Here is a 441,650-nt window from a genome sequence, read left to right as displayed (position 1 = left end):
CCCAGCACAGCCAGCAAGGCACGCTCGGGCAGCAGTTCGGGCAGTTCGGCCAGCACCATGCCCGACCGTTCCACCTTTTCGACGAAGACCGGCAGGTGCAATTGCTTCTCGGCCGCGCGGGCGAGGGCGGTGGCGGCGGCACGTTCCAGCCGGAATTCCGCGACCTGCCGGGCCGAAGGGCCGGCCGCCGCGCGGGCCCGGTCGCGTTCGGCGATCAGGCGGCGCAAGACCTGGCCGGGCGCCGGGGCGGCGGACCCGTCCCGTTCCGCCCCGGCCTGTCCGGGGTCGTCCGACTGTTGCCTTGCTGCGCTTTCCATTGCGGTCCGAATCGATGCTGGCTTTGGCGCAAGATGGCATGGACCGGTTGCGAAAAGGTTTAACCCGTCGCATTTTCGGCATTTTCCGTCCCGCGATGTGGGCGCGGCGGCCGGGGCGGCAGCGCGATGCGAAAGCAGGCGCCGCCCTGGCCCGGCAGATAGCTGATCGAGCCGCCAAGGAAGCCCATGATTTCCTTGCAGATCGCCAGCCCCAGCCCGGCGCCGCCGGCGCGCGAGGGGTCGTCCAGCCGGGCGAATTTCTCGAAGATCAGCGCGCGGTTCTCGGGGCGGATGCCCGAGCCGTTGTCGTGGATGTCGATCTCGGTTCCCCCCTGGGGGCTGCGGCGGGCGTCGATGCGGATCGCCGGCTCGCTGGCGTCGCAATATTTCCGCGCGTTCGAGATCACGTTGATCAGCACCTGCAACAGCCGGTCGGGGTCGGTGATGACCGGCAGATGCTCGGCCACGGGGTTGCGGCGGATGGCGAAATCGCGCCCCGCGGCGCTTGCGCCGCCCGCGGCCAGCGCGCGCTCGATCAGGTCGTGCAGGTTGACGATGCCGGGCTTCAGTTGCGCCCGGCCCGATTCCAGCACCGAAAGATCCAGCAGGTCGTCGAGCAGCCGGGTCATGCGCCCGGCCTCGTCTTGGATGATCCCGGCAAAGCGGCTGCGGTCGGCGGCGGGCAGGTCGGGCTCCATCAGGATCTCGGAAAAGGCGCGGATCGAGGTCATGGGCGTGCGCAACTCATGGCTGATCTGGCCCAGGAAGGCGTCCTTCTGCGCCGAAAGCACGGTCAGCTTCTCGTTGCTTTCTCGCAGCATGGCGGCAGTTCGGGCCAGTTCGGCCGAGGTCAGTTCCAGCCGGCGGTTGTCTTCGCGCGCGCGGCTAGCCTCGCCCGCGACCTCCATCAGTTCGGCCACGGTAACGGAGCCGCGTCCGCCCACCCGCGCCATCAGCGCCGAGGCGGTTGCCGCGCCCACCGTGCCGGCCAGGTGGCGCTCGAAACCCGCCAGGAAGCGCGGCGTCAGGTCGGGCAGATAGCCGGATTTCCCCTGGCCCTCGGCGGCCTTGCGGAACACCTCGAGCGCGTGGTCGTTGCCCCAGATCCGCCCGGCCAGCGTCAGCAGCGCCTCGGCCTGGATCGCCGGGGCGGTTTCGCTGGCGGAGGCATCGGGGGCTATGGCATGGACGAAGGACAGCGCCTGCAACCGCTCGGTCGGTTCGGGGAAATCCACCAGCGAGATCAGCACCAGAAGCAGCAGGTTCACCGCCAGCGCCAGCAGCACCGCGCCGGCGAAGGCGTCGATCCCGGCCGGAAACGCCGGCGGCGCGGCCAGCCCCAGCGACGGCAGGAAGATCGCCCGCCCCCAGATCAGCGCCCCGGCCACGATGCCGGCGATGGCGCCGCGCCGGGTCGCGCCGCGCCAGACCAGCCCGGCGACCATGGCGGGCAGCACCTGCGCCATGCCGGAAAAGGCGACCGTGCCCATGGCGGCCAGCGCCGTGGTGCCGCCGGTGGTGCGGTGGTAAAGCCAGCCCGCGCCGATCACCGCCACGATGGCCAGCCGCCGCGCGTTCAGCATCAAGGTGCCCAGATCCTCGCGCGCCTGGGCCGGCTCGGACAGCGCGGTCTGGCGCAGCCACAGCCACAAGGGCACGAGCCAGTGATTCGCCATCATCGTCGACAGCGCGATGGCGCTGACCACCACCATCGACATGGCCGAGGAAAAGCCGCCCAGGAACACCAGCGCCGCCAGCGTGTCGCGCCCCTGCGACAGGGGCAGGGCCAGGACGTAAAGGTCGGGATTCGAGCCCTTGGGCAGCAGGTCCATGCCGACTACGGCGATGGGCAGCACCAGGAAGGACATGGCGGCCAGATAGGCGGGAAAGGCCCAGCCGGCCTGGCGCAGGCGGCTCTCGTCATTGGCCTCGACCACCAGGACGTGGAACATGCGCGGCAGCACCATGACCGCGGCGCCCGACAGGGCGATCAGGGTGAACCAGCGTTCGGGCCGGATCTGCCAGCCCTCGCCCCCGGCCGAGACGGCCATGCGGTCGATGCGCGCCAGCACGTCGGCCGGCCCGTCGGCCATGCCCCACAGCACATAGCCGCCGACGGCGAGAAAGGCGGCAAGCTTGATCACCGCCTCGACCGCGATGGCGATGACGACGCCGTGGTGGCGCTCGTTCGCGGCCAGGTTGCGGGTGCCGAACAGGATGGCGAAGGCGGCCAGCCCGACCGCCACCCACAGCGCGATATTGCCGGGCAGGGGATGGCCGCTGCTGGCAAAGGCCGAAAGCGCCATCGAGACCGATTGCAGTTGCAGCGCGATATAGGGGGTCGAGGCCAACACGCCGATCAGCGTCACCAGCGCGGCGAGCGCGGCGGATTTGCCGAAGCGGCTGGAGATCAGGTCGGCGATCGAGGTCACGCGATGCAGCCGCGCCACCCGCACCAGGCGTCTGAGGCCCCACCAGGCGCCGGCAAAGACGATGCCGGGGCCAAGATAGATGGTCAGGAACTCCAGCCCCGAGCGGGTGGCGTAGCCGACGGCGCCGTAGAAGGTCCAGGCCGAGCAATAGACCGAGAGCGACAGGGTATAGATCACCGGCCGGTCCATCCAGCGCCAGCGGCCGGCGGCTGCGGCGCGGTCGGCGGCATGGGCCAGAAGGAACATCAGCGCGACATAGACGACCGAGGCGGCGCCCAGGGTTTCAGGCGTCATCCTCGTCCTCCGGCTTTGCGCGCCCGATGGCGCGATGCAGCGCGGCGGTCGCGGCGATGGTCAGCGCCCAGCTTGCCGCCAGCCAGACCGCGCCGCGGCCGTAGCTGAAATATTGCGGCAGCCAGATCGGCGGCAACACCACCAGCACCGCGAACAGCACCGGCAGGACGCGGGCCGCATCGCCCAGCCGGCGCTTGCGATAGGCGTCGCGGCCCAGAAACAGCCGGCGCATGCGCGACCCTAGCCCGCGTCCAGAAGCTCGCGCACCATGGCGCGCAGATCGGCATTGGCAAAGGGCTTGGCCAGCGTCCGGTCGGCGCCCTGGGGCAGGTTCGCCATGCCGCGCGCGCTGAGCAGCAGCACCGGCAGCGCCTGCAGCTCGGGATCGGCGCGCAGGTCGGCCAGCACCTCGGCGCCGCTGCGGCCGGGCAGCATCACGTCGAGGATGACCAGCCGCGGCGCCAGCGCGCGGATGCGCTGAAGCGCGTCGCTGCCCTCGGGCCATTGCTCGCATTGCCAGCCCTCGCGCGACAGGATGAAGCGGACCGCCTCGGCGATGCTGGGTTCGTCTTCGATCAGCAGCACATCGACACTTGCGGTCACGGGCGACCCTCCTGGAGATTCGCGGCGATCATGGCGGCGGGCGCGGGCGTTGTCAAAACCAGGCTGCTTTCGGATCAGACCGCTTCCGGATCAGGCCGCTTCCGGATCAGACCGGCCCCAGGATCGAGGGCTCGTGCCGGGCGGCGCAGGCCGGGCGCGGGCAAATGCGGCAGGCCGGGCCCACCGCCAGCGCCGGGCGGCCGTCGCGGCTGGGGGCGGGGTGGAGCAGCATCTGCGCCCGGCTGAGCGCGGGGCCGCCGAAACCCATCGGCAGCAGCCTCTCGGCCACCGCCCAGGCGGCGAAGCGGTTGCCGTTCGTGGTCTCGATCAGCCGTGCCACCGGCAACTGCGGTTGGGCCAGCGCCTCGAACAGTGGCCAGAGCGCGCAGCCCTCGCCCGGACGCGGCAGCTCGAAACCCGGCGCGGCCAGGCGGAACAGCGTCGCGCCCGAGCCGTCGCAGACCACCAGCCCGGCCTGCGCCCAGGGGCCGGGACGCAGCATGCCCAGCCGGCGCAGCACCAGCTCCAGCGGCCGCCCCAGCCGCGCGGCGATCAGCGCCGGATCGCCCGCCGCCTCGCCCGCCTCTTCCACAGCCGCCGCCAGCGCCGCGTCGGGCAGGGCGGCGCGGTCGCGGGCCTGGGCCGCCAAGAGATCCTGCGCCATGGCCCGCGCTGCATCCGAGGCCAGTTCCGCCGCATCCGCGGGTTCGGGCTGGCCGGCGGCGATCCAGGCCTCGACCTCCTCCTGCGGCGACATCGGCACCGCCTCGTCCTCGAAACTGTCCAGATAGGCCACCAGCGACTGCGCGGTGCGCGACAGGCGCTGGCTGTCGCTGTCCAGGTTGGCGTGGAAGCGGTCGCGCCATTCCGGCTCGATCTCGGGCGTCTCGGCCAGGATCGAGGCGGTCGAGCGCAGCGCCGTGACCGCCGATTGCACCTCGTGCAGCGTCGCCAGCAGATAGGGGTCGCGAGTCATGCGGTCCGACAGCGCGATCAGCCGGCGCTCCAGCGCATCGGCGCGGCGCGCCGCCCCGGCCAGCGCCGAGGCCCAGCCGGGAAAGCGGGCGGCGAACTCGGCGATCTGGTCCAGTTCGACCGGGGCGCCGGGCTGGTCGGCGGCGCGCGCCGCCGCCTCGCGCAGGGCGCCCACCAGCGCCTCTTCGCGGTCCGAGGCCAGTTCGGTCGCGTCGATCTCCAGCGCCTCGGCCAGCCGCGACAGCAGCTCCTCGCCGACCGGGCGGCGGTTATGCTCGATCAGGTTCAGATAGGCGGCCGAGATCTCGGCCCGCCGCGCCACCTCGGTCTGGCGCCGGCCGAGCGACAGGCGGCGCTCGCGGATGCGGGTGCCGATCAGGGGGCGGGCGACGGGATGGCGGGGCAAGGAACGTGGCATGGCTCAGATCCCGTCGCGGGTTTCCTCCAGGTGACGGATCGCCTTGACGACCAGGTCGGCAAAGCTTTGCGCCGACAGCTTGTCCTTGAGGGTCTGGCTGACATTCGACACCGTCTTGTAGCTGATATTGGCCCGCTCGGCGATCTCGCGATAGCTGAGCCCCTCGGCGATGGCGCGCAGGATGTCGAGCTCGCGCGGGGTCAGGCGCGGGCGCGGCGGCGTGGCGCCGGGCCGCTCCAGCAGGGCGATGCGGCGCGCCAGGTCGGCCGGGACGTAATCACCGCCGTCCGCCACCGCGCGCAGCGCCTCGCAGATCTCCTCCGAGGGCGAGTCCTTCATGGTGATGCCGTTGCAGCCGGCCTGCAGCGCCCGCCGCGCGATGATCGGGCTGCGATGCATGGTGAAGACCAGGATCGGCTGGGTCGCGCCCGCGGCGCGCAGACGCTCGATCAGCCGCAGCCCGGCCAGCCTGGCTTCGCCCATGGTCAGGTCGACGACGATCACGTCCGGCGCCTGCCGCCGCCAGGCCCGCCAGCCCTGCGAGGGAGTGGCCGCGGCGATCACCTGGCAATCCAGCCGGCCGCGGGTGATCCATTCCCAGCCCTCGGCGACGACCGGGTGGTCATCGACGATCAGCACGCGCAGGGGCTTGTCGGGCGGGGCAAGGGCGGTTGCGGTCATCGGGCTGGTCCTTGGTCGGTCGGGCAGGGCAGATGGCATTCGGTCAGGGTCCAGCCGCCCGCGCGCCGCGGCGGCCGGTAGCGGCCGCCCAGAGCGTCGGCGCGGTCGCGCATCCCGGTCTGGCCCAGCCCTGCGCGCTCTGCTGCCGGGGGGCGGCCGCCATCGTCGGCGACCTGCGCGGTTATGCCCGTGTCCTCGCGCGCCAGTTCGACCCGGATCCTGGCCGGCGCGGCATGGCGCAGCGCATTCAGCACGCTTTCGCGCACGAAGCGGTAAAGCGCGATCCGCCCGGCCTCGCCCGGTTCGGGCAGGTCGGGCGGGCAGTCGAGCGTCATGGCGGTATCGGGCGCGATCTCGGCAAATTCGATCAGCAGCTCTTGCAGCATCTCGGCCAGGCTCGCGCCCTCGGCCGGGGCCAGACGCAGGTCGTCGATGGCGGCGCGGGCGCTTTGCCGGATCGCCCGGGCGTGGCGCGAGACCGCGGCCAGCGCCTCGGACAGGGCCGGATCGCGGGCGGTTTCGGCGGCGCGGCCGGCCTGGCCCACGGCCGCCTGCAGCGCGAAAAGCTGCGGGCCGATGCCGTCATGCAGGTCGCTGGCGATGCGGGCGCGCTCGGCCTCGGCCAGGGTCAGCATCCGGCCTTGCAGGCGGCGGTTCTCGGCCCGCTCCTCGGCCAGATGTGCGGCCAGCGCGTTCACGCCATCGGTCAGCGCCGCCAGTTCCGCCAGCCCGGTCTGCGGCGCGGGATGGTCCAGATCGCCCGCCCGCATCCGGTCCAGCGCCGCGCCAAGAAGCCCCAGCCGCCGCAGCACCAGCGCCGTGATGGCCATGGTGACGCCGATCGCCGCCAGCGCCATGGCGGCCAGCAGCGGCAGGATCAGCCGGAAGTCGGCCCAGGCCTCGGCGATCTCGTCGCGGGGATCGCTGCGGATCTCCAGCACGCCCAGCACATTGGGATATTGCGCGATGGCGATCAGCTCGCGCTGCGGCTCGGGGCGGATCAGCGCGGCGAACCATTCCGGCACCCGCCCGGGCGGCAGGCGCGGCGGCAGGGCCAGCGCGACCGGCTGACCCGAGGCGTCGCGCAGCTCGGCGGACAGGTGCCGCTGCGCCTCGATTTCGGCGGCGATGCGGGCGGCCTGCTCCATCATGTCGCGCCGCTCGAAGGCGGTGGGCAGGTGCAGCGTGGCAAAGGCATTGGCCAGCCGGAAGGCCGAGCCGGTCTCGTCCCGGACCGAGCCGCGGGCATTGAGGACCAGCACCGAGGCGACGACGGCGCAGATCGCAAGCCAGGCCAGGGCCGAGCCGCCAAGCGCCAGAAGCCGCAACGCCACGCCATGCGGCCGCCCGTGCCGGGCCGGCGCGTCATCGGCAGCCGCGATGTGGCTGGTTGCGTCCATGTCTCTCCCTGCCGCCTGCGGCGGCTCCCCAAGGAAAGACTAGGATGCGGATCGGGGCGGGGCAAGCGGGCTGCGCGTCCCGCGAAGGGGCCAAAGCGAAAGGGCCGGGATGCAGTCCCGGCCCCTGGAGATGCGGTGCCCGGCTCAGGCGTGCGAGCCGGCGGGCTCGGCCGGTTCGGGGCGGCCGAGCGCGCGCCGCACCAGCACGAAGAACAGCGGCACGAACAGCACGCCCAGCACCGTGGCCGAGACCGTGCCGCCCAGCACCGTGGCGCCGATGGTGTTGCGGCCGTTGGCGCCGGCGCCCGTGGACAGCACCAGCGGCAGCACGCCCAGCGAGAAGGCGACCGAGGTCATGATGATCGGCCGGAACCGCTGGCGTGCCGCCTCGGCCACCGCCTCGTAAAGCGGCTTGCCCTGCTCGGCCTGCTCGCGGGCAAATTCGACGATCAGGATGGCGTTCTTGCCGGTCAGGCCGATCACCGTCAGCAGGCCGACCTGGAAGAACACGCCGTTGTCGAAGCCGCCCAGCCAGGCCCCGACCAGCGCGCCCAGCACGCCGATGGGCATGGCCAGCATCACCGCGAAGGGGATCGACCAGCTTTCGTAAAGCGCGGCCAGGCACAGGAACACCACCGCCAGCGACAGGCCGTAAAGCAGCATGGTCTGGTTGCCGGCCTGCTGCTCTTCCAGCGAAAGCCCGGTCCAGGCCACGTCGAAGCCGGCCGGCAGCTGCCCGGCCAGTTCCTCGATCGCGGCCATGGCCTGCCCGGACGAGACGCCGGGCGCCGGGCTGCCCTGGATCTGCATGGCGGGCACGCCGTTATAGCGGTCCAGGCCCTGCGGCCCATAGCTCCAGCGGCCCTCGGCGAAGTTGGAAAACGGCACCAGCCCGCCCGAGCTGTTCCTGACCCGCCACTTGTCGATGTCGGTCGGCAGCGCGCGCGATTCGGATTCCCCCTGCACATAGACCCGCTTGATCCTTCCGCGGTCGATGAAATCGTTCACATAGCGCCCGGCCCAGGCGACCGAGAGCAGGCTGCCCACATCGGTGGCCGAGACCCCCATGGCGCCCGCCTTGCGCCAGTCGATGTCGAGATTGTATTGCGCCGCGTCCTCCAGCCCGTTCGGTCGCGCCGAGGCGATGCGGCCGTCCTGCCCGGACATGCCCAGCAACTGGTTGCGCGCGTCCAGCAATTGCTCATGCGCCTGGCCGGCGCGGGCCTGCAGGTAGAAGTCGAAGCCCGAGACGTTGCCCAGCTCGATCACCGAGGGCGGCACGATGGGGAAGGCCATGGCGTCGCGGATGCCCATCAGCGCCGGAAAGGCCCGCCCGGCGATGGCCTGCACCGACTGCTCGGCACCCGGCCGCTCGTCCCAGTCCTTGAGTCGCAGGAAGGCGATGCCCATGTTCTGCCCCGATCCGGCGAAGCTGAAGCCCGAGACGCCAAAGAAGGACTCGACATTGGCGGATTCGTTCTCGGCGAAATAATGCTGGATCTGGTCGATCACCGCATCCGTGCGCTCGGAAGTGGCGCCGGTCGGGCCCTGGATCAGGACGAACATGATGCCCTGGTCCTCGTCGGGCAGAAAGCCGGTGGGGGTGCGCAGGAACAGCAGGACCATGGCCGCACCGATGCACAGATAGATCAGCATCATCCGCAGCGGCCGGCGGATCAGCCAGTTCACCGAATTGCCATAGCCATGGATGGTGCGGTCGAAGCCGCGGTTGAACAGGCCGAAGAAGCCGCGGGTCTTGTGGCCGTGCTCGTTCTTCAGCAGCGTGGCGCAAAGCGCCGGCGTCAGCGTCAGTGCCACCAGCACCGACAGGCCCATGGCCGAGGCGATGGTGATGGCGAACTGCTTGTAGATCACTCCGGTCGAGCCGCCGAAGAAGGCCATGGGCACGAAGACCGCCGACAAGACCAGCGCGATGCCGATCAGCGCCCCGGTGATCTGTCCCATGGACTTGCGGGTGGCCTCGCGCGGCTCCAGCCCTTCCTCTTCCATGATACGCTCGACGTTCTCGACCACGACGATGGCGTCGTCCACCAGCAGGCCGATGGCCAGCACCATGGCCAGCATGGTCAGCGTGTTGATGGTGAAGCCAAGCGCCGCCAGCACGCCGAAGGTACCGAGCAGCACCACCGGCACCGCCAGCGTCGGGATCAGCGTCGCGCGCCAGTTCTGCAGGAACAGCAGCATGACGAAGAACACCAGCACGATGGCCTCGATCAGCGTCTTGACCACCTCTTCGATCGAGATCAGCACGAAGGGCGTGGTGTCGAAGGGGATGACGTATTCCATGCCCTCGGGGAAGAAGCGGGCGAACTCCTCCATCCGCGCCTTGACCCGCTCGGCCGTGTCCAGCGCGTTCGCGCCCGAGGCCAGGCTGATCGCCATGCCCGAGGCCGGCTGGCCGTTGTAACGGGCATTGGTCATGTAGTCCTCGGCGCCGATCTCGACGCGGGCCACGTCCTTCAGCAAAATCAGGCCGCCGTCCTGTTCCGCGCGCAGCACGATCTGCTCGAAATCCTCGGGGGTGGAGAGCAGCGATTGCGCGGTGATGGTGGCGTTCAGCATCTGCCCCTGCGGCGCCGGCTGGCTGCCGAAGGAGCCGGCCGAGATCTGCGCGTTTTCCGACGAGACCGCCGCCACCACGTCCGAGGGCGTCAGCTCATAGGCGGCCAGCTTCGACGGGTCCAGCCAGATGCGCATGGCATATTGCGCGCCGAAGACCTGGACCGAGCCCACGCCATCGACCCGCGAAAGGTCGTTGACCAGGTTCGAGATCAGGTAATCGGCCAGGTCCACCTGTTCATAGCGGTCGTCCGACGAGGTCAGGCCGACGACCATCAGGAAGCCCGAGGCGGATTTCTCGACCGTGATGCCCTGGCGCTGCACCGGCTCGGGCAGAAGCGCGGTGGCCTGCGCCAGCTTGTTCTGCACCTGAACCTGGGCGATGTCGGGATCGGTGCCGGTCTCGAAGGTCAGCGTCGTGGTCGAGGTTCCGGCCGAGGTCGAGCTGGACGAGAAATAGCGCAGCCCGTCCAGCCCGGTCATCTGCTGCTCGATGATCTGGGTGACGGTATTGGCGACCGTATCGGCCGAGGCGCCGGGATAGGTGGCGCGGATCGTCACCGAGGGCGGCGCGATCTGCGGATATTGCGCCACCGGCAGCGATGCGATCGACAGAAGCCCGAGCCCCATGATCAGGATCGAGATCACCCAGGCGAAGACCGGACGGTCGATGAAAAAGCGGGCCATGTGCGGTTCCTGTGCTGTTCCCTCGCGGCGTCCGGGGTCAGTTCGTCGGCTGTGCGGCGCCGGCCTCGGCTGCGGTCTCTGCACCCGCGGCTTCCGCGGCGGGTTGCTCTGCGGGCTCTTGCGGGGATTGCCCCGCGGGCTGTTCGCCGGTGCCGGCTGCGGGCGCGGCCGCTTCGGCGGCCCCGCCTGCCGCGGCTTGGGGCGCGGCGGCCTGGCGTTCCTCGGGCGTCACGGTCATGCCGGGGCCGATCTTCTGCAGGCCCTCGACCACGATGCGGTCGCCGTCATGCAGCCCCGCGCTGACGATCCAGCTATTGCCCATGTCCTGAAGGATGGTCAGCTGGCGCTGCTCGACCGCATTGTCGGCATTGACCACCAGCGCGACGGGCTGGCCGCGGCGGTCGCGGGTGACGCCTTCCTGCGGGGCAAGGATCACGTTGCGCGCCGTGGCCTGCTGCACCACCGCCTGGACATACATGCCCGGCAAGAGGGTGCGGTCGGGATTGGCAAAGGCCAGGCGCAGCGTCACCACGCCGGTCGTCTCGTTCACATAGGGCTCGGCCGCGGTCAGCCGGCCTTCCTGGGCGTATTCGGTGCCGTCGGCCAGGCGCAGCGTCACCTTGCGGTCCGGCTGGCCCTCGGCGGATTGCGCCGCCATCTCGCGGCGGAAGCGGATCAGTTCGGCGGCCGATTGCGTCACGTCCACATGCACCGGGTCGAGCTTGCGGATCACGGCAAGCGGCGTCGGCTGGCTGGCCGTCACCAGCGCGCCCTGGCTGGTCTGCGCCAGGCCGATCTCGCCGTCCAGCTCGGCGCGGATCGTGGTGCGTTCCAGTTCGATGCGGGCGGTCTGCAGCTGCGCCTCGGCGACTTTGACCGCGGCCTCGGCCGAATCGCGGGCGGCGATGGCATTGTCGGTCGTGCTTTCGCTGGCGACGCGGCGGTCGCGCAGGGCGCCCACGCGCTCGGCCTCGCGGCGCGCCGCCTCGGCCTGGGCGCGGGCCTGGGCCACGGCGGCCTCGGCCTGGGCGACGGTGGCCTGGTAGGTGGTGGCGTCGATGCGGAACAGCGGGTCGCCGACCTTCACATGGCTGCCTTCCTCGAACAGCCGCTCGGTGACGATGCCGTTGACCTGGGGCCGCACCTCGGCCTCGGCCGAGGCGGTGACGCGGCCGGGCAGGGTGGTGGTCAAGGGCACGTCCTGGGCGTGAAGCGTGACCACGGTCACGGCCGGCGGCGGCATCTGCGAGGGATCCTGGGCCAGGACGGCCATCGGAGAAAGCCCCGCCGCGAGCGGAAGGATCACGGAAATCGCCATGCGGCGCGATAGCGCGAACATCGGTTTGCTCCGGCTATTTGCTGACGGTTGCATAACGAACAGTTTCGCATGGGATGATCAATCCCGAAACCGCTTCGGTCCGCGACGTTGCGCCACCGGCGAAACCCGGCCGCAGGCTTGGGGCAGCGGGCGGCCCGTTGAGCCACTCCGCGATCATTGGGCGGGCTCTGGGGTGATTTAAGCTGCTCTCCGGCTCTGCCGGTCGGTTTCGCTCTGGTTGACGCAGACCGCGGCGGGCGGCTGTCCGCCATGGGCGGCGCGAGGCCGCTCTGGTGGCTGCAGAAGGCGATCCACCTGCCGGCGCCGGCCCTGGCCTGCGCGCCGGTCTCCCAGGCGTGCGGGTAGGCGCATTCATGCATCAGGGATCGCCGGAGGCGCTCGATGAAGACGGTGTCGAGACAGCGCCCCTGCCATCCATCGAGATGCGGGTGCGCAACGCAGAAATCCGCCGCCGGCGTGTTCGAGATGCGCCAGGCCAGCAGCTTGCGGGGGAACCGGTCCATGACGGCGACCGGGCAGAGGCAGCCCCGCCGCATCGGCAGATCGGCGATGCCGGCGCACCCGACCTGGTCGGGTTGCTCGACCCGCGCCCCCCCCCAGCGGATAGGTCTTGCGCCCCGGCGCGGGCCTGCTGGCAGCGGGTTTCCGGCGGATCGGCATCAAGCGCATGAGCCGCATCAGCCGCCGGCTGCGCGTGACGTTCACGGCATGGCCTTCGTTGTGCAGGGGCCGGGTCATCTGCTGCACGCCGGCATCTGCTGCACGCCGTAGCAGGGCGTTTCCGGAAATTGCCGGTCGATCAGCCGCATAGGGGCGAGGTTCATCCCGGTCTCGTCCCTTGCTGCGCAACAGGACGCGGACCGCGGGATCGAGGACCGCGGGATCGACAGCAGGCGGCATGGCGCCCCGAGCGACAGCGCGGGACGGGAGCGTTCAATCATCGCGTTCGGGATCGGCCTTGAACCGGTGGCGGTTTCGATCCCTCATCACTGGCCGGTCCAGGGCCTGGGCTTTCCGGACAGGAAGCGTTGGCGCCGGCCGGCTTCCCGATCCGGGCGTGCAGCGACCGCATCGTGGCCTCATCGATCCCAGCCTTCTTCCCGCCGCGTTCGAAGATGTCCGACGCCCCTTCGAGCAGCGCCTTCTTCCATTGATGGATCATCGTCGGGCGCACGCGGTATTCCGCGGCCAGCTCCGGCACGATGCGCCCGCCCTTCGCGGCCTCCGGCGCCACCCGAGCCTTGAAGCCCGCGTCATGGTTCCTGCCTTTCGGCATCGTCCGATCCCCTCGTCCCTGGAGACCAGAAGACGGCGGATCGCAGCTTGCCTCACTGGCCGATTCTCGGCGGATAGCTCACCTCGACTGGCTGCGTTACCGATGGGGTATTTGAGGAACGAAGAAGCGCCGGGCGCAGATTGGCCTTGCGGCGGCCGGCTCGAGACAGTAAGCAATCCGGGCCTCGCGGGTGTAGCTCAATGGTAGAGCCGCAGCTTCCCAAGCTGAAGACGAGGGTTCGATTCCCTTCACCCGCTCCACGGCTTCCCCAGCAAACACAATAAAAGCCTTGCATTGCTGGGGTTTGTGCCGCTTTTGGTTCCAAAGTTGGTGCCAGAATGGGGGGTCTGCGATGGCTGGTCAGGTCAGGCATTTGAAAGTCAAGAACGGTCGATTCTATGCCCGCATCGCCGTCCCGGCGCATCTTCGCCAGATCATCGGAAAAACCGAACTGGTCACGCCGCTAGGTGGCGAACGTCGTGCTGCCATGAAGGCGCTGCCCGCCGCCGTGGCGATGCTTCAACGCCAGATCGCCACCGCCGAGGCATCCACGGCCGGCGACCGGCAGGCCGGCCCGAACGGTCCTATCACGACCGCCGACTATGGCCGTGCCGTCTGGCAACGCTACACGGCGGCATTGGCCGAGGACGAAGCGAAACGGGATCGCCTGCCGAGCGTGGATGCTATCGAGGTAGAGCAAGACAAGCTGATGCAGAGGGCGCAGGCAGGTCAGATCGCGCTTGCTGACCCTCTGGCCGTGCTGGACGCCTCGCTTGACCTGCTGGTGATGAAGGATGCCCAGGCATTCGACCAGAGCGCCCGGCAGGCCAAGCTGGACGCCCTACGCGCCGACCTGACCGAGAATCGGACGCATCTGGTTGAGCATGAGATAGACGCTTACCTTGATCGCCATAGTCTGACCGCGCCCGAGGGATCGGCGGAACGCGCCACCCTGGCAAAGCGGATCATGCGCGCCGAGATAGAGGCGCTACAGCGCACCCTGGAGCGGGACCAAGGCAACTAGGGTCAGGATTCATAACCAATAAATGACGGTTGCCGCGAGCGCGATGGCCGAGAGGAAGACCTTCGGGCATCTGTCGTATCGGGTTGCCACGCGCCGCCAGTCCTTGAGCCTGCCAAACATGATCTCGATGCGGTTGCGCCGCTTGTATCGGCGCTTGTCGTATTTGACCGGTGTCTTGCGCTGCTTTCGGCCGGGGATGCAGGCTCGTATCCCCTTGTCCTGCAAGGCTTCCCGGAACCAGTCGGCGTCATAGCCGCGATCCCCGAGCAGCCAATCGACCTTTGGGAGGCTGCTGAGCAACGCCCGCGCCCCGATGTAGTCGCTGACCTGCCCTGCGGTGACGAACAGGTCGAGCGGTCGGCCCTGGCTGTCACAGATGGCATGCAGCTTCGTGTTCATGCCGCCCTTGGTCCGGCCGACGAGGCGTCCACGCCCCCCTTTTTCACGGCCAAGCTGGTCGCGGTGCGGTGCGCTTTCAGATAGGTCGCGTCGATCATCACGGTCTTTTCCTCGCCGTGGTCGGCGGCCAGCCCGATCATCATCCTGGCGAAAATGCCTTTCTCGCTCCAACGCTTCCACCGGCTGTAGAGCGTCTTGTGCGGCCCATACTCCCTGGGGGCATCTCGCCAGCGCAAACCATTGCGATTGATGAAGATAATCCCGCTTAGAACACGCTTGTCATCGACGCGTGGCTTGCCGTGCGACTTCGGGAAGAAAGGGGCAAGCTTGGTCATCTGCTCGTCAGTCAGCCAGTACAGGTCGCTCATGTCACCGCTCCGTTTTCCGAGCCGTGAATCACGTAGCACACTGAAAATCAATGCATCCTGACCCTAACCCAAATCAGCCTCCGGAAAACCCGGCGCGGTTCATCCCGAGCGTGCGGAACAGATCTACCGGGCCAAAGCCTCCGGAGTGCTCAAAGCTGAAGTTCGAGCTATACACGAAAAACTCTTCGAAAAAGTTGAAGATGAGAATGAGAAGGCAATCGCACTTCTGATGGTGGTCGTGGGGTTATGGCTGACGGATCGTGTCTGGAGTTCCACGGCAGAATCCGATTCCCTTCGGCAGTCGCTGGGTCAGACCTACCGGCGGGAGTGTCAGGAAATGCTGTACGAGTTCTTGGTGGAGCAGGCTGGATAGGCTTCCCGTGCCTGAACCATGATGCAGTCTTTGCCCGAGGCTCCGACCGTCTCGGGCGACCTTGCATTTTATCTCGCCAGCAGCCCGACCCTGGGGCATCTCTTGGGGCATAACCCTCTCCGTCGCCCAACCGCCATGACGAAGCAGGTCGCGAGCCAATCTAAGCTATTCCGTCGAAAAGGTCCGGAAAGATCCCGTTCGTGAGAATAGAAAATATCATCTTCTTATTGACTTAGATGAATTGGCTGGGGCGGTAGGATTCCTGTTAGACGGAAGATCTGGTACCAGAATGTTGCCAACTGGTGGCCAGGCGGGGCAACAGGCGGGGCGCTTACTCAACCGGCATCGTAAGTTTCCATGCAGCGGTCGTAGGCTGCTTCAGGGATCTTCTCTAAGGCTGGGTGGCCCGGTTCATACAGCTTAGGTAAATCCCCCCCGTATGAGGTAAACTGAGGAACCTCTTGTATCTGAAATAGAAACAGAAACAGGAGCTTACTTGATGACCAAAAACAACTTTCAGCGCCTTGTCAAGCCTGCCTTTCATTCAGTTAGACGTTGGCTGAGCCTTATGCTGATCGCATGGGTGGCATCCCGGATCAGTCGGGAACTGGCCATGGCGATCTACACGGAAGCTCTCAAGGCGGGGTGGTACGATGCAGCCCGGTGACGTGGTGGTAATCGCTGCCTTTGACGAGGTGCCGGAGCATCTGTTCCAGACCGAGCAGGTGCTGATGACCATGTGACGGGGATCGTCCTCACCGGCCCGTTGGCGGGGGCGTACGGAGAGCCAGGCTTCTCGATGATTCTCAGGGTCATTGAGGACGACGAGCCTCGGCTGGGAACTCAGCAGTCCCTCTAAGCCAAAGCAACCAATCGGAAAAATCAGAAACACTAGGGCGTGTTGACAAAAGGGATTCACCGGGCGCGGTGATCGTGATTCAAGCTGGTATCTGCAATGGAGACCAGCGTGGCACGAAACCTGATGTCGAACGACGAGTGGGCGTTCTTTGAACGCTTCATCCTGGCTGTCCGTTCTCCGAACGGCCGCAAGCCCACGAACCATCGGCTTGTTCTGGATGGGATTTTCTGGATCGCCCGAACGGGGTCGCCCTGGCGCGACCTGCCGGAAGAGTTCGGCAAATGGTCGTCTGTCTATCGGCAGTTCCGGCGCTGGACGTTGGCGGGGCTGTGGGAACAGATCCTGGAGGCGCTGAACGAGAGCCGGATCGTGCCGGATGCGCTGCAGATGATCGACAGCACCGTGGTTCGCGCTCATCATCAGGCAGCGGGCGCAAAAGGGGGACTCCGCGCCAAGGTTTCGGCCGCTCGCGAGGTGGCTTCACGACCAAGATCCATCTGCGGGTCAATGCGGCAGGCCTGCCCATGAGAACCGAGATCACGGCCGGGCAGACATCGGACTACCTCGGCTTCGATCTGGTCATGGCTGACAACCTGCCCGAGCCAAGCGTTCTGCTCGCAGACCGCGGCTACGACTCCGACAACATCCGCAAGACCATGGAGGTGCGCGACGTGGTGCCGGTCATCCCCATGCGCAAAACCCGGAAGCTACGGGTCGCCGTTGACCGCAGGCTCTACCGCCTGCGCAATCTCGTTGAGCGGTGCTTCAACAAGCTCAACAATGCCCGTCGCGTCGCCACCCGCTACGACAAGACCGCCGAAAGCTTCCTGGGCTTCATCGACATCACGTCGATCCGCCTCTGGCTCCGCCATTTGTCAACATGACCTAGAAGAATGGGGCGGATGCCCCAGATGGAGGTCGCATGTCTGTGCGGATCAAATACGCATATCTCAAGCAACAGACTTGGCTGTATCGCAGGAACTACCCAAAGGAACTCCAGCCTGTTCTGGGGCAGGCCATGAAGCAGTCGCTGAAGACCGGGGATGCCCGGATCGCCAAGGCACGGGCCGCCGAGGTCAATGCCAAGTATGAGGAGGTGTTGGCGAAGGCGAGGGCGGGGCAGGTGGTGGAGAAGCCGGTGCCCGTGATGGTGGCGCCACCGGTGTTCTCGCCCGTGGTGCTGGTGGGGCGCAGGACAGTCAAGGAACTTGCCCGTACCTATCTCGATCGCCGGTCGCGGGAACTTCAGCACGGTGGGTTCAAGTCGGTCAGGTTCTCGGTCGGCCTGTTCGCGTCGGCCTATGGGACGAGGCAGATTGGGGCCGTCACACGTGACGATGCCGTGGCCTTCGTGCGGAAGGTGGCGCTTCTCGGCTGTCATGCCGGGAAGTCGTGGCGAACCCGTGGCTATGGGCTGGACCAACTCATTCAGGCCAGCCATGGCGAACGTATCTCTGCCCGGACACAGCGGCGGACGGTCAGTCAGGTCGGGCATTTCCTGGATTGGGCGGTGTACGAAGGGGAGTTAGTGGCGAATCCCTTCAAGACCGTGCGGGTGGAGGCCAAGGGCAAAAACCGCAGTTACGCGGCACTGACGGACGCCGAGGTCGGGAAGCTGGTGGGCTTAGACGATTCCCGGATCGGTGACGTCCTGCTGTTCTGCCTGTTGACCGGGATGCGAGCCGGTGAAGCTGTTGGGCTGGTCAGGGAGGATTTGGTCTGGAAGGGCAATCTGGGCTGGTTCGTCTGGGTCAGGCCCAATGCGGTGAGGACCCTGAAAACCGATGCTGCCGAACGCTTTGTCCCGCTGCATTCAGCCCTGACTCCGGTTCTGGAAAGGCTGCCGAGGCAGGGGCGGCTGTTTCCTGATCTGACGGTTTCGGTCGTGACCAAGCGGTTCGCGACGATGCGGACGGCTCTGGCGCTGGACCGGCCCGGTGTCGTGTTCCATTCCACCCGGAAATGGTTCGTGACGCAGTGCGAGCGGGCAGGGGTGCCGGAGCATTTCACGGCATCCATCGTCGGGCACCAGTCGGCACGGTCGGAGAACAGGATGACTTACGGCATCTACTCCGCCGGGATCAGCGATGAGCAGAAACGCGAGATCGTCGAGAAGGTGGGGCTGCCATGCCCCTGATACCTGACATTGACGAGTTCGAGGAGCGGGCCGCTATCATGGAATATGATGGCGGTCTTTCTCGTTCCATGGCCGAGGATCGGGCGGCGCAGGAGCAGGGTTTCCGGGATGCGGCCCAGTTCCGGGAAGCCCTTGCCTATTACCTGCACACCGGGCGTCTGGGAGGGTGGGATGACTGAACCCCTGGAGGTCTATTCTCTCGTGCAGCGTGACGGGCGGTGGTGGCTGCCCTACGGCCCAGAAGCCGATGCCGAAGCTCTGGCACGGGTTTTCAGCAGCGATTGCTCGGTGGTGTTCCTCGGGCCTGATGGTGGCAGCCTTGCCTATGATGTCACGGATGAGGGGGAGGAGGTGGTCAGGCTCGATGATGGGGCATGGCTTCCTCTGACATCCGCTGTTCTCGTCCCGTGGCAGCAGCAGGCCATTCAGCTTGTCATGGATGCCATCGACTGCATGTAGGCTTTTCCTCGGCGGCTTCGGTCGCCGGGGATCACCCACTTTTCTTTTTTCTTCGGAGACCCAAATACATAGGCCAACACGAACACGGGGACAGGATGCAACAACAGTTACAAGGGGATGAGCCAGCCAACAAGAAGCAGGAGGCGATCTTCGATCCTCAGCATTCCCGGCCTCTGAGCACCACGATCTGGACGGAAGACCCCGCCTTGGTCGGTCTGGTGCAGGATATCTGGAACCAGCACTTTGCTACCGGGGAGGCAGAGAAGCAGAAGGGCGGCAAGAAGCCCAGACGGCCTTATATCGAGCAGCTACGGGTCTTGGTGACGGACCTTTATCTGGCGTGGCAGGAGGATCCTCTTCTATGCTTGGGTATGCCCTTCTCGGAGGGGGCATGGGATAGCCAATCCCGCTATAACCCCTTGGGGCTTTCCAAGCATCTGGTGGTGCTAGTGAAACAGCTACAGGTGGCAGGTCTCGTGCGAGTATCGGCGGGAAGCTTCGTCGCCCCCGGTGCGAAGGGTAACCGGACGGGCAGGATACAGGCCAGCACGGAGCTTCAGAAACGATTCGAGGTGTTGGCTGTTGATGGTCGATCTATCCAGGTCGTCCCCTCGGAATGCGTTATCCTGAAGGAGGGTGAAGGGGATTATAGTCGTGCAGTGGAATACCAGGACACAGATAACACCCTCTGCATGAGGCAGGTGTTGAAGGCTTATAACGATCTGCTGGCTCAGACCTTCATCGACATCCCCACCCTGGAGCAGCCGTGGGTCGTCCGGCAGGACAACAGGGGAAAGGACATCAGGGTCGCTGTCGGACCTCGCCATCAGCTTGTCAGGCGAATATTCAGCCGGGGTTCATGGGAGATGAACGGGCGGTTCTATGGCCCGTGGTGGCAGGGGCTGAATAGCAAGCTACGATCACAGATATTCATCAATGACACTCCGACTGTCGAGATCGACTTCAAGGCCATGCACATCCAGATTCTGGCAGCGCAGCAAGGGGTGGAGCTTCCTCCTGATCCCTATGAGCTTCCCCCTGGACAGTTCCCCGATACCGATCCTGATGAGCAACGCAGGCTGGTCAAGCAACTGGTGCTGACGGCTCTGAATGCCAAGGATACTCGTTCTGCCTGTTCAGCCTTTCGGGAAGGGCTTGAGGTTGGACATCCCGGGAAACACTTGAAGAATACTACCCTCCAAAAGACCATCGACGCCTTTAGCGAGCATGTCCCGGCGCTGGCGGGTAGCCTTTGCTCGGATGTAGGCATCAGGTTGATGTTCACTGATTCCCAGATTATGGAGTGGGTTATCACGCATTGCACTCTCCTGGGTTTGCCTGTTCTGACCATTCACGACAGTGCCATCATCCCCTACACCCACAGCAAAGTATTAGCAGAAGCGATGAAGCAGGCTGCTGTTGAGGTGGTCGGTCGGGAAATTCCCTTGGAAGCAAAGGCTCTGGGGCTGGACACGATGCAGGATAGTCCTGTTCATGTTCGACAGGATTTCCAGACATGGCGCGAGACGGAACGCTGTGAGGGATACCTGACAAGGCTCAAAGAGTGGGAGGATACTACAGGAAGGGAGCTTGTTCCTTTCAGTATGGTTAGATGAGGAGGAGGGAAGGAGGATGCAGGAGGAAGGCTTCGATAGTCCTTCTTCCCCCCCTTCTTCCCCATACTTATACATATCAATGTTTTGTATATGTGAGACTGGAGCTCTAGGGTCAGGATTCATAACCAGTAGATGACGACCGCGGCGAGGGCGATGGCTGAGAGGAACACCTTGGGACAGCGATCATAGCGTGTCGCGACACGCCGCCAGTCCTTGAGCCTGCCGAACATGATCTCGATGCGGTTGCGCCGTTTGTATCGGCGCTTGTCGTATTTGACGGCCTTCTTGCGCTGCTTTCTACCAGGGATGCAGGCGCGTATCTCCTTGTCTTTCAACGCCTCTCGGAACCAGTCGGCGTCATAGCCGCGATCTCCGAGAAGCCAGTCGACCTTGGGCAGACTGCTCAGTAACGCCCGCGCACCGATGTAGTCGCTGACCTGTCCAGCGGTGACGAACAGGCTGAGCGGTCGCCCTTGGCTGTCGCAGATGGCGTGCAGCTTGGTGTTCATGCCGCCCTTGGTTCGACCGATCAGGCGACCACGCCCCCTTTTTTCGCGGCCAGGCTGGTCGCAGTGCGGTGGGCTTTCAGATACGTCGCGTCGATCATCACGGTCTTTTCCTCGCCGTGTTCCGCAGCCAGACCGACCATCATCCGGGCGAAGATGCCTTTCTCGCTCCAACGCTTCCACCGGCTGTACAGCGTCTTGTGCGGTCCGTAGGCTTCAGGGGCGTCGCGCCAGCGCAAGCCATTGCGATTGATGAAAATAATTCCGCTCAAGACCCGTCTGTCATCGACCCGAGGCTTGCCGTGGGACCTGGGGAAAAAAGGGGCAAGCTTGGCCATCTGCTCGTTGGTCAGCCAGTACAGGTCGCTCATGTCACCGCTCCGTTTTCCGAGCCGTGAATCACGCAGCGCGTCGAAAATCAATGCATCCTGACCCTAGACGGGTATGTTTCTGTCCTCTCAGGCTTCTTGTCCGCTTGAAATACGTTCTTGGCGATCCTAACCTCGGGTCACGGTTTCTTGATGAGGTTTCAATGAGGGTCACATTCGAGCAGTTGGTGCAGGAAGTGAATACAGCCCCGCCGAAGAGGAAGCTGCGAAGGCTGCTAGAGCGGACAGACCTTCCTGCCGATATCAAGGCGATCCTGTTCGAACTGTCAGACCTTACAGTCCAGATCGGCGGTAAGGTTCTTGCAATAGGTCGCAAGTTGCTCGACTTCGCGCTCAACCTATTGCGGGCCTTTCCCGCTATGGCTTTGGGTGTGATCGTTGCCTATGTAATGGCTGCTCTCATCGCGTCATTGCCGGGAGGGCCGATCACCAGACGGCTTGCTGCGCTCCTTACTCCTCTGCTACTGGTCTTAGGGATCGGTCATGGTGTTCTGGTGGACATGGGCAGTCCAGATTTCCGGCAACGAGTGGACAGACTGCTCGATTCCTTTGGTGCTCTGGTGGGTGTTAAATCGTGACGGATCAAGTCGAGGAGATGATGGAGGAACTGGGTAAGGCCGAACTGGTCGTGGTCGATACCAACAAGTTCAAGATCAAGCTGGGCATCGGTGAGGACGCCTATACCACGCAAAAGCTAAAAAATCTTTTCGATACTGTCATGGACGCAAAGGAGGCTGTCGGTGTGGGAAGCGCCGGCGCGGCTACCGTGTCCACATTAATTCCGGCGGCAAGCACAGGGTTGCTCACCAAGGCTGCAGTTGCCGTGGGGCTTGCTTCGGCACCGGCGACAGCCCCGCTTGCCTTGGCGGTTATAGCGACGGCAGGTGTGCTCTCTGGTGGTGCCTATTTCGGGGCGAAACGGATGCTCCTGGGTGCCGGGTCATCCAACGTCGAGACCATTCCGAAGTTCATCAATACGCCGATCGACCTGTTGGGGGCTGCGCTGTTCGACATGATCGCGGGGCTTGCCATGAAGGTAGCCGAGTTCTCTGCCCCGATAGATGATGCGGAGCGGGAAACGGTGGTCAACTATTTTTTCGAGGAATGGGGCATCGCGCCTGGCTACGCTCGCCGTGCGCTTCCATTGATCGAGTTGCAGATCAAGAAGCAGAGCCTCAAGGAGATGGCGCGGACATTGGCCGAGTTCCAGATCGACAACCCCGACTGCAATCCCGACGCCATCCGTAAGAACATCTGCCAGTTTCTGGATGAGCTTGCGCATGCCGATGGCGAATTCGATGAAAAGGAAGCGCTGGCAATCGAGGCCGTGGAACGTGAGTTTGCAACCACGCTCTCACCCCAATCCCGACTGATGCGGAAGGCTGGACGCTATTCCTCGCAGGTCGCCGGCGTTGCACAGGGCGGGGCATCGGCTGTCACCAGCGGGGCCAAGTCAGCAATCACTACCCTACGCAGCAGACTGTTCGGGAAGAGGGAAGGCTAAGCCGTTCGACCTGCTAGTCCACGCCTGGCAGCATATCCTTCGCTCCTCATGCCGCATTCCTAATCACTTGGACCGCGCAAGAAATCTCCCTGTAACCACCGATAAAAAGGCAAACATGAAACTTCCAGCACTCTTCCTCGGCGCTACCCTCCTGCTAGCCGCCGGTTGCGCCCAGTCAACAATCCAGCCGATGGCAAAAGATACCTTCAAGGTATCGACCCAAGCCGCACCTGCCTGCGGGGCGAACGGCGCAAGGAATGTCGCTTTCAAGACAGCATCCATAGAGGTCATCAGGCGCGGTTATGACAAATTCATCATCGTCGGCGACGCATCGGCTTCCAACTTCTGGTCCGGCGATCATAGCCAGGACATGGTGGTGAAGGTGATCCCGGAGGGTAGCCGCGAAGCTGCCAATGCCTTGTCTGCACGTCAGCAGCTTGGTGATAACTGGCAGGAGCTTTTGTCCAAAGGTGCCCCGACCACCTGCTCATAGCAGGGGGAAGGTTGGGGCCATCGGCCCTTCTACGCGACAGGAACCATCCAGAATCCCCGGACACATCCTGTTCGGGGTTTTTCTTTCTGGATAATCAAGGGGGCGCTGCTTCCCTCAAACCTCGATCCGACCGTAGCCTTCCCGACCAGCACCCATGCCACCAGCCACCTCTGCCCACCCCACCCTGGGGCATCTCTTGGGGCATAACCCTCTCCGTCGCCCAACCGCCATGACGAAGCAGGTCGCGAGCCAATCTAAGCTATTCCGTCGAAAAGGTCCGGAAAGATCCCGTTCGTGAGAATAGAAAATATCATCTTCTTATTGACTTAGATGAATTGGCTGGGGCGGTAGGATTCGAACCTACGGTACACGGTACCAAAAACCGTTGCCTTACCACTTGGCCACGCCCCAACTTGTGGAGGCGTATCTAGCCAAGCCGACGGGGGGGTGCAAGAGGCAAAAAGGAAAAATCTTGTGGCTTTCGCGCCGGAGTTCTATGGGCCCGCCATGGAACAGGTTGATACAGTCATTCTTGGCGCCGGGGCGGCCGGGCTTTTCTGCGCCGGCTCGATCCTGGGGCAGGCGGACGAGCGGACGCAGCGGATCGTCGTGCTGGATCATGCCCGCGCACCGGGCGAGAAGATCCGCATCTCGGGCGGTGGACGGTGCAATTTCACCAATCTCGCGACCGGGCTCGATCGCTTCGTTTCGGGCAACCCGCGCTTTGCGGCATCGGCCCTGGCCGGCTTCACGCCGGCGGATTTTCTTGCCCTGGTCGAGCAGGCGGGCATCGCCTGGCACGAAAAGACGCTGGGGCAACTGTTTTGCGATGGCAGCGCGCGACAGATCATCGATATGCTGCTGCACCGGATGCGCGGTGCCGAATTGCGGCTTGGGATTGCCGTGGCGGGGGTAGAGCCGGCAGGTGGCGGCTTCGTCGTCGCCACCGCGCGGGGGCCGCTGGCGGCGCGGCGTGTGGTCGTGGCAACGGGCGGCAAATCGATTCCCAAGATGGGGGCGACGGGGATCGGATATGACATTGCCGCCCGTTTCGGGCTTGCGCTGGCCGAGCCAAGGGCCGGGCTGGTGCCGCTGACCTTTGCCCAGCAGGATCTGGACCTTTGCCGGCCGCTGGCCGGATTGTCGGTCGCGGCCGAGGTCAGCCATGGCGCGGGACGGCGGCGCACCCGCTTTCGCGACGGGCTGCTTTTTACCCATCGCGGGCTGTCGGGACCGGCGATCCTGCAAATTTCGAGCTTCTGGCGGCCGGGGGAGGAGATCGCCGTGGATCTGGCGCCGGATACGGATGTCGCGGCGGGCCTGCGAGAGATCCGCGGCCAGGGCGGGCGGCTGGGCGTGGGATCGGCCTTGTCGCGCTGGCTGCCCGCCCGGCTGGCCGAGGCGATCGCCGCCGAGGCGGGGCTGGCGGGCGCGCGGCTGGCCGACCAGGGCAATGCCGCGCTCGAGCGGCTGGGGGCGCGGGTGAATCGCTGGACCCTGCGCCCGGTCGGCAGCGAAGGCTGGCGCACGGCCGAGGTCACGGTGGGCGGCGTCGATACGCGTGCGCTCGATTCGCGGAGCATGCAGGTGAAATCCGTCCCCGGCCTTTACTTCATCGGCGAGGTGGTCGATGTCACCGGCTGGCTCGGCGGCTATAATTTCCAATGGGCCTGGGCCTCGGCCCATGCCGCGGCCCAGGCCATTGCGGCCGGCTGATCAGTCCATCACCGGATCGGATTTGGCCAGCGCGTCGAAGCGCATGAGCGAGGCGATCAGCGCCGGCATCCGCTCCAGCTGGATCATGTTCGGCCCGTCGGAGGGCGCGTTGTCGGGATCCTGATGCGTCTCGATGAAGACGCCGGCCACGCCCAGCGCCACCGCCGCCCGTGCCATGACCGGCGCGAATTCGCGCTGCCCGCCGGACGAGCCGCCCTGACCGCCCGGCTGCTGCACGGAATGGGTCGCATCCATGATCACCGGCCAGCCGGTCCGCGCCATGATCGGCAGGCTGCGCATGTCGGCGACCAGGGTGTTGTAGCCGAAGCTGACGCCGCGCTCGGTCAGCAGGATGCGCTTGTTCCCGGTCGAGGCGACCTTTTCGGCGACATTGGGCATGTCCCAGGGGGCCAGGAACTGACCCTTCTTGATGTTCACCGCCGCCGGTGTCTCGCCCGCCGCCAGCAGCAGGTCGGTCTGGCGCGACAGGAAGGCCGGGATCTGGATCACGTCCACCACCGAGCCGGCCAGCCGGGCCTGTTCGATGTCATGCACGTCGGTCAGCACCGGGCAGCCGATGCGCTTGCGCACCTCCTCGAGCATGCGCAGCCCCCCGTCGATGCCGATGCCGCGCCGGCCCCTGAGCGAGGTGCGGTTGGCCTTGTCGTAGCTGGCCTTGAAGACGAAGCCCGCCCCCGCCTTGGCGCAGGCCTCGGCCACGGTCTCGGCGATCATCAGCGCGTGATCGAGGGTTTCAAGCTGGCAAGGCCCGGCGATCAGCGCCAGGGGCCGATCGTTTCCGAAGGTGACATTGCCGATCTGGACATGATTCATGAGGATACCTGTTCGCGCAGGATCGAAGCGGTGAGCGAGAGCATCAGGTAGATGCCCGAAAACACCAGGAAGGCCACGATCGTGTTCTGGAAAGCCTTTGGATAGGTCGCCTCGTCCGGGGGCACCGGGGCGACGGAAAGCGAAAGATAGCGGACCTGCTTGTTGGCCTCGATCCGCGCAGTTTCCATCTGCGCGGCGGCATTGGCCAGCAGTTCCTGCCGGGTGGCAAGGTCGGATTCGGCGATGCGGATCTCGCCCGAGATGGTCGCCAGCGAGCCGCGGGCGGTATTGCCTTCGGTCAGTTGGCTGCGGGTCTGGTCCAGCATCTCCTCCAGCCGGCCGATGTCGCCCCTGACGCCCGCGACGCGGCTGGCATTGGGGCGCTGGTTGGAGAGCAGCTGACCCAGTTCCAGCTTCTTTTCGGCCAGCTGGCGCTCGAGATCGGCGATGCGGTTCATGATCACGCTGCCTTCGGCCGCAGGGTCCAGCACGCCCAGCCTTTGCTGCAGTTCCTGGACGCGGCGCTGCGCCAGCAGCACCTTGTTCTCGGCATCCTGATAGCTTTCGACCGAGCCCTTCATCTGGTCCTCGCGCAGCCGCGCGGTCATCTGGTCCACCTGTCCCTCGGCATATTTGATCAGCGCCATCGAAAATTCCTGGCTGAGCTCGGGATCGGGGGCGATCACCTCCATGTTGATCACGCCCTCGGTCGGATCGTAGCCGATCTTCACCAGGTTGCGATAGAGCCTGTAGGCCTGTTCGTTGGTCGCATCCGGCAACAGGCGCAGGATCGGGTCCATGGCCGGATCCTGGAAGGCCCGCTTGAAGCCCAGATCCCTGTCGAGCCGCAGCATCGCATCGCGCGAGGTCAGATAGCTTTGCACCGACACCGAATCGGTATTGGTGGCCATCTGCGTGCCGCCGAAAATCCCGCCGATCCCGCTCGAGCTTGATTGCTCGGCCTGCTGGATCTGGAATTGCGAGACGGTGGCGTAAAGCGGCGTGGCGACGAAGAAATAATACCAGCCCGCGATCAGCGTCGGCAGTCCGACAAAGGCCGCCAGGCGCGCAAACAGCATCAGAAGCTTGCGGCGCCTGCGCCGGGCGATGTCCTGCTGGATGCGGATGATCTCGGCCGCGCGCCGGTCCTCGGTCAGTTCCTCGCGCGAGGGCAGGTTGGGCGTGCCGGGGGGCAGGGGCGTGATCTCGGTCCCGCGCCGGCGGGGGCCGGAGCCATCCCCGCGCATCGGCACCGGCATGGTGGTGCCGGCCGCCGAGGCCGCCGCCTGGGCGCGCGCCCCTTCCTCGGACAGAATCTTGCTGACCGAGGCGCGGTGGAACGGGTCGATGCCGCGGTCGCGCAGCAGGACGACCGCCTCGTGATCCGACGCCGCCTCGATCTCATGCATGGCGGCGATGCGGCGCGCCATGCGCAGCTGGCGATCGGTCAGGTTCTCGGCTCGCACGGCGGCGATGCGCTCGGCCAACGGGGGCTGATCCGGCGCCGCCCCGTCCCTGGGCATATCGGCCGGCTGCGGCGCCGCGCCGGGAAAGCGCATGTCGCCGAAGCCGTCATCACCGGTGGCGAAAAGCTGCCCCATGTCCTGCGCAGCGGGCGGGGCTTCGGTGCGTTTCCTGATTTCGACCCTTGCCTTGCCCTTTTCTTCGGCCGCTGCGGGTTCCTGGCCGACGGCCAGCACCGATTCCTCGCGGCGGGTGCGATAGGCGCGCGCCTTAGGCGGTGTAGTCATAATATTGCTTCGCCTCTTCGAGGGTTTCAAAATGGTAGAGCTTGCCGTCGCGCAGGACAGCCGCGGAATTGCAGAACTTTTCAATGGTTTGCGCCTGGTGCGACACCACGACCACTGTCGCCGACCGAAGGCGTTCGTAAAGCACGGTCCCGGCCTTGCGGTTGAACTCCGGGTCGGTGGTGCTGGGCATGCCCTCGTCGATCAGGTAGATGTCGAATTCCAGCGCCAGCATCAGCGAAAAGGTGAAGCGCGCGCGCATGCCGGCACTGTAGGTGCCGACCGGCATGTCGAAATATTCGTCGATGTCGGTCAGCCAGCGGCAGAAGGCCTCGACGTAATCCGGGTCGAGCCCGTAGATGCGGGCAATGAAGCGCGCATTCTCATTGGCGCTGAGCGACGAGGTGATGCCGCCCATGAAGCCCAGCGGAAAGGACACCCGGCATTCGCTGCGGATCGTGCCCTCGTCGGGCTTTTCCAGCCCGCACATCATGTTGATGATCGTGGTCTTGCCGGTACCGTTGGGGGCCAGGATGCCCATCGACCGCCCCAGCTCGATCCGGAACGAGGCGCGGTCCAGGATCACCTTGCGTTGCATGCCGGTCCAGAACGACTTGGAAACATTGTCGAATTCGATCATCTGGCCGTCCTGATCCGCGCGCGGGCGCGGCATGGTAATGGTTACGACATACACAGTCCCGCCGCGCGCCGAATACCCCCGGCCGCGGCAGGCCGGACAATATGCCGGGCGGGTCGCGCTGTCCACCATGGCGATCAATGCTTTATATATCGTGAATGCCGACCCTTTTTTGCCATGGCCGGGGTACCTATCTGCCGGGCATGCCCGCCTTGCCCAGCCTCCTTCGCGAGATTTCCGCCTGCCGCCTCTGTGCGCCGCGCTTTGCGGTGACGGCGACCGCGCATAGCCCGCGCCCCGTCGCCTGGTTCCGCCCCGGCGCGCGCATCCTGGTCGTCGGCCAGGCGCCGGGCATGCGCGTGCATCTGGTCGGGCGGCCCTTTGCCGACCGCTCGGGCGACCGGCTGCGCGACTGGATGGGCCTGTCCGAAACCGAGTTCTATGACCGCTCGCGGATCGCCATCGTGCCGATGGCCTTCTGCTTTCCCGGCTATGACGCCAAGGGCGCCGACCTGCCGCCGCCGCCGATCTGCGCCCGGACCTGGCGCGCGCGCGTCATGGCCGAGCTGCGGCCGCAGCTGACGCTGCTGGTCGGCGGCCATGCGCAGCGTTGGCACCTGGGGGCCGCAGCGCGCGGCGGGGTGACGGCGACCGTCGCCGGCTGGCGCGATCATGCGCCGCACATCTTCCCCTTGCCTCATCCGTCCTGGCGCAATACCGCCTGGCTGCGGCGCAATCCCTGGTTCCAGGCCGAGTTGCTGCCGGAACTGCGCGCCGCCGTTGCCGCCCTGATGAGAGAAGCCGATGACCCCGCTGGATGAGCTTTGCCAGGTTCCCTTTCACGAGGCCGATGCGCCTGCCCGGTCGCGCATCCTGTCGCGCCTGGCCGATACCGAGCTTTTCGTGGCGCTGCTGGCCGAGCCGGCCGACGACCGCGCCGAATTGCGGCTGTTCGACTTGCCCGAGGGGCGCTTTGCCCTGGCTTGCGACCGCGAGGAGCGGCTGGCCGGTTTCGTCGGCGGCCCGGTTGCCTATCTCGCGCTGCCGGGCCGGGTGCTGGCCGCGGCCCTGGCCGAGGAGGGGCGGGGCCTGCTGGTCAATCCCGGCCATGCCTCGCAGCTGATGCTGGATGCGGGCGTGCTGGGCTGGCTGGTCGGGGCGCTTCAGGCGCGGCCCGGCATGGCGCCGGACGAGGCCGCGCGACGGCTGGGCGCGCCTTCGCCCGAGGCGGTGGCGCTGCTGGCCGAGCCCCTGGCGCAGCGGCTGGGCGATATGGCCGGGCTGGTCGGGCGGCTGGCGCTGGTCGCCGCCGAATGGCAGGACGGGCGGCAAGGCCATGCGTTGATCCTGGCCGGCGTCGATCCGGCGTATCAGGCCGCGGTGGCCAAGGCTTTGGCCGAGTTGCTGGCCTTCCTGCCCGAGCTGCCCGGCGGCGTGGATATCGGCTTTGCCGAGCCCGACCTGCCCACCGGGGCGCTGGTCATGGAACCCCCGCCGCCTGCGCCCGCGCCCGAACCGGTGCGGCGCGATCCCTCGGCACCGCCGCGGCTGCGCTGAAAAGGCAAACGAAAACCCGCCCAAAGGGGCGGGTCTTTGCGTGATCACCGAAAATTGATCGGCCGCGAGTCAGGCGCCCCAGTGGCGGATCGGGCCGCAATCCATATGGACGAAGTTCGAGCGCGAATATTTGCCGACCCCGCCAGCATTGCAGGCGGCCGCGGCCTTGTACATCTGCGAGACCGAGCGCGATTTCAGGCGCAGGTCCGCAGCCTTGCCCACCATGTGCAGCGAGTTCTTGGCCACGCCCGAGGACCGCGAGCGCAGCATGGCGTTGGTCTGGGGCGAGCGATAGCCCGACAGCATCATATAGGGTTCATTGGTTTGCAGCAGCCTGTGCGAGGCCGCGGCGATGTCGATCGTGCGCGGGTCGATTCCGATCGCCTGGCCGGTTCGCCAGTCGCGCATGAAGATGTTGATTTCATTCAGGGCATCCCGGATATACTTGCCTTCGACCCAGTAAATCGTGTCGATGCTTTCGCCCGTGCGCCCCGAATACATGCGAATGCGGCGGATGTCGCCGGCACCTCGCAGCAGACCGAAGGCATTGGCCATAACCGGCGCTGCTGCCACCGTGGTCGCCGCGAAGACGCCAAGGATGCCCCGACGCGAGAGAGATTCGAACGTCATGTCAGATCGCCTGTCCTGCTTTCGTTGTTCTTGCCGCCCGTTGAAACGGCGCGCTCCGGTTTAGCCGGAACCGGTTAAGACTATGTCACCAGCGCGCGAGCGGAGGGAAGCTTTTCGTTCCGCAGGCGGCGAAGTTCTGCCATTCTCGGCAAGAATCCGCCGAAATCCGTGTGATTCGGAACCAAAGCGAATGTTTCTGCGCCGCCGTGTTCACGCTGCATCAGTGATGCAACAAAAAACCTGCGTCGCTGGACCGGAATCCGCCCGGATGCGAAGATTTGCCACAGGTGTTGAAGGGAATGTCAGGTGCGCTCTTTCGGGCTGATTCGTGTGATGGTTGTTGCGGCCGTTCTGGCCATGCCGCGTGCCGCCGCCGGCCAGGCGCTGGATGCCGCGCCCATGGCCGCGCTTCCGGCGCCGAGGCTGAGCTTTTCCGAAACGGAAATGCAACTGGCTGAGCGGGTCGCCGACCATCCAGGCCTGGCCGATTTCTATGGCACCAACGGGCTGAAGCCGATCTTCGCGGGTGCCGAGGGGGCCCCGCGCCGGGCCGCGCTGATCGAGGCGCTGGGGCAGGCAGCCTCGCACGGGCTGCCTGCCGCGCGCTATCGCCAGGCCGCGTTGCGCCGGCTGGACGATGCGGGCGCCGATACGGTCGAGGGCGAGATCCGCTTTGCCCGCGCCTTTGCCGACTGGAGCCGCGACGTGACGGGCGGGATCCTCGATCCGCGCAGGGTCGAGCCCGGCATCAAGCGCGAGGTGCAGCGCCCGCGCACCGGCGACCTGCTGCGCGCCTTTGCCGCCGCCGACGATCCGGCGGCGATGCTGGCCACCCTGCCGCCCCAGGATCCGCGCTACGAGGCGCTGCGTCAGGCGCTGGCGCGGCAGTCGCAGCTGGTGGCCCCCGCCGATGCGCCGCCGGTGCCCGAGGGGCTGTGGCGCGAGGGGACCAGCGATCCCGCCGTCGCGGCGCTGCGCGTGCGCCTGGCCTCGGTCGGTTTCGCCGCGGCGCCCCAGGGCAGCCCGCTGACCTATGACGGGGCGCTGGCGCAGGCGGTCGCCGCCTATCAGCGGGCGGCGGGGCTGCCGGCGGATGGCGTGGCCGGGCCGCGCACGGTGGCGCGGCTGAACCGCGGCACCGGCCCCGAGTCCGAGGCGATCCTGGTCGCGCTGGAGCGCATGCGCTGGATGGCCGGCCATGACCTGAACGCCCGCCACGTCTGGGTGAACCTGCCCGAGTTCAACGCCCGCATCTACGAGAACGGCCGCGAGATCTTCGAGACCCGCGTGGTGATCGGCAAGGCCAACCGGGAATTCGAGACGCCCGAGTTCAGCGAGACAATGAAATACATGGTGGTCAACCCGCGCTGGAACGTGCCGCGCTCGATCACCGTCAAGGAATACCTGCCGCGGCTGCAGGCCAACCGCCATGCGGTCGGCCATCTCGACGTGGTGGATGGGGCGGGCAATGTCATCCCGCGCGACCGCATCGATTTCCGCAAGTATACGGCCAAGACCTTTCCCTACCGGATGCGGCAGAAACCCAGCGACGACAATGCGCTGGGGCAGGTCAAGTTCATGTTCCCCAATCCCTGGAACATCTATCTGCACGACACCCCGACCAAGCATCTGTTCAACCAGTCGAGCCGCGCCTATTCGCATGGCTGCATCCGCGTCGGCCGGCCCGTCGACCTAGCGCATGAGCTGCTGACGGGCCAGGTCGAAAACCCCGAGGCGGTGTTTGCCAAGGCGCTGAAATCCGGGCGCGAGACCTATCTGAACCTGCGCCCGCCGGTGCCGGTGCATCTGGTCTATTTCACCGCCTTCCCCGACGAGACCGGGCAGATCCGCCGCTTTCCCGACATCTATGGCCGCGATGCGCTGGTGCATGCGGCGCTGGTCAAGGCCGGGCTGGATTCCGCGGCCGCGGATGAATAGATGAACCCCAACCAAAGGGGAGCCGCATGACACTGACCATCGCCGAACTGGCCCGCGCACTTGATGCCCGTCTCTGGGGCGAGGGCAGCCTGATCGTCAACGGCGCGGCCGAGGCCGGCCAGGCGCGCGAGGACCAGATCGCCCTGGCGACCACGCCCGCCTATGCCGAGAAGCTGGCGCCGGGCGGCATGGCGCTCTTGGCCGAGGGGGCCGATCCCGAGGCGCTGGGGCTGCGCGCCGCCATCCTGGTCGGCCGCCCGCGACTGGCCATGGCCGGGCTGACCCGTGCCTTCGATCCCGGCCCCGGCATCGCGCCCGGCATCCATGCCAGCGCGGTAATCGACCCGACGGCCGAACTGCCCCAGGATGCCGCCATCGGCCCCTTCGTGGTCATCGGGGCGCGGGTGCGGATCGGGGCGGGGGCGCGCATCGCCTCGCATGTCTCGATCGGCGCGGATACGGTGATCGGCCGCGATGCGCTGATCCATGCCGGGGTGCGGATCGCCCATGGCGTGACCATCGGCGACCGGGTGATCCTGAACCCCGGCGTCTCGCTGGGCGCGGACGGGTTTTCCTTTGTCACGCCCGAGAAATCCGGCGTCGAGGAGATCCGGCAATCCCTGGGCGAGCGGTCCGAGATCCGCCAGCAGCACTGGACCCGCATCCATTCGCTGGGCGGGCTGGAGATCGGCGACGATGTCGAGATCGGCGCCAATTCCACCGTGGACCGCGGCACCATCCGCGCGACCCGCATCGGCCGCGGCACCAAGATCGACAACCTGGTGCAGGTCGGCCACAATTGCGTGGTGGGCGAGGATTGCCTGCTTTGCGGCCTGGTGGGCATCGCCGGCTCGGCCCGGATCGGCAATCGCGTGGTGCTGGGCGGGCAGGTCGGCGTCTCGGACAACATCTTCGTCGGCGACGACGTGATCGCGGGCGGCGCCACCAAGATATTCACCAACGCGCCGGCCGGCCGGGTGCTGCTGGGCAGCCCGGCGGTCAAGATGGAGACCCATGTCGAGGCGCAGAAGAACATCCGCCGCCTGCCACGGCTTTACGCGCAGGTGGCCGAGCTTCGCGAAACTGTTAAGAAACTGCTCGACAAGGGCGGCGTGGAATAGCATTCCCGCATGTAATCGCCCCTGACCGGGACAGAACGGAGGCCGAGATGACAGAAATCCGCGACCGCATCATCCAGATCATCGCAGAACAGGCGATGCTGGATCCTTCCGAACTGCAGCTCGAGATGTCGCCGCAAGAGATCGGCATCGACAGCCTGGGCCTGGTCGAATCCATCTTTGCCATCGAGGAAGCCTTCGACATCTCGGTGCCCTTCAACGCCAACGAGCCCGAGAAATCCGACTTCGACATCTCGAGCCTCGGCGCCATCATCGGCGCCGTGGAAAAGCTGGTTGCTGACAAGGCATGAACGCCAAGAGGGCCAAGGGCGACAAGACGCCCAAATCCGAACGCAAGCCCGGCAAGGTCAAGGGCAAGGTCAAGAACGCGACCAAGCTCGCCCGCACCATGCTGGGCCGCGTCATCATGGGGCGCCATGCCAACGGCATGCGCCGCGTCGCCATCACCGGCATGGGCACCATCAACGCGCTTGGCCGCGACGTGCCCTCGACGCTGGAGGCGATGCGCGAGGGGCGCTGCGGCATCGGCCCGCTGGAGTTCCGCGATGTCGAGCGGCTGGCGATCCGTATCGGCGGCCAGGTTCGCGACTGGGAGGCCGAGACCTATTTCAATCGCCAGCAGATCGTCCTCTATGACAAGTTCACCCAGTTCACCCTGCTGGCCGCGCGCGAGGCGGTGACGCAGTCCGGCCTGGTCTTCGAGGGCGAGCTGGGCCTGCGCGCGGGCGTGGTGCTGGGCACCGCCGCCGGCGGCATGACCACCTGGGACGAGAATTACCGCACCGTCTATGAAGAGGGGAAGAACCGCGTCCATCCCTTCGTCGTGCCCAAGCTGATGAACAACGCCGCCTGTTCGCATCTGAGCATGGAATACGGGCTGCTGGGCCCCAGCTTCACCGTGGCCACCGCCTGCGCCAGCTCCAACCACGCCATGGGCCTGGCCTTCAACATGGTGCGCTCGGGCGCCGCGACCGTCATGCTGACCGGCGGGTCCGAGGCGATGCTGTGCTTTGGCGGCGTCAAGGCCTGGGAGGGCTTGCGCGTCATGTCCAAGGATGCCTGCCGGCCGTTCTCGGCCACCCGCAATGGCATGGTGCAGGGCGAGGGGGCGGGGGTCTTCGTCTTCGAGGATTGGGAGCACGCGGTGGCGCGCGGCGCCGACATCCTGGCCGAGGTGGTGGGCTTTTCCATGTCGGCCGATGCGCAGGACATCGTCATGCCCTCGGCCATCGGCGCCGAGCGTACCATCACCGGCGCCATGCTGGACGCGCATATGCGCCCCGACGAGGTCGGCTATATCAACGCCCATGGTACCGGCACGGCCGCGAACGACAAGACGGAATGCGCGGCGGTGGCCCATGCCTTCGGCCATCATGCCGACCGGCTGATGATTTCCTCGACCAAGTCCATGCACGGCCACCTGATCGGCGGCACCGGCGCGGTCGAACTGCTGGCCTGCATCATGGCGCTGCGCGACGGCGTGATCGCGCCCACCATCGGCTACGAGGAGCCGGACCCGGAATGCGCGCTGGACGTGGTGCCGAACGAGGCGCGCGAGGCCAGGGTCGAGGCGGTTCTGTCCAACGCCTTCGCCTTCGGCGGGCTGAATGCGGTGATCGCGCTGCGCAAGGCGTGACGTCATTATGGCGTTGGGAAGCAGCAGCTTGCCATGGAAGGCTCCGGGCCTTCCTGGCTGAGTTTCAGACCTTTGCCGCGGCTTGGATGTATTACCGCGCCACCTCGCGCGGGCGCAGCATCAGCCACAAGAGCGCGCCACCGGCCAGCACCAGGAAGGGCAGCATGGCGAGGTTCACCGCGCTCCAGCCCGCCTGGGCCGAGCCGCCCATGCAGTTCATCAGCCCGCCCGAGGACAGCGAGGCCAGGAACACCCCGCCGAAGACCACGGCATCGTTCAAGCCCTGCACCCGCTCGCGCTCCTCGGGCCGATAGGCGCGGGTCAGCATGGCGGTGGCGCCGATATAGCCGAAGTTCCAGCCCAGTCCGAGCAGGATCATGGCGATGAAGAAATGCGCGAGATCGACGCCCGACAGCGCCACCGCCCCGGCACCGGCCAGGATCGCCAGACCGGCCATGACGATGCGGGTGGCACCGAAGCGGGCGATCAGGTGGCCGGTGAAGAACGAGGGCGCGAACATCGCCAGCACATGGCCAGAGACGATGTTGGCCGCATCCGCGGTGGCAAAGCCGCAGCCCACCACCGCCAGCGGCGCCGAGGTCATCACCAGGTTCATCAGCGCATAGGAGACCATGCCGCAGATCATCGCCACGGCGATCTGCGGCACGCGCAGAATCTCGCCCAGCGGCCGGCCCTGGGCATGGCCCCGGGCGGGGGCAGGCGGGCGCGGAATGTCGAGAAAGGCGAAAAGCACCGGCCCCAGCAGGTTCAGCCCGATGATCGCGGCATAGGTGGCCAGGAAGGGGATGGCGGTCACTTCCGCCGTCCAGCGCACCAGCAGCGGGCCGGTGAAGGCGGCGGCAAGCCCGCCCGCCAGCACCCAGGAGATGGCGCGCGACTGGAACTCGGGCGGGGCGCAATCGGTGGCGGCAAAGCGGAAGAAGCCCTGCGCCGCCATGTAGACCCCGGTAAAGAGCGCGCTGGCGGTGAACAGCCAGAAGCTGCCGCTGGCCAGGGCATAGGCGGCGATACCCGCCCCCAGCGCCGCCGAGCCGCAGGACAAGAGGAACCCCGCCCGCCGGCCGTGCCGGCGCATGAAGCCCGAGAGCGGCCGGGCGGAGAGCGCCGAGCCCAGGATCATCATCGACAGGGGCAGGGTGGCGATGCAGGGATTGGGGCTCAGCATCTGGCCGGCCAGCCCGCCGACGATGAAGATCATCGACATCTGCGCCCCGAGCAATGCCTGCGCCAGGAGCAGCACGACGACGTTGCGCCAGGCCCGGCGCATCGGGTCGGTCTCGGTCAGCGCCATGGCCATGCTGCGCCTCAGCGCAGGGCGCGCGCGTCGCGGGCGCGGGATTCGATCGCCGCCCAGTCGCCGGCGGCCAGCTCGGCATCGGGTGCGATCCAGCTGCCGCCGACGCAGACCACATTCGGCAGGGCCAGGTAGCCGGGGGCGTTCTGCAAGGTCACGCCGCCGGTCGGGCAGAAACTGACCTGCGGCAGCGGCCCGGCCAGGGATTTCAGCGATTTCGCCCCGCCCGCCGCCTCGGCCGGGAAGAATTTCAGCATGGAATAGCCCAGTTCCATCGCCCGCATCACCTCGGAGGCGGTGACGGCGCCGGGCAGGAGCGGCAGGCCGATATCCTCGCAGGCACGCGCCAGCCGCTCGGTCAGGCCGGGCGAGACGGCGAAGCTGGCGCCGGCATCCCTGGCCCGTTTCGCATCGTCCGGGGTCAGCACCGTGCCGGCGCCGACATGGCCGCCCGGCACTCTGGCCATCGCCCGGATGACGTCGAGCGCGGCGGGGGTGCGCAGCGTCACCTCGAGCACCGGCAGGCCGCCGGCCACCAGTGCCGTGGCCAGCCCCTCGGCGCGGCCGGCGTCGCCGACGACCAGGACAGGGATCACCGGGGCGAGTTCGCAAAGCGCGCGGGTCTTCTGGGACTGCTGTTCGGGGGTCATGGCGGGTCTCGTTCTTGCGGAAATCTCGCGGCAGGTTGCGCTTTTCCGCGCCGCTGCGCAAGGGTTCATGTTAGCGTTAACTTGACGCGGGCAGGCCGGCGAAAGGAAAAGGGGGCTGTCTGCCCCCTCTTGCGGCCGGTGGCCGCAATTCACCCCCGAGGATATTTGGGCAAGAAAGAAGCCGTCAGCCGCCGAGGCTGCTGCGCCCGCCCGAACGCGCGGTGGCCGAGGCGCCGAAGCCGCCGCGCTGGCTGACCTGGGCCGCCGACATCGGCGGCTTGCCGATGGTCGAGGGCGCGCGCTGGAAGGTCGCGGCCGGCACCTTGCCGGCGCCGCGGTTGCTGGCGAAGCTCTGGTCGCCCTTGGGCGTCGAATAGCGCCCGTCGGCCGTGTTCACCATCGGCTGCGAGAAGATGCCGCCGCCGCGCGACAGCATCGAGCCCATCATGTAGCCAACCAGCAGCGGCATGAAGGAAAAGCCGCCGCCCGAGCCCTGCGCCTGCTGGGCCGGGTCGCCGCCGCAATTGCCCAGGCCATGTTCCTGTTCGCACAGCTCCCTGGATTCGTAGCGCGGCGCGGTTTCCAGGAATTCCTGCTGGGCGGCGGCAAAGTTCTTGCGGCAGTCCTCTTCGGTGAACCACAGGGTTTCCTGCTTGCTGGCGGCGATGCAGCTTTCCAGGTCGGGAAAGCTTTGCGCATCCATGCGGTCGTCCTCGCAGCCGGCCAGCGCCAGGGTCGCGGTTCCGGCCAGCACCAGCGCGACATGGCGCGAGCGTTTGCGGGGGAGGCGTTCGGTCATGGTCAGCCCTCGATGAAATGCGGCTTGAAGCGCGACAGGTTGTGGGTGATGGGCGAGCGGTCCTCGCGCAGGCCGAGGCCGCAGCAGCTTTCGCCCACGATCCAGGCGCCGAGGACCGGGCGGAAGCCGCCGAAATCCGGCAGCCGGGCCAGGCCCTGCACGATCATCGGGTGATGCGAATAGCTGTCGTCGCCGGTGCGCGCCACCTCGCGGCCCGCCTCGCGGATCACCACCCCCGCGCCTTCGCGCGAGAAGATCGGCTTCAAGACATGGCCCTGGGCCAGCGTGTCGCGCGCCGCCTCGAAGGCCGGGGCCAGATCGGGGGCGGGACTGCCGCCCGCCATCGCTTCCTGCACGTCGGCCAGGAAGAAGGCGGGCAGCAGGTTCGGATGGCCGGGGAACATCTGCCACAGGAGCGGCAGGATGCCCTTGTTCGACAGCACCGCCTTCCAGGGCGGCTCGATGAAGCGGGTGCCCGAGGATTGCAGATGCGCGGCGAAATCGTCGCGCAGCATGTCCTCCCAGGGGTAGAGCTTGAAGAGCGTGCCGATGACGCGCGACTGGTCGTCGGCGAATTGCCCCTCCTCGGTCAGGCCGATCTGCGAAAGCGCGGTGAAATGCGCGCCCAGGCCAGCCTCGCGCGCGGCCCAGGCCAGGGTCTCGACGGTGGCGTAATCCTCGGGATTGTCGGGATCGGCGGTGAAATGCACCTCTTCGCCATCGGTGCAGATCTGGGTCCAGCGCGCCACGATCGCCTCGTGGATGCTGTTGAACTGGTCGGCATCCGCGTCGAGCACCCCGGCCGCCCGCTGCTGTTCGAACCAGAGCCATTGGAAGCTGGCGGATTCGTAGAGCGAGGTCGGCGTATCGGCATTGTATTCCAGCAGCTTCGCCGGGCCATGGCCGTCATAGGCCAGGTCCATGCGCCCGTAAAGCTCGGGCTCGCCCCGCGCCCAACTGGCCGCGACCAGATCCCAATGCGCGCGCGGGATGTCGAGCCGGGCCAGCCAGGCCTCGTCGCGGGTGGCGCGGTCCACCGCCTCGCGGCACATCGCATGCAGTTCCGTCGCCGGGGCCTCGATGTCCTCCTCGACCTGGCGCAGGGTGAAGCGATAGGCGCTGGTTTCGTCCCAATAGGGCTCGCCGCCCATGTCGGCGAAGCTGAAGCCCAGCTTCTCCGCCTCGTCGCGCCAGCCGGGTCGCTCGGGAAGGGTGCGTTTTTCCATGGTCTCTCCTTCCGCCCGAGATAGGACGGGGCGGCGGCCCGGCGCAAGCCTTGGGCGGCGATTTTCCTGGCCGGGGGCCCGGATGCATCGGCGTTGCCCCGCGCCGGGCGATGCGCCCGGCCATGTGCCCCGGCATGCGGGGCTTGCGGCAGGGACGGCTTCGCGCCAAGCTGCTACCATTCCAGCCCCGCGAGCGACGGGGCGCGACAACAGGGATGATCCGTCATGCAGAACCGTTTCCCGCTTCGCGCGCTCATGCTGGCCTCGGCCGTGACGCTGGCGCCTGCCTCAGCGACCTGGGCCGAGACCCCCGCCGATACGCTGGTGATCGCCCATCAGATCGACGACATCATCAGCCTGGACCCCGGCCAGAGCTTCGAGTTCTCGGGCCAGGACGTGGTCAGGAACCTCTATGACCGGCTGGTCGATATCGACCCGCTGGACCTGGCGGCGGGGATCAAGCCCAGCCTGGCCGAAAGCTGGGAAGTCAGCGAGGACGGCAAGACCATCACGCTGACCATGCGCGAGGGGGTGACGTTCCATTCCGGCAACCCGGTCCGGGCCGAGGACGCCGCCTGGTCGCTGCAACGCGCCGTCAAGCTGAACAAGTCGCCCGCCTTCATCCTCAACCAGTTCGGCTTCACCGCCGAGAACGTGGACGAGCGCGTGACCTTCGACGGCAACAGGCTGGTGCTGCAACTCGACCAGCCCTATGCGCAAAGCTACGTGCTGAACTGCCTGGCCTCGGAGGTCGGCTCGGTCGTGGACAAGGAAACCGTGATGGCCCATGCCGAGGGCGAGGATTTCGGCAATGCCTGGCTGTCCACCAACGATGCGGGCTCGGGGCCCTTCACCCTGGCCGCCTGGCGCCCGAACGAGGCGGTGCAGCTGACCGCCAATCCCGATTACTGGCAGGGCGCCCCGGCAATGGCGCGGGTGATCGTGCGCCATGTCCAGGAAAGCAGCGCCCAGCGGCTGCTGCTGGAGCAGGGCGACGTGGACGTGGCCCGCAACCTGACGCCGACCGATGTCGAGGGCATTGCCGGCAACGACAGGCTGAAGGTGATGGACGAGTTGCGCGGCCGCATCCTCTACATGGGGCTGAGCCAGAAGGATCCCCTGCTGTCCCGCCCCGAGATGGTCGAGGCGATGAAATACCTCATCGACTATGCGGGCATGGAATCGAGCTTCCTCAAGGGCCAGTGGAAGGTGCATCAGAATTTCCTGCCCGAGGGCTATCTGGGTGCCTCGGACGAGAACCCCTGGACCTATGACATCGAGAAGGCCCGCCAGATCCTGAGCGATGCCGGCATCACCTCGGGCACGGTCAAGACCGTCGTGCGCGACATTCGCGAATATGTCGACGCCGCCCAGACCTTGCAAGCCGCCATGGCGCAGGTCGGGCTGACGCTGGAGATCCAGCAGATGACCGGGGCGCAGGTGCTGGATGCCTATCGCGCGCGCCAGGTGCCGATCTTCATCGGCGAATGGGGGCCGGATTACGCCGATCCGCATACCAATGCCTCGACCTTCGCCCATAACCCGAACAATGCCGACGATGCCGGCCTGTCGCAGCTGGCATGGCGCAACAGCTGGGCGGTGCCCGACGAGATGAACCGCGCCGTCGAGGCCGCCACGCTGGAGGGCGACACCGACAAGCGCGTGCAGATGTACCTGGACATCCAGAAGCAATATCGCGAGATCGCGCCGATCATCCCGATGTTCCAGAAAATCGAGCAGGTGGCGATGCAGCAGAACGTCCAGAACTGGACCTCGGGCGGCTCGGTCAGCTCGGTTCTCTATCGCCAGGTGACGAAGGAATAAGGCGTGGCCCAGCCCGATCTGGTTGGTCAGCCGGGGCAGGGCGCCCCAACCCCGGCCGGCGGCAGAGCGCCACGCCGCACCATGCGGCTGGGCCGGCGGCTTGCCGGGCTGGGCTTGTCGCTGGTGCTGACGCTGCTCGGCCTTTTGCTCGTCACCTTCGTCATTGGCCGCGTCATGCCGATCGACCCGGTGCTGAAGGTGGTGGGCGAGCGCGCGACACAGGCGCAATATGACGCGGCCTTCCAGGCCATGGGACTGGACAAGCCGATCTGGCAGCAGTTCCTGCGCTACATGGCCGAGGTGCTGCAGGGCGATTTCGGCCGCTCGATCTCGACCGGGCATCCGGTGGCGCAGGACCTGCGGCGGGTGTTCCCGGCGACGGTCGAGCTGGCGACGCTGGGCACGCTGATCGGCGTCTGCGTGGGCGTGCCCTTGGGCGTGGTCGCCGCGGCGCGCCGGGGCGGCTGGATCGACCAGATCGCCCGCGTGGTGGCGCTGGTGGGCTATTCCATGCCGATCTTCTGGCTGGGGCTGATGGGGCTCTTGCTGTTCTACGGCATTCTCGGCTGGGTCGGCGGGCCGGGTCGGCAGGGCATCATATACGACGGCATGGTGCCGACGGTCACCGGGCTGATCCTGGTCGACAGCCTGGTCGCCGGCAACTGGGCCGCCTTCCGCGACGCCTTCAGCCATATCGTGCTGCCGGCCAGCCTGCTGGGCTATTTCAGCCTCGCCTATATCAGCCGCATGACCCGCAGCTTCATGCTGGAGCAGCTTTCGGCGGAATATGTCGTCACCGCCCGCGTCAAGGGCCTGTCCGAGCGCCGGGTGATCTGGGGCCATGCCTTCCGCAACATTCTGGTGCCGCTGATCACGGTGATCGCGCTCAGCTTCGGCTCGCTTCTGGAAGGGTCGGTGCTGACCGAGATCGTGTTCTCCTGGCCCGGCATCGGCCAATACATCACCAAGGCGCTGCTGGCAGGCGACATGAACGCGGTGCTGGGCGGCACGGTGGTCGTCGGCGCCTGCTTCGTGGCGCTGAACCTGCTGTCCGACATCCTCTACCGCCTGCTGGACCCGAGGGCGACATGACCGAGACGACACGCGCATGGCTTCTGTCCGATGCGCCGCAGACCCGGCGGCAGGCGCGGCTGGGGGCGATCTACCAGGGCTGGCTGACCTTTCGCGCCAACCGGCTGGCCATGGTCGGGCTGGCGATCCTGCTGGGGCTGCTGTTCGTCGCCGCCTTCGCGCCCTGGCTCTCGCCGCAGAACCCGTTCGCGCAGAATCTGGCCGAGCGGCTGAAGCCGCCTTCCGCGCAGCACTGGCTGGGCACGGACGCGCTGGGGCGGGACATCCTGTCGCGGCTGATCCACGGCTCGCGCGTGACGCTGTTCATCGTCGGCACGGTGGCGCTGATCGCGCCGGTGATCGGGCTTTTCGTCGGCACGGTGGCGGGTTTCGCCGGCGGCTGGGTCGATCAGGTGCTGATGCGCATCACCGACATCTTCCTGGCCTTTCCCAAGCTGATCCTGGCGCTGGCCTTCGTCGCCGCCCTCGGGCCCGGCATCGGCAATGCGGTGCTGGCGCTGGCCATCACCTCATGGCCGCCCTATGCGCGGCTGGCGCGGGCCGAGACGCTGACCATTCGCAATGCCGATTACATCGCCGCCGCCCGGCTGCAGGGCGCGGGACCGCTGCGGCTGCTGATCGGCCATATCTGGCCGCTCTGCGTCAGCTCGCTGATCGTGCGGGTGGCGCTGGACATGGCGGGGATCATCCTCTCCGCCGCCGGGCTGGGCTTTCTCGGCCTGGGCGCGCAGCCGCCGATGCCGGAATGGGGCGCGATGATCTCGGACGGGCGCGGCTATATCCTCGACTTCTGGTGGGTCGCGGCCATGCCCGGCATGGCGATCTTCGTCGTGTCGTTGGCCTTCAACCTGCTCGGCGACGGCTTGCGCGACGTGCTGGACCCCAAGGGGGGCCGGGAATGAGCCCGCTGCTTTCCGTCCGGGATCTGCGCGTCAGCTTCCCGACCCGCTCGGGCACCTTCCAGGCGGTGCGCGGCGTCAGCTTCGACCTTGGCCGCGAAAGGCTGGGCGTGGTCGGCGAAAGCGGCTCGGGCAAGACGATGACCGGCCGCGCCATCCTCGGCCTCGTGCGCCCGCCGGGGCGGGTCGAGGCCGAGCGCATGGCGCTTGGCGGGGAATCGATCCTGGACCTGCCGGAATCGCGGCTGCGCCGGCTGCGCGGCGCGCGCATCAGCATGGTGATGCAGGATCCCCGCTTCAGCCTGAACCCGGTGATGACCGTCGGCCGCCAGATCGTCGAGGGTTATCGGCTCCATACCGGCACCAGCCGCGCCCAGGCCCGCGACAAGGCGCTGGAGATGCTGGCCGCGGTGCAGATCCGCGACCCCGAGCGGGTGTTTCATGCCTATCCGCACGAGGTCTCGGGCGGCATGGGCCAGCGCATCATGATCGCGATGATGCTGGCCCCCGACCCCGAGATCCTGATCGCGGACGAGCCCACATCGGCGCTGGACGTCTCGGTCAGGAACGAGGTGCTGCGCATCCTCGACCGGCTGGTCCGGGAACGCGGCATGGGGCTGATCTTCATCAGCCACGACCTGAACCTGGTCGCGCAATTCTGCGACCGCGTCCTCATCATGTATGCCGGCCGCGTGGTCGAGGAACTGCCCGCCCGCGACCTGCATGCCGCGCGCCATCCCTATACGCAGGGCCTCCTGAACAGCCTGCCGCGCCTCGACCGGCCGGTCGAGCGGCTGGCGGTCCTGCAAAGGCAAGAGGGCTGGCGCGACGCCCCGCCGGCGGGAACCCCGTGATGCCGCTTCTTCGTTCCCCAAATACCCATCCGTCCCGGTGCCGCCCATGCTGACGGTCGAGGATCTGAACGTCTGGTTCGGCCATGCGCCCGAGCGCGTCGATGCGGTCGGATCCGCCAGCTTCGCCGTCGGGCCGGGCGAAAGCTTCGGCCTCGTCGGCGAAAGCGGCTCGGGCAAGTCCACCATCCTGCGCGCCGTCGCCGGGCTCATCGACAGCTGGTCGGGCCGCATCGCGGTCGCGGGCAGGCCGGTCGCCGGCAGCCGCCGCTCGCGCGGGTTCCACAAGACGGTGCAGATGGTGTTCCAGGATCCCTATGCCAGCCTGCATCCGCGCCATTCCGTCGACCGGGTGCTGTCGGAAACCCTGCACCTGCAGGGCATGGACCGGATCGACGCCCGCATTACCCGGCTTCTGGATCAGGTCGGGCTGGGGCAGGGCTTCCGCTTCCGCTATCCGCACCAGCTGTCCGGCGGCCAGCGCCAGCGCGTCGCCATCGCCCGCGCGCTTGCGGCCGAGCCCAGGCTGCTCTTGCTCGACGAACCGACCTCGGCGCTCGATGTCAGCGTGCAGGCCGAGATCCTGAACCTGCTCGCCGACATCCGGGCCGAGCGCGGGCTGAGCTATGTCCTGGTCAGCCACGACCTCGCGGTGGTGGCGCATATGTGCGACCAGCTGGCGGTGATGCGCGCCGGCCGCATCGTCGAGGAAATGGACGCCGCCAGCCTGCGCGCCGGCAGGGCGCAGGGCGATTACGCCCGCGCGCTGATCGCCGCCAGCGCCGGCTATGTCCGCGAAGCCTAGACCGCCACGCCGAAGATCGTGCCGATGCCGGCAGTGGCCGCCAGCGCCAGGGTGCCGCCCGCCATCACCCGCAACACCGCCCGGCCGGGCGGCGCGCCGCCGGCCCAGGCCCCCAGCGCCCCCAGCAGTCCCAGCGCGACCAGCACCGCGACCAGCACGCTGGCGACGACCTGGCCGCCGGGCGCCAGGATCGCTGCCAGCAGCGGCACCGCAGCCGCGATGCTGAAGGTGGCGGCCGAAGCCAGCGCCGCCTGCAAGGGATTGGCGTTCGAGGCCTCGCTGAGCCCCAGCTCGTCGCGCACATGCGCGGCCAGCGCGTCATGCTCGGTCACCTCGCGCGCCGCCTGCAGGGCGGTGCCGGGGCTCATGCCGCGCGATTCGTAGATGGCGGCCAGTTCGTGCAACTCGGCCTCGGGCATCTCGCGCAGGGCGGTGCGCTCGCGGGCGATGTCGGCGCGCTCGGTATCCGATTGCGAACTGACCGAGACATATTCGCCCATGGCCATGGACATCGCCCCGGCGACCAGCCCCGCCAGCCCGGCGATCAGGATCGCCTCGCGCCCCGGATCGGCGGCGGCGACCCCGGCGATCAGCGCGCCGGTCGAGACGATGCCGTCATTGGCCCCCAGCACCGAGGCCCGCAGCCAGCCCATGCGGTTCACATAATGCGGATCGTCGGGATGGGCGCTGGGTTGCTTGCTCATGGCTGGCCTCGGCTGCTGCGTCGCGGGCAGCTTAGCCGGCCGTGCCGGATTTGCCAGCCTTGCGTCCCGCGCCCGGCGCCGTCACGCTGCGCCCAGGCGAATCCCGCAGAACGGAGGTGACATGCGCGACGACCCGATCCTGCCGCCGGCGCGAAACCTGATCGGCGGCGCCTGGCTGCCGGCCGCCTCGGGGTGCGAGATGGCGATGATCTCGCCCATCGACGGCCGGCCTTTTGCCGCCATCGCCGATTCCGGTCCCAAGGATGTCGACGCGGCGATCCGCGCCGCCCGTGCCGCCTTCGAGGGCGACTGGGGCCGGCTGACCGCCGCCGAGCGCGGCCGGCTGATGCTGCGTCTGGCCCTGCGCATCGAGGCCGAGGCCGAGGCGCTTGCCCAGCTGGAAACCCGCGACAACGGCAAGCCCGTCGCCCAGTCGCGCGCCGACATGGCGGCGCTGGCGCGCTATTTCGAATATTATGGCGGCGCGGCCGACAAGCTGCATGGCGAGGTGATCCCGTTCCTGAACGGCTATGACGTGACGGCGCTGCGCGAGCCGCATGGCGTCACCGGCCATATCATTCCCTGGAACTATCCGGTGCAGATCTTCGGCCGCTCGGTCGGCGCGGCGCTGGCCATGGGCAATGCCACCGTGACCAAGCCGGCCGAGGATGCCTGCCTGACCATCCTGCGCATCGGCGAACTGGCGGCCGAGACCGGCTTTCCGCCCGGTGCCATCAACATCGTCACCGGGCGCGGCGAGGTCGCCGGGCGGGCGCTGTCCGAACATCCCGGCGTCGATTTCATCAGCTTCACCGGCTCGCCCCAGGTCGGCCAGGCCATCCAGATCGCCGCGGCGCGCAATCACATCCCCTGCACGCTGGAACTGGGCGGAAAGTCGCCGCAGATCGTCTTCGAGGATGCCGATCTCGAGGCCGCCGCGCCGGTGATCGTGGGCGCCATCGTGCAGAACGGCGGCCAGACCTGCTCGGCCGGATCGCGGGTGCTGATCCAGCGCGGCATCTGGGACCGGCTGACGGCAATGCTGGCCGAGCGTTTCCGCGCGGTCGAGGCCGGCCCGGCCGAGGGCGCGCTGCTGGGCCCGCTGATCTCGGCCCGGCAGAAGGCACGGGTCGAACGCTATGTCGCCGAGGCCGCAGCCCCGTTGATCGCGCGGGGCGGCGTGGCCGCGGATGCGTCCGCAGCCGGCTTCTATGTCGCGCCGGCGCTGTTCGGCCCGGTCGACCCCCAAAGCCCGCTGGCCCAGGAAGAGATCTTCGGCCCGGTGCTGGCCGCCATCCCCTTCGACACCGAGGCCGAGGCGGTGGCCATCGCCAACGGCACCGAATACGGGCTGGTCGCCGGCATCTGGACGCGCGACGGCGACCGGCAGGCGCGCCTGGCCCGCGCCATGCGCTGCGGGCAGGTCTTCATCAACGGCTATGGCGCCGGGGGCGGGATCGAGCTGCCCTTCGGCGGGGTTCGCAAATCCGGCCATGGGCGCGAAAAGGGCTTCGCCGCGCTTTACGAATTCTCGCGGCTGAAAACCGTGGTTCATCGTTTCGCATAACAGGGAGAGAGAGCATGCGGCTGCAAGGCAAGACGGCATTGGTGACGGGCGGCGCCTCGGGCTTCGGGCGCGGCATCGCCGAAACCTTCGCGCGCGAGGGCGCGCGGGTGGCGGTGCTGGACATCGACGGCGAAGGTGCGGCGGCGGTGGCCGCGGGCATCGACGGGCTCGCCATCCCCTGCGACGTGAGCCAGGGCGACCAGGTCCGGGCCGCGGTGGAGAAGGCGTGCGAAAGCTTCGGCAGCCTCGACATCGTGGTGAACAATGCCGGCTGGACCACGCCGAACGGTCCGCTGCTCGACACCGACGAGGCGGCGTTCCGCAAGATCTACGACATCAACGTGCTGTCGATCTTTCACATGACCCATGCCGTGCTGCCACATTGGCGGACGCGCGGGCAGGGCGTGATGATCAATGTCAGCTCGACCGCCGGCATAAGGCCGCGGCCGGGGCTGAGCTGGTACAATTCCTCGAAAGGCGCGGTGAACACCCTGACCCGCAGCCTGGCGGCGGAACTGGCGCCCGAGGGCATCCGCGTGAACGCCATCGCCCCGGTGATGGGCGAGACCGGGATGCTGGAGCGGTTCATGGGCTGCGAGGACACGCCCGAGAACCGCGCCCGCTTCCTTGCCACCATCCCGCTGGGCCGGCTGTCGCAGCCGCGCGACATCGCCAATGCGGCGCTTTACCTCGCCTCGGACGAGGCCGATTTCATCACCGGCGTCATCCTCGAGGTCGATGGCGGGCGGACGGTCTAATTCACCGACACATATCTCCGCAACCATATGCGGATGGAGGCGAGTTGTACGGATGCGAGGAAATTGCCGTCTCGCTTGTCGTATCGCGTTGCGATGAACCGGAAATGTTTGAGTTTGCCGAAGAACCGTTCGATCTGATTGCGGGCGCGGCAGAGAACCGGATCGAAGGGAGGAAAGCGTTTTCGGGTCGGTATGGGACGGATATTGGCCCGGGCACCCTGGCCGGCGAGCAGGATCCGGCCCGCGCCGATGGGCCCGACCATATCGTCCCCCGAGCGTCCGTCATGCGCCTGGCCTTCGGTCAGGTTCAGGCGGATCGGGCGGCCGCGGGCATCGACCACAGCGTGGATCTTCGCGGTCAGCCCACCGCGCGCGCGCCCCATGCAACGGGATCGCCCCCCTTTTTCGGGCGGTTCGCCCCATGCTGGTGAAGCCGGATCGAGGACGGGTCGATCATCTGAACTTTCCCGTCATAAGCCTCTGACACGGCTTGCAGAATGCGCGCCCAATGGCCCGCCTTGCGCCAGCGGCTGAAGCGGTTCACGCAAGCCGTAAAGGGGCCGTAGCGCGCTGGAATGTCCGCCCAGGGCGCCCCCGTCCGCAGCCGCCAGAAGATGCCGTTCAACACCCGCCGGTCATCCACCCGCTTCACGCCGCGCACCTTCGTTGGCAACAAAGGCCGGATCACCTCCCGCTCGAGATCCGTCAGATCGAAGCCTGCCATCCCACCTCCTCATGCATGTGCAGAAGTGAAGCACAACTCAGCCCGCACCGGAATCCCGTCTCCGGAATCCCGTCTATGGGTATGTGACCTAGGGCGCCCCTGACCGGTCCGCGCCCTGCGCCCGCCGCGTGGCAATGCTGCGCCACAGAAAGGCCAGCGTGAACAGCGCCGTCAGCACCAGCACGATGGTCGGTGCCGGGGCGCTGTTCAGCCAGAAGCTGGCCCAGACCCCGCTGACCGCCCCGAAGGCCGCGACCCCGACCGAGGTGGCCAGCATGGCGGGCAGCCGCCGCGTCATCAGGAAGGCCACGGCCCCCGGCGCGATCAGCAGCGCCACCGCCAGGATGATGCCGACCGCGCTGAGCATGGCGACCACCGTGGCCGAGATCATCGCCAGAAGCCCGTAGTTCAGCACATGCAGCGCCAGCCCCGAGACCCGCGCCTGCACCGGGTCGAAGGCCAGAAGCGCGAAGTCGCGCCATTTCAGCACCAGCACCAGCCCGACCACGGCCGAGATGCCGCCGGCCAGCCGCAGGTCCTCGGGACCGACGCCCAGCATGTTGCCGAACAGGATATGGTCCAGGTGCAGGTCGGTCCGGATCGCGGTGTAAAGCACCACCCCCAGACCGAACATGCCCGACATGACGACGCCCAGCACGGTGTCGGCCTTGACGCGGCTGTTGTCCTGGATCCAGCCGGTCAGGGCCGCGCAGCCCAGGCCGGCCAGGAAGGCGCCAAGGATCAGCGGCAGGCCCGCGACATAGGCCAGCACCACTCCGGGCAGCACGGCATGGCTGACCGCATCGCCCATCAGCGACCAGCCCTTGAGCACCAGAAAGCAGGACAAAAGCCCCGCCGGCAGCGCGATCATCAGCCCGATCAGCGCCGCATCGCGCATGAAGGGAAAACTCAGCGGCATCACCAACCAGTCCATCACGCGGCCTCCTTCAGCGCCTCGCGGGCGCGGCGGCGGGCGGCAAGCAGGCCGTGCTTGGGCGCCAGCAGGAAAGCGGCCAGGAAGATCAGCGTCTGCAGGCAGACGATCACCCCCCCGGTCGCGCCGTCGAGGAAGAACGAGACATAGGCGCCAATGGCCGAGGTGAGCGAGCCAATCGCCACCGAGATCAGGATCAGCCGCGGAAAGCGGTCGGTCAGCAGATAGGCGGTGGCCCCCGGCGTCACCACCAGCGCCACGACCAGGAAGGCGCCGACGGTCTGCATCGCCGCGACGGTCGAGGCCGAGAGCAGGGTGAAGAACAGCACCTTCAGCGCCTGCGGGTTCAGCCCGATGGTGCGGGCATGGCTTTCGTCGAAGAACACCACCATCAGGTCGCGCCATTTCGCCGCCAGCACCAGCGCCGAGATGCCGCCGATCAGCGCCAGCTGCAGCGTGTCGCCGGGGGTGATCGCCAGGATGTTGCCCATGGTGATGGTCTGCACGCTGACCGCCATCGGATTGAGCGAGACCATGAACAGCCCCAGCCCGAAGAAGCCGGTGAAGATCAGCCCGATGATCGCGTCCTCGCGCAGGCCCGTGCGCTTGTTCAGAAACAGCATGGTCAGCGCGGCAAGCCCCCCCGACAGGAAGGCCCCCAGCGCGAAGGGCAGGCCCAGCATATAGGCCCCGGCAACGCCCGGCACGATGGAATGCGACAGCGCGTCGCCGATCAGCGACCAGCCCTTGAGCATCAGATAGGCCGACAGGAAGGCGCAGACGCCGCCGACCAGCGCCGAGACCCAGATCGCGTCGGTCATGTAGCCGTATTCGAAGGGGACAAGCAGCGTGCGGATCATTTCGGCGCCGCCTCTTCTTCGCGGGCGCTGCGCTGCTTGTCGTCGTAAAAGACCAGCGGGCGCTCGTCGTCCGACAGCACGGTCAGCGCGCGCGGGTCGTCGTCCGCATGCAGGTGCCGCGCACCCAGCACGAAATGGCGCAGCACGCCGCCGAAGGCCAGGCGCAGGTTGTCGGGCGTAAAGACCTCGGCCGTCGGGCCATGGGCCAGCACGGTGTTCTTCACCAGCACCACCCGGTCGCAATATTCCGGCACCGAGCCCAGGTCGTGGGTCGAGACCAGCATGACCCGCCCCTCGTCCCGCATCTGCTGCAACAGCTCGATGATGGCGGATTCGGTCTTGACGTCCACGCCGGTAAAGGGCTCGTCGAGCAGGATCACCCAGGCGCCCTGCGCCAGGGCGCGGGCCAGGAAGACGCGCTTCTTCTGGCCGCCCGACAGCTCGCCGATCTGGCGGTGGCGGAAGTCCTGCATGTTCACCCGCGCCAGCGCCTCGTCCACGGCGCGGCGATCCTCGGGCCGGGCGCGGCGCAGAAAGCCCATATGGCCGTAGCGGCCCATCATCACCACGTCCTCGACCAGCACCGGAAAGGACCAATCCACCTCCTCGGCCTGCGGCACATAGGCGATCAGGTTCTGGCGCAGCGCCTGCGGCACGGTCAGGCCCAGCACCCGCACCTTGCCGGCCGCGGCCGGAACGAAGCCCATCAGCGCCTTGAACAGCGTGGATTTTCCCGAGCCGTTCACCCCCACCAGCGCCGTGACCGAGGCTTGCGGCACCGTGAAGCTGGCATCCCGCAGGGCGGTGAAGCCGTTGCGATAGGCCACCGTCAGGCCGGATACCTCGATGCCGGCGGCCTCATGCATTGCTCAGCGCCTCGACGATGGTTTCCGAGGTCACGCGCAGCAGGTCCAGATAGGTCGGCACCGGCCCGCCGGCCTCGGACAGGCTGTCGACGTAAAGCACGCCGCCATAGCGCGCTCCGGTTTCGGCCGCGATCTGCCGGGCCGGCCGGTCCGAGACGGTGCTTTCCGAAAACACCACCGGGATATTGTGCTGCTTGATCGCATCGACCACGCGCCGCACCTGCTGGGGCGTGCCCTGCGCATCGGCGTTGATCGGCCACAGGAACAGCTCGCGCAGGCCGAAATCCCGCGCCAGATAGGAAAACGCCCCTTCCGACGTGACCAGCCAGCGCCGTTCCTCGGGCAGGGCGCGGGCGGCGTCGCGCAGCGGGCCGATGGTCCGCGCGATCTCGCCCTTGTAGCGGCCGGCATTGGCGCGATAGCTGCCAGTGCCCGCGGGATCGGCCTTGGACAGCGCGGCGGCGATGTTGTCGACATAGACCAGCGCCGTGTCCAGCGCCATCCAGGCATGCGGGTTGGGCTTGCCGTCGTAATGCCCGCCCGAGATCGGCATCGGCTCGATCCCATCGGTCAGCGTAGCCGAGGGCAGGTCGCCCAGGTTGCGCAGGAACTGCTCGAACCACAGCTCCAGATTCAGCCCGTTGCGCAGGATCAGGCAGGCGTCGCGGGCGCCGATCAGGTCGCTGGGGGTGGGTTCGTAATTGTGGATCTCGGCCCCCGGCTTGGTGATCGAGACCACTTCGGCCCGGTCGCCCGCCACGTTGCGGGCCATGTCGGCGATGATGGTGAAGGTGGTCGCCACCTTGAACCTGCCGCCCTGCGCCAGCGCCGAGGCGGGAAGGATGGCGGGGGCGGCCAGTCCGGCAAGGGCCGTGGTCAGGAATGTTCTGCGCTTCATGATCCGATTCTTCTGCTTCGGGCCTCGTTTCTGCCGCCGTTATCTGCGAATGATTCTCAACTGTCAAGCCAGTTGCAATTTTTTCGCAACTGGGCCAGAAAACCGCATGGAGATCGAAACCCGTGCCGAAGCCTTCGAGGCCGCGCTGCGCCGTGCCGGCGTGCGCATCACCCGCCAGCGGGCCGCGCTGCTGCGCGTGCTTGCAGCGGCCGAGGACCATCCCGATGCCACCCAGCTGCACCAGCGTGCCATGGCGGCCGGGGCGGGGGTGTCGCTGGCGACGGTCTATCGCACGCTTTCCGCGCTGGAAGCGCAGGGCATGATCCAGAAGCTGGAATTCGAGGGCGAGCCGGCGCGGTTCGAGCCGGCCGACGGCCACCACCACGACCACATGATCGATGTCGAGACCGGCGAGGTGATGGAGTTCGTCAACGAGCGCATCGAGCGCCTGCAGGCCGAGATCGCCGCCGAGATGGGCTACGAGATCGTCCGGCACCGGCTGGAGCTTTACGTCCGGCGCCGGCGATGAGCCTGACGGTCTTTGACAAGATCATCTCGGACCGTGGCTCGCGCTATGCGGTGTCGGGCGGGCCGGCGCGGACCCGCGCCGAGGCCGAGGCGCTGCTGGCCGAGTTGAAGCGCAGCAAGCGTTTCGCCAAGGCCACGCATAACAGCTGGGCCGCGGCGCTGTCCGGCGAGGCGATGCGCGACGACGACGGCGAAAGCGGCGCCGGCCAGATCATCCTGCAGATGCTGGAACGCGCCGGGCTGACCGACCATGTGGTGATCGTGACGCGCTGGTATGGCGGCAAGCATCTGGGCGGTGACCGCTTTCGCCATGTCGTCGATGCCGTGCGGCACTATCTGGCGCAGGTGGGGCGCTAATCCTCGCCCTTCACGGCATGGGCGCGCAGCAGTTCCAGCGGCACGATCTCCAGCGTGCGGGCATGGGTGGCCTCCAGCACCACCTCGGGCGCGGCGAATTCCTGCGCCGCCTGCAGGAAGCGCGCGGCGCAGAGGCACCAGCGATCCCCCGGCTGCAGCCCCGGAAAGCGGAACTCGGGCCGCGGCGTGCTGAGATCGTTGCCCAGGTATTTCGACAAGGCCAGGAACTCGGCCGTCACGATGACGCAGACGGTATGGCGCCCGCGATCCTCGGGGCCGGTATTGCAGCAGCCGTCGCGGAAGAAGCCGGTCAGCGGCGCGGTCGAGCAGGTTTCCAGCTTGCCGCCAAGCACGTTGAGCGCGGGGTCCATGTCAGGTCTCCTTCGGCTGCCAGTCGATCCAGCGGGCATGGAAATCCGCCCGGCCGAGGCTCCATCGCCGCATCCCGCCGCCGGCCCAGAGCCGCAGGGCCAGCGCCGCACCTTCGCCGCCGTCGGCCTCCATCGACAGATGCGCCAAGGGCCGTTCGGGGCTGGCCTTGGCCCCGGCGTCCTGCAGCGCGGCCTCGATGCGCCCTCGCGTGGCGGCAGGGAAATATTGCGCCGCAACGGTGTGATAGACAAGCCTGCCATGAGGACAGGATTCGGCCAGCCGGGCCGGCAGCCAGTCGGCCGCGTCGCCGCGATCCACCCGCGGCGGATACCGCTCGGCCAGCGCCAGCGCCGCCTGCATCCGCTCCAGCCGCGCGCGCTGGTCCGGCCAGATATAGGACAGCAGCCGCAGCCCGTCCCGCGCCGGATCGAGCGGGTTCAGGTCCACCCCCCGCGCCGCGCCGGTCGCCAGCAGGGCATGGGCCGGGATCGTGCCGCGCCATTCCGGGCTCAACCAGACCTCGGGTTGGCGCTCTCCCAGAAAGGGCGGATCATGTTCCGTATTTGCAACAAGACTGTAGCGCGGAAAGTTCAGGTTGAGTCCAGCACTTGCGCCCAGTTCCAGCAGATCGAGGCGGCACCGGCCGAGCAAGCCGGCCAGGAACCGGCCCGCCGCGATCAGCACCGCAGCGCGGGCGACCTCGTTGGTCTGCGGCGCATGCTCGATCCATTCCAGGATGCGGGATTGATTATCCTGAATTGCCTGGGAAATGCTTCGGTGGAGCACTGCGTCATTGGCCTCGGCATAGGCCTGCGCCAGTTTCGGGTCGTCCCCGTTCAGCACCAGCGCGTGCAGCGCGCCGCAAAGCCGCAACGGCACCGAGTCGGCGCGGTAGCTGGGATCGCCGGGCCATGTCCGCACCCGCCGCGCCAGCGCATCGTCCCCGGCCTCAAGGATCGGCGCCAGTTGTTCGCAGATCCGCGCCGTCAGCGGCGAGCCAAGCGCGCGGCAGGCCTTGGCCTGCATCGCGAAGGCATCGCGCCAGGCCGTCACCGGAACCGCTCGGTCAGGGCCCTGAGCCGGTCCGACAGGCTGGGCGGCTCGGCCGCGGGATCGTTGGCGGGTTTCGCCGCGGGCCTGGCCGGCGACGCCTTGCCGGGAAGCTCCGGCCGCGTGCCGCTGTTGCGCGGCGGCGCCACCCGCGCCGCGACCGCGTTCATGAAACGCGCATCGTCGCCCGCGGCCAGCGCCGCCGCGCCGTCCGAGATGCCGCGCAGCAGGTCGTCCAGCCCGGCCTCTTCGGCCTTGGCGAAATCCGACAGCACATAGCCCGACACGCGGTTCTTGTCGCCGGGATGGCCGATGCCGATGCGCAGCCGGCGATAACCCTCGCCGATATGCTGGTGCAGCGAGCGCAGCCCGTTATGCCCGGCATGGCCGCCGCCGGTCTTCAGCCGCAGCTTGCCCGGCGCCAGGTCCAGCTCGTCATGCAGCACGGTCACGTCCTCGGGGCCGAGCTTCAGGTAGCGCATCGCCTCGCCGACCGACTGGCCGGACAGGTTCATGAAGGTCGCGGGCTTGAGCAGGGCGACGCGCTCCTCGCCCAGCCGGCCCTCGGCGATCTCGCCCTGGAACCGCGCGCGCCAGGGGGGGAAGCCGTGGTCGGCGGCGATGCGATCGACCGCCATGAAGCCCACATTGTGCCGGTTCGCGGCGTATTTCGCGCCCGGATTGCCCAGGCCGACGATCAGTTTCATGCGTTTCTCCGTCGCTCGGGCGCCAGATTACCGGCCCGGCCGGGCAGGGGCAAATTTTATCGCTCTCTTGTCCTCGCGGCCCGGCGTTACTAAGACTCTGTCAACCTTTCGCGTCTAAGAGCGGTCCGGCGCGACCGCAGCCTTGGGACGAATCGCGAAACGGGCAGGCCAGGCAGGGACAAAAGCAAGGACAGACATGCACGATCCGGCAGAATTCTACATGAACACGCTCGTCCCCATGGTCGTCGAACAGACCAGCCGGGGCGAACGTGCCTATGACATCTTCTCGCGCCTGCTGAAGGAAAGGATCATCTTCCTGTCCGGCCCGGTGCATGACGGCATGGCGACGCTGATCTCGGCGCAGCTCTTGTTCCTCGAGGCGGAAAACCCGACCAAGGACATCAGCATGTATATCAACAGCCCCGGCGGGCTGGTGACGGCGGGCCTGTCGATCTATGACACGATGCAATACATCAAGCCGCGCGTCTCGACGCTGGTGGTGGGGCAGGCGGCCTCGATGGGCTCGCTGCTGCTCTGCGCCGGCCAGCCGGGGTATCGCTTCTCGCTTCCGAACAGCCGCATCATGGTCCACCAGCCCTCGGGCGGCTTCCAGGGCCAGGCGACCGATATCCTGATCCATGCGCGCGAGACCGAAAAGCTCAAGCGGCGCCTGAACGAGATCTATGTCAAGCATACCGGCCGCACCCTGCAGGAGGTCGAGGAGGCGCTGGAACGCGACCGCTTCATGTCGCCCGAGGAAGCGAAGGAATGGGGCCTGATCGACGAGATCCTGACGGCGCGCGGCAAGGCCGAGCCGGGCCAGTGATCACGGCTGCGGGAAGCAGCCGGAGGCCGGCGTTTTGGGGCCGGGGCGGACGTTTTGGGGATTGTGACGGGCCGGGGGGGCTCGTAACATGATGGGCAACGCATGGCGTGGCCTGGCCACGTCCGAAACAGGCGGTCGTCCGGCGCTTTTGCCGGGCTTCCGGTGTTATACGAGGATGAACTGATGGCCAATCCGACCGGCGGCGACAGCAAGAACACGCTCTATTGCAGCTTCTGCGGCAAGAGCCAGCATGAGGTGCGCAAGCTGATTGCCGGTCCCACCGTGTTCATCTGCGATGAATGCGTCGAACTCTGCATGGACATCATCCGCGAGGAGACCAAGTCCTCGGCGCTGAAATCCGGCGACGGCGTGCCCACCCCGCGCGAGATCTGCAACGTGCTGGACGATTACGTGATCGGCCAGGAACATGCCAAGCGCGTGCTGTCGGTGGCCGTCCACAACCACTACAAGCGGCTGAACCACAGCTCCAAGACCGATATCGAGCTGGCCAAGTCGAACATCCTGCTGATCGGCCCGACCGGCTGCGGCAAGACGCTGCTGGCGCAGACCCTGGCGCGCATCCTGGACGTGCCCTTCACCATGGCCGACGCCACCACGCTGACCGAGGCCGGCTATGTCGGCGAGGATGTGGAAAACATCATCCTGAAGCTGCTGCAGGCCAGCGAATACAATGTCGAGCGGGCGCAGCGCGGCATCGTCTATATCGACGAGGTCGACAAGATCACCCGCAAGTCCGACAACCCCTCGATCACCCGCGACGTCTCGGGCGAGGGCGTGCAGCAGGCGCTTCTGAAGATCATGGAGGGCACGGTCGCCTCGGTGCCGCCGCAGGGCGGGCGCAAGCATCCGCAGCAGGAATTCCTGCAGGTGGACACGACCAATATCCTGTTCATCTGCGGCGGCGCCTTTGCCGGGCTGGACCGGATCATCGCGCAGCGCAACAAGGGCACGGCGATGGGCTTCGGCGCCAATGTCAAGGAAGACGACGACAAGGGCGTGGGCGAGCTGTTCAAGCAGCTCGAGCCCGAGGATCTGCTGAAATTCGGCCTGATCCCGGAATTCGTCGGCCGCCTGCCGGTCATCGCCACGCTGGGCGACCTGGACGAGGCGGCGCTGATCACCATCCTGACCCAGCCCAAGAACGCGCTGGTCAAGCAGTATCAGCGGCTCTTCGACCTGGAGGGCGTGAAGCTGACCTTCACCGAGGATGCGCTGACCGCCATCGCCCGCCGCGCCATCAAGCGCAAGACCGGCGCGCGCGGCTTGCGTTCGATCATGGAGGACATCCTGCTGGACACCATGTTCGACCTGCCCGGCATGAACAGCGTCGAGGAAGTGGTGGTCAACGAGGAGGCGGTGGATAATCCCGCGGCCAAGCCCCTGCTGATCCACACCGATTCGAAAAAGGAAACCGCGACGGCGGGCTAGGCCCGCATCGCCTGCAGGCTCGGCCGGCCGCACCGGCGCCGGTCGGTTCCGCGCCGCGACGGCGCGCGCGGCATGGTGCAGGCGGGCCTTGGGTGCCGCCTTTTTCGCCGGTTCCATCCGCGCGCGTCCAGCCACGCGGAACACGTCCCGGGCCAACGGGCCGCGACCGGCTTGCCGGCGCGCGGTTCCCGGCCGTGCTGGGATCGGCTTGCCCGGCTCGGGCTTCACCGGGCTCCCGGCCCGGCGCCGGTCCGCGACTGCCGCGCCGATCCTCCTTCACGATCTGCCGCGGACGCATCGCGGCAGATCCATTGCGGCCCGCAGCCTCGGCTGCCATCTCAAGACAAGGAACGGCCACACGCCATGCAGATGCATCTCTTCGGGATCTGCAGTTCATCGCCGGGCGGATTCATCCTCGACCCGCGCCACCAGATGCCCGGACCGGCCATCCGGTTTGGCACCGGCAGAAAGCGGCGGGCGGATCCTTCGCAGATGGCTCGGGGCGCTCGCGTCCCTGCCCATGCCAAGCGCCTCGATGGGCGGTCGGACGGCGCCACCGGCTGCGTCGATTTGCCCTGTCGGGGGCGTCGGGGACCAAGCCTCTCTGGACCTTCGCCGCAACTTGCGCCATATCTCCACCACACCCGATTGATGAGGTTCGCACCCATGTCGTTTCTGCTGCGCTTTCTGACCTGGTGGAACAGCCAGACCTTGAACACCCAGGTCTGGACCAAGCTTTACGGCGAAAAGGTCGGCGAGGACGATCAGGGCAATGTCTATTACCAGTCCGGCGGCGGCAAGCGGCGCTGGGTGATCTATAACGGCGAATCCGAGGCAAGCCGCATCTCGCCCGAATGGCACGGCTGGCTGCATCACACCTACAAGGAGCCGCCGACCGCGGCCCCTCTGCCGCACAAGCCCTGGGAAAAGCCGCATGAGCCAAACCTGACCGGCACGCCTGCCGCCTATCACCCGGCGGGCTCGCTCTATCGCGCGCAGCCGGTCGAGCGGCGCGACTACGACGCCTGGCAGCCCGAGTAGGCGCATGAACACCGCCGCCGAACGGGCCGAGCTCTGGGTTGGTGCGGCGGTTCTGGCCGTGGCGGCCGGGTTCCTGGCCTGGTCCACCGCCGGCGGCAGGCTGGGCGCGCAGCTGGCCGGCGGCTATGAGCTGCGCGCGGCCTTTCCGAACGTCGACGGCATCGAGGTCGGCACCGATGTCCGCGTCGCCGGCGTCCGGGTGGGGCGGGTGTCGGCGGTCCAGCTGAACCCGCAGACCTATTTCGCCGAGGCGCGTCTGCGCCTGCCCGACAGCATCCGCCTGCCCAGCGACAGCGCGGCGCTGATCCAGTCGGACGGGCTGCTGGGCGGCGCCTATATCGAATTGCAGCCGGGCGGCGCGCCCGACAACCTGGCACCCGGCGACGAGATCGAGGATGTGCAGGGCGCGGTCAGCCTGATCTCGCTGATGATGAAATTCGTGGATGCGCAAAGCACGGACGACAGCCCATGACCGACCTTCTGACCCGCGCCTGCCTGTGCCTGCTGCTGGCCGCCAGCCCCGTCCTCGCCCAGGAGGAGGAGCCGGCCGAGGACCAGCAGCTGATGATCGACCCGGCCTTCAGCGACGATCCCGATGCGGTGGTCCCCGTCGAGCCCTCGGCGGCCGAGCGCCAGCGCGCCGCCGAAGCCGCGCGCGGCCCCGAGACGGCGCGCGGCACCGGCGCGCAGCTGCGCGGGCTCGACAAGATCACCGGCCGGACCCAGGATTTCACCCTGGCCGTGGGCGAGTCGGTCGCCTTCGGCCGGCTTCAGCTCAGCCTGGCGGAATGCCGCTATCCGGCAGCGGACCCGACCTCGGATGCCTATGCCGAGCTGACGATCACCGACAGCCAGGCCAATGCGCGGCTGTTTGCGGGCTGGATGATCGCCTCGTCCCCGGCGCTTTCGGCGCTGGACGATCCGCGCTATGACGTCTGGGTGATTTCCTGCAACAGGGCCTGAGCGCCGGGCAGGGCACAGCCGGCAAAATCGGCGCGAACCCCGAGCGCGGCGGCAAGCCGGCGGCGGTATTCCGCGCGGGGAATGGCCTGGCCGCCCATCGAGGCGAGATGCGGGTTCGGATATTGGGTGTCCCACAGCACGAAGCCGCAGCGCGCCAGGTGCGATGACATCCAGATCAGCGCCGCCTTGGAGGCATTGCTGCGGCGCGAGAACATGCTTTCGGCAAAGAACGCCCCGCCCAGCGTCAGACCGAACATGCCGCCGATCAGCTCGTTGCCGGCCCGGACCTCCAGCGAATGCGCGTGGCCCATGCGGAACAGATCGCGGTAAAGCGCCATGAGCGGCGCGTTGATCCAGGTTTCCGCGCGATCGGCGCAGCCCTGGACCACACCGGTGAAATCGCGGTCCAGGGTCGCATGCCAGCCGCAATGGCGCAGCACGCGCCGCATCGAGCGCGAGACATGCACCCCGCCCACCGGCAGGATGCCGCGCAGCCCCGGCTCGAACCAGTAAAGCTGGGGGTCCGAGGCGGACTGCGCCATCGGAAACACCCCCTGGGCATAGGCGGCCAGCATCCGTTCGGCTGTCAGGCCCCCACCGCTCATGCAGGGGCCGCCGGTCGCGCCGCTTGCCGCATGGTTCAGGCGCTGACGGCCATCTCGGCCAGCCAGCGTTCCAGCCAGTGGATCGAGTAATCGCCGCGCTGGATGTCGGGATTTTCGATCAGCGCCCGGAACAGCGGCACGGTGGTGTCGATCCCGTCCACGATCAGCTCGCCCAGGGCGCGGTTCAGCCGCGCCAGCGCCTCGGGGCGGTCGCGGCCATGCACGATCAGCTTGCCGATCAGGCTGTCGTAATAGGGCGGGATGCGGTAGCCGTCATAGATCGCCGAATCCATCCGTACGCCCAGCCCCCCCGGCGCGTGATATTGCGAGATGGTGCCGGGCGAGGGGGTGAAGTTCGGCAGCTTTTCGGCATTGATCCGCACCTCGATGGCATGGCCGCGGATCTGCAGGTCTTCCTGGCGGAACTCCATCTCCTCGCCGGCGGCGACTAGGATCTGCTGGCGCACCAGATCGACGCCGAAGATCGCCTCGGTCACCGGATGCTCGACCTGCAGGCGGGTGTTCATCTCGATGAAATAGAACTCGCCCTCCTCGAACAGAAACTCGATGGTGCCGGCGCCGCGATAGCCGATCTTGGCCATGGCATTGGCGCAGATGCCGCCGATGCGGGCGCGCTGCTCGGCGGTGATGACCGGGCCGGGCGCTTCCTCGAACACCTTCTGGTGGCGGCGTTGCAGCGAACAGTCGCGCTCGCCCAGGTGAACGGCGCGGCCGCGGCCGTCGCCAAAGACCTGCACCTCGATATGGCGCGGCCGTTGCAGGTATTTCTCGATATAGACCTCGTCATTGCCGAAGGCCGCCTTGGCCTCGGCACGGGCGGTGCGGAAGGCGGTCTCCAGCGCGGCCTCGTCCTGGGCGACCTTCATGCCGCGCCCGCCACCGCCGGCGGTGGCCTTGATGATGACCGGATAGCCGATCTGCGCCGCCACCCGCTTGGCCGCGGCCACGTCCGCCACGCCGCCGTCCGAACCGGGCACCACCGGGATGCCCAGCGACTTCGCCGTCTCCTTGGCGGTGATCTTGTCGCCCATGATGCGGATATGCTCGGCCGAGGGGCCGATGAAGGTGATGCCGTGATCCTCGACCATCTGCACGAAGGCGGCGTTTTCCGACAGGAAGCCATAGCCGGGATGCACCGCCTGCGCGCCGGTGATCTCGCAGGCCGAGATGATGGCAGGCTGCGACAGGTAGCTGTCGGTCGAGGGCGGCGGGCCGATGCAGACGGATTCGTCGGCCATGCGCACATGCATCGCATCGGCATCGGCGGTGGAATGCACGGCGACCGAGGCGACGCCCATTTCGCGGCAGGCGCGGATCACGCGCAGCGCGATCTCGCCGCGGTTGGCGATCAGGATCTTGTCGAACATCCGCGCCTCACTCGACGACCATCAGGGGGGCGCCGAACTCGACCGGGCTGCCGTCGTCGACAAGGATGCGCTTGACCGTGCCCGAGCGGGGCGAGGGGATATGGTTCATCGTCTTCATCGCCTCGACGATCATCAGCGTCTCGCCTTCCTTGACCTGCTGGCCGATGGCGACGAAGGGCGTCGCGCCGGGCTCGGGCGCCAGATAGGCGGTGCCGACCATGGGCGAGGTCACGACGCCGGGCAGGCTGGCCGGATCCTCGCTGGCGGGGGCTGCAGCCGGGGCCGGGGCGGGCGCGGCGGCAGGGGCCATCGCCGCGGGGGCGGCAAAGGCGGCCGGCGCGGCCTGTTTCTGGTGCTTGGACAGGCTGACGGTCAGCCGGTCGTTTTCGTCATATTCGCGCTTGACGGTCAGTTCGGTCAATTCGTTGCGATCGAGCAGTTCGGCCAGGGCCTGAATGAAGGCGACATCGCCCTCGTGGTGGCGCTTGTCTTGACCAGCGTTTTTGGATTCGTCGCTCATGCCGTCCTCTGGATGTCGTTGTCGGGGCCCGCGTTCTGACTGCGCGGCGGATTTGGGCGTCCTTATAGACCGTCGGACAACCCGAGGGAAAGGGATTCGCCGCCTAGCCCCTGCGTTTCCAGCGCCGATGCACCCAGAACCACTGCTCCATATGGTCGCGGACCAGCCGCTCCAGATCGTCGTTCAGCGCCTGCATCATGGTCGGGGCGTCGCTGTGGGGGATGGGCGCGCCGACCTCGACGCGAAAGCTCAGCCCGTCGGGCTGGCGCACCCCGGCGATGGGCAGGATCAGCGCGTCATAGCGCAGCGCCAGTTCCGCCGGGGTCAGCACCGTCCTGGTCGGCAGGCCGAAGAAGCGCAGTTCGGCGCCGTGGTCGTCGAACTGGTCGAAGCCCAGGGACAGCCAGCCGCCGCCCTTGAGAAAGCGCAGCATGGCCGCAAGCCCGGCGCGGCCGCGCGGGAACATCGGTTCGGCGATGGCGCGCATGGCGGGGATGTAATGGCGGTTGAACGCCTCGTTGTTCATCGGCCGGTAGAGCGCGCCGACCGGCCAGCCGCGCCCCGCGAGCGCGGCGCGCATCGCGTCGTAATTGCCGAAATGCGCCACGGCCAGGATCACCGGCCGACCCGCCTGCGCCGCCTGTTCCAGCGCCGGCAGGCCCGGGCCGGTCAGCGGGTCCGCGGCATGGATGCGGTCGGTGAACTCGGCCCCGGAATAGATCTCGGCCAGTGAGCGGCCGGCATTCTCGGGCACCGCGCGGGTCAGGCGGCGGATCTCGGCCGCGGGCAGGTCCGGGCGCGCCATGGCCAGATTGGTGCGGATGCGCTGGCGCCAGCCGGCCAGGGGTCCGAGCAGATGGGCGAAGAACCAGCCCATCGCCGGCACCCGCCGCCGATAGGGCAGGATACGCGCCAGCCCCATGACAGCCAGGAAGGCGCCATTGGCGATGCGGTCGCGCAGCGGGGCGGGTTCCTGGGTCTCGGTGTCGGTCTCGGTCATTGCGGCCCCGTTCCGGCGGCCCGGTTCATCGCGCGGGCCTCGCGCATCCAGACATATAGGCCCGCAGCCACGATGATCAACGCGCCGATGAGGGTCCAGCGGTCCGGCAGGGTGCCCCAGATGAGCCAACCCCAGAGCCCGGCCCAGACCAGCCCGGTATAGCCGAAGGGGGCGATGGCCGCCGCCTCGGCCAGCGAGAATGCACGGATCAGCAGCGCCTGCGCCGCTGTGCCGAGCCCGCCGAGCAGCAGGAAGGCCCAGAGATCGCCGACCGGCCGCCAGACGAAGGGCACGGCAAGCGAGGAGAGGACCGTGCCGACCAGCGCCGACCACAGGATCGAGGTCGCGGTGGAATCGCTTCTCGCCACGCGGGTCAGGATGGCGCCGGCGGCATAGGTAAAGGCCGCGGCGAGCGCCAGCAGAGCGGCGGGATGGAAGACGCCGGCGCCGGGGCGGATGATGAGCATGGCGCCGCAGAAGGCGGCGAGGATGCCGAGGATGCGGCGGATGCCGATGGATTCGCCCAAAAAGACGGCCGCGCCCAGCGTGATCAGCACCGGGTTGAGGTCCATGATCGCGGTCGCCTCGGCCAGGCCGATGAATTGCAGCGCGCTGAAGAACAGCAGGCCCGAGCCGAATTGCGTCACGCCGCGGAAGAACTGCACCACCGGGCGCCGGGTGGCGAGGGCATGGCGCAGCCGCGGCGCGAAGATGACCGCGACGATGGCCAGGTTGGTGACGAAGCGCACCCAGACCACCTGCACCGGGTGGTAGAGCGTCGAGAGATGCTTGCCGGTGGCATCCATCAGCGTGAACAGGAAGATCGCCAGCAGCAAGAGCAGGATGCCGTGCAATTGCGTGGCGCGGCCCGGATCGCCGGCGGGGGCGAGGATCGGCGGCAGGGCGCCGGGGCTGGGTTCGGGCGGTGTCATGGCATGTCCCTCTTGTTTCCGCTTATGCCCGTGGGCGGCGGCGGGGTCCATGGGGGCGAAGCGGGTGCCTGCCTGCACCGTCGCATGAGTTTTTGGGGAAGGGTGAAAGGCAGCCGCGGCGGCTTTCCCGGAGCGCCGGGGCATGGGTATTTGGGGAACGAAGAAGCCGGCGGGATGGGAGGGGGCCGCGCCGGAGCGGGCGCGGCCCGGAAGTGCTTAGCCGAGCAGGCGGCGGGCCTCGGCGACGGTCGCCTCGGCGGTGATGCCGAACTCCTTGTAAAGCGTGGGTGCCGGGGCCGAGGCGCCGAAGCCGGTCATGCCGATGAAGCCGGAGGCTTCTTCGCGGCCGCGCTCGCCCAGCAGCAGCCAGTCCCAGGGCTGGCGCACGGCGGCCTCGATGGCGACGCGCACCGTGCCGGCGGGCAGGATCTGCCGGCGGTATTCGGCCTCCTGGTCGCGGAAGAGTTCCATCGACGGCACCGAGACGACGCGGGTCGGCACGCCTTCGGCCTCGAGCGTCTCGCGGGCGGTCACCGCGATCTCGACCTCGGAGCCCGAGGCCATCAGGATCACCCTGGGCGCGGCCGAGGCCTCGCGCAGAACATAGGCGCCCCTGGCCGAGAGGTTCTCGGCGCCCGCATCCTCGCGCAGCAGCGGCAGGTTCTGGCGCGACAGCGCCATGACCGTCGGCGTCGATTCGCTCGACAGCGCGATTTCCCACGCCTCGGCGGTCTCGATCAGGTCGCAGGGGCGCAGGGTCAGCGTGTTGGGCGTGGCGCGGCAGATCGCCAGATGCTCGACCGGCTGGTGGGTCGGGCCGTCCTCGCCCAGGCCGATGCTGTCATGGGTCATGACATAGGTCACCGGCAGGCCCATCAGCGCCGAAAGCCGCATGGCGCCGCGCGCGTAATCGGTGAAGCACATGAAGGTGCCGCCATAGGGGCGCAGGCCGCCATGCAGCCAGATGCCGTTCATCGCCGCCGCCATGCCATGTTCGCGGATGCCGTAGTGGATGTAACGGCCCTGGCGGTTTTCCGGCGTGAAGACGCCCAGATCCTTGGTCTTGGTGTTGTTCGAGCCGGTCAGGTCGGCCGAGCCGCCCAGCGTCTCGGGCAGTTCGGGGTTCACCACCTCCAGCACCATCTCGCTGGCCTTGCGGGTCGCGACCTTGGGCTTGCTGGCCAGCGCCTGTTCCTTGAGCGCCGCGATGGTGGGCGCCAGCCGGTCGCTGACGCCGCCCGAGATGCGGCGGGCGAACTCGTCGCGGTTCTCGGCCGCATCGACGCGGGCCGCCCAGGCCTCGCGCTCGGCCCGGCCGCGGGCGCCGATGGCGCGCCAGTCGGCCAGGATGTCCTCGGGCACGGTGAAGGCGGGCGCCTCCCAGCCGAGCGCCTCGCGCGCGGCGGCGATCTCGGCCGCGCCGAGCGCCGAGCCATGCACGCCCGAACTGTCCTGCTTGTTGGGCGCGCCGAAGCCGATGATGGTCCTGCAGGCGACCAGCACCGGGCGGTCGTCCTTGCCGCTGGCGGCATCGGCCAGCGCGCGCTCGATATCGGCGGGGTCGTGGCCGTCGCAGGAAAGCGTGCGCCAGCCCGAGGCTTCGAAGCGTTTCAGTTGGTCCGTCGAATCCGACAGCGACACCCGGCCGTCGATGGTGATGTCGTTATTGTCCCAAAGGACGATCAGGTTCTTCAGCTTCTGGTGGCCGGCCAGGCCGACGGCCTCTTGGCTGATGCCCTCCATCAGGCAGCCGTCGCCGGCGATGACCCAGGTCTTGTGGCTGCACAGCGCCTCGCCGAACTGGGCGCGCATCGCCTCTTCGGCGATGGCGAAGCCGACGGCGGTGGCGATGCCCTGGCCCAGCGGGCCGGTCGTCGTCTCGACGCCCTCGGCATGGCCGAATTCCGGATGGCCGGCGGTGATCGAGCCCCATTGCCGGAAATTGCGGATCTGGTCGATCGACATCTGCTCGTAGCCGGTCAGGTAGAGCAGCGAATAGATCAGCATCGAGCCGTGGCCCGCCGACAGAACGAAGCGGTCGCGGTCGAACCAGTTCGGCGCGGCCGCGTCGAATTTCAGGTGGTTGCGGAACAGGACCGTGGCGACGTCGGCCATGCCCATCGGCATGCCGGGATGGCCCGAGTTCGCGGCTTCGACGGCGTCCATGGAAAGGGCGCGGATCGCGGTGGCGAGGCGCCAGTGAGCGGGATCGGCCTTGCGGCGGGCGGCGATGTCCATATCGGGGTTTCCGTGCTGTTGTATGGCGGCACGTCCTGATAGGCAGGAGGGCGGGCGGTTGCAAGCCGCAAGGGGAGGGGGAGGGCGGTTTCGCATGACAAGGCACCATGCCATCATCGGTTTCCGGCAGGATCGGATCGGCGCGCGGCTGATCTGCCTGCTCAATGTGATGCGGATCGCACGCAAGTTCGGCGTGGCGGGGCGCTATCTGTGGCTGTCGCAGCCCGACGGGCCCTATCCCGAACTGGTCGATCCGCGCGATTTCCTGGACCCCGCCTTCGTCGCTGCGCATATCGACATCGTCGCGCGCGCGCCCGAGCGGTCGGAACTACGCAACCTGCCCGCCGCGGCGCCGGGCATGAACGGTGCCGGTTTCGCCCGCACACTGGCCGAGGGGCGGCGCTATGAATGCGACAGCATGTCCGAGATCATCCGCTTCATGGACGAATCCGAGGCCGAGGCGGCGGCCGGCCTGCGCGCCGCGGCCGAGGAACTGGTGCTGTCGCCGCGGCTGGCGCGGGCGCTGGCAGGGGCGCGACGCATCCTGGCCCGCGCCGGCGGCGGCCGGCCGCTGGCCATCCATGTCCGGCGCGGCGACATCCTGGACGGCGATCCCTGGTCCTATTCCTCCTGGGCGTCGAAATATGTGCCCGACGAGTTCTTTCGCGCCTTCGTCGCCGCGGTGGATGGGCCGGTGATCGCCTTTTCCGACACGCCCGCGGCGGTCGAGCATCTGCGCCAGGGCGATCCCCGCATCCTGCCGGCCCATGAGCTTCTGGACCCCGGCGCGCTGACCCCGGCCGAGCGCGACCTGCTGGAACTGCTGCTGATGGCCGGCTGCGAACAGGTGGGCGCGCCCAGCTACAGCGCCTTTTCGCGCGCCGCGGCGATGGTGGGGCAATGCCGGGTGGTGGCCCTGCCGGAGGCGCTGCCCGAGGATCTGGGCAACGCCGCCCATGCGGCGCTGCTGGAACGCGTGCTGTCGCGGCCGGAGAGTTTCTTTGCCCCCGGCGATCTGGCGCAAAGCGTGAGCTATGCCGCCGGTCATGCCAGGCGCTGCGGGCGGGCAGAAGACCTGGTCGAGGCGCTGGCCGGAAACCGGGCCTTGCTGGAGCGTTTTCCCTTTCTCTACCGCGAGCTTGCGATTGCTGCCTGGTCGGCCGGCCTTCGGCAGAAGGCGCGGCGCCTGGCCCGGCAGGGGCTGGAGGCGCCACTGATGCGCAATCGCGACAAGCCGCAATGCCGGCAGGTGCTGCTGGTGACGGGCGGGCAGGGCGGCAATGCGGACGGCGCCGGGCCCGGACCGGACGCGGCCTTGGTGGGCATGATCTTTGCCGGGCGCTCGGCCGAGGGACCGATCATGCCGGCGGTGGCGCATCGGCTGATGCATAACGGCGGGGCGGCGCGCCGGGCGCTTGGCTTTGCCCCCGAATTGCTGGCGACCTATGCCCAGCCCGACCCGGAACGCGGCAAGGGCCGGATCCTGCCGCTGTGGCTGCTGCGGATCGACTGGTCGGAGTTCATCCGCGATCCGGGGCCACAGCGCGAATTGCTGGTCTGGCCCGACCTGTGGCGCAAGCTGGGCCCCTGTGCCGAGGCGCTGGCGCCAATCGAGGCGGCGCTGGCCAGGGGCGAACGGCCGGAACCGGCCGACGGGGATGCGGCCTGGCTGGGGTTCTGCGCCTCGGTCCTGCGGCTGCATGGCCGGCTGAACCGGGCCTTCGCCTTGCTGCACTGGCTGGATGCGGCGCGGCCGGGACAGATGCTGACCCGCAAGCGGCTGGCCGATGCCTGTTTCGCCGCCGGCAATCGCAAGGCCGGCTGGCGCTGGCTGGATGCGGCGCTGGCGCTGGCGCCGGACCAGCCGCTGCTGCATCTTTCGGCCGCCCTGCGCGCCGCCGATGCGCAGGATGCCGCGCGGGCCGAGGCGCATCTGCGCGCCGCCCAGGCGGCCTGGCCGGAACTGGGCCTGCCCGAGACCCTGCGCCGCGCCCTGCACCGGCAGAGACAGGCGGCCGCGGCCGGGAATGCCGCGTCCTGCGCGGAGCGGGCCGGGTGATCACGTTATCGTCATAAAGGATTTGCCAAAACCCGGACGCCAGCGCAGTCTTGCGAAAACGCAAGCATGATCGGCAAGACAGGGGGCCCCTCATGGCAAGAACCGCGACATCCGCAGCCGATCCGGTCGACGAGATCCTGCCGCCGCTGCGGATGGCGACCCTGGGCCTGCAGCATGTCCTGGTCATGTATGCCGGCGCCGTGGCGGTGCCGCTGATCGTCGGCCGGGCGCTGAGGCTCTCGCCCGAGGACGTGGCCTTCCTGATCTCGGCCGACCTGTTCTGCTGCGGCATCGCCACCATCATCCAGTCGCTGGGCATGACGCGCTGGTTCGGCATCCAGCTGCCGGTGATGATGGGCGTAACCTTCGCCTCGGTCGGGCCGATGGTGGCCATGGCGAACGCCTATCCGGGGCCCGAGGGGGCGCGGATGATCTTCGGCGCCATCATCGGCGCGGGCATCGTGGCCATGCTCATCGCGCCTTTCGTCGGGCGGATGCTGAAGTTCTTTCCGCCGCTCGTCACCGGCACCATCATCCTGGTGATCGGCGTCACGCTGATGCGGGTGGGGATCAACTGGATCTTCGGCAACCCGGTCGGGCCGACGGCGCCCAAGGTGGTGGACCCGGTGGCGGTCGGCTGGCTGAACCAGCTGCGCGACCTGGCCGGGACCGGCGCCGTGCCGGCGCTGCCCGAGGGCTTTGCCCCCGCGCCCAGCGTGCAGAACCCGCTTTACGCCCAGCCGATCAATATCGCCATCTCGGGCGTGGTGCTGGCGGCGATCCTGCTGATTGCCCGCTTCGGCCGTGGCTTCGTCGCCAATATCGCGGTGCTTCTGGGCATGCTGATCGGCGCGGGCCTGACCATCCTGCTGGGCCAGATGACCTTCGAGAAAGTGGCCGAGGCGCATTGGTTCGGCATCGTCGCGCCCTTCCATTTCGGCATGCCGATCTTTGACCCGGTGCTGATCGTGACCATGGTGCTGGTGATGATCGTGGTGATGATCGAATCAACCGGCATGTTCCTGGCGCTGGGAGAGATGACCGGGCGCGAGGTCACGCCGCAGCGCCTGACCGCGGGCCTGCGCACCGATGGGCTGGGCACGCTGATCGGCGGCATCTTCAACACCTTCCCCTATACCTCCTTCAGCCAGAACGTCGGGCTTGTCGGCGTCACCGGGATCAAGAGCCGCTTCATCTGCGTCGCCGGAGGGCTGATCCTGATCCTGTTCGGGCTGGTGCCCAAGATGGGCGCGGCGGTGGAATCGCTGCCGACCCCGGTGCTGGGCGGCGCGGGGCTCGTCATGTTCGGCATGGTGGCGGCGACGGGTATCCGCATCCTGTCTACGGTGGATTTCGCCGGCAACCGCAACAACCTGTTCGTGGTGGCGGTAGCGCTCGGCTTCGGGATGATCCCGCTGATCGCCCCGGACTTCAAGCAATGGATGCCGCATGCCATCCACCCGCTGGTCGAATCGGGCATCCTGCTGGCGACCATCGCGGCGGTGGCGCTGAACGCCTTCTTCAACGGCACCGGCGGCAGCATCGAGGCGGCCAAGCGCGCCGCCGGCATGGCCGATCACTGATCGGCGGCGGGCTTGTCCGGCGGCGGCACCCCCAGCGGGCGGATACGCAGCCGGGTGATGCGGTTTTCCCGCCGCGCCAGCACCTCGAAACGGTAGCCGTGGAAGGAAAACACCTGGCCCGCCGCGGGGATCGACTGGGCCATGTGGATCACCAGCCCGGCCACCGTGTTGGCCTCGTCGTCGGGCAGGGACCAGTCCAGCGCCCGGTTCAGGTCGCGGATGGTCATCGCGCCGTCGACCAGGTAATCGCCCTGCGGGCCGGGCAGCAGCGATTGCACGGCATCCATGTCGTGTTCGTCGGTGATCTCGCCGACGATCTCCTCCAGGATGTCCTCGAGCGTGATCAGGCCGCGCAGGCTGCCATATTCGTCCACCACCAGCGCGAAATGCGTCCGCCGCCTGAGGAACTCGCGCAGCTGCTCGTCCAGCGGCGTGGTCTCGGGCACGAAATAGGGCGGCATGGCGGTGCTGAGCACGTCGAAATCGCGCAGCGCCTCGGGGCCGCTTTCCTGAAGCGCCCGGCGCACGCCGCGCAAGAGATCCTTGGCATGGATGACGCCGATAACGTTCTCGCGCTCGCCGCGATAGACGGGCAGGCGGGTATGGGGGCTTTTCAGCACCAGATCCAGCACCTCTTCGGCAGTCTGGCCGGCGTCGATCATCGCGATGCCCGAGCGGTGCAGCATCACTTCCTCGACCGAACGCTCGCCCAGGTCCAGCGCGCCCAGCAGCCGGTCGCGTTCCTCTTTCTGCACGGCACCGCTCGACTCGGCCACGGCCAGCGCATCGGCGATCTCGTCCTGCACGGAAAACACCGGGCCGGCGCTGCCGGCGCGGATGCCGAAAGGCGCCAGCAGGCCGCGCGCCGTCAGCCGCGCCGCCCAGACCACCGGCGCAAGGATACGGGCCAGCAGGGCCAGGGGGCGGGCGAGGCGGCCGGCCGTCTCCTCGGGGGCAAGGCGGGCCAGGCTGCGGGGCAGAACCTCGGCCAGCACCAGCATTGCCAGCGCCAGGACCAGCACCGCCAGCGCCGCCCCGCTCCAGCCCGACAAGCCCAGGCCAAGCGCCGCGGCAAGGCTGGCGGCCAGGATCTTGACCAGAGTGTTTCCGACAAGGATGGCGCCGTTCAGGTTTTCGCTGTCCTCCTTGGCCGCCAGCGCCTCGGCCGCCCGCCGGTCGCCCTTGTCGGCGCGGGCGCGCAGCTTGCTGCGGCTTGCCGCGGTCAGCGCCGTCTCGGCCCCGGCGAAGAGGGCCGAAAGCGCCAGAAGCAGCAGGATCGCCGCGCCGATCAGCCAGAAGGCCGGGTCATGGCCGGGGGTCGGGTCGGGAACAGCCGGCGGGATCATGGCTCTTTGTCGTCGCGATGGGCTTGGGCCAGCGGATGATGGTTCAGCACCAGATCGCGCATCCGCGTGTCAAGGACATGGGTATAGATCTCGGTCGTGCCCAGGTCGGCATGGCCCAGAAGCGTCTGGATCGCCCGCAGGTCGGCGCCGCCTTCCAGCAGATGCGTGGCAAAGGCGTGGCGGATCACATGCGGCGAGACGCGGGCCGGGTCGATGCCCGCCGCCAGCGCCAGCTGGCCCAGCAGGGCGTTCATCGCCTGGCGCGTCATGTGCCCCTCGCGCGAGGCGGCGGGAAACAGCCAGCGCGCGCCCTTGCCTGCGACCAGCCGGCCCAGCGGGCTTTCGGCGGGGGCATTGTCGCGGCGCCTGAGCCAGGCGGCCAGCGCCCGGCGGGCCGGATCGCTCAGCGGCACCATGCGCTCCTTGCCGCCCTTGCCGCGGATCAGCAGCAGCGCCGGGTCGCCCCGGCAGGCGCCCACGGGCAGCGAGACCAGTTCGCTCACCCGCATGCCGGTGGCATAGATCAGCTCGACCAGCGCCAGGTTGCGGACGCGCTCGGTCTCGTTGCGGCCGATGCGGGGCAGGGCGTCCAGCATGGCCTGCACCTCGGCCCGGTCCAGAACCTTGGGCAGGCGCTGCACCCGGCCCGGCCCGCTGATGCGGCCGGCGGGATCGTCCTCGCGCCAGCCTTCGTCCAGCGCGAAACGCATGATCTGGCGGATCGCCGACAGCCGCCGCGCCCGCGTCGCCCGCGCAAGGCCCTGGGCGTCGCAATAAGCCAGGTAATCCTCGATCCCCTCGCGCGGGACGGTCAGCAGGGTGCCGCCGCGCGTCGCCAGCCAGTCGACGAAATCGCGCAGGTCGCGGCCATAGGCCAGCAGCGTGTTGCGCGCCGCCCCCGCTTCGGCCGCCTGCGCGTCGAGAAAGGCCGAGATCCGGCCTCGGTCGTCAAGCCGGCCGCTCACGGCAGGCCGGAGCCCGGCGGGGGCGTCATCACCGGGGCCAGGATCAGCTCGACCGCCGCCTGGCGCGCGATTTCCTGCTGGCCCAGCACGCGCAGGACGCGCAGGCCCTGCGCCGCGCGCGGCAGGTCGCCGTCCAGACCGGCATCGACATCGGCGATGGCGGCCAGCAGCGCCTCGCCCCGCCGGTTGGCCAGGATCAGCTGCGCGGCGCCTTCCGGCAGGCTCCGCTCCGACGGACCCAGGAAAGCGGGGAAAAGCGCGGCCGCCCGCGGCTCGCCCTCGCCCGGCGGCGGGGCGCTTTCGGGCTCGCCCTCGGCAAAGCGCAGAAGCCACAGGTCGAAACCGGCGGCATCGGCGGGCGGGGCCTGCACCACCTGCGGCTGCGCGGCTTGCAGCGCCAGCCACAGCGCGATGCGGCCAGCGCGGCCATCCAGCCCCAGTGCGCCGACCTCGGCCCCGACCATATCGGCCAGCGCCGGGCCAAGCCCGGCCGCGACCATGGCGTCGAAGGCAGGCGGCAGGGCATGGCCCACCCCCGCCAGGTCGCGCATCAGCAGCGCATCGGCCAGGGCCTGCACGGCGCCGGCGCGGTCCCAGACCCCGCCCGAGGCGGCGGGCTTCTGCTCCAGATAGATCATGCGCAGCTGCGAGGCCGGGATCGCCCCGGCCCGCGCCAGCCGCTCGGCCGCGTCCAGCCGGGCCTTCCAGCCCTCGTTCTGGTCCAGGTCGGCCAGGGCGAAGGCCAGGGGCAGGCCGGACGAGGGCAGGGGCTGGCCGATCGCCTCGTGCAGGCGCAGCTCCAGCGGCGTGACCACGGCGGGCGGCACCAGTTCCTCGGCGCTGTCGGAATAGCCATCGTCCAGGTAATGCGCCAGAAGCGCCGCCATCTGCGGGTCGATCCGCCCCATGGCCTGCGCGCCGTGAAACACCAGCGCCGCAGCCGACCAGTCGCCGCCGAAGGCCAGGCAGAAGATGCGCGCCGGAAAGCTGGGCGCGACGCCGGGGGTGCGGTCCATGGTCTCGCAGGCCTGGGCCTCGTCGCCGGACAGGAGCGCGATGTCGAAAAGCCGCCGGAACCGCTCGGGGTCGCCGGGACCGGCGGCCTTGAGCAATTCCTTGGCGGCGCCAGTGGCACCCATATCCAGAAGCTTGTCCACGCGGGCCAGGAACAGCGCGCCTTCCTGTCCGGCCTCGGTCCGGGCCGGGCGCAGCTGCGCGGCCAGCAGCCGCCGCTCCAGCCGCCGCAGCGCCGGCAGGCGCGGGTTCGAGGCGCGGATCAGCCGCACCAGCACCGCCGCCTCGCTGTCGCCCCAGAGATCCGGAGGCAGGCCGGCCGCGCGCGGCGAAACCGTGCCCTTGCCGTCGGGATTGCCCTCGCCCAGCCGGGTCACGCCGACCGGCTCGACCGCGCCGGTGGGGGCAAGCTCGCGCCTGGCGCGCTGCCGCAGTTCGGGCGGGCGCGCGTCGCCGGGTCGCCAGGACGAGATGTTGTCGGGCTCGCGCACGCTGCCCGACAGCCAGTCGCTGGCCGAAAGCGGCGGCTTGGCCCCGGCCGGCAGGGCCAGCGCCAGCCCGGCCACCAGGGCGCAGGCCAGGCCGAGGCCGTCAGTCGAGGTCATTCTGCCCCGCCCCCGCATCCTCGGCCGTCGCAGCGGTCTGGGCGGCATCGCCGCCATCGGCGGCCGCGGTCGCCGCGGGGGCCGGTGCCGGCGCGGGCGCTGCGGCCGGGGCGGCTGTCTGCGCGCCCAGCTCCAGTTCGACCGGCATGCGCATCTCGCGCGGGTCCGAACTCATGTCGCCGAAATAGGCATAGCCGGCCAGGCCCGCCAGAATCAGGATGACCAGAACCACCACCACCTTCAAAAGCCGCATGAATTGCCCCTTCCGCCTCGATATGCTTGCAATGCCGGTCTGTCGCCGGTTCCCGTGAAATATATATGGCATTTCCCGAAAGATCACGCCATCAGTCTGTCCGGTTGAATGAGGCAGGGACCGGGTGTTGATGCGGCGTAACATCGTGCTGATCGGAATGATGGGGGCGGGCAAGACCGCGATCGGGGGCGAACTTGCGCGCCGGTTGCGCAGGCCCTTCTCGGATACCGATGCCGAGATCGAGCGCGCGGCGGCCATGACCATCCCGGAAATCTTTGCCCGCGACGGCGAGGAATTCTTTCGCGCCCGCGAATCGGAAGTGCTGGGCCGGGTGCTGGCCTCGGGGCCCGGCATCGTTTCGACCGGCGGCGGCGCCTGGCTGCGCCCCGAGAATCGCGCCCGCATCGGCGAAGACGGCGTCTCGGTCTGGCTCGACTGCGATCTGGAGACGCTCTGGCACCGGGTCCGGCACCGCCCGACGCGGCCGCTGCTGCAGACCCCCGACCCGCGCGGCACGCTGGAGCGGCTGCTGGCCGAGCGCGGCCCGGTCTATGCGCTGGCCGACATCCGCGTCCCCGCGCAGCGCGGCGACAGCATCGAACAGACGGCGGAGCGCGTGCTGGACGCGATCCGCGCACATGACCCCGCGATCCTGGAGGGCAGATGAGCATCGAGACCGTTCACGTTGACCTGGGCGCGCGTTCCTATGACGTGCGCATCGGCCAGGGCCTGCTTGGCCGGGCAGGCGAGGAGATCGTCGCGCTGGCCGGGCGCCGCCGCGTCGCCATCCTGACCGACGAGACGGTGGCGGCGCTGCACCTGCCGGCGCTGCGCGAGGCGCTGGCCCGGCAGGGGATCGAGGCGCCGGCCCTGGCCCTGCCCGCCGGCGAGGCCACGAAATGCTGGGCCGAGCTGGGCCGCGCCGTGGAATGGCTGCTGGCCCAGAAGGTCGAGCGCAAGGATCTGGTGATCGCGCTGGGTGGCGGGGTGATCGGCGACCTGGCCGGTTTCGCCGCCGCGATCCTGCGCCGCGGCCTGCGCTTCGTGCAGATCCCGACGACGCTTCTGGCGCAGGTGGACAGTTCGGTAGGCGGCAAGACCGGCATCAACAGCCCGCAGGGCAAGAACCTGATCGGCGCCTTTCACCAGCCGGCCTTGGTGCTGGCCGATATCGACGTGCTGACCACGCTGAGCCCGCGCGATTTCCGCGCCGGCTATGGCGAGGTGGCGAAATACGGGCTCTTGGGCGACGAGGGCTTCTTCGCATGGCTCGAGGCCAATGCCGCGGGGCTGGCAAGCGATCCGGCGCTGCGCCAGCGCGCCGTGCGCCATTCGGTGGCGATGAAGGCCGGCATCGTGCAGCGCGACGAGACCGAGCAGGGCGAGCGCGCGCTGCTGAACCTGGGCCATACCTTCGGCCATGCGCTGGAATCGTCCACCGGCTATTCCGACCGGCTGCTGCATGGCGAAGGCGTGGCCATCGGCTGCACCCTGGCCTTCGAGCTGTCCGCGCGGATGGGCCTGTGCAGCCAGGAGGCGCCGTCGCGGGTGGCGGCGCATTTCGCCGCCATGGGCCTGCCCTCGCGCATTGCCGACATTCCGGGCGAGCTGCCCGATGACGAGGCGCTGATCGGGCTGATGGCCCAGGACAAGAAAGTGCAGGACGGCAAGCTGCGCTTCGTCCTGGCGCGCGGCATCGGCCAGGCCTTCGTCACCGATGCGGTCGATCCCGCCTTGCTGCGGCAGGTGCTGGCGCAATCGCGCTAGGGTCGCGGATCCTCATCAACCCCCGCATCGGCCTCGATGTCGGGGGGCGGCGGCTCGGTGCGGCGGCGGGGCGGCACCGGCTCGTCATGGCCCAGCTTGCGGTCGCGGTCGCGGCGCAGCGCCGCCCGGCCCAGCATCAGCAGCGTGATCGGGGTCGAGATCATGATGAAGATGCCGATCATCAGCTCATGCACCACCACGCGCCCCTCGCTCAGCGAGAACATCAGCATCGAGGCCAGGATGATCAGCAGCGTGCCATAGCTGTAGCCCAGCGTCGGCGCGTGCAGCCGCTGGTAGAAGCTTTTCAGCCGCACCAGGCCGACCCCGCCCAGCAGCGTCAGCGAGGCGCCGACGACCACGAACAGCGCGATAATGACGGCGGCCCAGGGCGGCAATTGCTCCAGATGCATCATTCGATCACCTCGCCCCGCATCAGGAACTTGGCGGCGCAGACCGTGGTGACAAAGCCCAGCACGGCGATGACCAGCGCGCCCTCGAAGAAGAAGACATTGCCGTTGCCCATGCCGATGACCAGAAACAGCAGCATGGCGATGGAATACATGGTGTCGAGCGCCAGAACGCGGTCCTGCGCACGCGGCCCGCGCAGCATGCGCCAGCAGGCCAGCGCCAGGGCCAGGATCAGGGCGATCTGGGCATAGCCCAGGGCAAATCGCAGCAACTCGGCCGTCATTCGAATATCTCCATGAGCAGCGCCTCGTAGCGGTCGCGGATCAGGCTTTGCCAGTCGTGGTCGCTGCGCAGGTCGAGGACATGCAGCAGCAGCCGGCCCTCCTCCAGGTCGAATTCGATCCAGGCGGTGCCGGGCGTGCCGGTCAGGATGATCGCCAGCACCGCCAGCGCATTGGGATCGCGCAGGCGCAGCGTCAATTCGACGAAGCCCGAATGGTACTTCGGATGGTCGGGGCCAAGGAGCAGCACCCGCGCCACCGCGATATTGGAGCGCAGGATGTCCAGCGCCACCACCGCCATCAGCCTTGGGATCGCCAGCCAGCGCCGGAAGACGGGCCTGGGCGGATGCAGGTGCTCGACCGACCAGCCCGCCCCCAGCGCGATCAGCGTGCCGAGCAGCAGGTGGCCCGGCGTGAAGGCGGTCAGGAACAGCCACATCAGCACCAGCACGGCTGAAAGCAGCGGATGGGGGACGAGCCGATTCATTGCGCCACCTCCTCTGGCCCATTCTCGTGCGTAGGCTCGGGCTCGGCAACGGGCTCGGGGGTAAGGCTTTGCACCGGTGCGGCGCGCACGTCCTGCGCCTCGGCCAGGACGGCATTGCGATAGACGCGGGGCTCGAGCAGCGCATCGGCCGTGGCGCTGGTATAGCCCAGCAGCGCATCCGAACGCACGGTCTGCAGGCCGATCATGCCCAGCAGCATGACCACCGGCACCACCTCCAGCGCCAGGATGCGCGGGGTCGGGCCTTCCTCGGCCCAGAAGCGGCGGATGCCGAAGCGCATCAGCGCGATCAGCGCCCCAAGGCCCGACAGGATCAGCATGGCGGCATAGGCCCACAGGATCACCGGCAGATGGCCCGAGGCGGGCAGGTTGTCCTGCACCGCACCGCGCAGGATGGCGAACTTGCCGACGAAGCCCGGCATGGGCGGCAGGCCGGCGATCATCGCCGCGACCAGACCGAAGCAGATCGCCATGGTCAGCCAGCTGACGGTGCGCTGGCTGGCGGGGGCGGTGGTGTCCTCGACCGTGCCCAGCCCCATCGGCGTCCAGCGTTCCGAAAGCGGGTCGAAGCCGTCGCCCTCGTCCGGGGCGTCGTCGTCGCCCTCGTCGTTGCGGCTGACCGGCTCGGCGATCAGGAAGAAGGCCGAGATGGCCGCGGTCGAGCCCACCATGTAGTAAAGCGCGCCGCCCAGCATCGAGCTGCCGCCCCCCGCCTGGGCAAAGCCGATCGCGGCCAGAACCGTCCCCGACGAGATGATCGCCAGATAGCCGCCCTTGCGCGCCAGTTCCGGCGTGCCCAGGATGCCGATCATGCCGAAGGCCATGGTCAGAACGCCGCCGATCATCAGCACCGAGGCGCCGAAGCCGGCCGAGGGCCCGGCATCCGGCCCCAGCACCAGCAGCGACAGCCGCAGGATGACATAGATGCCGACCTTGGTCATGATCGCCATGATCGCGGCGGCGGGCGGCGAGGCGGCGCCATAGGTCGGCGGCAGCCAGAAGCACAGCGGCCAGGCCGCCGCCTTGATCAGGAAGGCAAGCCCCAGGAAGGTCGCCGCGGCATGGAACAGCAGCCGCTCGGCATCGTCGAGCCAGTGCAGGGCCCGGGCGATATCGGCCATGTTCAGCGTGCCGGTGGTGCCATAGACCAGCGCAACGCCGATCAGGAAGAACAGCGAGGCCGCAAGGTTCACCGCCAGGTAATGCAGCCCGGCCTTGATCCGCTCGGGGCCCGAGCCATGCAGCATCAGCCCGTATGAGGCCGCGAGCATCACCTCGAAGAACACGAAGAGGTTGAACAGGTCGCCGGTCAGGAACGAGCCGTTGACCCCGGCCAGCAGGAACTGGAACATGCTGTGGTAATGCTGGCCCTTGCCGTGCCAGCCGGCGGCGGCATAGACCAGCGAGGGCGCGGCCAGAAGCGCGGTCAGCATCACCATCATCGCCGAAAGCCGGTCCAGCACCAGCACGATGCCGATGGGCACCGGCCAGTCGCCCAGGCGGTAAAGCCCGACGACCGTGCCGCCCTGCTCGGTCGCGGATTTGACGTCGGCCATCAGCTCGACCGAGGCCAGGAAGGTCAGCCCCACCGCCACCAGCCCGATGATCAGCTTGGTCTGCCGGCTGCGGTCGCTGTAAAACAGCATGAGCGCGCCGGCCACCAGCGGGATCAGGATCGGCGCGATCATCAGGTGGTCGGGCATGGCCGCATCGTTCATCATGGATGACGCTCCTTGCCGTCCACGTGGTCGGTGCCGGTGGCCCCGCGCGAGGCGATCATCAGCACCAGGAACAGCGCCGTGGTGGCGAAGCTGATGACGATGGCGGTCAGCACCAGCGCCTGCGGCACCGGGTCGGCATAGGCGGTCGGATCGACGAAGCCGCCCTTGGGCATGATCGGCGCGGCGCCGACGTAAAGCCGGCCCATGGCAAAGATGAACAGGTTGATGCCATAGGCCAGCAGGCATAGGCCGATGATGACCTGGTAGGAGCGCGGCCGCAGCAGCAGCCAGACGCCGGAGCCGACCAGGATGCCGATGGCAAGGGCAAGGATCAGTTCCATCAGCGCGGCTCCTCGGCGGTTTCCAGCGGCCGGGCGCGCGGGGCGACGCGCAGCGACTGGTGGGCAATGGCGATCAGCATCAGCACGATGGCGCCCAGAACGGTCGAGAACACGCCGAAATCGAACAGCATCGCGGTCGAGAAGGGCACCTTGCCGATGACCGGGAACTCGAGATACTGCGCATGCGCGCTGAGGAAGGGATAGCCGAAGATCCACGACCCGGCCCCGACCGCCGCCGAGATGGTCAGCCCCGCCGCCATCCAGCGCATCGGCAGCACGGTGATCCGCGCCTCGACCCAGCGCACATTGGCGGCGACATATTGCAAGAGCAGGCCCACGGCCAGGGTGACGCCGGCGGCGAACCCCCCGCCGGGCAGGTCGTGGCCGCGGAAGAACAGATAGGCCGACAGCGCGATGATCGGCGCGAACATCCATTGCATCAGCACCGAGGGCACGAAGAGATAGGCCTCCAGCGCCTGTTCCTCGGCATCGAGCTGCGGGCGCGGGCGTTCGACGCTTTCGGGCGCGGGCCGGAAGCGGCGCAGCAGCGCATAGACGGTCAGCCCGACGACGGCGAGGACGGTGATCTCGCCGAAGGTGTCGAAGGCGCGGAAATCCACCAGGATGACGTTGACGACATTGGTGCCGCCGCCCTCGACATAGGCATTGCGCAGGAACCAGTCGCCCAGCGAGGTGCCGGGCGGGGTCAGCAGCACCGCCAGCGCCAGCGCCGTCATGCCCGTGCCGCAGGCCAGCGCGATCAGCAGGTCGCGCGCGCGGCGCGAGCGGGCCGTGAGGTTGTTGTCGCCGGGGATCTCCTGGTCGCGCTTGGGCAGCCAGCGCAGGCCCAGCAGCAAAAGCGCGGTGGTGGCGATCTCGACCAGCAGCTGGGTCACGGCCAGGTCGGGGGCCGAGAGCCAGACGAAGGTCGCGCAGGTGACCAGGCCCGCGCCGCCCATCAGCACCAGCGCCGCGAAACGGTGATACTTGGCCTGCCAGGCGGCGCCGACGGCGCAGGTGCCGCCGACCAGCCACAGCAGGGCAAAAACCAGCTCGCTCGCGCCCAGTTCGGGCATGGGCACGTTCCAGTCCAGCCGGCGCAGCACGAACCAGGCCCCGGCCAGCGACAAAAGCACCATGGCACGCAATTGCGACTGCAGCCCGTTCGCCGACAGCACCCGCAGCGCAAAGCGCGGCAGCCGGATGGTAAAAACCTGCAGCAGCCAGTCGAAGCCGCGGGCAAAGTCCAGCCGGCGCATCACCCGCGTGCCGTCCTCGCCCGAATCGATCAGCCGGCGCGGCAGCAGGTAGATCAGCGCGCCCAGCGACATGGCGATCAGGCTCATGATCAGCGGCGGGCTGACGCCGTGCCAGATCTTCAGGCTGAAATGCGGCAGTTCCGGGCCGACCACGGCCATGCTGGCGGTCTGCAGCCAGGTGCCCAGCACCTGCTGCGGGAACATGCCGACCGCCAGGCAGATCGCCACCAGGATCGCCACCGGCAGGCGCATCAGCAGGGGCGGCTCATGCGGTTCCTGCGGCAGGTCGGTGGCGGGCGGGCCGAAGAACACCGTGACGATGAAGCGCAACGAATAGGCGGCGCTGAACGCCCCGGCCAGCACCGCGACATAGGGCGCGAAACTGTCCAGCGAGCCGCCGTTGTTCCAGACATAGGTCGCCTCGAAGAACATCTCCTTGGACAGGAAGCCGTTAAGCAGCGGCACCCCTGCCATGGCGCCCGAGGCGATGATCGCCAGCATCGCCGTGACCGGCATCACCCGCGCCAGGCCCGACAGGCGGCGCATGTCGCGGGTGCCGGTTTCGTGGTCGATAATGCCGGCGGCCATGAACAGCGAGGCCTTGAAGACGGCGTGGTTGACGATGTGGAACACCGCGGCGATCAGCGCAAAGGGACTGCCGATCCCGGCCAGCGCCGTGATCAGCCCCAGGTGGCTGATGGTGGAATAGGCCAGCAGCCCCTTGAGGTCATGGCGGAACAGCGCCACCACCGCCCCCAGGAGCAGCGTGGTCATGCCGATGCCGGTGACGATCTGGAACCAGGCATCCGTGCCCCCCAGCGCCGGGTGAAAGCGCAACAGCACGAAGACCCCGGCCTTCACCATGGTCGCCGAATGCAGATAGGCCGAGACCGGCGTCGGCGCCGCCATGGCGTTGGGCAGCCAGAAATGGAACGGGAATTGCGCCGATTTGGTGAAGGCGCCCAGCACGAACAGGATCAGCACCACGGGATAAAGCCGATGGCTGGTGATCTGCGGCCCGGCGGCCAGAACGGCGTCGAGGTCGTAGCTGCCGGCGATCTGGCCCAGCAGGATCATCGCCACCATCAGGCACAGCCCGCCCGAGGCGGTCACGATCAGCGACATCCGCGCCCCGTCGCGGGCGTCCTGCCGCTGGAACCAGTAGCCGATCAGCAGGAAGGACACGATGCTGGTCAGTTCCCAGAACACCACCAGCATGATGATGTTGCCCGACAGCAGCAGCCCCGACATGGCACCGGCAAAGGCCAGCAGGCTGGAATAGAGCCGCGGCACCGGGTCGTCGGGCGACATGTAATAGCGCGCGTAAAGGATCACGAGGAACCCGATTCCCGCCACCAGCACCATGAACAGCCAGGAAAACCCGTCGATGCGGAAGGTCAGGTCAAGCCCGATGGAGCTGACCCAGTGGAAGGTGCCGGTGATGTGCTGCCCCTCGGTCACGGCGGGGTAAAGCACGCCCAGGATCACCAGCGCGACGATCATCGTCAGCCCGGCCAGCCAGGCTTCGGCATTGCGCGCCCCGATGGGAAGTGTGGCCGCCAGGGCGGCCGACACGAATGGCGTCAGAACAAGCAAGAGCAACAGGTTCTGTTCGACCATCGTGTTCCTTTTCCGGTTCGGGCTGTGCGCAGATAATAGACGCGCAGGCGCGGAAAACACAACCGACCCGGTCGATAAAAACGACGCAAAAATCCAGGATCAGGAATATTTTATCGCACCGCCGCGCGAGGCGCCGCGCCGGGGCCTCAGCCGCCCCGGATTCGCGTCACGTCGCGCATCTGCCCGCCGGTCAGCAGCAGCTCAGCCGGCATGGGATGGCTGATGAAATGCAGCGGGCTGGCGGTCGGCCCATAGGCGCCGCAGGCATGGATGGCGATCAGGTCGCCTTCCTCCAGCCTGGGCAGGGCGACACCGCCGCCCAGCTTGTCGATCGAGGTGCAGAGCGGGCCGGAGATGTCCTGCCTTTCCTCGGGCCGGGCGCCGTCTTCGTCGCCGCCGACCCGGTGCATGACGTAATTGCGCCGCAGCACCATGCCGAAATTGCCCGAGGCGGCCAGGTTGGCGTTCAGCCCGCCGTCGCAGATGGCGATTCGGCTGCCGCGCGACTGCTTGACCGAGACGACGCGGGTCACGAACCAGCCCGCCGGCCCGACCAGGTAGCGGCCAAGCTCCAGCACCAGCCGGGTCGCGGAAAAGCGCGCGGCGAAGGCGTCGAGTTCGGGGCCGATCTCGGCGGCGATGGCGGCAAGGTCCAGCGCGCTGTCGCCGGGATGGTAGGGAATGCCCAGGCCGGCGCCGAAGATCAGCTTTTCCGGGCGCAGGTCCAGAGCCGCGCAGGTATCGGCAAACACCTGCATGAAGATGCGCCAGTTCTCGCAGATCGCCTCGGGTTTCAGGCATTGCGTGCCGGAATAGATGTGCAGCCCGATGATCTTCAGGTTCGGCAGGGCGGCGATCTGCGGCAGGATCTCGGCCGCCTCCTCGACATCGACGCCGAAGGGGCTGGGCCGGCCGGCCATCTGGTCGCCGAAGCCCTTGGGCACGCGCGCGGGCGCCAGGCGGACCAGAACCGGCTGCACGCGGCCCAGTTCGCCGGCGATGGCATCGGCCAGCCGCGCCTCGCGCAGGCTTTCCAGCACCAGCTCGCCCAGGCCCGCCTGGGTGGCGGCGCGCAACTCGGCATCGCGCTTGGCCGGGCCGGTGAAGCTGATCCGCTCCGCATCCCAGCCCGCCTCCTGCGCCAGCGCCAGCTCGCCGCCCGAGGAGATGTCAAGGCAGTCCAGCCGGCCCCGCATCCAGTCCAGCAGGGCCGGGTTCGGGTTGCTTTTCACCGCGAAGCTGACGGCGAACCAGCGCCCCAGATGCGCGCGCAGATGCGCCAGCCGTTCCTCGACCAGGTCGGTGGCATAGACATAGCAGGGCGTGCCGAAACGCGCCGCGGCCTCGGCCAGGTGGCGGTCGAGGTCAGTCAAGGGTCTGCACATAGGCCAGGATGGCATCGACCGTGTCGAAATTCTCCAGCGTCACGTCGCCCGGCTGCACCCGCAGCTCGGCCTTTTGCTCGACAAAGGAGATCAGCCCGACCATCGCCACCGAATCCAGCATCCCGGTCGAGAAAAGCTCGGTATCGCCATCGAGCGGCGTGTCGATGTTCAGTTCGCTGCGGATATAGCGGAGCAGATCGTCCTTGCTCAGGCTCATGGATCCAATGCCTTTCTGGTCAGTTATGCAATGCCGCACGGGCGGCGGAAATGATGGCCGGGCGGTCCAGCTTGCCGCTGGCGGTGCGCGGCATGGCGCCTGGCCAGGGATGGTAGTGCTGCGGACGCATGTAATGCGGCATGGCGCGGGCGCAATGCGCGGCCAGCGCGGTTTCGTCGGCCTGCGGCAGATAGGTCACCACCGCGTGAACCGCCTGGCCCAGGTCCGCATCCTCGACGCCGAAGGCCACCACGTCGGTCACAAGCCCGCTTTGCGAGATCGCATCCTCGACCTCGGTCGGCGACAGCCGGAAGCCCAGGGTCTTGATCATCTCGTCCATGCGGCTGACGAACCACAGGTCGCCATCCTCGTCGACGCGCACCAGATCGCCCGACCAGACCACCGGCTCGTCGCCCAGCAGATGCGCCAGTTCGGGGCAGGGGCGGATCTTCTGCGCCGTCACCTCGGGCTTTTCCCAATAGCCCATGCTGACCAGCGGGCCGGCATGGACCAGCTCGCCCTGTTCGCCGGGACCGGCCACGCCCTCGCCATGCTTGACGGCGAAGACCTGCGCGTTCGGGATCTGCCGGCCGATCGAGCCCATCTTGGCCGCGAATCTCTCGGGCGGCAGATAGGTCGAGCGGAAGGCCTCGGTCAGCCCATACATCAGGTAGATGTCGACGCCCGGAAATACCTGCGGCAGCAGCTCCAGGATGTTCGGGGGGATCTTGCCGCCGGTATTGGTGATGCGCCGCAGCGCCGGCAGGTCGGTCGGGCGATCCACCAGCAGCCGCACGATCTGGTTCCACAGGGGCGGCACGCCGGCGATCCCCGTCACCGATTCGGCCTGGGCCATGCGGATGATCTCGGCCGGCATGGTCAGCGGCTGGTGCACCACCGTCCCGCCCGTCAGCAGCATGGTGGTCAGCTGGTTCAGCCCGGCGTCGAAACTGTAGGGCAGCACCGACAGCAGCCGGTCGCTTTCGTCCAGCCCCAGATAGTCCGCGACCGAGATGGCGCCCACGCGGATGTTGCGATGGCTGAGCATCACCCCCTTGGGCGCGCCGGTCGAGCCCGAGGTGTAGATGATCATCGCCAAGCCGCGCGGGTCGGGTTCGTCGGGCGCGGAAGCCTGGTCGGCGGCAAGCGCCCCCCAGGGGTCCGCGCCCTGGACAAGGCCCTCGGCCTTGCCCTGAACAAGATAGGCCGTGCCCTCGGGCAAGGCATGTTCGCCCACCAGCGCCTCCAGGGCGTTGCGGGGCAGGATCGCCGCGCGCGCCCGGCTGTCGCGGGCGACATAGGCCAGCTGCGCGGGCGTCCAGCGGATGTTCACGTTGATGACCACGGCGCCCATCTTCCAGGCGCCGAACATGGCCGCGACCTCGTCTATGCCCTTGCGCAGATGCGCGATCACCCGGTCTCCGGGCCGGATGCCGCGCCGGACCAGCCAGTCGGCCACGCGCCCGGCCTCGGCCGCCAGTTCGGCATAGGTGACCGCGCGGCCCTGGTCCACCGCGGCGATCTTGTCGGCGCGGGCGGGCAGGTTGTCGGCCAGAAGGCGCCACATGCTGCGGTCGAAATCGTCACTCATCGGCGGGGGCCTTCTTTCTGGCGGCAAAGATCGGCAGGCTGGGATAGATCTTGGCGGGCGAGCCGATCACCACCGAATCCGGCGGCACATTGGTCGTCACCGCGGTATTGGCGCCGATCCGCACCCGGTCGCCGATGGTGATCGGGCCCAGCACGCAGGAATTGACGCCGATGAACACGTCGTCGCCGATCACCGGCGCGCCGGGGCCCATGTTGGTGCCGATGGTGACATTGTGCATCACCCCGCAGCGGTCGCCGATCACCACCTCGGGATGGATCGACAGCGAGCCCTCGGCATGGATGATGTGGAAATCCTTGCCCAGCCGCACCTGCGGCGGGATCCAGACCTTGGTCACGTTCAGGATCAGGATCTTCATCAGCGCATAGGGCTTGCCGGCCAGCCAGCGCAGCAGCGGGTTCTTCACCCCGATGGCCCAGCGGCCATAGCGATAGACGGCAAGCGAGACGAAGGCGGGCTCGGTCAGCGAACGGCCGTGTCGTCTGTAGTCATCCCGGAGAGTTTCGAACATCACCATGCACTTGCTTAATCACTTCGGCGGGAAATAAGGGTCGCCCGCCCCCATATTCCGATGTCTCGCGGCAAACTCAACCTGACTGTTAGGACGGGTTTCAGGGGTTTTGGGCCGCGATCAGGTCGAGCGTGCGCCGGATCTGGTCCCATTCCACCCGGTAGCCGCGGGCTGTGCCGGACCCCACCACCATCGCGTAATGCTGCTGCCAGCAATCCGTCAGCAGCTTGAGCGAGGTGGTCACCCGGTCCGCCGGCTGCAAGGTCAGCACCGTGCCGCCCGGCGCCATGGCGATGACGCCATGGGCCAATTGGCTGCCCTCGACCCCCGCCACGATCCGGGCCGCGCCCGCCGCCGCGGCCAGTTCGTCGGCATCCTGGCGGTCAATGTAGAGGGTGCGGAAACCGTATTCGGCCTCCAACCGCTCGGCGATCTCGGCCTCGTTCTCCAGGATGCGGGCATCGCCGCTGGCGCCGCGGAAGATGAAGACGCCGGGCAGGGGTTCCAGCGCCCGGCCCTGAAGGATCAGGGCGCGGTTGCGCTGCGCGCGGGCGCGGCGGTGGCTGTTGCTTTGCAGGTCGTCGAACAGGATCAGCTCGTCGAAATGCACGTCGCCGATGCGGCGCGGCGCCATGCCCAGCAATTCCTCGTAGCGCGCGATATGGCCGCCGCGCAGCGGCGCGGAGGTCACCGGCGCGCCCGTCTCCTCGGCCAGGCGATAGGCAAGGCAGTCGTTCAAGAGCCAGTTGCCGAACCAGCGGTTGCCGATCCAGCTTTCGTAAAGCGCGCCCGACAGGCTTTCGCGCGGCCGGGCATAGCTGAAGGGCGCGCGCTTGTGCGGGCGCAGGTGGCGCTCGGCCCCGCGCGCATGCAGCACGCCATCGACGAAATCCACGTCGCGGAAGCGATAGCCCATGGTGGGCGGCGTCTGCTCGGCCGGGTTGCCCTGCATCTGTTCCAGGATGTCGGGCAGGGCGCCGAACTCGGTGCGCGCGATATGCTCGATCTGGTCGGGCAGCCAGATGCCCGGCATGACCTCGACCACCTCGGCCGGAGAGATCTCCCATCGCTCGACGGCGGTGGCAAAGAAATCCGCGGGGCCCAGCCCGGCAAGGCGGCGCAGGCGGTTATGGGTCGGTCTGAGGGAATGCATGGCGGCTCGGCTGGCAGGGTCGGGTGGAGTTTGCGGGCGGGCGCCGGCGGGCGCAAGAGACAGAATGTGCAGTTCAGTTCGGATCCGGCCCCTTCAGCGCCGCGACCAGCGCCTGCGCGATCATCGCGTGATCCTCGGCCGAGGGGTGCCACAGGCAGGCGTTGCGCCGCGGATCGCCCAGCACGACCAGGCGGTTGGCCAGGCCCCGGCGATCCAGCAGTTCCGAGGCGGTCCGATGCGCCTCGACCAGTTCGGGCCCGTATTCGCCGAAGGCCAGCAGCACCAGGGTCGCGCCGGGGTTTTCCTGCGCGCGGGCGGCGGCGAAATCGGCCAGCGCCGGGCCGAACTCGTGGCGCAGCTGGCCCTTGTCGCTCCAGCGTTCGCCGGGGGCGAGTTCCGAGCCGAACACGTTCGAGCCCAGCCCGATGACCACCATATCCGCCTTGCGCTCCGGCAGGGGGGCCGCATCCGGCTGTCCCGGCAGGGCCAGGGGATAGAGCCGGTCCATGGTGCGGTCGGGCTCGGCGCCGCCGTAGTTGCGCAAGAGCCCGATGCCCGAGCGGGCGACGATGCGGTAATCCGCGCCCAGCGCCGCCGCGACCTGCGGGCCGAAGCCGCGGCTGGTATCGGTCGCGGCATAGATCTCCTCAGCCTCGCAATCGCGGCGGCTGGCGGTATTGGCAAAGCCGACGGTATCGGAATCGCCGATGAACTCGATCAGCCGCGGCGCCGGGTCGGGCGGCGGCAGCGCCTGGGCCGAATCGTCCAGGAAGAAGCCGCCGAACAGCGCCGGGCCGGCGGATTCACTGATCTTTTCGGCGCGGATCTCATGCCGGCCGGGGGCGAGGCCGCGGATATGCAGATCCTGCCGGCCGGGGCGCGAGACCTCGACCGCCTTGCCGTCCAGCGTCACCCGCCAGCGATTGACCGCATCGTCGAAGCGCAGCACGATCCCCGTGCCCTGAAACCGGGCCGAGGCGTGAAAGCCCGGCCATTCGTGGCGATAGCCCTGGCCCGCGGGGCCGGGGGCGGCGCGGCCGGTCGCCTGGGCGGGCAGGGCGGTCCATCCGGGTCGCGGCGGGCCGAGTTCCGCCTGGAATCCCGCATCCCCGGCCAGGCTCAGCGTCGGCACCGGCGTCGCCGGGCGCGGCGGTTCGGGCCAGACCAGGAAAGCGGTCCCCGCGACCAGGGCGGCGACCAGGACCGTCGCGCCGATCCGCCTTGTCCAGATTGCACCCATGACCGCCCACCCGAAACCCTGGCGCCGATCCTGATCAAGCCGGGCCGGCAAGTCCAGCACCCTGCCGGTCAGCCGCGAAATTCGGCAAGGATGCCGATCGCCTCGTGCATGTCATAAGGGTGATTGCCGATGAAGAAGCCGTTGCGGTCGATCTCCTCGGCATGGCTCATCGGCCCATGCAGGCTGTGATCCATCAGGCGCAGCACGGGATTTTGGGTGAAATTGCCGCTGACGATGGGCCGGGTCTCGAACCCGAGGGCGCCGAGCCGGGCCAGAATCCCGCGTCGCGTCAGGCCCGTTTCCGGCCGCAGCACCAGCGAAAATCCGAACCAGCTGCTTTTGCCGGTTTCGCGCTGGATGCGGAACAGCGGGTGGTCTGCCATCGCCTGCTGCCAGAGCGCGCCATTCGCGCGCCGCCCCTCGATCAGCCGCGGCAGCTTTTCCAGCTGCGCCCGGCCCAGGGCGCCCGACATCTCCAGCGGACGCAGGTTGTAGCCGGGCAGGACGAAGCGAAAGCTTTCCTCGAAGGGATCGTCGCTCTTCTCGCCGGTCACGCGGTTGAATTTCGGCAGGTCGCGCGTCCAGCCATGCGCCCGCAGCGCCAGCAGGATGTGGTAAAGTTCCTCGTCATCGGTGACGACCAGCCCCCCCTCCATGGTCGAGATGTGATGCGAGAAGAAGGTCGAAAACGTCCCCATCACCCCGAAGGTGCCGCATTGCCGGCCGCCGAAGGTGGCGCCCATCGATTCGCAATTATCCTCGATCAGCACGATATTGCGGGTGCCGATGAGGGCACGGATCGCGTCGAAATCATTGGGATTGCCCAGCAGGTTCACCGCCATGATCGCGCGGGTGCGGGGTCCAATCGCCCCGGCCAGCCCGGCAAGGTCGTAGTTCAGCGTCTCGCGGTCGATGTCGACGAATTTCAGGTGCAGCCCGTATTGGTGCAGCGGAAAGAAGGTGGTGGACCAGGAGACTGCCGGCACGATCACCTCGTCGCCCGGCATCAGCCGCAAGGCGGGGTTCTGCGTATGGCGCAGCGCCGCCGCCATGGCGAGATTGGCCGAGGAGCCCGAGTTCACCATCACCGCGTAACGGCTGCCGGTGAAACAGGCGAATTCTTCCTCGAAGGCCGCCACCTCGGGGCCCATGGAAAAGCGGTCCGAGTCGATCACCCGTTGCAAGGCGGCCCGTTCCGCCTCGTCCCAGCTGGAAGTGGCAAGGGGAAAGCCGCTCATGGCTGATGCTCCAGATACCAGGCATAGGTGGCGGCGATGCCCTCGCGCAGGCCGGTTTGCGGCGCCCAGCCCCATTCCGTCTGCCGCGCCACGGACAGGAGCTTGCGCCGCATGCCCACCGGCTTGCCCAGGTCGTGGACAAAACGGCCCTGCCAGCCGATCACCCCGGCCGCGATGCGGTAATAGTCGTCGATGGCATGATCCACGCCCGGCCCGATATTCATCACTGCCGGCACGGACGAGGGACCGGCCAGCGCCCGCAGGATCGCCTCGGCCAGGTCGCCCGCATGCATGAACTCGCGCCGGGCCGTGCCGTCGCCCCAGATCTCGACCGTCTCATGGCCCTCGACCCTGGCGCGGTGGATCTTGTGGATGATCGCCGGCAGGAGGTGCGACTGGCCTGGGTCGAACTTGTCGAAGGGGCCGTAGAGGTTGCAGGGTACCAGCGTGCGCCATTGCAGGCCGCGATCCTCGCGGCAGGCATGGTCCACCAGCCGCATCGCCATGATCTTGGCCAAGGCATAGCCCTCGTTGCTGGGCTCGAGCGGGCCGGTCAGGATCTGCTCCTCGGCCAGGCCGCAATGCAGGTCGCGCGGATAGACGCAGCTCGAACTCAGGTTGATCAGCACCGGGATACGCGCCTCGCGGCAGGCGGCGATCAGGTTCAGCCCGATGCGGGCGTTCTCGATCAGATACCGCATCGGCTCGGCCAGGTTGGCCTGGATGCCCCCGACCACGCCCGCGGCATGGACCACCGCATCGGGGCGATGCCGCGCCAGCCAGTCCCGCAGCGCGTCCGCGTCGCACAGGTCCAGCTCGGTGCGCGCGGGCGCCAGCACCTGCCAGGCGGCGATGCCGGGATGGGCGCGCAGGTTGCGCCCGACCATGCCATGCCCGCCGGTGATGAACAGCCGTGCCATCTATCGCGCCTCCTGCGCGACGGCCGGACCCAGCCCATGCCGCTTCAGCAACGCATTCTGCCGTGCCGCCCGCAGGTCGGCGGCGACCATCTCGGCGATCATCTCGCGCAAGCCGGTCCGGGGCCGCCAGCCCAGCCGCCGATGCGCCTTGGCGGCATCGCCCCGCAGGCTCGCCACCTCGGCCGGGCGGAAATACTTGGGATCGACCCGCATCACAACATCGCCCGGACGCAGGGCCGGCGCCCGGTCGCCCGCGACCGAGGCGACCAGGGCGACCTCATCCAAGCCCGTGCCGCGAAACTCCAGCGCGATGCCCAGCTCCTCGGCGGCCCAGGTCAGGAACTGGCGCACGGAATGCTGCTCGCCGGTGGCGATGACGTAATCGTCGGGCGCATCGCATTGCAGCATCAGCCATTGCATGCGCACATAGTCGCGGGCATGGCCCCAGTCGCGCAGCGCGTCCAGGTTGCCCAGGTACAGGCAACCCCCGACCCCCTGGGCAAGATTGGCCAGCCCGCGGGTGATCTTGCGGGTGACGAAGGTCTCGCCGCGGCGCGGGCTCTCGTGGTTGAACAGGATGCCGTTGCAGGCGAAAATCCCATAGGCCTCGCGATAGTTCACCGTGATCCAATAGGCATAGAGCTTGGCCACGGCATAGGGGCTGCGCGGGTGAAAGGGCGTGCGCTCGGTCTGCGGCACCTCGCGCACCAGCCCGTAAAGCTCGGAGCTCGACGCCTGGTAGAACCGCGTCACCCGCTCCAGCCCCAGGAAACGGATCGCCTCCAGCAGCCGCAGCGTCCCCAGCCCGTCAACGTCGGCCGTATATTCCGGCGCCTCGAAACTGACCGCGACATGGGATTGCGCACCCAGGTTATAGACCTCGTCCGGCCGCACCTCGGCCATGATCCGAGTCAGGTTCGAGGCATCGGACAGGTCGCCGTAATGCAGCAAGAAGCGCGGCGCGACCTCATGCGGATCCTGGAAGATTTGATCGACCCGCTGGGTGTTGAAGGAAGAGGACCGGCGCTTGATGCCATGCACCTCATAGCCCTTTTCCAGCAGGAACTCGGCCAGGTAGGAGCCATCCTGCCCCGTCACCCCGGTAATCAGCGCCTTCTTCACCATGAACCGCTCACTCTTGAACCACGAAACCGCGAAACCGTGAAACCATGCCGCCTGGCGCCGCGCGGAAGGGCAGGCGGCTTCTTCGTTCTCCAAATACCCACCCGGCCGCACCGCCCGAGCCGGGGGCGCCGCCTGCGCGCCGCCCCATGTTTCTGCATTGCCCAAATACCCGGGGCAACCGTACCGCCGGACGCGGCCGCGCCTATTTCGCGGCGTCGAAGACCGGCTGGTAGATTTCCTTCAGCCGCGCCACCGCCTCCTGCGGCGACAGCTCGACCGATTCGCCGCTGCGGCGCGAGGTCAGCTCGACCTTGTTCGCCGCCAGCCCGCGCGGGCCGACGGTGATGCGCCAGGGCAGGCCGATCAGGTCCATGGTGGCGAATTTCGCCCCCGCCCGCTCGTCGCGGTCGTCATAGAGCGGGTCCAGACCCTGCGCCTTGAGCTCGGCATAAAGCGCCTCGCAGGCACCGTCGGTCGAGGCGTCGCCCTGCTTGAGGTTGACGATCCCGGCATGGAAGGGCGTCACCCCCTCGGGCCAGATGATGCCCTTGTCGTCATGGCTGGCCTCGATGATGGCGCCCAGAAGGCGGCTGACGCCGATGCCGTGCGAGCCCATGTGCACCGGCACGCGCTGGCCGTCCGGGCCGACCACGGTGGCGCCCATCGGCTCGGAATACTTGGTGCCGAAATAGAATATCTGCCCGACCTCGATGCCGCGCGCCTGGCGGCGGCGCTCCTCGGGGATCTGCTCGAACAGCGTCGCGTCATGGGTCTCGTCGGTACGGGCATAGCGGCTGGTGAACTCCTCCAGCACGGCCTGGCATTGCGCGACATCGTCGTAATCGATCTGGCGGTCGCCGAATTTCAGGTCGGTGATCTGGCTGTCGTAGAACACTTCCGACTCGCCGGTCTCGGCCAGCACCAGGAATTCATGGGTATAGTCGCCGCCGATCGGGCCGCCGTCGGCGCGCATCGGGATCGCCTGCAGCCCCATGCGCTCATAGGTGCGCAGGTAGCTGACCAGGTGCCGGTTATAGGCATGCAGCGCGTCTTCCTTGGTCAGGTCGAAATTGTAGCCGTCCTTCATCAGGAACTCGCGCCCGCGCATGACGCCGAAGCGGGGGCGGATCTCGTCGCGGAACTTCCACTGGATGTGATACAGCGTCAGCGGCAGATCCTTGTAGCTGTTCACGTGGCCGCGGAAGATGTCGGTGATCATCTCCTCGTTGGTGGGCCCGTAAAGCAGGTCGCGCTTGTGGCGGTCGCGGATGCGCAGCATCTCCTCGCCGTAATCGTCGTAGCGGCCGCTCTCGCGCCACAGGTCGGCGGGTTGCAGCGTCGGCATCAGCATGGCGACATGGCCGGCGCGGGCCTGTTCCTCGTGCACGATCTGCTCGATGCGGCGCAGCACCTTGAAGCCCAGAGGCAGCCAGGAATAGATGCCGGCCGCCTGCTGCTTGATCATGCCGGCACGCAGCATCAGCCGGTGGCTGACGATCTGGGCCTCTTTGGGGTCTTCCTTCAGGACGGGCATGAAATAGCGCGACAGACGCATGGCGAAATCCTCATGATGGCCGGCACGGGTTAGCGGATCGCGGATAGCGGGGCAACGCCCTTCCTTGCAAGCCGGGCCGCGACCGTCCACATAGGAACGCAAACGCGGGGACGGGAGCGACAAGACCCATGCAATTGCCGGTGCAGAAACAGATCCTCTATTGGGGCGGCGCGCTGGTCGTTCTGCTGCTGGCGCTCTGGGGGGTGGGCAATGCCGTCATGCCTTTCATCATGGGCGCGGCCGTGGCCTATCTCTTCGACCCGCTGGCCGACCGGCTCGAGCGGCTGGGCCTGTCGCGCACCGCCGCGGTCGTCATCCTCACGCTTTGCGGCCTGCTGCTCGTGGTGGCGCTGTTTCTGCTGCTGGTGCCGGTGCTGGTGCGCCAGACCACGGCGCTGATCGAGACCGCGCCCGAGATGTTCCAGCGCCTCCAGCTGTTCCTGATGACCCGGTTCCCCGAGATCTTCACCGAGGGCAGCCCGGTCAACAGCGCATTGTCCAACATGGGCCAGCAGATCAGCGAGCGGGGCGGGCAGCTGGTCAGCACCGTGCTGGGCTCGGTCATGGGCGTGGTCAGCATGGTCATGCTGATCGTGATCGTGCCGGTCGTCGCCTTCTACCTGCTGCTCGACTGGGACAACATGGTGGACCGGCTGGACGAGCTTCTGCCGCGCCAGCATGCCGGCACCATCCGCCACCTGGGACACGAGATCGACGCGGCGCTGTCGGGCTTCGTGCGCGGGCAGGGCATGGTGATCCTGATCCTGGGCACCTTCTATTCGGTCTGCCTGGGCCTGATCGGCCTGCCCTTCGGCATCGCCATCGGGGTCATCGCCGCCTCGCTGTCCTTCATTCCCTATGTCGGCGTGCTGGTCGGCGGCGCCACCGCCATCGGCGTGGCGCTGTTTTCCTTCTGGGGCGAGCCGGTCTGGATCGGCGCGGTCATCGCGGTCTTCGTCCTGGGCCAGATCGTCGAGGGCAACTACCTGCAACCCAAGATCGTCGGCGGCCATGTCGGGCTGCACCCGGTCTGGTTGATGCTGGCCCTGACGGTCTTCGGCACGCTGTTCGGCTTCGTCGGCCTGCTCATCGCGGTGCCGGCGGCGGCGGCGCTGGCGGTGCTGGTCCGCTTCGGCGTCGCCCGCTACAAGGAAAGCGCGCTCTATACCGGGCGCGAAGTGCCCTCGCCGCCGGCGCCGCCGACCATGGTCGAGCTGGTGCCGCGCGGCACGACCGAGCGGGCGCGCCAACTGGCGCAGATGTCGCGCGACGTGGCGGTGGCGCAGATCCATCGCGAGGAGCACCTGGCGCATCTGCTGGAGAAACACCAGCACCGCCAGCAGGCCGGCGAGATCCCCGATGCCGAGGGCCCGCCTTCGCCCTCCGAGCTTTGGACCGAGGCGCGCGACAGCCTGCGCGGCAAGGACGACTGAGCGGTGGCCAGACAATTGACCCTGGACCTGACGATGCCGCCGGCCTCGTCTCGCGACGATTTCCTGATCACCGCGGCCAATCGCGACGCGCTGGCCATGCTGGACGTGCCGGGCCGCTGGCCGCAGAGGCGGCTGCTGCTGATCGGCGGGCCGGGATCGGGCAAGTCGCATCTGGTCGGCTTCTGGGCGGCCGAGCATGGCGCGCATGTCAGCCATGGCTGGACCCTGGCTCCCGACAGCGTGGACGAACTGGTCCGCCCCGGCGCCGCGCTGGTCGTCGAGGACGCGCATGAGATCGGCGGCAATGCCACGGCCGAGCAGGGCCTGTTCCACCTGTGGAACCTGGCCGGGGCACGGCAGGCGCTGCTGCTGATCACCGCGCAGGCACCGCCGCGCGACTGGGGCGTGGCGCTGCCCGACCTGCGCTCGCGGCTCGAGACGGCGGCGCAGGCGATCCTGGGCCCGCCCGACGACGCGCTGCTGCCGGCGGTGCTGGTCAAGCTGTTCGCCGACCGCCAGATCCAGGTCGCGCCCGAGGTGGTGGACTGGCTGGCGCTGCGCATGGAGCGCGACCTTGACCTGGCCCGCCGCCTGGTCGCGGCCATCGACCGCGAATCGCTGGCCGACCGCCGCGCCATCACCCGGCGGCTGGCGGCCGAGCTTCTGGACAAGCTCACCCCTGCCGACGCATGATCGCCCCGCGTTTTCCCCAAGTTCCGTGACATGACCCAGGCCGATTTCCTGAAATCTCCCTTTCCCGCCCCGCGCGACCTGCCCGACGGCCCGCCCGAAGGGCCCGCGCGCTTCTTCAACCGCGAGATCAGCTGGCTCGCCTTCAACTGGCGCGTGCTGGACGAGGCGCGCAATCCGCGCGTGCCGCTGCTCGAACGGCTGCGCTTCCTGTCGATCTCGGCCACCAATCTCGACGAGTTCTACACCGTGCGCGTGGCCGGGCTGCGCGAGTTGGTGCGCGAGGGCAACACCACCCTGTCCGACGACGGGCTGACCGCGGCCGAGCAGCTGGCCCTGGTCAATGCCGATGCGCGCCGGCTGATGGGCGCGCAGCAGGCGGTCTGGAACGGCCTGCGCCGCGAGATGGAACAGGCCGACATCGCCATCCTGTCGCGCGGCCGCGTGACCCGCGCCGAGGAGGAGTTCCTGCGCCGGCATTTCATGGACCAGGTCTTTCCGGTGGTCTCGCCCCTGGCCATCGACCCGGCGCATCCCTTTCCCTTCATCCCGAACACCGGCTTTTCGCTGGCGCTGGAACTGGCACGGGAAAGCGACGGGCGGCAGATGCAGGCGCTGGTGCCCATTCCCCAGCAGATCGCCCGCTTCATCCCGCTGCCGGGCGGCAAGCGCTTCCTGCGGCTGGAAGACCTGCTGCTGATGCATCTGCCCAGCCTGTTCCCCGGCTATCGCGACATCGGCCATTGCGCCTTCCGCGTGCTGCGCGACAGCGACCTGGAGGTCGAGGAGGAGGCCGAGGACCTGGTGCGCGAATTCGAGACGGCGCTGAAGCGCCGCCGCCGCGGCTCGGTCATCCGGCTGAAGATCACCGCGGGCGCGCCCGACCGGCTGCGCCGGGTCATCATGCAGGAACTGAACGTCGATCCCGAGGAGGTGGTTGAGGTCGAGGGCCTTCTGGGCATGGCCGACCTGCGCGAACTGGTTCTGGACAGCCGCCGCGACCTGCAATGGCCCAGCTTCACCCCGCGCGTGCCGGAACGGGTGCAGGACCACCATGGCGACATGTTCGCGGCGATCCGGCAAAAGGACATGCTGCTGCACCACCCCTACGAGACCTTCGACATGGTGGTGCGCTTCCTGGCGCAGGCGGCGCGCGACCCGAACGTGCTGGCGATCAAGCAGACGCTTTACCGCACCTCGCGCGACAGCCCCATCGTCGACGCGCTCTGCGAGGCGGCCGAATCGGGCAAGTCGGTGACGGCGCTGGTCGAGCTGAAGGCACGTTTCGACGAGGCCGCCAACATCCGCCAGTCGCGGCGGCTGGAACGCTCGGGCGCGCATGTGGTCTATGGCTTCATGCAATACAAGACCCATGCCAAGATCAGCGCCGTGGTGCGGCGCGAAGGCGACCAGCTGGTGACCTATACCCATTTCGGCACCGGAAACTATCACCCGATCACCGCGCGGATCTATACCGACCTGTCGCTGTTCACCTGCGACCCGGCGCTGGGGCGGGACGCCTCCAAGGTGTTCAATTTCCTGTCCGGCTATGTCCAGCCCGAGGGGCTGGAAAACATCGCCATCTCGCCCATCGACCTCAAGGAGCGGCTGCTGGAGCTGATCGCGCGCGAGGCCGATTTCGCCCGCCGCGGCCGCCCGGCCGAGATCTGGGCCAAGATGAACAGCCTGATCGACAAGGACGTGATCGAGGCGCTTTACGCCGCAAGCCAAGCCGGGGTTCGGATCAACCTGGTGATCCGCGGCATCTGCGGGCTGCGTCCCGGCATCGCGGGCCTTTCGGACAACATCCGGGTGAAATCCATCGTCGGCCGCTTCCTGGAACATTCCCGCATCGTCTGCTTCGGCAACGGCTTCGGCCTGCCGTCCAAGCGCGCGCGGGTCTTCATCAGCTCGGCCGACTGGATGGGGCGCAACCTCAACCGCCGGGTCGAGGCGCTGGTGGAATGCTTCAACGAGACGGTGAAGGCCCAGATCACCAGCCAGGTCATGGCCGCCAACATGGCCGACGAGGCGCAAAGCTGGCTTCTGCAGCCCGACGGGCGCTATCTGCGCTATCTGCCGGCGGGGCGCGACGACCTGTTTTCCTGTCACAAGTTCTTCATGGAAAACCCTTCATTGTCGGGACGCGGCAGTGCGGGTGCCCGTGACGTTCCGGCTTTGATGCACTCGACGGATTGACGCGAAGGGGCCAATTGCCCCATCCAAGGCGCGCGCCCGGCGTGGTAACGGAATCGAGAGGAACCCGATGAACGGCATCCTGACCGCAAGCGGAGAAACCATCGAACCCTTCGGACGCTCGCTGTTCGAACGCGCCTCGGAACGGGCGCTGAGCCGGGTGGGCGTGGTCGATGTCGGCTCGAACTCGATCCGCATGGTGGTCTTCGACGGGGCGGCGCGCTCGCCGGCCTATTTCTACAACGAAAAGGTCATGGCCGGGCTGGGCTCGGGCCTGGCCACCACCGGGCGGCTGAACCCCGAAGGCGTGCGGCGCGGCATGGCAGCCCTGCGCCGCTTTGCGGTCCTGGCCGACAGCATGGGGATCAAGCCGCTGACCTGCGTCGCCACCGCCGCCGTGCGCGAGGCCGAGGACGGCCCCGCCTTCCACAAGGCGGTCGAGAAGGAGACCGGGCTGAAGCTCTGGGTCATCGACGGCGAGGAAGAGGCGCGGCTTTCCGCCCAGGGCGTTCTGCTGGGCTGGCCGGATGCCAAGGGGCTGGTCTGCGACATCGGCGGCAACTCGATGGAACTGGCCGAGGTCGAGAACGGCAAGGTCGGCCGCCGCATCTCGACGCCCCTGGGTCCGTTCCGGCTGCAACAGGTCAAGGGCGGCGCCTCGGGGCTGCGCGACCATATCCGCGAGACCATCGAGACGGCGGCCGAGCGGCTGGGCCGCGGGCATGAGCAGATCTACCTGGTCGGCGGTTCCTGGCGGGCCATCGCGCGGCTGGACATGGAGCGGGCGAAATACCCGATGACCGTGCTGCACGAATATCGCATGTCGCCCCAGGCCGTCGCCGACACGGTGAAATGGATCGGCGACCGGAGCGTGGCGGACATGCGGGCGATGACCGGCATCTCGCAAAGCCGGATGGAGCTGGTGCCGCTGGCCAGCCAGGTGCTGCGCCAGCTGGTGCAGAGCTTCAAGCCGAAATCGCTGGCCGTGTCCTCATACGGCATCCGCGAAGGGCTGCTTTACGAACAGATGCCGGCCGGGTTGCGCTCGCGCGATCCGCTGATCGAGGCGGCGCGCTTTGCCGAGCGGCAGATGGCGCGGATGCCGGGCTTCGGCAAGAAGCTCTACCAGTTCCTCGAGCCGCTGTTCGGCAACCTGCCGGCCGAGCGCGACCGGCTGGTCCGGGCGGCCTGCCTTCTGCACGACACCACATGGCGCACCCATCCCGATTATCGCGCCGACGCCTGTTTCGACAATGTGACGCGGGCCAACATGGCGGCGCTGTCGCATCCCGAGCGGGTCTTCCTGGGCCTGTCGCTGCTGCATCGCTACAAGAACAGCCGCGCCAATTCGCCCATGGCGCCGCTATTCGCGCTGCTGTCGGACAAGGAGATCCGCGAGGCCGAGGTGCTGGGCAAGGCGATGCGCTTCGGCGCCATGTTCTCGGTCAAGGATCCGGCCGAGGCGGGGACGCTGAAATTGCAGCGCAAGAAGAAGCTCCTGGAGCTGAAGCTGACCCGGACCGGGCGCGCGCTGATGGGCGAGGTGGCCGAGGCGCGGTTCCGCGCGCTGGCCGAGGCGCTGGAGGTCACGCCGGCCGTTACCGGAGGCTGAGGGGCGGGGATTCTCCCATAGCGGGAATCTTCTCTGAATAGACAACTTTACCGTGCAAAGCGGCCGTGGCATTTCCCCGCGCATGGGGGCGGCGATCCTTGTGCGTCTTTGCCGAGTGGTCCGGTTGCGGATCGCCGCCCCCGCGCCCCGCCGGTGCCCCCCGGCAGTCGGGGGTGCATTCAGCCGCCCCAGCTCCGCTCCAGCAGGTCCAGCCAGTTCCGCCAGGCGATCTTCTCGACCAGGTCGCGGCCATAGCCATGCGCCAGCATCGCCTGCACCAGGTTCGGCAGGGCCGCGGCATCGGCCAGATCCTCGGGCATGTCGGCGCCGTCGAAATCGGAACCCAGCGCCACCCCGTCCTCGCCCAGGAACGCAAGCAGGTGATCCAGGTGGCGCAGCATGACCTCGAACCCGTGCATCGGGTCGCGCCGGCCTTCGGGATGCAGGAAGCCCACGGCGAAGTTCAGCCCGACGAGGCCCCGCGATTCGGCGATGACCCGCAATTGCCGGTCGGTCAGGTTGCGCGAACTGGGCGCGACGGCATGGGCGCAGCTGTGGCTGGCGACCAGCGGCGCATCCGAGAGCCGCGCCACGTCGTCGAAACCCTTTTCGTTCAGATGCGACAGGTCCAGCATGATGCGCAGCCGGTTGCATGCGCGCACCAGATCCTTGCCCGCATCCGTCAGCCCCGGCCCGGTATCGGGCGATGAGGGAAAGGCGAAGGGCACGCCATGGCCGTAGCGCGTCGGCCGCGACCAGACCGGCCCCAGCGAGCGCAGCCCCATCGCATGCCAGACATGCAGCGCATCCAGGTCCGGGATCGGCTCGGCACCCTCGATATGCAGGATGGCGGCGATGCGGCCCCGGGCCATGGCCGCGCGGATCTCGGCCGCGGTCCGGCAGATCGCCAGCGTGCCGGTGCGCTCCATCGCCATCAGCTGCCCGGCCTGGGCCAGCGCATGGGGCAGGGCCTGGGCAGGCAGGACTTCGGGCGGCAGGGGCAGGGCGAAGGGCGGGTTCTTCTTGAGCATCGCCGCCAGCGCATCGTCCGGGCCGGGCGGCGAGGGCGTCCAGATCGCGAAGAAACCGCCGGCAAACCCGCCCGCCTTCATCCGCGGCAGGTCCAGATGGCCGCTGCCGTCGCCCTCCAGCCAGAGCCGGTCGCGGCCCGGTCCCGCAGCCACCATGCGCTGCAAGAAATCGTTGTGACCGTCGAAGACCGGAATCATGCTCATGTCCTTTCGCATTGCGCGCCGCCACCATGGCGCGGACGGAAAACCGCTGCAACCTTGCCCGCTTCGCCGTAAGCTGGGCCCAGAGCCAGCCAAGCAGGGAGCCAAGCACCATGACCCGCATCGACAAGGAATTCTCCGGCCAGACCGTGATCTGCACCTTCGAGGTGACGCCCGGCACCGCGCATGACGTGCTGGACGCGCTGAACGACGCCTATGACCAGGTGATCCGGCACCAGCCCGGCTATGTCTCGGGCGCGATCCACCTGAACGATGCCCAGACCCGGATCTGCACCTATTCGCAATGGCGCGACCGGCGCGACTACCAGGCCATGCTGCGCCACCCCGAGATGCGCCAGCGCAACCGCGCCATCCATGGCATGTGCCGCCATTTCGAGCCGGTGATGTACGAGGTGGTCGATACCTGGAAGACCTGATGCGGAAAGCCGATGCTGCGGCTGCGAAAAGCCGTGCATTGCGCAAGCTTAGCCCCTAGTCTGGCAGGAAACAGGCGGGCGATTGCCGGAACGGAGGGGCTCATGGCGGGACGCATCATCACGATTGCCCAGCAGAAGGGCGGCTCGGGCAAAACCACCATCGCGGTCAACCTGGCGGTGGCCCTGCGCGGGCGCGGCCATTCGGTCGCGCTGCTGGACACCGATCCGCAGGGCAGCATGGGGCGCTGGTTCCTGGAACGGCTGGAGCGGCGGGGCGAGGACGAGGCGCTGGAATTCACCACCTCCTCGGCCTGGGGCGCCAGCTACGAATCCGACAAGCTGAAGAAACGCTTCGATTTCGTCATCATCGACACGCCGCCCAAGATCGACAGCGACCTGCGCCCGGCGTTGCGGGTGGCCGACCTGGTGCTGGTCCCAGTGGCGACCAGCCATGTCGACCTTTGGGCGACCGAGGGCGTGCTGGACCTGGCCCGGCGCGAGAAATGCGACACGCTGATCGTGCTGAACCGCACCCGCTCGCATGCGCGCCTGACCGGAGAGGTGGCCGAGGGCGCCGCCGCGCTGGGGGCCGAGGTGGCGGCGGCGCAGCTTGCCAACCGCGTCGCCTATGCCGAGGCGTTGGGGCAGGGGCTGGGCGCGGGCGAGACCGCGCGCCACGCCACCGCCCGCGCCGAGGTCGATGCCCTGGCCGAGGAGGTGCTGGCCACCCTGCGCTGAACCGCGATTCGCGGAAATCCGCCGATCCGCCGGGGTCGGGGAAACCAACCGCCATTCCAGGGGTTAGGTCGGCAGCAAGTCCAGACTCATGAGGTCAAGATGAAACTCCCGCTTTCCCTTGCCGTTCTGGCAACTCCCCTTGCGCTGGCCGCCTGCACGCCCGAGGCGCCGCCGCCCCCGGAACCCGAAACCGTCTCGGTCGATCCCTGCGGAGCGGCGCGTTACAGCCACCTGATCGGCCAGACCTCGCCCACCATCTCGATGCCCGAAGGGCAGATGTATCGCATTGCCCGCGAAGACCGGCCGATGACCATGGAGATGATCCAGGACCGGCTGACCTTCATCGTGGACAGCCGGGGCAAGCTGCTTTCGGTCAGTTGCAGCTGACCCGGACGCCGGGGGCGGGGCACCCCTGCCAAGCCCCGTTGCCGCGCGTCAGCTGCGCCGCCGCGACCGCTTGTTGCCGCCGCGCTGCCCGGCCCGCCCGGCGGTCGAGCGTCCCGAGGATTTGACCGCCGCCTCGGCCGCCTCCTCGATGGCGGATTGCCGGGCCAGCGGGTCGTCGGCCACGGCCAGTTCCACCGCCTCCAGCCGCTTGACCTCGTCGCGCAGCCGCGCGGCTTCCTCGAATTCCAGGTTCTCGGCCGCCTTGCGCATCTGCGCCCGCAGCGCGTCCAGATGCGCCGCCAGATTGGCGCCGACCAGCGGCTTCTCGATCCGCGTCGTGATGCGCGCCTGATCGGTATCGCCCTGCCACAGCCCGGCCAGCACGTCCTCGACATTCTTGCGCACGGTCTGCGGCGTGATCCCATGCGCCTCGTTATAGGCGATCTGCTTCTGGCGCCGGCGCTCGGTCTCGGCCATGGCGCGTTCCATGCTGCCGGTGATGCGGTCGGCATACATGATGACCCGGCCGTCGGCATTGCGCGCCGCCCGGCCGATGGTCTGGATCAGTGAGGTTTCCGAGCGCAGGAAGCCCTCCTTGTCGGCATCCAGGATCGCCACCAGCCCGCATTCCGGGATGTCCAGCCCCTCGCGCAAGAGGTTGATGCCGACCAGCACGTCAAAGGCCCCCAGCCGCAGGTCGCGCAGGATCTCGATGCGCTCGATGGTGTCGATATCGCTGTGCATGTAGCGCACGCGGATGCCCTGTTCGTGCAGATATTCGGTCAGATCCTCGGCCATGCGCTTGGTCAGGGTCGTGACCAAGGTGCGATAGCCCTGCGCCGCGACCTTGCGCACCTCGTCCAGAAGGTCGTCCACCTGCATCTCGACCGGGCGGATCTCGACCTGCGGGTCCAGCAGGCCGGTGGGGCGGATCACCTGCTCGGTAAAGACGCCGCCGGTCTGGTCCAGTTCCCATTGCGCGGGGGTGGCGCTGACAAAGACCGATTGCGGGCGCATGGCGTCCCATTCCTCGAATTTCAGCGGCCGGTTGTCCATGCAGCTGGGCAGGCGGAAGCCATGCTCGGCCAGGGTGAACTTGCGCCGGAAGTCGCCACGATACATGCCGCCGATCTGCGGCACCGAGACATGGGATTCGTCGGCAAAGACGATGGCATTATCCGGGATGAACTCGAACAGCGTCGGCGGCGGCTCGCCCGGCGCGCGGCCGGTCAGATAGCGGGAATAGTTCTCGATCCCGTTGCAAACACCAGTCGCTTCAAGCATTTCCAGGTCGAAGTTCGTGCGTTGCTCAAGCCGCTGCGCCTCCAGCAGCTTGCCCTCATCGGTCAATTGCTTCAACCGCACCTGAAGTTCGGCGCGTATCCCTTTGATGGCCTGTTGCAAGGTCGGGCGAGGGGTGACGTAATGGCTGTTGGCATAGATGCGGATCTGCTTGAAACTGTCGGTCCTGGCGCCGGTCAGCGGATCGAATTCGGTAATTGATTCAAGCTCGTTGCCGAAGAAGTCGAAGCGCCAGGCCCGGTCTTCCAGGTGGGCCGGCCAGACCTCGATCACATCGCCGCGCACCCGGAAGCCGCCGCGCTGGAAGGCGGCGTCGAGGCGCCGGTATTGCTGCGCCACCAGTTCGGCCAGGAACGCGCGCTGGTCGTAGCTTTCGCCGACCACCATGTCCTGGGTCATCGCCGAATAGGTCTCGACCGAGCCGATGCCGTAGATGCAGCTGACCGAGGCGACGATGATGACGTCGTCGCGCTCCAGCAGGGCGCGGGTGGCCGAATGGCGCATCCGGTCGATGGCCTCGTTGATCTGCGATTCCTTCTCGATATAGGTATCGCTGCGCGGGACATAGGCTTCGGGCTGGTAGTAGTCGTAATAGCTGACGAAATATTCCACGGCGTTTTCGGGGAAGAAGCCCTTGAACTCGCCGTATAATTGCGCAGCCAGCGTCTTGTTCGGGGCCAGGATGATGGCGGGTCGCTGGGTCGCCTCGATCACCTTGGCCATGGTGAAGGTCTTGCCGGTGCCGGTGGCGCCCAGCAGCACCTGGTCGCGCTCGCCCTCCTGGATGCCTTTTGCCAGTTCGGCGATGGCGGTGGGCTGGTCGCCGGCGGGCTGGAACTCGGAATGCATGACGAAGCGCCGGCCGCCTTCCAGCTTGGGCCGGCTCACCTCGGGAAAGCGCGCGACGGGGGCGTTGGTGTTGTTGTGGCCCATGGTTTCACCTTTGTTCCTGCCTGGGTCAATCTGGCGCATTCGCGCCCCAATGCAAGCCCGGCCGGGGAATATGCGCCATGCGGGGGCGGCAATCCGGCCGCGATGGCGGGAAATCGCGCCAGGGGCATCTTGATCGCCCGGCCGGCTTCGGGGATAAGGCGGGAAGCAAGAACAGAGGGTTCCCGCCATGCGCGTCCGCATCTACAAGCCCGCCCGCAACGCCATGCAATCCGGCACCGCCCGCACCAAGAACTGGGTGCTGGACTTTCCGCCCGCCGATCCGCGCGAGATCGACCCGCTGATGGGCTGGACCAGCAGCGACGACACCCAGAGCCAGGTCCGCCTGCGCTTCGAGACCCGCAAGCAGGCCGAGGATTACGCGCGCGAACATGGGCTGGATTACGAGGTGATCGAGCCCCATACCCGCGCCCCGAACATCCGCCCCCGCGGCTATGGCGAGAATTTCGCCCCCGACCGCCGCGCGCCCTGGACGCATTGAGCCAGGGCGGATCGGCGAGCCAGGGCGGATCGGCCGCCGCGGCTGCCGGACGGTCAGGAGCCGGGCGGTCAGGAGCGGCGGGACGCACTCAGCACCGGTCTGGGCACCGGTCCCAGCAGCGCGCGCCGGAAGTCCCACAGGAAAAGCGTCCATCCCGCCATCCAGCCCGCCGCTGAAAGATGCAGTAGCAGCGCCCATGCGTCCGCGCCGGCACAGCACATCAGCAGGCGCATCAGCACGGCCAGATTGACGAGGCCGAAGGCAAGGGCCAGCGGGCGCGATACCGCAAGCCGGCCTGCTTTGCGCGCCATGGCCGCCCGTCCCATGATCGCAAGCATCATCGTGCCCATGGCGCCCATGGTGATGGCGTGAATCGCCGTGGTCATGTCGAGCCCGGCCGAGGGTCGCTGCGACAGGCCCGCCAGGACCAGGCCCAGCGGCAGCCATAGCCAGGCCAGATGCAAAAGCAGCAGCGCCGGGTAGCGGCCGGCACGCCAGCTGCGCCACAGGACCATGCGGGCCAGTTGCAGGATGCCAGAACCGATCAGGAGCGGCCCGGCAAGCCCCGGGCGATCCAGCAGCAGCGCCGCCATGGCCAGAAGCAACCCCAGCAAGCCGGCGCCGGCAAGCCAGCGCGGCTCGGTCGGGGGCGGCCGGCCGGAGGACGCGGCCCAGTGCCGGGTGAATGCCGCAAGGGCGCGGCCACCCACCAGGCAGAGGAGCAGCGCGAACAACAGGGGCGCCATGTCCTGCGCAAGGCCTGCGGCAACGGGCCCCGGCCCGGCGATGGCCAGCGCCTCGACGCCGCCGAGGACCAGGGGCGCCAGCGCGAGCGGCAGCTTCCGCCAGACCCCGGCCCTTGCGGCCCGCCATGACAGCAGGCTGCCCAGAACGAGGAAATAGGCCGTCGCCGTCACAAGGCCGAAGGGTCCAGGCGGGCCAAGGGCGAAGGCCAGCCGCCCGGCAAGCCACAGCGCCACCATGACCGCGGTCGTGGCCGGCGCGACCCTGGGGCGGCCGGTCCATGCGGGCAATGCGGTCAGCAGATAGCCCCCGACGGCCGCACCGCCCATGCCGAACAGCAGTTCATGGCGATGCCAGGAGGGTGCATCGACGCCGATCCCGGGCGGAATCAGCCAGACCGATGGCACGAGAGCCGCCCAAAGGCCGGCCAGAAGAAACAGCGGGCGATGCGGCGCCAGCCACAGCCCATGGGTCAGAGAGCGAAGCATCGGTTTCCGGCAGTTGCCGCGAATGCCGCATAGCGCAGAAGAGCGCGGAGGTTGTCAACAGGCCGGCAGGGCGGCTTCCGCCCGCCAGCGGTCCCAGGCGCGCGCGATCCTTGGGTTTCAGCCGATCGAGGCCGCTGGCCGCCCGCCTGGCGTCGGGGATGCGCCTGACACGCCGGCAGAGCTTGCGTCGCTTCGCCTCGGCTATTCTGGGCATGGCATCTGCATCCGGCTCGGGGCAATCCGCAGCGGTTCGTCACCCAGCCGCGGCTCCAGGCCGCGCAGCTTGCGCAGATGCAGCAGGAACCGGTCTTGGAAAAACGCGGCGATCTCGTCGGGATCGAAGCCGCGGGTAAGCAGGAACGGGACGCGGGACATGCGGGGTTTCGGCCTGGCAAAGCCCGGCCGTGGATGGAGGTTCGATCCGGATCGGCTTGGGGCAGGGGGCTGGCCTGCCTGGCTGGAACAGTGCCGCGGTTGTTAGCGGGACGGGGTCCGATGCACACCATTACGCGCTGTGCGATGCACAGGTCCAGGAGATGACGTGATCTTTCGCCTGATACCGGGCAGCGCCATGCCTAGGATGAAAAGCTGTGCTTGCAGGGTGATTATGACGGGCATGGATGGCATTCCTCGCAGCATGATGGGACCGGGCGGGAAAGCTGGCGCTTCCCGGGGCATGGGATGGAAATTTCGGCTGACCTGTCTCCCGGCGAGATGCTCAGGTCGCCATGGCCGGGCTGGACCTGCGGACGAAGCGGCGTTGCCTGGGCTGCGTCAACAGGAAGAATCCGCCCGCGGCTGCCCAGAGGCCGCGCATCCGCGCGCTGATCGCCGGCACCGCAGCCCTAGGGCAACACACTGTATTCTAAATAAATATCCTTGGAGACAGCCCGCGAATAGCCATCGTTTGGCCGAAAATAGCCGCCGAAATGGCTCTCATCCGACCAATGTTCCGGTGATCGCGACTGGAAGCCGCCCGCGTTGGGTCGTTTAAATAGATAATCCGAATTATGTAAAAAAAATTCCGCCTGAAGCAGGCGCGCCGGGCTGCGACTTATTAGCCATGGCGGGTACAGGCACTTTCTTTCCATCTTGCCGCATCATAGTCTGCTGGGTGAACCCCGCAATTTCGGCCGCCGCGAGTCAGGCGGCCTCGACCAGCAAGGAGAGCCCATGGCCGTTCGTCCTCCGGTTTGCGATTTCGGTGCCAAGGCGCCGGACTTCACGCTGCCTGATCCCGATGGCCGCATGGTCTCGTTTCGCGACATCGCCGGGACGCGCGGCACGCTGGTCATGTTCATCTGCAACCATTGCCCCTATGTGCAGGCCGTCATCGACCGCATTCGGCGCGACGCCGCCGAATTGCAGCAACTGGGCATCGGCGTCGTGGCGATCTCGGCCAACGACGTCGGCGAATATCCGCAGGATGGACCCGAGCAGATGAAGATCGAGGCCGAGAAGCACGGCTTCACCTTTCCTTATCTCTATGACGAAAGCCAGGACGTCGCGCGCGCCTATGGCGCCGAATGCACGCCGGATTTCTTCGGCTACAATGCCGCGGGCGAGTTGCAGTATCGTGGCCGACTGGACGCCTCGGGCCGCAATCCCGCCCCGCCGGATGCCCGGCGCGAGCTGTACGAGGCCATGGTGCAGATCGCCGAAACCGGGCAGGGCCCGCGCGACCAGGTGGCCTCGATGGGTTGCTCGATCAAATGGAAGGCGTGAATGAACATCTGCTTTGCCCCCTGCCCCGTGGTTTTCGATCTTGACGGCACATTGATCGACAGCGTGCCCGACATCCATGCCTGCGTGAACGCGGTATTGCGCCTGCATGGCGTGGCGCCCCTGACGCTGGATCAGGTTCGCGGCTTCGTCGGCGGCGGCGTCGACCTGCTGTGGCGGCGCGTCATCGGCACCACCGCGCTGCCGGTCGAGGCGCATCGCGACCTGGTTGCCTCGTTCATGACCCGCTATCACGACGCCACCGGCCTGACCCGGCTTTATCCCAATGTCGCCGAGGCGCTGGGGATCCTGGCCGATCGCGGCTATCCGCTGGGGCTTTGCACCAACAAGCCCCTGGGCCCGACGCGGGCGATCCTCGACCATTTCGGCATCGCGCAACTGTTCGGGGCCGTGGTGGGCGGCGATTCCCTGCCCCAGCGCAAGCCCGATCCGGCCCCCCTGCGCGCGGCTTTCGCCGGCCTGGGCGCCGATCCCCTGAATCCGCGCGGGGTCTATGTCGGCGACAGCGAATTCGACGAGGAATGCGCCAGCAACACCGGCGTCCCCTTCCTGCTGTTCACCCGCGGCTATCGCAAGACTCCGGTCGAGCAGATGACGCATCGCGGCACGTTCGACGATTTCGCTCGCCTGCCGCTGCTGGTCGAGGAAACCTCGGCGGTCGGCTAGGTTCATCCGGCATCGCGGCGCTTGACAGGACGGCAAAACGGAAGGAACCGTCGCCGCATGCCGCCATTCCGGCCCGACCGAAGCCCAAGGAGCTCCGCATGGACCTGCGACAACTGACCCCCGACCTTGCCGTGGCCGCCCAGATCCGCCCCGAGGATCTGCCAGCCTTGGCCGAGGCCGGCTTTCGCGTGCTGATCAACAACCGCCCCGACGAGGAGGTCGGCCCGGACGAGGGTGACGAGGCGATGCGCGCGGCGGCCGAGGCGGCGGGGATGGCATATCACTTCAACCCCTTCCCCCCCGGCCAGATCACGCCGCAGATGATCTCGGCCCAGGCCGAGGCGCTGGCCGCGCCCGGACCCAAGCTGGCCTATTGCCGGTCCGGCAACCGCTCGACCGTGCTCTGGGCGCTGGCCCGCGCCGGACAGGAACCGGTAGCGGATCTGCTTCAGACCGCGGCACGGGCGGGCTACGATCTTTCGGGTGTCCGACCGCTGATCGAATCACTGGCCCGACAGGATGTCTGATCGCCGTCGGCCGGGAACCTTGGCCGACGCGGCGGGTTTCCCATGCGACAGCCAGCGATCGGGCGGATCCCTTGCCCGGCCGGCCCAAGGGAGGAATCCGTCATGAACTCGATCATCTATCTTGTCGGCCTTGTCGTCGTAGTGCTGTTCATCCTGGGGCTTCTGGGCCTGCGCTGACATCCTGCCTGCGATTGGCGCTGGCCTTTCGCGCCCCTCTGCGTTACCGGGGGCGCAAATTCTGAAAAAGGCCCCCTATGGACATCCGCAATATCGCGATCATCGCCCATGTCGACCATGGCAAGACGACCCTGGTCGATCAGCTCTTGAAGCAATCGGGCAGTTTCCGCGAAAATCAGGCCGTGGCCGAGCGCGTGATGGACAGCAACGACATCGAGCGTGAGCGCGGCATCACCATCCTGGCCAAGGCGACCTCGGTCGAGTGGAAGGGAACCCGCATCAATATCGTCGACACCCCCGGCCACGCCGATTTCGGCGGCGAGGTGGAGCGCATCCTGTCGATGGTGGACGGCGTCTGCCTGCTGGTCGATGCCGCCGAAGGTCCGATGCCGCAGACCAAGTTCGTGACTTCCAAGGCGCTGGCCCTGGGGCTGCGGCCCATCGTGGTGCTGAACAAGGTGGATAAGCCCGCCGCCGATCCCGACAAGGCGCTGGATGAGGTGTTCGACCTGTTCGCCAACCTGGGCGCCAGCGACAAACAGCTTGATTTCCCGCATCTTTATGCCTCCGGCATCGGCGGCTGGGCCGACGAGACCCTGGAAGGGCCCAGGAAGGACATGACGGCGCTGTTCGATCTGGTGCTGCGCCATGTCGAGGCGCCGAAACAGATCGAGCGCCAGGACGAGCCCTTCCAGATGCTGGCGACCACGCTGGGCGCCGACCCGTTCATCGGCCGCATCCTGACCGGCCGGGTCGAGGCCGGCCGCGCCAAGGCCGGCGACACCATCAAGGCGCTGTCGCGCGACGGCGAGCGCATCGAGCAGTTCCGTGTCTCCAAGGTGCTGGCCTTCCGCGGCCTGAACCAGCAGCCGATCGACGAGGCGGTGGCGGGCGACATCGTCACCCTGGCCGGCATGTCCAAGGCTACCGTGGCCGATACGCTCTGCGCGCTCGAGGTGGACACGCCCCTGCCCGCCCAGCCCATCGATCCGCCGACGATCAGCGTCACCTTCGGCATCAACGACAGCCCGCTGGCGGGCCGCGACGGCAACAAGGTGCAGTCGCGGGTGATTCGCGAGCGGCTGATGAAAGAGGCCGAGACCAATGTCGCCATCAAGGTCGAGGACACGCCGGGCGGCGACGCCTTCATCGTCTCGGGCCGCGGCGAACTGCAGATGGGCGTGCTGATCGAGAACATGCGCCGCGAGGGATTCGAGCTGTCGATCTCGCGCCCGCGCGTCATCTTCCGCGAAGAGGACGGCCAGCGCCTCGAACCGATCGAGGAGGTCATCATCGACGTCGATGACGACTATACCGGCGTGGTGATCGAAAAGCTGACCGGCGACCGCAAGGGCGAGATGGTGGACATGCGCCCCGCCGGGACCGGCAAGACCCGCATCGTCGCCCATGTGCCCTCGCGCGGGCTGATCGGCTATCACGGCGAGTTCATGACCGACACCCGCGGCAACGGCGTGCTGAACCGCATCTTCCACGGCTGGGCGCCCTACAAGGGCGCGATCCAGGGCCGCCGCCAGGGCGTGCTGATTTCCATGGAGGACGGGGTTTCGGTGGCCTATGCGCTGTGGAACCTGGAAGAGCGCGGCAAGATGTTCATCGGCGCACAAGAGCAGGTCTATCAGGGCATGATCATCGGCGAGCATTCGCGCGACAACGACCTGGAAGTGAACCCGCTGAAGGGCAAGAAGCTGACCAACGTGCGTGCCTCGGGCACGGATGAGGCGGTGCGGCTGACCCCGCCGGTGCGCATGTCGCTGGAAGAGGCCATCGCCTATATCGACAATGACGAGCTGGTCGAGGTCACGCCCAAGAACATCCGCCTGCGCAAGCGTTACCTGGACCCGCACGAGCGCAAGCGCCAGTCCCGCGCCGAGGGTTGAGCTTCTTTCCGCCGCTTGGGATTACAGGCTTTCGCGGCGGAGAAACTCTGTTAGATTTGAAGCAAGTTGTCTCAGGAGCGGCTGATGGAAGGCCGGGGGAATATCTATCAAAGCTTGATCTTCGCCGCCCAGGAGCATCTGGAGGAAAGCGGCCGGCTGCCCTCTGACCTCGCCGAACTTGCCCCGCGCACCGCGGCGAGCGAGGAAGAGATCCGCAGCATGTTCAGTTCGATCGAGGAACTGCACGAGGGGCTGATCTATCACGCCGTCACCCTGCTCAACGATGCGCTGCGCGAGGGGGTGATCCAGGCCAATACCGCCGACCCGATCGAACAGATGCATTCGATCGCCCACAGCTATCTGGCTTGGGCCGAGGCGAATCCGACGCTGTTTCGGCTTCTGGTCGATAGGCTTTGCGGCCCGATCAAGCCCGGCAGCGCCTTGCATCGCTATACCAGCTCGATGCGCGACCTCTATCACCGCAAGCTGTCCGAGGCGCAGCGGCTCGGCATCCTGTCCCCGGACACCGACATCGACATCTCGACCATGATGCTGCATTGCCTGGTCAAGGGCGGCAACATGATGTTCCTGACGCGCAGCACCGATCCCTGGTTCGACGGCGATTCCCGCTCGACCCGCGAACTCGCCGAACGGATATTCGCCGAGTTCATGGGCAACCTGATCCGGGCCAATGCGCCCGCATCCGCGCCCGCCACCAGCGAAAAGGCCTGAGCGGGACGCGGCTGCGCTTAGATCTGGCGTTCGGGCAGGTTCACCACCAGCCCGTCGAGTTCCGGCGTCACCTTGATCTGGCAGGTCAGGCGCGAGCGCACCGGATCGGGCTGCCAGGCGAAGTCCAGCATGTCCTCTTCCATCGGATCCCTGGGCGGCAGCCGGTCCACCCATTCCGACGCCACATAGACATGGCAGGTCGAACAGGCGCAGGCGCCGCCGCAATCCGCATCGATGCCGGGTACGCCGTTGTCGCGCGCGCCCTCCATCACGGTCATGCCGGGTTTGACGTCGATTTCGTGGACGGTGCCGTTGTGCTCGATGTAAGTGATCTTGGCCATGGGTGCCTTCCTTGCGCTTCATGCCGCAGATAGGTCATCGCGCCGCAAGAGAAAAGCCCCGCCCGCGCGGCGGTTTTCCGCATCCTGCTGCGCGGCCCTGGGCCTGGCGCGCTAGAAAAGCGATTTCTGGCCCCGGGGCTCGCGCGGCTTGCGGGCGGGTTTTGCCGGGGGCGCGTCGGGGCGCGCCGTCAGTCGGCCGTCCAGGAACTCGATCTCGAAACGCGGGGCCTGCGCCGCCTCGGCCGCCTCGGTCAGCAGGCCCGCAGGACCATGCACGACGGCGAATCCGCGGCGCAGGGTCTCGCGATAGCCCAGCGTCTGGCGCAAGCGGTCCAGCCGCTCCAGCGCCTCGCGGCGGGGCGGCAGCATGCGCGCGGCGGCGGCGGCAAGCCTTGCAGCCATGCGCTCCAGCATGTCGCGGTCGCGGGCGGTCTGGCGCGCGGCATCGGCCAGCATCCGCGCGCGAGCCCGCTCCAATCGGCTGCCGAGCTCGGCCAGGCGCTCGGTCCGGCGCCGGCCCAGCCGCTCAAGGCAAAGCGGCAGCCGCTGCCCCTGCCCTTGCAACGCATCGCGCCGGCTGCGCAGCATGGTGCGCAGGGCCGACAGCGACAGCGGCAGCGCGTTCAGCCGGTCGCGGCGGGCGCGCACGAAACCGCGCAGCGCCGGCTCCAGCCGCTCGGCGAACAGGTCGAAACGTTGCCGGGCCGGGTCGGTCAGCGCCTGCGGCCGGCCAAGCGCGCGGCCCAGGTCGGCCAGCCGCTGGCGCCGGCGCTGGTTGCCCCCCTGGGCGGCGCGCATCATCCGGGCCCGGATCTCGGCCAGCCGGGCGGCCAGTTCGGCGCGCACCGGCACCGCCATCTCGGCCGCGGCGGTGGGCGTCGGCGCCCGGCGGTCCGCGGCGAAATCGATCAGCGTGGTATCGGTCTCGTGCCCCACGGCCGAGATCAGCGGAATCGCGCTGGCGGCGGCGGCACGGACCACGGCTTCCTCGTTGAAGCCCCAGAGATCCTCGAGGCTGCCGCCGCCGCGGGCGACGATGATCAGCTCGGGGCGCGGGATCGCCCCGCCCTGGGGCAGCGCGTTGAAGCCCTGGATCGCCGCGGCGACCTGCGGCGCGCAGCCCTCGCCCTGCACCGCCACCGGCCAGATCAGCACCCGCGTCGGAAAGCGGTCGCGCAGCCGGTGCAGGATGTCGCGGATCACCGCGCCCGAGGGCGAGGTCACGACGCCGATCACCCGCGGCAGATAGGGCAGCGGGCGCTTGCGCGATTCGTCGAACAGCCCTTCGGCCGCCAGCGCCTTGCGGCGCTTCTCCAGCATCATCATCAGCGCGCCGACGCCGGCGGGTTCGAGTTCCTCGACGATCAGCTGGTATTTCGACTGGCCGGGAAAGGTGGTCAGCCGGCCGGTGGCGATGACCTCGATCCCCTCCTCGGGGCGGGTCGAGAGGCGCGCGGCCTGCCCCTTCCAGGTCACGGCGGCGATCACAGCGCGGTCGTCCTTGAGGTCGAAGTAAAGGTGCCCGGACGAGGGGCGCGAGACGCGGCCGATCTCGCCGCGCACGCGGACGCGGCCGAACTCGCCCTCGAGCACGCGCTTCACCGCGCCCGAGATCTCGGAGACGGTGAATTCATGGGCGTTGCTGGCGGGCGTCTCTTCGAAAAGCTCCATGGCCCGGTTGTGGCGCGGGGCGCGGGCGGGATCAAGGGGTTTGGGGGATTGATCCGGCGCGGGGCAGTTCCTAGAAGTCGCCAGACATTCGCAAGGGGGCCTTTTCGCATGAACATCCTGATCCTCGGCAGCGGCGGGCGCGAACATGCGCTGGCCTGGGCGATCCGGCAGAATCCGAAATGCGACCGGCTGTTCGTCGCGCCGGGCAATGCCGGGATGGAGCCGCTGGCCCGGCTGGCGGAACTGGACATCCTGTCCGGCCCCGCCGTGATCGGCTTTTGCGAGGAGAACGCCATCGACCTGGTGGTGATCGGCCCCGAGGCGCCGCTGGCGGCCGGCGTCGCCGACGAATTGCGGGCGGCGGGGATCCTGGTCTTCGGCCCGTCCAGGGCGGCGGCGATGCTGGAGGCCTCGAAAAGCTTCACCAAGGCGGTCTGCGACGCCTGCGGCGCGCCGACCGCCGCCTGGGCGCGCTTCGATGCCGCCGAGCCGGCGCGGGCCTATATCCGCGCGCAGGGCGCGCCCATCGTCGTGAAGGCGGACGGGCTGGCCGCCGGCAAGGGCGTGACCGTCGCGATGACCGAGGCCGAGGCCGTCGCCGCCGTAGACGACGCCTTCGGCGGCGCCTTCGGCACGGCCGGGGCCGAGGTGGTGATCGAGGAGTTCATGGAGGGCGAGGAGGCGAGCTTCTTCGTCCTGTGCGACGGGACGGATTGTCTGCCGATCGGCACCGCCCAGGACCACAAGCGCGTGGGCGACGGCGATACCGGGCCGAATACCGGCGGCATGGGCGCCTATTCCCCGGCCCCGGTGCTGACCGAAGCCATCCAGGACCAGGTGATGGCCGAGATCGTGCGCCCCACCGTGGCCGAGATGGCGCGGCGCGGTACGCCGTTCCAGGGCGTGCTCTATGCTGGGCTGATGATCGAGGGCGGCCGGGCGCGGCTGGTGGAATACAATGTCCGCTTCGGCGACCCGGAATGCCAGGTGCTGATGATGCGGCTGGGCGCGCAGGCGCTGGACCTGATCCTGGCCTGCGCCGAGGGCCGGCTGGGCGAGATGGCGGTGAGCTGGGCCGACGACCACGCGCTCACCGTGGTGCTGGCCGCGAAGGGCTATCCCGGCGCCTATGAGAAGGGCAGCATGATCGGCGGGCTCGATGCGCTGCCCGAGGACAGTTTCCGCATGGTGTTTCACGCCGGAACCGCGCGGCGCGACGGGCAGATCGTCGCCACCGGCGGGCGCGTCCTGGCCGCGACCGGGCGCGGGGCGACGCTGGCCGAGGCGCATGCCCGCGCCTATGCGCTGGTCGACGGCATCGACTGGCCCGAGGGATTCTGCCGCCGCGACATCGGCTGGCGCGCGCTTTGAGACGCCGCGCCTGCGGCACGGGCGGATGGGTATTTGAAGAACGAAGAAGTCCCCGGGGCGGTGCGAGATGGCATCGCCCCGGCCGGTTCCAGGGCCGGGAAAAGTCCGGCGGGCGTATTTTTTGCCTTTTCAAGCCGGTGGCGCGGGTCTTATAGTCCGCGCCATGACTCGGATGCAGCAGATCATTGCCACGGCCCCGCACGCGCATGACGGCGCGCGCATTGCCGTGAACCACCGCGGTCTCCTTCTTCTTACGCTGCGCTGAGCGGGTCTCCGGGCCGCCGCTCAGTCAGGTTCGTGCCCGGACCCTATGCGAGCATGAAGAAGGATTCCCGACATGACCGATCCGAACCGCGTCCTGATCTTTGACACCACCCTGCGCGACGGCGAGCAATCGCCCGGCGCCACCATGACCCATAGCGAGAAGCTGGAAATCGCCCAGATGCTGGACGAGATGGGCGTGGACATCATCGAGGCGGGCTTTCCCATCGCCTCGGAGGGCGATTTCGCCGCCGTGAGCGAGATCGCGAAACAGGCGCAGAACGCCGTGATCTGCGGCCTGGCCCGCGCCCAGTTCCCCGATATCGACCGCTGCTGGGAGGCGGTGAAGCATGCGAAGCGCCCGCGCATCCATACCTTCATCGGCACCTCGCCGCTGCACCGGGCCATCCCGAACCTGGACATGGACCAGATGGCCGAGCGGATCGAGCAGACCGTGAGCCATGCCCGCAACCTGTGCGACGACGTGCAATGGTCGCCGATGGACGCCACCCGGACCGAGCACGACTATCTGTGCCGGGTGGTCGAGATCGCCATCCGCTGCGGCGCCACCACCATCAACATCCCCGACACCGTGGGCTATACCGCGCCGCGCGAATCGGCCGCGCTGATCCGCATGCTGCTGGAGCGGGTGCCGGGTGCCGACGGGGTGGTCTTCGCCACGCATTGCCACAACGACCTGGGCATGGCGACCGCCAATGCCCTGGCCGCCGTCGAGGCCGGCGCGCGCCAGGTCGAATGCACCATCAACGGGCTGGGCGAGCGGGCCGGCAACACCGCGCTGGAAGAGGTGGTGATGGCGCTGAAGGTGCGCCACGACATCATGCCCTATACGACCGGCATCGACACAACGAAGATCATGGGCATCTCGCGCCGGGTCAGCCAGGTCTCGGGCTTTCCGGTGCAGTTCAACAAGGCCATCGTCGGCAAGAACGCCTTCCTGCACGAATCCGGCATCCACCAGGACGGCGTGCTGAAGAATGTCGAGACCTTCGAGATCATGCGCCCCGCCGATATCGGCCTGAACGAGGCCAATATCGCCATGGGCAAGCATTCGGGCCGCGCCGCGCTGCGCTCGAAGCTGCGCGACCTGGGCTACGAGCTGGGCGACAACCAGCTGAAGGACATCTTCGTGCGCTTCAAGGCCCTGGCCGACCGCAAGAAGGAGATCTACGACGACGACCTGGTGGCGCTGATGCAGGACAGCGCCGCCAATACCGAGCACGATTACCTGCAGGTGAAGCACCTGCGCGTGGTCTGCGGCACGGACGGGCAGTCGGCCGACCTGACCATGACGGTCGGCGGCGAGGAAAAGACCGTCCATGCCACCGGCGACGGCCCGGTCGATGCCTGTTTCAACGCCGTCAAGGCGATCTGGCCGCATAAGGCGCGGCTGCAGCTCTACCAGGTCCATGCCGTGACCGAGGGCACCGATGCCCAGGCCACCGTCAGCGTGCGCATGGAGGAGGAAGGCCGCATCGCCACCGGCCAGGCCTCGGATACCGACACCATCCTGGCCAGCGTCAAGGCCTATGTGGGGGCGCTGAACCGGTTGAAGGTGCGCCGCGACATGGTCGGCGAAGGCGCCGATGCCAAGCAGGTCAGCATGTATTCGCACTGACCGCCGCGGGAAGTGACGGGGGCGGTCAGGCCGCCCCCTTGCGTTCCACGAAGCCCAGGTCGACGCCTTGCAGAAAGGGAAAGTCCTCGGCCAGTTCGCGCTGGAACTCGGCCGGGTCGAGTTGCTGGAACCATTTCGGGAACCTGGCAACGATGGTGGCGACGGAATCGCCTTCGTCCCAGCGGGTCTGCACATAGCCCAGGCCGTCCACGTCGGTGAAGGCCGGGAAATACCTGGGCAGCTGGAAGTGGTTATAGGCATAGATGCAGCGCCCCGGCCCGCGCATGCGCACCGCCGCCCCCGCGCCCAGGAAGGGCTGGTGCGCGCGCCAGTAGCTGATCGGCTCGCCCTCGTAGCTGCCCATGACCAGACCCTGCGGGTAGCTGATGGCAAAGGCCGGCAGGTCGGCGAAGCGCCGGGCATGGCGGCGGATGCGGGCGACGTGATGGCGGCTGAAGGCGTCGTCGTCATCGACCCGGAACTGGATCACCGGCCGGCCCGCCGCCTCGGCCGCCTCGCGCAGGGGCTCGCGCAACGCGTTCACCGTCTCGCGCCTGTCCGAGACGATCAGCCGGATCTGCGGCACGCCGGCGCACAGATCGCGCAGCCGGTCCAGCCAGGGACGCGGCATATCGGGCGAGGTCAGCAGCCAGAAGCGGAAATCCGCGTCGGTCTGGGCCTTGATCGAGGGCAGGCACAGCGCCTGGAAGGCGGCAAAGCGGCGCTCCAGCCGCTCGGGCGCGTAAAGCATGGCGCCGCGCTGCGCCAGACGCTCGGGCGCACCGGCCCCCTGCCCCGCGGTCCCGGCCCAGTCGCAGCGGCCCAGGAAGGAAAAACGGCAGATCCCCACGATAACGTCCTGCAAACCCTGCCCTTTCCTCGTCACCAAAACCGGCGGCAGCCTAGCAGCCCGTGCCGGCCGGTCAAGCGCGCGCGCCGCGCCTTGCGCGAAACAGGGGCGCGGCCCGGCGGGGCATCATTTTCCGGTTTCCCCGCGCCAAGGCTCGGCCTATATGTCCAGCACCTTCGACGGGGCGACTCGTCGGGGCAATCGGGCAATGGCCGCGCGCAAAAAGGGCGGCAGGAATGCCGTCTTGGCAGGGACGGCGGAAGGGGTAGTTCACATGGCCTTTGGCGGGTTGTTTTCCACCGATATCGCGATCGACCTGGGGACCGCGAACACGCTGATCTACGTCAAGGGCAAGGGCGTCATCCTGAACGAGCCCTCGGTCGTCGCCTATCACGTCAAGGACGGCAAGAAACAGGTGCTGGCGGTGGGCGAGGACGCCAAGCTGATGCTGGGCCGCACGCCGGGCAGCATCGAGGCGATCCGGCCGATGCGCGAGGGGGTCATCGCCGATTTCGACAGCGCCGAGGAAATGATCAAGCATTTCATCAAGAAGGTGTTCAAGCGCACCACCTTCTCGAAGCCCAAGGTCATCATCTGCGTGCCGCATGGCGCCACCCCGGTCGAGAAGCGCGCCATCCGCCAGTCGGTGCTTTCGGCCGGCGCGCGCCGCGCCGGGCTGATCGCCGAGCCGATCGCGGCCGCCATCGGCGCCGGCATGCCGATCACCGAGCCGACCGGCAGCATGGTCGTCGACATCGGCGGCGGCACCACCGAGGTTGCGGTGCTGTCGCTGGGCGACGTGGTCTATGCCCGCTCGGTCCGCATCGGCGGCGACCGGATGGATGACGCGCTGATCAACTACCTGCGCCGCAGCCACAACCTGCTGATCGGCGAATCGACGGCCGAGCGCATCAAGACCCAGATCGGCACCGCCCGCATGCCCGACGACGGGCGCGGCGCCGCGATCATGGTGCGCGGCCGCGACCTCTTGAACGGCATCCCGAAAGAGATGGAGATCACCCAGGCCATGGTCGCCGAGGCCCTGGCCGAGCCGGTGCAGCAGATCTGCGAATCGGTGATGGTGGCGCTGGAGGCGACGCCGCCCGACCTCGCCGCCGACATCGTGGACCGCGGCGTCATGCTGACCGGCGGCGGCGCCATGCTGGGCGAGCTGGACCTGGCGCTGCGCGAGCAGACCGGGCTGATGATCAGCCTGGCCGACCAGCCGATGAGCTGCGTGGCCCTGGGCACCGGCAAGGCCCTTGAATTCGAAAAGCAACTGCGCCACGTGATCGATTACGACAGCTGAGCGGGTTTGGCCCATGGCGCGCAAGGGCCCTGATTACGCGGCTCCGGTCCGCCGCATCCTGGTTTCGCTGCTGGTGCTGGTGCTGCTGGCGGTGTTCCTGTTCTGGCAGATCGACAGCCCGCGCGCCGAGCGCATGCGCGCCGCCTTCATCGACCGTTTCGTGCCCAGTTTCGACTGGGTGATGGCGCCGGTGACGAAGCTGTCGCGCATGGTCTCGGGTTTCCAGTCCTATGCCCGGCTCTACGAGCAGAACCAGGAATTGCGGCGCGAGCTGCAGAAGATGGCGGCCTGGAAAGAGGCGGCCGTGCAGCTGGAACAGGAAAACGCCAAGCTTCTGGCGCAGAACAATGTCAGGATCGACCCCGCGCTGACCTCGGTCTCGGGCGTGGTGCTGACCGACAGCGGCACGGCCTTTCGCCAGTCGGTGCTGCTGAACGTCGGCGCGCGCGACGGCATCCTGGACGGCTGGGCGACGATGGACGGGCTGGGGCTCGTGGGGCGCATCTCGGGCGTGGGGCAGACCACCAGCCGGGTCATGCTGCTGACCGATCCCTCCAGCCGCATCCCGGTGACGATCCTGCCCTCGGGCCAGCATGCGCTGCTGACCGGGGACAACACCGCCCTGCCGGCGCTGGACTTCATCGAAAGCCCGGAAAACCTGCGCCCCGGCGACCGGGTGATCAGCTCGGGCGACGGGGGGGTGTTCCCGCCGGGCCTGCCGGTCGGCCAGGTGGCGTTGGCCAGCGACGGCCGGCTGCGGGTGCGGTTGGCCGCCGATTATGGCCGGCTGGAATTCCTGCGCGTGCTGCGCAGCCACCCGGCCGAGCAGCTTTCCGATACCGGGCTGCTGATCCCACCGCCGCCGGCGGATTTCATCGGCCCGCCCCTGCCGCCCTTGGCCGACATGCAGGCGGCCGGCGAGAATTCCGAGGCCGCAGCCGGGGCCGGGGATGATTGATCCCGCCCGCCGCCGCCGGTTCCTGGGGCAGGCGCTGTTCGTGGCGCTGTTCCTGGCGATCCTGTTCTGGCGGCTTCTGCCGCTGGCGCCGGGCCGCATCGGTTGGCCGGGGCCGGACCTGGCGCTGTGCCTGGTGCTGGTCTGGGTGCTGCGCCGTCCCGAACAGGTGCCGGTCGCGACCATCGCCGCGCTGTTCCTGATCGAGGACATCCTGCTGATGCGCCCCATCGGCCTGGGCGCCGCCCTGGCCGTCATCGTCACCGAGGCCGCAAGAAAGCGCGAGCCGCATTGGCGCGAACTGCCTTTCATGGTTGAATGGCTGCGGGTGGCGACGCTCCTGGCGCTGATGATGGTGGCAAACCGCGTATTGCTGGCGGTATTTTTCCTGCCCCTTCCCCCGTTCGGGCAGGTGATCTTGCAATTCATCGCCACGATCGCCGCCTATCCGCTGGTCGCGGGCCTTGCCGGCTGGGCGCTTGGCCTGCCGCGCGGCCGCGCCGAACGAGACACGAGGCATCGCTGAGCCATGCGCAAATCGGAACGCGAAATCGCCGAAAGCAGCCGGCTCATCACCCGCCGGGTGCTGATGCTGGGGACGATCCAGGCGGCGGTGGTGTCGGTCCTGGGGCTGAAGCTGCGCTCGATGCAGGTGGAACATGCCGACGAATACCGGATGCTGTCGGACGGCAACTCGATCAAGATCCGGCTGCTGCCGCCGGCGCGCGGGCTGATCCTGGACCGCAACGGCACCATCATCGCCGGCAACGAACAGAACTATCGCGTCACCCTGACCCGCGAGGAGGCGGGCGATGTCTCGGCCGTGATCGCCCGGCTGCGCCACATTATCCCGATGAGCGACCGCCAGGCCGCCGAGATCCTGGCCGAGATCCACAGGCGCAGCGCCGTGACCCCGGTGCTGGTGGCCGACCGCCTGACCTGGGACGAGTTTTCCTCGATCGCGCTCAATGCCCCGGCCCTGCCCGGCGTGACGCCCGAGGCGGGGCTGTCGCGCAGCTATCCGCGCGCCGGCGATTTCGCGCATGTGCTGGGCTATGTCGGCCCGGTCTCGGATTACGACCTCTCGAAGATCGAGGATCCCGACCCGGTGCTGCGCCTGCCCGAGTTCCAGCTGGGCAAGGTCGGCATGGAGGCCAAGCTGGAAGAGGCGCTACGCGGCAAGGCCGGCTCGCGCCGGGTCGAGGTGAACAGCGCCGGGCGCGAGATGCGCGAGCTGTCGCGGCAAGAGGGGCAGCAGGGCGCCACGGTGCAGACCACGCTGGACGCGGGGTTGCAGAATTTCGCCACCCAGCGGCTGGGCAGCGAAAGCGCCGCGGCGGTGGTGATCGACGTGACCAACGGCGACATCCTGGCGATTTCCTCCTCGCCGGTCTTCGATCCGAACAAGTTCGTGCGCGGCATCTCGGGCCCGGACTATCGCGCGCTGATGGAACATGACCACCGCCCGCTGGCCGACAAGACGGTGCAGGGTGTCTATCCGCCCGGCTCGACCTTCAAGATGGTGACGCTGCTCGCAGGGCTCGAGGCCGGGGTCATCAACGCCGGTTCGCGCTTCTATTGCCCCGGCTATACCCAGGTCGCCGGGCGGCGCTTCCACTGCTGGAGCCGGGGCGGGCACGGCATGGTCGATGCGCTGCGCAGCCTCGAACATTCCTGCGACGTCTATTACTACGAACTGGCGCAGCGCGTCGGCATCGACCGCATCGCCGCCATGGCGCGCAAGCTGGGGATCGGCGTGCGCCACGACCTGCCCATGTCCGCCATTGCCGAGGGCATCGCGCCCGACCGGGCCTGGAAGAAGGCGCGCTACGACCAGGAATGGCAGGTGGGCGATTCGCTCAACGCCTCGATCGGCCAGGGCTATGTCCTGGCCTCGCCGTTGCAGCTGGCGGTGATGACGGCGCGGGTGGCGACGGGGCGCGCGGTGGCGCCGCGGCTGGTGCGCGCCATCGACGGCGTGGCCGAGCCGGTGCCGGAATGGCCGGAACTGGACATCAACCCGCTGAACCTGCGCACGGCGCGGGCGGGCATGGACGCGGTGATGAACGCGCCCCGCGGCACCGCCCGCCGCTCGCGCATCCTGGCGCCGGAATGGCAGATGGCCGGCAAGACCGGCACCAGCCAGGTGCGCAACATCACCGCCGCCGAACGCGCCCGCGGCGTGATCTCGAACGACCAGCTGCCCTGGAACCGGCGCGACCATGCGCTGTTCGTCTGCTTCGCGCCCTACGAGATGCCCCGCTATGCGGTCTCGGTCGTGGTCGAGCATGGCGGCGGCGGCGGTGCGGTGGCGGCCCCCATCGCCCGCGACATCCTGCTTTATGCGCTGGCGGACGGCCTGCCGCCGCTGACCGCTTATCCCGAATCCGAGCGCGCCAAGGTGCAGGAAATGTGGTCGCGCCTGAACCTGACCCCCTCGGCCCGCAAGGGCGAGGGACGCGCAAGGGCCTGAGCCATGAGCTATCTGGACTATCACGTCGCGCAGGTGCCGACCGGCTGGCGCAAGATCCTGTATCTGAACTGGCCCCTGGTCTTCCTGGTCACCGCGGTCAGCTGCATCGGCTTCCTGATGCTCTATTCCGTCTCGGGCGGCGACATCGACCGATGGGCCGGCCCGCAGATGGAACGCTTCGCCGTCGGCATGGTGCTGATGTTCGCGCTGGCCTTCGTGCCGATCTGGTTCTGGCGCTCGATCTCGGTGGCCTCCTACGTGATCTGCGTCGGCCTGCTGGTGCTGGTCGAGGTGATGGGCCATGTCGGCATGGGCGCGCAGCGCTGGCTGGTGCTGGGGCCGATCCGCATCCAGCCCTCGGAGCTGACCAAGGTCGCCTTCGTGCTGACGCTGGCGGCCTATTACGACTGGCTGCCGGTGGAAAAGGTCTCGCGCCCGTTCTGGGTGCTGGTGCCGGTGGTGCTGATCCTGCTGCCGACGGGGCTGGTGCTGATGCAGCCCGACCTGGGCACCTCGATCATGCTGATCGCAGGCGGCGGCATCGTCATGTTCGCAGCCGGCGTCAGCCTGTGGTATTTCGCCGGCGTCATCGCCATCGTCGTGGCCGGTATCACCGCGGTGATGGAAAGCCGCGGCACCGACTGGCAATTGCTGCACGACTACCAGTTCCGTCGCATCGACACCTTCCTCGACCCCGGATCGGACCCCTTGGGCGCGGGCTATAACATCGCCCAGGCGCAGATCGCGCTGGGATCTGGCGGCTGGTCGGGGCGCGGCTTCATGCAGGGCACGCAGTCGCGGCTGAACTTCCTGCCCGAGAAGCACACCGATTTCATCTTCACCTCGCTGGCCGAGGAATTCGGCTTTGTCGGCGCGGGATCGCTGCTGATGCTTTACGTGCTGATCCTGGGCTTCTGCCTGTATTCGGCGCTGACCAACCGCGACCGCTTCGCCAGCCTCATGACCATCGGCATCGCCGGGACGTTCTTCCTTTACTTTTCCATCAACATGGCGACGGTGATGGGCATGTTGCCGGCCAAGGGCTCGCCCCTGCCGCTGGTCAGTTACGGAGGAACCTCGCTGATGATCCTGCTGATGGCTTTCGGCATCGTGCAATCGGCCCATGTCCACCGGCCGCGGGGCTGAGGGGATGCGGGTGCTGTTCGCCGCCCCCGCACATCTGTGGGATGCCTGGTCCCCCGCCCTGCGCGCGGCCTGCCCCGAGATGGAGCTGTGCCGCGACGGCGATCCGGCGGGCTTCGACGCGCTGATCTATGCGCCCGGCTATCCCGAGAACGGGCAGGCGCTGGACTTCACCCCCTTCACCCGCGCCCGCGTGATCCAAAGCCTCTGGGCCGGGGTCGAGCGCATCGTGACCAATCCCACGCTGACCCAGCCGCTCTGCCGCATGGTCGATCCGGGGCTGGCGCAGGGCATGGTGGAATATTGCACCGGCTGGGCGCTGCGGACGCATCTGGGCATGGACCGCTTTGCCCAGGACGGCGCCTGGCGCAACCGGCTGACCCCGCCCCTGGCGCAGGGGCGCGGCGTGACGGTGCTGGGCATGGGCGAGCTGGGCCGGGCGGTGGCCTTGGCGCTGGCGGGGCTGGGCTTCCGCGTCGCCGGCTGGTCGCAATCGGGCCGCCCGGTGCCGGGGATCGAGGTGCTGGCGGGCGACGCCCTGCCCCAGGCCCTGGGCAGGGCCGAGATCCTGATCTGCCTGCTGCCCGACACGGCCGGGACGCGCAACCTGCTGGATGCCGAGCGGCTGGCCCTGCTGCCGCCGGGCGCGACGGTCATCAATGCCGGGCGCGGCACGCTAATCGACGAGGCGGCCCTGCTGGCGGCACTGGACCGCGGCCGGCCGGGCCATGCGGTTCTGGACGTATTCCGGCAGGAGCCGCTGCCGCCCGACCATCCGTTCTGGCGCCATCCCGGCGTCACCGTCACCCCCCATGTCGCGGCTGAGACACGGCCCGCCAGCGCCGCCCCGGTGGTGGCCGAGAACCTGCGCCGTGCCATGCAGGGCGCGCCGCTTCTGCACCTGGTGGACCGGGTGCGCGGCTATTGAGCGGCTGTTTCGGGCAGCAGGCCGGCAATCCTGCCGTTTTGCGCAACTTGCACGCGAAAGGAACCCGGCGGATAAGGGGGCCGAAGGTAACGGCCCAAGGCCGATGGAGCGATTTCGATGACGATCACCCCCGTTCTGCTGGCCGGCGGCTCCGGCACCCGGCTCTGGCCCGTCTCGCGCAAGAGCTTTCCCAAGCAATTCGCCCCGCTGGTCGGCGAGGAAAGCCTGTTCCAGGCCTCGGCCCGCCGCCTGTCGGGACCGCGCTACGGCGCGCCGCTGGTGATGACCAATGCGGATTTCCGCTTTATCGTCGCCGAACAGCTGGACCAGATCGGCATCGTGCCCTCGGCCATCCTGATCGAGCCCGCCGGCCGCAACACCGCCCCGGCGATCCTGGCCGCCGCGCTGGCCGCCGCCGAAAAAGACCCCGATGCGCTGCTGCTGGTCGCGCCTTCGGACCATGTCGTGCCGGATGCCGAGGCTTTCGGCCGCGCCGTTGATCTGGGCCTGCCCGCCGCGCGGGCCGGCCGCATCGTCACCTTCGGCATCACCCCCACCCGCCCCGAGACCGGCTATGGCTACATGGAGGCCGAGGGCGGGACCGACAGCGGCGGCGAAGCCCCGCTGGTGCTGAAACGCTTCGTCGAAAAGCCCGACGCGGCGAATGCGGCGCGGATGATCGCGCAGGGCAATTTCCTGTGGAACGCCGGCATCTTCCTCTTCGCCGCCCGCACCATGGTCGACGCCTTCAAGGCCCATGCGCCCGACTATCTTGCCCCCGTGCAGGCGGCGCTGACCGAGGCGCGCATGGATCTGGGCTTCCTGCGGCTTGCGCCCGAACCCTGGGACCGGCTGCCCGACCTGTCGGTGGATTATGCGGTGCTGGAGAAGGCCGACAACCTGTCGGTCGTGCGCTATTCGGGCCATTGGTCGGATCTTGGCGGCTGGGACGCGGTCTGGCGCGAGATCCAGGATGCCGCGCCGGCCGAACGCGGCGCCGTGACCGATGCCCGCTCGACCGCGATCGACTGCGACAACGTGCTGCTGCGCTCGCAGGACGAGGGGATCGAGGTGGTGGGCATCGGCCTGCAGGACGTGATGGTCGTGGCCACTGACGATGCCGTTCTGGTCGCCGGCATGGACCGCGCGCAGGAGGTGCGCAAGGCGGTCAGCGCGCTGAAGGCCAAGGGCGCGCGCCAGGCCGAGCATTTCCTGCGCGACCACCGCCCCTGGGGCTGGTTCGAGACGCTGGCGCTGGCCGACCGCTTCCAGGTCAAGCGCATCGTCGTCAATCCCGGCGCCGCGCTGTCGCTGCAATCGCATTTCCACCGCTCGGAGCATTGGATCGTGGTTTCCGGCACCGCGCGGGTGACGGTGGATGAAACCGTGACGCTGCTGACCGAAAACCAGTCGATCTATGTGCCGCTGGGCGCGGTTCACCGGCTGGAAAACCCCGGCAAGGTGCCGATGGTGCTGATCGAGGTGCAGACCGGCGCCTATCTGGGCGAGGATGACATCGTCCGCTACGAGGATGTCTATTCGCGCGGCTGACCCGCTCGCGGCATCGTGGGGCGCGCCGGCTTGCGGGGCCGGTGCCTGCCGTCTAACCATGGCCGGCGATGAAACGGATGACGAAAACCCCGATCGCGGCCGCATTGCTGCTGGTCCTTGCCGCGCTGACCGCGCGGGCCGAGGATCTGACCGTGCAGCTGAGCGGCGTGGCGCCGGCCGAATCCGCCGGCTATCTGGTCGCCGAGGCGCGCGGCTATTACGCCGAGGAAGGGCTGACCGTGCGGCTGCTGGCCGCGGATCAGGCGGCCCCGCCCTTCGAGACGCTGGCGCGGGGCGAGGCCGATCTGGCGGTCGCCTGGATGTCCACCGCGCTGGTCGCCCGCGAAAACGGCCTGCCCTTGGTCAATATCGCGCAGATCTTCGCCCGCCCCGCGCTGCGGCTGACCTGCCTGCGCGAGACGGGCGTGACAAGCGCCGCCGATCTGCGCGGCAAGACCATCGGCAGCCGGTTCGGCGGCACGGAATATCCGCTGCAGGCCTGGCTGAACCGGCTGGGACTGGTCGCCGACGGCAGCCTGTCCGGAGTCAGCCTGCTGGCGCAATGGTCGGGGGCCGAGATGCTGCGCCAGAAACAGGCCGCCTGCATCAGCACGCTCAGCCACGACCCGGTGCCGGGCGAGGGGCTGGTCGAACTCGATCCGCAGGACCAGGGCGCCGCGGTGCTGGAGGACGGGCTCTATGTCCTGGCCGGCGCCCTGACCGCCCCCGAGGCCGAGGCGCGGCTGGCCCGGTTCCTGCGCGCCAGCATGAAGGGCTGGCACGAGGCGGTCGCGGCGCCCGAGGACAGCGCCCGGTTGATTCTTGGTCCCGACCCTGATCCGGGCGCCTTGCAGCAGCAGGCCGGGATGCTGCGCGGCATCGCCGGGCTCCTGTCGGCCACCGGCGCGCTGGACGAGGCGGATTATCGCCGCACGGTCGAGACCCTGCGCGCCGGCGGCAGCCGCGCGGTGCTGCGCCGCGAGCCCGAGGGCGCCTTCACCGCCGCCGTCAGCGACCGCGCCGCGCCGCCCGAAGCCGCCGCCGCCGCAGACCGCGACGCCGCGCCGCTGCGCTGATCGCAATGCCCCCTTGCCGGCCCCGCCGGGCGCGGGCAAGAGGAGGCGCATGAGCGACGACACCCCTTCCCCACGCCACAGCCCCATCGAAGATGCGCAGGGCCTGGCCTATGGCAGTTTCATGGCCGCGGTCGGCGTGCTGCTGCTGACGCATCTGGGCTTTGTCACCGGCCAGACGGCGGGGCTGGCGATCCTGATCTCCTATGCGACGGGTTGGGGCTTCGCACCGGTCTTCTTCGTGGTGAACCTGCCGTTCTACTGGCTGGGCTATCGCCGGCTGGGGCTGGGCTTCATGCTGAAATCCTTCATCGCCGTCGCCACGATGTCAGCGCTGGTCGCCATCCTGCCGGCGGGGCTGCAATTCGGCCATGTCCACCCGGCGGTCGGGGCGCTGCTGGTGGGATTCCTGACCGGCTCGGCGCTGCTGGCGCTGTTCCGGCACGGCGCCTCGCTGGGCGGGGTCGGCATCGTGGCGCTGTATCTGCAGGACGCCACCGGCTTTCGCGCCGGCTGGACGCAGTTGATCTTCGACGCCTGCCTGTTCGCCTGTGCGCTGATGCTGCGCGACTGGCAGCTGGTGGCCTGGTCGTTCCTGGGCGCGCTGGTGCTGAACCTGGTGATCGCGATCAACCACCGCCGCGACCGCTATGTCGTCTAGGGGCGGCCGGGAAGGATCTTGAGCCCGTCCTGCGAAGGAGATGGTCCCCAAGCTGGCGCAATTCGGCCCGGACATTCGCGTTTTCCGGGCCGTTCCTGGCGAACGCCCCGGATTCCAGAGCCGGGTCGAGGCCCCACGCCGCTTTTCGGCAGCCGGCCAGGGGGCGACTCAGGCCGCCACCCCCAGCGCGCGCTTGACATTCGCGGTCCAGCCCAGCAGCCGCTTGTCGCCCTCGACGATCGCCGGCCGCTTCATCAGCGAGGGCTTGGCCGAAAGCATCTGCAAGGGCGTGCCGGCACGCTCGTCCTCGGACATGCCGCGCCAGGTCAGGCTGGCGCGGTTCACCAGCTTCTCGCCGAAATCGGTGATCATGCGCTGCCATTCGTCCTGGTCCAGCGGCGCCTTGGCCACGTCGCGGAACTCGACCTGCCAGCCCGCGGCCTGCAACTCGGCCTGCGCCTTCTGGCAGGTCGAGCAATGGGCAAGCCCATACATCTGAAGCCGCCCGGCCATCACGAACGGTCCTGGGCAGGCGGGGTGGAAAGGGATGATGGTGCCTGGATCATGCGGTTGCTCCTTCCTGGCGGTTGGTTGGGGGCTAATGGCCGGCGTCATGCAGCCGGGCGCGGATGCGCCGCATCCCCAGCCAGACGCCCAGCACCGCGACGGGGGTCAGGACCGCGACCAGCACCGCCTTGTCGATATGCAGCGCATGGGCCAGCGGGTAAAGCGCATAGCCCAGAAGGCCCACCGCGTAATAGCTGATCGCCACCACCGACAGCCCTTCGACCGTGTGCTGCAGCCGCAATTGCAGGTCGGCGCGCCGGTCCATGCGCTGCATCAGTTCCTGGTTCTGGGCGCTGCGCTGGACATCGACGCGGGTGCGCAGCAATTCGCCGGCGCGCTCGCTGCGGTCCAGCATGGCCGAGAGCCGCTTCTCGGCCGATTTCGCGGTGCGCATGGCGGGCAGATAGCGCCGCGCCATGAACTCGGTCAGCATCTGCCCGCCCAGGAAGCGCGATTCGCGCAGCGAGGCGATGCGGTCCATGACGATGGCCTCATAGGCCGCATTGGCGCCGAAGCGGAAGGCATGCTGGGTCGCGGCGCTTTCCAGCCGGGTCGAGACCGACAGCAGGTCTTGCAGCACCGCGTCGGCCGGACGGCTCTCGTCGCTCATGCCCTGGACGATGTCGCTGAGCTGCGGATCCAGCGCATTGAGCTGCCAGGTCAGGTCGCGCGCACGCCCCAGGCCCAGCATCGACATGGCGCGATAGGTCTCAAGGTCCAGCAGCCGCTGCACGATGCGGCCGATCCGGCCCGGCTGCGTGTTCGGCTTGACGAAAAGCGCAAAGCGCATCCAGCCGGCCGGGTCGATGCGGAAATCGCCGGCGACCACCGCCGCTTCCTCCAGCACCCAGACCGAGGCCATGCTGTCGGCCGCGAACCATTCCGACAGGCGCGGCAGGATCTCGGCCGGGTCGTCGGGCAGGATGTCGACCTGGATCATCACCGCCGCGACGCGCTTGCCGGGCGCCTGGTGCTGCCAATCCTCGGGAAAGATCGCCCCGGCGGAAGGATCGAAGGGCCGCGGCGGCAGGCCGGGCGCAAAGGCGGCATAGGTCACGAACTCGGTATGGCTTTCCCAGCGCAGCTGGTGGCGGCCAAGCTGCGCGGTGTAATGGCCCGCGCTGGTATCGGGGCGCGGCGCGCCGTGGCGGGCGCAAAGCTGGGCCAGATGCGCGACATCCCTGCCCCGGTCGCGGTTGGCGGCGTCCCGCGGCTCCTTGATGGCCAGATACACCGCCGTGCAGGGCGCCTGGAGCCGCGGCGAGGGCCGGGCGTGCAGTTCGTTGACCAGCGCATAGCGTTGGGGGTGTTCGTCTTCGTCGTTCATGGCCGCATGATTAGCCGCTGCCGCGTTTCTCGCAACAGGAAAGCCCAGCGATTCCGAGGCGCTGGCAAATCTGCCACGGGCCGGGCACGCCGCATCAGGATTTCGTGAAGCCAGGCTGCATTGCCCGGCCGGTCGCTGGGGGGCAAAATGGCCAAAACACCGGATCGAGGGGCAGGACAGGATGACGGGCTGGCTGGGACGTATCGTCGCATTGGGGCTTTTGCTTGGGTTGGCGGCCTGCGGCCCCAGCAAGTTCAAGAGCTATTCCGGCCCGCCCGTGACGCAGGTCGTGGTCAACAAGGGCGCGCGGCAGATGCTGCTGCTGAACGGCAACACGGTGCTGAAGGCCTATCGCATCGGGCTGGGCAACGAGCCCGTCGGCCACAAGCAGTTCGAGGGCGACGGCCGCACCCCCGAAGGGCTTTACTATATCGACCGCCGCAATCCCGACAGCCGCTATCACCTGTCCGTCGGTATCTCCTATCCCAATCCGCATGACTCGATGCAGGCCGCCGAGCTGGGCCGCAGCGCGGGCAGCGACATCTTCATCCACGGCCAGGGGCCGGAGGGCCGCGCCCTCTCCAGGCAGAGACCCGACTGGACCGCCGGCTGCATCGCCGTCACCGATGCCGAGATCGAGGATGTCTATGCCATGGTGCGCGACGGCACGCCGATCCTGATCACGCCCTGAGCATCCGCCAGCCCGAAGGCCCGGCCCGAAGACGGTACCGATTCGGCCCGCCATGGCAGCGCGTGGGCCCGGTGATGCTGCCGTTTCAAGGCCGGATCCGACCGTTTCCGGACAGGATCCGGCCCCTTTCGGCCGGGGGTCGAGCCGGCCGGCCGCCATACGCGCAAAGCTTGTATGGCAGACCTGTTCAAAAGGGCATATACTCATCGGCGGCGGCAAGGATTAACAATTTACATTAAAATGTTAACTCCAAGCTTCATCCCCCATGTACCTGCCCCCCATCATCCATGACGCCCTGATCGATTCGGCCGAAACCAAGGGCTACGTGCCCGGCGCCATCGAAAGCGTCATGCGCTTCGGCCCGCATTCCCGCTGGCGCGCGGGGGTGATTGCCGATTGTTCGGCCAAGCGGTCGCAGGCCCTGGCCACGCGCTGCGCGCTGCTGATCCCGCGCAAGGGCAGGCGCACGCTCAAGCTGGCGGTGCATCCCGCGCTGCCGGCCGATGTGATAAAGTCGATGCTGAACGCGATCTGAAGACCGATGCGCCCGCCCCATGGCAATGGACGCCGCGGGAGGATGCCGGCCGGCGAACCCGCGCCGACCTTGCCGGTGCCGAAGCTCAGCTGCCCCGCCGCTTCAGATCCGGCCGATCTGTTCGGGCAGGATGACGGTGAAGCGGCTGCCCTGCCCGCGCTCGCTTTCGATGCGCAGCCGGCCGCGATGCCGGTTCACGATATGCTTGACGATGGCCAGGCCCAGCCCGGTGCCGCCCTGCTCGCGCGAGCGATGCGTGTCGACGCGATAGAACCGCTCGGTCAGCCGCGGCAGGTGCTGGGGCTCGATCCCCTCTCCCTGGTCGGCGACGCAGACCGCCCAGGCCGGGCCGCGCAGCACCGGCTCATGCGCCAGCCGCTCCAGCGTCACCGTCACCACCCCGCCGGCGCCGCCGTATTTCACCGCATTCTCGACCAGGTTGTGAAACACCTGCACCAGCTGGTCGGCATCGCCGGGCACCGGCACCTTGCCGGCCGGTGCCTGCAACTCCAGCCGCACCCCGGCAGCGGTGGCCGCGGGCGCCAGCGTCGCCACCACGCTGCGCAAGAGCCCGGCCAGGTCCAGGTTCTGCGCCGGGCGGCGGCGCTCGTCCTGCTCGACCCGGCTCAGCGACAGAAGGTCGGCCACCAGCCGGTTCATCCGCCCCGCCTCGCGCTCCATGATGTCGAGGAAACGGTCGCGCGCGGCCGGATCGTTGCGGGCCGGGCCGCGCAAGGTCTCGATGAAACCCATCAGCGCGGTCAGCGGCGTGCGCAGCTCGTGGCTGACATTGGCGACGAAATCGCGGCGCATCTGCTCGGTTTCCTCGTCGCGCGAGCGGTCCACGATCGCCACCGCCGCGCCCAGCAGCCCCGGCGCCCGCAGGGCCGTGACCGTCACCTCGCAGAACACCCGCCGGTCGGCCGCGCCCAGGGTGACGGCCAGCTGCGCCCGCTCCTGCCCGGCCAGCACGGCATCCAGCGCGGCATTCACTTCGGGATGGCGCAGCACGGTGACAAAGGGCCGCCCGCCCGGCACCGCGCCCAAAAGCGCCTCGGCCGCCTCATTGGCGCCGATGATGCGCGCATGGCTGTCCACCGCCAGCATCGCCACCGGCACGCCGCGCAGCAGGGCGTGCAGCCGCTCTTCGATCATCCGCGCGCGACCTGCGCCAGCCCCTGGCGAAAGCGGGCGGCGTTGCGGTGATAGCCCTCGGCCGATTGCAGCAGCCGCGCGCGTGCTGCCTCGTCCAGTTCGCGCACCACCTTGCCCGGCGCCCCCATGACCAGCGAGCCGGGCGGGATCACCTTGTTCTCGGCGATCAGCGCCCCGGCGCCGATCAGCGAGCCGGCGCCGATCCGCGCCCCGTTCAGGATGATCGCGCCCATGCCGATCAGCGCGCCGTCCTCGATGGTGCAGCCGTGCAGGATGGCGCGGTGGCCGATGGTGCAGTTCGCGCCGATGCTCAGCGGATAGCCGATGTCGGTATGGCAGACCGTCAGATCCTGCACGTTCGAGTTGCGGCCGACGCGGATCTCCTCGTTGTCGCCGCGCAGCACGGCGCCGAACCAGACGCTGGCGCCCGGCTCCAGCACGATCCTGCCCATCAGCTGCGCATCCGGCGCCACCCAGGCATCGTCGGCGATTTGCGGCGCGATGCCGTCCAGTTCCCAGATCATGCGCTTTCCTCCTCCATGAGCGCGCGGACGAAGGGGCCCAGCCCCACCTGCCGGGCGCGGCGCATCCGCTCGGCCCGCAGGATGGTCTTGAGCGCCTCGGCGCTGCGGTCCAGGTCATCGTTGACGATGACATAGTCGTATTCCGCCCAATGGCTGATCTCGTCGCGGCTCTTGCGCATGCGCGCGGCGATCACCTCGGGCGCGTCCTGCTGGCGCCCGACCAGCCGCCGCTCGAGTTCGCGCAGGCTGGGCGGCAGCACGAAGATCGAGATCACATGTCCGCCCAGCGACGAGGCGCGGATCTGCTGGCCGCCCTGCCAGTCCACGTCGAACAGCGTGTCGCGCCCGGCGCGCATCGCCTCTTCGACCGGGCCGCGGGGGGTGCCGTAGAAATTGCCGAAGACCTCGGCATGTTCCAGCATCTCGCCTGCGGCGACCATGGCGCGGAACTGCTCGGGGCTGCGGAAATAGTAATGCTCGCCCTCGACCTCGCCGGGGCGCGGCTTGCGTGTCGTGGCCGAGACGGAAAAGCGCAGGCCGGGATCCCAGTCCATCAGCCGCCGCGCCAGCGTCGATTTCCCCGCCCCCGAGGGCGAGGACAGGATCACCAGAAGTCCGCTGCGCTCCATCCTTCTCCGCCTTGTTCCCCGCATTCCAGCGCCGCCTGAATGGCCCCGCCCGCCAGCAGGGTCAAGCCCGCACCGCGGGGCGACCTCTTAACCAGCGGTAAAGAATTCGCTCGGCAGCCGGAAGGGAAAGGTCTAGATTTGCGGCAAGGGCTGGTTTCGTGGGTGACAGGTAAGGCCGGGACGGATGGCGAACGACCACGGAGAGGACGGGGATTCCCCGCACGGAGCCGATTCGCCTCGGCCTCGGCCCGGCAAGCTGCTGCATCTGGCCGATTACGAACCCGTCCAGCTCGAGCGCATCTTGGGCGAATTGCGCGGCTACTGGGAAGGGCTACGCCATGGCCGCGCCATTCCCGACCGCGCCGATGTCGAGCCGCGCGGCATCCGCCGTTCGCTGGACTATGCCTTCATCCTGGAACGCATCGCGCCGGGTGCTGCCCGGTTCCGCTTGGCCGGGCGGCATCTTGTCGACCTGATGGGGATGGAGGTGCGGGGCATGCCGCTTTGCGCGTTTTTGCACACCAGTTCGCGGGGCCGGCTGTCGGACGTGCTGGAAAGCGTGTTCCGCGCCCCGCAGATCGCCGAGATCGCGCTGGCCTCGCCCGCCGGCTATGGCCGCCCGGCGCTAGAAGGGCGAATGCTGCTCTTGCCGCTGCGCTCGGACCTGGGGGACGTGACCCGGGCGCTTGGCTGCCTGGTCGCCGAGGGCCGGATCGGCGCGGCGCCGCGCCGCTTCGACCTGCTTTCGGACATTGTCTCCCCGGTCATTCCGGGCGCCAGGGTGCTGGAGCCCTCGCCCTCGCGGCCGGGATTTGCCGAACCGGCACCGCGCTGGAACGGCGCGCCGCCCGCCGATGCCGGCGCCCCCCTGCCCCGCGATGCCAGCCCCGAGGAACGCCGCGCGCGTTTCCGCCTGATCCGCAACGACAAGCCGCCAAGGCGGCCCGGCCCCCGTCCCTGATTCCCGGCCTGATCCCCGGATCGGGCATGGGCCGGCCCATGCGCGCATGAAAAAGGCGGCAGAGCCAAGGCCCGCCGCCCTTTTTTCCGATCATCGCCGGGGATCAGCCGGCCTTGGCCTGCTTGCTCGTGCCATTGATGCGGCGGTTGCGCAGTTCCTCGGCCACCAGGAAGGCCAGTTCCAGCGACTGGCTGGCGTTCAGCCGCGGATCGCAGGCGGTGTGATAGCGGTTCGACAGATCCTCGTCCGTGACCGCGCGCACGCCGCCGATGCATTCGGTGACATCCTGGCCGGTCATCTCGAAATGCACGCCGCCGGGGATGGTGCCCTCGGCGCGATGGACGGCGAAGAACTCGCGCACCTCGCGCAGCACCGAATCGAAGGGCCGGGTCTTGTAGCCCGAGGCCGACTTGATGGTGTTGCCATGCATCGGGTCGCAGGACCAGACGACGTTGGCGCCTTCCTCGCGCACCGCCTTGATCAGCCGCGGCAGGTGGTCGCCGACCGTGCCGGCGCCGAAGCGGGCGATCAGCGTCAGCCGGCCCGGCTCGTTTTCCGGGTTCAGCCGGGCAATCAGCGCCTTGAGGTCGCCCTCGCTGATCGAGGGGCCGCATTTCAGCCCGATCGGGTTCTGCACGCCGCGGCAGAATTCGACATGGGCGCCGTCGACCTGGCGGGTGCGATCGCCGATCCAGATCATGTGGCCCGAACCGGCGACCGGCAGGCCGGTGGTGGAATCGATCCGCGCCAGCGCCTCTTCGTATTCCAGCAGCAGGGCCTCGTGGCTGGTGTAGAAATCCACCTGGCCCAGCTCATGCGCGGTTTCCGAGGTCACGCCCGCCGCAGCCATGAAGGCCATGGCGTCGCTGATCCGGTCGGCGATATCGCGATAGCGCGCCGCTTCCTCGCCGCCGGTGAAATCGCTGATCCAGCTTTGCACCCGGTGGATGTCGGCATAGCCGCCGGTCGAGAAGGCGCGCAGCAGGTTCAGCGAGGCCGCGGCCTGGGTATAGGCCGCCAGCATGCGCTGCGGATCGGGAATGCGCGCCTCGGGGGTGAAGTCGAAGCCGTTGATGATGTCGCCGCGATAGCTGGGCAGCTCCTGCTCGCCCATCTTCTCGGTCGGGGCCGAGCGCGGCTTGGCGAACTGGCCCGCCATGCGGCCGACCTTGACCACCGGCAGCTGCGCGCCCCAGGTCAGAACCACGGCCATTTGCAGCATGACCTTGAAGGTGTCGCGAATGTTGTCGGCCGAAAATTCGGCAAAGCTTTCGGCGCAGTCGCCGCCCTGCAGCAGGAAGGCGCGGCCGGCCGCCACCTCGCCCAGCGAGGCTTTCAGCCGCCGCGCCTCGCCGGCAAAGACCAGCGGCGGGTATTTGGCCAGTTGCGCCTCGACGGCGGCGACGGCGGGCTGATCGGGATAGTCGGGCATCTGGACGCGCGGATAGGCGCGCCAGCCACGCTTGTCCCATGCCTTTGCCGGGGTCGCGGAACTGGAATTCGTCGGTGCCATGATCCTATCCTTCATGCATGCGCTGCCTGCCATATAGAGGGTGCAGGACCAAAGGAAAAGCCTTGCGCGCGGCGCGATTGCCTGCTGATCTGCCGCGAATTCCAGATGCGCGACCGACATGCCAGAGCTCGATCCAGCAGCCCCCCCCGTTCCTGGGCCCGATCCGGCCCCCGCGCTGCGCTATGTCTTCCTGTTGCTGGACCGTTTCACCATGGTCTCTTTCGCCGCCGCCATCGAGCCCTTGCGGCTGGCCAACCGGCTTTCCGGCCAGCCGCTTTACGAATGGCGGCTGATCGGGGAACAGGGCGAGACCGCGCTTTGCTCGAACGGGACGCGCATCCTGCTGGACGGCCCGCTCTCCGAGACCCGGCGCGGCGACACGGTGCTGGTCTGCGGCGGGCTGGACGTGGCGCGGGCGGCGACGCGGCCGGTGCTGGCCTGGCTCAGGCGCGAGGCGCGGCGCGGCACCCGCATCGGCGCGCTTTGCACCGGCGCCTGGGTGCTGGCCGAGGCCGGGCTTCTGGACGGTCGCCGTGCCACGATCCATTGGGAGAACCAGGACGGGTTCGCCGAGAAATTCCCCGATGTCACCCTGATCCGCACCGTCTTCGTCGAGGACGGCAACCGGCTGACCGCCGCCGGGGGCACCGCCGCCATCGACCTGATGCTGCGCCAGATCGCCCGCGACCACGGCGCGGAACTGGCCAATCGCGTGGCCGATCAGATGATCCACACCGCCATCCGCTCGGAGGAGGACCAGCAGCGCCTGTCCAGCCCGGCCCGGATCGGCGCGCGCCACCCCCGGCTGGCGCAGGTGCTGGCCCGGATGGAGGCCAATATCGAGGATCCCGTCAGCCCGGCCCGCCTGGCGGCCGAGGCGGGCCTGTCGCCGCGCCAGCTGGAACGGCTGTTCGCGCGCCATCTGGGCCGCTCGCCCAAGCGGCACTACATGGAACTGCGGCTGGAACGGGCGCGCCACCTGCTGCTGCAGACCCCGATGAGCGTGATGGAGATCGCCCTGGCCTGCGGCTTCGCCTCGGCGGCGCATTTCTCGAAATGCTATCGCGCGACCTATGGCTGTACCCCCTATCGCGAACGCGGCGCGGCCGGCGCGGGCTAGACGAACTTCCGCTGCGGCAAGTGCCGGATCTGCCGCTTTGTCCAGTCGCCAACATGCTTTTCTTTTCATTCGCGCGCTTATAACCTGTCAGACAGGACAATGTTCCACTCAGGGAGACGACTGATGAAAAAGCTTCTTCTGGCCAGCGCCGCCGGAGCCTTGCTTGCCGGTGCCGCCGGCGCCGAGGAAATCAAGATGGGCATTTCGCTGGGCCTGACCGGGCCCTTGGAATCGATCTCGCCGGCAATGCAGAAAGGCGCGGAACTGGCGATGAAGGAGGTCTCGGACAGCGGCAAGCTGCTGGACGGCTCGACCGTGACCCCGGTGGTCGCGGACAATACCTGCACCGACGCGGCCGCCTCGGTTGCGGCCGTCACCCGCCTGGTGACCGCCGACGGCGTCAAGGGCGTGATGGGCGGCATGTGCTCGGGCGAAACCATCGCCTCGCTCGAACAGGTCGGCGTGCCGCAGGGCGTGGTGATGATCTCGCCCTCGGCGACCTCGCCGGCGCTTTCGACCATCGACGACAAGGGCTTCTTCTTCCGCACCTCGCCCTCGGACGCGCGCCAGGGCGAAGTCATGGCCGATATCGTGCTGGAGCGCGGCATCAACAGCGTCGCCGTCACCTATACCAACAACGATTACGGCAAGGGCCTGGCCGACAGCTTCGCCGATGCCTACAAGGCCAAGGGCGGCACCGTGACCGTGGTCTCGGCCCATGACGACGGCAAGGCCGACTATTCGGCCGAAGTCGCGGCGCTTGCCGCCGCCGGCGGCGATGCGCTGGTCGTGGCGGGCTATGCCGACCAGGGCGGTTCGGGCGTCATCCAGGGCTCGCTCGACACCGGCGCCTTCGATACCTTCGTGCTGCCCGACGGCATGGTGAACAACGTGCTGGTCGAGAAGTTCGGCACCCAGCTGGAAACCTCGTTCGGCCAGAACCCCTCGGCCGAAGGCGAAGGGCAGGAAAAATTCGACGCGCTCGCCAAGGAAGCCGGCTTCGACGGCACCTCGGCCTATGCCGGCGAATCCTATGACGCCGCCGCGCTGATGCTGCTGGCCATGCAGGCCGCCCAGTCCTCGGACCCCAAGGTCTACAAGGACAAGGTGATGGAAGTCGCCAACGAGCCGGGCGAGAAGATCTATCCCGGCGAACTGGCCAAGGGGCTGGAACTGCTCGCGGCGGGCCAGGACATCGACTATGTCGGCGCCACCTCGGTCGAACTGATCGAGCCGGGCGAAAGCGCCGGCGTCTATCGCGAGGTCGACTTCAAGGGCGGCAAGCTGAACGTCGTAGGCTATCGCTAAGACACGCAGGTCGCGGAAAGGGTCCGGTCTCCGGACCCTTTTCACAATCAAGAACAATCCCGTAAGGGAAATTCTTCATGCAACGCATGAAGGTGGGGAGCACTATGATCCAGGTCCACGACCTGCATAAGCATTTCGGAGGCTTCCGCGCCGTCGATGGCGCCAGCCTGATGATCGAGACGGGCTCGATCACCGGATTGATCGGCCCGAATGGCGCCGGAAAATCCACTCTTTTCAACGTGATCGCCGGGGTTTTGAAACCGACCGCCGGCCGCGTGACCATGGCGGGCGAGGACATCACCGGCCTGCCGCCGCACGAGCTGTTCCACAAGGGGCTGCTGCGCACCTTCCAGCTGGCGCACGAGTTTTCCTCGATGACGGTACGCGAGAACCTGATGATGGTGCCCGGCAGCCAATGCGGCGAGACGCTGGTCAATACCTGGTTCCGCCGCGGCCGCATCCGCGAGGAGGAACGCGCGCTTCGCAAGAAGGCCGATGAAGTGCTTGAGTTCCTGACCATTTCCCATCTCGCCGACGAAAAGGCCGGCAACCTGTCCGGCGGGCAGAAGAAGCTGCTGGAACTGGGCCGCACCATGATGGTGGATGCCAAGATCGTCTTCCTGGACGAGGTCGGCGCCGGGGTGAACCGTACGCTGCTGGGCACCATCGGCGATGCCATCGTGCGGCTGAACAAGGAGCGCGGCTATACCTTCTGCGTGATCGAGCATGACATGGATTTCATCGGCCGGCTTTGCGACCCGGTGATCGTCATGGCGGCGGGCCAGGTGCTGGCCGAGGGCTCGGCCGACAGCATCATGAAGAACGAGGCGGTGATCGAGGCCTATCTGGGCACCGGCCTGAAGAACAAGGTCGCGGCCGAAGTGGCCGAGGAGGCCGCCTTCGGCGAAAGCCACGGCGCCCAGCCCGGCCTTGGCGCCGAGGCCGGCCGCGGCGGCGACGGCAAGCCAGCGGGGGAGATGTGATGGCAGAGCCCTATCTTTCCGCCACCGCCATGCGCGGCGGCTATGGCAAGGCCGACATCCTGAACGGCTGCACGCTTACCGTGGACAAGGGGCAGATCGCGGTGATCGTCGGCCCGAACGGCGCCGGCAAATCCACCGCAATGAAAGCCGTCTTCGGCATGCTGCACCTGCGCGAGGGCCAGGTCACGCTGGCCGGCGAGGACATCACCCATCTGACGCCGCAGGAGCGGGTGCGCAAGGGCATGGGCTTCGTGCCGCAGACCCACAACATCTTCCCGACCATGACGGTCGAGGAGAACCTGGAAATGGGCGCCTTCATCCGCGAGGATGATTACCGCGACACCATGGCCCAGGTCTATGAGCTGTTCCCCGCCGTGGCCGACAAGCGCAAGCAGAACGCGGGCGAGCTGTCGGGCGGCCAGCGCCAGCAGGTCGCCGTCGGCCGGGCGCTGATGACCAAGCCCAGCCTCTTGATGCTGGACGAGCCGACGGCGGGCGTCAGCCCCATCGTCATGGACGAACTGTTCGACCGTATCATCGAGGTCGCCCGCACCGGCATTTCCATCCTGATGGTCGAGCAGAACGCCCGGCAGGCGCTGGAGATCGCCGATATCGGCTATGTGCTGGTGCAGGGCGCCAACCGTTACACCGACAGCGGGCAGGCGCTTCTGGCCGATCCCGAGGTCCGCCGCACCTTCCTGGGGGGCTGAAGATGGACATGCTGAACGCCCTCGTGGCCATCCTGAACTTCGTGGTGATCCCCGCCGCCTCCTATGGCGCGCAGCTGGCGCTCGGCGCGCTGGGGGTGACGCTGATCTACGGCATCCTGCGCTTTTCCAACTTCGCCCATGGCGACACCATGGCCTTCGGCGCCGCGCTGGTGATCCTGATCACCTGGGGGCTGCAATCCATCGGCATCGGCCTGGGCCCGTTGCCGACCGCGCTGATCGCCCTGCCCGTCGGCATCGCGCTGACCGCAGTGTTCATCCTGGGCACCGACCGTGCGGTCTATCGCTTCTATCGCAGCAAGCGCTCGGCCCCGATCATCCTGGTCATGGCCTCGGTCGGGGTCATGTTCATCATGAACGGGCTGACCCGTCTGATCATCGGCGTGGACGAGATCCGCTTCGACGACGGCGCGCGCTTCCTGGTCAGCGTGCAGCAGTTCCGCGCCTGGACCGGGCTTTCCGAGGGGCTGTCGCTGCGCGTCAGCCAGGTGCTGACGCTGGTGGTGACGGCGCTGGCCTGCTGGGCGCTGTTCCGCTTCCTGAACCGCTCGCGCGCCGGCAAGGCGATGCGCGCCTATTCCGACAACGAGGATCTGGCGCTGCTTTCCGGCATCGATCCCGAGCGGGTGGTGCGCCTGACCTGGATCATCGCCACGGCGCTCGCCGTGACGGCGGGCACGCTTTACGGCCTAGACAAGTCCTTCAAGGTCTTCAACTATTTCCAGATCCTGCTGCCGATCTTTGCCGCCGCCATCGTGGGGGGGCTCGGCAATCCGCTGGGTGCGGTGGCCGGCGGCTTCATCGTCGCCTTCTCGGAGGTCGCCGTCACCTATCCCTGGCGCAAGATCGCCACCTATCTGGGCTTCGAGCCCCAGGGGCTGCTGCAACTGCTGTCCACCGAATACAAGTTCGCGGTCAGCTTCGTGATCCTGATCGTGGTCCTGCTGTTCCGGCCGACCGGCCTGTTCCGCGGCAAATCCGTCTGAGGAGGGCGTTTATCCATGTCGAATACACGTCAAGCCGAAGCGGTCAGCCCCTGGCGCGCGCCGGTGCTGTTCCTGATCCTGGCCGCGCTGTTCCTGGCCGAGGGCAGCTTTCGCAACGCGCTGTTCTCGGGCAGCTGGAACACAGCGCTGGCCATCCTGAACATGGGGCTGATCTCGGCCGTCATGGCGCTGGGTGTGAACATGCAATGGGGCTATGCGGGGCTGTTCAACGCCGGTGTCGTGGGCTTTTTGGCGCTTGGCGGGCTGGCGCCGGTGCTGGTCTCGACCGCGCCGGTGCAGGGCGCCTGGGCCGCGGGCGGGCCGCGGCTGATCCTGGCCCTGCTGGTGGGGCTGGGAACGCTGGTGCTGGCGGCGCAGGCCTGGAAGCGGGTCTCGGGGCTGATGCGGGTGCCGGCGCTGATCGCGGTGCTGGTGCTGGGCTTCGTGCTTTACCGCTGGCTGTTCGATCCGGCGGTGATGGCGATCGAGGCGAACAATTCCGCCCGCGCCGGCAATATCGGCGGGTTGGGCTGGCCGGTGCTGATGTCCTGGCCGGTCGGCGCGCTGTTCGCCGCCGCGGCCGCCTGGGGCGTGGGCAAGGTGGCGCTGGGGCTGCGCTCGGACTATCTGGCCATCGCCACGCTGGGCATCGGCGAGATCATCGTCGCGGTGATGCGCAACGAGGAATGGCTGTCGCGCGGGGTCAAGAACGTCTCGGGCATCCCGCGCCCGGTGCCCTATGAGCTGGACTTGCAGAACAGTCCCGATTTCGTGGCCCGCGCGGCCGAATGGGGGCTGAGCCCGGCCGTCGCCTCGGGGATCTGGGTCAAGCTGCTTTACGCGGGCCTGTTCGGCATCGTGCTGCTGGGGCTGATCCTGCTGGCAGAACTGGCGCTGAAATCGCCCTGGGGCCGGATGATGCGCGCCATCCGCGACAACGAGACCGCCGCCGAGGCCATGGGCAAGGACGTCACCCGCCGGCATTTGCAGATCTTCGTCATCGGCAGCGCGGTGATCGGCCTGGCCGGCGCGATGATGGTGACGCTGGACGGGCTCTTGTCGCCGAACAGCTTCAACCCCCTGCGCTATACCTTCCTGATCTGGGTGATGGTGATCGTCGGCGGCTCGGGCAACAACTGGGGCGCGGCGCTGGGAGCGATCCTGGTCTGGTTCCTGTGGATCAAGGCCGAGGTCTGGGGCCCCGAGCTGATGCGGCTGGTCACCGGGCCGCTGCCTGCGGGCGCCCTGCGCGACCACCTGCTGGGCAGCGCCCCGCATATGCGCTTCATCGCGCTGGGGGTGGTGCTGCTGCTGGTGTTGCGCTTTGCGCCACGGGGGCTGGTGCCCGAGAAATAGCGCGGCGCGGCCGCGGGGGCTTTGCCCCCGCACCCCCAGGGTATTTGGAAAACGGAGAAAGGCGCGGGCCTGCGCCTTTTTTCACGCTGCGGTGAGGGTGATCGGCGTCCGGTTGCCCTGCGCGAAGCGGCGCAGCACCGCGGGATAGAGCCGGTGTTCCTGGACCAGGACGCGGGCGGCCAGCGTCTCGGCCGTGTCGCCGGGCAGGACCGGCACCCGCGCCTGACCGAGGATCGGGCCGGCGTCGAGTTCGGGCGTGACCAGGTGGACGGTGGCGCCGGCCTCGGCATCGCCGGCATCGATGGCGCGCTGATGCGTATGCAGGCCGGGATATTTCGGCAGAAGCGAGGGGTGGATGTTCAGCATCCGGCCCTGGAAGCGCCGAACGAAATCCGGGGTGAGGATGCGCATGAAACCGGCGAGGCAAAGGATGTCGGGCTGCGCGGCCAGCAAGGGTTCCAGCAGCGCCGCCTCGAATGCGGCACGGTCGCCGCCGAAGGCGCGGTGGTCGATGGCGAACCTCGGCACGCCCATGGCCTCGGCCCGGGCGAGCCCGGCCGCCTGCGGGTCGTTCGAGCCGACGACGACCGGGCGGGCCGGGTGGCTGCCGGTCATCGATTCGACCAGCTTGACCATGTTCGAGCCGCCGCCCGAGATCAGGATGGCGACGCGCTTCACCGCAGCCGGCCGGAGTAGCGCACGCCCGCGCCGGGCCGGACATGGCCCAGGCGGACCACCGTTTCGCCCTCGGCCTTCAGCAGCGCCTCGAGCTCGGCGGCGCGCTCGGCAGCCACGGCCAGGATCATGCCGATGCCGCAATTGAAGGTCTTGAGCATCTCGGGCTCGGCGATCTCGCCCGCCTGGGCCAGCCAGTCGAAGACCGGCGGCAGGCTGAAGCTGTCGAGATCGACCTCGGCCCCCAGCCCCTGGGGCAGGACGCGCGGCAGGTTCTCGGTGATGCCGCCGCCGGTGATATGGGCCGCCGCATGCACGCCCCCGGCACGGATCGTGGCCAGGACGGGACGCACGTAAAGCCGGGTCGGAACCAGCAGCGCCTGGCCCAGCGTGCCCATGCCGAAGGGCGAAGGCGCGTTCCACTCCAGACCGGCATGGTCGGCCACCCGCCGCACCAGCGAGAAGCCGTTGGAATGCACCCCGTCCGAGGCGAGGCCCAAGAGAACGTCGCCATCCGCGACGCCTGCCGGCAAGGCAGTGCCGCGCTCCATCGCGCCGACGGCAAAGCCGGCGAGGTCGAAATCGCCGCGCGCATACATGCCCGGCATCTCGGCCGTCTCACCGCCGATCAGCGCGCAGCCCGAGCGGCGGCAGCCCTCGGCGATGCCGTTGACCACCCGCGCCGCCTCGTCGACCGACAGCTTGCCGGTGGCGAAATAGTCCAGGAAGAACAGCGGCTCGGCACCCTGGCAGACCAGGTCGTTCACGCACATCGCCACCAGGTCGATGCCCAGCCCGTCCAGCTCGCCCGTGTCGATGCCGATGCGCAGCTTGGTGCCGACCCCGTCGGTCGCGGCCACCAGCACCGGATCCTGGTAGCCGGCAGCACGCGGATCGAACAGCGCGCCGAAGCCGCCCAGCCCCTCCATCACGCCGGGGCGGCGGGTGGCGGCGGCGGCGGGCTTGATCCGCTCGACCAGTGCATTGCCCGCGTCGATATCCACTCCGGCCTCGGCATAGGACAGGCCGCTCTTGCGCTGCTCGGTCATCTTCGGGATCCCCTTTGCTTTGACGCCCCGATAGCGCAGGCGGGCCGCGCAGGCAATGTGCCCGCTGCGACCGGGAGCGGATTTGCCGCCGCTGCCGCCGATGCCATGCCGCGCGGCGGCTGTTGTCGGTGCCGGCCGCAGCGCATTATGATCAATATGCGACCATAACGAAGCCATGCGGCGAATCAAATGCCTGCCACGCTGAGTCTGATGGGATCCGTGCGCCTGCGCGGCGCCGATGGGGCGGATCTGACCCCCCGCAGCCAGAAGGCTCGTGGCGCGCTGGCGCTTTTGGGCACGGCACCGGACCTGCGCCTCAGCCGGGCGCGGTTGCAGGATCTGCTGTGGAGCGAGCGGGCCCGGCAGCGCGGCTCTGACAGCCTGCGGCAGATGCTGCGCGAATTGCGCGCCTCGCTGGGCGCCGAGAAGGGGCTTTTGCTGACCGGCGTCGGCTGGGTGGGGCTGGATCCCGAGCGGCTGCGCATCGACCTGACCCCGGTCTATGATGCCGGCGGCGCGCCGATCGAATTCGCCGCCGACATCGACGTACCCGACCCGGAATTCGAGACCTGGCTGCGCGACATGCGCCTGCGGCTGACGCCGGATTGCGACGGGCCCAGCATCCTGCAACGGCCCGCGCCGCCCCCACCTCCACCCCCGTCTCCCGCCGAGCCCCGCTGCGCCGCCGAGCCGGCCGCCGGCGATTACGTCGTGGCCCTGCAGCCGGTCGAAAGCAATGACGGCCGCGCCCATGTCATCGGCGAGATGATCCTGAACGAAGCCGCGGCCCGCGCTTGCGAGATGATCCCGGCGGTGCTGGATGACCGGCCCGACATGCGGGCGCCGAAGGCCGGCATCCAGATCAGCGCCATCTGCTATGCCGCGGGGACCGACTGCTCGCTGATGGTGGTGATGCGCGACCTTGCCACCGGCGCGCGCGGCTGGACGCGGCGCTTCACCATCCGCGCCGCCAACGAGACCGCGACCATGCGTCATGCGGTGGCGCAGATCGCGGTGGCCCTGCTCGACCGGGCGCGGCGGACCGCACCGCCGGCGCAGGGGCTGACCTTCCCGGTCTGGGACGTGTTCAGCTATTCCCGCGACCGCCTGGAATCGGCCGACCGCATCCTTGCCTCGCTGCCGCGGGAACGGCAGAGCGGCGTCGCCCTGGCGCTGCGCTCCTATCTGCGCAACACGCTGATCAGCGAGCGGCTGACCGAGGATCCGGCGCGCTGTTCGGACGAGGCCGAGGCCTTTGCGCGACAGGCGCGCGACCTGGCGCCCGCCAACCCCTCGGTGCTGGCGGTGGCTTCGCTTTCCGCCTCGTGGCGGCGGGATGCGGTGGGGGCGCTGGAACTGGCGCAGGCCGCCTGCCGCAACGATCCCGACAACGAGCTGGCCTGCCATGCGCTGTCGCAGGCGCTGACCGATGTCGGCCGCGATCTCGAGGCGCTGGAGGCGACCGAGCGCGGCGCCCGCGGCGCCCTGGCCGAACTGGGCCCGGCCTCGTGGCTGATGCGCCGGGCCGTGGTGCAGCTGCGGCTGGACCGGCTGGGCGATGCCGAGAACTCGGCCGCGGCCGCCTTTGCCTTTGCCCCGGACAACCGGCCCTCGCTGCGCTTCCTGGCGGCGCTGCGCTATCATCGCGGCGACATGGCGGGCGCCGCCGACGCGCTGCGCCACCTGCGCCGGATCGAGCCGGATTTCTCGCTGGAGCTGATGGCCGAACCGGATTACCCGGTCGCGCCGCTGCGCATGGCCAGGCTGATGGGGATCACCCGCTCGGGGCTGTAGGGCACGGATTTCAGGGCGAGACCAGCACCTCGACCGCGATGGGCGCCCCGCCCCGGCCCAGATCCAGTACCAGCCGGGCCCGGCCGGGGGCGATGGCGGAAAATGCCAGGACCAGCGGCGGACCCGCATCCGGCCGCGGCCGTTCGGGACCGGCAAGGATCGGGGCGCCTTGCAGCCGGGCCAGGCGGGGATCGCGCGCCGCCGCCTCGGACAGGCTGTTCAAATGCATCTCCAGCCGGTCGCCGCAGCGCAGGGCCACGGGGCCCGAGAGGTGATCCTCGTGCAGCACGCAGGTCATGGGCCGTTGCCGCAACGGATAGCGCAGCGGCGGCGCGCCCATCGCCATCGCCCGCTGCATGCTGTCGAGCCAGGCGCCGCGCAGCCGCGCCGCGGTCAGGTCTGCCCGGTCCAGCCGCGCCCCGGTCAGGTCGGCACGCTCCAGCACCGCGCCGCGCAGGTCGGCATCGGACAGGTCCGCCAGCCCCAGGCTGGCCCGCGACAGGTTGGCGTTGCGAAACCGCGCCCGCGCCGCGCGGGCCGACCACAGGCTTGCATCCGACAGCTGCGCGTCGGTCAGGTCGGCCTCGGTCAGGTCGGCATAGGACAGGTCGGCCCCCACCAGCGTCATGCCCGACAGATCCAGCCCGGCCAGGTCGGACCCGGCCAGGTGCAGGCGTCCCATCGTCGCGATGCGCCGGACGATCTCGGCGCGGGTATATTCCGCCATGCTCCCTCTCTCGGACAGTCCTCGCCAAGAGTGTGCGGCCAGTCAAGTGCCCGGAGGCGGCTGCCTCCGCCTCCGGGCTACCGGATCGTCAGTCACCCAGGTCAGACTGGATCCAGTAACGCTTGCGGAAGCCGCGCACGCATTCGATCTCGATGCCCTGGCGGGCGACGAGACGCGCGGTGTTGCTGCGGATTCCGTATCCGATTTCCGTGGTGCCCGGCAGGATGCGCAGGCTGAGCGGCGCCGCCCCGCGCGCGGCCAGGTCGCGCATCAGCCGCGCCGAATGCTGCGCCAGGATGCGGGTGATCGCCTGCGGCTCGGGCTCGGGCAGGCCCTCGGACCGGGCAGGCGGCGGCGGGTCGTCGGGCAGGCCGTGGCGATGGGCGCGCGGGGCCATGCGCTCGGCCACCCGGCGCAGGGTCGATTCGATGCGCAGCACGGTGCCGTCCGGCCGCATCGCCAGCCGCAGCGTGCCGGCATCCGGGGTCAGCACCGGGATGCCGTCGATCGCCTGGCGGAACTGCACGATGATCTCGTCCAGGCTTTCCGCCGGCGGCTCGTCCAGCCGGCGCAGGCTGGCCGTCGCCGAAAGCGCCAGCGAGACGCGGTCGAAGACCAGCTCGATCCCCGCCGGCAGAAAGCCGTATGACCGCAGCACGGACCGGGCGCGGCTGACCAGGGCGCGGCGCGGCGGCATCTCGCGCAGGCCGCCGCGTCCCGGCGCGCCGGGCTCCAGTTCCAGCAGGATATGCCCGTCCGGCCGGCGCTGGAAGCGCAGCGCCCCCCGGCCGGCCGAGACCGCGTCCTGCGCCTCAAGGCCCGCCAGCGCCGGTCCCAGCCCCAGCCGCGACAACACCGACCGGGCCAGGGCGCGATCCTCGGTCACCGGCACCAGCCGCACGGCGCCGAACTCGGCCGGCGGTTCGGTCAGCGCCGCTTCGCGCTGGTAAAGCGCCCGCGGCGCGTGCCAGCGCCAGGCCCAGCATTGCGTCCCGCCGCGCTGCGCCGCGAAGCGCCGCTCGCCGAACAGCATGGCCAGCGCCGCCTCGCGATCGGGCGCGCAGGCACAGGCGACCGGGCTTTGATCGGGCGCGATGTCCCAGGCGCTGTCCAGCCAGGACTGCGCAAAGGGCTTGCCCATCTGCCAATGGCGCCAGAAATTCGCGCCATAGCGGCCCGAATCCCAGCAGATCGAATCAAAGCCGAACAGCATCCGCAGCCCGTCATTGGCCCGCGCCCAGCTGTAAAGCGGGCTGAAGCCCCGCCCGACGCGCAGCGACTGGCTGGTGGACCAGAACAGATAGCGCAGGCTGTCCGTGCCCAGCCGCATGCGTTCCGAGGTCAGGCAGGCGTCGGCCCCGGTCCAGAGCGCCCCCATCGGCAGGTGGAACACCCCGTCATCCTCCATCCGGCCATGGCCGGCGTGATAGAACACCCGCACCGAATCCATGTCCCGGCCCGGCGCATGTTCCATCGCCTGCCGGTCGTAGATCCAGGATTTCACCGCAGCGTCCCGGCGCCAGAAATCCGGCGTGGCGAACCGGTCCACCACATCCAGGAACCCGCCCGCATCGCGATGCGCGGCATGCAGCGCCCCGGCGGCGCGATAGGTCTCGACGCTGCAGGCGCCATAGAGCCGGGGGGCGAGGCCGGGCATCTCGGCGGCTTCCGCAGGATCCGCCGCCACCTCCGTTTCCCGACCCGGCCGGGGGTGCAATTGCTGCATCCCATCGAAGCCGGAATCGGATCGGGAAACGAAATCTTCCATGCCGAAGCTCCTTGCAGGACACGCGCCGGATCTTTCGGACCCGGCAGGCGGACGCGGTCACAGGTTGCGTCGAAGCTAGGCCGGGCGGCGTGAACTGAACGTGAATCGATGATTAATGCACAAAAGGCTGGGAAATCCCGGCATTCTTCCCAGGAATGAAAGCCCTTCCGGGCCACAATTGGACGAATCAGCCGCTTTCGCCGGCGCGCGAAGCCGGCGCCATGCCCAGGGAAAGCTCGCGCGCGGCCTCGATCACCGCCTCGGACATGGCTTCGAGCCGCGCATCCGACATGCGCAGGCTCGGCCCCGAGACCGAGATCCCCGCCGCCGCCTCGCCCGCCAGGTCGAAGATCGGCGCGGCGATGCAGCGCATGCCGGGGGTGCGCTCCTCGTTGTCCAGAGCATAGCCGCGGGCACGGATGCGGGCCAGGTCGTCCAGAAGCGCCTGCGGGTCGGTCAGGGTCATCTCGGTGAACCGCTCCAGCCGCATCTCGCGGATCATGCGCTTCAGGTCCGCCGGCCGGGCATGGGCCAGCAGCGCCTTGCCGATCCCCGAGGCATGCAGCGCCGAGCGCGTGCCGGGCGGAAAGAAGGCGCGGATCGTCTCATGCGTCTCGGCCTGGCTCAGGAACAGCACCGCGTCGCCGTTCAGGATGCCCAGGTTCGCCGTCTCGCCCGTCACCTCCATCAGCCGGCGCAAGAGCGGCCGCGCCCGCTCGACCAGGCCCGAGCGGCGCATGAAGGCCGAGCCGTGGCGAAAGGCCGTGGGGCCCACATGCCAGGCCTGGGTCTGGCTGTCGCTTTCCGCGACCCCCCGTGCCGCCAGCGTCACCAGAACCCGGTGTACGGTCGAGGGCGCCATGTCCAGCCGCTGCGCGATCTCGGTCAGGGTCAACCCGCTGGAAACCGCGATCAGGTCGAGGATGTCCAGCGCCCGGTCCAGCGCCCGGATGCCGCCCGAATCCTCGGCGCCCAAACCGCCGGCACGGCCCCTCGGGCGGCCCCTTTTGCGGATCTGAACCGACATTCAATTTTTCCTTTCGACAACTTTTTTAATTTCTTGAAAATGACCCCTGGGCTTTGGAAAAGACCAACCAGCTGATTCAACGTCACTTTAAGCCATTTTTCCGCGATTGCGAAATATTTTTCAGAAAAATTGCATCAATGGACAGCAAAACGTAGCTTGGTCCACAAGCGCAGGAGGAATTGCCATGACCAGCCAGAACCCGATCTTCATCCCCGGCCCGACCAACATCCCCGAGGAGATGCGCAAGGCCGTCGACATGCCCACCATCGACCACCGCTCGCCGGTGTTCGGCCGGATGCTGCATCCGGCGCTTGAGGGCGTGAAGAAAGTCCTCAAGACCACGCAGGCGCAGGTTTTCCTGTTCCCCTCGACTGGCACCGGCGGCTGGGAAACCGCGATCACCAACACGCTGTCGCCCGGCGACAAGGTGCTGGCGGCGCGCAACGGCATGTTCAGCCATCGCTGGATCGACATGTGCCAGCGCCACGGGCTCGACGTCACCTTCGTCGAGACCCCCTGGGGCGAGGGCATCCCCGCCGACCGCTTCGAGGAAATCCTGACCGCCGACAAGGGCCACGAGATCCGCGTCGTGCTGGCCACGCATAACGAGACCGCGACCGGGGTGAAATCCGACATCGCCGCCGTCCGCCGCGCGCTGGACGCGGCCAAGCATCCGGCGCTGCTGTTTGTCGATGGCGTTTCCTCGATCGGCTCGATGGATTTCCGCATGGACGAATGGGGCGTCGACATCGCCGTCACCGGCTCGCAAAAGGGCTTCATGCTGCCGCCGGGCCTGGCCATCGTCGGCTTCTCGCCCAAGGCGATGGCGGCGGTCGAAAGCGCGCGCCTGCCGCGCACCTTCTTCGACATCCGCGACATGGCGACCGGCTATGCCCGCAACGGCTATCCCTACACGCCGCCGGTCGGGCTGATCAACGGGCTGAACCTCAGCTGCGAGCGGCTGCTGGCCGAGGGGCTGGAGAACGTCTTCGCCCGCCATCGCCGCATCGCCGGCGGCGTGCGCGCCGCTGTCGATGCCTGGGGGCTGAAGCTCTGCGCCGTCCGCCCCGAGCTTTACTCGGACAGCGTCAGTGCCATCCGCGTGCCCGAGGGCTTCGACGCCAACCTGATCGTCAGCCATGCGCTGGAGACCTATGACATGGCCTTCGGCACCGGCCTGGGCCAGGTCGCGGGCAAGGTGTTCCGCATCGGCCACCTGGGCAGCCTGACCGACGCCATGGCGCTGTCCGGCATCGCCACGGCCGAAATGGTGATGGCCGATCTGGGCCTGCCGATCCGGCTGGGCTCGGGCGTCGCCGCCGCGCAGGAACATTACCGCCAGACCACCGCCGCCGCGCAGAAGAAAGCCGCCTGAGGATGAAGGACGCCATGTATATCCCGACCTATGAGGACATGCTGGCCGCGCATGAGCGGATCAAGCCGCATATCCGCCGCACGCCGATCCGCAGCTCGGACTATCTGAACGAGTTGACCGGCGCGCAGCTGTTCTTCAAATGCGAGAATTTCCAGGAGCCGGGGGCCTTCAAGGTCCGCGGCGCCACCAATGCGGTCTTCGGCCTTGACGAGGCGCAGGCGGCCAAGGGCGTCGCCACGCACAGCTCGGGCAACCATGCCTCTTGCCTGTCCTATGCGGCGATGCTGCGCGGCATCCCCTGCAACGTGGTCATGCCGCGCACCGCGCCGCAGGCCAAGAAGGACACCGTGCGCCGCTATGGCGGCAAGATCACCGAATGCGAGCCCTCGACCTCTTCGCGCGAGGAGACCTTCGCCAAGGTGCAGGCCGAGACCGGCGGCGATTTCGTCCATCCCTATAACGATCCGCGCGTGATCGCCGGCCAGGGCACCTGCGCCAAGGAACTGATGGAACAGGTGGACGGGCTGGAAGCGGTCGTGGCCCCTATCGGCGGCGGCGGCATGATCTCGGGCACCTGCCTGACGCTTGCGACGCTGGCGCCCGAGGTCAAGGTGATCGCGGCCGAGCCCGAGCAGGCCGACGACGCCTATCGCAGCTTCAAGGCCGGCCACATCATCGCCGACGACGCGCCCAAGACCATCGCCGACGGGCTCCTGGTGCCGCTGAAGGATCTGACCTGGCATTTCGTCAAGAACCACGTCAGCGAAATCTACACCGCCTCGGATGCCGAGATCGTCGATGCGATGAAGCTGATCTGGAAGCACCTGCGCATCGTGATGGAGCCCAGCAGCGCCGTGCCGCTGGCCACCATCCTGAAGAACCCCGAAGCCTTCGCCGGCAAGCGTGTCGGCATCATCGTCACCGGCGGCAATGTCGATCTCGACAAGCTGCCGTGGAACTGAACCCGAATTGAGGAGAGTGCCATGAACGCGAAAACGGATTTCTCCGGCTACGAGGTCGGCTACGACATTCCCGCCCTGCCCGGCATGGACGAGAGCGAGATCCAGACGCCCTGCCTGATCCTCGACCTGGACGCGCTGGAGCGCAACGTCAGGAAGATGGGCGACTATGCCAAGGCCCACGGCATGCGCCACCGCAGCCACGGCAAGATGCACAAGTCGGTGGACGTGCAGAAGCTGCAGGAGTCGCTGGGCGGCGCCGTCGGCGTCTGCTGCCAGAAGGTCAGCGAGGCCGAGGTCTTTGCCCGCGGCGGCATCAAGGACGTGCTGGTCACCAACGAGGTGCGCGAGCCGGCCAAGATCGACCGCCTGGCCCGGCTGCCCAAGCTGGGCGCCACGGTGACGGTCTGCGTCGATGACCTGGCCAATATCGCCGACCTCTCGGCCGCCGCGCAGCGCCACGGCACCGAGCTCGGCATCTTCGTCGAGATCGATTGCGGCGCCGGCCGCTGCGGCGTGACCACCAAGGAAGCCGTGGTCGAGATCGCCAAGGCCGCCGATGCCGCCCCGAACCTGACCTTCAAGGGCATCCAGGCCTATCAGGGCGCCATGCAGCACATGGACAGCTTCGAGGACCGCAAGGCCAAACTGGACGCCGCCATCGCCCAGGTGAAGGAAGCCGTCGACGCGCTGGAGGCCGAGGGGCTCAAGCCCGAATTCGTCTCGGGCGGCGGCACGGGGTCCTATTATTTCGAAAGCAATTCGGGCGTTTACAACGAATTGCAATGCGGCAGCTACGCCTTCATGGATGCCGATTATGGCCGCATCCACGATGCCGAGGGCAAGCGCATCGACCAGGGCGAATGGGAGAACGCGCTGTTCATCCTGACCTCGGTGATGAGCCACGCCAAGCCGCATCTGGCGGTGGTCGATGCCGGCCTCAAGGCGCAGTCGGTCGATAGCGGCCTGCCCTTCGTCTATGGCCGCGACGACGTGAAATACATCAAGTGCAGCGACGAGCACGGCGTGGTCGAGGACAAGGACGGCGTCCTGAAGGTCAACGACAAGCTGCGGCTGGTGCCGGGCCATTGCGACCCGACCTGCAACGTCCATGACTGGTATGTCGGCGTGCGGAACGGCAAGGTCGAGACGGTCTGGCCGGTCTCGGCGCGCGGGAAGGGCTACTGATGCTCGTCGTCGCCGAAAAGGAAATCGCGGGTCTGATGACCCCCGAGGCGGCCTTCGAGGCCATCGAGGCGGTCTTCGCCTCGATGGCCCGGCGCAAGGCCTACAACTTTCCCGTGGTGCGCGAGGCCATCGGCCATGAGGACGCGCTCTACGGCTTCAAGGGCGGCTTCGACGCCTCGGCCCTGACGCTGGGGCTGAAGGCCGGCGGCTACTGGCCGAACAACCAGAAGCACAACCTGATCAACCACCAGTCCACCGTGTTCCTGTTCGACCCGGATACCGGCCGGGTCTCGGCGGCGGTGGGCGGCAACCTGCTGACGGCGCTGCGCACGGCGGCGGCCTCGGCCGTGTCGATCAAGTATCTGGCGCCCAAGGGCGCCAAGGTGCTGGGCATGATCGGCGCCGGCCACCAGTCCGCCTTCCAGATGCGGGCGGCGGCCAATGTGCACCGGTTCGAAAAGGTCATCGGCTGGAACCCGCATCCCGAGATGCTGTCGCGCCTTGCCGATACCGCGGCCGAACTGGGCCTGCCCTTCGAGGCGGTCGAGCTGGACCGGCTCGGGGCCGAGGCCGATGTGATCATCTCGATCACCTCGTCCTTCTCGCCCCTCTTGTTGAACGAGCATGTCAAGGGCCCGACGCATATCGCGGCCATGGGCACCGACACCAAGGGCAAGCAGGAACTGGACCCGGCGCTGGTCGCGCGCGCCCGGGTCTTCACCGACGAGGTCGCGCAGTCGGTCAGCATCGGCGAATGCCAGCACGCCATCGCCTCGGGCCTGATCCGCGAGGATCAGATCGGCGAACTCGGCGCCGTCGTCGCGGGCGACGATCCGGGCCGCGGGGATGCCGAGGTCACGATCTTCGACGGCACCGGCGTCGGGTTGCAGGATCTGGCGGTCGCGCAAAAAGTCCTCGAAATCGCAAAACAAGAAGGACTGGCGCAAGAAGTCGAGATTTAACGGATAACGTCCTGAAACTAGGGAGGTATAGGACGAATGCAAGCCATCGACACCAGCCCCGGCTTTGACCCGGTCGAGGAGCGCATCGCCGCGCCTCGACTGCTGGCCCTGGGCTTCCAGCATGTTCTGGTCATGTATGCCGGCGCCATCGCGGTGCCGCTGATCGTGGGCCGCGCCCTGCAGCTTTCGCCGCAGGACGTGGCCTTCCTGATTTCCGCCGACCTGTTCGTCTGCGGCATCGTCACCATCATCCAGAGCTTTGGCGCCACGCAATGGTTCGGCATCCGCCTGCCGGTGATGATGGGCGTGACCTTCGCCGCCGTCGGGCCGATGGTCGCCATCGCCTCGTCCAATCCGGGACAGGAGGGGGCGCGGATGATGTTCGGCGCCATCATGGCCGCCGGGCTCATCTCGATCTTCTTCGCGCCACTGGTCAGCCGGCTGTTGCGCTTTTTCCCCAGCGTCGTCACCGGCACGGTGATCCTGGTGATCGGCGTCAGCCTGATGCCGGTGGGCATCAACTGGATCTTCGGCCTGCCGGTCGGCCCGACCGCGCCGCAACTGGTCGATCCCGCCGCCCAGGCCTGGCTGGAGGCCGCCCGCACCGCCGGCGACGTCCCGGAAAGCGTCAAGCTGATGCCGACCGTGCCCAACCCGGAATACGCCTCGCTGTCGCGCATCCTGATCGGCATCACCGTGCTGGCCGCGATCCTGCTGATCGCCCGCTATGCCAGGGGCTTCGTCGCCAATATCGCAGTGCTGCTCGGCATCATCATCGGCGGGCTGCTGGCCGCGGCCATGGGCATGATGCATTTCGAGGGCATCGCCGAGGCCGCCTGGTTCGCCCCGATCAAGCCGCTGCATTTCGGCATGCCGATCTTTGACCCGGTGATGATCCTGACCATGCTTCTGGTCATGTTCGTGACCATGATCGAATCGACCGGCATGTTCCTGGCGCTTTCCGACATCTGCGGCCGCCGGATGACGCCCAAGGCGCTGTCGGCCGGGCTGCGCGTGGACGGGCTGGGCACCGCGATCGGCGGGCTGTTCAATACCTTCCCCTATACCTCCTTCAGCCAGAATGTCGGGCTGGTCGGCGTGACCGGCGTGCGCTCGCGCTTCGTCTGCGTGGCGGGCGGCGCGATCATGATCGTGCTGGGCTTGATCCCCAAGATGGGCGCGCTGGTCGAATCGCTGCCGACCACGGTGCTGGGCGGCGCGGGGCTGGTGATGTTCGGCATGGTCGCCGCGACCGGCATCCGCATCCTCTCGACGGTGGATTTCAAGGGCAACAAGCACAACCTGTTCATCGTCGCCGTCTCGCTGGGCCTCGGCATGGTGCCGATGATCGCGCCCGATTTCAACCAGTGGTTGCCGCATTCGCTGCACACGTTGATCCATTCCGGCATCCTGCTGGCCGCTGTGGCCGCAGTTCTGCTGAACTGGTTCTTCAACGGCGCCCCGCATGCCAGCGACGAGGAAATCGCCGCCGCAGCCCACGCCGCCGAGGCGCATTGATGACGAAACGCCTGCTCATCAGGGGCGCCGAAGTGGTGGTCACCATGGACGGCGCCCGGCGCGAGATCGCAGGCGGGGACATCCTGATCGACGGCGGGGTCATCTCCGCCGTCGGCCCGGGTCTTTCCGCCGAAGGCGCCGAGATCGTCGAGGCCGGGGGCTGCGTCGTCACCCCCGGCTTCGTCAACACCCATCACCACCTGTTCCAGACCCTGACCCGCGCCGTCCCGGCCGCGCAGGATGCGGCGCTGTTCGGCTGGCTGCGCACCCTCTATCCGATCTGGGGCCGCATGACCCCCGAGGACATCCGGCTCTCCACCCGGATCGGCCTGGCCGAACTGGCGCTCTCGGGCTGCACCTGCTCCTCGGACCACCTCTACCTGTTCCCGAACGGGGCGCGGCTCGACGACAGCATCGAGGCGGCCGCGGAAATCGGCATCCGCTTCACCGCCACCCGCGGCGCCATGTCGATCGGCGAGTCCAAGGGCGGCCTGCCCCCCGACGCACTGGTCGAGGACGAGGCCGCGATCCTCAAGGACAGCGAGCGCCTGGTCGCGGCCTTCCACGATCCGAATCCCGGCGCCATGGTGCAGGTGGGTCTCGCCCCCTGCTCGCCCTTCTCGGTCAGCCGGGAACTCATGCGCGACGCGGCCATCCTCGCCCGCGAAAAGGGCGTGCGGCTGCACACCCACCTGGCGGAAAACGACGAGGACATCGCCTATTCGCTGGAAAACTTCGGCATGCTGCCCGGCGACTATGCCGAAAGCCTGGGCTGGACCGGTGAGGATGTCTGGCACGCCCATTGCGTGAAACTGTCGGAGAAGGAAATCGACCTCTTCGCCCGCACCGGCACCGGGGTCGCGCATTGTCCCTGCTCGAACGCGCGGCTTGCCTCGGGCATCGCCCCGGTGCGCCGGATGCGCGACGCGGGCGTGCCGGTGGGCTTGGGCGTCGACGGCTCGGCCAGCAACGATTGCAGCCATCTGGGGCTCGAGGCGCGCCAGGCCATGCTGGTCGCCCGCCTCAAGGACGGCCCCGCCGCCCTGGGCGCGCGCGAGGCGCTGGAGATCGCCACGCTCGGCGGCGCCCGGGTTCTGGGCCGCAGCGACATCGGCGCACTCGAGCCCGGCAAACGCGCCGACCTGGTCCTGTGGGACGTCTCGGAGCTGCCGGCCGCCGGAGAATGGGATCCGGTGGCGGCGCTGGTTTTTTGCGCCCCGATCCGCCCGCGCGCGGTCTATGTGGAAGGTCGCCTCGTGGTGCAGGATCACCGCCTGCTGACCGCCGATGCGAATCGCCTGAACGAACAGGCCCGCGCCGCCATTGCCCGGCTCGCAGATTGACAAGGAAAGGAAGACAATGCCCGGTTATCTGACCACCCATGTGCTCGACACCGCCAACGGCACGCCCGCGGAAGGAATGCGGATCGAACTCTACCGCCTCGACCCCGAGCGCCGGCTGATCGCCGAAACCGTCACCAACCACGACGGCCGCACCGACAGGCACATCCTGCCCGAGGCGGAATTCCAGACCGGCGAATACGAACTGGTCTTCCATGTCGGCGCCTGGCTCGACGCCCAGGGGCACCAGGCGGCCAAGCCCCGCTTCCTCGACCAGGTGCCCCTGCGCTTCGGCATGTCGGAACAGGACCATTACCACGTGCCGCTGCTGATTTCGCCCTACGGCTTCTCGACCTATCGCGGCAGCTGAAGCACCGGCGCTTTTCTCCGTTTTCCAAATACCCTGGGGGTGAAAGGCCCCTGGGGCCTGAGGGGGCAAAGCCCCCTCTTTTTCGTTTCCGCAGGACCCGGCAAAAGATTTTCAACGCATCGTTAAGACAGCAAGGGGAAATGCGTTAATACTCGCAACCCCGCGAAGCGGCTAGTCTTTCCCCAGCTAGACAGGAGACAGAACATGTCCGATTTCGCCGTCATGTGGGATTGGCTCGCCTTTGCCATCCGCTGGACGCATGTCGTCACCGCCATCTGCTGGATCGGCTCGTCCTTCTATTTCGTCGCCCTCGACCTGGGGTTGCGCAAGGTGCCCGGCCTGCCGCCCGGCGCGCATGGCGAGGAATGGCAGGTCCATGGCGGCGGCTTCTACCACATCCAGAAATACCTGGTCGCGCCCGAGCGGATGCCCGAGCATCTGATCTGGTTCAAATGGGAAAGCTACATGACCTGGATCTCGGGGGCGGCGCTCCTGATGGTCACCTATTGGGTCGGCTCCGAGCTGTTCCTGATCGACCCCGCCAAGATGGAGCTGGCGCCCTGGCAGGCCATCCTGATCTCGGCCGGCTCGCTGTCGATCGGCTGGCTGATCTATACCAACCTGTGCAAGTCCAGGCTGGGCGAGACCCCGACCCTGCTGATGCTGATCCTGTTCGTGCTGCTGATGGTCATGGGCTGGGCCTATAACCAGGTCTTCACCGGCCGCGCGGTCATGCTGCATCTGGGCGCCTTCACCGCCACGATCATGACGGCGAACGTGTTCTTCATCATCATGCCGAACCAGCGCATCGTCGTCGCCGACCTCAAGGCCGGGCGTCCCGCCGATCCGAAATACGGCAAGATCGCCAAGCTGCGCTCGACGCATAACAACTACCTGACCCTGCCGGTCGTCTTCCTGATGCTGTCGAACCACTATCCGCTGGCCTTCGCGACGGAATACAACTGGGTGATCGCCGGGCTGGTCTTCCTGATGGGCGTGACCATCCGCCACTTCTTCAACACCATGCATGCCGGCGGCGGCATGAAATGGTGGACCTGGGCGGTGACGACGATCCTGTTCATCATCGTCATGTGGCTTTCGACCGCGCCGATGTTCCGCCAGACGCTCGAGGAGGCCGAGGCGCGCGTCCTGACGCCTTCGCAGCAGGCGATGGTCGAGGCGCCCGGCTGGGAGGACGCCTATAACGCGGTGATGGGCCGCTGCTCGATGTGCCATGCCAGGGAGCCCTCTTACGAGGGCATCCACACCGCGCCCAAGGGCGTCTTGCTGGAAACCCCCGACGACATCACCCGCGCCGCGCGCGAGATCTTCATCCAGGCCGGCGTGACCGATGCCATGCCGCCCGCCAATGTCAGCTTCATGGAGCCGCAGGAACGCCAGGCGATCATCGACTGGTATCGCAGCCTGCCCAAGACCCTGGCGTCGAACTGAGACGGGGCGCTTGAGCCTGCCATACCGCCGCCCTATGCTCGGGGCGGCCTTGTCATGTCCAGGAGCGCCCCTTGCCCGCCACCGTCCAGCTTCTGGCCTTTGCCGCCATCGCGCTTGGCATGGTGCTCACGCCGGGACCGAACATGGTCTATCTGGTCTCGCGCGCGATCTGCCAGGGCCCGCGGGCGGGCCTGATCTCGCTGGCCGGCGTGGCATCCGGCTTCGTCTTCTACATGCTTTGCGCGGCCTTCGGCATCACTGCTCTCGTGCTGGCCGTGCCCTATGCCTATGACGCGCTGCGCATCGCCGGCGCGGGCTATCTACTGTGGTTGGCCTGGCAGGCGGTGCGGCCCGCGGGGCGCTCGGTCTTCCAGTTGCGCGACCTGCCACCGGACAGCCCGCGCCGGCTGTTCGCCATGGGTTTCCTCACCAACCTGCTGAACCCCAAGATCGCCGTAATGTACCTGTCGCTGCTGCCGCAATTCATCCGGCCCGAGGCGGGCAGCGTGCTGACGCAATCGCTGGCGCTCGGCACGGTGCAGATTGCCGTCAGCGTCAGCGTGAATGCGCTGATCGCGCTGGCGGCGGGCCAGATCGCCGTCATTCTGGCCAGACGCCCGGCATGGCTGCTGGTCCAGCGCGGGCTGATGGGCACGGTGCTGGCCGGGCTGGCCCTGCGCATGCTCACCGAGGCCCGGCGCTGAACCCGCTCAGGCAAACACCCCCCGCACCTCCCGCGCGATGAAATCGGCAAACAGCCGCACCTTGGGATCCTGCAGGCGGCGATGCGGCGTCAGCACGCCGAATTGCGAAGGGATCGGCGGGTAATCCGGCAGCACCTCGACCAGCCGGCCCGAGGCCAGATGCTCGGCCACCTCGTATCGCGGGCGGTTGACGATGCCCCTGCCCCCCAGCGCCCAGTTGCTCAGCACGTCGCCGTCATCGGCGTCGAACTTGCCGTTCACCAGCATTTTCTGCGGCCCCTCGGGGGTTTGCAGCACCCAGTAATATTCCGGGCTCCTCGGATAGCGCAGCAACAGGCAGTTATGCGCGGTCAGATCCTCGGGGCGCTCGGGGCGGCCGTGCTGCTCCAGGTAGTCGGGGGTCGCCACCAGCGCGCGCCGGCATTCCGCGATCCGCCGCCATTTCAGCGCCGAATCCTGCGGCTCGCCCAGGAAGAAGGCCAGGTCGATGCCGTCGGCGATGATGTCGACGTTGCGGTCCGACAGCCGCAGCCGCACCTCGACGCCGGGATACTCGTCGCAGAATTTCGGCACCAGGGGCGCGATCAGCCGCCGCCCCAGCCCCAGGGGCGCCGTCACCCGCAAGGCGCCATGCGGCATGCCGGAAAAGCCCGAGACCACCGCCTCGGCCTCGTCCAGCGTCTCGATCACCCGCCGGGCATTGTCGTAGAAGGCCCGCCCCACCTCGGTCGGCACCAGCTTGCGCGTGGTGCGGTTCAGAAGCCGCACCCCATAGCGCGTCTCCAGATCCTTGATCCGGTTCGAGGCGACGGCCGGCGACATGCGCAGGTCGCGCCCGCCGGCAGTGATCGAGCCCAGTTCGACCACCCGGACGAAGACCCGCAGACTTTCAAGATATGGCATGGATTCAACCCGCCTCTTTCAAGGAATCGCTGAAAGTCTTATGCTCAATCCGAGATTTCGCAAAGAGCAATTCGCATCTAGGCTTTTCCCATACCCAGCCATCCCGAGCGAGGACCGAATGGGCCACGAATTGCGCTTTCTTCTGAACAATACCGAGATCCGCCTGACCGAGGCGGGCTCGCGCGACACGCTGCTGGACTTCCTGCGGCTGAACCGCCGCCTGACCGGCACCAAGGAGGGCTGCGCCGAAGGCGATTGCGGCGCCTGCACGGTTCTGGTCGGCCGGCTGCATGAAGGCCGGCTGCATTACGAGCCGATCAACGCCTGCATCCGCTTCCTGGCGTCCTGCCACGGCTGCCATATCGTCACCGTCGAGCATCTGCGCGGCGCCGATGGCGGGCTGCACCCGGTCCAGGCCGCCATGGTCGAGCATCACGGCAGCCAATGCGGTTTCTGCACGCCGGGCTTCGTCATGGCGCTTTACGGGCTATGGATGCAGAACCCGCGCCCCGACATGCTGGCGATCGAGACCGCGCTGCAAGGCAATCTCTGCCGCTGCACCGGCTACGAGCCGATCGTGAAGGCCGCCTTCGCCGCCAGCGAGGCCGGCGGGCAGCACATGGACGCGCTGACCGTCGAGCGCGACCGCGTCGCCGCCGCCCTGCAAGCCATCCCGGCCGAGCGGGTCGAGGTCTCGCGCGGCGAGGACCGCGCCATCCTGCCGGCCGATGCCGCCGACCTGGCGCAGGTGCTGGCCGAGAACCCCAAGGCCACCATCGTCGCGGGCGCCACCGACGTGGGCCTGTGGGTGACGAAATTCCTGCGCGACATCTCTCCGGCCGTGTTCATCGGCCATCTGGCCGACCTCAAGCGGATCGAGATCGCCGAGGACCGGGTCACCATCGGCGCCGGCGTGACCTATACCGAGTTCGAGCCCTTCCTGCGCCAGCATTTCCCCGAGGCGGTGGATTACTGGCTGCGCATCGGCGGCTGGCAGGTCCGAAACGCCGGCACCATCGGCGGCAATGTCGCCAACGGCTCGCCCATCGGCGAGACGCCGCCCCTGCTGATCGCGCTGGGGGCCACGCTGCGGCTGCGCAGCGCCGGGGGCACCCGCGAATTGCCCATCGAGGATTACTTCATCGAATACGGCAAGCAGGACCGCCGCCCCGGCGAATTCGTCGAGGCGATCACCGTGCCGCTGAAGGGCGAGGCGAAGATCGCCGCCTACAAGGTCAGCAAGCGCCATCACGCCGACATCACCGCCTCGGCCGCCGCCTTCCGGGTGGAAACCGACGGCGCCACGATCATCGACGCCCGCGTCGCCTTCGGCGGCATGGCCGCGACGCCGAAACGCGCCCCCCAGGCCGAGGCGGCGCTGAAGGGCCAGCCCTTCACCGCCGAGACCTTCGAGGCCGCCGCGCGCGCGGTCGCGGGCGACTTCCAGCCGCTCAGCGATTGGCGGGCCAGCAAGGAATATCGCCAGCAACTCGCCGCCAACTTCTTCCGCCGCTTCTGGCTTGAACAGCAGGGCGCAGACCACCGCCTGAGGAGGGTCGAATGAAACAGGACGTTTTCGTCAAGGGCGCCGCCCATACCCCCATCATCCACGACTCGGCCGTGAAACATGTCACCGGCCAGGCCGATTACACCGACGACCTGCTGGAGCCGGTCGGCACGCTGTACGCCTATCTGGGCCTTTCCACCGTCGCGCATGGCCGCATCGTCTCGATGGATCTCGATGCAGTGCGCAAGGCCCCCGGCGTGCATCTGGTGCTGACCGCCGCGGACATTCCCGGCCATAACGACATCTCGCCCACCGGGCTGCACGACGAGCCGCTGCTGGCCGAGGACGAGGTGCAGTTCCATGGCCAGCCGATCTTTGCCGTGGTGGCCGAGACCCGCGACCAGGCCCGCCGCGCCTGCCAGCTGGCCCGCGTGGAATACGAGGAACTGCCCTTCGCCATCGACGCCATTTCGGCCCGCGACGCCGGGCTGGGCTATGTGACCAAGCCGCTGAAGCTCAAGCGCGGCGACATGGCCGAAATGGAGCGCGCGCCCCGCCGCATGTCCGGCCGGCTGACGGTCGGGGGGCAGGAGCATTTCTACCTGGAAAGCCAGATCGCCTTCTCGATCCCCGGCGAAGACGACGAGGTCACGGTCAACGTCTCGACCCAGCATCCCAGCGAGGTGCAGCACATGGTCGCCCATGTGCTGGGCGTGCCCTCGAACGCCGTGGTGGTGAACGTGCGCCGCATGGGCGGCGGCTTCGGCGGCAAGGAATCGCAGATGAACCCCTTCGCCTGCATCTCGGCGCTGGCGGCCAAGAAGCTCAAGCGCGCCGTCAAGCTGCGCCCCGACCGCGACGACGATTTCTCGATCACCGGCAAGCGCCACGATTTCGTCATCGACTACGAGGTGGGTTATGACGAGACCGGCAAGATCCACGCCGTCGACGCCGATTTCTACGCCCGCTGCGGCTTTTCCTCGGACCTCTCCGGGCCGGTGACCGACCGGGCGCTGTTCCATGCCGACAACGCCTATTACTACCCGGCGGTCGAGCTGCGCAGCCATCCGATGAAGACCAACACCTGCTCGAACACCGCCTTCCGCGGCTTCGGCGGCCCACAAGGGGTGGTCATGGCCGAGCGCATCGTCGAGGACATCGCCTATCAGCTCGGCCGCGACCCGCTGGAGATCCGCAAGCTGAACCTCTACCAGAACGGCCAGCTCACCCCCTATCACCAGGAGGTCGAGGACCAGATCCTGCCGCGCATCTTCGAGGAGCTGGAGGCCAGCAGCGACTACCACGCCCGCCGCCAGGCGGTGCTGGACTGGAACGCGCACGCCGAAAGCGAGGGCGGCGCGATCCGCAAGGGCATCGCCCTGACCCCGGTCAAGTTCGGCATCAGCTTCACCGCGACCTGGTACAACCAGGCCGGCGCGCTGATCCACATCTATTCCGACGGCTCGATCCACCTGAACCACGGCGGCACCGAGATGGGCCAGGGCCTGAACACCAAGGTCGCACAGGTGGTGGCCGAGGCGCTGGGGGTCAGCATCGACCGCATCAGGATCACCAAGACCACGACCGAGAAGGTGCCGAACACCTCGGCGACCGCGGCCTCGTCGGGCTCGGACCTGAACGGCATGGCGGCGCTGGACGCCTGCCGCCAGCTGATCGAGCGGCTGACCGCCTTCGCCGCCGAGGCCAAGGGCGTGCCGCCCGAACTGGTCAGCATCGGCGAGACGGTGCAGATCGGCCAGGAGGAAATGCCCTTCGCGGACTTCATCAAGACCGCCTATCTGGCGCGGATCCAGCTGTCGGCTGCGGGCTTCTACAAGACCCCCAAGATCCACTGGAACCGCGACACCGGGCAGGGCCGGCCGTTCTATTACTTCGCCTATGGCGCCGCCTGTTCCGAGGTCTCGGTCGACACGCTGACCGGCGAATACGTGATCGAGCGCGCCGACGTGCTGCACGACGTAGGCCGCAGCCTGAATCCCGCGCTCGACAAGGGCCAGGTCGAGGGCGCCTTCGTGCAGGGTACCGGCTGGCTGACCAGCGAGGAACTGTGGTGGGACCAGAAGGGCCGGCTGCGCACCCACGCGCCCTCGACCTACAAGATCCCGCTGGCCTCGGACCGGCCCAAGGTCTTCAACGTCGCGTTGGCCGACTGGTCGGTGAACCGCGAGGCGACGATCAAGCGGTCGAAAGCGGTGGGCGAGCCGCCCTTCATGCTGGGCATCTCGGTCTTCCAGGCGCTGAACATGGCGGTGGCGAGCTTCAACGGCTACCGCGAAAACCCGCGCATCGACGCCCCGGCCACCCCCGAGCGCGTGCTGATGGCCGTCGAGCGGCTGCGGCCATGATCCGGGTCGAGATCACCCGCACGCGCGGCTCCTCGCCGCGCGAGAAAGGGGCGGCGATGTTCGTCACCCCCGGCACGGTGCGGGGCACCATCGGCGGCGGCCAGCTGGAATACATGGCCATCGACCGCGCCCGGCAGATGCTGGCGCGCGGCGAGGCCGCCGCCCGCATGGACGTGCCCCTGGGCCCCGAGATCGGCCAATGCTGCGGCGGCCGGGTCGAGCTTGCCCTGACCCGCGTGGCCGAAGCCCCGGCCGGCCCCGAGCATCCGCAGGTGCTGATCTTCGGCGCCGGCCATGTCGGCCGGGCGCTCGCCAGGGCCCTGGCGCTCCTGCCGCTGCGCCCGGTCCTGATCGACCAGCGCGCAAGCGAACTGGCGCAAGCGACGGGCGAGACCCGCCTCACCCCCCTGCCCGAGGCCGAGATCCGCAAGGCCCCCTTCGGTACCAGCTACATCATCGTCACCCATGACCACGCGCTGGACTTCCTGCTGGCGGCCGAGGCGCTGCGCCGGATGGACGCACCCTATATCGGCATGATCGGCAGCCGGACGAAACTGGTGCAGTTCCGCCGCTTCGCCCGCGCCCAGGGGCTCGATACCGACCGGCTGACCTGTCCGATCGGCGCCGGCTGGTCGCGCGACAAGCGCCCCGAGGTCATCGCCGCCTTCACCGCCGCCGAAATCATCGGCCGCCTGACCGAAACCGTTTCACCGTTTGAAAAATACCCATGCGACAGCTGATCCGGGGGCGCACGCTCTCCTTCCACGCCGACCCCACCGAGACCGAGAACGCCTTCACCTATCACGAGGACGGCGCCATCATCACCGAGAACGGCAAGATCGCGGCCATCGGCGACTATGCCAGCCTGCGCGACCCCGCCCTGCCGGAGATCGACCACCGGCCGCACCTGATCCTGCCCGGCTTCATCGACACCCATATCCATTTCCCGCAGGTGCAGGTGATCGCCAGCTGGGGGGCGCAGCTGCTCGACTGGCTCAACACCTATACCTTCCCCGAGGAATCGCGTTTCGCCCAGCAGGGCCATGCGCCGCTGATGGCCGAGAGGTTCCTCGACCTGCTGCTTTCGCACGGCACCACCACCGCCGTCGCCTTCTGCTCGGTGCATCCGCAATCGGCCGAGGCGCTGTTCTCGGCCGCCGAGGCGCGGGGCATGGCGATGGTCGCCGGCAAGGTAATGATGGACCGCAATGCCCCCGAGGCGGTGCTCGACACCCCGCAACAGGGCTATGACGACAGCAAGCGGCTGATCGAAACATGGCACGGCCGCGGCCGCCTGCGCTATGCCATCACCCCGCGCTTCGCCATCACCTCGACGCCCGAGCAGATGGAGATGACCGGGCAGCTGGTGCGCGAACATCCCGATTGTCATATCCAGACGCATCTGTCCGAGAACAGGGACGAGATCGCCTTCACCCTCAGCCTCTATCCGCAGGCGCGCGACTATCTCGACATCTACGAGACCTACGGGCTCTTGTCCGAGAAGCTGCTGCTCGGCCATTCCATCCACCTGGAACCGCGCGAGATCGCCCGCATGGCCGAGACCGGCTCGCGCGCGGTATTCTGCCCGACCTCGAACCTGTTCCTGGGCTCGGGCCTTTTCGACGAGGCGGGCCTGCGCGCTGCGGGCGTGGTCAGCGGCATCGCCACCGATGTCGGCGGCGGCACCAGCTACTCGATGCTGCAGACCCTGAACGAGGGCTACAAGATCCTGCAGTTGCGCGGCCAGAAGCTGCATCCCTATGCCGCCTTCCACTGGGTGACGCGCGGCAATGCCCTGGCGCTCGGCATGGCCGACCGCATCGGCACGCTCGACCCCGGCAGCGATGCCGACCTGGTGGTGCTCGACAGCCGCGCCACGCCCGCGATGGCGCTGCGCATGGACCGGGCCGAGACCCTGGCCGAGGAGTTGTTCATCCTGCAGATCCTGGGCGACGACCGCGCCATCGCCCAGACCTATGTCGCCGGGAAACCGATGCTCGGGTGAGGTGGGGACTGGTTGCTGCAAAAGAAAGGATAAGCGTGCGCAAGCGAAAGCAATAGCGTGCGCAAACCCGTCAAGCGGAATTTCTCCGGCAGCGCGGTTTACGCCAGCAGATCGGCGACGTGGCTGCGATCGTAGATACGCGCGCTGCCGCCCGCCGGGACGATCCCGCGCGCATCAAGGCGCTGCCGGAGGCTGTCCCAATCCATGCGCGCCTTGCCCCCCAGTGTGCGAAAACTGATGAAACGGTCGTGAAACGCCTGCCGATCGGTCGCCGTCAACCGCAAGTGATCGCCGCCACGCGGCCCCCGGATCCGACGAAAGGGCAAGCCCATCCGCCGGATGAACGTCGCCAGTTCGGCAGTGCGCAACCCTTCAGAGCTGGCGAAGACAGCCAGGGAAACCGCCTCGCCCTCCTGTCCGACATGGCCGAGATTGACCAGAACCGAGGCAAATCCGGATCGTTGCAGATACTTCCCCACCCGAGGCAAACGGCCATCCCGGATCCGTTCGATCACCTCGGGAACCGTCAACTGCAACCTTGATGCGGCCTCCGCCAGGCTGCACCAGTCGTGCATCGCGACATAGACCGGCATCGCGCCGACAAGCAGATCATCAATCAACCGCTGCGTCGCCAGCGGATCCCAGCGACCGTGGGGACTGGTCATCCTGATCGTGAAGCAGGCAATCGAGCAGGCCTTGACCCGCGAGTCCGGGCATCTGAGGGTCGAACATTTCGTCGAGGCCTGGGTGCACAGGACCGGCATCACCCCAGCAGCTTCGCCGTTTCTCCACCGGCAATACGCCGCAGCCTTTCCGCGTGATCGCATTTTCTGGTCACACCAGGATGCGTGAGGCGGTAGCCGCCTTGAGCGACCGCAAGACGAACCCGCCGTCGCCAGGATTGTTCAGCGGGTGAGGGCTGCACCTTCTCGGCCTTGGGGTGCGCCTTTGGTCGTTGCCTGGCATGGAAGGTGGGTGCGGTAAAACCCGAGAGGCGTTTTTTCGGATTCGTCTGCGAACGCCTGGGCATCAAACCAGCGGCGGTCATGATGGTGGGTGACAGCGCGACATCCGACATCCACGGCGCGCGGGCTGCGGGTCTGCAAGCCATCAGGATCTGTCGCGACGACAGCTTGCGCCAATCGGAGGACATCGCCAATCTTGAAGAGCCGATTTCGGCCTTTGCAGGCGACGGAGGCAGATCATGACGCAGTCGGACCACTCGGATGACCCATGCAACAGGCGCAAGCCGGCGGGCAAGCGGCAAGGCAAGCCGGGAGATGAGGCCCCCTTTGTCGAGCGAATGCGCCGGAAAGCCCTATCCCGTGCGCAAGACGAAGCGGATATGGCCAGCGGGCGCATCAGCAGGCAGCAGATGCAGCAGATCAACAGTGCCGGCCTTGGGCGCATCCTGCGCAATGCACGCATTGGCAGGCGTGGCCGCTCCGACGGGGACAAGAGGATGTGATTGGTCTTCGCGCCCGATGGAAGATGGCACGACCGATGAGTTCCCTTGGCGTTCCTCTATGGGCGTGGAACTGACCGGATCGTCCTCTCGATGTCGCAGAGGCAATTGCGGCGGTGCTTTACGAAGTTACTGGAACAATCTTCCGGCCACCCAGCAAAACGGCAAGGCAATGGCCTTTCTGTTTTCCAATGACCTGCTCCATCGCGACCTATGGACTGACCTCGGGCCCGCGCAGGATCATCCCGACCGCCGTCACGCCTTCAGCATCTTGACGACTTGACGTGCCGTGGCCTTGGCCGAAGCCGGGTTCTGTCCGGTCACCAGCCTGCCATCGGTCACGACATAGGGCACAAAGGGCAGCAGCGCCTTGCCATAGCGCGCGCCGCGCCGCTTCATCTCGGCCTCGGCATTGTAGGGCATGTGCTTCGCCACGCCAGCAAGGCTCTCCTCGGTCCAGGAAAAGCCGGTCAGGCGGCGGTCCTCGACCAGCAGACGGCCATCGGCCAGCCGGGTATTCAGCAGCCCGCAATAGCCGTGGCAGACTGCCGAGACGATCGCGCCACGCTCCCATATCCGCCGCGTGATGTCCTGCAAGCCGGTGCTGCCGGGGAAATCCCACATCACGCCATGGCCACCGGTGAAATAGATCGCATCATAGGCGTCGGCGTCGACCTCCTCCGGCGCGGCCGTCCGCTCCAGCAGCGCCATGCGCGCCGGATCGTTCAGCCAGGACCGGGCCGAGGCGTCGAGCAGCGGCCATTTCAGCGCCCGCGGCTCCAGCGGAGAAACCCCGCCGGCCGGGCTGACAATGTCCTGCCGATAGCCCTGGGCTGCGAACGCGTCCCAGGCATGGCTCAACTCCGACAGCCAGAGCCCGGTCTTGCGACCTGGATCGTCATAGTGACCGCGGTTGGTCACGACATGCAAAATGCGCTTGTGCATGCCCGATCCTCTCATGCGGCAGAGCGGCGTTGCAACCAGCTGCGATAGCGGCGGCTGCGGCGCGCCATGCGCAGCCGGTCGCGGACCAGCACCCAAGGCGCCCAGGCCTGCGGGCGCGGGCTGCGGCCGGCACCGAGGCGGCGCAGTTGCAGCTTGGTCAGCGCCATGGTGGCCAGGCCCGAAAGTGCGCGGTTCTTCCAGCGCACCATCGGCACATCGACCGCGGCCTCGCCCGCCTGCCAGCGGTTCGGCAGGTCCGGGGCATAGGCCAGCGCCTGCGCGAGGCCGACCATGGCCACGCCGGCGCGGTCGCCCTCGGGTGCCAGCGCGGCCTCGGCGGTGGCGCGGCGGCGGATGCCGCCCGTCACCATCACCGGCATGCGCGCCTCGGCCACGATGTCGCGGGCGAAATCGACGAAATAGGCCTCGCGGGCCAAGGTGCTTTGGCGGGTGCTGGCCTGTTGCGGCCGGCCGTGCATGGCCGGGCTTTCATAGGGTCAGGATGCATTGATTTTCAGTGTGCTACGTGATTCACGGCTCGGAAAACGGAGCGGTGACATGAGCGACCTGTACTGGCTGACTGACGAGCAGATGACCAAGCTTGCCCCTTTCTTCCCGAAGTCGCACGGCAAGCCACGCGTCGATGACAAGCGTGTTCTAAGCGGGATTATCTTCATCAATCGCAATGGTTTGCGCTGGCGAGATGCCCCCAGGGAGTATGGGCCGCACAAGACGCTCTACAGCCGGTGGAAGCGTTGGAGCGAGAAAGGCATTTTCGCCAGGATGATGATCGGGCTGGCCGCCGACCACGGCGAGGAAAAGACCGTGATGATCGACGCGACCTATCTGAAAGCGCACCGCACCGCGACCAGCTTGGCCGTGAAAAAGGGGGGCGTGGACGCCTCGTCGGCCGGACCAAGGGCGGCATGAACACGAAGCTGCATGCCATCTGTGACAGCCAGGGCCGACCGCTCGACCTGTTCGTCACCGCAGGGCAGGTCAGCGACTACATCGGGGCGCGGGCGTTGCTCAGCAGCCTCCCAAAGGTCGATTGGCTGCTCGGGGATCGCGGCTATGACGCCGACTGGTTCCGGGAAGCCTTGCAGGACAAGGGGATACGAGCCTGCATCCCCGGCCGAAAGCAGCGCAAGACACCGGTCAAATACGACAAGCGCCGATACAAGCGGCGCAACCGCATCGAGATCATGTTTGGCAGGCTCAAGGACTGGCGGCGCGTGGCAACCCGATACGACAGATGCCCGAAGGTCTTCCTCTCGGCCATCGCGCTCGCGGCAACCGTCATTTATTGGTTATGAATCCTGACCCTAGTTACGCGGCCATGTCTTCAGTTTCCAGAGCGGCGTAGAAGTTGGCCTCTGCTTCCGAAGGCGGGATGTTCCCGATCGGTTCGAGCAGACGGCGGTTGTTGAACCAGTCGACCCATTCCAGCGTGGCATATTCGACAGCCTCGAAGCTGCGCCACGGGCCGCGACGGTGGATAACCTCAGCCTTGAAGAGGCCATTGATCGTCTCGGCCAAGGCGTTGTCATAGCTGTCGCCGACGCTGCCCACCGATGGTTCGATGCCAGCTTCCGCCAGCCGCTCACTGTAGCGAATGCTCAGGTACTGCGAACCGCGGTCGCTATGGTGGACCAGCCCCATGCCCTTGGACGGGCGCCGATCATGCACGGCCTGCTCCAAGGCATCGAGCACGAACCCTGCATGGGCGGAAGTGCTGACGCGCCAGCCCACAATCTTGCGGGCATAGGCATCGATGACGAACGCGACGTAAGCGAAGCCTTTCCAGGTGGCGACATAGGTGAAGTCGTCGTCCATTGGGCTCGGACCAATGGCGCCACAATGGACGACCCCAGAGCATGTTCGGCGCAGGCACGCGAAACTGGCGGTTGACCTTGTCCAGCGGGCATGGCGCCTTCTTGTCCGGGATCGTGGTCCGGTGCGGCTTGCCGCGAATAATCCCCTGAACGCCCATGCCCTTCATCAGCCTTGCCACCGTGCATCGGGCAATATCGAAGCCTTCTCGGCCCAGCTGCCGCCAGACCTTGCGCACGCCGTAGACGCGCCAGTTCTCCTCGAACACGCGCAGGATCTCTGGCCGCAAGGCCTCGTCCCGGCGCGCCCGGTCGGACTGCCGCGTGGGATCGGCCCGCTTCGCCAGATGATCGTAATAGGTGGACGGGGCAATCGGCAGCACGCTGCAGATCGGCTCGACCCCGTGTGCATCCCGATGCGCGTCAATGAACGACACCATCACTTCGACCGGCGGTCGAGCTCCGCCATCGCAAAATACGCTGATGCCTTGCGCAGGATCTCGTTCGCCTGGCGCAGTTCCCGGTTCTCCCGCTCCAGCGCCTTTATCTTCTCGGCCATCTCGGTCGGTATGCCCGCGCGCCTGCCGCTGTCGACCTCGGTCTTCTTGACCCAGTCATTCAACGTCTGCGGGGTGCAGCCGATCTTCGCCGCGATCGACATGATCGCCTGCCAGCGCGACGGATGCTGAGCCTCGTTGTCGAGAACCAGCCGCACCGCACGTTCGCGCACTTCAGGGGAAAACTTGGTCGTCGTCTTGCTCATGATGCTCCATCCTACTCAGGAGTTGGAGCCTCCGGAAAACCCGGCGCGGTTCACCGGGGCGCAGCTCGGGTGCGGAGACAAGCGCCACCGGCTTGAGGACGGCAGTCTTCACCGGTCTTTGTACCGCTTACCAACGATGCAAAGGCGTTGCTCAGTTCGAGCCGAAGGCGTTCTCGATGATCTCGACGCGCCCGAACTGATCGACAAGGGCGGCATCGAAACGCATCGCGGTCAGCAGTCCCGAAGGCAGGCGCCCACAATATTCCAGCGCGGCATTGCAGATCCGCGCGATCTGCCGCGTCCCGATCCGTTCCGCCGCCCCGGCGTGAAAACGCGACTTCTTGACCTCCACAAAGGCATATTCGTCATCCTTGCGCAGGATCAGGTCGATTTCGCCGCCGCGCCCGCGCCAGCGTTCGGCCATGACCTCATAACCGCGCTGGCGATATTCTCGCGACACCGATTCCTCGGCGAAACGGCCGGAGGAATAGGCGACGGCACCTTGCCGGGCCTTCATGCCCAGGGCAGAAACCGGCGTTCCGCCGGAAATCCGTTCCAACCTCATTCCCGCTCCTTCTTCATCTCAAGCGCCAGCGCATAGATTTCGCGCCGGGGACGCCCGAACCTGGACGCCACTTCCGCAGCTGCTTCCTTTACCGGAAGCGTGCCCAGCAGGCCCGCCAGGGCCGCGCGCAAACTGTCCTCGTCGGCGACGACCGGCTCGGGGCGCCCGAACAGCACCACGATTTCGCCGCGCAACCCCTCGGCCGGGATCCGTTCCAGCAGCTCTGCGGCCGTGCCGTGCATCACCTCTTCGAATTTCTTCGTCAGTTCCCTGCAGATTACCGTATGCCGATTCGCCTCAGTTTCGCAGAAATTCTCCAACAGTTGCTTAACGCGCCTGGGGCTTTCGAAAACGATCACCGTCGCATCGACCTTGCGCCAGCTTTCGACCCAGCTTCGCCGCGCTCCGCTTGCCGCCGGGGGAAAGCCCACGAACAGGAACCGGTCGCTGGGCAGGCCCGAGACCGACAGCGCCGCCAGGGCCGCCGAGGGGCCGGGCAGCGCCCGGACCGCAAAGCCCGCCTCGGCGGCATCCCGCGCAAGCCGGTAGCCGGGATCGGCGACCAGCGGCGTGCCGGCATCCGAGGCATAGGCCACCGACCGTCCCTGGCCCAGGGCGGCAAGCACCGCCGGACGCTGCCGGTCGGCATTGTGGTCGTGATAGGCGATGATGCGCCGGCCGCGCAGCGGGATGCCGTGAATATCCATCAGGTGCCGCAGGTTGCGCGTATCCTCGGCCGCCAGGACATCCGCGGTGTTCAGGACGTCGAGCGCGCGCAGGGTGATGTCGCGCGCTGTGCCGATCGGGGTCGCAACCAGGTAGAGCCCCGGTTCGGGCGAGGCGGCCGAGACGGTCAGGGAAAGCGGCCGCGCGCCCGTCCCGGTTGTGCTGGCGCCATCCTCCATCGCGGTCCCTTTCGTGCTGCCGGGGCAAGTTGCCATGTCCCGAATATGCCAATAACCTGCCCCCATCAAACCCCCAGCCTCGATCCAACAGGGAATCACGCCATGACCGTCCTGAAAACGATCCGCGGCGCCTTCGACCTGCGCCGCCCGCTCGCGCGCATCGGCGCTGTCCTTTCCGCCCTGGCACTTGCCGCCTGCCAGCCGATCGAGATGGGAGCCTCGGGCCCGCAGACCGGCCCGAGCATCGATCCTTCGCAGCCGGTGCAGGTGGCGCTGCTGGTGCCGGGCGGCACGGGAAGCGCGGATCTGGACTGGCTGGCGCGCTCGCTGAGCAATTCCGCGAAGATGGCGGCGGCCGATGCGCGCGGCGCCACCATCGACCTGCGCATCTACGATGCGGGCTCCGAGCCGGGCACCGCCGTCGCCATGGCCAACCGCGCCGTGGCCGAGGGCGCCAAGATCATCCTGGGTCCGCTTTTCGCCGACAGCGCCAATGCGGTCGGCAATGCCATGGCGCCGCAGGGCGTGAACGTGCTGTCCTTCTCGAACAATACCGACATCGCCGGCGGCAATGTCTTCGTGCTGGGCAACACCTTCGACAACGTGGCCGACAGGCTGGTGAAATACGGGGTCCGGAACGGCAAGCGCCGCATCCTGATGGTGGCCGAGGACGACACGGCCGGCCAGGTCGGCGCCCACGCCATCGAGCGGGCGATCCGCCGGAACGGCGCCACCCTGGCCGGGACCGCCGTGCATCCCCTGTCCCAGTCCGGCATCGACGGTATCGTCCCGAACGTCGCCCAGGCGGCGCTTTCGGGCAATGTCGATGCGGTGTTCCTGACCGCGAACCAGGGCGCGGTGCTGCCCTATCTGACCGACAGGCTGGCCGATGCCGGCGTCACCTCGGCCACGGTGCAGATGATGGGGCTGACGCGCTGGGACCAGCCCTCGGCCCGGCTGCAGCTGCGCGGCGTGCAGGGCGGCTGGTTCGCCATTCCCGACACCACGATGAAGGCGCAGTTCGACCAGCGCTATCGCGCCGCCTATGGCGAGACGCCGCATGAGCTGGGTTCGCTGGCCTATGACGGGGTATCCGCCATCGCCGCGCTGGTGCGGGCGGGCAAATCCAACGCGCTGACCACCTCGGGCCTGACGCAGAACTCGGGCTTTGCCGGGGTCTCGGGCGCCTTCCGCCTGCGGCGCGACGGCACCAACGAGCGCGCGCTGGCCGTGGCCACCGTGCGGGGCGGCCAGGTGGTGGTGCTGGATCCCGCGCCGCGCAGCTTCGGCGGCTTCGGGTTCTGATCTTGAGCGCCAAGGACACCGACAGCCTGCCGCAAAGCGCCCCGGCCCTGCCTGGGGCGCATTCCATGTTCAGCCCCGAAAGCTTCCTGCCGGCGCTGACCGAGGCGCTGAGCGACATCGCCGAGCCGCGCGAGATCCGCGCGCGCACCGTGGCCATCCTGGCCCAGGCCCGCAGCGCCGCCATGAGCGATATCGCGGCGGGCTTCATGTCCCATCCCCGCGCCGCGCGCGAGACGGTGCGCGCCATCGCCAGCCTGACCGATGCCACGGTGGCGGCCGTCCATCACGTCGCCACCACCATCCTGCATCCCCTGCTCAACCCGACCGATGCCGAGCGGCTGGCCGTGCTGGCCATCGGCGGCTATGGCCGGGCCGAAATGGCGCCGCAATCCGACGTCGACCTGCTGTTCCTGACGCCGTGGAAGGTCAGCGGCTGGGCCGAGAGCGTCGTCGAATCCATGCTCTACATGTTGTGGGATCTGAAGCTGAAGATCGGCCAGTCCACGCGCTCGATCGACGATTGCCTGCGGCTGGGCGCGGGCGACATCACCATCCGCACCAGCCTGCTGGAACACCGGCTGATCTGCGGCCATGCCGCCGCCGCCGAAACCCTGCGCGACCGGCTCTGGGCCGAGCTGTTCGACAAGACCGTTCCCCAGTTCATCGAGGCCAAGCTGGCCGAGCGTGCCGAGCGCCACCGCCGCCAGGGCGGCCAGCGCTACGTGCTGGAACCGAACGTCAAGGAGGGTAAGGGCGGCTTGCGCGACCTGCAGACCCTCTACTGGATCGCGAAATACATCCACCGGGTCGACCGCGCCGTCGAGCTGGTCGACCTGGGCTTCTTCACCCGCGAGGAGCATCTGACCTTCTGGCAGGCCGAGGATTTTCTCTGGGCCGTGCGCTGCCACCTGCACCTGATCGCCGGACGGCCGCAGGACCAGCTGACCTTCGACATGCAGGTCGAGGTCGCCCGCCGCATGGGCTATCGCGACCTGGGCGGCCGGCGCGCGGTCGAGATCTTCATGCAGGACTATTTCCTGCACGCCACCCGCGTGGGCGAACTGACGCGGGTCTTCCTGGTCGCGCTGGAGGCCCGCCACCTCTATCGCGCGCCGATCATGAACATCCTGTTCCAGCGCCGCCGCCGCGTCCGCGCCGGCTTCCGCATGGACCGCGGGCGGCTGACCTATGGCGACGAGCGGCAGTTCCTGTCCGACCCGCTGAACATCCTGCGGCTTTTCGAAGAGGCGCTTCGGACCGGCATCCTGATCCACCCCGACGCCATGCGCGCCGTCACGGCCAACCTGGACAGCATAGACGACCGCATGCGCTCGGACCCCGAGGCGGTCAGGATCTTCCTCGACCTGCTCTTGAAGCACGGCAACCCGGAACGCTCGCTGCGGCGGATGAACGAATTGGGCGTGCTGGCGGCCTTCATCCCGGAATTTGCCCCGGTCGTGGCGATGATGCAGTTCAACGTCTATCACCATTACACGGTGGACGAGCACCTGATCCAATGCGTCGCGGCGCTGGCTGCCATCGAGCGCGGCGAGGATGCCGAGGATCTGCCCGTGGTCAGCAAGATCATGAAGGGCAAGGTGAACCGGCGGGTGATCTACCTGGCGGTGCTGCTGCATGACATCGGCAAGGGCCGGGCCGAGGATCACTCGATCCTGGGCGCCCGGCTGGCGCGGCGCATCTGCACCCGCTTCGGCCTGCCGGCGGACGAGATCGAGACCATCGAATGGCTGATCCGCAACCACCTGCTGATGTCGGACGTGGCGCAAAAGCGCGACATCGCCGATCCGCGCACGCTGCGCGACTTCGCCAAGGCGGTCAAGACCACCAAGCGGCTGGACATGCTCTTGGTGCTGACCGTCTGCGACATCCGCGGCGTCGGCCCCGGCACCTGGAACAACTGGAAGGCGATGCTGCTGCGCAAGCTGCACGAGGAGACCAAGCGCGCGCTGGAAAACGGCCTCGAGGAGCTGAACCGCGACAAGCGCATCGGCGAGGCCAAGCGGTCGCTGCGCCACCTGCTGACCGCCAAGGGCTGGGAGCCCAAGGCGATCAAGGCCGAGCTGGGCCGGCATTACGACAACTATTGGCCGGGCCTGCCGACCGAGACGCAATATGTCTTTGCCGAGATGCTGAAGGATCTGGGCGAGGACGAGATCCGCACCGACCTGCATCCCGACACCGACCGCGACGCGACGCGGGCGGCCTTCGTGCTGGCCGACCATCCCGGCATTTTTTCGCGCATGGCCGGGGCGCTGGCGCTGGTGGGCGCCAATATCGTCGATGCGCGCACCTATACCACCAAGGACGGTTTCGCGACCGCGGTGTTCTGGCTGCAGGACGCGGACGGCCATCCCTATGCCGCCGACCGCCTGCCGCGGCTGCGCACCATGATCCAGCGCACCCTGGGCGGCGAGATCGTCGCGCGCGAGGCCCTGGCCGGCCGCGACAAGCCCAAGAAGCGCGAGGCCGCCTTCCGCTTCCCGACCCATGTCACCTTCGACAACGAGGCCTCCGACGTCTATACGGTGATCGAGGTCGATACCCGCGACCGGCCCGGCCTGCTCTACGACCTGACCCGGACCCTGGCCGACAACCACATCCAGATCGCCAGCGCCGTGATCGCCACCTTCGGCGCGCAGGTGGTGGACACTTTCTATGTCAAGGACATGTTCGGGCTGAAGCTGCACCAGCCGGGCCGCCGCGAGTCGCTGGAAAAGAAGCTGCGCCAGGCGATCAAGGAAGGGACCGAACGCGCCGAACGGGCCGAGCGCCCGCCGGGCGGGACGTTCTGAGGGACAGAAGATGCAACCGATCAGGCTAATCCGGGGCTTTCTCTCGGTGGGGGCGTGGACTCTGGGCAGCCGCGTGGTGGGCTTCGTGCGCGACGTGATGATTGCCGCCTATCTGGGCACCGGCCCGGTGGCGCAGGCCTATATCGTCGCCTTCACCCTGCCCAACATGTTCCGCCGCTTCTTCGCCGAGGGCGCCTTCAACACCGCCTTCGTGCCGATGTTCGCCAAGCGGCTGGAAAGCGGCGAGAACCCGCGCGGCTTTGCCGAGGAGGCCTTCTCGGGCCTGTTCTCGGTGGTGCTGGCCGTGTCGCTGGTCGCGCATCTGGCGATGCCCTGGCTGGTGCTGATGCAGGCGGCGGGCTTTCAGGGCGACGAGCGTTTCGAGCTGGCGGTGATCTATGGCCGCATCTGCTTTCCCTATATCCTGTTCATCTCGCTGACGGCGCTCTTGTCGGGGCTGCTGAACGCGGGCGGGCGCTTCATGGCCGCGGCCGCCGCGCCGGTGCTGATGAACCTCATCCTGATCGCGGCCATGCTGCTGGCTGACTGGCAGGGCTGGGACATGGGGCTGGCGATGGCCTGGTCCACCCCGGTCTCGGGCATCGCCCAGCTTGCCGCGGTCTGGTGGGCGGCAAAGCGCATGGGCTTTGCGCTGCGGCTGCGCCGGCCGCGGCTGTCACCGGACATGCGCAGGCTGCTGGCGGTGGCGGCACCCGCGGTGCTGGCCGGGGGCGTGGTGCAGGTCAACCTGCTGGTCGGCCGCCAGGTCGGCTCGTTCTTCGACCGCGGCATCGCCTGGCTGACCAATGCCGACCGGCTGTATCAGTTGCCGCTGGGCGTCGTCGGCATCGCCATCGGCATCGTGCTCTTGCCCGACATCTCGCGCCGGCTGAAGAACGGCGATACCGGCGGCGGCCGCCATGCCTATAACCGCGCCGCCGAATTTGCGCTGTTCCTGACCGTCCCGGCCGCGGTGGCGCTGGTGATCGCGGCCTATCCGCTGATCTCGGTGCTGTTCCGGCGCGGCGCCTTCCTGACCGCCGATGTCGGTCCGACCGCGCTGGCGCTGGCGATCTATGGCCTGGGCCTGCCGGCCTTTGTTCTGCAAAAGGTGCTGCAGCCGCTGTATTTCGCCCGCGAGGACACGCGCACCCCGTTCCGCTTCGCTGTCTGGTCCATGGTGGTCAACGCGGTGGTGGCGCTGGGGCTTGCGCCCTTCATCGGCTTTTCCGCCGCCGCCTGGGGCACCACCGTCGCCGGCTGGACCATGGCGGCGCAGCTCTGGCGCGGCACGAAAGCCTTTGGCGAGGCGGCCGAGCTCGACGACCGCTTCCGCCACCGCCTGCCCCGCATCTGCGCGGCATCCGCGGTCATGGGCGCGGTGATCTGGGGCCTGATGCTGGCCCTGGGCGATACGCTGGAGCAGCCCGGCACCCGCTATCTGGCGCTGGCCGCGCTGGTCCTGGGCGGCATGGCGGCCTATGGCGTGGCGGCGCTGGTGCTGGGCGCGTTCCGGCCCTCGGACCTCCGCGCGGGCCTGCGGCGTCAGCGCTGACGGATCTGGCGCATCACGCGCCCGATCCCGCCCGGCACCAGCACGAAGGACAAAAGGAAACCGCAGCAGAAGCCGGCGATCTCGGCGATCCAGGTCAGGCTGCCGGCCTGGAACAGGATGCCGAAGACCAGCTGGAAGGCCAGCAGCATGCCGATCAGGGTGAAGGCGCGCAGCCGGTTCGCGTTCTCCTGCCCCAGCCGGGTCCAGAGCAGGAAGGTGAAGGCGCCGACGAAGCCGTAGACCGCCGGGTAGCCGCCGATCAGCGCCTGGAAGCGGAACTGCGGCAGAAGCCCCGCCGCCAGCGTATAGACCAGCGCGCCCCCGACGGCCGAGCCGAAGAACAGCGCCGCGACCGCCCAAGGCCGGAACTGGTTCGCGATCAGGTTTCCCAGCGCCAGCGTGAAGACGATGACGAACAGCGCATGGGTCAGCGACAGATGCACGAAGGAATAGGTCAGGATGCGCCAGCTCTGGTCCAGCAGGAGCACCTTCATCTGCCACAGCCGCAGCACGAATTCGGGGATATAGGCGGTGCGCTCGACCGCGATCTGGCGCATGGCAAGGCCGGCGCCCTGCCCGCTGCCGCCGATGAACCCCATCTGCGCAAGGCCGAACACCGCCTCGCAGGCGATCATCGGCAGGGCGATCATCCACACCACGGCGGGCACGGGGTTCAGGGGCGATTCATCGTAACCGGGTCGCATCATGGCTCCTTTCCAGCGGGCTGTTGCGCAACCCGTCACCCTGCGGGCGGTTGCGCCCGGACGGGGCAAGAGGTAAGCCAGCCACCGGGATTTTCCAAGCAGGTAGTGCCATGACCACGAGCTTCGCCAAGCGCATCTTCTCCGGCATCCAGCCCTCGGGCGGGCTGACGCTGGGCAACTATCTGGGCGCGCTGAAACGCTTTGCGGACTATCAGGGCAAGGGAGCCGAGACGATCTATTGCGTCGTGGACCTGCATGCGATCACCGTCTGGCAGGAGCCCGAGAAGCTCAGGCACAACACCCGCGAGGTCGCGGCGGCCTTCATGGCCTCGGGCGTCGATCCTGAGGTCTCGATCCTGTTCAACCAGAGCCAGGTTTCGCAGCATGCCGAACTGGCCTGGCTTTTCAACACCGTGGCGCGGGTAGGCTGGATGTACCGGATGACCCAGTTCAAGGACAAGGCCGGCAAGAACAGCGAAAACTCCAGCCTGGGCCTGCTGGCATACCCGTCGCTGATGGCCGCCGACATCCTGGCCTATCACGCCACCGCCGTCCCGGTGGGCGAGGATCAGAAGCAGCACCTGGAGCTGACCCGCGACATCGCCGCCAAGTTCAACCACGATTACGGCGTGGACTTCTTCCCGATCACCGAGCCGATGATCGAGGGCGCGGCGACGCGGGTCATGTCCCTGCGCGACGGGTCCAAGAAGATGTCGAAATCCGATCCCTCGGATGCCAGCCGCATCAACCTGACCGACGATGCCGATGCCATCGCGCAAAAGATCCGCAAGGCGCGCACCGATGCCGACCCGCTGCCGGGATCGATGGACGGCCTGAAGGACCGGCCCGAGGCCAAGAACCTGGTCAATATCTATGCCGCGCTGACCGGCGAGAGCGGCGACCAGGTGCTGGCCCGGTTCGAGGGCCAGGGCTTCGGCGCCTTCAAGCCGGCCCTGGCCGAGGTCGCGGTCGAGGCCCTGGCGCCGATCACCCGGCGGATGACCGAGTTCATGGCCGACCCGGCCGAGATCGACCGCATCCTGGGCCATGGCGCCGGCCAGGCGCAGGCCATCGCCGAGCCGATCGTCGAGCGCACCAAGGACATCATGGGCATGATCCGCTCGCGCTGAGCGCGGGCTGTCCACGAATGTTGCAATGACTTCCCGGCAGGATGGGCTATGATTCCCCATCCTGCCGCAAAACGGGAAAAACCATGCCTGATCAATTGTCGAGGATGCTCGGCGAGCGCCCATGGTTGCTGGCCGATGGGGCCACCGGAACCAATCTCTACAACATGGGGCTGGCTTCGGGCCAGGCGCCGGACCTGTGGTGCGAGACCCATCCCGACCAGGTGCGCGTGCTGCACCGGCAGATGATCGCCGCGGGCGCCGACATCATCCTGACCAACAGTTTCGGTGCCAATGCCAGCCGGCTGCGGCTGGCCAAGGCGCAAGACCGCGTGGCCGCGCTGAACCGCGCCGCCGCCCGGCTGGCGCGCGAAGCGGCGGCCGAGGTCGGCCGCGCCGTGGTTGTCGCCGGCTCGGTCGGCCCGATCGGCGAGATCATGGCGCCGATGGGCCGGCTGACCGAGGCCGATGCCACCGCCATGTTCACCCAGCAGGCGCAGGCGCTGAAGGAGGGCGGCGCCGACGTGCTGTGGATTGAGACGATCAGCGCCGCCGAGGAAATGCGCGCCGCCGCCAAGGCCGCACAGGCGGTCGGCATGCCCTGGTGCGGCATGATGAGCTTCGAGCCGGGCGGGCGCAGCATGATGGGGGTGACGCCGCCGCAGCTTGCCTCGCTGATCGACCGGCTGCCGCATCCGCCCCTGGCCTATGGCGCGAATTGCGGCACCGGCCCGGCCGAGCTGCTGCTGGCCGTGGCCGGGTTCGCCGCCTCGGGCAACGAGCGCCCGCTGATCGCCAAACCGAATGCCGGGGTGCCGCGCTATCAGGACGGCGGGCTGATCTATGACGCGACGCCCGAGGTCATGGCCGAGTTCGCCGTGCTGGCGCGCGACATGGGCGTGCGCATCATCGGCGGTTGCTGCGGCACCACGCCTGCGCATCTGGCCGCCATGCGCGACGCGCTGGTCGCCGCACCGCGCGGCCCCCGCCCCTCGCCCGAGCGGATCTCGGCCCGCATCGCGCAGGTGATGGGGCCGGGCGAGTAGTCAGAACAGCGACAGCTGGTCCCCCGCCCGCGGCGGCGGGGCGAAGCGGCTGCAATCCAGCACTTCGGATTCGCGCTGCAATCCCAGCCGCTTGCGGGCCAGGCGGAAACGCTGGTGCAGCAGGTCGGCCTCGGGCCCCTCGCCGCGCATGCGGCTGCCGAAGCGCGGGTCGTTGTCGCGTCCGCCGCGCATCGCCTGGATGCGCGCCATGACATGCGCGGCCTTGCCAGGATGGTGCCGCTCCAGCCAGTCGCGGAACAGCGGCGCCACCTCCAGCGGCAGGCGGATCGGGATCATGCCGGCAGCACTCGCCCCGGCGTCGCGGGCGGCCTGCATGATGCGCTCCAGCTCATGCTCGGTCAGCACCGGGATGATCGGCGCGACCATGACCCGCACCGGCACGCCGACATCCGAAAGCACCCGGATCATTCGCAGCCGGGTCGAGGGCGCGGGCGCCCGCGGCTCCATCTGCCGCGCCAGATCCGCGTCCAGCGTGGTCAGGGAAATGCAGACCATCGCCTGCCCCTTGGCCGCCATCGCCCCGAGCAGATCAGCGTCGCGCATCACCGTGGCGCCCCGCGTCACCAGGCTAAGCGGGTGGTTCCAGTCGTGCAGCACCTGCAGGCAGCTGCGCATGATGCCCAGCCTGGCCTCGACAGGCTGGTAGGGATCGGTATTGGTGCCAAAGGCGATGGGCGCGACGGCATAGCCGCGCCGGCCGATCTCGGCCTCCAGCAGTTCGGGGGCGTTGGGCTTGGCGACGATCCGCGTCTCGAAATCCAGGCCCGGCGACAGGCCCAGATAGGCGTGGCTGGGCCGGGCGAAGCAATAGATACAGCCATGCTCGCAGCCGCGATAGGGGTTGATCGAACGGTCGAAGGGGATGTCGGGCGAGCTGTTGCGGGCGATGATCGAACGCGCCCGCTCCTGCGTGACCTCGGTGCGCAGCAGGGCCTGCTCTTCGGGAATGTCCCAGCCGTCATCCTCGCGCTCGGTTCGATAGGGCTCGAAGCGTCCGGCAGGGCGCGAGTCGGCGCCGCGGGCGCGCAGGATCTCGTCGGGATTGCGGGGTGGCAGGCGCATGCCGCCAGACTAGAACATTTCGCGAACATTTTCCAGATCGTGCCGCGAAAGCGCAGCCGGAATCGGCAGCGGAACGCACAAAGCCGGATCTGGGGCTTTTCGACGCGCGCCGGCGGGGCCATATTGAAGGCAACGGAGGATGCCATGCCGCTGCCGCATTTCCTGATCCTGATCCTTGCCGTGATCCTGGCCGCCGGGCTGACGATCTGGGCTGCAAGCGCCATCGGCATTCCGCTGTTCGCGCTGGGGTTCCTGGCGCTGCTTGCGGCGGCGATCGCGCATCTGACGACGCGCGATCACCGAAGCTAGTCACCCCGCCGCACCAGGCGGGCGGGCTGGAAACAGGGCGCCGCTGGCGCCATTTTCCGTCATTTCTGCGGCGTTACGCCGCTGCATCGCTTGGCTTCTCGGCGTTTTCCTTGACCGCGGAAAGCGCGGCCTCCTCCGTCCATGCCCGCCCGTTCGCACTCGGATCGTGCAGGACCGTCCAGGCCCAGGCGGCCACGCCAGGCTGTTTCGGATCGTGACAGATACGCCCCACCGGCTCCTCATTGCGGCAAATGGTCCAGTCACCCGAAACGGGGTTGCCGTCCACCACGGTCTGAATACGTGTCCACATACGAGATCCTTTCTTGTCTTTTCGTTGATCGCCCTGCATGGCCGCAAGTTACGGGCAGCCATGCGCGCGGACGATGGTCGCAGCGCCGGACGAATGCGAATCGGCGCGTCACAGGCTTGATGTCATCACGCAAACCTGACCGCTTCTTTAACCGGCATTCTCCGGCGCTGCAATAAATCCGCTGCGTTCCGACGCGGCGGCGTCTAGTCCGAAAGCAGTTCCGTATCCCAGTACAGGAAATCCATCCAGCTTTCATGCAGGTGATTCGGCGGGAAGCGCCGGCCTACGGCGTGCATTTCTTCGGGCGTTGGCCGGCGCGGCGGCCGGCGCAGCCTGAGCCCCGAATGTTTCAGCGATTTGTTGGCCTTCTTCAGGTTGCAGGGCGAACAGGCGGCGACGACATTCTCCCAGCTGGTCACGCCCCCGCGCGAGCGCGGCACGACATGGTCGAAGGTCAGCTCGCCCTTGGCGCCGCAATACTGGCAGCAGAATTCGTCCCGCAGAAAAAGATTGAAGCGCGTGAAGGCCACGCGCTTCTGGGGTTTGACGAAATCTTTCAGCACGACGACCGAGGGGATGCGTATCGCGTGATGCTGGCTTCGCACCACCTCGTCATATTCGGCGATGATCTGGACCCGGTCCAGGAACACCGCCTTCACCGCTTCCTGCCAGGGCCATAGCGACAGCGGATAATAGCTGAGCGGCCTGAAATCGGCATTTAGAACCAGCGCAGGATGGTGGCGCAAGAAGGATGGCTCGCGCACGAATTGGGTTCGAAAGTCGCCATGGTCGTCCAGCATCGGCCCTCGCTTCGCCTTGTCCGGGACGGGTCAGAACATGGCACCGACTATATATCGCGGCTCCGGGCTGACAAGTCCCTGAATATATGCCTGGCGCACAAATAGCCGGGCGGCGTGACAGGCGCGTGACAAGGCCCGCCGCGACGGCTTTACTGCGGCGAGGCGATCTTCATCAGCACCAGCCCCGCGACGATCAGCACGGCGGCGACAAGCCGCAGCGCGTCGGCCGATTCGCCCAGCAGCAACACGCCCAGGACGAAGGTGCCGACCGCGCCGATGCCGGTCCAGATGACATAGGCGGTCCCCAGCGGCAGCACCTTCATCGACAGCGACAGGAACCAGACGCTGGCCACCATGGCGGCCAGGGTGATCGTGGTGGGCCAGGGCCGGCTAAAGCCCTCGGACTGCTTCATCGCGAAGGCCCAGACCACCTCGAGCAGCCCCGCCACGCCCAGATAGATCCACGCCATGCCGCGTCCCTGTCCTGCCCCGGGGCAGGCTGGCGCGCGGCGCGGCCAAGGTCAAGCCGGTCTGGCCCGGCAGCCCGATTGCTGGCAAGATGGCGGCATGACGCCACCGCCGCCCACAACCCCGCCCAAGCTGATCGGCACGCTGGAATCCGCGCTCTACGCCGAGGATCTGGACGAGGCCGCCCGTTTCTGGACCGGCATCATCGGCCTGGAGGAAATTGCCCGCGTGCCCGGCCGGCATGTCTTCTTTCGCTGCGGGGCGCAGGTGCTGCTGGTGTTTCGCGCCAGCGCAACGCGGGTGCCGCCCAAGCCCGGCGCCCGCCTGCCCGTGCCGCCGCATGGCAGCAAGGGACCGGGGCATTTCTGCATGGGCGCCGCGCCCGGCGCATTCGACGCCTGGCGCGCGCATCTGGAAGCATCGGGAATAGGGATCGAGGCCGATTTCACCTGGCCCCAGGGCGGCCGCTCGCTGTATTTCCGCGATCCTGCCGGGAACTCGATCGAGATCGCCGACCCCGCGATCTGGGCGTGAGCCCGCGGGGCCGGCCGGGAAGGTCAGCGACGGGCGCGCACCGCGGCGGGCTGCGGCGCCAGAAGGCGCAGGGAAACCATGCCGGCCGGAATCAGGGCGATTGCAGTCATCCAGATCAGGGTCATATGCGTCCTCCTTGGCTCCTTACTTCAAAGGTAGGGGCTGCGGACCGTTTCGCAAGTGCGAAACCGGGCGAAAACCCTATGACCCGGCGGCAAACCGCTCTTTCAGGAAGGCCAGCGCGACCGACAGCCCGTCGGGCGAGATGCCGTGCCCCGTGCCCTTCATCACATGGCCATAGACGGTGAACCCGGCCTTTTGCAGCGCCTCGCCGGCGATGCCCATGCTTTCGAAGGGCACGACCGGATCCTGGTCGCCATGGATCAGCAGCACCGGCGGCTTGACCCGCGCCGGCGTCAGGTTCTCGGCATCCAGCAGCCGGCCGGAAAAGCCCACCACCCCGGCGATCTCCTCGTCGCGCTGCGGGGCGACGGCCAGCGCCATCATCGTGCCCTGCGAAAAGCCGACCAGCGCCAGCCGATCCGCGCCCAGCCCCTCATCCGCCAGAACCTTGTCCAGGAAGGCATTGATGTCCTGGAAGGATTGCGCGGCCGAGGCCTGGGCCTGCGCCTCGGACGAACCGTCCATCCAGGGGATCGGAAACCATTGATAGCCCATGGGATTGTTCACGCAGCGTTCGGGCGCGTTCGGGGCATAGAAGGCGGTGCCGGGCAGATGCGGCGCCAGCGGGTCGGCCAGGCCCAGCAGGTCGGCCCCGTCGGCGCCATAGCCGTGCAGGAAGACCACCGCCGAATCGGCCTTGCGCGGGCCCTTGCGTTCGGATTTCAACTCGCGCGGCATCTCGTCCCCCTTCAGCGGACGCCCTCGCGCCCTTTTGCGACCCGGTAATAGGCCCAGAGGGCGCGCGCCGCAACCGCCCGCCAGGGCCGCCAGGGCTCGGCCAGTTCGGCCAGCGCCGCCGGGCGCGGCCGGTCCGGCAGGGCGTAGAGCAGCCGCGCCGCCTCGGCCAGTGCCAGGTCGCCCGCGGCAAAGGCATCCGCCCGGCCAAGCGCGAATTTCAGATAGATGTCGGCGGTCCAGCGCCCGATGCCCGGCAGCGCGGTCAGCCGGGCGATCACCTCCTCGTCGGGCAGCACCCGCAGGCCGTCCCAATCGAGCTGCGCCACGGCGATGCCGCGCAAATAGCGGATCTTCGGCCGCGACAGGCCCACGGCGCGCAGCGCCTCGTCATCGGCCGCAGCGATCCCCGCCTCATCGGCCAGGCCGGCCGCGGCCATGCGCGCGCCGATGGCACTCGCGGCCTGGGCCGAGATCTGTTGCGAGACGACGGCATCGCGGATCGCCGGAAAGCCCTCGGGCCAGCGCCGCAGCGGCAGGGGCAGCAGCGCCGGCAATTCGCGCGCCCAGACCGGGCAGGCGCGCATCAGATGCGCCGCGCCTTCCTCCAGATCGGCGGCGGCGCGGATCTCGCGCATCAGCCCTCGTCCTCCTCTGCCAGCCGCGCCTCTTCCTTCAGCCGGGTCTCGAAGGCCATCGAGATATGGTGGCGCAGCGCCTGCTCGGCAGCCGCCCCGTCATGGGCGGCGATGGCATCGACGATGGCCTGATGCTCGTCCAGCGTGACCACGTCGCGGCCCTGCGCCGCCAGGCTGGTGCGCGCCATCAAGGCCATACTGCGATGCACCAGGTCCAGCTGCTGCACCAGGTAGCGGTTATGCGAGGCCAGGTGGATCTGGTGGTGAAAGCGGCGATTCGCCCGTGCCAGCGCCTGCGGATCGCCCAGGATGGCGCGGTCGTCCTCGACCATGCCGGCCAGCACGCGCACCTCTTCGGGCGTGGCGTGGCGGGCGGCCAGCCGCGCCGCCAGCGCCTCAAGCTCGGCGCGCACGGTGTAAAGCTCGGCCAGCTGGTTGTGGTCCAGCGTGGCGACGATCAGGCTGCGCCCGTCGCGCTTGAGCATGGACTGGGTCTCCAGCCGCTGCAGCGCCTCGCGGACCGGGGTGCGCGAGACGCCGAAGCGTTCGGCCAGCTCGGATTCGACCAGCCTGTCGCCGGGGCGATAGATGCCATTGTCGATGGCAGAGAGGATCAGGGAATAGGCGTCTTTCATGCCCGCACGATCCGCGCTCGGAACGGCGATTGCAAGCGCCATGCCGCGGGTTTAGGCAGGGGCCATGGATTTTCGGCATGTCACCACCTGGATCTTCGATCTGGACAACACGCTTTATGCGCCCGAGGTCAGGCTTTTCGCCCAGATCGAGCGGCGCATGACCGCCTTCGTCATGCGCGAGCTGCGCGTGACCGAACCCGAGGCCAACCGGCTGCGCAGCCATTACTGGCGCAGCCACGGCACCACCCTGGCCGGGCTGATGGCCGAGCATGGCGTCGATCCGCTGCCCTATCTGCGCGAGGTCCATGACATCGACTTCACGGTGCTGACCCCCGACCCGGAACTGGCCGGGCTGATCGCCGCCCTGCCCGGCCGCAAGATCGTGCACACCAACGGCGACAGCGCCTATGCGGCGCGGGTGCTGGAACATCGCGGGCTGATGGTCTTCGACGCCATCCATGGCGTCGAGGAGGCGGATTTTCACCCCAAGCCCGATCCGCGCGCTTATGCCGCAGTCCAGGCCGCCGAGGGATTCGACCCCGCCCAGGCCGCCATGTTCGAGGACGACCCCCGGAACCTCGCCATCCCGCATTCGCTTGGAATGCGGACGATTCTGGTCGGTCCAGGCCGCCACGGCCCCGACGAACTGGCCCAGGATCACGACCATGGCCCGCATGTGCATCACCGCACCGGGGATCTGGCTGCCTTCCTGCGCGGGCTTGCCGCAAGCCCAAGCTTGGCTAAGATTTGACCCTCGCCGACAGGAAACCCAAGAAAAACAGGGAACGCGCATGTCCGAACCACTCACCCCCGCCGAGGCGCAGGCCGAGGCGCGCACCGCCACCTTCCTTTTCACCTTCGCGCTGCTGGTCGTCGTGCTGGCGGTTGTCGGCCTCCTGCTCTGGGGCCTGCCGGCGCTCGGCATGCTCGCCCTTGCGGCGACCGTGCTGATGTTCGCCATGCTCGCCGCCTATGCGGCCGGGTTCTAGGCCGGCCCGCACCGCCCCCCTCACCAGCCCTGGCGCCAGACCATGCAGATCGACGATACCGAGATCCTCGTTTCCGGCGGCGGCATCGCCGGGCTGATCGCCGCGGCCGCCTTCGGCAGCGCCGGGCATTCCGTGACCTGCGTGGACCCCGCCCCGCCCGTGACCGAGGAAGGCGCCCAGGGTTCGGACCTGCGCAGCACCGCCTTCCTGCACCCCTCGATCGCGGTGCTGCAGGCGGCCGGGCTCTGGGACCGCCTCGCGCCGCATGCCACCGCGCTCCAGGTCATGCGCATCATCGACGCGGGCGGGAAATTGTCGCAGGCGCGGCTCACCCGCGATTTCGACGCCTCCGAGATCTCGGACCAGCCCTTCGGCTGGAACCTGCCGAACTGGCTGCTCAAGCGGGAAATCTCAGCACGGCTCGCCAGCCTGCAAAACGTCCGCTTCCTGCCCGGCACCGGCACCGCGGGGCTGGTGGCGCGCGACAGCGAGGCGCTGGCCACCCTGACCGATGGCAGCCGCATCCGGGCCAGGCTGGTGATCGGCGCCGACGGCCGCAACTCGCCCACCCGCGAGGCGCTCGGCATCGGCATCCGCACGCTGCGCTACGGGCAAAAGGCGCTGGCCTTCGCCGTCACCCATGACCGCCCGCACGACAATGTCTCGACAGAGATCCACCGCTCGGGCGGCCCCTTCACCCTGGTTCCCCTGCCCGATCGCGACGGCAAGCCCTCCTCGGCCGTGGTCTGGATGGAGCGCGGCCCGGAAACCGCCCGGCTGCGCGCCCTGCCGCCCGAGGATTTCGAGGCCGAGCTGAACCGCCGCTCGGCCGGGGTGCTGGGCCATCTGACCCAGGCCACGCGGCTGACGGAATGGCCGATCATCAGCCAGATCGCCGACCGCTTCACCGGTCCCCGCACGGCGCTGATCGCCGAGGCGGCGCATGTCGTGCCGCCCATCGGCGCGCAGGGGCTGAATATGAGCCTTGCCGATCTCGGCGCCCTGATCGCGCTTTCGGCCGGCGATCCCGGCAGTGCGGACTCGCTCGCCGCCTATGAACGCCGCCGCCGCCCCGAGGCGCTGGCGCGGCTGATCGGCATCGACGCGCTGAACCGCGCCAGCATGATCTCGGCGCGTCCCCTGCGCGATCTGCGCGCTGCCGCCCTGGGCGGGCTCTACGCCGTCGCCCCGGTGCGCCGCATCATGATGCGCGCCGGCCTGGGCGTGACCTGAGCCGCTTTCACCGTTTCCCAAACACTCATCCGGCCGCGCCCGCCTGGCGCGACCCGGCTTCTTCGTTCCCCAAATACCCAGGGGACCGCGCCGCCGGCAGCGCCCTTCCCGGCTGGCGCGCGCCCGCGCAATCTGCCAGATAACGGCCATGGCCAAACCGATCACCGCCTTCACCTGCACCGCCTGCGGCGCCAACCATCGCAAATGGGCCGGCCGCTGCGACGCCTGCGGTGCCTGGAACACCATCATCGAGGAAGCGCCGCTTTCCCAGGGCCCGGGCCGCGGCCTCGGCACGCTCAAGGGCAAGCCGATCCCGCTTTCCGGCCTCGCCACGCAAGAGGCGCCGCCGCCGCGCGCCACCTCGGGTATCGCCGAACTGGACCGGGTGCTGGGCGGCGGGCTGGTTCCCGGCTCGGCGATCCTGGTCGGCGGCGATCCGGGCATCGGCAAGTCCACGCTGCTCTTGCAGGCCGCCGCCGCCTTCGCCCGCGCCGGCCAGCAGGCCGTCTACATCTCGGGCGAGGAAGCCAGCGCCCAGGTCCGGCTGCGCGCGCAGCGCCTGGGTCTCGGCGACGCGCCCGTCCGCCTGGGCGCCGAGACCGCCTTGCGCGACATCCTGACCACGCTCGATGCCGAGCGGCCCGATGTCGCGGTGATCGATTCGATCCAGACGCTCTGGTCCGACCGGATCGAGGCGGCGCCGGGCTCGGTCGGCCAGGTCCGCGCCAGCGCGCATGAGCTCGTCACCTTCGCCAAGCGGCGCGGCACCTCGGTCATCCTCGTCGGCCATGTCACCAAGGAGGGCCAGATCGCCGGTCCCCGCGTGGTCGAGCACATGGTCGACACCGTGCTTTATTTCGAGGGCGAGCGCGGCCACCAGTTCCGCATCCTGCGCGCCCACAAGAACCGCTTCGGCCCGGCGGACGAGATCGGCGTCTTCGAGATGACCGGCGGCGGGCTTTCCGAGGTCGCCAACCCCTCGGCGCTGTTTCTGTCCGAACGCGGCGAGGCCAGCGCCGGCTCGGCGGTCTTCGCCGGGATCGAGGGCACGCGCCCGGTGCTGACCGAGGTGCAGGCGCTGGTCGCGCCCTCGACATTGGCAAGTCCCCGCCGAACCGTGGTCGGACTGGATAGCGGCCGGGTCTCGACCATTCTCGCCGTGCTGGAGGCGCGCTGCGCCGTCCCCTTTGCCGGGCTCGACGTTTTTCTCAACGTTGCCGGGGGGATGCGCGTCGCCGAGCCTGCCGCGGATCTTGCCATCGCTGCGGCGTTGCTCAGCGCGCGCGAGGACGTGGCGCTGCCGGCCGAGGCGGTGCTTTTCGGGGAAATCAGCCTGTCGGGCGCGCTGCGCCCGGTCGCGCAGGCGGAAAACAGGTTGAAAGAGGCGCAGAAACTTGGTTTTTCACGAGCGATCCTGCCTTCGGCCACCAAGGTCGAGGGCGTGGCCGGGATGCGGATCGACCGCACCCCGGATCTGACAAGTTTCGTGGGCGAGACATTCGGCGCCGGATGAACTCGTCCCAAAGACGCGGACAATCCCGCGAAAGGGCGTGAAAATGGACGGATTCACCATCATCGACGGCATCGTCGCAGCCGTGATCATCCTCTCGGCGATCCTGGCCTATGCGCGGGGATTCGTGCGCGAATCGCTGGCGATCCTGGGCTGGATCGGCGCGGCCGTGCTGGCCTTCATCTTCGCGCCGACGGTGCGGCCGATGGTGGCGCAGGTGCCGGGGCTGAACAAGTTCCTGGCCGACAGCTGCGAACTGGCCACCATCGCCGGCTTCGCCGCGGTCTTTGCGCTGGCGCTGGTGCTGTTTTCCATCATCACGCCGCTGTTCTCCTCGGTGGTGCAGCGCTCGGCGCTCGGCGGCGTGGACCAGGGCATGGGCTTCCTGTTCGGGGTGGCGCGCGGCATCCTGCTCGTCGCCATCGCCTTCATCGTCTATGACCGGGTGATGGCCAGCCAGCCCGTGGCGGTGGTGGACAATTCCCGCTCGGCCCAGGTGTTCGAGCGCATGCGTGGCCAGATGGACCAGCAGATCCCGCAGGACGCGCCGGGCTGGGTGGTCAGCCGCTATGAGCAGCTGGTGCGCAGCTGCGCGCCCACGGGCCAGCCGGTCGATGCCCAGACGCCCACTCCGGCTCCCGCCGCGCCGGCGAATTGAGCCGATATGGCCAATTTGTGACATAAAATGCGCCCCGCGATGGCCGTGGGGCGTGACTTCGCCCGCCTGACACCCTAGATTGGCGTCAAGCGTCCCATATACCCCTGCCCCGGAATAGCCCCAAGAGTCGGTGATGATGCAGCCATTCCTTGCCCATCCCTTCGATTCCGACCGCCTGCATGAAGAATGCGGCGTGTTCGGCGTGATCGGAGTGACGGATGCCGCCAATTTCGTCGCATTGGGGCTGCATGCCTTGCAGCATCGCGGTCAGGAGGCCGGCGGCATCGTCAGCCACGATGCCGAGCAGGGCTTCAACAGCGCCCACCGCTTCGGCTATGTGCGCGACAATTTCACCAAGCAAAGCCTGATGGAGACCCTGCCCGGCTCGCTCGCCATCGGCCATGTGCGCTATTCCACCGCCGGCACCAAGGCGGCGACGGCGATCCGCGACGTGCAGCCCTTCTTCGGCGAATTCGCCATGGGCGGCTGCGCCGTGGCGCATAACGGCAATATCACCAATGCCATGGCCCTGCGGCGCGAGCTGATCGAGCGCGGCTCGATCTTCCAGTCCTCCTCGGATACCGAATGCATCATCCACCTGATGGCGCGTTCGATACAGCGCAATATCCCCGAGCGGATGAAGGATGCGCTGCGCCGGGTCGAGGGCGCCTTCGCGGTGATCGCCATGACCCGCACCAAGCTGATCGGCGTGCGCGACCCCTTGGGCGTGCGGCCGCTGGTGCTGGGCCGCATCGGCGAGGACGGCTTCGTGCTGGCCTCGGAAACCTGCGCGCTCGACATCATCGGCGCCGAGTTCCTGCGCGAGATCGAGCCGGGCGAGATGGTGGTGATCTCCAAGGGCGAGGTCGAAAGCTCGCGGCCCTTCGGCCCGTCCAAGGGCCGGTTCTGCATCTTCGAGCATGTCTATTTCTCGCGCCCCGATTCGATCATCGGCGGCCGCTCGGTCTACGAGACCCGGCGCCAGATCGGCGTGGAACTGGCGCGCGAAGCCCCGGTCGAGGCCGACCTGGTCTGCCCGGTGCCCGACAGCGGCACTCCCGCCGCCATCGGCTATGCCCATGAAAGCGGCATCCCCTTCGGCATGGGCATCATCCGCAACCAGTACATGGGCCGGACCTTCATCGAGCCGACCGAGCAGATCCGCAACATGGGCGTGCGGCTGAAGCTCAACGTCAACCGGGCGCTGGTCAAGGGCAAGCGCGTGGTGCTGGTGGACGATTCCGTGGTGCGCGGCACGACCAGCCGCAAGATCAAGGACATGATCCTGGATGCAGGCGCGGCCGAGGTGCATTTCCGGATCGCAAGCCCGCCCACCGCCTGGCCCTGCTTCTACGGCGTGGACACGCCCGACCGCGAAAAGCTGTTGGCGGCGCAGATGTCCGAGGAGGAGATGCGCGAATGGATCGGCGTCGACAGCCTGGCCTTCGTGTCGCTGGACGGTCTCTATCGCGCCGTGGGCGAGGCCAAGGGCCGCAACAATGCCTGCCCGCAATATTGCGACGCCTGCTTCTCGGGCGAATATCCGGTGGCGCCCTTCGACCAGCTTGAGCGCGGCTTTCGCATGAAATCCGCCGGCGTCCCGAACCCCGTCACCGGCCACGCGGCAGAATGACCGCTCCGGCGGTGCTGTGCCATGCCCGGATGAGAGCCGGTATCAATACGGGCTCTCCCTCTTTCTGAACGATTGATTTCCGGATCGGGACGGGCGGACAGCCGCGCTTTCGCGGGTGCCGGCTGCCCAGCTTGGCCCTTGGGACAGGGGCGCCGGCATTCGGCCACACGGCCTTGGCAGCAGCATGGATGGCGCATCGCCGCCACCTCGGGCCTTATACCCATGCCGAAAAAGAAAAGAGCCGCATCTTGCGGCTCTTTCCCGTTCTGTCGCAAGGGGCGGGCCGGCGGGCCCGCCTTTCGCGGCCGCCTATTCGACCATCGGCAGGAGCTGGTCGATGCTCTTCTTTGCGTCGCCATAGAACATGCGCGTGTTTTCCTTGTAGAACAGCGGGTTCTCGATGCCGGAATAGCCGGTGCCCTGGCCGCGTTTCGACACGAACACCTGCTTGGCCTTCCAGACCTCCAGAACCGGCATGCCGGCGATGGGCGAGTTCGGATCCTCCTGCGCCGCCGGGTTCACGATGTCGTTCGAGCCGATCACGATCGCGACGTCGGTCGAGGGGAAATCCTCGTTGATCTCGTCCATCTCCAGCACGATGTCGTAGGGCACCTTGGCCTCGGCCAAGAGCACGTTCATATGCCCCGGCAGACGGCCCGCCACCGGATGGATGGCGAAGCGCACGTTCTTGCCCTTGGCGCGCAGCTTGCGGGTCAGCTCCGACACCGATTGCTGCGCCTGCGCCACCGCCATGCCATAGCCCGGCACGATGATGATCTCGTCGGCATCGTTCAGCGCCGCGGCCACACCGTCGGCGTCGATGGCCACCTGCTCGCCCTCGATCTCCATCGCCGGGCCCGCCTCGCCGCCGAAGCCGCCCAGGATCACGCTGACGAAGTTGCGGTTCATTGCCTTGCACATGATGTAGCTCAGGATCGCACCCGAGGAGCCGACCAGCGCCCCCACCACGATCAACAGGTCGTTGCCCAGCGTGAAGCCGATCGCCGCCGCCGCCCAGCCGGAATAGCTGTTCAGCATCGACACCACCACCGGCATGTCGGCGCCGCCGATGCCCATGATCAGGTGATAGCCGATGAAGAAGGCCAGCAGCGTGATCAGCAGCAGCCACAGCACCGCCGGCCCGATCCCGGCGCAATAGAGGATGCCCAGCAGCACCGACAGCGCCAAAGCACCCGCGTTCAGCATATGCCCGCCCGGCAGCTTGCGGGGCTTGCCGTCGATCTTGCCCGCAAGCTTGCCGAAGGCCACCACCGAGCCGGTGAAGGTCACCGCGCCGATGAAGATGCCCAGGAAGACCTCGACCTTCAGCATGGCGATCTCGGCCGGGGTCTTGTGCGCCAGCACCGCGGCGAAGCCCTCGAAATGCGCGGCGGCATCGGCGGCGCGGACGCGGATCACCCGCGCCAGCTCGAACTGGGCGTTGAAGCCGATCAGCACCGCGGCAAGGCCGACCAGGCTGTGCATGGCCGCGACCAGCTGCGGCATCTCGGTCATCTGCACCCGCTTGGCCACGACCCAGCCCACGGCGCCGCCGATGGCCAGCATGATGAGCGTCAGCCCCCAATTGCCGTAACCCGGCCCGATCAGCGTCGCCACGATGGCCAGCGCCATGGCCGCGATGCCGTACCAGACCGCGCGCTTGGCGCTTTCCTGGCCCGAAAGCCCGCCCAGGGACAGGATGAACAGCACGGCCGCGACCACATAGGCGGCGGTGGTGAATCCGTATTCCATGCGCCCTCTCCCCTTACGACTTCTGGAACATGGCGAGCATCCGGCGCGTGACCAGGAAGCCGCCGAAGATGTTGACGCCCGCCATCAGCACCGACAGCGCCGCGAGCAGCACCACCAGCCAGCCGCCCGAGCCGATCTGCAGAAGCGCGCCGACGATGATGATCGAGGAGATGGCGTTGGTGATCGCCATCAGGGGCGTGTGCAGCGAATGGCTGACGTTCCAGATCACCTGGAAGCCGACGAAGACCGCCAGCACGAAGACGATGAAATGCGACAGGAAGCTCGCGGGGGCAAACAGGCCCACCAGCAGCATCAGCACCGCGCCCGCACCAAGCAGCGTCACCTGGCTGCGGGTCTGGGCGCGGAACTCGGCGATTTCCTTCTCGCGCCGTTCCTCGGGGGTCAGCTCCTTCGGCTTTTCCTTGGGCTTCGCGGCGGCGATGGCCGCGACCTTGGGCGGCGGCGGCGGCCAGGTCACGTCGCCGTCGAAGGCGACGGTGGCGCCGCGGATCACGTCGTCCTCCATGTTCTGCACGATGACGCCGTCCTTGCCCGGCGTCAGGTCCGAGAGCATGTGGCGGATGTTGTTTCCATAGAGTTCAGATGCTTGCGCGCCCATCCTCGACGGGAAATCGGTATAGCCGATCACCACCACGCCGTTTTCGGTGACGATGCGCTCGTCCGGGACGGTCAGGTCGCAATTGCCGCCGCGCTCGGCCGCCAGGTCGACGATGACGCTGCCGGTCTTCATCGCCTCGACCATGTCGGCGGTCCACAGCTTCGGCGCGTCGCGGCCGGGGATCAGCGCCGTGGTGATGACGATGTCCATTTCGGGCGCAAGCTCACGGAATTTCTCGAGCTGCTTTTCGCGGAACTCGGGGCTGGAAGGGGCGGCATAGCCGCCGGTGGCGGCGCCGTCCTGCACCTGGTCCTGGAAGTCCAGATAGACGAATTCCGCGCCCATGGATTCGATCTGCTCGGCCACCTCGGGGCGCACGTCGAAGGCGTAGACCTGCGCGCCCAGGCTGACCGCGGCGCCGATGGCCGCAAGCCCGGCGACGCCGGCACCCACCACCAGCACCTTGGCCGGCGGCACCTTGCCCGCCGCCGTCACCTGGCCGGTGAAGAAGCGGCCGAAATTGTTCGCCGCCTCGATCACCGCCCGATAGCCGGCGATATTGGCCATCGAGCTCAGCGCATCCATCTTCTGCGCGCGCGAGATGCGCGGCACCATGTCCATGGCGATGGCGGTGACGCCCTGTTCGCGCGCCAGCTCCAGCAGGTCCGGGTTCTGCGCCGGCCAGAAATGCGAGATCAGCGTCTGGCCGCGCCGCATCTGCCTGAGTTCGCCCTCGGTGGGCGGGCGGACCTTGACCACCACGTCCACCGCACCGATCAGCGCCGCGGCACTGGGCGCGACGGTGACCCCCGCGGCCTCATAGGCGGCGTCGGAAAACCCCGCCCGAACCCCCGCGCCTGTCTCCACATGGATCTCATGGCCCAGCTTCTGCAGATGGGCCGCAGAGGACGGCGTCACAGATACCCGCGCCTCCCCCTCGTAACTCTCCTTCAATGCGCCGATCTTCACGAGGCGATCTCCCATGTTAGCGACTTTCAGCGTCCCCCATAGCAGAGCGCAACAATCTTTCACAAGGGAGTGAGGCGCCGCACATTCCAGGAATGTGACCCAGCGTCAAAAACGCCGTTGCCGAACTCAGTAGTCGCTTACCAGCAGGTGCTGCGGTGGCTCGTCCTCGCGGACATTGGCAAAACGGCCGATGGGCGCGGCAAAGATATTGTCGGTCAGGTCGTCGTTCACGGTCGAGACCTCTCCGATCAGCACCGGTCCGCCCTCGGCCCAGAATTCGTGCCAGTCGTCCGGACGCAGCGTCACGGATTCGCCCGGTGCCAGCCGCAGCACGCCGCCCGGCGCCACCTCGCGCGCGATGCCGTCGCAATCGACCCGGCAGGGCGCATTGCGGTCCATGCGGCCCTGGGTGTCCGAACTGCAAAGCCGGATCGCCAGCGTCGCGCCCCAGCGGTTGATGATGTCCTCGGTCTTGATGACATGGGTATGCATCGGGCTGATCTGGTTTTCCTGCGAGATCAGCAGTTTTTCGGCATAGACCATGCCCCTGCCCGCCTGCAGCTCGGCCAGCCGGCCGTTGCGCAGCGTGAACAGGAACAGGCCCAGCCGGTCGAAATCGCCCTGGCCGTAATCGGTGATGTCCCAGCCCAGCCGGCCTTCGCGAATCGCCGGCGTGGCGCGGGCGCGAAATTCCTCGGGGCTCCAATGCGCAAAGGGTGGCAGGTGAAAGCCTGCCTTGCCGATCAGTTCGGCGGCCTCGGCCATGATGCGGTTGATGCGCGAGCGTTCCACGATGCCCTCCCTAAATCCAGCGCCTGACCTGCATCCTATAGCGGTCATAGGCGGAACCGAAAGCGGCGGCGATCACGGCCTCCTCGCGCAGGATGAAGCGGCGCTGCAGCAACAGGGCAAAGGCCGGCACCGTGACCAGCCCGGCCGGCGCGGCCAGCGCCAGCATCAGCCCGGCCAGCAAAATAACGTCGGCCAGATAGATCGGATTGCGCGAAAAGCGGAAGGGGCCGGCCGTCACCAGCGCCTCGGGCCGGCGGCCGGGCATGACGGTGGTGCGCGCCCGCCACATGGTCAGCGCCGCCCAGAGCATCAGCGCCAGCCCCGCCGCGACCAGCAACAGGCCCAGCCCGCGCAGCGCGGCCGGCAGGTCCAAGGGCACCAGCCGACCCAGCACCGCCCCGGCCGATGCGAACAGCGCCAGCCAGACCGGCGGCAGGCCGGCCAGCCGCGCGATCACGCGGCCTTCTGCGCCTGCTCGGCCTTGGCCTGCAGGCGGCGGGCATGCAGCACCGGCTCGGTATAGCCCGAAGGCTGCATGCGGCCCAGGAAGACCAGGTCGCAGGCCGCCTGGAAGGCCACCCCGTCATAGCCCGGCGCCATCGGCAGATAGGCCGGGTCGCCCGCGTTCTGGCGGTCCACCACCGCGGCCATCTTGCGGAAAGTATCCATGACCTGCCGGTCGGTGACGATGCCGTGATGCAGCCAGTTCGCCAGAGACTGGGCCGAGATGCGCAGCGTGGCCCGGTCCTCCATCAGCCCGACATCGTTGATGTCCGGCACCTTCGAGCAGCCGACGCCCTGGTCGATCCAGCGCACGACATAGCCCAGGATGCCCTGGCAGTTGTTTTCCAGCTCGCGGGCGATCTCGGCCTCGCTGTAGTTGCGGCCACCGGCCAGCGGGATGGTCAGCAGTTCGTCGAGCCGCAGGGGCCGGCGCAGCGCGGCGATCTGGGCCTGGCGGGCAAAGACATCGACCTTGTGGTAATGCGTCGCATGCAGCGTCGCGGCGGTCGGGCTGGGCACCCAGGCGGTGTTGGCGCCGGCCATGGGATGGGCGATCTTCTGCTCCAGCATCTCGGCCATCTTGTCAGGGATCGCCCACATGCCCTTGCCGATCTGCGCCTTGCCCGAAAGGCCGCAGGCCAGGCCGATGTCGACGTTGCGATCCTCGTAGGCCGAGATCCAGGGCTGGGTCTTCATCTCGCCCTTGGCCAGCATGGCGCCCGCCTCCATCGAGGTATGGATCTCGTCCCCGGTGCGGTCCAGGAAGCCGGTATTGATGAAGGCCACCCGGTGCTTCGCGGCGCGGATGCATTCCTTGAGATTGGCCGAGGTGCGGCGTTCCTCGTCCATGATGCCCAGCTTGACGGTATGGCGCGGCAGGCCCAGCACCTCTTCGACGAAATCGAAGATCTCGCAGGCGAAGGCGACCTCCTCGGGGCCGTGCATCTTGGGCTTTACCACATAGATCGACTGCGTGACCGAGTTCTTCGGCCCCTCGCGGTCCAGGTCGCGCTTGGCGCAAAGCGCCGTGACCATGGCGTCGAGCAGCCCCTCGTAGACCTCGTTGCCCTCGCGGTCCAGCACGGCGGGGGTGGTCATCAGGTGGCCGACATTCCTGACCAGCATCAGCGCGCGGCCCTTGGCAGTGACTTCCGAGCCGTCGGGCGCGGTGAAACTCACGTCCGGGTTCAGGCGGCGGGTAAAGGTCTTGCCGCCCTTTTCGACCTCCTCGGCCAGGGTGCCGTCCATCAGGCCCAGCCAGTTGGCATAGGCCAGCGCCTTGTCCTCGCCATCGACGCAGGCGACGGAATCCTCGCAATCCATGATCGCCGACAGCGCCGATTCGATCACAATGTCCGAGATGCCCGCCTTGTCCTGCGCGCCCACCGGCTTCGAGGAATCGATGACGATGCGGATCAGCAGGCCGTGGTTCTTCAGGAAGATGTCGGTCGGATTGGCGCCGTCGCCGCGATGGCCGGCGAACTTGGCCCCTTCACGCAGCGCCGGGACCAGCGCGCCGTCCTTGACCGACAAAGCCTCGACCGCGGCCCAGGAGCCCTCGGCGAGCGGCGCGGCCGTGTCGAGGAAGTCGCGGCCCCAGGCGATCACGCGGGCGCCGCGCGCGGTGTCATAGCCCTTGCCCTGCGGCAGGTCGCCCAAGGCGTCGGTGCCGTAAAGCGCGTCGTAAAGGCTGCCCCAGCGCGCATTGGCGGCGTTCAGCGCATAGCGCGCGTTGGTGATCGGCACCACCAGCTGCGGCCCGGCCACGCTGGAAAATTCCGGGTCGGTCTCGGGCGTCTCGATCTGGAAATCCTCGCCCTCGGGGACCAGATAGCCGATCTCGGCCAGGAAATCGCGATAGGCTCCGGCATCCTTCGGCTCGGCGCGATGGGCGATATGCCAGGCGTCGATGGCCGATTGCAGCTCCTCGCGCCGCTCCAGCAGCGCCCGGTTGCGCGGGCCGAACTCGTGCAGCAGCGTCGAAAGCCCTTCCCAGAACCGGCGCGGCTCGACACCGCTGCCGGGCAGCGCACGCTCGTTGATGAAGGCGGCAAGCGTCTCATCCACCCGCAATCCTGCCTTTTCCACGCGACCCATCGCACTTCCCCTTGCTTCAATTGTCCGGCTGGCTTGGTGTGCCGTGGTATGCCAAACGGCAACGGGTTTCAACCGGCCCGACCTTCAACTATTCCGCAATTCTATCTTGCGTAAAAATTGAAAACCGCCGCCCGAGAGACCGGACGGCGGCACGCACCCGCTTGGGACGATCAGTTGCTCGCCGGCGGCGCGGCGGTGGTATCGTCGGCCGGCGGCTCTTCCACGGTCACGGCATCGTCCAGCGCCTCGCCGGCGTCCTGCATCGCCTCGCCCATGGCCTCGGCGGCATTGTCGGCGGCTTCCTGCGCAGCGGTTGCAGCCTCGCCCGCGGCTTCCGCAGCGTCCTGCGCGGCTTCGCCGGCAGCGGCGGCGGCGTCCTCGGCCGCCTCGCCCATCGCCTCGCCCGCGGCTTCGGCGCCGCTTTCGACGGCGGTGGCGGCATCGCTCGCGGCCTCTCCGGCGGCATCGGCGGCGTCTTGCGCAGCGGCGGCCGCATCGTCAGCCGCATCCGAGGCAGCCTCGGCCGGGGTCTCAGTCGTGGTTCCGGCCGGCATGTCGGCGGTGGTATCGGCGGGCTCGGTGGTGGTCACGGCCGCGTCTTCGCCGGTGGTCGCGCCTTCGTCGCTGCCCATGAAATACTGCAGCACGAAATAGGCGATGGCCAGGGCCAGCAGGATGCCGATGATCAGCGGCAGCGGAGAGGCACGCCGCTCGACCGGCTCGACATAGGTTTCGGGCGCCGCGGCCGGGCGCTGTGGGTCGGTGCCTTCCGTCCGCTTCGGATCGTTCGGATCGTAATGGGCCATTCTTGTTCCTCGCTCTTCTGGTTGGCGCATGCGGCTGGTCGGCCGGGACGGACCCCGGCTTGCGACGCGGCTGTCCTGCGTCTAACACTTGGGTTTCGCACAAGTTCCCCCGTGCCGCCGTTTTTTTTCACCTGCCCGGAAGGTGCCGCATGACCGTCACGCAATATCTCGCCGACTGGCGCCCCTATCCTTTCGAGATCACCGAGACCCGTCTGGACTTCGACCTCGCCCCCCGCGCGACGCGGGTGCGCTCGCAGATCGACTTCCGCCGCAAGGGCGCGGGCGACCTGGTGCTGGACGGGGCCGGGCTGAAGACGCTGTCGCTGGCCATCGACGGCCGCCCGCTCGACCCCGCGCAAGTCGCGGGCGAGCGGCTGGTGATCCCCGCCGCCGACCTGCCCGACGCCTTCACCTTCTCGGCCGAGGTCGAGATCGACCCCGAAGCCAATACCGCGCTGGAGGGGCTTTACCTGTCCGGCGGCATGTTCTGCACGCAATGCGAGGCCGAGGGTTTCCGCCACATCACCTGGTATCCCGACCGCCCGGACGTGATGGCGCCCTTTCGCGTCACCATCCGCTCGGACCAGCCGGTGCTCTTGTCGAACGGCAACCCGGTGTCGCAGGCGCCGGGCCAGGCGGTCTGGCACGATCCCTGGCCGAAGCCCGCCTATCTCTTCGCGCTGGTCGCGGGCGCGCTGGTGGCGGTCCCGGACAGCTTTACCACCCTGTCGGGCCGCGAGGTGGCGCTGAACGTCTGGGTGCGCCCCGGCGACCAGGACCGCGCCGGCTATGCGATGGAATCGCTGATCCGCTCGATGAAATGGGACGAAGAGGCTTACGGGCGCGAATACGATCTCGACGTGTTCAACATCGTCGCCGTGGATGATTTCAACATGGGCGCGATGGAGAACAAGGGGCTGAACATCTTCAACTCCAAGCTGGTGCTGGCCAGCGCCGAGACCGCGACCGACGGCGATTACGAGCGCATCGAGGGCGTGATCGGCCATGAATATTTCCACAACTGGACCGGCAACCGCATCACCTGCCGCGACTGGTTCCAGCTTTGCCTGAAGGAAGGGCTGACGGTGTTCCGCGACCAGCAGTTCACCAGCGACATGCGCTCGGCGGCGGTCAAGCGCATCCATGACGTGCAGACCCTGCGCGCCCGGCAATTCCGCGAGGATGCAGGCCCCTTGGCCCATCCGCCGCGCCCGGACCATTACCAGGAGATCAACAATTTCTACACCGCCACCGTCTATGAAAAGGGCGCCGAGGTCATCGGCATGCTCAAGCGGCTGGTGGGCGATCAGGGCTATCGCCGGGCGCTCGACCTCTATTTCGACCGCCATGACGGCCAGGCCTGCACCATCGAGGACTGGATCAAGGTCTTCGAGGACGCCACCGGCCGCGACCTGACCCAGTTCAAACGCTGGTATACCGATGCCGGCACGCCCCGGCTGACGCTTTCCGAGGACTGGCAGAACGGCCGGCTGACCCTGAATTTCCGGCAGGAGACCGCGCCCACCCCCGGCCAGCCGGAAAAGCCGCCGCGGGTCGTTCCCATCGCGCTCGGCCTGATCGGCCCCAATGGCGACGAGGTGCTGCCGACCACGGTGCTCGAGATGACCGAGGCCGAGCAGAGCTTCCATTTCGACGGCCTGGGCGCGCGGCCGGTGGTCTCGCTCCTGCGCGGCTTCTCGGCACCGGTCACGGTCGCGCGCGAGATCGCGGCGGACGAACAGGCGCTGCTGCTGGCGCATGACACCGACCCTTACGCCCGCTGGCAGGCCGGCCACGACCTGGCGCTGGACGCGCTGATCGCGCGGGCCACAGCGGGCGAAGGCGGCGCCGAGTTCAGCCGCGCCATCGGCGGGCTGCTCGACGATGCCGAGGCCGACCCGGCCTTCGCCGCCCTCTGCCTGTCGCTGCCCGGCGAGGAGGAGATCGCGACGACCATCGCCGCCCGCGGCCAGATCCCCGACCCCGACGCCATCCATGCCGGGCGCGAGGCGCTGGCCCGCGACATCGCCCGGGCGCATGAGCCGGCGCTGGCGCGGCTCTACGAGGCGATGCAGACCCCCGGCCCCTACCGGCCCGATGCCGAGGGCGCGGCGCGGCGCAGCCTGCGCCTGGCTTGCCTGGGCCTGCTGTCGCGCATCGATGGGGCCGCGCGGGCCGAGGCGCTGTTCGCCGCCGCCTCGAACATGACCGAGCGGCAGGGCGCGCTGGAATGCCTGATCGCCGCGGGCAAGGACGAAAAGGCATTGGCGAGCTTCGCACAGCAATTTGCCGGCAACCGGCTGGTCATGGACAAATGGTTCATGGTCCAGCCGCTGCGCGCCGCGCCGGACCGCGCCGTGGCCCGCGCCCGCGATCTGGCCGCGCGGCCGGATTTCGACTGGAAGAACCCCAACCGCTTCCGCGCCCTGATCGGCGGGCTGACCGCGAACCACGCCGCCTTTCACGCCGCCGACGGCTCGGGCTACGGTTTCACCGTGGACTGGCTGATGCGGCTCGACCCGGTGAACCCGCAGACCACGGCGCGCATGTGCTCGGCCTTCGAGACCTGGACGCGCTACGACGCCGGCAGGCAGGCCCATGCCCGCGCGGCGCTGAACCGTCTGGCGGCAATGCCCGACCTGTCGCGCAACACATCCGAGATGGTTACGCGCATCCTTGCCGGTGGCGCCTGACCATGGCCGAACCGCTCTTGCGGGCGTCCCGCGGGCGCGGCAATACTGGCCGCATGGATGCCCGCGAGGACATGAAACGCCGTCTCGATCCGCTGATTGCCGAGCGGGCGCCCTGGCTTTTTTCGGGCCGACGGCACCACGCGCTGGCGCGGCAACTGCTGATGCGCCTCTTGCGCTATCCGCGCACCCTGGACCTGGCGGCGGAATACCGCGACCTGCCCACGGACGAGGTCATGCGCCGCATCGCCGCGCTGATCCTGCGCGATCTCTGCGTCGAGGGGCTCGAGCATATCCCCGCCACCGGCCCGGCACTGATCGTATCGAACCACCCGACCGGGATTGCCGACGGCATCGTGCTGAACGCGGTGATCTCGGCGGTCCGGGACGATCTGTTCGTCTATGCCAATCACGACATCCTGCGCATCCTGCCGCAATTCGACAGCCTGATCGCCCCGGTGGAATGGCGCGTCGAAAAGCGCAGCCACGCCAAGACCCGCGCCACTATGGATTACACGCGCGAGGCGCTGGGACGCGGGCGGATCGGCCTGATCTTCCCCTCGGGCCGGCTGGCCAAGCGCCGCGGCCTGAGCCTGCACGAACGCCCCTGGATGGCCAGCGCGGCAATGATCGCGAAGAAGTTCGACGCGCCGATCATCCCGCTGCGCATCCGCGCCCGGAACTCGGCGCTGTTCTACCTGCTCGACGCGATCCACCCGACGCTGCGCGACGTGACGCTGTTCAACGAGGTGCTGAACAAGGCGGGCCAGCCCTTCCGCGTGACCATCGGTCCCCCGATCTCGGCCGCGTCGCTGCCCGGCCGCAGCGAGGACGGCATCGCGCTCCTGCGCGACGCGGTTCTGGCCCTGCCGGCGCCGGGCCAGAATGCCGTGCGCATGCCGCAGATCCGCGGGCTGTTCCAGCGCCGCCACGCGCTTGCCAAGCCGCGCCCGATCGAGTGAGGGGCGGGCTTTGCCTCCGCAATCGGCGTTGCAGATGGGTATTTGAAGAACGAAGAAGGCAGGTGCTGCGCCCAGAATCAGGGAACGGCACCCGGCCTCTTCGTTCCACAAATACCCCTGCGGCCGCGACGCCGGGCCCGCCGCCGCCGGCCGTCACACCACCATGTCGTCGCGATGGATCAGCGCGGCGCGGCCGGGATAGCCGAGGATGCCCTCGATCTCGTCGCTGCGATGGCCGGCGATGGCGCGCGCCTCGGTCGAGGAATAGCGCACGAGGCCCGCGGCCAGCCGCGCACCCTTGCCATCCAGTACCACCACCGGGTCGCCGCGGCCGAAGCGGCCCGATACGACGGTGACGCCCGCCGGCAGCAGCGACTTGCCCTGCCCCAGCGCCCGAGCCGCACCGGCATCGACGGCGATCTCGCCCTTGGGCTTCATCGCCGCGATCCAGCGCTTGCGCGCCGCCTGCGGGTCGGTATCGGGTAGGAACCAGGTCACCCGCGCGCCACCCGCCACGGCAGAGAGCGGGTTCAGCACCGAGCCCTCGGCGATGGCCATGGCGCAACCGCCCGCCACCGCCGTGCGCGCGGCCATGAGCTTGGTCTTCATGCCGCCCTTGCTGACGCCCGAGATCGGGTCGCCGCCCATGGCCTCGATCTCCGGCGTGATCTGTTCGACCACCGGCAGATGCCGCGCAGAGGGGTCGGTCTTGGGATTGGCGGTATAGAGCCCGTCCACGTCCGACAGCAGCAAGAGCTGGTCGGCGCCGCAGGTCACGGCGATCTGCGCCGCCAGCCGGTCGTTGTCGCCGAAGCGGATCTCGTCGGTGGCCACGGTGTCGTTCTCGTTCACGATGGGCACCACGCCGAGGCCCAGCAGCGTCTGCATGGTCGCGCGGCTATTGAGATAGCGGCGCCGGTCGGTGGTGTCGTCCAGCGTCACCAGCAGCTGCGCGGTCTTGACGCCATGCGGAGCCAGCGCCTCCTCATAGGCGCGGGCCAGCTTGATCTGGCCGACGGCGGCGGCGGCCTGCGACTGCTCGACCCGCAGCGGGCCGGCGGGCAGGCCCAGCACCTGCCGCCCCAGCGCGATAGCGCCCGAGGAGACCAGCACCACATCCGTGCCCCGCGCCCGTGCCTGGGCCACGTCGTCGCAAAGCCCGCGCAGCCATTCGGCGCGCAGCCCCGCGCCGTTCACCAGCAGCGCCGAGCCGATCTTGACCACCAGCCGCTGCGCGCGGCCCAGTTCCGGCGTCACGGCTGCCACGGCTTGTCTTCCCGATCCTCGGCGGGCCTGCGCGAGGGCGCGATCCGCGACCAGAGCGCGCGCAGGACCTCGGTCACGCCCTCGCGCGAGACGCCGGACATCAGCAGGACCGGGCCGCCGATCTCGGCCTCGAGCGCCGCCTTGCGCTCGGCCAGAGTCTCGGGGTCGAGCGCGTCGATCTTGTTCAGCGCCGTCACCCGCGGCTTTTCCGCCAGCGCCGGGGAATAGGCTTCGAGTTCGGTCAGGATGGTACGGGCGTCCTGCGCCACGTCCTCGGCGGTGCCGTCGACCAGGTGCAAAAGCACGCGCGAACGCTCGACATGGCCCAGGAACTGGTCGCCGAGCCCCCTGCCCTCGCTTGCCCCCTCGATCAGGCCGGGAATGTCGGCCATGACGAATTCATGCCCGTCCACGCCGACCACGCCCAGGTTCGGGTGCAGCGTGGTGAAGGGGTAGTCGGCGATCTTGGGCCGCGCGTTCGAGACGGCGGCAAGAAAGGTCGATTTCCCGGCATTGGGCAGCCCCACCAGCCCGGCATCGGCGATCAGCTTCAGCCGCAGCCACAGCGTGCGCTCCACCCCCGGCTGGCCGGGATTGGCATGGCGCGGCGCGCGGTTGGTCGAGCTTTTGAAATGCAGGTTGCCAAAGCCGCCATTGCCGCCCCTGGCTAGCAGCACGCGCTGTCCGGGCTCGGTCAGGTCGGCGACCACGGTTTCCTGGTCCTCTTCCAGGATCTCGGTGCCGACCGGCACCCGCAGCAGGATGTCGTCTCCCGAGGCGCCGGTGCGCTGCGCCCCCATGCCGTGCCCGCCCGACTTGGCAAAGAAATGCTGCTGGAAGCGAAAGTCGATCAGGGTGTTCAGCCCCTCGACCGCCTCGGCCCAGACATCGCCGCCCTTGCCGCCGTCGCCGCCGTCCGGCCCGCCGTGCTCGATGAACTTCTCGCGGCGGAAGGACACGCAGCCCGCGCCCCCGCCGCCCGAGCGGACATAGACCTTGGCGAGATCGAGGAATTTCACGGGCGCAATCCTGTCGGCTGTGGCAAAGCCGTGGGATACGCGCTTGGCCGTTTCCGTGCAAGTGGCGTGACTTTCACCCGGCCGGTGAATTAGATGGGCCGGCGACGAACGAGGGGAGACGCCATGCCGGTCCTGACCTATGCCACGCTTTTCACCGCCATCACGCTGGAGGTGGTCGGCACCACCTTCCTGCAGCGCAGCGAGCAGTTCACTCGGCTTGTCCCCACGCTGCTGATGGGGCTGTGCTATGCCGGTTCGTTCTACTTCCTGTCGCTGGCCTTGCGCGCCATGCCGCTGGGCATCGCCTATGCGATCTGGAGCGGGCTCGGCATCGTGCTGGTCTCGCTGATCGGGCTGGTCGTCTTTGGCCAGCGGCTGGATTTCGCGGCGGTGCTCGGGCTTTCCATGATCGTCGCGGGGGTGGTCATCGTGAACCTGTTCTCGGGCAGCGTGACGCATTGAATCGCCTCCACCCTTAACATTCCGGCAATCGGGTCTAGATAATGTCCGAAGGGAGGGCCGCGATGATCCACTTCGACAACAGCTATGCCCGACTGCCGGAAGGTTTCTTCACCCGCACCCGACCGACGCCGGTGCGCGACCCGCAGCTTGTGGCGCTGAACCGGCCGCTGGCCGAGCGGCTGGGCTTCGACGCCGACTGGCTTGCCAGCCCCGAGGGCGTGGCCGTGCTGGCCGGCAACGCCCTGCCCGAGGGGGCCGAGCCCATCGCGCAGGCCTATGCCGGCCACCAGTTCGGCGGCTTCGTGCCGCAGCTCGGCGACGGGCGCGCGGTCCTGCTGGGCGAGGTGGTGGCCCCCGACGGGGCGCGCTTCGACATCCAGCTGAAGGGCGCGGGGCCCACGCCCTTCTCGCGCCGGGGCGACGGGCGGGCCTGGCTGGGTCCGGTGCTGCGCGAATACCTGGTCAGCGAGTTCATGGCGGCATTCGGCATTCCGACCACGCGCGCCCTGGCGGCCGTCACCACCGGCGAGACGGTGATCCGCGAGACGGTCCTGCCCGGCGCGGTGCTGACCCGCGTGGCCGCCAGCCATATCCGCGTCGGCACCTTCGAATTCTACGCCGCGCGCGGCGACCGGCAACGGCTGCAGCTTCTGGCCGATCACGTCATCGCCCGGCACTATCCCGATGCCTCGGGCGCGGCCGACCTGCTGCAGCGCGTGGTCGAGCGGCAGGCGGCGACCATCGCCGGCTGGATGGCGCTCGGCTTCATCCACGGGGTGATGAACACCGACAACATGTCGGTCTCGGGCGAGACCATCGACTACGGCCCCTGCGCCTTCATGGACGGCTACCGGCCCGACAAGGTGTTCAGCTCGATCGACGCCCAGGGCCGCTATGCCTGGAACGAACAGCCCAACATCGCGGTCTGGAACCTGGCGCAATTCGCCAGCTGCCTGGTGCCCCTGATGGGCAATGACGACGCGGCGGTGGCCGAGGCCACGCGCATCGTCCACAGCTTCCCCGGCCTCTATCAGGCCGAATGGCTGAACCGCTTTGCCGCCAAGCTGGGCATCGCCGCGCCGCAGCCCCAGGATCGCGCGCTGATCGAGCGGCTCTTGACGCTGATGGCGGCCGAGGAGGCGGATTTCACCCGCACCTTCGCCGGGCTGGTGGATGGCCGCGCCCGCGACGAGTTCAGGGCGCCCGAGCGGTTCGACGCCTGGGCCGAGGGCTGGCAGGCGCGCATCCGCGACCTGCCGGACGCCGCGCAGGTCATGGCGCGCGCCAATCCGCGCCGCATCCCGCGCAACCACCGCATCGAGGCAGTGATCGCGGCCGGGCGCGAAGGCGATTACGGCCCCTTCCACGCGCTCGACGCCGCCTTGCGCGCCCCCTTCCAGGACCGGCCGGAATGGGACGGCTATGCGCTGGCTCCGCAGCCAGATGAGATCGTCCGCCGCACCTTCTGCGGCACCTGAGCAGCAGCGAAAGGCCCTATGCCGAAAAGCCCCGACCGCCTGAGACTGGCCAGCTACAACCTGCACAAGTGCCGCGGCATGACCGGCCCGCACGCGCCCGAGCGCAACCTGCGCGTCATCGCCGAACTGGATGCCGACGTGATCGCCCTGCAAGAGGTCGATTTCCGCTTCGGCGCCCGGCCCGAGGCGTTGCCGCGCAAGCTGATCGAAAAGACCACGGGCATGGTCCCCGCCCCCTTTCTGGGCACCGGCGAAAATTCGCTGGGCTGGCACGGCCAGACCATCCTGCTGCGCCCCGAACTGCGCGACAAGGCCGAGATCCGCCGCCTGCCCCTGCCGGGGATCGAGCCCAGGGGCGCGCTGGTGCTGCGCCTGCCGGGGCTGACGGTGGTAGCGGTGCATCTGGGGCTGATGCGCTCGTCGCGCCGCGCGCAGCTGTCGCGCATCATCGCCCAGTCGCGGCGCATCGGCCATGACCGCATGGCGCTGACCGGGGATTTCAACGAATGGCACGATTCGCGCGGGCTCGAGGCGCTGGAGGCGCTGCGCGTCATCACCCCGGGCCCCAGCTGGCCCGCGCCCTTCCCGCGCCTGCGCTATGACCGCTTTGCCGTCTCGCGCAGCATCGAGGTGCTGGATTGCGGCGTGCTGGACAACGAGATGGCGCGGGCGGCCTCGGACCACCTGCCGGTCTGGGCCGATCTGGCGGTCGATGCGCATGAGGAGGTGCCGCGCGGCTATCAGCCGGCCCGCGTCACCTCGCGCATTCCCGGCGAGGATGGGGCGGCCGGGGCGGATTGACGCTTTTCTGCAACTGCGAAGGCGGTTAAACAGCGCCAAAGCTCGTCAGCCAAGGGGGACGCAGACATGACCGCCATCATCGACATATTCGCGCGCGAGATACTGGACAGCCGGGGCAACCCGACGGTCGAGGTCGATGTGACGCTGGAAGACGGCACCATGGGCCGGGCGGCGGTGCCCTCGGGCGCCTCGACCGGCGCGCATGAGGCGGTGGAAAAGCGCGACGGCGACAAGGCGCGCTACCTGGGCAAGGGCGTGCTCGAGGCCGTCGCCGCCGTCAACGGCGAGATCGCCGAGAACCTGATCGGCGAGGATGCGACCGAGCAGGTCGCCATCGACCGCATGATGATCGAACTGGACGGCACCCCGAACAAGGGCCGGCTGGGCGCCAATGCCATCCTGGGCGTGTCGCTGGCGGTGGCCAAGGCCGCGGCCGAGGCCTGCACCCAGCCGCTCTATCGCTATGTCGGCGGCGCCGGTGCCCGCGTGCTGCCGGTGCCGATGATGAACATCATCAACGGCGGCGAACATGCCGACAACCCGATCGACATCCAGGAATTCATGATCATGCCGGTGGCGGCGGAGAACATCCGCGAAGCCGTGCGCATGGGCTCGGAAGTCTTCCACACGCTGAAGAAGGAACTGTCCTCGGCCGGCCTCGCCACCGGCGTCGGCGACGAGGGCGGCTTCGCGCCGAACCTCAGCTCGACCCGCGATGCGCTGGACTTCATCCTCAAGGCCATCGAGAAGGCCGGCTACCAGCCCGGCGACGACATCATGCTGGCGCTGGACTGCGCCTCGACCGAATATTTCAAGGGCGGCAAATACGAGATGGCCGGCGAGGGCAAGTCGCTGAGCCCGGCCGAGAACGTCGCCTACCTGGAAGCGCTCTGCAACGACTACCCGATCCTGTCGATCGAGGACGGCTGCGCCGAGGACGACTGGGACGGCTGGAAACTGCTGACCGACACGCTGGGCAGCCGGGTGCAGCTGGTCGGCGACGACCTCTTCGTGACCAACCCGGCGCGGCTGGCCGAGGGCATCGCGAAGGGCTGCGGCAACTCGCTGCTGGTCAAGGTGAACCAGATCGGCACCCTGACCGAGACGCTGGACGCGGTGCGCATGGCCGACCGCGCGCGCTATACCTCGGTGATGTCGCACCGCTCGGGCGAGACCGAGGACGCCACCATCGCCGACCTGGCGGTGGCGACGAATTGCGGCCAGATCAAGACCGGCAGCCTCGCGCGCTCGGACCGGCTGGCGAAATACAACCAGCTGATCCGCATCGAGGAAATGCTGGGCGCCGCGGCCGAATATGCCGGCAAGTCCATCCTGCGCGGCTGATCCGCGGGGCATCGCAACGAAGCAGGGCGGCCCAGGCGGCCGCCCTTTTCATATCCACCAGCGATGCGTCAGGGCAAAGGCGCCAAGCGCCAGGCGGCGGCGGAATTCCGAAGGGGCGGCACCGGCCAGCGCCTCGATCCCCCGCGGCGCGGCCCGCAACGCGGCCCGCACGCCCGCCCCGGCAAACAGCACCGGCGCCAGCCGGCGCGGCACGAACCGGCGCTGCGCCCGGGCCTCGGCAAGTTTCGCACGGGCCTTGCCTGCAATCCCGGCCAGCACCTCGGGCGAGGCGTCCCAAAGCCCGAGCCCCAGCCCCTGCAAGGCCGGCAGCGCGGCCAGCCAATGCGCCAACCCCACCCCCTCGGCCTGGGCGTCGACGACCTCGGCAACATCCGGCTTTCTCCGTTTTCCAAATACCCCGCGGGGGTCCGGGGGCGCGAAGCCCCCGGCAGCCTCCCAGCCCATGGCCTCGGCGGCGAAGCGCGCCAGCGGCACCGCCGTATCCCGCACATAGGCCGCGACGGCTTCGGGCCCGTCCAGCGGCTCGCGCGCCGCATCGCGGCGCCGCGCCTCGGCCAGTACCGGGAAACCGGCGGCGCGCGGTCCCCAGGCCTCGGCCAGCGGCGTCAGCAGCTCATGCGACTGCACCTTGCCGGCGCCGATGTCCTCCAGCCGCTCGATCCACCATTGCAGCCGCATCTCGGCGATCAGCGGCTCGGTCGAGGCGAGCGGCGCACGCGCCAGCTCCAGGTTCAGCGCATAAAGCGTCAGCAGCCGCGGCCGCGCCTCAGCGGGGGCCAGCAGACAGATGCCGAAGCGGTCGGGATCGTGCTCGCGCAGCGCCTCGGCGCAATCGTCCAGGCTCATGCCGGCACCACCCTGTCGCGGATCAGCTTCCAGCGGATCGCATCGACCAGCGCCTCGAAACTGGCATCGACGATATTGGGCGACACGCCGACGGTGGACCAGCGATGGCCCTGGCCGTCGGCGCTGTCGATGATGACCCGCGTCGCCGCCTCGACCCCTTCGCCGGTGATGCGGACGCGGAAATCCACCAGATGCATGTCGTCGATGGCGGCCTGATAGGGGCCCAGATCCTTGGCCAGCGCCCGCCACAGCGCGTTGACCGGGCCGCGGTCATGCCCCTCGGCATCCATGCTTTCGCTGACCGAGAGCATCCGCTCGCCGCCGATCTGCACCACCACCACCGCCTCGGAAACCGAGATGCGTTTCCCCAGCGCGTTCCGGCGCCGCTCGACGGTGACGCGGTAGCGCTCGACCGAGAAATAGTGCTGCATCCGGCCCAGCTCGGCCAGGGCCAGCAGCTCGAAGCTGGCCTGGGCGCCGTCATAGGCATAGCCGGCATCCTCGCGCGCCTTGACCAGGTCGAGGATGCGCGCCAGCGCCGGATCGTCGCGACCGACCTCGATCCCCGCCTCGGCCAGACGCGCGCGCAGGTTCGACTGCCCGGCCTGGTTCGACATCGGGATGATGCGCTCGTTGCCCACGGTGGCGGGGTCCACATGCTCGTAGGTCGCGGGATTCTTCAGGATGGCGCTGGCATGCAGCCCGGCCTTGTGGGCGAATGCCGAGGCGCCGACATAGGGTGCGGGCCGGGCGGGCGGGCGGTTCAGGATCTCGTCCAGCCGGCGCGAGATGCGCGTGAGCCCCGCCAGCCCCTCGGCGGTGACGCCGGTTTCCAGCGCCGAGCGATAGGGCTCCTTCAGCAGCAGGGTCGGGATCAGGCTGGTCAGGCTGGCGTTGCCGCAACGCTCGCCCAGGCCATTGAGCGTGCCCTGCACCTGCCGCGCCCCGGCAGCGACGGCAGCCAGCGTGCAGGCCACGGCATTGCCGGTATCGTCATGGCAATGGATGCCCAGCCGCTCGCCGGGGATGCCGGCCGCGATCACGGCGCGCGTGATCTGCCCCACCCGGTCGGGCAAGGTGCCGCCATTGGTGTCGCAAAGCACGATCCAGCGCGCGCCCGCCTCCAGCGCCGCGCGCAGGCAGGCCAGCGCATAATCCGCGTCCTCGTCGTAGCCGTCAAAGAAGTGCTCGGCATCGAACAGCGCCTCGCGGCCCTCGGCCACCAGATGCGCGACCGAGGCACGGATATTCTCGAGGTTGTCCTCCAGCGAGATCCCCAGCGCCTCGCGGACATGGAAGGGATGCGTCTTGCCGACCAGGCAGACCGCGCGGGTGCCCGCGTTCATCACCGCCGCCAGCACGTCGTCGTTATCGGCCGAGCGACCGGCGCGCTTGGTCATGCCAAAGGCGGTCATGGTGGCGCGGGTCGCCGGCGCCTGGGCGAAGAAATCGCTGTCGGTCGGGTTGGCGCCCGGCCAGCCGCCCTCGATGTAATCCACGCCCAGCCGATCCAGCATCCCGGCGATCTCGGCCTTTTCGGCGGCGGAAAACTGCACGCCCTGGGTCTGCTGCCCGTCGCGCAGCGTGGTGTCGTAAAGATATAGGCGCTGACGCGTCATCGGGGCGGCCCCTTTCGGCTGGCTGGCATGCGGTTATTCGGGCAGTCTGGCGGCGTCGAAATCCGGGCCGGGCAGAAGCTCGACCCCGGCAGGGCCCATGCGGACCTCGACCCCCGCGTCCAGAAGACGCTGCTTGAGACCATCCACGGCCGAGAAATCCTTGCTGGCCTTGGCTTCTGCCCGCAACGCATTCATGCGCTCGGCCCAGGGCGACAGGTCGGGGCCCGCGGCGATCCAGCCGCCCAGCTCCTCGGTCAGCAGGCCCAGCATCCGGGCGCCGGCAAGCAGCCCGGGCGCATCGCCCTGCCCTGCCATCTCGTGCAAGGCCGCGATCGCCCCCGCGGTATTGAGGTCGTCGGCAAGCGCGGCCAGGACGGCGAGGGCCGGGCTTGGCGCGGGCTCGATGCCCGCGACAAGGCCGCGCCACTTGCGCAGCACCGCCTCGGCTTCGCGCGCCTTCTCGGCCGTCCAGTCCATCGGCTTGCGGTAATGCGTCGACAGCAGGACGAAGCGGATCACCTCGCCCGGAATGCCCTGGTCCAAGAGATCGCGGACGGTGAAGAAATTGCCCAGGGATTTGGACATCTTCCGGCCCTCGACCTGCAGCATCTCGTTATGCAGCCAGACGCGGGCGAAATCGCCATGCGGATGGGCGCAGCAGCTTTGCGCGATCTCGTTCTCGTGATGGGGGAATTGCAGGTCGATGCCGCCGGCATGGATGTCGAAGCTCTCGCCCAAAAGCTCGTAGGACATGGCCGAACATTCGATATGCCAGCCCGGACGGCCGCGTCCCCAGGGGCTGTCCCAGCCCGGCAATTCGTCGTCCGAAGGCTTCCACAGCACGAAATCCATCGGGTCTTCCTTGAAGGGCGCGACCTCGACGCGGGCGCCGGCGATCATGTCGTCTACCGAGCGCCCCGAAAGCTTGCCGTAATCGGCGTAACTCCGCACCCGGAACAGCACATGGCCGTCGCGCGCATAGGCATGGCCGCCGGCGACCAAGGTCTCGATCATGGCGATCATCTGGGCAATGTAATCGGTGGCGCGCGGCTCGTGATCGGGACGCTCGGCCCCCAGCGCGTCCATGTCGGCGTGATACCAGCCGATGGTTTCCCGCGTGCGCTCGCGGATCAGCGCCTCCAGCGTGCCGGGGGCGCCGGCCTCCTTGCGGGCCAGGGCGGCGGCGTTGATCTTGTCGTCCACGTCGGTGAAGTTGCGCACATAGGTGACATGGTCCGCGCCATGGACATGGCGCAAGAGCCGCACCAGCACGTCGATCACCACCACCGGCCGGGCATTGCCCAGATGCGCCCGGTCATAGACCGTCGGCCCGCAAAGATAGAGCCGCACATTCTGCGGGTCGATGGGCCGGAAAACCTCTTTCCGGCGCGTCCTGGTATTCGTCAGCCTGATCTCGACCATGACTTCCCCTTTGCGGGCGTCGTCAGGTCACGATGAACCGCCCGCCTGAATTTTCAGCCGGTAATGATGCAGCGGGTGGTGGCGGTTCCTGCCTTCATGCGCCCCGCCTTAACGCATTGTCTTGCCTATGCCAAGAGAGGCTGCAAAACTTGGTCCATGAGCCGCGAACTGGTCAACGAGATCTGTGCCGCACAGCCTGGGGCCGAGTGGTCGGATCCCTGGGGCGGCGGCCATGATTGCTGGAAGATCGGTGGCAAGACCTTTGCCGTGACCGGTGCAGTCGGCACCCATGTCTCGGTCAAGACCGACAGCACCGAGATGGCCGAGTTCCTGATCGAGACCGGCGTGGCCGAACGCGCGGCCTATCTGCATCGCAGCTGGGTGGCGCTGCCGCTCGATTCGGCCCCCGACGAGCTGGCGCATCGCATCCGCCATTCCTATCGGCTGGTGCGCGGCGCCCTGCCCAAGAAGGTGCAGGCCGCCCTGCCGCCCCTGTGACGAAAATGGCCGGCCCCGCGCAGGGGACCGGCCAGAGACGCAGGGCCGAGCGACTGGCCCCGCGCCGGAATCGCCCGGTGATCAGGCAGGAACCTGCGCGGCCAGCTGTTGCAGCAGGCCTTCCATCTGCTGGCAAAGCGCCGCTTCGGTGGTGTTCTGCTCCTTGGCGGCGTCTTCCAGCGTCCGCTCGACGCCCATGGCCGAGACGGCGCCTTCCTTGCCCTTGGCCTCGGCCGCATCGCCCTGGGCGCTGTCGCCCGCCGGGATCATCGCCAGCAGCTTGGTCTGGATCTCGACCGCCTTGCCGTCGATATGGCCCTGTTCCTGGCAATAGGCCAGGACGCCCAGCTGGTTGCGCGCGCTTTCATAGGCGGCGGCGCTGTCCTGGGCCGGCACGGCAGCGGGCGCCTCGGCCGTAGCCGGGGCCTCGGGGGCGGCGGGCGCGGCCGGGGCCGCGTCTTGCGCCAGGGTCACGCCTGCGGTCAGGCCAAGGGCCAGGGCGGGCAGGATTGCGAAACGTGCGATCATCTCGATCTCCGTCTGTTGCGTGTGCCGGGACTGTGGCACGCCCCAGTCAGGGCCGCAAACCGGCTCGGCGGAATGCCGCGGCCGGTTTCACGCCGATCAGCGGAAAAGCACCAGCGAGCCGGGGGACCAACTCACATTCGCGCGGGTGCCGACATCCTGCACCTCGCGGCCGAAGACGTTGCGCATGGCGATCCGCACCGGCCGCACCTGGCCGTCGAAGCCCGCCGAGCCGTCCAGCCGCACGTCGTAATAGGTCATGTCGCCGTAATAGACGACCTCGTCGATCACCCCCTCGGCCACCCGGTTCGTGCCCTGCGCGCCGGGCGCCAGCAGCGACACCGCCTCGGGCCGGAAGCCGACCGAGGGGCCGTCGTCGCCGGGATCGGCACGGCTGACATTGGCCAGGGGAATATCGACGCGGCCCAGCCCCGGCGCCTCGATCTGCACGGCCTCGCCGGTCTCGCCCAGCACGCGGGCAGGCAGGAAGTTCATCACCCCGATGAAATTCGCCACCCGGCGGCTGGTCGGGCGGGCATAAAGCGCCTCGGGCCCGTCCATCTGGGCGATCTGGCCCTCGAACATCACCGCGATGCGGTCGGACATGACCAGCGCCTCCTCCTGGTCATGGGTGACAAGAACGAAGGTGATGCCGACCTGGCGCTGCAGCTTGATCAGCTCGACCTGCATCTGCTCGCGCATCTTGCGGTCCAGCGCCGAAAGCGGCTCATCGAGCAGCAGCACCTTGGGCTTGAGGATCAGCGCCCGCGCCAAGGCCACCCGCTGCCGCTGCCCCCCCGACAGCGCATGGCTGGCGCGGTTGCCATAGCCTTTCAGCCCGACCATCTCCAGCGCCTGCTCGACCGCCGCCGCCTTCTCGGCCCTGCTTCGCGGGTCGCGGCGCAGCCCGAAGCCCACGTTCTCGGCCACGGTCAGATGCGGGAAGATGGCATAGGACTGGAACACCATGTTCGTGGGCCGCCGGTTCGCCGGCACCTCCTGCATGTCCTGCCCGTCGATCAGCACGACGCCCGAGGAGATGTCCTCGAACCCGGCGATGGTGCGCAGAAGCGTGGTCTTGCCGCAGCCCGAGGGGCCCAGCAGCGAAAAGAACTCGCCCGAGCGGATGGTCAGGTCGATGCCGCGCAGCGCGTGATAATCGCCGTAATGCTTCTGCACCTGCCGGATCTCGATCATCGGCTTCGCCCCGGCCATGGCGGCGCGATGGGCGGCGGTGGTCTTGGGGCCCGGGTTTTGGGTGGTCACAGGAAGCCTCCGGTATCCTTGGCGCCGGTCTTCGCGATGCCGCGGCGGCGGAAATATTCGGCAATGGTCAGAAGCAGGATCGACATGAGCACCAGCACCGTCCCCAGCGCCATGATCATCGGGATCTGCTTGGGGAAACGCAGCTGGCTGAAGATATAGGTGGGCAGCGTCGGCTCGTTCCCGGCCAGGAAGAAGGCGATGATGAACTCGTCGAGGCTGATGGTGAAGCTCATCAGCAGGGACGAGATGATCCCCGGCATGACCAGCGGCAGGATCACCAGCCGAAAGGCGCTGATCCGCGTCTCGCCCAGGTCATAGGCCGCCTCCTCCAGCGAGCGGTCGAGCGAGTTGAAGGCGGTGGACAGGATCACCGTGGCATAGGGCATGCAGATCAGCGTATGGCCCAGGATCACCGTCAGGATGCTGAGCTGCACGCCCAGCGACAAAAGCACCACCAGAAGCGAGATCGAGACGATGATCTCGGGCAGCACCAGGGGCAGCATGATCAGCCCCATGATCGGCCCCTTGCCCGGAAAGGTGAAGCGGGTCGAGGCGCGGGCGGCGAATACGCCCAGGCAGGTCGCCAGGATCGAGGCGCTGACGGCGATGGTCAGCGAATTGGTCAGCGCCCGGCGCAGCGAGGCATTGCCCCACATCTGCGCGAACCATTCCGTGGTGAAGCCCCGCAGCGGAAAGGCGATGATCGTGCCCGAGTTGAAGGCGAAGATCGGCAAGAGCAGGATCGGCGCGTAAAGGAACAGCAGGTAGATCAGCGCATAGGCCCGCAGGCCCCCGCCCTTCATTGCCGCACCTTCAGGAAGCGGCGGTTCAGACCGATGAAGGCCAGGCTGATCACCGCCACGATCAGCATGGCCGTCACCGCCAGCGCCGAGCCCATCGGCCGGTTGTCCAGATCCAGCATCTGCGCCTGGATCATGTTGGCGATCATCGGGATCTTGCCGCCGCCGATCAGCGCCGGGGTGACATAGTCGCCGATGGTCGGGATGAAGACGATCAGCGCCGCCGCCACCACGCCGGGCATGGCCAAGGGCAGGGTGACGCGCCAGAAGGTCATGGCCCGGCTTTCGCCCAGGTCGCGCCCGGCTTCCAGAAGCGAGCGGTCGATCTTTTCCAGCGCGATGAAGATCGGCAGGATGGCGAAGGGCGCATAGGCATGGGCCAGCGTGATCACCATGGCGTTGACATTGTAGAGGATGAAGGTCAGCGGCTGCTCGATCAGCCCCAGCGTCTTGAGCCCCGAGTTGATGACGCCGTTATAGCCCAGGATCACCTTCCACAGGAACACCCGGATCAGGTAGCTGGTCCAGAACGGGATGGTGATGAGGAACAGCCACATGGCCTTTTTCTGCGGCGCGACGGCAAAGGACAGGAAATAGGCCACCGGAAAGGCCAGAACCACGGTGGCCAGCGTCACCAGCGCCGCCACCCCCAGCGAGCGCAGCATGATGCGGTGAAAGATCGGGTCGGCCCAGACGGTGCGGTAATTCTCCAGCGTGAACTCGCGGATCACCGTCAGGTAGCCGTCCTTGAAGAAGGAATAGGCCAGGATGGTCAGCAGGGGTGCTGCCAGCACCAGCACGGCATAGCCCAGCGGCGGCGCGATCAGGGTCAGGCCCTGAGCCGTCTGAGATCGGTTTCCTGACGCCATGCCCTGCCCTGTGAATCCCTGTCGCTTGGGGTGGCAGGTTTCCATATCCGCGCCGCGAGGAAAAGGGTTTTCCTGCGCTGCGGCGACCGTTACGCCGCCTGGAACTGCGCCGCCACCTCGCGCCGATGCGGCTGGGCGCGATGCTCGACCAGGTAGATCCCCTGCCAGGTGCCCAACTCCATCCGGCCGCGCACGACCGGGATCTGCAGGCTGACGGGCAGGATCGCGGCCTTCAGATGCGCGGGCATGTCGTCCGGCCCCTCGGCGCGATGCGTCAGGTAGCGCATAGACGGATGGTCGGCCGGCGGCGCGATGCGGTCGAGCCAGGCCAGCAGGTCGCGCTGCACGTCCGGATCGGCGTTCTCCTGCACCAGAAGCGAGCAGGAGGTATGGCGCACGAACAGCGTCACCACACCGTCCCTCGCGCCGATGCCGCGCAGCCAGGCCGCCACCTCGGCCGTGAAATCATGGCAGGCCGGCCCGCGGGTCGGGATGGTGAAGCTGGTCCTCAAGAGCGGCCTTCCCGCCAGGACGATTCCCGCCCTTTTTCAACCATGGGCTTCTCCGTTCCCCAAATACCCAATGAGCTATTCCGCCGCCTCGCCCGGTGCTTCCAGCGACTCGGCACCGTCATGGTCCAGCGCCAGCCGCTTTTGCGTGCGCGCGCCCAGGTCGCGCAGCATCTCGGCCTGGCGGATGACGTTGCCCGGCCCGCGGGTCAGCCGGTCCATGGCGGTGGCGTGGCTTTTCTGCGCCCGCTCCAGCGCGCTGCCCACATCCTCGACCGCCGAGACGAAACCGTGCAGCTTGTCGTAAAGCTGGCCGGCGCGGGCGGCGATGGCCATGGCATTGGATTCGCGCCGCTCGACCGTCCAGATGTGATCGACCGTGCGCAGCGTCAGCATCAAGGTGGTCGGCGTGGCCAGCCCGACGCGGTTCTCCATCGCGTGCCGCGCCAGGTCTGGATCGACGCGCAGCGCCTCGGAAAAGGCGCCCTCGACCGGGATGAACATCAGCACGTAATCGACCGAGCCCTCGTCGATCGCCTGATAGCCCTTGGCCGCCAGCCCGGCGACATGGGCGCGGACCGAGGCAACATGGCGGCGCAGCGCGGCGTCGCGGGTCGGCATGTCCTCGGCATTCACCGCCTCCTCATAGGCGTTCAGCGAGACCTTGCTGTCGATCACCAGAAGCTTCTTCTGCGGCATCTTCACGATCACGTCCGGCCGCCACAGCTTGCCGTCGGCGTCGCGGTGGCTCGCCTGCGTGTCGTAATGCGTGCCGGCGATCAGGCCGGAATCCTCAAGGATGCGCTCCAGGATCATCTCGCCCCAGGCGCCGCGCTTCTGGCTGTCGCCCTTCAGCGCCCGGGTCAGCGCCACCGCCTCGCGCGAGATGTCCTCGGAACGCTTGTGCAGGTATTCGATCTGCTCGCGCAGCCTTGCGCGTTCCTCGTCGGTGGCCTTGTTGCGGGCCTGAAGCTCGGTCTGGAAGCGGTGAACCTGGTCGCGAAAGGGCGTCAGCAGGGCCGACAATTGCTCGCCATGCGCCTTTTGCATCTCGCTGCCCTGGGATTTCAGCGTCTCGTTGGCCAGCAGGCGGAACTGGCCGGTCATCTCCTCGCGCAATTCGCGCAGGGTGGCGATGTCGCGCGCGGCCGCCTCGCGGTCCTTCTGCGCCGCCAGACGGGTTTCCGCCAGCTCGCGCTCCAGCCCCGAGACCTGCTGGCGTTCGCGGTGCAGCGCGTCGGTCAGCCCGTCGCGTTCCTCGACCAGTTCCTGCAGGCGCTGGCTCAGCGATTCCGCTCGCGTCTCCAGCCGGCTTACGGCCAGAAGCTGGTCGCGCAGCCCGGCCGTTTCGGCATCGAGCCGCGCCTGCAGCTCGGCCTCGCGCCGCCGGGCCAGCAGGGCATCCGCCTGGGCCGAACGCCGCGTTCGCCACAGCGCAACAAGGCAAAGCGCCAGCACCGCCAGCGCCGCGATCAACAGCAGCCGCAGATTGCCCGCATCCGCCAGCCATGCCTGCATTTTTTCCGCCTCGCCCATCGGCCCCTGCGCCTTGTCCCAACCGCGGTTTCGCGTCGCTTGCCGGGACTGTTCCCGTTTTTCCCCAAGAATGCAAGCGCGGCCCCCTTCCTTCGCCCCGGTTGCGCCCCTAGCCTTCGCCTGAAAACCGCAAGAGGAGATCAGGCATGGTCAAGACCGTCGCCGTCATGGTGGGCTCGCTCCGCAAGGATTCTCTCAACCATAAGCTGATGAAGGCATTGCAGAAACTGGCCGAGGGCCGGTTGCAGTTCCACCTGCTGCATATCGGCGATCTGCCGCATTACAATGAGGATCTCTGGGCCGAGCCACCCGAATCGGTGCTGCGGCTCAAGGACCGGATCGAGCATTCCGACGCGGTGCTGGCGATCACGCCGGAATACAACCGCAGCTATCCGGGCGTGATCAAGAACACCATCGACTGGGGCACCCGGCCCTATGGCCAGAACTCGTGGAAGGGCAAGCCCGCGGCCGTCACCGGCACCTCGCCCGGCGTGATCGGCGCGGCGCTGGCGCAGGCGCGGCTGAAAAACGACCTGGTCCATGTCGGCACGGTGATGATGAGCATGCCCGAGGCCTATATCCAGTGGAACGCCGATGCCTACGGCGCCGATGGCAGCGTCACCGACGAAAAGACCGCGAAATTCCTGCAAGGCTTCGTCGATTCCTTCGCGGACTGGATCGAAAAGCACGGCTGAGCCCGGCCGCAGGACGACAAAGGCCGCGCCCGAAAGCGCGGCCTTCTTGCGTTGATCGGCCGGTTACTGGTCCAGGAAGGACCGCAGCTTGCGCGACCGGCTGGGATGCTTGAGCTTGCGCAGCGCCTTGGCCTCGATTTGGCGGATGCGCTCGCGGGTGACGCTGAACTGCTGGCCGACCTCTTCCAGCGTGTGGTCGGTGTTCATGCCGATGCCGAAGCGCATGCGCAGCACCCGCTCCTCGCGCGGCGTCAGCGATGCCAGCACCCGCGTGGTGGTTTCCTTGAGGTTTTCCTGAATGGCGCTGTCCAAGGGCAGCACGGCATTCTTGTCCTCGATGAAATCGCCAAGCTGGCTGTCCTCCTCGTCCCCGATCGGGGTTTCGAGAGAAATCGGCTCCTTGGCGATCTTCATCACCTTGCGGACCTTTTCCAGCGGCATCTGCAGCTTTTCGGCCAGTTCTTCGGGCGTCGGCTCGCGGCCGATCTCGTGCAGCATCTGGCGGCCGGTGCGCACCAGCTTGTTGATCGTCTCGATCATGTGGACCGGGATGCGGATGGTCCGGGCCTGATCGGCGATGCTGCGCGTGATCGCCTGCCGGATCCACCAGGTCGCGTAGGTCGAGAACTTGTAGCCGCGGCGATACTCGAACTTGTCCACCGCCTTCATCAGGCCGATATTGCCTTCCTGAATGAGATCAAGGAATTGCAGGCCCCTGTTCGTGTATTTCTTGGCGATCGAGATCACCAGCCGCAGGTTCGCCTCGACCATTTCCTTCTTGGCCTGGCGCGATTCCTTCTCGCCGCGCTGGACCTGGCTGACGATGCGGCGGAACTCCTCGATATCGACGCCGACATGCTGGCCGACCATGGCCATCTCGGCGCGCAGGCTTTCCACCTGGGCGCGGGATTTCTCGAACAGCGCCTGCCAGCCGCGGCCCTTGTGCTGCATCATGCGCTCGACCCAGGTCGGGTCCAGCTCGCTGCCGCGATAGGCGTCGATGAACTCGCGCCGGTTGATGCGCGCGGCATCGGCCAGCTTCACCACGTTGGAATCGATGGTGACGATGCGGCGGTTGATGCCATAGATCTGGTCGACCAGCGCCTCGATGCGGTTGTTGTGCAGGTGCAGCTCGTTCACCAGCGCGACGATGCGCGAGCGCAGTTCCTGATAGGCGCTTTCCTGCGCGGCCGAGAAGGTGCCGTCCTCGTTCAGCGTCGCCGACATGCGGTTGTCCTGCATGTGCGACAGCTCCTCGTAGCCCCGCGCGATGGCCTCCAGCGTCTCCAGCACCTTGGGCTTCAGCGAGGCTTCCATCGCCGCCAGAGACAGGTTCTGGCCGTCGTCCTCGTCCTCGTCCTCCTCGCGGCCCATGGGGTTGCCGTCGGCGTCGAACTCCTCCTCGTCGCGCGCGGCACCGTTGGCCGCGGCGGGGCGGGCCTCGGTCGGCAGCACCTCCTCTTCCTCGCCATCCTCGTCCATCGAGCGGCCGAAGGTGGTCTCCAGGTCGATCACGTCGCGCAGCAGGATGTCCTCGTCCAGAAGCTCCTGGCGCCACATGGTGATGGCCTTGAAGGTCAGCGGGCTTTCGCAAAGCCCGGCGATCATGGTGTTGCGGCCGGCCTCGATGCGCTTGGCGATGGCGATCTCGCCCTCGCGCGACAGCAATTCGACCGAGCCCATCTCGCGCAGATACATGCGCACCGGGTCGTCGGTGCGGTCCAGCTTTTCCGTCTCGGCGGTGGCGACCGTCAGCTCACGCGAGCCCGAGCCGGTGGTGGTCAGCTCGCCGCCCGTTTCGGCCTCCTCGGCCTCCTCGTCGTTCTCGACCACGCGGATGTCCATTTCGGACAGCATGGACATGACGTCCTCGATCTGGTCGGAACTGACCTGTTCGGGCGGCAGGACGGCATTGAGCTGGTCATAGGTGATGAAGCCGCGTTCGCGCCCTTCGGCGATCATGCGCTTGACCGCGGCCTGCGACATGTCCAGCGAAGGATCGTCATCCTTGGCCTCGGGCTTCTGGTCTTCGTCGTTGGCTGCCATGCTGGCTCCCTTGAAGCGGTGATTCGCGAATCGGCGAATCGGGATCGGCTATCGGCCGGTTCTAGCGCGAATCGCAGGCGATTCAAAGCCTGCGAGCCGGCCTCGGCCGGGGTGATTCGGCGCAGGTGATTCGCGCGCCTTTCAGCGGCGCGGCTTGCGCCAGATCTCGTTCTTCAGCGCCGCATCGAGGATGGCCCGATAGGCGTCGCTGTCCTCGCCCAGGTCCGACAGGTCGGCCAGCGAGGGGTGGTCGGCCTGCTGGCGGGCACGGGCGGATTGCGCCATGCGCCAGGTCAGGCCCTCGTCCGCGAGCCCCTCGATCTCGGCCTCGGCACGGGCGATTTCCTCGCGCGCGGCACGGCGGGCCTCGATCCGGTCCAGGGCATTGGCAAGGATGCCGGCGGCGGCATCGCGGTCATGCGGGCGCAGGATCGCCGGGGCCGCCCTCACATGGGGGTCGGCCATGATGCTTTCAAGGGCGCGCTGCCCGGCCTGGGATTGCGTCCCCGACAAGAGATCGTGGACCAGCGCCGCGCGGTCCGCATCCTGCGGCTCCAGCCGTTCCAGCCGCGATTCGACCGGGGCGATCAGGCCGGGATGGGTGGCGCAGATCGCCAGCACCATGGCCTCGACCAGCGCCTCGGCCTGCTGCCCGTCCATGTCGGGCGAGGAAAGCCGCGAGGCCCGTGTCGGTGCCGTCGGCGCGACCGGCTGGAAGCGGGCGCCGCGCCCCCCTTGCCACTCGCGGCCCTGCCATTCGCGGGCGGGACGCGCGGGCGCGGGGGCATCGGCGCGGCGGCGGTTGCCGAACAGCTCCCATTTCAGGTTGCGCAGCACGGCGTGGTAATGGTTGCGGGTGTCCTTGTCGGGGATCTTGGCCACCGCCTCGGCAAGGGCCTTGTCCAGCGCCGCGCGGCGCTCGGGGCTGTCGAAGACCCGCCCCTCGGTCTCGCGCCGCCACAGCAGGTCGACCAGCGGCCGCGCCTCGTCCAGCACGGCGCCCATCGCCCCTGCCCCGCGGGCGCGGATCAGGTCGTCCGGGTCCAGCCCCTGCGGCAGGAAGGCAAAGCGCAGCGCCTGCCCCGGCCCGGTCATCGGCAGCGCCAGGTCGATCAGCCGCATCGCCGCGCGCAGGCCCGCCTCGTCGCCATCGAGCGCGATCACCGGCTCGGGCGAGATGCGCCACATCAGCCGCAGCTGGTCCTCGGTGATCGCGGTGCCCAGCGGCGCCACGGCGCCCTCGAAACCCGCCCGGACCAGGGCGATCACGTCCATGTAGCCCTCGGCCACCACCAGCGGCCTGCCCTTGGCCACCGCCGCCCGCGCCGGGCCGATATTGTAGAGGTTGCGGCCCTTGTCGAAGAGCGGCGTCTCGGGGCTGTTGAGGTATTTCGCCCGCGCGTTCGGGTCCATCGCCCGGCCGCCGAAGGCGATGCAGCGCCCGCGCCCGTCGCGGATCGGAAAGGTGATGCGGCCACGGAAGCGGTCGAAGGGCGCACCGCCCTCGTCGGGCTTGGCCGCCAGCCCGGCCTCGACGATCAGAGCCTCGGCGATGCCCTTGGCACGCAAGGCGTTGAACAGGCCCTGCCGCTGGTCGGGGGCGAAACCGATGCCAAAGGCTTCGCAGGCGGCCTCGTCCAGCCCGCGCCGGGCCAGATAGGCCCGCGCCGCCTCGGCCGGGCCCATGCCCAGCTGCATGCGGAACCAGCGCACCGCCTGCTCCATCACCTCGACCAGTTCGGTGCGGCGGTCGGCGCGCTGCACCTGACGCGGGTCGCGCTCGGGCATCGGCAGGCCGGCCTCGGCGGCCAGCAGCTCGACCGCCTCGATGAAGCCCAGCCCCTCGGCCTCGCGCAGGAAGGTCAGCGCGTCGCCCTTGGCGTGGCAGCCGAAGCAGTAATAGAAGCCTTTCTGGTCGTCGACATGGAAGGAGGCGGTCTTTTCGCCGTGAAAGGGACAGGGCGCCCACCAGTCGCCCTTGGCCTGATTCGAGCGGCGCAGATCCCAGACCACCTTGCGCCCGATGACGCGTGACAAAGGCACGCGGGCGCGGATCTCGTCAAGGAATTGCGGCGGAAGGCTCATGCCGCCTTATATCGGATCACGCCGGCCGGTTGCAAAGGGTCATGCACCGACCGCGCCGCGCACCAGTTCGCGATAGACCGCGACCACCCGCTCCTGGTCCAGCCGCCCGCCCTCGCGGTACCAGTTGGTGACGCCGGTCAGCATGGCGATCAGCGCCATGGTGGCCAGCCGGGTATCGGGCACGGCCATGGTGCCCTCGGCCTCGCCGGCGATCAGGATCGCCTCCAGCGCATCCTCGTAGCGACGGCGCAGGGCCGCGATTTCGGCACGGTTTTCCGGCGTCAGGTTGCGCAGCTCCATATAGGACAGGAACACCGCCTCGGGGCGCTCCAGGCTGGTCTGGATGTGAAAGCGCAGGAACGCCTCCAGCCGGTCGAGCGCCGGCCGGGCCGGATCGTCGCGCCAGGCGGCCAGCAACTCCTCCATATGCACCCGCAGCAGGTCGGCCAGGAGCGCCTGCTTGTCGGCGGTATAGCTGTAAAGCGTGCCGACCTGCACGCCGACCTCGGCCGCGATCTGGCGCATCGAGACGGCGGCATAGCCGTGGCGCGCAAACAGCCTGCGCGCGGCGTCGCGGACCAGCGGTCCGGTGATCTCTGCCCTTGAGCCCTGGGTTCTTGCCATGTCGTCTTCTAGGCGGCGAGCCGCGGCAAGGTAAAGAGCGCATCTTGCCCCCGCCGCCCCGCCGGGCCTATGGTCCGGCGCATGAAGACATGGGGGAACGGCATGGGGCGGATCTGGGGCGGGCGGATCTGGGGCGCGCTGGCGCTGGCAAGCCTGGCCGCATGCGGCGACATGGTGGGCGACTATCCCGAACTGATGCCGACCGACCGGCTGCTGGCCGAACCGGCCCTGCCCGGCCATGCCGCCGATGCCGCCCGCGACCCCGCGGCGGCGGGCGGCGCGCTGGATGCGCGCGGCCGCTCCCTTGCCGCCCGCGCCGGCACCGCGCCGGCGGCGGGCGACGCCGCCTTGCAGCGCCGCGCCGAGGCCCTGCACGCCCGCGCCAGGGCCCTGTCGCAGCAATCCCCGGCCGAGGACTGCCCCGAGGGCAGCACCGACTGCGCGCCGAACTGAGGAGAATGCCATGCCGGTCATCACCTGCATCGAGGATCTGAAGGCGATCTACCGCCGGCGCGTGCCGCGCATGTTCTACGACTATGCCGAAAGCGGCAGCTATACCGAAAGCACCTTCCGCGAGAACTGCTCGGACTTCCAGCGCATCAAGCTGCGCCAGCGCGTCGCGGTGGACATGACCGGACGGACGACGGAAAGCACCATGGTCGGGCAAAGGGTCGCCATGCCGGTGGCCCTGGCCCCGGTCGGCATGACCGGCATGCAATGCGCCGATGGCGAGATCAAGGCGGCGCGGGCCGCGAAAGCCTTTGGCGTGCCCTTCACGCTTTCGACCATGTCGATCTGCTCGATCGAGGACGTGGCCGAGGCGGTGCAGGCGCCGTTCTGGTTCCAGCTTTACGTCATGCGCGACCAGGAATTCCTGGAGGCGATCATCGAGCGGGCCCGGCGCGCCCATTGCTCGGCGCTGGTGCTGACGCTGGACCTGCAGATCCTGGGCCAGCGCCACAAGGATCTGAAGAACGGGCTATCCGCCCCGCCGCGGCTGACCCTGCCGGTGCTGCTGGACCTGGCGACGAAATGGCGCTGGGGCATCGAGATGCTGCAAACGAAGCGCCGCTTTTTCGGCAATATCGTCGGCCATGCCAAGGGGGTGGGCGACCCCTCGTCTCTGGTCGCCTGGACGGCCGAGCAGTTCGACCCGCAGCTCGACTGGGGCAAGATCGCCCGCATCCGCGACCTCTGGGGCGGCAAGCTGATCCTCAAGGGCATCAACGACCCCGAGGACGCCCGCATGGCCGCGGATTTCGGCGCCGATGCGATCATCGTCAGCAACCATGGCGGCCGGCAGCTCGACGGCGCGGTCAGTTCCATCCGCATGCTGCCCGAGATCGTCAAGGCGGTGGGCGACCAGGTCGAAATCCATCTCGACAGCGGCATCCGCTCGGGCCAGGACGTGTTGAAGGCGCTGGCCATGGGGGCGCATGCCACCCATATCGGCCGCGCCTTCATCTATGGGCTGGGTGCCATGGGCGAGACCGGCGTGACCCGCGCGCTGGAGGTGATCCAGAAGGAACTGGACATCACCATGGCGCTCTGCGGCGAGCGGGACGTGAAGAACCTGGGCCGCCACAACCTGCTGGTGCCGCAGGATTTCCTGCAAGCCTGGGGCTAGGCGGCCGGATCAGGGCGCCGGATCGGGCCGGGTCTGTTCGCCTTGCCCCCGCGTCCTTTCCTTGCCGAATCCGGGGATCCGCAACCGGCCCAGAAGCATCGCGGCCAGGGTCGGCAGGCCGACGGCGAACAGCATCAGCTCGCCCAGGTGCTCGAAGCCCAGCAGGCGGGCCAGATGCAGCGCCATGACATGCATGAAATAGATCATGGCCGAGATCGGATCGAGCCGGATCGGCGGCTGCGGCATGGCCGTGCCCAGCACCGCCACGAACAAGGCCGGCGCCGCGACGTAAGAGCTGATCGGGATGTCCAGCATCACCTGGTCGCTGCGCCAGGCCTGCACCAGCCAGGCCTCGGCCATCAGCAGCCCGGCCCCGGCGGCGGTGGCAGCCAGCGCCAGCCGGCGCGGCGGCAGCCCCTGCAGCCCCAGCCGGGCCACGCGGCGGCCGCAGAGATAGCCGATGGCCACGAAGGGAAAGCACATGAACAGGCCGTTCGAGAATTTCTTCACCCCGATCTGCATGATCCCGGACAGGGCGACATATTGCAGAACCAGCCCGATCGCGGCGCAGACCGCCGCCGCCGCCAGCAGGATGCGGTATTCATAGGCCGGCGCGACCCTGCGGGCAAAGCCGCGCAACAGCAGAACCACCGCCCCGGCAACCAGGATGCCGGCCATGAACCACAGGTGGAAATAGCCCCAGGCCAGGGTCTTGAGCAGCGAGACGAGCCCATGCACCTGATCCATCCAGAAAGGCAGATAGACCGCCATCCAGAACAGGTAGAGCGCCGCCACGCGGGCCAGCCACTTGTTGCCCTTGCCGCGCGCCACCGCCGAATAGAGGAAATAGCCCGCCACGATGCAGAAGGTCGGCACCATCACCCGCATCAGCCCGTTGCCGATCATGAACAGCTGCGGCGTCATATGCGACTGCAGCCAGTAGGTATGGGCAAAGGCCACCAGGACCGCCAGTCCCAGCTTCAGATAGTCCAGCGAATGAATCCGATGCAACGCGAAAACCCCGACCCGCACTGGAGCAAGCTTTGCAACCAGCGAGGACGATCTGACAAGCATTTTCCCCGCGGCATGCAACTGTTTTTTCGCTTCACATCCGAATGACGTCGCGCTATAGGCGCGGCTTCGGCCATGCACCCTTGGAGGATGGCCGCGAACCGTAACCAAAGGAATACCATCATGGCCAAAGAGATCCCGGATCTGGTGGCCGAGGCACGCGCGGGGACAGGCAAGGGGGCCGCCCGCCAAGCTCGCCGCGAAGGCAAGGTGCCCGGCATCGTTTATGGCGACGGCAAGGAGCCGCAGCCCATCCAAATCGAGTTCAACTCGCTGCTGACCAAGCTGCGCGCCGGCCGCTTCATGTCCACGCTGTGGAACCTGAAGATCGACGGCCAGGACGACGTGCGCGTCGTCTGCCGCGGCGTCCAGCGCGACGTGGTGAAAGACCTGCCGACGCATATCGACTTCATGCGCCTGCACCGCAACACCCGCGTGAACCTGTTCATCCACGTGAACTTCGAGAACCACGACGCCGCCCCCGGCCTCAAGCGCGGCGGCACGCTGGTCGTGGTGCGCCCCGAGGTCGAGCTGGTCGTGACCGCCTCGGACATCCCCGAGCAGATCACCGTGGACCTGACCGGCCGCCAGATCGGCGACACCATCCACATCAACGACGTGGTGCTGCCGGCCGGCGTGAAGCCGACCATCGACCGCAACTTCGTCATCGCCAATATCGCCGCGCCCTCGGGCCTGCGCTCGGCCGATAACGAGGAAGCTGCGGCTGCCGAAGGCGAGGCCGCCGAGGCCTGATTGCGGGCCGAGGCCGGACAGAATCGGGCGGCACCCCTGCGGGCGCCGCCCTTTCTCTTGCCGTCATGGCCCGCGATTGCTAGGAGATCGCGCCTGACGCGAAGGGGAAACGCATGGAACCGATCCATATCATCGGCGCCGGTCTTGCCGGCTCCGAGGCCGCCTGGCAGATCGCCCGCGCCGGCCTGCCGGTGGTGTTGCACGAGATGCGGCCCCAGGTCGCCACCTTTGCTCACCGCACCGGCGATTGCGCCGAGATGGTCTGCTCGAACAGCTTCCGCTCGGATGACGACCGCATGAACGCCGTGGGCCAGTTGCATTGGGAGATGCGGGCGGCGGGCGGGCTGATCATGGCCATGGCCGCCCGCCACCGCCTGCCCGCCGGTGGCGCATTGGCCGTGGACCGCGACGCCTTCTCGCAGGCGGTGACCCAGGCGCTGCAGGCCGAGCCGCTGGTCAGCTTCCAGCCCGGCGAGATCCGCGAATTGCCGACGGAGGGCCGCTGGATCGTCGCCACCGGCCCGCTGACCTCCGAGGCGCTCGGCCAGTCGATCCGCGGCCTGACCGGGGAAGGCTCGCTGGCCTTCTTCGACGCCATCGCCCCCATCGTCCATGCCGAGAGCATCGACATGTCGATCTGCTGGCGGCAAAGCCGTTACGACAAGGGCGAGACCGAGGCAGAGCGCACCGCCTATATCAACTGCCCGATGACGCGCGAGGATTACGAGGGCTTCATCGACGCCCTGCTCGCCGCCGACAAGACCGAGTTCCACGAGGGGGAAACGGCCGGCTATTTCGACGGCTGCCTGCCGATCGAGGTCATGGCCGAGCGCGGCCGCGAAACCCTGCGCCACGGCCCCATGAAGCCCGTGGGCCTGACCAATGCCCATAACCCGGCCGAAAAGCCCTATGCCGTGGTGCAGCTGCGCCGCGACAATGCGCTGGGGACGCTCTACAATATCGTCGGCTTCCAGACAAAGATGAAATATGGCGCGCAAATAGATGTTTTCCGGCGCATTCCCGGATTGCAGGACGCCAGATTCGCCCGTCTGGGCGGCATCCACCGCAACAGCTTCCTGAACTCACCGCGGCTGATCGACGACCGGCTGCGGCTGCGCGCGCGCCCGAACCTGCGCTTCGCCGGCCAGGTGACGGGGGTCGAGGGCTATGTGGAATCCGCCGCCATGGGCCTCTTGGCCGGGCGCATGGCCGCGGCCGAGGCACTGGGGCGCGACCTGCCGCCGCCGCCCGCCACCACCTCGATGGGCGCGCTGGTCAACCACATCACCGGCGGCGCGGATGCCAAGACCTTCCAGCCGATGAACGTGAACTTCGGCCTCTACCCGCCGCTGGACGCGATGCGCGGCGGCCGCAAGGGGCGCAAGGACCGCTACCCAGCCTATACCGACCGCGCAAAAGCCGATTTCCAGCAATGGCTTGCAGGACAATCTTGAACCGGACGCGCTTCGCCCCCTCGCCGACCGGTCCCTTGCATCTGGGCCATGCCTTCGCGGCCCTGACCGCCGCGCGGCTGGCCGATCCCGGCCAGTTCCTGCTGCGCATCGAGGATATCGACCAAGGCCGCTGCCGCCCGGAATACGAGGCGCTGATCGCCGAGGATCTGCGCTGGCTGGGCCTGGACTGGCCGCGGCCGGTCATGCACCAGTCCCAGCGCCTGCCCGCTTATCAAGCTGCGCTCGAACGGCTTTCGGCGCTGGGCCTGACCTATCCCTGCCGCTGCCGCCGCGCCGATATCCGCGCCGCGCTCTCGGCCCCGCAAGAGGGCGCGGCGCCGCGGATCGGTCCCGACGGCCCGGTCTATCCTGGCACCTGCCGCCAGCGCCGCATGGCCGATGCCGGAACTGATGACGCCATCCGCCTGGATGCGGCGCGGGCGCTGGACCAGCTAGGCCTCGACGAGATCGCCTTTCTCGACGAGAACGTCGCCCCCGGCCGGCCGCACCAGTTGTCGGCGCAGGATTTCATCGCCGGCATCGGCGATGTGGTGCTGGCGCGGCGCGGCATGGGGACCAGCTATCATCTTGCGGTGGTGGTGGATGATGCCGCGCAAGACATCACCCTGGTCACGCGCGGAAAAGATCTTCTGGATTCAACGTGGATCCATGTCGTCCTTCAGAAACTGCTGGAACTGCCGACACCACGCTATCATCACCACCGGCTGATCCGCGACGAGCAGGGCAAGCGGCTGGCCAAGCGCGACGACGCGCGGGCGCTGAAGCTTTTCCGCGACGAGGGCGTCAGCGCCGAACAGATCCGTCAATCCCTGGGGATCTGAGGCGCCATGATGACAACCTCCTCTCCCCCGCGGATGGCGGTATAAAAGCAGCTGCGCCGGTTGGTGTGGCAGGCCGGCCCGGCCTGGTCCACCAACAAAAGCAGGCAGTCGCGGTCGCAATCCACCCGCAGCTCGACCAGCTTCTGCACATGGCCCGAACTCTCGCCCTTGACCCAGAAGCCCTGGCGCGAGCGCGACCAATAGGTGACACGGCCCGTCTCCAGCGTCCGTTGCACGGCCTCGGCATTCATCCAGGCCATCATCAGCACCTCGCCGCTCTGATGATCCTGCGCAATGGCGGGAATCAGGCCCTTCGCGTCATATTTCAGGCTGGCAGGGTCGAACATCGGCTTTCCTTTCGGGCTTGCCGTCCCTATCTAGACCGGGCGGCAGCAAGGGAAAAGACCATGTCCGACAGCGACCTGATGCAGCTCTATTCCCGGCGCATCTTGGCGCTGGCCTCGGATATCCCGCATCTGGGCAAGCTCGACCATGCGACGGGCAGCGCGCATCGCCGTTCGCCGCAATGCGGCTCCTCGGTGACGGCGCATGTGGCGATGCAGGACGGCCGCATCGCCGATTTCGCGCAGGAGGTGCGGGCCTGCGCCCTGGGCCAGGCCTCGGCCGGGGTGCTGGGCCGCACCGCGCTTGGCCGCTCGCGCGACGAAATCGCGCGCGCCCGCGACGAACTGCAGGCCATGCTAAAAGCTGACGGTCCCGCCCCCGCCGCCCCCTTCGACGAACTGGAGGCCCTGCTGCCCGCCCGCGAATTCCCCAACCGCCATGCCTCGATCCTGCTGGCCTGGGAGGCGCTGCTCGGCGCCATCGACGCCTCGCCGGCCTGATTTTCACCGTTTCCCAAATACCCCCCGCCGGAGGCACCTGCCGGCGCAACCGGCACATGCGCCCGGACAAAGAAAAGCCGGCCCGCAGGGGACCGGCAGTTGCGCGCATGATCGTCCGGGGGAAGGTTACGGCCCCAGGCGAAGGGCCGTCGATTGCGCGGGGCAGTAAGGGATCAGGCCGCCAGGATCGAGGGCAGCGAAAACAGGATGATCGCGGTCACCGAAATCGCGACGGTGCCAAGCAGGTCAGAGAGGGATTGGCGGGTCATGGGTCTCTCCAAGGTTCGTTTATGCTTTGTTCTCATGAGCGGCGAACAAAGTAAAGAACTTTTTAAGAACATCATGCGAACATCTAGCCGGCGCTGATCAGCCGGATGGCGCGGTCCTGCTCCATCAGCCACAGAAGCAGCCGCACGGCCTGGCCGCGCTCGCTTTCCATGGCCGGGTCGCGCTCCAGGAAGTTCTGCGCATCCTTGCGCGCCAGCGCCATCAGCCCGGCCTGGCGTTCCAGGTCGGCGATGCGGAACCGCGGCAGGCCGGATTGCGCGGTGCCGATCACGTCGCCGGCGCCGCGCATCGCCAGGTCTTCCTCGGCGATGCGGAAACCATCCTCGGTCTCGCGCAGGATGGTCAGCCGCCGTCGGCCGGTCTCGGACAGCGGCTCGTGATACATCAGCAGGCAGCTTGACGCGCCCGAGCCGCGCCCGACCCTGCCGCGCAGCTGGTGCAGCTGCGCCAGGCCGAAGCTTTCGGCGCGCTCGATCACCATGATCGTCGCCTCGGGCACGTCGACGCCGACCTCGATCACCGTGGTCGCGACCAGGATGCGCGCCCGGCCGGCGGCGAAATCGGCCATGGCCGCATCGCGCTCCTCGGCCGGCATCTGGCCATGGACCAGCCGCACCTGATCGCCGAACCGCGCCCGCAACTCCTGGAAGCGCGCCTCGGCCGCGGTCAGGTCGATGGCCTCGCTTTCCTCGACCAGCGGGCAGACCCAATAGGCCCGCGCCCCGCCCTCGAGCGCCCGGGCCAGATGCGCCACCACCTCGGCCATGCGCGCATCCGAGATCACCGTGGTGCGGATCGGCTGCCGCCCGGCGGGCTTTTCGTCCAGCACCGACAGGTCCATGTCGCCGAATTGCGCCAGCGCCAAGGATCGCGGGATCGGCGTTGCCGTCATCACCAGCATATCGGGCGGCAGATGCCCGCCCTTGGCGCCCAGTTCCATGCGCTGGTTGACGCCGAAGCGGTGCTGCTCGTCGACGATGGCCAGCCGCAGGTCGTGGAACGCGACCGATTTCTGGATCACCGCATGGGTGCCGACCAGGATGTCGATCCGCCCTTCGGCGAGGTCGGTCAGGATATTGGCACGGGCATCGCCCTTGTCGCGGCCGGTCAGCGCCTCCAGCCGGATGCCGGCCAGCCGCGCCAGCCGCTCCAGCGCGCGGAAATGCTGGCGGGCGAGGATCTCGGTCGGGGCCATCAGCACACCCTGCCCCCCCGCCTCGACCGCGACCAGCAGCGCGAGGAAGGCGACCAGCGTCTTGCCGGCGCCGACATCGCCCTGGAGCAGCCGGTTCATCCGTCGCGGCACGGCCATGTCGGCGGCGATCTCCTCGACCGCGCGGCGCTGCGCCCCGGTCGGCGGCCAGGGCAGCCCGGCCAGCACCCTAGCGCGCAGATGCCCGTCCCCCTGCGTGGCCAACCCGGCCTGCCGCCGCCGGTCGCGGCGCAAGAGCGCCAGCGTCATCTGATGCGCAAGCAGCTCGTCATAGGCCAGCCGCGCCCGGGCCGGATCGGTCGGCGACAGGCCGGCCGGCCCTTCCGGCGCATGGGCGCGGGCCAGCGCCGCGGCCCAGGCCGGCCAGCCCTCGCGCGCCAGGACCGAGGCGTCGATCCATTCCCCCGCCGGCGGCAGCCGCCCCATCGCCACCTGCACCGCCTTTTGCACCACGCCCTGCGTCAGCCGGCCCGAGAGCGGATAGACCGGCTCGAAATCCGGCGGCGGATCCGTGCCTTCGGCGCCGATATGGTCGGGATGCACCATCTGCGCCATGCCGTCGAACAGCTCGATCTTGCCGGAAACCAGCCGCCGCGCGCCCAAAGGCAGCTGGCTTTCGATCCAGTCCTTGCGCGGATGGAAAAAGACCAGCTGCAGATCGGCGCTGCCGTCCGAGCAATGCACCCGCCAGGGCCGGCCCTTGGCCGTGGGCGGGCTGTGGCGCTGCACGGTGATCGCCACGGTGACGATCTCGGGCGGGCGGGCCTCGGTCAGGCAGGCGATCGGGCGGCGGCGGATGCCGGAATGCGGCAGGGTCAGGATCAGGTCGCGCAGCCGCGTCACGCCCATCTGGGCAAAGGCCTCGGCCGCGCGCGGGCCGACGCCCGGCAGGGTCTCGACACCCGCGAACAGCGGAAACAGCGCCGGCGGGCGGCCCGGCGTCACCCCTGGGCGATCGCCAGCCATTCGTCCTCGTCGATGACCTTGATGCCCAGTTCGGCGGCCTTCTTCGCCTTCGACCCGGCGCCGGGGCCGGCGATCAGCAGGTCGGTCTTGGCCGAGACCGAGCCCGCGACATGGGCGCCAAGCGCCTCGGCCCGCGCCTTGGCCTCGGCCCGCGTCATCTTTTCCAGCGTGCCGGTAAAGACCAGGGTCTTGCCGGTGATGGCGCTGTCGGCGGCACGCTTCTCGGGCGGCAGCACGGTCAGAAAGCCGAGCAGCCGGTCGATCGCCGCCCGCTCGCGCGCATTGGCGAAGGCGTCCGACAGCGACATGGCCAGCACCGGGCCGATGCCGTCGGCGGCGATCAGCCCGGCCCAGGCCGCACTGGCCTCGGGCGGCAGATCGACCTGCGCCAGCGCGGCGGCGCGCGCCTCGGACGGCCGGGCGCGGCGGCCCTCGGCCTGCGCGGCCGCGCGCTCGGCCTGAGCCGCATCCTCGGCCAGGCGATGCGCCACAGCCGCCGGGCGCGCGGTGTCGAGCGCCGCCTCCAGCGCCTCCCAGCTGCCGTAATGGCGGGCGAGATCCTGCGCCGCGACCTCACCGACATGACGGATGCCAAGAGCGAAAAGCAGCCGCGCGAACGGGATCTCGCGGCGTTTCTCGATGGCCTGGAACAGGCTGGCGGCGCTTTTCTCGCCCCAGCCCTCGCGGTTTTTCAACTGCTTGGGCTGGCCGGGGCCGTAGCGGTCCTGCAAGGTGAAGATGTCGGCCGGTTCGGCGATCCAGCCATCGCGGAACAGCTCCTCGACCAGCTTGGCGCCCAGCCCCTCGATGTCAAAGGCGGCGCGCGAGACGAAATGGCGCAGCTTCTCGACCGCCTGGGCCGGGCAGATCAGCCCGCCGGTGCAGCGCCGGACCGAATCGCCCTCTTCCCTTATGGCGGGCGAGCCGCATTCCGGGCAGGTCTCGGGGAAGGCGTAGGGCACGGACTCGGGCGGGCGCTTGGCCAGGTCCACGTCCGCGACCTTGGGGATCACGTCGCCGGCGCGATAGACCTCAACCCAGTCGCCGATGCGGATGTCCTTGCCGCCGCGGATCTCGCTGCCGTCGGCGCCGCGGCCGGCGATGTAATCCTCGTTATGCAGGGTGGCGTTCGAGACGACGACGCCGCCCACCGTCACCGGATGCAGCCGCGCCACCGGGCTCAGCGCGCCGGTGCGGCCGACCTGGATGTCGATGGCTTCCAGCCGGGTCCAGGCGCGCTCGGCCGGGAACTTGTGCGCCAGGGCCCATCGCGGCGTGGTCGAGCGCATGCCGAGCCGTGCCTGATAGCCCAGATCGTTGACCTTATACACCACGCCGTCGATGTCATAGCCCAAGGTCGCGCGCATCTGTTCGATCTCGGTCCAGGCGGCCAGCATGTCCTGCACCGAGCCGCAGATCCGGGTCAGCGGATTGGTCTGGAAGCCGAAATCCCGCATCCGCCGCACCGCTTCCATCTGCGTGTCGGCAAAAGGCGCGCTGACCTCGCCCCAGGCATAGGCAAAGAAGCGCAGCGGCCGGGCCGCCGTCACATTGGGATCGAGCTGGCGCAGCGAGCCCGCCGCCGCATTGCGCGGGTTGGCAAAGACCCGGCCGCTGTCGGACTGGTTCAGCTTCTCGAAATCCGCATGCGACATGTAGACCTCGCCGCGGATCTCCAGAATTTCGGGCCAGCCGTCGCCGGCAAGCTGGCCGGGGATGTCTGCAATGGTGCGGGCATTGGCGGTCACGTTCTCGCCCACCGCACCGTCGCCGCGGGTCGCGGCCTGGACCAGCCGCCCGCCTTCGTAGCGCAGCGACAGCGACAGCCCGTCGATCTTGGGCTCGGCGGTGATCTCCAGCGGCGCGCCCGAAGCCAGGTTGAGGAAAGAGCGCACCCGCTGCACGAAGGATTCGACATCGCCCTGGGTGAAGCCATTTTCCAGCGACAGCATCGGCAGGCGATGCGGGATCTTGGCAAAGCGCGTATCGGGCGCGGCGCCGACCTGCTCGGTCGGGCTGCCGGGATGGGCAAGCTGGGGGAAACGCGCCTCGATCTCCTCGAGCCGACGCTTGCGGTCGTCGTATTCGGCATCGCTGATGAAGGGCGCGTCTTCCTGGTAATAGGCCAGGTTCGCCCGCGCCACCTCGTCGCTCAGCCGGGCATGCTCGGCCGCGGCGGCCTCGGCGTCCAGGCTCGAAACGGGCGGCAAGGCCGCCGCCGGCACTGCCGGCTCCCCCGCGGGAGCCGTCCGATCCTCGTCATCTCCGGCCATCTGCCCTCCGCCTTCTGCCGGCCCCGTGGGCCGTGATCTGCGCAGCAGGTGATACCGGGGCGAAGGCGGGATTGTCCAGCGCCGGCCCCACGGCGTTGCGCGACCCCGACGCCCGCGACGCTCAGGCGCGCAGGGCCATGCGCTCGGGATTCTGCATCTCGGAGGCGGGATCGCGCAGGACATAGCCGCGACCCCAGACCGTCTCGATATGGCTTTCGCCGTTCATCGCCGCCGCCAGCTTCTTGCGCAGCTTGCAGACGAAGACGTCGATGATCTTCAACTCGGGCTCGTCCATGCCGCCGTAAAGGTGGTTCAGGAACGTATGGAAAGCCCAAGGGAATCAATGCCGATGGCTGAAATATCGGTCAGGACAAACCGGGACCGAATCGGGAATCTTGAAACGCCCCACCACAGAGGAATGACGCCATGAACGGTGCGGAACTGATCACCCTGGGCGGACCGCTCGCTTTCGGCGTGGCCGGTCTGATCTGGGCAAGACACGCTACCCGCGTTCGCCGAGCGCAGAAGCCTACCCACCCCCGCGACCAGAAGGAGAGGGAAGAATGACCAGATCCGCAGCCAGCAGGGCCACTGACCGGATGGCCCGAGCCAAGAAGGTGAGGGGCGAAGAGCATTGGCAGCCCGCAAAGGCATCCCCGTTCGGGCTGCTGGTCTTGGACGGCGAGAAGTTCGAGACGCGCTGGGGAGCGATCAAGGCGGCTCGAAACATCCTTCGGAAGGAGAGGACATGAGCGACGAATGGGAGCGCGACTGCCTGCATTGGCGAGGCAGGACGCTGACAGGCCAGCACAAGCACTGGTGCGACGAATGGGACGGGCTGCCGGTCGATGAGACGTGCCCGGAGTGGCCTTGCGGCTGCACCCTGCCCCAGCCCCCGGAGGACGCGCGATGAGTGACGACCTGATAGAGCGGCTGCGGGAGTGCGCCGAATGCAAGTCAAGCGAGGCTTGGGGGCGGCTCGACGGCGGGCAAGACCTCTGCATTGGCGCCGCGCTCGCCACCGAAGCCGCCGACGAACTCGCCCGCCTCCACACGCAACTCGGCTTGCAGAAAGCCATGGTCCAAGAGGAACGCCGTCTGCGCATCAGGCGTGAAGCGGAACTGGACAGTCTCCGCGCCGAGGTGGAGAGGCTGCGCGCCGCCCTATCCGACGAGCGGGCGCATGCGGACGCGCTGGCGGAGGCCGTGGAAATGTTCGCGACGGATCGCAATTGGCTGCAAGGCGGCCCATTCGATCCGTGCAGCCCATCGTTCACAGGGACATCAATGGCATCAGCAGTGGCGAAGCAGCACCGCGCCCGGCGTCAGGGGTGACAGCCCGCCGCCATCTGGTCCAACAGCCGCAGCCCTGCCCGCTGCGACTGCGCCCCGCCGTCCTCGACCAGCGCCGCTGCCAGCGCCTTGCGGGACGCCGCGGTGCCGTCACAGATCGCGGTCTGGCTTACCGGCGTGCCGGCGCAGGCGGTCAGTAACGTCAGCGTCGTCAAGATCATCAGTCGATACATCGTCCATCCTCCTGCGCGTCTCACGATAGGCCGCATCCTCTCGCGCCTGTGCGTCCGCCCTGCCCCGTGACCGGCCCTTGAGCCATGCGCCGAGAACAGCAGCGAGGGCCAGCCCGAGCGCAGCGAGCCAGCCCTTGATCCGGGCGATCATGTCGGATCGCCGCGCTTGCGGGCGATGAGATAGACGCCCTCGGTGATGGCCGCGATGCCCATGCCCAGCAGGATTGCCAGATCGGGGTCATTGGCGATCTGATAGCCGGTATCAGGGCCGAGCATGCCCCAGCCGACAAGGATGCCGGCGATGTAGCGCAGGATGATGCGGGCGATCAGTTGGGGCATGTCACTTCCCTCCGAACATGGACTTGAAAAGCGCCAGAAGCGCGGCGATGATGCCAGATGACGGCGCCGCAGGCTTGGTGGCGTTCGGCGTCGTCACCTTCGACATGGCTATTGCCGTCTCGCGCACGCTTTCCACGCGGCGCGTCCAGCCCTTGCCGTAGGTCGGCCACAGCAACGCCCCGGTCTTGGTGTTTTTCGCCACCCGCAGGAACGCCAGCCGCGCGCTGATCGCCCGGTCAATCACGGCCTCGGGGTGCGCCGCCTTTGCCGCTGCGATGGTCTGCGGGCCGATCATCCCGTCAGCCGTCACGCCGAGCGCAGTTTGCAGCCATTTCGCGCCGCGCGAGACTCCGCTGTTGACTGCCGCGTCGAAGGCCACCAGATCCAGCCCCGCCGGCAGATCGTCGCCGCGCACGGCATCCCAGTAGTTCTGCCGGTAGATCGCAGCCACCTCGGCGTCGGAGATGTTCCGCAACTCGGCCTTGGTGATCGGCCGTCGCTTCCAGGCGCGATAGGTGGCGAAGGTAATGCCCTTCATCGTCGCTCCGCCGGCGTCGCGCGGGTCGTCCGCCCAGCCCCCCTCGTGAGCGAGGGTTTCGGCCAAGCAGCGGTCGAAATTGCTTCTCATGGCGCTCTCCTATTTCCGCCAATGCTTCCAGAGGTCGATGGCCTGCTTGGGGTCGTTCACCGCGATCAGCAGCCAGCGCATGGCGCCCTCGGCCGTCAGGGTGACGACAGCGGCGGCAATGGGCTGGGGCACGCGCAGGATTTGGGCGGCGTAATCGGTGCCGATCCATGCAGCGCCAATCGCCACGACAGCGGTAGTGATGACGCTGACAGGGCCAAGCTGCGCCGAGGACTTCACCTTGACGATCAAGGCCACGCCGACGGCGATCCAGAAATCCAGGCTGCGGAAGGGGCTCGGATCTGTCATCAGGCAGGTTTCCCTTTGAACCAGGTATTCGATCCAGCCCCAGTTACAGTTCCTCCGCTGCCCAACTGAACGGCGATATCGAATACATCAGATCCGTTCGCATATGCATCGACTGTCACAGCCAGCGTGGAGTTGCTCCCGCTACGCGATACATGTGATGATTGAGCCAGCAGAACACCGTTCTTTCGAAGTATAATAGTGTTTCCACTGTCAGACAGGCCGCTACATAGCAAAGCTGCCGATAATTCATACCATCCAGCCGGCGGCGTCCATTCACTGGTTCCGGAATTATAAAATCCGCCGTGGTCGCGCGTTTCGGTGCCGAAAGTGACCTTGGTTACTGTATTGTCAGGGATGGTTTGGGGTGTCCCGCCCTTCGTTGCCTGGAAACGTGCTCGACCATCATATCCGACTGGATAGTACCCGTCGGCATATTGGCGGCGTTTCATAAGGACCATCCGATCTGATCCAGACCCAAAACCAAGCGAGAACGGCGAAGTGACAGCAAACGCGTTCAATACGTTTATGCCAGTCCCTTGGGTAGTGCTGAAACACCCGAGCCAAAAGCTATCAGCCGGCCCTTCCTTGATGGTCACATCAGCTGCATTTCCGATGCCGGTGACATAATATACCCCACCTTCTTGTGGATAGATGGTGTTGGGCCCCGTGGTCAGTTGGACGGCCGTCTTGTTGAAGGCCACCGGCGCCCCTCCGTAGGCAGCCATCGCTGCGCGCACAGAGGCGTGAGCGGCCGGATCCATCATCGACAGGTTGACTAGGGTGCCGTGCCTCACAGGCATGGAAGATAGCACCATCTCGCCAGCAGACCATGGCCCGGCCAAGTCCGTGGCCGTGTAGCGCAAGGGCAAAACAGACCTGACGCCATTGATGTCGTTGTGCGCATCGACCAGCATGTCATAGGCTATGCTGACGCTGCCGCCCGATAGATAGCGTCGGGGGACGATGGATTGTCCCTCGATCTTGAAATTCGGGTCTGAAACCTCGTTTGAAAATGCCCAAGGTCCATTAATTGACGATCCGAAATAAATCCGGATCCGCTTGGTATCTTCATCCTTGAGGGAGAGGCAATATCTACCATCTTCACCGCGGACGATATGCGGATCAATCAACGACTGCGTGTCCCCATCAGGGTCTATCGCTACAGGCTCATCAAATGTCAGAGCGTTCAGGTCGTTGCATCGTGACATATATGTGCGGAAGTGCTTGACCGTATTGCCAAAAGCATCTGTGAAATCTGCACCGTACCTGACGGAGGCGAAAACATAAAGCGTGCCGTCTGTATCGAAAAATCCCTCCGCGCCCCAAAAGAAATCGGGAGGGGACGATCCGCCCGGCAATGGGGTGTTCGCGTCCGTGATCGGATCAGGGCCAAAGTTACAAAATGTCCTATCCCACGTTATCAGATCACGCGACCGGAAAACTGCAAAATCGCGTGTTCCCACAACATAAGCGGCATTGATAAAATACCAGACGCCGTCCTTGAAAGTTATCGATGGCGATAGGCCACCCATCGCAACACCATTGCCAAACTCCAGAGGCAAGGTATTGAGGTGGTGCATTTCTTTAGTCGTCTGGCCGACCAGAAGACGCACCTTTCCACCGCTGATATCCTGATCGAAGGAGAGGAATAGGAACGAGTTATCAGGCAGATCGGGGCAACGAACTCCGTCCACCCCCATATCCCACATAGCGGAGTTCATGCCCGTGGCCGCGCTATCAACGATATAGCGGATACCCTCGATGCTGATTTCCCGGCCATCGGGGAACTGCTGGACAATCGCCGCCGCCGACATGCGGCTGGCGAAAGTCGGCGGAACCGACGCGGCCGCAGCCTGCGCATCCTCCGCCGCCTCGCGCGCCTGCGCAGCATACTCTGGCGCCGCCAGCGCAGCCGCCATGGCCTCCTCGCCGCCGATTTCTGACGACACCGGCAAGGTCAGCGCCCTGCCCTGCGCCTCGCGAAGATCCTGGATCTGCATGATCGTCAGGTCGAGGTCGCTCTCGACCTGCTCCGTCCTGACCCGGCCCTGCGCGTTGTAATCGCTGCGCTGGAGGTTCGGCACGGCGCGCAGCAGATAGATCTGGTCGCCGCTCTGGATACCGGTCGAGATGACGACGGTTCCGTCCGCCGTCCCTATCCCGGTATGGCCTATGCCCGAGGTCAGGTCGGTTTCTTCGCCGTCCCGGACCCGGATCACCCGCAGGTGATCCTCATCAAGCAGCAGGAAGTCGCGGGGAAACGTCCCGCTCGTCCCGGTGACGTTGAAGGGGCCTGCCTTGTTCTTCGCGCTCTCTACCGTCATCTTCGCCTGCCTGCATGGGGTCAGGCGAAGGGTAGGAACCAGGAGACGGGCGATATATGTTGGCGGGGGGTGCATGGAAAAGCCCCGCCGGAGCGGGGCTTGCCAGGATTTCGCTCGCGGGGTTCAGCCGATCAGCGCACGAGCCTCGGCCCAAAGGCCGGGGCAATCCTCCTCGCGTGGCAGATCATGCTTGCCGCCGGTTGACCTCGCGAACATCTTCGCGGCGAAGTCCCGCAGGTTTTGCGGCGGCATTCGGGCGATTTCATCCTCGATGTCGGTCTGCCGCTGCGAGAGTTCTTCGAGCTCATCCTCCGGCATGTTCTGATCGTCGCAGGCCGAAATGACAATCCGAGTATGGGCCTCCCACTCCCGGAACAGCCGCATCACCGGCGTGTCGGCCGGGTCGATGATGCACAGCGCCGAGGCCGGGGCAGCAACCAGAGCGGCCGGGCCGGCGGCGAGAAGGGCGCGGCGGTTCATTGGGCACCCCCGATCAGCTTGGCAGCGGGGAACACCAGCTTCGCCAGCTTTTCCAGCCCGCGCGGGGTGACGCGAACCTGTTCCGTTACCTTCTCCGAGCCGTCAGCCCGCAGCACGGTCGTCACCTTGTGTTCCAGCAGGCCCGATGCGGTCTTGGACTGATAGCCGAGATCATGCGCGGCGCCGGGGCGCTTATAGATCCAGCCGTTCTCGCGCAGCCACCCGAACAGATCCTTCGGGCGCATCTGCAAGGCCTTGGCTGCATCGGTGATGCACAGTGAGCCGTCAGCCTTCGCGATCCGGTCGAGCGCCTCAACGTCCTCCTGCATGGCCTCGATCTGGGCCGCCTGCGCCTTCATGGTCGCATCCGCCTCGATCAGTGCCGCCGCCATCAACTGCGGGCCGGTCAGCATGGCGGGAACCCCCTGCCCTTCCAGTTCCAGCCAGCGGTCGATGATCCGCTTGCGCAGGACCACATTGTAGCCGGCGACAAGCGTCAGGGTCAGGTCTTTGGGCAGACAGTATTCCTCCTGCTGCCGACCCGCAGCGTCTTGGTAGGTGTGAGCAAATCTGCTCACATCGTCCCCAAGGCCGCTCATCATCGCCTTGATGTCCCGGCGAACGTCCGGGTGCCGCTTCTCGCACAATTCCGCGATCTCGCGGCTGGACATGGTGAGCGGCTCGTTCATGCCACCGATGATTGCCGGCATCTTGATTTCCGGCCGGTTGTGTTCCATCTTCATGGTCAGTTCCTTCTGGTGAGTTGGGATGATCGAAGGCGTTGGGATGGCCGTCCCGGCGCCTTCATTTGTTTCAGGATGCCTCAAGCTGCACCCCCTTGATCCGCATGGCGGTCTCGATGGCGGCGAGAATCTCGCCGTTCATCGGGCGATGGTTGCGGGCGGCTTCTTGTTTGATCCGATCCCGCCACCCCTTCGGGAGACGCAGCTGGAACTGATCAAGTTGACCGCTCGGGTAGTCTGTTCGTTTCTTCATGCCTTATCCTATCCAATGGGTATGGTCATGTATCCACTGGATAGGGCCTTGCGTCAAGAACTTTCTGCACCCATTGGATAGGTATGGCTGAAGAATCGTCTCGCGCATGGAAAGACCAGTATATGCTCCGCCTCCCCGACGGGATGCGGGACCGAATCAAGGCTGCCGCCGAGGCGAACAATCGCAGCATGAACGCCGAAATCGTGGCGACGCTGGAGAAGGAATACCCGGCGCCGCCGATGAGCCTTAACGACATCATCATCACGTTGCTTGAAAGGCTTAGAGGGGCGCCTGCATCAGAACATCAGAGCATCGCTGATGCGGTAAACGCCCAGCTTAAGGAGGCGAACCTGCCTTATGAAGTGCACCCGGAGGTCGGCCATGACGGGCGCCCCGTGCTTCAGTTCGCCCCCAGGCAAGGCTAACCCATGTCCCTGATCCGTAACGAGCGAACAAAGCTGCTGGCGACCAGCGCAGACCGGCCTCAGCCCCGTACGGAATAGTTATCCACATGCTGATTTGGTGTTTTGTGGATTTCTTCCTATGTTATACACGGGTGCAACAGCGCCAGATTCGACGACCGGAAGGAGGTTCAGCATGGCAAACGGCCAATATCTGCACGAAACCTACCCCGTCGAGCGCGGGGTGCAGCGGTTTCGCGAATTGATCGTTTACATCTCGAAGGAATGTGCCAAGGATCCGACCTTCGGCGCGGTGAAGCTGAACAAGATCCTTTACCATTCTGACTTTACCGCCTTCGAGAAGTTCGGCGTGCCACTGACAGGCATGCGGTATTTCAAGCTGCCGCAGGGGCCGGCGCCGAAGGCGCTCATCCCTACCCGCAGGGAGTTGATCGAAGAGGGGGCGATCCGTCTGGAAGGCCCAGACGATCCCAAAGAAATCGGCTTCCACCGAACCGTTGCGCAGCGCGAACCAATCATGCAGTTCTTCACGCGAGACGAGATCGACATCGTCGACCACTTCATTGAGGAACTGTGGGGGCAAAGCGCCAGAGAAGTGAGCGATGCGTCGCACGATGTCCGCTGGCGCGTGGTGAATCTTCGGGATGCTATCCCCTATGAATTTGCCCACCTGGACACGTCCCCGCTGAGCCAGGCCGAACAGGATCGGACGAGGGAACTCGCTGCGGAGCTGGGTTGGTAACGTTGCTCTGGGCCATCGTTGAGGATGAGAACTATTTGCGCGGCGTCGCCAACTGTGGCGGCGCCCGGTCGGTTGACGAGGCCATTGCGCCTATCCTGTATGCGCTGGCCAGGTATCCTATGGGCTTCGACGAAACCGATGTTAAGGGCATGTATCTGGCGCGCACCAAGCTGCGGATCAACGGACCAGACTTCACGCTTTCCCACAGCGTCTGGTTCTGCCCTGACGAGAAAACCAAGACCGTCGAACTGCGCTGGATTGAGATAACGGCGCCAGATGCAATGGCCGACGATCTCGACTACATCTGAGGCACACCGTGCGGCAAGCATCACCCGGCGGAGTGATGGGCGGCGCCTTACCAGGCGCCGTATTTGTCCTCGAACCTGTCAAAGCTGGCGCTCACCCGCCGAACCTCTTCTTGCATACAGCGCGCCATGTCCGCAGTGCCGATCTTAAAGCCGTAGCCCATGCATATCTCCGTATAGTAAGCTTTTTTGGCTTCCGGCGTTGCAGTGCTGAACCACGCCAGGCTTCCTTTCTGTCCCTGAGTCCCGTCGGGATTCACCGGCACACACCCAGATAGGACGGCAACGGCGAGGGCTAAGATAGCGATCTTTGACATGGTTCCTCCACAGGCTACAGTCGCGACAATATCACCGCCCCGTGATCTGTCGAGCCGTTAATCCCTCGTCGCGTCCCGCCCGCTGAACACGCCCTGCACTACATGCCACGGCCGCGCCAACCCTTGCGCCAAGACCCAGAATCCGCTCATCATACCCTCAGCCGGGTGCCGGCTGCGACGGACGCCCCGCGCGTCGGCAGAGGTTGCCGCCCGACCGCTACGAGAGGGAAGAAATGGTCGATCTAGATGACCCGCGAAACTTCTCGGTCTATTTGGCCGCTCGACATGAGGTAACGCTCGAACGAGACAAGCAAGAGTTCCGGAAAATTTCCGAAGAAATGTCCAGTATGGCCTATCCAGTCCTCCTGTATCTGGCGGTGGGATGCGGAGTCTATATCCTCTATTCTATGACCACCCAAAAATTCGAGCCTGCGATAGTCGTGGCTGCGGCGACCGCAGCGATCTGCTCCTACCGAATAATTCAGTATCGAGGCCTCAAGAGACAGGCAGAGCGACTTGAGAAGAAATGGGCTGATTCCGGCGTCCGTCTGACACCCTAAGCTCAATCGCTAAGGCTCTCCTTCAACGGATTGACGATCTGCCCGTCGATCAGCCAGCGCCAATAGGGCAGGCTGGCGAAAGGCGTCAGGCGGCGCAGGGTGCCCACGTCTCCGGCGGTCATGTCCAGGTCGCCATCAAGGGCGCGGAACCCCATGCCGACGGCCGACCCCAAATCAGTTAGCATTTCGAAGGACGGACCGGCATATGACCCGACTACCGACCGCGACGCAAAGCGAGACGCGGGCGCCTTCTGGCTCTTGCTGGGGAATGCCGCGGCGGCAGTGCGATAGATGCCAGGACCGCCCAGCTTTTCCATGGCGTTGCTCACCTCGAACGCGAGAGAGAAGATGCCGGACCTGTCCAAGCCCTCGGCAATCCAGGTGCCCGGATTATCCGAGATTTCGCGCCCGCTTTCGAGCTGCTTGAGCATGTAGATGAACGACCCGATTGCCGACATGGCGATGACGCCGCCCCAGAACCGGGTCTGTTTTTCTTGCAGGCCGCGCAACAGGACGCGCTGGTTGGAGGCTAGGGCGAAGGAGCGGAATTGCAGCAGCATCCTGCCGACCGTGGTGCTGGCGAACAGCGGCACGTCAGCAACGCCCTTGGTGACGATGATGCTGTCCACGTCCTTGTTGATCGCCGCGCGCCAGGAACGCACCATGTGATCCATCTCGGCCGGCCAAACCTCGGAATTGGCGACCCGCACGCCGTCGATCACCTGGCCATGCTCGCGGAACAGCCGCCCCAGCAGCGGGGCGCCGTCCCGGCCCAGGCCGAGATAGGCCATATATGCCTGCTCTGCCTTCGGAAGCGCATCAAATCCACGCTCTGCGGCAATCTCGGCATTCTTCAGGATACGGTTCTGCGTCATCGTCGCGGCCAGCGTTTTCTGGAAATCGTTCCAGTGCAGCAGGCCGGTCATCTTCGTGAAACCGACGGAGGCATTCTGGAGGAACCGTTCAAAAGGCGAGCCTTGCGCATAGGGGTCGGTCAGGTCGGCCAGCGTCGCGAGGCGAGAATGCAGGATCTTTTCCGAAATGGCCCCGGCCTCCTTGGCCTCCTTCTTCGCCAGCTTGATGCCCTGCATGTTCCTGATCAGCGGCTTGAGCCCATCCTCCATGTAGGATTTCAGTCCATGAACCATGGCCGGGCGCACAGCATCCGTGAGCGAAGATATGGTGACGCCGCCAAGGGCGCGCAGGTAGTTGAAGGTCATCGCCGCATTGGCGATCCGGCCGAAGGCGGTGGTCTGGGAACGCGCGTTATAAGTGCCGCGCAGCATGTCTCGCACAGCCTGGATGTCCTCAATATCAGATTTTTCCTTGGCGGCGAGTTTCGCCAGTTGCTTCTGCTTGGCCGTCTCTGGCAACTCGGTGTTCTTCTCCAGTTCGGCGCGGATCTGGGCGTATTGCTCCCGGATGGTCTTGATCTGATCCTTCATGGTGACGCTGCCGAAACGCGTTTGCAGCTCGACATCGGCCGACATCACGCGGGCATACCGGCGCATGATCAGGTCGGCATTGCTGTCCAGGAACTTCTCGACCAGTTCGTCGGGAATATGAAAGGTTCGCTCTGCCAGGGGGCCGCGCTTGGTGGGAATGATATTCGACGGCAAGTCGGCATCGAGCGCGCGGCCGGTGACAACTTCATAAACGCTGTCCACGATTTCATCGAGGTAGTTCTTGCGATCCGCATCGGACAACCAGTCGTATTCGCCGCGCCGCCCCAGGGCTTCCAGATCGGCGTCGATCTTCGCCAGCTTGGCCAGATCGGCCTCGTCCAACTCGCTCACGACACGGCCGGCCAGCGTGTCCACGCCGGAGCGGAATGCACGCATGGCATCGTCTGACATCACATCGGCCACGCCGCGGGCAACGCCATCGGACAGCGTCGACGCATCAGCCTGCCGACCCGCTATGCCGCGCTCGATGGCTTCTCGCGCGCTGCGCAGGCTGGTGGTCGCCTTGTCCGTCTCGGCCGCCGCGCGCTGCGCCGCCGCCGTCACCTGCCCGTCGAAGTAGTTGCGCAGGATCTGCTTGAACTCGGCTTCGTTCGCTTCGATCACGGGGCGATTCCAGACCCGCGAGAAATAGCTCTCGGCCGTGTCGACGCTGACCCCCTCGGGCAGCAGCCCGGCCGCGACGGCCCGATCCTTCAGCGGATCGAACACCTTGGAGCGGATCGAGGCAGCGGCTTGGGCGACCTCGGGTATGTCGCTGCGGTCGCCGCGGCGCATTGCCTGTCCCACAGCGTTGTTGAACTCGGTGCGGGTCATGGCCACGCCGCGCTTGCGCATGGCCTGATAAGCCCCGTTCATGTCCTCGACGGTCGAGCCGACGGCGCCGCGGGTCCATTCCTTCATCGAGGTTTCCGCCGCGGCCTCGCCCTGCCCTTCGAGGTTGCGCTTCAAATAGACCGGGTTCTCCATCAGCTGCGATGCGATTTCCCGCACCGCGACAGACGGGCTGTGCAGGGTGCGCAGAAGCGGGTTGAGCCGCGCCGTGGCCTTCGCCGCCTTGCTGGCAGCCTTCCCCGCCACACCGAAATCGTCGAGGGTCACGGCGGGCGCCGCCGCCGCGCCAGCACTTTCCGGCTTGGCCATGATCGAAAGCTCGGCGTGCAAGGCATCCGTAGCGGCATCGAAATCAGGACGGGCGGCATCCTCCATGAGCTTCGATGCCGCCTTGTATTCCGAGCGTGACATGAGCGCACCGGCCCCGGCGCCAAGAAGCGCGCCCAGAACCACCGATCCGCCTATAGTCCATGCCGATTCCTCTGCCGTGCGGGTCTGCTGCGTCGCCTGCAATCCGGCCTCCTGGAGCGCGGCGGAAACGCCGGCTGCCGCCCCGACGGATAGTGCCGACTTTGCAGCGGAATAGCCGATCTTGCCGCCGGTGCGCGCCAGGACGCCGCCGGGAAGAAGCGTCGGGAGGTCGGCAAGGCTCGCGCCGAATTGCGAAGCCGTTCCCACCCAACCCGATGCCTCAAGGATGCGACGGTTCCGAATTTCTCGGTCGATGTCGGATTTTATCGCGGCTGCGGCCTTGGCGTTGAACGCGCCCTCAAAGCGGTCCATGTGATCCTCGTATCCGGCGATATCGTCGAAGACGTTGTAGTTTCGGTCGATGTCATAGAAATCGCCCTGCGTCCTTGCCCACAGCGACTCGGACGCCAGCGCGGACCCGACCATGTTGTCGCGCTCAAATGCCGCCCCGAGAGTTTGGGACAGGGACGGATCGAGTCCAAGCCCGGCGGGAACCTTCGGCGTTCCAAGAACGGTATCGCGATCAATGGGCATGCTGCTCTCCCTGAAAATCAAAAGCTGACGGCGGCAGCGCCATAGAGTGGCGAGTTTTCCATGAGTTCCTTACCTTGCTCATGAAGTTTCATCAGCCGGTCACGCTCCTTCATTGCCTCGGCCTTCCGAGCCGCCAGGGCCTCGTCCTGCGACGGAGGCTCGGCATAGAACGGATGCTGCGCGCGCTGAACCTTACCCTCCCCATCCACGAACCAAAGCTCATAGCGCGGCGGGCGCCCGGCCTGCACATCGGCGGCCGTGTCATCGTATGCCTGGAGGAATACCGACTGAACGAACCCTTCTTTCGGCACGATCCCCTCCTCTGCGAGAGCCGCGCGTGCCTGCTCGCCGATATAATCGTGGGAGCCGTCGATACCGGGCGGATAGGTCACCTCAGGAGGCAAACGGGTGACGGCACCAGAACCGGAAGGCAGGTATTTCGAGGGGCCGTAAAGCCGACGGAACCGCTCGTCGGCAAGCACCTTCGCCTTGTCCTGGTCGCCGCCAGCATCAAAAAGGGCCTGCTCCAGTATCTCGCCATACTCTTCGACCGCCGCAGATTTTTGCAGCTCATTTTCACCGAGGGCCGGCGCACGGCTGAAAATCCCGGGGTCGAATATCGCCCTGACGCTCTCTGGCGTCGCCGTGTCCTTGATCCATTTTTTGGCGCCCTCAGACTTCAATAGCGCATCTCGCTCGCGACGCTTCTGCGGGTCGTTCAGGTCCATGATCTGTTTGGCGGCCTCGTCCTGAGACAAGCCCAGCACGCCGGTCGAATGATTGAACATCGCCACCTTGTCGGCGATTTCAGACCCTCCCTCGCGCCGCCCGAAGGCAGCAGGATCGAGGGAATGCAGGCGCGAGGCGAGAATGAGCGCGTCTTTCATTCCGGCAGAATCCTGACCAGAAAGAGCCGTTCGCAGCGCGCCCATGATCGGCGCGGGGACAAGGCCGGTCTGCTCGACGATCCCAGCCGCCAAGGCGCCAGCGTCGGCGCCCTCGGGCAGGCTGCTGGACATCTCGTTCCAGAGATTATCGACACGTTTCTTGCCGTCGGCGCTGTATCGGTCGATGCGCAGCCCGCCACCTTCGCCGAAGGCCAGAACATCGGCGCGGGTCTGCTGGACGGCCTTGGTCTTTTCGTTGAACGAGTTCAGCAACGTGGCCTTGGTCCCGTCATCAATGCCCATGTTCAGGATTTCCTGAGCCGTAAGCGTCGGATCTGCGGTCGCAATCCTGAGCCTTACGTTGTCCTCGACCTGCTGGATCTGGGCCTTGACCGCGGCTTGCTGCTTGGTCGACCACGATGCGACCCCGCTGGCTGCTGTCTCGCGCACTTGCGCGGCAAGGTTGCCGGGAAGGGTGTTGATCGCAGAGGCGACCTGGGGGCTTAGAGCCACCGCCCCGCCCATCTTCCTGGCGGACCATGCCTTCAGGTCAGCGACACTCATGCCGCGCAGGAATCCGTTCGCCTTAATCACCTCCTCGGGAAGGATGGTTTCCACAGCCGCGCCATCATCGGCGGAAAGAATGGAGTTCGCGCCGCCGGAGCCGAGGAAGTGAGCCAGATAGACATTCCCCGGCGTTGCGGCATGTCCCGACCGCAGCAGCGCGGCCGAGTTTTCCGCAGCATACCGCTTTGTCATCTCACGCGACAGGGCGGCATCGGATCGAAGCGCCAGAATTTCGGCATCCGATTTGCCGGCCGCAAGGTCCGGGCGGTAGGATTTCACCGTTTTCAACCAAGTGCTGTCGATGAACTGTCCCAAGCCCGATGCAGTAGAATTGGGGTTCTTGGCGGTCGGGTTCCCGCCGCTTTCCGCGCCGATAATACGATCTGCCACCTGATCAATCGCGCCACCGGCAGATTGCGCCGCTGCGATCGCATCCCGCCCCGCGGCCTCGCTGAGGGGGCCGACTAGCGCGCTGTGCAGGTTCATCAGATCGACGGCGGAAAACTTGTCCGCATTCGTCGCGACGAACTCGGCCGCTGCGACGGGATCGTTCTGCATCATGTTCATGGACGTGAGGCGGTAGACCTCGGACTGGACCCGGCCCAGCTCCTCCTGCGTCTGCTCTGGCGACCAGCCCTGCCGTGATGCCTTCTCGGCTATCTCGTTTCGCGCGATCTGCATGGAACGGTCCAGCAGTGCGGGGTTGAGAACCGCGTCATCGGCTGCCGCCTGAATACGGGCGTCGGCCTGGCTGTCCAGATAGGTGATCCGCTCCCGCCCGGCGTGCTGGTCGATGTCGAGATTCGCGGACTGGAGTCGGCTATCGAGCGCGCGCTGCGCCATCTCCTTCGCGGCCGGGCTTAGCTCGCTCAACCGCTGGTCATAGGCACGTTGTAGGCCATCCATGGCCGCCTTGCGACGGGATAGAGCATCACCGCCCTGGGCATAGAGATAGCCGCGCTCCGGGTCATAGAGCGTTTCCCTGACGGTCTTTGCGAACGCAGTATCCGCCGCCTTGGCGTCGGCCTCATCGACATCGGCCTGCCACTGGTCGAACATCTGCCCGACATCTGCCAGGCCCTTGGCGACCTGCCCGAAACCGGACTGGCGCGCCGCCACGCCCACGGGCTGACGGGCCTGCACCACCTCGCGGCGCTCATATTGCGGAACCCTCATTGCCATCACGCATACCTCGGAGTTGCACGGTCACGCGCCCATTGGCTGTATTTCTCGCCAACCTTGGCGCCGGTCGACAGGATCGTGCTGGCTGCGCCCCAGCGCCCCTGCGACAAGGCATTGGCGCCCTCGGTGCGGCTGTTGGCCGCCATCTGGGAATAGTTGCCCGCCTGGTTGCGGAAGTTCTGCCGGATCGCGAACGCATCGTCCTCGATGGCGGCCTTGGTGTCGTCCAGCATCTCGATGGCCGAGGCCGAGCTGACATCGACGCCGTTCGCTGCCATTGCGACGCGTTGCTGCGCCAGCACGGCCGCACCGGCCCGGCGCTTGCGCTCGGACTCGTCCTCGCCCTGGCGGATCGATTCCCGCGCCGCGGCTTCCTGCTGTTTCGCCGTGGCCTCGGCTGCGGCCTGCGCCGCTCGGCCCTGCTGGACCGCAGAATAAGCGCCGACCACGCCGGAGCCGATGCTGAACAGCGATCCCAGGCTGCTGAACAGGCCGCCTCCCCCGGACGAAGTGGCGGCGGTCAGTGCGGCGGTCAGCGGATCAAGGCACATCAGTTCATCTCCATCTCGAAATGCAGGAAGCGATGCCCCTGCAACACCACCGTCTTTTCCGCGTCGAACCGGAAGCCGATCCAGCGGAGCCAGCGCCGCGCGACCAGGTTTTCCTCGGCCACCAGGTTCCAGAGCCGGTGGAAGTCCTGGCCCAGCCATTCCACCCCGACCCGCGACCCCGCGACGAACTCGCGCCGCACCTGCGGCCGGTCCACGGCGCGCGTCATCATCGCCCAGGGGAAGCCGGTATAGGACAGGGCCGTCGCCGCCTTCACCCCGAAGATACAGACCAGATCGCCATCCATGTATGCTGCGCGGGACCGGCGCGACCCGGCAACCAGCCGCAGCAGATCGGCCCGCGCGTCGCCCGTCCCCATGCAGTCCAGCTCCAGGCGGTCTATGGGGCGCAGGCGCGGCAGCAGGGCGTCGATCACATCGGGCGTGACGGGCGCGACCGTGACCGCCATGTCAGTTCCTGCCGATGCTAAGCTCGACCGAGATGGCCAGCACCGTCATGGGCAGCGGATAGTCCTGCCGCAGCGTCACCGTTCCGTCGCGGTTCCATTGCGCCGGGACGGTCAATTCGTGCATCCCGGTCCAGAGCGGGATTTCCTCGGACAGATCGCCGCCGGTCTGCACCAGCTCGCTTTCCCGGCCGTCATCGGTGACGACCTTGATGCCGCGGGTGTTCTCCATCTGGATCCGAACCGCGCTGACGCTGTGCGGCCGGCCCCGCGCCGATCCGACATCATCGAACTGGATGGCCGGCGGCAGCGTCTCCATCTCGGCGGTGAAGGGCAGTCCGACATGCACCACGCCAGCGGCGTGTGGCAGGGTCACGGCACCGCCCTGAACCGTCAGGCCGGTAATCACGTCGCCGTCGGCCAGGGCGACGACCTCGCGCCCCTCCAGGTGATCCAGCCCCGAAATCGTGATCGCGGGCGCCCCGGCATAGGTGATGCCGCAATCGACGAAAAACGCATCGGAGGCCGTGGCGAAATCCCTGTCGTCGAACCGCTCGACATAGCGACGTTGCTGCCCGTCCACCTCGCGCCGCACGATCAGGTAGGTGGCATCGTTCGCACCTTCCGGGATGCAGGCCACGCTTTCGACCACGCCGTCGATATCCATCTCCGTCCATGCCCAGACCTGATGCTCGCGCTTGTAGGTCAGCGCCAGCAGCTTGCCATTGTCCAAGGCCACCCAGATGATCGACCAGGGGTTCTTGGCCATGGCCCAGCTGACGATGCGGCGGCCACGCAGGAAATGCGAAGCAAAGATGGTCAGATCGTTGCCGGAATAGCCGTCGCTTTCGTAAGTATAGCGCAGATCGCGAACCCCGCGGCCGGATCGGTCCACAAACAGGACCGTGTCATCCGCCACCAGCGGCTTGACCGCCGCGCTTCCGATATAGCCGTGCTGCGTCACGATGGGGTTAAGCGCATCGAACCCGCCATCCGGCCCCGTCACCGAAAATTCGCCCGCGCTGGTGAACACCAGCAATTCGCGCAGCTGGAGCATCGCGCGGATGCGGTTCAGCTGCTCGCCGGCCATGTCGAACTCCGCCCGGTCGGATGAGGTCATGTTCTGCGACCGCGTGAAGTTCAGGTAATCCGCGACGCGCGAAAGCCAGATCGTCTCCGGTTGCTCGTCGCTCGCGCCGAAGGCCAGGCGCTGCTGGTAGATCGAGACGACGGAGGGGTACTTGCCGGCTTCGTCGAAAAGGTCCGCCTGGACCGGCGGTGTAACGGTCGTGTCCGGCGAGATATTGTCATCCCGGAAAACCAGCAAGGTAGTGAACCCGATGTAGCCCGGAACACCGTTTCGCATCCGATAGACTCGATACTCCGACGCGCCGGGGACCGAGGTATATTCTATCTGGTTCCAGGCTCCCTGCTCCCCTAGATAGCCCGCGTTTTCCACCAGTCCCACCGGCGAAGGGAAGCCTTCGACACCATCCACCACGGCGGAAACTCGATACCGATAAATGTCGCTACCGCTGCCGCTCGACGTGCCGGAAGTGATGGTGGGGCTCGGCACCGCCGGGTTGATCGGAACCGTGGCGATGCTCCAATCCGTTTCGCCATTGCGCATGATCCGCCGCGGCGCGACCTCACGGTGCGCGGTAAAGATCACATCGACCGATTGCACAGCATCCAGCGCCTGGGCCTGGTCCGCGGTCCAGGGCGTCGCGATGGTGTAATCCGCCCCCCCGGATTGCAGCCGCGCGCCGTTCTTGACGAAGCCCATCTCGTTCTGACCCAGGATCAGCACCGAGGCGTCATCCGCCTCGCGCACGAAGGGCAGAAGCCGGTGGCGATATGTGCTGTCCATGACCTCGCAGACGAACCGCAGGCCCGGCCGGTTGCTGACGCCGCCGTGGGCGTGGACGAATACGTTGCGGCCCTTGCGCAGGGCTGTGTCGTAGCGCGCCAGATCGATACGGCCCCAGAGCGCCGGGCCGAGGACGCCGGAGGCGAAGGATGGCTGGATGCGGGCGGCCGGCATCAGAAGCCCCTCACGCGCAGTTGCATGGGATAGAAGGTCTGCTCGGTTGCGGGCCGGCTGTTGAAATCGGCAACCATGGCCTGGTCGAGCAGTTCCGTCGCCTCGCGCTTGGCGCCTGTCACCTTCGCCGCGTCCCTCGTGATCGGCATCGCGATTGCGGCGGCCAGATGCGCGGCCAGCGTGTCGGCAAAGCCTGCGGAAAACACGGTCGGATCGGTGACATCGCGGGTGTATTCGATCACGGCCCCCGGCACGTCGGAATAGATCGAATCCGCCGTCACCTCGCGCAGCGTGTCGGGCGACTGGCCCATCTGCATCGCCATGCGCGCTGCGGTGACATCGTTCACCCAGCGGATCGCCGCCATGTGTCCGGGCCGGGCGTAGCGATAGGACCACGCGCCGGCCCGGTCGTTCAGCGTCTCCTCGACCAGCTTTTCGCGGCGCGAGGCAAAGACCCAAGGCCAGCGCTCCAGCAGCGACCGGCGGATGCGGTCATAGTGCAGTTTGCACTGCTCCGCTTCCGGCGAGGATTCCTCGAATGCCGTGATGGTTCTCGACCCCAGATAGGTCGTCAGCGCAACATTGCAGATGGCGATGGCGGATTGCATCGGAGGCTCCGGTTATCGCGGGTCGATCCACAGCCCTGCCGCCTGGAGGGCGATCACGGCGGCGGCATAGTTCATGGCAAGGATGATGAGCATGGTGGCCTCCAGGAAAGCCCGGCCCCATGACGGGACCGGGCAGCCGATCAGTCGGCGTTCAGCTTCTCGGTGACGCGCTCGATCATCGTCTCGCGCTTCATCGCGTGGTGGGGCTTCTCGCCCATGACCGTCTCGTAATGGGCGCGCAGCTCGTCGTCGGACATGTCGGCCATATCCTTGGCCTCGCTCGCCGGCTCGGGCGATTGGCCCGTGGCCTCGAACACCTCGGCCTCGGTCGCCTCGCGCATCCAGCGTTCGGAGAACAGGCCCGCCTCGATGCGAAACGGGCCGTCCTCGGGCTCGTGCCAGAGCCGGTCGGGCGACTGCCCGCGCAGCTTGGCCACGACCCACATCTTGCGCTCATCAGCCATTGGTCTGGAGCCCCGCAGCGATGCCGGCCGTGATCTTGCCCGCAGTGGGCGTGCCGACCACGACGTAGTTCAGCCGCATGTAGCGCTGATCGGCGCCGAACGGGATGACCGGCACGGGGAACTTGTAGCCCGCCTTGAGATCGGCGACCGGGATGGCGGGCGAGGACGCGACGACCTTCGAGCTGGCGAAGGTGTTGGCCGCGGCCATCTGGACCTGCACCGTGACGCTGGTGCCGTCGGCGAAGTCCTCGACCACCTGCACCAGCAGGGGGATATCGTAGTTGCCGCCGATGTCGCGCTTGAGCGCGGCCGGCGACAGGACGGGCTGCGCCGTATCGCCCAGATCGATGTGGTTCGTCGAGACGGCCGTGGCGGTCAGGGCCTGCGCGTCCGAGAACAGGTTTTGTGCGTCGAGATGCATGGCATCCTCCATGTCGAGATGATGGTGACGCCCGGCCCGCGCAGGGCCGGGCCTGTTCTTACGGGAAGGTAATCGCAGCCTCGGCGTTGCTGATCGCGTCCAGTCGGCGCACCGGCATGTCGCCCCACATGGTGACGCGCTCGCCCGCGACCTCCTCGACGCGCAGCTGGACGTTCTTCTTGTTCAGTGCCTGCTTGCGCAAGAACTTCGCCACGGTGCGGCCGACATAGATGACGGTCTTGCCCTCGACCAGGTTGCCCTTGCTGTCGATGCCGACGCGGCTGGCCGTGTCGATCATCTCCTCGGCGTCGATCATCAGATCCAGGAGGTCCGCGCCGGTCGCCGCGTCCTTGGTCAGCGCCGACACGTCGATGTTGCAGATCCGCGCGTTGCCACGCCAGTCGCCCACCGACAGGCCCATGTCCCATTTCAGGTGGTCGACCAGGGCGCGGAACTTGCCGCTGCCATCCTGCGCATCCCAGAGCTGGGCGCCCATGTCCTTGTGAGACAGGCCGGCCGCCGAGCCCTTGGGATACAGCAACGTGGTGGCGCGAGGCCCCCAGGTCACGAACCAGATCGAGGTGTTGTCGGAACCCGTGCCGCCGGCATTGATCAGCTGGCGGCCCGAAGCCACGGCGGGATCGTCGTAGCGCACGTCCAGCCCCATGAACCCGTCGGGGGTCACGGCGGTCGAGCCATAGATCATGTTCCGGGCCATGAACTGGTTGAAGCCTTCGATCAGGCCCGACATCTCGGACGCGCGAAACGCCGCCTCGTTGCCGTTCAGCTTGGCCAGCGCCTCGTCCACGACCGAGAACTCCTCAGCCATGCCGGTCGTGTCCACGACCTTTGCGGTGGTGGTCTTGCCCTGCTTGACGCCGGCGTTGTAGCGGCGCCATGCCGGCTCGGGAATGCCCGTGCGGATGACGTGCTGGTGCTTGGTGCCGTCGTTGCATTCCGTGAACACCGCATCCTTGAGGATCGGGTTCGATTTCTCGGCAAGCTCGATGATGTTGGCGATCTTGCCGTCCGGGTCGGTGCGCGACAGAATATCGACAAGGCCCGGATTCTTCACGTTCAGCTCGGCCATGGGTTAGTCCTTTCCGTTGCCGTTGCCATAGAGTGCGTCGGCGAAACTGCGACGCGTCGAAGTGCCTGTCTGTCCGGTGACGACGGCGGTATCCGCCACCATCTGCCCCACCTTCCAGAAGGCGCGCACAACGTCCGGGTGGCTTCCCAGCCCCGTATCGTCGAGCATCTTACGGAGTTCGGGAGATCCGACCGCCTCCAGGCCCTTCACGGCCGTGGCGACATTGGCGTCGTATTTCTCGCCTCCGAACTCGGCATCCTTGCGCAGGTCGCCGGCCCAGGCATCCAGCTGGGCATTCCGCTGCTCCAGCATCTGTTTCTGGGCATCGCCCGCGACACGCGCCTGCCGCATCGCCGCTTCGGTCAGCGCCTCGCGCGCCGTGGCGTTCGGATTGGCCTTGAGCCAGGCGTCCATGTCGCCAGCGAAGGCGTCGAAATCGGCCTGGAATGCCTCGGCCCCTTCGGGGGCGGCAAGCGAGAAGGCTTCTGCGCCCGCTTCGGCGTCGCCGGCCTTTTCGGCATCCTTGCCCTCGGCGGCCTCTTGCTCGGCGGCCGCGGCGGCATCCGTCACATTGGCGTCGTCCCCTTCGGCGGCGGTCGCCGCGGCGGCTTCGGTGGTGTCGGTCGAGGCATTGGCTTCCTCACTCATCAGCTTGTTCCTTTTCGACTTGCTGTTCTGCGGCGAGATGGATGCGGTCCATCATCTCGGCGTGTTCGATCTGCATGGCGGCGAAAGTGCGCACGTCGTGCGGGAAGATGCGGTCGTTCAGGATCATCAGGCCGACCTCGCGCTGGCCGGCCCGCAGGCCGTCCAGGTCGGTGCCGAGGTGCGTCTGCGCGAACAGGTGGCAGCGTTCGAGGATCGACCACATCACCAGCCGCCCCTCGCGGGTGCGCAGCACGGCGTCCCACGCCTGCCGGACCTCCAGCGCCCGGCGCTCCGCGATGATTTCCGCGATCCGCTCGGTCATAGCGCCGCCCCCCGTTGCAGGGCGTCGATGCCGTTCAGGTTGGCCTCGCTGAGCAGCTTGGCTGCGCCCGCCATCGGCTCTGCGGCCGCCACTGCCTGGGCTTGCGCAGCGGCGCGCGCCTTGGCGTCGCGGACCTCGCGCAGCTCGTCGGGCGACAGCAGGATGCCGGGCGGGCCGCCAACCTGGTCCGCGAACTCGCGCATCATCTGCTCGCCGTCGATCATGTCGATCACGTCGGGCTTGATCTGAGCCAGCGTGCCGGCGAACCCGATGGTCCGTTCGATCGCACCGATCCCGATGGCTTTCTGCGCCTGGGCCAGCAGCGAGATGTATTCGACCTTGATCGGCTGGCCCACGATACCCTCGGGCGCCTCGGGCAGGATGTCTGCCTCCTGCATATAGGCGAACGTCGCCTCGATCAGCGGTTGCAGCAGCTCATGGTCCAGGCTTTCCAGAACCGGGCCCAGGGCCATCAGCTTTTCCTCGTGCCGCTCGGCAATCTCGCGCGCGGTGATCTGGCTGCGCCCGTCCAGCGCCAGCGCGGTCATCTGGAACAGATCCTTGTAGAACGCGACCTCGACCCGGCGCTGCGTTTCCTGGATGTCGAGCAGCAGGCCCTGGATATCCGGCCTGACTTCATAGGCCGGCTTGATGCCGCCGGTGGAAAGATCGGTGGTCGCCATGGCCGTGAAGCCGCCCGGCACGTTCTTGAAAAACATCGCGCCCTGCGTCGGCCCGCCGATCAGCGGCGGGTTGTGCATCTTCTGGATCGCGATGGCCTTCTGTTCCTGCGACACCTGCAACGAGCGGGCGTCGCCGAGGGCGACCATGCCGGGAGACGACGCCGACCAAGCCTCGCCCTCAACCTGTTCCCAGCGCGGCGCCAGAAGCGGCTTGACGCGGTGCCCGCCGATCTGGAGGAACTGACCGCCGGGCGCATCCTTTTCCCAATAGATCGAAGCCCAAGCCCTGCCGCTGGCCTGCATGGCCTTCGGGTCGCCATCGGCGCGCTTGTCGATCATGTGGCATATGGTGAAGGTCTGGTAATACTCGCCCGTGTCCCAGGCGCGCTTGACGTGCTGCGACACGCCATCCAGCCCCCAGGTTTCGACGATGCCACGCACCGGCATCTTGATCTCGCGGTAAAGCGCGGTGACGCGGCCGTTGCCGTCCTCGCCCAGCCGGAAGCGCCCGACCTGGAGATTGTGGCCGCGCACCACGTCCTCGAAATCCGGGACGATCAGGTTGGCCGCGGTGCCGTAGAGGCCCAGGTCGCCATAGGTGCTGTCGAGCATGCGGTAGATGTTCGACCCGCGCATGACCTCATACATCCGGCGCTGGACTTCGTGCAGCCAGTCCTTGACCTCGAACTCGGCCTCGTCGGCCGTCGAGCCGCGCAGGCCCAGGCGGAACCAGGGGCGCGACGGCGAGGTGACGCCCGACATCAGCCCGGCGCGCAGCGTGCGCAGGGCCATCTGGGCGGTGTTGTCGAGAATGCGCTTGTTGATCGAGGAATCGCTGCGCCGCTCGTTCGCCTCGAACCGCCCGCGCGTCGGCTGGATCGCATCCCGCAACTCGCGGAAATGCGCCTGCCAATAGTCGAACTCCTGATTCATCGCCTGCCGGCGATAGTCCAGGGTCTTGCGCAGTTGCTGGTTGACGACGGCGGGCATGGACGATCAGGCCCCCAAGATGGTCTTTTTACCGTCGGGCGCGTAGCTCTGCCCGGCGGTGTCGGTCAGGATGGTGCCCTGCCGGCCCGATTTGGACCGGGGGCGCGAGGCGGTGTTGAACACCGGAGCCTTGCTGGCCTGGTATTGTGTCGGTTCAGGAACGTCCGGGCTTCCGCACATGATGACCTCTCGTTTTCGTCGAGGGCATCATGCGAGGCTGGCAGCGGGTGATATATGTTGGCCTAACGCCAATCCCGCACGAGGCGGGTTGAGCGGGTCAGGCATGCCGCCTCCTGTCAGGGGGTTAGGAGGGTGCCGTCGAGGTAATACCAGTCACCCCAGGCGCCCCCTGTGTTGTTGTTGTGGCGCATGATCAGGCGGGGAGGCTGGTTGAACTGGATGCGCCAGCCGACTTGGATGCAGGTGTTGCCCACCTGGCGCTTGGCTTCAATGACATAGCCATCCCCGCCGGGACCAGATGCAATCCGAACTGCCCTCCATCTGCCTACAATCGCGTCCAGGTCAGTCACCGCCTCTGGGTTGACGTCGCCCGTGTTGCCGCCGAAGCCAACCGCCATGGCGCGCGGATATGTCACCTGCGCCGATCCGGTGGTCTGCCCCTGTGTGACCGCATCCCCGCGCAGGGAGGTTGCAGTCACCTCTCCCAGCCGTGTCGGCGTCAGGATCGGCGCACCAGTCGTCGGGCGCGGCGGCGAGGCGATGCTCACCACCATCTCAGGCGAGCCATTGGGGCCAAAGCGATGCGCAGCCTGGGACGCGCGCGGGAACGTCCCACTCGGATGCACCATGCCCCAGCGTATCTGCACCTCGGTCGATCCGGCAGGCGGGTCCACATAGGTCATGGCAGACCGCGACCCATCGCCATAAGGCGTCAATTTGCCGTAGAAATCGGCCCGCACCCTGTTGCCCGCGACCGCTACCGCGCCGTAGCGCGGGCTGTTGCCGCATTGCTCCAGCCAGCCCGAGAAGCTGAAACCATCAGCGGTGCCCAAGAACAGGCAGGTCGCGGTGCCGCCATAGTTGTTGCTGCCGTTGCCGGTGCCGTGGAATTTGGCATTGGTGATTTCGATGGCGGAGCAGTTGCCGAGCAGCGCCGGGATTACCGCCACGTTGGCATAGCCGGTGCCCTCGCAGCGCAAGTTGGTAAATCCGACATTGTCGGTGCGAGACACGCCGGGCGCATGAACCAGCCGGTCCACATGCAGCTGCGGCGCGAGGGCCAACAACGCGTTGGTCACATCGGACGCCGGGGCGTCAGCCACCGTGATGGTGTCGCCAGAGTGGGCGATGACGGTGGTGGTCAGCGTCCCCAGATTGGTCATCGCCGCGCCGGGGAAGCGGGCGAAACCCAGCGTCACGAAGCGGCCGACCAGAGACTGCCCAACCGGCGCGGACAGCGTCCATGTCGTCCCGGATGTGGATGCGCGGAGCGCCTCAAAGGAGCCTGTCTGATCCGTGACGTTGACGCTCGGGGCCTCGGCCAGCGTGATCTGCGTTGGGCTGTCCACGCTGGCGATTTCCGCCCAGAAATTGAGCCTCAGATCCCGGTCAACCTGGCCCGCTTGCGACAGACAGAAGAGTTTTCCGACATGCTGCGCGTCGAAAACTGCCTGGGTGGAGGTCACGACTGAGCCGACATTCGAAAACCGGACAGCCGCCGGCATATGCCCAAGCGTGCCGCCGAACTCGGTCGGCTGCCAGCCAGTATTGAACAGGTTAACATCGTCAAAATCGCTGTTGACGACATTCTCCATCATCAGGCTGATGTTGCGCAGGCCGCGCACATGCAGACCGGCGATGCGCAGGTGCTGCATGTTGTAGAGCTTGACCGCGACCGGCTCGGTCCACGACCCAGACCCGACGATGGACCAGCCGCCCTCTATCGAGGATAGATAGGCATTCCCGCCGGATTGCTCCCAGCGGAAAAACACCTCGGGGACGGGATAGGTGATGCCGTGATGCGCCCAATACCCACTGGTTCTGATTGACGCAACGGCCAGCCAATTCTTGATCCGAAACTCGGTGCTGTCGAAGCGGAACGAAAAGCGGTTTGCCCCATAGGTCGCGCCGTCCATGTCCCAAAGCGCCTGACAGGCCGTCTCGCTGAACGCCTCTTTGCACACCGCGAGCCGCAGGCAGGGATAGATCGCGATGGACTGCCGGCCGCCGGATTGCGCCGACCAGAGCAGCATATCGTCATGCATCAGGCGAATGGCATCGCTAACCCGGACCTCGTTTTGCCCGGCGATATCGCCCTCTAGCGCGGCCATCATGTCGTCGGGGTGCAGGTAATCCGTGAGATACCACCGTGCAAAATCCCGCCTCGCCTGCACCTGCTGCGCCTCTGTCGCCTTGGCGTCGGCGGCGGTGGCTTTGTTGTCGGCCGTGACTGCCTTGGCATCTGCCGTTGCGGCGGCGCCGGCTGCGGCGGTTGCGACAGCCTGGGCCGATGCCGTCGCCACCTTGAGCGCGGCCGAATCCAGCGTGGCGAACTCGGGAACGACCTTGAGCAGAGTCACCGACACAGCGACGCCCGCGCCCCTGGCCCAGATGATTTCTGCCCCTTTGACCGGCCACATCATCGAACCGTTGAGCGAGTGTCCGCTGGTCACATCGCCGCGGGGCGGCTCGCCATCTGCGACGGCCAGTTGCACCGAGCCATAGGCATCGATCAGCGCCATGGCCTCTCGGCCCTCGGCCTGTGCGATCTTCTGCCAACCCGAGGACAGGATGATGCGTTTCGTCGCGCTGGCCATCAGGTCACCGTCAGGTTGGTCGGGGTGGAGGCGCTGGCCCAGAGGTGCTGGGCGGCGACGAGCGGCAGGTCCGTCTTGCCCGTGACGCGATGCCCGGTCTGCGGCGGGATGTCAGGCGGGATGGACTTCGCGCCGACCGTGACGGCGAGGTTGAACTGCCCGGCGCCCTCGACCTTGACCACCCGGCCGTCAGCGCGCCCGCTGGCGATCCGCGTCCAGGAATTGCCCACCGTGAAATTCTGCGTCGTCGCCATGGCCCGCCCGTCTTTGCTCGGGGGCAGGATATGGGCGGCGCTGGGGGCGATATATGTTGAGGGTCAGCCTTGGCACATCAGGCCGGGCCGGGTAGAATCAACGGGTCGCGAGGTGTTACCAGCACCAGCGCGACCCTAACCATAGCCCGATCATGGAGGATCGAGGATGGCTAAGAAGCCGCTTCCCACGCCAGAGCAGCTGCGTCAACTGCTGCGCTACGAACCTGAGACTGGCAAGCTGTTCTGGAAAGAGCGCGGGCTGGAATGGTTCTCGGACGGCGCCAAGACAGCAGTCCACGCCCGCAACATGTGGAACGCGCGTTGGGCCGAAGCAGAAGCGCTCACAGCGACGACAGCGAATGGCTACCTGCATGGCAACATCCTGGGCGTAAAGATCATGGCGCACAGGGCCTGTCTGACCATTATAAACGGCGAATGGCCAGCCGGTGATGTCGATCACATCAATGGGATTCGGGACGATAACCGGGCTGATAACTTGCGTTTGGCAACACGAACTCAGAACCTGCGCAACGCAAAAAAATCAGCCAAGAACACCAGCGGGCACACCGGCGTCTACTGGTCCCGCGATTGCCAAAAGTGGTGCGTGAAGATCAGGCACGGCGGTATCAACCATCACCTTGGTGTATTTGCGACGATAGACGAAGCCGTGGCGGTCAGGCGCGCGGCCGAGACGCAGCACGGCTACCACCCCAACCACGGCAGGCGCTAGCCCTCTCCCCAAACCGGATGCCACTGGCTTTGCGCGCGCTCCTCTTGCTGCCTTGCCACGGAGCGAGCGACCACCGGGTAAGAAAACGTGAGAGCTAATGCATCAGCCATGTCTGGCGAGGAAATACCCCGTTTTTTCATATCGCTTTTGCGTTCCAATACGATCCGGTTATTCGCGTCGTAGGAGTAAAGCGGGCCAGTCAAGTCCATCTCAAGCTCGCGATCATCCGGGACGCAGCCTCCAGATTTGAGCCACTCCCTCATGACCGCCCATATTTCTGCCCTTTTGTTCGCTGTCTTCGGCACGCCCTCGATGGCGCGATCAGCCTTGCCGCCGAAGTTCACGCCCACGACGCTGTATCCCATCTGCCGGCAACGGTCGATCACGCCACCGCCCACGCCGCCCTCGTCGATGAACACGGCATCAGGGCGCAGGCGGTCAATCTCGGCCATGACGCGCGCGGCGACTGCCATGGTATCGGCGCCCTTCATGATGATCGGCATCTCGGTCTTGGCGTCCCTGCCCCGTCGCGCCCAGATCACGCTGCGGTCATCACCGAAGCGCGCCACGTCCACGCCCAGCACCAGTTCGTCGCCGATGGTCGGGTTCGGCTCACGCGCCATCGCCTCGCGCACCAGCCCGCCGCCGATGAACTGCATGTCCGATTCGGCCTCGTAGTCGCCTTCCCAGATGTGGCGATAGCGTGCCTCATCGCCCGCGAGGTCCAGCAGCCGCTCCTCCTCCAGCTCGGGGCCGCGGAACGGGTTGTCGCGCCAGTTGGCCTCGACGACCGTGCGGCTGTCCGCGAAGCGCGCGTCCTGGCGCATCATCACGTCCACAGGGTCGGAGCGCAGGCGGGGGTTGTAGGTGAACCAGATCTGCGACCCCGGCTTGCGCAGCGTCGGGCGCAGCATGTCGAGCGGCCCCTGCCCCGCGGTCGCGGCTTCCTCCCACCAAGCGATGTCGAAGCCCTCAAGCGACTTGATGTTCTCGGCGTTGAACTCGTTCATCCCGTTGAATGCGATGATGCCGTTGCCCGGCGTCCTGATGATCCGATCCGATTCCACCGGCCTGATGGCATCTGCCACCCCGAGACGGGCCGCCGTCTCGACCAGCAGCTTGAACACCGACTGGTCGAGGGATTTTTGCACGTCGCGCAGGCAGATCGACGAAAGGCCGGGCTCCGTCAGGTGGCGCACGATCATGTGCATGGCCCGGTCCCAGGACTTGCCCGACCCGCGCCCGCCCCAGGCGCACAGATACCGCCGCTTCGACTTCCAGAGCGGGGCAAAGACCTTGGGCGGGCGAACGTCGAGGATCATGCGTCAGGATATCCGACATTGCGGCAGGATTGGATTACCTCGTCCACCAGCAGGATATTCTCGTCTATTTTTTGCTGACACCGACCGCGCGGAAATAAATCGGAAAGATCAGTCATGGCGGATCGCAGGTCGAGGGCGCGCCTCATCTTTTCGCGCGCCTCATCCGGGGACAGCATTCCCGCGCTGAGGCGCCGCAATAACGCCCTGCACCGAATGCGGGTGAGGATAATCATCACCGTGATCAGAGGCCATAGGATAATCATTCCTCGTCCCCCACGAACTTCACCTCGACACGCTCGATCTGCACGCGGCCGTTGATGTCCAGATCCAGCTTGTCCCCGTATTTTTTCGGCTGGCGCTTGCCGGCCGTCCATTTCAGCGCGTCGATAGCCGCACGGGCTGCCTGAGGGTCCAGCTTGCCCGCCAGCACGCGGTCCACGATGTCGCCGATCTTGTCAGCGTCGGCGTCTGCTTGAGCTTCGCGCGCGCGCGCGTAATTGGCCTGGAAATCTGGGTCAGCAGCCAGCCACTTCATCACGGTCGTATACCCCGGCATGCCCTTCTTGCGCAGGTGCTGGAGCAGGCTTGATCCGCTTGCGATGGCCTCGCAGATGCCGGCCTTGTGCTTGGCTATTTCATCGACGCTGTAGGCCATGATTACACCCCTCCGTCATGAAGCTGCGCGACCTCCTTGCGGCATGCTGAACACATCCGCATGCCGTGATCTATGTTGGCCGACACGCCGCACCGCATGCAGCGCCGCACAGGACGCAGGACACGTCCCGCATCAGGCTTCAGCACCCCGGCGTCACGCATGAGCCGCGCCGCGGCGAGCGAGCCGTATTTGTTCGAGATGCGGGCGCGCAGGCTGTTGTGCGTCACGCCATGCCGCCGGGCGGCCTCGGCATAGGTCGCGTCCGGGGTGGTGATGATCCACGCCTCGGCGTCGTCGATGGGTCCGGTCTTGTAGGGCGGCGCCATCATTTCCTCCGGCTTGCGATATGCCACAGGCCGCAGGCGCGGCATCGGTAATGGCTGCTGGGCAGCCGGCGCTTGGTCGCGACCTTGTGCGCCATCTGCGCGGTCGCGAACGCCTCCTTGCCGGCGCAGGCCGCTGCGACCCACTCGGTCGCGATGCCGCTCTCGCCGAAAACATCCCGGACACGTTGGTTGGTCTGTCGGGCCATGCTCGTCCTCATTCGGTCGGCGCGATGCCGGTGATGGTCTTGGGCTGGAGCTTTTCGGATTCCGCTCGCGCCGCCTCGATCTGCCGCATCGCTGATGTAACCGCTTCGCGCATGGTGACAATTTTCCGGTCGGTCATGATGCCCTCTGTCTGGCTTGGAGATTGCGATATCGATCCATGAGTTTCTGCCGCTGGGCCTCGGCCTCGCGGTCAGCCCTGTCGCCGATGGCAGCCCATTCCCGGTCGATTTCGCGCTTTTCAGCCTCCGCCTCCGGCGTGGAGAACGTTGGAGAAGATGCCGATGCTCCTCCAGTGCGCTGGCGCTTCTGGTCGGCGAAATCGCGCATGTGTCCGTCGAAGAACCGCAGTGTGCTCGCCGGGGCGCCGCGCTTCTTGGCAGCCCCGTCACGGATCACCGAAACAATCTCGGATTCAGTCAGGCCAAGCCGGACCAGCCAGTCATCGACGGCAAGCATATCAGCCGCATCGCCTATCGCTGTCGGCCTGCCTGTTGCCGGATTGATCCCGCTTGGATGCCCCCCAGCGGCCTCGATCAATCGCTCTCGAAATGTCCCGTCTGGCGGCAGCGCAGCAGCCTGCGGATCAGCCCGGACAGTAGCCTCACTCTTATCCCTATTGCTGCTGCTACTTTCTGTATCTGTATCTGTATCTGTATGGTTGATCGCCCGTTGAACGTCCGTTGCCAGGGTTTGTTGATTTTGCTGCCTTTTTTCGGCGCTCGCTTTTCCTGCCTTAGATGCATTTTTCAAGTCGTGCGAACGATTTGAAATTTCGACTTCGGCCCGGTCGTTGGAAAGCATCCCGTCGCGCAGGGTGATTTTGCCGAGATCGAGCAGTTTTTCGAGCGTCTTGACGAAGGTCTTTTCTCGCATTCCGCAATAGGTCGAGAGGCGCAGAGGGTGGTATTCTACCGGCCCGTTTTCCTCGTAAATCCTGGCCAGCAACATGGTGTAGAGACCGACTTCCTGGGCGCTGAGGCCCCGCACCCCGTTCATGAAATCGGCGGGGTAGAACTTGAACCATGCCGCGCGTATGTCAGGCATAATCATCCCCCCACACGCTGTTCGTCGCCATGGCGCAACGGCATCGAGCGGTGCCCGTCTCGCCCATGCGCTGCTTGTTGACGATGATCTCCATGCGTCCCTTGGCGCGATCCATCTTGGACTGCCACTCGACCTGTGCGTCGACGGGATCGGTGATCGCCGGGCGCCCCTGCAGGAGGTAGTATTCTTCCCGGTAACAGAACAGAATGTTGTCGGCGTCTTGCTCAAGCTGGCCGGATTCGCGCAGGTCGGACATGACCGGTCGTTTGTCGTCGCGGCTCTCGATCTGGCGTGATAGCTGCGACAGGGCGATGACCGGGATCTTGAGCGTGACAGCCATCTTCTTGAGGGCGAGCGAAATGGCCGTGATCTGCTCATACCGGTTCTTGCCTGGCGCGGTCATCAGCTGGGCGTAGTCCACGATCAGCAATTTCAGGTCTGTGGCCCGCGCGATCTGCCGGACAGCAGAAATCATGGCTCCGGCATCGGAAAACCTGCTGGACAAAAACGTGATCGGCAGTTGCGCGGCCGCGTTGGCCTGCTCGATGAACATGCGGCATTCATCCTCGGTCATCGCTCCGCTGCGCATCTGGATGTAAGGAACGGCGCGCCCAGCGTTTGCCGTGGCCTCGGACGCCGCCCGCATGGCCATCGCCTCTGGCGTCATTTCCAGAGAGGCGATGGCCACAGCATGGCCCGCACGCGCCGCGTGAAGCGCAATCGACAGCGCGACCGCCGATTTTCCCGATCCGGGGCGACCGCCAAGGATGGTCAGTTCGCCAGGGAAAAATCCGGGGATGATGCTGTCCAGTGTCGATATGCCAGACCGGATCGAAAGCTGATGGTCGCCGCGATATGCGGTCATAGCCTGTTCAATCGCGCCGGTCATGGCGCGCAGCATTGAGACAGGCCCGTCCGTGTCTCCGATCTGCGACATGGCCATCATGGAGGTTTCGAGCCGCGCCGCCACATCCGCGGCCTTGATGTCGCCCCGCGCCAGCGATGCGGTCGCCTCGGAAATAGCCGCCTGGATCTGCCGCTTGCGGGCCAGTTCCGCCAAGGACTCTGCATATCCCTTGACGGCTGCCGGGCCGGGCGATGCGGATGCTATGCGGACCAGATACCTGCCGCCGCCCAGCTCTGACAGGCCGGGGTGATCCGCCATTTCCAGGGCGACCGTGACCGGATCGGCCAACAGGCCCGCCCTGTGCTTTTCCAGAATGGCTGAGAAAATGTCGGCATGGACCGGATCAAAGAACAGGTCAGCACCGCCCATGCGGTCGACCAGACCGGCCCGGTCCGCATTCATCAGCAGCTCGCCCAGGATCATCTGCTCGGCCTCGACCGAGAACATGGCCGGGGCCTCGTCTCGGATAGGGGTAACGGTATTCATTCCGCTGCCTCCGGTTTTTGGTTGGTGGATCTTTCCAGAAGCTCGCGCGCCAGATCGCCTATGCTGCGGAACGGTGCGGGCGCCTGCTGGGGTTTCTGTTCAGCCATCAAACCACCTCCACCTCGACGATCACCGCGCCCGCCTTGCACCGCTCGCCGCGCTCCAGCACCATGGCCCGCCATTCCCCATCATCGACGCCAAGGGCATCGGCCAGCGCGTCGAAGGCCGGCTTGAGCCGCTTGGCAAGGTTGTCGAAGTCGTAGCGGCTGACCCGCGGCGGCGGGCAGGCAACGACGACGATGCGTGACACGACCGTGCCGGCCGGCAGCCGCGGCACAGCCCTGCCCTTCTCGCGCATCAGCAGCGAGCAGCGCGCCTTGTAGGCGCTGGCGAGGCGGGCCTTGCCGCGGTAGTCGCCCTGCGATCCGTTGGGCGACAGGCCGGACGGCGGCCAGGGGAGAGTGGCCTTGGCGACGATCATCAGCTCAGATTCCCAGCCTCGCGCGATAGCTGGCCCGCAGCCTTAACCCGGCCCCCCCCCATTCGCCCTTACGGACAACGGCGCCGAGGTCGCGCACCAGGCCCTTTGGATAACCCTTGCGCTTAGCTGCGCTGGTCGCGTCCTTCTGGGCGTCGCTGTAGGGCTCTCCGACAACATGGCCATCGGCATAGAGCCGGGCGAAATGCTCCAGCTCGCGCTCGGTGGCGTCCCAGAGGCGATCCTTGACCGCCAGATCCTCGGCCGTTTCCTTGAACTTCATCTCAGGCCCTCCGATGGGTTGACTGGCCATCCGCCGCGGCCTGGAGGCGCCCCAGCGCCGTCGCGAGCCTCTGGCGAATACCCTGTGTCTCGACTGATTTTGGTGCGCGGCACGGGCATTCCGCGAGCGCGACGCGAAGGCCGTGAACCTCGGCCAAGGGTATGCGGATGACGGCATGGCCATCCTCGACGCGGACGGAGGCGGTCGGAGTCATGCCGAAGCCCTTCCGGTCGCTTCATCCGGGAACCCGCCCCATTGCGATGCCATTGCGGCAGCGAGGCCGGGGAAGAAGCGCGACCGATCTGCCTTGCGGGTCGGCCCCGGCGCCGCGCGGTGGATCTCGTCGCGTGCCGTGCTGCCGTCCAGCGTACCGGTCGGCTTGAGCTTGGGCAGGCCGCGCAACCACAGGCAGGTGCGCTTTTTCACGTTGTCCGGGCCGGCTTCGTCGGTCCCGAACTGCCACGGCTGGACGCTCTGCGCGAACGGCTCATAGCCGCGAATGCGCGCCTTGGCGTGCTTGTGCATGACCGGGTTTTCCACGGCGACGCGCGGGATCGGAGCGTTCCAGCAGTCCGAGAACAGCGCGGCGCCCTCATCCAGCAGTCGCCACATGATCGCCAGACGGGTGTCGCGATCCATCGCGTGCCACGCCGCTTTCTCGGCTGTCGTGGCTTCGTCCGGGGCGTTGGTCGGCGGCTCCTTGAGCCAGCGGACACCGCTATTCGCCAGCCGGGTGCAGGGCGGATGCATCACCGCCAGCAGATCCCAGCCATCGTGTAGCAGGTCGCGCACGTCACCGACGATGTGGCGGTTACTGCGATCCTCGGCCGGCATCAGGTCGCAGGACCACGCATCATGGCCGAGAGCGGCAAAGGCGCGGCGGACGATCCCGCTGCATTCGCAGGCAATCAGCACCCGCATCACGCCGCCTCCATCAACACCAGCGCCCGCTCCACGGAGATGTTGAGCGCCTCGGCGATGTCGGCCAGCGAATAGCCCTGCCCTCGCAGGATGCCGACCATCTCGCGCCGCGCCCGGTCGGCGGGTTTGAGCCTCGCCACCTTGGGCGCCGCCTGGGCCCGGGCCAGTTCCTCGACCCGGACGACCATCGCGCCGGGATAGGGCGTCACCGCCCGCTCCATAGCGGCCTGCTTGTCCGCCGCCCGGATGACGTGGCTGATGCGCCCGCCGGCCGCCGTCTCGACGGTGATCTGGAATTTCGGAAGGGTCATTGGGCTTTCCTTTCCCGGCGCTCGATCTCCTCATTCAAAAATTTTTGCAGGGAGGTCAGGCGCGTGGCAGCGAAGTGGGGCAGGAAGGCCAACCCCACGAAAAGCATGATCGCCCCCGTCACGAGGGTCTTGAGCATGGAGAGGGTCAGGATCATCCCCTTCCCTCCATGAAGTCCATGAACCGCCGCCCGGCGAGCGCGACCACGTCACCCGAAGGCCGGTTCGCGCCGTTCCACCAGTTCAGCGCCGTCTGGAAGGTCACGCCGAACGCCACCGATACCTCTTCGGGGTTCCGGTAGTTGGCGCGGATGAAATCCGACCAGAACGCGGCGAACCGCGCGCGGAAACTGCGCGGGTCAAAAACTTTGGGCAAAGACATTTGAGTGGTTCCTGTGCTGATTGGTCCTTGTGCATGAGGACGATCAGCAGAACGGTGAGAGGGGGCGGCAGCGGTCATCGCGTCGCCTCCTCGGGAGTTTGGGCGGGCGGGTTCTCGGCCATGTAGGCCAGAACTTTCTGCGCGATCTTCATGGTGCAATCGCCGCCGTTCACCAGGCGGTCATAGAGCCGGCTGTTGTTGGCGGCGCGTCCGGTAATCGTCGCCGGGGCGAGCCCGGTCTTCGACGAATGCGCTTGAATCGCTTTGATAAGATGTTCTCGGTCCATGACCAAAATATGGACTTTTGTCCACCGCTCGTCAACGGACTATTGTCCAGTGGCGGCAATCTCTTGCGGGCGCTTAGATGCGTGGCATGACAAAGCGGTTTTTCGACGCCCTTTCAGATGCCTTGGCCGCAACCGGCTGGTCCATCCCGGACCTAGCCGCTAGATCCGGCGTATCAAAAGATCAGATCACGAAGTTCATGCAGCGATCCAAGAAGGGCGTGCCGGCCTCGACGAATGTCGATGATGCCGTGAAGATCGCCCACGCCTTCGGGCTTACCCTCGACGAGATGATTCAGGACGACACGGCGCAGCTTCGATCCGAAGCCGTGCTTCTGTGGCAGTCACTGACGCAAGGAGAGCGGGATTTGCTGCGAGCCGCCGCACGCGGGCAGCGCGAGACGCAGGATCAGGGGCCTCCACAATGAATCGAAGGGCGGAAACAAAACCTCGCAGATCTTCATCATCCTTCACCGCCAAAGCCTCCCATTCCTTCTCCACAATAGGAACATTAGGCGAACATCCGCCCATGGGGCGACATGACGAAAAGGACAGGTGCGGTGAATGTTCGAGGCGGTGACGGCGGCAATAATCATGTCGGGTATAAGTGCGTTTCTGTCGAAAACAGGGTGGCGAGGTTTTTTGTTTGGCCTCGCAATGCTTACCGCGACCGGCGTCTTGCTGTTGGCAATCTTCTGGCTGATAGGCGCGCTTCCGTGATCCGAATCCTTGCTGCTGCCATGTTGCCCTTGCCTGGGTCCGCAGCGGCCATGTGCTTCGAGCCGTCCGAACCCTACTGCATCAGGGCATATGGCACGTTCGACGACCAATTCAGCTTTGAAAGCTGCCGCGGGCAACTCAGGAGCTATCAGAGCGATGTTGAGAGCTTCTTGGACTGCCAGCAGCGAGAGATCGACGATTCCGTAACCAAGATCGAGCAAGAGCAGGACAACATCCAGACAGCACAGAGAAAATCACGGGACGCTTTGGACGAGTTCAACTCTGCGGTGGAATACTGGAACTGCAAGGCGAACGGGGGGTCGATATGCTGACCCCCGAGGCCCGCATAGCCGCCCTCAAGGCCGAGGTAGCCGCTACGCAGGACGCGGCTGCGGCGATGGTGGTGACGACGATCCAGGCCATGGGTGCCACGCCGGGGCAGATGCTGCTGATCGCGCGGGAGTATCAGGCCATCGCGGACGGCCGGCGACGCAGCAGGATCACCGGCATCATCGCGCGGAAGGTGGCGGAGAGATTGAGGGGCGAGGGGTGAAATAAACCCCATATCGCCGAATCTGTGGCGATTCCGCCACATGACTACATATCGCGCCGAGAATCTGCATGGCCACAGGGTCTTGCGATTGATTGGTCATTTTCCCAGAGGGTAAAAAGAGAACGGCCGCAGGGTGTTGGAGCACCCTACGGCCAGAAGAACCCACCGTTGGCCCGGTGGAGGTGTGAATTCACAAGTGTTGTTATGCCAGCACCTGGGATTCTCGTCAAGCCGGGCCTCAACTCAAAGGAGGCCGCTATGCCGGCATACATCGTCGCTTATGACCTGAGAACTCCGGGCAAGGACTATACCAACCTCATCAAGGCCCTGGAATCCTTCCCGCACTGCAAGCCGCAGCAATCACTCTGGCTAATCGAAAGCGCTTATGGAGCAATCGCCATTAGAGACGCCCTCTCTAAGCACCTAGATTACAACGACACCATCATGGTCAGCGAAGTGAGCAGGTCTTGGGCTGGCAGGGGGATGCCCAAGTGTGGAGCTTGGCTCAACGCTAAGGGCTATTGATCCCGGTAGCTTAGAGCTTGCTGCAAGTTATCATCAATGGCCCCGGGCGGGCCATGCAGCACGCCCGGGGCCGCCCTCACGATATCCACGTTGCAGCCCTCTGCGCTAAGCGCGCGCAGGACGTCATGGCCAAGGTTCGTATCGGCCTCAACGTAGAACCGATGCCCTTCCTGAGTTAACCGCATTCCCATCCTCCGAATCGCCCGCCCCACGGCGGGCTTTTTGCTGCCACCGGCACCGCGCTGGCAGGGGCAGGATAGCATGGGCGAATCGGGGATGCAGCAGTTCATCAGGACATTTGTCCACTTTTCTGTTGACGTGGACATTTGTCCATGCAATCTTCATCTCAACGGCGCACCCCACCGCGCCAGCAGATGGAGCATCCCATGTCACGCCTGAACATCGAGAACTGCGTCGTCTGGGGCGCGATTGCGTGCCTGGTCGTCGCCTTCTGGGCGTCGGCCGTCGTCTTCGGCGTCCCGTTCGCCCGGCACCTCATCGAAGCCGCGACGCAGCGCCCCGCCGCCTGCGCCGGACTGAACGGCTGGGACTGCGCGGCCCGCGCGGAAGGGGGCTGGTGATGCCGCAGCCCGTCAACCTGAACGACCTCGCCAATATGCCAGGGTTCGGAGCGGCCAAGGCTGCGCTCCAGAAGGCCGGGCATTGGGATGAATTTGCCGGCGCAGGCCCGGAGCGTTCCTTCACGGTAGAGATCGAGGCCAGTTCGAAAGTCACGGCCACGATTACCGTCAAGGCCAGATCCCGTGCCGAAGCGGAGAAGATAGCCGACAGGCGCATCGAAGGCGGCAACGTCGATTGGGACGTAGGCCGCTACGACCTCGAAATCGACAGCATTGAAATTCGCGACAGTCAGGAGGACCGCTGATGGCCTTCCAGTTCGAGCCCTACCGCATCCCGCCGCACAGCGGCAGCGAAGACATCTCGGACGTGTGGGCCGAGGAAACCGACCCGGAGAACGAGCGGGGCGAGTGCTGCGAAGCGTTCTTCGACGACGAGGTGAGCGGCTACGGCTGCCACTGCGCGCTGATCGCAATCCGGGTCACCGGCGGGCTGGGGGATGACCTCTGGTCGGTGAACCTGCCCCGCGACATGGCGATGAAGCTGCTGAACCCCATGACCGTGACCCGGCTGGAGCGCCTGCGCGCCGACCGGCTGGACGAAGAATAACCCGAACCGGCCGGCGCCTCCCATTCCTCCCAGCCGGCCGCCCTGCCCCTGCGGCTTTCCTCCTCCCTGGCCGCAGGGGCGACAGTTTCAAACGAGGTTGAAGATGAAAGACTTGCTGACAGGCGCGCTTGGGCCGGGGGTCCATGACATCAGCGCCGAAGCTTATCACGCCGATCCGGCCGCCGTTCCGTCCATGTCCTCGACGCTGGCGCGGCTCATGCTGGCCCGCAGCCCGCGGCACGCCTGGACCGCGCATCCGCGGCTCAACCCGGATTATGAGTCGGTCGAGAAGAAGACCTTCGACATCGGCAGGGCCGCGCACCGGGCGGTGCTGGGCAAGGGCGGCGATTTCGTCGCGTATCCCGATCATGTGCTGGCGAAGAACGGTGCGGCCAGCACCACGGCGGCGAAAGAATGGGCGGAAGAAATTCGCGCCCGCGGCATGACGCCGGTGAAGTCCGACGAGTTCGACGCGGTGAACGATATGGCGGCCGAGATCATGGCGCGGCTCGCGTTCATGGAAATCGCATTTCCGCCGGCCAGGTCGGAGTTGACGGCCATCGCGGAAATCGACGGCGTGATGTGCCGCGCGATGATCGACCACGCGCCCGAAGACCCGCGCCAGCCGCTCTGGGATCTGAAAACCACCACCGACGCGAGCCCGGACGCGGTGATGCGCTCGATCATGGCCTATGGATACGACATCCAGGCCGCGCACTACACGGAAGTGTGGAAGGCTGCGACGGGCGAGGACCGGGCGTTCCGGTTCGTGTTCGTCGAAAAGGAGGCGCCGCACGAATGCTGCGTCGTCCAGCTCGGCGGCGACAGCATGGTCATGGCGCGCAAGCGCACCGCACGGGCGCGCGAAATGTGGCGGCATTGCCTGACCACCGGCCAGTGGCCTGGATATCCCGCCGAAATCGTCCAGCTGGAGCTGCCCGAGTTCTACCAGGCGCGCTGGCTGGAGCGTGAAACCTTCGAGGCCGAGGTGAAGAAAGCCACCGGCCGCGATGTCCTTGAAGCCGCCTACAGGTGGCAGGCCCCCGAAAATCATGGAGAAACGCCGTGGGCATGATCCGCTTCATTCCGGTCGCTGAACTGAACGACCCTCTTACCCTGTCCATCGGACTGTCCGGCGGATCGGGAACCGGGAAGACCTATACCGCGCTGCTCATGGCGCGCGGCATCGCCGAGACGATGACGGGCCGCAAGGGCGCACCCATCGGCTATGTCGATACCGAGAACCGCCGAGCCCTGCACTACAAGGCGGCATTCCCCGAAATGTGCCATTTCGATTTCAAGGCGGTCGACGAGGCCGGCAATCTGGTCGGGTTCGGCCCGGAACGGTGGATCGAGGTCATCGACGCCGCAGAGGCAGCCGGCCTGCCGGTGCTGATCCTCGACAGCTTCTCTCATGCCTGGGAGGGCGTCGGCGGGGTGCTGGACCTTCACGCCACGACGCTGGAGCGCCTGACCGGAGGCGACGGCTCCTTGGCCGACAAGCGCAGTCAGCTTGCCTGGGCAGAGGTGAAACCGCGCTACCGCCGTCTTATCGATCGCATCGTGCGCGCCAAGACGAACATCATCATCTGCACCCGAGCCAAGCCGGTCATGCAGAGCGGATTCGGCAGCAAGACCAAGAACGCCCGCAAGACTAAGACCCGCCGCGAGGACGTGCCGTGGGATCCGGCCAGCGATGGCGATCTTATGTTCGAGATGACGACGATGGTCATACTCGACCCGTCGGCGCCCGGCTGCCCGGTCCACCAGATCAAGGTCGCTGACCAGTTCAAGACGCTGCTGGACCCGCGGCGCCCCATGGGCGTGGATACCGGGCGGTCCATGGCCGAGTGGGCCAAGGGCCAGGGCGACGCGCAGAGGCAGAAAGAGATCCTCGATCACGCCCGCGAGAAGGCGCGCGAAGGAACGGCCCGCTTTACGGACTGGTGGCGCTCAGGCGAAGGCATTGCCGCCCGGTCGGTAGCGCGAACGATCATCGACGAGTTGAAAGCGCTGGCCGAGGCAGCGGATCGTGATGCCGCCGCCTCCGAGGACGATCCGTTCGGAGATGCTGGCCATGACAATGACGACGGCCTGACCCCCGATCAGCGCGCCGAGCTGGAGGCGGCCGAATCCGCGTTCCGCTCCAGCCATGCCGAACCCGCCTGAACCCTGCCGCCGCGCTCCAATCGTCGGGCGCGGCCAACTCCCCGGCTGGCCGGTTCGCCATCGCCAGCTGGGGCTTTTCCAGAGAGGAGCCAACCATGCAGGACAACGACACCTATACCGTCGCCGCCGACGAACTGCGCCAGTTCGTGGAGCGGATCGAGCAGCTGGAAAGCGAAAAGAAGGACATCACTGAGCAGATTAAAGAGGTCTACGCCGAGGCAAAGGGCCGCGGATATGACGGCCCCGCTTTGCGCCAGATCGTCTCCCTGCGCCGGAAGGACAAGGACCAGGTGGCCGAGGAAGCAGCGATTCTCGAACTCTACAAGTCCGCCCTCGGCATGGCCTGACCCGGCCCTAGCGCAGAAGGAGCGCAACGCAATGATCGCACAAGCTCACATTTTCACCGGCACGGAGATCAGCACCGGCCGTCGTCGCCCGTCCGAAATCGTCGCGGAATACGACGCAAAGCGCGCGGCGTTGGCCGATGCGCTGGCAGCGTTCGAGGACGCTGGGTCCGCCCTCAAGGCAGCCGCCACCATCGGCGGGACGTGGGGCAACGTCACGCTGGACACCGGCCGGGGCATCTATCCCAGCTTGCTGGAAAAATCGCTGCTCCAATCGGCGTGGCGGCATGTCTACGAGCTGTATGGTCTGGAGCAGATCGCCAGCGCATCGGCAAAGCGGGCCTATGAACAGATGTTCAGCGCACCGCCGCCGTTCACGGTAGAGAGCATCCGTGACAAATTCGGCGAGCTGGTTTCCGATCCGTGGGGCAGCGTCCTGCGCGGGCTGGCCGAGGTATTCTGCCAGCTCGATCCGGCGTTCAAGAGCCACGAAAAGATGAAGATCGGGGTGAAGGGCCTGCCCAAGCGCGTGATCCTCGATAACGTGGCCGGCTACGGTTCGTGGGGCCGGGATCGCCTGCGCGACATCCTCAACGCGCTGGCCGCTTATCAGGGAAAGCCGCTGGTCGAATACCGCGAGATGGAGACGCTGCTTGAGGGCGGCTCTCTGCTGGATGCTTGGACCGCGCCGAAGGACTCCCACCGGCCCGAGACCACATTCCCGGCGCGCGGCGTCTGGCTCAAGCGGTTCGCCAACGGCAACGGGCACCTGTATTTCAGCCCCGAGGCCTTGGCCGACATCAACCGCGCGCTGGCCGAATACTATGGCGACGTGCTGCCCGACTGCCCGGATGACGACGCTCGGCCGACCCGGAAGCGCGCCAGCACGGCGGTCAGCAAGGATCTGCAATATTACCCCACGCCGACCGCGGTGGTGGATCGGGTGCTGGCCGACCTGCGCTATCGGATGCCCGGCCAGCGCGTGCTGGAGCCGTCCTGCGGCTGCGGGCGCTTCATGGACGCCCTGCGCGCCGCCGGCGCCGATGTGATCGGCTGCGAGGTGGACCCGGTGCGCGCCGCGATGTGCGAGGCCAAGGGGCACCGTGTCATGCGGATGAATTTCCTCGAAACCGTGCCGACCGCTGACTTCGACCAGGTGGTGATGAATCCGCCGTTCTATGGCCGCCACTATGCCAAGCACGTGCGGCACGCGCTGAAATTCCTCAAGCCCGGCGGCCGGCTGACCGCGATCCTGCCCGCCTCGGCGCGCTACGACCATGGCGAGATGGATGACCTGAACCCGCATTGGAATGACCTGCCGGTCGGCTCGTTTAGCGAAAGCGGCACCAACATCAACACCACCGTCGCGACGATCAGGGTGGCCTCCGCATGACCCCCATCGACACGGCAGAACTGGAGCGGCTGGCGGAGAGCATCACGCCGGGGCCGTGGAACAGCTCCATTCACGGAAGCCAAGTCCTGACCGGGGATAGCTGGAATACCATATGTGAAATCAGGGTTCGCAAGGATTTCTCTGCGGCACAATGGGAGGATGGACGAGGATCATCTGACCCCACCGCCAACGCCCGCGCCATCGCTCTCGTGCCCGCCCTGATCCACGAAGTCCTTGCCCACCGCAAGGCAGGTGAGAGCATGAACGGCCGGGCCGTGATGACTATCTACGCCTGCCCAACGCCGCAAGAGATCACGTCCTGGGCGGAAAGCGCCCTGCGGAATGTCCCGGATGGGAGCCTGACGCGAGCCTTCATGCGCGAACTTATCGCTGACTTCGCAGACGGACTGTCGGCCTTGCGCACCACCCCCGAAGTCGAAGGAGGCTGTGATGCAGAATGATGAAATGCCGGAACGGATTTGGCTGATCCCCAACGCGGGCAATGACGGCGAAACCGTATGGTGCGACGATCCTGCGCCCGGCGCGGATATGGACCCGGATGACGCGGCTGAATACCTGCGCCGCGACCTCTGCGCCTCGGGGCAGGTGCGGGCGCTGATGGATGCTTCCGAATACCTTGCCCGTGAGTATGAGAAAGGTGGATTTCCCAGCTATGCAAATCTTGCTCGGCATAGGAGTGGAAGTTTCACCCTATGCACCATTAGAGCGATTGAGAAAGCCCAGCATGACGCCCTGACGTCAGCCCCGCACCCCGCGCCCGTCACCGCGCAAGAGGCGGTGCCGGTGGCGTGGCGGTATCGGTATGTCGATCCAGTCAGCGGCAAACCGATCTGGCGCTATAGCAACAATCTCTGGAACGGCCAGAGGCCGAGCGAAAGCCAGCCCCTCTTCGCCCACCCGCCCCAGCCCAGCGAGACGGTCGCGGAGGCGGCAACCCATGCGCTCGATGCATGCCGCATCATCGACGCGGCAGTTTTGGAAGGGCACGACAACGTCAGCGACCTGATCTGTCATCTGCTTGAGGCCGTCGAACCGGCCCGCGCCGCCCTGCGCGCCCTGAAAGAAGCCGAGCGCAACGCCCTGGCCGCGCCATGCAGATGAGCCTGCTGTGACCAGAGCAGCCCGCACCGAACACATCACCGCAGGAGAGAGAGCATGAAGAAAGCAATGCGCAAGTTTTTCGCGGACGGCGGTGGAGCGAAACATTTCAGCCTGTCCTACTATTCGCCGGACGTAGATGCGAGCTGGACCATCGACGTTGAGGCCGATGACAGCCTGCAAGTGATCTACCGGCGCAAGGATTTGCCGCAGACCTACGACCCCGAAACCAAGGGGCCGAAGGACAATCCCGACGAAGATTTCTGGCTTTACCTGTCCCCGCATGACGCCGCCGTGATCGGCGCGGCTCTTTGCGCATGGGCAGCGGCGCAATCCTCACAGAAATGGAGACGCTGAAATGACCGACACGCGCGAACTGGTGGAGCTTGACAACTATCTGCGCGACCCGAGCGTCGGGTTGCCGTGGGAAGTCCGCATCAAAATCGCCGACCTCATAACCGCGCAGGCCGAGGAAAACCGGAGGCTGCGGGAGGCGATCCTTCGTGAGGCAGCCGCGATCTGCAAGCGCATTCGGCTGCGACCGGATCTATCCGAGGATGAGCGTGTCGGCGTCTTGGAATGCGCACTGGCCTTGACGGATGAAGCCAACGCAGCCCGCGCCGCCCTGTCCAGCACGGGGGAGAAGGGGTGATGGATCGCCTTGCATACACTTTCTGGATGCGCGCGCCGTTCTGGCTCAGAGACACCGCGCTTGGTCGCTGGCTGCTGCCATTCGCAGGGCGGCACGAATACCGGACAGGGAGGCGGGGATGAGTGAGGGAGAGCAATTCCCCACAGCCATGAGATGGGTGGAAACCTACTCTGCTGCGGGGACCGCTAAGCTTCCGTGCCCGCTCTGCCGGGGGCAAGGTTGGCTGCATTTTAGCTGTGGAACGCCGTGGCGGTGCAAGTGCAATCACTCATCGTCGCTGACACCGCCGGCATATCGTACCGCACAGAGGGAGGCGTAGATGGGGAGGCCGGAAACCACGCTCAAGCGCATGCTGATCGCCAGCAAGGAAGCCGGCTATATCGTGGCCGGCGCCAAGGCCGAGGGCGACAAGATCGAACTGATATTCGAGACGCCGAAGGATGCCCTGCCCGCTGACCTGATCAATTGGAGCCGCAAGAAGTGAAGCGGTCTTTGCCGGCATATGTTTATGCAAAGGGGAAGCGGGGCTATCTCTATTTCTGCCGGTGGGGCAAGACCCAGCGGATGTATGCTGTGCCGGGAACAGCGGAGTTTGCGGCGGAATATGCCCTGCTGATGCGCGGCCGCCCGCCTGCCCCGAAGCGAACGATCAAGGGGCTGATCCAGAAATACATGGAATCCGAACGCTGGCCCGCGCTCGCTCAGAACACCAAGAAATCCTATCGTCGGCATTTCGGCTATCTGGAAGAGGTTGCGGGGCACATCGACCCGGCCACGCTGCGCACCGCCCATATCTACGAGATGCGGGACGCGCTGCGAGACACGCCGACCGATGCCAACCGAAAGATCGGCGCCCTATCCACGCTGCTGGCGCATGGCGTTCGGATCGGCTGGTTGGACCGCAACCCAGCCGAGGGGGTCGAGAAGCTCAAGGGCCTGCGCCCACCGCGCGAGCCGTGGCCGGAGGCGAAGATAAAGGCGTTCAGAGAGGCAGCCGCCCCGCTGCCCTTGCTCATCTTCGAGATGCTGCTGGGGACCGGACAGCGAATCGGGGACGTGCTGAAAATGCGCTGGGATGATATTGAGGACGGCGGGATCTGGGTTCGGCAGCAGAAGACCGGGGCCGGCATCTTCGTGCCGTTCACCGATGGGCTGGCCGCGATCCTCGAACAGACGCAGCGACAAGGCGACACGATCATAGCGCAGCCAAACGGTCGGCCGTGCAGCTACTCGTTCGCCCACAAACTGGTGACGGAAGTGCGGGTCAAGATCGACGCCATGGCTTGGGACATACATGCTCTGCGCCATTCCGCCGCCGCTGAAATTGCCAGCCTGCCGGGCATGAGCATTGAGCATGTTATGGCAATCACGGGCCATTCGAGCGAGCAAATGGCGCGCCACTACAGCCGCAAAGCCGACATGCGCGCGAAGGCCAGAGAGGCCCAGAACGCACGGAGAACGAAGCACGAAACAGGAAATGCAGGCTGAAACGGCATATTCTGACTATGAAAAATCAACAGGTTACAGTAAAATGAAAGTGGTTCAGGAACATCTCCTTGGTCAGCGTCGTGCCCTTGCGCAGGCTCAGCAGTTCCAGGATCTGATATTCCTTGCCGGTCAGGTTGACCGCGCGCCCGCCCACCTCGACCGAGCGCGCGTCCAGGTTCACCACCATCTCGCCGGTGCGGATCACCGACTGGCTGTGGCCCTTGGAGCGGCGGATGATGGCCTGGATGCGGGCGACCAACTCGTCGCGGTTGAAGGGCTTGGTCATGTAGTCGTCGGCGCCGAAGCCGAAGCCGCGCAGCTTGCTTTCGGTGTCGTCCGAGCCGGTCAGAATCAGGATCGGCGTGTCGATGCGCGACATGCGGATCTGGCGCAGCACCTCCATCCCGTGCATGTCCGGCAGGTCCAGGTCCAGCAGGATCAGGTCGTAATCATAGAGCTTGGCAAGGTCGATGCCCTCCTCGCCCATGTCGGTGCGATAAACGTTATAACTCGCGTTCATCAGCATCAGCTCGATGCTGCGCGCCGTGGTCGGATCATCCTCGACCAGAAGGATTCGCATGTCATTTCCCCTTGCTAACCAGGCTACTGGCAAAACCTCCCAGCAAAAGGTTAATATCACGTTACCGGTTTATTTATCAAATTTGTCTCAACTTATGGTTGCCGAAATTTTTGCATATGCGTGATTTTCAACGCATTGCGACCGTGCTGGCGAAAGGCGCGGGCCCAGGCGTCGAACTCTTCCTCGGTCAGGCCATAGCGGCGAATCGCCTCGTCCCGCGTCAGAAGACCGTAATGCACCGCATCGACCACCGCCGCCTTGCGGCTGGCCACCCAGCGGGTCTGCGGCTGGGGCAGATCGGCCTGGGTCAGGATGCTGCCATCGGGCAGGATCGCGGTGCGCAGACCGGGCGTTTTCTTCAAAAACATCGGCAAGTCCCTGTTCTCTCTGCCTCCTTGTCGCGCAAACTTCTTAAGCCCCGGTGAAGCGGCTCAGGGTTTTTCCGGCCCCGGCCCTTGAGAATTGCCGGTTTTTGCCTATAAATGTCATGAACTGCGGGCCAGAGCAGCGCGCCCGCGCAAAGGACGATCCATGACAGCGCCAAGCCCCTCTCTGCGCCATGCCGCGCCAGATTCGACCATGAATTCGCTGGGCTTTGCCAAGCCGCCGGCGCAGACGCGCGTGGTCGTGGCCATGTCGGGGGGGGTCGACAGCTCGGTGGTGGCCGCCATGCTGGCCGCGCAGGGCTACGACGTGATCGGCGTGACCCTGCAGCTTTACGACCACGGCGCGGCGCTGGCGAAAAAGGGCGCCTGCTGCGCCGGGCAGGACATCCACGACGCCCGCCGCGTGGCCGAGCGCATCGGTTTCCCGCATTACGTGCTGGATTACGAGAACAGGTTTCGCGAATCGGTGATCGAGGAATTCGCCGACGCCTATCTGGCCGGCGCCACCCCGGTGCCCTGCATCCGCTGCAACGAGCGGGTGAAGTTCCGCGACCTGCTGGAGACCGCGCGCGAGCTTGACGCCGATTGCATGGCGACGGGACATTACATCCGCCGCTTCGACGGCGCGAAGGGCGCCGAGCTGCACATGGCGGCCGATCCGAACCGCGACCAGAGCTATTTCCTGTTCTCGACCACGCAGGAGCAGCTGGATTTCCTGCGCTTCCCGCTGGGGGGGCTGGCCAGCAAGGCCGAAACGCGGGCGCTGGCGGCGCAATACGGGCTTGCGGTTGCCGACAAGCCCGACAGCCAGGACATCTGCTTCGTGCCGAATGGCGATTACGCCAGCGTGATCGAGAAGCTGCGTCCCGGCGCCGCCGATCCCGGCGAAATCGTGGATATGGACGGCCAGGTGCTGGGCACGCATCGCGGCGTGATCCACTATACCATCGGCCAGCGCCGCGGCCTGGGCATCGGCGGCCTGGGCGATCCGCTTTACGTGGTGCGGCTGGAGCCCGAAACGCGGCGCGTCGTCGTCGGCCCCAAACAGGCGCTGGCGACCCGGATCGTGCCCGTGACCGAGGTGAACTGGCTGGGCGACGAACCGCTTGCCGGCGAAATCCCGATCACCGCCCGCATCCGCTCGACCCGGCCGCCGCGCCCGGCCATCCTGCGCGCGACCGGCGATGGGCGTGCCGAGGTGGAACTGCTGGCCCCGGAGGAAGGCGTCAGCCCCGGCCAGGCCTGCGTCTTCTATGCCACCGAGGGCAGCCGCGTGCTGGGCGGCGGCTGGATTGCACACCGCCGCGGCGGCTGAGTTCAGGCCGCCGCAGCCAGCAGGCGGATGCGCTCGACCATGGCGCGCAACCCATTGGATCGCTGCGCCGAAAGATGCTCCTCCAGCCCCAGCCGGCCAAGTTCGGCGCTGGCATTGATCGCCGCCACCTCTTGCACCGGCACGCCGGAATAAAGCGCATGCAGGATGGCGATCAGCCCGCGCACGATCAGCGCATCGCTGTCGCCCTGGAAGTCGAAGCGCCCGTCCTCGATCCGGGGCATGATCCAGACCTGGCTGGCGCAGCCCTCGACCTTGGTGGCGGGCACCTGCAACGAGGGGTCCATCGGCGCCATCGCCTTGCCCAGTTCGATGACATGGCGATAACGCTCTTCCCAATCCTCCAGGAAATCGAAGGTCTCGGCGATTTCTTCAAAGGCGGGCGTGGCCATCGGGGCATCCTCTTGCATCGGGCGGCACTGGCATAGCGCGATGGGCCCGCAAGGTCAAAGAGGCTTTCGCGCCCGCCCGACTTGGCCTATCACTGCGGCAAAGACTTGGGACAAACGGGGGCAGCCTTCATGCGATCGGGAACCTTGGGCATTCTTGCCTGTGCGATGCTGGTGCTGGGCGGTTGCGGCCGCATGGGGGACAGCAGCCTCAACCCGTTCCGCTGGTTCGGCGGCGGCGCGGCGCCCCAGCAGTCGCTGGAACCCGAGGGCGGCTATCCGACCACGGTGCAGGACGGGCGCCTGCCGCTGGCCCAGGTCACCAGCGCGAAATGGGAACCGCTCTACGAAGGGCGGATGCTGGTCGTGACTGGGCTTGCCGCCAGCAAGGGCTGGTGGAAGGTGGCGCTGATCACCGAGGTGCCCATGCCGAGGGGACGCATCCGCCCCGATCAGGACGGCGTGCTGCGCCTGCGGCTGGTCGGCCAGCCGCCCCTGCCCGACAGCTTCGCCGCCGCCAATCCGCCGCAGCCCGCCAGCGACACGGTGACGGTGGCGCTGACGCTTCCCAACGCCGCCCTGGCGGACCTGCGCGAGGTGGTGATCACCGGCGCCGGCAACGCGATCACGCTGCGCCGCTGACGCCGGGCACAAGCCCGGTTCGGCCGCGCGCAGGGCTGCAGGCAAACCGCGGCCGGCGCGGTGGCACCTTGGGTATTTGGGAAACGGTGAAGATCATGGCGTCGCCCCTGTCTTCTTCGTTCCTCAAATACCCATGGCGACCTTGCCGCATCGCCCCATCCGCCATCCGATCACCGCGCCGACGTGCCGGGAATGCACAGTCTTGGGCTGAACGCAGGCAGGGTGGCCGCCGCGGCAGGAAAAGCCCGCATGAGACCATGCGGGCCGCTCTCGAAATGCCGGTGGCCGCGGGCCGGTCAGGCCATCTTGCGCAGATAGGTCCAGGTCGGCACGCGGGCATCGCGCGCCACGGACCAGCTCTCCGCATCGCCGAGATATTCGAAGCCGCAATTGGTCAGCACCCGCGCCGAGCCGGGATTGTCCTGGAACGCCTCGGCAAACAGGGTGCGCGAGCCGTGCGGATTGGCCTCGACCAGGGCCGAGACCGCCTCGGTCGCGAAACCGGTGTTCCAGAACCCTGCGCCGATCCAGAAGCCCAGTTCGGACTGCTCCTTGTCGATCCGGGTCAGCGAGACCACGCCCAGAACCTCGGCCAGCTTGTTGGCCGAGCCGTCGATGGCCCAGACATCCTCGTCCCGGTCGGCCGCCATGGCGCGGCGGACATAGGCCTCGGACGCGCCGGGCGGCAAGGGGTGCGGGATCGAACGGGTTCCCTCGGCCACGCGTCGGTCGGCGGTGTAATGCGCGATGAGCCCGGCATCCGATGCCCGAAGCGGGCGCAGGACGAAGCGCTCGGTCACGATCTCGATCTGCCGTGCGTCCGAGGAAATCAATTCGTTCATGTCACTCTTCTCCCCCAATTACTCGCAATCATATGGGTACGGCCCCGGAAAACGCGAAGGGGACCGGCCTTGCCGATCCCCCAATTTGACGTCCGGGCGTTGAAATCGGCTTACTCGGCGGCCTCGAGATTGGCGGGAAGCACGGAAATATAGGTGCGGCCCTTCAGACCCTTCTTGAAGGTTACATGGCCGTCGGCCAGCGCGAACAGGGTATGGTCGCGGCCCATGCCGACGTTCTGGCCCGGCCACCAGGTGGTGCCGCGCTGACGCACGATGATGTTGCCGGCAACGGCCTGCTGGCCGCCGAAGAGTTTCACGCCGAGACGACGACCGGCCGAATCGCGGCCGTTGCGGGACGAACCGCCTGCTTTCTTATGTGCCATGGCTCAGTCTCCTTCTGCCTCAGTTGGCGTCTTCGGCCGAGGCTTCGGCTTCCGACTTCTTGGCTTTCGCCGGCTTGGCGGCCGGTGCGAGTTTGGTGCGCGCGCCGACGGCGGCTTTCACATCGGTCTTGTCGCCGCCCTTTTCAAGCAGCTCGGTGATGCGAACCAGCGTCAGCTGCTGGCGGTGGCCGCGGGTGCGCTGCGACGAATGCTTGCGGCGGCGCTTGACATAGGTGATGACCTTGTCGGCCTTGATGGTGTCGATCACCTCAGCCTGCACGGCGGCGCCGGCAACCAGCGGCGCGCCGACGGTGGCACCGATCATCAGCACCTCGTTGAACTGGACCTGGTCGCCGGCCTCGGCGTTCAGTTTTTCGACGCGCAGCACGTCACCGGCCTGAACCCGGTATTGCTTGCCGCCCGTCTTGAGAACTGCGAACATTCCGTCTTTCCTTGCTCTGCCGCGTCCTTCGGCCCCTGGCTTGCAGGTGTTGCCGGGGCCAGGCCCCGCCTTCGGACAGCGCACCCATTGTCTCGGGTGAGGTTCAAAATAGGATGCCGGCAACGGACATGCGCCCGGCCGGTCGCGGGTATATCGCGGATTCGGCCGGGCAAGTCAACCGAAATGGCGGCTCAGCGCCACAGATCGCGCGCCGCCTCGACCGTGATTCGCCGGCCTTCGCGAAGCTCGGTCAGGCTGCCCGACAAAAGCGGCGCCGGGCGCGGATCCGTGCCCAGATAGGCGCCGCGGGCGCGGTTGTGGGGATGGCGCGGCGCCTCGGCAATGGACAGCACCGGAGCGGCGCAGGCATCCGTCCCCTCCAGCTCGGCCGCCCAGTCGTCGCGGCTGCGTGTGGCGATCCGCGCCGCCAGGATCGCGCGCAGCGCGGTCCAGTTCGCCGGATCGGCACGGTCGGGCAGATCGGATTCGGAAAGCCCCAGCCGCCGGACCAGTTCGGCCCAGAACTGCGGCTCGATGGCGGCGACGGCCAGGAAACCGCCGCAGGCGCAGGGATAGCAGCTGTAATAGGGCGCGCCGCCGTCCAGCAGGTTCGCCTGGCGCTCATCGCGCCACAGCCCGTTCGCGCGCAGCCCCGAGATCATCGCCATCAGATGCGCCACCCCGTCGGTGATGGCGGCATCGACCACTTGGCCCCGGCCGGTCTCGCGCGCCCGCAGGATCGCCGCCAGCATGCCGGCGACCAGATACATCGAGCCGGCGGCGAAATCGCCGACCAGGTTCAGCGGCGGCACCGGATGATTCGCGGGGCCGATGGCGGAAAGCGCGCCGGTGATCGCCAGATAGGTCAGGTCGTGGCCGGCCGAATGTGCCAGCGGGCCGGTCTGGCCCCAGCCGGTCATGCGGCCATAGACCAGCCGCGGGTTTTCCGGGAAATCCCCGGGGCCCAGGCCCAGCCGCTCCATCACGCCGGGGCGCATGCCCTCGATCACCGCATCGCCGCGCAGGATCAGGTCGCGCGCGATGTCGCGGCCCTCGGGCGATTTCAGGTCAAGCTCCAGCCAGTCGCGGCCGCGGTCCAGCACGTCGCGCTTCATCGGGAAGATCTGCGGCGCGCCGGGCCGGGCGATGCGGACCACCTGCGCGCCGTGGTCGGCCAGCCACATCGCGGCGAAGGGCGTCGGGCCGATGCCGGCGATCTCGACGATGCGCAGGCCGCAGAGCGCGCCGCTCATGGCTGGCCTTTGGGGAAATGGTGGGCGGTGAGGGACTCGAACCCCCGACATTCTCGGTGTAAACGAGACGCTCTACCAACTGAGCTAACCGCCCCCGTGCCGGCTGATAGCGCGATCCCGGCGCCCTTGGCAAGCACGGGCGTCACCGGCGCAGCCGCGCAATCAGCGACGAGGTGTCCCAGCGCCCGCCGCCCATGGCCTGCACCTCCTTGTAGAACTGGTCGACCAGCGCCGTCACCGGCAGGCTCGCCCCGGTCTCGTCGGCGGTGGCCAGGCAGATGCCCAGATCCTTGCGCATCCAGTCCACCGCGAAACCAAAGTCGAAACGGTTCTCGGCCATGGTCTGATGGCGGTTCGCCATCTGCCAGCTGCCGGCGGCGCCCTGGCTGATGACCTCGACCACCTCGGCGATCGACAGCCCGGCCTTCTCGGCGAAATGCAGCGATTCCGACAGGCCCTGCACCAGCCCGGCGATGGCGATCTGGTTGCACATCTTGGCCAGCTGCCCCGCACCCGAGGGGCCCATGAGCTTGCAGATCTTGGCATAGGCGGCGATCACCGGCTCGGCCTGGGCGTAATCGGCGGGGGTGCCGCCGCACATCACCGAAAGCTGGCCGTTCTCGGCTCCCGCCTGCCCGCCCGAGACCGGCGCATCGACGAAGCCCAGCCCGGCCTCGGTGGCGACGGCGGAAAGCTCGCGCGTGACCGCGGCCGAGACCGTGGTGTGATCGACGAAGACCGCGCCCTTCCCCATGCCGGCAAAGGCGCCGGCCTCGCCCAGGCAGACCTGGCGCAGGTCGTCGTCATTGCCGACGCAGGCCATGACGAATTCGGCGCCCTCGGCCGCCTCGCGCGCGGTGACGGCCACGCGGCCCCTGTGGGCTGCGGCCCAGGTCTCGGCCTTGGCGGGGCTGCGGTTCCAGACCGTCACCTCATGCCCCGCGGCGGCCAGGTGGCCTGCCATGGGAAAGCCCATCACCCCAAGTCCCAGAAATGCCACGCGCGCCATCGGTTTCTTCCTTTCCCGTCGAAAAGGCGCGTTGATCCGGCCCGCGCCCTGCCCTATTCACCCCATGAATTTCATCACCCGGCGCGGGGGTCAACCTCTCGTGCCCAAGCTCGGGACCGTGCCTTTTCATGGTGACACTTTTCCGCTGGCTTGTGCGCCTGACGGTCGGGCTGATCCTGCTGACCATCGCGCTGGTGGCGCTGGCCTGGTATTTCGCCATCCGCTCGCTGCCCGATTACGACGGCACCTATACGGTCGAGGGCATCTCGGCCCCGGTCGAGATCGTGCGCACGACCGAGGACGTGCCGCATATCTTCGGCCAAAGCGACCGCGACATGTTCTTCGCGCTCGGCCTTGCCCATGCCCAGGACCGGCTGTTCCAGATGACCGTGCTGCGCCGGGCGGCGCAGGGCCGGCTGGCCGAGATCTATGGCATGGGCGCGCTGCCCGCCGACGACCTGGCGCGGCGGCTGGGGCTTTACCGCAACGCCCGCGCCTCGCTGCAGGCCCAGGATCCCGAGGTGCTGGAGGCGCTGCAGGCCTATGCCGAGGGCGTCAATGCCTGGATCGAACAGGTCAACCTGGGCGCGCGCGGGCGCGGGGCGCCGGAGTTCTTCCTGTATCCCGACGACATCGCCTATTGGGAGCCGGCGGATTCGCTGGCGATCCTGAAGCTGCTGGCGGCATCCTCGACCGTGCAGATGCGCCGCGAGGTGCTGCGGGCCCGGCTGTCGCTGGCCGCGCCCGAACGCGGGCAGGATCTGGTCGCCATGCCCGGCGAGCCACCGCTGCCCGGCTATGCCTCGCTTTTCCCAGGCGCGCGCTTCGCCGCGCCGGACCGCGGCGCCGGACCGCGGGACTGGACGGCGACGCTGGCCGGCTACCTGGCACCGGCAGCGGGAGCCTCGGCCAACGGCTTTGCCGCCGCGGCGGGGCGCACGGCGGCGGGGGGCGCGCTTCTGGCCAACGATCCGCAATTCGCCCTGACCGCGCCGGGCCTGTGGTACCTGGCACGGATCGAGCTTCAATCGGGCGGGGTGATCGGCGGCACCATTCCCGGCATTCCCGCGATCCTCTCGGGGCGCAATCCCGGCCTGGCCTGGGGCATCACCCCGGCCTGGGTCGACGACCAGGATCTGTATATCGAAGAGGTCCAGCCCGGCGATCCCAACCGCTATCGCGGCGCGAACGGCTGGACCGAGTTCACCACCCGGCGCGAGACGCTGCGCATCCGCGGCGCTGATCCGCAGACCATCACCCTGCGCGAGACCGAGAACGGCCCGGTCATCCCCGCCGCGCATCTGGACCTTGCCACCATCCTGCCCGCCGGCCATGTCGCGGCGCTGTCCTGGACCGGCGGCCATGGCGAGGACCGCAGCATGTCGGCGCTGATCGGCCTGATGCGGGCGCAGGACCGCCGGGCGGCGGCCCAGGCGCTGCGCGGGATGGTCGCCCCGGCCCTGACCGTGACGCTGGCCGATGCGCAGGGCGTGGGTCAGGTTCTGGCCGGCGCCCTGCCGCATCGTCCGGCCGGGCACCAGACGGCGGGCCGCATGCCGACGCCGGGCTGGGTCGTGCAGAACCGCTGGCAGGGGATCGGCCCCGCGCCCGCCGAACGGGCCGAGCTGAGCCCCGAAAGCGGCATCGTCGCCGCGACCGGGGCGGCCGAGACGGGCTGGGCCGGGCTTGGCCACGACCGGGCCGACGGCTACCGGCTGGGCCGGCTGCGCCACCTGATCGAATCGCGCGAGGTGCATTCGCGAGACAGCTTCATCGCCGCACAGACCGACATCGTCAGCCCGGTGGCCCGCGGCCTGCTGCCGTTGGTCGGGGCCGAACTATGGTTCACCGGCGAACCCGCAGCCCAGGGCACGCCCGAGCGGCTGCGCCAGGACGCACTGGCGCTTCTGGCCAATTGGGACGGCGCGATGAGCGAGCATCTGCCCGAGCCGCTGATCTATGCCGCCTGGATGCGGGCCTTGCAGGACCGGCTGGTGCGCGACGACCTCGGCCCGCTGGCGCAGGATCTGACCGAGCTTTTCCCGGTTTTCATCGACCGGGTATTCCGCGACACGGGCGGCGCCTCGGAATGGTGCGACATCCGCCAGTCCGCCCCGGTCGAGACCTGCACCCAGATCGCCCGGCAGGCGCTGGACGCGGCGCTGCTGGAGCTGGTGGCGCGCTTTGGCCCCGACCTTGCCAGCTGGCGCTGGGGTGACCTGCACCGCGCCCGCCATGTCCACCCGGCGCTGGGGGACATGCGCGGCATCTCCTACATCGTGAACCTGATCCAGCCGACTTCGGGCGGCAGTTCCACCATCGCCCAGGCCGGGTTCCTCGGCCATGGCCGCAATCCCTGGCTCAACGTGACCGGGGCCGCCTATCGCGGGGTCTACGACCTGGCCGATCCCGACAGTTCGGTGTTCATCATCTCGACCGGGCAGTCGGGCCATCCCTTCTCGCGCCATTACGACGACATGGCCGAGCTGTGGCGGCGCGGCGAATATGTGGTCATGTCGCTGGACCCGGCCCTGGCGCGGGCGGCGGCGGCGGGCATCACCCACCTGCGGCCTGCCGGCAACTAGAGGGCTTGCATCCCGCGCCCGGCCGGGCTTCCCTGCATCCCGCAACGCAGCGAAGGACAGCCCATGGCGCGCAAGATCATCATCGACACCGATCCCGGCCAGGACGACGCCGTGGCGATCCTGCTGGCGCTCGCCAGCCCCGAAATCGAGGTGCTGGGGCTAAGCGTGGTCGCGGGCAACGTGCCCTTGCACCACACCCAGCGCAATGCCCGGATGATCTGCGAGCTGGCCGGCCGGCCCGACCTTCCGGTCCATGCCGGCTGCGACGCGCCCTTGCAGCGCAAGCTGATCACGGCCGAGCATGTGCATGGCAAGACCGGGCTCGACGGCGTCACCCTGCCCGAGCCGGCCATGCCGCTCGCCCCCGGCCATGCCGTCGATTTCCTGATCGAGACGTTGCGCCGCGAAAAACCGGGCAGCGTGACGCTGGTGCCCATCGGCCCGCTGACCAATATCGCCACCGCCTTCCGGCGCGCGCCCGACATCGTCCCGCGCGTGCAGGAGATCGTGCTGATGGGCGGCGCCTATTTCGAGGTCGGCAACATCACCCCCACGGCCGAGTTCAACATCCATGTCGATCCCGAGGCGGCGAAGATCGTCTTTGCCAGCGGCGCGCCGCTGACGGTGATGCCGCTGGACGTGACGCATCGCGCCCTGACCAGTCGCGCCTGGGTCGAGGGCATGCGCGCCATGGGCCGCATCGGCCAGGCCGTCGCCAGCTGGACCGATTTCTTCGAACGCTACGACCGCGAGAAATACGGCAGCCAGGGCGCGCCGCTGCACGATCCCTGCACCATCGCCTGGCTGCTGAAGCCCGAACTGTTCACCGGCCGCTACATCAATGTCGAGATCGAGACCCAGGGCGAATACACCCTGGGCATGACTGTCGCCGACTGGTGGCGGGTCAGCGGGCGGACGCCCAACGCCACCTTCATCCGCGATGTCGATGCCGATGCCTTTTTCGCGCTGCTGACGGAACGGATCGGCGATCTGGACCGCCGGTCGGGCTAGCCGCCGATCCCTCCCCCTGGGCCGAGGGGGCCTATTCCTGCGCCGGACCGGGCTGCGTCTCGCCGGGCTGGACCTCGGGCGCGGGGGATGCCCCTTCCTCCGGCGCAGGCGTCTCGACCGCCTCCTGTCCCGATGCGCCCTGCCGCGCAGCATTCCCCGCCTGCTCCGGCGCATCCGCCTGGGGCGGATCGGCCAGCGGGCCGGCTCCGATCTCGCGGTCGATGCGGTCGATCAGTTCCTCGGTGACATCAATGGATTGCGAGGCGACAAAGATCGCGCGCTGATCCAAGACCACCACCGCGCCCCTTTCGCGCATCAGCGCCGCCAGGACCGGCAGCACGGCGCGGAAGAAGGCCTGGCGCTCTTCCTCGGCCTCGGCCTGCAAGGCGCGGGGGGCGGCGTCGCGGGCGCGGCGCACCTCGACGACGCGCTTGTCGAACTCGTCCGCGCGCTTGCGGAACTCGTCGGGCGGCAGGGTCTGGCGCAGCGCCGTCAGCTCGCGCTCCTCGGCGGCAAACTGTTCGACCAGCCGCTCGTTTTCGGCCGCGATCTCGCTTCCGCGCCGCTCCAGGTCGGCCTGCACGCGCTGGCCCCAAAGCGAATGCAGATACAGCGCATCCTGATCCAGCGTCAGGACCGGCAGCACCGCCTGGCCGTTCGGGGGCGGCGTCTCGACCACGATGGGCGCCGCCTCGGGCGCCAGGGTCTCGGGCTGCTCGGAGGGCTCCGGCACGGGCTGGGCGGACGCCCCCCTGGGCGCGGCTAGCAGCGCGGCCAGGAGCAGCACCGCGATGCCGCGTCCCCAAGCCATCAGAAGCGGGTCGAGATCGTCAGGTCGAAGGACTGCTCTTCGTCATAGTCCTCTTTCTTCAGGGCCTTGGCGAAGTTGAAGCGCAGCGGCCCGATCGGCGTGGTCCAGAAGATCGAGGCGCCGACCGCGGCGCGGACCTTCATGCCGTCGTCGACCTCGACCCCGTTGGTGCCACTGGTCCGGTCCAGCCCCCAGACCGAGCCGGCATCGGCGAAAAGCCCGCCGGTGATGCCATATTCCTCGGGCAGGCCCAGCGGGAATTGCAGCTCGGTGCGCAGCGCCCAGTAATAATTGCCGCCAAGCGCATCCTCGTTCGGCGCCGCCAGGTCACGCGGGCCAAAGCCGTTCGGCTCGAAGCCGCGGATCTTGCCGTTGCCGGTAAAGCGGTTCAGGAAGCGGCTGTCCTGGTCGTCCAGCATGTGGACGGCGCCGGTCTCGAACTCGGCCAGCATGGTGACGTTCTCGCGCCAGGCGCGGCTTTCGACGCCGGCGTAAAGCGTGCTGGTGACGGATTTCACATCCCCGCCCAGCCCGGCGAAATCCTGGCTGAACCGCAGCCGATAGCTGGTCACCGGGTCCAGCCCGGCGATGCGGCTGTCATAGCTGTAGGTATAGCCGAGCGCCGAGGTGTAATAGCCGCCCTGTTCATCGAAAAGAATCTGCGACGAACCGACCAGTTCGCCATCCTCAATATGCGGCTCTTCCACATCGAACAGCGTGTCCTTGCTGAGCTTGTAGCGCAGCTCCAGCCGGCCGTTCTCCGACACCGGGAATTCCATCCCGGTCAGGAAGCCGACGGTGCGGGTGTTGTAATCCGAGTTCAGCCGGTCGGTGGTGTTATACCAGGCCTGCACCCGCGCCTTGAGATTGCGGCCCAGGAAATAGGGCTCGACGAAGGTCAGGCCCGAGCTTTGCGTGTCCGTGCCGGTCGAAAAGGCCAGGTCAACCTGCTGCCCGCGGCCCAGGAAGTTCTTTTCCGACAGCGAGATGTTGAAGCCCACCCCGGTCGAAACGCCATAGCTGACGCCGAAGTTCAGGCTGCCGGTCGGCTGCTCCTCGACGTTCACGTCGACGATCACCTGCTCGGGCGTGGAGCCCGGCCGGCTTTCCGCCTGCACATCCGAGAAATAGCCAAGCGCCCGCAGCCGCTCGGCCGAGTTGCGGATCTCGCGCGGGTTGAAGGGGTCGCCCTCGACGGTGGCGAACTGGCGGCGGATCACCTCGTCCAGGGTGGTGGTGTTGCCCTCGATGTCGATGCGCTCGACGAAGACGCGCGGGCCGCGCGTCAGGGCAAAGGTCAGGTCCAGGGTCTGGCTGCGCTCGTTGCGGGTGACGCGCGGCTCGATATTGACGAAATCCAGCCCCTTGCGCAGCGCCAGCGCCTCCATCCGGCGGATGGTGGTGTCGATATCGGTCGGGTTGTAGACCGCGCCGCGCTTGACCCGGTTCTGGGCGGCGAATTCCGCCGCATCGACGCCGGGGATCTCGCTGACGGTGTTGATGGTGCCGAAGGTATAGCGCGGGCCTTCGTGGATCTGGAAGGTGATGTAGAAGGCGTCGCGTTCGCGCGCCAGTTCCGGCGCCACCGCCTGCACGCGGAAATCGGCATAGCCGCGCGAGCGGTAGAAGTCGGTCAGAAGCTTTTCGTCCAGCGGCACCCGCTCGGGGGCGAAGGTGTCGCGGCGGATGAAGGTGCGCAGGATGCCGGCCTGCTTGGTTTGCAGCACGTTGCGCAGCCGGCGGTCGGAAAAGGCGCGGTTGCCGACGAAGCCGATACGCTCGATCTCGGTCAAGTCGCCCTCGCGGATCTCGAAGACCAGATCGACCTGGTTGCCGCCGCGGCGGATGATGCGCGGATCGACACGGGCGGCCAGGCGCCCCTGCGAGGCATAGACCTGGCTGATCGTGGCGGCATCGGCCTCGGCCTGGGCGGGGGAATAGACCCGGCGCGACTGCGACTTGACGATCTCGGCCAGGTTCTCGTCCTTGAGACGCCTGTTGCCCTCGAAGGCGACGGTGTTGATGGTGGGGTATTCCGCCACCCTGACCACCAGCGTCCCGCCCGAGGGCACCAGTTCGACCGTCTCGAACAGACCCGAGTTCTGCAGCCGCTGCATGGCGTCGTTCAGCGCCCCGGCCGAAACGTCCTGGCCGCGCGGCAGGTCCAGATAGGACAGGATCGTCGCAGGCTCGATGCGCTGGTTGCCCTCGATCCGCACATTGCTGAAGACATAGGCCGAGGCGGGGGTCGCCACCATCGCGACCGGCGCGGCCACCGCCAGCGCCGAAATCAGCGCCAGCGCGCCCTTGCCGAGTTTCCTGTCCGTCATCGCCGCCCCTCGCGAGTAATGCGTTTCCCGGCGGGTTGGCCCCGCCATATTTGCCCCGATGGATACCGCGAAGCGGGCCACACTGTCAAAAGCCTAGCGCCGTTCAGGGGCAGAAAAGATCGTTGGTGAGGCCCAGAACCATCAGCGACAGCACCGCCGCCAGCCCCAGCGCCGACAGGATGTCCATCACCCGGTCCGAGGGCCGCCGCCCTGCCACGGCCTCGTAGAGATAGAACATCAGGTGCCCGCCATCCAGCACCGGCACCGGCAGCAGGTTCAGAAAACCGATCGCCGCCGACAGCACCGCGATCCACCAGATGAAGTTGCCGCCCCCCGCCGAGGCCGCCTGCCCCGTGGTCTCGGCGATCGAGATCGCGCCGCCCAGGTTGCAGCTGCCGATCTGGCCGGTGATCATCGCCCAAAGCCCCGAGACGGACGAGGCGATGATGTCCCAGGTGCGCGCGGCGCCGATCCCCAGCGCCTCGGCAGCGCCGGCCGGCCGCGTCGCCGGCTCGAAATAGGTGCCGCCGCCGGTCACGCCGATCAGCCAGCGCCGCGTATAGCCGTCGTCGGTCGGCAGATCCTGTTCGCGCGCGGCCAGGGTATAGTCGGCTTCCCCCTCGCCCTCGCGCCAGACGCGCAGCAGGACCGGGCGGCCCTCGGCCTCGGCCACATGCGCGCGCAGTTCGTCGAAGCGCGAGACCGGCTCGCCGTCGATGGCCAGGATCACGTCGCCTGGCTTCAGCCCGGCCGCGGCCGCCGGGCTGCGCGGCGCGATGCCGATGACCAGGGGCGGCATGAGATCGGGGCCGGGCACGGTGATTTCGGCGCCCTCGCGCAGCACGGTCCAGTCATGGACGGGCCGCGCGGGCAGCTCGGCTGCCGCTGCGCCCAGATCGCGCCAGCTCGTGACCGGCCGGCCGTCCAGCGCCAGAACGCGGTCGCCGGGTTGCAGCTGCATCTCGACGCCGGGCGGCGTCGGGTGCAGCCGACCCACCCGGACCTCGTCCACCGGCAGGCCCTGCCAGATCGCCATCCCGGCGAAGACCAGGATCGACAGCGCGAAGTTGAACACCGGCCCCGCCGCCACGGTGGCGAAGCGCGCCCAGAGCGGCGCCCCGGTCAGGCTTTGGCGCGCACGGGCCGGCTCGACCCGCACCGAGCCGGCGCTGGCCGCATCGGCATCGCCCAGGAAACGGACATAGCCGCCCAGCGGGATCGCCGCCACCTGCCAGACCGTGCCGTGCCGGTCGCGGCGCGAGACCAGCCGGGGCCCGAAGCCCAGCGAAAACACCTCGGCCTTGATGCCGCAAAGCCGGCCGACGATGTAATGGCCATATTCATGCACGGTAACGATGACCGACAGCGCCACGACAAAGGCCGCCGCGGTCCACAGGAAACCACCCATCATGTCCAGAGCCAGGCTCATGCCGCCCCCTGCCATTGCGCCGCCGCCCGCCGGGCGAAACCGTCCCAATGCAGCACCTCGGCCAGCTCGCGCGGGCTTTGTCCGAAACCCGCCTCGCGCGCGGCCAGGGCCAGCGCATGCTCGACCGCCGGGGCCATGTCGGTAAAGCGGATGCGCCCGGCGATGAAATCGTCCAGCGCCTGTTCCTTGGCGGCGTTCAGCACCGCGCCGGCGGCGCCGCCGGCCTCGATCGCCTCGCGCGCCAGGCGCAGGGCGGGCCAGCGCGCCTCGTCCGGCTGGGCAAAGGTCAGGCTGCCAAGCGCCGCCAGGTCCAGCGCCGGCACCGGCAGCGGCGCGCGCGCCGGCCAGTTCAGCGCATAGCCGATGGCATGGCGCATGTCCGGCGCCCCCAGATGCGCGATCGAGCCGCCGTCGCGATGCGTGACCATGGCATGGATGATCGACTGCGGATGCACCAGCACCCGCAAACGCTCGGCGCCGATGCCAAAGAACTCATGCGCTTCAATGACTTCCAGCGCCTTGTTGAACATGCTGGCGCTGTCGATGGTGATGCGCTGGCCCATGTCCCAGTTCGGGTGCCGGCTGGCCTCGGCCACGGTGGCCTGCGCCAGCCGTTCCAGCGGCCAGTCGCGGAAGGCGCCACCCGAGGCGGTGATGGTCACATGCTCGACGGTTTCAAGGTTTTCACCCTGAAGCGCCTGGAATATCGCGGAATGTTCGGAATCGACCGGCAGAATGCGGGCGCCGGTTTGCCGCGCACGCGCCATGACCAGAGGCCCGGCAGCGACCAGGGTTTCCTTGTTGGCAAGCGCCAGCGTGCCGCTGCGGGCCAGCACTTCCAGCCCCGGCGGCAGGCCGGCGGCGCCGATGATGGCGGAAAGCGTCCAGTCGGCCGGGCGCGCGGCGGCCTCGGCCACGGCCTGCGGCCCCGCCGCGGCCTCGATGCCGCTGCCCGACAGCGCGGCACGCAGGTCGGCCAGGCATTGCGGCCAGGCGGTGACGGCGATCTCGGCCCGCAGCGCGCGGGCCATCCGGGCCAGGCGCGCGACATTGGCGCCGCCGGTCAGGGCGATGGTGCGGAACCGCTCGGGCCCGCCGGCCCGCATCAACAGATCGAACGCGCTTTCACCGACCGACCCGGTCGCGCCCAGCACCGATATGCTGCGCATTCCTTCAGCCTCCGATCACGGGTAAAAGATTGCCGATCAACAACACAAGCGCCAGCAGCAGCGCCCCCGACATGGCGTCGAACCGGTCCATGGCGCCGCCATGGCCGGGGATAAGCTCGGAACTGTCCTTGACGCCCACCCGGCGCTTGAGCCAGCTTTCGGCGATGTCGCCGAACTGCCCGGCCAAGGCGACCAGCGGCCCCAACACCAGCACCGGCCAGGGCGCCTGCCCGGCCAGCAGCAGAACCAGCGCCAGCACCAGCGCGCCCGCCCAGCCGGCGATGGTGCCGCTCCAGGTCTTCTTGGGGCTGACGGCGGGCCAGAAGCGCGGACCGCCCAGCTTGCGGCCGATGAAATAGCCCAGCACATCCGACAGCACCACGGTGCCGACGATCCAGGCCAGCGTCGGCAGGCCCATCACCTCGCGGATCACCACCAGCCCGTAGCCCGCGCCCAGGATGGCCAGGGTGAACAGCAGATAGGCCGGGCACTCGTGTTCATGCGTGCCGTGCCAGCCGGCGATCATCGGCACCAGCGCCAGCGCCATAGGCCAGTCGCCGGGCAGCACCAGCATGGCCAGCATCACCAGCCCCGACAGGATGCCAATCAGCACGGGATGGCGCGGGCTGCGGAACTCGGGGTGGCGCCAGCCGGTCAGCCGCGCCAGTTCCCACATCATCACCCCGATCACGGCCGAGACGCCCAGTCGGATCCAGAGCCCCGAGGACAGCAGGAGCAACAGCCCCAGCACCGCCAGCACCACGCCCGACAGCAGGCGCGGCCAGAGATCGGCCCATTTGTCGCGCCCGCGCTGCAAGGCGTCGCGCAGCCGGCCCGGCTGTGACCCGCCGCCGCTCATGCGCCGCCGAAGCGCCGTTCGCGCAACCCGTAACGGTCGAGGATCTCGGCCAGGTGCTCGGGCGTGAAATCCGGCCAGAGCGTCTGGGTGAACTCATATTCCGAATAGGCCGCCTGGAAGGGCAGGAAATTCGAGGTCCGGGTCTCGCCCGAGGTGCGGATCACCAAGTCGGGGTCGGGATGGCCGGCGGTGTCCAGGCAATCGGCCAGGTCGGCCTCGGTCGGCTCGGCCACCTCGCCCCGCGCGATGCGGGCGGCAAGCCGCGCCGCGGCGCGGGTCAGCTCGTCCCGGCCGCCGTAATTGATCGCCACGGTCAAGTTCAGCCGGGTATTGCCGGCGGTGCGCGCCTCGATCCCGGCCATCAGCCGCTGCAGCTTGGGCTCCAGCCGCTCGCGCCCGCCGATGAAGCGCATGCGCACGCCCTCGGCCGAAAGCCCGTCGGCCTCGCGCTCGATATAGCGGGCGAAGATGCCCATCAGGCCCAGCACCTCCTCGGTCGAGCGCTTCCAGTTCTCGGTCGAAAAGGCATAGACGGTCAGCCAGTTCACCCCCAGGTCGGGGCAGGCGCGCACGATCTGCTTGACGCGCTCGGCGCCGCGCCGATGCCCGACCAGCCGCGGCCAGCCCCGGTTCTTGGCCCAGCGGCCGTTGCCATCCATGATGATGGCGACATGCCGGGGCCGCTGGTCCCCTCCGCCGGATTTCGACAGGCTGGCTGCGGTTTCGGCCATCCGGGTCAGACCTGCATGATCTCGGCCTGCTTGGCCTCGAGCGCCTGGTCCACCGAGGCGATCATCTTGTCGGTCAATTCCTGCACGGCGGTTTCCCAGAACTTCTGGTCGTCCTCGGACATGCCCGAGGACTTGGCCTTCTTGATCTGGTCCATGCCGTCGCGGCGCACGTTGCGGATGGCGACGCGGGCGTGCTCGGCATATTGCGCGGCGACGCGGGTCAGTTCGCGCCGGCGTTCCTCGTTCAGCTCGGGGATCGGCAGCATGATGATGGTGCCGTTGAGCTGCGGGTTGATGCCCAGGCCCGATTCGCGGATCGCCTTCTCGGCCTTGCCGACCAGGCCCTTGTCCCAGATGTTGATCGTGACCAGCCGCGGCTCGGGCACGTTCACCGTGCCGATCTGGTTGATCGGCGTGGGCGAGCCATAGGCATCGACCATGATCGGCTCGACCATGCTGGCCGAGGCACGGCCGGTGCGCAGCGAGGCGAATTCATGGCGCAGGGATTCCATCGCGCCCTTCATGCGGCGTTCCAGGTCGTCGGTGTCGATCTCGATCTCGTCGGACATGCTCGGTCATGGCCTCTGTGCTGTGATTTTCGCCGCTTTTAGCCGAGCCACGCCGGCATGGCAAAGCCTATACGGGTTTTTCAGCCGTGCACGCGCGTATATGTGCCGGTGCCGGCCAGGATTCCGCGGAAACCGCCCGGTTCATCCAGCGAGAAGACGATGATCGGCAGGTCGTTGTCGCGCGCCAGCGCGATGGCCGAGGCATCCATGACCCCCAGATGCTTTTGCAGCACCTCGTCATAGGTCACGTCGTCATAGCGCCGCGCGTCGGGGAACTTGTTCGGATCCTTGTCATAGACGCCATCGACCTTGGTGCCCTTGAAGATCGCCTCGCAATTCATCTCGTTGGCGCGCAGCGTGGCGGCGGTGTCGGTGGTGAAATAGGGGTTGCCGGTGCCGGCGGCGAAGATGCAGACACGCTTTTTTTCCAGGTGGCGCACGGCGCGGCGGCGGATATAGGGCTCGGCCACCTCGTCCATGCGGATGGCCGAGATCACGCGGGTATGGATCTTCAGCGCCTCCAGCGCCGCCTGCATGGCCAGCGCGTTCATCACCGTGGCCAGCATGCCCATGTAGTCGGCGGTCGCCCGCTCCATGCCCTGCGCGCTGCCCTGAAGGCCGCGGAAGATGTTGCCGCCGCCGATGACCATGCAGATCTCGACGCCCATGTCATGGACGGATTTGACCTCCTGCGCGATGCGGGCGACGGTCGGCGGGTGCAGGCCGTAACCCTGGTCCCCCATCAGCGCCTCGCCCGAAATCTTCAACATCACGCGCGAATAGCTTCCGCGGGTCTTGGACGCGCTTTCCGACATGGGTTCACCTTTTTGCGGCTGTTTCATTGCCGGGCAAAATGTCGCAAACAGGCCCCATGTTCAACCACTGCCGACCCGCCCCGAAATGACCCCGCGTCACCCGATCCTGGCCGGGCTGGAGCCCCGCCGCCATGTCCTGATTGCCGGGCCCACCGCCAGCGGCAAATCCGCCCTGGCGCTGGAGATCGCCGAGCGTCAGGGCGGCACCATCGTCAATGCCGACGCCTTGCAGGTCTGGTCCTGCTGGCGCGTGCTGACCGCGCGGCCCTCGCCTGATGACGAGGCGCGCGCGCCGCATGTGCTTTACGGCCATGTGCCCTGCGACCGCGGCTATTCCGTCGGCGCCTGGCTGGCCGAGGTGGCGGCGCTGATGGACCGGGGCATCGGCCGGCTGATCGTGACCGGCGGCACCGGGCTTTATCTGCATGCGCTCAGCCGCGGACTGGCGGCGATTCCCGCCACCCCGCCCGAAATCCGCGCCTGGGCCGACCAGCTCGTGCGCGAACCCGGCGGCCTGGCACGCATGGTCGCGGATCTTGATGCGCAGACCCGGACACGCATCGACCTGAAAAACCCGGTGCGCGTCCAGCGCGCCTGGGAGGTGCTGACCACCACCGGGCGCGGCATCGCCGCCTGGCAGGCCGAGACCCCGCCGCCGCTGATCGACCCCGCCGCCGCGCATCTCTTGGTGCTGGAGCCCGACCGCGACTGGCTGGCCGAGCGCATCGAGCGCCGCTTCCGGCTGATGCTGGACCAGGGCGCGCTGGACGAGGTGCGCGCCCTGCTGCCGCGCTGGAGCCCCGATGCGCTTTGGGCCAAGGCCATCGGCGCGCCGGAACTGGTCGCGCATCTGCAGGGACGGATCGACCTGGACGAGGCAATCCGGCGCGCGGTCATCGCCACGAGGCAATATGCCAAGGCGCAGCGCAGCTTCTTTCGCGGCCGGCTGGGGGATTGGCAGCGGATCGGGATCGACCCCTGACCGGCGCGGCCCGTGGTGCATGCCGCACGGCAAAGACATATTCATCTTTTGGCAACCCTGGGATGAGTATATTCTTCATGGACTCGCGTCATGGAGATAGCCCTTGGTCATGGATCCGCTGAAAGCCGCGGCTGATGGATGAAGCCCGCCGCCACCTGATCCCGCCCGATCCGGTGCTGGCGCGGCTGGCCGCGGCCGGCATCACCCTGGAAACCATCCCCGAGCCGGCGGACCCCGATCCCCGGCCGAACGTGGCCCTGACGCCGGCTGCTTTCGGCCGGCCGCTGGCCCCGGCCCCCTGCCTGGCCCCCAGCCCGTTCCGCGACCTTCTCCCCGGCCCGGCCGGGCCGGGTCAGGCGGCGGCGCTCCAGCCCCGCTGCGCTTTGCCGGGCGGGCGGCCGGGCGGCGGGCTGCGGCTGATCCCGCTGGCCGGCCTTCACTGGGGCGGGCCGGTGCGCAGCCCGGCCGCGCCGCGCAGCCCGCGGGTCCGCGGCGACCATGTGCTGCTTCGCCCGACCGGCGGCACGGTCGCGATCATGTTTCCAGGCCATCACCATGTGCTGCCGGCCGGCCGCATCGCCTTCATTCCCGCGGGCACCGCCTTTTCGCTGAACCCGCCGCCCGAGGTGCATGGGTTGGCGCTGCTGATCCCGCCCGCCATGTGCCGGGGGCTGACGCTGCCGCAGGGCTTGCGCCACGGCCTGCCTGGCGCCGCGGATGCCGAGCTGCTGGACGCGGCAATGACCGCGCTGGGTGCGGGGATGCCGCGCGCCCCCGCGCAGAATGCCGCGACCGCACGCGGGCTGGGGCTGATCGCAGCCGTGCTGTCGCGGCTGGGCGATGGACAGGGCGCGGGGCTGGCGCCATCCGCACCTTCGCCCGCCGGCCTGGCCGAGGCCCGGGCGCTGACCGGGCATTTCCTGCAACTGGCGCAGGCCGAGCTGCAATCGGGCCAGACCATCGCCGAACTGGCGCTGCGGCTGGGCTGCTCGCAGGCGCAGCTCGACCGCGCCTGCCGCCTGAGCCGGGGTCGCAGCGCGCTGGAGCTGCTCTACGACCTGCGGCTGCAATGCGCCAGCAAGGCGCTGCGCGACGGCGACTTGCCGATGGCGCAGATCGCGGCGCGGCTGGGCTATAGCGGGCTTGGCCATTTCATGCGCGCCTTCTTGGCCGCGACGGGCCGCACGCCCCAGGCTTACCGGGCGCTGATGCGGGAAACCCACAGCCGCCCCGGCGATCGCCCCGCCGGCTGATTCCCGCGCCTTCGGGCAGCATCATGCGTCGCGCATCGTCCCGCCATGGGAGCCCGGCACGCCGCGGATCGGCGATGAGGAAACGGCACGCAGTCGGAAGACCTGCGGGCGAACGGAAAAGCCTGTCGGGGCAGGCAACTGCGCCACCCTTGTCGGCTGCGACTGGCGGCCGCGCTGCGGGTCGCGGTCATCGGGACGCAGATGAAAGGCCCGAGGGCACGAGAAAGGCTGCCGGGGCGGGCAGTCGCGCCGCCGGGCTTCGGCCAGCCAAGGCCCTTGCCCCTCGCCCAGCGAGAATTCGTCCTCAAAGCCCCTCGAAGGCCGCCCTTTGCCGGTCCGTCCAGCGCAGCCGCAGCCGCACCCCCTCTTCGGCGACCTCTTCGGCCGCGACCACGCCCTGCTCATGCAGCCAGGCCCGGCGCCGGCCGTCCGAATGCGGCAGCACCAGTTCGGCCTCGCGGCGCGGCTCGTCCAGCGCCTCGGCCAGCCGCGCCTCGACGGCGGCCAGCAGATCGTCCAGCCCCTCGCCCGACAGGGCCGAGATCGCCTGCACGCCCTCGGTGCGCGCATCGGTGCGCCGCAGGGCGGCACGGGTCTCGGGCGACAGCGCGTCGATCTTGTTCCAGACCTCGATCAGCGGCACGTCCTCCTCGACCCCCAGCGAATCGAGGATCTCGCCCACGTCGCCGGCCTGCTCCTCGGTCTCGGGATGGCTGATGTCGCGCACATGCAGGATCAGGTCGGCCGCCAGCACCTCCTCCAGCGTGGCGCGAAAGGCGGCGACCAGCTCATGCGGCAGGTCGCTGATGAAGCCCACCGTGTCGGACAGGATCACCCGCCGGCCGCCGGGCAGCACCATCTGCCGCATGGTCGGGTCCAGCGTGGCGAAAAGCTGGTCCTGCGCCAAGACCTCGGCCCCGGTCAGCTTGTTGAAAAGCGTGGATTTCCCGGCGTTGGTATAGCCGACCAGCGCGACGATGGGATAGGGCACCTTGGCGCGGGCCTTGCGGTGCAGCTCGCGGGTCTTGACCACCCGCTCGAGCTGCCGGCGCAGGCGCACCACCTGTTCGTCGATGGCGCGGCGGTCGGCCTCGATCTGCGTCTCGCCGGGACCGCCGACGAAGCCCAAGCCGCCGCGCTGGCGCTCCAGGTGCGTCCAGGCCCTGACCAGCCGGGTGCGCTGATAGGCCAGCGCGGCCAGTTCCACCTGCAAGACGCCCTCGCGCGTCTGGGCGCGATCCGCGAAGATCTCGAGAATCAGCCCGGTCCGGTCGAGGATCTTGACGCCCCATTCCTTTTCCAGGTTGCGCTGCTGGACCGGCGTCACCGGCCCGTCGATCAGCACCAGTTCCGCCCCCTCGCCCTCGGCGGCGGCCTTGAGGTGCTGGCCGATCTCCTCGCGCTTGCCCTTGGAGAACAGCATGCCCGGATCGGGATTGCGCAGCCGCGCCACCTCGGCCCCGGCCACCTCGATGGCGGGCAGCGCATGGGCGAGCGCCACCGCCTCCTCCAGCGCCAGCTCGGGCGAGCGGCGGGTGCGCGAATTGCCCAGATCGGGATGGATCACATAGGCCCGGGTCGGCCGCTCGCGGGTTTCCGACGGCTCGGCCAATCAGTCCTCGCCGTCATAGAGGCTGATCGGCTGCCCCGGCATGATGGTCGAGATGGCGTGCTTGTAGACAAGCTGCGATTGCCCATCGCGGCGCAAAAGCACGCAGAAATTGTCGAACCAGGTGATGACACCCTGCAATTTCACACCGTTGATAAGGAAAATCGTCACCGGGACCTTGCCCTTGCGCACATGGTTCAGAAAAGCGTCCTGGAGGTTCTGTTTGTCGCCGGCCATTCGGGGCACCTTGTTCTTATCGCTGGTTTTCAAGACTTAGGCGAGCGGGCAGCGGCTTGCAAGCATGTGATCCGGGCTAGCGGCGCCAATATTCGGGCGAAACCAGCGCCAGGATCGCCAGCGTCTCGACCCGTCCGACCACCATGGCCCCGGCCAGAACCGCCTTGGTCAGCCCCGGCAGCCCGGCCCAGCCCGCCCAGGGCGCCCCCGCCATGCCGGCCGAGCCCTGGAAGGTCGGTGTCAGCGGAATCGCGCCGGCCAGCGGGCCGGTATTGGTCAGCGCCGCGATGGACAGGATGGTGGCCGAATCGAACTCGATGCGCTGCAGCGAGATCAGCATCACCGTCACCGCGATGGAACTGGCGAAGAGCATGAAGAAGATGAAGGCGAGATAGGCCCCCTCGCGCCGCAGCCGCCGCGCCATCAGCCCGCCGCCGCCGACCGAGGCCGGGTGTACGATCCGCTCCAGCTCGCGCTCGGAATGGCGGGCGAGCGCATAGACCCTGAGCAGCTTGACGCCCCCCGCGGTGGTGGCGACGCCGCCGCCCATCATCGCCAGCCCCGCCAGCATCAGCCCGGGCGAGCTCAGCCCCGACCAGTTGCGCGCGCCTTGCCATTCGACCGAGTTCCAGCCGGTCGTGGTCAGATAGCTCAGCCCGTTGAAGATACCTCCCCATGCGGCCGAGGCGGCGCTGTCGAGCGTGTCCAGCACCCCCTTGGCCCCGGTCGGGGAAACGCCGATGGCCCCGGCGAAATGCCGCGCGAACAGCAGGACCGAGACCAGCAGCACCACGCCAGCGGCCATGCGCAGCTCGGGATCCTCGATCCAACTCTCGCTGGCCTTCAGCTCGCCGCCGCCGGGCCAGAAGCGGCGCGACAGCGCAGGGATCAGGAACAGGAAGATCACCACCTCGCCGGCGATGCCGCTGCCCTGCCCGGCGGGGCCGGCGACCGGGCTGATGCCGCTGGTCGACAGCGTGCCCATGGCGCGGGTCAGCGCCACCAGCCCGGTCTCGCCCAGCATCAGCAGCAGCGTCCACATCAGCAGAGTCAGCCCGGCATAGACCGGCAGCACCACCCGGCCCGCCCGCATCACCCGATGTGCCGGATCGGCCAGTTCGGTCTGGAAGGCGGGATGGGTCAGCGGGGCCAGGGCATCCGGGCCCTCGGCCGAGCGCGGCAGGCGCTCGAACCTTTCGCTGCGACCATAGGGCGAGGACATGATCTCGAATCCCCCTACCCGCAGGGGCGCCAGCAGTGCGATAGCCGCGACCAGCATGAACAGCCCGCCCAGCCAGCCGACCATGGCGCGCCACAGATGCAGCGGCGCCGGCAGCAGATCGGCCGAGTAAAGCGTGGCGCCGGTGGTGGTCAGGCAGGAGATCATCTCCCACCAGGCATTGAAGAAGCCGGTATCGGGCAAGGCCATGGCAAAGGGCACGGCCAGCATGGCCGGCAGCAGCACCATGGTACCCAGCATGGTCAGAAGCACGCTGCGCGCCCGCGGCCCCTCGGGCCGGTCGGCGGTCGCCAGCCCTAGGATCGCGGCCAGGATCACGAAAAGCCCCGCCGCGCCCAGGAAGATCGAGCCGATCTTGTGGCTGTCCAGCGCATGGGCGTAAAGCCCCGGCACCACCATCGCCAGCGCGCCGATGCCCCCCAGGATCACGATAAGCGGCAGGCGCAGCAAAAACCCCATCCCCGGCCTCAGAAGAAGTCGATCGAAACCTGCAGCAGGCGTTCGACCTCGGGAATGTCGGAGACGAGGGCAAAGATCACCACGATGTCGCCCTCCTCGATGCGCAGGTCGCCCGTCGGCTTGACCACGCGCTCGCCCTTGCGCACGGCGCCCATCAGCGCGCCTTCGGGAAACTCGATGTCGCGCACGGCCCGGCCGGCGATGGGCGAGGTCGAAAGCACCTGCGCCTCGATCACCTCGGCTTCGGCATCGCCGATGGAATAGATGTCGCGCACCCGTCCGTGCCGGATATGGCGCAGGATGGTCGAGACGGTACTGGCACGCGGGTTGATGAAGGCGTCGATGTCCAGAGGCTCCATCAGCGACATCAGCGTGGGGTCGTTGACCAGCGAGATCGCAAGCTTCGCGCCCGCCTGCTTGGCGCGCACCGCGGCCAGGATGTTGGTCTTGTCGTCGTCGGTGATGGCCAGGACCGCATCGGCGCGCGGCACGGCCGCCTCCTCCAGCAATTCGGCCGACAGCCCGTCGCCGTTCAGCACGATGGTGCGGTTGAGCGCATCGGCCGCATCCTCGGCGCGGGCGCGGCTGCGCTCGATCAGCTTGACGCGGATGCGCTCGGGGCGCGCCTCGAGCGATTGGGCGACGGCCAGGCCCACATTGCCCGCACCGATGATGACGACGCTTTCCTGCTTGGCCATGGGCTTGCCGAAGATCTCCAGCGTGCGCGCCACGTCCTCGGTCAGGGTGAAGACATAGACCTGGTCGCCCTCGAAAAGCTGGTCGCCCGGCTCGGGCGCGAAGAGCTTGCCGCCACGCCGCACCCCGGCGACGATGGCGCTGAGGCTGATGAACATGTCGTTGAGCTGCCGCAGGGGCGTGTTCAGCACCGGGCTGTCAGGCTCGAGCGAGATCCCCAGCAGATGCAGCCGCCCTTCCAGGAAGGTCTCGGCATCGAAGGTCGAGGGCGCGGAAAGCCGCTGCATCGCCGCCCGCGCCACCTCGCGCTCGGGGCTGATGACGACGTCGATGGGCAGGTGGTCAGTGCGGTAGAGATCGGACCAGATCGCGTCCAGATAGGCCGAGCTGCGCAGCCGCGCGATCTTCCTCGGCACCTGGAAGACGGAATGGGCGACCTGGCAGGTGACCATGTTGACCTCGTCCGAATGGGTTGCGGCGATGATCAGGTCGGCATCGCGCGCGCCGGCGCGGTCCAGCACGTCGGGATGGCTGGCAAAGCCGGTCACGCCCTGCACGTCCAGCGCATCGGTGGCGCGCCGGATCAACTCGGCATTGGTGTCGATGATGGTGACATCGTTGCGCTCGCCCGCAAGATGGCGCGCGATATGCCAGCCGACCTGCCCCGCCCCGCAGATGATGATCTTCATTCCGGCCCCGGTTCAACCCCTTCGTGAAGCGCGATCCTAGCGCGGGCCGCAGGCGACGGATACAGCGAAAACATCAGGACCAGCCGTGCAGCCATACCGCCTGCGTCATCGCCGCATGGGTATTTGCAGAACGAAGAAGCCGTTAAGGATTCCTCAATCTTTTCCGCCTAGCCTGGTTGCGCGGTACAGGCTGGGGAGCCGATGACCGCGAACGGAGAAGTCGCCCCGGTCACCTGGCCAGAACCTGTCCCGCCTGATCCGCGGGGGTGGCCGGGGCGCAGTTCCCGTGCTTCTCTGTTCCATAAATACCCATGCGACCGCGCCACCGGCATGGCGCCGCCATCATTTCCCCATCAGTTCCTCCTCGACGCGCATGCCGCCGACGACGCCGAGCGACTTGAGCTTGCGATGCAGCGCCGAACGCTCCATGCCGACGAATTGCGCCGTGCGGCTGATATTGCCGCCGAAGCGGTTGATCTGCGCCAGCAGGTATTCGCGCTCGAAGAGTTCGCGCGCCTCGCGCAGCGCCAGGCTGGTGATCTGCGGGCCGAGCGCCAGGGCCTCGCTGGTGCTGGCGCTGCCGTTCTGGCCTTCCAGTTCCGAGGGCTGGATCGGCCCGGTGCCGTCGCCCAGGATCAGCACCCGCTCGATCACATTGCGCAGCTGGCGGATATTGCCCGGCCAGTTCATCGCCTGCAGCGCGGCGCAGGTCTCCTCGGGCAGCGCGCGCAGCGGCAGGCCCTGGCCGGCATGGAACTGTTCGATGAAATGTGAGGCCAGCAGCGGGATATCGTCGCGCCGCTCGGCCAGCGAGGGCACCGCCACCGGCACCACGTTCAGCCGGTCGTAAAGCTCCTGCCGGAAGCGGCCCGCGGCGATCTCGGCCGAAAGATCGCGATTGGTCGAGGAGATCACCCGCAGGTCCACCCGCACCTTGTCGGTGCCGCCGGCGCGCTGGAACTGCTGCTCGGTCAGCACCCGCAGGATCTTGGGCTGGGTGCCCAGCGGCATGTCCGCCACCTCGTCGAAATAGATCACCCCGCCATGCGCCTGCTCCAGGAGACCCGCCTCGATGCCGCGCTCGGGCGTTTCGCGGCCGAAAAGCACCTCCTCCATGTGTTCGGGCTCGATGGTGGCGCAGGGCACGGTGACGAAGGGTTCGCGCGCGCGCGGGCTGTGGGCGTGGACATAGCGCGCGGCGATCTCCTTGCCCGCCCCCGGCTCGCCGGTCAGCATCACCCGGCCGTTCGATTTCGCCACCTTGTCGAGCTGTTCGCGCAGCCGGCGGAAGGGCGCGGAATTGCCCAGCATCTCGGCCGCCCGTGCCTCGCCGCGCCTGAGCGTCGAGTTCTCGCGGCGCAGCCGCGCCGTCTCCATGGCGCGGCGGATCACCACCAGCAGCTGGTCGATGTTGAAGGGCTTCTCGATGAAGTCGTAGGCGCCCTGCTTGATCGCCGCCACCGCGATCTCGATATTGCCATGGCCCGAGATGATGACCACCGGCACCTCGGGATTGTTGCGCTTGACCTGCTTGAGGATGTCGATCCCGTCCATCTTGCTGTCCTTGAGCCAGATGTCGAGGATCATCAGCGCCGGCTCGGCCGCGTTCAGCTCGGCCACCGCCTGGTCGGAATTGGCGGCAAGGCGGGTCGAGAAGCCCTCGTCGCGCAGGATGTCGGAGATCAGTTCCCGGATGTCCCGCTCGTCGTCGACAATCAGAATATCGCTCATTTCATTGCTTCCTGCTCGTTTTTCTGGCGGCGCGCGGAAAGCCGCACCGGCTGGCGTTCGCGCGGCAGGCGGATTTCGGCCATGGCGCCGCGTCCTTCGGGGGTGTCGGTCAGCATCAGGCTGCCGCCGTGTTCCTCGACGATCTTCTTGACGATGGGCAGGCCGAGGCCGGTGCCGCCGGGCTTCATCGTCACATAGGGCTCGAACAGCCGGGTGCGGTCCTGCGGCAGGCCGGGCCCGTTGTCGGCGATGCGGATCGTCACCGCATCGGGGGCCGAGCGCAGCGAGACCCGGACCTGCGGCACCCAGCCCTCGGGCGGGTTCGCGCGCAGCTCGTCCAGCGCCTCGCCCGCGTTCTTCAACAGGTTGGTGAAGACCTGCCGCATCATGCCGGCATCGGCATCCACGATCACCGGCTCGTCGGGAATGTCCGAGACCAGCGCGCCCTGCAGCGCGTCGCGCTGCATCAGCTCGGCATCGCGCAAGAGCTTGGCGATGTCGGTTTCCTTGCGGTCCGGCTCGGGCATGCGGGCGAAGCGGCTGAACTCGTCCACGATCCGGCGCAGGTCGTTGGTCTGGCGGATGATGACCTCGGTATATTGCTCCAGCGCCTCGCGTTCCTCGCCGGCGATGGGGCCGAACTTGCGCTTCAGCCGTTCGGCCGAAAGCTGGATCGGGGTCAACGGGTTCTTGATCTCATGCGCGACGCGGCGCGCCACGTCGCCCCAGGCCGCCATGCGCTGCGCCGAGACCAGGTCGGTCACGTCGTCCAGCGCCACCACATAGCCTTCGAGGCCGCCGGCCGCGCCGCGCCGGATCGCCATGCGCACCAGCAGGCTCTCCACCCGACCCTCGCGGGTCAGGCGGATCTCGTCCTGCACCGATTCGTTCACGGATTGCGCCAGCCGCTCGAACAGCGGCGCGAATTCCGGCACCGCCTCGGAGAGCAGCCGGTCATGCGCCGCCGCCGGGTCGAGGCCCAGCAGCCGGGCGGCCGAGCGGTTCAGGAAGTCGATCTCTCCCGCCGCGTCGAGACCGATCACCCCGGCCGTGACCGAGGACAGCACGGAATCGAACAGCCGGCGCTGGTCGTCGGCAGCGCGATAGCTTTCGACCAGTTCCTGGCGCTGCTGCTTCAACTGCCGGGTCATGCGGTTGAAGCTTTCGCCCAGCGTCTGGATCTCGTCGCCGGTATCGGGCGCGGGGATCTGGAAGTCCAGGTTGCCCTCGCCCACCTGCTCGGAGGCCTCGGCCAGCCGGCCGATGGGCCGCGACAGCCGGTCGGCGAACCACAGGCCCAGCCACATCGCCGCCGCGACCAGAAGCAGGGCAAACCCCAGATACAGCAAGGAAAATTCGAACAGAACCCGGCCGCGTTCCTGCTCCAGGCGCTGATATTCGCCGACGGTCTGGCGGGTGTCGTCCAACAGCCCCAGCAGGCTGCCGTCCACGTCGCGCGTGACGTAGAGATAGCGGTCGGCCAGGGGCACCAGCGGCACCAGGGCGCGGAATTCGTTGTTCTGCCAATCCTCGATCAGCACCAGACCGCGCATCGCCGCCTCGTCAAACTGGGCGGGAGAGGGCTCCTCGTACCAGAACTGATAGCTGCGCTCGCCCCGCGCGCGGATGGTGCCGCGGCCATCGACGATATAGGCCTCGCGCAACCCGCGCTGGATCTGGCTTTGATAGTCCGACAGCAGCAGCCGCAGGTCGCCGTCGTCCAGCATCGGGTTCTGCCGCGCGGCCTGGGTCAGCGCCCCGGCCAGCAGCTTGGCATCGTTGGTCAGGTCGCGGCGATGCTCGTCCTGATAGGCCTCGGCGGCCGAGAGCGAGGTCGAGACCACCTGCTGCACCCGGTTCGAGAACCAGCCTTCCAGGCCGATGTTCACCGTCAGCCCGGCGAACAGCGCCACCAGCACCGTCGGCACCAGCGCGATGGTGGCGAACACGCCCACCAGCCGCATGTGCAGCCGCGAGCCCGCCGCCGACTTGCGCCGCGCCGCGACGATCCGCGCCATGCGCGCCACGACCAGGCCGGTCAGCACGATCAGGTAAAGCAGGTCCGCCAGCAGCACCAGCCGCAGCACCGAGCCGCCCGAGGTGGCGCCGGCGAACGGCCCCATCACCGCGAAGGTCAGGCCGGCCAGCGCCGGGCCCAGCAGGGCAAGGCCAAGCGTCGCGGTATTGCGATAAAGCCGCAGGCGCCGCAGCCGTGCGACGCGTTCCCATGTGTCCCTGGACAGCGTTCCCGCCACCTTTGCCCGTCCTCACGGTTTCGCCGCTGTGCCGCGGCCTTCCTGTGGCCGTTAAGCGACTCTCGCAAGGCCATCTGTGGCTGTTTTACATCAGTTTGCGGCGCCGTGTCACCTCGATATTCAGATCGGTCAGTTTCTTGCGCAGCGTATTGCGATTGATGCCCAGAAGATCGGCACAACGCAGCTGATTGCCGCCGGTGGCGTCCAGCGCGATCTCCAGGAGCGGCTTTTCGATCTCGCGCAGGATGCGGTCGTAAAGGCCGGGCGGCGGCAGGTCGTCGCCATGCAGGTCGAAATAGCGTTGCAGATGCATCTCGACCGATTGCGCCAGCCGCATGTTCGCGGGCTCGCCCAGCGGCGTGACGGCGGGGCTGGCCGCCATCGCGGCGGCGGGCGCGGCAACCGCGGCCGGCGGCACGATGGGGCTGGATTCCGCCAGCGCGGCGCGGGTCTCGGCCTCGGTGATCTCGGCGGCCGCGGCGGTCAGCGCCAGCCGCCGCATCAGGTTTTCCAGCTCGCGCACGTTGCCCGGAAAGGGATAGGCGCGGATCAGCGCCGCCGCGCCTTCGGAAAGCGTGCGCAGCGGCAGGCCCTGCGCCGCGGCGCGGGCCAGCAGGTGACGCGCCAGCGGCGGGATGTCGTCCAGCCGGGCGCGCAGCGGCGGCACGGTGACCGTCACGCCCGCCAGCCGGTAATACAGATCGGCCCGCAGCCGGCCCGAGGCGACATCGGCCTGCGGATCGGGCCCGGTGGTGGAAATCAGGCGCGGCATCAGGTTGCGGCCGGGGCCGACCTCCCATGCTTCGATCATGCCGATCAGCCGGGCCTGGGCGGCGGCGTCGAAACCGGCCGGATCCTCGATCAGCAGCGTGCCGCCCTGGGCGCGGTCGGCGGTGCCATGGATGGTCTCCTCGGACAGGTCGGCCGAGGTCAGCACGACGAATCCCGCCTCGCGCCGGTCCGACAGGTCGTGGAACGAGCGCGCGACCACGGTCTTGCCCACCCCGGCCTCGCCGGCGATCATCACCGGCAGGTCGGCGTTCAGCACCCGCGCGACCATGCGGAACAGGTTCTGCATCGCCGGCGCATGGCCGATCAGCGGCAAGGCGGGATCGGCGCCGGTCTCGGGCACCGCCGGTGCCGGTGCGGGATCGGATTTGCGCAGCCGCCGCGACAGCGCCTGGCCGGCACGCGCCATCAGGTCCGGCAGGTCGAAGGGCTTGGGCAGGTAATCGAAGGCAGCGGCCTCGGTGGCGCGGATGGCGGTAACGATGGTGTTCTGGGCCGAGATCACGATCACCGGCAGGTCGGGCCGCGCCTTGCGGATCGCCGGGATCATGTCGATGCCGTTTCCGTCGGGCATCATCACGTCGGTGATGACCAGGTCGCCCCGTCCCTCCTCGACCCAGCGCAGCAGTTGCGCCAGCGAGCCGGTGGCATGGACCCGGCAGCCGGCGCGGGTCAGGGCCTGGGTCAGGACCGTGCGGATGGTGCGGTCGTCGTCAGCGATCAGAACGGTGCCGTCCATGGGAAAACCTCAGGCTTTGGGCAGTGAAATGCGGAAAACGGTGCGACCGGGGCGGGATTCCAGCGCGATCCAGGCGCCGTGGTCGGTGATGATCTTGGAAACCAGCGCCAGGCCGAGGCCGGTGCCGTTCTCGCGCCCCGAGACGAAGGGCTCGAAGACCTCGGCGATCAGCGTTTCGGGGATGCCGGGGCCATCATCCTCGATCTCGATCTGCAGGGGCAGGCTGCGGCCCTGCGGCTCGGCCTCGGTCGGCGCCAGCCGCAGGGTGCCGTCGTAGAAGCTGCGCAGGCGGATGCTGCCGCCCTGCCCCGTCCGGCCGATGGCCTCGGCGGCGTTCTTGACCAGGTTCAGGCAGACCTGCACCAGTTGGTCGGCATCGACCAGCGCCGGCGGCAGCGAGGGGTCGTAATCGGGCACGATGCGCAACCCCTTGCCGAAGCCCACCGCGGCCGAGCGGCGCACTCGCTCCAGCACGTCATGGATGTTCACCGCCGCCAGCCGCGGCGCCGAGGTGTCGCCGAAGCGTTCCACCTGGTCCAGCAATTCGACGATGCGGCGCGATTCCGCCACGATCAGGTCGGCGAGGTCGCGGTCCTCGGCCTTGAGGTTCATGCCGATCAGCTGCGCCGCGCCGCGGATGCCGGCCAGCGGGTTCTTGATCTCATGCGCCAGCATCTCGGCCATGCCGATGGCCGAACGCGCGGCCGAGCGCGCCGCCTGCCCCTGCCCAAGCCGCCCGGCCCCCTCCAGGGGCGAGATCAGGATCACCGTGCCTCCCGCCGGGCTGGGCGCGGGGCCGGCATGGATGGTGCCGATGCGGTCGGAATGCCCGCCCGAGCGGTCGCCGATCTCGAAACGCACGCCGGCGCGGTTCAGCGCGTCATGGCCCTCGCGCATCCGCTCCAGGATCGAGCCCAGTGTGGGCACGATGCGCAGCCGCTTGAGCATCTCGGCCCCTTCCAGCGCCTGCCCCAGCGACGAGCGGCAGGAGATGTTCAGGAAAGCCTCGGCCAGGTCGTTCATCGCGGCGATCCGGCCCTCTGCGTCCAGGATGATCGCGGGCAAGGGAAGCGCCGCCCAGTTCGGCCCGACCTCTGCCGGGGTGAAACCGCCGCCGGCCTCCATCTCGGGATCGGGCAGGATGTCGGACCTGGGCCGGCTTGTCATGAGGGCACCTCGGTCGCCTGGGCATTGGCATGGGCGGCATCGGCATCGCCGAAACCGGCGCGGATCGCGGCCAGCGCGGCCTCGGGCGTGGGCGCGCGCAAGAGTTCGGCGCGGTTCGGGGCGCCGTTCGACTCGGCATACCAGCCCAGGTGCTTGCGGGCGACGCGCAGGCCCAGTTCGCGCCCGTAAAGCGACAGGATGTCGTCGTAATGCTCGGCCACCGCCTCGGCCAGGCGGGCGCCCTGGGGAATGTCCGGCGCCGGCGTGTTCCACAGCGCATGCGCGATCTGCGCCAGCCGCCAAGGCGCGCCCTGGGCGCCGCGGCCCACCATGACCGCATCGGCGCCGGACTGGCGCAGCGCCGCGCGAGCCGAGGCCGCGTCCACCACATCGCCATTGGCGACCAGCGGCGGCCGGCCGGGCAGGTTCGCGACCTCGCGGATGGCATTCCAGTCGGCGCTGCCGGTATAGAACTGCGCGCGAGTGCGGCCGTGTATGGTCAGCATCCTGACTCCCGCCCCGGCGGCGCGGGCGGCCAGTTCTGGCGCATTCAGGCAATCCGCGTCCCAGCCCAGCCGCATCTTCAGCGTCACCGGCAGGTCGGGCACGGCGGCGACCACCGCGTCGATCAGCCCCAGCGCGTGGTCGAGATCGCGCATCAGCGCAGCGCCCGACAGCCCCCCCGTCACCTTTTTGGCCGGGCAGCCCATGTTGATGTCGACGATGCGCGCGCCCATGCCGGCGACGATTCGCGCGGTTTCCGCCATCGCCCCCGCCTCGCGCCCGGCGATCTGGACGCTGACCGGCAATTCGCCCTCGGTCAGCGCCTTGGCGCGCACGGCGGCGCGGGTCGAGGGGCGCGGCGTCACCATCTCGGTCGAGGCGACCATCTCGCTGACCATCAGCCCCGCCCCGCCATGGCGCGCCACGGCGCGGCGAAAGGGCAGGTCGGTGATCCCGGCCATGGGCGCCAGGAAGACCGGCGGGCCGAGCCGCGTGGAGCCAAGGATGATGGGTTCGGGCAATGTCATGGGAAAACTCGTAGGCCAGCCGGCGGGGATGCGAAAGAAAACGGCTTGCGCCCGATCGGCAGGCTTTCCCGACGCGCTCGAATTTGCCGCTTTTTAATGCTTGATGCCTAAATAGTCGGCAGGCCCGGATTCGTCAAATGTCGCGGAGCTTCAGGCGCGCTGTCGCAACCGCTCTGGCCTGCCGCCGGGTCCGCGGCTAGGCTTGCCGCGCCAGCCAGGGAGTGCGCGATGTTTCTTTCCGTCTTCGACATCTTCAAGATCGGAGTCGGCCCGTCCTCGTCCCATACCATGGGGCCGATGGTGGCCGCAGGCCGCTTTCTGGACGCACTGCGCCAGCAGCCGTTCCGCGCGCACGGGCTGCGCGCCAGCCTGCATGGCAGCCTGGCATTCACCGGCAAGGGTCATGCGACCGACCGCGCCACCATCCTGGGCCTGGCCGGATTCCTGCCCGAAACCATGGATGCCGAGGCCGCCGAGGCGGCGCTGGCCCGCAACCGCGAAACCAGGATCCTGTCGCCCGAGGGACTGGGCGACCTGGCCTTCGACCCGGCGCGCGACCTGATCTTCGACTATGACCGCGCCCTGCCCGGCCATGCCAACGGCATGGTGCTGATGGCGACCGACGCGCAGGGCGACGTGATCTTCCGCGAGGTCTATTACTCGATCGGCGGCGGTTTCGTGATGACCGAGGCCGAGCTGGCGGCGCGCGGCGACGACACCCGCACCGACGCCTCGCCCAAGGTGCCCTTCCCCTTCGCCTCGGCCGCCGAGATGCTGGAGATGGCCGAAAGATCGGGCAGGTCCATCGCCCAGATGAAACGCGAGAACGAGCGGGTCTTTCGCAGCGATGCCGAGATTTCCGCCGGCCTCCGCCGCATCTGGCAAGTCATGCGCGACTGCATGGACCGGGGGCTGGCGACCGGCGGCATCCTGCCCGGCGGGCTGTCGATCCGCCGCCGCGCCGCCGCCATCCACGAGGCGCTGAGGGCCGAGGCCGGCATGAACCTGACCGCGCCGCATGTTATCAACGACTGGATGTCGATCTATGCCATGGCGGTGAACGAGGAGAACGCCGCCGGCGGCCAGGTGGTGACCGCACCCACCAACGGCGCGGCGGGCGTGGTGCCGGCGGTGATCCGCTATTGGCTGGACCACGTGCCGGGCGCCTCGGAACGCCAACTCGACGAGTTTCTGCTGACGGCGGCGGCCATCGGTGGGCTCATCAAGCACAACGCCTCGATCTCGGGCGCGGAATGCGGCTGCCAGGCCGAGGTCGGATCGGCCAGCGCCATGGCGGCAGCGGGGATCTGCGCCGCGATGGGCGGCAGCCCCACCCAGGTCGAGAACGCCGCCGAGATCGCGCTGGAGCATCACCTGGGCATGACCTGCGACCCGGTGAAGGGGCTGGTGCAGGTGCCCTGCATCGAGCGGAACGGCCTGGGCGCCATCAAGGCGGTCTCGGCGGCCAGCCTGGCCCTGCGCGGCGATGGCCAGCATTTCGTGCCGCTGGACGCCGCCATCGAGACCATGCGCCAGACCGGCCGCGACATGAGCGACAAATACAAGGAAACCTCGCTGGGCGGTCTGGCCGTCAATGTGCCGAACTGCTGAGTCGCGTGCGAAGAATCGCGCAAAGCGGGGGTTTGGCGCGGACCGCCCCCTGTCGGCGCTTGCCCCGGCCCTGCCCTTCCTGTAGCCAATCAGCATAAGCAAAACCTACGGAACCGGGACTGAGCAGATGAAATTCCGTTCGGCATTCGCCGTTCTTACGATGACTGTAGCCCTTGCCGCCTGCGGCGAACTGCCCTTCCAGTCCTCCGAACCCGAAACCCCCGCCCATTCCGGCCCGCCCAGCGTCTCGCCGCTGGAACAGCCGATCGAGACCGGCGCCGAGGGCAAGCCCGTCGCCACCGCCGAGGCCAGCACGCTGGGCACCGCCATGTTCCGCGCCGCGGGGTCGGGCTGGACCGTGACCGCCGCCGACAAGACCGCCGTCTATGAACGGCCCGGCGCGAAATCCGTCGGCGTCACCGTGCGGCGCATGGCCTATGGCCGGGGGGTCGAGTTCATCGGCTCGATGAACGGTTCGGTCTTCGCGCTGAACATCCAGGCGGCGGAATGCGAGATGGGCGGGCAGAAGACACCCTTCACCGCGCGGCTGCGCGTCGGCAGCCAGCGCCTGAGCGGCTGCGCCGCTCCGACCGACACCATGCCCAAGGCACAGGTGCGCGCCTCGTCCGCGGCCCCCAAGCCCAAGACCCAGCCGAAGCCGGCAGCGCCCGCGGCCAAGCCCGAGACCGAGGCGGCGGCGGAAGCGCCCGAGACGGAAACCCCGGCGACCACTCCGGCCGAGCCTACCGGTCCCACCACGCCCGCGACCGGCACCGCGCCCGCGACCACGGCGCCCGGTAGCACGTCCTCGACCGCCCCCTCGGCGGACAGCACGGCCGAGACCCCGGCCAACGGCACGGCGGCCGATGCCGAAGCGCCCGCTGCCGACAGCCCGGCCGCGCCGGGGACCGCTCCGGCTGCCGGCGGGTCGGATGCGGCCGGCGGCGTCCCGGCCCCGGCCCTGATCCTGCCCGAGCCGCCCGCCCCGAGCGAATGAGCCAAGATCCGGGCGCCGTGCGGCAAGGCCCGCGCGGCGCCGGCCCAACCCGCCGCCCCGCTGCGGGCCACGACCTGAGAGGAGCCGCGATGCGCGCCCATTCGATGCTTACCCGTCGCCTGCTGGCCTCGACCGTGCCAGTTGCGCTGCTTCTGGGTCTCGGCACCAGCCCGGCCCGCACCGATCCGCTGATAGGCGATGTGCTGAACAGCTATGGCCTGCCGGGCGGGGTCGAAACCCCCACGGCCGAGATGCTGCCCGACGGCACCCTGGGCGGCACCGTGTCCTATAACGAGCTGGGGCGGCGCCATAACGTCGTCTTCCAGCTGCACCCGCGCATCACCACCGCGCTGCGCTATTCCCGGGTCGAGGGGATGACCGACCACAATCAGTTGGGTCATATCTGGGACCGGTCCTTCGACATCCGCTTCCAATTCCTGGACGAGGCCGGCTGGCGCCCCGTCGTCGCGGTCGGGCTTCAGGACTTCCTGGGCACTGGGGTCTATTCCGGCGAATACATCGTCGCCAGCAAGACCATCACCCCCAACATCCGCGCCAGCCTGGGCATCGGCTGGGGCCGTCTGGCCGGCCAGTTTCGCGAACCCGATGGCGATGAGGGTGGCAAGCCCAATGTCGAGGACTGGTTCTCCGGCAGTCCCAAGCCCTTCGGCTCGGTCACTTGGCAGGTCAACGACAAGCTGAGCCTGGTCGCGGAATATTCCAGCGACAAATACCGGCCCGAGACGCGCAGGGGGACCGAGGAAGCCCCTGGCAGCCAGTTCAACCTGGGCGCCTATTACACCTTCAACCCGCAATATCAGCTGGGCCTCTATACGCTGGGCGGGGACATCTTCGGCGCGCAGTTCAGCTTTGCGCTGAACCCGCGCAACGCGCCCTTCCCCTCGGGGCTGGAAAAGGCGCCGGCGCCGGTCAGGCCGCGCCCTGCACCCGCCGCCGACCCGGAGGGCTGGTCGGGCGCCTGGTCGGCCGATCCGACCGCGCAACCGGCGATCCAGACCGCGCTGAAAGACGCGCTGGCCGATGAGGGCCAGGTGCTGGAATCCATGGCCCTGTCGGCGAACCGGGCCGAGGTCCGCATCCGCAATACCCGCTATATCCAGCAGTCCGAGGCCGTGGGCCGCACCGCGCGGCTGATGACCCGCGCCCTGCCGCCTTCGGTCGAGACGCTGGTCATCACCTCGAACGCCGAGGGCATGGCGACCTCGTCCGTGGTGCTGAAGCGTTCGGATGTCGAGCGGCTGGAAAATACCGAGGCCGGCCGCATCGCCCAGGCCGCGCAACTGGTCGATGCCGAGCCGCGGCCGGGCGATCTGGTGACGACGCCGGGCCTGTTCCCGCGCTTCCGCTGGAACCTCGGGCCCTATCTGGAACTGGGGCTGTTCGATCCGCAAGATCCGCTGCGCTATGAGGTCGGCGCGCAACTCAAGGCCAGTTACGAGATCACGCCGGGCCTGATCCTGTCAGGAACGCTGCGCCAGCGCGCCTTCGGCAGCATGGAGCAGCGCGGGCCGGGGATCCCCCCCGAGCTGGTGGGCGGAGAGCGTGGCCATCATTATACGCCCGAAGAATACATTTCGGATCCGGCTAACGAGTTCTTCCGGGGCGTGCCTCGGGTCCGCTCGGATACGCGCATGTATACCGGCAATGACAGCCCGACCATCCCCGAGCTGACGCTGGCCTGGTATGCCCAGCCCACCGAGACGGTCTATACCCGCCTGACCGTGGGCCTGCTGGAACGCGCCTATGGCGGCGTCTCGGGCGAGGTGCTGTGGAAGCCGGCCAATTCGCCGCTGGCCTTCGGGGCCGAGATCAACCGGGTGAAGAAGCGCGATTTCGAGGACATCTTCGGCTTCCGCGACTACGAGGTCACGACCGGGCATCTGTCGGCCTATTACGAGTTCGCCAACGGCTTCACCGCACAGCTGGATGTCGGCAAGTACCTGGCCGGCGACAAGGGCGCGACCATCACCCTGACGCGGGAATTCGCCAACGGCTGGCGCGTGGGCGCCTTCGCCACCAAGACCGACATGAGCGAGGAGCAGTTCGGCGAGGGCTCGTTCGACAAGGGCATCACCATCTCGCTGCCGATTTCCTGGGCCGCGGGCACGCCGACGCGGGATCGCGCAAGCAGCACGCTGCGGTCGCTGTCGCGTGACGGCGGGGCGCGGGTGAACGTGGACGGGCGGCTCTACGACAAGGTCCGGGACGCGCAATCCGTCAAACTTTACCAAGGCTGGGGGAGGTTCTGGCGATGATCGCGACCCGTATCCACAAGGCCGCCCTTTCGGCGCTGCTCATCGCCGGCCTGGCCGCCTGCGGCAACGACGATACCGGCCGGGAGGCCAACCCGCTGCTGATTGCCGCCAAGACGGCCGGCAGCACCCTGGCCGGAATGCGCGGCGGCGAGGCGCAGGAGGCCCCGGCCCCGCGCACGCCCGAGCAGATGGCCGCCGAGGCGCTGCGGGTCAACCCGGCGCCGCTGATCCTGGTGGGCTTCGAATCGCTTGGCCGGACGCAGGTCATGGCGATGACCGGCCAGAACGGCGCCATGCGCACCTATATGGCGCCCTCGAAAGAGGCGCTGATCCTGCGCGACGGCATGGTGATCGGCACGCGGGGGCTGGGCAACGACCTGTCCGTCGCCGAGCCGCAGACCGAGGCGCTGATCCGCGCCGGCCGCTCGGGCTCGGCCCCGCGCGTCATGCGCTATTACAGCGGTGACGGGCTGGAGAGGCCGCTGAGCTTTAACTGCACCACCGGGCCGGGACCGGCGGCGGGCGTGATCCTGGAAAGCTGCGAGGGCCACGGGGCACGTTTCCAGAACAGCTTCATGCCGCAGGGCGGGCATCTGCCGGTGTCGCGGCAATGGCTCGGGCCGCGGCTGGGCTATATCACCATCCAGGTGCTGCGCCCCTGACGGGCCCGCGAGAGACGACATGAAAACCGGCCCCGCGCGGCCGGTTTTTTCATGCCTCCGGCCGGGCGGCGAACGGCAAGGCGTCGGACATGAAAAAAGGGGCTGACCAATGGCCAGCCCCTCTGAAACTTCGCGGAACCGAGGTTCCGTTCAGCGATCAGCTGTCGTCGTCATCCGAGGCGATGGCGGCGATGACGCCCAGCAGCAGCAGAGCCGGAACGACGAGGCCAGCGTTGGTCGAAGCGGGCTTCTCGTCAACGACAACCGGCTCGACTTCAACGACCGGGGCAACATAGCCACCGGCGAGAGCGGTCGAAGCCGACAGGCCCAGGGCCAGGGCGAAGGTAGCGAATTTGGTCATGATCATGCTCCGTTCAGTACTTTGACGGCTGCCGTTTCCGGCAACATCGCTGAGACAGTCGCATAATCCCAAGGACTTGGAAAGCGGTCTTGATCGGGAAATCACGCGCGCCTCGGGCGACTGTTGCATAATAGCCAACACCTCTTGCGCTCGGCGAGATGCCGCCGCCGGATCGGCGGAAACTCGCGGGTTCCCGCCTGCGCGCAAGCCTGGATCATTTCCTGCAAGCCACCAATGTTGCTGCATAAATCAGCGCCGAACAGGCCACGATCGAGGGACCCGCGGGCGTGTCGAACCAAAGGCTTGCCCAAAGTCCGCCAAGGACCGAAACCGCGCCGATCAGGGTGGCGGAACCCGCCATCCGCTCGGGCGTTGCAGAGAATCCCCGCGCCGCCGCTGCCGGCACGATCAGCATGGCCGAGATCAGCAGCGCCCCCACGATCCGAATCGCGATGGCCACCACCAGCGCCAGCGCAAGCGACAGGATCAGCCGCTCGCGCGCCGGATCGATTCCCGCTGCCATGGCCAGTTCCTCGTTCACCGAAGCCGTCACCAGCCGCTGCCAGCGCCAGATCAGCAATCCCAGGACCGCCGCCGCGCCGGCCCAGATCCAGGCCAGGTCGGTCCGGGTCACGGCCAGAATGTCGCCGAACAGGAACGCGTCCAGCCCCACCCGCAGCGAGGGCACGAAGCTGACCCCCACCAGCCCCAGCGCCAGCGCGCTATGGGCCATGACGCCCAGCACCGTGTCCATGGACTGCCCGCGCGCGGTAAGCTGCGCCACGATCAGCGCCATGGCCACCGCCACCGCCAGCGTGCCCAGATAGATCGGCAGCGAGAAGACGAAGCTCAGCGCCACGCCCAGGATCGCGGCATGGGCGGTCGAATCGCCGAAATAGGCCATGCGGCGCCAGACCACGAAGGAACCCAGCGCCCCCGTCGCCAGTACAAGGCCAAGCCCCGCCAGCACGGCTCGGGTCAGGAAATCGTCAAGCATGGGGCCTCAATGCGTATGGGCGCAGGCCGGGCCGTGGCGATGGCCCTCTGCGACATGGTCGTGGTCGTGGTCGTGGTGATGCTGGTAAAGCGCCAGCGTGCCCTGCGATTCGGCGCCGAACATGGCGCGATAGGCGGGGGCGGCGCTGACCGCCTGCGGCGTGCCCTCGCAGCAGACATGGCCGTTGAGGCACACCACCCGGTCCGAGGCGCGCATGACCACCAGAAGATCGTGGCTGACCATCAGCACGGCGGCGCCGGTCTCGGCCCTGACCTCCTCGATCAGCTTGTAGAAGGCGACGATGCCGGGCTGGTCCAGGCCCTGCGTCGGCTCGTCCAGCACCAGAAGCTGCGGGTCGCTGAGCAGGGCGCGGGCCAACAGCACGCGCTGGAACTGCCCGCCCGAGAGCGCGGTGATCTGCCGCCGCTCCAGCCCCGGCACGCCGGTCCGTTCCAGCGCCGCGGCGGCCTGCGCATCGCCCACCCGGCGCGGCAGCGACAGGAAGCGGCGCACGGTCATCGGCATCGCCCGCTCGATATGCACGCGCTGCGGCACATAGCCGATGCGCAGCCCCGGCGCCCGCTCGACCCGGCCCGAGGCCAGCGCGACATGGCCCAGAAGCGCCCGCACCAGCGTCGATTTCCCCGAGCCGTTCGGCCCCACCACGGTGACGATCTCGCCGGGGCGGATCAGGAAATCGACATGGTTCAGCACCGGCAGGTCGCCGCCATGGCTGACCGACAGGTCGGTGGCATGGATCAGCGCCGTCACAGGCCGGCCTCGGTGCAGCGCGCGCAAAGGCCCAGCAGCTCGACGGTGCTGCGCTCGATGCGAAAGCCCGAGGCCCCGGCCAGCCGGTCCAGCGCCGCGCGCAGATCGGGTGCATCGGCCTCGGCCACCTGCTCGCAGCCGCGGCAGATCAGGAAGGCGGGCGAATGGTCGCGCTCGGCCGAAAGGCAGGCGGCATAGGCGTTCAGCCGCTGGACACGATGGGCCAGCCCCTGCTCGACCAGGAAATCCAACGCCCGATAGGCCACGGGGGGCTGCTTGCCGAAGCCTTCGGCCGACAGCCGCTCCAGCACCTCATAGGCGCCCATGGCGCGATGCGATTCCAGCAGGATCTCCAGTGCGCGCCGGCGCACCGGGGTCAGGCGCACGCCCTCGACCCTTGCCTGTTCCTCGGCGCGGCGCAGCACCGCTGCCGCGCAATGGGCATGGTCGTGTTCGTGGAACGGGTCGGGGGGGGAGTCCGGGCTGGCCATGATGTTATATCGTTACATTTCCGCTTGACGAGTTACGATATAACATAAATAACCTTGGCGTTTCCGCAAGTGAGTCCGCCATGATCCGATATTCTTCCCTGCTTCTTGCCGCCACCTTGGGCAGCACCGCCCTGCCCGCCTGGGCCGAGGTGCCGCGTGTCGTGACCGACATCCCGGTCGTCGGCGCCCTGGTGCAGCAGGTCATGGGCGAGTTGGGCCAGCCCGAGATCCTGCTGCAATCCGGCGGCGATCCGCATGACTATCAGCTGCGCCCCAGCCAGGCGCGCGGCCTACAGGATGCCGGCCTGCTGGTCTGGGTCGGCCCGGAACTGACCCCCTGGCTGGAACGCGCAACCACGAGCCTTGCCCCGCAGGGCGAGATGCTGACCCTGTTGGACCTGCCCGCCACGCAACGCCGGGACTATGCCGGCGGCGCGCATGACCATGACCACGATCACGGCCACGCCGAGGAACATGGGCATGAAGGCCATGATCACAGCGGCACCGATCCCCATGCCTGGCTGGACCCGGCGAACGGGCAAGCCTGGCTGGCCGCCATCGCCGAAACCCTGTCCCGCCGCGACCCCGACAATGCCGCCGTCTATGCCGCCAATGCCGCGAAGGCGACCGAGCAGATCGCCGCGCTGGACGAGGAACTGAAGGCCATGCTGGCCCCCGTCCAGGGCAAGCGTTTCATCGTCTTCCATGATGCCTATGGCTATTTCACCGGGCATTACGGGCTGGAGCCGACCATCGCGGTCAGCCTGGGCGATGCCTCGGCACCCTCGGCCGCGCGGCTCCAGGCGATTCGCGGCGAGATCGCCGAAAAGGGCGCGGTCTGTGCCTTTCCCGAGGCGAATCACGATCCGAAACTGATCGCCGCGGTGATCGAAGGCAGCGACGTTCGCCAAGGTGCCGCGCTCGACCCGGAAGGTGCCGGCGCGCGCCCCGGCGCCGGGCTTTACGTCGAGATCCTGCGCGGCATGGCCTCGGCGCTGGCCGATTGCCTGGGAGCAGACTGATCTGTCAAAACCAGCGCCGCATCCAGGGGCGACGGAGAGGCGGGCCTGAAATGGCCCGCTTTTCTCTTTTTAAATCAGGCTATTGCGTCATGAACAATTCCCGACTATTTTCCTTTGACATCTCTTAGAAAATTTGTCAGGTTGCACTCACCGCGACAGAAACGAGGAACTGGACATGACCGCGACCCGCCCCGCCGAATTCACGCGTCCCGGCGTGACCGCCCTGCAACGACTTCCCGAATATGACGCTGAATTGCTGACTGCCGGCGGCAATCAGGCGCTGATCGTGCTGGGCGACCAGGTGTACAACCTGCGCATCACCCGCGCCGGCAAGCTGATCCTGACCAAGTAAGCCGCAGGCGAGGGACCGGCCCCGCAGGCGGGCCTTTCCTCCGCATTGCGCGATGCAGCGGGGCCGCGATCATCCCGACGTTCCGCGATGTCGCATCATCCGCGCCGGCGCGATCATCCGCGCCGCGGGCCTTTTCCCTCTGGCCGCGCTCCCTTTCCGGGGGCGTGACTGGTTTTTGGGGCGCCGGGTTTGGTGCCGGATTTTGCGCCGGGCTTGCCGGGCTGGAAGCCGCGGGCAGGCTTGCCCTGGCCCTTGGGCTTGAAGCCTGCCTCGCCGCGCGGCTTGAAGCCGCGCTCGCCCTCGGCGGCTTTCGCGCCGCCCTTGAAACCGGGCTGACCGCCGCGCGGACCCTTGCCGAAAGGCTTGGTATCGCGCGCGGGCTTGCCTTCGCCCTCCGGGCGGCGCGCAAAGGGCCTGCGCTCGCCATCCTCACGCCGGGCGAAAGGCTTGCGTTCCCCATCCTCGCGGCGCGCAAAGGGCTTGCGTTCCCCATCCTCGCGCGGCTTGCGCGAACGGGCGTCGCCCTCGGCCCGCTTGGCAAAAGGCTTGCGCTCGCCGTCTTCACGGCGCGCAAAGGGCTTGCGCTCGCCATCCTCGCGTGGCTTGCGCGGACGGGCGTCGCCCTCGGCCCGCTTGGCAAAGGGCCTGCGCTCGCCATCCTCACGACGGGCAAATGGCTTGCGCTCGCCATCCTCGCGGCGCGCAAAGGGCCTGCGCTCGCCGTCCTCGCGCGGCTTGCGCGGGCGGGCATCGCCCTCGGCCGCGCCGCGCTCGCGGAAGCTGCGCGGCTTGTCCTCGGCCTCGCCGGTCAGAAGCCCGCCCAGTTGGTCGCGCAGCACCTTGCGCTTGACCTCGCGCACCTCGTTCTCCTCCAGCCCGGTCAGCTTGAACGGGCCATAGCCGATGCGGATCAGCCGGTTCACGATCAGCCCGACATGGGCCATGGCGCGGCGGATCTCACGATTGCGGCCCTCGCGGATGCCGACGGTCAGCCATGCATTGGCGCCCTGCTGGCTGTCCAGGCTGATCTCCATCGGCGCGAATTCCTCGCCATCGATGGTGACCCCGCGGCGCAGCGGCGCGAAGGTCAGGTCGTTGGGCTGGCCGTTCACCCGCACGCGATAGCGCCGCAGCCAGCCGGTGGTCGGCAGTTCCAGCCGGCGCTTCAGCTCGCCGTCATTGGTCAGAAGCAGCAGCCCCTCGGAGTTCAGGTCGAGCCGGCCCACGGTCATCACCCGCGGCAGATCGCGCGGCAGGGCGTCGAACACCGTCTGCCGCCCCTTTTCGTCCGAGGCCGAGGTCACGAGACCGACCGGTTTGTAGTAAAGCCACAGCCGCGTCTCCTGCGGCTCGTCAAGCGGCTTGCCGTCGACACGGATCCTGTCCGAGGGTGTCACGTCCAGCGCCGGGCTGTCGATCTTTTGCCCGTTCACCGTCACGCGGCCCTCCAAGATCATCCGCTCGGCCTCGCGGCGCGAGGCGGCGCCGGCACGCGCCATCACCTTTGCGATGCGCTCTGGCTTGGCGGCAGGCTTGGCGGCGGCGAGTTTCGGGGCGGTTTCGGGCGTGTCGGTCATGGCGATCTCCTGCGCATCTCTGCGGTGGCAAAGCGGTGCTTTTACGCTTAACGCCGCAGGATGGAAAGCAGTTCTTGCGCAAGGGGCACGCGCAGGCGAAAAGCGCGCATGGATTTTGCCTCGCACATGCCCGCCGCACTGGAGGAAGCCCGCGCCGCCGCCCGGCGCGGCGAGGTGCCGGTGGGCGCCGTGCTGATCGGCGCCGACGGGCAGGTGCTGGCCCAGGCCGGCAACCGCACGCGCGAGATGCGCGACCCGACCGCCCATGCCGAGATCCTGGCGATCCGCGCTGCCTGCGCCGCCCTGGGCTCGGAACGCCTGCCCGGCGCGCGGCTCTGGGTGACGCTGGAACCCTGCCCGATGTGCGCCGCCGCCATTTCGGCCGCCCGGATCGCGGTACTGTATTACGGGGCCGAGGATCCGCGCATGGGCGGCGTGCATCATGGCGCACGGGTCTTCGACCATCCACAATGTCACCACCGGCCCGAGATCGTGGACGGCATTTCGGCAGAAGAATCGCGCCGGCTGCTGCAAGAATTCTTTCGCGAACGCCGCTGAGATGAGAAAACCCGCGTCACGAAAGCGTCGCGAAGGGTGCTTGCGCTGCACCGCAGCATGGATAGGATGCCCGCCGGGCGAACAAGGGGGGACTGCATGTTCCGTAAGATTCTGGTAGCGAACCGTGGCGAGATTGCGATCCGCGTGATGCGGGCTGCGAACGAGCTTGGCAAGAAGACGGTCGCGGTCTATGCCGAGGAAGACAAGCTGAGCCTGCACCGCTTCAAGGCGGACGAGGCCTACCGCATCGGCGGCGGCCTGGGGCCGGTGGCGGCCTATCTGTCGATCCCCGAGATCATCCGGGTGGCGAAAGAATCCGGCGCCGATGCCATCCATCCGGGCTATGGACTTCTGTCCGAGAACCCCGATTTCGTCGATGCCTGCACCGCGGCGGGGATCACCTTCATCGGGCCGAGCGCCGACACCATGCGGGCGCTTGGCGACAAGGCCAGCGCGCGGCGCGTGGCGATCCAGGCCGGCGTGCCGGTGATCCCGGCCACCGGGGTGCTGGGCGAGGACATGGAGGCGATCAAGCGTGAGGCCGCCGAGATCGGCTATCCCTTGATGCTCAAGGCCAGCTGGGGCGGCGGCGGGCGCGGCATGCGGCCGATCATGGGCCCCGAGGAGCTGCCCGAGAAGGTGCGCGAGGGACGGCGCGAGGCCGAGGCCGCCTTCGGCAATGGCGAGGGCTACCTGGAAAAGATGATCCTGCGCGCCCGCCATGTCGAGGTGCAGCTTCTGGGCGACGGCCATGGCGGGCTCTATCACCTCTATGAACGCGACTGCACCGTGCAGCGCCGCAACCAGAAGGTCGTGGAACGCGCCCCGGCGCCCTACCTGACCCCCGAACAGCGCGCCGAGGTCTGCGAACTGGCGCTGCGGATCGGCCGCGCCGTCGGCTACCGCAACGCCGGCACCGTCGAGTTCCTGATGGATATGGACAGCCAGGCGTTCTACTTCATCGAGGTGAACCCACGCGTCCAGGTCGAGCATACCGTGACCGAGGAGGTCACCGGCATCGACATCGTGCAGAGCCAGATCCTGATCGCCGAGGGCGCGACGCTGGCCGAGGCCACCGGCGTCGCCCGGCAGGAGGACGTGCATCTGAACGGCCATGCCCTGCAATGCCGGGTCACGACCGAGGATCCGCTGAACAACTTCATCCCCGATTACGGCCGCATCACCGCCTATCGCTCGGCGACCGGCAACGGCATCCGGCTCGATGGCGGCACCGCCTATTCCGGCGGCGTCATCACCCGCTATTACGATTCTCTGCTGGTCAAGGTCACGGCCCATGCCCAGACGCCGGAAAAGGCCATCGCGCGGATGGACCGGGCCTTGCGCGAGTTCCGGGTGCGCGGCGTGGCGACGAATATCGAATTCGTCATCAACCTGCTGAAGCACCCGACCTTCCTCGACGACAGCTATACGACCAAGTTCATCGACACCACGCCGGACCTGTTCGCGTTCCGCAAGCGCCGCGACCGGGCGACGAAGCTCCTGGTCTATATCGCCGACATCACCGTGAACGGCCATCCCGAGACCGCCGGCCGCCCGCTGCCGCCGGCCGAGGCGCGCATTCCCGTGCCGCCCGCGGCCAAGGCCGAGCCGGCGCCGGGCACAAGGCAGCTGCTGGAGGAACAGGGGGCGAAAGCCGTCGCCGACTGGATGCTGGACCAGAAGCGGCTGCTGATCACCGACACCTCGATGCGCGACGGCCACCAGAGCTTGCTCGCGACGCGGATGCGCTCGATCGACATGATCCGGGTGGCGCCGGCCTATGCCGCGAACCTCCCCGGCCTCTTCTCGGTCGAATGCTGGGGCGGCGCGACCTTCGACGTCGCCTATCGCTTCCTGCAGGAATGCCCCTGGCAGCGGCTGCGCGACATCCGCGCCCGCATGCCCAACCTGATGACGCAGATGCTGCTGCGGGCTTCGAACGGCGTCGGCTACACCAACTATCCCGACAATGTGGTGCAGGAATTCGTCCGCCAGGCGGCGAAGACCGGGGTGGACGTGTTCCGGGTCTTCGACAGCCTGAACTGGGTCGAGAACATGCGCGTCGCCATGGATGCGGTGATCGAGAGCGGCAAGATCTGCGAGGGCACGATCTGCTATACCGGCGACCTGCTCGATCCCGCGCGTTCGAAATACGACCTGCACTATTACCTGAAGATGGCGCGCGAGCTTCGCGACGCCGGCGCGCATGTGCTGGGGCTGAAGGACATGGCGGGGCTGTTGAAGCCCGCCTCGGCCTCGATTCTGGTCCGCGCGCTGAAGGAGGAGATCGGCCTGCCGGTGCATTTCCACACCCATGACACCGGCGGCATTGCCGGCGCCTCGATCCTGGCCGCGGCCGAGGCCGGGGTGGATGCGGTGGACTGCGCCATGGACGCGCTGTCGGGCAATACCTCGCAACCCTGCCTGGGCTCGGTGGTCGAGGCGCTGCGCCATACCGATCGCGACACCGGGCTGGACATCGAGGCGATCCGCCGGATCTCGAACTACTGGGAGGCGGTGCGCGAGCATTACGCCGCCTTCGAGAGCGGGTTGCAGGCCCCGGCCTCGGAGGTCTGGCTGCACGAGATGCCGGGGGGCCAGTTCACCAATCTCAAGGCCCAGGCGCGCTCGCTCGGCCTCGAGGACCGCTGGCACGAGGTGGCCCAGGCCTATGCCGAGGTGAACCGGATGTTCGGCGACATCGTCAAGGTCACGCCCAGTTCCAAGGTGGTGGGCGACATGGCGCTGATGATGGTGGCCCAGGGCCTGACCCGGGCGCAGGTCGAGGATCCGGGCGTCGAGGTCTCCTTCCCCGATTCGGTCGTCGACATGATGAAGGGCAACCTGGGCCAGCCGCCCGGGGGCTGGCCGGCGGCCTTGCAGAAGAAGGTGCTGAAGGGCGAGCCAGCCCTGACCGCCCGCCCCGGCGCGGCGATGCCGCCGGTGGACCTGGAGGCCACCCGCGCCGACCTGATCCGCCAGCTGGAAGGCAAGGCGGTCGATGACGAGGATCTGAACGGCTACCTGATGTATCCCAAGGTGTTTTTGGACTACATGGGCCGGCACCGGCAATACGGCCCGGTGCGGGTGCTGCCGACGCGGACCTTCTTCTACGGCATGGAGCCGGGCGAGGAGATCGAGGCCGAGATCGACCCCGGCAAGACGCTGGAGATCCGCCTGCAGACCGTGGGCGAGACCGACGAGAAGGGCGAGGTGAAGGTCTTCTTCGAGCTGAACGGCCAGCCCCGGGTGATCCGGGTGCCGAACCGCCTGGTCAAGTCGCAGACCGCCGCCCGTCCCAAGGCCGACCCGGCGAACGAGGGCCACCTGGGCGCCCCGATGCCCGGCGTCGTCGCCTCGGTCGCGGTCACGCAAGGCCAGAAGGTCAACCCTGGCGACCTGCTGCTGACCATCGAGGCCATGAAGATGGAAACCGCCATCCATGCCGACCGAGCCGGGGTGATCAAGGCGCTGCATGTCCGGCCGGGCGAGCAGATCGACGCGAAAGACCTCATGATCGAGATGGAGTGAGACAATCGGCCGGGGCGCGACAGGCGCCCCGGCCGCAACCCCGCGTTTCAAGGCGCGCGGCAGCGGCATCGCAGTCCCGAAGCGCAGGCGGACAGGATGACTGCCCGGGCGGGAGCCGCCTTTCGCTGCGGCCCGCCCCCTTGGCCGCCCGGCAGGACATCGCCCCTGGGACCGACGCGAGACGGAGCCGCACGGAAACGACCGGCACCTTGCGCGGTCGGGCGGGATCGAAGCCTCCGGCCCGGTCCTGCGGCAAGGCGAAGACCGCCCGCCCCTTGCGTGCCTGCGGGACGCTGCCGCCCGTAGCCCGACCGGCAGGACGAATGGCTTCAGTCCACGGCGTTCTGGAAGCCGCCGATCAGGCGACGCAGCCCGAATGCGGCGCCAGCCGCGATGGCGATCAGCGTGACGGGGCCGGACCATGCCAAGGCGGCGAAAGCCGAAACCCCCTGGCCGACCGAACAGCCCATCGCCACCACGCCGCCGGCGCCCATCAGCGCCGCGCCGCCGACCTGCCGGCCAAGCTCGCGGGGATCCTCGCAAGCCTCCCATTTGAACAGGCCGCGGATCATCGAGCCGATCAGCGCCCCGGCCATGACGCCGACGACCGAGCCCACGGAAAAGGTGATCCCGCCCGCGGTCGAGGTCATCAGGTAGATCAGCGTCCGGCCCACCGGCGCGGTAAAGGAGGGCCCCTCGATCTGCACCGCGCCAAGGCTGTGATCGTAAAGCCAGCTGGTGCCGAAAAAGCACCAGCTGACCGCAAGGCCCGCAGCCGCGCCCCAGGCGATCATCTGCGGCCTTGCCCGCAGCGGCGCATATCCCAGCCCCCAGGCCAACGCCGCGACACCGAACAGCACCACCGTAAGCGGTGCCGGCAGGCCAAGCAGGCCAAGGTCGTGGACGATGCCTTGCGGGCCGCTTGCCTCGGGCTGGGGGAACAGCAATACGCGCAGCGGCGCCAGCGGCCCGGACAGGACGATGAAGCCGATGATCGCCATCACCACCACCACCACCAGCGAGCGCAGGTCGCCGCTGCCGAAGCGCACCAGCGCGCCGAAGCCGCAATTCCCGGCCATGGCCATGCCATAGCCGAACACCAGCCCGCCGACGATCGAGGCCCAGGGGTTCCACTGGATCGTGTGATAGAAGCTGTTCTCCAGCTCGATCCAGCCGATCAGGGCCAACGCCTGCGTGGTCAGGATCGCCACGCCCAACACCACCCCCCAAAGCCGCAGCCGCCGGGCATCCTTGCCATAGACCGCCGATTCCAGCGCGCCGAGCGTGCAGAAATCCCCGAGCCGGGCGGCAAGTCCCAGCACGATCCCGCCTGCCAGCCCGACCAGGGCGGCCAGCACTCCATAGGGCAGCTCATCCATCGCGTCTCTCCCATCCCCGCGGAAGTCCTGTTCCGCGGCCTCCCGGTGCCGCCCCTGCCTCCCCGCGGGTCAGCAATCCGTCTCGAACAGCTTTTTCAGAACGGCAAGCAAGTCAACGACCTTGGGATCGAGGATCGAATAAAAGATCGTCTGACCGTCGCGCCTGGCGCTGACCAACCCCTCGTGGCGCAGCCGCGCCAATTGCTGACTGACCACGGCCTGCCGCGAGGACAGCAGGTTTTCCAGCTCGGTCACGCTTTTCGGGCCGCTCATCAGATAGCACAGGATCATGAGGCGGCCGTCATGGCCAAGCGCCTTCAGAAAGGTCGAGGCATCGTTCGCAGCCTTGATCAGCGCGTCGAAATCGGCTTCCTGTTCCGGTTCCTGCCGGATGTTCTCGATACCGCCCAAGGGCTCATCCCCATTCCCTTCTTTCCTAAATGCCGGGTAAGCCGGCGCGCGGCAACCCCAACCGGAGGACTGGGCCAATTTATCGCGGATCCAGGGCGCGGGGATCATTGCCCCGGCTCGGCCTGACCGATCAGCCTGGCCAGCATGGGCCAGAAGAAATCCTCGCCCGGATAGCCTTCCAGGCGCCCGGATTCGACGTCGCCGGCCATCAGCACGAAGGTGGGCGTGAAGGTCACGGGCCGGGCAAGTTCCAGGCCCGGGGGTAAGGGGTCGCGCATCTGCAGCCGCTGCACCGGCGCCGCCCTGCCCTCGTCGGTCAGCGGATATTGCGGCGCGATCTCGGCGTCCCAGCGCGCGCAATAAAGGCAGCCGGGCTGTTCGAACATCAAGAGCCGCAGCTCTGCCGCCCCAGCCGGCCATGCCGCGGCAAGCAGCGCCAGCAGCAGGGGCCTGGGCAGGGAGATTCCACAACGGGATTGACGCCATAATTTGAACATAGGAATATTCTAATATAACGCCGGCGGCCGGGCAAGCATCGGCAGCCCGGCAGCACTCGGGGGGAGCCGATGCTTGATGTCACCTATGGCGGGGCCGCACTGGCGGGGCTGCTGTCCTTTCTCTCTCCCTGCATCCTGCCGATGGTGCCGTTCTACCTGTCCTACATGGCCGGGGCGTCGGTGCGCGAACTGCGCGACGGCGGTACCGTGGCGGCAGGAGCGCGCCAGCGGATGGTTTTGCGCGCGCTGGCCTTTGCCCTGGGCGTGACCACGATCTTCCTGATGCTGGGCCTGGGCGCCACGGCGCTGGGTCAGGCCTTCGCGCAATGGAAGGGAACCCTGTCCTGGGTGGCGGCCGGAGTGCTGGTCCTGTTCGGCCTGCATTTCCTGGGCGTGCTGCGGATCGGCCTGCTCTATCGCGAGGCGCGGGTGCAGACCGAGGCCAAGCCCTCGACCCTGATCGGCGCCTATGTGATGGGGCTGGCCTTCGGCTTTGGCTGGACGCCCTGCGTGGGACCGGCGCTGGCGGCGATCCTGATGGTGGCCTCGGGCATGGGCGAGTTGTGGCGCGGCGGGCTGCTGCTGGTGGTCTACGGCCTGGCGATGACCCTGCCCTTCGTGCTGGCGGCGTTCTTCGCGGCACCGTTCCTGTCCTGGGTCGCGCGGCACCGCGCGGTGATGGGGCATGTGGAAAAGGCCATGGGGGTGATGCTGATCGTCTTCGGCATCCTGATCGCCACCAATTCCGTCAATGCCATCGCCGACTGGATGATTCGCAACTTCGACTGGACAGCCACGCTTACCTGAGAGGAGCCCGACCATGAAACCGATCCGCGCCCTGGCCGCCTGCCTGCTACTGGCGGCAGCACCCGCAGCCGCCGCCGAAATCGGCGACGACGGCCTGCACAAGCCCACCTGGCTGCGCGAGACCTTCAAGGATCTGCGCGAGGATCTGGCCGAGGCCAATGCGCAGGACAAGCGCCTGCTGATCCTGGTCGAGCAGCGCGGCTGCATCTATTGCGCCGAGATGCACGAGAAGGTCTTTCCCGACCCCGAGATCGATGCGCTGATCCGCGACGGCTATTTCGTCGTGCAGATGAACCTGTTCGGCGATGTCGAGGTCACGGATTTCGACGGCACCGCCCTTTCGGAAAAGGACATGGCCGTGCGCTGGGGCGTCATGTTCACGCCGACGATGATCTTCCTGCCCGAAGAGGTGCCGGCAGAGAAGACCGCCGCCCAGGCGGCCGTGGCGATGATGCCGGGCGCGTTCGGCAAGGGCACCACCAGCGCCCTGCTGACCTGGGTGCGCGCGCATGGCTATGAAAATGGCGAGCATTTTCAAAAGTTTCTGGCGCGGGAGCTGGAGCACAAGAACTGAGTCATCCCTTTCGAACAGGCATACATATAAATATTCAAAAATTGCTATATTTCTGTTGTAAGGATCGGCATCCATTCGCTATCATCACCCCAGGGAGAGCACAGGGAGGACAGCATGAGCAGCCATCTATGGTATGCGTCGGTAGTGGCCATGGCCATTGCCACGCCTGCCATCTGTGAAACGGCACCTAAGGAAGTGGTCTATGTCGAAGGCGCGGTCGAGGCTTCCCTGACCGGCGCCCCAGGCAACCCCGAGGAAGGGGTGCGGATCATGACCACCAACGCGCTTGGCAACTGCGTGGCCTGCCACCAGATCGGGGCGCTGCCGGACGTCGAGTTTCCGGGCACCATCGCCCCGCCGCTGGACGGCGCAGGCGATCGCTGGACCGAGGCCCAGCTACGCGGCATCGTCGCCAATGCGAAGATGACCTTCGAGGGCACCTTCATGCCGGCCTTCTACAAGGTGGACGGCTTTGTCCGGCCCGGCGACGGCTTTTCCGGCAAGGCCGGGGCCGAGCCGCTGGCCCCCATCCTGAACGCGCAGCAGATCGAGGATGTCGTGGCCTTCCTCGTGACGCTGAAGGAATGACGCCTGATCTCTACAGGCTCGACAATCCAAGGAGAACGACATGATCCTTTCAAGACGCGAGGCGCTCTGGATCGGCTTTGGCGGGCTTGCCGCCGCCGCCCTGCCGGGCAAGGCCGTGATGGCGAGCACCGTTGACGAGTTGACCGCAGCCTTCACCGGCGGCGCTGCGACGGGCGAAGGCGGGCTGACCCTGACCGCGCCCGAAATCGCCGAGAACGGCAATACCGTGCCGATCGAGGTCAAGGCTCCGGGCGCGGTGGCGATCATGCTGCTGGCCGCGGGCAACCCCGAGCCGGCGGTCGCCACCTTCAACTTCGGTCCCGCCGCCGCCGACCAGCGCGCCGCCACCCGCATCCGCCTGGCCCAGACCCAGGACGTGATCGCCCTGGCGAAGATGGCCGATGGCTCGGTCGTGAAGGCCCAGACCACCGTCAAAGTCACCATCGGCGGCTGCGGCGGCTGAGTCCAGTAACAGGAGATTACGATGGCAGATGATGCAAAGCCCCGCGTGAAGGTTCCGAGCTCGGCCAAGGCCGGCGAAACGGTCACCGTCAAGGCGCTGATTTCGCACAAGATGGAATCGGGCCAGCGCAAGGATGCCGATGGCAAGCTGATCCCGCGCTCGATCATCAACCGCTTCACTTGCGAGTTGAACGGGGTGAACGTGGTGGACGTGGCGATCGACCCGGCGGTCTCGACCAATCCCTATTTCGAGTTCGACGCCAAGGTCGATGCGGCCGGAGAGTTCAAGTTCACCTGGTATGACGACGACGGCTCCGTCTACGAAGACGTGAAGCCGATCGCAGTCGCCTAAGCGCCGCAACATCCAGATCCAGGGAGGAGACGCGATGCCGCGCTTTACCAAGACAAAAGGCACCTTGGCCGCCACGGCCCTTGGCCTCGCCCTAGCGGGCGCGGCCTTCGCGGACCCGGTCGAGGACGGGCTGGTCATCGAAACCGACAGCGGACCGGTCGAGATCGTGACCAAGACCGCACCGCCCGCCTTTCTGGCCGATACGTTCGACACGATCTATTCCGGCTGGCACTTTCGCGACGACAGCACGCGGGATCTTGAGCGGGACGATTTCGACAACCCCGCCATGGTCTTCGTGGATCGCGGCCTCGACAAGTGGAACGCGGCCATGGGCGTCAACGGCGAAAGCTGCGCCAGCTGCCACCAGGGGCCTGAATCCATGGCCGGCCTGCGCGCCGTCATGCCGCGGGTCGACGAGCATACCGGCAAGCTGATGATCATGGAGGATTACGTCAACGCCTGCGTGACCGAGCGGATGGGCCTGGAGAAATGGGGCGTCACCTCGGATAACATGAAGGACATGCTGTCGCTGATCTCGCTTCAGTCGCGCGGCATGGCGGTCAACGTCAAGATCGACGGTCCCGCTGCCCCCTATTGGGAACATGGCAAGGAAATCTACTATACCCGCTATGGCCAGCTGGAAATGTCCTGCGCCAATTGCCACGAGGACAATGCCGGCAACATGATCCGCGCCGACCACCTGAGCCAGGGCCAGATCAACGGCTTTCCAACCTATCGCCTGAAGGATTCGGGCATGGTGACGGCGCAGCACCGCTTCGTCGGCTGCGTCCGCGACACCCGCGCCGAGACCTTCAAGGCCGGCTCGGACGACTTCAAGGCGCTGGAGCTTTACGTCGCCTCGCGCGGCAACGGCCTTTCGGTCGAAGGCGTCTCGGTCCGGCACTGAAGCCTTGCGGCCGCCGGCCCAGCCGGCGGCCCGTTCCTTACCAATCGAAAGGGCAATGCTTCGGCGCGCCTTGGCGCGACGGGAGAGTCTTGTCCGAAACGCACAGGAGTAACCGGGGCATGATTACCCGACGTGAGTTCATTCAGGTCGCCATGGCCTCCTCGGCCCTGGTCGGGGCCTCGGGTTTCGGGACATGGTCGCGGGTGGCGGCGCAGCAGGCGCTGACCCAGGACCAGCTGCTGCAATTCGACGATTTTGGCAATGTGACGCTGATCCATGTGACCGACATCCACGCCCAGTTGAAACCGATCTATTTCCGCGAGCCCGAAATCAACATCGGCGTGGGCGACGCCAAGGGCCAGGTGCCCCATGTCACCGGCGCCGAGTTCCAGAAGATGTTCGGCATCGCGCCCGGCTCGGGCGATGCCTATGCGCTCAGCTACCCGGATTTCGAGGCCTTGGCGCGCGGCTATGGCCGGATGGGCGGCATGGACCGGGTCGCGACCGTGGTCAAGGCGATCCGCGCCGCCCGGCCCGACTCGATCCTGCTCGACGGCGGCGACACCTGGCACGGTTCCATGACCTCGTTCCTGACCAAGGGACAGGACATGGTCAATGTGATGAACGCGCTTGGCGTCGATGCCATGACCAGCCATTGGGAATGGACCTATGGCACCGAGCGGGTCAAGGAAATCGTCGAGACGCAACTGAAGTTTCCCTTCCTGGGCGCAAATATCTTCGACGTGGAGTGGGACGAGCCGGCCTTCGAGCCCTACAAGATCTTCGAGCGCGGCGGCCAGCGCATCGGCGTCATCGGCCAGGCCTTCCCCTACATGCCCATCGCCAACCCGAAATGGATGTTCCCCGAATACAGCTTCGGCATCCGCGAGGAACGGATGCAGCAGGTCGTGGACGAGCTGCGCGCCGAGGGCGTCGACCTGGTCGTGGTGCTGTCGCATAACGGCTTCGACGTGGACAAGAAGATGGGCGGCCGGGTCAAGGGCATCGACGTGATCCTGTCGGGCCATACCCATGACGCGGTGCCCGAGCCGATCCTGATCGGCGAGACGATCCTGATCGCTACCGGCTCGAACGGCAAATTCGTCAGCCGCGTCGACCTGGACGTGCGCGACGGCAAGATGATGGGCTTCCGCCACAAGCTGATCCCGATCTTCTCGGACGTGATCACGCCGGATGCCGACATGGCCGCGCTGATCGACGCCGAGCGCGCGCCCTTCAAGGCGCAGCTCGAGGAAAGGATCGGCACCACCGAAAGCCTGCTCTACCGCCGCGGCAATTTCAACGGCTCCTGGGACGATCTGATCTGTGACGCCATCCGCACCGAGCGCGACGTGCAGATCGCGCTGTCGCCGGGCGTGCGCTGGGGCACCACGCTCTTGCCCGGCGACGCGATCACGCGCGAGGACATCCACAACGTCACCTCGATGACCTATGGCGCGGTCTACCGCACCGAGATGACCGGCGAGACGCTGAAAACCGTGCTGGAAGACGTGGCCGACAACATCTTCAATACCGATCCCTATTACCAGCAGGGCGGCGACATGGTGCGCGTGGGCGGGCTGGCCTATGCGATCGACGTGTCCAAGCCGATGGGCAGCCGGATCGACGCCATGGCGCTGGCCGACACGGGCGAGGCCATCGAACCTGCGAAATCCTACACAGTCGCCGGCTGGGCTTCGGTCAACGAAGGCACCGAGGGCCCGCAAATCTGGGACGTGGTCGAGGCGCATATCCGCAAGATCGGCACCGTCCGCCTGCAACCCAACACCTCGGTCACCGTGACCGGGGTCTGACAATCACGAAGGAGCGTTCGCCCATGAAAGACGAGCTCACCAAGGACGGCAAGGACGCCGTCGGCACCTCGCGCCGCGCCTTTCTGCGCGGGGGTGCGGTGGCCGGTGCCGGCCTTGTCGCCGGTGCCGGGCTGGCCCGCGCCGCCGGAACCCCCGACCCGCTGATCACCGAGATCCAGCCCTGGGCCTCGGAATTCGGCGAGGCCGTCGATGCCCATCCCTACGGCTTGCCGATCCATTTCGAATCGCATGTGAAGCGGCAATATGTGGAATGGCTGACCGAAAGCCCGGTTTCCTCGATCAACTTCACGCCGATCCATGCGCTGGAAGGCACGATCACCCCGCAGGGCTGCGCCTTTGAACGCCACCATTCCGGTGCCATCGAGCTGAGCAAGCAGGACTACCGGCTGATGATCAACGGGCTGGTGGAAAAGCCGCTGGTCTTCACCTTCGAGGATCTGCTGCGCTTCCCCCGCACCACCACCACCGCATTCTGCGAATGCGCGGCAAACGGCGGCATGGAATGGGGCGGCGCGCAGCTGGAGGGCTGCCAGTATACCCAGGGCATGATCCACAACATGGAATATGTCGGCGTGCCGCTGTCGGTGCTGCTGGCCGAGGCCGGGGTCAAGCCCGAGGGCAAATGGCTTTACGCCGAGGGCGCGGATGCCTCGTCCAACGGTCGTTCCTTTCCGATGGAAAAGGTGATGGACGACGTGATGCTGGCCTTCTTCGCCAATGGCGAGGCGCTGCGCAAGGAACATGGCTATCCCGCCCGCCTGGTCGTGCCGGGCTGGGAGGGCAATATGTGGGTGAAATGGGTCCGCCGCCTGGGGATCTATGACAAGGCTGTGGAAAGCCGCGAGGAGACCTCGAAATATACCGACCTGATGCCGGACGGCCGGGCACGGAAATGGACCTGGGTGATGGATGCGAAATCGGTCATCACCTCGCCCAGCCCGCAGGTGCCCATTCGCCACGGCAAGGGACCGCTGGTGATTTCGGGCCTGGCCTGGAGCGGCAATGGCCGCATCACCCGCGTCGATGTCTCGCTGGACGGCGGCAAGAACTGGACCACGGCGCGGATCACCGGCCAGGCCCTGCCCAAGGCGCTGACCCGCTTCCATCTCGACATCGACTGGGATGGTTCGGAAATGCTGCTGCAATCGCGCGCCGTGGACGAGACCGGCTATGTCCAGCCGACCAAGGATGCGCTGCGCGCCATCCGCGGCCGCAACAACGTCTATCACAACAACGGCATCCAGACCTGGTGGGTCAAGGCCGACGGGGAGGTCGAGAATGTCGAAATCGCTTGAGCTGTTCCTGGGCTCGGTGCTGGCGGCCTCGGTGCTTGCCGGCCCGGCCATGGCCGACAAGCTGGGATTGGGCCGCGAGGCCCTGCCCGAAGAGATCAGCGCCTGGGACACCGCGGTCCTGCCCGACGGCCAGGGGCTGCGCCCCGGTTCGGGCGATGTCGCGACGGGGGACGCGCTTTTCGCCGACAACTGCGCCTCGTGCCATGGCGATTTCGCCGAGGGGCTGGACAGCTGGCCGGTGCTGGCGGGCGGCGACGGCAGCCTGACCGATCCGCGCCCGGTCAAGACCATCGGCAGCTACTGGCCCTATCTCTCGACGGTCTATGACTATGTCCACCGCTCGATGCCCTTCGGCTCGGCGCAGACCCTGTCGGTGGACGACACCTATGCGATCACCGCCTTCCTGCTTTATTCCAACGGGCTGGTGGAGGACGATTTCGTCCTGACGCACGAGAACTTCACCCAGGTCGTGCTGCCCAATGCCGAGGGCTTCTATCCCGACGACCGCGACCAGACCGAATATCCGCTGTTCTCGAAAGAGCCCTGCATGACGGATTGCGCGGTCGGGGTCGAGATCACCAAGCGCGCGGTCGATCTGAACGTGACGCCCGAAGATCCCGACGGACGCCCGGCCGGCAGCATGCCCGACCTGGGCGCGGCCGCCGCACCGGCCGAACCTGCCGAGCCGGTCGAAAAGAAGGCCGAGGCCGCGCCGGCCGAGGCACCCGCCCCCGCCGCCGCGCCCGAGGTCGTGGTCAAGGCCGCCGCCATGGCGCCGGAAGCCCCGGCCCCGGCAGGGGCCGCCACCGCCGCGGACCCGACGCTGCTGGCCGAGGGCGAAAAGGTGTTCAAGAAATGCGCCGCCTGCCACAAGGTCGGCGACGACGCCAAAAACGGCACCGGCCCGTTGCTGAACGGCATCGTCGGCCGGGCCGCGGGCGACATCGAGGGCTTCAAATATTCCAAGCCCCTGCTTGCCATGGCCTCGGAGGGGCTGGTCTGGGACGATGCATCGCTGCACGCCTTCCTGGAAAACCCCAAGGGTTTCATGAAGGGCACCAAGATGTCCTTTGCCGGGCTGAAGAAAGAGGATGAGCGCGCCGCCGTCATCGCCTATCTCGCCACTTTCGCCAAGTGACGCATGAGACAGCGCAAACTCCTGTCCGCGCTGTTCACGGTTGCCGCGGCCGGTGCCACACCGGCCGCAGCCGAGGAAATCGGCGATACGGTTCATGGAGCGGTCCTGTTTCGCAAGGAATGCGCGATCTGCCACCGGATCGGCCAGGACGCGCGCAATGCCGTCGGCCCAAGGCTGAACGGCGTTTTCGGCCGCCGTGCCGCCGCTCTTGCCGATTTCAACTATTCCAGGGCCATGAAGCGCAAGGGCAATGATGGCCTGACCTGGACCCTGGAAACGCTCGACGCCTATATCGAGAACCCCAAGGCCCTGGTGACAGGGACGCGCATGTCTTATCGCGGCCTGGCCGATCCCCAGGCGCGGGCCGATCTGATGGCCTATATGCGCGACCATTCCGACCGGCCCCAGGACATTCCAGAGGCCGAGCCCACCGCGCGGCGCAACGCGCCGGTGCTGTCCGAGGAGGTTCTGGCCCTGCGCGGGGATCCCGAATTCGGCGCCTATCTGTCGGCGGAATGCACGACCTGCCACCAGCGCGACGGCTCGGACCAGGGCATCCCCTCGATCGCCGGCTGGCCGCAGGAGGATTTCGTGGTCGCGATGCACGCCTACAAGCAGAAATTGCGGCCGCATCCGGTGATGCAGATGATGGCCGGCCGGCTCAGCGAGGAAGAGATCGCGGCGCTGGCGGCCTTCTTCGCCACGCTCGAATGACCGAAAAGCGGCCGGCGCCATGCGCCGGGCCGTTCATCAGGGAGGAGAAAAAGATGATCCTGACGAGACGATCGCTGATCGCGGGCGCCACCGCCGCCACCGGGCTGCTTTATGCGCCCGTCGTCCTGGGACAGGGCAAGCCGAAGGTCGTCGTCATCGGCGGCGGCGCCGGCGGCGGCACCGCGGCCCATTACATGGCCAGGGATTCCCAAGGCGCGCTGGACGTGACCCTGGTCGAGGCCAATCCGGTCTATACGACCTGCTTCTTCTCGAATCTCTATATCGGCGGGTTCCGCGATTTCGAAAGCCTTCAGCACGGCTATGACAAGCTGTCCGCCGCCGGCGTCGCCGTCGTCAATGACACCGCCGTCGCCGTGGATCGCGCGGCGCGGACCGTCACTCTGGCGGGCGGGCAGGTGCTGCCCTATGACCGGCTGGTGCTGTCGCCCGGCATCGAGTTCAAGCCGGATTCGGTCCCCGGCTGGTCGCTGGAGGCGGCCGAGATCATGCCCCATGCCTACAAGGCCGGGCCGCAGACCCAGCTGCTCCGGCGCATGATCGAGGCGATGCCCCAGGGCGGCGTCTTCGCCATGGTCGCGCCCCCCAACCCCTATCGCTGCCCGCCGGGCCCCTATGAGCGGGTCAGCATGGTCGCGCATCTGCTCAAGCAGACCAATCCGACCGCCAAGATCATCATCCTGGATCCCAAGGACAAGTTCTCCAAGCAGGCGCTGTTCGAGGAGGGCTGGGGGAAACATTACAATGGCATGGTCGAATGGATCGGCCCCGAATTCGGCGGCGGCGCCGTCGAGGTGCGCCCAGACAGCATGGAGGTGCTGGTCGAGGGCACGGCGCAAAAGGTCGATTGCTGCAACGTGATCCCGGCCCAGAGCGCCGGCCGGATCGCCGCCATCGCCGGGCTGACCGACGAGAGCGGCTGGGCCCCGGTCCATCCCGACAGCATGAAGTCGCGGATGGACGAGAATGTCTGGATCCTGGGCGATTCCAGCGCCCAGGGCGACATGCCCAAATCCGCCTTCTCGGCCAACAGCCAGGCCAAGGTCGCCGCCATGGCGATCCGGGGCGAGCTGACCGGGTCGCGGGTGTTCCCGGCCAAGTATTCCAACACCTGCTGGTCGCTGCTGGCCCCCGATGACGGCATAAAGCTGGGCGCGTCCTACCAGCCGAACGGCGACCGGATCGCCAGCGTCGAGAACTTCATCAGCAACACCGGCGAGGATGCGGCGCTGCGCAAGCTGACCTACGAGGAAAGCCTCGGCTGGTATGCGGGCATCACCGCCGACATCTTCGGCTGAACCGGAAGGAGAACCCCATGCACCTGAGCCGCCGCCATTTCCTTGCAACCTCTGCCGCTGCGCTGGCCCTGCCCTACGGGCGGGCCTGGGCCGCCACCACCGTCGCCATGGGTCCGGTGCGGATCGACAGCCTGTCGGACGGGCATCTGGAATTGCCGCTGGACTTCGCCTTCGCCGACCTGCCCGAGGCCGAGGTCTCGGCCCTCATGGCCCGGCACGGGCTGGCGGCGGGCGGGCTGACGCCGCCCTGCAACCTGACGCTGCTGCGCGACGGCACCAACACGGTGCTGTTCGACCTGGGATCGGGCCCGGACTTCATGCCGACCGCCGGCAAGGTGATCGAGGCACTGGAGGCGCTGGGGCTGACGCCCGAGGACGTGACCCATGTGCTGATCACCCATGGCCACCCCGATCACCTCTGGGGCCTGCTGGACGAGTTCGACGAGCCGGTCTTTGCCCAGGCCGAATACATGATCGGCCAGGCCGAGTTCGACTATTGGATGGATCCCGCCACCGTCGAGAGCATCGGCGAGGAACGCGCCAGCTTTGCCATCGGCGCCTCGCGCCGGCTGGAGGTGGTGGCCGACAGCATCCGTAAGCTCGCCGACGGCGAAGAGGCCCTGCCCGGCATCACCGCGCGGCTGACCCCCGGCCATACCCCCGGCCACCTGGCCTATGAGATCGCGACGCCCGAGGGCGCGCTGATGGTCGTTGGCGATGCGATCGGCAACCACCACATCGCCTTCGAGCGCCCGGACTGGCCCTCGCCCTCGGACCAGGATCCGCCGCTGGCCGCCGCCAGCCGCGTCGCGCTGCTGGAGCGGCTGGCGGCGGATTCCATACCCTTCATCGGCTACCACCTGCCGCAAGGCGGCATCGGCCGGGTCGAAAAGACCGAGACCGGCTATCGCTTCACGGGAGAGATCTGATGCGCCGCCTGATCCTTTGCCTAGTCGCCGCGCCCGCCTTCGCCGCGCCTGCCTTCGCCTCCGAGGACATCCCCGATCAATACCCGCAATCCGTGCTGTATTCGAAGCCGGTCGAGGTGATCCCGCATGTCTTTTCGGCCATCGGCGCCACCGCGCCGCCGACCTATGACAATGCCGGGCACAACAACAACCTCAGCTTCATCGTCACGGATGAAGGGGTGATCGTGGTCAATTCCGGCGCCTCGTGGAAACTGGCCGAGGCGCTGCACGCGGAAATCCGCGCCGTCACCGACCAGCCGGTCAAGCTGGTCATCAACGAAAACGGCCAGGGCCACGCCATGCTGGGCAACGGCTATTGGGCGGCGCAGGGCGTGCCGATCCTGGCGCATGCAGAGGCCGCCGCCGAATTCGCCGACGGCGCGCCGCAGGATCTGGCCGGCCTGCAGAACTATGCCCGCGAAAGGGCCGAGGGCACGGTCATCGCCCATCCGACCGAGACCTTCACCGACCGCAAGGACATCACCATGGGCGGCGTCGCCATCGAGGTGCTGCACCTGGGGCCCGCGCATTCGCCCGGCGACACCCAGGTCTGGATCCCGCAATGGTCGATGATGATCGCCGGCGACATCGCCTTTCACGAGCGCATGCCGCCGATCTTCGAGGGCACCTGCACCTCGTGCTGGATCGAGACATGGGAGACGAAATTCGCGCCGCTGGCGCCGGCCTATGTCATTCCCGGCCACGGCCATCCGACGAACCTGGCGCAGGTCGCGCGCTATACCCGCGACTACCTGGTCGATCTGCGCGAAAAGATCGGCGCGCATATCGAGGAGGGCGGCGATCTGGGCGGCGCCTATTACGTCGACCAGTCGCGCTGGTCGCGGCTCGATACGTTCGAGGAACTGGCGACCAAGAATGCCGGCGTGGTCTTTGCCGAGATGGAGTTCGAATAAGACTGCGGCCGGCCGGGCACCTGCCCTGCCCGGCCGCACGGGGGCGCCGGGTTACATCCCGTGCATCTTGGCCTTGTCCAGCTTGTAGCTCCAGGGCAGGCCCGCGTTCTTCCAGCCGTTGACGCTGCGGGTCCCGGCCAGCGGCCCGTCCTTGGCAAGATCGCCCTCGAACCCGTCCGTCACCGACCAGACATTGCCGAAACCCGCCTTGGCCAGCTCGTTGGCCGCCTTGGCGCTGCGGTCGCCCGACCGGCAGATCAGGACGATGGCCGCATCCTGGCCCAGGCCCTTGGCCTGCAACCGGGCCCGGACCTCGTCGATGAAGCCGGGATTGCTTTCCATCTTGAAGGTCGCGCGCTTGTCGTCCCAGGCGGGCGAGGCGGGCTGGATCATGTGGGGCACGTTGGCATCCGCAACGGTCGCCATGCCGACAAAGGCCACCTCGCCGGGCGAGCGCACGTCAAGAAACAGCACCTCCTGCGGGGACTGCACAACCTTTTCATAGGCTTCGGCCGCGGTCAGATACAGCTTCTGCTCCGTCTGCTTGTTTTCGGGCAAGGCCGCCGCATCATCGGCCCAGGCCGGCGCCAGGGGCGACAGCGCCGACAAGGCCAGGCCAAAAAGAATGGCACGCATGTGAAATCCTCTCCTGCTTATATAGCAAGATACGAATATACGGCTTAAGCGATATTACGAAGTGATTTCATGCGCCCGGCCGGCATTTTCCGGGCCCCGCCTTTTTCCGGCCCCCGCCCGGTCACGCCGTCGCCCGATGCGCGGATTGATCCACCAGCCAGTCGGTGATGACGGCGCCGATCCACATGCAGAGCAGCGCCAGCCAGGCCGTCGCCACGAAGATCGAGCCGCCCGAGACCCCGGCGCCGATGGCGCAGCCCCCGGCCAGCATGGCGCCGAACCCCATCAGCGCCGCCCCCAGCATCGAGCGCCGCATCTGCCCCTCGCCCTCGAAGCCCTGGAACTTCAGCCGCCGCTTCAGCGCCGCCGACAGAAAGGCGCCGGCAAAGACGCCCGGCACCAGGCCGATGTCGAAATCCAGCACCGGGCTTTCGGTCAGGAAGAACATCAGCGTGCTGGCGGAAGGCCCGGAAAAGGTGGCCGAGGTCACGCTGACCGGCTCGAAGGCCTGCTGCGACAGGGAAAAGGTCAGCACCCAGCCAAGCGCCACCGCAAAGCCCACGCCCGAGGCAAAGATCAGCACCGGCAGGCCGATCCGGTTCGCCCGCGCCAGCCAGAGCGCCAGCACGGCACAGCCGATGCCGACCAGGATGGCCCCGGATTCGCGCAGCGGCAGCGCCATGAGCAGGCTGACATTGCGCCCGCCCGGCGTGGTCCACAGCCCCGCCAGTTCCTGCCGCAGGGGGGCCAGCCAGCCATGCAGCGCCATCTGCGCCACCACCGCGAAGATCAGCCCCGACACCAGCGAGCGCAGGTTCCCCGTCGCCGCCAGCACCAGCAGCCGCCCCGAACAGCCCCGCGCCAGCACCATGCCCGCGCCGAACATCAGCCCGCCGATCATCGCGCCCGACCAGCTGCCGGTGACGGCCATCATCCGCGCCTGCTCGGTGCGGAACAGGCCCAGAAGCCCCGCCCCCTGGACCCAGATCACCGCGGTCGAAAAGGTCAGCAGCCAGACCGCGACCTTGGGCCCCAGGCTGCCGCGGGCGAATTCCACCGTCGCCGCGCGCAGGCAAAAGGACGACCGTTCCGCGGAAAAGCCGAAGACGGCCCCGACCAGAAGGCCGAAGATCGCCGCCAGTTGCGGCTCGGGAACATGCTCAAGCAGAAGGTCGAGATCCATGGCTGCCTCCCTATTTTCGACATATGGCCCCGGCCGCCGCGGCCGCACCTTGACATGGATCATATGCCGGCGAAAGCCGAACCATCAACGCGGCGCGGGGCCTCCCGCCTGGCTTGTCGCCGATGACCCGCGCGAGGCATGAATGCAAGGCGATTTTCCAGGCGTGCGGCCGGAAAGGTCAAGCGCCGCGCTTTCCGGATCAGGCCGATCGGGATCGCATGACCGGCCGCATGATCGCGGATATGCCCGCATGCCGGCACAAAAGAAACCAGGCAAAGGTGCGGAATGACAATGCGCCGCCAGCAGCCCGGCCAAAGCAAAATTGGACAATTTCCGGGATTAAGATCGCGTGAACGCATAAGCCGCAGCCGCGATTTGCGAAGGGCGTGAAATACCCGATGGCGCCAAGGGGCCGGTCGAAAAAGCGCGAGGCTGGACCTTGATATACCGACCGGCTGGCAGCTATTTTCGGACGATCCGCGCGGTGCCTTCGCCGGCCGCCGTTTCCGGCGCGAATGCCGCAAGGCGCCAATCGCCATATCGAAAGGAACTGCAAATGACCGAATTTGATCCGAATGCCCTGTCGCTGGCCGAGCTGAAACAGCTGCGCAAGGATGTCGAAAAGGCGATTGCCAGTTTCGAAGCTCGCCGCAAGGCCGAAGCCCGCGCCAAGGCCGAGGAGGCCGCGAAACAATTCGGCTTTTCCCTGTCGCAATTGATCGAGACGGCAGCGCAGCGTCCCGCGGCCGCGCCGAAATATGTCCACCCCGAGAATCCCGATCTGACCTGGAGCGGGCGCGGCCGCAAACCGCGCTGGATCGCCGAAGGATTGGCCGCCGGCAAGACGCTGGACGATTTCGCCATCTGAACGGCACTCCCACCTGTCTGGCGGATCGAGCCAAAACTTTTGCCCGACTCGGGTCAGATGGGGTATTCGGCTGGCGCCCCACCTCCCTTCCCGCTCGTCATGAGGTGCTGCGCTTCGGGCCGATGGTAGAGCGTGGTCTGTGAGAAGCAGCCACCAGCATCAGGGAAGGAAGCGCAGCACGAAGCTACAATGCCGGACTGGATGTATCGGTAAAAGAGACCGCGATCTGCATCCTCGACGAGGTGGCCGGATCCGTCGGGAACTCAAGGTCATAAGCCACCCGGAGGACATCTTTCGCGCCTTGAATGGCGTGGGTGCCCGGCTTGAGAGGGTCGGGCCGGAGGCTGGTCCGTTATCCCAGTGGCTGTCCGAGGGCCTGGCCAAGGCCGGCCTTCCGGCGATCTGCATCGAGACGCGCCACGCCAAGGCTTTCATCAAGGCGCAGGTGGACAAGATCGACCGCAATGACGCGCGCGGGATCGCCCAGATGATGCGTGTCAATCTGTATCGCCCGGTGCATGTGAAGACCGTAGCCAGCCAGAAGCACCGCGTCCTGTTGCGCAACTTTGGCCTCAAGGTGGGCACTGTTGATGCGGGACGGTTTGAAGCGCGAGTGAAGGATCTCATCGAGGCCCTGCCGGACCTGGAAGAGGTGTTCAGCGTCTTGCCGGCCGCAAGACGGAAGGTCCGGGAGGCCTTCTCCCAGCTGCACCGCAAGGTGATGGATATTGTCAGGGACGACACCGTCTGCCTGCGCCTGATGTCGATCCCCGGTGTTGGGCCGGTGACATCACTTGCCTTTCTCAGCACGATTGACATCCCGGCACGCTTTCGCAGTTCCCGGGCGGTCGGGCCCTGCAGTTCAAAGGGGGGCACGGACGGCTGATCGGGTGCACCAGGGGCGGGCTGAGCTTCGAAGCTGCGCGTCCTGGCCGATGCCAGGGGTCGCCCGATCCGGATGCTTCTGTCGGCTGGCCAGGCCTCCGGCTACATCGGCGCAAGGGCGCCGCTCTCGCAGATCCTGCAGGCCGGGGCGCTGCTCGCAGACCGCGGCTACGATGCCGGCTGGTTTCGCAATGCCCTGATCGAAAGAGGCATTGCGCCATGCATCCCCTCCCGCATCGGCCGGAAAGCCCCGATCCCGCACGACGCCAGCCTCTATCGCCTGCGCCGCCGGATCGAAAACATCTTCGCACGTCTCAAGGACTGGCGTCGGATCGCAACCCGCTACGATCGCCGCCCCATCCTGTTTCTCTCGGCCTGCGCCCTCGCCGCGACCGTCATCTATTGGTTGTGAGACCTGGCCGTAGCGCCCTTTCGCTCGCCCGGTCGAAACGGGCCTGGGCATCATGGATCGCGCCGATATTCGCCATCGCCCATTCCGCCAGCGCGCAGACCGGCTTGCGCAGCGAGCGGCCAAGCTCGGTCAATTCGTAATCCACGCGCGGCGGAATGCTGGGCGTCACCGTGCGCGACACCAGCCCGTCGCGCTCCAGCCCGCGCAGGGTCAGCGTCAGCATGCGCTGGGAAATGCTGGGGATCTCGCGGCGCAATTCGCTGAACCGCCTGGGCCCCTCGGCCAGGACCGAAACGATCAGCAGGCTCCATTTGTCGCCGATCCGCTGCAGGACGGCGGCAAAGGCGCGGCAGCCGAAACTGTTGGGGTCATGCATCTGGTTTCTCCGGGTTCCTGGCCGTGACCGGGTCACAGCCATGTAACTGCGGCACAGGATTGTGCCTTCTTGCGGGGGTCTTGCCGATGGTTATCTAAGCAGCCTCAGTATAAATTCCATACCTAGGAGGCAAGAGTGACCATCCTGCATATCGACAGCAGCATCACCGGCGACAACAGCGTCAGCCGCATCGTCAGCCAGGCGATCATCGACCGGCTCGCCGAGGCCCGGCCCGGCACCCCCGTCATCCGCCGCGACCTTGCCGTCGCGCCGCTGCCGCATCTGACGCTGGATGCGCTGGCCGACACATCGGTCCTGGACGAGTTCCTGGCCGCCGAGACGGTGGTGATCGGGGCGCCGATGTACAACTTCACCCTGCCGAGCCAGCTCAAGGCCTGGATCGACCGCATCGTCGTGGCCGGCAAGACCTTCCGCTATACCGCCGAGGGGCCGGAGGGGCTGGCCGGCGGCAAGCGGGTGATCGTCGCCCTGGCGCGTGGCGGCTTTTACAGCGACGACGCGCGGGTGGCGCTGGAGCATCTGGAAAGCTACCTGCGCTCGGTCTTTGCCTTCATCGGCATCGAGGCCGAATTCGTGATGGCTGATGGCGTCAGCATCGGCCCCGATCAGCGCCAGGCTGCCATTGACCAGGCGCTTGGCCAGACTCGGATGCTTGCCGCCTGAAGGCTGCGCCGCCCGCCCCTTAGGGCAGGCGGCGTATCGCCGGCCAGTAATCGGCCAGCCACAGCAGGAAGGCCGCCGCCCAGAACAGCGCCGCGAGCAGATGCAGCGGGCCGGGCGGCCAGGGCATCAGTCCCATCTCGGGCAGGGCGCGCAGCAATACCGCCGCGCCGGCCAGCACGAAGGCCGCGCGGGTCTGCCAGTTCAGGCCCAGCCCCTGCCCGGTATGGAACCGCCCGGCGATCGCCAGCACCGCCAGCACGCCCAGGCCCAAGCCCCCCATCAGCGCCAGGTGCAACGGCCCGGCCTCGGCCCAGGGTGCGCCCAGGGCTGCGGCGCCCAGCCCCAGCAGACCCGCCCCGGAAAATCCCGCCGCCGCCATCAACACCATGATCTCGGCGCGAAACGCCTCGGGACCGACAAAGCCCTCGGCCATCCGGTCCATGAAGGCGGCGCCGGCAGCGATCCAAAGAAAGCCCGCAACCGCCGGCGACAGGCCCGCGACCTGCCCGATCAGCGCCAGCGCCACCAGCCCGGCCGACAGGTTCAGCCGCCCCGGATGCGGCCGGAAGGGCGAGGTGCTTTCGCTGGGATCCAGCACGATATTCGTCACCGGCACGGTGATGCGCGCCAGCGCCAGGGAAAGCAGCCCCAGAAACACCAGCCCCGCGATGCGCAGCCATTCCGCCGCCGGTTCCGCCTGCCCCGCCAGCATGGCCATGCGCGCCATCAGCCCGGCCAGCGTCAGAGCGAAAAGCCAGCCGGCAAAGCTGAGCAGCCGGGTGCTGCGCTGCTCCAGCGAGACTTTCAGGAAATAGGCCAGCAGCAGCACCAGCCAGGCCAGCTCCGCCGCCGTCGCCGGCAGGATCAACGCATCCGCCCCCAGGAGCCCGGCGATCCGCGCCAGGCCCCAAAGCCCCGCCAGCACCCAAAGCGGCCGCCCGCGCAGGCGCGGCGTGTCGGTCCATTCCGGCGCGGCGGTGGTCAGAAAGCCCAGCAGCGCAGCGCCCCAGGCGCCAAAGATCATCTCGTTCGCATGCCAGATCCCGGGCGGGATCTGCCGCGCAAAGGGCAGGTCGAAGGACCAGAGCGCCACCCAGAGCAGCGGCCACAGCGCCGCATGCAGCGCCGCAAGCGGAAAGAACAGCCGGAAGCCTTCGTCGGCCAGCACGCGATGCAAAGAGGGCTTCATGGGCGCAGCCGTTCGTCTATGTCGTGGATATGCGCAAACAGCGGGTCGGCGGTCAGGTAATGCTGGCGCAGGGCAAAGATCGCCGCCTCGTCGCGGGTTCCGGGACTGCCGGGCGGCAGGCGCTCGCCCGCGATGCCGCGCCCGCCCGCGTCCAGCACCAGGATGCGGTGGCTGATGCGGATCGCCTCGAGCAGGTCGTGGGTGATGAACAGCGCGGCAAAGCGCGCCGAGGCGGCGGCCTCGATCACCAGATCCTGCATCCGCCGCTTCAGCGCCACGTCCAGCGCGGTGAAGGGCTCGTCGAAATAGATGAAATCCGGGTCCGTCACCAGGGCGCGGGCGATGGCGGCGCGCTGGCGCATGCCGCCCGAAAGCTCGGACGGGTATTTCCCCAGATCCTCGGGCAGCAGGCCGGCGCGCAGGGCAGCATCGGCGATCATCTGCCACCGCATCCGGCGCGGCGCGCGCGACAGGCGCAACGGAAAGCCGATATTGCCGGCCGCCGTCGCCCAGGGCATCAGCCGCGGCTCCTGGAAGATCATCGCGTGGCGCAGGTAGTTGCGCGCGATGCGCCCCTCGCGCGGCTCGACCAGCCCGGCGGCGATATGCGCAAGCGTGGACTTGCCCGAGCCCGACGGCCCGACCAGCGCCACGATCTCTTGCCGGGCAACGCCCAGCGTGATGCCCTCCAGCACGGTGCGGCCGAAAAAGGCATGGCCGATGCGGTTCAGTTCCAGCAGGCTCATCGCTTGACGCCCCAGGGCGCGGCCGCCTCGCGCCAGCGTTCCAGCTCGGCCCGGACCGGGCGGATCAGCACATATTCGACCGCGATCAGCGCGGCGACGGCCAGGCTGACCCAGGCCAGCGCCTCGGCGATGTCCAGCATGGCCCGCGCCCGCGCCAGCGCGCCGCCGATGCCGCCGGCATTGGCCAGCAACTCGGCCATGATCGCGACCTTGAAGGCCGAGCCGAGCGCCAGGATCAGCGCCGGGAACAGCTGCGCCGAAATCTGCCGGGCCGAGACGAACAGGAAGCGCCGCAGCGGGCCGGCGCCAAAGACCCGCGCCATGTCGTCCAGGCCGCGGTCGCGCGTCACCACGCCCTCGACCGCGCCGACGAAGACCACCGGCGTCGCCGAGATCAGGATCGTCACCGCCACGGTCAGGTCGGAGGGACCGAACCAGATCATCGCCAGCACGATCCAGGCGATCGGCGGCACGCCCAGAAGCAGGGTCAGGATCGGCCGCGACAGCCGCAGCGTAGCCGGGGAATAGCCCGCCACCACCCCGAAAAGCGTGCCGATCAGCGCGCAAAGCCCGAAACCGGCCAGCGCGCGGGCGGTGGTCAGGGCCAGCAGTTCCTGCGCCCTGCCCTCGCGCAACAGCCGCGCCGCGGCGGCCAGCGTGTCCAGCGGCGCGGTCAGGATGAAATCGCCATAGGCCTCGTGCCCGGCCTGCCACAGCGCGCCGATCAGCGCCAGGCCCGCCAGCCCGGCCCAGGCCGACCACAGGAACCGGCCCAGCCGCGCCAGCCGGTCCAGACAGGCCGAAAGCAGGCTCACAGCAGATAGAACCCGTCGTCGGGCAGCTTGCCGCCGATGATCGCGGCATCGGTTTCCGCCATCAGCGACAGGATCGCCTCGATGGCCGGGCGCGCCTCGCCGGCCGGGCGCACGGCCAGCCGGGAATGCGGCACCGACAGCGCCAGGATCGGGGCGGGCATGTCCAGGGCACCGGCGGCTTCGGTCGCGGCCTGCACCGGATCGGCCAGCACCTCGGCATTGGCCCGCGCCAGCGCGGCCTGCAACGGCGCCAGCAACTCGGCGCCGCCGGCCATGAAAGCATCGGTCGCGGCCAGCCCGGCCTGCGGCAGCAGCGGGCCGACATCGCCCTGCCTGCCCCATTCCTCTTGCAGGTCGATCACCCGCGCGAAAGCCTTGCCCGCCGCCCGGCCGCGCATGATCGCGACGCTGGAGGCCGGCTCGCTGAGCAGCGCCGCCTCGATCTGGCCGGCCAGCAGCATCTGCGCCGCCTCGATGGGGCTGCCGACGGGCAGCAGGTCCACCTTATCGGCGATGCCCTGCCGCGCCAGCAGCGCGCGCAACACGAAATCGGGCGTGTCGTTGACAAAGGGCACGGCCAGGCGCCTGCCCTCCAGCCCGGCCAGATCCGCGACCGCGCCGGATTGCGCCACGATGAACAGCAGCCCGTCGGTCATGGTGTTGACCAGCCGCAGCCCCATGCCGCGGTTGTAAAGGTTCGCCGCGACCTGCACCGGCACCACCGACAGGTCGATGGTCCCCGAGGTCAGGCCGGCGCGCAACTCGTCCGGGCTGCGCCATACGGTCAGCGATACCTCGGCCGACAGATCCTTCAGCGCGCCGCTGGCGACGGCATGGGCCAGGGTGATGCTGGGCCCGGCGGGCGGGCCGAACAGCGCCAGGCGCGCCAGGGGTGCTGCGCGCAGGACGGCGGGCGCCGCCAGCGCGGCGGCAAGCGCGCCCGCCCCGGCAAGCAGGGCGCGGCGCGAGGGATGGCGAGGGATTGGGGACATGTCTGCCCTCCTGGCAGGCGCAAGATGAACGGGGATCGCTGGCGGAGGGCTGGCGCGGGATTGGCGATAGCATAGGCGGCCGGGATCGGGCTGCCTTGACTTAGATCAGGTCGGCGCCGGGCAATCCCCCGGCCGGGCGCAGAACTCGACGAAAAACCGCACCGGGCCCGCGGCCGCGACCTCGTGCAGCCGCTCGGGATGGATCAGCGGATGGATGCCCGGCCCCAGCAGCATCTCGGTGCCGCCGACCAGGTCGCGAAAGACCAGCCGGCCCTCCAGCACATGCAGCCGCGCCCAGGTGCCGGGCCGGGTCGCATGGGCACGCAACAGGCCCTTGGGCACGGTGGTTTCGGTGAATTCCGGCGTGCGCCGATAGGGCGCGGCGTCACCGGGCCAGGCCGGGCGGCTCATGACGCGGGCCAGTCGTAGAGATGGATCAGCTTGGGGTCGTCGGCCGCCGCCAGCATCCGCCGCACCCGGTCCTGGAACAGCGCCGCGAAGCGGGCCAGTTCGGCCGGATCGGCCCGCCCCGCGACCGCGCGCGGCATCAGCCCGGCCATGGCGGGATCATGCGGCACATGGCCGGTGTCGATGTCCACCACCACCCCATCGCCATTGTCGCGCCGGCGCAGCGCCATGACCCCGTCGATCGGCGCCTCGAAGCGCAAGAGCCCGCGGCGCGCGAACAGCTGCCCCGCGCCGATGCCGTGAAAGCCGCCCTCGGCCGCGGCACCCGTGACCAGCGTCGCGACCGAGGCGACAACGCCGGTCGTGCCCTGCCCGACGCCCTCGCGCATATGCACCTCGATGCCGCCGCGCTCGGGCAGGTCGTCGCCGTAAAGCCATTCCAGCCCGGCCAGCACCATCAGCCAGGCCCCGGCGACCACCGGGCAGGAATGGCCGCAAAGCCGCACCGCATCGACATAGCGATAGGTCATCACCCCGTCCTCGGCCGAGCCCAGGAAACCCGCCAGGGGATCGCGGAGCCGGATCGCCGGCGCATCGTCGAAGAAGGCGGGAAAAACCATGGCTCACTCCTGTTCCTCGGCCAGCAGGTCGGCCAGCGTGCGGTGGTCCATCACCTGCAGGAAGGCGGCCAGCGCATCGCGGATCGCCGCGTCCAGCGCGCCGGGCCGGTTCGGGGCGCGGATCTCCTCGGGGCCAAAACATTCGGCGGCGGCCATGTCCGGCTCGGTCACGCGCAGCACCTCGCCCAGGGACAGCGCGGCCGGGTTGCGGCCCAGCTCCAGCCCGCCCGAGCGGCCGCGGACCGAGTTCAGGAACCCCGCCCGCGTCAGCACGTTCGCCACCTTGGTCAGGTGGCTGCGCGAGATGTCATAGGCCAAGGCCGCCTCCTCGATGGTGATCAGCCGGTCGGGATGCCGCGCCGCATAGATCAGCAGGCGCAGGGCGTAATCCGAAAAGCTGGTCAGTCGCATGCGGGGGGCTTCCTCGATCCGCCCGCACAAAAGCACGGCCCGCGCCAGGCGGTCAATGGCGCCCGCCAGGGCGCGGCGCGGCGCGGTCTGGGGGCACAGGGACAGGCGGGACGGCGGCGCGGAAAGGAAGGCGGCGGCGGGCATGGTCAGAACCGCAGCCGCGTGCCCAGGTAGAAGGCGCGTCCCTCGCCGGGGATGAAGGCCGCCTGTCCGGCCATGGCCTGATCCACGACCAGCGTCGAGGCGGCATAGCGTTCGTCGGTCAGGTTGGTGACTTGGACATGGACCGCGGCGTTCGGCGTCAGCGCATATTCGGCCCCCAGGTCCAGCAGCGCATAGGAATCGTTGAAGACCGTGTTCATGTTGTCCACCGGCGTCCGGCCCGGCACCCAATGCAGCTTGCCGGTCAGCACCAGCCGTTCGACCGGGCGCCAGTCCAGCACCAGCGAGATGACGTTGCGCGGCGCGCCGGCGATGCGGTTGTCGCCGCGCAGGGGATCGTCGTCGAAGCGGAAATCCTGCCAGGTCCAGGCCAGCCGCGCCGCCAGCGTTTCCGTCAGCTCGCCCGACAGGCCAAGCTCGGCCCCGCTGTGCCGGGTCCGCCCGGCATTGACCGAGGCCAGCGTGGCGCCGGTCACGTCGCGCAGCGACAGCAGTTCGTTCTTCAGCCGCGCGTGATAGAGGGTCGCGTCCCAGGACAGGCGCTGCCATGTCCCGCGCCAGCCCAGCTCCAGCGTGGTCGAGGTCTGCGCCTCCAGGTCCGGCGTCGCGAACATGGCCGCAGGCGCCGCGGGATCGGCAGGGTTCGGCCGGCCCGGCCCGCTGTTCGGCGTGCCGCCAACCGTCCCCAGCAGGTCGTCATGGGTCGGCGGCTCGAAGCCGCGCGCCAGCGAAATCCAGGCAAACTGCCCCTCGGCCGGGGTCCAGGACAGGGCCAGCGCCGGGGTGAAGCCGCTATAGCTGCGGTCGTAGCTGGTCGAGACCGCCGGCACCGCGCCATCGGGCAGGCGCATGCCGGGATTCATCGGGCTGTAGCCCACCGTCGGCCGGGTCGCCGCCCCCCAGCGATCCTCGCTTTCGCGGCTGGCATGGTTGAAGGCGATCGAGGGCGACAGGGTGAACCCGCCCAAGGGCAGGTTCCCCCCGGCAAAGATCGACAGGGTATCGGCCGTCAGCCGGTTGCGGCCGAAGGCCGGGCCGCGCGCGCCGCCCAGGTTGTGGAAATAATCGCGGTCGGCCTTGCCGAAGGACCAGGTCAGCCCGGTCTCGAACAGCGGCAACTCCCCTTCGCCCATCCGGCTGTAGCGCGCGGTCAGCGTGGCGTCGCTGCCCTCGGTATCGCGGAACCCGGATGAGATCGGAAAGGCGAAACTGTCGTCGGTCCGCGACAGGCTCAGGCCGAAATCATAGATGTCCGCGCCGCGCTCCAGCGTCGTGCGGGCGCCGGCCAGGGTCTGCCGGGTGTCGCGCCGCGGCCGGTCGCGCGGCACGTTCGGCCCCGGCCCCACCGGCGCGCCGCCGACGATCACCGGGCCGGCATGGTTGCTTTCGGGATCGTTCCGGACCGCATCCCAGGTCAGAGGCCCGGCCACGTCGAATTCCAGGTCGGTATGGCTGAAGAACAACCGCGTCACCGCCTCGCCGGTCTGCAGGGTGACATTGCCGCCGATGCCGCTGCGGCGCGAGCCGTTATGGTCGCGATAGCCGTCCTTCTGCGCATGTTCGAAGCGCAGCAGCACATCGGCCCGCTCGCCGTCGATGCCATAGCTGCCCGCGACCTCGCCCCGCCCGAAACTGCCGCCGCCGAAGCTGAGCCGCAGCCCCGGCGCCGTTACGCCCGAGGGCGAGGCGAAGTTGATCGCGCCGCCCAGCACGTTGGCGCCGATGCGATTGGCCGCGGCGCCGCGAAACACCTCGATGCTCTCGGCCTGGCCCGGCGCGGCAAGGCCCACGACATAGGAGCCGTCGGCGCGGTTCACCGGCATGCCGTCCTGAAGGATCAGCAAGCCGCGCTCGGCCGGGTTCTGCTGCAGGCCCGCGCCGCGGATCTGGATGCGCGGCTGGTCGTTGCCGCCGAAGAACTCCTGCACCACGACGCCGGGCACCTCGGACAGCGTGTCGGCCAGCGTCGGCGCGGCCTCGCCCACGGGCTCGCTGCGGTCGATCAGCGTCACCGCACCGGGCGTCGCCTCGAACCGGCGGGCGGTGGTGTCGGCGCGGATCTCGATCTCGTCCAGCACGATCACCGCGCCGGGCGCGGCCGATTGCGCCAGCGCCGCCCCCGCCTGCAAGGACAGCCCGGCCGCCAGCCCGGACAAGACCGGGATCATTCGCGCAAGGGGTTTCGTTTTGTCGTCAGCGTCCATGTCGGCACGTCCTTCATCTTCCCGCAAGGGACAGCGCCGGCGGCGATGTGCGGCGCGAGGGTGGCAATGAAACGGCTGGCACAGGGCTTGCGATGCGGCATAGCGGCGGCGGGCATGGGCTGCGGGCACGCCGGAATGACCCCGCCTGCATAGGTCAGCAAAACATGAATGTGAAGGTCATATTTTAGACAGGTCGCTTTTGCCGCAGCCTGCCGCCGCGGGCGGCGCGCTGGACAGCCGGGTTGCCGGCAAGCTACACAGGGACGGCAAAAAACACCCCGAACACGCGCGAAAGACGGAAAAGCCAACCCATGTCGAACCAGGGCCGGAAACTGGAGCAAGCGGCCAAGGCGGCGTGGCTTTCCTATGTCGCGGGCAAGACCCAGGACGAGATCGCGGGGATCATGGGCATCTCGCGCCAGACCGCGCAGCGCCTGGTGGCGCAGGCCATGGCCGAGGGCATCGTCAAGATCCGCATCGACCATCCCTTTGCCCATTGCATGGACCTGGCCGCAGGATTGCAGCGCAAGTACGGGCTGGCGTTCTGCCAGATCGCCCCTTCGGATGCGCCCGAGGCCGGGGTGGCGCTGATGCTGGCCGATGTGATCGAGCAATGGCTGCGCCGGGCCGAGCCGATGACCATGGCGATCGGCACCGGGCGCACCCTGCGCAGCGCCATCGCGCAATTGCCGCATATCGACTGCCCGCAGCACCGCATCGTCTCGCTGACCGGCAATATCGCGCCGGACGGCTCGACCGCCTATTACAACGTGCTGTTCACGCTGTCGGACCTGGTGACGGCGCGCAGCTTTCCCCTGCCGCTGCCGGTCATCGCCCCCAGCGTGCGCGAGCGGCAGGCGGTCAACAGCCAGCCCAGCATCGAGCGGCTGATCCGCATGTCGGCCGAGGCCGCGGTGGCCTTTGTCGGCATCGGCACGGTGGGCGCGGGCGCGCCGCTGATGCTGGACGGCTTCCTGTCGCAGCCCGACCTGGACGCGCTGGTCGCGGCCGGCGCGGTGGGCGAGATCACCGGCTGGGCCTATGACGCGCGGGGCGCACTGGTGGCGGGGCTCAGCAACGACCGCGTGGCTTCGGCCCCGATCCCGCCGCGCGAGACGACGCTGGTGATCGGCGCCGCCCATGGCGCCGAAAAGGTGCCGGCGATCCGCGGCGCGCTGCGCGGCGGTCTGATCAGCGGGCTGATCACCGATGCCGCGACCGGCGCGGCGCTGCTGGCCGACTGACCCCTACATCGCGGCGATCTCGGCGCGCTGCTGCTGCATGCGCAGGAAGATGCGCCAGTCCCGCTCGCGCCGGGCGCGGGCGGCGGGCTCGGGGCGGGTCACCTCGGCCGGCCGGGCAAAGCGCGCCCGCGCCGCGCGGATCCCGCCCAGCAGCGGCGCGGCGGCGGCGATGGCGGTGCCGCGCAGCACCGCGTCCTGCGGCTGCCAGTGGATCTCGGCCCCTGTCGCATCGGCATAAAGCTGGCGCAGCAGGGCCGAGCGCGCCTGCCCCCCGGCCATGGCCAGCGCAGCGGGCGCCAGCCCCATATGCGCGATGACCTGCCGCGTTCCCAGCGCGATGCCGACCGCCGCGCGCCAGTAAAGCGCGTCCAGCGCCTGCGCGCTGCGCTCCAGCGTCAGGCCGTGGATCACGCCGCGCAGCAGCGGATCGGCAAAGGGCGTGCGGCTGCCCTTGATGTCGGGCAGGACATGCAGGTCGGGCGCAGGCTCGGGATCGGCGGCGATGCGGGCCAGGATCTCGTCGTGGCTGGCCGGCTGCGGGAAAAGCCCGCGCACCCGCTCCAGCAACGCGCCGGTCGCGGACTGGCCGCCCTCGCTGACGCTTTCGCCGGGCAGGATGGCGCCGGGATAGGGCCCCCAAAGCGCCGCGCGCGGCGCCAGCCCCGTCGCCATGACGCAATTCGAGGTGCCGGCGATCAGCGCCGGCATGTCCGGCGCCGCGCCAAGCGCCCCGGCAAAGGCGTCGATCAGCCCGGCGGCGACCAGCGTGCCGGGCTCCAGCCCCAGTTCCGCCGCACCCCGCGGCGACAGCGGCCCGATACGCGCGCCGGGCGGCAGGACCGGGCCGGGGCGCGGGAAATCGGCGATCCCCGCCCGTTCCAGCAAGTCCCGCTGCCAGCCGCCGCGGTCGGGCAGCCAGGGCCATTTCGCCGCCGCCGCGCAAAGCGAACGCGCCTCGGTCCCGGTGGCGCGAAAGGCCAGGTGGTCGCAAAGGTCGCGCACCCCTTGCAGCGCCGCCCAGACCTCGGGCCGGTGGCGGCGCAGCCACATCAGCTTCGGCGTCTGCATCTCGGGCGAGACCGAGCCCCCGGCCCGCGTGACGATCTCATGCGGGATGCGGCTGAGTTCCGCCGCCTCGGCCACGGCGCGGTGGTCGTGCCAGGCGATCACGTCGGGGGCAAAGCCCGGCGCTTCGACCACCAGCGAGCAGGTGGCGTCAAAGGCCAGCGCCCCGACCTGCGCGGGATCGGCGCCGGCCTGCCGCAGCGCCTCGGCCAGCGCCTCGGCCACGGCCTGCCAGATCTCGGCGAAATCGTGCATGGCCTGCCGGTCGGGGCCCGGAATGGTGGCGAACCCCCGGCTCGCGCGGGCGACCAGCCGGCCTTCGGGGGTGAAAATCCCCGCTCGCGCGCGGGCCGAGCCCACATCCACGGCCCCGATCAGCACGCCGATTCCCCTTCCCTAGCCCAGTCCGGCCAAAGTCTTGGGCAAATCCCGCGCGTGGTCAATCAGCGCGTCGGGGGCCAGCGCCGCCAGCTTTTCGGCCAGCCGCGCCGGCGCGGCATGGCTGCCGCCCAGAAAGCCGATAACCCGCATCCCCGCCGCGCGGGCGGCGCGCAGACCGGCCGGGCTGTCCTCGATCACCACGCAATCGGCCGGCGCGATGCCCAAGTGCCGGGCGGCGAACAGGAACAGGTCGGGCGCGGGCTTGCCGCGCGCCACCTGCGTCGCGGAATAGACATGCGGCCCGAAGAGCGGTGCCAGCCCGGTCAGCGACAAGGACAGCCGCAACCGCTCGGGCGCGCTGGAGGAGGCCACGGCGCGCGGCCCGGACAGTTGCGCCAGCGCCTCGGCCATGCCCGGCACCGGGCGCAATTCGCGGCGAAAGCGCAGGGCCAGCGCCTCGGCATAGCCGGGCACGGCAGGGCGCAGATCGACGCCCTGCCCCTCTGCCGCCTCGACGATGGTCGAAAACGAACGGCCAAGGAACTCGTCATAGATGCGGGCGCGAGCGATCGGCGCGCCCAGCCTTTGCAGCAGCGCCTCGATCTCGGCCACGGCGAGGGGTTCGGAATCCACCAGCACCCCGTCGCAGTCGAAGATCAGCCCGCGCACCACCGCCTAGCCCTTGAGATAGGCGTCGAGCGTCGCGCGCGTGCCCCTGTCCCACAGCATGGCCAGCCAGCGTGCGAAGGGTTCGGCAAAGCGCGGATCGCGGCCGGTCGCGCCATAGATCTCGGCCATGTCCAGCCAGGCCGAGGGATCGGTCCGGGCCGCCTGCGCCACCTGCGTCAGGTGGTCCCAGTTCGGATCGTTCGGCTCGATCACCGCGCCGCTGTCGCTGGTGCCGGCGCAATAGCGGCACCACAGCGCCGATTCCAGCGCCAGCCCGTCCACGGGCAGGTCGCGCTCCCGCCGGTGGGCGATGGTCGGCACGATGAATTTCGGCTGCCGGTTCGAACCGTCGAGGCAAAGCCTGCGCACCGTGTCGCCGATCTTGGGATTGGCGCAGCGTTCGGCCACCTTGGCGAAATAGGCCTGCAGGTCGGTGCCGGGCACCGGCGGCACGGCGGGGATGATCTCGTCCGCCTCGACCTTTCCCAGGAAGGCGCGGACCTGGGCGTCGGCCATCGCCTCATGCACGAAATGGATGTCCAGCAGCCCGGCCGGATAGGCGATCACCGCATGGCCGCCGTTGAGGATGCGGATCTTCATCAGTTCCCAGGGCGTCACGTCGGCGACGAATTCGACGCCGGCCTTCTCAAGCGGCGGGCGGCCGGCGGGAAAGTTATCTTCGAGCACCCATTGGATGAAATCCTCGCAGAAGACCGGGGCGTCGTCATGGATGCCGAAATTCTCGCGCACCATGCGGCGTTCGCGGTCGCTGGTGGCGGGGGTGATGCGGTCCACCATGGCGTTCGGGAAGGCGACATTCGCCGTGATCCACCGGGCCAGCTCCGGGTCCGAGAGCCGCGCGGTTTCGGCCACCGCCTCGCAGGTGACCTTGCCGTTATGCGGGATGTTGTCGCAGCACATAACGGTGAAGGGCGCGTGCCCCGCCGCCCGCCGCGCCTTCAGCCCCGCGACGATCAGGCCGAACACGGTCCGCGGCGCGTCGGGGTTTTGCGCGTCCGCCGCGATGGCGGGATGGGCCGGGTCGAAATGCCCGGTGGCGGCATCGATGAAGTAGCCGCCCTCGGTGATGGTCAGCGCCACGATGCGGATCGCCGGATCGGCCAGCGCGGCGATGACCCGCCCGTGATCGCCCGGCGCGATATAGTCCATGATCGGCCCCAGCACGCGGGCGTCCGAGCGGTCGGCCGATTGCTCGACCAGCGTGTAAAGATAGTCCTGCGCCGCCAGCGTGTCGCGCATCCGCGCATCGCCCGGCATGACGCCGGCGCCGATGATGGCGAAATCCTGCGCCAGCCCCATGTTCATCAGCCGGTCCAGATAGGCGGCCTGATGGGCACGGAAGAAATTGCCGACGCCGAAATGCAGGATGCCGGGGCGCAGGGCGGCGCGGTTATAGCCCGGCACCGGCTGGCCGAGGCGGTCGAGGGTCTGGTTGGAAAGCCTGTCCATCCGAATTCATCCCGGTTCTGATCTGCAAAGACGGGGCCGCGGCAGCGACCCCGACGCGGCTGCCGTCAAAGCGCAAGGCCGTTCTGGTCGAAGCGATAGACCCGGCCGTCCTGCGGGGTCAGCCAGATGCGGTCGCCGTGATCCACCGGGAACTCGCCCGCCGCCCGCGCGACGATGGGGGTGCCGCCGTCCAGCTCGACATGCAGGAAGGTGTCCGAGCCCAGATGCTCGGCCACGCCCACCGTGCCGGCGAACTGGCCGCCGGTGGTGGACATGGTGAAATGCTCGGGGCGCACGCCGATGGCATGGGCCCCCATGGCGGCGGCCGCCTCGCCCTCGATGAAATTCATGTTCGGGCTGCCGATGAAACCGGCAACGAAGCGGTTCGCGGGCTTGCGGTAAAGCTCGAGCGGCGAACCCACCTGCTCGACCCGGCCGGCGCGCAGCACGACGATCTTGTCGGCCATGGTCATCGCCTCGACCTGGTCATGGGTGACATAGACCATGGTCGTCGCCAGCTTCTTGTGCAGCTCGGAAATCTCGACCCGCATGTTCACCCGCAAGGCCGCGTCGAGGTTCGACAATGGCTCGTCGAACAGGAAGGCCGAGGGCTCGCGCACGATGGCGCGGCCGATGGCGACGCGCTGGCGCTGGCCGCCCGACAGCTGGCCGGGACGGCGGTCCAGGTAATCGGTCAGGTTCAGGATGCCGGCGGCGTGCTGGACGCGCCGCTCCTGCTCATCCGCCGCCATGCCCGCCATCTTCAGCGGAAAGGCGATGTTCTTCCTGACCGACATATGCGGGTAAAGCGCATAGGACTGGAACACCATGGCCAGCTTGCGCTGCGAGGGCGGCGCCTGGGTCACGTCCCGCCCGTCGATGACGATCCGGCCCGAGGTCACATCCTCGAGCCCCGCGATCAGGCGCAGGAGCGTGGACTTGCCGCAGCCCGAGGGGCCGACGAAGACCACGAATTCGCCGTCGTGGATCTCCAGATCGACGCCCGGAATGACCTCGACCTCGCCAAAGCTCTTGCGGACCTGTTGAAGCGTGATGCTACCCATCATTCCCCCCTTTCATTTCACCGCGCCGAAGGTCAGGCCGCGCACGAGTTGCTTCTGGCTGAACCAGCCAAGGATCAGGATCGGGGCGATGGCCATGGTGCTCGCCGCCGAGAGTTTCGCGTAGAAAAGCCCTTCGGGACTGGAATAGCTGGCGATGAAGGTCGTCAGCGGTGCCGCCTTGGACGTGGTCAGGTTCAGCGTCCAGAACGCCTCGTTCCAGGCCAGGATGACGTTCAGAAGCAGGGTCGAGGCGATGCCGGGCACCGCCATCGGCGTCAGCACGTGCAGGATCTCGTTCTTGAGGCTCGCCCCGTCCATCCGCGCCGCCTCGAGGATCTCGGAGGGAATCTCGCGGAAATAGGTATAGAGCATCCAGGTGATGATCGGCAGGTTGATCAGCATCAGGACGACGGTGATGCCCAGCCGCGTATCCAGAAGGCCCCAGGACCGGAACAGCAGATACATCGGGATCAGCACGCCCGCGGCCGGCATCATCTTGGTCGACAGCATCCACATCAGCAGATCCTTGGTGCGCTTGGCCGGCTGGAAGGCCATCGACCAGGCGGCCGGGATGGCGATCAAGAGGCCCAAGAGCGTCGAGCCGACCGAGATGATGACCGAGTTCATGAAATGCCGGAAATAGGGCGAGCGGGACTGCACCTCGGCATAGTTCTGGGTCGTCCAGTCGAAGAACAGGAATTTCGGCGGGGATGCTATGGCGTCGGCCTCGGACTTGAAGCTGGTCAGGATCGTCCACAGGATCGGAAAGAAGATCAGCAGCGCCACGCCCCAGGCCAGGATGGTGAAGCCCCAGCGGCGGGTATCGGAAATCTTGCGGGCCATGGTTCTTACTCCAGCGTCTTGCCGATCATCCGCATCAGGAAGATCGCGACGATATTGGCAAGGATGACGGCGATGATGCCCCCGGCGGATGCGCCGCCCACGTCGAACTGCAGCAGCGCCTGCGAAAAGACCAGATAGGTCAGGTTGGTGGACTGGTAGCCCGGCCCGCCATTGGTGGTGACCAGGATCTCGGCGAAGACCGAAAGCAGGAAGATGGTCTCGATCAGGATCACCACGGTGATGGCGCGCGACAGGTGCGGCAGGATCAGGTGGGTGAATTTGGCCCAAGCACCGGCGCCGTCCATCTCGGCCGCCTCCATCTGCTCGCTGTCGAGCGATTGCAGCGCGGTCAGCAGGATCAGCGTGGCGAAGGGCAGCCATTGCCAGGCGACGATCAGGATGATCGACATCAGCGGATATTGCGCCAGGAAATCGATGGGCTGCGCGCCCACCGCCTTGGCGAGCCAGGCGAAAAGCCCGTTCACCGGGTTCATGAACATGTTCTTCCACACCAGCGCCGAGACGGTGGGCATGATGAAGAAGGGCGCGATCACCAGGATGCGCACCACGCCCTGCCCGAACATCGGCTGGTCCAGCAGCAGGGCCAGCAGGATGCCGCCCCCCACGGTGATGACCAGCACGCCCCCGACCAGCAGCAGCGTGTTCTGCATCGCGGTCCAGAAGGCGGGATCGGACAGGAAATACTGGTAATTGGCCCAGCCGATGAAGCGTTCCATGCCGGGCGAGAGCAGGTTGTAGCTCTGGAAGCTGAACCACAGCGTCATGGCCAGCGGCACGATCATCCAGCCCAGCAGCAGCAGGACCGAGGGCGCGACCATCAGGCGCGCGAGTGTTTTCTGATGTCGGGTAGCCATCGGCGCGCCTCCCACGCGAGCGATGAGGGTTCGGATTGCGGCAGGGGCCGGGCTTGCCGCCCCCCGCCCGGTTCGCGGCCGTCAGGCCGGACCGGCGGTCACTTCGGATAGCCGGCCCGGGCCATTTCGCGCTCGGCGATCTGCTGGGCCATCTGCAACGCCTGCTCGACGCTGGCCTGCCCGGCCAGCGCGGCCGAGAATTGCTGGCCGACCGCGGTGCCAAGCGCCTGGAACTCGGGGATGCCCACCCATTGCGTGCCGATATAGGGCACTTCCACGGTGGTCGGGTTCGCAAGATCGGCCGACATGATGCTGTCGAGCGTCGGCTTGGCGAAGGGCGCGGCCTCAAGATAGGCCGGATTTTCGTAAAGCGAGGTCCGGGTGCCGGGCGGCACGTTCGCCCAGCCCTCGGCGGCCGCGACCTGTTCGGTATAGGCTTTCGAGGTCGCCCAGGCGACGAACTTCTTGGCCGCATCCGGCGCATCGGTCGAGGACGGGATCGCCAGCGTCCAGGCCCAGAGCCACATCTGCGGCTTCTCGCCCTCGGGGGCCAGCGCATAGCCGACCTTGTCGGCCACGGTCGAATCCTTGGGGTTCGACACGAAGCTGGCCGCCACGGTGGCGTCGATCCACATGCCGCATTTGCCGGTCTGGAACAGCGCCAGGTTCTCGTTGAAGCCGTTCGACGAGGCGCCGGGCGGGCCGGCCTCGTTCATGATCGCGACGTAATCGGTCAGCGCCTTCTTCCAGGCCTCGCCCGAGAATTGCGGCTTCCATTCCATGTCGAACCAGGGCGCGCCGTAGCTTGCGCCCATCGAGGTCAGGAAGGCCATGTTCTCGCCCCAGCCGGCCTTGCCGCGCAGGCAGATGCCATAGACCTCGGCCGATTTGTCGGTCATCTTGCGCGCCGCGTCATAGACGAAGTCCCAGGTCGGGCGCTCGGGCATTTCCAGCCCGGCCTTCTCCATCAGGTCGGTGCGATACATGATCATCGCGGATTCGCCGTAGAAGGGCGCGGCATAAAGCTTGCCGTCCAGCGACAGCCCCTCGGCGATGGGCGGCAGGATGTCGGCGGCGTCGTAATCCTCGCCCATGTCCTCGAGCGGCGTCAGCCAGCCCTGCTTGGCCCAGATCGGCACCTCGTAATTGCCGACGGTCACGATGTCGTATTGCCCGCCCTTGGTGGCGATGTCGGTGGTGACGCGCTGGCGCAGCACGTTCTCTTCCAGCGTCACCCATTCCAGCTGGATGTCCGGGTTCGCATCGGTGAACGGCTTGGTCATCTTCTGCATGCGGATCATGTCGCCGTTGTTCACGGTGGCGATGGTCAGCGTCTCGGCCAAGGCGGGCGCCGCCAGCGCCGTCATGGCGCAAGCCCCCATCAGGCCGCGCAGCATCATGCTCATTCGATTGTCCTCCCCTGCGGATCAGCATTTGCTAATGTGATGGGCAAATGCTCACATACTCGCCGCCGGGCTGTCAAGCGAAATCGGCGCGGCCCGATACTCCGGGACCGCGCCGACCGATAGTTTCTTGCAGGGATGGGCGGGGTTCAGCCGCGGCCGCGATAGGGCGGCACGCCCTGGTCGGGGATCCAGACCGCCTCGGGCACGGGTCCGGTCTGCCAGAACACGTCGATGGGCATGCCGCCGCGCGGATACCAGTAGCCGCCAATGCGCAGCCAGCGCGGCGCAAGAAACCCCGCCAGCCGCCGGCCGATCGAGACGGTGCAGTCTTCGTGGAAAGCGCCGTGATTCCGGAAGCTTCCAAGGTAAAGCTTCAGCGATTTCGATTCGACCAGCCAGTCTCCGGGCACATAATCGATGACCAGATGCGCGAAATCCGGCTGCCCGGTCATCGGGCAGAGCGAGGTGAACTCGGGCGCGGTAAAGCGCACGTTATAGGACACGTCGGCCTGCGGGTTCTGCACCCGCTCCAGCTCGGCCTTGTCGGGGCTTTCGGGCAGCCGGGTGGCGCCGCCCAGCTGCTTGAGGCCGCTGTAGATCGTCTCGGTCATGCTTCTCTCCGAATGTCAGACGCCGCGCCGGTTGCCCCAGATCAGGACATGCAGCTGCGGCAGGATGCGCGGTTTCAGCCAGCCACGGCCGACCGTGTTCTCGACCAGCCAGAGCAGCCGGTCGGCCAGGGCCTGCGGATCGACCGGCTGGGCGGGATCGGTTTCGGGGTTGCCGGGCTGCAGGTAGAGCGGCAGGCCGGGATGGCGGTCGGCGACCGCGCGCGCCCAGTCCAGGTCGCGCCGGTCGAAGATCACGATCTTCAGCACCCGCTGGCCGGCACCCTCGCCGGCCTTGAGGCAGCGGTCGAAGGCGTCCCAATCGACCACCTGCCCGCTGGAGGGCGGTTTCGGCGACAGCACCAGCGTAGACAGGTCCGCGAACCAGGGCTGCGCGACCGAGCCCTGCGTCTCGCAGGCGAAGCGGTAGCCTGCGGCGCGTCCCAGCGCGATCAGCGGGGCGAAATCCTGGATCGCCGGATTGCCGCCGGACAGCGAGACGGTCAGCGGCTGGCCGCCGGACAGGCGCCGCACATCGGCCCAGATCGCCTCGGCGCTCATCGGCCGCCATTCGTGGCGGTGGCGGCTCTCCACCGCGTGCAGGCTGTCGCACCAGAGGCAGCGGTAGTCGCAGCCGCCGGCACGGACAAAGACCGTGGGCTCGCCGATCAGCGCGCCCTCGCCCTGGATGGTCGGGCCGAAGATTTCGGCAATGCGCAGGGTCATGGCCGATACTCGGCCCAGGTCTTGGGCGTCTCGGACACCCGGACCGCCACCGTCTCGGGCCAGCGCGCCTTGCACCAGTCATGGAAATGCCGCGCCATGTTCTCGGCGGTCGAGGGGCCGTCCAGCACGTCGTTCAGGTGGCGATGGTCGAAATGCGTGTCGATATAATGCTTCAGCGCCGCAAGCTCGTGATAGTCGCGCACGAAGCCGTCGGCATTCAGCTCGGCCGCGGCCAGTTCCACCACGACGACATAATTGTGCCCGTGCAGCCGGGCGCATTGGTGATCCGGCGGCAGATGCGCCAGCTGGTGCGAGGCCGAGAAATGGAACTCCTTGGCGATGCGGAACATCAGGCCCGCCCCCGTTCCGCGATGGCCTGCCGCCAGAAATCGCCATCCTCATAGGCGGTCGGGTCGGGGATGCCGGCCAGGTGGAAGGCCTCGCGCCGCTCGACGCAGGTGCCGCAGCGGCCGCAATGCAGGGTGCCGCCCTTGTAGCAGGACCAGGTCTCGGCAAAGGGCGTGCCGTGGCGGGCGCCCTCGGTCACGATGTCGGCCTTGCTCCGATGCACGAAGGGGGTCAGCAGCCGCACCTGCGCATAGCCGTCCAGCGCCGCGTCCTGCATGTGCTGGAAGGCCTCGGTGAAGGCGGGGCGGCAATCGGGATAAATGAAATGATCGCCGCCATGCACGGCGGTCGCCACCGCCCGGTCGCCCATCGCCGCCGCCATGCCGAAGGCCACGGTCAGCATGATGGCGTTGCGGTTCGGGACCACGGTGATGCGCATGGTCTCCTCGGCATAATGCCCGTCCGGCACCTCGGCGCCGCCGGTCAGGGCCGAGCCGGTCAGCACCGCCCCCACCCCGCGCATGTCGATGACGTGATGCGGCACGCCCAGCCGCCGGGCGGCGGCGGCGGCGAAATCCAGCTCCTTGCGGTGGCGCTGGCCGTAGTCGAAGGAAATCAGGCGCGAAAGCCCGCCCTGCGCCGCGATCATATGCGCCAGCGATACGGAATCGAGTCCGCCCGAGCAGACAACTGTCGTCTTCATCATGTGACCCTTGTTTTGATGACCGGGTAGGCTGCGACCGGTATGGGCGCCCGACATAGCGGGCTTTGGCCGGCGGCGCAACCGCCCGTCCCTTCCCGTCCCATCAGTCGGACAGATCCAGCGCCGGGGTTTCGCCGCTCTCCTCCAGGTGCCAGACCGCCTGCCAGCGCCCGTCGCGGCGGGCCAGGATCAGGTAGTTCCGCTGCGCCACATAGCGGTGGCGCTGGCCGGGCAGCGGGTGGATGCGGATCGGGTGGCCGGGCAAGGGCGCCTCGCCCAAGCCGGCGAACAGCCCCAGCGCGCGGGCATAGGCCTGCGGCGGCGCGCGATGCGAAATGCCCGAGGCGACCAGTTGATGCACCTTCTGCGCATCCGGCCCCATCACGGCGCGGGTCGCCAGGTGGATCTCGCCCGACAGCGCGGTGACATGGGCACGGGCGCGCCATTTCAGCACCTCGGCCAGCAAGCGCCGCCATTCGGCACGATGCACCCGGCTTTGCCACTGGTCGCGCAGGTCGTCCTCGTAATGCTGCATGCGCGGAATCGCCATCATCACCCGCTCCAGGAGCGACAGGCGCGGACCCAGCAGCGGGACGCTGGAGACCAGGAACACATGTTCGCCCTGCGGCGCCAGCGCCTCGACCGCTTGCCAGCCCGCGGGCCCCATGATGCGGTGGCGGTGGCGCTCGGACCGCAGGTCGGGCGCGGCGATGGTCAGGCCGGGCAGTTCGCGCTTCCAGCCGAGGCTTTCGCCCGAGGCATCCAGGAACAGCTCGGGAATGTCGCCTTCCGCCGCACCGTGCTGGAACAGCAGGTAGGTCTCGCGCGCCACGCCGAACAGGGTCCGGCCCACGGCCGAGCGGCTGCGCTGTTCCGGCAGCGAGCCCCAGCCGTCGCAGATGTCATGGTCGTCCCAGACCGACAGCGCCGGCACCTGCGCCGCCATCGCGGCATAGCCCGGCGCCTGCAAGACATGCAGATAGCGCGCGACGAAGCGGCGGCGCAGGTGTTCCGCCAGATCGGCAAGCTGCGCGAGGTCGTCCACCTCGGGCACCTTGTCGGGCCAGTCCCGGCTCAGCGGGTGGCCCTGCGTCGCCTCGTCGGCATAGATCTGGTCGCCGCCCTGCAGCAGCAGCGCAAAGGGCGCGCGGGCATGGTCGCGCGCCAGCCGCGTCCACATCAGGTTGCGCTCGGCGCCGTCGCGGTCCAGATCGCCGTTCTCCTCGCCGTTGCAGGAAACGAAGGCCAGGCGCAGGTCGCCCGACAGATCCGTCGCGACCGCGTGAAAGGTGCCCTCGAATTCATAGCCGCCATCCGCCGGGGTCAGGGTGAAATCGTGCCTCCAGACGGCGATGCCGGCGATCTGGGCGATGCGGCGCGGCGCGATCTCGGCCTCTGACAGGCGGATCGGCGGCGGGGCGGGTTCGTCCTTCGGCCGGATGACGATGGCCGCCAGCCGGATGCCCTGCCCCGCCATGCCGCGGAAATGCAGGATCGGCCCTGCCCGGCCGGGTCGCTGCGCCTCGTCCATCATCCTGCCTGTCCCTTTCGCATTGCAGCGAGGGATATAGGTGCGGCGCGGCCAAGCGCAAATCCGGCCGGCGGCGAACCGCGACCCCGCCGCCGGCGTTGGTCCCCAAAGGCAGCGCAGGAGCCGGTGATGACCGAGCGGATCGAAGGCGTGACCATCTCGCATCCCGAGCGGGTGATCTTTGCCGATGCCGGACCGGGCAAGGCGGGGCTGACCAAGGCGGGGCTGGCGCGCTATTACCAGCAGATCGCGCCGCTGATGCTGGAGGAGGCCGCCGACCGCCCGCTGTCGCTGCTGCGCCTGCCCGACGGGATGGCGGGCGAGCGGTTCTTCCAGAAGCATCCCGGCAAGGGCTTTCCCAAGGCGATCCGGCAGATGCGGATCACCGAAAGCGACGGCGAGGATGCGGCCTATGCCTATGTCGCCGACGCGGCCGGGCTGGTCGCCGCGGTGCAGATGGGCACGGTCGAGTTCCACATCTGGCCCGCCCGCCGCGACCGGCTGGAGCGGCCCGACCGGCTGGTCTTCGACCTAGACCCCGACGAGGGGCTGGACTTCGACGCCGTGCGTGCCGCCGCCCTGTCGCTGCGCGGCCGGCTGCTGGACCTGGGGCTTGAGCCCTGGGCGATGCTGACCGGCGGCAAGGGCGTGCATCTGGTCGTGCCCCTGCGCCGCAGCCTCGGCTGGGGCGATCTCAAGCGTTTCGCCCGCGACTTTGCGACGCTTTGCGCGCAGGACGAACCGGACCGCTATACGGTGGAACTGGCCAAGGCCAGCCGCAAGGGCCGGATCTTCATCGACTGGCTGCGCAACGAGCGCGGCTCGACGGCGGTTGCGCCCTTTTCGGTGCGCGCCCGGCCCGGCGCCCCGGTGGCGGCGCCGGTCGGCTGGGACGAGCTGGCCGGGATCGCCAGCGCCCGTGCCTTCGGCACCCAGGCGGCGCGGGAACGCGGCTGGGCCGGCATAAGGCGGGTGCGGCAAAGCCTGACCCGGCCGATCTTCGCGGCGCTGGACAGGGCGCTGACCGGTTGACCCCCGTTCAGCCCTCGATGCGCCGGCCGTCTTGCGCATCGAAGACATGCAGGTGCCCCGGATCGGGCACCACGTCGACCCGGTCGCCGCGCGCCAGCCCGCTGGTGCCGGGCAGGCGCAACACCAGTGGCACCTCCGAGCCCTCGATCATGCCATAGCCGAAGGCATCGGCGCCCAGCCGCTCGACCGAACGCAGCAGGACCGGGATCGCCGCCTCGCCCGGCGCGGCGGGCCGCAGATGCTCGGGACGCAGGCCAAGCCGCAGATCGCCGCCGCGCGGCAGGCCCGGCAGCGGCAGCACCGCCCCGCCGGGCAGGGTCACGCGGCCCTCGGCCGCCGAGACGGTGAAGATGTTCATGGCGGGCGAGCCGATGAAACCGGCGACGAATTCGCTGGCCGGGCGCTGATAGACTTCCAAGGGCGTCGCGATCTGCTCGGCCACGCCCTTGTTCATCACGATCAGCCGGTCCGCCAGCGTCATCGCCTCGACCTGGTCATGGGTGACGTAAAGCGTGGTCTGGCCGGTGCGCAGGTGCATCTCCTTGATCTGCAGGCGCATCTGCACCCGCAGCTTGGCGTCGAGGTTCGACAGCGGCTCGTCCAGCAGCAGCGCGGCGGGCTCGCGCACCAGCGCCCGGCCCATGGCGACGCGCTGGCGCTGGCCGCCCGACAGCGCGCGCGGCTTGCGGTCCAGATAGGGCTCCAGCTCCAGCATGGTCGCGGCCTTGGCGACGCGGGCCTCGATCTCGGCTTTCGACATCCGGGCGATCTTGAGCCCGTAGGCCATGTTCTCGCGCACCGACATATGCGGATAAAGCGCGTAGTTCTGGAACACCATGGCGATGTCGCGCTGGCGCGGCTCCAGGTCGTTGACCACCTTGCCGCCGATCTCGACCGTGCCGGCGCTGATCGCCTCCAGCCCGGCCACCATGCGCAGAAGCGTGGACTTGCCGCAGCCCGAAGGTCCGACAATGACCACGAATTCGCCGTCGGCGATCTCCATGGTGATGCCGTGGATGACCTGGTTTCCCGCATAGCTCTTGCGGACATCGTTAAGCAGGATGCGGGCCATCTATTTCTCCGTCTCGACCAGGCCCTTGACGAACCAGCGCTGCATCAGCACCACCACCAGGATCGGCGGCAGGATGGCCAGCACGCTTGTGACCATCACGAGGTTCCAGGGCGTATCGGCATCGGCGAATGAGATCATCTTCTTCAGCGCGATGACGATGGTGTTCATTTCGTTGGAATTGGTGACCAGCAGCGGCCACAGGTATTGCGTCCAGCCATAGATGAACTGGATCACGAAGATCGCCGCGACATTGGTCAGCGACAGCGGCCACAGGATGTCCTTGAAGAACCGCCAGGGCCCGGCGCCGTCGACCCGCGCCGCCTCCAAGAGTTCGTCCGGGATGGTCATGAAGAACTGCCGGAACAGAAGCGTCGCGGTGGCCGAGGCGATCAGGGGCAGGATCAGCCCCGGATAGGTGTCGATCAGCCCCAGGTCGACCATGACCTTGTAGGTCGGCTGGATGCGCACCTCGACCGGCAGCATCAGGGTGATGAAGATCAGCCAGAAACAGGCCATGCGCAGCGGAAAGCGGAAGAAGACGATGGCATAGGCCGAGGCCATCGAGATCACGATCTTTCCCAGCGCGATGCCCATGGCGACGATGGTGGTATTGGCCAGAAGCCGCCACAGGCTGACCCCGCCGATGCGGCTGATCCCGCCCGAGAAGGCATCGGAATAGTTCCGCGCCGCCTCGGGCCCGGGCAAGAGCGGCAGCGGCGGGCGCAGGATGGTCTGCACCGAATGGGTCGAGGCGACGAAGACGTAATAGACCGGAAAGGCCACCACGATCACGCCCAGCACCATCCAGAAATGCGCCAGCACTCGCCCGGCGCCGCGCGCGGCCAGCGGAGAGGATTCAGCCATAATGCACCCTCCGCTCGATGAAGCGGAACTGGAAGGCGGTCAGCGCGATCACGATGATCATCAGGATCACCGATTGCGCGGCGGAATCGCCCATGATCAGGTTCACGAAACCGTCGTTATAGACCTTGTAGACCAGCGTCTCGGTCGCCTTGCCGGGGCCGCCGCCGGTCACGGCATGGATGATGCCGAAGGTGTCGAACAGCGCATAGACGGTGTTCACCACCAGCAGGAAGAAGGTCGTCGGCGCCAGAAGCGGGAAGGTGATGGTCCAGAAGGCATGGCGGCGCGAGGCGCCGTCGATCGCCGCCGCCTCCAGAAGCGATCGAGGAATCGCCTGCAAGCCAGCGACAAAGAACAGGAAATTATAGCTGATCTGCTTCCATGTCGCGGCCGCGACAACCAGCGCCATCGCCTGCTCGCCGTCCAGCAGCGGGTTCCAGTAGATGCCCATCTGCCGCAGCGGCCAGGCCAGCGTGCCGAAGCTGGGATTGAACATGAACAGCCACAGCATGCCGGCGATGGCGGGCGCCACCGCATAGGGCCAGATCATCAGCGTGCGATAGAAGCCCTTGCCGCGGATGATCTTTTCCGCCTGCACGGCCAGGAACAGCGCAATCGCCATGGCGCAAAAGGCGACCAGCACCGAAAACACCACCGTCACCCGGACCGAGTTCAGATAGTTCGGATCGCTCAGCACCTTGCGGAAATTCGCCAGCCCCACGAAGGTCGTCTTCAGGCCAAAGGCATCCTCGCGCAGCACCGACTGGCGAAAGGCCTGCGCCGCCGGCCAGTAGAAGAAGATCAGCGTGATCGCCAGTTGCGGCGCCAGCAGCAGCCAGGGCAACAGCTTGTGCGGAAAGACCGTGCGTCTCATCCGTCCCCCTTGTCGGATCAGGCGGGCGCCGCAACGCCCGCCCCTGGTTTCAGCCGCCCGCGGCCTCGCGGATCGCGGCATTGCCGCGCTCGACGGCGTTCTTCAGCGCCGTGGCCGCGTCCTGCTGGCCGGCCAGCATCTTTTCATACTCCTCGTTCTGGATGTCGCGCAGCTGCGGCAGGTTCGGCGCGCGCACGCCCTTGGAGTTCTCGGTCGGCTGCTTGCCCATCATCTGCAGGATCGGCGTCTCGCGGCCGGGGTTCTGCTGGTAGAAATCCGAGCCCTTGGTCGCCTCGTAGGCCGCCATCGTCACCGGCAGATAGCCCGATTGCTCGTGCAGGTATTGCTGCACCTCGGTCTGCGACAGGTAGTTGAAGAAGGCGGCGACGCCCTTGTAGGTCTCGTCCGACTTGCCGCCCATCACCCAGAGCGAGGCACCGCCCGGCGTGGTGTTCTGCGGCGCGCCCTCGGCGGTCTCGTCATAGGGCAGCTGGCCGATGCCGTAGTTCATGCCCGATTTCACGATGTCGCCCAGCCCGCCCGAGCTTTCGGTCAGGATGCCGCATTCGCCCGAGGTGAAGTTCTGCTTGGCCTCGCTGGTGCGGCCGCCATAGACGAAGACGCCCTCTTTCGCCAGGTCCGCAAGTTCCTGGAAATGCTTGACGAACAGCGGGCCGTCGATCTTCAGCTCGGGCGTGCCGGCCAGGCCGTTCTCGTTCGTGCCCCAGCTGACATTGTTCCAGGCGGCGAAGTTCTCGGTATGGATCCAGGTCAGCCAGGTCGAGGTATAGCCGCAGGTCGCCGCCCCCGATTCCTTGATCTTGCGCGCAGCGGCCCAGACCTCGGCCCAGGTCTTGGGCGGGTTCTCGACGTCCAGCCCCGCCTTTTCGAAGATGTCCTTGTTGTAATACAGGATCGGCGAGGAGGAGTTGTAGGGGAAGGACAGCATGTCCCCCTCGGGCGTCGAGTAATAGCCGACGATGCCGGGCAGATACTGGCTCTTGTCGAATTCGTAGCCGCCTTCCTGCAGCACCTCGGCCACCGGCTTGATGGCGCCCTGCGCGCCCATCATGACGCCGGTGCCGACGTCGAAGACCTGGATGATGTCGGGGGCCTGGCCCGCGCGGAAAGCGGCGATGCCGGCATTCAGCGTTTCGGGATAGGTGCCCTTGAAGACGGGCTTGAGTTCGTAGTCGGCCTGGCTTGCGTTGAAATCGCTGGCGATCTTGGTCACGACCTCGGCATTGGCGCCGGTCATGGCGTGCCACCACGAGATTTCGGTCTTGGCCTCGGCCGCGACGGGCAGCGCCATCAGCCCTGCAAGCCAGAATGGGGTTTTCTGCATGGTATCCTCCGAGTCGTGCCTTGCGGCGTCATCGTTCCCGGACGGCAGCAACTGGGCCAGGGCCCGCCATGCGCCATCCGCCTCCCTGTGCGGATTTGTCACCTGCCGGGGGCCGGGGTGTCAATTCGCAACTGGTCGGTTTGGTATGGCAGGCGGCAGGCAAGCGCCGCGCCGGAAACAGCGGCTCTGTGGCATGGATTTGTGAAAATCCAGTGACAGCAATGGGTAAAATACATTTCTTGAGGTGATTTCCGACCACTAACCCCTTGCCGACCGCAAGGGGGCGGCGGCAGTTCCGTCGCGTAAACCGCCCGAACGCGGCGGGCCCGGATCGGAAACCGAACCCCGTGCCCCGCATCAAGGCGGGGCCGGCGCGGGGCATGAAAACGGCCGGCGCCTGGCCCGGCCGTTCCGGGGACTGCCCGAAAGCCCCGTCAGAAGCTGCGCGAGACCGACAGCTTGAAATTCCGCCCCGGTGCCGGACCGCTGAGCCAGGAGGCGGGCGTATAGTCACGGTCGGCGATGTTGTCGATGCCCATATGCACCTCGATCCCCGCCGCCGCGCCGGATTGCGGCGCCCAGGTGGCAAAGACGTCATGCACGCCGTAGCCGGCACGATGTTCGCCATCCGACTTGTCACGGCCCCTGGCCAGGGTGCTGCGCAGCCCCAGCCGCCAGGCGTCGCCGGCCTGCCAGATCGCCTGCAAGGTCACGCGGTCGTTGGGCAGCGTGTCCAGCACCGTACCGTCCTGGTCCTCGCCCTCGACCACCGAGACCGCGGCGCCGAACTCCCAGGCGTCGAGCGTATAGCTGGCCTCCAGCTCGCCGCCCCGCAGATAGGCGCGGTCGATATTGGTGAAATGGGCCGACGGTCCCGCGCCCGAGCGGGCGATCATGTCGGTGATGTGATTGCGAAACAGCGTCAGCTTCATCACCGCCTCGTCGCCCTCGGCAAACAGCCCATTGCCGCGATAGGAGATCCCGGCCTCGAGGTTCTTGCCCTTCTCGTCCTTCAGGTTCGGGTTCGGCGCCGTGGCCATGGAGCCGTCGTAGAGTTCGTCCACCGTCGGCATCCGGTTCACGAAGGCGACGGAGCCGAAGACCGACCACTGCCCGTCCAGCCTGTAGATCGCCGCGACCTGCGGCTCGACCGCCTCGAAGCTGCGCTCTTCGGCGGCGAAACCGACGGTGTCCTTGGGCTCGGTGCGCTGCCTTTCGTAGCGCAGGCCCGAATTGACCGTCAGCCTGTCCCAGGTCACTTCCGAGAGGGCATAGACCCCCCAGGCGCGGGTGAAGCCCTCGGGATGCGAGGCCGAGGGCACGCTGGACGACCGATCCTGCTTGAGCAGCTCGAAGCCGGTGGTCAGGGCATGATCATGGCCGGCGCCCGACAGGTCGGCCACGTTGGCCAGCTTGAACTTCCACAGGCGATAGTCGCGCCGCCCCAGCAGCGAGGGCATGATCGGCTCGTCCGGATCGTCGCCCTGCCGCACGTCCTTCATGGTGTTGGTATAGGACAGCGTGGCCGTCACATCGACATAGCGGTTGTCGTCCGGGTTCCAGCCCCAGATCAGCCGCGCGGTCTGGTCGCGGGTGGTGATGTCGCCGACGCCCCAGCCCGAAAAGCCCGGGAACAGCCCCACCTGCGCCCCTTCCAGCTGATTGAAGTCCTGGTTCTCGCCCTTGGCCTCCAGATGCTGGTAGGAAAAGGCGACATGGTGATCGCCGAAGGTCTTCCTCGCCTTCAGAAGCAGGTTCGGCGTCCTGGAGTTCGAGCGGATGCTGGTATTGCCCTCTGCATCCTTGGTATCGCCCAGCTTGCGCCAGGCGAAGGCGGCGAGCGCCTCGAAATCCTCGGCCGGGCGCCAGCCGAGCGCGACGCTGCCCAAGGCCGTGTCGGGGTTGCTGGCATAGCCCAGCTTGGCCTTGCCGCCGAAGCTCTGGCCCTCGGCGATCAGGTCGCCGGCCTCGATCGTCTCCATGGCGATCACCCCGCCGAGCGCGCCCGAGCCGTAAAGCGTGGATGAGCCGGGGCCGCGCAGCACCTCGACCTGGCGCAGGAAGTCCGGCTCGACGAAGAGCGCGCCCTGGCGGTAGGATTCGAAATATTTCTCCTCGCCGTCGATCAGCTGGACGATCCCGGATTCCGAGGCGGCGGCGCCCGAGGAACCGAAGCCGCGGATGTTGAAACCCTGGCCGAAGAAGCTGCCCGAGCCGACGCCGGCGACGCCGGGCACCGTCGCCAGCACCTCGCCGATATGCACCGGCTCGATATCCGCAAGCTGCTGGCCGTCCACGACCGAGACCGATTGCGGCACCTCGGAGGCCACCTTGGGCTTGCCGGCGCGCAGCACGATCTGGTCCAGCACATAGGTGGATGGCGCAGGCTGCGTCCCGGCGGTTTCCTGCGCCAGCAGCGGCGTGGAAAAGGTAAGGGCGCAGGCGCTTCCGGCCAGAAGCGCGCCGCGAATCGGATGGCGTGGCATGTGATCCCCGTCGTCATGTCGTGAAGTCTACGGCTGGCCACGGGGCTGGCATCTTGCGCGGGTTAAAATATTCTTAGTAAAACTGTCAATGATTCCTTGCGCCTTGTCCGGCACCGAGCCGGGCAGAGGCTGGCGCGCAACAGCAACGAAGGACACCGCGATGACCGACCATTCCCCGGCGGATCTGCGCCGCATCCAGGCCGAGGACGGCGGCCGCCCCTATGACCTGGCCGAACGGCTGGGCGTCCCCGAGGCCGCGCTGGTCGCGGCGCGGGTCGGCCATGGCGCGACCCGCATCGACCCTCTGCCCGGCCGGCTGATCCCGCAGGTGCAGGCCCTGGGCGAGGTGATGGCCCTGACCCGCAACCGGTCCTGCGTGATCGAGAAACTCGGCACCTACAACGACTTCCACGATGGCGAGCATGCCGCCATGACCCTGGACCCCGAGATCGACCTGCGCATCTTTCCGCGCCACTGGCTGCATGCCTTCGCCGTCGAATCCGAGGTCGGAACCGCCACCCGCCGCTCGGTCCAGGTCTTTGACGCGGCGGGCGACGCGGTCCACAAGATCCACCTGCGCGAGGGCTCGGAACTGGCGGCCTGGGAGGCGCTGAAGCGCGACCTGGCGCTGGCGGACCAGTCCGACACCGCCCGCTTCGAGCCCCGCGCGCCGGTCGAGCCGCCCAAGGCCGGCGCCGAGCGCGCCGATGCCCTGCGCCGGGAATGGGCGGCGATGACCGATACGCATCAGTTCAACATCCTGATCCGGCGGCTCAAGATGAACCGGCTGGGCGCCTATCGCATCGCCGGCGCGCCGCTGGTGCGGCCGCTGGCGGTCGAGGCGGTGCCGGCGCTGCTGGAGCGCGTCCATGCCGGGGGCGTGGGGGTGATGTTCTTTGTCGGCAACATGGGCTGCATCGAGATCCATTCCGGCCAGGTCCAGTCGCTGAGGCCCATGGGGCCGTGGCTCAATGTCATGGACCCGCGCTTCAACCTGCATCTGCGCGGCGACCACGTGGCCGAGGTCTGGGCGGTGGACAAGCCCACCAGGCGAGGCCCGGCCATTTCGGTCGAGGCCTTCGACGCCGAGGGGGCGCTGATCTTCCAATGCTTCGGCCTGCGCCCGGAAAAGGGCGGTGATGCCGAACAATGGGCGGCGCTGGTCGCCGGCCTGCCGGCGCTGGCCGAGGCGGCAGAATGAAACGGCTGGCGCTTGCCCTGGTCCTGCTGGCCGGCCAGGCCGCGGCCGAGGATCAACCCGAAGCGCAGCGCGTGCTGTCGCTGGGCGGTTCCGTGACAGAGATCGTCTATGCGCTGGGCGAGGAGGCGCGGCTGATCGGCCGCGACACCACCTCGAACTGGCCGCCCGAGGCCAATGCCCTGCCCGATGTCGGCTATGTGCGCGCGCTGTCGCCCGAAGGCGTGCTGTCGGTCGCACCCGACCTGATCATCGCCGAGGACGGCGCCGGCCCGCCCGAGGCGGTGGCAGTGCTGCAATCGGCCGGCGTGGCCTTCGTCAGCGTCGCGGAACGCTATGACGCCGAGGGCGTTCTGGACAAGGTCGATGCGGTGGCCGAGGCGCTCGGCGTGCCGGACAAGGGCCGCGCGCTGCACGACAAACTGGCGGCGGAGCTGCAAGCGGCGCTCGGCCGGGCGCAGGCCGTGGGCGAGCCGAAGAAGGTGCTGTTCGTGTTGTCCCTGCAGGGCGGGCGCGTCATGGCCGGCGGCGCGGACACGGCGGCGGACGGCATCATCCGCCTGGCCGGGGCGCAGAACGCCATGCCGGGCGTCCAGGGCTACAAGCCCGTCACCGACGAGGCGGTGATCGCGGCCGCGCCCGATGTCATCCTGATGATGCGCCGCGGCGACGCGCAGGCGGACGCGGATGCCAATGGCGGCAGCAGCCACACGGCGGCGAAACAGGCGGTGCTGGCCATGCCGGCGCTGGCCCAGACCCCGGCGGGACGCGCGGGCACGGTGGTGATGATGGACGGGCTGAAACTGCTGGGCTTCGGTCCCCGCACCGGCGAGGCGGCGGTCGAGCTGCACGACCTGAGGAAGGTCTGAAAAACCTCGCGCCTCGCGCGCCTTGAGGTAGACTGGGCGGGACATCAGAGGATGCGCCCCGATGCCCAAGCAGCCTGCCTTTCCCGGCCTCCGCCAATCGATGAAGAAGAAGCAGACGCGGCGGGAGAAGTTCCTCGCCGAGATGGAGGCTGTGGTGCCGTGGAGCCGCCTCCTTTCACTGATCGAGCCGCACTACCCCAAGGCTGGGCCGAAGGGCGGGCGACCCCCGATGCCGCTGGAGACGATGCTGCGGGTCTACTTCCTGCAGCAGTGGTACGCCCTGAGCGATCCGCTGGCCGAGGAGATACTGTATGACAGCGACGCCATGCGGCAGTTCGCGGGCATCGAGCTTGGCGACGATCGGATCCCCGACGAGACCACGATCCTGAACTTCCGCCACCTGCTGGAGAAGCACCGACTGACCGAGCAGCTGTTCGCCGAGGTGAACAGCCATTTGGCCGATCAGGGGATCACGCTGCGCTCCGGGACACTGGTGGACGCAACCATCATCGACGCGCCCTCGTCGACCAAGAACGAGGCAAAGGCCCGCGACCCCGAGATGTCATCCACGAAGAAGGGCAATACCTGGTACTTCGGCATGAAGGCGCATGTGGGCGTCGATGCTGACAGCGGCATCGTGCACAGCCTCGAGACGACGACGGCGAAGGTCCATGACAGCCAGGTCTGGGACGCGCTCCTGCACGGCGGGGAGACATCAGTCTGGGCGGACAGGGGCTATGTCAGCGCGGCGCGGGAGGCCGCGTTCTCCGGGCCGGGCAAGTTCTGGGGCGTCATGCGCAAGGCGCCAAGGGGCGGTGCGCTGCATCCCGTCGACGCGGACATCAACCGGGTCATCGCCAGGGTGCGCGCTCGGGTCGAGCATCCCTTCCGGGTAATCAAGCAGCAGTTCGGGTATCTCAAGACCCGCTACCGCGGGCTTGCAAAGAACCGTGCTCAGCTCTTCACCCTGTTCGCCCTCGGCAACCTGTTCCTCGTCCGACGAAGGCTGCTGGCATGAGGTGGAGTCTGCCCACAGGTGCCGATCCCGGCCCTTCGAACGGGCCGATACCCGGAAATCGTCGGCATACCCGGTCGACGTGCCCTCGTCAGACCGCCTCTGCCCGAAAATCCGCGAAGCCGAAGCGGTAGTTCAGACGATCCCTGATATACGCGGGGTCGTGATGGTGGCCCTGTCGCCCGACCTTCGCCCCGGACGGCTGCAAGGCGACCGCAGCCATCGCGCGCGGCGCCTGGGGTTGTTCCTGGCGCTGCTGCTGGCGGTGGTCGCGGTGGTCTCGCTGGGCTGGGGCGCCTCGGGGACGTCGCTTGCGCGGGCGGTCTCGGACCTGCTGGCGGGGCGCGAGCTTGCGGTGCAGGACCGGGTGGTGCTGATGGACATCCGGCTGCCGCGGGTGCTGATGGGCATTTTTGCCGGCGCCTCGCTGGCGGTCTCGGGCGCGGTGATGCAGGGGCTGTTCCGCAACCCGCTGGCCGATCCGGGCATCGTCGGCGTCAGCTCGGGCGCCTCGCTGGGCGCGATCCTTGCCATCGTGCTGGGCAGCACGCTGCCGGCCGGGATCGCGGCGTTCTTCGGCTGGTATCTGGTGCCCGTCGCCGCCTTTGCCGGCGGCTGGCTGACCACCATGGCGCTTTACCGCATCGCCACCCGGCGCGGGCGCACCTCGGTCGCCACCATGCTGCTGGCCGGCATCGCGCTGGGGGCGATCATGGCGGCGCTGTCGGGGCTGGTGATCCTGCGTGCCAATGACCGCGAGCTGCGCGACCTGACCTTCTGGGGGCTCGGCTCGCTGGCCGGGGCGAACTGGCCCAAGCTCTTGGCCGGCGCGCCGATCATGGCGCTGGCGCTGCTTTACGCCCCCTGGCTCGCGCGCGGCCTGAACGCGCTGGCGCTGGGAGAGGCGGCGGCCGGCCATGTCGGCATCCGGGTGCAGAAGGTCAAGAACCGCGCCATCCTGACCGTCGCCGCCGCCACCGGCGCCGCGGTCGCGGTCTCGGGCGGCATCGGCTTCGTCGGCATCGTCGTGCCGCATCTGCTGCGTCTGGCCAGCGGGCCGGATCACCGCTGGCTGCTGGTCAACTCGGCGCTTCTGGGCGCGGTGACGCTGCTGCTGGCCGACATGGTCAGCCGCACCGTCATCGCCCCGGCCGAGCTGCCGATCGGCATCGTCACCGCCGTCATGGGCGGGCCGTTCTTCCTGTGGATCCTGCTGCGCAACCGGGGGGTGCTGGACCTGTGAGCCTGATTGCCACCGACATCCGGGTCAGCCTTGGCCGCAAAGAGATCCTGCACGGCGTCTCGGTCGAGGCGCGGGCGGGCGAGATCACCGCCATCGTCGGGCCGAACGGCTCGGGCAAGACCACGCTGATGCGCAGCCTGACCGGAGAACTGGCCTGCCGCGGGGCCATCACCCTGAACGGGCGCGACATCGCCGCCCTGTCGCCCGAGGCGCTGGCCCAGCGCCGGGGCGTGCTGCCGCAGGCCGCCGCGCTGTCCTTTCCCTTCACCGTGGCCGAGGTCGTGCGCATCGGCGTCGAGGCGCGGGGCGAGCGCGCCGAGGCGCTGGTGCCGGCGGCGCTGGCGGCGGTCGATCTGCCGGGCTTTTCCGGCCGGCTCTACCAGGAGCTGTCAGGGGGCGAGCAGCAACGGGTGCAGCTGGCCCGCGTGCTGGCGCAGGTCTGGCAGCCGCTGGACGCGGAGGGCCCGCGCTGGCTGATGCTGGACGAGCCGGTCAGCAGCCTCGACATCGCCCATCAGCTAACGGTGATGCGGCTGGCCGCCGGTTACGCCAGGGCCGGCGGCGGCGTGGTCGCGGTCATGCACGACCTGAACCTGACTGCGCTTTTCGCACAAAAGCTGGTGCTGATGAGCGGCGGGTGCGTCCTGTGCCAGGGCCGCCCCGACGAGGTCTTGACCGACGAGGCGCTGTCCAGCGCCTATGGCTGCCGGCTGCGCGTCAATGCCGTGCCCGACAACGGCATCTGGGTGCTGCCGCACGCGGCGGCGTGACCGGCCGGGCCGAAAGGCCCGCGACCTAAGGCCGCGCCCATTTACAAGCCCGCCCCGGCATCCGCATATTGGACATGACCCCGCTGTTGAGAGATGCCCGATGCATGCCATGCTGCTGCACAGGATCGGCGCGCCGCTGGTCTGGACCGAACTGCCCGACCGTGACCCCGGTCCGGGCGAGATCCGGGTCCGCGTCCTGGCCTGCGGGGTCTGCCGCACCGACCTGCACGTGGTCGACGGCGAATTGCCCGACCCGGTGCTGCCGATCATCCCCGGACACGAGATCGTCGGCCGGATCGAGGCGCTCGGCCCCGGCGTTACCGGCCTTGCCCTGGGCCAGCGGGTCGGCATCCCCTGGCTCGGCCACGCCTGCGGCGCCTGCCCCTATTGCCGCGACGGGCGCGAGAACCTGTGCGACGCGCCGGGCTTTACCGGCTACACGCGGGACGGCGGCTATGCGACCGCGGCGATCGCCGACGCGCGCTTCGCCTTTCCCCTGGGCGAGGCGGGCGAGGACGTGGCGCTGGCGCCCCTGCTTTGCGCGGGGCTGATCGGCTGGCGCGCGCTGGTGATCGCGGGCCAGGCGCCGCGGCTGGGGCTTTACGGCTTTGGCGCGGCGGCCCATATCATCGCGCAGGTGGCGACGTGGCAGGGCCGTGCGGTCCATGCCTTCACCCGCCCCGGCGACCTGCGCTCGCAGGATTTCGCGCGCCGGCTGGGCGCGGTCTGGGCCGGTGGCTCGGACCAGCCCCCGCCCGAGCCGCTGGATGCCGCGATCATCTTCGCCCCGGTGGGCGATCTGGTGCCGACGGCACTGAAGGCGGTGCGCAAGGGCGGCCGCGTGGTCTGCGCCGGCATCCACATGAGCGACATCCCCGCCTTTCCCTATGCGCTGCTTTGGCACGAACGCCAGATCGCCTCGGTCGCCAACCTGACGCGGCAGGACGGGCTGGACTTCCTGTCGCTGGCGCCCCGCATCGGCATCGCCACCGAAACCACGACCTATCCGCTGCGCGAGGCCAATCGCGCATTGGACGACCTGCGCGCCGGCCGCTTCGACGGCGCGGCCGTGCTGGTGCCCTGAGCCGCCCGCCGGGCGCGGCGGCGCCCGGCCCGCCCCACCCGCGACCGGGATCTGCTGCCATGGAGGAAACGGTGAATAGCCCTGCAACCGGCCCAACCCCGACCGGGGCGGCCCCCTATCGCGCCATCGACCGGCTGCGCGAGGCGATGGCCGCCGGCTTCGGCACCGGCGTCTCGCCCCTGGCGCTCGGCATGGCGCTGATGGACTGGTCGGCGCATCTGGCCGCCGCGCCGGGCAAGCGGCTGCAACTGGCCGACAAGGCCGCGCGCGAGGCGGCCGCGCTCTTGACCCATGCCGCGGCGCTCGCCGCCGATCCGGCGGCCGAGCCGGTGATCCGCCCCGGTCCCCAGGACCGCCGCTTCGCGGCCGCAGCCTGGCAGAACCCGCCCTTCAGCCTCTGGGCCCAGGGCTTCCTGCTGGCGCGGCAATGGTGGCAGGAGGCGACGCGCGACGTGCCCGGCGTCGATCCGCACCGCGAAAACCTGCTCTCGGCGATGGTGCAGCAATGGCTGGACATGGCCTCGCCGGCCAACCTGCCCTTCACCAATCCCGAGGTGATCACCCGCACCCTTGAGACCGCGGGGTTGAGCCAATGGGTGGGCATGCGCAACTGGGCCGAGGACATGGCGCGGCTGGCCGCCGGCAAGCCCCCGGTCGGGACCGAGCGGTTCCGCGTCGGCCAGGAGGTCGCGGCAAGCCCCGGCAAGGTGGTCTATCGCAACCACCTGATCGAGCTGATCCAATACGCCCCCGCCCCCGACACCGACACCGTGCTGGCCGAGCCGGTGCTGCTGGTCCCGGCCTGGATCATGAAATACTACATCCTCGACCTGTCGCCGGAAAACTCGCTGGTCCGGCACCTGGTCCGGGCCGGGCACACGGTCTTCTGCATCTCCTGGCGCAATCCCACGGCCGAGGACCGCGACCTGACGCTGGAGGATTACCGCAGCCTGGGGGTGATGGCGGCGGTGGATGCGATCTCGGCCATCCTGCCGGGGCGGGGCATCCATGCGGCAGGCTATTGCCTGGGCGGCACGCTGCTGGCCATCGCGGCGGCGGCGATGGGCGGGGCACGGGACGACCGACTGGCCAGCATCTCGCTCTTGGCGGCGCAGACGGATTTCGCCGAACCGGGGGAGCTGGGCCTGTTCATCGACCACGACCAGCTCAACAGCCTGGAAGGCGCGATGCGGCAGCGCGGCTACCTGACGGCCGAGCAGATGCTGGGCGCCTTCCGCTTCCTGCGCTCGAACGACCTGGTCTGGTCGCGCATGGTGCGCGCCTATCTGATGGGCGAGCGCGAGCCGATGACCGACATCCTGGCCTGGAGCAGCGATTCGACCCGCATGCCCTATCGCATGCAGGGCGAATACCTGCGCCGCTTCTACCTGGAGAACGCGCTGGCCGGCGACCGGCTGCTGGCGGACGGCCGGCCGGTGGCGCTGCGCAACATCCGCGCGCCGGTCTTTGCCGTCGGCACCGAAGAGGATTACGTCGCCCCCTGGCGCTCGGTCTACCGGCTGCATTGCCTCAGCGATGCCGAGCTGACCTTCGTGCTGGGGGACCGGGACCACCTGGCGGGGATCATCCTGGATCCGACCGGGCCCGGCCATCACCGCATCGCTACCCGCGGCCGGGACGGCACCTGCCTGCCGTCCGACGACTGGCTGCACGCCGCCGCGCTGCGCGAGGGCTGCTGGTGGCCGGCCTGGACCGACTGGCTGGCGCGGCATTCCGCGGCCGAGCGGGTGGCGCCGCCGGCCATGGGCGCCGCCGCCGCGGGCTATCCGGTGCTGGAGGACGCGCCGGGCAGCTATGTCCGCCAGCGCTAGGCCAGCAGCGCCGCGGCCTCCATCGCCATCATCCGCTCCTCGTTGGCGGGGATGATGAGCGTCGCGAAATCGCCCAAGGGCGCCATGCGGCGCAGGATCGCCTCGCGCACCGGGGCCGCGTTCTCGCCGATGCCGCCGGTGAAGACCATGGCGTCGATGCCGCCCAGCGAGACCGCCATGGCCGCCGCCGCCTGCGCGCATTTCAGCGCGAAATGGTCCAGCGCGAAACGCGACTGCGCCGAGCCGTCGGCCAGCAGCGCCGCGACATCGTTCGACCTGCCCGACATGCCCAGAAGGCCCGAGCGGTTGTAGATCAGATCCTCGACCTGCTCGGGGGCCATGCCGAAGCTGCGCTGCATCAGCAGGATCGCGCCCGGATCGACGGCACCCGAGCGCGTGCCCATGGGAATGCCGTCCACCGCGGTCATGCCCATGGTGGTATCGACGCTGCGCCCCTGATGCATGGCGCAAAGGCTGGCGCCATTGCCCAGATGCGCGGCGACGACGCGACCGCGATGCAGGTCGGGATGGTCGCGCGCCAGCACCTGCGCCAGCCATTGATAGGACAGGCCATGAAAGCCATAGCGGCGTACGCCCTGCTCGAACAATGCCTCGGGCAGGGCGAAATGGGTGAACAGCGCATCCCGCCCGGCATGGAAGGCGGTGTCGAAACAGGCCAGGTTCGGCACGTCCTCGCCCACCAGCCGCCGCGCCGCGGCGATGGCGGCCAGCCCGTGCGGCTGGTGCAGCGGCGCCAGCGGGATCAGCGCCGCCAGATCCTCCAGCACCTGCGGCGTGACCGGGGTCGAGCGGGTGTAGCGCGTGCCGCCATGCACGATGCGATGCGCCACCGCCTCGATCCGCCAGCCCTCGTCATGGGCATCGATGAAATCCAGCACCGCCTGCATGGCCGCGGCATGATCGCCGCCGGCGACCGGGCTGCGGAACTCGGGCCCGCCGGCCAGCCGGGCCGCCAGCTCGGCATCCGCGCCGATGCGGCTGACCGCCCCGCGCGCCAGCAGCGCCAGCCCCTCGCGCGCGAAGACCCGGAACTTCAGGCTGGACGAGCCGGCATTCAGCGTCAGAATCGCCGCGATCATTTCACCTGCCCCAGCCGGCGCGCCTCGGCCATCAGCACGGCCAGCGCGGTGGACAGCATCCGGGCGCGCACGGAATCGGCGCGGCTGGTCAGGATGACCGGCACCCGCGCGCCCAGCACGATCCCCGCCGCATCGGCGCCGCCCATGAAGATCAGCTGCTTGGCCAGCATGTTGCCCGATTCGATGTCGGGCACCAGCAGGATGTCGGCCTGCCCCGCCACCGGCGAGACGATGCCCTTTTCCCGCGCCGCCGCCGGGCTGATCGCATTGTCGAAGGCCAGCGGCCCGTCCAGCTCCGCATCCGCGATCTGGCCGCGATCGGCCATCTTGCACAAGGCCGCCGCGTCCAGCGTGGCCTGCATCTTGGGATTGACCGTCTCGACCGCGGCAAGGATCGCGACCTTGGGCCGGGCCGGCCCCCACAGCACGCGCCACAGAACGATGGCATTGTGCAGGATATCCGCCTTGACCATCAGGTCGGGCGCGATGTTGACCGCCGCATCGGTGATGATGAAGGGGCGCGGGTAATCCTCGGTCAGCATCAGGAAGGCGTGGCTGATCCGCCGCTCGGTGCGCAGCCCGCATTGCGGGTGGATCACCGCGCCCAACAGCTCGTCGGAATGCAGCGAGCCCTTCATGATGGCGCAGACCTGACCCGTGGCGGCCATCTGCGCGGCACGGGCGGCGGCGGCGTGGCTGTGTTCGGTATCGACGATCTCATAGGCGTCGGGGGCCTGGCCGGCCTCGGCCAGCGCAGCGGCGATGCGGGCGGCGGGGCCGATCAGCACCGGCTCGATCAGCCCGGCAGCCACCGCATCGCCCACCGCCTCGAAGACGGAATGCTGCACCGGATGGACCACGGCGGTGCGCAGGGGCGGCAGACCGGCGCAGCGGTCGATGATGGCTTGATAGGCGTCGGTCATCGCTATCCTCCGTGCTGGCGCGGATCCCGGCCCCGAGGATCGCGATATGCCGTCGGGAGGCAAGGGAAAAGCTGCGTCCCGCCCGAACAGCCGGCCCGCTGCGACGATCCGGCGCGGCCAGCCGATCCCGGAGATCAGTTGGCATGCTCCAGAAGCCGGGCGATCTCGGCCCGCAGTTCCGACAGTTCAAAGGGCTTGGCGATGAAACCGTCCGCCCCCAGCGCCAGCCCCTTGCGGCGTTCCACCACCGAGCCGCGCGCGGTCATCAACAGCACCCGCACGTCGCGCAGGGCGGGATCGGCACGCAACGCCACGACGATCTCGTAACCCGAGATGTCGGGCAGCATGATGTCCAGCAGCACCAGGTCGGGCCGGTTGGAACGGATCTCGTCCAGCGCCGCGAGGCCGCCGGCAGTCCGCCTGTAGCTGTGGCCGGCCCGCGCCAGCAGGAACTCCAGCGCGGCGGCGATATTGTCCTCGTCCTCGACGATCAGGATATGGGCCATCACCCCCTCCGAAAGACCGGACACCAGACCCGGCCCGGCCGGATCGAGGCGGCGAAGCGGCCCGCCCCCGGAAGGGACGGGCCGGCCGGTTCAGTGCGACGAGGCTTCCGCCGCGCCGATCCCGGTTTCCGAGCGCACCTGCTGGGCCAGGTAGCCGGCCCGGTCGATGCGCGCCCGCGCGCCGTTGTCCATCTTGGACACGATCCAGATGCCCAGGAAGGCCAGCGTCATCGAGAACAGCGCCGGCGAGGTATAGGGGAAGGGCGCCGAGCCGGCGGGATTGCCCAGCGTCGCTTCCCAGACCGAGGGCGACAGCACCGTCAGCACCACCGAGGAGATCAGCCCCAGGAAGCCGCCGATCACCGCGCCGCGGGTCGTGCAATCCTTCCACAGCACCGACATGAACAGCACCGGGAAGTTGGCCGAGGCAGCCACCGCGAAGGCCAGCGACACCATGAAGGCGATGTTCTGGTTCTTGAAGGCGATGCCCAGCACGACCGCGACCAGGCCCAGCACCAGCGTGGTGATGCGCGAGACGCGCAGCTCGCTGCCCGGCGCGGGGTTGCCGTTCTTGATCACGGTCGCATAGAGATCGTGGCTGACCGCCGAGGCGCCCGAGAGTGTCAGGCCGGCGACCACCGCCAGGATGGTGGCGAAGGCCACGGCCGAGATGAAGCCCAGGAAGACGTTGCCGCCCACCGCCTTGGCCAGATGCACCGCGGCCATGTTGCTGCCGCCGACCAGCGCGCCGGTGCCGTCCAGGAACTCGGGATTGGTCAGAACGAAGGTGATGGCGCCGAAGCCGATGATGAAGGTCAAGAGGTAGAAATAGCCGATCCAGCCGGTCGCCCACATCACCGACTTGCGCGCTTCCTTGGCGCTGGGAACGGTGAAGAAGCGCATCAGGATATGCGGCAGGCCGGCGGTGCCGAACATCAGCGCCATACCGAAGCTGATGGCCGAGATCGGATCCTTGATGAAGGTGCCCGGACCCATGATCGACTGGCCGGCAACGGCGGCTTCCTCGGCGGTCTTGCCGCCGGCGGTGGCCAGTTCGGCCTTGACGCGGACCGCGTCGGCGAACATCGCCTCGGGGCTGAAGCCGTAATGCCACATGACCATGAAGGACATGAAGGTCGCGCCGCCCAGCAGCAGGCAGGCCTTGATGATCTGCACCCAGGTCGTCGCGGTCATGCCGCCGAACAGCACATAGATCATCATCAGCGCGCCGACGATCACCACCGCGATCCAGTAGTCCAGCCCGAACAGCAGCTGGATCAGCGAACCCGCACCCACCATCTGCGCGATCAGGTAGAAGGCCACCACGACCAGCGTGCCCGAGGCGGCGAAGATGCGCACCGGGGTCTGGGCAAAGCGGAAGGCCGCCACGTCGGCAAAGGTGAAGCGGCCCAGGTTGCGCAGCCGCTCGGCCATCAGGAAGGTCAGGATCGGCCAGCCGACCAGGAAACCGATCGAATAGATCAGCCCGTCATAGCCCGAGATCATCACCGCGGCCGAGATCCCCAGGAAGGATGCCGCCGACATGTAGTCGCCGGCAATGGCAAGCCCGTTCTGGAAGCCGGTGATGCCGCCGCCGGCGGTATAGAAATCCGCCGCCGACTTGGTTTTCGCCGCCGCCCATTTGGTGATGTAAAGCGTCGCCAGCACGAAGGCGGCGAACATGATGATCGCGGTCCAGTTCGTCGCCTGTTTCTCGGCGCCCTGGATCACGTCGGCGGCCATGGCGGCGCCCGGCATGGCCAGGGCCGCGGCCATCAGCCCGTTGCGCAGGATCTTGTTGGTCATTTCAGCGCCTCCCGGCGAACCTTCTCGCTCAGCTCGTCGAACTCGCTGTTCGCGCGGCGCACATAGACGCCGGTGATGATGATGGTAAAGACGATCACGCCGAAGCCCAGGGGGATGCCCCAGGTCATGACACCGTCGCCGATCCGCGCGGCGAGCAGTTCCTTGTCGAAGGCGATCAGCACGATATAGCCGTAATAGACCACGAGCATCGCAATCGTCAGGATCCAGCCATAGCGGGATCGTTTCGCTTTTAGTAACTGATAGTTCGGATCTGCGGCGATCCGTTCGGCCAGGTTGTCTTGCATCGGGGTCGTGCTCCTCCACTGCCACGATATGCTGTCTTTTCAGCCGCGCCGGCGTCCTGCCGGCGAGACGATCTTCTTCTGGAAGGCTCTTGGGCGGGCGGCGGGCCTCCATGGCCATGCCGCGGCCGGTCCATGGGCGCGCATCGCCCATGGCAATCGGTCCTGCACCCTGCGGGGCCGGCGATCCGCCGCCGGCCGCCGGCCGTCAGTGCCGGTTCATCCTGTTTTCGATGAGTTCGTCGACGACGCTTGGGTCAGCGAGGGTTGAGATGTCTCCGAGGGCGGCGAAATCGTCCTCGGCGATCTTGCGCAGGATGCGGCGCATGATCTTGCCCGAACGCGTCTTCGGCAGGCCCGGCGCCCATTGGATCAGGTCCGGCTTGGCGATCGGCCCGATCTCGGTGCGCACCCATTTCTCCAGCTCGGCGCGCAACCCGTCGCTGGGCTCGACCCCGTTCATCAGCGTCACATAGGCATAGATGCCCTGACCCTTCAGCGGATGCGGATAGCCCACCACCGCCGCCTCGGCCACCTTCTCATGCGCAACCAGCGCCGATTCCACCTCGGCCGTGCCCATCCGGTGCCCCGAGACGTTGATCACGTCATCCACCCGCCCGGTGATCCAGTAATAGCCGTCCTCGTCGCGCCGGCAGCCGTCGCCGGTGAAGTAATAGCCCGGATATTGCTGGAAATAGGTCTCCATGAACCGCTGGTGGTCGCCCCAGACCGTGCGCATCTGACCCGGCCAGCTGTCGGCGATGCACAGCACCCCCTCGACCCCGTCGCCGTCCAGCGCCACCCCGCTCTGCGGATCCAGCACCACCGGCTTGACCCCGAAGAAGGGCAGCGTCGCCGAGCCCGGCTTGGTCTCGATCGCGCCCGGCAGCGAGGTGATCATGTGGCCGCCGGTCTCGGTCTGCCACCAGGTGTCGACGATCGGGCAGCGCCCCTTGCCGACATGCTTGTCATACCAGACCCAGGCCTCGGGGTTGATCGGCTCGCCCACCGTGCCCAGAACCCGCAGGCTCGACAGGTCGTGCTTCTCGACCCATTCCGGCCCCTGGCCCATCAGCGCCCGGATCGCGGTCGGCGCGGTGTAGAACTGGTTGACCCGGTGCTTCTCGCACACCGCCCAGAAGCGGCCGGCATCGGGCCAGGTCGGCACCCCCTCGAACATCAGCGTCGTGGCGCCGTTGGCCAGCGGGCCGTAGACGATGTAGCTGTGCCCGGTCACCCAGCCCACGTCGGCCGTGCACCAGAACACGTCGCCGTCCTTGTAGTCGAAGACGTATTGATGCGTCATCGCCGCATAAAGCAGGTAGCCGCCGGTGGTATGGACCACGCCCTTGGGCTTGCCGGTCGAGCCCGAGGTATAGAGGATGAACAGCGGATCCTCGGCCCCCATCGGCCGCGGCGGGCAGTCGGGGCTGACCTCCTCCATCAGCTTCAGCACGTCCACGTCGCGCCCCTCGATCCAGCTGGTCTGGTCGCCGGTATGCTTGACCACCAGGCAGCGCACCCGGTCCGAGCAATGCAGAAGCGCCGCGTCGGTATTCGACTTCAGCGCCGTCTTGCGGCCGCCGCGCGGCGCGGTGTCGGCGGTGATCACCAGCTTGGCGCCCGAATCGTTGATGCGGTTGGCCAGCGCATCGGGCGAGAAGCCGGCGAAGACGATGGAATGGATGGCGCCGATGCGCGCGCAGGCCAGCATGGCATAGGCGGCCTCGGGGATCATCGGCAGGTAGATCACCACCCGGTCGCCGCGCATCACCCCCTGGGACAGGAGCACGTTGGCAAAGCGGTTCACCTTGTCCGACAGTTCCGCATAGGTGATGTGGCGGGCGGGCTGGTTCGGATCATCCGGCTCGAAGATGATCGCGGTCTGGGTCGCGCGCCGGGGCAGGTGGCGGTCGATGCAATTGACCGAGGCGTTCAGGATCCCGTCCTCGAACCATTTGATCGAGACCTGGCCCAGGGTGAAATCGGTGTCCTTCACCCGGCTATAGGGCTGGATCCAGTCCAGACGCCGCCCCTCGCGCCCCCAGAACCCCGCCGGATCCGAGATCGATTCGGCATAGAGCCGCGCATAGTCCCCAGGCGTGACCAGCGCAGCCTCAAAACCAGCCGGAACAGGATGTTTCTTAATCGATTCAATGCTCATGGCGCGCCTCCTCTACTCGCGACAGGATCGGCTCCGGCACGCCCGCACCCTCCTCAAGGCGCTGCAACGGGCGGCGGAACACCGGTTGCGCTGATGTTAATGCAATTTCTGTTTTCCAGTAAACTATTTTTTTAAAAAGAAAATTTTGTAAATTAATTGACGCAGTTTAGGCTATTTTTGTAAATACTTCACAGCCCGCCGCCGCGGGACATGCGAAAGCCGCCGCGCGGCCAGGACACGGCGGCATTCCGGGGCTGGTCGCGGACGGCCCTAGGCGCCGCGATGCAGCGATTCCAGCCGGGCGCCGTCGAAACCGGCCAGCAGCGCCAGGATCTGCGGCCGGTCCTCGGCCAGGCAGGCTGCGGTGGACAGCGCATCGGCCAGGGCCGCGCCGGGGGCCGAGATGCTGACCGCGCGCCAGGCCGGGCGCGCCGGCGCGCCGCTCAGCGGGTCGAGGATATGGCCGTCTCGCCCCGCCGCGTCGAAGCTGGTACCCAGCGGCGCCGAGGTCGCCAGCGCCCGGCCGCGCAGGCCCACCGCGCCGCCCGCGGCCAGCCGCACCGGCCAGTCGCTGCCATCGGGCCGGCCGCCCAGGGCGCGCAATTCCCCGGTGTCAATCAGGATCTCGCCCAGCCCCTCGGCCTCCAGCACGGCGGCGACGCGGTCGGCGACATAGCCCTGGCCGATGCCGTTCAGCGTCAGCGCCATCCCCGGCTCCAGCGTGATGCGGGCCGCGTCCAGCCGCACCCGGTCCCAGCCGGTGCGCGCCAGGGCCGCGCGCCGCTCGTCCGGCGCGGGACGGCGGCCGGCCGCGGCGGCCTCGGCCCAGAGCGCCCAGAGCGGCTGCACGGTCGGATCGAACCGACCGCCGCTGGCGCGATGCACAGCGCCCGCCAGCGACAGGCATTCCAGCAATTCGAAGGGCGGCGCCTCCAGCACCGCGTCGCGGTTCAGGCGCGAGAGCGCGCTCTCGGGGCGATAGAGGCTGAGGATGCCTTCCAGCCGCTCGATCTCGGCCAGGCAGCGCGCGGTGATCGCCGGGGCCTCGGGGTGGTCGATGCGGATCGAGGCGCGGGCGCCAAGCGCCTGGCCGACCCAATGCCGGCCGGGCTGGGCGCGCAGGCTTGCCGGCGCAAGCGCGACAGCGGCGGTGATGGTCAGAAAGCGACGGCGGGACAGGCTCATGTCGCGGGCTCCTTGGGTTGGCTCAGCGCGCGCAGGCGGTTCATGAAATCGGCTTCGGTACCGCTGTCGGGCACGGTCTCTTCGGGTGCCAGCACCATCTCGTCCGGGATCGCGTCCAGCCGCATCACCTGCCCGCCCTGCGCGGCGACGAAGGCCTCGGCGGCCTCGCGGCTGGAAAAGGGCACCGCCTCGGGCGCGCCCATGCCGCCGGCCTGGACCGAGCCCATGACGAAGAAGGCGTCCTCGGCCGCGATCCAGTTGCCCTGCCCCGGATCGTCCCAGGTCGCGCCGGGGGCACCCATGTCGTTCACCTGGATGGCCAAGATCGGGTGGCTTTGTTCCGGCATCCTGGCATAGGCGATGGCATCGCGGACCTGGCTGAAGAACAGCGGCGTGCCCGGCATCCCCTCCAGATGCACCTGGGCCTTGGGGCCGGGATGTTCCAGCAGGTTCATCTGGCAGAAATGGCCCAGCGTCTGGGCATTCATCTCGACCGGGGCGGTGTCCTGCGCCACCTCGTCGCGGCAGGCGGCTAGGCCCAGCATCAGCACCAGCAGCAGCGCATGTCTCATGGCGTGACCTTTCGGAATGCGGCAATGGCCAGGCCAAGCGCGGCCAGCGGCCAGGCCAGGACCGACAGCGCCGATTGCCAGAGCGGGATGGTCGCGGCGGCCCCGCCGACGCCGGCGGCGGCGGCGGTGGCCTCGGCGGCCGAGAGGTTGAACAGGCGGAAGGCGTCGGCCGGGTTGGCCAGCAACGCCACCGGCAGCACCTCGGTGGTGAAGCCGCCGCCGCCATCGGCGACGATCAGCGCCAGCAGCGCCAGGTCGTAAAGCACCACCAGCCCCAGCCACAGCCCGACCGCCAGCCCGGCTGCGCCCGAGGGTCGGCGCGCAAAGCTGGACAGCGCATAGCCCGCGCCCAGGAAGGTCGCGCCCAGCAGGGTCGAACTCCACATCAGCCGCCAGAGCGCCGGCAGGCCGGCGATCGAGGCCGGGTCGGTCCAGACCGCCGCAGCCGCCGCGGCGCCATAGCCCGCCCCCACCGCCAGAGCCAGGATCGCCATATGCGCGACCAGCTTGCCCGCCAGCACCTCGGCCCGCGCCACCGGATAGGTCAGCAGCAGGGGCAAGGTGCCGCGCTCGACCTCGCCGGCCACGGCGTCGAAGCTCATCAGCAGCGCCAGCAGCGGCACCAGATAGACGGCGAGCGAGGTCAGCGAGGCGACCACGACCGACAGCCGGTCGGCGCCGATGTCGCCGGTCGGCGCGGCACCCGCCGCCGCCAGCACCAGCGCAAAGACCACCATCAGCGCGGTGGCGATGGCGACCCAGCGGTTGCGCAGCGCGATGCGGAACTCCAGCGCCGCGGTGGAAAGGATGCGGCGGATCATTGCCCGTCCCTCCGGCTGAAATGGCTGTAGATGTCCTCGAGGCTCGGCGGGATCACGTCCAGGTCCGCGACCTGCCCGCCCAGCCCGGCGATGCGCGCCAGCAGCCCCAGCTTTTCGTCCTGCGCGCAGGCCAGGTGCAGCGTGCCGTCCTCTGCCATCCGCGCCTGCGGCAGCGCCTGGGCCAGCGCCGCCCCCGCGCCGGCGGCGGGCGTCACGGTCAACCCGACCGGCAGCGCGGCGCGGCGGCGCAGATCGGCCAGCGTACCCTCGGCCACCAGCCGGCCCTGCGACAGGATCAGGATGCGGTCGGTGCGGGCCTCGACCTCGGTCAGCGCGTGGCTGGACAAAAGGATCGCCGCCCCCTCGGCCGCCAGCCCGTCGAGCAGCGCATAGAAGTCGCGCCGCGACACCGGGTCGAGCCCCGATGTCGGCTCGTCCAGAACCAGCAGCCGCGGCCGCCCGATCAGGGTCTGGGCCAGGCCGACGCGCTGGCGCATGCCCTTGGAATAGGTGCCGATGCGGCGGCGCGCCGCCTTGGCCAGCCCCACCCGCTCCAGCAGTTCCATGGCCCGGCGCGGGCTTTCGCCGCGCAGGGACAGGTAGTGGCGGATCTGCTCCTCTCCGGTCAGGGCCGGGTGAAAGGCGGCGTTTTCCGGCAGATAGGCCACCTGCATGCGCGCCTGGCCCGAGCCGGGCGCGGCGCCGCAGACCCGCACCTCGCCGGCATCGAAGGGAATGAGGCCCAGGATGATCTTCATCATCGTGGACTTGCCGGCGCCGTTATGGCCCAGCAGCGCGACGCGCATCCCCGGCCCGAGGTCCAGCGAGACCTCGGCCAGCGCCTCGACATTCTGGAAGCGCTTAGTGAGATGAGAGATCGTCAGGGTCGATGTCATCGTAGTTTCCTTTTGCCCAACGCCCCGCGGCCTCGGCCTCGTAGGCCTCGATCTCGGGCGGGACGGGGATGGTCAGGGGCCGCATCAGGGGCGCGCTGTCCTGCACGCCGCCCGGCAGGGTGGCGGGAAAGCTCTGCTGGCTCCAGCGGATCAGCTGCACGGCCGGCGCGCCGGTCAGCAGCGCCGCGGCGGGTTGCGACCACAGGATATGGTCCATCAGGTCGTTGGGGCGATAGACCCCGTCGGCGATGCCGTCGCCGTTCAGGTCGAAGCCCGGATGGTCGGACCAGAAATTGCCGCGCCCCTCGTGGCTCCATTCGACATGGCGGGTGCCCACGTATTTCACCTGCTCGCGATTGCCGATGAAGGCATTGCCGCTGAGCACGTTGCGCTCGGACCCGGCGGTGAAATGGATGCCGATGCCGCAATCCTGGAAGCGGTTGTTCCAGATCAGGTTCTTGTGCGCGTTATAGATGAACAGGCATTTCTTCGCACCGCCGCGGATCAGGTTGCCGGTCACGTCGGCATTGTTGGCATAGTTCAGCATCAACCCATGCTCTCGGTCGCCCAGGCTTCGGTTGTCGCGGATCACCGTGCGGTCCGAGAACATGATGGCGAAACCCAGGTGGTTGCCGATGCTGACATTGCCCGTGACCTCGGTGTTGCGGGTATACATGAAATGCACGGCAAAGCGCAGGTCGCGAAACAGGTTGTCGCGATAGAAGCTGTCGGCGCTGGTGTTCGAGAAGATGCCGTCGCGGCCATAGCGCACGGAATTGCCCCGGACCAGCGCGCCGGGACTGTTCCAGACATAGATGCCGTTGCCGCGCTCGTTCATGCGCGGGTCGCGGGTGCCGATGATCTCGTTGCCGACGATGCGGGCATCGCGGCCGCCATGCACGTCGATGCCGTGCATGTTCTCGGTCAGCCGCAGGTCCAGAACCTGCGCCCGGTCGGCGCCCTTGGCGATCTTGACCCCGGCATCCAGATCCTTGTTCACCATGCCCGAGCCGGTGACGGAAAAGCCCTTCAGCGTGACATCGGGCGCGGCGATGGTGACAACCGTGCCGCGCCCGCCGCCGTCGATGACCGCCGCGCGGCTGCCGATGATGGTCAGCGGCCGGTCGATGATGACGGGGCCCGCATGGACCCCGTCCGCCAGTTCCAGCACATCGCCGGGCTCGGCCCCGGCGATGGCCTGCGCCAGGCTGCCCCGGCCAGGCGCCACCCCATGCTCGGCCGCGAGAGCGGGCGAGGCAAGCAGCAGGGCAAGGATCAGGGACAGCCGGCGCATCGGGTCAGGCCGCCTTCGGCTCGACCATCATGCGGCCGCGCATCTCCATGTGCAGCGCATGGCAGAACCACTGGCAATAATACCAGTAGACCCCCGGATTGGCCGCGACGAAGGTCACGGAAGAGGTCATCTGCGGCCCGATCTCCATCGCGACGCCGTGGTTGCCCATGGTGAAGCCGTGGGTCAGGTCGTCCACCTCGTCGAGGTTGGTCACGACGATGGTGACCTCGTCCCCTTCCGTCACGCTGAAGCTCTCGATCGAGAAGCTGGGCGCAACGCTGGACATGTAGACCCGCACCTTGTTGCCGTCGCGGATGATCGTGTCGGTCCATTCGTCGATATTGACGCCGTCCGCCTCGGCCTGCTTGCGGGTCTCGGCCCACATCGGGTCGTTGCGGTCCCAGACCGACTTGATGACGCCCGACAGGATCGCCGAATCGACGCCGATCGCATCATGCGGCTCGGCAAAGGTGGGGCCGTCATGGACCAGCACCATCTGGTCGCCCGAAATGTCGATCAGCTGGTCGTTTTCCGGCTTCAGCGGCCCGACGTTCAGGAAGCGGTCCTTCGAGAACTTGCACAGCACGACCAGCCAGTCGTTGCGCGCGTCCAGCGTCTCGCCCATCGTGGTCTTGAGATGGCCGGGCTGGTAATGCACGTCCAGCTTTTGCTTGATCGGGTCGATGTCCTCGCCGGCATAGGCGCGGATCGCCTCCTCGATGTTCCACTTGACCACCTGGCTGTCGATGAAAAGCGAGGTATAGGCGTTGCCGCGCCCGTCAAAGGCGGTGTGCAGCGGGCCCAGCCCCAGTTCCGGCTCGGCCACCACGGCGCTGCGCAGGTCGGCATCCTCATAGAAAATCGCGTCGAACTTGGTCACGTCCAGCACCGTCACCGTGGGCGACAGCTTGCCGGCGACGACCAGGTGCTTCTTGTCCGGCGCCATGTTGCAGCCATGCGGGTTGTTGGCGATGGGGATGTAGCGGGTGAACAGGCTGCCCGCCTCCTTGCGGCCGTCCAGCACCTTGCAGCCGTTGATTTCCTCGTATTGGCCGGCCTCGATGGCCTTTTCGATCTCGACGATGTTGAAGACGACGACATGGTCCATCTCGGCCTCGCTCATCTCGGCCAGCGTCATGCCCATTTCCGAGTTGTAGGAGGTCGAGAAGGCATATTTGCCCTCGTAATCGGCATCGCAATTGTCGAGGTTGCCCGAGACCAGCACCTGCCAGGCGACTTCCCACTTGTCGGCATCGACAGCGGTGAAGACGTTCACATAGGTCGAGATGTCGTCCATCGTGGTGCCGTCGTTGATCAGCGGCGCCTCGTCCTCGCCGTTGCAGAACACATAGTTGCTGCGCGGCCATTTCTGCGGGCGCAGGCCGTGGATGGCCTTGGCGTTCGGCACCTCCAGGATGGCGTCGCATTTCATCACGTCGCAGCGCACCCGCGCCACGCGGGTATTGGCCTTGTCGTTCATGAACAGGAAGCGGCCGTCATACTTGCCCTCGGTAAAGGACATGTGGACATGGTGCAGGTCGCCGTTGTCGTGGATGCGCTTGCCGTTGGCGGCAAGGTGCTTCCTGGTCCGCTCGGTCATGCTGCGTTCGTGGATGAGGATCGATTCGTTGGTGATGCCCCAGCCGGTGGCCGAGCAGCGGTTGAAGACCGGCACGCGCATCAGTTCGCGCATCGAGGGGATGCCCAGGATGCGCAGCTCACCGGTCTGGCCCGAGGACCAGAAGCCGTAATAATCGTCCAGCTGTCCGGGCGCAACGGCACCGGCACCGCTGGCGGCCAGCGCCGCACCGCTGCCCGCGGCGGTGGCGAGGCCCGCGGCGCCCGCGCCGATCACGGCCGGCCCCAGCGCCAGCCGCCCCCCGAACGCGCCGGCCATGGCCGCGCCGCCGGCCGTCGCGCCCAGAAGCGCGCGGCGGCTCAGGCCGTTTTGCTGTTTGGTTTCCATGGTCGAACTCCTTTTCGTGTTCAAGCTTCGATCTTGCGGGCGGCGTTGGGGTGCCCGGCCGGGGGCTGGCCCAGCTTGGGCACGCTGCCGGCGGCCACGGCCTCGCGCCGCTTCAACTTGCGGATCACCACCGGGCAGGTGGTCTTGGACTGGTAAAGCACCTGGCAATGCATGCAGTTGATGCATTCGTTGGGATTGATCTCGCCCGTCGGGTGGATGGACTGCACCGGGCATTGCTGGGCGCAGATCTGGCAGGGATTGCCGCATTCGCGATAGCGCTTGAGCCAGTCGAACATGCGGATCCGCGCCGGGATCGCCAGCGCCGCGCCCAGGGGGCACAGATAGCGGCAATAGAAGCGTTCGACGAAGAGCCCGGCGATCAGCAGCGCCGCCGCATAGGCCACGAAGGGCCAGGCGCGGACGAAGTTCAGGATGATCGCGGTCTTGAAGGGCTCGACCTCGGCCAGATGCTCGGCCCGTTCCACGCTCATCAGCGACACGCCGAAAAGCCCAAGGAAGATCATGTACTTGACCGGCCAGAGCCGCTCGTGCAGGCCCCAGGGCAGCGTCCATTGCGGGATGCGCAGCTTGCGGGCGACCTGGTTCGTCAGCTCTTGCAGCGCGCCAAAGGGGCAAAGCCAGCCGCAATAGGCCCCGCGGCCCCAGAACAGCAGCGCCGCGGCGACCGCAAACCACAGGATGAAGGTCAGCGGGTCCAGCAGGAAGGCCTGCCAGCTGAAACCGTTCACCAGGCTGCCGAACAGCGCCATCAGGTTCACCACCGACAGCTGCGCATTGGCATACCAGCCCAGGAAGACCAGCGTCACGGTCAGGAAGCCCATGCGGAAGACATAGAAGGCGCGCTCGTTGCGGGTGGCGAAGCTCTGGAAGAAGAAGGCCCCGGTCAGCACCAGCAGCATGACGCCGAGCCCGGCGATCTTGGCCTTGGAATCCAGCCAGATGCGCTTCCACAGCTGCGCCTGGGCCTGGCTCTCGTCGTGCTGGGCCGCGGGCGCTGCCGCCTCGGGCGCCGGCGCGGCGACGCTGCGCAGGTATTTCTGCGGCAGTTGATAGCCCAGGTCGAAGGTGTGGAAGACCTTCTCGATCGGCCCCACCTCGCGCTGCACCAGAAGTTGGATGCGGAAGGGTTTCGTCGGGTCGAAGCCCGAGGCGGCGGGGATCTTGAACAGGTCCATCTCGGTGAAATCCGGCGCGCCTTCGGCAGCGATGGCATTCACCCGCCGGTGGTCGCGGTCGCGGAAGCGGACCGAGATGTCGTCCTGGATCAGCACGATGCGGTCGAAGATGCCGCCGCGCACATAGCCCGAGCCCTTGAAGCTGTAGAGCCCGCGGCCCATCACCGCCACTGCCTGGTCGCCGGGCGCGAGCCAGGCCTGCAGGTTCGCCGCCTGCGCATCGCCCAGCAGCGCCTTGCCGATGGCGGGGACCGAGACCAGCCCGGCCTGCATCTCGATGAAGGTGGTCTCGGGGGGCTCGGACAGGGCGCGCCGGCCGGCGCGGGGATCGGCATTGCCGGCAAAGGCCGCGTTCACCTGTCCCGCGTCCAGGGTCAGCCGGCGCAGGGTGCCGTCGCCCTCCATCTCGTGCCAGTCGGCGGGAAGGGCGGCCTCGGGGTCGATCTCGAATTTCGGCCCGCTGGCGGCGGCCTCGGTCGCCAGCCCGCCCAGGCCGAGCGCGCGGGCGACCCTCAGCCCCGAGCGCGTGATGGAATCGTCGATCACCATCACCGTGACCGTGGCGCCCGAGATGATCTCGACCTCATGCCCGGTGCCGCCCGATTGCGCCTCGGCCACCAGGTCGAGGCCCCTGTAGCCCTCGACCAGCGCCTTGACCTTGGCTTCGGGGATGCCGATCAGCACGATGGGTTCGGAATGCTTGACCAGCCGGACGCCGGCAACCTTCGCATCCTTGTCCAGCGCCACGAGCGTATGGATGGGCTTGCCGGAATAACCGGTGGTGCCGACGAAATCCGAGGTGACGAAGGCATGGGCAATGGTCTCGCCGCCCTTCAGCACCGGCGCCACGGCCAGATCGGCGCGGATCGGCCCGAACCCGTCGGCGCCGGGCACCAGTTCGGCCGCGTTCTGCTCCGGCAGCAGCTGTGCCAGCACGCTTTCGGCGGCTGCCGGCAGGGTCGGCAGCAACAGCGATGCGATCGTCAGGGCAAGGCGGAGGATCTTCATGCTCGGGCATCCATGGCAATTGCCTGGGCCCGGCGCTTCGGCTGGCGCGGATCGCCCGCATCAGACCAGAGGCTGTCGCCCGCGGGCGACGGGACCGCATGGGTCCAGACAGAGGAGAAAGACGGGGGGCCGCGCGTCAGGACCAGCAGCGGGCGGATCGCGCCGCGCACCTGCGCCGCGTCCGCCGTCACCGCGGGACGCGTCCACCGCACCGGCCTGCCCGGCAGGACGGGCTCGGACCCCGAGACGAGCAGCGGCGAATGGCAGACGGGGCAGTCGCGGCAATCCTGCGGCGCGGGATGTTCGTTGCCATCGGCATCCAACCAGACGGTGCGGGCATGGCCCTCGGCGCAGATCACCGTCTGTTGCAGCGGGCCCGCCAGCGCCGCGGCCAGGTGGCCGGGCATGGCAGCGCCCGTGCCGGCCCATCCCGCCAACAGAAGGAGGAGAATCGCCGCGAAAGACAGCAAGGCCCGGGCCGGATTATGAGCTGCACTGTGGCACATGCCCCTCTCATTATGCCTTTGTCCGCCGCGTGCTTTGATTTCGGTCAAACCTGGAAGCCGCAAAATGCTCCCGGGAAGCAATTCCGCGGACCGGGTGGACCGCCTGCGACATTCTGTCATGCCGGAAGTCCGAGCTTTTCTCTCTTACTTTGACTTTTCTCAAGCCGAATGCCCTGTACCGGACCTAAACCAGGCACGACGGGCGGGCTTGTCCGCCCGGACCACCAAGGAGAACACGATGTTCCACCATTCCCTCGCCGCTGCCGCCGCCGCGCTTCTGGCCCTTGCCGCGCCCGGTTTCGCGGCAACCCACGAGGTGCATATGCTCAACAAGGGCGAATCGGGCGCCATGGTCTTTGAACCGGCCTTCGTGCGCGCCGAACCGGGCGACGTCATCAACTTCGTCCCCACCGACAAGAGCCACAATGTCGAAGCGATCAAGGAAATCCTGCCGGAAGGCGTCGAATCCTTCAAAAGCAAGATCAACGAATCCTACACGCTGACCGTGACCGAACCGGGGCTTTATGGCGTGAAATGCACGCCGCATTTCGGCATGGGCATGGTCGGGCTGGTGCAGGTCGGCGACGCGCCCGAGAATCTCGACGCCGCCAAGACCGCCAAGATGCCCAAGAAGGCGCGCGAGCGCATGGATGCCGAACTGGCCCAGGTCAACTGACCGGGACGGCACCGACCGCCGGGAGAGGGACCGGGCGCGGCGCGATACACTCGCCCGCGCCTTTCTTGATGAAAGTCGCTTCCAATCCCGGTCCCGCCATGGCCAAACGCCGGGCGCATCCCCATATGCCGGGCATGGCGTCACCGCGAAGGGAAACGGCATGAGCAAGATCGACTTGACCGAACAGGGTTTCATCGTCGAAGCGCAGGAACTGGCCGCGGCCTTCGGGATCGAGCCCGGCCGGGTGCCTGAACTGATGCGGGAAAATCGCATCACCACCCGCTGCGAGACCGGAGAGGGCGAGGATGCCGGGCGCCATCGCCTGACCTTCTTTTTCCAGCACCAGGCGCTGCGCCTGACCGTCGACGCCGAGGGCAGGATCCTGAAACGCGCCCGCTTCGACGTCCCGGCCCGCAACGCCGGCGGCGGCTGAGCGCGCAAGCGGGGCATCCGGCCGGCCGGAAGCCCCGCAGCCGGTCACGAGGCGAGAACGCGCGGGAACAACACTTCCTCCTCCAGGTGGATATGGGCGACCACGTCGTCGCAAAGCTTGCGCAGGCCGGTGTAAAGCGCCGTCCACGAACCGCAGGCGCCGACCGGCAGGGTCAGGCCATGGGTCACATGCTCGATCCGGCGCAGCAGTTCCGCGGTATCCTGATGCTCGGCCCGCATGATGCGGATGGGCCCGGCCAGCATGGCGCCGCCGCCCTGCAGGATGGCCGGGAACAGCACCGTCTCCTCCTTGGCCATGTGCGATTCCAGGTCGTCGCGCAGCGCGATCAGCGCCTCGGTCAGGCCCAGGGGCGCCTCGTCATGGTCGCCATGCACCATCTCGACCCGGTCGGCCAGCCCGATCAGCCAGCCCAGTTCCTCGCGATGGGTGTCGTGATAGCGGCTGAGGATATGGTCGATCAGCGCCGGGGTTTCGGCCGGGGCGTCGCGGCCGGCATTGTCGATCAGCGCCTGCAATTCGGCGGTCAGCGCCGGCAAGGCGACGCCGGCCTTTTCAGCGGCTTCGGCCAGGCCCGAATCGGCGCCGCAGCAAAAGCTGATGCCGGCGCGGCGGAACACCTCGGCGGCACCGGGCAGCCGGGCGGCGATGTCGCCGACGATACTGTCGGGCGCAAGGGTGATGTCAGTCATGATGGTCTCCTCCATGGGGTGCGGGTCGAGAGGCGGCCCAGGCTTGGGCCAGCGGCGGGCCGAGGCGCAGCAGATCGACCGCGCGGGCGGCGATCTGGGCGGTGACCTCGGCCAGGCTTTGCGGGCGCAGGTAAAAGGCCGGCACCGGCGGCAGGATCACCGCGCCCATCCGGGTCGCGGCCTGCATGTTTTCCAGATGCGCCAGCGTCAGCGGCGCCTCGCGCGCCAGCAGCACCAGAGGCCGGCGCTCCTTGAGCTGCACCGAGGCGGCGCGGGTCAGCAGCCCGTCGTCGAAACCATGCGCGATGGCCGCAAGGCTGCGCATCGAACAGGGCGCCACGATCATGCCCGCGACCGGGCAGGAGCCCGAGGCGATGGCCGCGCCCAGGTCGCGCTGCGCGTGAACGCGCGTTGCCAGCGCCTGCAAGGCGGACAGCGCATCGGGTCCGACCTCCTCGGCCAGGGTGCGCCGCGCCATGGCCGAGACGACCAGGTCGATTTCCGTCCCGAGCCGGGCCAGCGCGCGGGCGCAATCCAGCGCCAGCGCCGCGCCCGAGGCGCCGGACACGCCCAGCACCACCCTCATGGCAGCACCGCGGCCAGAAGCGCCTCGGCCCGTGCCTCATGCGCCGGGTCAAGCTGCATGACCCGGCCCCATTCGCGGCTGGTCTCGGCGCCGATCTTGGTGGTGGCGTCCAGCCCCAGCTTGCCCGCCAGCCCCTCGACGGGCGAGGCGAAATCCAGGTAATCCATCGGCGTGCGGTCCAGCAGCATCACGTCGCGGCCGGGGTCCATCCGGGTCGAGATCGCCCAGGCGATGTCGTCCCAGCTGCGCACGTCGATGTCGCTGTCCACCACGACGACCAGCTTGGTATAGCTGAATTGCGGCAGCATCCCCCACAGCGCCATCATCACCCGCCGCGCCTGGCCGGGATAGCGCTTGTCGATCGCCACCACCGCCATGCGATAGGAACAGGCGGCGGGCGGCAGCCACAGGTCGGTGATCTCGGGGATCTGGGCGCGGATCACCGGCAGCGCCAGGTCGTTGAACACCTCGCCGATGACCGAGGGCTCGTCGGGCGGCCGGCCGGTGACGGTGGACAGGTAAAGCGGATCGCCCCGGCAGGTGATGCGGCTGACGCGCATGACGGGAAAGGGCTCGACGGCGTTGTAATAGCCGGTATGGTCGCCGAAGGGGCCTTCGGGCGCGGTCTCGCCGGGATGCACCCAGCCCTCGACGATCACCTCGGCGCGGGCGGGCACCATCAGCGGCACGGTCTGCGCCGCGACCAGTTCGCTGCGCGCACCGCGCAGCACGCCGGAGAACCCCAGTTCGGACACGGTTTCGGGCAGCGGCAGCGCGGCGGCCAGCAGCAGCGCCGGATCGGCCCCCAGCGCGATGGCGACCGGCATCGGCTCGCCCGCCTGCGCCCAGCTGCGGTGATGCGCCGCCCCGCCGCGATGCGCCAGCCAGCGCAGGATCAGCCGGTCGGGGCCCAGAACCTGCGCGCGATAGACGCCCAGATTGTAGCGGGTCAGATCCTCGGCCCGGCTGTCCCGCGGCCGGGTCAGCACCACCGGCCAGGTGATCAGCGGCCCGCCATCCTCGGGCCAGGGCGTCTGCACCGGCAGCGAATCGAGGCCGGGCAGTTCGGCCTCTTGCGCCGGGCCGTGGCGCAAAAGCTTGGGCCGCGTCGCCAGCGCCGCGCGCAGCATCGGCCAGCGCGACATGGCGTCGCGCATGCCCTCGACCGGCGCCGGGCTGCGCAGCGCGGCCAGGAATTCGCCAAAGCCCGCGACCTCGTCCGGCTGCAGGCCCAACCCGGCCGCGACCCGTGCCCTGGTGCCGAAAAGATTGGCGATCACCGGGATGCGCGCCCCTTCAGGCCGGTCGAAGCGCAGGGCCGGGCCGCCGCGGCGCAGGCAGGCCAGTTCGACCGCGGTCATCTCGTGGCGCAGCGAGACGGGCTCGGCGATGCGGGCGAACTCGCCCCGCGCCTCCAGCCAGGAGAGAAAGGCCCGCAGGTCGGGAAAGGAAGGAAGGCTGCGCATCAATGGCTCCGGCAGGCCCGCGGCAAGGCGGGCGGATCATGGCGGAAAGGCTAGGCGGGAATTTCCGCGGCTGATTTGACGAATATCAATCACAGCGCCGATTGGGCGGCCTAGACCGGGATCATGACCCAGCGCCCCACCCTGCCGCCGCTGCTGATGCGGCTTCCGCCCCCGCCGCTTGCCCGCCCGGCCCTTGGCCTGGCGCTGACGGCTTTCCTGCGCCGCATCGCCGCGCGCGAGCCCGCGATCCTGTCGCGCCTCGGCCCCTATGCCCAGGCGCGCTTCCTGCTCGATGTCAGCGACGCGCCGTTCCTGCTGTTGATGCAGCCCCAGGCGCGGCGGCTGACCGCGCATCCGCGCCACGCCCCCCCGCCCGAGCATGACGCCGCGATCCGGGGCGGGCTGGCGGCCTTCCTCGCCATGCTGCACGGCGCCGAGGACGGCGATGCGCTGTTCTTTTCCGGCGAGTTGCAGATCGGCGGCGATACCTCGGCGGTACTGGCGCTGCGCAATGCGCTGGACGATGCCGAACTGGACCTGACCGAGGAACTGGCGGCGCTGACCGGCCGGCCGCTGGGGCGCTGGCTGCGCCGCGGCTCGGCGCTGGTCGCGCGCAGAAGCGGGCTGGTCCTGTCCCGACAAGAGGTGATGCCATGATGGAACTGGTCTGCCCGGCCGGAACCCCGGCGGCGCTGCGCGCCGCGGTCGATGCGGGCGCGCATACGGTCTATTGCGGCTTTGCCGACGAAACCAATGCCCGCAACTTTCCCGGCCTGAATTTCAGCCGCGAGGAACTGGCCGAGGGCGTGGCCTATGCCCATGCCCGCGACGCCAAGGTTCTGGTGGCGATCAATACCTTTCCGCGCGCTGGCGACCAGGCGCTGTGGCACCGCGCCGTGGCCGATGCCGCCCGGCTGGGCGCCGATGCGGTGATCCTGGCCGACCTGGGCCTGATCGCGCATGCCGCCGAGGCCCATCCCGGCCTGCGGCTGCACCTGTCGGTGCAGGCCGCCGCCGCCAATCCCGACGCGATCAACTTCTATGCCGAAACCTTCGGCATCCGCCGGGTCGTGCTGCCCCGCGTGCTGTCGGTCGAGGAAATCACCGCCATCAACCGCGAGATCGAGGTGGAAACCGAGGTCTTCGTCTTTGGCGGGCTTTGCGTCATGGCCGAGGGGCGCTGTTCGCTGTCCTCCTATGCCACGGGGCTTTCGCCGAACATGAACGGCGTCTGCTCGCCCGCAAGCCACGTCGCCTATGCCGATGTTGGCGGCAATCACGAGGCGCGGCTGGGTGATTTCCTGATCCACCGCACGCCCAAGGGCATGCCGGTGCCCTATCCGACGCTGTGCAAGGGCTGCTTCACCTCGCCCGACGGCAAGGGGGACAGCCAGACCGGCCATATCTTCGAGGATCCGGTCAGCCTGGACGCGACCCGGCTGATTCCGGCGCTGCAAAAGGCCGGGGTCAGCGCCCTGAAGATCGAGGGGCGGCAGCGATCCCGCGCCTATGTCGCGCAGGTGGTGCGCGCCTTCCGTGCCGCCGTCGAGGCCGCCGAACAGGGTGCGCCCATGCCCGAGGGACTGCTTGCGCGGCTGACCGAGGGTCAGGCCGCCACCACCGGCGCCTATGCCAAGACCTGGAGATGACCATGGACCTGACCGTCGGCGCCATCGCCTTTTTCTGGAGCGCGGAGCAGGTCCGCGCCTTTTACCGGACGCTGGCCGATACCCCCGTTCAGCGGGTGGTGATCGGCGAATGGGTCTGCTCGAAGCGCCTGCCCTTCTGGCAGCACGAGATCCCCGCCGCCGTCGAGGTTCTGCAAGCCGCCGGCAAGGAGGTGGCGCTGTCCACGCTGACGCTGATCACGCTGAAACGCGAAAGGCGGCAGACCGAGGAGCTGTTCGCCTCGGGCCTGCCGGTCGAGATCGCCGACCTCAGCGCGCTCAAGCACCTGCCCGAGGGCGCGCCCTTCTGGGTCGGCCCGACCGTCAACGTCTATAACGAGGGCACGCTGGAATGGCTGGCCGGCAAGGGCGCGCAGCGCATCTGCCTGCCGCCCGAACTGCCGCTGGACTCGGTCGCGCAGCTGGCGCAGGCCGGCCGGCAGGCCGGCGTCGCGGTCGAGGTCTGGGGCCATGGCCGAGCGCCGCTCGCGATCTCGGGGCGCTGCTATCACGCCCGGCTGCACGACCGCGCCAAGGACAGCTGCCAGTTCGTCTGCGCCGAGGATCCCGACGGCCGCACGGTCGAGACGCTGGAGGGCCAGCCCTTCCTGACCGTGAACGGCGTCCAGACGCTGAGCTATGCGCATATGAGCGTCGCGGGACAGGTCGATGCCCTGCGCGAGGCCGGGGTCGCCGCGCTGCGGTTGTCGCCGCAGCCGGGCGATTTCGCGGCCGTGACCCGGCTTTACGCGCGGCTGCTGGAAAGCGGGCTTTCGGCGCAGGACGCACTGGCCGGCTTGCGCCGCATCCAGCCCGGCGCCATCTTTGCCCAAGGCTTCCTGGAGGCGCGCCCCGGCGCCGCCCCCTGCCCCTGATCCCTGTCTGACGGAGACGCGCGATGTCCACCTCGGAACGCATGCGCAACTACCACGGCCCGGTACTGCTGAGCCACGGCTTCCGGGCCTTCTTCCTGCTCTCGGCGCTTTGGGCGGCGCTGGCCATGGCGATCTGGGTCGCCATGCTCGGCGGGGCCGAGATCCTGCCCCTGGCCTTCGACCCGTTCAGCTGGCACGCCCATGAGTTCCTTTACGGCTATCTCGGCGGGGTCATCGCCGGCTTCCTGCTGACCGCGGTACCGAACTGGACCGGGCGGCTGCCGGTGATGGGCGCGCCCTTGGCCGGGCTGGTCGGGCTGTGGCTGCTGGGCCGGGCCGCGGTCGGGGCTTCGGCGCTGCTCGATTGGCGCGTGGTCCTGCTGGCCGACCTGGCCTGCGGGGTGATGCTGCTGGCCTTCCTGGCGCGCGAGATCCTGCATGGCCGGAACTGGCGCAACCTGCCGGTGCTGGCGCTGCTCGGGCTGTTCACCGCCGGCAACGCGCTGTTTCACATCGAGGCCGCTCGCGGAGACGCGGCCTTCGAGGGCATGGGCATGCGGCTGGGCCTGGCCGCGGGCCTGGTGCTGGTCGCGCTGATCGGCGGGCGCATCATCCCCAGCTTTACCCGCAACTGGCTGGCGGCGCGGGGGGTGCAGCGCCTGCCGGCGCCCTTCGGCCGCGGCGACGGGCTGGTGCTGGGCCTGACGGTGGTCACGCTGGCGGGCTTCGTCGCCCTGCCCGACGGCCGGGCCATGCCCTGGCTGATGCTGGCCTGCGGTGCGGCGCATCTGTGGCGGCTGGCGCGCTGGCAGGGCGCGCAGACCGGGGCCGAGCCGCTGCTTTGGGTGCTGCACCTGGCCTATGGCTTCCTGGCGCTCGGCTTCTGGGCCGAGGCGGTGGCGGGCTTCGGCCTGATGGCCGCGGCGCCGGCGCGGCATGTCTGGCTGGCCGGCGCCATCGGGCTGATGACGCTTGCGGTAATGAGCCGTGCGAGCCTGGGCCATAGCGGCCGCGCGCTGCATGCCGGGCGCGGCACCACGGCGCTTTACCTGGCGCTGACCGCCTCGGTCGCGCTGCGGCTGCTGGCCGGGCTGCTGCCGGCCCAGGTCTGGCTACTGCATCTGTCGGGCACGCTGTGGGTTCTGGCCTTCGGCGGCTTCGCCCTGCTCTACCTGCCGGTGCTGGCGCGGCCGCGGGTGGCGAAAAAGCCGGTCTCGGGGGCAAGGCGCCCAGCCTGAAGCGCGCCATGCAAAAAGGCCCGGTCAGCGCGACCGGGCCTTTTTCGTTGCGGAGCTTTTCGGCTTAGGCGGGTTGCAGCCCGCAAATCCGCTGGCACCAGCCCATGACCTGCGCCTGCTCACCGGGAAGCGGCGTGGCAAGCCCATCGGCAAAGGCCTGGAACGCCGGCAGGTTCAGCCCGTTCACCCCGGCCAGCACCGGGATGCCGCGCGACAGCGCCTCGGCGATCAGGGGCGCAAAGCCGCGGCCCTCGGCTTCCTGCTTGCCGAACTTGTTGACCAGCAGCAGGTCGGCACCGGGCAGCGCCGCCGTGACGCCCAGCACCGCCGCCTCCAGCACGCCCGCGTCCAGCCGGCAGCCACGTGCGCCATTGCCGCGGTCCTCGCTGATGCGCAGCACCGGGCCGTCGGGCAGCACGCGCAGGTCCATGTCGCATTTGACGCGGCCCTCGCGCTGGGGATTGGTCTGCACCGTGCCCGCCAGCCGTAGCCCCGCCGCCTGCGCCGCCTGGGCAAAGGCGGCCAGGAAGCGGTCGCTCGCGCCGCGGCCCGGCAGGCTGACATAGGCAAGCTGCATCACGCGCGCCTTTCCCGGTCGAAGGAGATGCCGGAGATGTCCGCCCCGGCGATCAGCCTGTCAAGATAGTCGCGGCTGGCGCGCAGCCAGGCCGCCTTGTCATGGGCCTGGCGCAATTGCGGCAACACCGCCTCCAGCGGCAGCACGGCGCCGCGCGCGCGCGCATCCAGACGGATGACATGCAGGCCATAGCGGGTCTCGGCCAGGGCCAGCCCCCCCTCCTCCATCGTGGCCAGCACGGCCTCGAACTCGGGCACGGTATCGCCCGAGGTCAGTTGCCCCAGCACCCCGCCGGCGCTTTTCGACGAACAGGCGCTAAGCTCGGCGGCCAGTTCGGCAAAGCGTCGCGGCTGGGCGCGCAGCTCGGCCAGCACCGCCTCGGCCCGCTCCCGCGCCTGGGCACGGGCCTCGGCATCGTCGGGGGCGGCCGCAAACAGGATATGCGCCGCCTCATAGAGCGAGGGCGCGCGGAACTGTTCGGGATGGGCGGCATAATGCGCGGCCAGCGCCGCCTCGTCGGCGGGCGCGGGCTCGACCGCCTGGTCCAGCAGGGCACGGATCGCGGCCTCGTCCTCGGTCTCCCATTGGCCGGGGGCAAGCTCGGCGGGTTCCGCCGCGATGCCCTGGACGCGAGCTTCCTGCAGCAGAAGCTCGCGCACCGCCAGCGCGCGGGCGGCAGCGCGCCAGGCATGGCCGGGCTTGCCCTTGGGCGCGGGGTGGTTCTGCGCCTCGGCCGCGATGCGGCCGGGATCGAGCGTCACGCCGTTCACGACGACCGGCGGCAAGAGCGGTTTCATCTCCATCACCCCTACTCCGCCGGATGGCGCTTGGCCGGTTGACGCTTGGTCCGCACGATCTGGTAGCCCGGCCGCCACAGATAGCGCACCGGGGCCGAGATCATGTGGACCAACCGCGTGAAGGGGAACAGCAGGAAGATGGTCAGCCCCAGCAGGATATGCAGCTTGAAAAGCCAATGCACGCCGACCAGGTGATCGGCCGCACCCGCACGGAAATAGACGATGCCCTGCGCCCAGGACATCAGCCGCGTCATCTCGTGCCCGTCAAGGTGCTGCATGGAAACCAGGATGGTCATCAGCCCCAGCACCAGCTGCGCGACCAGCAGCGCCAGGATGCCGGTATCGGCCAGCGTGGTATGGGCGCGCACCCGCGGGTCGGTCAGACGGCGATGCAGCAGCATGCCGCCCCCGACCAGCGCCATCACCCCGGCGATGCCGCCCGCGGTCATCGCCAGCACCTGCTTGGCACCATGGCTGATGCCCAGCGCGTCGAAGACGGCGATGGGGGTCAGCAGCCCGACCAGATGGCCGAAGAAGATTACCAGCACGCCGACATGGAACAGTACCGAGCCGATGACGAATTGCCGCCGCCGCAGGATCTGGCTGGACTTGGATTTCCAGCTGAACGGATCCTGGTCATAGCGGATGATCGAGCCCAGGAGCATCACGGTGATGGCGATATAGGGATAGATCCCGAAAAGGAAATTGTTCATCTGCGCCTCCTCATTGCGCCGGGTTCGCGACGCGCGGGGCGTCCATGCGGGCAAGGATGTCGCGGCTGACCGGGCAGCCGGCATTGGGGTCGGGGCCGAACGTGACCTGCGCCTCTTCCCAGACGGCATCGAGCGCGGCCAGATCCTCGGGGTCGTCGTCGGGGACGGCGGCCAGTTCCTCGGGCAGCTCGGCCGGCTCGGTCACCACCAGCGCCACCAGCGCGCTGAGCACGCCGGCATAGGCCGTCTCGCGCCGCGTCAGCCGCTCGGCCAGCGCGACCAGGATGTGCGAGGCATCGGCCAGAAGCGCCTCGGCCTCGGCCAGGGGCCGGGTGGACAGGTATTCCAGCAGCACCGGCAGGTGGTCGGGCAGTTCCGACCCGACCAGGTCGAAGCCGCCGGCGCGATAGGTTTCCAGAAGATCGACCATGGCGCCGCCGCGGTCGCGGCTTTCGCCATGCACATGCTCGAACAGGTTCAGCGACAGGCTGCGCGAACGGTCGAACAGCAGCACATAGCGTTCCTGAAGGTCGTAGAGGTCGCCCTGGCGCAATTCCTGCAGCAGGCGGCGGATTTCCTCCATGCGCTTGGGGCCAAGCAGCCCCTCGGCTTGCAGCACCGCGTCGATTTCGGGCAGCGCGGCGATCAGCTCCTCGCTGGGATAGGACAGCAGCGCGGAAAGGGCTCGGAAGCTTTTCATGCGATGAACTCCTGCGGGCTGCGGAATTTCTTGCCGCCAAAGAGCGACGGCGTGTCGCCCGATGAACAGCCGTGCCCGTCGGTAAAGCCGCAGCCGCCGCGCAGGTCATAGGCGTCCTCGACGATCTCGCGATGCGTGGTCGGGATGACGAAACGGTCCTCGTAATTGGCGATGGCCAGCAGCTGATACATCTCGTCGATCTGCTGCGGCGTCAGGCCGACGCGCTTGGCGACGCCCAGGTTCACCACCCCGTCCAGCGTCTTGGAACGCATGTAGCTGCGCATGGCCAGCATCCGCTCCAGCGCGGCGGCCACCGGCGCCTCGTCCCCGGCGGTCAGCATGTTGGCCAGATAGCGCAGCGGGATGCGCAGGCTGCGCACGTCGGGCATGTCGTCCTGGGCCGCGATCTTGCCCGCCTCGGCGGCGTTCTGGATCGGCGACAGCGGCGGCACATACCAGACCATCGGCAGGGTGCGGTATTCCGGGTGCAACGGGAAGGCGATCTTCCATTCCATCGCCATCTTCCAGATCGGCGATTTCTGCGCGCCTTTGATCCAGTCCTCGGGCACGCCCTCGGCGCGGGCGGCGGCGATCACCTCGGGATCGTTGGGGTCCAAGAAGACGCCCAGCTGCGCGTCGTAGAGGTCCATCTCGCTTTCCGATGCGGCCGCCTCGGCGATCTTGTCGGCATCGTAAAGCATCACGCCCAGGTAGCGGATGCGCCCGACGCAGGTTTCCGAGCAGACCGTGGGCTGGCCCGATTCAAGGCGCGGATAGCACAGGATGCATTTTTCCGACTTCCCGGTGGACCAGTTGTAATAGATCTTCTTGTAGGGGCAGCCCGAGACACACATCCGCCAGCCCCGGCACTTGTCCTGGTCGATCAGCACCACCCCGTCCTCTTCGCGCTTGTAGATCGCGCCCGAGGGGCAGGAGGCAACGCAGGCCGGGTTGAGGCAATGCTCGCACAGCCGCGGCAGATACATCATGAAGGTGTTTTCGTATTCGCCGTAGATGTCCTTCTGGATGCCCTCGAAGTTATAGTCCTTGCTGCGTTTCTCGAACTCGCCGCCCAGGATCTCCTCCCAGTTCGGGCCCCATTCGATCTTTTCCATCCGCTCGCCCGAGATCTTGGATCGCGGCCTTGCGGTCGGGAAGGCCTGCATCTCGGGCGCCGATTTCAGATGGTCATAGTCGAAATCGAAGGGCTCGTAGAAATCGTCGATCTCGGGCAGGTCGGGGTTGGCGAAGATATTGGCCAGGATGCGCCACTTGCCGCCCTGCTTGGGCCGCAGATGGCCCGAGCGGGTCCGCACCCAGCCGCCGTTCCAGCGCCTCTGGTTTTCCCAATCCTTGGGATAGCCGATGCCGGGCTTGGTCTCGACGTTGTTGAACCAAGCGTATTCGACCCCCTCGCGCGAGGTCCATACGTTCTTGCACGTCACCGAGCAGGTATGGCAGCCGATACACTTGTCCAGGTTCAGCACCATGCCGATTTGCGCACGCACTTTCATTCCGCTGCCTCCGTCGCTTGGGTTGCGGGCCCCGTTTCCAGGGGTTGGTCGAGCCAGTCGACCTTGTTCATCTTGCGGACGATGACGAATTCGTCCCGGTTGGCGCCCACGGTGCCGTAATAGTTGAAGCCGTAGGCCAGCTGCGCATAGCCGCCGATCATATGGGTGGGCTTGGGCACGATGCGCGTCACCGAGTTGTGGATGCCGCCGCGCAGGTTGGTGATCTGGCTGCCGGGCGTGTTCACGATCTTTTCCTGGGCGTGATACATGAACATGCTGCCTTCCTTCATGCGCTGGCTGACCACCGCGCGGGCGGTGATGACGCCATTGCTGTTGAAGACCTCGACCCAGTCATTGTCGACCAGCCCGGCCTTCCGGGCGTCGATTTCCGAGATCCACACCACCGGGCCGCCGCGGTTCAGCGTCAGCATCAGCAGGTTGTCGGTATAGGTGGAATGGATGCCCCATTTCTGGTGCGGGGTGATGAAGTTCAGCACCACGTGCTTTTCGCCCGCGGCCAGCGACTTCCTCGCATCCGCGCCGACGGTCTTCAGGTCGACGGGCGGGCGCCAGGTCACAAGGGCCTCGCCGAAGGCGCGCATCCATTCGTGGTCCTGGTAAAGCTGCTGGCGGCCCGAGACGGTGCGCCACGGGATCAGCTCATGCACGTTGGTCCAGCCGGCGTTATAGCAGACCTCCTCGCTTTCGATGCCCGACCAGGTGGGCGAGGAGATGATCTTCCTCGGCTGGGCGGCAATGTCGCGGAAGCGGATCTTCTCGTCCTCCTTGACCTCGGCCAGGTGCTTGTGGTCGCGGCCAGTGGCCTTGCCAAGCGCCTCCCAGGCCTTGACCGCCACCTCGCCATTGGTCTCGGGGGCCAGCATCAGCACCACCTCGGCGGCGTCGATCGCCGTCTCGATCCGCGCCATGCCCTTGGTCGCGCCCTCCTCGGTCACGCGGCCGTTCAGGGCTTGCAGGTGATGCACCTCGTCCTTGGTGTCCCAGGAAATGCCCTTGCCGCCATTGCCCAGCTTTTCCATCAGCGGACCCAGCGCGGTGAAGCGCTTGTAGAGGTTGGGATAGTCGCGCTCGATCTCGATATAGGCCGGCGCGGTCTTGCCGGGGATCAGCTCGCATTCGCCCCGTTTCCAGTCCTGCACGAAGGGCTGGGCGATCTCGCCGGCGCTGTCATGCTGCAAGGGCAGCTGCACCACGTCGGTCTCGACCCCCAGCACCTCGGGCGCGATTTCCGAGAACTTGCGGGCGATGGACTTGAAGATCTCCCAGTCGGTCCTGGACTCATAGGCCGGGTCCACCGCCGCCTGCAGCGGGTGGATGAACGGATGCATGTCCGAGGTGTTCATGTCGTCCTTTTCGTACCAACTGGCGGTCGGCAGGACGATGTCGGCATAGACGGCGGTGGTGGACATGCGGAAGTCGATCGTCACCAGCAGGTCCAGCTTGCCCTCGGGCGCCTGGTCGTGCCAGGCGGCCTCGACCGGCTTCTGCCGGCCCTCCTGGCCCAGATCCTTGCCCTGCACGCCGTGATCGGTGCCCAGGAGGTGCTTGAGGAAATATTCATGCCCCTTGCCCGAGGAGCCGAGCAGGTTCGAGCGCCAGACGAACAGGTTGCGCGGCCAGTTCTCGGGCGCATCCGGGTCTTCGCAGGACATCTGCAAGCCGCCGGATTGCAGTTCGCGCGCGACGTAATCCTTGGCGGCGATGCCTTCGGCCTTGGCGGCCCGGCCGACCTCCAGAGGGTTGGTCTTCAGCTGCGGGGCCGAGGGCAGCCAGCCCATCCGCTCGGCACGGATGTTGTAGTCGATCAGGCTGAGCCGGTTCCAGTCGCCCGCCGGCGCGGTCGGCGACAGGATCTCTTGCGCGCTCACCGTCTCGTAGCGCCATTGGTCGGTATGGGCATACCAGGCCGAGGTGGCGTTCATGTGCCGCGGCGGGCGCGCCCAGTCCAGCGCGAAGGCCAGCGCCGTCCAGCCGGTCTGCGGGCGCAGCTTTTCCTGGCCGACGTAATGCGCCCAGCCGCCGCCCGACTGGCCGACGCAGCCGCACATCACCAGCATGTTGATGACGGCGCGATAGTTCATGTCCATGTGGAACCAATGGTTCATCGCCGCGCCGATGATGACCATCGACCGCCCGTTGGTCTTTTCGGCATTGGCGGCAAACTCCCGCGCCACCTGGATGATCTTGTCGCGGCGCACGCCGGTGATGCGCTCGGCCCAGGCGGGGGTGAAGGGCACGTCGGCGTCATAGTCGCGGGCGACGTTCTCGCCGCCCAGACCGCGGTCCAGGCTGTAATTGGCGCAGATGAGGTCGAAGACCGTGGCGACCAGCGCCTGCTCGCCATTGGCGAGGGTCAGCCGCTTGACCGGCACGTTGCGGGTCAGCACCGCGCCGCGGTCGTCGACGGCGAAGCCATTGGTCGCGGCGCCGCCGAAGTAGGGGAAGTCGACGCCGACCACATCGTCGCGATCCTCGTCCAGGATCAGGCTCATCTTCAGCCGGACCTCGTCCTCGCCCGCCTTCTGCTCCAGGTTCCAGCGCCCCTCCTCGCCCCAGCGGAAACCGACCGAACCGTTCGGAACCACGATGCGGCCGGTCAAGTCGTCGATGGCGACCGTCTTCCATTCCGGGTTGTTGGCCTGGTCCAGCGCGCCGTCGAAATCGCTGGCACGCAGCTGGCGGCCGGGGATCAGGCGGCCGTCCTGTTCCTCCAGCCGCACCAGCATCGGCATGTCGGAATAGCGCCGGCAGTAATCCTCGAAATACTCGGCCTGACGATCCAGGTGGAATTCGCGCAGGATGACATGGCCGAAGGCCATGCCCAGCGCCGCGTCGGTGCCCTGCTTGGCGTTCAGCCAGATGTCGCCGAACTTGGCCGCCTCGGAATAGTCGGGGCAGATCACCGCCGATTTGGTGCCGCGATAGCGCGCCTCAGTATAGAAATGCGCGTCGGGCGTGCGGGTCTGCGGCACGTTCGAGCCCCAGAGCAGCAGGTAGCCCGCGTTATACCAGTCGGCCGATTCCGGCACGTCGGTCTGTTCGCCCCAGGTCTGCGGGCTGGCCGGCGGCAGGTCGCAATACCAGTCGTAAAAGGACATGCAGGTGCCGCCCAGAAGCGACAGGTAGCGCGTGCCGGCGGCATAGGAGACCATCGACATGGCCGGGATCGGCGAGAAGCCGAAGACCCGGTCGGGGCCATATTTTTGGGCCGTATAGGCATTGGCGGCGGCCACGATCTCGGTCGCCTCGTCCCAGGTCGCGCGCACGAAACCGCCCTTGCCGCGGATGCGGGTATAGCTTTCGCGCGCCGCGGGGTCGGCCTGGATCGCGCTCCAGGCCTGGATCGGCGTCATGGTCTTGCGCTTTTCGCGCCAGAGCTTCATCAGCCGGCCGCGGATCAGCGGCGTCTTCACCCGGTTGGCGGAATAGAGATACCAGCTGTAGGAGGCGCCGCGCGCACAGCCGCGCGGCTCGTGATTGGGCAGGTCGGGCCGGGTGCGGGGATAGTCGGTCTGCTGGGTTTCCCAGGTGACGATGCCGGACTTGACATAGATCTTCCAGGAGCAGGAGCCGGTGCAGTTCACCCCATGAGTCGAGCGCACGATCTTGTCGTGGCGCCAGCGCGAGCGATAGGTGTCCTCCCAGTCGCGGTTCTCGGTCGTGGTCTGGCCATGCCCTTCCGAAAACACGTCCTTGCGGGTGGATTTCAGGAAGTTCAGGCGGTCCAGCAGATGGCTCATGGCTGTCTCCTATGTCAGGCAGGGGAGGCGGCGCCGGCAGAGGCGCGGCCGCGTTCGATGTCGTGCAGAAGGCCGCCCGGACGGGTGTAGAACACCCAGGTCACGGCAAGGCAGAGCACGTAGAAGCCCAGGAAGGCCCAGAGCGCGCCGATCGCCGATCCGGTCAGGGCGATCGAACTGCCATAGGCCTTGGGGATGAAGAAGCCGCCATAGGCACCGATCGCGCTGGTGAATGCGATGATCGCGGCGGATTCGCGGTCGGACTGGCGGCGGCGATCCTCGGGGGACAGCTGCGGCTCAAGCCGGGCGACTTCCTTGCGCATGATCACCGGGATCATCTGGAAGGTCGAGGAATTGCCGACCCCGGTAAAGAAGAACAGCGCCATGAAGCCCGCGAAGAAGCCCCAGAAGGACAGCGCCTGCAGCGAGACGATCACCAGCCCGACCGAGGCGATCATGCCGGCGAAGACCCAGAAGGTCACGCGCCCGCCGCCGACCCGGTCGGAAAGCCAGCCCGTGCCCGCGCGGCTGAGCGCGCCGACCAGCGGGCCCAGGAACACGAATTGCAGCGCGTTGACGTCCGGGAAGGCCAGCTTGATGAGCAGCGGGAAGCCGGCAGAATAGCCGATGAAGCTGCCGAAGGTGCCGATGTAAAGCAGGCACATCACCCAGTTGTGCAGCCGGGTAAAGATCACCGCCTGTTCGCGGAAGCTGGCGCGGGCATCGGTGATGTCGTTCATCCCCAGCCAGGCCGCAATGGTCGAGGCGATGATGAAGGGCACCCAGATGAAGCCCGCGTTCTGCATCCACAGCCGGCTGCCGTCCGAAAGCTCCTGCGCCGCGCCGCCCATGGCGCCAAAGACGCCCATGGTGATGACGATGGGCACCAGGAACTGCATCAGCGATACGCCCAGGTTGCCCAGGCCCGCGTTCAGCCCCAGGGCGTTGCCCTTTTCCGATTTCGGGAAGAAGAAGCTGATATTGGCCATGGACGAGGCGAAGTTCGCGCCCCCCAGCCCGCACAGCAGCGCCAGCGCCACGAAGATCACATAAGGCGTCGCGGGATCCTGCACCGCATAGCCGATGCCCATGGCCGGGATCAGCAGCGAGGCGGTGGACAGCGTCGTCCACAGCCGCCCGCCGAAGATCGGCACCATGAAGCTGTAGAAGATGCGCAGCGTGGCGCCCGACAGGGCCGGCAGCGCCGCCAGCCAGAACAGCTGGTCCTGGGTGAAGCCGAAGCCGATCAGCGGCAGCTTGGCCACCACCACCGACCAGACCATCCAGACCGCGAAGGCCAGCGTCAGGGCGGGGATCGAGATCCACAGGTTGCGCCTGGCGATCCTGCGGCCCTGCTCGGCCCAGAAGGTCGGGTTCTCGGGGCGCCAGTCGTCCAGCACGCGCGGCATCACCGTGCGCTCAGGGTCATGCACCTCGGCCAGTTCGGGAAAGTTCGGCAGCCGGTCCAGGGCCCGGCCCTGGGCACGGCGCTCCATGGCGCGGATCGACAGGTGCATCCAGGCCATCGAGACGACGACGATCAGCAAAAGCAGGGCAAAGCACGAGGTCCAGATCCCGGTCAGGTCCAGCGCCGCACCGAAGACGATGGGCAGCACAAAGCCGCCCAGGCCGCCGATCATGCCGACAAGCCCGCCGACCGCCCCGACATGGTTCGGATAATAGACCGGGATGTGCTTGAAGATGGCGGCCTTGCCCAGGCTCATGAAGAAGCCCAGCGCAAACAACGTGACCACGAAGGGCCAGAGCCCCATCTCGGTCGAGAACGAGATCAGCCCGTCCTTGCCGCGGATGGTGTAATCGGTCGGCGGATAGGACAGCATGAACAGGAACAGCGCGCTGAAGCCGAAGGTCCAGTACATCACCGTGCGCGCGCCGAAACGGTCGGACAGGATGCCGCCATAGGCGCGGAAGATGCTGGCCGACAGGCTGAAGGCCGCCGCCGCCATGCCCGCGACCCGCAGATCGACGCCATAGACCTGCGTCAGGTAATGCGGCAGCCACAGCGCCAGGGCGACGAAGCCGCCGAAGACGAAGAAATAGTAAAGCGCGAAGCGCCAGACCTGGAGCTTCTTGAGCGGCGCGAACTGCTCGGCCAGTGTCGGCCCGGCGATGCCCTGGGCACGGCGCGCCTCGAAATCGGGATCGTCGCGGGCGACCAGCAGGAAGACCACGCCCATCAGCGCGATGCCCACCGCCCAGATCTGCGCCACGGCCTGCCAACCCCAGGCGACCAGGATGAAGGGCGCGATGAACTTCGTGACCGCGGCGCCCACGTTGCCCATGCCGAAGATGCCAAGCGCAGTGCCCTGGCGCTGGGCCGGGAACCATTTCGAGACATAGGCGACGCCGATGATGAAGCTGCCGCCCGCCATGCCCACGCCCAAAGCCGCCAGCAGGAAGCCGGCATAGCTGTCGGCCCAGGTCAGCGCCCAGGTGGCAAGGCCGGTGAACAGCATCTGCAACGAGAACACCAGGCGGCCGCCATAGCGTTCGGTCCAGACGCCCAGGATCAGCCGGACCAGCGATCCGGTCAGGATGGGCGTGGCGATCAGCACCCCATATTCGAACTCGGTCAGGCCGAGCTCCTCCTTGATGGTGATGCCGATGATGGAAAAGATCGTCCAGACGGCAAAGCACAGCGTGAAGGCGGTGGTGCTGAGCCACAGCGCCTTTTGCTGCTGCATCGGGGAAAAGGAACTTGGGTCCGGCATGGCGGATGCTCCGATTGGGACGTTCGCGCATTGTTTCTGGCGCTCACCCAGCACGGGCCCCGGCAGCAATGTTTGATCTGGATCAACTTTGCCCTGACGCCACGCGAAAACCGCCCGCTTTTCGATTATGCGCCGTCAGGATTGGAGCATGCTCAATCCAGTACACGCCATCTGCCCTGTCATTTCATGACAAATATGCCGTCATTGATTGACAAATATCAAGATTTTTGCCAGATTATCCGCGATTCAGACCAATCCTACAGGACAGCCCATGCGCGAAGAGGACCGCAACGACATCCGCAACCTGCCGCTGTTTCGCAACATGACCAGCCCGTGTTTCGACGCGCTGATCCATGCCGCCTACGACCAGGTCTTCCCCGCCCAGCTGGAGCTGATCCGGCAGGGCGAGGTAGCGAATTTCCTGCATGTCGTGCTGGAGGGCGCGGTCGAACTTTACGCCAACTGGCAGGACCGCGACACCACCATGGCCGTGGTCCAGCCGGTCGCCACCTTCATCCTGGCCGCCTGCATGCGCGATGCGCCCTATCTGATGTCGGCGCGCACCCTGCAACGCTCGCGCATCGTGCTGATCCCGGCCGTGGACGTGCGCGCAGCCTTTTCCCGCGACCATGGCTTTGCCCTGGCCACGGTGCAGGAACTGTCCGAAGGCTATCGCAACCTGGTGCGCCATGCCAAGAACCTCAAGCTGCGCAATGCCCGCGAAAGGCTGGGCGCCTATCTGTGGCAGCGCTCGCAAGAGGCCGGGGGGGTGCTGGGTTTCGTGCTGCCGCAGGAAAAGCGGCTGCTGGCCTCTTATTTGGGCATGACGCCGGAAAGCCTGTCGCGCGCCTTCAAGGCGCTGCGCGAGCATGGCGTGCATATCGACGGCATGCGCGTCACCATCACCGACCCGGTCGCGCTGAAGGCGCTGGTCCAGCCCAACACCCTGCTGGACACGGCGCTGAACATCCCCTGACGGCCGGATTTGAGCGCAAGCGGCGGAGTGCGCCGGTCGCCGGCCATGCCTAGATATGCTAAGGACATGCAGCAGAAAGGTTCCCGCCATGGACCGCGCCCAGATCCCGACCGAAAGCGATCCGCGCTGGCAGCAGGTGCTGGCGCGCGACACGGCGGCGGACGGCCGCTTCGTCTATGCCGTACGCACAACCGGCGTCTATTGTCGCCCCTCGTGCCCGTCGCGGCGGGCGAAGCCCGGAAACGTCGCCCTCTATGCCTCGCCGGCCGAGGCCGAGGCGGCCGGTTTTCGCCCCTGCCGGCGCTGCAACCCCAGGGGCGCCTCGACGGCCGAGGCGAATGCCGCGCTGGTCGCCGCCGCCTGCCGCCTGATCGAAGGCGCCGAGACGCCGCCCAGCTTGCAGGCGCTGGCCGATGCCGCGGGGCTGAGCCCGTTCCATTTTCACCGCCAGTTCAAGGCCGCGACCGGGCTGACGCCGCGTGCCTATGCCGCCGCGCATCGCGCCGGCCGGCTGCGCGACCGGCTGGCCCAGGGCGCCAGCATCACCGGCGCGATCTACGAGGCGGGCTTCGGCTCGAACAGCCGCTTCTATGAAGGCGCGGACGGGATGCTGGGCATGACGCCCACGGCCTGGCGCAAGGGCGGCGCGGGCGCCGAGATCCGCTTTGCGCTGGCGCAATGCGCGCTTGGCGCCCTCCTGGTCGCGCAAAGCCGCCGCGGCATCTGCGCCATTGCGCTGGGCGACGACCCCGAGACGTTGTTGCACGACTTCCAGGACCGCTTCCCGGCCGCCGAGCTGATCGGCGGCGATGCCGCCTTCGAGGCGCTGGTCGCCCGCGTCGTCGGCTTCGTCGAGGCACCCGGCATCGGGCTGGACCTGCCGCTGGACATCCGCGGCACCGCCTTCCAGCAGCGGGTCTGGCAGGCCTTGCGCCAGATCCCGCCCGGCAGCACCGCCAGCTATGCGGAAATCGCCCGCCGCATCGGCGCGCCCCGCGCCAGCCGCGCCGTGGCCGCCGCCTGCGCCGCCAATGACATCGCCGTCGCCATCCCCTGCCACCGGGTCGTGCGCAGCGACGGCGCGCTGTCCGGCTATCGCTGGGGCGTGGCGCGCAAGCGCGCGCTGCTGGACCGCGAGGGGTCGGCACAGGACCGCGCCGGGTAGCGCGGCAGCCCCCCGGCGGGAACTCAGGCCAGCAACCGCAGCCGCGGCAGCGAGGCCGCGGCCGCCGCCCAGGCCAGGGCCGCGCAAAGCGTGATCGCCGGCACCATGGTCGCGGCGGTATTGTCCAGGAATGGCCCGGTCGCGGCGATCATCAGCCCGCCCGTCAGCATCTGCAGCGTGCCGCCCAGCGATGAGGCGAGCCCGGCGATGTCGGGATGCGGGTCCAGCGACATGACCATGGCCGTGGGCATCACCAACCCCAGGCAGGCATTGGCCAGAAACAACCCGGCGATGACCACCGCCAGCGCGTCGAACCCCGCCAGCACCACCAGGGTGAGCGCCAGGGACAGCCCGGCAAAGCCGGTGATGGCCAGCGAGATCACCCGCTCCATCCCAAAGCGTTCGGCCAGCCGGCCGGCGAATTGCGAGGCGGTGAAGAAGCCGATGGCATTCACCGCGAAGGCCAGCGAAAACCCGGTCGGGCTGAGCCCGTATTGCCGTGTATAGACGAAGCTCGCCGAGGCCAGGAACACGAAGAAGCTGGCCATGCCGAATCCGCCGATCATGGTCAGCCCCAGGAAGCGCCGGTCGGCCAGCAGCCGCCGCGCCCCGGCCGTCATGACCGCCAGCCGCACCGGCCGGCGCCGATGGGCCGGCAGGGTCTCGGGCAGCGCGAAGAGGATCAGCCCCAGGCTCAGCAAGGCGGCGCCGGCCAGCACGGCGAAGATCTCGCGCCAGCTGCCCCAAGCCATCACCGCCGAGCCGGTCAGCGGCGCCAGCATGGGCGAGACCGAGATCACGATCATGATCGCCGCCATCATCTTGGCCGCCGCGGGCCCGGTCGCCATGTCGCGGATCACCGCGCGCGGCACCGCCATCAGCGTCGCAGCGCCCAGGCCCTGCACGGCGCGGGCCGCGATCAGCCAGCCGATGGTTGGCGCCAGGCTGGCCGCGACGGTGGCGGCCAGAAAGATCGCCACCCCGATCACCAGCGGCTTCTTGCGCCCGACCGCATCGGCCATGGGACCATAGATCATCTGCGCAAAGCCGAAGACGATGAAATACGAGGTCAGGGTCAGCGCCGCCCCGGCCTCGGTGGTGCCAAGGTCGCTCGCCACCTGCGGCAGGGCGGGCAGATACATGTCGATCGCAAAGGGACCGACGGCGGAAAGCAGGCCAAGAAGCAGGGCCATGCGGAACAGGGGATCACGCATCGGAAAACCTGTGAAAGTGCCAGATATGGGGATTGCGGGCGCAGAATCGCGCCAAGGGTCGTTCGCCGCCGCCGGCCCTGACTGCCATACCGCGCCGACAGGTGCAACCCCGCCGATCGCGCCTGCCGGAGTTGATAAATGTTCAGCGCGCCCGGAATCCGGCTTCCCAAAACCCGCAACCGCCGGCAGGATGGGAAACGATTTCCCCGGATTCTGAACGCGGAGCGACGCGGATGAGGATCTATCACCTGATTTTCATGGCGCAGATCGCCGGCCTGGCCGGGCTGCTCGGTGCCGCCATTCTGTACTGGTAGAAGGTTTCCCCCGGACAGCACGTCTTGACAGGTGCGCCTGACATGCAACATTGGCGCCATGAACAAGGTGGCTGATTGGTTGTCCCATAAGAGCCCGGTCAGTCGGAAAAACGCCGCCGAGACGGTGTTCGAGGATCTGCGAGGCGCGATACTGGCCGGCCGCTTGCCGGTCGGCATCCGGCTGCCTTCCGAGGCCAAGCTGGCCGAGCATTACGGCGTCAGCCGCCCGATCATCCGCGAGGCCATGCGCTCGCTGCAGACGCTGGGCCTGACCCGCAGCCGCAGCGGCAGCGGCAGCTTCGTGATCTCGGACCGGCAGGCGCCGGAACTGGCCTATGGCAACTACTCGGCGCGCGAGCTGATCGAGGCCCGCCCCTTCATCGAGATCCCCGCCGCCGGCTGGGCCGCCCTGCGCCGCAGCGAGCAGGACATGGCCCGGCTCTTGCAGCTTTGCGACAGCATGGAGCGGCAAGAGGATGCGCTGAAATGGGTCCGGCTGGATTCGGATTTCCACTGCCTGATCGCCGAGGCCGCCCGCAACCGGCTGTTCGCGCGCATCGTCACCGATTCCCGCGACGCGCTGATGCGGCAGTCCGAACTGGTGAACCTGATGGCCGATCGCCGCGTCACCTCGAACCTGGAGCACCGCCGCATCGCCGAGGCGATCGCCGCCGGGTCCGAGGCCGAGGCGCGCGCCGCCATGCGCGACCATCTCGACGAGGTGGAACAGGCAATGACCTGGATCATCGGCCAACGCCCGGCCAATTCCTGATCTTGCGGTTTCGGGCCTGCCGCGGCAATGATCCGGCCGCTTCCGGCCCGGATGCGCAAGATTGCGCCGGCCGCAGGCGACGGGGCGACTTGACCCCGTCGGCGGCTGTGGTTATCGCAAGCTGTCAGACAGATCGTGGAAAGCCGGGTTCGCCCGGCTGACCGCAGTTCTGCAAGGGAGGCATTGCGCAATCATGCGGCTCGTGTCGTGACCGGAACCGGACGGTTTCCTCTGCTGGCGGTCCTTGCCACCGGCGGCACCATCGCCAGCAGCCGGGGCAAGAACGGCGCCGCCAGCCCCAGCCTGGGGGCGGCGGATCTGCTGGCGCTGCTGCCGCCGATGGCGGTCGATCTGCGCCCGCAAGAGGTTCTGGCCAAGGATTCAGCCAGCCTGACGCTGGCCGACATGCAGCGCATCAGCGATGCGGTGGCGGCCCAGCTGGCCGATCCCGGCATCGCCGGCGTCATCGCCCTGCACGGCACTGATGCGATGGAGGAAACCGCGCTTCTGGTGCAGTTGCAGCACGCTCCGCGCAAGCCGGTCGTGTTCACGGGGGCGCAATTCGCCTCGGACCACCCGCGTTCGGACGGCGCGCGCAACCTGGCCGATGCCGTCCGCACGGCCCTGCACGCACCCCAGTCGGGGGGCGTGACGCTGGCCTTTGGCGGCCGGGCGCTGCCGGTATGGGGGCTTTACAAGTTCACTTCGGACGCGCCGGACGCCTTTCGCCGCGTGGCCGATGAGGGCGCGACCGTCACCCGCCCCCTGCCCGCCCCGGTCGGCGACCTGCGCGTGGACATCGTCGCCGCCCATCCCGGCAGCGACGGGCTGCATCTCGAGGCCAGCCTGGCCGCCGGCGCGCGGGGCATCGTGATCTCGGCGCTGGGATCGGGCAATGCCACGCCCGCGCTGGTCGCCGCCATTGCGCGCGCAAGGGCGCGGGGCGTGGTGGTGGTGGTCTCCAGCCGGGTGCCCGAGGGGCTGCTGTCGCCGATCTATGGCGGCGGCGGCGGCGGCCACGACATGCGGCGCGCAGGCGCCATCCATGCCCGGCTGCTGCGCCCCGGCCAGGCGCGAATCCTGCTGGCGGCAATGCTGGCCAATGGCTGCCCCGAGGCCGAGATCGCCCGCGCCTTCGAATCCGCGCCCGAATCCGTCGCGACCTGAACCCGGCCGCGCCGCCGCGGTCGCGGCCAGGCTTCCCACGGCTATCCCAGCCTGACCCCTGGCAAACGACGCCCTTGAGAAACGACGCGCCCGGAGGAACCCCGTCCAGCCGCTAGCCTGCCCGACGACTGCACCGCGCCGGGTCTCCGCAAAGCCCGCGCAGCCGCCCTTGCCGAGGCCGGCGCAACGGCATCCCAGAGCGGCGCCTGGACCGGGCACGCCAGCGTACAGGAGGCGGCGCATTACACGCGGCAGGCCGACCAGAAGGGGGTTCCCCGTGGGAAAGAGGGAACGGCCAATGGGAAACCGCGTGGAAAACTTTCCAGAATGACAGAAATTATGTTGGAATATCAAATGCCATTTTGGGAAATGGCGCACCCGACAGGATTCGAACCTGTGACCTTCGCCTTCGGAGGGCGACACTCTATCCAGCTGAGCTACGGGTGCCTCAGGCCGGTCCATAGCCGATCGGACCGGCCCCCGCAATGGCAAATCGCCGGTCAGGGCTTCAGGCGCCAGGGTTCCTCGGCGGTGAGATAGGCTTCCTGCTCGGGCGTCAGGTCGACGGTCTCGAACCCGGTCAGCATCGGCTTCACATGTTCGCGGAAACCGTGGCCGATGGTCAGCAGGTAGACATGCGCCACCACGAAGCTGCCGATCGCAAAGGCGGTCAGGATGTGGATGTTGGCCACCGCCCAGATGACCCAGCCAGAAGGGTCGAGATCGTCCCAGAGCCCATAGCCCAGATAGGCGATGCCGCTGAGAAGCACCGCGGGGAACAGCAGCACCTTCAGCGCCAGATAGGCCAGCGCCTGCAAGGGGTTGTGCCGGCGGCGCAGCACCTTGCGATAGGGGTGCTCCTCGCCGCGGAACACGCCCCAGGCATAGAAGCGCGCGACCTGCCACAGCCCGGCCCGGCGCGGGGCGAACTGCCGCCACGCCCCGGTGGTCAGCAGCCAGAAGGCGGTGAAGACCCAGAGCAGCATCAGCGCCACCGCGACGACGGAATGGATCGTCACCGCCAGGCCGAAGGTCAGGATCCCGTGCAGCCCCATGATCCGCAGCCCGGTGAACAGCAGGACCAGGATCGAGGCCGCCTGGCTCCAGTGCCACAGCCGGTTGAAGCGGGTATAGACCAGAACCTTGCGCTCAGCCATGATGCGCCCCCTTTCCCTTCCTGCCCAGCAGGCGCATGAGGCCATGCCCGGCCACCCCCGCCACCACCATCGCCAGCAGGGCCAGCCCGATGATCCCGCCCGGCGGCAGCTTGGTGCCGGGTATATAGACGCCGGCAATTCCGGCCATGCGCCCTTCCGGCCGGTGGCAGGCGCCGCATTTCAGCGCATCCTCGGCCGGCGCGACCATATGGGTGATCGGCCAATACATGCGCGTGTCGACGAAATCGAACTTCCCTGAATAATCGGTGCCCATGTAACGCGCCGCCGCCTGCAGGGCCTTGGCCCAGTCGAAATTCGTCCAGAAGGCGGTATCGGTCTGCGGGCCATAGACCTGGCTGTGCAGAAGCACGTTGCGCTCGGTATCGAAGGCCTGGCGGCCGACCATCCGCTTGAAGGGCCAGATCCGCGCATCCGGATCGCCGGCCGAACCTTCCAGCCGGTTGATCTCGACCGGCAGCGACGGATCGAAGACCGTCTCGGCGGTGGTGTATTCCACGGTGCCGTTGAACCAGCCATAGAAGGGCACCACGTTCTCGGCCCACTCGAAATTGCCCTTGGTGGACAGGTAGGTGTGCAGGTGCTGGCCGTCGGACTGGGTGAACGCCTCCTCGGCGAAGGGCTTGCCGTCCTTGAGCTTGCCGGCGGTGGACCAGTCCCACAGCGTCTTGGTCGCCACGCCGCCGCGGGCAAAGGACGGGATGTGGCAGGTCTGGCAGGCAACGCGGTCGGTATGGTCGTCGAGCTTCATCCCCGTGGGAGTCACCGGATGCGGCCGGTTGCCGTGGCAGCTTTCGCAGGTCGCGGCATCGCGCGGCTGGCCCAGCAGATGCGTGTCAACGATGTCCTTGGCCTCGACGGCATAGCGCGAGCCGGCGACGCGGTGGTCCTCGGTGACATGGCAGGTCTGGCAGGTGAAATTGCCGCCCTGGGGCGACATATGCACATCGGTCGCCAGGTCCGGCCGGATCAGTGCCGAGGACAGGTCGCCATGCTTCACGTTGTCGCCGCCGCCGCCGTAGAAATGGCAGTTGCCGCAATTGTCGCGTCCGGGCGCGCCCACCGATTGCGCCGCCCGCGCCAGATCGACCGGCCTGGCATCGGCGCCGGTGATGGTCTTGGCCCCGGCGGGCACCGGCTCCAGCGGCGGGTGGCCCGCCATGTTGTCGAGCTTGGCATATTGGCCCGAGCGGTCGTGGCAGGCCAGGCAATCGACCCGCGCCGGGTCCGAGGGCGGTGGCTGGCGCACATCGGTCCAGCCATAGCCGGCGTGGCAGGATGTGCAGCGCGCCTCGTTCGAGCCGACATTGCCACAAAACGAATTGATGACGCTGGATTTTCCCAGCTTCTGCCCGGTTTCGGCATGGGTATAATCCCATGTCCAGTGCAGCGTATGCATGACCTGGTTGCCGGCCTCGGTATGGCAGGACAGGCAGGCCTGGGTGACTTCCGGCCCCGATGAGAAGGGCCCCTTCAGCGCCGGAAATTTCGAATGGTCGGCGGTGCTGCCGCTGCCCGGAATGGCAGGCGCCTCCTGCGCCTGCGCCGGCGCGGCCATCGCGGCCGCGACCCAAAAGGCCCATGCGAGCAAACGCATGGCCCGGTATGTCGGTGGCATTTGCCCTCTTCCTCCCAAGGAACGGCCGGTTCGCTACGGCCGAAGAGAGCGCGCTTCCTGGATGCAGATTAGCAATGCCGGCCAGGCGGCGCCAGAATCGGGCGCCGCCGCAAATTGACGCATGCCTTCGCAGAAGCGAATATTACGCCGAAGGGGTCAGGCGAACAGTTCCCGGCAGAAGGACAGCCCGTCGATCAGCGCATCGACCTCGGCGCGGGTATTGTACATGGCGAAGCTGGCGCGCGCAGTGGCGCTGAGGCCAAAGAAGTCCAGCAGGGGCATGGCGCAATGGGTTCCCGCCCGCACGGCGATGCCGCGCTTGTCGAGGATGGTCGAGATGTCATGGGCATGCGCACCCTGCATGGTCATGGAAAAGATCGCGCCCTTGTCCGCCGCGTCGCCCTGCACCGACAGCCAGTTCAGGCTGCGCAGCCGGTCGCGGGCATAGTCGCGCAGGTCGCGCTCATGCGCGGCGATGTTCTCCATGCCCAGGTCCATCAGGTATTCCAGCGCGGCGCCCAGGCCGATCTGGTTGGCGATGCCGGGAGTGCCGGCTTCGAAGCGCAGCGGCGGGTCGGCATAATCGACGCTGTCGCGGGTGACGGTGCGGATCATGTCGCCGCCGCCCATGAAGGGCCGCATCTCGGCCTGCCGTTCGGCCCGGATCCAGATCGCGCCCGAGCCCGAGGGGCCATAGAGCTTGTGCCCGGTGATGCAGTAGAAATCGACGCCGAGCGCCGACAGGTCCACCGGCATATGCACGGCGGCCTGGCTGCCATCGGCCAGCACCGGCACCGAGGTGCCGCGGGCGATGGCGCCGACATCGACCACGGTGCCGGTCACGTTCGACATATGGGTGACGGCGATCAGCTTCGTTTTCGGTCCCACCGCCGCCAGCACCTTTTCGGGCGGCAAGGAGCCGTCGGGCTCGGGCTCGACCCATTTCAGCCGGACGCCCTGGCGCTCGCGCAGGAAATGCCACGGCACGATATTGGCGTGATGCTCCAGCACCGACAGCACGATCTCGTCACCGGCCTCAAGCCGCGGCGCAGCCCAGCCATAGGAGACGAGGTTGATCCCCTCGGTCGCGCCCGAGGTGAAAATGACCTCATCCTCGCGCGGGGCGTTCAGGAAACGCGCGATGATGGCGCGCACGCGCTCGTAATTCTCGGTCGCGAGGTTGGACAGGAAATGCAAGCCGCGATGGACATTGGCATATTCCGCCTCATAGGCGCGGGTGATGGCGTCGATCACCACGCGCGGTTTCTGCGCCGAGGCGCCATTGTCCAGATAGACCAGCGGCCGGCCGTTCACCTGCCGGGACAGGATTGGGAAATCGGCGCGGACCTTTTCGACGTCGAAGCTCATGGTGTCACCTCGGGGACGATGCCGAATGCCGCCGCGATCAGCGACAGCACGAAGCCAAGCAGGAAAATGCTGCCGATCAGGCCCAGAACCACCTTGCCGGTATTGGTGAACCCGTGCAACGCCTTGGTCATGGTCACGGCAAGATAGAGGAAAAGGCCAAAGGCCAGCATGGAGAGCAGCGTGGCCGAGGCCGGAAACAGCGCCATCATCACCACCTGGACCGCCTGCAAGCCGACCAGCATCAACTCGACCCAGCCGACGATCAGCAGCGCATCGGGGAAGGTGCCGTGGCCGCCGAACAGCCGGCCGATCTGCGCCACGAACAGCGCCGACAGCACCATGGCGCCGAACTGGATACCGGCCAGCGTCATCGGCTCGGACAACATGCGCGAGACGGGATTGTCCACCTCGACCGGGAACAGCAGCAGCGACAGCCCGGCGAGCAGCGTGGACAGCGTCACCGCCAGCAGCAGCACCATCCAGCGCGCCGCCATCGGCAGGTCCAGCCCGCGCAGCACCCCGACGGCCGCATCGGGATCGCGCAGGGTCAGGACCATCAGATCGCCAAGATCGCCCAGTTTCATCTGTTCCCCGCCAATGCCCGCAATCCCGCGCCCCATATCACGAGAAAGCCAAGCCCCGCCACCGCCCGCGTCACGCCAAGCGCCGGGCCGGGACCGACCAGGCCGGCGGTCAGCCCCGCCAGCAGCATCGCCGGAGCCACCGCCAGCAGGGCCCAGAACAGCGCCAGCCGCGAATCCTGCGGCGCGACCGGCCAGGGCGTCAGCCGCGACAGGGCCGAGACCAGCGCCGCCAGCCCATAGGCCAGCAGCGGCATCATGAACATCACCGCCAGCAGCGCCCCGCCCATGCGCGCGGCCAGGGGCACCTCGGGCATGAACTGCGCATCCCGCGCATGGCCCGGAGCCTGCGCGACCAGAAAGACCAGCATCGCCGCCATCAGCACGACGATCAGCGCCCGGTCGGGCATGCCGCGCAGGGACTGCACCACCCTGCCCGGCGCCCACCAGCTTTCCAGGATGCGCGGGACGATGCCGGTCCGGCTCATGCCCTGCCCGGAACGGCCTTGCCCGGCTTGCCCGCGCGCGCCGTCAGCCAGTCTTCCAGCCGGCCCAGGATGTCGTCGCGCAGCCGCTGATCCTCGATCTCGTCCAGCGCATCGGCCAGGAAGGACAGCACCAAGAGCACGATGGCGCGCTCCTTGGGCACCCCGCGCGAGCGCAGGTAGAACAGCGCCGTCTCGTCCAGCGCCCCGGTGGTCGAGCCATGCGAGCATTTCACGTCGTCGGCATAGATCTCCAGCTCGGGCTTGGCGAGGAACTGGCTGCCCTCGTCCAGCAAAAGCCCCTGGCTGATCTGGTAGCCGTCGGTCTTTTGCGCACCGGGCTTGACCAGGATCTTGCCCTGGAAGATGCCCTCGGCCCAGTTCTTCAGCACCTTCTTGAACACCTGGCGGCTTTCGCAGCGCTCGGCGGCATGGGTGACAAAGACGGTGTCGTCGTGGTGGAAGCGGCCGATGTCGCCGTCGCCCAGCACCGCCGCGGCGATATGGGCCACGGCATCGTCGCCGGCGATCTCGATCACCGCCTCGTTGCGCATCATCGTGCCGTTGACCGACAGCGTGAAGGACTTGAACAGCGCCTCGGCGGCGACGCGGGCGAAGATATGGCCCAGCCCCAGCTTGGGATCGTTGGCGCGCTTGGCGCTGATATGGTGGAAGCGGGCGCCGCGGCCCAGCTCGGCCTCGATCACCACATTCGAACGCGCGCCGATCGAGCCGGATTCCAGCAGCGTCAGCTCGGCCCCTTCCTCCAGCTTCACGACGTGATGCAGATGGACATCGGCATCGGCCGCCGAGCGGCGATAGGTGATATGCACCGGCCGCTCGACCTTGCCGGTGACGCGGATCAGCACGCCCTCGGCCGCGGCCAGCGTGTTCAGCGCGGCGAAGGGCCGCTTGACCGGCACCTGCCCGGCGGCTTCCAGCCGGCCGTAAAGCCCGGCCGCCCAGTGATCCGCCCCGGCATCGGCGGCGGCGAGGCTTTCGATCTCGACCCCCTCGGCCTCCAGCGCATCCGAGGCGGCGGCGTCGAAGCGCCCGTCCACGAAGACCAGGTTCAGCCGGTCGATGCCGGTGAACAGGGTGCTTTCATCCGCCGCCGGTTCGACAGGCTGCGGCCGGGCGGCGTTGAAGGGCGCCGGATCGGTATAGCGCCAGTATTCGTCGCGCGCGCCGGGCAGGCCCATGGCCCCCAGCCGCTGCGCCGCATCCTCGCGCGCGGCGCGGGTAAAGCCGCCGCGCGGCAGGTCCAGCGCATCCAGGCGCGCCGCAAGCGCGGCATCGCCGGGACGGGCCTTGCCCTCGACCGCAGGAACCTGCGCGGCAAGAACAGCCGTATCCGCCATCATCCGACCTCCGCCAGCAGATCGCCGTAGCCGTTCTGCTCGACCTCCAGCGCCAGCTCGGGGCCGCCGGTGCGCACGATGCGGCCGTCGGCCATGATATGCACCACGTCCGGTTTGATATGGTCCAGAAGCCGCTGGTAATGCGTGATGACCAGGAAGGCGCGGTCGGGCGAGCGCAGCGCGTTCACCCCCTCGGCCACCAGCCGCATCGCATCCACGTCGAGGCCGGAATCGGTCTCATCCAGGATGCACATGCGCGGCTCGAGCATGGCCATCTGCAGGATCTCGTTGCGCTTCTTCTCGCCGCCCGAGAAACCCACGTTGACCGGACGCTTCAGCATCTCGGCATCGATCTTCAGCGTCGCGGCCTTCTGGCGGATCAGCTTGAGGAAATCGGCCGAGGAAAGCTCCTCCTCGCCGCGCGCCTTGCGCTGCGCGTTCACCGCGGTGCGCAGGAAGGTCATGTTGCCGACGCCGGGGATCTCGACCGGATACTGGAAGGCCAGGAACAGGCCGGCGGCCGCGCGTTCCTCGGGCTCCATCTCCAGCAGGCCCTCGCCGTCCAGCGTCGCCTCGCCCTCGGTCACCTCATAGCCGTCGCGGCCCGAGAGCACATAGGACAGCGTCGATTTGCCCGAACCGTTCGGCCCCATGATGGCGTGGACCTCGCCAGCCGGGACGGTCAGATCGACGCCTTTGAGGATCTGCTTGTCCTCGTCCTCAAGCTTGACGTGCAGATTCTTGATTTCCAGCATGGTTCGTTCCTATTCGACGCTTACGGCGGTGCCCGAGGCGGACACCATCAGCATGTTGTTGATGACTTCATAGTCCAGGTCGACGCCGACCACGGCATTGCCGCCCATCTGGCGGGCGCGGTCCTGCATCTCGGACAGGGCGGTTTCGCGGGCCGAGGCCAGCGCGGATTCATAGGCGCCCGAGCGGCCGCCCACGATGTCGCGAATCCCGGCGAAGATGTCGCGAAAGATGTTGGCGCCGATGATGGTCTCGCCCGTCACCACGCCGTGATAGGCGGTGATGCGGCGGCCCTCGATGCCGGGGGTGGTGGTGACGATCATCCGACCGAGCCCTCCAGGCTGATGGCGACCAGCGACTGCGCCTCCATGGCGAACTCCATCGGCAGCGCCTGCAAGACCTCGCGGCAGAAGCCGTTCACCACCAGGGCAACCGCCTCCTCCTCGTCCATGCCGCGCTGGCGGCAATAGAACAGCTGGTCGTCGTCCACCTTGCTGGTGGTCGCCTCATGCTCGACGCGGGACGAGGTGTTCTTGACCTCGATATAGGGCACGGTATGGGCGCCGCATTTGTCGCCGATCAGCAGGCTGTCGCATTGCGTGTAGTTGCGGCTGTTCTTGGCGCGCGGATGCATCGACACCAGACCGCGATAGGTATTCTGCGCCTGCCCGGCAGAAATTCCTTTGGAAACAATGCGTGAGCGGGTGTTCTTGCCAAGATGGATCATCTTGGTCCCGGTATCCGCCTGCTGGTGGTTGTTGGCGATGGCGATGGAATAGAACTCGCCCTGGCTTTCGTCGCCGCGCAGGATGCAGGACGGGTATTTCCAGGTGATGGCCGAGCCGGTCTCGACCTGGGTCCACATCACCTTGGCCCGCGCCTCGCGGCAATCGGCGCGCTTGGTGACGAAATTGTAGATGCCGCCCTTGCCTTCCTCGTCGCCGGGGAACCAGTTCTGCACGGTCGAATACTTGACCTCGGCATCCTCCAGCACGACGATCTCGACCACCGCCGCATGCAGCTGCGCCACGTCGCGCTTGGGCGCGGTGCAGCCCTCCAGGTAGCTGACGTAGGAACCCTTGTCGGCGATGATCAGCGTGCGCTCGAACTGGCCGGTATTCTCGGCATTGATGCGGAAATAGGTGGACAGTTCCATCGGGCAGCGCACCCCCGGCGGCACATAGACGAAGCTGCCGTCCGAGAAGACCGCCGAGTTCAGCGTGGCGAAGAAATTGTCCGATTGCGGCACCACCGAGCCCAGGTATTTCCGCACCAGCTCGGGATGCTCGCGGATCGCCTCGCTGATCGAGCAGAAGATCACCCCGGCCTTGGCCAGCTCGTCCTTGAAGGTGGTGCCGACGCTGACGCTGTCGAAGACCGCATCGACCGCGACCTTGCGGCCTTCGGCCGGCGCGCCCTCGGCGCCCTCGACGCCGGCCAGGATCATCTGCTCCTTCAGCGGGATGCCCAGCTTTTCATAGGTGGCCAGCAGCTTGGGATCGACCTCGTCCAGCGACTTGGGCTTTTCGGCCATGCTTTTCGGGCGGGCGTAGTAATACTGGTCCTGATAGTCGATCACGGGATAGTTCAGCATCGCCCATTTCGGCTCGGTCATGGTCTGCCAGCGGCGGAAGGCCTGCAGCCGCCACTCGGTCATCCATTCCGGTTCCTCGTTCTTCTTCGAGATCAGCCGGACGATGTCCTCGTTTATGCCCTTGGGGGCATATTCCATCTCGATCTCGGTATCCCAGCCGTATTTGTACGACCCCATGCTCTGGACGGTCTCGACGGTCTCGCGGTCTACGCCCTCGCGGATTTCGATTGCCTCGCCGATCTCTACAGTCATCTCAAACCTTTCCTGCGGTCGCCCGCCCATCATTCCTTTGCCGCCAGCGGCCATGCGCCGCAAGCCAGGCATCCGCAAAACGCATCACGTCCCGAGGCTCCGTCGCCGGGCCGATCGAGACGCGGATCGCATCGCCCGCCCATTCCTCCGCGATACCCATGGCCGTCAGAACCGAACTTGGCCGGACCTTGCCCGAAGAACAGGCCGAGCCTGCCGAGACGGCAAATCCGGCCAGGTCCATCTGCATCACCTGCGTCTCTCCGCGCCATCCCGGCGTCAGGATCGACAATGTATTGGGCAGGCGGCGGGCCTCGCGCCCCGGAAATGTAACCATTTCTGTCTGGGATTCCAGTGTAGCCATCAGGGAATCGCGCAGTTGCGACACTTTTTCCCCGATTCCTTGATCCAGATCATTCTGCGCCGCTTTTGCGGCCGCCGCAAAGCCCATGATGCCGATCAGATTCTCGGTCCCGGCGCGGCGGCCCTGTTCCTGCCCGCCGCCCTTGATGCGCGCCTCGACCTCGGTGCCGCGCCGGACCACCAGCGCGCCGATGCCGCGCGGACCGCCCAGCTTGTGGGCGCTGACGAAGCCGGCCTCGATTCCCAGCCAGTTGAAGGCGAAGGGGATCTTGCCGAAGGCCTGGGTCAGGTCGCTGACCGCCAGGCCCTGCGGCAGATCCTGGATCACGCCGGTCTCGGCATTGGCCAGTTGCAGCGTTGCGCGGCCCGGATCGGGAACCGAGACCCGCCCCGCCGGATCCGTTTGCAGCGCGGCCTCGCACCAGGCCAGCACGGCGGCATGCTCGACCGGCGAACAGGCCAGGCCCCGCCCCTGGAGCGCCAGCGCCGCCGCCTCGGTCGCGCCCGAGGTGAAGATCACGTCTGTCCCCTCGGCGCCAAGCGCCACGGCAATCTCCTCGCGCGCGCGCTCCAGCGCGGATTTCGCCGCCCGCCCCTCGGCATGGACCGAGGAGGGGTTGCCGACGATCTCGGTCGCCGCCAGCATCGCCTCGCGCGCCTCTGGGCGCAGCGGCGCGGTCGCGTTCCAGTCCAGATAGACCCGGCTCATGCGCGATCCTCCACCCGGCCCTCGCCGCCGTTCAGCGCCTCGGCGATGCGGCCGGCCAGCCGTCGCGCCACCTCGTCCTTGGTCAGCCGCGGCCAGCTTTCCGCCCCTTCCTCGGAAATCAGCGTGACCGCATTCTCGGTCCCGCCCATGATCCCGGTTTCGGGGTTCACGTCATTGGCGACGATCCAGTCGCAGCCCTTGCGCTTGCGCTTGCGGGCGGCATTGTCCAGCACGTCGTCGGTTTCGGCGGCAAAGCCCACCACCAGCGCCGGCCGGCCATGCTCCAGCCGGCTGATCCAGGCCAGAATATCCGGGTTCTCGGCGAATTGCAGTTGCGGCAGCTTGCCCGAGCCGTCCTTCTTGATCTTGCCCGGCCGGGCATTGGCGACATGCCAATCGGCGACGGCCGCGGCCATGACCGCGGCATCGGCCGGCAGGGCGGCCTCGACCGCCTCGCGCATCTCGCGCGCGGTCTGGACGGCGATCACCTCGACGCCCTGGGGCGGCGGCACCTCGGCCGGGCCGGTGACGAAGCTGACCCGCGCGCCCAGGTCGCGCAAGGCCGCGGCGATGGCCGCGCCCTGCGCCCCGCTGGAGCGGTTGGCGATATAGCGCACCGGGTCGATGGGCTCATGCGTGGGGCCCGAGGTCACGACCACATGCCGCCCCGCCAGCACGCGGGCAGGCAGCGAGACCACCGCCTCGGGCGGCAGGCGCAGCGGCCGGTCGCGCCCCAGCGCCGCACGGATCGCCTCCAGGATCGCCTCGGGCTCGGCCATGCGGCCAGGGCCGTATTCGCCGCAGGCCATGTCGCCCTCGTCCGGGCCGATGAAACGGATGCCGTCGTTTTCCAGCGTCTCCAGGTTGCGTTGCATCGCCGGGTGCTGCCACATGCGCACGTTCATCGCCGGCGCCGCCAGCACCGGCTTGTCGGTGGCCAAGAGCAGGGTCGAGGCCAGGTCGTCCGCCATCCCCGCCGCCATCCGCGCCAGCAGATTCGCCGTGGCCGGGGCGACCACCACCAGGTCGGCGGCGCGCGACAGCTGGATATGGCCCATCTCCGATTCGCGGGTCAGGTCGAACAGCTCGGTATGGCAGGGCGCCTCGGCCAGCGCCGAAAGGGTCAGCGGCGTCACGAACTCGGCGCCCGCCTGGGTCAGCACCGGCACGACCGCGCCGCCCTCGCGCCGGATCATGCGGACCAGCTCGGGTATCTTGAACGCGGCGATACCCCCGCCGACGATCAGCAATATGCGGCTGCCTTGCATGGTCGCTTCCCCTGTACCCCGTTTGTGCCCCGTGTCGTCCGCCCTGCACATAGGCGCAAGCGCGGCCCGGAACAAGCAAGCCAATTCCGTTAACCATTCTTTAAGCCCTGAAGGTTAAGCCTGCGGCCGTGCAGGGGAGAGTGCCAATGGCGGCGATTGCCTATACCGTGGCCTTCGACGGGGTCGAGGCGCGGCTGGTCGAGGTGCAATGTTCGGTCTCGCCGGGCCTGCCGGGATTCGGCATCGTTGGCCTGCCCGACAAATCGGTCAGCGAGGCGCGCGAGCGGGTGAAAGCCGCCTTCGGCGCGCTCTCCATCGCCATGCCCTCGCGGCGGGTGACGGTGAACCTGTCGCCCGCCGACCTGCCCAAGGAGGGGTCGCATTTCGACCTGCCCATCGCGCTTGCGGTGCTGGCGGCGCTGGAGATCGTCCCGGCCGAGTCGCTGGAACGGATGGTGGCGCTGGGGGAACTGGCGCTGGACGGCCGGCTTTCCCCGGTCGCGGGCGCCCTGCCCGCCGCCATGGCCGCGGCCGAGGACGGCCGGGCGCTGCTGGTGCCGCGCGCCTGCGGGGCCGAGGCGGCCTGGGTCGGCACCGTGCCGGTCCTGGCGCCGCAGAGCCTGCGCGAGGTGGTCGATCACCTGACCGACCGCGCGCCCCTGCCCCGCGCCGCGCCGGGCGAGTTGGCGGAACCCGTGTTCGGGGCCGACCTTGCCGAGGTCAAGGGCCAGGAACGCGCCCGCCGGGCGCTGGAGATTGCCGCCGCCGGCCGCCACCACCTGCTGATGATCGGCCCGCCCGGCGCCAGCAAGTCGATGCTGGCCACCCGCCTGCCCGGCATCCTGCCGCCGCTGAGCCCGCAGGAGGCGCTGGAGACCTCGGTGATCCATTCCGTCGCCGGGCTGCTGGCCGAGGGCGGCATCTCGCGCACCGCCCCTTTTCGCCAGCCGCATCACACCGCCTCGATGGCAGCGATGGTGGGCGGCGGGCGCAACGCCCGGCCCGGACAGGCGAGCCTTGCGCATAACGGCGTGCTGTTCCTGGACGAGCTGCCCGAGTTCGAACGTCGGGTCATCGACGCCCTGCGCGAGCCGATCGAGACCGGCGAGATCCATGTCTCGCGCGCCAATGCCCATATCCGCTATCCGGCGCGTTTCCTGCTGGTCGCGGCCGCCAATCCCTGCCGCTGCGGCGAGATCGCGGATGCCGCGCGCGCCTGTTCCAAGGCGCCGCGCTGCGGATCGGATTACCTGGGCCGCATCTCGGGGCCGATGATGGACCGCTTCGACCTGCGCATCGAGGTGCCGCAGGTCGCCATCGAGGATCTGGGCCTGCCTGCCACCGGCGAAAGCTCGGCCAGCGTGGCCGCGCGTGTCGCCGCCGCCCGCGCGCTGCAAACGGCCCGCTTTGCCGATCACCCGGCGGCGCGGGTGAACGCCGACGCCTCGGGCCGGCTGCTGGAGGAGATCGCGCCGCTCGACGGCGAATGCCGGTCGCTGCTGGCGCTGGCAGCCGAGCGGCTGGGGCTGACCCCGCGCGGCTATCACCGCATCCTGCGCAGCGCCCGCACCATCGCCGACCTGGACGCCTCGCCCGCGATCCGCCAGCCGCACCTGGCCGAGGCGCTGTCCTATCGCCTGCCCTTCGGTCGCCCGGATTGAGGGCCTGGCGAAGGCAGCGCGACCCCGTCGGGGTTCTTGCCACTCGCCCCTGCGCCGGTTTTCGCGGCGGCGGGGGCGAATCAGCCGCGATGCCCGGTCAGGCGGGCGGGGGTCAGCCCCGCTCGGCCAGCCGCCGCTCGATGGCCTCCCAGATCAGCGCCGCGGCGTTGATGCCGTCGAAACGCTCAAGCTCCTGGATGCCGGTGGGCGAGGTCACGTTGATCTCGGTCAGCCAGCCGTCGATCACGTCGATGCCGGTGAAGATCAGACCCTTTTCGCGCAGCACCGGGCCGATCCGGGCGCAGATCTCGTATTCGCGCTCGGTCAGGCCGATCTTTTCCGGGCGGCCGCCGACATGCATATTCGACCGCGCCTCGCCCTGGGCCGGGACGCGGTTGATCGCGCCGACCGGCTCGCCATCGACCAGGATGATGCGCTTGTCGCCCCGGACCACGGCGGGCAGGTATTTCTGCGCGATGATCGGCTCGCGGCTGTTGGCCAGGAAGGTCTCGACCAGCGAGGACAGGTTCGGATCGTCCGGCCGCATGTGGAAGATGCCGACCCCGCCATTGCCGTAGAGCGGCTTGAGGATGAAATCGCCGTGCCGCTCGCGGAAGGCGCGGATCTGCGCCAGCTCGCGGGTGATCAGCGTCGGCGGCGTCAGCTCGGGGAAGTCCAGCACCAGAAGCTTCTCGGGGCTGTTGCGCACCCAGAAGGGATCGTTGACGACATAGGTCGAGGGATGCACCCGGTCCAGCAGATGCGTGGTGGTGATATAGCCCATGTCGAAGGGCGGATCCTGGCGCAGCCAGACCACGTCGAACCCGGACAGATCGACATCGGCCCAATCGCCGAAGCTGACATGGTTGCCCTGTTCGCGCCGCAGGCTGATCGGCCGGCCGCGGGCCATCACCCGCCCCTCGCAATAGCTCAGCCGGTCGGCTGTGTACTGGAACAGCCGGTGGCCGCGGGCCTCGGCCTCCAGCCCCAGCCGGAAGGTGCTGTCCCCGTCGATCGAGACATGCTCGACCGGGTCCATCTGAAGGGCCACGTAAAGACTCATGCTATCATTCCCAGCCAGTTTCGCCCGAAGTTCTGGCAAGCACGGGCGGGGTTTGCAAGCGGCAGCGGCCCGGCCCCTTCGCAGCCGGGCCGGCACCCAGGCGCTTGCGTCCGGCGCGGGGCCGGCCTGGGGCGCGACTTCAGCCCTGGTCGGCCTCATCCGCCTCCCTGCCGCGGAAACCCTGCGCCACCACGAATTTCTCGGAGGAATCCGAGCGGCTGGCCGGCGGTTTCACATTCGCCACCTTGCGGAAATTGCGCTTGAGCATGGCCTGCATCTCGTTCTCGGCGCCGCCGGCCAGCACCTTGGCGACGAAGGTGCCGCCCGGCTCCAGCACGTCGAAGGCCAGCTGCGCCGCCGCCTCGACCAGCGCCACGATGCGCAAATGATCGGTGCCCTTGTGCCCCGACGAGGCCGCGGCCATGTCCGACATCACCACGTCGGCGCGCCCGCCCAGCCAGGCCTTGACCTGTTCGTCGGCGCCATCCGACAGGAAATCGAGCTGGTGGATCTCGGCCCCCGGAATCGGATCGACCTCTTGCAGGTCAACGCCCAGCACCCGACCGACCTTCTTGCCGGGCTTGTCGCCAAGCGCATTGACGCGCGCGACCGCCACCTGGCACCAGCCGCCCGGCGCGCAGCCCAGATCGACCACCCGCGCGCCCGGCACCAGAAAGCGATACTTGTCGTCCAGCTCCAGGATCTTGTAGGCGGCGCGGCCGCGATAGCCCTCGCGCTTGGCGCGCGCGACATAGGGGTCGTTCAGTTGCCGCTCCAGCCACAGCGTGCTGGACAGCTTGCGCCCCTTGGCCGACTTTACCCGCACCCGCAGGTCGCGCTGGCCGCGGCCCGAGCTTTTCCGTTCCGATCCCGGCTTCTTGCCTTCGCCCATCTTCAAGCCACCCCGTTCATTCCGTCCGGGGCCAGCACCCCGTCCCTGACCATCTGCACATAAAGCAACCCCTCGCGCAGGCCGCGATCCGCGACCGACAGCCGCGTCGTCGGCCAGACCCGCATCAGCGTCTGCAGGATCGCCGCGCCCGACATGATCAGCGCATGGCGCTCGCGTCCGATGCGGGGATCGGCGCGCCGCCCCTCGGGCCCCAGCGCCAGGTAATCACGGATCACCCGGTCGATCTGGGCCGTGGTCATGGTCAGCCCGTCCACCTTGGTCCGATCATAGCGGCGCAGGCCCAGATGGCTGGCCGCCACCGTGGTCACGGTGCCCGAGGTGCCGATGATCTGGAATCCTTCCCGCATGGTCTGGGCCAGGGAATAGGGTGTGAAATCCGCCAGCATCTCCTCGAAATGCCAGGACATCAGCGC

Annotated in this window: 433 protein-coding genes, 4 tRNA genes, 6 pseudogenes and 1 other annotated feature (2 of these 444 running past the window's edge); of the genes and pseudogenes, 190 read left to right on the top strand and 253 right to left on the bottom strand. The window is 67.8% G+C overall.

The genetic code is table 11. The features are described from left to right. The 10 genes from ACNKFW_RS16800 to ACNKFW_RS16755 all read right to left on the bottom strand — a co-directional run. Positions 1 to 317 carry the start of a FliM/FliN family flagellar motor switch protein gene (locus ACNKFW_RS16800; protein WP_147428850.1) on the bottom strand. It extends 853 nt beyond the left edge of the window, so only the first 317 of its 1,170 coding nucleotides appear in the window; it begins with the start codon at positions 315 to 317; its stop codon lies beyond the left edge, outside the window. 59 nt (positions 318 to 376) lie between these two features. Then, positions 377 to 3,043 (bottom strand): ATP-binding protein, encoded by a 2,667-nt coding sequence (locus ACNKFW_RS16795; RefSeq protein ID WP_147428851.1) that lies wholly within the window; start codon positions 3,041 to 3,043, stop codon positions 377 to 379. Further along, a complete protein-coding gene (locus tag ACNKFW_RS16790) occupies positions 3,033 to 3,275 on the bottom strand; it encodes a hypothetical protein (RefSeq protein WP_024845220.1) in 243 nt (80 codons plus the stop codon). The genes ACNKFW_RS16795 and ACNKFW_RS16790 overlap by 11 nt, the downstream gene beginning before the upstream one ends. A gap of 8 nt (positions 3,276 to 3,283) precedes the next feature. After that, positions 3,284 to 3,646, bottom strand: a complete 363-nt coding sequence (locus ACNKFW_RS16785) for a response regulator transcription factor (protein ID WP_024845219.1) — start codon at positions 3,644 to 3,646, stop codon at positions 3,284 to 3,286. A gap of 106 nt (positions 3,647 to 3,752) precedes the next feature. Beyond that, positions 3,753 to 5,039, bottom strand: a complete 1,287-nt coding sequence (locus tag ACNKFW_RS16780) for a helix-turn-helix transcriptional regulator (RefSeq protein WP_024845218.1) — start codon at positions 5,037 to 5,039, stop codon at positions 3,753 to 3,755. A 3-nt stretch (positions 5,040 to 5,042) separates the two neighbouring features. Then, a complete protein-coding gene (locus tag ACNKFW_RS16775; RefSeq protein WP_024845217.1) occupies positions 5,043 to 5,720 on the bottom strand; it encodes a response regulator transcription factor in 678 nt (225 codons plus the stop codon). Further along, positions 5,717 to 7,120 (bottom strand): LapD/MoxY N-terminal periplasmic domain-containing protein, encoded by a 1,404-nt coding sequence (locus tag ACNKFW_RS16770; RefSeq protein WP_147428852.1) that lies wholly within the window; start codon positions 7,118 to 7,120, stop codon positions 5,717 to 5,719. Before ACNKFW_RS16770 ends, ACNKFW_RS16775 begins: the two co-directional genes overlap by 4 nt. Positions 7,121 to 7,264: 144 nt before the next feature. Beyond that, complete coding sequence (locus ACNKFW_RS16765; RefSeq protein WP_024845215.1) at positions 7,265 to 10,387, bottom strand: efflux RND transporter permease subunit; 3,123 nt, start codon at positions 10,385 to 10,387, stop codon at positions 7,265 to 7,267. 37 nt (positions 10,388 to 10,424) lie between these two features. Next, a complete protein-coding gene (locus tag ACNKFW_RS16760; protein WP_024845214.1) occupies positions 10,425 to 11,726 on the bottom strand; it encodes an efflux RND transporter periplasmic adaptor subunit in 1,302 nt (433 codons plus the stop codon). Positions 11,727 to 12,663: 937 nt separating this feature from the next. After that, positions 12,664 to 13,002: a transposase gene (locus ACNKFW_RS16755; RefSeq protein WP_147428853.1), complete on the bottom strand. Its 339-nt coding sequence runs from the start codon at positions 13,000 to 13,002 to the stop codon at positions 12,664 to 12,666. A 186-nt stretch (positions 13,003 to 13,188) separates the two neighbouring features. Here ACNKFW_RS16755 and ACNKFW_RS16750 point away from each other — a divergent pair. Further along, positions 13,189 to 13,262 (top strand) — tRNA-Gly (locus ACNKFW_RS16750). A gap of 92 nt (positions 13,263 to 13,354) precedes the next feature. Next, positions 13,355 to 14,026 (top strand): DUF6538 domain-containing protein, encoded by a 672-nt coding sequence (locus tag ACNKFW_RS16745; RefSeq protein ID WP_418025066.1) that lies wholly within the window; start codon positions 13,355 to 13,357, stop codon positions 14,024 to 14,026. 9 nt (positions 14,027 to 14,035) lie between these two features. On the opposite strand, the gene ACNKFW_RS16740 is transcribed toward ACNKFW_RS16745, so the two are convergent. Continuing rightward, a protein-coding gene (locus ACNKFW_RS16740; protein ID WP_114669439.1) for an IS5-like element IS1248A family transposase occupies positions 14,036 to 14,793 on the bottom strand; the annotation gives its coding sequence in 2 pieces (ribosomal slippage) (positions 14,036 to 14,472 and positions 14,472 to 14,793; 759 coding nt in all). 872 nt (positions 14,794 to 15,665) lie between these two features. Here ACNKFW_RS16740 and ACNKFW_RS16735 point away from each other — a divergent pair. The 6 genes from ACNKFW_RS16735 to ACNKFW_RS16710 all read left to right on the top strand — a co-directional run bounded on the left by ACNKFW_RS16735 (position 15,666) and on the right by ACNKFW_RS16710 (position 20,237). Beyond that, entirely contained in the window at positions 15,666 to 15,833 is a 168-nt protein-coding gene (locus tag ACNKFW_RS16735; RefSeq protein ID WP_418025064.1) for a hypothetical protein, read from the top strand. 288 nt (positions 15,834 to 16,121) lie between these two features. After that, a protein-coding gene (locus ACNKFW_RS16730) for an IS5-like element ISPme2 family transposase (protein WP_085999837.1) occupies positions 16,122 to 16,909 on the top strand; the annotation gives its coding sequence in 2 pieces (ribosomal slippage) (positions 16,122 to 16,458 and positions 16,458 to 16,909; 789 coding nt in all). Positions 16,910 to 16,947: 38 nt separating this feature from the next. Then, positions 16,948 to 18,162 (top strand): DUF6538 domain-containing protein, encoded by a 1,215-nt coding sequence (locus ACNKFW_RS16725; RefSeq protein WP_418025062.1) that lies wholly within the window; start codon positions 16,948 to 16,950, stop codon positions 18,160 to 18,162. Continuing rightward, positions 18,153 to 18,341: a hypothetical protein gene (locus ACNKFW_RS16720; protein WP_323008768.1), complete on the top strand. Its 189-nt coding sequence runs from the start codon at positions 18,153 to 18,155 to the stop codon at positions 18,339 to 18,341. The genes ACNKFW_RS16725 and ACNKFW_RS16720 overlap by 10 nt, the downstream gene beginning before the upstream one ends. Beyond that, complete coding sequence (locus tag ACNKFW_RS16715) at positions 18,334 to 18,621, top strand: hypothetical protein (protein ID WP_010399169.1); 288 nt, start codon at positions 18,334 to 18,336, stop codon at positions 18,619 to 18,621. The genes ACNKFW_RS16720 and ACNKFW_RS16715 overlap by 8 nt, the downstream gene beginning before the upstream one ends. Positions 18,622 to 18,716: 95 nt before the next feature. Then, positions 18,717 to 20,237, top strand: coding sequence for a hypothetical protein (locus ACNKFW_RS16710; RefSeq protein ID WP_418025060.1), 1,521 nt, complete (start codon positions 18,717 to 18,719; stop codon positions 20,235 to 20,237). A 119-nt stretch (positions 20,238 to 20,356) separates the two neighbouring features. On the opposite strand, the gene ACNKFW_RS16705 is transcribed toward ACNKFW_RS16710, so the two are convergent. Continuing rightward, a protein-coding gene (locus ACNKFW_RS16705) for an IS5 family transposase (protein WP_418025058.1) occupies positions 20,357 to 21,114 on the bottom strand; the annotation gives its coding sequence in 2 pieces (ribosomal slippage) (positions 20,357 to 20,778 and positions 20,778 to 21,114; 759 coding nt in all). Positions 21,115 to 21,275: 161 nt separating this feature from the next. Between ACNKFW_RS16705 and ACNKFW_RS16700 the strand changes: the two genes are divergently transcribed. From ACNKFW_RS16700 to ACNKFW_RS16690, 3 genes are all read left to right on the top strand, one after another. Beyond that, positions 21,276 to 21,710, top strand: a complete 435-nt coding sequence (locus ACNKFW_RS16700) for a hypothetical protein (RefSeq protein ID WP_418025057.1) — start codon at positions 21,276 to 21,278, stop codon at positions 21,708 to 21,710. Between the two features lie 17 nt (positions 21,711 to 21,727). After that, the gene (locus tag ACNKFW_RS16695; RefSeq protein WP_418025055.1) at positions 21,728 to 22,636 is read left to right on the top strand and encodes a TerB family tellurite resistance protein; all 909 of its coding nucleotides are present in this window, start codon (positions 21,728 to 21,730) and stop codon (positions 22,634 to 22,636) included. A 115-nt stretch (positions 22,637 to 22,751) separates the two neighbouring features. Continuing rightward, entirely contained in the window at positions 22,752 to 23,129 is a 378-nt protein-coding gene (locus ACNKFW_RS16690; RefSeq protein ID WP_418025053.1) for a hypothetical protein, read from the top strand. A gap of 336 nt (positions 23,130 to 23,465) precedes the next feature. Here the strand turns inward: ACNKFW_RS16690 and ACNKFW_RS16685 are convergent. Then, a tRNA-Gln gene (locus ACNKFW_RS16685) sits at positions 23,466 to 23,540 on the bottom strand. A gap of 96 nt (positions 23,541 to 23,636) precedes the next feature. Between ACNKFW_RS16685 and ACNKFW_RS16680 the strand changes: the two genes are divergently transcribed. Further along, entirely contained in the window at positions 23,637 to 24,845 is a 1,209-nt protein-coding gene (locus ACNKFW_RS16680) for an NAD(P)/FAD-dependent oxidoreductase (protein ID WP_024845661.1), read from the top strand. Here the strand turns inward: ACNKFW_RS16680 and kdsA are convergent, their stop codons facing one another. The 3 genes from kdsA to ACNKFW_RS16665 are packed head-to-tail and all read right to left on the bottom strand — an operon-like array spanning position 24,846 to position 28,067. Beyond that, positions 24,846 to 25,679 (bottom strand): 3-deoxy-8-phosphooctulonate synthase, encoded by an 834-nt coding sequence (kdsA, locus tag ACNKFW_RS16675; RefSeq protein WP_024845662.1) that lies wholly within the window; start codon positions 25,677 to 25,679, stop codon positions 24,846 to 24,848. Further along, positions 25,676 to 27,430, bottom strand: a complete 1,755-nt coding sequence (locus ACNKFW_RS16670) for a capsule biosynthesis protein (protein WP_024845663.1) — start codon at positions 27,428 to 27,430, stop codon at positions 25,676 to 25,678. The genes kdsA and ACNKFW_RS16670 overlap by 4 nt, the downstream gene beginning before the upstream one ends. After that, complete coding sequence (locus tag ACNKFW_RS16665; RefSeq protein ID WP_024845664.1) at positions 27,414 to 28,067, bottom strand: ABC transporter ATP-binding protein; 654 nt, start codon at positions 28,065 to 28,067, stop codon at positions 27,414 to 27,416. Before ACNKFW_RS16665 ends, ACNKFW_RS16670 begins: the two co-directional genes overlap by 17 nt. Positions 28,068 to 28,267: 200 nt before the next feature. Between ACNKFW_RS16665 and ACNKFW_RS16660 the strand changes: the two genes are divergently transcribed. Beyond that, positions 28,268 to 28,885 carry a uracil-DNA glycosylase family protein gene (locus ACNKFW_RS16660; RefSeq protein WP_036748250.1) on the top strand — a complete coding sequence of 206 codons (618 nt, stop codon included), beginning with the start codon at positions 28,268 to 28,270 and terminating at the stop codon, positions 28,883 to 28,885. Next, the gene (locus ACNKFW_RS16655) at positions 28,869 to 29,621 is read left to right on the top strand and encodes an SseB family protein (RefSeq protein WP_147428913.1); all 753 of its coding nucleotides are present in this window, start codon (positions 28,869 to 28,871) and stop codon (positions 29,619 to 29,621) included. The genes ACNKFW_RS16660 and ACNKFW_RS16655 overlap by 17 nt, the downstream gene beginning before the upstream one ends. 69 nt (positions 29,622 to 29,690) lie before the next feature. Here the strand turns inward: ACNKFW_RS16655 and ACNKFW_RS16650 are convergent, their stop codons facing one another. Continuing rightward, positions 29,691 to 30,251 (bottom strand): YcbK family protein, encoded by a 561-nt coding sequence (locus ACNKFW_RS16650; protein ID WP_418025050.1) that lies wholly within the window; start codon positions 30,249 to 30,251, stop codon positions 29,691 to 29,693. A gap of 333 nt (positions 30,252 to 30,584) precedes the next feature. On the opposite strand from ACNKFW_RS16650, the gene ACNKFW_RS16645 reads away from it, so the two are divergent. From ACNKFW_RS16645 to ACNKFW_RS16630, 4 genes are all read left to right on the top strand, one after another. Beyond that, positions 30,585 to 32,189, top strand: coding sequence for a L,D-transpeptidase family protein (locus ACNKFW_RS16645; protein WP_147428912.1), 1,605 nt, complete (start codon positions 30,585 to 30,587; stop codon positions 32,187 to 32,189). A 26-nt stretch (positions 32,190 to 32,215) separates the two neighbouring features. Further along, positions 32,216 to 33,310, top strand: a complete 1,095-nt coding sequence (locus tag ACNKFW_RS16640; protein WP_024845669.1) for a UDP-3-O-(3-hydroxymyristoyl)glucosamine N-acyltransferase — start codon at positions 32,216 to 32,218, stop codon at positions 33,308 to 33,310. A gap of 47 nt (positions 33,311 to 33,357) precedes the next feature. Beyond that, complete coding sequence (locus ACNKFW_RS16635) at positions 33,358 to 33,618, top strand: acyl carrier protein (RefSeq protein WP_024845670.1); 261 nt, start codon at positions 33,358 to 33,360, stop codon at positions 33,616 to 33,618. Positions 33,619 to 33,755: 137 nt separating this feature from the next. Continuing rightward, positions 33,756 to 34,964 carry a beta-ketoacyl-[acyl-carrier-protein] synthase family protein gene (locus ACNKFW_RS16630; RefSeq protein ID WP_024845671.1) on the top strand — a complete coding sequence of 403 codons (1,209 nt, stop codon included), beginning with the start codon at positions 33,756 to 33,758 and terminating at the stop codon, positions 34,962 to 34,964. Positions 34,965 to 35,055: 91 nt separating this feature from the next. Here the strand turns inward: ACNKFW_RS16630 and ACNKFW_RS16625 are convergent, their stop codons facing one another. From ACNKFW_RS16625 to ACNKFW_RS16610, 4 genes are all read right to left on the bottom strand, one after another. Continuing rightward, complete coding sequence (locus ACNKFW_RS16625) at positions 35,056 to 36,282, bottom strand: MFS transporter (RefSeq protein ID WP_147428911.1); 1,227 nt, start codon at positions 36,280 to 36,282, stop codon at positions 35,056 to 35,058. 8 nt (positions 36,283 to 36,290) lie between these two features. Further along, a complete protein-coding gene (gene eda, locus ACNKFW_RS16620) occupies positions 36,291 to 36,929 on the bottom strand; it encodes a bifunctional 4-hydroxy-2-oxoglutarate aldolase/2-dehydro-3-deoxy-phosphogluconate aldolase (RefSeq protein ID WP_024845673.1) in 639 nt (212 codons plus the stop codon). A gap of 184 nt (positions 36,930 to 37,113) precedes the next feature. Further along, on the bottom strand, positions 37,114 to 37,728 hold the full coding sequence (locus tag ACNKFW_RS16615; protein ID WP_024845674.1) for a DUF1190 domain-containing protein: 615 nt from the start codon (positions 37,726 to 37,728) through the stop codon (positions 37,114 to 37,116). A gap of 2 nt (positions 37,729 to 37,730) precedes the next feature. Continuing rightward, on the bottom strand, positions 37,731 to 38,954 hold the full coding sequence (locus ACNKFW_RS16610) for a glutathionylspermidine synthase family protein (RefSeq protein WP_024845675.1): 1,224 nt from the start codon (positions 38,952 to 38,954) through the stop codon (positions 37,731 to 37,733). Between the two features lie 225 nt (positions 38,955 to 39,179). Here ACNKFW_RS16610 and ACNKFW_RS16605 point away from each other — a divergent pair, with 225 nt between their 5' ends. From ACNKFW_RS16605 to ACNKFW_RS16585, 5 genes are all read left to right on the top strand, one after another. Beyond that, positions 39,180 to 40,778, top strand: a complete 1,599-nt coding sequence (locus tag ACNKFW_RS16605; RefSeq protein WP_147428910.1) for an ABC transporter substrate-binding protein — start codon at positions 39,180 to 39,182, stop codon at positions 40,776 to 40,778. 81 nt (positions 40,779 to 40,859) lie between these two features. Beyond that, on the top strand, positions 40,860 to 41,870 hold the full coding sequence (locus ACNKFW_RS16600; RefSeq protein WP_244314500.1) for an ABC transporter permease: 1,011 nt from the start codon (positions 40,860 to 40,862) through the stop codon (positions 41,868 to 41,870). Further along, entirely contained in the window at positions 41,867 to 42,772 is a 906-nt protein-coding gene (gene nikC / locus ACNKFW_RS16595; protein WP_024845678.1) for a nickel transporter permease, read from the top strand. The genes ACNKFW_RS16600 and nikC overlap by 4 nt, the downstream gene beginning before the upstream one ends. Continuing rightward, positions 42,769 to 43,623: an ABC transporter ATP-binding protein gene (locus ACNKFW_RS16590; RefSeq protein ID WP_147428909.1), complete on the top strand. Its 855-nt coding sequence runs from the start codon at positions 42,769 to 42,771 to the stop codon at positions 43,621 to 43,623. Before nikC ends, ACNKFW_RS16590 begins: the two co-directional genes overlap by 4 nt. A gap of 46 nt (positions 43,624 to 43,669) precedes the next feature. Further along, entirely contained in the window at positions 43,670 to 44,425 is a 756-nt protein-coding gene (locus ACNKFW_RS16585) for an ABC transporter ATP-binding protein (RefSeq protein ID WP_147428908.1), read from the top strand. Here the strand turns inward: ACNKFW_RS16585 and ACNKFW_RS16580 are convergent. Further along, entirely contained in the window at positions 44,422 to 45,129 is a 708-nt protein-coding gene (locus ACNKFW_RS16580) for a VIT1/CCC1 transporter family protein (protein WP_024845681.1), read from the bottom strand. The two genes, ACNKFW_RS16585 and ACNKFW_RS16580, sit on opposite strands and share 4 nt — an antisense overlap. A 121-nt stretch (positions 45,130 to 45,250) precedes the next feature. Here ACNKFW_RS16580 and ACNKFW_RS16575 point away from each other — a divergent pair, with 121 nt between their 5' ends. After that, on the top strand, positions 45,251 to 46,696 hold the full coding sequence (locus tag ACNKFW_RS16575; protein ID WP_024845682.1) for an aldehyde dehydrogenase family protein: 1,446 nt from the start codon (positions 45,251 to 45,253) through the stop codon (positions 46,694 to 46,696). Between the two features lie 14 nt (positions 46,697 to 46,710). Continuing rightward, a complete protein-coding gene (locus ACNKFW_RS16570) occupies positions 46,711 to 47,454 on the top strand; it encodes an SDR family oxidoreductase (protein ID WP_024845683.1) in 744 nt (247 codons plus the stop codon). Here ACNKFW_RS16570 and ACNKFW_RS16565 read toward each other — a convergent pair. The 5 genes from ACNKFW_RS16565 to ACNKFW_RS16545 form a co-directional block, all read right to left on the bottom strand. Continuing rightward, a protein-coding gene (locus tag ACNKFW_RS16565) for an IS5 family transposase (RefSeq protein ID WP_418025046.1) occupies positions 47,451 to 48,178 on the bottom strand; the annotation gives its coding sequence in 2 pieces (ribosomal slippage) (positions 47,451 to 47,852 and positions 47,855 to 48,178; 726 coding nt in all). The two genes, ACNKFW_RS16570 and ACNKFW_RS16565, sit on opposite strands and share 4 nt — an antisense overlap. An 88-nt stretch (positions 48,179 to 48,266) precedes the next feature. Then, complete coding sequence (locus ACNKFW_RS16560) at positions 48,267 to 49,112, bottom strand: metal ABC transporter permease (RefSeq protein ID WP_036747659.1); 846 nt, start codon at positions 49,110 to 49,112, stop codon at positions 48,267 to 48,269. Beyond that, positions 49,112 to 49,972, bottom strand: coding sequence for a metal ABC transporter permease (locus ACNKFW_RS16555; protein ID WP_024844744.1), 861 nt, complete (start codon positions 49,970 to 49,972; stop codon positions 49,112 to 49,114). Before ACNKFW_RS16555 ends, ACNKFW_RS16560 begins: the two co-directional genes overlap by 1 nt. After that, positions 49,969 to 50,838, bottom strand: a complete 870-nt coding sequence (locus tag ACNKFW_RS16550) for a manganese/iron ABC transporter ATP-binding protein (RefSeq protein WP_024844743.1) — start codon at positions 50,836 to 50,838, stop codon at positions 49,969 to 49,971. Before ACNKFW_RS16550 ends, ACNKFW_RS16555 begins: the two co-directional genes overlap by 4 nt. Continuing rightward, positions 50,831 to 51,736 (bottom strand): metal ABC transporter substrate-binding protein, encoded by a 906-nt coding sequence (locus ACNKFW_RS16545; RefSeq protein ID WP_147428907.1) that lies wholly within the window; start codon positions 51,734 to 51,736, stop codon positions 50,831 to 50,833. The genes ACNKFW_RS16550 and ACNKFW_RS16545 overlap by 8 nt, the downstream gene beginning before the upstream one ends. Before the next feature lie 106 nt (positions 51,737 to 51,842). Between ACNKFW_RS16545 and ACNKFW_RS16540 the strand changes: the two genes are divergently transcribed. Continuing rightward, on the top strand, positions 51,843 to 52,265 hold the full coding sequence (locus ACNKFW_RS16540) for a Fur family transcriptional regulator (protein WP_024844741.1): 423 nt from the start codon (positions 51,843 to 51,845) through the stop codon (positions 52,263 to 52,265). Next, positions 52,262 to 52,621 carry a YigZ family protein gene (locus ACNKFW_RS16535; protein ID WP_208852026.1) on the top strand — a complete coding sequence of 120 codons (360 nt, stop codon included), beginning with the start codon at positions 52,262 to 52,264 and terminating at the stop codon, positions 52,619 to 52,621. The genes ACNKFW_RS16540 and ACNKFW_RS16535 overlap by 4 nt, the downstream gene beginning before the upstream one ends. Here the strand turns inward: ACNKFW_RS16535 and ACNKFW_RS16530 are convergent. From ACNKFW_RS16530 to pth, 3 genes are read right to left on the bottom strand one after another with little or no spacing between them, the layout of a single operon-like run. Next, positions 52,618 to 52,992: a DUF2237 family protein gene (locus ACNKFW_RS16530; RefSeq protein WP_147428906.1), complete on the bottom strand. Its 375-nt coding sequence runs from the start codon at positions 52,990 to 52,992 to the stop codon at positions 52,618 to 52,620. The two genes, ACNKFW_RS16535 and ACNKFW_RS16530, sit on opposite strands and share 4 nt — an antisense overlap. Before the next feature lies 1 nt (position 52,993). After that, on the bottom strand, positions 52,994 to 54,046 hold the full coding sequence (locus tag ACNKFW_RS16525; protein ID WP_028709937.1) for a DUF2332 domain-containing protein: 1,053 nt from the start codon (positions 54,044 to 54,046) through the stop codon (positions 52,994 to 52,996). Next, positions 54,043 to 54,750 (bottom strand): aminoacyl-tRNA hydrolase, encoded by a 708-nt coding sequence (gene pth / locus ACNKFW_RS16520; protein WP_147428905.1) that lies wholly within the window; start codon positions 54,748 to 54,750, stop codon positions 54,043 to 54,045. The genes ACNKFW_RS16525 and pth overlap by 4 nt, the downstream gene beginning before the upstream one ends. Before the next feature lie 196 nt (positions 54,751 to 54,946). Between pth and ACNKFW_RS16515 the strand changes: the two genes are divergently transcribed. The 5 genes from ACNKFW_RS16515 (at position 54,947) to ACNKFW_RS16495 (ending at position 59,029) form a co-directional block, all read left to right on the top strand. Continuing rightward, the gene (locus tag ACNKFW_RS16515; RefSeq protein ID WP_147428904.1) at positions 54,947 to 55,576 is read left to right on the top strand and encodes an ATP-dependent Clp protease proteolytic subunit; all 630 of its coding nucleotides are present in this window, start codon (positions 54,947 to 54,949) and stop codon (positions 55,574 to 55,576) included. Between the two features lie 183 nt (positions 55,577 to 55,759). Continuing rightward, the gene (clpX, locus tag ACNKFW_RS16510; RefSeq protein WP_024844735.1) at positions 55,760 to 57,025 is read left to right on the top strand and encodes an ATP-dependent Clp protease ATP-binding subunit ClpX; all 1,266 of its coding nucleotides are present in this window, start codon (positions 55,760 to 55,762) and stop codon (positions 57,023 to 57,025) included. Positions 57,026 to 57,691: 666 nt separating this feature from the next. Beyond that, a complete protein-coding gene (locus ACNKFW_RS16505; RefSeq protein ID WP_024844734.1) occupies positions 57,692 to 58,066 on the top strand; it encodes an NADH:ubiquinone oxidoreductase subunit NDUFA12 in 375 nt (124 codons plus the stop codon). A 4-nt stretch (positions 58,067 to 58,070) separates the two neighbouring features. After that, positions 58,071 to 58,538 (top strand): outer membrane lipid asymmetry maintenance protein MlaD, encoded by a 468-nt coding sequence (gene mlaD / locus ACNKFW_RS16500; RefSeq protein ID WP_024844733.1) that lies wholly within the window; start codon positions 58,071 to 58,073, stop codon positions 58,536 to 58,538. Continuing rightward, positions 58,535 to 59,029: a DUF2155 domain-containing protein gene (locus ACNKFW_RS16495; protein WP_024844732.1), complete on the top strand. Its 495-nt coding sequence runs from the start codon at positions 58,535 to 58,537 to the stop codon at positions 59,027 to 59,029. Before mlaD ends, ACNKFW_RS16495 begins: the two co-directional genes overlap by 4 nt. Here the strand turns inward: ACNKFW_RS16495 and aat are convergent. From aat to tkt, 6 genes are all read right to left on the bottom strand, one after another. Continuing rightward, a complete protein-coding gene (aat, locus tag ACNKFW_RS16490) occupies positions 58,993 to 59,634 on the bottom strand; it encodes a leucyl/phenylalanyl-tRNA--protein transferase (RefSeq protein ID WP_024844731.1) in 642 nt (213 codons plus the stop codon). The genes ACNKFW_RS16495 and aat overlap by 37 nt on opposite strands. A 35-nt stretch (positions 59,635 to 59,669) precedes the next feature. Next, the gene (gene accC, locus ACNKFW_RS16485; RefSeq protein ID WP_028709938.1) at positions 59,670 to 61,022 is read right to left on the bottom strand and encodes an acetyl-CoA carboxylase biotin carboxylase subunit; all 1,353 of its coding nucleotides are present in this window, start codon (positions 61,020 to 61,022) and stop codon (positions 59,670 to 59,672) included. A 7-nt stretch (positions 61,023 to 61,029) separates the two neighbouring features. Further along, positions 61,030 to 61,542 carry an acetyl-CoA carboxylase biotin carboxyl carrier protein gene (gene accB, locus ACNKFW_RS16480; protein WP_147428903.1) on the bottom strand — a complete coding sequence of 171 codons (513 nt, stop codon included), beginning with the start codon at positions 61,540 to 61,542 and terminating at the stop codon, positions 61,030 to 61,032. Positions 61,543 to 61,645: 103 nt separating this feature from the next. Beyond that, the gene (locus ACNKFW_RS16475) at positions 61,646 to 62,542 is read right to left on the bottom strand and encodes a lysophospholipid acyltransferase family protein (RefSeq protein ID WP_024844728.1); all 897 of its coding nucleotides are present in this window, start codon (positions 62,540 to 62,542) and stop codon (positions 61,646 to 61,648) included. Continuing rightward, on the bottom strand, positions 62,539 to 63,474 hold the full coding sequence (locus ACNKFW_RS16470; protein WP_147428902.1) for a DMT family transporter: 936 nt from the start codon (positions 63,472 to 63,474) through the stop codon (positions 62,539 to 62,541). Before ACNKFW_RS16470 ends, ACNKFW_RS16475 begins: the two co-directional genes overlap by 4 nt. Positions 63,475 to 63,690: 216 nt before the next feature. Then, positions 63,691 to 65,712: a transketolase gene (gene tkt / locus ACNKFW_RS16465; RefSeq protein ID WP_147428901.1), complete on the bottom strand. Its 2,022-nt coding sequence runs from the start codon at positions 65,710 to 65,712 to the stop codon at positions 63,691 to 63,693. Positions 65,713 to 65,806: 94 nt separating this feature from the next. On the opposite strand from tkt, the gene ACNKFW_RS16460 reads away from it, so the two are divergent. After that, positions 65,807 to 67,771: a hypothetical protein gene (locus ACNKFW_RS16460; RefSeq protein WP_147428900.1), complete on the top strand. Its 1,965-nt coding sequence runs from the start codon at positions 65,807 to 65,809 to the stop codon at positions 67,769 to 67,771. Between the two features lie 92 nt (positions 67,772 to 67,863). Beyond that, positions 67,864 to 69,354, top strand: a complete 1,491-nt coding sequence (locus tag ACNKFW_RS16455) for a nucleobase:cation symporter-2 family protein (protein WP_147428899.1) — start codon at positions 67,864 to 67,866, stop codon at positions 69,352 to 69,354. Here ACNKFW_RS16455 and ACNKFW_RS16450 read toward each other — a convergent pair. The 4 genes from ACNKFW_RS16450 to ACNKFW_RS16435 are packed head-to-tail and all read right to left on the bottom strand — an operon-like array spanning position 69,348 to position 73,537. Further along, positions 69,348 to 70,700 (bottom strand): HlyC/CorC family transporter, encoded by a 1,353-nt coding sequence (locus ACNKFW_RS16450; RefSeq protein WP_147428898.1) that lies wholly within the window; start codon positions 70,698 to 70,700, stop codon positions 69,348 to 69,350. The genes ACNKFW_RS16455 and ACNKFW_RS16450 overlap by 7 nt on opposite strands. Next, positions 70,697 to 71,665, bottom strand: coding sequence for a tyrosine recombinase (locus ACNKFW_RS16445; RefSeq protein WP_147428897.1), 969 nt, complete (start codon positions 71,663 to 71,665; stop codon positions 70,697 to 70,699). Before ACNKFW_RS16445 ends, ACNKFW_RS16450 begins: the two co-directional genes overlap by 4 nt. Continuing rightward, complete coding sequence (locus ACNKFW_RS16440) at positions 71,662 to 73,284, bottom strand: hypothetical protein (RefSeq protein WP_024844721.1); 1,623 nt, start codon at positions 73,282 to 73,284, stop codon at positions 71,662 to 71,664. Before ACNKFW_RS16440 ends, ACNKFW_RS16445 begins: the two co-directional genes overlap by 4 nt. Then, positions 73,271 to 73,537 carry a hypothetical protein gene (locus tag ACNKFW_RS16435; protein ID WP_147428896.1) on the bottom strand — a complete coding sequence of 89 codons (267 nt, stop codon included), beginning with the start codon at positions 73,535 to 73,537 and terminating at the stop codon, positions 73,271 to 73,273. The genes ACNKFW_RS16440 and ACNKFW_RS16435 overlap by 14 nt, the downstream gene beginning before the upstream one ends. A gap of 130 nt (positions 73,538 to 73,667) precedes the next feature. On the opposite strand from ACNKFW_RS16435, the gene ACNKFW_RS16430 reads away from it, so the two are divergent. Next, entirely contained in the window at positions 73,668 to 74,204 is a 537-nt protein-coding gene (locus tag ACNKFW_RS16430; protein ID WP_024844719.1) for a shikimate kinase, read from the top strand. Beyond that, on the top strand, positions 74,201 to 75,304 hold the full coding sequence (aroB, locus tag ACNKFW_RS16425) for a 3-dehydroquinate synthase (RefSeq protein ID WP_147428895.1): 1,104 nt from the start codon (positions 74,201 to 74,203) through the stop codon (positions 75,302 to 75,304). The genes ACNKFW_RS16430 and aroB overlap by 4 nt, the downstream gene beginning before the upstream one ends. Here the strand turns inward: aroB and mnhG are convergent. The 16 genes from mnhG to proS form a co-directional block, all read right to left on the bottom strand. Then, a complete protein-coding gene (gene mnhG / locus ACNKFW_RS16420; RefSeq protein WP_024844717.1) occupies positions 75,301 to 75,717 on the bottom strand; it encodes a monovalent cation/H(+) antiporter subunit G in 417 nt (138 codons plus the stop codon). The two genes, aroB and mnhG, sit on opposite strands and share 4 nt — an antisense overlap. Next, a complete protein-coding gene (locus ACNKFW_RS16415; RefSeq protein WP_024844716.1) occupies positions 75,714 to 75,995 on the bottom strand; it encodes a K+/H+ antiporter subunit F in 282 nt (93 codons plus the stop codon). Before ACNKFW_RS16415 ends, mnhG begins: the two co-directional genes overlap by 4 nt. Continuing rightward, positions 75,992 to 76,480, bottom strand: a complete 489-nt coding sequence (locus ACNKFW_RS16410) for a Na+/H+ antiporter subunit E (protein WP_024844715.1) — start codon at positions 76,478 to 76,480, stop codon at positions 75,992 to 75,994. The genes ACNKFW_RS16415 and ACNKFW_RS16410 overlap by 4 nt, the downstream gene beginning before the upstream one ends. Continuing rightward, complete coding sequence (locus ACNKFW_RS16405) at positions 76,477 to 78,216, bottom strand: monovalent cation/H+ antiporter subunit D (RefSeq protein ID WP_147429183.1); 1,740 nt, start codon at positions 78,214 to 78,216, stop codon at positions 76,477 to 76,479. The genes ACNKFW_RS16410 and ACNKFW_RS16405 overlap by 4 nt, the downstream gene beginning before the upstream one ends. Continuing rightward, entirely contained in the window at positions 78,216 to 78,560 is a 345-nt protein-coding gene (locus ACNKFW_RS16400) for a Na+/H+ antiporter subunit C (protein WP_024844713.1), read from the bottom strand. Before ACNKFW_RS16400 ends, ACNKFW_RS16405 begins: the two co-directional genes overlap by 1 nt. Continuing rightward, complete coding sequence (locus tag ACNKFW_RS16395) at positions 78,560 to 81,439, bottom strand: monovalent cation/H+ antiporter subunit A (protein WP_024844712.1); 2,880 nt, start codon at positions 81,437 to 81,439, stop codon at positions 78,560 to 78,562. The genes ACNKFW_RS16400 and ACNKFW_RS16395 overlap by 1 nt, the downstream gene beginning before the upstream one ends. 146 nt (positions 81,440 to 81,585) lie before the next feature. Then, positions 81,586 to 82,824, bottom strand: coding sequence for a type III PLP-dependent enzyme (locus ACNKFW_RS16390; protein ID WP_114669013.1), 1,239 nt, complete (start codon positions 82,822 to 82,824; stop codon positions 81,586 to 81,588). After that, a complete protein-coding gene (locus ACNKFW_RS16385) occupies positions 82,805 to 83,041 on the bottom strand; it encodes an acyl carrier protein (protein WP_024844710.1) in 237 nt (78 codons plus the stop codon). Before ACNKFW_RS16385 ends, ACNKFW_RS16390 begins: the two co-directional genes overlap by 20 nt. A gap of 19 nt (positions 83,042 to 83,060) precedes the next feature. Further along, positions 83,061 to 84,632 (bottom strand): AMP-binding protein, encoded by a 1,572-nt coding sequence (locus ACNKFW_RS16380; protein WP_147428894.1) that lies wholly within the window; start codon positions 84,630 to 84,632, stop codon positions 83,061 to 83,063. Continuing rightward, positions 84,625 to 85,167 (bottom strand): serine O-acetyltransferase, encoded by a 543-nt coding sequence (locus ACNKFW_RS16375; protein ID WP_024844708.1) that lies wholly within the window; start codon positions 85,165 to 85,167, stop codon positions 84,625 to 84,627. Before ACNKFW_RS16375 ends, ACNKFW_RS16380 begins: the two co-directional genes overlap by 8 nt. 94 nt (positions 85,168 to 85,261) lie before the next feature. Further along, on the bottom strand, positions 85,262 to 86,314 hold the full coding sequence (locus ACNKFW_RS16370) for a glycosyltransferase 61 family protein (RefSeq protein WP_028709941.1): 1,053 nt from the start codon (positions 86,312 to 86,314) through the stop codon (positions 85,262 to 85,264). 73 nt (positions 86,315 to 86,387) lie between these two features. After that, positions 86,388 to 87,554 (bottom strand): lipase, encoded by a 1,167-nt coding sequence (locus tag ACNKFW_RS16365; RefSeq protein WP_418025034.1) that lies wholly within the window; start codon positions 87,552 to 87,554, stop codon positions 86,388 to 86,390. Between the two features lie 68 nt (positions 87,555 to 87,622). After that, positions 87,623 to 88,792, bottom strand: coding sequence for a DegT/DnrJ/EryC1/StrS family aminotransferase (locus tag ACNKFW_RS16360; protein WP_147428892.1), 1,170 nt, complete (start codon positions 88,790 to 88,792; stop codon positions 87,623 to 87,625). Beyond that, on the bottom strand, positions 88,789 to 89,712 hold the full coding sequence (locus ACNKFW_RS16355) for a GDP-L-fucose synthase family protein (protein ID WP_147428891.1): 924 nt from the start codon (positions 89,710 to 89,712) through the stop codon (positions 88,789 to 88,791). Before ACNKFW_RS16355 ends, ACNKFW_RS16360 begins: the two co-directional genes overlap by 4 nt. Further along, positions 89,713 to 90,837 (bottom strand): GDP-mannose 4,6-dehydratase, encoded by a 1,125-nt coding sequence (gene gmd, locus ACNKFW_RS16350; protein ID WP_208852027.1) that lies wholly within the window; start codon positions 90,835 to 90,837, stop codon positions 89,713 to 89,715. A gap of 202 nt (positions 90,838 to 91,039) precedes the next feature. Beyond that, positions 91,040 to 92,392, bottom strand: coding sequence for a proline--tRNA ligase (gene proS / locus ACNKFW_RS16345; protein WP_024844703.1), 1,353 nt, complete (start codon positions 92,390 to 92,392; stop codon positions 91,040 to 91,042). Positions 92,393 to 92,532: 140 nt separating this feature from the next. Between proS and ACNKFW_RS16340 the strand changes: the two genes are divergently transcribed. The 4 genes from ACNKFW_RS16340 (at position 92,533) to ppx (ending at position 98,323) form a co-directional block, all read left to right on the top strand. Beyond that, complete coding sequence (locus ACNKFW_RS16340; protein ID WP_244314453.1) at positions 92,533 to 93,825, top strand: AI-2E family transporter; 1,293 nt, start codon at positions 92,533 to 92,535, stop codon at positions 93,823 to 93,825. Positions 93,826 to 93,828: 3 nt separating this feature from the next. Beyond that, positions 93,829 to 94,518 (top strand): DnaA ATPase domain-containing protein, encoded by a 690-nt coding sequence (locus ACNKFW_RS16335; protein WP_147428889.1) that lies wholly within the window; start codon positions 93,829 to 93,831, stop codon positions 94,516 to 94,518. Between the two features lie 30 nt (positions 94,519 to 94,548). Continuing rightward, on the top strand, positions 94,549 to 96,714 hold the full coding sequence (locus ACNKFW_RS16330; RefSeq protein WP_147428888.1) for an RNA degradosome polyphosphate kinase: 2,166 nt from the start codon (positions 94,549 to 94,551) through the stop codon (positions 96,712 to 96,714). Between the two features lie 67 nt (positions 96,715 to 96,781). Further along, positions 96,782 to 98,323, top strand: coding sequence for an exopolyphosphatase (ppx, locus tag ACNKFW_RS16325; protein ID WP_024844699.1), 1,542 nt, complete (start codon positions 96,782 to 96,784; stop codon positions 98,321 to 98,323). Positions 98,324 to 98,502: 179 nt separating this feature from the next. On the opposite strand, the gene ACNKFW_RS16320 is transcribed toward ppx, so the two are convergent. Beyond that, the gene (locus ACNKFW_RS16320) at positions 98,503 to 99,552 is read right to left on the bottom strand and encodes a dipeptidase (protein ID WP_028709943.1); all 1,050 of its coding nucleotides are present in this window, start codon (positions 99,550 to 99,552) and stop codon (positions 98,503 to 98,505) included. Positions 99,553 to 99,668: 116 nt separating this feature from the next. Between ACNKFW_RS16320 and ACNKFW_RS16315 the strand changes: the two genes are divergently transcribed. The 3 genes from ACNKFW_RS16315 (at position 99,669) to ACNKFW_RS16305 (ending at position 101,117) form a co-directional block, all read left to right on the top strand. Further along, positions 99,669 to 99,992: an antibiotic biosynthesis monooxygenase family protein gene (locus ACNKFW_RS16315; protein WP_147428887.1), complete on the top strand. Its 324-nt coding sequence runs from the start codon at positions 99,669 to 99,671 to the stop codon at positions 99,990 to 99,992. A 102-nt stretch (positions 99,993 to 100,094) separates the two neighbouring features. Continuing rightward, positions 100,095 to 100,730 (top strand): ParA family partition ATPase, encoded by a 636-nt coding sequence (gene parA, locus ACNKFW_RS16310; RefSeq protein ID WP_024844696.1) that lies wholly within the window; start codon positions 100,095 to 100,097, stop codon positions 100,728 to 100,730. A gap of 99 nt (positions 100,731 to 100,829) precedes the next feature. Further along, entirely contained in the window at positions 100,830 to 101,117 is a 288-nt protein-coding gene (locus ACNKFW_RS16305; protein ID WP_418025030.1) for a hypothetical protein, read from the top strand. A 48-nt stretch (positions 101,118 to 101,165) separates the two neighbouring features. On the opposite strand, the gene uvrB is transcribed toward ACNKFW_RS16305, so the two are convergent. Next, positions 101,166 to 103,352, bottom strand: a complete 2,187-nt coding sequence (uvrB, locus tag ACNKFW_RS16300; protein WP_024844694.1) for an excinuclease ABC subunit UvrB — start codon at positions 103,350 to 103,352, stop codon at positions 101,166 to 101,168. Between the two features lie 187 nt (positions 103,353 to 103,539). Between uvrB and ACNKFW_RS16295 the strand changes: the two genes are divergently transcribed. Continuing rightward, a complete protein-coding gene (locus tag ACNKFW_RS16295; RefSeq protein ID WP_024844693.1) occupies positions 103,540 to 103,851 on the top strand; it encodes an ETC complex I subunit in 312 nt (103 codons plus the stop codon). Positions 103,852 to 103,919: 68 nt separating this feature from the next. Here ACNKFW_RS16295 and ACNKFW_RS16290 read toward each other — a convergent pair whose 3' ends face one another. Together ACNKFW_RS16290 and ACNKFW_RS16285 are read right to left on the bottom strand one after the other, a co-directional pair. After that, entirely contained in the window at positions 103,920 to 105,083 is a 1,164-nt protein-coding gene (locus ACNKFW_RS16290; RefSeq protein ID WP_147428886.1) for an NnrS family protein, read from the bottom strand. Positions 105,084 to 105,284: 201 nt separating this feature from the next. Continuing rightward, on the bottom strand, positions 105,285 to 105,458 hold the full coding sequence (locus ACNKFW_RS16285) for a hypothetical protein (RefSeq protein WP_167521693.1): 174 nt from the start codon (positions 105,456 to 105,458) through the stop codon (positions 105,285 to 105,287). A 798-nt stretch (positions 105,459 to 106,256) separates the two neighbouring features. On the opposite strand from ACNKFW_RS16285, the gene ACNKFW_RS16280 reads away from it, so the two are divergent. The 6 genes from ACNKFW_RS16280 to ACNKFW_RS16255 all read left to right on the top strand — a co-directional run bounded on the left by ACNKFW_RS16280 (position 106,257) and on the right by ACNKFW_RS16255 (position 110,826). Continuing rightward, on the top strand, positions 106,257 to 106,808 hold the full coding sequence (locus ACNKFW_RS16280) for a thioredoxin family protein (RefSeq protein ID WP_147428885.1): 552 nt from the start codon (positions 106,257 to 106,259) through the stop codon (positions 106,806 to 106,808). Then, positions 106,809 to 107,492: a phosphoglycolate phosphatase gene (gene gph / locus ACNKFW_RS16275; protein WP_024844749.1), complete on the top strand. Its 684-nt coding sequence runs from the start codon at positions 106,809 to 106,811 to the stop codon at positions 107,490 to 107,492. Between the two features lie 98 nt (positions 107,493 to 107,590). After that, complete coding sequence (locus ACNKFW_RS16270) at positions 107,591 to 108,019, top strand: TIGR01244 family sulfur transferase (RefSeq protein ID WP_147428884.1); 429 nt, start codon at positions 107,591 to 107,593, stop codon at positions 108,017 to 108,019. Positions 108,020 to 108,061: 42 nt separating this feature from the next. Beyond that, on the top strand, positions 108,062 to 108,196 hold the full coding sequence (locus ACNKFW_RS16265; RefSeq protein WP_257154204.1) for a hypothetical protein: 135 nt from the start codon (positions 108,062 to 108,064) through the stop codon (positions 108,194 to 108,196). 77 nt (positions 108,197 to 108,273) lie between these two features. Continuing rightward, positions 108,274 to 110,094 carry a translational GTPase TypA gene (gene typA / locus ACNKFW_RS16260; protein WP_147428883.1) on the top strand — a complete coding sequence of 607 codons (1,821 nt, stop codon included), beginning with the start codon at positions 108,274 to 108,276 and terminating at the stop codon, positions 110,092 to 110,094. Between the two features lie 84 nt (positions 110,095 to 110,178). Next, positions 110,179 to 110,826, top strand: a complete 648-nt coding sequence (locus ACNKFW_RS16255) for a TetR/AcrR family transcriptional regulator (protein WP_147428882.1) — start codon at positions 110,179 to 110,181, stop codon at positions 110,824 to 110,826. Between the two features lie 17 nt (positions 110,827 to 110,843). On the opposite strand, the gene ACNKFW_RS16250 is transcribed toward ACNKFW_RS16255, so the two are convergent. Together ACNKFW_RS16250 and xseA are read right to left on the bottom strand one after the other, a co-directional pair. Beyond that, positions 110,844 to 111,167, bottom strand: coding sequence for a 2Fe-2S iron-sulfur cluster-binding protein (locus tag ACNKFW_RS16250; RefSeq protein ID WP_058096312.1), 324 nt, complete (start codon positions 111,165 to 111,167; stop codon positions 110,844 to 110,846). A 111-nt stretch (positions 111,168 to 111,278) separates the two neighbouring features. After that, positions 111,279 to 112,838, bottom strand: coding sequence for an exodeoxyribonuclease VII large subunit (xseA, locus tag ACNKFW_RS16245; protein ID WP_147428881.1), 1,560 nt, complete (start codon positions 112,836 to 112,838; stop codon positions 111,279 to 111,281). Between the two features lie 108 nt (positions 112,839 to 112,946). Here xseA and purD point away from each other — a divergent pair, with 108 nt between their 5' ends. After that, on the top strand, positions 112,947 to 114,209 hold the full coding sequence (purD, locus tag ACNKFW_RS16240; RefSeq protein ID WP_024844755.1) for a phosphoribosylamine--glycine ligase: 1,263 nt from the start codon (positions 112,947 to 112,949) through the stop codon (positions 114,207 to 114,209). 337 nt (positions 114,210 to 114,546) lie between these two features. Continuing rightward, positions 114,547 to 116,109 carry a 2-isopropylmalate synthase gene (locus ACNKFW_RS16235; RefSeq protein WP_024844756.1) on the top strand — a complete coding sequence of 521 codons (1,563 nt, stop codon included), beginning with the start codon at positions 114,547 to 114,549 and terminating at the stop codon, positions 116,107 to 116,109. A 25-nt stretch (positions 116,110 to 116,134) separates the two neighbouring features. On the opposite strand, the gene ACNKFW_RS16230 is transcribed toward ACNKFW_RS16235, so the two are convergent. Beyond that, complete coding sequence (locus tag ACNKFW_RS16230; RefSeq protein ID WP_244314454.1) at positions 116,135 to 116,959, bottom strand: putative rhamnosyl transferase; 825 nt, start codon at positions 116,957 to 116,959, stop codon at positions 116,135 to 116,137. 274 nt (positions 116,960 to 117,233) lie between these two features. Here ACNKFW_RS16230 and ACNKFW_RS16225 point away from each other — a divergent pair, with 274 nt between their 5' ends. The 9 genes from ACNKFW_RS16225 to ACNKFW_RS16185 all read left to right on the top strand — a co-directional run bounded on the left by ACNKFW_RS16225 (position 117,234) and on the right by ACNKFW_RS16185 (position 127,052). Next, the gene (locus ACNKFW_RS16225; protein WP_024844758.1) at positions 117,234 to 118,268 is read left to right on the top strand and encodes a rod shape-determining protein; all 1,035 of its coding nucleotides are present in this window, start codon (positions 117,234 to 117,236) and stop codon (positions 118,266 to 118,268) included. Positions 118,269 to 118,281: 13 nt separating this feature from the next. Next, on the top strand, positions 118,282 to 119,226 hold the full coding sequence (mreC, locus tag ACNKFW_RS16220; protein WP_024844759.1) for a rod shape-determining protein MreC: 945 nt from the start codon (positions 118,282 to 118,284) through the stop codon (positions 119,224 to 119,226). Then, positions 119,219 to 119,749 carry a rod shape-determining protein MreD gene (locus ACNKFW_RS16215; protein ID WP_024844760.1) on the top strand — a complete coding sequence of 177 codons (531 nt, stop codon included), beginning with the start codon at positions 119,219 to 119,221 and terminating at the stop codon, positions 119,747 to 119,749. The genes mreC and ACNKFW_RS16215 overlap by 8 nt, the downstream gene beginning before the upstream one ends. Before the next feature lie 3 nt (positions 119,750 to 119,752). Then, a complete protein-coding gene (gene mrdA / locus ACNKFW_RS16210) occupies positions 119,753 to 121,696 on the top strand; it encodes a penicillin-binding protein 2 (RefSeq protein ID WP_147428878.1) in 1,944 nt (647 codons plus the stop codon). A gap of 3 nt (positions 121,697 to 121,699) precedes the next feature. Next, positions 121,700 to 122,842 (top strand): rod shape-determining protein RodA, encoded by a 1,143-nt coding sequence (gene rodA / locus ACNKFW_RS16205; protein WP_024844762.1) that lies wholly within the window; start codon positions 121,700 to 121,702, stop codon positions 122,840 to 122,842. Further along, positions 122,820 to 123,767 (top strand): 2-hydroxyacid dehydrogenase, encoded by a 948-nt coding sequence (locus ACNKFW_RS16200; RefSeq protein WP_231486796.1) that lies wholly within the window; start codon positions 122,820 to 122,822, stop codon positions 123,765 to 123,767. Before rodA ends, ACNKFW_RS16200 begins: the two co-directional genes overlap by 23 nt. Before the next feature lie 117 nt (positions 123,768 to 123,884). Beyond that, a complete protein-coding gene (locus tag ACNKFW_RS16195; protein ID WP_147428877.1) occupies positions 123,885 to 125,318 on the top strand; it encodes a mannose-1-phosphate guanylyltransferase/mannose-6-phosphate isomerase in 1,434 nt (477 codons plus the stop codon). A gap of 77 nt (positions 125,319 to 125,395) precedes the next feature. Then, complete coding sequence (locus ACNKFW_RS16190) at positions 125,396 to 126,394, top strand: ABC transporter substrate-binding protein (protein WP_244314455.1); 999 nt, start codon at positions 125,396 to 125,398, stop codon at positions 126,392 to 126,394. A 49-nt stretch (positions 126,395 to 126,443) separates the two neighbouring features. Then, positions 126,444 to 127,052 carry a YitT family protein gene (locus ACNKFW_RS16185; RefSeq protein ID WP_147428875.1) on the top strand — a complete coding sequence of 203 codons (609 nt, stop codon included), beginning with the start codon at positions 126,444 to 126,446 and terminating at the stop codon, positions 127,050 to 127,052. Positions 127,053 to 127,220: 168 nt separating this feature from the next. Here ACNKFW_RS16185 and ACNKFW_RS16180 read toward each other — a convergent pair whose 3' ends face one another. Both ACNKFW_RS16180 and ACNKFW_RS16175 read right to left on the bottom strand, forming a co-directional pair. Beyond that, a complete protein-coding gene (locus tag ACNKFW_RS16180) occupies positions 127,221 to 127,565 on the bottom strand; it encodes an arsenate reductase family protein (protein ID WP_036747688.1) in 345 nt (114 codons plus the stop codon). 85 nt (positions 127,566 to 127,650) lie between these two features. Then, the gene (locus tag ACNKFW_RS16175; protein WP_147428874.1) at positions 127,651 to 128,946 is read right to left on the bottom strand and encodes a DUF3422 family protein; all 1,296 of its coding nucleotides are present in this window, start codon (positions 128,944 to 128,946) and stop codon (positions 127,651 to 127,653) included. 181 nt (positions 128,947 to 129,127) lie between these two features. On the opposite strand from ACNKFW_RS16175, the gene ACNKFW_RS16170 reads away from it, so the two are divergent. Further along, positions 129,128 to 129,637, top strand: a complete 510-nt coding sequence (locus ACNKFW_RS16170; protein ID WP_147428873.1) for a L,D-transpeptidase family protein — start codon at positions 129,128 to 129,130, stop codon at positions 129,635 to 129,637. 265 nt (positions 129,638 to 129,902) lie between these two features. Continuing rightward, positions 129,903 to 130,172 carry a hypothetical protein gene (locus ACNKFW_RS16165; RefSeq protein WP_024844770.1) on the top strand — a complete coding sequence of 90 codons (270 nt, stop codon included), beginning with the start codon at positions 129,903 to 129,905 and terminating at the stop codon, positions 130,170 to 130,172. Between the two features lie 102 nt (positions 130,173 to 130,274). On the opposite strand, the gene ACNKFW_RS16160 is transcribed toward ACNKFW_RS16165, so the two are convergent. Genes ACNKFW_RS16160 through gmk form a run of 3 tightly spaced genes read right to left on the bottom strand, consistent with a single transcriptional unit; the run spans position 130,275 to position 132,480 of the window. Next, positions 130,275 to 131,327: an ATP-binding protein gene (locus ACNKFW_RS16160; RefSeq protein WP_147428872.1), complete on the bottom strand. Its 1,053-nt coding sequence runs from the start codon at positions 131,325 to 131,327 to the stop codon at positions 130,275 to 130,277. Continuing rightward, complete coding sequence (locus ACNKFW_RS16155) at positions 131,324 to 131,851, bottom strand: gamma carbonic anhydrase family protein (RefSeq protein WP_147428871.1); 528 nt, start codon at positions 131,849 to 131,851, stop codon at positions 131,324 to 131,326. The genes ACNKFW_RS16160 and ACNKFW_RS16155 overlap by 4 nt, the downstream gene beginning before the upstream one ends. Further along, a complete protein-coding gene (gene gmk, locus ACNKFW_RS16150) occupies positions 131,848 to 132,480 on the bottom strand; it encodes a guanylate kinase (protein WP_024844773.1) in 633 nt (210 codons plus the stop codon). The genes ACNKFW_RS16155 and gmk overlap by 4 nt, the downstream gene beginning before the upstream one ends. A 184-nt stretch (positions 132,481 to 132,664) precedes the next feature. Between gmk and ACNKFW_RS16145 the strand changes: the two genes are divergently transcribed. Continuing rightward, positions 132,665 to 133,441: a PAS domain-containing protein gene (locus tag ACNKFW_RS16145; protein ID WP_147428870.1), complete on the top strand. Its 777-nt coding sequence runs from the start codon at positions 132,665 to 132,667 to the stop codon at positions 133,439 to 133,441. Between the two features lie 103 nt (positions 133,442 to 133,544). Here the strand turns inward: ACNKFW_RS16145 and ACNKFW_RS16140 are convergent, their stop codons facing one another. Beyond that, positions 133,545 to 134,954 (bottom strand): class II 3-deoxy-7-phosphoheptulonate synthase, encoded by a 1,410-nt coding sequence (locus ACNKFW_RS16140; protein ID WP_036747694.1) that lies wholly within the window; start codon positions 134,952 to 134,954, stop codon positions 133,545 to 133,547. A 118-nt stretch (positions 134,955 to 135,072) separates the two neighbouring features. Here ACNKFW_RS16140 and ACNKFW_RS16135 point away from each other — a divergent pair, with 118 nt between their 5' ends. The 6 genes from ACNKFW_RS16135 (at position 135,073) to ACNKFW_RS16110 (ending at position 141,435) form a co-directional block, all read left to right on the top strand. Beyond that, positions 135,073 to 136,074 carry a GlxA family transcriptional regulator gene (locus tag ACNKFW_RS16135; RefSeq protein WP_147428869.1) on the top strand — a complete coding sequence of 334 codons (1,002 nt, stop codon included), beginning with the start codon at positions 135,073 to 135,075 and terminating at the stop codon, positions 136,072 to 136,074. Positions 136,075 to 136,197: 123 nt separating this feature from the next. Then, positions 136,198 to 137,382, top strand: a complete 1,185-nt coding sequence (locus ACNKFW_RS16130; protein WP_024844777.1) for an ABC transporter substrate-binding protein — start codon at positions 136,198 to 136,200, stop codon at positions 137,380 to 137,382. Between the two features lie 104 nt (positions 137,383 to 137,486). Further along, the gene (locus ACNKFW_RS16125) at positions 137,487 to 138,365 is read left to right on the top strand and encodes an ABC transporter ATP-binding protein (protein ID WP_024844778.1); all 879 of its coding nucleotides are present in this window, start codon (positions 137,487 to 137,489) and stop codon (positions 138,363 to 138,365) included. Then, entirely contained in the window at positions 138,365 to 139,075 is a 711-nt protein-coding gene (locus tag ACNKFW_RS16120; RefSeq protein ID WP_024844779.1) for an ABC transporter ATP-binding protein, read from the top strand. The genes ACNKFW_RS16125 and ACNKFW_RS16120 overlap by 1 nt, the downstream gene beginning before the upstream one ends. A gap of 2 nt (positions 139,076 to 139,077) precedes the next feature. Beyond that, on the top strand, positions 139,078 to 140,079 hold the full coding sequence (locus ACNKFW_RS16115) for a branched-chain amino acid ABC transporter permease (protein ID WP_024844780.1): 1,002 nt from the start codon (positions 139,078 to 139,080) through the stop codon (positions 140,077 to 140,079). Positions 140,080 to 140,094: 15 nt separating this feature from the next. Further along, positions 140,095 to 141,435, top strand: a complete 1,341-nt coding sequence (locus tag ACNKFW_RS16110) for a branched-chain amino acid ABC transporter permease (RefSeq protein ID WP_024844781.1) — start codon at positions 140,095 to 140,097, stop codon at positions 141,433 to 141,435. An 81-nt stretch (positions 141,436 to 141,516) separates the two neighbouring features. Here the strand turns inward: ACNKFW_RS16110 and purN are convergent, their stop codons facing one another. Both purN and purM read right to left on the bottom strand, forming a co-directional pair. Continuing rightward, positions 141,517 to 142,113, bottom strand: a complete 597-nt coding sequence (gene purN / locus ACNKFW_RS16105) for a phosphoribosylglycinamide formyltransferase (protein ID WP_024844782.1) — start codon at positions 142,111 to 142,113, stop codon at positions 141,517 to 141,519. After that, positions 142,110 to 143,159 (bottom strand): phosphoribosylformylglycinamidine cyclo-ligase, encoded by a 1,050-nt coding sequence (gene purM, locus ACNKFW_RS16100; RefSeq protein WP_147428867.1) that lies wholly within the window; start codon positions 143,157 to 143,159, stop codon positions 142,110 to 142,112. Before purM ends, purN begins: the two co-directional genes overlap by 4 nt. 210 nt (positions 143,160 to 143,369) lie before the next feature. Between purM and ACNKFW_RS16095 the strand changes: the two genes are divergently transcribed. Then, positions 143,370 to 144,953, top strand: a complete 1,584-nt coding sequence (locus tag ACNKFW_RS16095; protein ID WP_231486797.1) for an SARP family transcriptional regulator — start codon at positions 143,370 to 143,372, stop codon at positions 144,951 to 144,953. Between the two features lie 10 nt (positions 144,954 to 144,963). Here the strand turns inward: ACNKFW_RS16095 and ACNKFW_RS16090 are convergent, their stop codons facing one another. The 3 genes from ACNKFW_RS16090 to bhcR form a co-directional block, all read right to left on the bottom strand. Beyond that, complete coding sequence (locus tag ACNKFW_RS16090) at positions 144,964 to 145,680, bottom strand: pentapeptide repeat-containing protein (RefSeq protein WP_024844785.1); 717 nt, start codon at positions 145,678 to 145,680, stop codon at positions 144,964 to 144,966. A gap of 88 nt (positions 145,681 to 145,768) precedes the next feature. Next, positions 145,769 to 147,448: a DUF6345 domain-containing protein gene (locus ACNKFW_RS16085; RefSeq protein ID WP_418025019.1), complete on the bottom strand. Its 1,680-nt coding sequence runs from the start codon at positions 147,446 to 147,448 to the stop codon at positions 145,769 to 145,771. Positions 147,449 to 147,635: 187 nt separating this feature from the next. Then, positions 147,636 to 148,475 carry an HTH-type transcriptional regulator BhcR gene (gene bhcR, locus ACNKFW_RS16080; protein ID WP_147428865.1) on the bottom strand — a complete coding sequence of 280 codons (840 nt, stop codon included), beginning with the start codon at positions 148,473 to 148,475 and terminating at the stop codon, positions 147,636 to 147,638. A gap of 184 nt (positions 148,476 to 148,659) precedes the next feature. Here bhcR and bhcA point away from each other — a divergent pair, with 184 nt between their 5' ends. From bhcA to ACNKFW_RS16035, 9 genes are all read left to right on the top strand, one after another. Beyond that, complete coding sequence (gene bhcA, locus ACNKFW_RS16075; RefSeq protein ID WP_147428864.1) at positions 148,660 to 149,850, top strand: L-aspartate--glyoxylate aminotransferase BhcA; 1,191 nt, start codon at positions 148,660 to 148,662, stop codon at positions 149,848 to 149,850. Between the two features lie 2 nt (positions 149,851 to 149,852). After that, positions 149,853 to 150,812 (top strand): beta-hydroxyaspartate dehydratase BhcB, encoded by a 960-nt coding sequence (gene bhcB, locus ACNKFW_RS16070; RefSeq protein WP_147428863.1) that lies wholly within the window; start codon positions 149,853 to 149,855, stop codon positions 150,810 to 150,812. A gap of 21 nt (positions 150,813 to 150,833) precedes the next feature. Then, the gene (bhcC, locus tag ACNKFW_RS16065; protein WP_024844790.1) at positions 150,834 to 151,997 is read left to right on the top strand and encodes a 3-hydroxy-D-aspartate aldolase BhcC; all 1,164 of its coding nucleotides are present in this window, start codon (positions 150,834 to 150,836) and stop codon (positions 151,995 to 151,997) included. Next, positions 151,997 to 152,959, top strand: coding sequence for an iminosuccinate reductase BhcD (bhcD, locus tag ACNKFW_RS16060; RefSeq protein WP_147428862.1), 963 nt, complete (start codon positions 151,997 to 151,999; stop codon positions 152,957 to 152,959). The genes bhcC and bhcD overlap by 1 nt, the downstream gene beginning before the upstream one ends. A 36-nt stretch (positions 152,960 to 152,995) precedes the next feature. Beyond that, positions 152,996 to 154,477, top strand: coding sequence for a nucleobase:cation symporter-2 family protein (locus tag ACNKFW_RS16055; protein WP_024844792.1), 1,482 nt, complete (start codon positions 152,996 to 152,998; stop codon positions 154,475 to 154,477). Beyond that, on the top strand, positions 154,477 to 155,820 hold the full coding sequence (locus ACNKFW_RS16050) for an 8-oxoguanine deaminase (RefSeq protein WP_024844793.1): 1,344 nt from the start codon (positions 154,477 to 154,479) through the stop codon (positions 155,818 to 155,820). Before ACNKFW_RS16055 ends, ACNKFW_RS16050 begins: the two co-directional genes overlap by 1 nt. Positions 155,821 to 155,836: 16 nt before the next feature. Then, positions 155,837 to 156,187: a hydroxyisourate hydrolase gene (gene uraH / locus ACNKFW_RS16045; RefSeq protein WP_024844794.1), complete on the top strand. Its 351-nt coding sequence runs from the start codon at positions 155,837 to 155,839 to the stop codon at positions 156,185 to 156,187. A 204-nt stretch (positions 156,188 to 156,391) separates the two neighbouring features. Then, on the top strand, positions 156,392 to 157,639 hold the full coding sequence (locus ACNKFW_RS16040; protein ID WP_024844795.1) for a urate hydroxylase PuuD: 1,248 nt from the start codon (positions 156,392 to 156,394) through the stop codon (positions 157,637 to 157,639). 71 nt (positions 157,640 to 157,710) lie between these two features. Continuing rightward, positions 157,711 to 158,343, top strand: a complete 633-nt coding sequence (locus ACNKFW_RS16035) for a LysE family translocator (protein WP_147428861.1) — start codon at positions 157,711 to 157,713, stop codon at positions 158,341 to 158,343. A gap of 6 nt (positions 158,344 to 158,349) precedes the next feature. Here ACNKFW_RS16035 and ACNKFW_RS16030 read toward each other — a convergent pair whose 3' ends face one another. Then, positions 158,350 to 159,246, bottom strand: a complete 897-nt coding sequence (locus ACNKFW_RS16030; RefSeq protein ID WP_024844797.1) for a LysR family transcriptional regulator — start codon at positions 159,244 to 159,246, stop codon at positions 158,350 to 158,352. A 118-nt stretch (positions 159,247 to 159,364) separates the two neighbouring features. Here ACNKFW_RS16030 and xdhA point away from each other — a divergent pair, with 118 nt between their 5' ends. The 4 genes from xdhA to guaD are packed head-to-tail and all read left to right on the top strand — an operon-like array spanning position 159,365 to position 165,124. Continuing rightward, positions 159,365 to 160,810: a xanthine dehydrogenase small subunit gene (xdhA, locus tag ACNKFW_RS16025; RefSeq protein WP_147428860.1), complete on the top strand. Its 1,446-nt coding sequence runs from the start codon at positions 159,365 to 159,367 to the stop codon at positions 160,808 to 160,810. Beyond that, positions 160,807 to 163,119, top strand: a complete 2,313-nt coding sequence (gene xdhB / locus ACNKFW_RS16020; RefSeq protein WP_147428859.1) for a xanthine dehydrogenase molybdopterin binding subunit — start codon at positions 160,807 to 160,809, stop codon at positions 163,117 to 163,119. Before xdhA ends, xdhB begins: the two co-directional genes overlap by 4 nt. Further along, entirely contained in the window at positions 163,116 to 163,859 is a 744-nt protein-coding gene (gene xdhC, locus ACNKFW_RS16015; protein WP_024844800.1) for a xanthine dehydrogenase accessory protein XdhC, read from the top strand. The genes xdhB and xdhC overlap by 4 nt, the downstream gene beginning before the upstream one ends. Continuing rightward, complete coding sequence (gene guaD / locus ACNKFW_RS16010) at positions 163,847 to 165,124, top strand: guanine deaminase (protein WP_147428858.1); 1,278 nt, start codon at positions 163,847 to 163,849, stop codon at positions 165,122 to 165,124. The genes xdhC and guaD overlap by 13 nt, the downstream gene beginning before the upstream one ends. A 98-nt stretch (positions 165,125 to 165,222) precedes the next feature. On the opposite strand, the gene ACNKFW_RS16005 is transcribed toward guaD, so the two are convergent. Continuing rightward, entirely contained in the window at positions 165,223 to 165,789 is a 567-nt protein-coding gene (locus ACNKFW_RS16005; protein WP_147428857.1) for a hypothetical protein, read from the bottom strand. Between the two features lie 306 nt (positions 165,790 to 166,095). Here ACNKFW_RS16005 and ACNKFW_RS16000 point away from each other — a divergent pair, with 306 nt between their 5' ends. Continuing rightward, the gene (locus tag ACNKFW_RS16000; protein ID WP_167521694.1) at positions 166,096 to 166,332 is read left to right on the top strand and encodes an HAD family hydrolase; all 237 of its coding nucleotides are present in this window, start codon (positions 166,096 to 166,098) and stop codon (positions 166,330 to 166,332) included. Next, positions 166,329 to 166,592, top strand: a complete 264-nt coding sequence (locus ACNKFW_RS15995) for a hypothetical protein (RefSeq protein WP_024845929.1) — start codon at positions 166,329 to 166,331, stop codon at positions 166,590 to 166,592. Before ACNKFW_RS16000 ends, ACNKFW_RS15995 begins: the two co-directional genes overlap by 4 nt. 252 nt (positions 166,593 to 166,844) lie before the next feature. On the opposite strand, the gene ACNKFW_RS15990 is transcribed toward ACNKFW_RS15995, so the two are convergent. Both ACNKFW_RS15990 and ACNKFW_RS15985 read right to left on the bottom strand, forming a co-directional pair. Beyond that, positions 166,845 to 167,534, bottom strand: coding sequence for a type 1 glutamine amidotransferase domain-containing protein (locus tag ACNKFW_RS15990; protein WP_147428855.1), 690 nt, complete (start codon positions 167,532 to 167,534; stop codon positions 166,845 to 166,847). A gap of 11 nt (positions 167,535 to 167,545) precedes the next feature. Continuing rightward, positions 167,546 to 168,013 (bottom strand): hypothetical protein, encoded by a 468-nt coding sequence (locus ACNKFW_RS15985; protein WP_208852028.1) that lies wholly within the window; start codon positions 168,011 to 168,013, stop codon positions 167,546 to 167,548. A 79-nt stretch (positions 168,014 to 168,092) separates the two neighbouring features. Between ACNKFW_RS15985 and ACNKFW_RS15980 the strand changes: the two genes are divergently transcribed. Further along, a protein-coding gene (locus tag ACNKFW_RS15980) for an IS5-like element IS1248A family transposase (protein ID WP_114669439.1) occupies positions 168,093 to 168,850 on the top strand; the annotation gives its coding sequence in 2 pieces (ribosomal slippage) (positions 168,093 to 168,414 and positions 168,414 to 168,850; 759 coding nt in all). A 13-nt stretch (positions 168,851 to 168,863) separates the two neighbouring features. Here ACNKFW_RS15980 and ACNKFW_RS15975 read toward each other — a convergent pair. The 3 genes and pseudogenes from ACNKFW_RS15975 to rsmI all read right to left on the bottom strand — a co-directional run bounded on the left by ACNKFW_RS15975 (position 168,864) and on the right by rsmI (position 171,599). Beyond that, positions 168,864 to 170,129 (bottom strand): annotated as a pseudogene (locus tag ACNKFW_RS15975) (IS3 family transposase). Beyond that, positions 169,732 to 169,848 (bottom strand) — a sequence feature (AL1L pseudoknot). Its footprint overlaps the pseudogene before it by 117 nt. A 151-nt stretch (positions 170,130 to 170,280) precedes the next feature. Further along, on the bottom strand, positions 170,281 to 170,646 hold the full coding sequence (locus ACNKFW_RS15970; RefSeq protein ID WP_028711098.1) for a YraN family protein: 366 nt from the start codon (positions 170,644 to 170,646) through the stop codon (positions 170,281 to 170,283). Positions 170,647 to 170,690: 44 nt separating this feature from the next. Continuing rightward, complete coding sequence (rsmI, locus tag ACNKFW_RS15965) at positions 170,691 to 171,599, bottom strand: 16S rRNA (cytidine(1402)-2'-O)-methyltransferase (RefSeq protein ID WP_024845266.1); 909 nt, start codon at positions 171,597 to 171,599, stop codon at positions 170,691 to 170,693. A 102-nt stretch (positions 171,600 to 171,701) separates the two neighbouring features. On the opposite strand from rsmI, the gene ACNKFW_RS15960 reads away from it, so the two are divergent. The 3 genes from ACNKFW_RS15960 to murJ are packed head-to-tail and all read left to right on the top strand — an operon-like array spanning position 171,702 to position 177,272. After that, positions 171,702 to 172,904 carry a penicillin-binding protein activator gene (locus ACNKFW_RS15960; RefSeq protein WP_024845267.1) on the top strand — a complete coding sequence of 401 codons (1,203 nt, stop codon included), beginning with the start codon at positions 171,702 to 171,704 and terminating at the stop codon, positions 172,902 to 172,904. A 2-nt stretch (positions 172,905 to 172,906) separates the two neighbouring features. Next, positions 172,907 to 175,717 (top strand): [protein-PII] uridylyltransferase, encoded by a 2,811-nt coding sequence (locus ACNKFW_RS15955; protein WP_147428914.1) that lies wholly within the window; start codon positions 172,907 to 172,909, stop codon positions 175,715 to 175,717. Positions 175,718 to 175,727: 10 nt separating this feature from the next. After that, positions 175,728 to 177,272 carry a murein biosynthesis integral membrane protein MurJ gene (murJ, locus tag ACNKFW_RS15950; RefSeq protein ID WP_147428915.1) on the top strand — a complete coding sequence of 515 codons (1,545 nt, stop codon included), beginning with the start codon at positions 175,728 to 175,730 and terminating at the stop codon, positions 177,270 to 177,272. Here the strand turns inward: murJ and ACNKFW_RS15945 are convergent. Continuing rightward, complete coding sequence (locus tag ACNKFW_RS15945) at positions 177,263 to 177,979, bottom strand: rhomboid family intramembrane serine protease (protein ID WP_244314450.1); 717 nt, start codon at positions 177,977 to 177,979, stop codon at positions 177,263 to 177,265. The genes murJ and ACNKFW_RS15945 overlap by 10 nt on opposite strands. 107 nt (positions 177,980 to 178,086) lie before the next feature. On the opposite strand from ACNKFW_RS15945, the gene trpS reads away from it, so the two are divergent. Together trpS and bmt are read left to right on the top strand one after the other, a co-directional pair. Beyond that, positions 178,087 to 179,106 carry a tryptophan--tRNA ligase gene (trpS, locus tag ACNKFW_RS15940; protein ID WP_147428916.1) on the top strand — a complete coding sequence of 340 codons (1,020 nt, stop codon included), beginning with the start codon at positions 178,087 to 178,089 and terminating at the stop codon, positions 179,104 to 179,106. Positions 179,107 to 179,189: 83 nt separating this feature from the next. Beyond that, positions 179,190 to 180,149 (top strand): betaine--homocysteine S-methyltransferase, encoded by a 960-nt coding sequence (gene bmt, locus ACNKFW_RS15935; RefSeq protein WP_024845272.1) that lies wholly within the window; start codon positions 179,190 to 179,192, stop codon positions 180,147 to 180,149. On the opposite strand, the gene ACNKFW_RS15930 is transcribed toward bmt, so the two are convergent. Continuing rightward, positions 180,150 to 181,232, bottom strand: coding sequence for a PA0069 family radical SAM protein (locus ACNKFW_RS15930; protein ID WP_024845273.1), 1,083 nt, complete (start codon positions 181,230 to 181,232; stop codon positions 180,150 to 180,152). It lies immediately after the preceding gene. Between the two features lie 144 nt (positions 181,233 to 181,376). Here ACNKFW_RS15930 and ACNKFW_RS15925 point away from each other — a divergent pair, with 144 nt between their 5' ends. Next, the gene (locus ACNKFW_RS15925) at positions 181,377 to 181,541 is read left to right on the top strand and encodes a hypothetical protein (RefSeq protein ID WP_166435398.1); all 165 of its coding nucleotides are present in this window, start codon (positions 181,377 to 181,379) and stop codon (positions 181,539 to 181,541) included. Between the two features lie 73 nt (positions 181,542 to 181,614). Here ACNKFW_RS15925 and ACNKFW_RS15920 read toward each other — a convergent pair whose 3' ends face one another. From ACNKFW_RS15920 to ACNKFW_RS15910, 3 genes are all read right to left on the bottom strand, one after another. Next, entirely contained in the window at positions 181,615 to 181,851 is a 237-nt protein-coding gene (locus ACNKFW_RS15920; protein WP_028711094.1) for a hypothetical protein, read from the bottom strand. Between the two features lie 203 nt (positions 181,852 to 182,054). Continuing rightward, a complete protein-coding gene (locus ACNKFW_RS15915; protein ID WP_028711093.1) occupies positions 182,055 to 182,651 on the bottom strand; it encodes an HNH endonuclease in 597 nt (198 codons plus the stop codon). A 149-nt stretch (positions 182,652 to 182,800) separates the two neighbouring features. Continuing rightward, the gene (locus ACNKFW_RS15910; protein WP_147428917.1) at positions 182,801 to 183,121 is read right to left on the bottom strand and encodes a DMT family transporter; all 321 of its coding nucleotides are present in this window, start codon (positions 183,119 to 183,121) and stop codon (positions 182,801 to 182,803) included. A 97-nt stretch (positions 183,122 to 183,218) separates the two neighbouring features. Here ACNKFW_RS15910 and ACNKFW_RS15905 point away from each other — a divergent pair, with 97 nt between their 5' ends. After that, entirely contained in the window at positions 183,219 to 183,653 is a 435-nt protein-coding gene (locus ACNKFW_RS15905; protein ID WP_147428918.1) for a VOC family protein, read from the top strand. Positions 183,654 to 183,854: 201 nt separating this feature from the next. Here the strand turns inward: ACNKFW_RS15905 and ACNKFW_RS15900 are convergent, their stop codons facing one another. From ACNKFW_RS15900 to ACNKFW_RS15890, 3 genes are read right to left on the bottom strand one after another with little or no spacing between them, the layout of a single operon-like run. After that, positions 183,855 to 184,514 carry an alpha/beta hydrolase gene (locus ACNKFW_RS15900; RefSeq protein ID WP_024845277.1) on the bottom strand — a complete coding sequence of 220 codons (660 nt, stop codon included), beginning with the start codon at positions 184,512 to 184,514 and terminating at the stop codon, positions 183,855 to 183,857. A gap of 11 nt (positions 184,515 to 184,525) precedes the next feature. After that, positions 184,526 to 185,149 (bottom strand): DNA-3-methyladenine glycosylase family protein, encoded by a 624-nt coding sequence (locus ACNKFW_RS15895; protein ID WP_147428919.1) that lies wholly within the window; start codon positions 185,147 to 185,149, stop codon positions 184,526 to 184,528. Continuing rightward, positions 185,149 to 185,784 (bottom strand): GntR family transcriptional regulator, encoded by a 636-nt coding sequence (locus ACNKFW_RS15890; protein WP_024845279.1) that lies wholly within the window; start codon positions 185,782 to 185,784, stop codon positions 185,149 to 185,151. The genes ACNKFW_RS15895 and ACNKFW_RS15890 overlap by 1 nt, the downstream gene beginning before the upstream one ends. A 64-nt stretch (positions 185,785 to 185,848) precedes the next feature. Here ACNKFW_RS15890 and ACNKFW_RS15885 point away from each other — a divergent pair, with 64 nt between their 5' ends. The 6 genes from ACNKFW_RS15885 to purF all read left to right on the top strand — a co-directional run bounded on the left by ACNKFW_RS15885 (position 185,849) and on the right by purF (position 191,807). Continuing rightward, positions 185,849 to 186,535 carry a pyrimidine 5'-nucleotidase gene (locus tag ACNKFW_RS15885; RefSeq protein WP_024845280.1) on the top strand — a complete coding sequence of 229 codons (687 nt, stop codon included), beginning with the start codon at positions 185,849 to 185,851 and terminating at the stop codon, positions 186,533 to 186,535. Between the two features lie 40 nt (positions 186,536 to 186,575). Next, positions 186,576 to 186,773, top strand: a complete 198-nt coding sequence (locus ACNKFW_RS15880) for a hypothetical protein (protein ID WP_024845281.1) — start codon at positions 186,576 to 186,578, stop codon at positions 186,771 to 186,773. 42 nt (positions 186,774 to 186,815) lie between these two features. Beyond that, positions 186,816 to 188,006 carry a UbiH/UbiF family hydroxylase gene (locus tag ACNKFW_RS15875; RefSeq protein WP_147428920.1) on the top strand — a complete coding sequence of 397 codons (1,191 nt, stop codon included), beginning with the start codon at positions 186,816 to 186,818 and terminating at the stop codon, positions 188,004 to 188,006. A gap of 148 nt (positions 188,007 to 188,154) precedes the next feature. Next, positions 188,155 to 189,519 (top strand): DNA repair protein RadA, encoded by a 1,365-nt coding sequence (gene radA / locus ACNKFW_RS15870; RefSeq protein WP_024845283.1) that lies wholly within the window; start codon positions 188,155 to 188,157, stop codon positions 189,517 to 189,519. A gap of 43 nt (positions 189,520 to 189,562) precedes the next feature. After that, the gene (locus tag ACNKFW_RS15865; protein WP_024845284.1) at positions 189,563 to 190,174 is read left to right on the top strand and encodes a CvpA family protein; all 612 of its coding nucleotides are present in this window, start codon (positions 189,563 to 189,565) and stop codon (positions 190,172 to 190,174) included. A gap of 136 nt (positions 190,175 to 190,310) precedes the next feature. Then, the gene (purF, locus tag ACNKFW_RS15860; protein WP_024845285.1) at positions 190,311 to 191,807 is read left to right on the top strand and encodes an amidophosphoribosyltransferase; all 1,497 of its coding nucleotides are present in this window, start codon (positions 190,311 to 190,313) and stop codon (positions 191,805 to 191,807) included. A 309-nt stretch (positions 191,808 to 192,116) separates the two neighbouring features. Here the strand turns inward: purF and ACNKFW_RS15855 are convergent, their stop codons facing one another. The 6 genes from ACNKFW_RS15855 to ACNKFW_RS15830 all read right to left on the bottom strand — a co-directional run bounded on the left by ACNKFW_RS15855 (position 192,117) and on the right by ACNKFW_RS15830 (position 199,346). Next, positions 192,117 to 193,559, bottom strand: coding sequence for an NAD(P)(+) transhydrogenase (Re/Si-specific) subunit beta (locus ACNKFW_RS15855; RefSeq protein WP_024845286.1), 1,443 nt, complete (start codon positions 193,557 to 193,559; stop codon positions 192,117 to 192,119). Between the two features lie 13 nt (positions 193,560 to 193,572). Next, entirely contained in the window at positions 193,573 to 195,147 is a 1,575-nt protein-coding gene (locus ACNKFW_RS15850; protein ID WP_147429187.1) for a Re/Si-specific NAD(P)(+) transhydrogenase subunit alpha, read from the bottom strand. Between the two features lie 126 nt (positions 195,148 to 195,273). Further along, the gene (locus tag ACNKFW_RS15845; protein ID WP_418025005.1) at positions 195,274 to 195,939 is read right to left on the bottom strand and encodes a D-lyxose/D-mannose family sugar isomerase; all 666 of its coding nucleotides are present in this window, start codon (positions 195,937 to 195,939) and stop codon (positions 195,274 to 195,276) included. A gap of 10 nt (positions 195,940 to 195,949) precedes the next feature. Continuing rightward, the gene (locus ACNKFW_RS15840) at positions 195,950 to 196,396 is read right to left on the bottom strand and encodes a methyltransferase family protein (RefSeq protein ID WP_231486867.1); all 447 of its coding nucleotides are present in this window, start codon (positions 196,394 to 196,396) and stop codon (positions 195,950 to 195,952) included. Then, positions 196,393 to 198,540 carry a malate synthase G gene (locus ACNKFW_RS15835; RefSeq protein WP_418025003.1) on the bottom strand — a complete coding sequence of 716 codons (2,148 nt, stop codon included), beginning with the start codon at positions 198,538 to 198,540 and terminating at the stop codon, positions 196,393 to 196,395. The genes ACNKFW_RS15840 and ACNKFW_RS15835 overlap by 4 nt, the downstream gene beginning before the upstream one ends. A gap of 170 nt (positions 198,541 to 198,710) precedes the next feature. Further along, positions 198,711 to 199,346: a hypothetical protein gene (locus tag ACNKFW_RS15830; RefSeq protein WP_024845291.1), complete on the bottom strand. Its 636-nt coding sequence runs from the start codon at positions 199,344 to 199,346 to the stop codon at positions 198,711 to 198,713. A 149-nt stretch (positions 199,347 to 199,495) separates the two neighbouring features. On the opposite strand from ACNKFW_RS15830, the gene pepN reads away from it, so the two are divergent. After that, positions 199,496 to 202,039, top strand: coding sequence for an aminopeptidase N (gene pepN, locus ACNKFW_RS15825; RefSeq protein WP_147428923.1), 2,544 nt, complete (start codon positions 199,496 to 199,498; stop codon positions 202,037 to 202,039). Positions 202,040 to 202,092: 53 nt separating this feature from the next. Further along, positions 202,093 to 202,998: a 1-acyl-sn-glycerol-3-phosphate acyltransferase gene (locus ACNKFW_RS15820; RefSeq protein ID WP_024845293.1), complete on the top strand. Its 906-nt coding sequence runs from the start codon at positions 202,093 to 202,095 to the stop codon at positions 202,996 to 202,998. Positions 202,999 to 203,151: 153 nt separating this feature from the next. Here the strand turns inward: ACNKFW_RS15820 and proB are convergent, their stop codons facing one another. Beyond that, positions 203,152 to 204,264, bottom strand: coding sequence for a glutamate 5-kinase (gene proB / locus ACNKFW_RS15815; protein ID WP_147428924.1), 1,113 nt, complete (start codon positions 204,262 to 204,264; stop codon positions 203,152 to 203,154). Beyond that, on the bottom strand, positions 204,252 to 205,283 hold the full coding sequence (gene obgE / locus ACNKFW_RS15810; RefSeq protein WP_418025000.1) for a GTPase ObgE: 1,032 nt from the start codon (positions 205,281 to 205,283) through the stop codon (positions 204,252 to 204,254). Before obgE ends, proB begins: the two co-directional genes overlap by 13 nt. Before the next feature lie 123 nt (positions 205,284 to 205,406). Here obgE and ACNKFW_RS15805 point away from each other — a divergent pair, with 123 nt between their 5' ends. From ACNKFW_RS15805 to eno, 4 genes are all read left to right on the top strand, one after another. Then, the gene (locus tag ACNKFW_RS15805; protein ID WP_024845296.1) at positions 205,407 to 205,745 is read left to right on the top strand and encodes a DMT family transporter; all 339 of its coding nucleotides are present in this window, start codon (positions 205,407 to 205,409) and stop codon (positions 205,743 to 205,745) included. Positions 205,746 to 205,807: 62 nt separating this feature from the next. Next, positions 205,808 to 207,223 carry a protein adenylyltransferase SelO gene (locus tag ACNKFW_RS15800; protein ID WP_147428925.1) on the top strand — a complete coding sequence of 472 codons (1,416 nt, stop codon included), beginning with the start codon at positions 205,808 to 205,810 and terminating at the stop codon, positions 207,221 to 207,223. An 18-nt stretch (positions 207,224 to 207,241) separates the two neighbouring features. Then, positions 207,242 to 208,024, top strand: coding sequence for an endonuclease/exonuclease/phosphatase family protein (locus ACNKFW_RS15795; protein ID WP_024845298.1), 783 nt, complete (start codon positions 207,242 to 207,244; stop codon positions 208,022 to 208,024). Between the two features lie 66 nt (positions 208,025 to 208,090). Next, entirely contained in the window at positions 208,091 to 209,368 is a 1,278-nt protein-coding gene (gene eno / locus ACNKFW_RS15790) for a phosphopyruvate hydratase (protein WP_028711087.1), read from the top strand. A 48-nt stretch (positions 209,369 to 209,416) separates the two neighbouring features. On the opposite strand, the gene ACNKFW_RS15785 is transcribed toward eno, so the two are convergent. Genes ACNKFW_RS15785 through cysS form a run of 3 tightly spaced genes read right to left on the bottom strand, consistent with a single transcriptional unit; the run spans position 209,417 to position 213,276 of the window. Beyond that, entirely contained in the window at positions 209,417 to 210,235 is an 819-nt protein-coding gene (locus tag ACNKFW_RS15785) for a squalene/phytoene synthase family protein (protein ID WP_024844496.1), read from the bottom strand. Continuing rightward, positions 210,232 to 211,854 (bottom strand): citramalate synthase, encoded by a 1,623-nt coding sequence (gene cimA / locus ACNKFW_RS15780; RefSeq protein ID WP_147428926.1) that lies wholly within the window; start codon positions 211,852 to 211,854, stop codon positions 210,232 to 210,234. Before cimA ends, ACNKFW_RS15785 begins: the two co-directional genes overlap by 4 nt. A gap of 33 nt (positions 211,855 to 211,887) precedes the next feature. Next, complete coding sequence (gene cysS, locus ACNKFW_RS15775) at positions 211,888 to 213,276, bottom strand: cysteine--tRNA ligase (protein WP_147428927.1); 1,389 nt, start codon at positions 213,274 to 213,276, stop codon at positions 211,888 to 211,890. 156 nt (positions 213,277 to 213,432) lie between these two features. Between cysS and ACNKFW_RS15770 the strand changes: the two genes are divergently transcribed. Beyond that, positions 213,433 to 213,774, top strand: a complete 342-nt coding sequence (locus ACNKFW_RS15770) for an MmcQ/YjbR family DNA-binding protein (protein ID WP_024844493.1) — start codon at positions 213,433 to 213,435, stop codon at positions 213,772 to 213,774. An 81-nt stretch (positions 213,775 to 213,855) separates the two neighbouring features. Here ACNKFW_RS15770 and ACNKFW_RS15765 read toward each other — a convergent pair whose 3' ends face one another. The 6 genes from ACNKFW_RS15765 to rmuC all read right to left on the bottom strand — a co-directional run bounded on the left by ACNKFW_RS15765 (position 213,856) and on the right by rmuC (position 219,261). Next, positions 213,856 to 214,302, bottom strand: a complete 447-nt coding sequence (locus ACNKFW_RS15765) for a pore-forming ESAT-6 family protein (protein WP_418024996.1) — start codon at positions 214,300 to 214,302, stop codon at positions 213,856 to 213,858. Between the two features lie 96 nt (positions 214,303 to 214,398). Further along, positions 214,399 to 215,496 carry an ABC transporter ATP-binding protein gene (locus ACNKFW_RS15760; RefSeq protein WP_177209321.1) on the bottom strand — a complete coding sequence of 366 codons (1,098 nt, stop codon included), beginning with the start codon at positions 215,494 to 215,496 and terminating at the stop codon, positions 214,399 to 214,401. Between the two features lie 65 nt (positions 215,497 to 215,561). After that, complete coding sequence (locus ACNKFW_RS15755) at positions 215,562 to 216,368, bottom strand: ABC transporter permease (protein WP_024844490.1); 807 nt, start codon at positions 216,366 to 216,368, stop codon at positions 215,562 to 215,564. Then, positions 216,365 to 217,234 carry an ABC transporter permease gene (locus ACNKFW_RS15750; RefSeq protein ID WP_024844489.1) on the bottom strand — a complete coding sequence of 290 codons (870 nt, stop codon included), beginning with the start codon at positions 217,232 to 217,234 and terminating at the stop codon, positions 216,365 to 216,367. The genes ACNKFW_RS15755 and ACNKFW_RS15750 overlap by 4 nt, the downstream gene beginning before the upstream one ends. 89 nt (positions 217,235 to 217,323) lie before the next feature. After that, on the bottom strand, positions 217,324 to 217,746 hold the full coding sequence (locus ACNKFW_RS15745; RefSeq protein WP_147428928.1) for a secondary thiamine-phosphate synthase enzyme YjbQ: 423 nt from the start codon (positions 217,744 to 217,746) through the stop codon (positions 217,324 to 217,326). A gap of 75 nt (positions 217,747 to 217,821) precedes the next feature. After that, a complete protein-coding gene (rmuC, locus tag ACNKFW_RS15740) occupies positions 217,822 to 219,261 on the bottom strand; it encodes a DNA recombination protein RmuC (protein WP_231486737.1) in 1,440 nt (479 codons plus the stop codon). Positions 219,262 to 219,425: 164 nt separating this feature from the next. Between rmuC and ACNKFW_RS15735 the strand changes: the two genes are divergently transcribed. Continuing rightward, positions 219,426 to 219,974 carry an NADPH-dependent FMN reductase gene (locus ACNKFW_RS15735; RefSeq protein WP_147428930.1) on the top strand — a complete coding sequence of 183 codons (549 nt, stop codon included), beginning with the start codon at positions 219,426 to 219,428 and terminating at the stop codon, positions 219,972 to 219,974. A 63-nt stretch (positions 219,975 to 220,037) separates the two neighbouring features. Here ACNKFW_RS15735 and rpoD read toward each other — a convergent pair whose 3' ends face one another. The 3 genes from rpoD to ACNKFW_RS15720 form a co-directional block, all read right to left on the bottom strand. Next, a complete protein-coding gene (gene rpoD, locus ACNKFW_RS15730) occupies positions 220,038 to 222,020 on the bottom strand; it encodes an RNA polymerase sigma factor RpoD (RefSeq protein ID WP_024844485.1) in 1,983 nt (660 codons plus the stop codon). Between the two features lie 141 nt (positions 222,021 to 222,161). Next, positions 222,162 to 224,105, bottom strand: a complete 1,944-nt coding sequence (gene dnaG, locus ACNKFW_RS15725; protein WP_418024994.1) for a DNA primase — start codon at positions 224,103 to 224,105, stop codon at positions 222,162 to 222,164. 39 nt (positions 224,106 to 224,144) lie between these two features. Then, complete coding sequence (locus ACNKFW_RS15720) at positions 224,145 to 224,729, bottom strand: TetR/AcrR family transcriptional regulator (protein WP_024844483.1); 585 nt, start codon at positions 224,727 to 224,729, stop codon at positions 224,145 to 224,147. An 81-nt stretch (positions 224,730 to 224,810) separates the two neighbouring features. Here ACNKFW_RS15720 and ACNKFW_RS15715 point away from each other — a divergent pair, with 81 nt between their 5' ends. Together ACNKFW_RS15715 and ACNKFW_RS15710 are read left to right on the top strand one after the other, a co-directional pair. After that, the gene (locus ACNKFW_RS15715; protein WP_231486734.1) at positions 224,811 to 225,182 is read left to right on the top strand and encodes a hypothetical protein; all 372 of its coding nucleotides are present in this window, start codon (positions 224,811 to 224,813) and stop codon (positions 225,180 to 225,182) included. A gap of 10 nt (positions 225,183 to 225,192) precedes the next feature. Next, the gene (locus ACNKFW_RS15710) at positions 225,193 to 226,356 is read left to right on the top strand and encodes an alpha-hydroxy acid oxidase (protein WP_147428932.1); all 1,164 of its coding nucleotides are present in this window, start codon (positions 225,193 to 225,195) and stop codon (positions 226,354 to 226,356) included. Positions 226,357 to 226,365: 9 nt separating this feature from the next. Here the strand turns inward: ACNKFW_RS15710 and ACNKFW_RS15705 are convergent, their stop codons facing one another. After that, a complete protein-coding gene (locus ACNKFW_RS15705) occupies positions 226,366 to 227,367 on the bottom strand; it encodes an acyltransferase family protein (protein ID WP_024844480.1) in 1,002 nt (333 codons plus the stop codon). Between the two features lie 183 nt (positions 227,368 to 227,550). On the opposite strand from ACNKFW_RS15705, the gene ACNKFW_RS15700 reads away from it, so the two are divergent. From ACNKFW_RS15700 to gluQRS, 3 genes are all read left to right on the top strand, one after another. Next, positions 227,551 to 228,180 (top strand): 50S ribosomal protein L25/general stress protein Ctc, encoded by a 630-nt coding sequence (locus tag ACNKFW_RS15700; protein WP_024844479.1) that lies wholly within the window; start codon positions 227,551 to 227,553, stop codon positions 228,178 to 228,180. A gap of 113 nt (positions 228,181 to 228,293) precedes the next feature. Further along, positions 228,294 to 229,634, top strand: a complete 1,341-nt coding sequence (gene trmFO / locus ACNKFW_RS15695) for a methylenetetrahydrofolate--tRNA-(uracil(54)-C(5))-methyltransferase (FADH(2)-oxidizing) TrmFO (RefSeq protein ID WP_147428933.1) — start codon at positions 228,294 to 228,296, stop codon at positions 229,632 to 229,634. After that, positions 229,613 to 230,476, top strand: a complete 864-nt coding sequence (gluQRS, locus tag ACNKFW_RS15690; protein ID WP_147428934.1) for a tRNA glutamyl-Q(34) synthetase GluQRS — start codon at positions 229,613 to 229,615, stop codon at positions 230,474 to 230,476. The genes trmFO and gluQRS overlap by 22 nt, the downstream gene beginning before the upstream one ends. Here gluQRS and hisI read toward each other — a convergent pair. Next, positions 230,458 to 230,823, bottom strand: a complete 366-nt coding sequence (gene hisI / locus ACNKFW_RS15685; RefSeq protein WP_024844476.1) for a phosphoribosyl-AMP cyclohydrolase — start codon at positions 230,821 to 230,823, stop codon at positions 230,458 to 230,460. The two genes, gluQRS and hisI, sit on opposite strands and share 19 nt — an antisense overlap. A gap of 60 nt (positions 230,824 to 230,883) precedes the next feature. Here hisI and ACNKFW_RS15680 point away from each other — a divergent pair, with 60 nt between their 5' ends. Then, the gene (locus ACNKFW_RS15680; protein ID WP_024844475.1) at positions 230,884 to 231,321 is read left to right on the top strand and encodes an iron-sulfur cluster assembly scaffold protein; all 438 of its coding nucleotides are present in this window, start codon (positions 230,884 to 230,886) and stop codon (positions 231,319 to 231,321) included. 352 nt (positions 231,322 to 231,673) lie between these two features. Here ACNKFW_RS15680 and recG read toward each other — a convergent pair whose 3' ends face one another. The 3 genes and pseudogenes from recG to ACNKFW_RS15665 form a co-directional block, all read right to left on the bottom strand. Beyond that, positions 231,674 to 233,788 (bottom strand): ATP-dependent DNA helicase RecG, encoded by a 2,115-nt coding sequence (recG, locus tag ACNKFW_RS15675; RefSeq protein WP_147428935.1) that lies wholly within the window; start codon positions 233,786 to 233,788, stop codon positions 231,674 to 231,676. Then, positions 233,764 to 236,061, bottom strand: coding sequence for an NAD-dependent DNA ligase LigA (gene ligA, locus ACNKFW_RS15670; RefSeq protein ID WP_147428936.1), 2,298 nt, complete (start codon positions 236,059 to 236,061; stop codon positions 233,764 to 233,766). The genes recG and ligA overlap by 25 nt, the downstream gene beginning before the upstream one ends. 121 nt (positions 236,062 to 236,182) lie before the next feature. Next, positions 236,183 to 236,380: pseudogene (locus ACNKFW_RS15665) on the bottom strand (winged helix-turn-helix domain-containing protein); the annotation flags it as partial. 244 nt (positions 236,381 to 236,624) lie between these two features. Between ACNKFW_RS15665 and ACNKFW_RS15660 the strand changes: the two are divergent. From ACNKFW_RS15660 to ACNKFW_RS15650, 3 genes are read left to right on the top strand one after another with little or no spacing between them, the layout of a single operon-like run. Continuing rightward, complete coding sequence (locus ACNKFW_RS15660; RefSeq protein WP_418024989.1) at positions 236,625 to 236,813, top strand: hypothetical protein; 189 nt, start codon at positions 236,625 to 236,627, stop codon at positions 236,811 to 236,813. After that, positions 236,810 to 236,974, top strand: coding sequence for a hypothetical protein (locus tag ACNKFW_RS15655; RefSeq protein WP_418024987.1), 165 nt, complete (start codon positions 236,810 to 236,812; stop codon positions 236,972 to 236,974). The genes ACNKFW_RS15660 and ACNKFW_RS15655 overlap by 4 nt, the downstream gene beginning before the upstream one ends. Further along, positions 236,971 to 237,396, top strand: coding sequence for a hypothetical protein (locus tag ACNKFW_RS15650; protein WP_418024985.1), 426 nt, complete (start codon positions 236,971 to 236,973; stop codon positions 237,394 to 237,396). The genes ACNKFW_RS15655 and ACNKFW_RS15650 overlap by 4 nt, the downstream gene beginning before the upstream one ends. Here ACNKFW_RS15650 and ACNKFW_RS15645 read toward each other — a convergent pair. The 8 genes from ACNKFW_RS15645 to ACNKFW_RS15610 all read right to left on the bottom strand — a co-directional run bounded on the left by ACNKFW_RS15645 (position 237,387) and on the right by ACNKFW_RS15610 (position 242,660). Continuing rightward, positions 237,387 to 237,587, bottom strand: coding sequence for a hypothetical protein (locus ACNKFW_RS15645; RefSeq protein WP_418024984.1), 201 nt, complete (start codon positions 237,585 to 237,587; stop codon positions 237,387 to 237,389). The two genes, ACNKFW_RS15650 and ACNKFW_RS15645, sit on opposite strands and share 10 nt — an antisense overlap. 147 nt (positions 237,588 to 237,734) lie before the next feature. Beyond that, a complete protein-coding gene (locus ACNKFW_RS15640; RefSeq protein WP_418024982.1) occupies positions 237,735 to 237,926 on the bottom strand; it encodes a hypothetical protein in 192 nt (63 codons plus the stop codon). Between the two features lies 1 nt (position 237,927). Next, the gene (locus ACNKFW_RS15635) at positions 237,928 to 238,554 is read right to left on the bottom strand and encodes a glycoside hydrolase family 108 protein (RefSeq protein ID WP_418024980.1); all 627 of its coding nucleotides are present in this window, start codon (positions 238,552 to 238,554) and stop codon (positions 237,928 to 237,930) included. A gap of 9 nt (positions 238,555 to 238,563) precedes the next feature. After that, the gene (locus ACNKFW_RS15630; RefSeq protein WP_418024979.1) at positions 238,564 to 238,860 is read right to left on the bottom strand and encodes a hypothetical protein; all 297 of its coding nucleotides are present in this window, start codon (positions 238,858 to 238,860) and stop codon (positions 238,564 to 238,566) included. Then, entirely contained in the window at positions 238,860 to 241,184 is a 2,325-nt protein-coding gene (locus tag ACNKFW_RS15625) for a hypothetical protein (RefSeq protein WP_418024977.1), read from the bottom strand. The genes ACNKFW_RS15630 and ACNKFW_RS15625 overlap by 1 nt, the downstream gene beginning before the upstream one ends. A 123-nt stretch (positions 241,185 to 241,307) precedes the next feature. After that, a complete protein-coding gene (locus tag ACNKFW_RS15620) occupies positions 241,308 to 241,664 on the bottom strand; it encodes a hypothetical protein (protein ID WP_418024975.1) in 357 nt (118 codons plus the stop codon). Further along, positions 241,661 to 242,407, bottom strand: coding sequence for a phage antirepressor KilAC domain-containing protein (locus tag ACNKFW_RS15615; protein WP_418024973.1), 747 nt, complete (start codon positions 242,405 to 242,407; stop codon positions 241,661 to 241,663). Before ACNKFW_RS15615 ends, ACNKFW_RS15620 begins: the two co-directional genes overlap by 4 nt. A gap of 70 nt (positions 242,408 to 242,477) precedes the next feature. Continuing rightward, on the bottom strand, positions 242,478 to 242,660 hold the full coding sequence (locus tag ACNKFW_RS15610) for an Arc family DNA-binding protein (RefSeq protein ID WP_418024971.1): 183 nt from the start codon (positions 242,658 to 242,660) through the stop codon (positions 242,478 to 242,480). A gap of 83 nt (positions 242,661 to 242,743) precedes the next feature. On the opposite strand from ACNKFW_RS15610, the gene ACNKFW_RS15605 reads away from it, so the two are divergent. The 3 genes from ACNKFW_RS15605 (at position 242,744) to ACNKFW_RS15595 (ending at position 244,132) form a co-directional block, all read left to right on the top strand. Beyond that, on the top strand, positions 242,744 to 243,085 hold the full coding sequence (locus ACNKFW_RS15605) for an Arc family DNA-binding protein (protein WP_418024969.1): 342 nt from the start codon (positions 242,744 to 242,746) through the stop codon (positions 243,083 to 243,085). 172 nt (positions 243,086 to 243,257) lie between these two features. Continuing rightward, on the top strand, positions 243,258 to 243,824 hold the full coding sequence (locus tag ACNKFW_RS15600) for a Panacea domain-containing protein (RefSeq protein ID WP_418024967.1): 567 nt from the start codon (positions 243,258 to 243,260) through the stop codon (positions 243,822 to 243,824). Continuing rightward, a complete protein-coding gene (locus ACNKFW_RS15595) occupies positions 243,818 to 244,132 on the top strand; it encodes a hypothetical protein (RefSeq protein ID WP_418024966.1) in 315 nt (104 codons plus the stop codon). Before ACNKFW_RS15600 ends, ACNKFW_RS15595 begins: the two co-directional genes overlap by 7 nt. A 47-nt stretch (positions 244,133 to 244,179) precedes the next feature. On the opposite strand, the gene ACNKFW_RS15590 is transcribed toward ACNKFW_RS15595, so the two are convergent. From ACNKFW_RS15590 to ACNKFW_RS15520, 15 genes are all read right to left on the bottom strand, one after another. Beyond that, positions 244,180 to 244,446: a hypothetical protein gene (locus ACNKFW_RS15590; protein ID WP_418024964.1), complete on the bottom strand. Its 267-nt coding sequence runs from the start codon at positions 244,444 to 244,446 to the stop codon at positions 244,180 to 244,182. Between the two features lie 562 nt (positions 244,447 to 245,008). Further along, positions 245,009 to 248,308 carry a hypothetical protein gene (locus tag ACNKFW_RS15585; RefSeq protein WP_418024963.1) on the bottom strand — a complete coding sequence of 1,100 codons (3,300 nt, stop codon included), beginning with the start codon at positions 248,306 to 248,308 and terminating at the stop codon, positions 245,009 to 245,011. A 17-nt stretch (positions 248,309 to 248,325) separates the two neighbouring features. After that, the gene (locus ACNKFW_RS15580; protein WP_418024961.1) at positions 248,326 to 250,944 is read right to left on the bottom strand and encodes a hypothetical protein; all 2,619 of its coding nucleotides are present in this window, start codon (positions 250,942 to 250,944) and stop codon (positions 248,326 to 248,328) included. Further along, positions 250,944 to 251,495, bottom strand: coding sequence for a hypothetical protein (locus ACNKFW_RS15575; protein ID WP_418024959.1), 552 nt, complete (start codon positions 251,493 to 251,495; stop codon positions 250,944 to 250,946). Before ACNKFW_RS15575 ends, ACNKFW_RS15580 begins: the two co-directional genes overlap by 1 nt. Continuing rightward, entirely contained in the window at positions 251,495 to 251,962 is a 468-nt protein-coding gene (locus tag ACNKFW_RS15570) for a hypothetical protein (RefSeq protein ID WP_418024957.1), read from the bottom strand. Before ACNKFW_RS15570 ends, ACNKFW_RS15575 begins: the two co-directional genes overlap by 1 nt. 1 nt (position 251,963) lies before the next feature. Further along, entirely contained in the window at positions 251,964 to 254,003 is a 2,040-nt protein-coding gene (locus ACNKFW_RS15565) for a hypothetical protein (protein WP_418024956.1), read from the bottom strand. Continuing rightward, complete coding sequence (locus tag ACNKFW_RS15560) at positions 254,003 to 254,611, bottom strand: hypothetical protein (protein ID WP_418024954.1); 609 nt, start codon at positions 254,609 to 254,611, stop codon at positions 254,003 to 254,005. The genes ACNKFW_RS15565 and ACNKFW_RS15560 overlap by 1 nt, the downstream gene beginning before the upstream one ends. Positions 254,612 to 254,751: 140 nt before the next feature. Then, positions 254,752 to 255,075 (bottom strand): hypothetical protein, encoded by a 324-nt coding sequence (locus tag ACNKFW_RS15555; protein ID WP_418024952.1) that lies wholly within the window; start codon positions 255,073 to 255,075, stop codon positions 254,752 to 254,754. Beyond that, on the bottom strand, positions 255,068 to 255,496 hold the full coding sequence (locus tag ACNKFW_RS15550; RefSeq protein WP_418024950.1) for a Bbp16 family capsid cement protein: 429 nt from the start codon (positions 255,494 to 255,496) through the stop codon (positions 255,068 to 255,070). The genes ACNKFW_RS15555 and ACNKFW_RS15550 overlap by 8 nt, the downstream gene beginning before the upstream one ends. A 58-nt stretch (positions 255,497 to 255,554) precedes the next feature. Further along, positions 255,555 to 256,586, bottom strand: coding sequence for a major capsid protein (locus tag ACNKFW_RS15545; RefSeq protein WP_409928047.1), 1,032 nt, complete (start codon positions 256,584 to 256,586; stop codon positions 255,555 to 255,557). A 3-nt stretch (positions 256,587 to 256,589) separates the two neighbouring features. Beyond that, on the bottom strand, positions 256,590 to 257,234 hold the full coding sequence (locus tag ACNKFW_RS15540; protein ID WP_418024948.1) for a hypothetical protein: 645 nt from the start codon (positions 257,232 to 257,234) through the stop codon (positions 256,590 to 256,592). After that, on the bottom strand, positions 257,227 to 257,556 hold the full coding sequence (locus ACNKFW_RS15535) for a hypothetical protein (protein WP_418024946.1): 330 nt from the start codon (positions 257,554 to 257,556) through the stop codon (positions 257,227 to 257,229). Before ACNKFW_RS15535 ends, ACNKFW_RS15540 begins: the two co-directional genes overlap by 8 nt. Next, positions 257,553 to 259,229 carry a portal protein gene (locus ACNKFW_RS15530; RefSeq protein WP_409928050.1) on the bottom strand — a complete coding sequence of 559 codons (1,677 nt, stop codon included), beginning with the start codon at positions 259,227 to 259,229 and terminating at the stop codon, positions 257,553 to 257,555. Before ACNKFW_RS15530 ends, ACNKFW_RS15535 begins: the two co-directional genes overlap by 4 nt. A 296-nt stretch (positions 259,230 to 259,525) precedes the next feature. Then, positions 259,526 to 262,006, bottom strand: coding sequence for a hypothetical protein (locus tag ACNKFW_RS15525; RefSeq protein ID WP_418024944.1), 2,481 nt, complete (start codon positions 262,004 to 262,006; stop codon positions 259,526 to 259,528). Beyond that, on the bottom strand, positions 262,006 to 262,260 hold the full coding sequence (locus ACNKFW_RS15520; protein ID WP_418024942.1) for a hypothetical protein: 255 nt from the start codon (positions 262,258 to 262,260) through the stop codon (positions 262,006 to 262,008). Before ACNKFW_RS15520 ends, ACNKFW_RS15525 begins: the two co-directional genes overlap by 1 nt. Positions 262,261 to 262,426: 166 nt before the next feature. On the opposite strand from ACNKFW_RS15520, the gene ACNKFW_RS15515 reads away from it, so the two are divergent. Next, entirely contained in the window at positions 262,427 to 262,990 is a 564-nt protein-coding gene (locus ACNKFW_RS15515; protein ID WP_418024940.1) for an HNH endonuclease signature motif containing protein, read from the top strand. Here ACNKFW_RS15515 and ACNKFW_RS15510 read toward each other — a convergent pair. The 14 genes from ACNKFW_RS15510 to ACNKFW_RS15445 all read right to left on the bottom strand — a co-directional run bounded on the left by ACNKFW_RS15510 (position 262,987) and on the right by ACNKFW_RS15445 (position 270,614). Further along, a complete protein-coding gene (locus ACNKFW_RS15510) occupies positions 262,987 to 264,312 on the bottom strand; it encodes a phage terminase large subunit (protein ID WP_418024939.1) in 1,326 nt (441 codons plus the stop codon). The two genes, ACNKFW_RS15515 and ACNKFW_RS15510, sit on opposite strands and share 4 nt — an antisense overlap. 259 nt (positions 264,313 to 264,571) lie before the next feature. Continuing rightward, positions 264,572 to 264,967, bottom strand: a complete 396-nt coding sequence (locus tag ACNKFW_RS15505) for a hypothetical protein (RefSeq protein WP_024844655.1) — start codon at positions 264,965 to 264,967, stop codon at positions 264,572 to 264,574. 2 nt (positions 264,968 to 264,969) lie between these two features. Beyond that, a complete protein-coding gene (locus ACNKFW_RS15500) occupies positions 264,970 to 265,296 on the bottom strand; it encodes a hypothetical protein (protein WP_418024936.1) in 327 nt (108 codons plus the stop codon). Beyond that, positions 265,293 to 265,499, bottom strand: coding sequence for a hypothetical protein (locus ACNKFW_RS15495; protein ID WP_418024934.1), 207 nt, complete (start codon positions 265,497 to 265,499; stop codon positions 265,293 to 265,295). Before ACNKFW_RS15495 ends, ACNKFW_RS15500 begins: the two co-directional genes overlap by 4 nt. Positions 265,500 to 265,507: 8 nt before the next feature. Further along, the gene (locus tag ACNKFW_RS15490) at positions 265,508 to 265,636 is read right to left on the bottom strand and encodes a hypothetical protein (RefSeq protein ID WP_418024932.1); all 129 of its coding nucleotides are present in this window, start codon (positions 265,634 to 265,636) and stop codon (positions 265,508 to 265,510) included. Further along, positions 265,633 to 266,562 carry a DUF1376 domain-containing protein gene (locus ACNKFW_RS15485; protein ID WP_418024930.1) on the bottom strand — a complete coding sequence of 310 codons (930 nt, stop codon included), beginning with the start codon at positions 266,560 to 266,562 and terminating at the stop codon, positions 265,633 to 265,635. The genes ACNKFW_RS15490 and ACNKFW_RS15485 overlap by 4 nt, the downstream gene beginning before the upstream one ends. Next, a complete protein-coding gene (locus tag ACNKFW_RS15480; protein ID WP_418024928.1) occupies positions 266,555 to 267,955 on the bottom strand; it encodes a replicative DNA helicase in 1,401 nt (466 codons plus the stop codon). The genes ACNKFW_RS15485 and ACNKFW_RS15480 overlap by 8 nt, the downstream gene beginning before the upstream one ends. 106 nt (positions 267,956 to 268,061) lie before the next feature. Continuing rightward, positions 268,062 to 268,436: a hypothetical protein gene (locus ACNKFW_RS15475; RefSeq protein ID WP_418024926.1), complete on the bottom strand. Its 375-nt coding sequence runs from the start codon at positions 268,434 to 268,436 to the stop codon at positions 268,062 to 268,064. A 4-nt stretch (positions 268,437 to 268,440) separates the two neighbouring features. Beyond that, positions 268,441 to 268,716, bottom strand: coding sequence for a hypothetical protein (locus ACNKFW_RS15470; RefSeq protein ID WP_418024924.1), 276 nt, complete (start codon positions 268,714 to 268,716; stop codon positions 268,441 to 268,443). 210 nt (positions 268,717 to 268,926) lie between these two features. After that, positions 268,927 to 269,637: a hypothetical protein gene (locus tag ACNKFW_RS15465; protein ID WP_418024922.1), complete on the bottom strand. Its 711-nt coding sequence runs from the start codon at positions 269,635 to 269,637 to the stop codon at positions 268,927 to 268,929. After that, the gene (locus tag ACNKFW_RS15460; RefSeq protein WP_418024920.1) at positions 269,637 to 269,948 is read right to left on the bottom strand and encodes a hypothetical protein; all 312 of its coding nucleotides are present in this window, start codon (positions 269,946 to 269,948) and stop codon (positions 269,637 to 269,639) included. Before ACNKFW_RS15460 ends, ACNKFW_RS15465 begins: the two co-directional genes overlap by 1 nt. Next, positions 269,945 to 270,103 carry a hypothetical protein gene (locus tag ACNKFW_RS15455; protein ID WP_418024918.1) on the bottom strand — a complete coding sequence of 53 codons (159 nt, stop codon included), beginning with the start codon at positions 270,101 to 270,103 and terminating at the stop codon, positions 269,945 to 269,947. The genes ACNKFW_RS15460 and ACNKFW_RS15455 overlap by 4 nt, the downstream gene beginning before the upstream one ends. After that, the gene (locus ACNKFW_RS15450; RefSeq protein ID WP_418024917.1) at positions 270,100 to 270,405 is read right to left on the bottom strand and encodes a hypothetical protein; all 306 of its coding nucleotides are present in this window, start codon (positions 270,403 to 270,405) and stop codon (positions 270,100 to 270,102) included. Before ACNKFW_RS15450 ends, ACNKFW_RS15455 begins: the two co-directional genes overlap by 4 nt. Then, positions 270,402 to 270,614 carry a hypothetical protein gene (locus tag ACNKFW_RS15445; protein WP_214273729.1) on the bottom strand — a complete coding sequence of 71 codons (213 nt, stop codon included), beginning with the start codon at positions 270,612 to 270,614 and terminating at the stop codon, positions 270,402 to 270,404. Before ACNKFW_RS15445 ends, ACNKFW_RS15450 begins: the two co-directional genes overlap by 4 nt. 77 nt (positions 270,615 to 270,691) lie before the next feature. Between ACNKFW_RS15445 and ACNKFW_RS15440 the strand changes: the two genes are divergently transcribed. The 18 genes from ACNKFW_RS15440 to ACNKFW_RS15355 all read left to right on the top strand — a co-directional run bounded on the left by ACNKFW_RS15440 (position 270,692) and on the right by ACNKFW_RS15355 (position 280,762). Beyond that, a complete protein-coding gene (locus tag ACNKFW_RS15440; protein ID WP_418024915.1) occupies positions 270,692 to 271,039 on the top strand; it encodes a helix-turn-helix domain-containing protein in 348 nt (115 codons plus the stop codon). A 136-nt stretch (positions 271,040 to 271,175) separates the two neighbouring features. Then, complete coding sequence (locus ACNKFW_RS15435; RefSeq protein WP_418024913.1) at positions 271,176 to 271,331, top strand: hypothetical protein; 156 nt, start codon at positions 271,176 to 271,178, stop codon at positions 271,329 to 271,331. Beyond that, positions 271,328 to 271,663: a hypothetical protein gene (locus tag ACNKFW_RS15430; protein ID WP_418024911.1), complete on the top strand. Its 336-nt coding sequence runs from the start codon at positions 271,328 to 271,330 to the stop codon at positions 271,661 to 271,663. Before ACNKFW_RS15435 ends, ACNKFW_RS15430 begins: the two co-directional genes overlap by 4 nt. Continuing rightward, the gene (locus ACNKFW_RS15425) at positions 271,657 to 271,884 is read left to right on the top strand and encodes a hypothetical protein (RefSeq protein WP_418024909.1); all 228 of its coding nucleotides are present in this window, start codon (positions 271,657 to 271,659) and stop codon (positions 271,882 to 271,884) included. Before ACNKFW_RS15430 ends, ACNKFW_RS15425 begins: the two co-directional genes overlap by 7 nt. A gap of 258 nt (positions 271,885 to 272,142) precedes the next feature. Beyond that, complete coding sequence (locus ACNKFW_RS15420) at positions 272,143 to 272,409, top strand: hypothetical protein (protein ID WP_418024907.1); 267 nt, start codon at positions 272,143 to 272,145, stop codon at positions 272,407 to 272,409. Positions 272,410 to 272,795: 386 nt separating this feature from the next. Next, complete coding sequence (locus ACNKFW_RS15415) at positions 272,796 to 272,990, top strand: hypothetical protein (RefSeq protein WP_418024906.1); 195 nt, start codon at positions 272,796 to 272,798, stop codon at positions 272,988 to 272,990. Next, positions 272,990 to 273,295, top strand: a complete 306-nt coding sequence (locus ACNKFW_RS15410) for a hypothetical protein (protein ID WP_418024904.1) — start codon at positions 272,990 to 272,992, stop codon at positions 273,293 to 273,295. The genes ACNKFW_RS15415 and ACNKFW_RS15410 overlap by 1 nt, the downstream gene beginning before the upstream one ends. Then, positions 273,295 to 273,597, top strand: coding sequence for a hypothetical protein (locus ACNKFW_RS15405; RefSeq protein ID WP_418024902.1), 303 nt, complete (start codon positions 273,295 to 273,297; stop codon positions 273,595 to 273,597). The genes ACNKFW_RS15410 and ACNKFW_RS15405 overlap by 1 nt, the downstream gene beginning before the upstream one ends. 103 nt (positions 273,598 to 273,700) lie before the next feature. Beyond that, complete coding sequence (locus ACNKFW_RS15400) at positions 273,701 to 274,672, top strand: PD-(D/E)XK nuclease-like domain-containing protein (RefSeq protein WP_418024900.1); 972 nt, start codon at positions 273,701 to 273,703, stop codon at positions 274,670 to 274,672. Continuing rightward, complete coding sequence (locus ACNKFW_RS15395; RefSeq protein ID WP_418024898.1) at positions 274,669 to 275,766, top strand: AAA family ATPase; 1,098 nt, start codon at positions 274,669 to 274,671, stop codon at positions 275,764 to 275,766. Before ACNKFW_RS15400 ends, ACNKFW_RS15395 begins: the two co-directional genes overlap by 4 nt. A 95-nt stretch (positions 275,767 to 275,861) precedes the next feature. Beyond that, the gene (locus ACNKFW_RS15390) at positions 275,862 to 276,113 is read left to right on the top strand and encodes a DUF2312 domain-containing protein (protein WP_116222294.1); all 252 of its coding nucleotides are present in this window, start codon (positions 275,862 to 275,864) and stop codon (positions 276,111 to 276,113) included. Positions 276,114 to 276,144: 31 nt separating this feature from the next. Beyond that, positions 276,145 to 277,503 carry a DUF4942 domain-containing protein gene (locus tag ACNKFW_RS15385; protein ID WP_418024896.1) on the top strand — a complete coding sequence of 453 codons (1,359 nt, stop codon included), beginning with the start codon at positions 276,145 to 276,147 and terminating at the stop codon, positions 277,501 to 277,503. Then, the gene (locus ACNKFW_RS15380; protein ID WP_418024894.1) at positions 277,500 to 277,964 is read left to right on the top strand and encodes a hypothetical protein; all 465 of its coding nucleotides are present in this window, start codon (positions 277,500 to 277,502) and stop codon (positions 277,962 to 277,964) included. The genes ACNKFW_RS15385 and ACNKFW_RS15380 overlap by 4 nt, the downstream gene beginning before the upstream one ends. After that, positions 277,954 to 278,625 carry a hypothetical protein gene (locus ACNKFW_RS15375; protein WP_418024892.1) on the top strand — a complete coding sequence of 224 codons (672 nt, stop codon included), beginning with the start codon at positions 277,954 to 277,956 and terminating at the stop codon, positions 278,623 to 278,625. Before ACNKFW_RS15380 ends, ACNKFW_RS15375 begins: the two co-directional genes overlap by 11 nt. A 54-nt stretch (positions 278,626 to 278,679) precedes the next feature. Next, positions 278,680 to 278,979 carry a hypothetical protein gene (locus ACNKFW_RS15370; RefSeq protein WP_418024890.1) on the top strand — a complete coding sequence of 100 codons (300 nt, stop codon included), beginning with the start codon at positions 278,680 to 278,682 and terminating at the stop codon, positions 278,977 to 278,979. A gap of 1 nt (position 278,980) precedes the next feature. Continuing rightward, positions 278,981 to 279,274: a hypothetical protein gene (locus ACNKFW_RS15365; protein ID WP_418024888.1), complete on the top strand. Its 294-nt coding sequence runs from the start codon at positions 278,981 to 278,983 to the stop codon at positions 279,272 to 279,274. A 319-nt stretch (positions 279,275 to 279,593) separates the two neighbouring features. Continuing rightward, a complete protein-coding gene (locus tag ACNKFW_RS15360; protein WP_155987319.1) occupies positions 279,594 to 279,758 on the top strand; it encodes a hypothetical protein in 165 nt (54 codons plus the stop codon). A gap of 8 nt (positions 279,759 to 279,766) precedes the next feature. Further along, positions 279,767 to 280,762, top strand: coding sequence for a tyrosine-type recombinase/integrase (locus ACNKFW_RS15355; protein ID WP_418024886.1), 996 nt, complete (start codon positions 279,767 to 279,769; stop codon positions 280,760 to 280,762). Between the two features lie 43 nt (positions 280,763 to 280,805). Here ACNKFW_RS15355 and ACNKFW_RS15350 read toward each other — a convergent pair. Both ACNKFW_RS15350 and ACNKFW_RS15345 read right to left on the bottom strand, forming a co-directional pair. Next, positions 280,806 to 281,342, bottom strand: a pseudogene (locus ACNKFW_RS15350) (response regulator); the annotation flags it as partial. Between the two features lie 92 nt (positions 281,343 to 281,434). Continuing rightward, a complete protein-coding gene (locus ACNKFW_RS15345; protein ID WP_147428937.1) occupies positions 281,435 to 281,710 on the bottom strand; it encodes a DUF1153 domain-containing protein in 276 nt (91 codons plus the stop codon). 163 nt (positions 281,711 to 281,873) lie between these two features. Here ACNKFW_RS15345 and mnmA point away from each other — a divergent pair, with 163 nt between their 5' ends. Further along, positions 281,874 to 283,043 (top strand): tRNA 2-thiouridine(34) synthase MnmA, encoded by a 1,170-nt coding sequence (mnmA, locus tag ACNKFW_RS15340; protein ID WP_024844470.1) that lies wholly within the window; start codon positions 281,874 to 281,876, stop codon positions 283,041 to 283,043. A 2-nt stretch (positions 283,044 to 283,045) separates the two neighbouring features. On the opposite strand, the gene ACNKFW_RS15335 is transcribed toward mnmA, so the two are convergent. Next, a complete protein-coding gene (locus tag ACNKFW_RS15335) occupies positions 283,046 to 283,453 on the bottom strand; it encodes a SufE family protein (RefSeq protein WP_024844469.1) in 408 nt (135 codons plus the stop codon). Between the two features lie 129 nt (positions 283,454 to 283,582). Between ACNKFW_RS15335 and ACNKFW_RS15330 the strand changes: the two genes are divergently transcribed. Then, positions 283,583 to 284,092 carry a hypothetical protein gene (locus ACNKFW_RS15330; protein ID WP_147428938.1) on the top strand — a complete coding sequence of 170 codons (510 nt, stop codon included), beginning with the start codon at positions 283,583 to 283,585 and terminating at the stop codon, positions 284,090 to 284,092. Between the two features lie 296 nt (positions 284,093 to 284,388). Here ACNKFW_RS15330 and ACNKFW_RS15325 read toward each other — a convergent pair whose 3' ends face one another. The 6 genes from ACNKFW_RS15325 to ACNKFW_RS15300 form a co-directional block, all read right to left on the bottom strand. Then, positions 284,389 to 284,934: a GNAT family N-acetyltransferase gene (locus tag ACNKFW_RS15325; protein ID WP_024844467.1), complete on the bottom strand. Its 546-nt coding sequence runs from the start codon at positions 284,932 to 284,934 to the stop codon at positions 284,389 to 284,391. A 110-nt stretch (positions 284,935 to 285,044) separates the two neighbouring features. Then, entirely contained in the window at positions 285,045 to 285,317 is a 273-nt protein-coding gene (rpmA, locus tag ACNKFW_RS15320; protein ID WP_024844466.1) for a 50S ribosomal protein L27, read from the bottom strand. Positions 285,318 to 285,336: 19 nt separating this feature from the next. Continuing rightward, positions 285,337 to 285,759 (bottom strand): 50S ribosomal protein L21, encoded by a 423-nt coding sequence (gene rplU / locus ACNKFW_RS15315; RefSeq protein WP_147428939.1) that lies wholly within the window; start codon positions 285,757 to 285,759, stop codon positions 285,337 to 285,339. A 191-nt stretch (positions 285,760 to 285,950) separates the two neighbouring features. Next, a complete protein-coding gene (locus ACNKFW_RS15310) occupies positions 285,951 to 287,012 on the bottom strand; it encodes a CaiB/BaiF CoA transferase family protein (protein ID WP_147428940.1) in 1,062 nt (353 codons plus the stop codon). 18 nt (positions 287,013 to 287,030) lie between these two features. Next, positions 287,031 to 287,106, bottom strand: a tRNA-Val gene (locus ACNKFW_RS15305). Positions 287,107 to 287,154: 48 nt separating this feature from the next. Further along, a complete protein-coding gene (locus ACNKFW_RS15300; RefSeq protein ID WP_024844463.1) occupies positions 287,155 to 288,021 on the bottom strand; it encodes an NAD(P)-dependent oxidoreductase in 867 nt (288 codons plus the stop codon). A gap of 128 nt (positions 288,022 to 288,149) precedes the next feature. Here ACNKFW_RS15300 and ACNKFW_RS15295 point away from each other — a divergent pair, with 128 nt between their 5' ends. Next, positions 288,150 to 290,606, top strand: a complete 2,457-nt coding sequence (locus ACNKFW_RS15295) for a penicillin acylase family protein (protein ID WP_147428976.1) — start codon at positions 288,150 to 288,152, stop codon at positions 290,604 to 290,606. Positions 290,607 to 290,669: 63 nt separating this feature from the next. Continuing rightward, positions 290,670 to 291,617 carry a nucleoside hydrolase gene (locus ACNKFW_RS15290; RefSeq protein WP_024844461.1) on the top strand — a complete coding sequence of 316 codons (948 nt, stop codon included), beginning with the start codon at positions 290,670 to 290,672 and terminating at the stop codon, positions 291,615 to 291,617. A gap of 31 nt (positions 291,618 to 291,648) precedes the next feature. Here the strand turns inward: ACNKFW_RS15290 and ACNKFW_RS15285 are convergent, their stop codons facing one another. From ACNKFW_RS15285 to pyrH, 8 genes are all read right to left on the bottom strand, one after another. After that, positions 291,649 to 292,428: an OmpH family outer membrane protein gene (locus ACNKFW_RS15285; RefSeq protein ID WP_024844460.1), complete on the bottom strand. Its 780-nt coding sequence runs from the start codon at positions 292,426 to 292,428 to the stop codon at positions 291,649 to 291,651. Beyond that, the gene (gene bamA / locus ACNKFW_RS15280; RefSeq protein ID WP_024844459.1) at positions 292,428 to 294,758 is read right to left on the bottom strand and encodes an outer membrane protein assembly factor BamA; all 2,331 of its coding nucleotides are present in this window, start codon (positions 294,756 to 294,758) and stop codon (positions 292,428 to 292,430) included. The genes ACNKFW_RS15285 and bamA overlap by 1 nt, the downstream gene beginning before the upstream one ends. A gap of 103 nt (positions 294,759 to 294,861) precedes the next feature. After that, positions 294,862 to 296,187, bottom strand: a complete 1,326-nt coding sequence (gene rseP, locus ACNKFW_RS15275) for an RIP metalloprotease RseP (protein ID WP_147428977.1) — start codon at positions 296,185 to 296,187, stop codon at positions 294,862 to 294,864. After that, on the bottom strand, positions 296,184 to 297,356 hold the full coding sequence (dxr, locus tag ACNKFW_RS15270) for a 1-deoxy-D-xylulose-5-phosphate reductoisomerase (protein WP_147428978.1): 1,173 nt from the start codon (positions 297,354 to 297,356) through the stop codon (positions 296,184 to 296,186). The genes rseP and dxr overlap by 4 nt, the downstream gene beginning before the upstream one ends. Positions 297,357 to 297,360: 4 nt before the next feature. Further along, the gene (locus ACNKFW_RS15265) at positions 297,361 to 298,215 is read right to left on the bottom strand and encodes a phosphatidate cytidylyltransferase (RefSeq protein ID WP_147428979.1); all 855 of its coding nucleotides are present in this window, start codon (positions 298,213 to 298,215) and stop codon (positions 297,361 to 297,363) included. Then, the gene (gene uppS, locus ACNKFW_RS15260) at positions 298,212 to 298,946 is read right to left on the bottom strand and encodes a polyprenyl diphosphate synthase (protein WP_024844455.1); all 735 of its coding nucleotides are present in this window, start codon (positions 298,944 to 298,946) and stop codon (positions 298,212 to 298,214) included. Before uppS ends, ACNKFW_RS15265 begins: the two co-directional genes overlap by 4 nt. Before the next feature lie 5 nt (positions 298,947 to 298,951). Next, a complete protein-coding gene (frr, locus tag ACNKFW_RS15255) occupies positions 298,952 to 299,515 on the bottom strand; it encodes a ribosome recycling factor (RefSeq protein WP_147428980.1) in 564 nt (187 codons plus the stop codon). A gap of 80 nt (positions 299,516 to 299,595) precedes the next feature. Beyond that, positions 299,596 to 300,330 (bottom strand): UMP kinase, encoded by a 735-nt coding sequence (pyrH, locus tag ACNKFW_RS15250; RefSeq protein ID WP_024844453.1) that lies wholly within the window; start codon positions 300,328 to 300,330, stop codon positions 299,596 to 299,598. 85 nt (positions 300,331 to 300,415) lie between these two features. On the opposite strand from pyrH, the gene miaA reads away from it, so the two are divergent. Continuing rightward, complete coding sequence (gene miaA, locus ACNKFW_RS15245) at positions 300,416 to 301,312, top strand: tRNA (adenosine(37)-N6)-dimethylallyltransferase MiaA (protein WP_024844452.1); 897 nt, start codon at positions 300,416 to 300,418, stop codon at positions 301,310 to 301,312. A gap of 134 nt (positions 301,313 to 301,446) precedes the next feature. Beyond that, positions 301,447 to 302,565 (top strand): helix-turn-helix domain-containing protein, encoded by a 1,119-nt coding sequence (locus ACNKFW_RS15240; RefSeq protein WP_147428981.1) that lies wholly within the window; start codon positions 301,447 to 301,449, stop codon positions 302,563 to 302,565. Positions 302,566 to 302,869: 304 nt separating this feature from the next. On the opposite strand, the gene hflX is transcribed toward ACNKFW_RS15240, so the two are convergent. From hflX to dusB, 9 genes are all read right to left on the bottom strand, one after another. After that, positions 302,870 to 304,177 (bottom strand): GTPase HflX, encoded by a 1,308-nt coding sequence (hflX, locus tag ACNKFW_RS15235; protein ID WP_147428982.1) that lies wholly within the window; start codon positions 304,175 to 304,177, stop codon positions 302,870 to 302,872. Beyond that, positions 304,178 to 304,411, bottom strand: a complete 234-nt coding sequence (gene hfq, locus ACNKFW_RS15230) for an RNA chaperone Hfq (protein WP_017999735.1) — start codon at positions 304,409 to 304,411, stop codon at positions 304,178 to 304,180. It abuts the gene before it with no gap. 76 nt (positions 304,412 to 304,487) lie between these two features. Continuing rightward, positions 304,488 to 306,110, bottom strand: coding sequence for a potassium transporter TrkG (locus ACNKFW_RS15225; RefSeq protein ID WP_024844449.1), 1,623 nt, complete (start codon positions 306,108 to 306,110; stop codon positions 304,488 to 304,490). Positions 306,111 to 306,118: 8 nt separating this feature from the next. Further along, positions 306,119 to 307,495, bottom strand: a complete 1,377-nt coding sequence (trkA, locus tag ACNKFW_RS15220; protein WP_024844448.1) for a Trk system potassium transporter TrkA — start codon at positions 307,493 to 307,495, stop codon at positions 306,119 to 306,121. Positions 307,496 to 307,837: 342 nt separating this feature from the next. Then, positions 307,838 to 309,226 (bottom strand): sigma-54-dependent transcriptional regulator, encoded by a 1,389-nt coding sequence (locus ACNKFW_RS15215; protein WP_024844447.1) that lies wholly within the window; start codon positions 309,224 to 309,226, stop codon positions 307,838 to 307,840. Next, entirely contained in the window at positions 309,223 to 311,481 is a 2,259-nt protein-coding gene (locus tag ACNKFW_RS15210) for a sensor histidine kinase NtrY-like (protein WP_147428983.1), read from the bottom strand. The genes ACNKFW_RS15215 and ACNKFW_RS15210 overlap by 4 nt, the downstream gene beginning before the upstream one ends. A gap of 85 nt (positions 311,482 to 311,566) precedes the next feature. Further along, positions 311,567 to 313,009 carry a sigma-54-dependent transcriptional regulator gene (locus tag ACNKFW_RS15205; protein WP_147428984.1) on the bottom strand — a complete coding sequence of 481 codons (1,443 nt, stop codon included), beginning with the start codon at positions 313,007 to 313,009 and terminating at the stop codon, positions 311,567 to 311,569. A 9-nt stretch (positions 313,010 to 313,018) separates the two neighbouring features. Beyond that, a complete protein-coding gene (locus ACNKFW_RS15200) occupies positions 313,019 to 314,176 on the bottom strand; it encodes a two-component system sensor histidine kinase NtrB (protein ID WP_024844444.1) in 1,158 nt (385 codons plus the stop codon). Continuing rightward, complete coding sequence (gene dusB / locus ACNKFW_RS15195) at positions 314,173 to 315,207, bottom strand: tRNA dihydrouridine synthase DusB (protein ID WP_024844443.1); 1,035 nt, start codon at positions 315,205 to 315,207, stop codon at positions 314,173 to 314,175. The genes ACNKFW_RS15200 and dusB overlap by 4 nt, the downstream gene beginning before the upstream one ends. A 228-nt stretch (positions 315,208 to 315,435) precedes the next feature. Here dusB and ACNKFW_RS15190 point away from each other — a divergent pair, with 228 nt between their 5' ends. From ACNKFW_RS15190 to ACNKFW_RS15175, 4 genes are all read left to right on the top strand, one after another. Next, positions 315,436 to 316,818, top strand: a complete 1,383-nt coding sequence (locus ACNKFW_RS15190) for an L-serine ammonia-lyase (protein WP_147428985.1) — start codon at positions 315,436 to 315,438, stop codon at positions 316,816 to 316,818. A gap of 127 nt (positions 316,819 to 316,945) precedes the next feature. Further along, positions 316,946 to 317,815 (top strand): hypothetical protein, encoded by an 870-nt coding sequence (locus tag ACNKFW_RS15185; RefSeq protein ID WP_147428986.1) that lies wholly within the window; start codon positions 316,946 to 316,948, stop codon positions 317,813 to 317,815. An 89-nt stretch (positions 317,816 to 317,904) separates the two neighbouring features. Then, on the top strand, positions 317,905 to 320,091 hold the full coding sequence (locus tag ACNKFW_RS15180) for a YjbH domain-containing protein (protein WP_418024876.1): 2,187 nt from the start codon (positions 317,905 to 317,907) through the stop codon (positions 320,089 to 320,091). Then, entirely contained in the window at positions 320,088 to 320,753 is a 666-nt protein-coding gene (locus tag ACNKFW_RS15175; RefSeq protein ID WP_024844439.1) for a YjbF family lipoprotein, read from the top strand. Before ACNKFW_RS15180 ends, ACNKFW_RS15175 begins: the two co-directional genes overlap by 4 nt. Before the next feature lie 157 nt (positions 320,754 to 320,910). Here ACNKFW_RS15175 and ACNKFW_RS15170 read toward each other — a convergent pair whose 3' ends face one another. From ACNKFW_RS15170 to ACNKFW_RS15155, 4 genes are all read right to left on the bottom strand, one after another. After that, positions 320,911 to 321,114 (bottom strand): hypothetical protein, encoded by a 204-nt coding sequence (locus tag ACNKFW_RS15170; protein ID WP_024844438.1) that lies wholly within the window; start codon positions 321,112 to 321,114, stop codon positions 320,911 to 320,913. 214 nt (positions 321,115 to 321,328) lie between these two features. Then, positions 321,329 to 322,111 (bottom strand): iron chelate uptake ABC transporter family permease subunit, encoded by a 783-nt coding sequence (locus tag ACNKFW_RS15165; protein ID WP_147428989.1) that lies wholly within the window; start codon positions 322,109 to 322,111, stop codon positions 321,329 to 321,331. Positions 322,112 to 322,117: 6 nt separating this feature from the next. After that, complete coding sequence (locus ACNKFW_RS15160; protein WP_147428990.1) at positions 322,118 to 322,882, bottom strand: metal ABC transporter ATP-binding protein; 765 nt, start codon at positions 322,880 to 322,882, stop codon at positions 322,118 to 322,120. Next, positions 322,879 to 323,373, bottom strand: a complete 495-nt coding sequence (locus ACNKFW_RS15155; protein WP_024844435.1) for a Fur family transcriptional regulator — start codon at positions 323,371 to 323,373, stop codon at positions 322,879 to 322,881. The genes ACNKFW_RS15160 and ACNKFW_RS15155 overlap by 4 nt, the downstream gene beginning before the upstream one ends. 80 nt (positions 323,374 to 323,453) lie before the next feature. Here ACNKFW_RS15155 and ACNKFW_RS15150 point away from each other — a divergent pair, with 80 nt between their 5' ends. Both ACNKFW_RS15150 and hemP read left to right on the top strand, forming a co-directional pair. Next, on the top strand, positions 323,454 to 324,395 hold the full coding sequence (locus ACNKFW_RS15150) for a zinc ABC transporter substrate-binding protein (protein ID WP_147428991.1): 942 nt from the start codon (positions 323,454 to 323,456) through the stop codon (positions 324,393 to 324,395). 175 nt (positions 324,396 to 324,570) lie between these two features. Then, entirely contained in the window at positions 324,571 to 324,747 is a 177-nt protein-coding gene (gene hemP, locus ACNKFW_RS15145) for a hemin uptake protein HemP (RefSeq protein ID WP_010394206.1), read from the top strand. A gap of 113 nt (positions 324,748 to 324,860) precedes the next feature. Here hemP and ACNKFW_RS15140 read toward each other — a convergent pair whose 3' ends face one another. Beyond that, positions 324,861 to 326,324 carry a pseudouridine synthase gene (locus ACNKFW_RS15140; RefSeq protein WP_147428992.1) on the bottom strand — a complete coding sequence of 488 codons (1,464 nt, stop codon included), beginning with the start codon at positions 326,322 to 326,324 and terminating at the stop codon, positions 324,861 to 324,863. A gap of 108 nt (positions 326,325 to 326,432) precedes the next feature. Here ACNKFW_RS15140 and ACNKFW_RS15135 point away from each other — a divergent pair, with 108 nt between their 5' ends. Together ACNKFW_RS15135 and ACNKFW_RS15130 are read left to right on the top strand one after the other, a co-directional pair. Continuing rightward, entirely contained in the window at positions 326,433 to 326,882 is a 450-nt protein-coding gene (locus ACNKFW_RS15135) for a nucleoside deaminase (protein WP_024844432.1), read from the top strand. A gap of 96 nt (positions 326,883 to 326,978) precedes the next feature. After that, the gene (locus ACNKFW_RS15130; RefSeq protein WP_147428993.1) at positions 326,979 to 330,413 is read left to right on the top strand and encodes a pyruvate carboxylase; all 3,435 of its coding nucleotides are present in this window, start codon (positions 326,979 to 326,981) and stop codon (positions 330,411 to 330,413) included. 329 nt (positions 330,414 to 330,742) lie between these two features. Here the strand turns inward: ACNKFW_RS15130 and ACNKFW_RS15125 are convergent, their stop codons facing one another. From ACNKFW_RS15125 to ACNKFW_RS15115, 3 genes are all read right to left on the bottom strand, one after another. Further along, entirely contained in the window at positions 330,743 to 331,792 is a 1,050-nt protein-coding gene (locus ACNKFW_RS15125) for a YeeE/YedE family protein (RefSeq protein ID WP_147428994.1), read from the bottom strand. Positions 331,793 to 331,861: 69 nt separating this feature from the next. Further along, entirely contained in the window at positions 331,862 to 332,185 is a 324-nt protein-coding gene (locus ACNKFW_RS15120) for an ArsR/SmtB family transcription factor (protein WP_231486941.1), read from the bottom strand. 122 nt (positions 332,186 to 332,307) lie between these two features. Next, complete coding sequence (locus tag ACNKFW_RS15115; protein ID WP_231493225.1) at positions 332,308 to 332,589, bottom strand: thioredoxin family protein; 282 nt, start codon at positions 332,587 to 332,589, stop codon at positions 332,308 to 332,310. Positions 332,590 to 332,769: 180 nt separating this feature from the next. Here ACNKFW_RS15115 and ACNKFW_RS15110 point away from each other — a divergent pair, with 180 nt between their 5' ends. From ACNKFW_RS15110 to ACNKFW_RS15050, 13 genes are all read left to right on the top strand, one after another. Next, positions 332,770 to 333,507: a cytochrome c biogenesis CcdA family protein gene (locus ACNKFW_RS15110; RefSeq protein ID WP_147428996.1), complete on the top strand. Its 738-nt coding sequence runs from the start codon at positions 332,770 to 332,772 to the stop codon at positions 333,505 to 333,507. Positions 333,508 to 333,520: 13 nt separating this feature from the next. Then, positions 333,521 to 334,081, top strand: coding sequence for a SoxW family protein (locus tag ACNKFW_RS15105; RefSeq protein WP_028710431.1), 561 nt, complete (start codon positions 333,521 to 333,523; stop codon positions 334,079 to 334,081). Positions 334,082 to 334,195: 114 nt separating this feature from the next. Further along, complete coding sequence (gene soxX / locus ACNKFW_RS15100) at positions 334,196 to 334,669, top strand: sulfur oxidation c-type cytochrome SoxX (protein WP_024845874.1); 474 nt, start codon at positions 334,196 to 334,198, stop codon at positions 334,667 to 334,669. Positions 334,670 to 334,709: 40 nt separating this feature from the next. Continuing rightward, a complete protein-coding gene (soxY, locus tag ACNKFW_RS15095; protein WP_024845875.1) occupies positions 334,710 to 335,132 on the top strand; it encodes a thiosulfate oxidation carrier protein SoxY in 423 nt (140 codons plus the stop codon). A 21-nt stretch (positions 335,133 to 335,153) separates the two neighbouring features. Then, a complete protein-coding gene (gene soxZ, locus ACNKFW_RS15090; protein ID WP_024845876.1) occupies positions 335,154 to 335,483 on the top strand; it encodes a thiosulfate oxidation carrier complex protein SoxZ in 330 nt (109 codons plus the stop codon). Between the two features lie 34 nt (positions 335,484 to 335,517). After that, a complete protein-coding gene (soxA, locus tag ACNKFW_RS15085) occupies positions 335,518 to 336,390 on the top strand; it encodes a sulfur oxidation c-type cytochrome SoxA (protein ID WP_024845877.1) in 873 nt (290 codons plus the stop codon). A gap of 119 nt (positions 336,391 to 336,509) precedes the next feature. Beyond that, positions 336,510 to 338,204: a thiosulfohydrolase SoxB gene (gene soxB, locus ACNKFW_RS15080; protein WP_418024870.1), complete on the top strand. Its 1,695-nt coding sequence runs from the start codon at positions 336,510 to 336,512 to the stop codon at positions 338,202 to 338,204. A gap of 23 nt (positions 338,205 to 338,227) precedes the next feature. Beyond that, complete coding sequence (gene soxC, locus ACNKFW_RS15075; RefSeq protein ID WP_024845879.1) at positions 338,228 to 339,520, top strand: sulfite dehydrogenase; 1,293 nt, start codon at positions 338,228 to 338,230, stop codon at positions 339,518 to 339,520. Beyond that, the gene (locus ACNKFW_RS15070; RefSeq protein WP_024845880.1) at positions 339,504 to 340,658 is read left to right on the top strand and encodes a c-type cytochrome; all 1,155 of its coding nucleotides are present in this window, start codon (positions 339,504 to 339,506) and stop codon (positions 340,656 to 340,658) included. Before soxC ends, ACNKFW_RS15070 begins: the two co-directional genes overlap by 17 nt. 3 nt (positions 340,659 to 340,661) lie before the next feature. Next, entirely contained in the window at positions 340,662 to 341,372 is a 711-nt protein-coding gene (locus ACNKFW_RS15065) for a c-type cytochrome (protein WP_024845881.1), read from the top strand. 53 nt (positions 341,373 to 341,425) lie between these two features. Then, positions 341,426 to 342,688 carry an NAD(P)/FAD-dependent oxidoreductase gene (locus ACNKFW_RS15060; RefSeq protein WP_147428998.1) on the top strand — a complete coding sequence of 421 codons (1,263 nt, stop codon included), beginning with the start codon at positions 341,426 to 341,428 and terminating at the stop codon, positions 342,686 to 342,688. Between the two features lie 17 nt (positions 342,689 to 342,705). Continuing rightward, positions 342,706 to 343,617: an MBL fold metallo-hydrolase gene (locus tag ACNKFW_RS15055; RefSeq protein ID WP_147428999.1), complete on the top strand. Its 912-nt coding sequence runs from the start codon at positions 342,706 to 342,708 to the stop codon at positions 343,615 to 343,617. Then, positions 343,617 to 344,570, top strand: coding sequence for an MBL fold metallo-hydrolase (locus ACNKFW_RS15050; protein WP_024845884.1), 954 nt, complete (start codon positions 343,617 to 343,619; stop codon positions 344,568 to 344,570). The genes ACNKFW_RS15055 and ACNKFW_RS15050 overlap by 1 nt, the downstream gene beginning before the upstream one ends. A 51-nt stretch (positions 344,571 to 344,621) precedes the next feature. On the opposite strand, the gene ACNKFW_RS15045 is transcribed toward ACNKFW_RS15050, so the two are convergent. Continuing rightward, a complete protein-coding gene (locus ACNKFW_RS15045) occupies positions 344,622 to 345,206 on the bottom strand; it encodes a rhodanese-like domain-containing protein (RefSeq protein WP_147429000.1) in 585 nt (194 codons plus the stop codon). A gap of 121 nt (positions 345,207 to 345,327) precedes the next feature. After that, positions 345,328 to 346,389 (bottom strand): YeeE/YedE family protein, encoded by a 1,062-nt coding sequence (locus ACNKFW_RS15040; protein ID WP_147429001.1) that lies wholly within the window; start codon positions 346,387 to 346,389, stop codon positions 345,328 to 345,330. A 556-nt stretch (positions 346,390 to 346,945) separates the two neighbouring features. Here ACNKFW_RS15040 and ACNKFW_RS15035 point away from each other — a divergent pair. The 3 genes and pseudogenes from ACNKFW_RS15035 to ACNKFW_RS15025 all read left to right on the top strand — a co-directional run. Further along, the gene (locus ACNKFW_RS15035; protein WP_024845887.1) at positions 346,946 to 347,257 is read left to right on the top strand and encodes an H-NS family nucleoid-associated regulatory protein; all 312 of its coding nucleotides are present in this window, start codon (positions 346,946 to 346,948) and stop codon (positions 347,255 to 347,257) included. A gap of 158 nt (positions 347,258 to 347,415) precedes the next feature. After that, positions 347,416 to 348,113, top strand: a pseudogene (locus ACNKFW_RS15030) (transposase); the annotation flags it as partial. A gap of 8 nt (positions 348,114 to 348,121) precedes the next feature. Continuing rightward, a pseudogene (locus tag ACNKFW_RS15025) lies at positions 348,122 to 348,554 on the top strand (IS5 family transposase); the annotation flags it as partial. Here the strand turns inward: ACNKFW_RS15025 and ACNKFW_RS15020 are convergent. Then, a complete protein-coding gene (locus ACNKFW_RS15020; protein ID WP_028710435.1) occupies positions 348,538 to 348,930 on the bottom strand; it encodes a winged helix-turn-helix transcriptional regulator in 393 nt (130 codons plus the stop codon). The pseudogene ACNKFW_RS15025 and the gene ACNKFW_RS15020 overlap by 17 nt on opposite strands. A gap of 135 nt (positions 348,931 to 349,065) precedes the next feature. Here ACNKFW_RS15020 and ACNKFW_RS15015 point away from each other — a divergent pair, with 135 nt between their 5' ends. Further along, entirely contained in the window at positions 349,066 to 349,614 is a 549-nt protein-coding gene (locus tag ACNKFW_RS15015) for an FMN-dependent NADH-azoreductase (RefSeq protein ID WP_024845174.1), read from the top strand. A 19-nt stretch (positions 349,615 to 349,633) separates the two neighbouring features. Here the strand turns inward: ACNKFW_RS15015 and ACNKFW_RS15010 are convergent, their stop codons facing one another. From ACNKFW_RS15010 to ACNKFW_RS14975, 8 genes are all read right to left on the bottom strand, one after another. Further along, a complete protein-coding gene (locus ACNKFW_RS15010; RefSeq protein WP_024845173.1) occupies positions 349,634 to 350,803 on the bottom strand; it encodes an NnrS family protein in 1,170 nt (389 codons plus the stop codon). After that, positions 350,800 to 351,549 (bottom strand): ABC transporter ATP-binding protein, encoded by a 750-nt coding sequence (locus tag ACNKFW_RS15005; RefSeq protein ID WP_418024864.1) that lies wholly within the window; start codon positions 351,547 to 351,549, stop codon positions 350,800 to 350,802. Before ACNKFW_RS15005 ends, ACNKFW_RS15010 begins: the two co-directional genes overlap by 4 nt. Further along, positions 351,546 to 352,364, bottom strand: coding sequence for an ABC transporter permease (locus tag ACNKFW_RS15000; RefSeq protein ID WP_147429005.1), 819 nt, complete (start codon positions 352,362 to 352,364; stop codon positions 351,546 to 351,548). Before ACNKFW_RS15000 ends, ACNKFW_RS15005 begins: the two co-directional genes overlap by 4 nt. Continuing rightward, a complete protein-coding gene (locus tag ACNKFW_RS14995; RefSeq protein WP_147429006.1) occupies positions 352,361 to 353,356 on the bottom strand; it encodes an ABC transporter substrate-binding protein in 996 nt (331 codons plus the stop codon). The genes ACNKFW_RS15000 and ACNKFW_RS14995 overlap by 4 nt, the downstream gene beginning before the upstream one ends. A gap of 105 nt (positions 353,357 to 353,461) precedes the next feature. Further along, the gene (locus ACNKFW_RS14990) at positions 353,462 to 353,767 is read right to left on the bottom strand and encodes a DUF1971 domain-containing protein (protein ID WP_024845169.1); all 306 of its coding nucleotides are present in this window, start codon (positions 353,765 to 353,767) and stop codon (positions 353,462 to 353,464) included. Further along, the gene (locus ACNKFW_RS14985) at positions 353,764 to 354,384 is read right to left on the bottom strand and encodes a hypothetical protein (protein WP_114669325.1); all 621 of its coding nucleotides are present in this window, start codon (positions 354,382 to 354,384) and stop codon (positions 353,764 to 353,766) included. The genes ACNKFW_RS14990 and ACNKFW_RS14985 overlap by 4 nt, the downstream gene beginning before the upstream one ends. Before the next feature lie 3 nt (positions 354,385 to 354,387). Further along, positions 354,388 to 354,795: an RrF2 family transcriptional regulator gene (locus tag ACNKFW_RS14980; protein WP_028710437.1), complete on the bottom strand. Its 408-nt coding sequence runs from the start codon at positions 354,793 to 354,795 to the stop codon at positions 354,388 to 354,390. Between the two features lie 146 nt (positions 354,796 to 354,941). Beyond that, positions 354,942 to 357,161 (bottom strand): TonB-dependent receptor family protein, encoded by a 2,220-nt coding sequence (locus ACNKFW_RS14975; protein ID WP_147429007.1) that lies wholly within the window; start codon positions 357,159 to 357,161, stop codon positions 354,942 to 354,944. Positions 357,162 to 357,472: 311 nt separating this feature from the next. Here ACNKFW_RS14975 and ACNKFW_RS14970 point away from each other — a divergent pair, with 311 nt between their 5' ends. Continuing rightward, positions 357,473 to 358,405: a sugar-binding transcriptional regulator gene (locus tag ACNKFW_RS14970; RefSeq protein ID WP_147429008.1), complete on the top strand. Its 933-nt coding sequence runs from the start codon at positions 357,473 to 357,475 to the stop codon at positions 358,403 to 358,405. Between the two features lie 3 nt (positions 358,406 to 358,408). Here the strand turns inward: ACNKFW_RS14970 and ACNKFW_RS14965 are convergent, their stop codons facing one another. The 12 genes from ACNKFW_RS14965 to ACNKFW_RS14910 form a co-directional block, all read right to left on the bottom strand. Continuing rightward, a complete protein-coding gene (locus ACNKFW_RS14965) occupies positions 358,409 to 359,851 on the bottom strand; it encodes an FGGY-family carbohydrate kinase (protein ID WP_147429009.1) in 1,443 nt (480 codons plus the stop codon). 15 nt (positions 359,852 to 359,866) lie between these two features. Then, positions 359,867 to 360,523 carry an HAD-IA family hydrolase gene (locus tag ACNKFW_RS14960; protein WP_147429010.1) on the bottom strand — a complete coding sequence of 219 codons (657 nt, stop codon included), beginning with the start codon at positions 360,521 to 360,523 and terminating at the stop codon, positions 359,867 to 359,869. Between the two features lie 3 nt (positions 360,524 to 360,526). After that, the gene (locus ACNKFW_RS14955; protein WP_147429011.1) at positions 360,527 to 361,990 is read right to left on the bottom strand and encodes a mannitol dehydrogenase family protein; all 1,464 of its coding nucleotides are present in this window, start codon (positions 361,988 to 361,990) and stop codon (positions 360,527 to 360,529) included. A 65-nt stretch (positions 361,991 to 362,055) separates the two neighbouring features. After that, positions 362,056 to 363,054 carry an ABC transporter ATP-binding protein gene (locus tag ACNKFW_RS14950; protein WP_024845163.1) on the bottom strand — a complete coding sequence of 333 codons (999 nt, stop codon included), beginning with the start codon at positions 363,052 to 363,054 and terminating at the stop codon, positions 362,056 to 362,058. A gap of 12 nt (positions 363,055 to 363,066) precedes the next feature. Next, positions 363,067 to 363,897 (bottom strand): carbohydrate ABC transporter permease, encoded by an 831-nt coding sequence (locus tag ACNKFW_RS14945; RefSeq protein ID WP_024845162.1) that lies wholly within the window; start codon positions 363,895 to 363,897, stop codon positions 363,067 to 363,069. A 5-nt stretch (positions 363,898 to 363,902) separates the two neighbouring features. Beyond that, positions 363,903 to 364,772: a carbohydrate ABC transporter permease gene (locus ACNKFW_RS14940; protein WP_024845161.1), complete on the bottom strand. Its 870-nt coding sequence runs from the start codon at positions 364,770 to 364,772 to the stop codon at positions 363,903 to 363,905. 98 nt (positions 364,773 to 364,870) lie between these two features. After that, positions 364,871 to 366,178 carry an ABC transporter substrate-binding protein gene (locus tag ACNKFW_RS14935; RefSeq protein WP_147429012.1) on the bottom strand — a complete coding sequence of 436 codons (1,308 nt, stop codon included), beginning with the start codon at positions 366,176 to 366,178 and terminating at the stop codon, positions 364,871 to 364,873. 146 nt (positions 366,179 to 366,324) lie between these two features. Next, entirely contained in the window at positions 366,325 to 366,789 is a 465-nt protein-coding gene (gene queF / locus ACNKFW_RS14930; protein WP_024845159.1) for a preQ(1) synthase, read from the bottom strand. Between the two features lie 15 nt (positions 366,790 to 366,804). Continuing rightward, a complete protein-coding gene (gene queE / locus ACNKFW_RS14925) occupies positions 366,805 to 367,512 on the bottom strand; it encodes a 7-carboxy-7-deazaguanine synthase QueE (RefSeq protein WP_147429013.1) in 708 nt (235 codons plus the stop codon). Then, positions 367,509 to 367,862 (bottom strand): 6-pyruvoyl trahydropterin synthase family protein, encoded by a 354-nt coding sequence (locus ACNKFW_RS14920; RefSeq protein WP_147429014.1) that lies wholly within the window; start codon positions 367,860 to 367,862, stop codon positions 367,509 to 367,511. Before ACNKFW_RS14920 ends, queE begins: the two co-directional genes overlap by 4 nt. Then, positions 367,862 to 368,563, bottom strand: a complete 702-nt coding sequence (queC, locus tag ACNKFW_RS14915; protein WP_147429192.1) for a 7-cyano-7-deazaguanine synthase QueC — start codon at positions 368,561 to 368,563, stop codon at positions 367,862 to 367,864. Before queC ends, ACNKFW_RS14920 begins: the two co-directional genes overlap by 1 nt. Positions 368,564 to 368,666: 103 nt before the next feature. Beyond that, on the bottom strand, positions 368,667 to 370,097 hold the full coding sequence (locus ACNKFW_RS14910; protein WP_147429015.1) for an alkaline phosphatase D family protein: 1,431 nt from the start codon (positions 370,095 to 370,097) through the stop codon (positions 368,667 to 368,669). A gap of 126 nt (positions 370,098 to 370,223) precedes the next feature. On the opposite strand from ACNKFW_RS14910, the gene ligD reads away from it, so the two are divergent. Beyond that, on the top strand, positions 370,224 to 371,126 hold the full coding sequence (gene ligD, locus ACNKFW_RS14905; protein WP_244314493.1) for a non-homologous end-joining DNA ligase: 903 nt from the start codon (positions 370,224 to 370,226) through the stop codon (positions 371,124 to 371,126). A 7-nt stretch (positions 371,127 to 371,133) separates the two neighbouring features. Here the strand turns inward: ligD and ACNKFW_RS14900 are convergent, their stop codons facing one another. The 5 genes from ACNKFW_RS14900 to ACNKFW_RS14880 form a co-directional block, all read right to left on the bottom strand. Beyond that, entirely contained in the window at positions 371,134 to 372,198 is a 1,065-nt protein-coding gene (locus ACNKFW_RS14900) for a sn-glycerol-3-phosphate import ATP-binding protein UgpC (protein ID WP_024845153.1), read from the bottom strand. Then, the gene (gene ugpE, locus ACNKFW_RS14895; RefSeq protein ID WP_147429017.1) at positions 372,199 to 373,062 is read right to left on the bottom strand and encodes a sn-glycerol-3-phosphate ABC transporter permease UgpE; all 864 of its coding nucleotides are present in this window, start codon (positions 373,060 to 373,062) and stop codon (positions 372,199 to 372,201) included. Continuing rightward, the gene (gene ugpA / locus ACNKFW_RS14890) at positions 373,055 to 373,936 is read right to left on the bottom strand and encodes a sn-glycerol-3-phosphate ABC transporter permease UgpA (RefSeq protein WP_024845151.1); all 882 of its coding nucleotides are present in this window, start codon (positions 373,934 to 373,936) and stop codon (positions 373,055 to 373,057) included. Before ugpA ends, ugpE begins: the two co-directional genes overlap by 8 nt. Positions 373,937 to 373,985: 49 nt before the next feature. Next, positions 373,986 to 375,281 (bottom strand): sn-glycerol-3-phosphate ABC transporter substrate-binding protein UgpB, encoded by a 1,296-nt coding sequence (gene ugpB, locus ACNKFW_RS14885; protein WP_024845150.1) that lies wholly within the window; start codon positions 375,279 to 375,281, stop codon positions 373,986 to 373,988. A 434-nt stretch (positions 375,282 to 375,715) separates the two neighbouring features. After that, entirely contained in the window at positions 375,716 to 377,767 is a 2,052-nt protein-coding gene (locus tag ACNKFW_RS14880) for a TonB-dependent receptor domain-containing protein (RefSeq protein ID WP_147429018.1), read from the bottom strand. 160 nt (positions 377,768 to 377,927) lie between these two features. Here ACNKFW_RS14880 and ACNKFW_RS14875 point away from each other — a divergent pair, with 160 nt between their 5' ends. The 7 genes from ACNKFW_RS14875 to ACNKFW_RS14845 all read left to right on the top strand — a co-directional run bounded on the left by ACNKFW_RS14875 (position 377,928) and on the right by ACNKFW_RS14845 (position 385,778). Further along, positions 377,928 to 378,968 carry a hemin-degrading factor gene (locus tag ACNKFW_RS14875; RefSeq protein ID WP_147429019.1) on the top strand — a complete coding sequence of 347 codons (1,041 nt, stop codon included), beginning with the start codon at positions 377,928 to 377,930 and terminating at the stop codon, positions 378,966 to 378,968. Further along, positions 378,965 to 379,834 carry a heme/hemin ABC transporter substrate-binding protein gene (locus tag ACNKFW_RS14870; protein WP_418024858.1) on the top strand — a complete coding sequence of 290 codons (870 nt, stop codon included), beginning with the start codon at positions 378,965 to 378,967 and terminating at the stop codon, positions 379,832 to 379,834. Before ACNKFW_RS14875 ends, ACNKFW_RS14870 begins: the two co-directional genes overlap by 4 nt. A gap of 61 nt (positions 379,835 to 379,895) precedes the next feature. Beyond that, entirely contained in the window at positions 379,896 to 380,852 is a 957-nt protein-coding gene (locus tag ACNKFW_RS14865) for an IS5 family transposase (protein WP_147427392.1), read from the top strand. 163 nt (positions 380,853 to 381,015) lie between these two features. Beyond that, entirely contained in the window at positions 381,016 to 382,092 is a 1,077-nt protein-coding gene (locus ACNKFW_RS14860; protein WP_147429021.1) for a FecCD family ABC transporter permease, read from the top strand. Next, entirely contained in the window at positions 382,089 to 382,862 is a 774-nt protein-coding gene (locus ACNKFW_RS14855) for a heme ABC transporter ATP-binding protein (protein WP_147429022.1), read from the top strand. Before ACNKFW_RS14860 ends, ACNKFW_RS14855 begins: the two co-directional genes overlap by 4 nt. 100 nt (positions 382,863 to 382,962) lie before the next feature. Then, entirely contained in the window at positions 382,963 to 383,946 is a 984-nt protein-coding gene (locus ACNKFW_RS14850) for a zinc-dependent alcohol dehydrogenase family protein (RefSeq protein ID WP_147429023.1), read from the top strand. A 59-nt stretch (positions 383,947 to 384,005) separates the two neighbouring features. After that, positions 384,006 to 385,778, top strand: a complete 1,773-nt coding sequence (locus tag ACNKFW_RS14845) for a PHA/PHB synthase family protein (protein WP_147429024.1) — start codon at positions 384,006 to 384,008, stop codon at positions 385,776 to 385,778. Here the strand turns inward: ACNKFW_RS14845 and ACNKFW_RS14840 are convergent. From ACNKFW_RS14840 to ACNKFW_RS14775, 14 genes and pseudogenes are all read right to left on the bottom strand, one after another. Further along, positions 385,775 to 386,878, bottom strand: a complete 1,104-nt coding sequence (locus ACNKFW_RS14840; protein WP_147429025.1) for an acetate/propionate family kinase — start codon at positions 386,876 to 386,878, stop codon at positions 385,775 to 385,777. The two genes, ACNKFW_RS14845 and ACNKFW_RS14840, sit on opposite strands and share 4 nt — an antisense overlap. Further along, positions 386,875 to 387,819 (bottom strand): annotated as a pseudogene (locus tag ACNKFW_RS14835) (bifunctional enoyl-CoA hydratase/phosphate acetyltransferase); the annotation flags it as partial. The gene ACNKFW_RS14840 and the pseudogene ACNKFW_RS14835, both read right to left, overlap by 4 nt. Before the next feature lie 116 nt (positions 387,820 to 387,935). Further along, positions 387,936 to 388,307 carry a response regulator transcription factor gene (locus ACNKFW_RS14830; protein ID WP_147429026.1) on the bottom strand — a complete coding sequence of 124 codons (372 nt, stop codon included), beginning with the start codon at positions 388,305 to 388,307 and terminating at the stop codon, positions 387,936 to 387,938. A gap of 90 nt (positions 388,308 to 388,397) precedes the next feature. Continuing rightward, on the bottom strand, positions 388,398 to 390,113 hold the full coding sequence (locus tag ACNKFW_RS14825) for a cation acetate symporter (protein WP_024845140.1): 1,716 nt from the start codon (positions 390,111 to 390,113) through the stop codon (positions 388,398 to 388,400). Further along, the gene (locus ACNKFW_RS14820) at positions 390,110 to 390,418 is read right to left on the bottom strand and encodes a DUF485 domain-containing protein (RefSeq protein WP_024845139.1); all 309 of its coding nucleotides are present in this window, start codon (positions 390,416 to 390,418) and stop codon (positions 390,110 to 390,112) included. The genes ACNKFW_RS14825 and ACNKFW_RS14820 overlap by 4 nt, the downstream gene beginning before the upstream one ends. 205 nt (positions 390,419 to 390,623) lie before the next feature. Continuing rightward, on the bottom strand, positions 390,624 to 392,579 hold the full coding sequence (acs, locus tag ACNKFW_RS14815) for an acetate--CoA ligase (RefSeq protein ID WP_024845138.1): 1,956 nt from the start codon (positions 392,577 to 392,579) through the stop codon (positions 390,624 to 390,626). Positions 392,580 to 392,849: 270 nt separating this feature from the next. Next, the gene (locus tag ACNKFW_RS14810; protein ID WP_147429027.1) at positions 392,850 to 393,764 is read right to left on the bottom strand and encodes an FAD:protein FMN transferase; all 915 of its coding nucleotides are present in this window, start codon (positions 393,762 to 393,764) and stop codon (positions 392,850 to 392,852) included. Beyond that, a complete protein-coding gene (locus ACNKFW_RS14805) occupies positions 393,761 to 394,336 on the bottom strand; it encodes a nitrous oxide reductase accessory protein NosL (RefSeq protein ID WP_024842654.1) in 576 nt (191 codons plus the stop codon). Before ACNKFW_RS14805 ends, ACNKFW_RS14810 begins: the two co-directional genes overlap by 4 nt. Further along, entirely contained in the window at positions 394,333 to 395,157 is an 825-nt protein-coding gene (locus ACNKFW_RS14800; RefSeq protein WP_036747029.1) for an ABC transporter permease, read from the bottom strand. Before ACNKFW_RS14800 ends, ACNKFW_RS14805 begins: the two co-directional genes overlap by 4 nt. Continuing rightward, complete coding sequence (locus ACNKFW_RS14795; RefSeq protein ID WP_028709804.1) at positions 395,154 to 396,053, bottom strand: ABC transporter ATP-binding protein; 900 nt, start codon at positions 396,051 to 396,053, stop codon at positions 395,154 to 395,156. The genes ACNKFW_RS14800 and ACNKFW_RS14795 overlap by 4 nt, the downstream gene beginning before the upstream one ends. Then, entirely contained in the window at positions 396,019 to 397,347 is a 1,329-nt protein-coding gene (locus ACNKFW_RS14790) for a nitrous oxide reductase family maturation protein NosD (RefSeq protein ID WP_024842651.1), read from the bottom strand. Before ACNKFW_RS14790 ends, ACNKFW_RS14795 begins: the two co-directional genes overlap by 35 nt. Before the next feature lie 4 nt (positions 397,348 to 397,351). Continuing rightward, the gene (nosZ, locus tag ACNKFW_RS14785; protein WP_024842650.1) at positions 397,352 to 399,313 is read right to left on the bottom strand and encodes a TAT-dependent nitrous-oxide reductase; all 1,962 of its coding nucleotides are present in this window, start codon (positions 399,311 to 399,313) and stop codon (positions 397,352 to 397,354) included. Positions 399,314 to 399,333: 20 nt separating this feature from the next. After that, positions 399,334 to 401,517 (bottom strand): NosR/NirI family protein, encoded by a 2,184-nt coding sequence (locus tag ACNKFW_RS14780; protein WP_024842649.1) that lies wholly within the window; start codon positions 401,515 to 401,517, stop codon positions 399,334 to 399,336. Beyond that, the gene (locus ACNKFW_RS14775; protein WP_147429028.1) at positions 401,514 to 402,023 is read right to left on the bottom strand and encodes a hypothetical protein; all 510 of its coding nucleotides are present in this window, start codon (positions 402,021 to 402,023) and stop codon (positions 401,514 to 401,516) included. The genes ACNKFW_RS14780 and ACNKFW_RS14775 overlap by 4 nt, the downstream gene beginning before the upstream one ends. A gap of 238 nt (positions 402,024 to 402,261) precedes the next feature. On the opposite strand from ACNKFW_RS14775, the gene ACNKFW_RS14770 reads away from it, so the two are divergent. Then, positions 402,262 to 402,699 carry a pseudoazurin gene (locus ACNKFW_RS14770; protein WP_024842647.1) on the top strand — a complete coding sequence of 146 codons (438 nt, stop codon included), beginning with the start codon at positions 402,262 to 402,264 and terminating at the stop codon, positions 402,697 to 402,699. Between the two features lie 160 nt (positions 402,700 to 402,859). Then, positions 402,860 to 403,132 carry a DUF6522 family protein gene (locus ACNKFW_RS14765; protein ID WP_024842646.1) on the top strand — a complete coding sequence of 91 codons (273 nt, stop codon included), beginning with the start codon at positions 402,860 to 402,862 and terminating at the stop codon, positions 403,130 to 403,132. Positions 403,133 to 403,176: 44 nt separating this feature from the next. On the opposite strand, the gene ric is transcribed toward ACNKFW_RS14765, so the two are convergent. The 3 genes from ric to ACNKFW_RS14750 are packed head-to-tail and all read right to left on the bottom strand — an operon-like array spanning position 403,177 to position 405,894. Beyond that, positions 403,177 to 403,842 carry an iron-sulfur cluster repair di-iron protein gene (gene ric, locus ACNKFW_RS14760; protein ID WP_024842645.1) on the bottom strand — a complete coding sequence of 222 codons (666 nt, stop codon included), beginning with the start codon at positions 403,840 to 403,842 and terminating at the stop codon, positions 403,177 to 403,179. After that, the gene (locus tag ACNKFW_RS14755; RefSeq protein ID WP_024842644.1) at positions 403,835 to 404,428 is read right to left on the bottom strand and encodes a UbiX family flavin prenyltransferase; all 594 of its coding nucleotides are present in this window, start codon (positions 404,426 to 404,428) and stop codon (positions 403,835 to 403,837) included. The genes ric and ACNKFW_RS14755 overlap by 8 nt, the downstream gene beginning before the upstream one ends. After that, positions 404,425 to 405,894, bottom strand: a complete 1,470-nt coding sequence (locus ACNKFW_RS14750; RefSeq protein ID WP_024842643.1) for a UbiD family decarboxylase — start codon at positions 405,892 to 405,894, stop codon at positions 404,425 to 404,427. Before ACNKFW_RS14750 ends, ACNKFW_RS14755 begins: the two co-directional genes overlap by 4 nt. 123 nt (positions 405,895 to 406,017) lie before the next feature. Here ACNKFW_RS14750 and ubiT point away from each other — a divergent pair, with 123 nt between their 5' ends. From ubiT to ACNKFW_RS14730, 4 genes are read left to right on the top strand one after another with little or no spacing between them, the layout of a single operon-like run. Continuing rightward, positions 406,018 to 406,551, top strand: coding sequence for a ubiquinone anaerobic biosynthesis accessory factor UbiT (gene ubiT / locus ACNKFW_RS14745; protein WP_024842642.1), 534 nt, complete (start codon positions 406,018 to 406,020; stop codon positions 406,549 to 406,551). Beyond that, entirely contained in the window at positions 406,551 to 407,543 is a 993-nt protein-coding gene (gene ubiU, locus ACNKFW_RS14740; protein WP_024842641.1) for a ubiquinone anaerobic biosynthesis protein UbiU, read from the top strand. The genes ubiT and ubiU overlap by 1 nt, the downstream gene beginning before the upstream one ends. Before the next feature lie 2 nt (positions 407,544 to 407,545). Then, complete coding sequence (gene ubiV, locus ACNKFW_RS14735; protein ID WP_024842640.1) at positions 407,546 to 408,436, top strand: ubiquinone anaerobic biosynthesis protein UbiV; 891 nt, start codon at positions 407,546 to 407,548, stop codon at positions 408,434 to 408,436. Between the two features lie 23 nt (positions 408,437 to 408,459). Further along, positions 408,460 to 409,674 (top strand): NnrS family protein, encoded by a 1,215-nt coding sequence (locus ACNKFW_RS14730; RefSeq protein WP_024842639.1) that lies wholly within the window; start codon positions 408,460 to 408,462, stop codon positions 409,672 to 409,674. A 64-nt stretch (positions 409,675 to 409,738) separates the two neighbouring features. Here ACNKFW_RS14730 and ACNKFW_RS14725 read toward each other — a convergent pair whose 3' ends face one another. Genes ACNKFW_RS14725 through ACNKFW_RS14695 form a run of 7 tightly spaced genes read right to left on the bottom strand, consistent with a single transcriptional unit; the run spans position 409,739 to position 420,468 of the window. Then, a complete protein-coding gene (locus tag ACNKFW_RS14725; protein WP_147429029.1) occupies positions 409,739 to 410,251 on the bottom strand; it encodes a DUF2478 domain-containing protein in 513 nt (170 codons plus the stop codon). Next, on the bottom strand, positions 410,251 to 411,054 hold the full coding sequence (locus tag ACNKFW_RS14720) for a peptidylprolyl isomerase (protein ID WP_024842637.1): 804 nt from the start codon (positions 411,052 to 411,054) through the stop codon (positions 410,251 to 410,253). The genes ACNKFW_RS14725 and ACNKFW_RS14720 overlap by 1 nt, the downstream gene beginning before the upstream one ends. Before the next feature lie 5 nt (positions 411,055 to 411,059). Further along, positions 411,060 to 411,761: a respiratory nitrate reductase subunit gamma gene (gene narI, locus ACNKFW_RS14715; protein WP_024842636.1), complete on the bottom strand. Its 702-nt coding sequence runs from the start codon at positions 411,759 to 411,761 to the stop codon at positions 411,060 to 411,062. Positions 411,762 to 411,771: 10 nt separating this feature from the next. Then, positions 411,772 to 412,461: a nitrate reductase molybdenum cofactor assembly chaperone gene (gene narJ, locus ACNKFW_RS14710; protein ID WP_147429030.1), complete on the bottom strand. Its 690-nt coding sequence runs from the start codon at positions 412,459 to 412,461 to the stop codon at positions 411,772 to 411,774. Beyond that, on the bottom strand, positions 412,458 to 413,975 hold the full coding sequence (gene narH / locus ACNKFW_RS14705; RefSeq protein ID WP_147429031.1) for a nitrate reductase subunit beta: 1,518 nt from the start codon (positions 413,973 to 413,975) through the stop codon (positions 412,458 to 412,460). The genes narJ and narH overlap by 4 nt, the downstream gene beginning before the upstream one ends. Next, positions 413,972 to 417,736, bottom strand: a complete 3,765-nt coding sequence (locus tag ACNKFW_RS14700) for a nitrate reductase subunit alpha (RefSeq protein ID WP_024842633.1) — start codon at positions 417,734 to 417,736, stop codon at positions 413,972 to 413,974. The genes narH and ACNKFW_RS14700 overlap by 4 nt, the downstream gene beginning before the upstream one ends. Positions 417,737 to 417,750: 14 nt before the next feature. Continuing rightward, complete coding sequence (locus ACNKFW_RS14695; RefSeq protein WP_024842632.1) at positions 417,751 to 420,468, bottom strand: nitrate/nitrite transporter; 2,718 nt, start codon at positions 420,466 to 420,468, stop codon at positions 417,751 to 417,753. Positions 420,469 to 420,739: 271 nt separating this feature from the next. On the opposite strand from ACNKFW_RS14695, the gene ACNKFW_RS14690 reads away from it, so the two are divergent. Further along, positions 420,740 to 421,444, top strand: a complete 705-nt coding sequence (locus ACNKFW_RS14690; RefSeq protein WP_024842631.1) for a helix-turn-helix domain-containing protein — start codon at positions 420,740 to 420,742, stop codon at positions 421,442 to 421,444. Between the two features lie 88 nt (positions 421,445 to 421,532). Further along, positions 421,533 to 422,609, top strand: a complete 1,077-nt coding sequence (gene ada / locus ACNKFW_RS14685; RefSeq protein ID WP_147429032.1) for a bifunctional DNA-binding transcriptional regulator/O6-methylguanine-DNA methyltransferase Ada — start codon at positions 421,533 to 421,535, stop codon at positions 422,607 to 422,609. Between the two features lie 23 nt (positions 422,610 to 422,632). Here the strand turns inward: ada and ACNKFW_RS14680 are convergent, their stop codons facing one another. After that, entirely contained in the window at positions 422,633 to 423,823 is a 1,191-nt protein-coding gene (locus ACNKFW_RS14680; RefSeq protein ID WP_024842629.1) for a multidrug effflux MFS transporter, read from the bottom strand. Positions 423,824 to 424,195: 372 nt separating this feature from the next. Between ACNKFW_RS14680 and ACNKFW_RS14675 the strand changes: the two genes are divergently transcribed. Next, the gene (locus ACNKFW_RS14675; protein WP_024842628.1) at positions 424,196 to 424,909 is read left to right on the top strand and encodes a FadR/GntR family transcriptional regulator; all 714 of its coding nucleotides are present in this window, start codon (positions 424,196 to 424,198) and stop codon (positions 424,907 to 424,909) included. A gap of 207 nt (positions 424,910 to 425,116) precedes the next feature. After that, positions 425,117 to 426,076 (top strand): asparaginase domain-containing protein, encoded by a 960-nt coding sequence (locus ACNKFW_RS14670; RefSeq protein ID WP_167521689.1) that lies wholly within the window; start codon positions 425,117 to 425,119, stop codon positions 426,074 to 426,076. 370 nt (positions 426,077 to 426,446) lie between these two features. Here the strand turns inward: ACNKFW_RS14670 and ACNKFW_RS14665 are convergent. The 12 genes from ACNKFW_RS14665 to coaBC all read right to left on the bottom strand — a co-directional run bounded on the left by ACNKFW_RS14665 (position 426,447) and on the right by coaBC (position 437,600). Then, positions 426,447 to 426,523: transfer RNA gene (locus tag ACNKFW_RS14665), tRNA-Arg, on the bottom strand. A 53-nt stretch (positions 426,524 to 426,576) separates the two neighbouring features. After that, complete coding sequence (locus tag ACNKFW_RS14660; protein WP_024842626.1) at positions 426,577 to 427,233, bottom strand: cytochrome b/b6 domain-containing protein; 657 nt, start codon at positions 427,231 to 427,233, stop codon at positions 426,577 to 426,579. Beyond that, positions 427,226 to 428,869, bottom strand: a complete 1,644-nt coding sequence (locus ACNKFW_RS14655) for a tetrathionate reductase family octaheme c-type cytochrome (RefSeq protein WP_418025510.1) — start codon at positions 428,867 to 428,869, stop codon at positions 427,226 to 427,228. Before ACNKFW_RS14655 ends, ACNKFW_RS14660 begins: the two co-directional genes overlap by 8 nt. Before the next feature lie 156 nt (positions 428,870 to 429,025). Then, on the bottom strand, positions 429,026 to 430,237 hold the full coding sequence (locus ACNKFW_RS14650; RefSeq protein WP_028709806.1) for a cysteine desulfurase: 1,212 nt from the start codon (positions 430,235 to 430,237) through the stop codon (positions 429,026 to 429,028). Next, entirely contained in the window at positions 430,234 to 430,821 is a 588-nt protein-coding gene (locus tag ACNKFW_RS14645) for a YIP1 family protein (protein WP_028709807.1), read from the bottom strand. The genes ACNKFW_RS14650 and ACNKFW_RS14645 overlap by 4 nt, the downstream gene beginning before the upstream one ends. Beyond that, positions 430,818 to 431,306 carry a hypothetical protein gene (locus ACNKFW_RS14640; protein WP_147429034.1) on the bottom strand — a complete coding sequence of 163 codons (489 nt, stop codon included), beginning with the start codon at positions 431,304 to 431,306 and terminating at the stop codon, positions 430,818 to 430,820. Before ACNKFW_RS14640 ends, ACNKFW_RS14645 begins: the two co-directional genes overlap by 4 nt. Beyond that, entirely contained in the window at positions 431,303 to 432,664 is a 1,362-nt protein-coding gene (locus ACNKFW_RS14635) for a SufB/SufD family protein (RefSeq protein WP_147429194.1), read from the bottom strand. The genes ACNKFW_RS14640 and ACNKFW_RS14635 overlap by 4 nt, the downstream gene beginning before the upstream one ends. Continuing rightward, positions 432,664 to 433,419, bottom strand: coding sequence for a Fe-S cluster assembly ATPase SufC (gene sufC / locus ACNKFW_RS14630; protein ID WP_024842620.1), 756 nt, complete (start codon positions 433,417 to 433,419; stop codon positions 432,664 to 432,666). The genes ACNKFW_RS14635 and sufC overlap by 1 nt, the downstream gene beginning before the upstream one ends. 9 nt (positions 433,420 to 433,428) lie before the next feature. Then, positions 433,429 to 433,740 carry a heavy metal-binding domain-containing protein gene (locus ACNKFW_RS14625; protein ID WP_024842619.1) on the bottom strand — a complete coding sequence of 104 codons (312 nt, stop codon included), beginning with the start codon at positions 433,738 to 433,740 and terminating at the stop codon, positions 433,429 to 433,431. Next, the gene (sufB, locus tag ACNKFW_RS14620) at positions 433,737 to 435,263 is read right to left on the bottom strand and encodes a Fe-S cluster assembly protein SufB (RefSeq protein WP_024842618.1); all 1,527 of its coding nucleotides are present in this window, start codon (positions 435,261 to 435,263) and stop codon (positions 433,737 to 433,739) included. The genes ACNKFW_RS14625 and sufB overlap by 4 nt, the downstream gene beginning before the upstream one ends. Position 435,264: 1 nt before the next feature. Next, positions 435,265 to 436,332, bottom strand: a complete 1,068-nt coding sequence (locus ACNKFW_RS14615; RefSeq protein WP_147429035.1) for a cysteine desulfurase family protein — start codon at positions 436,330 to 436,332, stop codon at positions 435,265 to 435,267. Next, positions 436,329 to 437,600, bottom strand: a complete 1,272-nt coding sequence (gene coaBC / locus ACNKFW_RS14610) for a bifunctional phosphopantothenoylcysteine decarboxylase/phosphopantothenate--cysteine ligase CoaBC (protein ID WP_147429036.1) — start codon at positions 437,598 to 437,600, stop codon at positions 436,329 to 436,331. Before coaBC ends, ACNKFW_RS14615 begins: the two co-directional genes overlap by 4 nt. Before the next feature lie 146 nt (positions 437,601 to 437,746). Between coaBC and ACNKFW_RS14605 the strand changes: the two genes are divergently transcribed. Continuing rightward, a complete protein-coding gene (locus ACNKFW_RS14605) occupies positions 437,747 to 439,261 on the top strand; it encodes a YifB family Mg chelatase-like AAA ATPase (protein ID WP_147429037.1) in 1,515 nt (504 codons plus the stop codon). A 112-nt stretch (positions 439,262 to 439,373) separates the two neighbouring features. On the opposite strand, the gene gshB is transcribed toward ACNKFW_RS14605, so the two are convergent. The 3 genes from gshB to ACNKFW_RS14590 all read right to left on the bottom strand — a co-directional run. Continuing rightward, positions 439,374 to 440,324, bottom strand: a complete 951-nt coding sequence (gene gshB / locus ACNKFW_RS14600; protein WP_024842614.1) for a glutathione synthase — start codon at positions 440,322 to 440,324, stop codon at positions 439,374 to 439,376. 139 nt (positions 440,325 to 440,463) lie between these two features. Beyond that, positions 440,464 to 441,216, bottom strand: a complete 753-nt coding sequence (locus ACNKFW_RS14595; protein WP_024842613.1) for an RlmE family RNA methyltransferase — start codon at positions 441,214 to 441,216, stop codon at positions 440,464 to 440,466. A gap of 2 nt (positions 441,217 to 441,218) precedes the next feature. Continuing rightward, on the bottom strand, positions 441,219 to 441,650 hold the final stretch of the coding sequence (locus tag ACNKFW_RS14590) for a Ppx/GppA phosphatase family protein (protein ID WP_024842612.1). 693 nt of this gene lie beyond the right edge of the window; the window shows 432 of its 1,125 coding nt (coding positions 694-1,125); its start codon lies beyond the right edge, outside the window; the stop codon is at positions 441,219 to 441,221.

The organism is Paracoccus sp. TD-10 (assembly GCF_048270675.1).
Lineage (GTDB): Bacteria > Pseudomonadota > Alphaproteobacteria > Rhodobacterales > Rhodobacteraceae > Paracoccus > Paracoccus pantotrophus.
This window is presented reverse-complemented; position numbering and strand designations above follow the sequence as displayed.

Coding starts and splice junctions, on each gene's coding strand:
- soxZ (WP_024845876.1), top strand. CDS start 335,154: ATGGCAGATGATGCAAAGCCCCGCGTGAAGGTTCCGAGCTCGGCCAAG.
- ACNKFW_RS15440 (WP_418024915.1), top strand. CDS start 270,692: ATGCGTGGCATGACAAAGCGGTTTTTCGACGCCCTTTCAGATGCCTTG.
- ada (WP_147429032.1), top strand. CDS start 421,533: ATGGACCGCGCCCAGATCCCGACCGAAAGCGATCCGCGCTGGCAGCAG.
- ACNKFW_RS15290 (WP_024844461.1), top strand. CDS start 290,670: ATGGCGCGCAAGATCATCATCGACACCGATCCCGGCCAGGACGACGCC.
- rseP (WP_147428977.1), bottom strand. CDS start 296,187: ATGAGCCTGGCTCTGGACATGATGGGTGGTTTCCTGTGGACCGCGGCG.
- soxY (WP_024845875.1), top strand. CDS start 334,710: ATGATCCTTTCAAGACGCGAGGCGCTCTGGATCGGCTTTGGCGGGCTT.
- ACNKFW_RS15655 (WP_418024987.1), top strand. CDS start 236,810: ATGAGCGACGAATGGGAGCGCGACTGCCTGCATTGGCGAGGCAGGACG.
- purF (WP_024845285.1), top strand. CDS start 190,311: ATGCAGCCATTCCTTGCCCATCCCTTCGATTCCGACCGCCTGCATGAA.
- ACNKFW_RS15435 (WP_418024913.1), top strand. CDS start 271,176: ATGTTCGAGGCGGTGACGGCGGCAATAATCATGTCGGGTATAAGTGCG.
- gph (WP_024844749.1), top strand. CDS start 106,809: ATGAACATCTGCTTTGCCCCCTGCCCCGTGGTTTTCGATCTTGACGGC.
- ugpA (WP_024845151.1), bottom strand. CDS start 373,936: ATGAGACGCACGGTCTTTCCGCACAAGCTGTTGCCCTGGCTGCTGCTG.
- ACNKFW_RS15945 (WP_244314450.1), bottom strand. CDS start 177,979: ATGATGCGACCCGGTTACGATGAATCGCCCCTGAACCCCGTGCCCGCC.
- ACNKFW_RS16735 (WP_418025064.1), top strand. CDS start 15,666: ATGACCAAAAACAACTTTCAGCGCCTTGTCAAGCCTGCCTTTCATTCA.
- ACNKFW_RS16605 (WP_147428910.1), top strand. CDS start 39,180: ATGCAGAACCGTTTCCCGCTTCGCGCGCTCATGCTGGCCTCGGCCGTG.
- ACNKFW_RS15050 (WP_024845884.1), top strand. CDS start 343,617: ATGCGCCGCCTGATCCTTTGCCTAGTCGCCGCGCCCGCCTTCGCCGCG.
- sufC (WP_024842620.1), bottom strand. CDS start 433,419: ATGCTGGAAATCAAGAATCTGCACGTCAAGCTTGAGGACGAGGACAAG.
- ACNKFW_RS16285 (WP_167521693.1), bottom strand. CDS start 105,458: ATGTCCCGCGTCCCGTTCCTGCTTACCCGCGGCTTCGATCCCGACGAG.
- ACNKFW_RS16440 (WP_024844721.1), bottom strand. CDS start 73,284: ATGACCTCGACTGACGGCCTCGGCCTGGCCTGCGCCCTGGTGGCCGGG.
- ACNKFW_RS16380 (WP_147428894.1), bottom strand. CDS start 84,632: ATGAGTGACGATTTCGACCGCAGCATGTGGCGCCTTCTGGCCGACAAC.
- ACNKFW_RS15640 (WP_418024982.1), bottom strand. CDS start 237,926: ATGCCCCAACTGATCGCCCGCATCATCCTGCGCTACATCGCCGGCATC.
- ACNKFW_RS16115 (WP_024844780.1), top strand. CDS start 139,078: ATGGACATGCTGAACGCCCTCGTGGCCATCCTGAACTTCGTGGTGATC.
- rpmA (WP_024844466.1), bottom strand. CDS start 285,317: ATGGCACATAAGAAAGCAGGCGGTTCGTCCCGCAACGGCCGCGATTCG.
- mreC (WP_024844759.1), top strand. CDS start 118,282: ATGGCGCGCAAGGGCCCTGATTACGCGGCTCCGGTCCGCCGCATCCTG.
- ACNKFW_RS16770 (WP_147428852.1), bottom strand. CDS start 7,120: ATGGACGCAACCAGCCACATCGCGGCTGCCGATGACGCGCCGGCCCGG.
- ACNKFW_RS15720 (WP_024844483.1), bottom strand. CDS start 224,729: ATGGCAAGAACCCAGGGCTCAAGGGCAGAGATCACCGGACCGCTGGTC.
- ACNKFW_RS16640 (WP_024845669.1), top strand. CDS start 32,216: ATGACACTGACCATCGCCGAACTGGCCCGCGCACTTGATGCCCGTCTC.
- ACNKFW_RS14980 (WP_028710437.1), bottom strand. CDS start 354,795: ATGCGACTGACCAGCTTTTCGGATTACGCCCTGCGCCTGCTGATCTAT.
- ACNKFW_RS16545 (WP_147428907.1), bottom strand. CDS start 51,736: ATGAAGCGCAGAACATTCCTGACCACGGCCCTTGCCGGACTGGCCGCC.
- ACNKFW_RS15420 (WP_418024907.1), top strand. CDS start 272,143: ATGCCGGCATACATCGTCGCTTATGACCTGAGAACTCCGGGCAAGGAC.
- ACNKFW_RS15535 (WP_418024946.1), bottom strand. CDS start 257,556: ATGACCGAGCGGATCGCGGAAATCATCGCGGAGCGCCGGGCGCTGGAG.
- bamA (WP_024844459.1), bottom strand. CDS start 294,758: ATGACGGACAGGAAACTCGGCAAGGGCGCGCTGGCGCTGATTTCGGCG.
- ACNKFW_RS15995 (WP_024845929.1), top strand. CDS start 166,329: ATGACGCAGTCGGACCACTCGGATGACCCATGCAACAGGCGCAAGCCG.
- ACNKFW_RS15225 (WP_024844449.1), bottom strand. CDS start 306,110: ATGGGGTTTTTGCTGCGCCTGCCGCTTATCGTGATCCTGGGGGGCATC.
- ACNKFW_RS15755 (WP_024844490.1), bottom strand. CDS start 216,368: ATGAAGGGCGGGGGCCTGCGGGCCTATGCGCTGATCTACCTGCTGTTC.
- ACNKFW_RS16030 (WP_024844797.1), bottom strand. CDS start 159,246: ATGCCATATCTTGAAAGTCTGCGGGTCTTCGTCCGGGTGGTCGAACTG.
- ACNKFW_RS16250 (WP_058096312.1), bottom strand. CDS start 111,167: ATGGCCAAGATCACTTACATCGAGCACAACGGCACCGTCCACGAAATC.
- ACNKFW_RS15405 (WP_418024902.1), top strand. CDS start 273,295: ATGGCCTTCCAGTTCGAGCCCTACCGCATCCCGCCGCACAGCGGCAGC.
- ACNKFW_RS14790 (WP_024842651.1), bottom strand. CDS start 397,347: ATGCGCCGGCTGTCCCTGATCCTTGCCCTGCTGCTTGCCTCGCCCGCT.
- ACNKFW_RS16780 (WP_024845218.1), bottom strand. CDS start 5,039: ATGCCACGTTCCTTGCCCCGCCATCCCGTCGCCCGCCCCCTGATCGGC.
- ACNKFW_RS14675 (WP_024842628.1), top strand. CDS start 424,196: ATGAACAAGGTGGCTGATTGGTTGTCCCATAAGAGCCCGGTCAGTCGG.
- bhcB (WP_147428863.1), top strand. CDS start 149,853: ATGAAGGACGCCATGTATATCCCGACCTATGAGGACATGCTGGCCGCG.
- ACNKFW_RS15180 (WP_418024876.1), top strand. CDS start 317,905: ATGCGCGCCCATTCGATGCTTACCCGTCGCCTGCTGGCCTCGACCGTG.
- ACNKFW_RS14845 (WP_147429024.1), top strand. CDS start 384,006: ATGGAGGAAACGGTGAATAGCCCTGCAACCGGCCCAACCCCGACCGGG.
- ACNKFW_RS14720 (WP_024842637.1), bottom strand. CDS start 411,054: ATGGAGATGAAACCGCTCTTGCCGCCGGTCGTCGTGAACGGCGTGACG.
- queC (WP_147429192.1), bottom strand. CDS start 368,563: ATGAAGACGACAGTTGTCTGCTCGGGCGGACTCGATTCCGTATCGCTG.
- purD (WP_024844755.1), top strand. CDS start 112,947: ATGAACATCCTGATCCTCGGCAGCGGCGGGCGCGAACATGCGCTGGCC.
- rmuC (WP_231486737.1), bottom strand. CDS start 219,261: ATGCAGGCATGGCTGGCGGATGCGGGCAATCTGCGGCTGCTGTTGATC.
- uvrB (WP_024844694.1), bottom strand. CDS start 103,352: ATGGGCCACAACAACACCAACGCCCCCGTCGCGCGCTTTCCCGAGGTG.
- ACNKFW_RS14645 (WP_028709807.1), bottom strand. CDS start 430,821: ATGAAACTGGGCGATCTTGGCGATCTGATGGTCCTGACCCTGCGCGAT.
- eda (WP_024845673.1), bottom strand. CDS start 36,929: ATGACCCCCGAACAGCAGTCCCAGAAGACCCGCGCGCTTTGCGAACTC.
- ACNKFW_RS16255 (WP_147428882.1), top strand. CDS start 110,179: ATGGAAGGCCGGGGGAATATCTATCAAAGCTTGATCTTCGCCGCCCAG.
- queE (WP_147429013.1), bottom strand. CDS start 367,512: ATGACCCTGCGCATTGCCGAAATCTTCGGCCCGACCATCCAGGGCGAG.
- ACNKFW_RS15155 (WP_024844435.1), bottom strand. CDS start 323,373: ATGGCCAGCCCGGACTCCCCCCCCGACCCGTTCCACGAACACGACCAT.
- ACNKFW_RS14725 (WP_147429029.1), bottom strand. CDS start 410,251: ATGCAGCTTGCCTATGTCAGCCTGCCGGGCCGCGGCGCGAGCGACCGC.
- ACNKFW_RS15360 (WP_155987319.1), top strand. CDS start 279,594: ATGGGGAGGCCGGAAACCACGCTCAAGCGCATGCTGATCGCCAGCAAG.
- ACNKFW_RS15550 (WP_418024950.1), bottom strand. CDS start 255,496: ATGCATCTCGACGCACAAAACCTGTTCTCGGACGCGCAGGCCCTGACC.
- ACNKFW_RS14700 (WP_024842633.1), bottom strand. CDS start 417,736: ATGAGCCATCTGCTGGACCGCCTGAACTTCCTGAAATCCACCCGCAAG.
- ACNKFW_RS16460 (WP_147428900.1), top strand. CDS start 65,807: ATGACAAGGCACCATGCCATCATCGGTTTCCGGCAGGATCGGATCGGC.
- ACNKFW_RS16055 (WP_024844792.1), top strand. CDS start 152,996: ATGCAAGCCATCGACACCAGCCCCGGCTTTGACCCGGTCGAGGAGCGC.
- ACNKFW_RS16200 (WP_231486796.1), top strand. CDS start 122,820: ATGTCCACCGGCCGCGGGGCTGAGGGGATGCGGGTGCTGTTCGCCGCC.
- eno (WP_028711087.1), top strand. CDS start 208,091: ATGACCGCCATCATCGACATATTCGCGCGCGAGATACTGGACAGCCGG.
- ACNKFW_RS15760 (WP_177209321.1), bottom strand. CDS start 215,496: ATGATCGAGATCCGGCAGGTGCAGAAGCATTACGGCGATTATCACGCG.
- ACNKFW_RS16385 (WP_024844710.1), bottom strand. CDS start 83,041: ATGAGCCTGAGCAAGGACGATCTGCTCCGCTATATCCGCAGCGAACTG.
- ACNKFW_RS15765 (WP_418024996.1), bottom strand. CDS start 214,302: ATGATCGCACGTTTCGCAATCCTGCCCGCCCTGGCCCTTGGCCTGACC.
- ACNKFW_RS15590 (WP_418024964.1), bottom strand. CDS start 244,446: ATGTCAAAGATCGCTATCTTAGCCCTCGCCGTTGCCGTCCTATCTGGG.
- ACNKFW_RS16795 (WP_147428851.1), bottom strand. CDS start 3,043: ATGACGCCTGAAACCCTGGGCGCCGCCTCGGTCGTCTATGTCGCGCTG.
- kdsA (WP_024845662.1), bottom strand. CDS start 25,679: ATGAATCATGTCCAGATCGGCAATGTCACCTTCGGAAACGATCGGCCC.
- frr (WP_147428980.1), bottom strand. CDS start 299,515: ATGTCCGACGAGATCGAGATCGACACCGACGACCTGGAACGCCGCATG.
- ACNKFW_RS15040 (WP_147429001.1), bottom strand. CDS start 346,389: ATGGATCTCGACCTTCTGCTTGAGCATGTTCCCGAGCCGCAACTGGCG.
- ACNKFW_RS15070 (WP_024845880.1), top strand. CDS start 339,504: ATGTCGAAATCGCTTGAGCTGTTCCTGGGCTCGGTGCTGGCGGCCTCG.
- ACNKFW_RS15920 (WP_028711094.1), bottom strand. CDS start 181,851: ATGTGGACACGTATTCAGACCGTGGTGGACGGCAACCCCGTTTCGGGT.
- ACNKFW_RS16415 (WP_024844716.1), bottom strand. CDS start 75,995: ATGACGGCCGAGTTGCTGCGATTTGCCCTGGGCTATGCCCAGATCGCC.
- xseA (WP_147428881.1), bottom strand. CDS start 112,838: ATGGAGCTTTTCGAAGAGACGCCCGCCAGCAACGCCCATGAATTCACC.
- ACNKFW_RS15930 (WP_024845273.1), bottom strand. CDS start 181,232: ATGCGCCTGCCACCCCGCAATCCCGACGAGATCCTGCGCGCCCGCGGC.
- soxX (WP_024845874.1), top strand. CDS start 334,196: ATGAGCAGCCATCTATGGTATGCGTCGGTAGTGGCCATGGCCATTGCC.
- narI (WP_024842636.1), bottom strand. CDS start 411,761: ATGAACAATTTCCTTTTCGGGATCTATCCCTATATCGCCATCACCGTG.
- ACNKFW_RS15795 (WP_024845298.1), top strand. CDS start 207,242: ATGCCGAAAAGCCCCGACCGCCTGAGACTGGCCAGCTACAACCTGCAC.
- ACNKFW_RS15215 (WP_024844447.1), bottom strand. CDS start 309,226: ATGAGCGATATTCTGATTGTCGACGACGAGCGGGACATCCGGGAACTG.
- accB (WP_147428903.1), bottom strand. CDS start 61,542: ATGAGCGACGAATCCAAAAACGCTGGTCAAGACAAGCGCCACCACGAG.
- ACNKFW_RS16765 (WP_024845215.1), bottom strand. CDS start 10,387: ATGGCCCGCTTTTTCATCGACCGTCCGGTCTTCGCCTGGGTGATCTCG.
- ACNKFW_RS15885 (WP_024845280.1), top strand. CDS start 185,849: ATGGATTTTCGGCATGTCACCACCTGGATCTTCGATCTGGACAACACG.
- ACNKFW_RS15750 (WP_024844489.1), bottom strand. CDS start 217,234: ATGGCGTCAGGAAACCGATCTCAGACGGCTCAGGGCCTGACCCTGATC.
- ACNKFW_RS15325 (WP_024844467.1), bottom strand. CDS start 284,934: ATGAACGAATTGATTTCCTCGGACGCACGGCAGATCGAGATCGTGACC.
- soxC (WP_024845879.1), top strand. CDS start 338,228: ATGAAAGACGAGCTCACCAAGGACGGCAAGGACGCCGTCGGCACCTCG.
- ACNKFW_RS15495 (WP_418024934.1), bottom strand. CDS start 265,499: ATGGCCCGACAGACCAACCAACGTGTCCGGGATGTTTTCGGCGAGAGC.
- uppS (WP_024844455.1), bottom strand. CDS start 298,946: ATGGCCGAAACCGCAGCCAGCCTGTCGAAATCCGGCGGAGGGGACCAG.
- ACNKFW_RS14940 (WP_024845161.1), bottom strand. CDS start 364,772: ATGGCTACCCGACATCAGAAAACACTCGCGCGCCTGATGGTCGCGCCC.
- ACNKFW_RS16530 (WP_147428906.1), bottom strand. CDS start 52,992: ATGGACCCCGCGCTCAACGTGCTTGGCGGCAAGCTGGAAACCTGCTCG.
- gluQRS (WP_147428934.1), top strand. CDS start 229,613: ATGGCTTGCAGGACAATCTTGAACCGGACGCGCTTCGCCCCCTCGCCG.
- ACNKFW_RS15700 (WP_024844479.1), top strand. CDS start 227,551: ATGGCCAAAGAGATCCCGGATCTGGTGGCCGAGGCACGCGCGGGGACA.
- guaD (WP_147428858.1), top strand. CDS start 163,847: ATGCGACAGCTGATCCGGGGGCGCACGCTCTCCTTCCACGCCGACCCC.
- ACNKFW_RS15240 (WP_147428981.1), top strand. CDS start 301,447: ATGGATGAAGCCCGCCGCCACCTGATCCCGCCCGATCCGGTGCTGGCG.
- accC (WP_028709938.1), bottom strand. CDS start 61,022: ATGTTCGACAAGATCCTGATCGCCAACCGCGGCGAGATCGCGCTGCGC.
- ACNKFW_RS15580 (WP_418024961.1), bottom strand. CDS start 250,944: ATGGCAATGAGGGTTCCGCAATATGAGCGCCGCGAGGTGGTGCAGGCC.
- ACNKFW_RS15625 (WP_418024977.1), bottom strand. CDS start 241,184: ATGACGGTAGAGAGCGCGAAGAACAAGGCAGGCCCCTTCAACGTCACC.
- ACNKFW_RS14755 (WP_024842644.1), bottom strand. CDS start 404,428: ATGAGGGTGGTGCTGGGCGTGTCCGGCGCCTCGGGCGCGGCGCTGGCG.
- ACNKFW_RS15520 (WP_418024942.1), bottom strand. CDS start 262,260: ATGGCGACGACGCAGAATTTCACGGTGGGCAATTCCTGGACGCGGATC.
- ACNKFW_RS15610 (WP_418024971.1), bottom strand. CDS start 242,660: ATGAAGAAACGAACAGACTACCCGAGCGGTCAACTTGATCAGTTCCAG.
- ACNKFW_RS15370 (WP_418024890.1), top strand. CDS start 278,680: ATGAAGAAAGCAATGCGCAAGTTTTTCGCGGACGGCGGTGGAGCGAAA.
- ACNKFW_RS14625 (WP_024842619.1), bottom strand. CDS start 433,740: ATGATCGTCACCACCACCCCCGGCATCGAGGGCCGCCGCATCACCGCC.
- ric (WP_024842645.1), bottom strand. CDS start 403,842: ATGACTGACATCACCCTTGCGCCCGACAGTATCGTCGGCGACATCGCC.
- ACNKFW_RS15135 (WP_024844432.1), top strand. CDS start 326,433: ATGGATTTTGCCTCGCACATGCCCGCCGCACTGGAGGAAGCCCGCGCC.
- ACNKFW_RS15835 (WP_418025003.1), bottom strand. CDS start 198,540: ATGGGTCGCGTGGAAAAGGCAGGATTGCGGGTGGATGAGACGCTTGCC.
- ACNKFW_RS15905 (WP_147428918.1), top strand. CDS start 183,219: ATGACGCCACCGCCGCCCACAACCCCGCCCAAGCTGATCGGCACGCTG.
- ACNKFW_RS16715 (WP_010399169.1), top strand. CDS start 18,334: ATGACTGAACCCCTGGAGGTCTATTCTCTCGTGCAGCGTGACGGGCGG.
- ACNKFW_RS15295 (WP_147428976.1), top strand. CDS start 288,150: ATGGTGACACTTTTCCGCTGGCTTGTGCGCCTGACGGTCGGGCTGATC.
- ACNKFW_RS15415 (WP_418024906.1), top strand. CDS start 272,796: ATGTCACGCCTGAACATCGAGAACTGCGTCGTCTGGGGCGCGATTGCG.
- ACNKFW_RS16395 (WP_024844712.1), bottom strand. CDS start 81,439: ATGGTCGAACAGAACCTGTTGCTCTTGCTTGTTCTGACGCCATTCGTG.
- ACNKFW_RS15005 (WP_418024864.1), bottom strand. CDS start 351,549: ATGAGCCTGCTGGAACTGAACCGCATCGGCCATGCCTTTTTCGGCCGC.
- trpS (WP_147428916.1), top strand. CDS start 178,087: ATGACCACGAGCTTCGCCAAGCGCATCTTCTCCGGCATCCAGCCCTCG.
- ACNKFW_RS16280 (WP_147428885.1), top strand. CDS start 106,257: ATGGCCGTTCGTCCTCCGGTTTGCGATTTCGGTGCCAAGGCGCCGGAC.
- narH (WP_147429031.1), bottom strand. CDS start 413,975: ATGAAAGTGCGTGCGCAAATCGGCATGGTGCTGAACCTGGACAAGTGT.
- ACNKFW_RS16050 (WP_024844793.1), top strand. CDS start 154,477: ATGACGAAACGCCTGCTCATCAGGGGCGCCGAAGTGGTGGTCACCATG.
- radA (WP_024845283.1), top strand. CDS start 188,155: ATGGCCAAACCGATCACCGCCTTCACCTGCACCGCCTGCGGCGCCAAC.
- queF (WP_024845159.1), bottom strand. CDS start 366,789: ATGACCGAGACGATCTACAGCGGCCTCAAGCAGCTGGGCGGCGCCACC.
- ACNKFW_RS14865 (WP_147427392.1), top strand. CDS start 379,896: ATGCCCAAGCAGCCTGCCTTTCCCGGCCTCCGCCAATCGATGAAGAAG.
- ACNKFW_RS14985 (WP_114669325.1), bottom strand. CDS start 354,384: ATGGTTTTTCCCGCCTTCTTCGACGATGCGCCGGCGATCCGGCTCCGC.
- ACNKFW_RS14750 (WP_024842643.1), bottom strand. CDS start 405,894: ATGCGCAGCCTTCCTTCCTTTCCCGACCTGCGGGCCTTTCTCTCCTGG.
- ppx (WP_024844699.1), top strand. CDS start 96,782: ATGAACGGCATCCTGACCGCAAGCGGAGAAACCATCGAACCCTTCGGA.
- ACNKFW_RS15300 (WP_024844463.1), bottom strand. CDS start 288,021: ATGGCGCGCGTGGCATTTCTGGGACTTGGGGTGATGGGCTTTCCCATG.
- ACNKFW_RS16745 (WP_418025066.1), top strand. CDS start 13,355: ATGGCTGGTCAGGTCAGGCATTTGAAAGTCAAGAACGGTCGATTCTAT.
- ACNKFW_RS16160 (WP_147428872.1), bottom strand. CDS start 131,327: ATGATCGAAGAGCGGCTGCACGCCCTGCTGCGCGGCGTGCCGGTGGCG.
- ACNKFW_RS15890 (WP_024845279.1), bottom strand. CDS start 185,784: ATGAAAGACGCCTATTCCCTGATCCTCTCTGCCATCGACAATGGCATC.
- ACNKFW_RS16590 (WP_147428909.1), top strand. CDS start 42,769: ATGAGCCCGCTGCTTTCCGTCCGGGATCTGCGCGTCAGCTTCCCGACC.
- ACNKFW_RS16180 (WP_036747688.1), bottom strand. CDS start 127,565: ATGGCCGGGCGGCTTCAGATGTATGGGCTTGCCCATTGCTCGACCTGC.
- acs (WP_024845138.1), bottom strand. CDS start 392,579: ATGAGCATTGAATCGATTAAGAAACATCCTGTTCCGGCTGGTTTTGAG.
- aat (WP_024844731.1), bottom strand. CDS start 59,634: ATGAGCGGTGGGGGCCTGACAGCCGAACGGATGCTGGCCGCCTATGCC.
- ACNKFW_RS16175 (WP_147428874.1), bottom strand. CDS start 128,946: ATGAACGACGAAGACGAACACCCCCAACGCTATGCGCTGGTCAACGAA.
- ACNKFW_RS16505 (WP_024844734.1), top strand. CDS start 57,692: ATGTCGTTTCTGCTGCGCTTTCTGACCTGGTGGAACAGCCAGACCTTG.
- ACNKFW_RS15830 (WP_024845291.1), bottom strand. CDS start 199,346: ATGGCCCATTACGATCCGAACGATCCGAAGCGGACGGAAGGCACCGAC.
- ACNKFW_RS14900 (WP_024845153.1), bottom strand. CDS start 372,198: ATGGCCCGCATCCTGCTTAACGATGTCCGCAAGAGCTATGCGGGAAAC.
- ACNKFW_RS16390 (WP_114669013.1), bottom strand. CDS start 82,824: ATGTGCAGACCCTTGACTGACCTCGACCGCCACCTGGCCGAGGCCGCG.
- ACNKFW_RS15680 (WP_024844475.1), top strand. CDS start 230,884: ATGTCCGACAGCGACCTGATGCAGCTCTATTCCCGGCGCATCTTGGCG.
- ACNKFW_RS15465 (WP_418024922.1), bottom strand. CDS start 269,637: ATGCGGGTGCTGATTGCCTGCGAATGCAGCGGGATCGTCCGCCGCGCC.
- ACNKFW_RS16185 (WP_147428875.1), top strand. CDS start 126,444: ATGAGCGACGACACCCCTTCCCCACGCCACAGCCCCATCGAAGATGCG.
- ACNKFW_RS16475 (WP_024844728.1), bottom strand. CDS start 62,542: ATGACCGAGACCGACACCGAGACCCAGGAACCCGCCCCGCTGCGCGAC.
- ACNKFW_RS16120 (WP_024844779.1), top strand. CDS start 138,365: ATGGCAGAGCCCTATCTTTCCGCCACCGCCATGCGCGGCGGCTATGGC.
- ACNKFW_RS15190 (WP_147428985.1), top strand. CDS start 315,436: ATGTTTCTTTCCGTCTTCGACATCTTCAAGATCGGAGTCGGCCCGTCC.
- ACNKFW_RS15575 (WP_418024959.1), bottom strand. CDS start 251,495: ATGTGCCTTGATCCGCTGACCGCCGCACTGACCGCCGCCACTTCGTCC.
- xdhC (WP_024844800.1), top strand. CDS start 163,116: ATGATCCGGGTCGAGATCACCCGCACGCGCGGCTCCTCGCCGCGCGAG.
- ACNKFW_RS16630 (WP_024845671.1), top strand. CDS start 33,756: ATGCGCCGCGTCGCCATCACCGGCATGGGCACCATCAACGCGCTTGGC.
- ACNKFW_RS15715 (WP_231486734.1), top strand. CDS start 224,811: ATGAAGACATGGGGGAACGGCATGGGGCGGATCTGGGGCGGGCGGATC.
- ACNKFW_RS14730 (WP_024842639.1), top strand. CDS start 408,460: ATGTCCACCTCGGAACGCATGCGCAACTACCACGGCCCGGTACTGCTG.
- ACNKFW_RS16495 (WP_024844732.1), top strand. CDS start 58,535: ATGACCGACCTTCTGACCCGCGCCTGCCTGTGCCTGCTGCTGGCCGCC.
- dxr (WP_147428978.1), bottom strand. CDS start 297,356: ATGCGCAGCATATCGGTGCTGGGCGCGACCGGGTCGGTCGGTGAAAGC.
- ACNKFW_RS14640 (WP_147429034.1), bottom strand. CDS start 431,306: ATGAGCCGGACCGGCATCGTCCCGCGCATCCTGGAAAGCTGGTGGGCG.
- ACNKFW_RS16555 (WP_024844744.1), bottom strand. CDS start 49,972: ATGATCCGCACGCTGCTTGTCCCCTTCGAATACGGCTACATGACCGAC.
- ACNKFW_RS15390 (WP_116222294.1), top strand. CDS start 275,862: ATGCAGGACAACGACACCTATACCGTCGCCGCCGACGAACTGCGCCAG.
- ACNKFW_RS15545 (WP_409928047.1), bottom strand. CDS start 256,586: ATGGCCGAGCTGAACGTGAAGAATCCGGGCCTTGTCGATATTCTGTCG.
- ACNKFW_RS15645 (WP_418024984.1), bottom strand. CDS start 237,587: ATGTATCGACTGATGATCTTGACGACGCTGACGTTACTGACCGCCTGC.
- ACNKFW_RS16195 (WP_147428877.1), top strand. CDS start 123,885: ATGACGATCACCCCCGTTCTGCTGGCCGGCGGCTCCGGCACCCGGCTC.
- xdhB (WP_147428859.1), top strand. CDS start 160,807: ATGAAACAGGACGTTTTCGTCAAGGGCGCCGCCCATACCCCCATCATC.
- ACNKFW_RS16435 (WP_147428896.1), bottom strand. CDS start 73,537: ATGCGGCTTTTGAAGGTGGTGGTGGTTCTGGTCATCCTGATTCTGGCG.
- ACNKFW_RS14635 (WP_147429194.1), bottom strand. CDS start 432,664: ATGGCGGATACGGCTGTTCTTGCCGCGCAGGTTCCTGCGGTCGAGGGC.
- ACNKFW_RS15150 (WP_147428991.1), top strand. CDS start 323,454: ATGATCCGATATTCTTCCCTGCTTCTTGCCGCCACCTTGGGCAGCACC.
- ACNKFW_RS16315 (WP_147428887.1), top strand. CDS start 99,669: ATGACCCGCATCGACAAGGAATTCTCCGGCCAGACCGTGATCTGCACC.
- ACNKFW_RS16005 (WP_147428857.1), bottom strand. CDS start 165,789: ATGACCAGTCCCCACGGTCGCTGGGATCCGCTGGCGACGCAGCGGTTG.
- rplU (WP_147428939.1), bottom strand. CDS start 285,759: ATGTTCGCAGTTCTCAAGACGGGCGGCAAGCAATACCGGGTTCAGGCC.
- ACNKFW_RS14910 (WP_147429015.1), bottom strand. CDS start 370,097: ATGATGGACGAGGCGCAGCGACCCGGCCGGGCAGGGCCGATCCTGCAT.
- ACNKFW_RS16265 (WP_257154204.1), top strand. CDS start 108,062: ATGCGACAGCCAGCGATCGGGCGGATCCCTTGCCCGGCCGGCCCAAGG.
- ACNKFW_RS14870 (WP_418024858.1), top strand. CDS start 378,965: ATGAAACGGCTGGCGCTTGCCCTGGTCCTGCTGGCCGGCCAGGCCGCG.
- ACNKFW_RS14935 (WP_147429012.1), bottom strand. CDS start 366,178: ATGAGCATGATGCTGCGCGGCCTGATGGGGGCTTGCGCCATGACGGCG.
- proS (WP_024844703.1), bottom strand. CDS start 92,392: ATGCGTCTGTCGCGCTATTTCATGCCCGTCCTGAAGGAAGACCCCAAA.
- ACNKFW_RS14840 (WP_147429025.1), bottom strand. CDS start 386,878: ATGATCGCGGCGATTCTGACGCTGAATGCCGGCTCGTCCAGCCTGAAG.
- gmd (WP_208852027.1), bottom strand. CDS start 90,837: ATGGTGAAGAAGGCGCTGATTACCGGGGTGACGGGGCAGGATGGCTCC.
- ACNKFW_RS14950 (WP_024845163.1), bottom strand. CDS start 363,054: ATGGGTAGCATCACGCTTCAACAGGTCCGCAAGAGCTTTGGCGAGGTC.
- xdhA (WP_147428860.1), top strand. CDS start 159,365: ATGGGCCACGAATTGCGCTTTCTTCTGAACAATACCGAGATCCGCCTG.
- ACNKFW_RS15875 (WP_147428920.1), top strand. CDS start 186,816: ATGCAGATCGACGATACCGAGATCCTCGTTTCCGGCGGCGGCATCGCC.
- ACNKFW_RS15285 (WP_024844460.1), bottom strand. CDS start 292,428: ATGGCTTGGGGACGCGGCATCGCGGTGCTGCTCCTGGCCGCGCTGCTA.
- ACNKFW_RS15020 (WP_028710435.1), bottom strand. CDS start 348,930: ATGCATGACCCCAACAGTTTCGGCTGCCGCGCCTTTGCCGCCGTCCTG.
- purM (WP_147428867.1), bottom strand. CDS start 143,159: ATGACCGAGCAGCGCAAGAGCGGCCTGTCCTATGCCGAGGCCGGAGTG.
- ACNKFW_RS16615 (WP_024845674.1), bottom strand. CDS start 37,728: ATGACCGAACGCCTCCCCCGCAAACGCTCGCGCCATGTCGCGCTGGTG.
- dnaG (WP_418024994.1), bottom strand. CDS start 224,105: ATGAGCCTTCCGCCGCAATTCCTTGACGAGATCCGCGCCCGCGTGCCT.
- ACNKFW_RS16560 (WP_036747659.1), bottom strand. CDS start 49,112: ATGGACTGGTTGGTGATGCCGCTGAGTTTTCCCTTCATGCGCGATGCG.
- ACNKFW_RS15800 (WP_147428925.1), top strand. CDS start 205,808: ATGATCCACTTCGACAACAGCTATGCCCGACTGCCGGAAGGTTTCTTC.
- ligA (WP_147428936.1), bottom strand. CDS start 236,061: ATGGCCGGAGATGACGAGGATCGGACGGCTCCCGCGGGGGAGCCGGCA.
- ACNKFW_RS15925 (WP_166435398.1), top strand. CDS start 181,377: ATGCCGCTGCCGCATTTCCTGATCCTGATCCTTGCCGTGATCCTGGCC.
- bhcR (WP_147428865.1), bottom strand. CDS start 148,475: ATGTCGGTTCAGATCCGCAAAAGGGGCCGCCCGAGGGGCCGTGCCGGC.
- ACNKFW_RS15125 (WP_147428994.1), bottom strand. CDS start 331,792: ATGGATGAGCTGCCCTATGGAGTGCTGGCCGCCCTGGTCGGGCTGGCA.
- ACNKFW_RS15560 (WP_418024954.1), bottom strand. CDS start 254,611: ATGCAATCCGCCATCGCCATCTGCAATGTTGCGCTGACGACCTATCTG.
- ACNKFW_RS14945 (WP_024845162.1), bottom strand. CDS start 363,897: ATGGCCCGCAAGATTTCCGATACCCGCCGCTGGGGCTTCACCATCCTG.
- ACNKFW_RS15380 (WP_418024894.1), top strand. CDS start 277,500: ATGACCCCCATCGACACGGCAGAACTGGAGCGGCTGGCGGAGAGCATC.
- ACNKFW_RS16135 (WP_147428869.1), top strand. CDS start 135,073: ATGCCAGAGCTCGATCCAGCAGCCCCCCCCGTTCCTGGGCCCGATCCG.
- ACNKFW_RS16515 (WP_147428904.1), top strand. CDS start 54,947: ATGCACGATCCGGCAGAATTCTACATGAACACGCTCGTCCCCATGGTC.
- cimA (WP_147428926.1), bottom strand. CDS start 211,854: ATGACGCGTCAGCGCCTATATCTTTACGACACCACGCTGCGCGACGGG.
- ACNKFW_RS15525 (WP_418024944.1), bottom strand. CDS start 262,006: ATGGCCAGCGCGACGAAACGCATCATCCTGTCCTCGGGTTGGCAGAAG.
- murJ (WP_147428915.1), top strand. CDS start 175,728: ATGCAACCGATCAGGCTAATCCGGGGCTTTCTCTCGGTGGGGGCGTGG.
- ACNKFW_RS15585 (WP_418024963.1), bottom strand. CDS start 248,308: ATGCCCATTGATCGCGATACCGTTCTTGGAACGCCGAAGGTTCCCGCC.
- ACNKFW_RS16775 (WP_024845217.1), bottom strand. CDS start 5,720: ATGACCGCAACCGCCCTTGCCCCGCCCGACAAGCCCCTGCGCGTGCTG.
- ACNKFW_RS16330 (WP_147428888.1), top strand. CDS start 94,549: ATGACCCAGGCCGATTTCCTGAAATCTCCCTTTCCCGCCCCGCGCGAC.
- ACNKFW_RS16270 (WP_147428884.1), top strand. CDS start 107,591: ATGGACCTGCGACAACTGACCCCCGACCTTGCCGTGGCCGCCCAGATC.
- ACNKFW_RS15345 (WP_147428937.1), bottom strand. CDS start 281,710: ATGTTTTTGAAGAAAACGCCCGGTCTGCGCACCGCGATCCTGCCCGAT.
- ACNKFW_RS15400 (WP_418024900.1), top strand. CDS start 273,701: ATGAAAGACTTGCTGACAGGCGCGCTTGGGCCGGGGGTCCATGACATC.
- ACNKFW_RS15865 (WP_024845284.1), top strand. CDS start 189,563: ATGGACGGATTCACCATCATCGACGGCATCGTCGCAGCCGTGATCATC.
- ACNKFW_RS16790 (WP_024845220.1), bottom strand. CDS start 3,275: ATGCGCCGGCTGTTTCTGGGCCGCGACGCCTATCGCAAGCGCCGGCTG.
- ACNKFW_RS16760 (WP_024845214.1), bottom strand. CDS start 11,726: ATGTTCGCGCTATCGCGCCGCATGGCGATTTCCGTGATCCTTCCGCTC.
- ACNKFW_RS16755 (WP_147428853.1), bottom strand. CDS start 13,002: ATGCCGAAAGGCAGGAACCATGACGCGGGCTTCAAGGCTCGGGTGGCG.
- coaBC (WP_147429036.1), bottom strand. CDS start 437,600: ATGCAAGGCAGCCGCATATTGCTGATCGTCGGCGGGGGTATCGCCGCG.
- ACNKFW_RS15605 (WP_418024969.1), top strand. CDS start 242,744: ATGGCTGAAGAATCGTCTCGCGCATGGAAAGACCAGTATATGCTCCGC.
- nikC (WP_024845678.1), top strand. CDS start 41,867: ATGACCGAGACGACACGCGCATGGCTTCTGTCCGATGCGCCGCAGACC.
- ACNKFW_RS14615 (WP_147429035.1), bottom strand. CDS start 436,332: ATGAGCCGGGTCTATCTGGACTGGAACGCGACCGCGCCGCTGCGCCCA.
- rsmI (WP_024845266.1), bottom strand. CDS start 171,599: ATGGAGGATGGCGCCAGCACAACCGGGACGGGCGCGCGGCCGCTTTCC.
- ACNKFW_RS16655 (WP_147428913.1), top strand. CDS start 28,869: ATGACCCCGCTGGATGAGCTTTGCCAGGTTCCCTTTCACGAGGCCGAT.
- ACNKFW_RS15565 (WP_418024956.1), bottom strand. CDS start 254,003: ATGCCGGCCGCCCGCATCCAGCCATCCTTCGCCTCCGGCGTCCTCGGC.
- ACNKFW_RS16650 (WP_418025050.1), bottom strand. CDS start 30,251: ATGACGTTCGAATCTCTCTCGCGTCGGGGCATCCTTGGCGTCTTCGCG.
- ACNKFW_RS14775 (WP_147429028.1), bottom strand. CDS start 402,023: ATGTGCCACAGTGCAGCTCATAATCCGGCCCGGGCCTTGCTGTCTTTC.
- ACNKFW_RS15480 (WP_418024928.1), bottom strand. CDS start 267,955: ATGAATACCGTTACCCCTATCCGAGACGAGGCCCCGGCCATGTTCTCG.
- ACNKFW_RS16570 (WP_024845683.1), top strand. CDS start 46,711: ATGCGGCTGCAAGGCAAGACGGCATTGGTGACGGGCGGCGCCTCGGGC.
- ACNKFW_RS16355 (WP_147428891.1), bottom strand. CDS start 89,712: ATGGCACGGCTGTTCATCACCGGCGGGCATGGCATGGTCGGGCGCAAC.
- ACNKFW_RS16155 (WP_147428871.1), bottom strand. CDS start 131,851: ATGATCTGGGAACTGGACGGCATCGCGCCGCAAATCGCCGACGATGCC.
- ACNKFW_RS16130 (WP_024844777.1), top strand. CDS start 136,198: ATGAAAAAGCTTCTTCTGGCCAGCGCCGCCGGAGCCTTGCTTGCCGGT.
- ACNKFW_RS14810 (WP_147429027.1), bottom strand. CDS start 393,764: ATGAGCCTGTCCCGCCGTCGCTTTCTGACCATCACCGCCGCTGTCGCG.
- ACNKFW_RS15410 (WP_418024904.1), top strand. CDS start 272,990: ATGCCGCAGCCCGTCAACCTGAACGACCTCGCCAATATGCCAGGGTTC.
- ACNKFW_RS16660 (WP_036748250.1), top strand. CDS start 28,268: ATGCCCGCCTTGCCCAGCCTCCTTCGCGAGATTTCCGCCTGCCGCCTC.
- ACNKFW_RS14860 (WP_147429021.1), top strand. CDS start 381,016: ATGGTGGCCCTGTCGCCCGACCTTCGCCCCGGACGGCTGCAAGGCGAC.
- ACNKFW_RS15310 (WP_147428940.1), bottom strand. CDS start 287,012: ATGAGCGGCGCGCTCTGCGGCCTGCGCATCGTCGAGATCGCCGGCATC.
- ACNKFW_RS16600 (WP_244314500.1), top strand. CDS start 40,860: ATGCGGCTGGGCCGGCGGCTTGCCGGGCTGGGCTTGTCGCTGGTGCTG.
- ACNKFW_RS16320 (WP_028709943.1), bottom strand. CDS start 99,552: ATGATTCCGGTCTTCGACGGTCACAACGATTTCTTGCAGCGCATGGTG.
- ACNKFW_RS14955 (WP_147429011.1), bottom strand. CDS start 361,990: ATGGACAGGCTTTCCAACCAGACCCTCGACCGCCTCGGCCAGCCGGTG.
- soxA (WP_024845877.1), top strand. CDS start 335,518: ATGCCGCGCTTTACCAAGACAAAAGGCACCTTGGCCGCCACGGCCCTT.
- ligD (WP_244314493.1), top strand. CDS start 370,224: ATGACCGAGCGGATCGAAGGCGTGACCATCTCGCATCCCGAGCGGGTG.
- ACNKFW_RS16110 (WP_024844781.1), top strand. CDS start 140,095: ATGTCGAATACACGTCAAGCCGAAGCGGTCAGCCCCTGGCGCGCGCCG.
- ACNKFW_RS15445 (WP_214273729.1), bottom strand. CDS start 270,614: ATGGACCGAGAACATCTTATCAAAGCGATTCAAGCGCATTCGTCGAAG.
- ACNKFW_RS16580 (WP_024845681.1), bottom strand. CDS start 45,129: ATGAGCAAGCAACCCAGCGCCCATCCCGACGATCCGCATTATGTGAAC.
- ACNKFW_RS16550 (WP_024844743.1), bottom strand. CDS start 50,838: ATGCATGAGGCCGCCGGCATCGAGGTATCCGGCCTGACGGTGGCCTAT.
- ACNKFW_RS14650 (WP_028709806.1), bottom strand. CDS start 430,237: ATGAGCTTCGACGTCGAAAAGGTCCGCGCCGATTTCCCAATCCTGTCC.
- ACNKFW_RS15960 (WP_024845267.1), top strand. CDS start 171,702: ATGACCGTCCTGAAAACGATCCGCGGCGCCTTCGACCTGCGCCGCCCG.
- ACNKFW_RS14920 (WP_147429014.1), bottom strand. CDS start 367,862: ATGTTCCGCATCGCCAAGGAGTTCCATTTCTCGGCCTCGCACCAGCTG.
- ACNKFW_RS14660 (WP_024842626.1), bottom strand. CDS start 427,233: ATGGCTGAGCGCAAGGTTCTGGTCTATACCCGCTTCAACCGGCTGTGG.
- ACNKFW_RS15820 (WP_024845293.1), top strand. CDS start 202,093: ATGGATGCCCGCGAGGACATGAAACGCCGTCTCGATCCGCTGATTGCC.
- bhcD (WP_147428862.1), top strand. CDS start 151,997: ATGCTCGTCGTCGCCGAAAAGGAAATCGCGGGTCTGATGACCCCCGAG.
- ACNKFW_RS15855 (WP_024845286.1), bottom strand. CDS start 193,559: ATGGAATACGGATTCACCACCGCCGCCTATGTGGTCGCGGCCGTGCTG.
- ACNKFW_RS15650 (WP_418024985.1), top strand. CDS start 236,971: ATGAGTGACGACCTGATAGAGCGGCTGCGGGAGTGCGCCGAATGCAAG.
- ACNKFW_RS15130 (WP_147428993.1), top strand. CDS start 326,979: ATGTTCCGTAAGATTCTGGTAGCGAACCGTGGCGAGATTGCGATCCGC.
- ACNKFW_RS14680 (WP_024842629.1), bottom strand. CDS start 423,823: ATGCGTGATCCCCTGTTCCGCATGGCCCTGCTTCTTGGCCTGCTTTCC.
- ubiT (WP_024842642.1), top strand. CDS start 406,018: ATGACCCAGCGCCCCACCCTGCCGCCGCTGCTGATGCGGCTTCCGCCC.
- ACNKFW_RS16085 (WP_418025019.1), bottom strand. CDS start 147,448: ATGGAAGATTTCGTTTCCCGATCCGATTCCGGCTTCGATGGGATGCAG.
- ACNKFW_RS15615 (WP_418024973.1), bottom strand. CDS start 242,407: ATGAAGATGGAACACAACCGGCCGGAAATCAAGATGCCGGCAATCATC.
- ACNKFW_RS15475 (WP_418024926.1), bottom strand. CDS start 268,436: ATGATCGTCGCCAAGGCCACTCTCCCCTGGCCGCCGTCCGGCCTGTCG.
- mnmA (WP_024844470.1), top strand. CDS start 281,874: ATGACAGCGCCAAGCCCCTCTCTGCGCCATGCCGCGCCAGATTCGACC.
- ACNKFW_RS15010 (WP_024845173.1), bottom strand. CDS start 350,803: ATGAAGCCCTCTTTGCATCGCGTGCTGGCCGACGAAGGCTTCCGGCTG.
- gmk (WP_024844773.1), bottom strand. CDS start 132,480: ATGGAGCGCAGCGGACTTCTGGTGATCCTGTCCTCGCCCTCGGGGGCG.
- ACNKFW_RS15990 (WP_147428855.1), bottom strand. CDS start 167,534: ATGCACAAGCGCATTTTGCATGTCGTGACCAACCGCGGTCACTATGAC.
- pth (WP_147428905.1), bottom strand. CDS start 54,750: ATGAAACTGATCGTCGGCCTGGGCAATCCGGGCGCGAAATACGCCGCG.
- ACNKFW_RS14975 (WP_147429007.1), bottom strand. CDS start 357,161: ATGGACGCTGACGACAAAACGAAACCCCTTGCGCGAATGATCCCGGTC.
- recG (WP_147428935.1), bottom strand. CDS start 233,788: ATGGCTGGCGATCGCCCAGGGGTGACGCCGGGCCGCCCGCCGGCGCTG.
- ACNKFW_RS15510 (WP_418024939.1), bottom strand. CDS start 264,312: ATGATCCTCGACGTTCGCCCGCCCAAGGTCTTTGCCCCGCTCTGGAAG.
- ACNKFW_RS15450 (WP_418024917.1), bottom strand. CDS start 270,405: ATGACCGCTGCCGCCCCCTCTCACCGTTCTGCTGATCGTCCTCATGCA.
- ACNKFW_RS15045 (WP_147429000.1), bottom strand. CDS start 345,206: ATGCGTGCCATTCTTTTTGGCCTGGCCTTGTCGGCGCTGTCGCCCCTG.
- ACNKFW_RS15470 (WP_418024924.1), bottom strand. CDS start 268,716: ATGAAGTTCAAGGAAACGGCCGAGGATCTGGCGGTCAAGGATCGCCTC.
- cysS (WP_147428927.1), bottom strand. CDS start 213,276: ATGGTCGAGATCAGGCTGACGAATACCAGGACGCGCCGGAAAGAGGTT.
- ACNKFW_RS15570 (WP_418024957.1), bottom strand. CDS start 251,962: ATGGCGGTCACGGTCGCGCCCGTCACGCCCGATGTGATCGACGCCCTG.
- ACNKFW_RS16365 (WP_418025034.1), bottom strand. CDS start 87,554: ATGGGTGCAATCTGGACAAGGCGGATCGGCGCGACGGTCCTGGTCGCC.
- ACNKFW_RS15785 (WP_024844496.1), bottom strand. CDS start 210,235: ATGAGCCTGGACGATTGCGCCGAGGCGCTGCGCGAGCACGATCCCGAC.
- uraH (WP_024844794.1), top strand. CDS start 155,837: ATGCCCGGTTATCTGACCACCCATGTGCTCGACACCGCCAACGGCACG.
- ACNKFW_RS16540 (WP_024844741.1), top strand. CDS start 51,843: ATGGAGATCGAAACCCGTGCCGAAGCCTTCGAGGCCGCGCTGCGCCGT.
- ACNKFW_RS15395 (WP_418024898.1), top strand. CDS start 274,669: ATGATCCGCTTCATTCCGGTCGCTGAACTGAACGACCCTCTTACCCTG.
- ACNKFW_RS16360 (WP_147428892.1), bottom strand. CDS start 88,792: ATGAGCGGCTTTCCCCTTGCCACTTCCAGCTGGGACGAGGCGGAACGG.
- ACNKFW_RS15055 (WP_147428999.1), top strand. CDS start 342,706: ATGCACCTGAGCCGCCGCCATTTCCTTGCAACCTCTGCCGCTGCGCTG.
- ACNKFW_RS15540 (WP_418024948.1), bottom strand. CDS start 257,234: ATGAGTGAGGAAGCCAATGCCTCGACCGACACCACCGAAGCCGCCGCG.
- ACNKFW_RS16305 (WP_418025030.1), top strand. CDS start 100,830: ATGAAACTCCCGCTTTCCCTTGCCGTTCTGGCAACTCCCCTTGCGCTG.
- clpX (WP_024844735.1), top strand. CDS start 55,760: ATGGCCAATCCGACCGGCGGCGACAGCAAGAACACGCTCTATTGCAGC.
- ACNKFW_RS15805 (WP_024845296.1), top strand. CDS start 205,407: ATGCCGGTCCTGACCTATGCCACGCTTTTCACCGCCATCACGCTGGAG.
- ACNKFW_RS15140 (WP_147428992.1), bottom strand. CDS start 326,324: ATGACCGACACGCCCGAAACCGCCCCGAAACTCGCCGCCGCCAAGCCT.
- ACNKFW_RS16170 (WP_147428873.1), top strand. CDS start 129,128: ATGACGGGCTGGCTGGGACGTATCGTCGCATTGGGGCTTTTGCTTGGG.
- ACNKFW_RS14605 (WP_147429037.1), top strand. CDS start 437,747: ATGGCGGCGATTGCCTATACCGTGGCCTTCGACGGGGTCGAGGCGCGG.
- ACNKFW_RS16410 (WP_024844715.1), bottom strand. CDS start 76,480: ATGAATCGGCTCGTCCCCCATCCGCTGCTTTCAGCCGTGCTGGTGCTG.
- ACNKFW_RS16235 (WP_024844756.1), top strand. CDS start 114,547: ATGACCGATCCGAACCGCGTCCTGATCTTTGACACCACCCTGCGCGAC.
- ACNKFW_RS16610 (WP_024845675.1), bottom strand. CDS start 38,954: ATGGAAAAACGCACCCTTCCCGAGCGACCCGGCTGGCGCGACGAGGCG.
- ACNKFW_RS14880 (WP_147429018.1), bottom strand. CDS start 377,767: ATGCCACGCCATCCGATTCGCGGCGCGCTTCTGGCCGGAAGCGCCTGC.
- ACNKFW_RS14825 (WP_024845140.1), bottom strand. CDS start 390,113: ATGACCAACAAGATCCTGCGCAACGGGCTGATGGCCGCGGCCCTGGCC.
- ACNKFW_RS15035 (WP_024845887.1), top strand. CDS start 346,946: ATGACCGAATTTGATCCGAATGCCCTGTCGCTGGCCGAGCTGAAACAG.
- ACNKFW_RS15710 (WP_147428932.1), top strand. CDS start 225,193: ATGCCGGTCATCACCTGCATCGAGGATCTGAAGGCGATCTACCGCCGG.
- ACNKFW_RS14970 (WP_147429008.1), top strand. CDS start 357,473: ATGTCGAACCAGGGCCGGAAACTGGAGCAAGCGGCCAAGGCGGCGTGG.
- ubiV (WP_024842640.1), top strand. CDS start 407,546: ATGGACCTGACCGTCGGCGCCATCGCCTTTTTCTGGAGCGCGGAGCAG.
- ACNKFW_RS15515 (WP_418024940.1), top strand. CDS start 262,427: ATGGCTAAGAAGCCGCTTCCCACGCCAGAGCAGCTGCGTCAACTGCTG.
- ugpE (WP_147429017.1), bottom strand. CDS start 373,062: ATGGCTGAATCCTCTCCGCTGGCCGCGCGCGGCGCCGGGCGAGTGCTG.
- ACNKFW_RS15630 (WP_418024979.1), bottom strand. CDS start 238,860: ATGACAGATCCGAGCCCCTTCCGCAGCCTGGATTTCTGGATCGCCGTC.
- ACNKFW_RS15105 (WP_028710431.1), top strand. CDS start 333,521: ATGAAACCGATCCGCGCCCTGGCCGCCTGCCTGCTACTGGCGGCAGCA.
- ACNKFW_RS14595 (WP_024842613.1), bottom strand. CDS start 441,216: ATGGGCGAAGGCAAGAAGCCGGGATCGGAACGGAAAAGCTCGGGCCGC.
- ACNKFW_RS15970 (WP_028711098.1), bottom strand. CDS start 170,646: ATGAAGGCCCGGCAAGGTGCCGTCGCCTATTCCTCCGGCCGTTTCGCC.
- ACNKFW_RS14695 (WP_024842632.1), bottom strand. CDS start 420,468: ATGCCGGACCCAAGTTCCTTTTCCCCGATGCAGCAGCAAAAGGCGCTG.
- ACNKFW_RS16725 (WP_418025062.1), top strand. CDS start 16,948: ATGTCTGTGCGGATCAAATACGCATATCTCAAGCAACAGACTTGGCTG.
- ACNKFW_RS16430 (WP_024844719.1), top strand. CDS start 73,668: ATGCGGCGTAACATCGTGCTGATCGGAATGATGGGGGCGGGCAAGACC.
- bhcA (WP_147428864.1), top strand. CDS start 148,660: ATGACCAGCCAGAACCCGATCTTCATCCCCGGCCCGACCAACATCCCC.
- ACNKFW_RS15185 (WP_147428986.1), top strand. CDS start 316,946: ATGAAATTCCGTTCGGCATTCGCCGTTCTTACGATGACTGTAGCCCTT.
- ACNKFW_RS15735 (WP_147428930.1), top strand. CDS start 219,426: ATGGTCAAGACCGTCGCCGTCATGGTGGGCTCGCTCCGCAAGGATTCT.
- pepN (WP_147428923.1), top strand. CDS start 199,496: ATGACCGTCACGCAATATCTCGCCGACTGGCGCCCCTATCCTTTCGAG.
- ACNKFW_RS16190 (WP_244314455.1), top strand. CDS start 125,396: ATGACGAAAACCCCGATCGCGGCCGCATTGCTGCTGGTCCTTGCCGCG.
- typA (WP_147428883.1), top strand. CDS start 108,274: ATGGACATCCGCAATATCGCGATCATCGCCCATGTCGACCATGGCAAG.
- ACNKFW_RS14820 (WP_024845139.1), bottom strand. CDS start 390,418: ATGCAAGACAACCTGGCCGAACGGATCGCCGCAGATCCGAACTATCAG.
- mlaD (WP_024844733.1), top strand. CDS start 58,071: ATGAACACCGCCGCCGAACGGGCCGAGCTCTGGGTTGGTGCGGCGGTT.
- ACNKFW_RS15880 (WP_024845281.1), top strand. CDS start 186,576: ATGTCCGAACCACTCACCCCCGCCGAGGCGCAGGCCGAGGCGCGCACC.
- ACNKFW_RS15555 (WP_418024952.1), bottom strand. CDS start 255,075: ATGGCTGATGAGCGCAAGATGTGGGTCGTGGCCAAGCTGCGCGGGCAG.
- ACNKFW_RS16295 (WP_024844693.1), top strand. CDS start 103,540: ATGCGCGTCCGCATCTACAAGCCCGCCCGCAACGCCATGCAATCCGGC.
- hisI (WP_024844476.1), bottom strand. CDS start 230,823: ATGTTCGACCCTGCCAGCCTGAAATATGACGCGAAGGGCCTGATTCCC.
- ACNKFW_RS16665 (WP_024845664.1), bottom strand. CDS start 28,067: ATGATCGAATTCGACAATGTTTCCAAGTCGTTCTGGACCGGCATGCAA.
- ACNKFW_RS15335 (WP_024844469.1), bottom strand. CDS start 283,453: ATGGCCACGCCCGCCTTTGAAGAAATCGCCGAGACCTTCGATTTCCTG.
- ACNKFW_RS16400 (WP_024844713.1), bottom strand. CDS start 78,560: ATGGAACTGATCCTTGCCCTTGCCATCGGCATCCTGGTCGGCTCCGGC.
- soxB (WP_418024870.1), top strand. CDS start 336,510: ATGATTACCCGACGTGAGTTCATTCAGGTCGCCATGGCCTCCTCGGCC.
- ACNKFW_RS15330 (WP_147428938.1), top strand. CDS start 283,583: ATGCGATCGGGAACCTTGGGCATTCTTGCCTGTGCGATGCTGGTGCTG.
- ACNKFW_RS15115 (WP_231493225.1), bottom strand. CDS start 332,589: ATGTTCGAACAGCCCGGCTGCCTTTATTGCGCGCGCTGGGACGCCGAG.
- parA (WP_024844696.1), top strand. CDS start 100,095: ATGGCGGGACGCATCATCACGATTGCCCAGCAGAAGGGCGGCTCGGGC.
- ubiU (WP_024842641.1), top strand. CDS start 406,551: ATGGAACTGGTCTGCCCGGCCGGAACCCCGGCGGCGCTGCGCGCCGCG.
- hfq (WP_017999735.1), bottom strand. CDS start 304,411: ATGGCCGGCGACAAACAGAACCTCCAGGACGCTTTTCTGAACCATGTG.
- ACNKFW_RS16215 (WP_024844760.1), top strand. CDS start 119,219: ATGATTGATCCCGCCCGCCGCCGCCGGTTCCTGGGGCAGGCGCTGTTC.
- miaA (WP_024844452.1), top strand. CDS start 300,416: ATGACCCCGCGTCACCCGATCCTGGCCGGGCTGGAGCCCCGCCGCCAT.
- ACNKFW_RS15500 (WP_418024936.1), bottom strand. CDS start 265,296: ATGATGGCGCCGCCCTACAAGACCGGACCCATCGACGACGCCGAGGCG.
- ACNKFW_RS16720 (WP_323008768.1), top strand. CDS start 18,153: ATGCCCCTGATACCTGACATTGACGAGTTCGAGGAGCGGGCCGCTATC.
- gshB (WP_024842614.1), bottom strand. CDS start 440,324: ATGAGTCTTTACGTGGCCCTTCAGATGGACCCGGTCGAGCATGTCTCG.
- ACNKFW_RS15985 (WP_208852028.1), bottom strand. CDS start 168,013: ATGCACGGCCGGCCGCAACAGGCCAGCACCCGCCAAAGCACCTTGGCC.
- ACNKFW_RS16140 (WP_036747694.1), bottom strand. CDS start 134,954: ATGGCACCGACGAATTCCAGTTCCGCGACCCCGGCAAAGGCATGGGAC.
- ACNKFW_RS15635 (WP_418024980.1), bottom strand. CDS start 238,554: ATGAGAAGCAATTTCGACCGCTGCTTGGCCGAAACCCTCGCTCACGAG.
- rpoD (WP_024844485.1), bottom strand. CDS start 222,020: ATGGCAGCCAACGACGAAGACCAGAAGCCCGAGGCCAAGGATGACGAT.
- ACNKFW_RS16095 (WP_231486797.1), top strand. CDS start 143,370: ATGGGATCCGTGCGCCTGCGCGGCGCCGATGGGGCGGATCTGACCCCC.
- ACNKFW_RS14995 (WP_147429006.1), bottom strand. CDS start 353,356: ATGTCCCCAATCCCTCGCCATCCCTCGCGCCGCGCCCTGCTTGCCGGG.
- ACNKFW_RS15915 (WP_028711093.1), bottom strand. CDS start 182,651: ATGCTGGACGACCATGGCGACTTTCGAACCCAATTCGTGCGCGAGCCA.
- ACNKFW_RS16040 (WP_024844795.1), top strand. CDS start 156,392: ATGTCCGATTTCGCCGTCATGTGGGATTGGCTCGCCTTTGCCATCCGC.
- ACNKFW_RS15600 (WP_418024967.1), top strand. CDS start 243,258: ATGGCAAACGGCCAATATCTGCACGAAACCTACCCCGTCGAGCGCGGG.
- bmt (WP_024845272.1), top strand. CDS start 179,190: ATGCCTGATCAATTGTCGAGGATGCTCGGCGAGCGCCCATGGTTGCTG.
- ACNKFW_RS15530 (WP_409928050.1), bottom strand. CDS start 259,229: ATGCCCGCCGTCGTCAACCAGCAACTGCGCAAGACCCTGGACTATCGC.
- ACNKFW_RS15485 (WP_418024930.1), bottom strand. CDS start 266,562: ATGCCTGACATACGCGCGGCATGGTTCAAGTTCTACCCCGCCGATTTC.
- ACNKFW_RS16450 (WP_147428898.1), bottom strand. CDS start 70,700: ATGATCCCGCCGGCTGTTCCCGACCCGACCCCCGGCCATGACCCGGCC.
- ugpB (WP_024845150.1), bottom strand. CDS start 375,281: ATGCAGAAAACCCCATTCTGGCTTGCAGGGCTGATGGCGCTGCCCGTC.
- ACNKFW_RS14830 (WP_147429026.1), bottom strand. CDS start 388,307: ATGGCCCATATCCTGATCGTCGAGGACGAGGACAATATCGCCGCCGCG.
- ACNKFW_RS15460 (WP_418024920.1), bottom strand. CDS start 269,948: ATGACCCTTCCGAAATTCCAGATCACCGTCGAGACGGCGGCCGGCGGG.
- ACNKFW_RS15660 (WP_418024989.1), top strand. CDS start 236,625: ATGACCAGATCCGCAGCCAGCAGGGCCACTGACCGGATGGCCCGAGCC.
- mrdA (WP_147428878.1), top strand. CDS start 119,753: ATGCGCAAATCGGAACGCGAAATCGCCGAAAGCAGCCGGCTCATCACC.
- ACNKFW_RS16165 (WP_024844770.1), top strand. CDS start 129,903: ATGTACCTGCCCCCCATCATCCATGACGCCCTGATCGATTCGGCCGAA.
- ACNKFW_RS14850 (WP_147429023.1), top strand. CDS start 382,963: ATGCATGCCATGCTGCTGCACAGGATCGGCGCGCCGCTGGTCTGGACC.
- mnhG (WP_024844717.1), bottom strand. CDS start 75,717: ATGATGCATCTGGAGCAATTGCCGCCCTGGGCCGCCGTCATTATCGCG.
- ACNKFW_RS15365 (WP_418024888.1), top strand. CDS start 278,981: ATGACCGACACGCGCGAACTGGTGGAGCTTGACAACTATCTGCGCGAC.
- ACNKFW_RS16225 (WP_024844758.1), top strand. CDS start 117,234: ATGGCCTTTGGCGGGTTGTTTTCCACCGATATCGCGATCGACCTGGGG.
- ACNKFW_RS16370 (WP_028709941.1), bottom strand. CDS start 86,314: ATGCATTCCCTCAGACCGACCCATAACCGCCTGCGCCGCCTTGCCGGG.
- nosZ (WP_024842650.1), bottom strand. CDS start 399,313: ATGGAAACCAAACAGCAAAACGGCCTGAGCCGCCGCGCGCTTCTGGGC.
- ACNKFW_RS15770 (WP_024844493.1), top strand. CDS start 213,433: ATGAGCCGCGAACTGGTCAACGAGATCTGTGCCGCACAGCCTGGGGCC.
- ACNKFW_RS16575 (WP_024845682.1), top strand. CDS start 45,251: ATGCGCGACGACCCGATCCTGCCGCCGGCGCGAAACCTGATCGGCGGC.
- dusB (WP_024844443.1), bottom strand. CDS start 315,207: ATGACATTGCCCGAACCCATCATCCTTGGCTCCACGCGGCTCGGCCCG.
- ACNKFW_RS15170 (WP_024844438.1), bottom strand. CDS start 321,114: ATGACCAAATTCGCTACCTTCGCCCTGGCCCTGGGCCTGTCGGCTTCG.
- ACNKFW_RS16645 (WP_147428912.1), top strand. CDS start 30,585: ATGGTTGTTGCGGCCGTTCTGGCCATGCCGCGTGCCGCCGCCGGCCAG.
- ACNKFW_RS16145 (WP_147428870.1), top strand. CDS start 132,665: ATGGCGAACGACCACGGAGAGGACGGGGATTCCCCGCACGGAGCCGAT.
- ACNKFW_RS16680 (WP_024845661.1), top strand. CDS start 23,637: ATGGAACAGGTTGATACAGTCATTCTTGGCGCCGGGGCGGCCGGGCTT.
- aroB (WP_147428895.1), top strand. CDS start 74,201: ATGAGCATCGAGACCGTTCACGTTGACCTGGGCGCGCGTTCCTATGAC.
- ACNKFW_RS15455 (WP_418024918.1), bottom strand. CDS start 270,103: ATGATCCTGACCCTCTCCATGCTCAAGACCCTCGTGACGGGGGCGATC.
- ACNKFW_RS16125 (WP_024844778.1), top strand. CDS start 137,487: ATGATCCAGGTCCACGACCTGCATAAGCATTTCGGAGGCTTCCGCGCC.
- ACNKFW_RS16690 (WP_418025053.1), top strand. CDS start 22,752: ATGAAACTTCCAGCACTCTTCCTCGGCGCTACCCTCCTGCTAGCCGCC.
- ACNKFW_RS14780 (WP_024842649.1), bottom strand. CDS start 401,517: ATGAAGATCCTCCGCCTTGCCCTGACGATCGCATCGCTGTTGCTGCCG.
- hemP (WP_010394206.1), top strand. CDS start 324,571: ATGACCGCGACCCGCCCCGCCGAATTCACGCGTCCCGGCGTGACCGCC.
- ACNKFW_RS14765 (WP_024842646.1), top strand. CDS start 402,860: ATGAGCAAGATCGACTTGACCGAACAGGGTTTCATCGTCGAAGCGCAG.
- ACNKFW_RS16670 (WP_024845663.1), bottom strand. CDS start 27,430: ATGACTACACCGCCTAAGGCGCGCGCCTATCGCACCCGCCGCGAGGAA.
- ACNKFW_RS16090 (WP_024844785.1), bottom strand. CDS start 145,680: ATGGCGGAATATACCCGCGCCGAGATCGTCCGGCGCATCGCGACGATG.
- ACNKFW_RS14800 (WP_036747029.1), bottom strand. CDS start 395,157: ATGATCCGCCGCATCCTTTCCACCGCGGCGCTGGAGTTCCGCATCGCG.
- ACNKFW_RS15900 (WP_024845277.1), bottom strand. CDS start 184,514: ATGCCGCGCGAGTTGAAATCCGAACGCAAGGGCCCGCGCAAGGCCGAT.
- bhcC (WP_024844790.1), top strand. CDS start 150,834: ATGAACGCGAAAACGGATTTCTCCGGCTACGAGGTCGGCTACGACATT.
- ACNKFW_RS14770 (WP_024842647.1), top strand. CDS start 402,262: ATGTTCCACCATTCCCTCGCCGCTGCCGCCGCCGCGCTTCTGGCCCTT.
- ACNKFW_RS16290 (WP_147428886.1), bottom strand. CDS start 105,083: ATGCTTCGCTCTCTGACCCATGGGCTGTGGCTGGCGCCGCATCGCCCG.
- ACNKFW_RS14875 (WP_147429019.1), top strand. CDS start 377,928: ATGACCGACCATTCCCCGGCGGATCTGCGCCGCATCCAGGCCGAGGAC.
- ACNKFW_RS15165 (WP_147428989.1), bottom strand. CDS start 322,111: ATGCTTGACGATTTCCTGACCCGAGCCGTGCTGGCGGGGCTTGGCCTT.
- ACNKFW_RS15060 (WP_147428998.1), top strand. CDS start 341,426: ATGATCCTGACGAGACGATCGCTGATCGCGGGCGCCACCGCCGCCACC.
- ACNKFW_RS16405 (WP_147429183.1), bottom strand. CDS start 78,216: ATGAACGATGCGGCCATGCCCGACCACCTGATGATCGCGCCGATCCTG.
- ACNKFW_RS15490 (WP_418024932.1), bottom strand. CDS start 265,636: ATGACCGACCGGAAAATTGTCACCATGCGCGAAGCGGTTACATCAGCG.
- ACNKFW_RS14655 (WP_418025510.1), bottom strand. CDS start 428,869: ATGCCACCGACATACCGGGCCATGCGTTTGCTCGCATGGGCCTTTTGG.
- ACNKFW_RS16375 (WP_024844708.1), bottom strand. CDS start 85,167: ATGGTGATGTTCGAAACTCTCCGGGATGACTACAGACGACACGGCCGT.
- ACNKFW_RS15175 (WP_024844439.1), top strand. CDS start 320,088: ATGATCGCGACCCGTATCCACAAGGCCGCCCTTTCGGCGCTGCTCATC.
- trkA (WP_024844448.1), bottom strand. CDS start 307,495: ATGAAGATCATCATCTGCGGGGCGGGGCAGGTCGGCTGGCATATCGCG.
- ACNKFW_RS15375 (WP_418024892.1), top strand. CDS start 277,954: ATGCAGAATGATGAAATGCCGGAACGGATTTGGCTGATCCCCAACGCG.
- ACNKFW_RS16700 (WP_418025057.1), top strand. CDS start 21,276: ATGAGGGTCACATTCGAGCAGTTGGTGCAGGAAGTGAATACAGCCCCG.
- ACNKFW_RS14795 (WP_028709804.1), bottom strand. CDS start 396,053: ATGACATCGACCCTGACGATCTCTCATCTCACTAAGCGCTTCCAGAAT.
- ACNKFW_RS15265 (WP_147428979.1), bottom strand. CDS start 298,215: ATGAGCGGCGGCGGGTCACAGCCGGGCCGGCTGCGCGACGCCTTGCAG.
- ACNKFW_RS16455 (WP_147428899.1), top strand. CDS start 67,864: ATGGCAAGAACCGCGACATCCGCAGCCGATCCGGTCGACGAGATCCTG.
- ACNKFW_RS15620 (WP_418024975.1), bottom strand. CDS start 241,664: ATGAACCGCCGCGCCCTTCTCGCCGCCGGCCCGGCCGCTCTGGTTGCT.
- ACNKFW_RS14990 (WP_024845169.1), bottom strand. CDS start 353,767: ATGAGCCGCCCGGCCTGGCCCGGTGACGCCGCGCCCTATCGGCGCACG.
- pyrH (WP_024844453.1), bottom strand. CDS start 300,330: ATGTCGGAAAGCGCGTCCAAGACCCGCGGAAGCTATTCGCGCGTGATG.
- sufB (WP_024842618.1), bottom strand. CDS start 435,263: ATGACTGTAGAGATCGGCGAGGCAATCGAAATCCGCGAGGGCGTAGAC.
- ACNKFW_RS15425 (WP_418024909.1), top strand. CDS start 271,657: ATGCTGACCCCCGAGGCCCGCATAGCCGCCCTCAAGGCCGAGGTAGCC.
- narJ (WP_147429030.1), bottom strand. CDS start 412,461: ATGAAAAGCTTCCGAGCCCTTTCCGCGCTGCTGTCCTATCCCAGCGAG.
- ACNKFW_RS16535 (WP_208852026.1), top strand. CDS start 52,262: ATGAGCCTGACGGTCTTTGACAAGATCATCTCGGACCGTGGCTCGCGC.
- ACNKFW_RS15110 (WP_147428996.1), top strand. CDS start 332,770: ATGCTTGATGTCACCTATGGCGGGGCCGCACTGGCGGGGCTGCTGTCC.
- ACNKFW_RS16625 (WP_147428911.1), bottom strand. CDS start 36,282: ATGGCCATGGCGCTGACCGAGACCGACCCGATGCGCCGGGCCTGGCGC.
- ACNKFW_RS16710 (WP_418025060.1), top strand. CDS start 18,717: ATGCAACAACAGTTACAAGGGGATGAGCCAGCCAACAAGAAGCAGGAG.
- ACNKFW_RS16695 (WP_418025055.1), top strand. CDS start 21,728: ATGATGGAGGAACTGGGTAAGGCCGAACTGGTCGTGGTCGATACCAAC.
- ACNKFW_RS15200 (WP_024844444.1), bottom strand. CDS start 314,176: ATGACAAGCCGGCCCAGGTCCGACATCCTGCCCGATCCCGAGATGGAG.
- ACNKFW_RS15910 (WP_147428917.1), bottom strand. CDS start 183,121: ATGGCGTGGATCTATCTGGGCGTGGCGGGGCTGCTCGAGGTGGTCTGG.
- ACNKFW_RS16470 (WP_147428902.1), bottom strand. CDS start 63,474: ATGACACCGCCCGAACCCAGCCCCGGCGCCCTGCCGCCGATCCTCGCC.
- ACNKFW_RS15895 (WP_147428919.1), bottom strand. CDS start 185,149: ATGCGCGAGATCCGCGCCGCCGCCGATCTGGAGGAAGGCGCGGCGCAT.
- ACNKFW_RS15065 (WP_024845881.1), top strand. CDS start 340,662: ATGAGACAGCGCAAACTCCTGTCCGCGCTGTTCACGGTTGCCGCGGCC.
- ACNKFW_RS15505 (WP_024844655.1), bottom strand. CDS start 264,967: ATGGCCTACAGCGTCGATGAAATAGCCAAGCACAAGGCCGGCATCTGC.
- trmFO (WP_147428933.1), top strand. CDS start 228,294: ATGGAACCGATCCATATCATCGGCGCCGGTCTTGCCGGCTCCGAGGCC.
- ACNKFW_RS14805 (WP_024842654.1), bottom strand. CDS start 394,336: ATGAGACATGCGCTGCTGCTGGTGCTGATGCTGGGCCTAGCCGCCTGC.
- ACNKFW_RS16635 (WP_024845670.1), top strand. CDS start 33,358: ATGACAGAAATCCGCGACCGCATCATCCAGATCATCGCAGAACAGGCG.
- ACNKFW_RS15205 (WP_147428984.1), bottom strand. CDS start 313,009: ATGGACGGCACCGTTCTGATCGCTGACGACGACCGCACCATCCGCACG.
- ACNKFW_RS14690 (WP_024842631.1), top strand. CDS start 420,740: ATGCGCGAAGAGGACCGCAACGACATCCGCAACCTGCCGCTGTTTCGC.
- rodA (WP_024844762.1), top strand. CDS start 121,700: ATGAGCTATCTGGACTATCACGTCGCGCAGGTGCCGACCGGCTGGCGC.
- ACNKFW_RS15385 (WP_418024896.1), top strand. CDS start 276,145: ATGATCGCACAAGCTCACATTTTCACCGGCACGGAGATCAGCACCGGC.
- tkt (WP_147428901.1), bottom strand. CDS start 65,712: ATGGACATCGCCGCCCGCCGCAAGGCCGATCCCGCTCACTGGCGCCTC.
- ACNKFW_RS16585 (WP_147428908.1), top strand. CDS start 43,670: ATGCTGACGGTCGAGGATCTGAACGTCTGGTTCGGCCATGCGCCCGAG.